The following is a 458255-nucleotide window of genomic DNA, read 5'->3' as shown; positions in this document are numbered from 1 at the left end:
GTGACAGCGGGGGCGGGCGCCGCGGGGAGCGGCCCTCGGCCCCGCTCGAGGGTACCTGTCGCTCCCCAGCCGTCCGACCGCACAGTGGCTCAGCTCAGCCGCACCAGCTGCACGCGACAGGCAGGAGCGGCGCCGGCGTTGACCGGGAGGCGTTCGACCGTGAACGGCGTGTCCACCCCCGTCGGGACCTTCGGGATGACCAGACGACGCGCCTTGCCCTGCGTCGACCCCGGAGACGCCACCAGCACCGTGACCCGGTAGTCGGCCTTGCGTCCGCTGTTGACGATCACGCCGCGTGCCGACCACGTCTTTCCGTCGGCACCGCGAGGGCACGAGAACGACAGGAGGTCCTGGGGTGCGGCGGCTGCCGCGGGCGGTGCCGCCGAGGCGGTGGCGGTGGTGGTCGCCGACGGCGTCGGATCGGCTGCAGTCGACGGCTTCTGGTCACCCCCTGCGCATCCCGCGAGGCCGCAGACGAGGGCGGCAGTGGCGGCGATCGCGGGGAGCGGCAGGCGGCGCATACGGCCATGAGACCACGGGAGTGCGACGGTTCCGGGGAGGCGCAGCGCGGCACCGTTCTCCGGCACAATGACGCCGTGACCCACCACGACCTCGACGGCGCGCCCCACCACCTCTGGACCACCACCCACGAGCCCCGTCTCGAGGTCGTCTCCGGCGACACGATCGCGTTCGCGACCGAGGACGCGGTGAACGGTCGGTACGACGAGGTCGCCACCGGCGGCGCGATGCCGGCATCCGACCCGACCCGTCCGTCGTACCCGCTGGCCGGCCCGATCCTGGTCGCGGGCGCGCAGCCGGGCGACGTGCTCGAGGTCGAGATCCTCGAGGCGGCCGGGACCAAGGGGTTCGGCTGGACCTCGATGGTCCCCGACGAAGGGCTCCTTGCCGGCGACTTCGACGAGTCGTACCTCTACCGCTGGGAGATCGACGGCGACCACACCGACATGGGTGACGTCGCGCGGGTGCCCGTACGACCGTTCTTCGGCGTGGTCGGCGTCTGCCCGGACACGGTCGACCCGCTGCCCGTGATGCCGCCGGGCCACTTCGGAGGCAATCTCGACTGCCGTGACCTCGTGGTCGGCTCGTCGGTGTTCCTCCCGGTCCAGGTCCCCGGCGCCCGGCTCGCGCTCGGCGACCCGCACGCCGCGCAGGGCGACGGCGAGGTGTGCGTGAGCGCGATCGAGTGGGCAGCGCAGGGGGCCGTGCGCGTCCGTCTGCATCAGGGGCGCCGCATCCCGGGGCCCCAGTTCCGTACGCCGGGGCCGTTGCGCGCGGGCATCGACGACGCCGGCTACTACGCGACGACGGGGATCGCGCCGTCGTTGATGGACGCGGCCAAGGACGCCGTCCGGGCGATGATCGACCACCTCAACCACACGTACGGGCTGGACCCGCGCGACGCGTACGTGCTGTGCAGCGTCGCAGTGGACCTCAAGATCTCCGAGGTCGTGGACGCCCCGAACTGGGTTGTCAGCGCCTACCTCCCGCTCTCGATCATGCGCTGACGCCACGTCGCACGGGGCACCGCTTGACCTCAAGTCCGCTTGAGCATCGAGCATCGTCGGGTGCCCCTTTCCCCGCCGCGTCCGAGTGCGCCACTACGTCTTCGTGATCCCCGCTATCTCCCTTTCGTGGTCGGCGCGCTCGCGCTCGTCACGCTCGGCGCGTTCGAGAACCGCGCGACGATGGCGGTGCTGCCGACGGTGGCGGACAGTCTTCACGGGCTCGACCTGTTCGGCGCGGCAGCAGCGGCCCCGCTCGTGTCGTCGGTCATCGCGATGGTCGTCGCCGGACAGTGGTGCGATCGTCGCGGACCGGCGCCGGCGCTGCTGACGGGGATGGGCTGCTTCGTCGTCGCGCAGCTCGCGATGGCGACCGCACCAACGATCGGCGTGTTCGTCGCCGGGCGCGTCGTCGCCGGCGTCGCCGAGGCGTTCCTCGACATCGCGCTCACGGTGATGGTCGCGCGGCTGCTGCCCGCAGGCCTGCGGCCCGCGATGTTCGGCGCGCTCGCGACGGCGTGGGTGCTGCCGTCGCTCCTCGGGCCACCGGTCGCCGGGCTGCTCGCCGAGCATGCCGGCTGGCGCGTGGTCTTCGCCGCGGCGCCCGTGCTGATGGTCCCGGCCACGGCGTGCCTGGTGCCGTCGCTGCGACGCCTGCGCGACGCCGCGCCGCCCGCGCCGTCCGCGCCGTCCGCACCGTCCGCACCGTCCACCGCAGCCAACCGCGTGGCGATCGGCTCGGCGGTCCTCGTCAGCGTCGGACTCGCGGCGTTGGCGCTGGGTGGACCTGCGGCAACCAGCGCCTCCGCCCGCGGCGCCGGGGTGCTGGCGCTCCTGACAGGCACGGCACTGATCGCCGTCGGCGCTCGCCACGTGCTCCCGCCCGGCACGCTCCGGCTTCTGCCCGGGATCCCGGCGACCGTCGCACTCCGCGGAGCTCAGGCTGCCGCGTTCGCCGGAGCGGGCGCCTTCATCCCGCTCATGCTGACGCAGGTCCACGGTCTCGGGCCGACCGTCGCCGGCGCCAGTCTCACGATCACCGGCGTGTTCTGGGCGGCCGGCTCCCAGCTCAACGGGACTGCGACCGTCCAGCGACGGACGACGACCGTGGGGCGGATGCGAGTGTCGTTCTGCCTGATCGCGGCCGGAGTCGTCGGTCCGGTCCTCGTCGCGCTCGACGTCGTCCCGGTGTGGCTCGGCCTCACCCTGTGGGCGCTCGCCGGGACGGGCATGGGGATCGGCTCGCCGACGCTCGCGAACCACGTGCTCACGCTCGCGCCGCCCGACGCGCAGGGTCAGATGTCGGGGGCAGCCATGCTCTCCTCGACCGTCGCCCAGTCGGTCTACGTCTCGCTCGCGGGCGCCGCCCTGGCCTCAGGTGCCGCGTCGTCGACGACGCTCGCGGCGATCCTCGCCGTGCCGGCCACCCTCGCCCTGGGCAGCGCGACACTGGTAGCCAGGCTCGTCGAACCGGTCAGTCGCGCCGATCCCGCAGACCTCGTGCGGCGCTGAAGGCGTACACGCCGTCGTCGCTCTGCTTGCCGGCCTCGCCGACCTCGAGCGGCCGGAACGTGTCGACCATGACCGCGGTCTCGTCGAACTCGTGCACTCCGATCGACGCCTCGACCGCACCGGGCTGCGGCCCGTGCGCCATCCCGCCCGGGTGCAGGGTGATCGACCCCAGCGCGACGGCCGATCCCTTGCGGGACTCGTAGTCGCCGGCGACGTAGAACATGACCTCGTCGGAGTCGACGTTGGAGTGGTAGTACGGCACGGGGATCGACAGGGGGTGGTAGTCGACTTTGCGGGGCAGGAAGTTGCAGACGACGAAGTTGTAGCCCTCGAACACCTGGTGCACCGGTGGCGGCTGGTGCACCTTGCCGGTGATCGGCATGTAGTCCTCGATGTTGAACGTGTACGGGTAGAGGCAGCCGTCCCACCCGACGACGTCGAACGGGTGGGTCGCGTACGTCATCCGCGAACCGACGACGTCTCCCCTCACGCGGTGCTTGACCAGCACCTCGACGTCGCTGCCGTCGACCAGCAGGGGCTCGTCCGGGCCGTGCAGGTCGCGCTCGCAGTACGGGGCGTGCTCGAGAAGCTGACCGAACCGCGAGAGATAGCGCTTCGGCGGGGAGATGTGGCTGTTGGCCTCGATCGCGTACAGGCGGCTGAGCTCGGCAGGGACCCAGCGATGGGTGGTCGCACGCGGGATCAGGACGTAGTCGCCCGCGCGATAGGGCACCACCCCGAACACCGTCTCAACGACGCCCGTGCCCGCCTCGACGAACACGCACTCGTCACCGATCGCGTTGCGGTAGTAGGGCGAGGTCTCGCCGGCCACGACGTACGAGATCCGCACGTCGCCGTTGCCGAGCACGAGACGGCGCGCTGTCACCGGGTCGAGCGCCTTGGCCTCGGCGTCGTCGAACAGCGTGTGGAGGCGCAGATGGAGGGGACGCAGCGGGTAGTTGGGCGAGGTCGCGAGGTCCGGGAGCTCCCACGGCTCGCTCGCGGCGATCGCCGTCGGCACACCCCGGTGGTAGAGCAGCGACGAGTCGGACGAGAAGCCCTCCTCGCCCATCAGCTCCTCGTAGCGCAGCCGTCCGTCCTCGCCGCTCAGCTGCGTGTGGCGCTGGCGCGGGACCTCGCCGACCTTGCGGTAGTACGCCATGACGCTCCCTCCCGATAATCGGTCACTGCTTGTTCCTTTAAAGAACATCGTTCGACTAAGGTGCCGGTATGTCAACCGTCCAACCGACGTGGGTCGAGGGAGCCGCAGGCTCTGGGTTCGACGTCGACCACCTGCCGTACGGGGTCTTCACCCGCGACGACGACCACCCCCGGGTCGGGGTGCGGATCGGCGACCTCGTGCTCGACGCAGGGGCCGCCGAGCCGCCCGTCGCCCTCGCGCCCTACCTCGACGCACCCACGCTCGACCCGCTGATGGCCGCTGGGCGCGCGACGTGGGACGCAGCGCGCGCGTGGCTGACCGAGGTGCTCACCGACGCATCCGCTGCAGAGCGCGTCACTCCGCACCTCCACCCCGTCGACGAGGTGTCGCTCCGCCTGCCATTCACGGTCGCCGACTACGTCGACTTCTATGCGTCGCTCGACCACGCCAGCAACGTCGGCCGGATCTTCCGCCCGGAGGCCGAGCCGCTCCTCCCGAACTGGCGCCACCTCCCGGTGGCCTACCACGGGCGCGCCGGGACCGTCGTCGTCTCGAGCACCGACGTCGTACGGCCGTACGGCCAGCTGAAGGGGCCGGCCGACGTGGCGCCGTCGTACGCGCCGACCGCCCGGCTCGACATCGAGGCCGAGGTCGGCTTCGTCGTCGGCGTGCCGACCCGCCTGGGCGACCCGGTGCCGACGAGCGCGTTCGCTGACCACGTGTTCGGGGTGGTGCTCCTCAACGACTGGTCGGCGCGCGACGTGCAGGCCTGGGAGTACGTGCCGCTGGGCCCGTTCCTCGGCAAGTCCTTCGCGACCTCGGTCTCGGCGTGGGTGACGCCACTGGCCGCGCTCGCGCCCGTACGGGTGCCGCTGCCGGCGCAGGAGCCCGAGCCGCTGCCGTACCTGCGGGTCGACGAGCCCGCCGGGTACGACCTCGCGCTGGAGGTCGTGGTGAACGGAGAGACGGTGACGCACCCTCCATACCGGACGCACTACTGGGGACCCGCCCAGATGCTCGCGCACCTGACCGTCAACGGCGCGTCGCTGCGGACCGGCGACCTGTACGCGTCGGGGACGGTGTCGGGCCCCGCACGCGAGGAACGCGGGTCCTTCCTCGAGCTGTCGTGGGGCGGGCGTGAGCCGTGGACCGCCGGCGGCGAGCAGCGGACGTTCCTCGAGGACGGCGACGAGGTGGTCCTGCGCGCCACGGCCGGCACCCTCACCCTCGGCGAGGTCCGCGGGCGTGTCTCTCCTCCGCCTCGTCCGCGATCTGTGCAGAAAGCCGGGGAATCGTGACGGGGAGACCTCGACACGCTGCACAAGTCGGGGACGGCGGCGGTGGCTCGCAGACCCTCGAGCGCGGGCTCGTGGTGCTCGAGGCGATCGGCGCGGCCGCTCCGCGCGGCGTGACCGCGAGCGAGATCGCCACGCGTACGGGGCTGCACCGCTCGATCGCCCACCGGCTGCTGGTGAGCCTGCAGCGCACCGGCTATGCGACACGTGACAGCAGTGGCCGGTACGGTCTCGGCCCCGCGCTCTCCACCCTCGCGGCGCGCTCACGCCCGAACATCCACGACGTCGCCGCCCCGGTCCTCGACGCGCTCGCGACCGAGCTTGACGCCACCGCGAGCCTGATCGAGGCGATCGGCGACGCTGCGGTGACGACCGTGGTCGCGGAGCCGCCGACGGACGGGCCGCGCTTCTCGTACCGGCTGGGCAACCGCGACCCCCTCGACCGCGGCGCCGGAGGGCTGGCGGTGCTCGCCTCCGGCCCGGCGACACCGGACGAGCCCGCACGCGTCGCCTCCGTACGCACGGACGGCGTCATCACGACGTTCGCCGAGCTCAACCCCGGCGCGTACGGCATCGCCGCGCCGGTCCACGGACTGCGGGGCACCCGTGCGGCGGTCGCCGTGATCACGAGCCGCGAGGACGTCGCCGATCGCGCTGCCCCGCGCGTCGCTGCCGCCGCCGCCGAGATCGCCGCGCGCCTGGGGCGGCCCGTCAGCGAAGACTGAGGGGCGACGGAGACGGGTTCGATGTCCTCGCGGAAGGCGGGTCCACCTCGCGACCGCAGCTACGGTCGGCGGGCCACAGCCGCGGTTTGCCGCTCGACGGACCGGGTACCGCTCGCCCATGTCGATTCCCACCACAGACCCCGAGGACCCTGACACGATCGAGCCGGACGTCGTCCCGAGCCTCGATCCCGAACCCGGCGACGTCCCCCCGCACGACGAGCCGCCGGAGACCGAACCTCGCATCCCCGAGTAAGGACGACCCCTCCGGGGTTACGGTCGGAGTGTCCCCCGACGGTCTCGGATCAGCGAGGGAGACACGCATGTTCATCCAGGTCATCCAGGGTCCGTGCAGCCGCCAGGACGAGATGCGCGCGGCCATGGAGCAGTGGCGTACGGAGCGTGCCGACGAGGTCGTCGGCTGGCTCGGCGGCACATACGGGTTCACCGACGACGGCACGTTCGTGGCGGTCGTTCGGTTCGACTCCGAGGAGTCCGCGCGATCCAACTCCGGCAGCCGCGAGCAGAGCGCGTGGTGGGAGCGGACGCGGATGCTGTTCGACGGCGAGCCGATGTTCCACGACTGCACCGATGTGACGGTCGCGCTCGATGGCGGGTCGGACGAGGCCGGGTTCGTGCAGGTCATCCAGGGTCGCGTCTCCGACGCCGACCGGCTCAAGGCGATGATGACCGACACCGACCAGCTCCACGAGGCCCGCCCGGACATCATCGGCGCCTCGCTCGCGATCTCCGACGACGGCACGTTCACCGAGACCGTCGCGTTCACCGACGAGGAGTCGGCGCGGCGTGGGGAGCAGCAGGACATGCCGGCCGAGATCCGTGCCGACATGGAGTCCGCGATGGCCGACGCGTCCTACCTCGACCTCCACGAGCCGTGGTTCGCCTCGCGCCGGGGATGACGCCCACCGGGCGGGACCGGCGGTGACCCTAGTCCTACGCAACCCCGTCGCGTAGGACCGTACTCACCGCCAGCGCCCGGCCGGACAGCTCACTCGTACGTGTGGAAGCCGCGCCCCGTCTTGCGGCCGAGCAGACCCGCGTCGACCATGCGGTTGAGCAGCGGCGGCGACGCATAGAGGGGCTCCTTGAACTCCTCGTACAGCGACTCGGCGACCGCCTTGGTCGTGTCGAGACCGATGAGGTCGGCGAGGGCGAGCGGGCCCTGCGGGTGCGCGGCACCGCGGACGAGGCCCTCGTCGATGTCCTCGGCCGTCGCGAAGCCGGACTCGAGCATCCGGATCGCCGACAGGACGAACGGGATGAGCAGCGCGTTGACGACGAACCCGGCGCGGTCCTGACTGACGATCGCGTGCTTGCCGAGCTGGGACTCGACGAACGCCCGCGCCTGCAGGGAGGTCTTCTCGCTGGTCAGCAGGCTCGGCACCAGCTCGACGAGCGAGAGCACCGGGACCGGGTTGAAGAAGTGGATGCCGAGCACCTTGTCGGGCCGGCTGGTCACGACCGCGAGCTTCATGATCGGGATCGACGACGTGTTGGACGCGAGGATGGCGTCCGGCGACTCGACGAGCGCATCGAGCTGCTTGAAGAGCGCGACCTTCGTAGCCTCGTCCTCGACGATCGCCTCGATGACCAGCTCGCGGTCGCGCAGCGCGTTGATGTCCTCGACGATGCTGATGCGCTCGAGGACGGCGGCCGCGCTCTCGATCCGGCCGCGCGACTCAGCACGCTCGAGCGACTTCGTGATCCGGGCCAGCCCCGCCTCCACGCGCTCAGGAGACGACTCCACCGCGATCACATGGGCGCCCGACCTCGCACACACCTCCACGATGCCCGCACCCATCAGGCCGCAGCCGACCACACCGATCTTGTCCATGGCACTCCCTCATGACGAAGGACACGCACCTCGCGCGCCCCACCCTCGACCGTACGGAATACCTGCGAGTAACCCCAAGTCCGTTCCGAAGTACGGAATGCCGGACCGTCTACAGAAATCCGGCACACCGCCCGGGCGAGGCGACACCTCGAGGTCATCCCCGACGCGTCACACCACGGCCTGGCCTGTCCACCCCGCCGGCGAGCTCACCGCCGTCCTGACAGAGGCCCTCGTCCCCAGGACGTGAGTGACGCCGAGTCCCCGCTCAGCACTTCCGCTACGGCTGCATGCCCACTAATGTCAGGCGTCAGCCGAGGATTTGTTAATGGGGGTTCACATCATGACCGTGACACCGCACGCTGTTCGAGACCGGTGGGACGCACTGCGCGCCCACGACGGCCCGGTCGACACCGAGGCGCTCGACGCACTCTGGGCCGCCCTCGCGACCGTCGACGCCGGCGAGATCCTGGGGAGCTGGACGGGCTTCGCCTTCTCCACCGGCCACCCGATCGAGCGCAGGCTCACCAAGACCCGTTGGCACGGCAAGCGCTTCGCCTCGGTGCACGAGGCCCAACCGCTGATCTGCGCCGACGACGACGGCAACCTGTTCTCCGACGTCACGTCCGGCAACGGCGAGGCGAGTCTGTGGAACGTCGAGTTCCGCGGCGAGGTCACCGCGACCATGGTGTACGACGGGATGCCGGTCTTCGACCACTTCAAGCGTGTCGACGACAGCACGCTGATGGGCATCATGAACGGCAAGCCGGCGCTCGTGCTAGCCGACGGCGCACACTTCTACTTCGGCCTGGAGCGGGAGTGAGGACGAGCGTCCTGCTGCACCGAGGCGACGACGCGGCCTCGCTCGTCGCCGCCGAGCTCGACGACCCGGGCGCCGACGAGGTGCTCGTACGGATCGAGGCGACCGGGCTGTGCCACACCGACCTCGTGACGCTGGCCGGGCTCCGGGGTGCCCCCGCCGTGCTCGGCCACGAGGGGTGCGGGACCGTCGAACGCGTCGGCGACAGCGTGACCACCCTCGCGCCCGGCGACCGCGTCGTGATCTCCTTCCGGTTCTGCGGCCAGTGCCCGCAGTGCGTCGCCGGCCACCCCGCGTACTGCCTGCAGGCGTCTCTCCTCAACAGCACCGGCCGCCGTCCGGACGGCTCGGCGACCCTCACCGTCGACGGCCGACCGGTCTTCGCGTCCTTCTTCGGACAGTCGTCCTTCGCGTCCCACGCGATAGCCGCCGCGCAGTCGTGCGTCCGGATCGACGCCGACGTGCCCGCACACGTGGCGGCACCACTGGGGTGCGGCTTCCTCACCGGCGCCGGCGCGGTCCTCAACACCCTCGCCGCGCAGTCCGGAGACCGCCTCCTCGTGGTCGGCGCGGGCGGCGTCGGGGCTTGTGCGGCGGCGACCGCGCTCGCCGTCGGCGTGGAGGTCGTCGTCGTGGACCCGCTGGAGCCTCGGCGCGCCCTCGCGCGGTCACTGGGCGCCACGGCCTGCGCGAGCCTCGATGATCTCCCGCCCGTCACCCACGCCCTCGACACGACGGGCCGGGCCGATGTGATCGCCCAGATGCTCACAACGTTGTCGCCACGGGGCATCGCGGCCCTGGTCGGTCTGGGCAAGGCGCTCGGCGAGATCGACCTGCGCGACGTGATGCTGCGCGGCCTTCAGATACGAGGCTGCGTCGAGGGAGACGCGGTGCCCGGCGAGCTCATCCCGAGGCTGCTCGCGCTCTACCGGGACGGGCTGCTCCCCCTGGAGCGGCTCGTCACCACCTTCGGGCTCGAAGAGTTCGAGACGGCGGTCAAGGCGCAACGGGACGGGGTGGCGGCCAAGGTCGTGCTCCTGCCGCCCGCCACCCCGCACCGTCACGCATAAACGACATCGTGGTCTGCGCCCCGCTGCGTACATCGGTCGGCCGGTACGGGGGCGCGCTCCTCGACGTGCCCGTCCAGACCCTCGGCGCGACGGTCGTCCAATCGCTGCTCGAGACCACCGGGCTCGGGCGTTTGGTCGCACTCGACGCCGGGCTGCCGGTCACCGTCCCCGGGATGTAGATCGACCGTCGGTGCGGCTCAGGCTCCAGGCGGTCGTGCTGACGTCCGCACTCGTCACCGCCGGGCTCGCGAGGCCGGTGTGCTTGCCAGCCACCGGTCGAGACTACTACGGTGCGAGTCACCAGTCGGTCTGACCAAACCGCTAGATGGATCGTCGTACCGGCCGGGCGCTCGCAGCTCGCGGGCGGACGGGGAGGGACCCGTCGGACCGACAAGGAGAAACTAGGATGCGCAAACCTCTGATGAAGAGGCGGACTGCGGCGGTGCTCGGGACGGTGCTCACGGTGACGCTGGCTGCCTCCCCGGCCGCCGGCCTCGTGATCGCTTCCGAACGCAGCTCACCACCCGGCCTGACCGGCGTCGAACCAGCCGGGGCGGACATGCCCACCGTCGGCGGGAACCTGGGCAACCAGCACTACTCGAGCTTGACGCAGATCAACAAGCACAATCTCGACACGCTCGGCCCCGCATGGCGTACGAACGTCTCCGCGGTCGCGCCGGCCTCCGACGACGTCGGGCAGCAGACGACGCCCATCGTGGTCGATGGCGTGATCTACACCGACACTCCCAGCGGCGGTGTGATCGCGATCGACGGCAAGTCGGGTGACTCTCGGTGGAAGTGGGAGCCGACCGGCTTCCCGGCAGCCGGCACACGCCGTGGCGTCTCGGCCGGCGACGGCAAGATCTTCACGCTCGGCAGCGAGCGGGTCGTCGCCCTCGACCAGAAGACCGGCGAGCAGGCCTGGGTCGTCGAGCCCAAGGGGCCGAACGGCGAGGATCTCGGCAACATCGACCGCGTCGCGACCGTCTACCACGACGGCATCGTCTATGCGCACGCAGCCAACGGCGATCGCGCCGCCGTTGTCGCGCTCGACGCCAGCGACGGCACCTACCTGTGGCACTTCTTCGGCGGTCCGGACCGCGGCGCCGTCTTCACCGACGTCAACGGGAACTCCGTCGTCGCTGGAGACACATGGGGTCCGGGGCTGCCCGACGGCACCGACTGTTCACTCGAGGGCGGTTCGACGCCCTGGATGCATGGAGCCGTCGACCCCGAGCTCGGCATGTACTACATGACCTTCGGCAACGCGCGGAGCTGCAACAGCTCACAGGACGGTTCGAACCGGCCGGGCGACAACCTGTTCTCCAGCACGATGGTGGCCGTCGACATGACGACCGGGGCGTACAAGTGGCACTACCAGTCGATCCGTCACGACGTCTGGGACATGGACAACGTCCATCCGCCGACGCTCGCCGACATCAAGGTCGCCGGGAAGAAGCGGAAGGTCGTCTTCTACGGCAGCAAGTCCGGACACCAGTTCGTCCTGGACCGCACCAACGGCAAGCCGGTGCTCCCCGTCGTCGAGAAGCCGATGATCACCGACTCCCGCCAGAACCACGCGGCGACGCAACCCTTCCCCAAGGAGAACCTGCTGCCCGAGTGCGTCGTATGGCAGAAGCTCGAACCGAAGAACATCCCCGGCGACCCGTGGCGAGGCGTGCCGAACTACAACGGCTACCAGCCCAACGAGGATGGTCGCCTCGTCTTCAACCCGGACAGCTACGTCAAAGCAGACGAGCCGTTCCTGACGTACCCGAAGGGGCAGGATCACCGCGAAGGCTGCATGTATGACCCCCAGTGGGACCTGCCGATCCTGTCGACCACCAGCCCGAACGGCGGCGGCGACTGGTCGAACCACTCGTACAGCCACCGGACGAACCTCGTGTACTTCCCGTACGGGACCAACCCGGTCGCGCACTGGAACGGGGCCAGCTCTAACGGCCAGAGGGCGATCGGCCAGTACCAGACCGGCGGCATACTGGCGTACGACGCGTCGAGCGGCAAGGTGAGGTGGAAGAACCACCTCGGCACGGACATGGCCCACGGCCAGGGTCCGCTGACCACGGCGAGCAACCTCCTGTTCGTCGGACAGGCCAGCGGCAACCTCCTTGCGATGGACGCCACCAACGGGAAGGCGCTCTGGGACTTCCAGACCGGCTCGGGCATCGCAGCCGCCCCGATCACCTACGAGATCGACGGTGAGCAGTATGTCGCCGTGCTCGCCGCAGGCTCGACCAACCCGTACGGAGGCTCGGTCACCCAGGGCGACTCCCTCTGGGCGTTCAAGCTCGGCGGCAAGTACACGACCGAGTCCGGCAGCCAGGAGGGCCCCGACACCGCTCCGCTGACGATCCGCCGGCCCGTGCAGGGCAACCCGGTCGAGGGCGACACGGTGGACAACACCGTGCTGCTCGGTCGTGTGGACCGCACCACGGACACCGCCGCTGCGCAGGACAGCACCTCTCAGCGCGGGATGGCGCCGACGCACCTGCGCGTCCCTGTCGGGACGACCGTCACGTTCCGCAACCCGGGCGCGGAGACCTTCCCGAACTTCCCGAACAAGCTGGAGCACTGCGCAACGCAGTACTTCGAGGGAGAGTTCAACCCGCGGCTCAAGCCGGGCGAGACGTACAAGCACACCTTCGACCGGGCGGGCGAGTACTTCTTCAACGACTGCACCGATCCGCGCCCAGCGGGCAAGATCGAGGTCTACCTCGAGCCCCAGGACCGACCGGGTGCACTGACGTTCGTGCCGAGCTCGCTGCGCCTCGGGTCGGCGACGGGGGTCTTCACCGGCGTGCGCGGCACGGTCACCGCCGTGCTCGACGTGCCGCGCGGCTACGTCTACGACGGTGACGCCGTTCTGCTGACGCCTCTCTCGAAGACCCCGGTCAAGGCGACGAAGGTGCGCACGGTCGCGAGCGCCTGGCCGTGGAAGGGCACGTCAGGAGGGACGAGGCTGGTCGTCCAGTTCGACAAGGCCGATCTCGACAACAACGTGCCGGAAGGTCGCGACGTGCCGCTGACGCTGGTGGCGAACTTCCTCAGTAAGGGGGTACAGAAGCAGCTGGCCTCCACGACGGCCGCACTGGTCGTCAAGTAGCGAACCGCAATGGGTTGCCGGTCATGCCTAGCGCATGTCCGGCAACCCATTGCCGTCTAGTGGATCTACCGATCCACTTCGTGAATTAGGTCACGGCAAACCCTTGCGGGGAGTCAGAGCTCGCCGCTAACCTCAGGTCCATGCAGTGGACCTTTTAAACCATCTAATGGAACGGAGTCCCTCATCATGAGAGGCAAACTCACCGCCGCCCTGTCGGCCGTCACGAGCGCGGCGGCCACCGTCGCAGCCGTCGCGGCCTTCAGCCCGGCCGGTCACGGTCACGGAGGCGGCTCGACAAACGCCGAGGCGATATACACCGACGCGATCACCGACTACGGCGTCTGCCGCGGGGTCGACCCGGAGTGCTACAACGACTGGGGCAACGGCTACACCGAGGGCGAGACGAAGCGGATCCTCATCTACAGTCGGACCGCAGGCCCCCGCCACGCCCACCTCGGGACACCTCTCGCCCCCGGACTCAATCCGCCCCTGGGCGAAGACAACGTTGCGCAGCGCGGCCTCAAGGCGTGGGCCGAGGAGCAGGGCATCACGGTCGACTGGACCGAGGACGTCAGCCGCTTCTCGGGCCTCAGCAAGTACCAGGCCGTCGTGTTCTTGAGCTCCAACCGTGACACGCTCGACGACACTGCCCAGACGAACCTGCGTCAGTACGTCCGCGGCGGCGGCGGGTTCGTCGGCATCCACAATGCGTTCGGCGCCGAGTACAACTGGCCCTGGTACGAGGGCCTCCTCGGCGGGACGAACTTCTACGATCACAGACCGAACCGGCCGGGCACGGTACAGACCCTGGACAGGAAGGACGTCTCCACCAAGAACCTCCCACGCACGTGGGCGTTCACCGACGAGTGGTACAACCTCGAGCCGGTCCCCAGCTTCGTACGCGAGCTCGCCAAGGTCGACGCCAAGACGAGCTCGACACCCGAGCGCGCGTCCGGCCACCCCGGCCACGGCGACAAGCACCTCGTGAGCTGGTGCCAGTACTACGACGGCGGAAAATCCTGGCTCACCACGCTCGGTCACGACGTCGCCGCCTGGACCGACGCGCCGCTGGAGGGCGACGCGTACTTCAAGGACCACGTCGTCCACGGTCTGCTGAGCGCGATGGGGGTGGAGCCCTTCTGCAAGTAAGGGCGGTCGGTCATCCGGTGAAGGCCGGGCGCCTTGTCCAGGCGCCCGGCCTTCGACGTGTCGACATCACGAACCGACCCGCTCTACCGACGTTCGTCGAGGGTGAGCCCCGCGCAGGGGCAACGACCGCGGCTGCACGACTCCCATGCCGAAGCCGAGTCTGAACGCGGAACGGAACATGAGGTCGGTGTCGTGCCGCACCGAAGAGCCGCCAGGCCACGATGAGCAACCCGGGCCGAGGGCCCGCCCGAGCGAGGCCCTGAACGTGTACCACCCCAAACGGGAGTCCAGCGCCGACGCACCGGTTGGCGACGAGCGTCTGTTGACTCCGACAGCATGAAGACGCCGGTCGATCCCGCCACCACAGCCGCCCCGACGAGGGGCGCGAGCGCGAACGTCCCACCGACCACACTCGAGCCCGTACGCCGAGACCGTCAGAGGCCGAGGTAGATCCGACGCACGGACGGGTCGTGCCTCAGCTCGTCCGCGCGCCCTTCCATCTGCACGGCACCGTTCTCCATGACGAGGCAGCGCGAGGTCGCCTCGAAGGTGAGCCAGGCGTTCTGCTCGATCAGAAGGAGACTGATGCCGCTCTCGCGCAGACGTTGCAGCACCGCGAGCACTTCGCCCACCAGCTTCGGCGACAACCCCATCGACGGCTCGTCGAGCAGCAGGATGCTCGGCGACGACATCATCGCGCGCCCGATCGCCAGCATCTGCTGCTGGCCACCGGAGAGCGAGCCTGCAAGCCGCGTCCTCATGTCCGCGAGGACGGGGAAGAGGTCGTAGACCTGCCGCAGCACGTCCGCGGTCCCGCTGTCGCCCCGCTTACGCGAGAACGCGCCGAGCTCGAGGTTCGCCTCCACGCTGAGCCCACCGAAGACGTGCCTGCCTTCGGGGACGTAGCCGACACCGTGCCGTACGACGTTGCGCGCCTTGACCTTGGCGAGGTCGACGTCCCCGAGACGCAGACTGCGTGCCGAGCGTGGCGCGAGCCCCATGAGCGCACGCAGCGTCGAGGTCTTGCCGGCACCGTTCGCGCCGATGATGCCGACGCACTCGCCGGGAGCGACGGCGAACGACAGGTCGTCGACCGCGACGACCCCGCCGTACCTGACGGTGAGGCCGTCGACGACCAGCTCGGCGGGACTCAGCGCGTCGGCACGCGAGCGGAAATCCAAGTCCGTCATCGTGACAGCTCCTCGTGCTCCGCGGGCGCGTGCTCCGCGCTCTCGATGTCGGCTTTGTCGGGCACCAGATCGGCGAGCTGCGAGACATCGCCCAGGTACGCCTCGATCACTTCGGGGTTGGTGACGACCTCGGAGGGAGGGCCGTCCGCGATCACCTTGCCGCTCGCCAGGACCGTCACCTCGTCGCAGAGCGACATCACCAGGCCCATGTTGTGCTCGACCAGGATCACGGTGACGCCGCCGTCACGGATGGCGTGGACGATCTCACGCAGTTGCCCGACCTCCTGCCCGTTGAGACCGGCCGCCGGCTCGTCGAGGAGGACGACCCGCGGATCGGTCGCCATCGCCCGTGCCAGCTCCACACGCCGCTGGATCCCGTACGGCAACGACGTCGGCGTCTCGTCCGCATACTCAGAGATGCCGAACTCCTCGAGGAGCTGATCGGCCCTCTGTCGCAGCCGCTTGTCGGTGCGTGCGACGCCCAACGGCCAGAAGACGTAGCCCACCATCGAGGCCAGCGTGCTGCGGTCTGCCGCGACCATGACGTTCTCCCGCACGGTCAGCGCGCTGAACAGGCGAAGGTTCTGGAACGTCCGTGCGATCCCCCGACGGGACAGGGTTGCGGCCCCCAATGACGTGACGTCGTCACTGTCGACGAAGAACTGCCCCGCGGTAGGCGTGTAGAGCCCGCTGATGACGTTGAGGAGCGTGGTCTTGCCCGAGCCGTTGGGGCCGACGATGCCCCGGATCTGACCCGCGTCGGCGGTCAGGGACACATCCTGCAGCGCCTTCACGCCCTTGAAGTGCTTGCTGACTCCATCGATCCGCACGACGGCAGGCGGGCGCTCCCGCGCCGCAGCCTGCGCCTCGGGGTCGACCCGGAACGGCTTGATCGTCGCGCGGTCGGCAGGCTTGCCTCGCCGCAGCGCCCTCACTCGGTCGGGGATGCCGGCAAGCCCGGTGGGAGCGAAGACAACCGCCAGGACGACCACGGTCCCGTACCCGAGCTGGGCGTAGGTGGAGAAGTCGATGAGCCACTCACGGGCGAACGAGAGGACGACCGCACCGATAACACAGCCGATGATGCTCTGACGGCCACCGATGATGACCATGGCGAGGAGGAGGAACATCGTCGCGAGGTTGAACGACTCGGGGGCCACGTAGCGGATGAGCCCGGCATACAGCACCCCGGCGACGCCGCCGTACACGCTGGCGATGCCGAACGCGACGATCCGTAGCAGCGGCACGTTCGCACCGAGCGCACTCGCGGCGATGGAGTCGTCCCTCATCGCCTTCATGCGGCGGCCGAGGCGGGTGTGCGAGACGAAGAGGGCGAACGCCAGCGCGAGGACGAAGACGACGACCTCGAGGTAGTAGTACAGGTACTCGCTGCTGAGGTCGATCCCGAGCATCGGCGGCACCGGGATCCCTGAGATCCCGTTCGCGCCCTGTGTGACCGACGCGTTCGTCACCCAGCTGGTGAAGGCGAGGGCCAGGCCGAGGGTGACGATGCCGAGGTAGTGGGACTGGACGCGGAGCGCGGGGATGCCGACGACGAGCCCGGCGAGCAGGCTCGCCAGCACGCCGAGGACCGCGGCCGTCCAGAACCCCCAGCCCTGAACCGTCGTGAGGATGGCGACCGTATAGGCACCCACGCCGAAGAAGGCCACCTGCGCCAGGTTGATCTGGCCACCGAGCCCGAGGGCAACGCCGAGCCCGATCGCGAGGAGAGCGAAGATGATCGTGACGTCGACGACGTGAATCTGGTATGGCCCGACGGTGTAGGGCAGCAGATACAGCAGCACGGCCACGACCGCCAGGGCCGGGATCTTGATCTTGATACTCATGCTCGGTTCACCGTCCGCTCTCCGAAGATGCCCGTGGGCCGGATCATGATCAGCATCGTGAACACGACGAACACGACGAGCTCGGAGTAGCCCTCGAACTCGCCGGCGGCGAAGGCGTCGAGGATCCCGATCAGCAGGCCACCGACGATGGCGCCCTGGATGTTGCCGAACCCGCCGAGGATCGCGGCCGCGAAGCCCTTGATGCCGAGCGTGCCGCCGAGCGACGCGTTCACGTACAGGAGGGGTCCCGCGAGGCTGCCCGCGATCGCGGCGAGACCTGCGCCGATCGCGAACGCGATCGCGTTGCTGCGACCGACATGGATGCCGACAGACGTCGCGGCGTCAGGGTCCATCGCCACCGCCTGCATGGCGGTGCCCATCTTCGTGCGGTGGAGGAATGTGACGAGCGCCAGCGTCGCCAGCGCGGCCACGACCAGGACGACGATGCTGTAGGTACGGATCTTGATCCCCGCGACGTCGAGCGGGGCCGCGTCGATCGGAGTCGGAACAGCGCGCCCCGTGGCACCCCAGATGATGACGGCGAGCGCCTCGAGCACGATGCCGAAGCCGATCGTCCCGATCAGCATCAGGTCGAAGTCCCTACCCTCGAGGGGGCGCAGAACCCTCTCGATCACGAGACCGAGCAACGCCGTGATGACGACGGCGATCGCAACGGCGAGCGGGAAGGGGAGGTTGGCGGTCATGTAGAAGGTCGACGCGGTGAAGGCGCCCACCATGACCACCTGCCCGTGCGCGAAGTTGACGAGCCCCATCGTGCGGTAGACCAGCGAGAAGCCGAGCGCCACGAGCGCATAGAGCGCTCCCAGCGTCAGTCCACCCATCAGGGTCTGGAGTGCGACTTGCATGCCGATCCTTTCGGGGTACAGCCGTTCGGCGTCGGGCTTGGGCGGTGACGTGCCGTGCTGCGGGTCGGTCGTGAGACCGCCCCGCAGCGCCGGGCTCTTGTCACTGCACTGCCGTCAGCGTTCCTCCGTGGATGGTGCCGACCTTCGTCTCGTGGATCCCCACGCCCGACTCGTCGAACTCGAAGGTGCCGAGCAGGCCGTCGTACGAGATCGAGCGGATCTCGTCAGCGAGCTCCTTGCCGCCCTTCCCCCCGGTCGCCTCGAGCGCCGTGAAGAAGATGTTCGCACCGTCGTACGCCTTGGCTCCGTGCATCTCGGCTGCCTCGCCGTACTCCTCCTCGTACGCCGCAGCAAACTTCTTCGACGCGTCGTTCTCGTCGTTGCTCAGGTACGGGGTGCTGACGATCGTGCCCTCGGCGTTGTCCTTGCCAGCCGTCTCGACGTACACGTTCGTCGCGAGCGGCGCCGCGCCCGCGAACACCGCCTCGATACCGAGCTCGCGGGCCTGCTTCGCGACCAGGCCGGCCTGAACCTCTTCGGCACCGATGAAGAGGACGTCGGGCTTCTTCGACCGGATGTCGGTGAGGATCGAGCTGAAGTCCTTCTGCTCCGCGGTGACCACCTTGTCGTGGGTCGGCTCGATGTCCCGCGACGCGAGCGCAGCCTTGAAGGCGTCGTGCTCGCCGGTGCCGTAGCCGCCGTTGTTGGTGACCATGGCGAAGGATTTGTATCCCTTGTCCTCGACGAGGTACCGAACCAGTGTCTCGTCGTACGTCACGCTGGTCGGGCCGTTGAGGAACTGGAATGGGCTCCCCAGCTCCGAGATGGCCGGAGACTGGCCCGAGGTGATGCTCGGGATCTCCGCCTGGCGCAGGATCGGGTTCATCGCCTGCGTCACGGCGCTCTCCGCCGTGCCGAACATGACGACGTAGTCACCGCTCGTGATCTTGCGCGCGATCGACGTACCGGTGGTCGGGTCGCCCTGGGAGTCGTACACGGTCAGCTTGAGCTTGCGCCCGTCGATTCCGCCGTTCTTGTTCCACTCGTCGACGGCGAGCTCCACCCCTTTCAGCTCCCAGGCGCCGAGCGCGCTGAGCTGGCCGCTCTGCGCATCGGCGAGGGCAATCTTGATGTCGCCGGTCGTCGAGGCGTTCGAGTCGTCCTCGCCTGGGGTGCCGCAGGCAGCCGTCGTGGTCAGCAGGATGCCGGCCGCGGCGGCCACCATCAGCATTCGGGTTGGGGTCATGGGTGTCCTCACTTCTTCGTGTAGGCAGCCGGATCAGGCGAAACGGCCGTGGTAGATGTCCTTGATGTTCCAGTGGCCCGGCGTCGGCACCGGCTCGTTGACCATCGCGATATCGATGACGGCGGGCCTGCGGTTCGTGACCGCCTGAGCAAGCGCCTCGGAGAAGGCACCCGCCGACTCCGGGCGGTAGCCGTCGGCGCCGCACGCCTGCGCGATCACCGAGAAGTCTGGGCTGTAGGGGTTGCCGTCCGGGTCTTGAAACTCACAACCGAACGATGCGCCGAAGTTCGACGCCTGCAGGTCGGCGATCGTGCCGTGCGCACGGTTGTTCATCACGACGAAGACCACCGGTAGCCCCTGCTCCACTGCCATCGGGAGTGCCGGGAGCTGCGCGCTCATCCCCCCGTCGCCGATCAGGGCGACGACGACCTTGTCGGGTGCGGCAACCTGGACGCCCACGGCGGCCGCCGGACCGAATCCCATCGTCGAGAGTCCTCCGGGGGTGATGAAGCGGCCCCGTGGCGGCAGGTCGTAGCACTGGGCGACACCATTCTTGTTCCACCCCACGTCGGTGACGAGGATGGCGTCGTCCGGCAGACCGTCACGCAGGTCGCGAAGGATCCGCTCGGGGCGGAGCGGGAACGCGTCGGAGGCACCACGGTCGCGGCTGTCCTCGAACAGCCGGGTCCGTGTCGACTCGATCGCCTCGCGCAGCCCTGCACGGGGACGCCGCTCGGGACAGGACTGCCTCAACTGCGCCAGAACGGCCTCGACGGTCTGGGACGCGTCGGCCACGATACCGACCTCGACCGGGTAGTTGCGCCCGATCTCGGCAGGATCGAGATCGACCTGGACGAGCTTTCCGGGCGGGAGCCCCCACGTGTAGCGGTCGTCCCACGAGCTCGAGTCGGTCTCGGCGAACCGGGTCCCGAAGGCCAGCACCACGTCGGCCTCACGGGTGTAGTCGTTGGTGAGCTCCAACCCCCAGAAGCCCGTCATACCCATAAGGAGCGGGTGCCTGTCCGGCACCGTCCCCTTGGCCATCAACGAGTGTGCGATCGGGATGTCGAGGTGTTCAGCAAGGGCGATCAGTGCCTCTCGCCCACGCTCGGTCCGTAGCCCTCCGCCGACGTAGACGAGCGGCCGCTCCGCCGAGACGAGAAGGTCCGCGACCCGCTTCGCCTCCGCCTCGCCGACTCCGGGCGTCGTCGACACCGCCACGACCGGGTACGCGTCGGCCGTCTCGAGGGCGAGGGGCCGGGAGAACATGTCCATCGGCACGTTCAGGAGGACGGCACCGGGCCGTCCTGAGGTGGCAGTCCAGAACGCCCGCTCAGTGAACCTAGGGAGGTCCTCGACCCGCGTGACATTCCAGACCCGCTTGGTGAACGGCCGGTAGATCGCCCCCTGGTCGCCGTCCTGGTGCAGGTTGACCTCCTGGTGCGGGTGACGACCGAGGTAGTACGACGGCACGTCGCCGCTGATCGCGATCAGCGGGACGGAGTCGAACGCGGCCGTGGCGACGCCGGTGACGCCGTTCATCATCCCCGGGCCCACGTGCATGAGCACCACGCCGGGCTTGCCACTGATGCGGGCGTAGCCGTCGGCGGCGTGGGCGGCGGCCTGCTCGTGACGGGCGATCACGAACGTGATCGAGCTGCGGCCGATCGCGTCGAGCAGGGCGATGTTGCTGTGACCGCACGTGCCGAAGATGTACTCGACGCCGTAGCCCTCGAGCTGTCGGACAAGGACGTCCGACGCTGTCACGACCGGCCCACCCGCGTCGTCCTGGGCGGTGCCGGCTGATGTCGTCGTGGTGGTCATCGATGCCTTTCGGAGGGGTCGCGTGTGGGGATCGAGATGGTCATCGCTCTTCTCCCCAGATCGTGTGGTCGCGGATGATGAGGGTCTTGACCGACGTGTAGTCGTCGATCATGTGAGCGGGAGACTCGCGTCCGAAGCCGGAGTCCTTGACGCCGCCGAAGGGAATGTGGTCGAGGCGGAAGTTCGAGGAACCGTTGACGATCAGGCCACCGACCTGCAGCTCGCGCCACGTGAGGAGGATGCGGTCCATCCGCTCGGTGAAGAGCCCCGCCTGGAGGCCGTACCGGCTGTCGTTGCACTGGTCGATGACCTCCTCGAGGTCGTCGAACGCCATGACGGCGATGACCGCTCCGAAGGCCTCGCTGGTGACGAGAGTCGCGTCGGCGGCCGGCCTGGCGACGACGGTCGGCGCGAGGGTGGCACCGTCGCGAGTGCCACCGCACACCAGCTCGGCACCCCCGTCGACTGCGTCAGCGACCCAGCGCTCAACCCGCGCAGCGGCTGCGTCGTCGACCATCGACCCCACGTCGGTGCGCGGATCGGCCGGATCGCCCACGACCAGCTGCGCGACCTCTTTCCGCAGCCCGTGGAGGAACGCGTCGAGGACCGACGAGTGAACGTAGATCCGCTGGACCGAGATGCAGCTCTGGCCGGAGTTGGAGAATCCCGTACGGGCGCAGATCCGTGCCGCCCGATCGACGTCCGCGTCGTCACAGACGATGGTGGCCGCGTTACCGCCGAGCTCGAGGACGAGCGGCTTCGCCCCGGCAGCGCGGGCGACGGCGTTGCCGGTCGCGACACTGCCTGTGAAGCTGATGACGGCGACCTCCGGCGCGGCGCACAGGGTCGCGCCGAGCATGCCGTCGCCATGGAGGAGCTGCACGGCCTCGGGCGGCATGCCTGCCTCGAGGAGCAGCGCGACAACGCAGGCCGTGGTCGCCGGCGCCTGCGGCGGGGACTTCACGATGGTCGTGTTGCCCGCGGCGTACGAGGCACCGAGCTTGTGCGCGAGGAGGTTGGCCGGCGCGTTGAACGGGGTGATCGCCAGCGCGACACCCAGGGGCGCACGGAAGGTCATCGCCGTATTGCCGACTCCGTTGTCGTAACCAGCGACAGGAAGGACCTCTCCTCCTATGCGTCGCGTCTCGTCCGCGCACACGGCTAGCGTGTCGGCGACCCGGTCCAGCTCGCGTCCGCCGTCGGAGACAGGCTTGCCGAGCTCACGGGCTATCACCGTGGCGATCGCGTCGCGGTGCACTCGTGCGAGCTCGCTCGCACGGTGCAAGACACGGGCCCGGTGCGCCGGTGAGTAACGAGCCGCCGCGCGCGCACCGGCTGGGCCATTCGCCAGCGCCCGCTCGACGATCTCCGGCGTCGGCTTCCACGCGACCGTCACCGTCTCCCGCAACCACGGCCCGGATCGTTCACATGCCTCCCCGTCCTTCGTCCAGGCTCCGCCCACGTACGACGGCGCATCCATGACACGTCCCTCTGCCGCGGCGCTGAGAATCTGATCGAGCACGCCATCCCCTTCATGGACCACTAGTCGGACCTTCTGGACCGCTGTGCGGTCTTGGGGTAACGTAAGCCGTGAGGCAGGCCACTGGCAAGCGATCGACCACAATTGGATTCGATCGACCCCGTCGGATGAGACTGTGAGCGAAAAATCAGCGGCACAAGCCCACGTCTCCGACACGAGAGGACGAATGACGATGCCTGAGGCGGCAAGCGGTAAGAGTTCTGGCGACCACGGAGGGGTGCGAAGCGTTCAGCGTGCAGTCGAGATCTTGGCACTGCTCAGCGAGGACCGTCCCGTGGTCACGGTCGGGGAGATCGTCAAGGAGACCGGTCTCGCCAAGACCACAGTCGTCCGCATGCTCGCCACGCTGGGAAAGAACGGACTCGTGTGGACCACGAGCGCCGGCGTCACGGCCGGACCCGGGCTGTGGCGCTGGGCCTACCTCGCCCGTCGGAGCTGGGAGCTCCCCGCGGAGATCCGTCACCTGATGCGCGAGACCGGCCAGAAGACGCGCGAGACCATCAACCTCTATGTCACCCGGGACCTGCAGCGTGTGTGCATCGCGCAGCAGCAGGGCACTCAGACGCTTCGCCACGTCGTCCAGGTGGGCGACCAGCTGCCGCTCTGGGCAGGCGCCTCCTCGAAGGTGCTGCTCTCCGACGCACCAACATCCACCCTCGAGCGGGTGGCCGCCATGTCCCCCCAAGGGGCCGAGCGCCTTCCGGACCTCCGCGAGGCAGTGGGGCGAGCCCGCGAGGACGGATTCGCCGTGAGCCACGGCGAGCGTGAGATCGGGGTGTCGGCCGTCGCCGTACCGGTCATCGCGCCGTCCGGCCGCGTCGGTGCGGCGTTGTCCCTCAGCGGTCCGACCGCGCGGTTCACCGACGAACGTGTGGCTGTCTTCGTCGACGAGCTCATCTCCGCCTCGGCACAGATGACCGCCCGAGGGTTCACGCACCCCTTCGAGGCGTAGCGACAGACCCGACCCAACAAGACACGTGGCCGAGCGGCCACAGGAAGAGGCACGAGTGGAAGACCTACCGTTGAGCGGCATCCGCGTACTCGATCTCACGAACGTGCTGGCGGGTCCCTACTGCAGCTTTCAACTGAGCCTCATGGGTGCTGAGGTCGTCAAGGTGGAGAAGCCCGGCTCCGGCGACCTGGCCCGCCACCTCGGTCCCGACCCGGCACTCAACGACGTCGGCCTGGGTGCCTCCTTCCTCGCGCAGAATGCCGGCAAGAAGTCGGTCGAGCTCGACCTCAAGGATGCCGAGGGCAAGGCGGCATTCGAGGACCTCGTACGTGGCGCAGACGTACTTCTCGAGAACTACCGGGCCGGCGTGCTCACCCGCCTGGGCTATGACTGGGACACGCTCGAGGCGCTGAACCCGGCACTGGTCTACTGCGCGATCAGCGGGTTCGGCCAGACCGGACCCGACAGCCAGGCGCCGGCGTACGACCAAATCGTGCAAGGGCTCTCCGGAATGATGAGCATCACCGGGAGTGCCGACACCGCGCCCCTGCGGATCGGCTTTCCGGTTTCCGACAGCGTCGGCGGACTCATGGCGGCCTTCGCGATCAGCAGTGCGCTCGCGGGGCGCGCACGCACGGGTCGTGGAGCCCATCTCGACCTGTCGATGCTCGAGGCGTCGGTGTCCGCGATGGGATGGGCGGTCTCCAACTACCTGATCAGCGGGATCGAGACCGTCCCCATGGGCGACCAGAACGCGACCGCCGCACCCTCCGGGACCTTCCACGCTGACGACGGCCCCCTCAATATCGCTGCGAACCGTCAGGCCCAGTTCGTCACGCTCTGCACGGTTATCGGCCGCGTCGACCTCCTCGACGACCCACGCTTCGCCACCCGAGACCTCCGCAAGATCCATCGCGAGAAGCTGAACGACGAGATCGACGCCGCGCTCGCCGACCGGTCGGCTGGCGAGTGGGCGAGCGAGCTGTCCGCCGCCGGAGTTCCCGCAGCCCCCATCCTCACCGTCGCCCAGGCGGTGGAGTCGGAGCAACTGGCGTACCGGGAGTTCTTCCACGATGTGCCCTTCCCCGGCCGCCCGGACCGGGTCGTGAGGACCAGCAGCAACGGCATTCATCTCGACGGCCGCCCGCTGCGCCCCCAGGGGCCGCCGCCCTTGCTCGGAGAGCACAACGGCGAGCTCGACGAGCTTCGCCGGTCCGGACGCGAACACGACTCCATCCGCGCCGGAGCGGGATCGTGACGGTCGACCGCTATCCCGAGCCCACCGTCCAGGCCGTGGCGGACTGGTGGGAGACCGCGATCACCCGCATCGCCCCCGGCGAGGTCGAGCACCGCGGCACCCCCGTCCAGCACATGATCGGGGCCGACGACCTCGTCACCTCTGCATGGTTCCTGGTGCGGGGCGACCGCCCCTCCCCGGCCCAGGCCGCGCTCCTCCAGGCCGCCATGGTCGCGTCCATGGACCACGGCCCCCAGGCGCCGTCGATCGCAGTCGCGCGGATCGCCGCCTCGTGCGGCGTCGGCATCAACAACGCCATGGCCTCGGCGGTGAACACCCTCGGCGACCACCACGGTGGAGCAGGACAACAATGCGTCGAGATGTTCGAGGAGATCGTCACGGCCGTCAACGAAGGGCTGACGATCGAGGCGGCGACCGAGGATGTGGTCGCCCGATGGCGCGAACGGTCCCGATATATCCCCGGCTTCGGTCACCGTTTCCATCCTCGCGACCCTCGCCGTGATCCGCTGCTCGGCATGGTCGAGGACGCCGCCGGCGCCGGCGCCGTCTCCGGCAAGTACCTCGAAGCAGCCCTCGCCGTCGAGACGCTTCTGGCGAGCGGCCGAGAGCGGCCCATCCCGATGAACATCGACGGAGCGACTGCGGTGATCTATGCCGAGCTGGGCTTCCCGCCCGAGCTGGCCCGCGGCTTCTTCGTCCTGAGCCGCAGCGTAGGCATCCTCGCCCACGCCTGGGAGGAACGACAGAGCGGACGGCGCAACAAGGGGCCGATCCCGCCGTCGATCCTGCCGACGTTTCGGGCGGCCGAGTAGACGCCACGGCGCCACACTGGAGCTCACGAGGACACGCGGAGGGGGATTCATGACCCGGTCCTTTCGCGGCTCAGGACATGTACTAACTGGTACGTTCGTGAAGTAGATCACACCGTGTCGCCGCACGGCAAGGAGTCCTCCGCGCTGAGCGATGAGGCCGGCACCGTCGGTGGCAAGACGCCTTCGGGCAAGATCCAGCGCCGTCACCTGACAGCGCAGCTCCTCAGCTGAGCGCGCGTGAGAGGTGGTGGGCCTCAGCGAGCAGCAGGTGCCCCAGCTCGGCCTGACGGTCGGGGACGAACCGGCCCTGTACGCCGGTGAGGGTGAGCGCCCATCGCGGTGAGCCGTCACCGTCGAAGACGGCGGCGGCCATGCCCCAGCTTCCCTCGACAACGAGTCCTGGGTTCAGCGACCACCCGCGCTCGCGCGTGAGCCGGATCCGTTCACGGATCGCCGCTTCGCTGTGGGTCTCGCCCCACGCCTGCGTGAGGTCGGCCCTCGCGAGGTAGTCGGCGATCTCGTGCTCGCTCAGGTAGGCGAGGAGGACGATGCCGGCCGAGACCACACCGAGCGGGAACCGTGCACCCTCGTACAGGACGAACGAGCGGATCGGGAACGAACCGTCCTGCCTCAGGAGCACCACGGTCTCGTCGCCGCGTCGGACGGAGAAGAACGCGCTCTCGCCGGTCGCCTCGGCGAGCCGGCGCACCGCGCTCGCCGCGTCGTCGGTCACCGCGAAGCGCGAGGCCGCGCGCGCCCCGAGGACGTACAGCTCAGGGCCGAGGAACCAGCGACCTGTCCGCCCGTCGCGATCGACCATGCCCTCCTCGGCGAGGGACTCGAGCAGCCGGTGGACGGTGGGGCGTGGGAGCCCGGTCGCCCGTGCGACCTCGGTCGTCGTCAGGCCGTCGCTCTCGGTGGCGGCGAGCGCGCGCAGCAGCGCACTGACACGACCGACCATCTGCGTCGACTCCGGCATCTGCCGAGCCTATCTGCGCGTTCATTGAGTGGACGCAGGTGTCTGCTCAGCGTCCGCGCAGCGGGAAGATCCTCCGCGACATCTGCCGGGTGGTTGACGCCGTACGGTGTGACGACGTTCACTCAGTGCGACCGACCAGTGAACACAGGAGTTCCGCGGACCTATGCGCAAGCTCAGAGAAGACGCGACCGAATCGCTCGACGGAGTGCTCAAGGACGGCATCACGATCGCCGTCGGTGGTTTCGGGTTGAGCGGCAACCCGTTCGACCTCATCGAGGCCGTACGCGACTCGGGGGTGACCGGGCTGACGATCGTCTCCAACAACATGGGCGTCGACGGCGCCGGTCTCGGGATCTTGCTGGAGAACAACCAGGTCGCGAAGGTGATCGCGTCGTACGTCGGCGAGAACAAGCTCTTCGCCAAGCAGTTCCTCGACGGGGTGCTGGACGTCGAGTTCGCGCCCCAAGGGACGCTGGCCGAGCGCATGCGCGCAGGAGGCGCCGGCATCGCCGCCTTCTACACCCGTACGGGCGTCGGGACTCAGGTCGCCGAGGGCAAGCCGACGGCCGAGTTCGACGGTGAGACGTACGTGCAGGAGCGGGGCATCGTCGCCGACCTCGCCCTGGTGCACGCGCACACCGCCGACCAGGCGGGCAACCTCCGTTACCGGCTCACGTCGCGCAACTTCAACCCCGTCGTCGCGACCTGCGGCAAGGTCACGGTCGCCGAGGCCGAGCATGTCCTCGACGGCTACCTCGACCCCGACGAGGTCGCGACCCCCGGCATCTACGTCAACCGCCTGGTGGAGGCACGCCCGCGCGTGAAGCCCATCGAGCAGCGGACGACCCGACCGAACCCCGCGAAGCAGGAGGCCTGACATGGCGTGGACGCGAGACGAGATGGCCGCGCTGGCCGCCCAGGAGCTGCACGACGGCGACTACGTCAACCTCGGCATCGGCATCCCGACGCTGGTCGCCAACCATCTCCCTGACGGGGTCTCGGTGGTGCTCCAGAGCGAGAACGGCATCCTCGGTATGGGCCCGTTCCCGTACGAGGGTGAGGAGGACGCCGACCTCATCAATGCCGGCAAGCAGACCGTCACGACCATCGACGGTGCGAGCATCTTCGACTCGGCGACCTCGTTCGCGATGATCCGCGGTGGCCACGTCGATATCGCCATCCTCGGAGCGCTGCAGGTCGCGGCCAACGGCGACCTCGCGAACTGGACCATCCCGGGCAAGCTCGTCAAGGGGATGGGCGGGGCGATGGACCTCGTCGCAGGGACGCGGCGCATCGTCGTCCTCACCGAGCACGTCGCCCGCGACGGCGCCCCGAAGATCGTCGAGACCTGCGAGCTCCCGCTCACTGGCGTCGGTGTGGTCGACCGGATCGTCACCGACCTCGCGGTCATGGACGTGACCGAGGACGGGCTCGAGGTCCTTCAGCTCGCGCCCGGCGTCACGTTCGAGGAGCTGACGTCGAAGACCGCCGCGCCGCTGCGGCAGACCAGCGCCGTCGCGTGAGCGAAGGGGTCAGGCGGGTTCCACGCCCGGCCCTCAACGGCGCACCCGATAGCGCAGGTGAAGCACCCGGTTGCCCTGAATCACCACGTCAGGATCCTCCAACAGGTGCTGCGCGTGGACCGACCCGAAGTAGCGCTTGCCGGACCCGAGCACGACGGGCACGACGTCCATGCGCACCTCGTCGACCAGGCCTGCGGCAAACACCTGGCCACCGACCTCGCCAGCAGCGACCTCGACGATGCGGTCACCCGCAAGCTCCTGCGCCTTGGCCACGGCTGCCTCGACGCCGTCGACGAAGTGAAACTGCGCCTCAGGGTCCCACCCCTCGGGCGCGGGCCGGTGCGTCACGACGACCACGTGGTCGACACCGCCCGGAGGCTCCCCGTCCCAGCCGTCCGTCATGTCGAAGACGTGGCGGCCGGCGATCGTCACCCCGATCTGGTCCCAGTACGGCCGGGTGTAGTCGTAGGACGTCTGCGAGACCTTCAACGCGCCGCTCCCGTCCAACGGCACGTCACCGCTGAGCAACCAGTCGAACAAGGGGCCAGGCTGGTCGTTCTCGTCCGCGATGAAGCCGTCCACCGACACCGAGCTGTACATGACGACTGTGCCCATGGGGCCGCTCCTCTGCCTCGGGATGCCCCAAACTAGCGTGTCGTGAGCTGTCGCCCCCAGAACGCAGCAGAGGCGGTCCGAAGACCGCCTCTGACCTGGACTTACTAGTGGAGCCGCTTGTCGGAATCGAACCGACGACCTTCTCATTACGAGTGAGACGCTCTGCCGACTGAGCTAAAGCGGCGACGGCCTCGCGAGGATCGCCCGCTGGCCGATGACGAGTGTATCCGAGACGGTTCGGGCGGCCCAAAACGGGGGCCGTAGACTCCTGTCGCGTGAGCGAACCCCTCGATCCGACGCCCGAGTCGACGCCCCAGATCACGCCCGACCCGGCGGTGATCACCGAGCTCGAGGAGATGCGGGCGAGCATCGACAACATCGACGCGGCGCTGGTCCACATCCTCGCCGAGCGGTTCCGGTGCACCAAGCGGGTGGGCCGTCTGAAGGCCGAGCACAACCTCCCGCCGGCCGATCCCGAGCGCGAGGCCCGTCAGATCGCTCGCCTGCGCGCCCTGGCGGTCGACGCCGATCTCGACCCGGCGTTCGCGGAGAAGTTCCTCAACTTCATCATCTCCGAGGTCATCCGCCACCACGAGGCGTTCCGAGGCTGATGCCGCGCCTCGCGTACGACGACCCGGCGCTGGTCATCTTCATGGGCGACCGCCACCTCGCCACGCTCACGACGCCCCGCAAGGACGGCACCCCGCACGTCGTACCGGTCGGCGTCACGTACGACGCGGAGACGCGGACGGCGCGCGTCATCACGAACGACGGCTCGACGAAGGTCCGCAACATCGAGGCTGCCGGGGAGGGTGGCGCGCGCGTGGCGTTGTGCCACATCGACCGCGGCTACTGGGTCACCCTCGAAGGCGTTGCGCGCGTGAGCCGGGACCCGGACGAGATCGCCGAGTCCGTCCGCCGGTACGCCGAGCGCTATCAGCAGCCCCGCGAGAACCCGGACCGCGTCACGATCCTCGTCGACGTCGACCGCATCCTCGGCCGCTTGCCGTAGCCCGTACGGCACGGCAGCACCCTCGGGAAACATGTTCGGTGCTTCACCATGTCCGGACGACATGTTAAGTTTTCCTCGTTCTTTTAACGTATCCGGAGAACCAGTCGAAGGAGTTAACACATGTCGTGGGACCCGGAGATCCCGTACAACGACCTGCCGCCGTTGCCTCCCCTCGACATCGACCTCGAACCCAAGCGCGTGCTCAAGGCAGCGATCGAGGCACGTGCCGCCTTGGCGACACTCGCTCAGGCCGGTCGGCTGCTGCCCAACCCGAACGTCCTGATCCATGCCGTTCCTCTCCTCGAGGCGCAAGCCAGCTCCGAGATCGAGAACATCGTCACCACGGCGGACGAGCTCTTCAAGCATGCCGACTCCGAGGGCGGAGATCACGCGACGAAAGAAGCCCTACGCTACCGGGGCGCGCTCTTCGCCGGAGTCGACGCCATCAGGAAGCGGCCACTCTCCACGCGGACCACAGCGATGATCTGCACCCGTCTCCAAGGTCGCGAGATGGACGTGCGCGCAGTGCCGGGTACGAGGATTGCGAATCCCGTGTCCCGAGAGATCATCTACGCTCCACCCGAAGGCGCCTCGTTGATCCGCGAGAAGCTGGCAGCCTGGGAGCGCTTCGTCCACGCCGAGGACGACCTCGACCCGCTCGTACGGATGGCGGTCGCCCACTACCAGTTCGAGGCGATCCACCCCTTTCACGACGGCAACGGGCGTACGGGGCGTGTGATCAACATCCTCATGCTCATCGAAGCCGGGCTCCTCGACGAGCCGATTCTTTATCTCTCCCGGTCGATCATCGCCCGTAAGAACGACTACTACCGGCTTCTGCGTGCCGTCACCGTCGACGGTGACTGGATCGAATGGATCCTCTACATGCTCTCGGTCGTCAGTGAGTCCGCGCTCTCCACCACACGCAAGATCAGCGCGATCCGCTCGTGCCAGGACGAGATCGCCGAACGAGCGCGGACGGCAACGCCGGGCGGCCGCGACGCGCAGTTCCTCGCCGTGCTGTTCGAGCAGCCGTACTGCCGGATCGGCACGGTGGTCGACCGATGCGACGTCTCACGACAAACGGCCTCGACATGGTTACGCGCTCTCGTGGACGTCGGTCTGCTGCACGACATCAAGGTGGGTCGCGAACGGCTCTTCGTCAACCACGAGTTCCTCGACGTGCTCACCCGTCCGGAGTGACTTCCTGAGACCCGACAAGACGATGAGGCGTTTGGGCCAGCATGTGGGCGAAACGCCTCGTCGTTCGTACGGCGAACGTGGAAGCCGGGCCGGGTGCGGACGGGGGAATCGCACACCCGACCCGGCGATCGGGGGTCGGTCTCCACGAGGCGGGGGCCATCACGCGGCTCGCGCCATGCCCCTACTCGATCAACGGCGGGGTCAGCACGTCAAGCCCTCGCGGGGTGGAGTCCCGGTGACGAGGTAGTCGTCGATCGCGTCGTCGACGCACTCGTTGCCCATCGCGTAGCCGGTGTGGCCGTCGCCGTCGCGCGTCACGAGCACCCCCGACGCGAGCTGTTCGGCCATCGCCTCGGACCACTGGTAGGGCGTCGCTGGGTCTCGCGTCGTGCCGACGACCACGATCGGTGGCGCGCCCTCGGCTCGGATCTCGGGTGCCTCCTGGGCCGGCTTGATCGGCCACGCGGTGCACGTCACTGGCGACCAGGCGAAGTTGTCACCGAACACGGGCGACACCGAGTCGAACTCGGGCACCGACTCGCGCGCCTGCTCGAGCGTCATCGTCGAGGGGTCGTCGAGGCAGTTGACCGCGACGAGCGCGATGACCGAGTTGTCTTCGTAGCCGTTCTCGCCGCGCGAGAGGTAGGTGTCGGCGAGGAAGAGGAGCTGCGTGCCGTTGCCCCGGAGCCCCTGGCGGAGTGCACGGGTGAGCAGCTCCCAGTAGTCGGCGTTGTAGAGGGTCACGGCGATGCCGTAGAAGCCCATCGCCTCGGTCAGCGGCCGACCCTCGGTCGAGGTCTTCAGCGGCGTGGTGTCGAGACCCGAGAGGAAGTCGGACAGGCGCTGCTGCGCCGTGTCGACGTCGTTGCCGAGCGGGCAGTCGGCCTGCTTGGTGCACGACTCGAGGTAGGCCCGAAGCGCGGTCTGGAAGCCCTCGGCCTGGCCCTTGTTGAGGCCCTCGGAGTCGAGCGACGGGTCGATGGCACCGTCGAGCACGAGCCGACCTGAACGCTTGGGGAACAGCTGGGCATAGGTCGCGCCGATCATCGTGCCGTACGAGGCGCCGAAGTAGCTCAGCGTCGGATCGCCCACGACGGCGCGCAGGATGTCGAGGTCCTTGGCGACCTCGACAGTCGAGACGTGGCCGGCGAGCTCGCCACCCTCGGACTCGCACCGCTCCCCGAGCGTGAGCGCCGCGTCGTAGAACGCTTGCTCCTCGGTCGCGTCGTCGGGAGTCGGGTCGGTGTTGACGTAGGCGTCGAGCTGCGCGGTCGTCGCGCACTCCAGCGGTGTGCTCGCACCGACCCCCCGCGGGTCGAAGCCGACGACGTCGTAGGCGTCGAGGAGGTCGTCGCCGGCGACCGCGGTGAACTGCGCGACGTAGTCGACACCGGAGCCGCCGGGACCACCCGGGTTGATGAACAGCGACCCCCGACGCGCCCGCTGGTCACCTGCAGGCAGCCGCCTCATCTTGAGGGTGAGTCGCTCACCGATCGGATCGGCATAGTCGACGGGTACCTCGGCGCTCGCGCACTCATAGCGGCCGCACGCGGTCCACGCGACGTCCTGCTCGTAGAACGTGGCGAGCTCCGGAGCGACGTCGCCGCCGGTCGCCGAGGTCGGAGCGTCGGATGGCGCTGTCGCGGACAGCGCCGAGTCACGCGTGTCCTCGGCACTGCCGCAGGCGGCGACGAGGACCAGACCTGCGAGAAGACCCGCGGCACTCTTGCGACCACGCACTCCGTGCTCCCTCCGTGAAGGCGAACTCGATCGTGCATGCCACCGTACGGGAGTTCGCCGACGACGGTCGGCGGGCGTCCACAGGGGGCAGACTCAGCGGCGCAGCGTGAGAAGAAGGTTCTCGAGGGCGAGCTGCGGAGCCGCGTTGGCCTCGAGTGCCCTACGGCACGCAAGGATGGCCTCGATCCGCTGGAGGGTCTGCTCGGGCGGACCTGAACCCGCAAGGTCGGCGACGCTCGCCGCGACGTCGGCATTGACGAGCTCGGCGCCTGGCGCCGTCTGCAACGCGAGCACGTCGCGATAGAACGACAGCAGGTCGATGAGGACGCCGTCGATCGAGTCACGGGCGATGCGCGTACGGCGGCGCTTCTGGTCCTTCTCCAAGGACCCGAGCCGACCCGCGTAGCCAGCCGGCCGGCGCCCGCGGTCCTCGACGCCGAACTCCATCTTGAGCGCGTCGCGCTCCGCGCCCTCGAGCCGCTCGGCCACCTCGTCGGCCTGTGCCTGGGCGGTCTGGGTGATCGTCGCCGCGGCGTCCAGGCAGGCGCCGAGCGAGGTCAGCGATCCGGGGATCGCGAGGACGGTCCGCCGGCGCTCGCGCACCGCCTCCTTCGTGGCAAGGGCCCGCGCGCGACCCACGTGGCCCTGCGAGGCCTGTGCGGCCTGCAGTGCGAGCTCGGGCGACACCTGCTCGCGCTCGGCGAGCATCTTGGCGACGGCTGCGATCGGAGGCGTGCGCAGCACGACCTGGCGCGAGCGCGACCTGATCGTCACGATCACGTCCTCGGCGGTGGGTGCGCACAGCATCCAGACCGTACGGGGCGGAGGCTCCTCGAGGCTCTTGAGCAGCGCGTCGGCCGCCTTCTCGGTCAGCCGGTCGGCGTCTTCGACGACGACGACCTGCCAGCGTCCTTGCACGGGTCGCATCGCGGCCATGCGTACCTGCTCACGCACCTCGCCGACGTCGATGCTCAGCCCGTCCGTGCTGACCAGCGCCACGTCGGCGTGCGCGCCCGTCAGCGCGGTACGGCACGCCCGGCACTCGCCACAGCCCCCGGACTCGCACTGGAGCGCGGCGGCGAACGCGCGCGCGGCGTTGGACCGGCCTGAGCCCGGCGGGCCGGTGAACAGCCACGCGTGGGTCATCGCGGGGCCGGGACCGCCTGCGAGGCGCTCCTGCGCCGAGGCCACCGCCGACCGGAGGGTCGCCACGACCGCGTCCTGACCGACAAGGTCGTCCCAGACGGTCACCGGTCGCCTCCACGCCCGTACGCACCGTCCGTACGCCCGGCGTCGGAATCGCGGTCGGGGCCCGCCTCCTCCGTGTCGGCCTGGGCAGGATCGCCGCCCTCGGCCACCGTGTCGTACCCGACGAACGCCTCCTCGAACGACTCGACGCGCTCCTCGAGCGCGCTCGGGTCGATCCGGGTGTCGTCGTCGGGGCCGCCCTCGTCCGGCTGCTCGTGCTCCTCGAACGGCGATCCCGGCGGCGGCGGTCGCAGCGGCGCGATCACGCGCTCCACGTGACCGAGCAGGGGCTGCACACGGTCGAGGACGGCGTCGGCGATGTCGACGACGTCGCGGTCGGCGCGCACCACCGTGTAGTGGTCGCGGTCCTTCGAGGCGAGCTCGAGGAACGTCTCGCGCACGCGCTGGTGGAACTCCTCCGGCTCCGCCTCGAGACGGTCGGCCTCGCCGAAGCGCGAGCGACCCAGCGTGGGGTCGACGTCGAGCAGCACCGTGAGGTGCGGCCGCAGCCGCGAGGTCGCCCACCGTGCCACGGCCTCGACCTCGTCGAGATCGAGCGCGCGCCCGCCCGACTGGTAGGCGAGGGCGGAGTCGACGTAGCGGTCGGTGATCACGATCTCGCCTCGCGCAAGCGCCGGGTTGACCTCCTTCTCAAGGTGGTCGGCCTTGTCCGCGGCGTAGAGCAGCGCCTCGGCGCGGGGCGCGAGCTCGCCCGTCGCAGGGTCGAGCAGGATGGCGCGAATCTTCTCGCCGACCGGCGTGGCTCCCGGCTCGCGGGTGAGGAGCACGCGGTAGCCGTCGGCGCGCAGGGCCTCGGCGAGCATCCACGCCTGCGTGGACTTGCCTGCACCCTCACCACCCTCGAACGCGATGAACAGCCCGCTCGTGGAGTACGAAGGAGCCGTCGCCGCGTCCTGCTTGAGCTCGGCGAGCAGCGTGAGGCCGTGCCGGTCGTTCATCTGGCGGAACGAGACCAGGCCGAAGACGGTCGCGATCAGCGCCGCGATGAGGATCGCGATCTGCGAGCCGGTGTAGGTGAAGTCGCCGAGGTCGCGCAGCTCGATCGTGTGGCTGCCGATGAGTCCGGCGACGAGCGGCGCGATCGCGAGGACGCCGGACAGCACGAGCCGGACGAGGGACTGCACGAACGCGAACGTGCGTCCGCGCATCTCCTCTTCGACCTCGAGCCCGAGCAGGGTGTAGCCGGTGATCCAGGCGACGCCGGCGCAGAACCCGACGAGCGTCACAAAGATCGTCACGAGCGCCATGTTGTGCACAAGCGCGACGACAAGGAGACCGAGGCCCGCTCCGACCAGCGCGACGCCGAACATCCGTGGGCGGCTCACCTGGACGAGGACCTTGGGGCCGCGCCACATGCCGAGGCCGAGGCCGAGGAACACCGCACCGAACAAGGTGCCGTAGCCGGGGTCGCCTGCACCGAGGTCTCCGACGAAGACACGCCCGAGCCCGATGACGACGCCGCCGCACCCGAACGCGCCGACGATGCCGAGGACCAGCCCGCGCACCAGCGGCGTACGGAAGACGTACGCCCAGCCGTCGGCGATCGTGCGCCACACGCCGACCTGCTCGTCGGCACCAGCGCCTGCGGGGATCTCGCGCGCACCGAGGATCACCAGGCCGCCGAGCGCGAAGAGGATCGCCACCATGTACATCGTCGGGTCGACGTCGGGGATCGAGACCGGGAAGAGCCCGTCGACCGCCTTCGTGAGCCACGTCGCGACGATGAAGAGCGCCGCGGCCGGCAGCGCCGACCCGTACGTGGTGGCGAGGTTGAGGCGGTTGGCGTCCTCGAGGTTCTCGCGGGGCACCAGTGTCGGGACGGTCGCGTCCTTGGTCGGCATCCAGACGGCGTTGACGGCCTCGATGAGCACGGTCGCGACCACCAGCCACCACAGCGTGCCGACCAGCGGGATACTCGCAAAGATCACCGCCCGCAGGAAGAGCCCCGCCGTCAGCGTGACGCGGCGGTCCATGCGGTCGGCGACGTAGCCGCCGAACGGGCCGATCACCAGCGCCGGCGCCAGCCGCGCGAAAAGGACGGCGGCGATCGCGAAGTTCTTGCCGGCGTAGCCCTCGGCGAGCGAGTTGGCGAACGCCGTCAGCGCGAGCAGGCCGATCCAGTCGGCGAGCGACGCCAGCCCGAGCGCAGCCCAGAACCGACGGAACACCTTGATCCGCATGACCGTGCGGATCCCGTTGACGTCAGTGTCTGCAGCCGTGCCTGCGGGGTCGTATGCCACCCGTTCAGAGTATCCATCCGAACTGTCAGCTCGCCTCCGGCGCGTCCCTGACCCGACCTTGAGGTGACGCGGCGTACAGCTCGGCGGCCAACAGGAGGGCGCAGGTCAGAGCGACCCAGAGCTCCGGAGACGGTACGGCGGCGAGCGCCAGCACCACGACGACCGCGACCGCCCATCGCGTCCCGGTCGTCACCGAGCGGTCCTCCGGGAGCACCGTCAGCGCCCAGCATGCCGCCAGCAGCACGGCCACCGCCAGGCACAGCAGCAGCCCGCTCGCACCCGCCGCACTCCCGTGGTGGGTCACGACGTCGACGCGTGCCGCCAGCGCCGCACCGACCGCCGCCGCGGACGCGAAGACCAGGTAGTGGCCGAAACCCCAGAGGTACTCCATCCCCGTGCCTCGTGCCCGCTCCACCGCGGCCGCCGAGTCGCGGGCGAAGTAGAGCCACCACACCGCGAAGACGATCACGACGCCGGAGGTCGCCACCGGGAGCAGGCTCCCTTCGAGCGCCTCGTCGTCCACCGCCTGCTGGATCGCCAGCGTCACGGACAGCACGGTCTCGCCGAGCACGATGATGAAGAACAGTCCGTACCGCTCGGCGATGTGGCGGGCGTGCCACGGGGTCTGCCCCGCTCGCTCCGCCCACACCGGGACCGCGAGCTCGCACGCCGCGAACAGCACGAACTCGGGGACCTGCAGCCCCCGGGGACCGAGGAGCAGGACGAACCACAGGCACTGGACCGCAGCGATCCCGCCCGCGTACCGCAGACACGTCGCCCTGTGCCCCGGGTCACCGACCGCCGCGCGCAGCCACTGGGCCACGAGCCCGACGCGCATGATGACGTACCCGATGACCACGAGCAGGAAGTCGCCGTCGAACATCTGCGGGATCCCCGCCGCGATGACCAGCGAGCCGACGATCTGCAGGAGCGTGAGGAGCCGGTACGCGACACCGTCGTCGTCGTACGCCGAGGCGAACCACGCGAAGTTCAGCCACGTCCACCAGATCGCGAAGAAGACGAGCGCGTAGTGCAGCAGCCCGGTCGCGAGGTGGCCCTCGCTCGTCGCGTGGTGCAGCTGCGTCGATGCCTGCGCGACCGCGACCACGAAGCACAGGTCGGTGAGCAGCTCCAGCGGCGTCGCGGACCTGTGCTGCTCTCCCGGGTCGCGCGCGGGCAGCCCGCCGAGGCTGAGCATTCCGATCGTCGGCACCCGCTCAGCGTAGGTCCGCCCGTACGGGATCGGCTGCCGGAGCAGGTGACTACAGGAACGACGTGCCGACTCGGCGGACGTGCTGGGTGATCGCGTCCGCCATCTCGGCGGCTTGTGCGCGCAGCGTGTCGGGGATGTCAGTCGTCGCGGCGCGCTCGAAGGCCTCGGGCAGCACGCGAGTCAGGCGTGAAAGCCGCTCCTCGACGGCATCATCGCGGAGCCCGAGCTGACGACCCACCTTCGCCCAGTCGGAGACTCCGATCTTCGACGTCTCCCAGGCGTCCCCGATCTTCATCGCCGACATGACGGGGTCACCCGGGTAATAGGGCACGATGCTGGCCACGTCGTAGAGCGGTGCCAGGCTGACGGCACCGCGTCGTCCGAGCATGACGGAGTAGTTCTTCGCATGTGCATCCGGCGCACCGATCAGGACGTTGAAGGCGAGGGCGTCGAAGAAGTCCCTCGTGAGCGAGGCACGAGCCGACCCCCGCAGCCGCGAGAAGAGGGCACCGACTTCGGCGATCCCCGGTCCCCCGTCGGCCTGATACTTCTTCTCGGGAGGCTGCCCCAGCGCCTGACAGAGGTCCTCCTGGTGAAGACGCCGCCACCGCGCGCCGCGCTTCTCCCGGTCGTATCTCTCAGAGACGACGATGTCCCACTCGTCGTGGACGAGAAGGGTCGTTCGGGCGGCGCGGAGTCCGGCCTCGGCAGCCGCTCGCAGACACAGGTGCTCGTTCAGGTGGTGGCCCTCGTATCCCGAGATCGCCGGCTTCAGGATGTGCGTCGTCGGGGTCGCATCTCGCGGCGTCCCCCATCGCCCGGCTTCACCGAAGAGCGCGACCTTCGACTGGGCACCCGCCAGACTCCAGCGGCCGCTGCGCTGCATCCCTCCCCAGTCGTCCGGGTGACGCGCTATCGCTTCGAGCAGGTCATGGAGTCGGGATTCGTCGAGCCAGTCGATGTCTCCCTGGCTCTCGGCCGCATCCGAAACATCATCTCCTGGCGGGATCACTTGGATCGCTCCCGCTGCATCCCGTCCGACGTGTCGGAGCAGCGCGAACGGGTTGCGTGCGGAGACGCCGTACTCCTCGGCCCACCGACGACGCACCTGGTCGTTGTCGGGCAGGAGGCCGTCCAGGTACGCCCGTACGACGCGGTTCTGGTGGGTGGTGGCGGTGGTCGGCATCGAGAGTGAGAGCGGGACGTCGGTGGGAGTGCGACCGGAGTCGTACGAGAACTTGAGCGCGCCACCGGCAGCCTCGACGAGGCGCCCGATGTGCTCTCCGTCCAGGTAGATCTCGAGCGCCTTCTCAGGCATCGTCACCCTCGCCCGGCTCGAGTGCGACCTGCAGACCCACGGCATCGAGCAGATCGAGCACGAGCTGGAGCTCAGCCCGTGCTCGACCTCGCTCGAAGCGACTCACCCATTCGCGAGACACCCCGACGCGATCGGCGAGCTGGGCCTGGCTGAGGTTCTTTTCGCGGCGCGTGGCACGGACAGCGGCGCCGACGTCCGTCGCGGTGAACACCTGCATCCCGTCGCCTCTCGTGATCGCTCGGCCACTTTCATAGAAGTGCGCGTTCGATCACAATAGCAAAAGTGCGCGTTCGATCACCTAGTGAAGAGTCCGAACGCACACGCTAGGCGGGCGGGACGTTGTGCGTACGCCGGAACAGGTTGTCCGGGTCGTACGCCCGCTTGACCGCGGCCAACCGGGCGTACGTCGCCGGAGGATAGACGCTCACGACCGTCTCAGCCCCCGCGTCGTCGAGGAAGCCGACGTACGAGCCGGTCCCGTGACGTGCCACCGCTGCCCAGTCGTCCTCCGGCCCGTCCAGGGACGGCGCCGGCGCCCCGGGAGGTGCCATGCGCGCCGCCAGCACCATCGCCTCGGCGTCGCGGTGGGCGAACGCCATCGCGTCGTCCGGCACCCAGCCCATCGCGCCTCCGAGCCCGCGGAGCACCAGCACCGTGGGCGTCTGCGCGGCGAAGGCGAGCGCGTCGTCGATGCAGGCGTCGGAGAGGGTCGGCACCAGCGTGTTGCGCATCGCGACCTGCATCCCCTCGGGCATCTCGTGCTCCTCGAGGACGTCGGCGTACGGGACCACGGCGGCGGCATCGCCGACGACCGTGCCGATCTGTCGCAGACCGGCGAGCGCCTTCGAGGCCGCCGCCTCGTCCGGCTCGGCGAAGCACCATTGGACGACGGCCTCGGCGGGGCCCATGGGCGTCGCCGGTGTCAGTGCCAGGATCGTCGTGAGCCGGTCGTCGCTGGTCTGCAGGTGGTCGCGCCACCCGCGGACGAGGCGGTCGAGGTCGCGGACCTCGTACGAGAGCGCGCCGAAGACGACCCGCGAGACCGGCGCGGCCTCGAGGTCGAGGCTCGTCACGACACCGACGTTGCCCCCACCGCCGCGCAATGCCCAGAAGAGTTCGGGCTCGTGGTCGGCGTCGACGCGGCGAATATGCCCGTCGGCGGTCACGATCTCCGCGGCGACGACGGCATCGACCGCCAGGCCGTACCGGCGGACCATCCAGCCGATGCCGCCTCCGAGCGTCAGGCCGCCGACGCCGACGCTCGCCGTGTCGCCGGCGGTGATCGCCAGCCCGTACGGGGCGAGCCGTGCCGCGACCATCCCCCAGGTGGCACCGGTCCCGATCCGGACCAGGCCCCGCGAGCGGTCGAGCACGGTCATGCGGTTCAGACCGCGAACGTCGAGCAGGAGCCCGCTGTCGGCGGTGCTGAGCCCCGCGATGCTGTGCCCGCCGCTGCGGACAGTCAGCGTGATGCCCGTGTCGCGGGCGTGGTGGATCGCGCCGGCGACGTCGCGTGCGGTGCGGGCGTGGACCACGGTGTCAGGTGTGCCGTACGTGCTCATGCTGTCTTCCTTCGATAGAGGTGGAGGGTGAGTGGGGCGAAGACCGCGACGACGGCCGCGGAGGGCAGCAGCACCCACGCGACGTCGCCGACGGTGGCCGTCCCCGCGAACAGGGCGCGCTCGGCAGTGACGAGGAGGCTGACCGGGTTCACCTCGACCCATCCCTGCAACCAGCTGGGCATGGTCTCGGGGTCGACGAACGCGTTGCTGACGAACGTCAACGGGAACTGGATGACGAAGCTCAGCATCGAGACGGCCTGCGGTGACCGGGCGAGCAGGCCCACGGTCGCCCACAGCCACGAGAGCGCGTAGGCGAAGACGAGAGCGAGCCCGATTCCGACCACGACTCCGGGCAGCCCACCGTCGGGGCGCCAGCCCAGGACGAGCCCGAGCAGCACCACGAGGGTCGCCGCGACCACGTAGCGGCCGACGTCGCCGAGGAGGGTGCCGACCACGTGGGCAGGCTGCCAGATCGGGAGCGCCCGGAACCGGTCGAGGACGCCGCGGCTGACGTCGGTGTTGAGGGACAGGCCTCCGTACACCGTCATGATCAGGATCCCCATGACGAGCGTGCCCGGCAGGAGGTACTCGAGGTAGGTCCCCGGCGAGCCGGAGAGCGCTCCTCCGAAGACGTAGGTGAACAGCACCGTGAAGATGAACGGAATCAGGATCGCGTCGGCTGCCTGCTCCGGCGTGTGACGCAGCTTGAGCAGCGAGCGCCAGGCGAAGACACGGACGGCGGACAGCGCGCTCGCCGGTTCGACGCTCGGCTCGGCGGGGTCCGCAAGCACGGACACGCGGACGGCGGGGAACGTGGCGGTCATGCCGGCACCGCCTCGTCGGTCAGGGCGAGGAACACCTCGTCGAGCGTCGGACGGCGTACGTCGAACCCGGCGACTGCGATCCCGGCGCTGTCGAGCGCGTCGAGGATCTGGCGCACCGGCCTCGTGAGCGGCACCGACAGCACGGCCGTCCCGTCGTCCGCGGGCGACGAGAGCGACGGCTCGACACCGTCGACGAGCCCGGCGAGCGCCTGGGCCGCGCGTACGGCTTGCGTCGAGCCGGTCACCCTGACCTCGAGGACGTCACCGCCGACCGAGCGCTTGAGCGTGTCCGGCGATCCCGTCGCGACCATGCGGCCGCCGGCCACGACGCCGATGAGGTCGGCGAGCTGGTCCGCCTCGTCGAGGTACTGCGTGGTCAGGAGCACCGTCGTCCCTCGGGCGACCAGCTCGCGGACGACGTCCCACACCTGCCGGCGGCTTCGCGGGTCGAGACCGGTCGTGGGCTCGTCGAGGAAGAGCAGCCGGGGCGTCCGTACGAGGCTCGAGGCCACGTCGAGCCGCCGCTGCATGCCTCCGGAGTACGTCCCGACGAGCCGGCCGGCGGCGTCCTCGAGCCCGAACGCGGCGAGCAGCTCGTCGGCCCGGGCGCGTGCCGACCGCCGTGAGTGCCCGAGCAGCCGAGCCTGGAGGACCAGGTTCTCCGTCCCTGTGAGGTCGGCGTCGACCGCCGCGAACTGCCCGGTCAGCGCGAGCTCGGACCGTACGGCCGCCGCGTCAACGACCACGTCGTGCCCGAGGACGCGTGCGTGCCCGCCGTCGGGCCGCAGCAAGGTGGCGAGCAGCCGTACGGTCGTGGTCTTGCCCGCGCCGTTGGGGCCGAGCAGGCCGTACACGCCGCCGCGTGGGACCACGAGGTCGAGCCCGTCGACGGCGCGCGTCGTCCCGAAGGCCTTGGTGAGCGCCGCGGTCTCCACCGCCGGCGCTGCTGGGTCATCCATGTCGCGTCTCCTCGTCGTGTCGATCGGCCACCAGGCTCGTCCGCCGGACACCTCCGCGTCGTCGTCCCCGGGACGGCACTTGGGCGGCCCCCGTACGGGGCGGCCGACGGGCGCACGTACTCCCTGGGGATGACGTGGCGGATGCTCCTTGCAGCGGATGTGGACGGTCCGGAGGGTCGCCTACAGTGCACGAGTGCGCACAGACCGAGGTTGGAAGCGGTTCTACGCGGCGGGCTGGCTCGTCTCCGGACTCGTCGCCGTCGCCGCCACGTACCAGTGGCGGGCGCGGATGACGGCCCTCGAGGAGCAGCTCGCCGAGGCCCAGCGGGTCCGCGAGGAGGTCCTGCGCCGCCGCGTCGCCGAGGAGCAGCTGCGCATCGCCCGCGAGCTGCACGACTCGCTGACCCACAGCATCTCCGTTGTGACCATGCAGGCCGGGGTCGCCGCACACCTGGCCCGCAAGCGCGGCGAGGACGTCCCCGTCGCCCTGTCGGCCATCCAGGAGGCGGCCGGCGACGCGTCAAGAGACCTGCGCGAGACGTTGAGCGTGCTACGGCGCGACGACCACGCGAACGGGTACGGCCTGGAGGACCTCCCTCGTCTGGTCGCCCGCAGCAGCCACGCCGGGATCGAGCCGCGGCTCCGGATCTCCGGGAGACGTCGGACGGTGCCCGCCGAGGTCGACTCCGCCGCGTACCGGATCATCCAGGAGGCCCTCACCAACGTCGCCCGGCACGCCGGCGCCGCGGAGGCGCGCGTCGTCGTCGAGTACGGCCTCGACGTGGTGACCGTGCGCGTGGACGACGACGGTCGTACGGACCCGTCCGCCGTACCCGCGCGGCCCGGCCTCGGGCTGATCGGCATGCGCGAGCGGACCAACGCCCTCGGCGGGCACCTCAGCGCGGGCCGCCGACCGGACGGAGGGTTCTCAGTCGTCGCCGAGCTGCCGCTGACCCGCGACAGCGGAGCCGCCTCGTGATCCGGGTGCTGCTCGTCGACGACCAGGCGCTGATCCGTACGGGGCTGCGCGCGCTGTTCGACGCGGAGGACGACATCGAGGTCGTGGCGGAGGCCGAGGACGGCGCGACCGCGTACGACCTTGCCGTCATGCACCAGCCCGACCTCGTCCTCATGGATGTGCAGATGCCGGTGCTCGACGGGATCGAGGCGACCCGGCGCATCGTCGAGGACGAGCGGCTCTCGGCCGTACGCGTCGTGGTGCTGACGAACTACGGGCTCGACGAGTACGTGTTCGACGCCTTGCGCGCGGGGGCGAGCGGGTTCCTCGTCAAGGACACCGAGCCCGAGGAGATCGTGCAGGCGCTGAGGGTCGTCGCGGACGGCGACGCGCTCCTGTCACCGGGGATCACCCGACAGCTGATCAGCGAGTTCGTCGCGCGCCCTGCGGAGGTCGTCTCCGTCAATGCCCTCGAGACCCTGACCGCGCGCGAGCGGGAGGTCGTGGCGCTCGTCGGGCACGGCCTGAGCAACGACGAGATCGCTGAGCGGCTCGTCGTCAGTCCGACCACCGCGAAGACCCACGTGAGCCGGGCGATGACCAAGACCGGCGTACGGGACCGCGCGCAGCTCGTCGTCTTCGCGTACGAGTCGGGGCTGGTCCGCCCGCGCGAGCGCGAGGCTTGAGGCCTGGCGGCACCGCCGGACACTTTGCGTGGGGACCAACGCAGAGTGCGGACCCCACCGCGTGTTTCCGGTGGGGCGGCGACTTTGCGTGGGGCCCAACGCAAAGTGCGGCGGCGGGCAGCGGGGCGCGGGGCGGGTGCGACAACGAACGGCGCGTCACGGCAGTGCGGTGAGGACCTCCGCCGCCACGCGCTCGCCCGACGCGATCGCGCCGTCGACGTAGCCGCACCAGCGCTCGGCCGTCTCCGTGCCTGCCCAGTGGATGCGACCGACCGGCACCCGCAGAGCCGAGCCGACCTGCGTCCACGCCCCTGGCGGCAGGTGCGCGCCGTAGCATCCGCGCGTCCACTCCTCCGCTGTCCAGTCGTGCGAGACGAACGCCTGCGGGTCCATCGCGCGGGGGCCGAGGTGCTCGGCGAGCCCGCGGAGCACCTCCGTACGGGCGCGCGCCGGGCCCTTGGCGCCGAGGCGCAGCGCGTCGTCGCCCTCGACGAGGACGGTCAGCACGCCGTACCGGGAGTCCGGCGGGCTGGTGTCGAAGACGACCTTCGCGGGCCCCTCGTCGGTGGTGATCTCCCCCGACAGCGCGAGGTCGTGCCAGAACGGGCGCGTGTAGACCGCGTGGCACTTCACGACGCTGCCGTGCGGCATCCGCTGGACGAGCTGGGTGCGCTCGTGGGGGAGGCCGGGGAGGTACTCGATGGACGTCGCGAGCGCGGGTGGCACGGTGACGACGACGTGGTGCGCCGTGGTTGCGCCGGACTCGCTGTGCACCGTGACCCCGTCGGCGTCGTGCATGATCGTCGTCACCGGCTCCTGCAGCCGCACCCACCGCCCAAGCCCGTCGGCCAGCCGCTGCGCGACCTGCTGCATGCCGCCGACGACCCGTGCGTCCTGGGCTCCACCACCGGTCGTGAGGAGGTGCAGCAGCCCACCGCCCGAACGGGCGAAGAAGAGCATGTGCAGCAGCGAGACGTTCTGCGGCTCGGTGGCCAGCACGGTCCCGCACACGAGGCGGAAGTAGTCGCGGCCCTTCGGCGTCACGCACACCCGGCGGATCCAGCTCTCGAACGTCTGCGCGTCGTACCGCGCCGCGTGCTCGCCGCGCCACGGCGCCTCGACGTCCACGTGGTCGGCGGCCGCCGCGAAGCGCATCATCGCCTGCCCGACGTCGGCGGTGGTCACCGCGTCGAACGCCCGCGCGGTGGCGGCATAACGACGGGACTTGCCGCGCAGCGACGTCAACGCGTCGCCCGGCCCGTCCTGCGGCGTCGTCTCCAGCCCGAACCGCGCGAGCTCGGCCCGCAGGAGCCGCTGGTCCGGAGCGACCCAGGCCGCGCCCGCGTCGACCGAGAGGCCCTTCACCCCCGGGACGGGCTCGGTGAGCGTACGACCACCGACGCGGTCACGCGCCTCCAGCACGACGACGCTGCGTCCCGCCGCGCGCACCCGGTCGGCCGTCACGAGCCCAGCGACACCAGCTCCGACCACGATCACATCGACGTTCGCCACGCGTTGATCCTATGCGCGGCTCACCCGCGCGCCAGCGCCATCAGCCGCTGCGCCACCATCCCGAACTGTTCCTCGGCAGGAAGGCTCGCGACGTCGTCCCACACGGCGTCGCGTACGGACGGCTCGGCGTGGACGAGCGCACCCGTCTCCGTCTCCAGCACGACGCCCTGCGGACTCGCCCACAGCAACGTCTCGCCGGCCGGGACACCGGCGTCAGCGTCGGAGACCTCGTACGAGTCTGCGTCGAACATCGCGAGCCCGGTGTCCGCACCGCCGACGAACGCGACGTTCGCCCCGACCGGTGCCAGCGCGCGCAGCGCAGCGACCTCGTCGGCGACCGGGACGTAGATCCGATCCCCGGCGGCGAGTCCTCCCTCGTCCTTCACGATGTGGTCCACATCGACGACGAGGACGGAGTAGCCGAGCCGCTCGGGCTCTCCGCCGGAGGATCCGTCGAGCGCGACCTGCGGTCCCTTCTCCCACGCGGCCACGGCACCGATCAAGGCGACCGGCGACTCGGCGACGACCGCCTCGGGCGACTCGTAGCCCGCCGGGTCGATCTGGCCACCGACCGGCGTGGGTGCGGACGCGGACGTGGGAGCCGCCTGAGCAGACTCCCCGTCCGAGGATCCGTCGGTCGCGCCGCAGCCGACGACCAGGACCCCGAGCGCGACGAGGACCGCAGCCGTCCCGCGCACCTCAGGCCTTCTTCGTGGTCGACTTCTTGGCGGCTGCCTTCGCCGCGGTCTTCTTGGCCGGCGCCTTCTTGGCAGCCGTCTTCTTGGCCGCGGTCTTCTTGGCCGGCGCCTTGCGGGCCGTCTTCTTCGCAGGCCCCTTGGCGCGTTTCTCGGCGAGCAGCTCGGCCGCACGCGCCAGCGTGATCGTGTCGACCTCGTCGCCCTTGCGCAGCGTCGCGTTGACCTCGCCGTCGGTGACGTACGGACCGAAGCGCCCGTCCTTCACCACCACGGGCTTCTTGGACTCCGGGTCGTCGCCGAGCTCCTTGAGCGGGGCAGCCGCCGCACGACGTCCGCGCTGCTTGGGCTGGGCATAGATCGCCAACGCCTCCGGCAGCGTGATCGAGAAGATCTGGTCCTCGGTCTCCAGCGAACGCGAGTCGGTGCCCTTCTTGAGGTACGGCCCGTAGCGACCGTTCTGCGCCGTGATCTCGTCGCCGCTCTCGGGGTCGGTGCCGACCACGCGCGGCAGCGACAGCAGCTTGACCGCGTCGTCGATCGTCACGGTGTCGAGGTCCATCGACTTGAACAGCGACCCCGTACGAGCCTTCTCCTTCTTGGGCGCATCCTCGGGCAGCACCTCGGTGACGTACGGGCCGAAGCGTCCGTTCCTGGCGACCACGGTGAGGCCCGTCTCCGGGTCGGTGCCGAGCTCGCGGTCCTGGCCGGCCGGGGTGGCGAGAAGCTCCTTGGCCTTGTCGAGCGTCAGCTCGTCGGGCGGCAGGTCGTCGGGGACGTTGGCCCGCTGGAGCACGCCGTCGGCGTCCGGCCCCTCGAGGTACGGCCCGTAGCGGCCGACACGCAGCGCGATGCCGTCACCGATCTCGAACGTCGACAGCTCGCGCGCGTCGATGTCGCCGAGGTCGTCGACGAGGCGCTTGAGGCCGGTGTCGCCCGCATTATCGCCGTAGTAGAAGCCGTGCAGCACCGCGGGGCGCTCCTCACGGCCGGCGGCGACCTCGTCGAGGACATCCTCCATCGTCGCCGTGAACGCGTAGTCCACGAGCCGCCCGAAGTGCCGCTCCATCAGCCGGACGGTCGAGAACGCCACCCACGACGGGACGAGGGCGTTGCCCTTCTTGTAGACGTAGCCGCGGTTGAGGATCGTCTGGATGATCGACGCGTACGTCGACGGGCGGCCGATCTCACGCTTCTCCAGCTCGCCGATCAGGGTCTGCTCGGTGTAGCGGGCCGGCGGCTTCGTGGTGTGGCCGGCTGCCTCGAGCGAGTCGACGGTGACCGTGTCGCCCTGCGCGACGTCGGGCAGGCGCGTCTGCTTGTCGTCGGAGTCCGCCTCGGGGTCGTCCGCACCCTCGACGTACGCCTTGAGGAACCCGTAGAACGTGATCGTGCGGCCGGACGACGTGAACACGCACTCTTCGCCACTCGTCGAGGTCGCACCGATCCGTACGGTCGCGGTGTTGCCCTTGGCGTCCTTCATCTGCGATGCCATCGTGCGCATCCAGATCAGCTCGTACAGGCGAAACTCGTCGCCCGACAGGCCCGTCTCGGCGGGCGTACGGAACGTCTCGCCGGCCGGACGGATCGCCTCGTGCGCCTCCTGGGCGTTCTTGACCTTGGAGGCGTACGTGCGCGGCGCGTCCGGCAGGTAGTCCGGGCCGTACAGCTCGCGGACCTGCGCCCGCGCGGCGTTCAGCGCGGTCTGCGACAGCGTCGTGGAGTCGGTACGCATGTAGGTGATGTGGCCACCTTCGTACAGGCGCTGCGCCACCTGCATCGCCCGCTGCGCGCCCCAGCCGAGCTTGCGGCCGGCCTCCTGCTGCAGCGTGACAGTGCGGAACGGGGCGTACGGGCGGCGGGTGTACGGCTTGGACTCGATCGACAGGACCGTGAAGGTCTGCTCGCGCAGGCCGTCGGCGAGGGCGGAGGCGCGGGCCTCGTCGAGGTGGACGACCTCGGAGCTGGTGAGCTGCCCCTCGGAGTCGAAGTCACGGCCCTGCGCCACCCGGGCGCCTCCGACCGAGAGCAGCCGTGCCGGGAACGCACGCGGATCCTTGCTCTCGCCGGCGTCGAGGCGGGCATCGAGATCCCAGTACGAGGCGGAGCGGAACGCACGGCGCTCCCGCTCGCGCTCGACGACCATCCGCGTCGCGACTGACTGCACGCGGCCCGCGGACAGGCCGGACATGACCTTCTTCCAGAGGACCGGGCTGACCTCGTAGCCGTACAGACGGTCGAGGATGCGGCGGGTCTCCTGCGCGTCGACGAGGTCCTCGTTGATGTCGCGGGTGTTGGCGATGGCCGCCTGGATGGCCTGCGGGGTGATCTCGTTGAAGGTCATCCGCTTGACCGGGACCTTCGGCTTCAGCTCCTCCACCAGGTGCCAGGCGATCGCCTCGCCTTCGCGGTCCTCATCGGTCGCGAGGATGAGCTCGTCCGACTCCTTGAGGAGCTTCTTGAGCTTGGCGATCTGCGCCTTCTTGTCCGCCGGCACCACGTAGACGGGGTCGAAGTCGCCGTCGACGTCGACTCCGAGCCGCGCCCAGGGCTGTCCCTTGTACTTCGCAGGCACCTCGGCAGCGCCGTTGGGCAGGTCGCGGACGTGGCCGAACGAGGCCTCGACGACGTAGCCCTTGCCGAGGTAGCCCGCGATCTGGGCAATCTTCTTCGGCGACTCGACGATGACGAGAGAGGTCACTGGTGGGGTGCTCCTGGTCGTGTGCAGTCCCTGCGTCACCCGCCACGCGGGGATCGCAGTGCGTCGCAAAGGCGCGACGCGGCCAAGGTAGCGCGTGATCACAAGAGTTCGTGTACGGGTGTCGCTTCGTCGTGTCGCGGGTCACTCCGCGAGCCGCTGGTCAGCGCAGGTAGCCGTCGGCCACCAGCGTGCGTACCGACGGGAGCGTGGCGGCCCGCAGCTCGGTGGCGTCGTGCCCGAGGATCTGGGCGAGCGCGTCGATGATCTGCCCGACCGAGAGATCGCCGTCACAGGCGCCGACGAGCCCCGCCTCGACCGTGTCGAGCTGTTTGGCCCGGCGGACACCGCGCTGGAGGCGGACCATGATGACCTCCGGGTCCGACGCACCGGCCGGGCCGACGGTCTCTTGGACCAGCCCGTCGGCCTGGACGAGGTGTGCCGCGAGGAGCTCGGCGTCGGTGGCGTGGGCGTACGCGTCCGTGCGGGCACCCCAGGCCTCGATGTGCGGGCCGATGGGCTGCTCGATCTCGTACGGCCACTCCTCCAGCCGCAGCACGGGCGCGTCACGGCCGGCGTTGCGCAGGCTCAGCCACCCGAACCCGATCGCCTCGATGCCCTGGGACTCGAACCACGCCAGCCACGTGTCGTACCGCTGAACGTAGTCGGGCGCGCCCTGCAGGCCCGCGTCGGCGAGCCACATCTCGACGTACGTCGGCAGGTCGGCGACCTCACGCTGCAGCACCCACGCGTCGCAGCCGGTGCCGGACAGCCACTCGGTGAGGCGCTCGGTCCAGGGCTGGCCCTCGGCGTGGACCCAGTTGGCGAGGATCTGGCACCAGCCGCCGGGGTTGAGGTGGGCAGGAGCCTCCGTGACGATCCGTCGCACCACCTCGTCGCCCGGCAGGCCCGAGTCGCGGTAGACGAGCCGCTCCCCGGTGGCCGGGGAGACGACGAACGGCGGGTTCGTCGCGATCAGGTCGTACGTCTCGCCGCGCACGGGCGCGAGCAGGCTGCCGTCGCGGACCTCGAACAATGGCACAGACGGGTCATCGGCGTTGAGCGACGCCGTCAGGCGCGCCATCGCGAGCGCCCGCGGGTTCACATCCGTCCCGACGACACGGTCGGCGTGGGTCGCCAGGTGGAGGGACTGGACGCCGCACCCCGTGCCGAGGTCGAGCGCACTGCCGACAGGCTCGCGGACGGTGAGCTGGGCCAGCGACGACGAGGCCTCGCTGATGCCGAGCACGTGTTCGGGGCCGACCGTACGGGGCGAGCCGTCGAGACCAGGGGTGAGGTCGCAGACGACCCACCAGTCGCGCCAGTCGTCGCCGTACGCCCGCAGGTCGACGCGCGCGGCGACCTCGGACACGGAGCGCTCGAGGATCCCGGCGACCGACAGCGCGTCGACGAGGCCGGGAAGCGCACGCTCGGCCTGCTCGACCGCCACCGGCACCTGGAGCGCAAACAGTCGCGTCAGCGTCGACAGCGGGGATCCGTCGGTGGTCGCGCGCCTCCCGGGCGTGGTCTCGTTGCGCATGAGCGCCCGGTGGGCGTCGGCGCCGAGGAGGTCCGTGACCGCCCCGACCGTGTAGTCCGCGGTACGGAGGGCGTCACGTAGGGCGGCGGCGTCGGAGTCCCGGAGCATGGGGTCCAGCGTAGGCGGCGGTGCCGCCCACGCTGGACCTCGGATCATCCCTCGCCTCAGGGTCAGATCGGACGGGGGTCCTGCCAACCGGACTCGTCGTACTCCGGGGCACCCGGCACCGGGCCTCGGCGAGGCTCGCGGTCCTCGTCGCTGGTCGGCTCGTAGTCGACCCCGGGCTCCTGCAGCGCGTCCGGATCGGTGCCGTGGCCGCCGCCGTCGCCGCCGTCGGCGCTCCCCGGATCGTCGGTGATCGCCGACCGGCGCATCTTGGAGACGACGACCGCGGCGACGATGATCGCGACCGAGACGCCGGCGATGAGATAGCGCAGCACGTCGTTGGAGTCAGCCCCGTACGAGAGCGTCACCACGGCCGGTGCGATGAGGAGCGCGACGAGGTTCATCACCTTGAGGAGCGGGTTGAGCGACGGGCCCGCAGTGTCCTTGAACGGGTCGCCGACCGTGTCGCCGATGATGGTCGCCTCGTGGGCGTCGGAGCCCTTGCCGCCGTAATGGCCGTCCTCGACGAGCTTCTTGGCGTTGTCCCACGAGCCGCCGGAGTTGGCGAGCATGACCGCCATCAGAGCGCCCGCACCGATCGCGCCGGCGAGGTACGAGCCGAGTGCGCTGACCCCGAGCCCGAAGCCGACGGCGATCGGCGCGAAGATCGCGAGCACTCCCGGCGTCGCCAGCTCGCGCAGTGAGTCACGGGTGCAGATGTCGACCACGCGACCGTACTCAGGACGACCGGTGCCCTCCATGATCCCGGGGATCTCGCGGAACTGGCGACGAACCTCGTACACGACGGCGCCGGCGGCGCGCCCGACGGCGGCGATCGCCAGGCCCGAGAAGAGGAACACCACCGAGGCGCCGATGATCAGACCGACGAGGTTGTTGGGCTCGGCGATGTTGAGCACGCCCAGCAGGCCGAGCAGGTCGCCGACCGCGATCCCGCTCGCGTCGGTGATGCTCGCCGCCTCCCGGGTGATCGTGTCGGTGAACGCTCCGAACAGCGCGGTCGCCGCGAGCACGGCCGTCGCGATCGCGATGCCCTTGGTGATCGCCTTGGTGGTGTTGCCGACCGCATCGAGCTCGGTGAGGATCTGGGCGCCGTTCTCGTCGACGTCGCCCGACATCTCGGCGATCCCCTGCGCGTTGTCGCTCACGGGACCGAACGTGTCCATCGCGACGATCACGCCGACGGTGGTGAGCAGGCCGCAGCCCGCCAACGCCACCGCGAACAGCGAGACCAGGAGCGCACCACCGCCGAGGAGGAACGCCCCGTACACCGCTGCGCCGATCACCAGGGCCGTGTAGACCGCCGACTCGAGGCCGAGCGAGAACCCGGAGAGGATGACGGTGGCCGGACCGGTGAGCGCAGTCTTGGCGACGTCCTTGACCGGAGAGTGCTCAGTGCCGGTGAAGTAGCCGGTCAGCGCGAGGATCACGGACGCCAGGACGATGCCGATGAGCACGGCGACGATGGCGACGACCTGCGGGTTGAACTCGCCTGCCTGCGAACCGAGGCCGAGCTGCCCGAACAAGCCTTCGATCGCGGTGACGCCACCGGCGTCAACGAGGTCCTCCGAGCTGGAGGGCAGATAGATGAACGCGGCGATCGTGCATCCCACCGCTGAGACGATCGCGGAGAGGTAGAACGCGCGGTTGATCGTGGTGAGGCCGCCTTCGCCCGCCCGTGGGCGTGTCAGGAAGACGCCGAGGATCGCGGTGAGCGCGCCGATCGCCGGGACGATCAGCGGGAAGACGAGACCGTGCTCGCCGAAGGTCACCGAGCCGAGGATGAGTGCGGCCACGAGCGTGACCGCGTACGACTCGAAGAGGTCGGCGGCCATGCCGGCGCAGTCGCCGACGTTGTCGCCCACGTTGTCGGCGATCGTGGCGGCGTTGCGCGGGTCGTCCTCGGGGATGCCCTGCTCCACCTTGCCGACGAGGTCGGCGCCCACGTCTGCGGCCTTGGTGAAGATGCCTCCGCCGACTCGCATGAACATCGCGAGCAGCGCGGCGCCGAAGCCGAAGCCCTCGAGCACCGACGGCGCCTCACCCTTGTAGATGAGGACGACGACCGCGGCACCGAGAAGCCCGAGGCCGACGGTCGACATGCCGACGACGCCTCCGGTCCGGAAGGCGATCCGCATCGCCGGGTCACGCCCCTCGTTCTGCGCGGCGGCGGCGACCCGCACGTTGGCGCGCACGGCGAGCCACATGCCGAGATAGCCGATCGTCGCGGAGAACAACGCGCCGACGAGGAAGAAGATCGAGCGTCCGACGCGGATGTTCGCATCGCCAGGAAGGATGAACAGGAGCAGGAAGGCCAGCACGACGAAGACGCCGAGCGTCTTGAACTGCCGTGTCAGGTAGGCCGAGGCGCCCTCCTGGACCGCCCGACCGATCTCCTGCATCCGCTCGGTGCCTTCGGCGGCCTCGAGGACTTGCTTGCGGAACACCGCGGCCATCACCAATGAGATGACGCCGATGACGGCGACTCCGACGACCAACCCCAGGTTCGTACCCGTGAGGGACAGGTCTTCGGATGCTGCCAGGGGAACGTAGGACATGCGGATCCTTCCTCGGCATCGCGCGGTGAAGCGCTGACTCAGGCGTGCCCGAACAGACAATCAGCAACGTGACGTACGACACAACCGTTTCGGCGACAGACACGCGGATTTGTGTCAGGGACGTGACGTCAGCCCGCCCTGGGGCGGCTGTACGGCCCTGGGACGGTGTGAGCGGCGCGGTGAACGGCGTTCAGGCGGCGTGCGCGGCGACGGCGTCGTCGACCGTGCCGAAGATGCCGAACACCTTAGTGAGCCCGGTGATCTCGAAGATCTTGAGGAGACGCGCACGGGTGCAGACGACGTCAAGGCTGCCGTCGTAGGCACGGACGCGCTTCAGACCGCCGACGAGGACCCCGAGTCCGGTGGAGTCCAGGAAGTCGACCTTCTCCACGTCGACGATGACGTGGTGGTGGCCGCTCTCGATGAGATCGGCGAGCGCCTCCCGCAGGCGCGGCGCCGTGTAGACGTCGATCTCGCCCGCAACCTCGACGATGCGGAAGCCGTCGAGCGCTCGGGTCTCGAGTGACAGGTCCACCGCGGGCTCCTGCTCGTACGACAGCGGGACAGGCACAATTCAACCACGCGGACGCTGCTCCCCGTGGGGTTCCTGCCTGGCTGCTCGTGGGCTCGTTTGCCGGTCTTGGGAGACTCGTAGGGTGGCCGATCCGATCGAGACCTTGCTGCGGCTGCCCGGGGCCTCCGACGGCCGGCTCGTCCACCTCGCACGCGAGGAGGCCCGCACCGCCGTTCATGCGCAGTGGCCCAGTTGGGTCGACGACGCGCTGCGGACTCGACTGCGCTCTGTCGGCATCGACACCCTGTGGGCCCACCAGGTCGAGGCGGCAGACCTCGCGCACTCCGGACGACACGTCGTCGTGGCCACCGGGACGGCCTCCGGCAAGTCGGCGGCGTACCAGCTGCCGGCTCTCACTGCGCTCGGCGCGGGCAGAGCAGCCGACGAGCGGCGCGGCCGCGGCCCGACCGTCCTCTATCTCGCACCGACGAAGGCGCTCGCCCACGACCAGCTGCAAGGGCTCGACGTCCTCACGGCCGGCTGGGAGGCGGTGCGCGCGGCAGCGGTCGACGGCGACAACACGCGCGAGGAACGCCAGTGGGCCCGCGACCACGCCAACTACATCGTGACCAACCCCGATCTCCTGCACCGCACCGTGCTGCCCTCGCACAGCCGATGGGCGCGATTCTTGTCGGGACTGCGCTATGTCGTCGTCGACGAGTGCCACCACTATCGCGGGGTGTTCGGCTCGCACGTCTCCCACGTCCTGCGCCGGCTCCGTCGGATCGCTGCCCACTACGGCGCAGACCCGACGTTCGTGCTCGCTTCGGCGACGGTCGCCGACCCCGGTGTCTCCGCCTCGCGGCTCACCGGGCTCGACGTGCACGCGGTCACCGACGACGCCGCGCCGAAGGGGGAGGTCGCGCTCGCGCTCTGGGAGCCGCCGCTCGTCGACGCCGGGGCGGGCGAGAACGGCGCCCCCGTACGACGGCCTGCGTCGGTCGAGGCCGCCGGGCTGCTCACCGACCTGGTCGCGTCCGGCGTGCGCACCCTCGCCTTCGTCCGGTCTCGCCGCGGCGCGGAGTCCGTCGCCATGTCGGCGCGGCGGATGCTCGCCGAGGTCGACGCGTCGCTGCCCGAGCGCGTGACGACCTATCGCGGCGGCTACCTCCCGGAGGAGCGTCGCGCCATCGAGCGCGACCTGAGGAGCGGGTCCCTGCTCGGCCTGGCGAGCACCAACGCGCTCGAGCTGGGCATCGACGTGGCCGGTCTCGACGCTGTCGTCACCACGGGCTTCCCTGGCACCCGTGCGGCGCTCCGGCAGCAGTTCGGGCGGGCGGGGCGCGACGGGTCCCGCGCCGTCGGGATCTTCGTCGCCCGCGACGACCCGCTCGACACCTATCTGGTGCATCACCCGGAGGCCCTCCTCGGTGCTCCCGTGGAAGGCACGGTCTTCGACCCGTCCAACCCGCACGTGATCGGCCCGCACCTCGCCGCGGCCGCACAGGAGCTCCCGCTGACCGACGGCGACCTCGGCCTGTTCGGGGAGGGCGCCGCCGAGGGGGTGGCTGCCCTCACCGCCGCGGGATGGCTGCGACGGCGTCCGCAGGGGTGGTTCTGGACGAAGCGTGAGCGCGCGGCCGACCTCGTCGACATCCGCTCGGTGGGAGGGCCCGCGGTGCAGATCGTGGACGACGACACAGGCCGCCTCCTCGGCACCGTCGATGGTGGACGCGCCGACGCGACCGTGCACGAGGGTGCTGTCTACGTGCATCGCGGCGAGACCTACGTGGTCGAGCAGTACGACCCCGGTGACGGCGTCGCCCTCGTACGGCCCGACCGTCCGGACTACACGACCACCGCCCGGTCGGTGACCGACATCGCGATCGTCGACCAGCGCGACGCCGTGCCGTGGGGCCGGGCGACTGTCGCCTTCGGAGACGTCGACGTGACCAGCCGCGTCGTGTCGTACGTGAAGCGGCGCTCGGGCAGCGCGCAGGTCCTCGGAGAGATGCCGCTCGACCTGCCCGAGCACACGCTGCGGACCACTGCGGTGTGGTGGACGCTGCCCGGTCGGGTCGTCGAGTCGCTCGCGCTCGACCCGGCCGAGGTGCCGGGAGCCGCCCATGCGGCCGAGCACGCGTCGATCGGCCTTCTCCCGCTGCTCGCCACCTGCGACCGCTGGGACATCGGCGGGGTCTCGACCGCCCTCCACCCCGACACGGGGATGCTCACCGTCTTCGTGCACGACGGCCTCCCTGGTGGTGCGGGCTTCGCCCGGCGGGGGTACGACGTCGCGCACCGCTGGCTGTCGATGACGCGCGACGCGATCGCCTCGTGCGGGTGCGACGTCGGCTGCCCCTCCTGCGTGCAGTCGCCGAAGTGCGGCAACGGCAACAACCCGCTGTCGAAGCGCGGTGCCGTCGTCCTGCTCGACGCGCTGCTCGCGGACGCGCCCGACGCTCCGGGTGCCGCGGCCACGTCCCCGGTGGGAGACGCCGAATCTCGTTAGGGTGGCTCCACCATCGCGAGGGGGATGTCGATGATCGCTCTGGGTGTCCTGCTGCTGGCGCTGGCCGTTCTCGTGGGTGTCGTCGTCTCCGTGGAAGCCACCGAGGCAGTCTCGGTGGAGTTCCTCGGGTGGGACGTCACGACCGACGGCGTCGGCGCCTTCTGGATCGGCGCGGGCAGCATGCTCGTCGCCGTCGTCGGCCTGGGACTGATCACGCGCGGGCTGCGCCGCTCGTACCAGGTGCGCAAGGAGAACCGTCAGCTTCGCAAGGAGCACCGCCGGCTGGAGCAGCAGCGCGCGCAGGAGTCGCGTCCCGCGGAGCCCTCCGCACTGTCGGAACCGACATCGAAGACCCCTCGCGAGGAGCCGCCGTACGAGCCGGACGACTTCGCCGGCGAGGGCGGAGCGGACGAGGGCCCTCATCGCCCACCTCCGGCCGCGGGGACGTAGTCGCGCGGCGCCGCCCTCGCCGTGCGCTTCAGGGTGAGGGTCACGCCCCACGTCCGCGCGCTGCGCTCGACGACGACGGTGGCGACCGCGGCGTCGAGCGCGCACGAGCGAAGCCGGACCTCGTTGGCCGCGGCGATGCGCTCCGCCTGGGCGCACCCGTCGCCACCGCCGTCAGCCGACCCGCTGGCGGCGAGCGCCGTCAGGTCTGCGGCAGCGGTGACCTGGTGCTGGAGCCGCGCGAGCGCCGCGACCTGCACAGCGATCGCGAACGCGGTCGCAAAAACCGTCACCACCACGAGACCATAGACCGCGCCCGCTCCCCCCTCGGTCCGCAGCGCTGACAGACGGCCGATCACGGTCGGCTCGCGGACTCGTCGGCGCTCACCGCGGACGCGTCGAGGTCGACCGCGAGCTGCCGGACGACGGGCAGCTCGACGCGGGACCTCAGGCGCACGATCACCCGGGTCGTCGCCTCGTCCTCCCCGTCGACGACCTCCACCGTGGCCCCCTCGGGAGCCATCTGCTCCACGGCATCGACGACATCCTCCCTGTCGTCGCCGCGAGCGGCCATGCGCGCTCCCTCTCGCGCCGCATCGACCAGCCGCACATGGGTGACCCCGAGGCTCACCACCCACACGAGCGCGAACGCCAGGGCGACCAGGAACGGCAGGACCATCGCCGTCTCTGCCGTCACCATCCCTCGCTCACGTCCTCCACCTGCCGCCACCGCTTCTCCTCTCACCGTGGACCGGGTCCAGCGGTCGGGTGCGACCGCCGGACCCGCCGAGCCTCGGGCGTGCTCACATGAACGGGAGCAGCTCGATCCCCTTCTCGAAGACGCCCTTGACGAAGTCGTTGAACCAGTCCGACGTCGCGATGGTGTAGATGGCGCCGCCGACGGTGCAGGCACCCACGGTGCCGACGGCGTACTCGGAGGTGGTCATCCCCTGCTCGTTGGCACGTGCCCGCAGCTGCTTCAGGTATCGCATGTCGCTCTCCTCGATCGGTGTCGTGACGCCCGCCGCTCGGGCGCACCTACAAGGTGGGTCCGTCTTCTCCCTCCTGACGCGGAGCGAGCCTCGGCTGGGGAAGGCGCCCGGTTGTGGAGGCGCGCGTGCAGCGTCAGAGGTCGAGCGACGCGAAGGTCGCCACCACCGTGGGGACCACACCGAGCAGCAGGAAGGCTGGCAGGAAGCAGGCGCCGAGCGGTGCCGCCGTACGAACCCCCACGGCGCGCGCACGCTCCAGAGCGGCGGCACGTTGGACGGCACGCAGGTCGTCCGCGGCGCGCTCGAGCACCCGTCTCACGGCGGTGCCGCTGCGCGCCGCACGGGCGAACGCGCGAGCCAAGGGGGCGAGCACGGGATCGTCGTGCAGCTCGCGCCACACGGCGGCCGGATCGGCGCCGAGGCTCAGCCGCGCGACGACGCCGTGCAGACGCGCGCCCAGTGGGCCGTCAACCGCGTCGGCGACGACGGCCAGGACCTGCATGGTCGGCCGCCCCGCGACCACCGCCGCCACGACCAGGTCGAGCGCGAGCGGCAGGTCCCTCATCTCTCGCTCACGCTGGCGCCGGTGCGCGGCAGGCTCGAGCCTGCTCACCCACCAGGTGACGCCCGCCCCGGCGAGGAGGCCCAGGACCATACCCGACACTCCGCCCACCACCTGAGAGACCGCAACGACGGCGAGCGCGCCCGCGAACCAGTGCGAGGTGAGCCAGCCCGGTCGTGGACGGCCGGGGGTCGGAGCGGTCTGCTGAGCGCGAAGGTCACGCAACCGCGCCCGGCCGGAGTCATCCGCAGCGAGCGCGACCGCCAGGCACGCGAGAAGGGCGGCGAGCAGGCTCACCTCGCGGCCGACTCCGTGAGGCGCTCGACCCACAGCACCCCTGCGACCGCGAGTGCCGCCCCGCCCGCCAGGCACCACGAGCCGAGGCCCCCACCCAGCAAGAAGCCGAGTGGGTCTCCGCCGAGCGCCACACCGAGGGCGAGGGCGAGGACGGGCAGCACCGCGAGCAGCCGTGCCGTCGCGCGAGGAGATCCGAGGGCCGCGTCCACCTCACGCAAGAGGTCGTCACGTTCGCGGAGCATCTCGGCAACGCGATCGAGGATCGCCGCCTGGCTCGCACCGCTGCGCGCGCTCACGGACCAGGCGGCGGCGACGTCGCGGAGGCCTTCTGCACCAGGCGCAGTGGAGGCCGCCCGCAGCGCTGTGACGACGTCGCCGCCCAACCGCGCGTGGGAGGCGACGGTGGCGAGCACGACGAAGTCCCTGGCGACCCGGTCGATCGCGAGCGAGGCCGGCGACCCGGAGGCGAGCTCGGACGCGAGCGCCTCACACGCGCCCGCGATCTCGGCGTGGAGCCGGCGACCGTCTGCGCGGCGTCGTCCGCGTGCACGCAACCGCGCCACGACTGCGACGACACCGGACACGACCGCGATGGCCACGAAGGAGACTCCCCACCAGGCGAGGACGACGACCGCGAGTGCACCGACGAGCCAGACCCACGACGCGCGAGGCCGCGACCGCACTGCGCCCGCCGCCTCGAAGGCCCGAGGCACGATCCGGCCGGAGCCTGACGGCCCGGCTCCGAGCCATGTCCCGAACGCCGCCAGCAGCATCGCGGCGACCGCCCACGAACCGCCAGCGCTCACGGCGCCGCCTCGCCCTCACCCGTACGACCGAGCACCTCGTCGAGCCGCTCTGCCCCGGGGCCGCGAGCTTTCCTGCCGTCGGCCGCGATCGCCCACGCGGTCTCGCACACCACCGTGCCGTCGCCTGCGCCTTGCAAGGTCGCGACCTCGGCGACGCGCCGGCGTCCGGCCGCGTCCCGGGCGACGTGGACCACGAGATCGAGCGCGGCACCGAGCTGGCTGTGCACCGCGGCCCGCGGCATCCCCGCCGCCATCGCCAGCGCCTCGACCCTCGCGGGGACGTCACGTGGAGTGTTGGCGTGAAGGGTGCCGCATCCACCCTCGTGTCCTGTGTTGAGCGCACCGAGGAGGTCGACCACCTCGGCCCCGCGCACCTCGCCGACGACCAGCCGGTCGGGACGCATCCGCAGCGCCTGGCGGACGAGATCGCGCAGCACCACCGCACCCGCGCCCTCGACGTTGGCCGGCCGTGCCTCGAGCGCGACCACGTGCGGGTGGTCGGGACGCAGCTCGCTGGCGTCCTCGACGACCACGAGGCGCTCGGCCGCAGGCACGGCACCGAGCATCGCCGCGAGCAGGGTCGTCTTGCCCGTACCCGTGCCGCCTGTGACGAGGAAGGCCGCCCGCGCCCGGACGATCGCCGCGAGCACCCCGCGGACGTCCGCCGTGAACGCACCCCGCGCGGCGAGCTCGTCGAGCGAGTACGCCCGACGAGCAGGCACTCGCAGCGACAGCGCCGTGCCGGGCCGGGCGAGTGGCGACAGCACCGCGTGGAGCCTGGTCCCGTCAGGAAGACGTACGTCGACGAAGGGCGAGGCGTCGTCGAGCCGGCGGCCGGCCGCCGCCGCGAGGCGCTGAGCCAAGCGGCGGACAGCGTCGTCGTCCGTGAAGCGCACGTCGGTGCGCTCCAGCCCGGACCCCCGGTCGACGTAGACGTCGTCGGGCCCGTTGACGAGGACGTCGGTCACGCCCTCGGCCCGAAGCAGACGCTCCAACGGACCGGCGCCGACGGTCTCACGATGGAGGGCATCGACGACGGCGAGGACCGTACGGTCGCCGTGGACGTGGCCGCCCGCGCGCAGGGCCGCCGCCACACGATCGGCGGTGGGACGCTCTCCCGCGGCGGCGATCTTGTCGCGGATCTCCTCGATCAACCCCTCATCGGGCGTCTGAGCGGCGCTCGGCGAGGCAAGAGCATCGAGGGTGCGGGAGACGCGCCTCATCGCCCGAGCTCCGGGCCCAAGACGTCGAGCACCTCACGCGCCGCCCGCCGGACCGACGTACGCCTGGCGAGCGGCCCGAGGCCCTCCTCGACCGCGAGTCGGAAGCGTGGGTCGTCGTCGACCGTCGCCACCAGCGGCATGCCGAGGGTGTCCGCGACCAGTTCAGGTGGGAGGCCTCGACGTCGTCGGCGCACCACGAGCCCGACGTTGCTCGCCCACCCGGCTAGCCCCTCGGCGACGCCGGACGCCGCACCGACCGCACGCACATCGTCAGGCACGACGAGGACGACGGAGGTTGCTCGCGCGAGGATCTCCTCGACCGGTGTGTCGAGGTGGCGCGGCAGATCGGCGACGACGAGGTCATGGACACGCCTGCCCGCCGCCAGGACGGCCCGCACCGTCTCCGGCGCTGCAGGCTCGATCGCCCCGCGATCCCACGCGAGGACCGCCAAGTCGTCGACCCGCGGCAGCGACCTGCTCAGTGCCGCCCCGCTCAGCCTCCCGTGCGTGCCTGTCAGGTCGCTCCACCGCAGCCCGGGCGTCGCCTCGACCCCGAGCAGCACGTCGAGCCCACCGCCCCACGGGTCGGCGTCGACCAGAAGCACGCTCGCGCCACCGTGACGGTCCGTGACCGACCGGTCCCGCGTTGCCGTCATCGCGACCGCTGCCGCGAGCGACGACGCCCCTGCGCCCCCGCAGCCACCGACGACGGCGAGCACCGGCGCGTCCTGGCCGGCACCCTCGACGCCGTCGGCGAGAGCGTCGCAGAGCGTGCTGTCGTCACGTGGGAGGGCGAGAACTCGATCGGCACCGACGGCGAGCGCCACGCCCCACACCTGCGGGTCGGGTGACTCGTCGGCGATCACGACGACGTCAGCTCGTCGCTCCAGCGCGGCCGAGGCCACCTCGTCGAGGGCATCGTCGCCGATCACGACGAGGCCCGCCCGCGGCCAGAGCTGGCGCGCGGCACCCACGTCGGCGCACACGTTCGGCTCGACGCCTGCGGCCGCGCACAGGCGGAGAACGGACTCGAGCCGCTGCTCAGAGGCGGTGACGAGCAGCGGTCGTACAGGTCCGGCGCTTCCGGTGTAGGCAACCATGACGTGAGCATGTGTCCTCACGAAGCCGGCGGCCTCGAGGAGGCGCTGTGGTGTGGAGGACGCCAGGCTGTGGACCGGCCACGCCCGAATTTCCGGCGACCCCGACCGCCCTCGCTGTCTATGCTTGAACGCGTGACCACGTCCGACGCGACGCCCGTCCCTTCCGCGAGCACCCGCTCCGCGGCGTTCTTCGACCTCGACAAGACGATCATCGCCCGCTCCAGCACGCTGGCGTTCTCCAAGCACTTCTACGACTCCGGCCTCATCAGCCGCCGGTCAGTGCTCCGCAGCGCGTACGCGCAGTTCATGTTCGCCCTGCAGGGTGCCGACGAGGCGCAGATGGAGAAGATGCGCGCCTACCTCACCGCGCTCGTGGAGGGGTGGGACGTCGAGACCGTGCGGCAGGTCGTCGCCGAGACGCTCCACAGTGTCGTCGACCCCCTCGTCTACGTCGAGGCCGTCGACCTGATCGCTGCGCACCGCTCCGCAGGGCGCGACGTGGTCATCGTCTCCGCCTCAGGGTCTGAGGTCGTCGACCCGATCGGCGCGATGCTCGGTGCCGACCACGTGATCGCGACGCGGCTCGTCGAGGAGGACGGCCGCTACACCGGCGAGATCGAGAGGTACGCGTACGGCGAGAACAAGGCCATCGCGATCAGGGAACTCGCCGACGAGCAGGGGTACGACCTCACCGAGTCCTACGCCTACTCCGACTCCGAGACCGACGTGCCGATGCTCGTCGAGGTCGGGCACCCGTACGTCGTCAACCCGGACAAGGCGTTGCGTCGCCTGGCTGCCGAGGAGGACTGGCCGGTGCTCGAGTTCGCCGAGCCGATCGCCCTGAAGAGCCGAGTCTCGCTCGAGTCCACCGGCAGCAAGGTCGCTGTCGCCGGGCTGGCCGCCGCCGCCGTGTCCGCGGCGGCCGGAGTCGCTCTTCACCAGCTCAAACGCCGCCGCTCTGTGTGAGCCTCGCATCTCGCCATCTGCGGCCAAGGGGTAGCCGTAACCGTCCCGAGCGGGTACAAAGGAGACAAGTAAGGCGGCAGATCGAAGACCCGGTACCCACGCGACGACCCTTCCCGTCTTAAAGGGATACCTGCCACGGGAGAACCCATCGAGGCCCCGGACTGGTACTACGGAGTTCAGGACGCCTGGTAGCCGAGAAGACGGTCAGCCAAGGGCGCGCCATCTCGAGCAGGTGGCGCGTCTGCCTGTTCAGACGGCTTCGCCGCCCTCCCACGGGAGCGCGCACGAGGGCTGGGGCGCGCACGGGGTTGGGGTGTGCGCACAGGGGTTGGGGTGTCAGGAGCGGCGGCGGGGGCCCTTCGGTGGCTCGACAGGCGCCGCCTCCGCGCCGTCCGCGTACGCCTGTGCCGCGTACAGCAGCCACTTGTGCACGCCTGCCGTCCCCTCCGACTCGTACTCGCCCAGCAGCTTCGTGTAGCCCGCCCCCGCAGCCCGGTGACCGGCCTCCGGCACCGTCAGGCTCGCCGGATCGACACCCTTGGCGACGATCACCAGCCGCTCGGCCGCCCGTGCGACGATCCCGTTGTCGGACACGAACGCCCCTGCGGTCGCGATCTCGGCGTGCACGACCGAAGCGACCAGCAGGCCCGGCGCCTCTGTCGGGGCGACCACGGCCTGCGCGAGCGTGCCGAGCCGCCTCGCACCCTCCGGCGACACCGGCCGTCCCAGCTCGTCGTCGCTGACTCGGCCCCGCGCCACCAGCGCGTGGATGCGGGCGATCGCCTGAAGCGGCGCCTTGTGCCACGTCGGGACCAGCGACAGCAGCTCGGTGCTCATCCGCGCGACGGCGAGGGCAAGCGGATCGGCCTCGCCGCGACGCAGGCCGTCCGGATCGTACGGGGCACCGTCGATCGCGGCGCTCGCGGCCGCGCCCAGCAGCAGCGAGTCGGCCGTCATCTCGGGCGTGCTGCGGCGCAGACCGCGGTCACGCAGCAGCGAGTCGAGACCGTCACGGGTGGCAGCGAACGCCGACGGGACACCGTCCAGCGCCGTCAGGGCGGAAAAGGGGTCAGGCACGCCCTGCAGGATACGGGGCGGGCCGCGGAGCCGTTGGTAGCCTCGGGCCTGTGGACAGGTCCCCGGAGCGTGCGCGAGCCTTCGACGCGTGCGCCGGAGACTACGCGCACTCCCGACCGTCCTACCCCGAGCGCGCCGTGCGGTGGCTCATCGGTGACGCGCCCGTCCGCGTTCTCGAGCTCGGCGCCGGATCCGGCCAGATGACCACCGCCCTGACGGCGCTCGGGCACGACGTCGTCGCCCTCGACCGCTCCGCCGAGATGCTCGGCAGGCTCGCCAGGCGCCTCGAGGTCCCCGTCGTACGCGCGGTCGCCGAGCGCCTTCCGTTTCCCGCCGGGTCCTTCGACGTCGTCGTGGCCGCGCAGTCGTACCACTGGTTCGACGCCGAGCGCACCCTCCCCGAGGTCGCCCGCGTCCTGCGGACCGGTGGACGTGCCGCGCTCGTCTGGAACACCCGCGACGAGTCCGTCCCGTGGGTCCGCCGCCTCACGGCGATCATCGACGCCGAGCCCGACGACCTCGCGGCGATCACCGACTCGCTGCCGCTCTCGGGGTTGTTCGATCTGCCCGACTCTGCCGACTTCGGCTTCTGGCAGCAGCTCGACCTCGACGCCCTCCTCGCCCTGGTCTCGTCGCGCTCGTCGATCGCCGCACGGGCCCACCGCGAGCGAGAACGTGTCCTCGACCAGGTCCGTGCCCTGTACGAGAGCCACGCCAGCGGGCACAACGGTCTGCGGATGCGGTACGCGACGCGCTGCTACCGCGCGATCGTCCACAAGGACGCCCTCAATCCCTCGTCCGTGCCGCGCGGCGAGCTGCGCATCGGGCTGGGTTGAGCGTCTGCTGAGAGCGAACGAAGCGCGTCTGCGATGGCGCGAACTTGGGTACGCCGCCTAGCGTGAAAGAGTGACCACCTTGCTCGCACCCGTCCCGCCCGCACCGGAGCCCGCCCCGCTGCTGCGTGAGGCGCTGGGCGACGCGCTCCGCGGGGAGCGCCGTGCGCGCGGCAGGACCTTGCGCGACGTTGCGAAGTCCTCCCGAGTCTCGCTGGCCTACCTCTCCGAGATCGAGCGCGGCCAGAAGGAAGCCTCTTCGGAGATCATCGCCTCGGTCTGCACGGCCCTCGGCATCACGATGCTCGACCTCGTCGCCACGGTCGCCCGCGCCTACGCCGTGCACCAGGGAGTCGCGCCGGTGCGCGAGGCCGGCACTCCGCAGTGCCCCGTCGCGATGGCGGCCTGATCGGCACCCCTGGGTCGGCACCGCCGCCCGAGCCCGCACCCGGGACCCTCGTCCGTCAGGTCACGACGAAGTACGGCGGCCACCCGCACTGGGAGTTCGACACGATCGCGCACGCCCGCGACGAGGTCGGTACGTGGCTGTACATGCCGGCAGGGTCGCGCATGGTCCGCCCGGCCCGCGACGTACGGACGGTCGTCGACAGCATCACGCTCGTCCCGCACACCGACCCGTACGTCGCGACGTTCCACGCCGTCGAGGACGATCCGACCAGACGACTGCGGTGGCGTCTCTACGTCGACATGACGACCCCGGCGAGGTGGGAGGCGCCCGATCTCGTGACGATGCTCGACCTCGACCTCGATGTGGTCCTGACGATCGACGGACAGGTCGAGACGCACGACGCCGACGAGCTCACCGAGCACCGCCTCACGTACGGCTATCCCGACGACCTCGTCACCCTCGCCGAACGCTCCGCCCACGACGTCGCCGACGCGGTCGTACGGCGCCACGAGCCGTTCGGGGAGCTCGGCTGGACACGTCTGCGCGAGGCGCAGGGCGCGTTCTCGCGCTGAGCCGCCCGCCGGCTCAGCGCGCCCGCCTCAGCTCGTCGACCAGGCCCCGAGCTCGTTGCCGCTCGGGTCGAGGAAGTGGAAGCGGCGACCGCCGGGGAACGCGTACGGCCCCTCGATGACCTTGCCGCCCGCCGCCGTGACGGACGCGGCGCACGCCTCGAGGTCGTCGGCGTACAGCAGGACGAGGGTCGACCCGCGGGTCACCTCGTCGGCCAGCCGCAGGCCACCCGCCTCCTCGCCCCCGGACTCGGCGGGCGTACGGAAGCCGGCGTACTCGTCGCCGTACGGGACGATCTCCCACCCGAACGCGTCACGGTAGAACGCGGACGCGGCCGGCAGGTCGGTGACGGCGATCTCGACGTAGTCGACGGACAGCGGGATGGAGTGCTCGTGACCAGGCATGGATCCACCGTCGCACGAAGGTCAGACAGTCTCGACGGGTCCGCGCGACGCCGCCGGTCAGTACCCTGAAAGGGTGCGTTTTCTCAACGACCAGCAGCCGTCCCAGGATCTGACCTACAGCGACGTGTTCATGGTGCCGTCGCGCTCCGACGTCATCTCCCGCTTCGACGTCGATCTCACCACCCCCGACGGCGTCGGCACGACGATCCCGGTCGTCGCGGCCAACATGACGGCGGTCTCTGGACGCCGGATGGCCGAGACCCTGGCGCGTCGAGGCGGGCTTGCCGTCATCCCGCAGGACATCCCGCTCGACGTCGTCGCTCGCTCCGTGGCGCAGGTCAAAGCGGCACACCCGATCTATGACACCCCGGTCTCCGTCACGCCCGACACCACCGTCGGCGAGGCGCTCAGCCTCCTGCACAAGCGCGCCCACGGCGCCGTGCTCGTGGTCGAGGGCGACAAGCCTCTCGGTGTCGTCACCGAGCACGACGGCGCCGAGGTCGACCGGTTCGCGCAGGTCCACGAGGTGATGAGCTCCGACGTGCTCGCGCTCGACGCCGCCGACGACCCCCGTACGGTCTTCGACGCGCTCAGCGAGCACCACCTGTCGTACGCGCCCGTCCTGCACGACGGCGCCCTCGTCGGCGTCGCGACGAAGAAGGGCGCCCTGCGCTCGACGCTCTACACGCCAGCCCTCGACGCCGAAGGCCGCCTCGAGATCGGTGCCGCGATCGGCATCAACGGCGACGTGCGCGGCAAGGCCGAGGCGCTGCTCGCGATGGGCGTCGACGTCCTCGTCGTCGACACCGCGCACGGTCACCAGGACAAGATGCTCCAGGCGCTGCCGCTGGTCGTCGCGGCGCGCGACGCGTACGAGGTCGAGACCGGCCGCCGCGTCCCGGTCGTCGCCGGCAACGTCGTATCGGCCGACGGCACCCGCGACCTCATCGCCGCCGGAGCCGACATCGCCAAGGTCGGCGTCGGTCCGGGCGCGATGTGCACCACCCGCATGATGACCGGTGTCGGACGGCCGCAGTTCTCGGCCGTGCTCGAGTGCGCCACCGCAGCCGCCGACCTCGGCAAGCACGTGTGGGCCGACGGCGGCGTCCGATATCCCCGCGACGTCGCGCTGGCGCTCGCGGCCGGCGGAGCGAGCGTGATGATCGGCTCCTGGCTGGCCGGCACGTACGAGAGCCCGGGCGACCTGCGCATCGGCACGGACGGCCGCCCCTACAAGGAGTCGTTCGGCATGGCCTCGGCCCGCGCGGTCTCCAACCGCACCCGCGACGCGGCCGGCTTCGAGCGCGCCCGGATGGCGCTGTTCGAGGAGGGCATCAGCACCTCCCGCATGTATCTCAACCCCGAGCGCCCCGGCGTGGAGGACCTGATCGACCAGATCATCGCGGGCGTCCGCTCGTCGGCGACGTACGCCGGTGCGCGGAGCATCCCCGAGTTCGCCGAGCGTGCGGTCGTGGGACTGCAGAGCACCGCCGGGTACGAGGAAGGGCGCCCGCTGCACGCCAGCTGGTGACGGCCGCTCGGCGCGGCGATCGCCCGCGCCGTACCCTGTCGGTTCCTTCGGGTACCCCAGCGAACGGCGACTGACCCCACCGCACCCACTCGGGTCGGCGCAGCTTGGCAGGGGTACCCGAGCGAACGTGGCCCCCGGCGGACGTCAGTCGTCGCCGACGCCGCGAGCGGCGAGCGCGTCGCCCGTCTCCTGGGCGCGCGCGACGACCCGGATGACGAACGGCGAGAGATACGCCCGTGGGCGCCGCTCGAGCCCTCGGGCGCGAGCAGCGTCGCGCGTCTCCGCGGCGATCGCGAACGTGCCCGGGATCGCCTGCATCGCGAGGGAGATCGTCAGCGCGACGCGGTCGGGATCCACACCGAACCAACGCAGCGGCGTGATCCACCGGACAAAGGCGTCGAGCATCGCGTTGACCGGTGTCGTGGCGGTGAGGACGACCGCCATCAGCGACAGCGATACGAGGTCGAGCAGCGTCTCGATCGCGCGGTCGCGGCCGTGGAACCACCACTGGAAGGCCCCGATCACGACCGCCACGAGCAGCACCGCCCGTGCCGCGCGCGCGAGCAGCCTCAACGGCACCCGAGCGACGGCTGCGACCGCGAGCGCGACGGCGAGGTACGCCCACGACGCAGGCATGCTGCGTACCGCCACGACCGCGACGCTGAACACCGCGAGCGCCGCGACCTTCACGCCCACCGGCAACCGGTGGACCACCGAGTCGCCCGGCTGATAGACACCGATCAGGTACGGGGTGCTCACGGTGCGACCGCCTGCTCGACAGACGCCACGTAGTCCGCGACGGCCTCGTCGGCATCCCCGTCGAAGCGCACCCGCCCGTGGTCGACGACGAGGACGCGGTCGCAGTGCCGTACGAGATCGAGGTCGTGGGTCACCAGCACGACCTGCTGGTCGAGCCCGTGGAGCAGGTCGCCGATCCGCCGGGTGTTGGCGAGGTCGAGGAGGGTCGTCGGCTCGTCGGCGACCACGACGACAGGCTCCGTCGCAAGGACACCCGCGATCGCCAGCAGCTGACGCTGTCCACCCGACAGGGCATGGACGCTCGTGTCGGCGAGGTCGCGCAGCCCGTACCGCGCGAGCACGTCGAGCGCCCGCTCGCGCCGCTCACCGGCGCGCTTGACGTGGCGGCGCAGCGAGAGCTCGATGTCCTCGACGCACGTCGGCATCACCACCTGCGCCGCGGGGTCGGTGAACACGAACCCCACCCGGCGGCGTACGCGCGACGGCTGCGCGGCGACGTCCACCCCGTCGACGAGGACCCGGCCCGTCGACGCGGTGACGAGCCCGTTGACCATCCGGGCGAGCGTGGACTTCCCTGAGCCGTTGGCGCCGATCACGCCGATGCGGCGCTCGGTCAGCTCCAGCGACGTCGGCGCGAGGATCACCTTGTCACCCTTCGGGGTGGGGACCGTGACCCCCGCGCCGTCAAACGTCAGTGTCGGCACGATCAGGGGTGCAGCAGGCGTGGGAAGGCGCGGTGCACCTCGGCCGCGATGATCGCGACCAGCGTCGTCTTGAGGAGGTCTCCGATCCAGAACGGCGCGTCCCAGGTCATCGCCGTCCACAGCGAGACGTCCTGGTGGAGCATCATGCCGACGACCCCGAACGGGTGGATCACGAGGATGCTCGCCGAGATCGAGCACAGGAAGACCCAGACCGCGCGCGTCTTGCGCTGCGGGCCGGCGACGTACTTCACGAGGAACCCGCCGAGCAGCGCGGCGAACGGGAAGCCGATCAGGTAGCCGGCGCTGACGCTCGTGAACGTGCCCAGCCCCGACGAGTGCTCGGCGAACACCGGGAGACCGATCGCACCGAGCACGAGGTAGAGCGTGACCGCGGTGAACCCGCGCCACGGCCCGAGGAGGCAGCCCGTGAGCATCACGGCGAAGGTTTGCAGCGTGATCGGCACGCCGGAGGCGCCGACCGGGATCGCGGGCAGGTACGCACATGCCGAGATGAGCGCCGCGAACGCCGCGATGAGCGCGAGATCGGTGGTCGAGAACGAGCGTCTGGTGGCGACGACGTCGTCGGCCGTGGACGGCGTGGCCTGGGAATCGAGGGTCATGAGGTCTCCTGAACAGTGTTCACCTGAACGGTGTTCAGGCTAACCGATAGACTGCTCCCATGGCCAACACCCTCCAGGACGTCGTGCAGGGTGCGCTGCGGGTTCTCGACACCCACGGCCTGGAGTTCTTGTCGATGAGGAGGGTCGCCGCCGAGCTCGAGGTGCAGCCGAGCGCGCTCTACCACCACGTCCCCAACAAGCAGACGCTCCTCGCCCTGATGGCCGACGAGATCCTCGCGCGCGGGCGCCGCCCGGACGCGACGGGCCCGTGGGACGCACAGGTGACCGCCCTCTGCCACGAGACGCGCGACGCGATGCTGGCGGTACGCGACGGTGCCGAGGTGGTCGCGACGGCATCCGCGTTCGGCCTCGGCGCAGGAGAGCCCGAGCAACGCCTCGTACAGATGCTTGACGTCTTCGAGAGGGACGTCGCCGTGACGGGCGCTCGGACGATCATGCTCTTCGTCCTCGGGCACGCCTCCGCGCGTCAGATGCACGAGCAGGCGAGCGCGACAGGGGCGATCACGTACGACCCGTCGATCGGGTCTCCGGAGTCCTTCGATCTCGGACTCGGCCTCCTGCTGTCGGGGCTGCGTGCGGCGCTCCCGGTCAGGGCCTGAGGGTTTCGACAGGCTCAACCAGCGGCGGCCGGGTTTCGACAGGCTCAACCAGCGGCGGCGGGGTTCAACCGGCGGGTCAGCGCATCATGTCGCTGAACGCCGAGGACGCCGGCGCCGGCGCCGCCTGAGGCCCGACCACGATCTGGCTCGCGAGCCGGAAGACCTCGATCAGGAGCCGGTCAAGCGTGTCGACGAGCGCAGCCTCGTTGGGGGTGCTGCTGCGGAAGAGCTGGGTGTCGACGCTGCGGTGGGCCTCGACCCAGCCGATGGACGACCACGACTCGGCGACGGTCGTCGCGACGTCACCGCGGTAGTCGCTCGTGAGCCGCAGACGCGACCCGCTGCGATGACTGAAAATGACGACGCGGCGCATCGACGATGGGCCCTTCGTGGTGGCCTCATGGATGATCTGCCAACCGGGATACGCGGTCACGTTGCTCTCTTCTGTCTTGCTTGCGGTCGTCGAACGATGCAGTCCTGTGCCGCCCCCGTGCGCGTCATCCTAGCCCCTGTGCCGGTGTCGCCACACCCACATCCCGCCAAGTGATCTCTCTCACATCCAATTGCCCGATTTGCCGTGGTTTCGGGCTTGACAACGCCTCCGCCTCGCCGGGCCGCCATGACCCCCGTCACATCGCCGCCCGTACGTCGCGCGCCCCAGCCGCCCGTCGCGCGGACGGCGCCGCTGGACGATCCGAGGCCTCCCGCCACCCCCGAGCAGTGTGACCGGAGGCACAATGGGCGGCGGAACGTGCCGTCGAGAGACCAGAGGAACCGTCGTGGGAGAGTCACTGTCCAACCTGCTGCACGAGGACCGTCGTTTCGAGCCGCCCACCTCGCTGGCCGAGCACGCGAACGCGACGGCGGAGACGTACGCGGAGGCCGCCGAAGATCGCCTCGCCTTCTGGGCCAATGCCGCGCGCCGCCTCGACTGGGACACGCCGTTCACCGAGGTCCTCGACTGGTCGAACCCGCCCTTCGCGAAGTGGTTCGCCGACGGCACGCTCAACGCCTCATACAACTGCGTCGACCGTCACGTCGAGGCCGGCCGCGGTGACAAGGTCGCGTTCCACTGGGTCGGCGAGCCCGCCGACGACACGCGCACGATCACGTACGCCCAGCTCAAGGACGAGGTCTCGAAGGCTGCCAACGCGATCGAGGAGCTCGGCGTGGAGACCGGCGACCGCGTCGCCATCTACATGCCGATGATCCCCGAGGCCGTGATCGCGATGCTCGCGTGCGCGCGCATCGGCGCCGTGCACACGGTCGTGTTCGGCGGCTTCTCCGCAGACGCGCTCGCGAGCCGCATCGTGGACTGCGGCGCCAAGCTGGTCATCACCGCCGACGGCGGATACCGCCGCGGTGCGCCGAGCGCGCTCAAGCCCGCTGTCGACGAGGCGGTCGCCAAGGTCGAGGCCGAGCAGTCCGGCCTCGTCGAGAACGTCCTCGTCGTCCGCCGTACGGGGCAGGACGTCGCCTGGAACGGCGACCTCGACATCTGGTGGCACGAGCTCGTCGACGAGTCGTCGACCGACCACACGCCCCAGCCGTTCCCCGCCGAGCACCCGCTGTACGTCATGTACACGTCCGGCACCACCGGCAAGCCCAAGGGCATCCTGCACACCACCGGCGGCTACCTCACGCAGGCCGCGTGGACGCACTGGGCGGTCTTCGACCTGAAGGCCGAGACCGACGTCTACTGGTGCACCGCCGACATCGGCTGGGTCACCGGCCACTCCTACATCGTCTACGGCCCGCTGGCCAACGGTGCGACGCAGGTCCTGTACGAGGGCACGCCCGACAGCCCGCACAAGGGCCGCTGGTGGGAGATCGTCCAGCAGTACGGCGTGACGATCTTCTACACCGCGCCGACCGCGATCCGTACGTTCATGAAGTGGGGCGCCGAGATCCCCGCGGAGTTCGACCTGTCGTCGATCCGTGTGCTCGGGTCGGTCGGCGAGCCGATCAACCCCGAGGCGTACGTCTGGTACCGCGAGACGATCGGCGCGGGCAAGACCCCGGTCGTCGACACGTGGTGGCAGACCGAGACCGGCGCGATCATGATCTCGCCGCTGCCGGGCGTGACCGCGGCCAAACCGGGCTCTGCGATGACCGCCATCCCCGGCATCAGCGCCGACGTCGTCAACGACGACGCGGAGCCGGTCCCGAACGGATCGGGCGGCTACCTCGTCCTGACCGAGCCGTGGCCCTCGATGCTGCGCACGCTGTGGGGTGACGACCAGCGCTTCATCGACACGTACTGGTCGCGCTTCGAGGGCCTCTACTTCGCCGGTGACGGCGCGAAGAAGGACGAGGACGGCGACATCTGGTTGCTCGGACGCGTCGACGACGTGATGAACGTGTCGGGCCACCGACTGTCGACGACCGAGATCGAGTCGGCGCTCGTGTCGCACCCGAAGGTCGCCGAGTCGGCGGTCGTCGGCGCCAACGACGCGACGACCGGGCAGGCCGTCGTCGCGTTCGTGATCCTGCGCGAGTCCGCCGGCGACGGCGGCGCGGAGATCGTCGCCGACCTGCGCGCGCACGTCGCGAAGGAGATCGGCGCGATCGCCAAGCCGAAGTCGATCATGGTCGTCGCCGAGCTGCCCAAGACCCGCTCCGGCAAGATCATGCGCCGCCTGCTGCGCGACGTCGCCGAGAACCGTCAGGTCGGCGACGTCACCACGCTGGCCGACTCCGGTGTTATGGACCAGATCAAGACCGGCATGGCCAGGTCGTCCGAGGACTGACACCACCTCCGCTGACGTCGTACGGATCGAGGGTCAGAGCCCTCGATCCGTATGACGTCCGGGGTCGGGGACCCGCGGGGCGCCCACGCAACGCTGCCCGCATCCCCTAGGCTCGTTCTGACCGCACCTGCGACGAGGAGTCGTGATGTCCCACCCCGCAGCACCCGGACCTCAAGGAGACGGCGAGCCGACGATCGGGCGACTCGTCTCCGACATCAGTCGTGACCTCTCGACGCTCGTTCGCGGCGAGATCGCCCTGGCGAAGTCCGAGCTACGGGTCAGCGTCAAGTCTGGCGCGGTCGGGTCCGGCCTGCTCGTCGCGGTGGCGGTGCTGCTGCTCTTCGTGGTGACGATGCTGTCGATGGCCGGCGGCTTCTTCTTCGCGTGGCTCTTCAACCGCGACGTCCCCCTGGCCTTCACGTGGGGCTTCCTCGCGATGACGGGGGTCTGGATCCTGATCATCGTCGTCTTCGCGCTCGTCGGAATCCGCTTCCTCAAAAAGGTGAAGGCCCCGGAGAAGACGATCGCGACGGTCCAGGAGATCCCGAACGCGCTCAAGGGCAAGACCGACCCGCGGACGACGATCGATCTTCCCGAGGCCGCGGTGTCACCGGCAACCGCCGACACCGACGGCAAGCGCCTCACGTCCTGACGCGGACCACGACGCCGGCGACGACCGACACCACACCGAGCGCCCCGAGGACGAGCATCCAGAGCCCGTACGAGGCCACGACGGCATCGTGCAGCTGCTCCATCAACGCGCGACCGAACCCTGCGCTCTGCGCCACCTGATCGACGACGAGCCCGCCGCCGCTCACCGCCGCGATCTGCTCCACGACCGCGAGCACGACGAGGCCCGCTCCCATCACGATCAGCGCCGTGCCGCGACGGCGTGCCGTCACGATCGCGGCGACGCCCAGCACGAGGGCGACCGCGAGCGCCGTCCACGACCACGCGGTGATGTCCCGCACGCGATCGAGCGCCGTCCGCTGCTCGGGCGTGCCGACGGCGACGACGAGGTCACCGGGGGCGCGCAGGTTCGTCCCGAGACGTTGGTTGGCTGCGTCCGCCACGAGGGTGACGAGCGGCGTGAGGTCGACGCCGAGCCGCCCGTCGAGCTCGGCGGGCGGGATGTCAGTGACGTTGATCCGGTGGGACTGCCGGTTGACCTCGCTCCATGCAGCGTCGAACCCACTGAGCTCAGTCATGCCCTCGGCCGCACGACGGACCGCCGGCTCGGCCAGCTGTCGCCTCACCCCGTCCACTCCTGCACCGCGCAGGACGCCTTCGGAGACGGTGGAGGCGAGCTCGCTGCGGAACGCGGGGTCCTCCGCCAGCGAGTCGGCCAGGGCGACGTATCCGGACTCATCGACGATGTTGCGCTCGACCCACAGACCGGGCACGGCGACCGCGGCGGTGACGAGGGCCAGCACACCGAGCAGGGACGAGACGAACGCACGCATGGGCCGCAGCCTAGGCGGTCGCAGGACCCCGTGGGGCGCCTCGCTCGGCTACGGGCTGCTGACCCGGTCGACCACCCACGCCGCGTCCTTGGTCTCCCGGCTCATCGTCACGCGGTACTCGCCGGCGGTCGTCGGCACCGCGACCACCACACGCGAGGCCGAACCCGCCATCACGTGCGACTCGCCGTCGACCTTCGCCGGCTTGAGGACGGACGGGTCGACGAACGAGAGCACCGAGACCGCGACCGGCGAGAGCTGCGGTCGAAGCTCGGCCACCCACTGCGCGAGTGGCAGGTCCGGGCGCGCCCACAGGAGCACCACGCGTTCGGCGGACTCCTTGGCGAGCGCGTCGGCCTCGTCGGAGCCGAGAGTGCCCGTCTCCGCCGCAGCAGCAGGAGTCTTGGCCCCTCCTGCGTCGTCCGGCGAGTCGTCTGCCCCGCACGCCGGGAGCGTCAGGATCGTCACGATTGCGGCTGCGGCCAGCAGGCGGCTTCTCACAAGACTCCTTTGGTTCGGTCGACGCCGCACATTCTTCCTGGTCTGGTGTCCACGACGAAATGCGGTGTGACCCTAAGCCGTGCGACCGATCCCACCGCTCAGGCGCACTCGCCGGTATCGACCGGACGGAGCGCACGTGCACCGGCACGAGCCGCGTCTCCGACCTGCCCTGCGGTCAGCGCATATCCGGTCGACGAGTCGGAGATCGACGCGGCGAACACGACGCCGATCACGCGTCCCTGCTCCGAGATCACCGGGCCACCGGAGTTGCCCGAACGCACCAGCGCACGCAGGGCGTACACCTCGCGCACGACCTGGGTCGTCCCGTAGATGTCAGGGCTTCGCAGGCGCTGCTCGGACCGGATGCGCGCCGCCCGCGCATCGAACGGCCCGTTCTCGGGGAAGCCCAGGACAGCCGCCGACTGGCCCTGAGCGGCATCGGGGTCGAACGCGAGCGAGCGCGCCTCGAGGCCCGGCACCCGCAGCACGGCGACGTCGAGCGACGGGTCGTAGTAGACGACGGTCGCGTCGTACGACTCCCCACGGATCGTCACCATCGGCTGTGTGACGCCTGCGACCACGTGCGCGTTGGTCATGACGCGCTCCGACGCGTACACGAAGCCGGAGCCTTCGAGACCGCGGTCGCATTTCGCCTGACCGGTGATGCGCGCGACGCTGCGCCGCGCGGACTTGACCTCGGGCCGCTGGAGGACAGCGGGATCGGGCGCCGCAGCGGGCTTGATCGTCTCGGGAGTGAACGGTTCGAGGTAGCGCGGGAACAGCGTCGCGTCGACGACCGTGTCGAACGAGTGCAGCGCACCGCGCACGCCCTGCGGCACCACGGAGTCGACCGCGGCGAGGACCTTGGAGCCGCGTACGGCGGTCGAGGCTCCGGGGATCTGCGAGCCCGACACGGCGTAGCCCAGCGCCCAGCACACGACCAACGAGGCCACGGCACTCAGCACGACCCCGGCGACGGCGTCGATCGAGCGCGCCGGCGGGTGCGTCACGCGCTCGCGCAGCCGACCGCCGATGTGAGAGCCGGTCGCCTGGCCCGCTGAGGCGAGCACGAGCACGATGACGACTGCGAGGAGCGACCGTTGGATCCCGTGATCGAGGTTGCTGAGCAGCAGCGGAGCGGCGACCAGCCCGACCACGCCGCCCGCGAGGAGTCCCGCCATCGCGAACGCACCCGCGACGAAGCCGCGCAGGTATCCGAGGACGGCGTACGCGACGACGACGAGGACGACGACGACGTCGATGAGGTTCATCCGCGGCGCTCGCGCCCGACGGACCGCGACACGTCGGTCTCGATCTCCTCGACCATGGGGTCGCGGGCCGACTGCGGGTAGGGCACCACCCGGTCGCGGTTCCACGGGCGGTCCCAGCCGACCGTGCTGAACAGCCGGGCGACGATGCCGGCGGTGAATCCCCACAGGGTGAGCCCACGATCGACCGTGAATCCCGGCCCCAGCCACCCCGAGGGGTGCGACACCATGAACCGGTTAGCGGGATCGGTCAGCTCGGACACCGGGCTGCGGAAGACGCTCGCGACCTCGACCGGGTCGACGGCGTGCACCGGGCTCGGCCGACGCCACCAGCCGAGCACGGGGGTCACCGCGAAGTTGCTGGGGGGCAACCACAGCTTCGGCAGAGTCGCGAAGACGTCGACGCCGTCAGGCTCGAGCCCGACCTCCTCCTCAGCCTCGCGCAGCGCCGTGCCGATCGGCCCGTCGTCCTCCGGATCGGTGGCGCCGCCGGGGAACGCGATCTGCCCCGCGTGCGAGCGCATCGAGTGGGCACGCTCGGTCAGCAGCACGTCGGGTCCGGCGTCGCCTTCGCCGAACAGGACGAGCACGGCGGCCGGGCGCGCATCGTCGGGGGCGTCTGCCATCGACGGCGAGAGGAACCGCGGGCTGTCGATACGGCGGCCTGCCTCTGCGAGCGGGCGCAGCCACGACGGCAGCGCCTCGTCGTCGACCAGGCCGGCGTCGCGCGCACTCACAGCGCCACCCCGAGGTGCTCGTCGACCAGCGAGCGGAGCTGGTCGTACGAGGTGATGGGCGCGCGGTGGGTCGCCGTCACGGTGCCGTCGGCGGCGACGAAGACCGTCTGGGGAAGTCCGACCACACCGAGTGCCTTGCCAACCGTCTGCTCAGGGTCGGCAAGGAGCGGGAACGTGACACCCGCGTCCTTCGCGAGCCGCAGGGCTGCCTCAGGGTCGGGGTCCTTGTAGTCGATGCCGAGCACGGCCACTTGCCCGCCGGCCTCGTCGTGCAGCTGGGCGAGGTGGGGGAGCTCGTCGCGGCAAGGGCCGCACCAGCTCGCCCAGAGGTTGACCACGGTCGGCTTCGCGGGGAGGCCCGGGAGACTGACCGGCGCACCTCCGCCCAGGCAGTCGAGGTAGAGGCCGGGCAGGCCTCCCTCGACGGCGCCGCGGCGGTTGGTGAGCGGGCAGTCCTCGATGCCTGCCGCGGCCTTGAGGTCACGCAGCTCAGCGGTGTCGACGGCGGAGCTGCCCGAGGCGGGCTCGGACGCGGCACCGTCGCTGGGGCGCAGCTCGTCGCCTCCGCACCCGGCGACCAGCAGCACCGTCGCGAGCGCGACGGCACCGCCGCGTACGGCGCGGGTGAGCCGGGAGGTCATGCGCGACCCTCCGTACGGAGGAGCTTGGCGGCGACGTCGGGGTCCGTGGGGCCTTCGCCAAAGGACGGGCACCAGCGCGCGATCGCGCAGCCACCGCACGCGGGCTTGGTCGCGTGGCAGCAGCGGCGACCGTGCCAGATCAGCCGCTGGCTCGCCATGGTCCAGTCGCGCTTGGGGATGAGCTTGTCGAGGACCATCTCCGTACGGACCGGGTCTTTGACCGTCTCGGCGTCGACGTATCCGAGCCTGCGGCTCAGGCGCTGCACGTGCGTGTCGACGGCGAAGCCGGGGATGCCGAAGCCGTTGCCGAGGACGACGTTCGCCGTCTTGCGGCCGACCCCGGGGAGCGTCGTGAGGTCGTCCATGCGCGGCGGCACCTCACCGTCGTAGCGGTCGACGAGCGCGGTCGCGAGCGCGATGATGCGCTCGGACTTGGCGCGGAAGAAGCCCGTCGGCTTGATGATCTCCTCGACGTGGGCCCGGTCGGCCTCCGCGAGCGCGCGGGCGTCGGGATAACGTCCGAAGAGCAGCGGCCGCACCGCGTTGACCCGGCGATCGGTCGTCTGCGCCGAGAGGACCGTGACGACGAGCAGCTGGAACGGGTCGTCGAAGTCGAGCTCGATGTCGGCGTCGGGATAGGTCTCGGCGAGGACGCGGTCGTTCTTGCGGGCGCGCCGCACCAGCGCCGTCGGCGGCGCCGGCACCTCGGGAAGCTTCGACTTCGCGGGGCGAGCGGGTGTGGTCTTGGGCACGAGCCCAGGGTACGGGTCAGGGGCGACATGCATCCCCAGGACGACGTGCGAGGCCGCCGGTGGCGCCGAGTTGCCCAGATGAGGGAGACTGAGGGGGCGTGACACAACATTTCGGTCAAGGAGAACCCGTGGACAACGACGTACTTCGACAGGCACCGCTCTTCTCCGGTCTGGACGATGAGGCCGCTGAGTCGCTCGGCTCGCAGATGTCGGCTACGCGTCTGCGCCGTGGAGAGGTGCTCTTTCACGAGGGCGACGAGGGCGACCGGCTGTACATCGTCACCGACGGCAAGATCAAGCTCGGACGCAGCTCGGCCGACGGCCGCGAGAACCTCCTCGCGATCCTGGGCCCGGGCCAGATGTTCGGTGAGCTGAGCCTGTTCGACCCGGGCCCGCGCTCGGCGACCGCGACGGCAGTGACCGACTCCGAGCTCAACAGCCTCGGGCACGACGAGCTCACGAAGTGGCTCAACGACCACCCCAACGTCTCCCGCGCGCTGCTTCACCAGCTGGCCTCGCGGCTGCGTCGTACGAACGACGTCGTGGCGGACCTCGTGTTCTCCGACGTCCCGGGCCGTGTCGCGAAGGCGCTCATCGACCTCTCGCAGCGCTTCGGGCGCAAGGCCGACGACGGCATCCACGTCCACCACGACCTCACGCAGGAGGAGCTGGCGCAGCTCGTCGGCGCCTCGCGCGAGACCGTCAACAAGGCGCTCGCCGACTTCGCGATGCGCGGCTGGCTCCGTCTGGAGCCGCGCTCGGTCGTCATCATCGAGCCCGACCGCCTGGCCAAGCGCGCCCGCTAACGCCCCGGGTCACTTTCTGCGCCTCCCGGGTCACCGTCTGCGGCCCCGGGGTCACCGTCTGCCCGGAGCCTGTGGATTTCGCTGACGCCGATGAGCCAGGTCCCTGTTCGATGAGGCGATGCCCACGCTCATCCACGACGGCCGGCCGTTCCGGAGCCGCGACCACGTCGAAGCCGGCTTCCCCGGCGAGAAGGACCTCCGCCGCGCCATCGCCGCGAAAAGGCTGAGGTCGGTCTTCAAGTCCGTCTACGTGGACGGACGGGTACCCGACACCCGGATGCTCCGCGTCGAGGCGACGGCGCTCGTCACTCCGGCGCACGTGATCGTCTGCGACTGCTTCGCCTCCTGGCTGTACGGGGTGGACACCTTCCGACCCAGCGAGCGGCACCTTCTGACGCCGACCCTGCTCACTCCGCACGGTGTGGGACGGGTGCGCGCGGACGGCGTACGGGCTCGACAAGCCGTACACCTGCCGGAGTCGGACATCACGGAGATCGCGGGCATCCGTGTGACCACTCCCCTACGTACGGCGTCGGACCTGCTCCGTGGACAGTGGCGCCCGTACGCGCTGGCCGCGGCCGACGGCATGGCTCGTGCCGAGCTGGTCGAGCTCGGCGAGCTCGTCGAGTACGTCGACGAGCTCCGCGGCCTTCGCGGCGCACCCCAGGCGCGGGAGCTCGCCCAGCTCGTGGATCCCGGAGCGGAGTCCGCCGGCGAGTCTTGGCAACGGCTGCGCATCACCGACGCCGGGTTCCCCCGTCCCCGTACGCGTCTCCACGTCGTGGACGAGTGGGGGCGCGATCGCTACTTCGACATGGGCTACCGCGAGCTGCTGATCGCCTCCGAGTACGACGGCCGCGAGTTCCACACGACCGACGCGGCGAAGGCACACGACGTCGGCCGCAGAGGCTACTTCGAGAAGCGGTACGGGTGGCGCTTCGTGATCGGGACGCGCGAACGCATCTTCGGCGAGGACACTGCCTTCGAGCGCGAACTCGGCGCGCTGCTCGGGATCACGCCGCAGCCGCGACGATGGTGACCCGGGGCGCGCAGGAACCGACCCGGGGCGCGCAGGAACCGACCCGAGGCTAGGCGTCGCGGAGGTAGGCCAGCTGTGCCTGTACAGAAAGCGTCGCCGCGGGCCACAGGGCCTGGTCCACATCGGCGTAGACCATCCGCACGACGTCGTCCGCGGTGACCGCGCCGGCGTCGACGGCAGCGCGGACCTGCGCGAGCCGCTCCTGGCGGTGCGCCGCGTACGCATCGAGAACCGCGACCGCGTCGGACAGCGCGGGCCCGTGCCCCGGGTAGAGCCGGACCGGCCCCCCGACGGACGCCGCAGCAGAGCGCAGGGCGCCGAGCGAGTCGAGGTACGGGCCGAGCGCGCCGTCCGGGTAGGCGACGACCGTCGACCCTCGCCCCAGCACCGTGTCACCCGACAGCAGCGCGGCGTCCTCGCGCAGCAGGAACGACGCCGAGTCCGTGGTGTGACCTGGCGTCGCGAAGACCTCGAGACGGACGCCGTCGATCTCGATGACCTCGCCGTCGCTCAGCGGGTCGGCCTCCACGCACAGCGCCGGGTCGAAGGCCCGTACGGGCGCCGCGGCCAGCTCGGCAAAGCGGGCCGCGCCGTCCGCGTGGTCGTGGTGGCGGTGGGTCAGCAGCACGACCCCGACCGGCGCCGCCGCCTCCAGGACGCGGCGCAGGTGCGGCTCGTCGAGCTCGCCGGGATCGACGACGATCGACTGCGCGTCGGGGCCGGCGCCCGGCGCCCGCAGGACCCACGTGTTGGTGCCGTCCAGCGTCATGTGGCCGGGGTTGTCCTCGCGCAGGCAGGTCGCCCACGCGCTCACGGTCCCGCCGTCCCACCGTTCGGTCATGTCCAGCACTCCGTCATGGCTGCTCCGACTCCAGGTAGAGGGTTCCGTCGATCTCGACCAGCCGCGGCTCGATCGGCACGATGGTCCGAGCGCCCGCCGACGCGAGCACGGCGTCCGCGGACGGCATCGCCGCGATCTCGTTGCACGTGATCGCCGTCGGCGGGAGCATCGCCATCTCGCCGGAGTCCACCGAGGCGAGCGCCGCGCGCAGCGGCATCCACGAGGCGTGGTCGGCCTCGCCGGTCAGCGTGCCGACGCGCTGCCCGTGCGGCATCACGGCGACGAAGAAGCGCGTGTCGTAGCGCTTCGGCTCGAACACCGGCGTGATCCAGTGCGTCCACGCCGCCAGCAGGTCCGTACGGAGCACGAGCTCGCGGCGCGCAAGGAAGTCGGAGAACGCCAGCGTGTGCGACTCCAGCGCCTGCCGGTCGGCTTCCCAGTCGGCACCGCTGGTGTCGGAGACGACCGTGTCGGAGTCCGGACCTGCGAGCAGGACCCCGGCCTCCTCGAACGTCTCGCGTACGGCGGCGCACACAAGCGCACGGGCCACGGCCGTGTCGCACCCGAAGCGGTCGGCCCACTGCTGCGGAGTCGGACCGGCCCACGTGACGTCGACGTCGGAGTCCCGCGGGTCCACGCCGCCACCCGGGAAGACGTACATGCCCGGCGCGAAGGCCATCGAGCGCTGCCGCCGCATCAGGTATGCCTCGACACCGTACACGCCGTCACGCAGCAGCACGACCGTCGCCGCATCCTTCGGCGGCACGGCGTCGGTGCGCGCGGTGGCGGCATGCTCGGCCAGCGAGGGCGGGACAGGGACCCGCCGGATCATGCGGTCAGCTCGACGACGAGCTCGACCTCCACCGGCGCATCGAGCGGCAGGACGGTCACTCCGACCGCGCTACGGGCGTGGGCACCGGTCTCACCGAAGACGGCACCCAACAGCTCGCTGGCGCCGTTGGCGACCGAGGGCTGCCCGGTGAAGTCTGGGGTGCTCGCGACGAACACGACGGCCTTCACGACCCGGGCGACACGCGAGAGGTCGCCGCCGGCCTGCGACGCGACCGCTGCGAGGGCGTTGAGGGCGCACAGCCGCGCGCACTCGTACGCCTCCTCCGCCGTCACGTCCGCACCGACCTTGCCGACCTTGACCAACGCCCCGTCGCGCACCGGGAGCTGGCCGGAGGTGTAGACGTACGACCCCGTCCGCACCGCGGGCACGTACGCGGCCACCGGCGGGACGACGGCGGGGAGCGTCAGGCCGAGCTCGGCGAGGTTCTCCTCGGGCGTCGGCATCAGGACCCCTGGACCGGGCGCTTGAAGTAGGCCACGAGGTTCTCCGGGTTCATCCCAGGCACGATCTGGACGAGCTCCCAGCCGTCGCGACCGAAGTTGTCGAGGATCGCCTTGGTCGAGTGCACGAGGACGGGCGCTGTCAGGTACTCCCACTGCGTCATGGACCGACTGTATCCCTCGCGCGCGTTCGGCCCTCGGGGACGGCCGTTACGCTCGACAACGTGGCTGGCGACAAGCGACTGCACGTCGTGACGGGCAAGGGCGGTACGGGCAAGAGCACCGTGGCCGCCGCGCTCGCGCTCGGCCTGGCCCGCGAGGGCAGGCGGGTGCTGCTGTGCGAGGTGGAGGGGCGCCAAGGGATCGCCCAGCTCTTCGACGTGCCCCCGCTCCCGTACGAGGAGCGCCAGGTCGCGGCCTCCGACGACGGGGCGGTGTACGCGCTGGCGATCGATGCCGAGGCGGCACTCCTGGAGTACCTCGCGATGTTCTACCGGCTCGGCCGTGCCGGGCGGGCGCTCGACCGCTTCGGGGTGATCGACTTCGCGACGACGATCGCGCCAGGCGTCCGCGACGTCCTGCTCACCGGCAAGGTGTACGAGGCGGTGCGGCGCCGCGAGGACGACGGCTCCTACACGTACGACGCCGTGGTGCTCGACGCTCCGCCGACCGGCCGGATCGCGCGGTTCCTCAACGTCAACAGCGAGGTCGCCGGTCTGGCGAAGGTGGGTCCGGTCAAGCGCCAGGCCGACTCGATCATGACGATGATGCGGTCACGGCGTACGGCCGTGCACCTCGTCACGCTCCTCGAGGAGATGCCGGTGCAGGAGACGATGGACGCGATCAACGAGCTGACCGACGTCGAGCTGGGGATCGGCCACGTGATCGTCAACCAGGTCCTCCCGTCCCCACTGACCGACGAGGCCGCGGAACGCGTCGCGAGCGGCGCCCTGAGCGGCGCCGCCGTCACCCGCAGCCTGCGACGGGCCGACCTCGAGGTCGACGCCGGCGCGAGTGCGGCGCTGCTCGACGAGGGACGCCAGCACGTGGGGCGCCAGCGCCTGCAGGCGCACCAGCGCGCGGTCCTCACCGAGGCGGGTGCCCCGGTCGTGGAGCTCCCGCACCTCGAGGACGGGGTCGATCTCGCCGGCCTCTTCGCGCTCGGCGCGCTCCTCGTCGACGGAGGCGCCCGGTGAGCCCGGCCGGGTCGGGCGGCCGCGCCTCGCACACCGCGCCGAAGCCCCGTACGCCCTCCCGGACGCGCACGCTGGCCGGTCCCGCCGGCGCGCCGGCGCCCGTCCTCGACGTCGACGCGGTCCTCGACGACTCGACCACCGAGATCATCGTGTGCTGCGGCTCGGGCGGGGTCGGCAAGACGACGACGTCCGCCGCGCTCGCGTTGCGTGCCGCAGCGCGGGGGCGGCGCGTGTGCGTGCTCACCATCGACCCGGCGCGGCGTCTCGCGCAGTCGCTGGGGTTGACCGAGCTCGACAACGTGCCGCGCCCGGTGAAGGAGGCCGGCGCCGACGGCGGCTCGCTCGACGCGATGATGCTCGACATGAAGCGGACCTTCGACGAGGTCGTGGAGGCCCACGCCTCGCCGGAGAAGGCCGCGCAGATCCTCGCGAACCCCTTCTACCAGGCGCTCTCGAGCTCGTTCGCGGGCACGCAGGAGTACATGGCGATGGAGAAGCTCGGGCAGCTCCACGCCGAGGCGGTCGCGGGCGGCGAGGGCGAGGATCGCCGGTGGGACCTCATCGTCGTCGACACCCCACCCTCGCGTTCGGCGCTCGACTTCCTCGATGCACCCGAGCGGTTGTCCTCGTTGCTCGACGGACGGCTGATCCGCCTCCTGCTCGCGCCCGCGAAGGGCCCGGCCAAGCTGTTCTCCGCCGGGTTCGGCATCGTCACGACCGCGCTCAACAAGCTCCTCGGCGCCCAGGTGCTGACCGACGTGCAGACGTTCGTGGCCGCGTTCGACACGCTGTTCGGCGGATTCCGTCAGCGCGCCGAGGCCACGTACGCGCTGCTGCAGGACTCGGGCACGGCGTTCCTCGTCGTCGCGTCGCCGGAGCCGGCCGCCATGCGAGAGGCGTCGTACTTCGTGGAGCGGCTCGGCCAAGAGGCGATGCCGCTCGCCGGGCTGGTCGTCAACCGGATGACGACGCCCGAGCTGCTGCTCGACGGCGACGAGGCGCACGCCGCGGCACGGCGGCTCCGGGCGCGGCCTCGGGCGACGCCCGACGACGAGGCGGTCGCCGCCCTGCTGGACGTGCACGCCCGCGGCGAGCGTGTCGCCGAGCGCGAGCGCCGGGTGGTCATGGGATTCGCGGCCGCGCACCCGCGCGTACGAAGGGTCGAGGTGCCCGCCCTCGCGACAGACGTGCACGACCTCGACGGCCTGGCAGCGATCGGTGAGCTGCTGGGCGCGCCGGCGACGATCGCGTAGCAGATCAGACGAGCGCAGGCGCCTTCGACGGCTGGCTCGTGCGGGCGGCTTCGAGCAGCGTGCGCCACGAGGTCACGTTCGGACGACGACGCAGCAGCGCGCGACGCTCCCGCTCGGTCATCCCGCCCCAGATCCCCCACTCGATGTCGTTGTCGAGGGCCTCGGCGAGGCACTCGAGCTTGACCGGACAGGACCGGCACAGCTGCTTGGCGCGGTTCTGCTCCGCGCCCTTGACGAACAGAGCGTCCTGCGATTCCTTGCAGGCGGCCACGGTCGCCCAAGATTCGTTCCATGTCATGATCTGGACACCTTCCCCGAGAGTGCACCGACTCTGCCGGTGATATCTCCAGCCTGACGGTGACGAAACACATGTAACAGACCTCTGGGGATGGTTCGGACTAGTCCTTTCGGACTATCTCTTGGTGCCTCACCCACGCTCCCGTACCCTGGGGCCCATGAATCTGGGGACCGATCGGGACGACGACGGCATGGGCACAGCGCGAGCGATCGGTTCCATGGCGCTGCTCAGCCTTTTTGCCGGCGTGCTCGTCGCCGGGCTCGCGATCCCGGTCGCTGCCTTCGTGGGTGTGACGTCCAACAGCGTGGCCCGCGGGTTCGACGAGTTGCCGCTCGAGCTGCGGGAGACGCCGATCCCTCAGCGCTCCAAGGTGCTGGCTGCCGACGGCTCCCTCGTCACCTACTTCTACTCCCAGAACCGCCAGGACGTCCCCCTGGCGAAGATCGCGCCCGTGATGCAGCAGGCCGTGGTCTCGATCGAGGACGCGCGGTTCTTCGAGCACGGCGCCATCGACATCAAAGGCACGGTCCGCGCGCTGGTCAACAATGCGACCGACGGCCAGACGCAGGGTGGCTCGTCGCTGACCCAGCAGCTCGTCAAGAACATCCTCATCCAGCAGGCGGCGACGCCCGAGGAGCGCAAGGCCGCCACCGAGGTGACGCCGGCCCGCAAGATCCGCGAGCTCAAGTACGCGATGAGCTACGAGGAGAAGCACAGCAAGCAGCAGATCCTCGAGAACTACCTCAACATCTCCTACTTCGGTGACGGCACGTACGGCATCGGCGCCGCAGCCCGGCACTACTTCTCTGTCAGTGCCGCCGACCTCGACCTGACGCAGGCGGCGACGCTGGCAGGTCTCGTCAAGAACCCGGTCGAGTACGACCCGGTGACCTACCCCGAGAACGCGCTGCGCCGACGCAACATCGTGCTGTCGACGATGCAGGCGCAGGGCCTCATCACACCCGAGGTCGCCAGGACCGCGATGGGTCAGCCGCTCGGGCTCAAGATCACGACCTTCTCCAACGGCTGCGTGAGCACCAAGGCGCCGTTCTTCTGCGACTACGTCCGCCGCTACCTGCTCCAGGACAAGTCGCTCGGCAAGAACGAGGACGAGCGCCTCCACCGCATCGAGACCGGTGGCCTGACGATCAAGACGACGCTGGAGCCGAAGTTCCAGAAGGCGGCTGACAACTCGGTCGAGAACCGCGTGTCGCCGACCGACAATGCGATCGGCGCTCAGGCTCTCGTGGTCCCCGGCACCGGCGCGGTGCGTGCGCTCGCGCAGTCGCGGCCGATGGGCAACAGCAAGAAGGCCGGCCAGACCTACATCAACTACACGGTGCCCAAGGCGCTCGGCGGCGCCAACGGGTTCCAGGCCGGCTCGACGTTCAAGGTGTTCACCGCTGCCGCCGCGCTCGACAAGGGCTACCCGACGTCGACCTTCTTCAACTCGCCGCAGTCGATGAACATCAGCGGGTTCTCGCAGTGCGACAGCCAGGGTGCGGGGTCGTGGCAGGTCAGCAACTCGACCGGAGCCGGCGGCTTCGACATGACCCGCGGGCTCCGCCAGTCGGTCAACACCTACTTCGCCCAGCTCGAGCGCCTCGTCGGGCTCTGCGCGACCACCAAGATGGCCAAGAAGATGGGCATGCCCGTCGAGGACGTCGACGACACCTTCCCGTCGTTCACGCTCGGTACGCTCGACGTGAGCCCGCTCGACATGGCAGCGGCGTACGCGACGTTCCCGGCACGCGGCGAGTACTGCAAGCCAATGCCGATCACCGCGATCACCGGCCCCGACGGCGAGACGGTCATGGACTACAAGCCGGCCTGCGAGAAGGTCCTGTCGCAGGCGGCCGCCGACTCGATGAACCAGATCCTGCGCGGCGTCCAGTCGTCCGGCGGGTTCGGCTCGGCGCTGCAGCTCAACAAACCGTCCGCGGCGAAGACGGGCACGACCCAGGCGAGCCGTGCCGTCTGGTACATGGGCTACACGCCCAAGCTCGTGACGTCGTCGATGATCGCCGGCGCCAACCGCGACGGCCACTGGAAGTCGCTGATCGGCACCGCGCTCAACGGCACCACGATGTCGTTCAACTCCGTCGGCGGCGCCGCGCTGGCTGGTCCGATGTGGGCCGACACGATGCGCGCGATCCAGGACGACCTGCCGTACGCCAACTTCAACAGCCCCGGCAGCCTCGGCGCTGCACCCGCGGACACGCCTCGCGCGCCGAAGAAGGAGCCGAAGAAGGACAAGAAGGGCGACGGTGGCGGCGACGGCGGCAACGACCGACCGGGTCGTGGCAACGGCGGCAACGGTGGTGGCGGCGGAGGCCGCGGCGACGACGAGTGACCGCGCTCAGTTGACCCGGTGATGAGGGTGGGTGCCGGCCTCAGGCGCCGAGCTGCGTACGGACCTCGGCCGCGAGTGCGGCACCGTCGACGCGGCCCTCCGTACGGGGCTTGAGAAGCCCCATCACCTTGCCCATGCCGCGCATGCCCTCGTCCGCGACACCAGCCTCGGTGATCGCGTCGGACACGAGGGCGCGCACCTCGTCCACACTGAGCTGCGCGGGAAGGTACTCGGCGAGGATCACGGCCTCATCGCGCTCCTTCTGCGCCAGCTCGGGACGGTTGCCGGAGTCGTACGCCTCGGCGGCCTCTCGGCGCTTCTTGGACTCCGAGGTGATGACGCGCTGCACCTCGTCGTCGGTGAGCTCCTTGGCCTCCGTACCGGCTGTCTCCGCACGGCTCACGGCGGACAGCACCATGCGCAGCGTCGACGCGCGCAGACTGTCGCGCTCCTTGATGGAGGTGGTGAGGTCCTGTCGCAGCCGATCCTTGAGCTCGCTCATGCCCCCATCATCGCCCAGCCTTCGGCTCGCGAGCACACGGATTCCCCACCAGCGGTGTGGCACCCTTGCTGCGTGCACACCGTGTCGAAAGCCTTCATCGCGACAGCGACCGCCGGTGCGGGGGCGGTGGCGTACGGGGCGCTGTACGAGCGCAACGCGTTCGTCGTCCGCGAGCACGACCTCCCGGTGCTCCCCGCGGGCGCCCACCCGATCACGGTCCTGCAGATCTCCGACGTCCACATGACGCCGGGCCAGGCACGCAAGCAGCGCTGGCTGCGCAGCCTCGCCGAGTACGAGCCTGACCTCGTCGTGAACACCGGCGACAACCTTGCGCACCTCGACACGCTGCCCGCGCTCCTCGACGCCTACCACGACCTGCTCGACGTGCCCGGAGTCTTCGTCTTCGGCTCGAACGACTACTACTCGCCGACCGTCAAGAACCCCGCCCGCTACCTCCTCGGCCCCTCGGGTCAGCGGCGCCGCTCGCCGGACCTCCCGTACGAGAAGATGCGCGCCGCGTTCACGGAGGCGGGGTGGCACGACCTCAACAACGCGACCGCCCGCCTCGACATGCGCGGCGTGTCGCTGGCGTTCGCGGGCCTCGACGACCCCCACGTGAACCGCGACGACCTCGACGCGATCCCCGACCGTGCCGACCGGACAGCCGATCTCGCCGTCGCCGTCGTCCACGCCCCCTACCTGCGCGCGCTCGACGCCTTCAACGCCCAGGGATACCCACTGATCCTGGCCGGGCACACCCACGGTGGACAGCTGCGGGTGCCTGGGTTCGGAGCGCTGGTCACCAACTGCGACCTCGACCGCCGACGGGCGCGAGGCCTTCACCAGCACCGGATCGCGGGGCGTGACGCGTCGTGGCTGCACGTGTCCGCGGGGTGCGGGACGTCGCCGTACGCGCCGGTGCGCTTCGCATGCCGACCCGAGGCGACGGTGCTCCGACTGCGTCCGGTAGACTCTCCGAGGAACTGAGCGCGGGACTCTCGCGGAGACGTTCTGCTCGTACGACGTACGAGGGCCACGGGGTGTGGCGCAGCTTGGTAGCGCGCGTCGTTCGGGACGACGAGGCCGCAGGTTCAAATCCTGTCACCCCGACAGCAGACATGCAGGACCCTCGAGCCATCAGGCTCGAGGGTCCTTGTCGTTTCCGGGACGCGCGTGTGCGAACGTCGAACGCCATTCCTGCTGCCGTCCGGGGCGCCCTCGGACTGCGCACACGTGGTCCTCCCGTCACCGTGGAGGAGATGGACGCCGCGATCGCGGACGTGGTGACTGATCGGAGATCGGGCTGGATTCGAACGTCGTCATCCGGTATGCCGTTCGCGACGACGAGGATCAGGCCGGGCGAGCCGACGCCGTCGTCGACGGCCTGAGCGCGGACTCGCCCGGATACGTCAGCCTGGTCGTGCTCACCGAGACGTGGTGGGTGCTCGATCGGGCGTACGCCATCGCGCGAGATCGACGGCTGGAGTTCTTCGAGGCCCTCCTGGACGCACAAGAGCTCCGCACGGCGAGTCCCGACCTCGTCCGCGCCGCGCTACGACGTACGCGCCGAGGCGCGGACTTTGCCGACGCGCTCATCACCGAAGCAAGCGCGGCTGCAGGCTGTACGCGCGTGATGACGCTCGATGAGCGGGCCGCGAAGCATGCCGGGATGACCCTGATCACCTGACCGCGGTCATCCCGGCGCCGTCGCTTCAGCGAGGTCAGCGGCGCGAGATCCTGACCCGGCGTGTGTCGAGGCTGCCGCTCAGGTGACCCGGCCGTACGGCGACGATGCGGACCTTGAGCCGCTTGCCGCGGTCCTTGCGCGTGACCCGGTACGTCGCCTTCGTCGCTCCCCGGATCTTCTTGGCGCCGCGGAACCACTGGTAGCGCAGGCGGGTCGGTGCCGGCGCGAACCCGGAGGGGGCGAGACGAGCGATCCGCAGGCGCTTGCCGACCTTCTTGACGCCGACGATCCGCGGTCTCGGTGCCCGCACGTAGCGGGGCGCGACGCCGTACCGCACCCTCGCCGACGGCGCGGACCGCGCACGACCGAGCGCGTACGTTCCCTGGGCGGCGATCACCTCCACCGTGAGCCGCCGGCCGCGGTCGGCCGCGAGAAGCCGGTGAGTTCTCGCCGTCGCCCCGGCGATCACCACACCGTCACGCAGCCACCGGTACGCGTAGTGCGACGCGGCGGGACTCCAGGCGCCGGGGTCGACCGTGAGCACGTCTCCGACCCGAGACACGCCACGGATCGTCGGTCGTCTCGTGGCGAGGAGGAGCTGGCCGCCCAGCGGGGCCACCACGGTCGTGAGGTTGGGGTTGCGCGCGGTGAGCTGGTTGTTCGAGTTCCGTCCGATACCCCGCGCCACGCCGTCGGCGGTGCGCACCAGGGTGTGGCTGCTGTTGGTCGCGGAGATCCCGACGACCTCGGGCGTGACACGGTCGGTGATGCTCGCGAACGAGACCCGGTGAAGCGCGATGCCGCCCACCTGCCCCCACGCGTTGCTGCCGACGGCGTACGCCTCGCCGTCCGAGCCGATCGCGACCGTGTGGTTCTCACCCGCACTGATCGCCACGGCGGTGACCCCGGTGGTGAGCGGCCGCATCAGCATCAACGTCGTACGGTCGCCCGTACCGGAGATCTGACCGAGGTCGTTGAGGCCTGTGCCGTACAGCCTTCCGTCGTCCAGCAGCACGACCGAGTGGCGCCACCCGGCCGCGACCCCCACGGGGACCCTGCCGGCCGGCAACCCGGTCAGCGGCGTCAGCGTCCGTCGGGAGCCGGTGCCGGTCAGCTGGGACCGGTCATTGAGTCCCGTCCCGTAGACGACGCCGTTGTCCGCGACCACGAGCGTGTGCAGGGCGCCGGCGGAGATCGCCGTCGCGCGCACGCCGGCGGGCAGTCCCACCAGCGGCATGAGGGTCGAGCGGTTGCCCGTCCCGGTCAGCTGGCCGCTCACGTTCGCGCCCGTTCCCCGCACCACGCCGTCCGAGCCGAGGACGAGCGTGAACCCGTTGCCTGCGGCGACGTCGACGGCACGCACCCCGGCAGGCATCCCCGTCAGCGGACGCAGCGTCGCCACGTCTCCCGACCCCGTGAGCTGCCCCGCGCCGTTCTCCCCGGTCCCGTACACCCGCCCGTCGGAACCTCGTACGAGCGAGAACCACGTCGGCCCCGCGGCGACCGAGACCGCTCGTACGCCCGACGGCAGGCCCGACATCGGGGTCAGGGTGGTCCGCGCGCCGGTGCCGGTCAGCGAGCCGTACAGGTTCACGCCGGTCCCGTACGGTCTCCCGTCCTGCCCGATCACCACCGAGGCGACGTTGCCGGCGGCGAGGGAGAGCGCGACCTCGGCCGGTGCCGCTCGGGCAGGGCTGCCGGTCATGGTGGCCGTGCTGGCGAGCATGGCGGAGACGGTCAGGAGGACGAGGCGGCGCATGCGGGTGCTCGATTCGTACGGAGTGACGAGACGTCAGGTCGTTCGTAGTCTCAGCGCGACGCACCCCGGCCCGTATCCGTGCCGACCACCAGAGTGTGGGCTCAGGCGAAGAAGGCGGGCAGCGCGGCGCGTTCGCGGATCGCGAGCTTCCGGAAGACGTTGGCGAGGTGGTACTCGACGGTGCGCTGCGAGATCACCAGACGCTCCGCGGCGTCGGCGTTCGACAACCCGGCCGCGACCTCCCGTGCCACCTCGAACTCGCGGGGCGTGAGCTCGGCGAGGGGTGACGCGGTGTCGGTGAGGGGTGCCCGACGCGCCCCGCACGCCGCCAGCTCCGACCGGGTGCGGGCCGTCCACGCGTCCGCTCCGAGTCGCACGAACTCACCGAGCGCTGCGTCGAGGTGCCGGCGCGCGTCCGCCTTGCGCCGCATGCGGCGCAACCGCAGGCCCCAGCAGAACTGCGTGCGTGCGCGTTCGAACCCGTGGGTCGCGCCGTCATGCAGCCGGACCGCGCGCGCGAAAAGCGCGTCGACGTCGTCGGGGCCGGCGAGAAGGGCCCGACAGCGCGCCGCCCACGCGAGGGACAGCCCGTGCTGGTCCCGAAGGGCCCGGGCCTCGTACGCGGCCAGGTCAGGGAGCAGCTCGTCCTCGCGTCCGCAGTGCCAGTAGGCCTCGAACTGGTTGGGGAAGCGGGCGACGTACGCGAGGTTCTCGCCGCCCGTCGCGCGCTCCAGCGCCGTCGCCTCGTCGAGCGCGTCCGCCGCAGCGGCGAAGTCGCTCGTGGACAGCAGCAGCATCCCTCGGACGCACGCCTCGCTGTGCGCCAGCGCGGGGCTCTGGCGCTCGACGACCTCCGCGCCTCGGGCCAGCAGCGCGAGGCACTCGTCGCGATGCCCCTGGCACGCCTTGAGGTAGGCGTGGCGCAGCAGGATGTGCGCGTACGGCCCGGTGAAGTCGTGATCGCGCGCCGCCCCCTCCGCAGCGGACAGCTCCAAGACCGCACGGGACCACTCACTGCGCCGTTCCCACACGATCATGGTGATCGCGTTCGACGACAGCCGCGCCGCACTCTCGCCACCGGTGACGCGGGCCAGCTCCTCGCAGCGACGTGCGACGTCGACGCATCCGTCGAGATCGCCCAGGTGCGACACGGCGAGACCGGCGAACCCGAGCGCCAGGGTCGGGTCGGAGCCGCCGTCGGCGACGACGGTCTCGAGCCAGTCACCGCGCAGGAAGCCGCCTGCGCCCTCGACCCCGGTCATCAGGTCGAGGACGTCCAGGAGGGCCCGGTGCAGCGTGGGGACCCGCTCGTCGGTCACCGCCGCGCGCAGACGATCGGCGTACCCGCGGGCACGGCCGACATCTCCCCAGGCCATCGCGAGCGACACCACCGCCATCACGAGATCGAGACCGGCTGCGGCGGTGCCCTCGCCTGGGTCCGGGGCCCGTCGTACGAGGGTGAAGCCGAGGTGCGCGTACGCGTCGAGGTCGACGGGTGGGTCCTCCTGCGACCAGAGCGTGGCCATCACGAGCAGCGTCGCCCACCGTGCCCGCGTCGGATCATCCGGCGCTCCGTCGACGAGTTCGCTCAGCACGCGCATCGCGGGGCCTGCGGCCCTGGCCTGCATGTACGCCTGGGCGGCGCGGGCGGTGAGCTGGCTTCGCTCGGGCCCGGTCGGCGTGCGCGCTGCCGCCGACTCCCACGCGAGTGCGGCCTCTGCCGGCGCCTCCTGACGGGCAGCCTGCTCCGCCGCCGCCACGAGCGCGGCGACGACGAGGCTGTCGGGAACGTGAGCGACGTGCCGGAGATGGGAGGCGTGCCGTACCGGATCGTCGCGGAAGCACTCGGCGAGGATGCGGTGCGCGTCCTCGAGCTCGCGGACCGTCGCCGACGCCTGGACGGCGGCTCCGAGGCTCGGATGGACGGGAGCCCATCGCTCGTCCCGTACGGCGACGAGCCCGAGGCGTTCGCCCAGATCGAGGTCGTCACGGCTCAGGCCGGCGGCGGCCAGGGCACGTGTCGTCGCGGCGGTGTCGAGGTCGTCCAGCGCCACGAGCAGCACGGCGAAACGGCCGGCGTCGGTGAGCGCCTTGATCCGCGGCGCGTACAAGGTTTCCAGCGACGGGCCCACGGGGAGCCGTACGGGGAGCGGCTCGCGTCCGCGGCGCTGCGCGGGCCGCAGGTCGAGCGGCACCTCCGCCAGCGCGAGGGGAAGCCCGCCCGTCTCGGCGGCGATGCGTTCGGCCACGACGGCGCTCATGCCGGCGTGGCGGGCACGGAGCATCGCGAGCGACTCCTGGTGCGACAGCGGCTCGAGCATCAGCGTGGTCCCGACGCCGCGAAGCCCGTCGGGCTCGCGGGTGCCGAGCCAGAACGTGACGGGGTCGGCGTCGAGCCGGCGCGCCGCGAACACGAGGGCCTGGCGGGTCGAGGAGTCGAGCCACTGGACGTCGTCGACAGCCACGACGACCGGGCCGCGGGCCGCGGCGAGCTCGGAGAGGAACCAGACGAGCGCGCTCGCCACCGGGAGTCGTTCGACAGGTTCAGCTGGAGCGAAGGCGACGGCCCCTGCGAGCGCCCGTCCCCGAGGCTCGGCGTGGCCGGCGAGCTCCGCGGCGAAGGGGGCCAGCAGCTGGTGCAGCCCGGCGTACGGGAGGTCGGACTCGGCGACGTGCCCGGCAGCGCGCAGCAGAGTGACCTCCGGCGCGAGGGACCGTACCGAAGCCTCGAGAAGGGCGGACTTCCCGCTCCCGGGGGCTCCCGCCACCACGGTCGTCCGCGACCTGCCGGCACGGGCGTGCGCCACGGTGGTCGCGAGGACCGCGAGCTCCTCGTCGCGCCCGATCAGCATGCGGACCTCCCTGCGCGACAGGGTATCGGCGTTCGTGCCGTGGCGGTCGCTCTCCGGCAGGCTCGTCCTGCCTCACCCTCGGCGGGCGATGCGATTGAGCTGTAGGCGACGGACCGTGAGGCTATGGCCACCACGTACTCCGAGGACCACCCAGACTTCGTCAACGCCGATCGCGGGTTCGTGGGCACGATCTCTCCGGCGACGATCACCGACGCCGCGGGCAACGTCGTTTTCGACGCCGACGCGCTCGCGTTCGTCACAGGCGAGACGCCCGATACGGTCGATCCGAGCCTGTGGCGGCAGGCGAAGCTGACCGGGCGGCACGGCCTGTACGAGGTGGCGCCCGGCTTCTCCCAGGTCCGCGGCTTCGACATCTCCAACATGACGCTCGTCGAGGGCGACACCGGCGTGATCGTCATCGACCCGCTCGTCAGCGCGGAGTGCGCCGCCGCGGGCTTGGCGCTCTACCGGGAGCATCGTGGCGACCGTCCGGTCACCGCCGTGATCTACACGCACGCGCACATCGACCACTTCGGCGGCGTGCTCGGGGTCGTCGACGCGGACACCGACGTGCCGATCGTGGCACCGGAGCACTTCCTGGAGCACGCAGTTTCGGAGAACGTCTACGCCGGGGTCGCGATGCTCCGGCGCGGCTACTACTACGACGGCCATCCGCTGGACGCGACGCCGGAGGGCTCGGTCGGCATCGGCCTCGGGCCGCGCGCGTCCGCCGGGACGATCGGTCTGATCCCTCCGACGCTCGACATCACGCGTACCGGCCAGGAGGAGACGCTCGACGGGGTGCGGTTCGTCTTCCAGCTGACACCGAACACCGAGTCGCCGGCGGAGATGAACTTCTTCTTCCCCGACCACCGGGTGCTCTGCATGGCGGAGAACGCCACGCACGTCATGCACAACCTCCTGACGCTGCGCGGCGCACAGGTGCGGGACTCGCGGATCTGGTCGCGCTACCTCGCCGAGGCGGTCGAGCTGTTCGCCCACGATGCCGACGTCGTCTTCTCGTCGCACCACTGGCCGACCTGGGGGTCGGACGCGATCATCGACTTCCTCACCGACCAGCGCGACCTCTACGCGTACATGCACGACCAGACTCTGCGGCTGATGAACCAGGGGTACGTGGGGGCGGAGATCGCGGAGATGCTCCCGATGCCGGCGTCGCTGAAGGACGCTTGGAGCACACGCGGCTACTACGGCTCGCTCAGCCACAACGTGAAGGCGATCTTCCAGCGCTACCTGGGCTGGTACGACGGCAACCCGGCTCACCTGTGGCAGCACCCGCCTGAGGTGCAGGCGGCGCGCTACGTCGAGCTGCTCGGCGGTGTCGACAAGGTCGTGGAGGCCGTCGACCGGTACGCCGACGCCGGGGACCTGCGCTTCGCCGCGGAGCTGGGCAGCCACGCCGTCTTCGCGGACCCGACGAACGCGCCGGCGCGTGAGGCGCTGGCCAACGTGCTCGAGCGCCTGGGGCTCGGCGCCGAGAACGCGACCTGGCGCAACTGCTTCCTGACCGGAGCTCACGAGCTGCGTGGTGGCCACCCGGCCGGCTTCGTGTCGTCGGCGGGTATGGTCAGTGCGCTCACGGTCACGCAGCTGTTCGACACGATCGCGATCCGGCTCGACGGCACGAAGGCGGCCGGGACCACCGCCAGCATCCGGTGGGAGCTCACCGACAGCGGCGAGACGTACCGGATGGAGCTGTCGAACGGCGCGCTCGTCCACTTCCCGACGCGGCGCGACGACAGCGCGGACGTCACCGTACGGCTGACGAAGGCGCAGCTCCTCGGCCTGCTCGGATCAGCGTCGCTCGACGGCATCGACGTGGAGGGCGACGCCTCGGTGCTCACGACGCTGCTCGCGTTGACCGACGAGCCCGATCCCATGTTCCACGTCGTCGAGCCCTGAGCCCGCGGAAAGTGACCCGGGAGCGGGCGGAGAGTGACCCGAGAGCGGGCGAGAGTGACCCGGGGGTTAGTCGGGGAGGGTGGGCATCGCGAAGCCCTGGCCGCGCTTCACAAGCGAGGCGCGCAGCACGGCGTCGGACCCGAACCGCTCTCGTACGTCGTCGAGCGCGAGGTCGAGCGACGCGGAGCCCGGCTCGCCGAAGGGCAGCTCGAGCTGGACGCCCTCGTACGTGTCGAAACCGCTCACCGCGACGCCGACCAGCGTGCAGCCACGTTCGGCGATCATCGGCGCGGCGACGTCGAGGAGCGAGCGCGCGACGAGGAGGACCCGGTCGGTACGGGCGGTCGGACGCGGCAGCGTGTGCGAGCGCGTCGCGCGGGTGAAGTCGTCGAAGCGCAGGCGCAGCGTGACCGTACGGCCCTCACGCTCAGCCTTGCGCATCCGGCGCGTGACACGATCGACGAGACCGGCGAGCGACGCGTCGATCTCGGCCATGTCCTTGGGTCGCCGGCCGAGCGCCCGCTGCGCCCCCACCGAACGACGGCGTCGTCCGGTCTCGACGCGTCGCGGGTCCTGCCCGTTGGCGAGGGCGTGGAGGTGGTAGGCCGCGGCGCGCCCGACGTACGCCGCGAGCGCGTGCGGAGGCACCGCCGCGAGGTCGCCGATCTGCTCGATGCCACGTGCCCGCAGCTTCGCGCCGGTCTTGGCACCGACACCCCACATCCGCTCGACCGGCAGCGGGTGCAGGAACGCCCGCTCGCCGTCGACGGGGACGACGAGCAGCCCGTCCGGCTTGGCGTACGCGCTCGCGATCTTGGCGAGGAACTTGGTCCGCGCGACGCCCACCGTGATCGGGAGCCCGACCTCGTCGCGCACCCGCTCACGCAGGCGCGCGGCGATCGCCTCGGGCGATCCGACGAGGCGCGCCAGCCCGCCGACCTCCATGAACGCCTCGTCGATCGAGATCGGGTCGACCAGCGGCGTCGTGTCGCGGAAGACCTCGAAGACGGCCTTGCTCGCCGCCGTGTACGCCTCGAAGCGCGGCGACGCGACGACCGCTCCGGGGCACAACGCCTTGGCCTCGACGATCCCCATCGGAGTCCGGACCCCGTACGCCTTGGCCTCGTAGCTGGCCGCGACGACCACCCCACCCCCGACCAGCACCGGGCGCCCGCGCAGCGACGGGTCGTCGCGCTGCTCGACCGACGCGAAGAACGAGTCGAGATCAGCGTGCAGGATCGTCGCCTCTCCGTTCATCGAACATATGTTCGCATACATCTCCAGGCGGCGGAAACAGAACTCAGCGAGCCTTCACCTCGCGTCCACCTGGCCCTCGCCTCCGCTCCACCATCGGTCGCGACGCTCGCCGCATGAACGAGCCGATCACCACGATGCGCCGGCCACGGGTCGTCGCGCACCGGGGCGCCAGCGCAGTTGCGCCGGAGAACACGCTCGCCGCGGTCGCCGCAGCGGTCACGAAGGGCGCCGATGCCGTCGAGGTCGACGTGCAGTCCACACGCGACGGGGTGCCCGTCATCGTCCACGACGCGACGCTCGCGCGCACCACCGACGTCGCCCGACACCTCCCGCGCCGCGCGAACGACCCCGTCCCGTCCTTGACCTACGACGAGGTCCGGCGCCTGGACGCCGGATCCTGGTTCGGGCCCGCGCACGCCGGCGAACCCGTGCCCACCCTGGAGCAGGTCCTCGACACCCTGCGGGCGAGCGGGGTGGGGCTGCTCCTCGAGATCAAGAACCCCGGCTCGCAGCCCCACCTCGTCGCCCAGGTCGCCGAGGTGCTGCGCTGCTTCTCGCCCGGTGTCGCGGTGACGGTGCAGAGTTTCGATGCCGAGGCACTCCGGGCGTTCGGGCGGCTGATGCCCACCGTGCCGCGCGGCCTGCTCGTCCGCCACACCCCGCGCAACCCCGCGCTCGAGGCGTGGGTGTCGGCGGTGAACCCGTGGCACGGCGCGGTCACCTCCGCATACGTGCGCCGCGCCCAGCTCGCCGGGCTCGAGACGTACGTGTGGACCGCGAACTCCCGCGCCGCGATCCGCCGCGCGGCCGACGCCGGCGTCGAGGGGATCATCACCGACCGTCCCAGCCGCGCGCTCGCCGTCCTTCGCCGCGCCGCCCAGGTCGAGGCGTCCGCGTGAGGGGCCAGGCCGTGGCGTCAGACCCCGGCGCCGAGCCCCGCGTCGCGTGCCGCCGCCACCGCACCGGCGCGATCGCGCACGCCGAGCTTCGTGAGCAGGTGGGAGACGTGGTTGCGCACCGTCTTCTCGCTGAGCGTCAGCGCCCGCGCGATCGCTGCGTTGCCCATGCCGCGCGCGACGAGGTCGAGCACCTCGAGCTCGCGGTCGGTCAGCTCGGGGAACGGCCTCGGACCACCTGAGGCCCCGCCCGGGGTGGACGCCACGTACGACAGGGCACGCTCGGCGACACCTTGGCCCATGATGAGGTCGCCGAGCGCCACCGAGCGTACGGCCCTCTCGAGCTGCTCGGGCGCCGCCGACTTCAGCAGATAGCCCCGCGCGCCCGCACGCATCGCGGCCAGGACGGAGACGTCGTCCTCGTGCATGGTGACGACGAGGATCTTGAGGTCCGGGTATGTCGCGAGGAGCTCGCGGGTGAGCACGACGCCCGACTCCCCGGCGAGATCGAGGTCCATGAGGACGACATCGACCTCGGCGTCGATCACCTCGCGTGCCTGCGCCGGCCCGTCGGCCTGCCCGACGAGGTCGAGCCCGTCGAGCGAGCGGAGCAGCCCGGCCATCCCCATCCGGAACACCGGGTGGTCGTCGACGACCACGACGCGGATCGGTGTGCTCATGCGACACCTCCGGCCGTCACCCCGGCGGGCTCCAGCGGGATCAGCGCGCTCACCCGCGTGCCGCGCGTCCCATGGGTGCCGACGACGACCTCGCCGCCGAGCTCGCTGGCCCGCTCGACCATCGCACGGAGGCCAACGCCTTCGCGTGCTCCGGGCGCGAGGCCGGCCCCGTCGTCGGTGCACTCGACGCGAAGCACCCCGTGGTCGACCTCGACGGTGACCGCGCAGGTGTCCACCCCGCTGTGCTTGGTCGCGTTGGTCACCGACTCGCTCACGATCGCGTACGCGGCGGCGGCCACTGGGGCAGCGAGCGCGGGCAACGGCGCACACCGCAGTCGTACGCGCATGCCGGTCTGCTCCCAGCGCGCCGCCAGCTCCTGCAGCGCCGCCGCGAGCCCGAGCTGCTCGATCGCCGGCGGGAGGAGGCTGTGGGAGAGCGTACGGACGTCGGCGATGCGCTGGTCGAGCTCGCCGCTGAGGCTGTCGAGCAGCGACTCGGCGAGGTCTGGATCCGGGCGGACCGCGTTGCGGACACCCTGCATGCCGAGCCGCAGCCCCGCGAGCCACGGGCCGAGCCCGTCGTGGAGCTCGCGGCGGATGACTTTGCGCTCTTGGAGCCGCGCGTTGGTGAGCCGCTCACGCGCCGCATCGGCCTCGCGTAGCGCGAGGGTCAGCGCGAGGCCCGCGGCGAGGAGGTCGCTGAGGTCCTCGACGGCCTTGACCGTACGGGCTCCGAGCCACTCCCCAGGGGGAGCGGTCACAACCAGGACCCCGATCTCCTGACCGCGGTGGACCACCGGGAGCTCGAGCACGTTGGACGACGGGACCCCGTACGAGGCCACCGTCGCGCCACCGCTCGTCAGCGCCACCGACTGCAGCCGCATCGACGAGGCGAGCTGCGCGACCAGCACGTCGAGCAGTGCACGCTCGTCGTCGCTGGCGAAGCCCGCGCCCATCGCGCTCACCGCGCGGTGCGGCTCCAGCGCCTCGCCGTAGACGAGCGAGCCGACCCGGCGGCCCGCCCACTGGCGCAGGAACGGCGCCGCCAGCACGACCACGACCGCGGCCGCGACCTGACTGGTCTGGGTGTCACCGACCGCCTCCTGCACGCCGAGCACCGCGACGACGTACGCGCCGACGAGCAGCACGGCGAGGATGCCGGCGACCAGCGCGCGGCTCACCGCGAGGTCGATGCCCCACAGCTGCTGGCGCAGGACCACGACGAGGATCGCGCCCGAGAACAGCACCTGGCACACCAGGTGCAGGACGGCCATCGTCCACGGCGGGATCGCGTACCAGAGCAGCGGCACGAACGAGAGCGCCATCACCGCGACGCCGAGGGTGAGCCAGCCGAGCGCGACCCGGTCGCGGACGACGGGCTCATGCCGGGCCCGCCAGGCGACCGCTGCGGCGGTGATCAGTCCGAGGACGACCACCACGCCGAGCAGCACCCGCGGGTCGGACATCGGGAACACCATCCGCTCCACCGTCAGCGCCAGGGTGGTGACGACACCTAGCGCGAGGCCGACCCGCGACCACGGCCCGAGCGCGCGGTCGCGCATCAGCCACGGCACGACGATGAAGAGCGCGATCGTGCCCGGGACCCACGCCCAGCTGAACCACGACTCGACGGCACTGACCTGAGGCCACCCCCACACCGCCTCCGCGCCACGGTAGGCGCCACCGAAGGCCGCCATGCCGCCACCGATCGCGGCCACCGCCAAGAGCCAGGCGACCGGGTGCTGCCGCCGCGTCAGCAGCACCCCCGCGACCGCTCCGTACACGAGCGCGACGCTGGCGTCGACGAAGAGGAACAGCGAGTCTGCCCCGATCCTCGGGGTGGTGAGCGCATAGACGACGATCGCGCTGATGCCGAGCATCCACGCCGCGAGGACCACCACGCGGGCGGTCCGCGGGGCACCGTCTGCGGGTGTCGGAGCGGGGTCCGGCAGGGCGGCGGGCGCCACGAGATCGCTCATGATCTCCCGACGATAGGGGAACGAGCCCACCCCCGTTGCTGCTTTACGCGAGCTCGTTCCCCCGTGCTGCCCCGCCGTCCAGGTCATGCTGCGGCGTTCCGGTACGCCTTGTCGCCGACGGTGAACCCGATCGCGGTGACGAGCAGCCAGATCGGCCCGAGGAAGCCGGCCATGTACTGGAGCGGCGAGATGCCGAGCAGGAGCGTGAGCCCACCGAGGGTCAGGCCGACGATGCCGATCCAGCGCGGGGCGGCCTTGTGCTTGAGCGCGGCGATCGCGAGCACGACGCCCGTGAGTCCGGCGCCGACCCACAGCCACGGGATCGTCGCGATCCAGTGGTTGTAGAACGCGATGGTCTCCGGCACGTCCTTCTCGACGACGTCTGCGGCGAAGAGGAACTCGGTGTCCAGACCGGATCCGAGCAGGTTCGCGACGGCGGTCAGGCCGATGCCCGCGGCGGCGACGCCCCCGAGGAGGCTCCCGACCGGCAGCGTGGCGTTGAGCCGACGGGCCAGGCCGAGCGCGAAGACGACGAGCGCGATCATGCCGGTCACCATCGCGACGTGCATGACGATCAGCTGCGCCTGGGCCTCGCGGAGACGACCCGCGATCGCGGTGGGATCGGAGTAGTCGAGGTCCGGGTCCCACAGCCCGAGCGAAACCACGATCGTCACGAGGCCGAGGAGGGCCGCGATGATGCCAGTGACCGCCCAGCCCCGCGTACGGGCCGGCGCCGCGACGTGCTCGGCTCGTGCCGGCGGGTCGGCGAGGAAGACCTCGCCCATCGATGTCGGATCCTTCATGTCAGTGCCCTTCTGGTCGTTGATGACCAGAGCACTGTCGCCGTCCTGACGTCCCGGGCCCCAGAGGCCGGTGTCCCGACCTGTCGGGAGATCGGTCAGGACTCGGGCAGCTGCTTGCGCTGCTCCTTGCGGTCGCGCTTCTCGAGCTTCTCGCGCTCCTTGCCGAGGTACTTGTCACGGCTGAACGTCTTGTCGATCGCGTCGGCGAACGTCACCGCGGCCACGATCAGCGGCCACGGGAAGTGCGGGTTCCACCCGCCGGCCAGGCTGATCGCACCCCAGATGCCGACGCAGATCAGCGTGATCGTGACGGCCTCGACCCACGCGTCGCGGCGCTTGCGCTCGTACGCGGCGACGGCGCGCCGCTCGAGGTCGCCCGCGGGCGCACGGCGTACGGGAGGAGCGGCCGCACCGCTGGTCGGGACGAGATCCTGCAGCAGCGGCAGGAACTCGCCGTACGTCCGGACCCGTACGGCGGCGTCGCTGCGCTCGTCGTACTCCAGACGATCGAGCCGCCCGTCCGAGAACGCCTCGCCCAGCACGTCCGCGAGCACGGCGCGGTCGGCGTCGCCGGCGCGCAGCGCTGTCGCGGACGGGTCACGAGGATCGCGGGTGAACCGGGTCCAGACCTGGGACGGATCGAGCGAACTCACCGTCCGATCGTTCCACACTCCCGGTCAGGCACTGCTCCCCGTGCTCGGTGGCACGTTCTTGTTGAGGCAGAACACGTTGCCCGGGTCGTACCGGTCCTTCACCGCGATGAGCCGGTCGAAGTTGTCGCGATAGCTCTCCCGCACCCGGTCGGGCCCCTCGTCGTCCTGCAGCATGTTGACGTACGCGCCGCCGGCGGAGTGCGGGTGGAGCGCGTCGTGGTAGCCGCGGGTCCACGTCCGAACCTCCTCGAACCCCTCCGGCGAGGGGTCGACGCCCACGATCACCTGGGCATACTTCGCCTGCCGGTGGCTGAAGGCGGTGTCGTGACGTCCGACCCTGCCGGCAGCGCCGTTGATCGGATACAGGTGCATCGACGACTTCGGCGTCGGGAGGGTGGGCCCGTGCGTGACGTGCACGTCGATCGCGTCGTCACCGAGGTCGTCGACGAAGTCAGCGCGCCAGTACCACTGGTCACCCGAGGGATAGAGCGCGTCGAACGCGCTCTGCAGCGCGGGGTACGGCATCGGGCCGACCCCGTCCATCACGGGCCCCATGGCCCGGAAGGGTGCGAGCGCCTTCTCGACGCGGTCGGCCGGTGCGTTGATGCACCACACCAGGGCCGCGACGACCTGCCCCTGGAGCGCAGCCGGGAACGGGTCGACGGCCGGTACGGTCACGAACCCGAACCAGCAGGTGACGTCGTCAGGTGCGTCCTCGAGGTAGTCGTCCCACGCCCGCATCACCTCGGCCACGCGGTCGAGCGAGAAGAACATCGGCCCGCCGACGATGTCGCCGACGGGGTGGGCACGGAACGTGAAGGAAGTGACCGCACCGAAGTTGCCGCCACCTCCGCGCAGCGCCCAGAACAGGTCGGGGTGCCGGTCGGCGTCGGCGGTCACGAAGGTTCCGTCGGCGAGGACGACGTCGGCGGACAGGAGGCTGTCGATCGTGAGTCCGAACTCACGGGCCAGGTAGCCGATCCCGCCGCCGAGCGTGAGTCCGCCGACGCCCGTGGTGGAGATGATCCCGCTGGGCACGGCGAGGCCGAAGGGGTGCGTCGCGTGATCGACGTCGCCCCAGGTGGCCCCGCCCTCGACGCGGACGACCCGTTCGGACGGATCCACGTGGACCGCGCGCATCCGCGACAGATCGACGACGAAGGCGTCGTCGCCTACGCCGAGCCCGCCGGCGTTGTGCCCGCCTCCCCGTACGGCGACGGGAAGGCCGAGCTCGCGTGCGGTCTGGACGGCGGCGATGACGTCGGCCACGTCCGTGGCGCGCGCGATCAGGCGCGGGTGGCGGTCGATGCTCCCGTTGTAGACGGCGCGGGCGTCGTCGTACGCGGCGTCCCCGGGCTCGATGAGCTCGCCCCGGAACCCGGGGACGTCGATCCGTTCGCTGTGCTGTGGTGCGGTGGTAGTGGTCATGGAGACGACGCTAGGAAGATCGGCGGGCGGCGGCGTCGGGGCGGACCACCTACGTTTGCCGCCCGGTCCCCCCACGTTCGTGGTCGGCGACGCCCAGGAGACGGCCCTGTTCGGCCGCCTCGCGCCGGCTCGCCACGCCGAGCTTGGCCAGGACGGCACTGACGTGGTGCTCCACCGTCTTGGGCGACACGACGAGTCTTTCGGCGATCACGGAGTTGGACGCCCCGGCGACGAGGAGCGACAGGACCTCGAGCTGGCGGTCGGTGAGCCCTGACGGGTTGCTCCGGGTGCTCGCCCGCCTGCCTCGCGGCGCCGAGGCGACCCCGAGGTCGCGCAGCCGGGTCCGAGCGACCCGCAGTCCGGTGACGGCACCGAGCCGGTCCAGCACGGACGCCGCATCGCGGACCGCGTCGACGTCGTCGGAGGCCAGGACCGCGAGCGCAGCCGAGTAGGGCTCTCCCAGCTCCTTCCACGCCCGCGCGGCTCCCCGCAGGTCGCCGTCGATCTCGAGCCGGAACGGCGTCGCGCACTCCTCAGGAGCGCGCTCGAGGAGGCCGGAGCGGAAGCGCCAGACGGCGAGCTCGCCCACGTCCCACGGCGTCCCGACCTCGAGGGCGAGCGGGTACGTCGTCGCGGTCGCCTCGTCGACCCGCTGGTGGTCTCCAGCCAGCCACGCCGCTTCCGCACGGGCGCACGCGATCGGCCGCAGCCGCTGGAGCTCCGCCGAGGTGGTCGCACGGGCCCAGGCGCGGTCCAGAAGCGCCTCCGCCTGCGGCTCGCCGCGCCGGATGGCGAGCAGCGCCTCCGCCTCGAGCGAGGGCACCAGTGCGGTCTCGACACGGGCGACGTCGGCGTCGGCGTCGTCCCACGCACCGGTGGCCAGATCGACCAGCGCGCGCATCGCGTACAGGTAGTCCGAGAAGTTGGAGAGCTCGTTCGTCCGGGCGACCACGAGGGCCTCGTCGATGATCGCGCTCGCCCGGGCGTACAGCCGCTCGTCCTTCAGGTTCCAGGCGACGTTCACCAGCGCCCGGCAGGTCTCCTCGTACATCCCGAGCTCGGCGGCGTCGCGGGCCGCCTGCCGGAGCATGTCGATCCCACCCTCGAGGTCGACGCGACCGAGCGTCGTGCCGATGTTGATCCGCGCGGTGGCCACGACCTCGCGGTCGTCGTGCGCGGACCCGATCGCGAGCGCGCGCTCGCCGTACGCGATGGCGTCCTCGTCCCGCTGGGCCAGCATCGCGAGCTGGGAGAGGTTGTTGAGGGCTTTGGTGTGCTCGCGGGAGTCGGGCAGGCCGTCGAGCACGTCCATCGCCTCGCGACCCGCCCGTTCGGCTCCCGGCCGGTCTCCGGCCCACCAACGGATCCGCGAGAGCCACCGCAGGGTGTCCGACGAGCGGAGCGGGTCACCGAGCTTCTCCCGTACGCGGGCGGCCTCCTCGCGCGCGCTGACCGCGTGCTCGGCCCGACCGGCAGTATAGGCCTCGAACGAGAGCAGGTCGAGCGCGTCGGCGCGGGCCCGCGGAGGAAGGAGGTGTCCGTGCTCCAGGGCGCGGGCGAGCAGCTCCACGGACTCCCGGTGGGACCGGGCGCGCGCGGCTCGCTGGCCCGCCGCGAGCCCGTGACGCAGGACCGCGTCCGCGTCGCCGGCGATCCAGGCGTGGTGCGCGAGCCGGGCGTCGGAGGCGCCACGCGCGGCCAGCTCGTGCAGCACGAGGCGGTTGAGGTCGCGGCGGCGCTGGCCGGCCAGCTCCGCCTCGACGGCCCACCGTGCGAGCTCGTGCTGGTAGCGCACGGAGGCGCCGTCGACGACCAGGAGACCGTGGCGCTCGCCGTCGGCGACGTCGGCGCGGTCCCCGAGGCAGGCCTCGACCAGCCACCCCTCCGTCCGACCTGGGACGACGCTGACCAGCTCAGCGGAAGCGCGGCCGGCCTCCGAGAGGCGGGCGAACCGGCCGAGGACGGCGTCGCGGACGCTGGCAGGGACGCGGCCCGTCCCGCCCGAGACCACCTCGGTGACGAAGAACGGATTCCCGCCGGTGAGGGCGTGCACCGCGCCGGCGTCGGACTGCGCCCCCGTCAGCTGTCCGACGGCCTCCACCGTCAGCGGCGCGAGGACGACGCGGTGCGCGCGCGACGAAGGGATCGCCGCCAGGGATCGACGCAGCGGATGGTCCGCCGCGACCTCGTCGTCGCGGAACGTGAGCAGCAGGAGCAGCGGGAGCTCCTCGATCCGACGCGCGAGGACGGTGATGACGTCGAGCGTCGCCTCGTCGGCCCAGTGCACGTCTTCGAGCACGCACACGGTCGGTTCCTCGCGCGCCGCCGCGAGGACGGCGGTGGGGGCGTCGGCGCCGACGGCCAGCGCGTCGGCGAGGTCGGGCTCCGCCTCGGCGAGCTCCAGGACCGCACCGAGCGGGCGGGGGACGACCAGGTCGTCGGACGAGCCGACGAGCAGGCGGACGTCACGCCGCGGCGTACGAGCGGGGGCCGTGCCGGATGCCTTACGCGCGGGGTCGACCGTCTCGGCGAGGAACCACCGCACCAGGCTGGTCTTGCCGATGCCGGCCTCGCCCTGGACGAGGACAACGCTCCCGTGCCCGTGCCGCAGATCCTCGTACGCCGTCTGCAGCTCGGCCAAGGCGCTGCCGCGCTCCAGCAGTCGCATCGACCCAGTCTCGCTCAGGCCGAGCGCCGCGCCCTAGAAGTTTGCGGCCCGCACCGGCAGGACGAACCGATATGCCTCGTACGCCGGGCCGTCCGCGCCGAACCAGCGCACCTCGTACGACCCGAGCGGAGACCAGCCCCGGCGCTCGTACAGCCTGCGGGCCGCCTCGTTGTGGGCGACGACCTCGAGCGCGAGCCCGAGGCTGCGGCCCCCGGCGTACGTCTCGACAGTGTCGAGCAGTGCGGCGGCCGCGCCCGTCCCGCGCGACCGGGGCGCGACGAAGAACCGGGACAACGTGACGGCGTCGACGCCCGGCCCGCCCAGCGCCGTACGGGACACCGCATCGGCGCCGGTCGTCAGCGCCGCCTGGCCCACGACCTCGTCGTCGACCTCCGCGACCCACGCCGGGCCGTCCGGCTCGGTCAGCCAGCCGGGCTCGACGTGGGTGCCGACGATCGGATATCGGTCGTGCTCGTGGACCTCCGCGAGGACGGCGACCAGGGTCGGGACGTCCTCGGGACGCCGCTCGCGGACGAGGGGTGCCACGTCAGCGGGCAGCGATGAGCTCGGCGATCTGGATGGTGTTGAGCGCCGCGCCCTTGCGGAGGTTGTCGTTGCTCACGAAGAGCACGAGCCCGCGGTTGCCGTCGACGCTGGAGTCCTGGCGGATCCGGCCGACCAGGCTCGGGTCGGCACCGGCGGCCTGCAGCGGCGTCGGCACGTCGACCAGCTGCACCCCGGGAGCGGACGCGAGGATCTCGCGGGCGCGGTCGGGCGTGATCGCGTTTGCGAACTCGACGTTGAGCGAGAGCGAGTGGCCCGTGAACACCGGGACGCGCACGCAGGTGCCGGAGACGCGCAGCTCGGGGAGGCCGAGGATCTTGCGCGACTCGTTGCGGAGCTTTTGCTCCTCGTCGGTCTCGAACGAGCCGTCGTCGACGATCGAGCCCGCCATCGGGAGCACGTTGAAGGCGATCGGGGCGACGTACTTCTGGGGCTCAGGGAAGTCGACCGCGCCACCGTCGTGCGTGAGGGCGCGAGCGCCGGCGACGACCTTCTCGGCCTGGGTCGCGAGCTCCTCAACGCCGTCGAGGCCGGAGCCCGAGACCGCCTGGTAGGTGCTGGCGACGACACGGACGAGACCCGCCTCGTCGTGCAGCGGCTTGAGCACCGGCATCGCGGCCATCGTCGTGCAATTGGGGTTGGCGATGATGCCCTTGACGGCGTTCGCGATGTCACCCGGGTTGACCTCGGAGACGACCAGCGGGACCTCGGGGTCCTTGCGCCATGCGGACGAGTTGTCGATCACCGTGACGCCTGCCGCGGCGAAACGCGGCGCCTGGACGCGCGACATCGTGGCTCCGGCGGAGAACACCGCGACGTCCAGGCCCGTCGGGTCGGCGGTCGCCGCGTCCTCGACGACGACGTCACGCCCCGCGAAGCGCAGCGTCTTGCCGGCCGAGCGCGGGGAGGCGAAGAAGCGGATCTCGGCGATCGGGAAGGCACGCTCCTCCAGGAGCGTGCGCATGACGGCGCCGACCTGTCCGGTCGCGCCGACGACGCCGATCTTCAGCCCGTTGGCCATGGTGTCTCTCCTTGTTGCGTTCGGTCAGCGGCCGGTGCCGCCGTAGATGACGGCCTCGACCTCGTCGGAGTCCAGGTCGAACGCGTGGTGCGCAGCACTCACCGCATCATCGATCTGCTGCTCGTTGACGACAACCGAGATTCTGATCTCGGAGGTCGAGATCATCTCGATGTTGACGCCAGCGTCGGCGATCGCCTTGAAGAACTTCGCGGAGATGCCGGGGTTGGTGCGCATCCCGGCTCCGACGAGCGAGATCTTGCCGACGCCGTCGTCGTACTGCAGCTGGGCGTAGCCGACCTCGTCCTTGAGCCGCGCCAGCGCCGTCATCGCCGTCTGCCCGTCGGCACGCGGGAGCGTGAACGAGATGTCGGTCAGACCGGTCGAGGCCGCGGAGACGTTCTGGACGATCATGTCCAGGTTGATCTGGGCGTCGGCGAGCGTCTCGAAGATGCGGGCGGCCTCGCCGACCTTGTCGGGGACCCCGACCACGGTGATCTTGGCCTCGCTGCGGTCGTGCGCAACGCCGGAGATGATTGCTTGCTCCATCACGGGGGCCTCCCCCTCACCTTCATTCAGCAGTTCGTTGATCCGCTCCGCGCTCAGCACCCAGGTGCCCTCCTTGGTGGAGAACGACGAGCGGACGTGGATCGGCATGTTGTTGCGCCGCGCGTACTCGACACAGCGCAGGTGAAGGACCTTAGCGCCGTTGGCCGCCATCTCAAGCGTCTCTTCGTACGAGATGACGGGGATGCGGCGTGCGGTCGGGACGATCCGAGGGTCGGCGGTGAAGATCCCGTCGACGTCGGTGTAGATCTCGCAGACCTCGGCCTCGAGGGCGGCCGCGAGCGCGACGGCGGTCGTGTCGGACCCGCCGCGGCCGAGCGTGGTGATGTCCTTGCTCTCGTGAGAGACACCCTGGAAGCCGGCGACGATCGCGACGGCGTCCTCCTCGATCGCCTTGCGGATGCGACCCGGTGTGACGTCGATGATCTTGGCCTTGCCGTGGCTCGAGTCGGTGATCACGCCGGCCTGTGAGCCCGTGAACGACTGTGCCTGCTGGCCGAGGTTGCCGATCGCCATCGCGAGGAGCGCCATGGCGATCCGCTCGCCGGAGGTCAGGAGCATGTCGAGCTCGCGGCCGTCCGGCAGCGGTGAGACCTCGTGGGCGAGGTCGAGGAGCTCGTCCGTCGTGTCACCCATGGCGGACACGACCACGACGACGTCGTGGCCGGCCTTCTTGGTGGCGACGATGCGCTGCGCGACGCGCTTGATGCTGGCGGCGTCGGACACCGACGAGCCGCCGTACTTCTGGACGACAATGCCCACGGAGGTTCCTCGTATGGCTCGGTTGCAGGTGGCAGGACGCCACGCTGCGCCCAGATCAGTCTAACGGCGCGCCCCACAGCACCCGGGCGCGTCTCGGGTTGCGGGCCGATCGCCGAGGAAGGCAACGATGCTCACCGGTACGGCTTACACCGCGATGGTCCCCGTCCGCGACGTCGAGCGCGCGAGGGACTTCTACGAGAACACGCTGGGCCTGACGGGCCGTGGCGCGACGATGGACGGCGGGCATCCACGCGTTCACGGCGTAGCCTCACCGCCCGCACGGGCGATCGCTGCGGCCATGCCGTCGAGGAGGAGCTCCAGGCCAAAGTCGTAGCTCGCCCCGACCATCTCCTCATAACCTGGCTCACCGGCCGCAGGCATCGTCGGCGTGATCGCGGCCAGGCGGGCGAGGTGGGGATAGACCGCAGGGTCGGCGAGGAGGCCGATCACGTTCTCGAAGGCGACGACCGGCTTGCCCTCTGCACGCCTCCGCGCGGCCGCCGTCGCCTCCTCGTACGCCATCCGCGCCTCGGCCAGCGTGTATGCGCTGATCGCGCCGATCGCCTGGAGCTTGTCCACGTCGCTGAGCGGGGTGTCGGTCAGCGCATCGAGCCCGCGCTCGATCCAGGTGAAGGCGCTCGGCCCCATCGGCGGGTTGCTGATCGGCATCTGCGCGAGCCACGGGTGGGCCGTGAGCATGTCGCGCTGAAGGCTCGCCCACGAGCGCATCCGCTCGCGCCAGGTGTCGCCGGTGATCTCGACCACCTGGGCGACCGAGGCACTCTCGTTCCACATCAAGGAGAGCAGCTCCTCCTTGTTGGCGACGTGCCTGTAGAGCGCCATCGTCGAGAAGCCGAGCTGCTTGGCGACGCGCGCCATCGACACGGCCTCGAGCCCGTCCGCGTCGGCGATCTCGACAGCGGCGGCAACGATGGCGCTCGCGTCGAGCTCCGGGCGAGGCCCGCGGCGGCCGCTGGATCGACGTCCCCACAGCAAGGCGAGCTCGTCGGGGAGCTGCACCTCGTCCTCGGCCATGCCACCTCCTCGTCCTTCCTGTCCTCGGTGCAGCCACGATAGAGCCTTGCGCCAATCTGCGTATGCCGTATACGGTTTAGCGTATGACATACACAGTCGAGGTCGCCGACCTCACGAAGAGCTACGGATCCACCGAGGTCCTGCGCGGGGTCGACCTCGCGATCGCCCCCGGCACCGTGCACGGGCTCCTCGGCGCGAACGGCGCTGGCAAGACGACGCTGGTGCGCATCCTGGCGACGTTGATCGGGTACGACGGCGGCACCGCACGCGTCGCCGGCCACGACGTCTCCCGCGAGCCCTACTCCGTACGGGGCGCGATCAGCCTCACCGGTCAGTACGCGGCGGTCGACGAGGTGCTCACGGCGCGCGAGAACCTCACGATGGTGGCCCGACTGCGGCGCCTGTCCCGCATCGAGAGCGCCGCCCGCACCGACGAGCTCCTCGCCCGCTTCGACCTGGGCACGATCGCCGATCGCCGGGCCACGACGTACTCCGGCGGCCAGCGACGCCGCCTCGACCTCGCGATGAGCATGGTCGTCCCCCCGACACTGCTGTTCCTCGACGAGCCGACGACCGGCCTCGACCCACGCAGCCGCGACCAGGTCTGGGCGACCGTACGCGAGCTCGCCGACACCGGTGTCACGGTGCTCCTCACCACGCAGTACCTGGAGGAGGCCGACCAGCTCGCGGACCGCATCTCCGTCCTCGACGGGGGCCTGATCGTCGCGGAAGGCACGCCCGAGGAGCTCAAGACGCAGGTCGCCGGCGAGGTCGTCCGCCTGTCCTACGGCGACGGGGCCCGGTACGAGGCCGCGCGCGCCGCACTCCGTACGACCGAGGTCACCGCCGATCCCGTGCTCCTCACCCTCGACGTCCCCAGCAACGGCACCCCCGACTCCCTGCGAGTGCTGCTCGACACGCTCGCAGCCGCGGACGCGTTGCCCCATCGGGTCGGCATGCACGCACCGAGCCTCGACGACGTCTTCCTCACCCTCACCGCACCGACCCTGGAGGCCCACCGATGAGCACCACCACGACCGCCACGAGGGCCCGGGTCGCCGACACCGTCCTCGACTCGCGCGTGATGATCCGGCGCGGGCTGACCCGCTCGATGCGTGACCCCGAGGCGTTCTTCACCGCGCTCACGCTGCCGGTGGCGCTGATGCTGCTGTTCGTCTACGTGTTCGGGGGTGCGATGTCGACCGGCGGCTCGTACGTGGACTACGTGGTGCCGGGGATCATCCTGCTGTGCGCCGGCTTCGGGGCCGGGACGACAGCGGTGGCGGTCGCGGACGACATGACGAACGGCATCGTCGACCGGTTCCGCTCGATGCCGATCGCCGCGGGGTCCGTGGTCGTCGGCCACGTCGTGGCCAGCGTCGCCCGCAACGCGATCGCGACCACGCTCGTCATCGCCGTCGCGCTGCTGATCGGCTGGCGACCGAGCGCGGGCCCTCTCGAGTGGTTCGCCGCGATCGGCATCCTGGCCGCCTTCGTTCTCGCGATCTCGTGGCTCGCGGCGACGGTCGGTCTGCTCGCGCGCAGCAAGGATGCCGCCAACGCCTTCACGATGGTGCTCGCGTTCCTCCCCTACGTCAGCACCGCGTTCGTCCCGGCCGACACGCTGCCGGCGGCGCTGCGCGGGTTTGCTGAGCACCAGCCGATGACCCCGATCATCGAGACGCTGCGCGGACTGTGGATGGGCACCGAGATCGGCGACCAGGCATGGTGGGCGCTCGGCTGGTGCACGCTGATCCTCGTGGCGTCGACGGTGGCATCAGCGCGCCTCTTCCGCCGCCGCACCTCCTAACCGGGTCGGTTTCCACGGCCCCCGGGTCGGTTTCCACGGCCCCCGGGTCGGTTTCCACGGCCCCCGGGTCACCTTCCGCGGCCTGCTGTGGACCGATCGTCGGCGAGGAGCTGCTCGGTCAGCTCCTCGACCAGCTCCTCGACCTCGGGCTCGGGCCCCCACTCGTCGATGTAGTGCTGCAGACGCGCCCGCTCGTGCGCACGGATCCGCTCGGCCGCGGCATGGCCGTCCGGTGTCGCCGTGACCGTGTCGCCGACGACGCTGACCAGACCGTGCGAGGCCAGCGACTCCGCGACGCGGCGTACGGTCTCGGGCGGGGCGTCGGCCCGCTGCGCCATGGTCGCGATCGACCGTGGCCCCTTGAGCGACGCGCGTGTGACCATCCAGCACTCCTCCGGCTCCAGCGCGAGATCGAGGTCGCGCACGAGGATCTCGTATGCCCGCAACGGGTCCTGCCGCCCGACCCGGCGCCACAGGATGAGGCGCAACTCCTCCAGCGACGTCCGCCCCGAGGGCAGCGCGAACGACTCGCCCGTGGCCTCACCGGCGCCCGTACGTCCAGTGGACCGCCGCAGCCGGACCTCCGGGATGAACCACGTCAGGGCGAACGCGATCAGCGCGATCGGGACCGCTGCGAGGAACACGACGTGGATGGCGTTCGCGTACCCGTCGAGGAACCACGACTGCACCTCCGGCGGGCACCGCCTGATCGCGAGCGCGGACTCCTTCAGCGCATCACCGCTGCAGGCGCCGGTCGCCGTCGACGGGGTGTCCCGCGCGAGTGCGTTGCCCAGCGAGCTGGTGAGGACGGCGCCGAACGCGGCGACTCCGACCGAGCTGCCGATCGTACGGAAGAACGTCGCACCGGACGTGGCGGTGCCGAGGTCCCGGTATTCCACGGCGTTCTGGACGGCGAGCACGAGGACCTGCATCACCATGCCGAGACCCAGGCCGAGCACGAACATGCTCGCCGAGGACTGCAGCGTCGAGGTCTCGCGATCCATGAGCGAGAGGAGGTAGAGGCCGACGGCGGTGACCGCCGTCCCGACGATCGGGAAGACCTTGTAGCGACCCGTGTGCGAGATCAGCTGCCCGCTGCCGATCGAGGTCAGGAGCAGACCCAGCATCATCGGCAGCATCTCCAGCCCCGACTCGGTCGGGGTAGAGCCCTTGATCTGCTGGAGGTAGAGCGGCAGGTAGGTGATCGCGCCGAACATCGCGAAGCCGATGACGAACCCGACGCCCGAGGTCGTCGTGAAGACCCGGTTCGCGAAGAGCCGCAGCGGCAGCACCGGCTCCGGCGCGCGCTGCTCGACGAAGACGAACGCGACGAGGGCGACCACCGCGAGCACCACGCAGCCCCACACCTCCGGCGAGTTCCATCCCCACGTCGATCCGCCGAGGCTGGTGACCAGGACGATGGCGGTCGCGACCGTCCCGATCAGGACGATGCCGGCGTAATCGATGTGCGCGTCGCGGTCCGGGCGGATGCGCGGCAGGACAGCGGTCACGACCACCAGGGCGACCGCGCCGAGCGGGAGGTTGATGTAGAAGACCCACTCCCACGACAGGTTGTCGACGAAGAATCCACCGAGCAGCGGCCCCGCCACGCTGGCTACCCCGAACACCGCCCCGAAGGCGCCTTGGTAGCGGCCACGCTCCCGTGGCGAGACGACGTCGCCGATGATCGCCTGCGACAGGACCATCAGCCCGCCGCCGCCGACACCCTGCAAGGCGCGCCACGCGACGAGCTGGCCCATCGTCTGCGACGTCCCGGCGAGCGCCGAGCCCGCCAGGAAGATCAGGATGCAGATGATGAACAGGCTCTTGCGTCCGTACAGGTCGCCGAGCTTGCCCCACAGCATCGTGGTGACGGTGGAGGCGAGCATGTACGCGGTGACGACCCACGAAAGGTGCTCGCCACCACCGAGGTCCTGCACGATCGTCGGCAACGCCGTCGACACGATGGTCTGGTCCAGCGCGGCGAGGAGCATCGCGAGCATCAGCCCGCCGAAGATCGTCCAGACCCGCGCCGACGGAAGGCTGTCGACATCCGCCGTCTCCGCCTCACGCTCCGCCATCGCACCCCCCGGTCCGCTCTACGGGCGATTGTCGGTCAGGGTGGGACAGGGCGCGCGTCGGAGCGTCGCGCGGTCGTACGGCTTAAGGCTTGCCGCGGCGGCCGCGCAGCGCCCAGCCGATCGCGATCCCGACGACGAGCACGAGTGCCAGCGTGAACCACAGCGGCGAGGTCCACTCGAGGAACAGGAAGCTGATCGTGGTGTCGTCGCGGTTCTGGAACACGAACACGATCGCCACCACCAGCAGCACGAGCGGGAGCCAGCGCTGCTTGAGGAACGTGAGCGCCTTCGCGCCGATTCCGTCGCGGGCCGGAGGCGGGGTCGTGGTCATGCTCGGCAGCGTACCGGCGTGACTTGCGACTGCGCGCGCAGTGACGCGCGGGCGTCAGGTGAGGCGGGACCAGAGGAACCGGTACGCCAGCGCCGACATGTGCGCCGCCTGCGCGTTGTTGGCTGCGCCGCCGTGACCGCCCTCGATGTTCTCGTAGTAGGTCACGTCCTTGCCCGCCTCGAGCATCTTCGCCGCCATCTTGCGCGCGTGCCCCGGGTGCACCCGGTCGTCGCGGGTCGAGGTCGTGAAGAGCACCGGCGGGTACGGCCGATCGGCGTCGAACAGGTGGTACGGCGAGAACGTCGCGAGGAACTCCCAGTCGCCCGAGTCGGGGTCGCCGTACTCCGCGATCCACGACGCGCCCGCGAGCAGCAGGTGGTAGCGCTGCATGTCGAGCAGCGGGACCTGGATGACGACGGCGCCGAACAGCTCGGGGTACTGCGTGAGCATGTTGCCGGTGAGCAGCCCGCCGTTCGAGCCGCCCATCGCTCCGAGGTGCTCCGGCGAGGTGATCTTGCGCTCGACGAGGTCGCGCGCCACCGCCGCGAAGTCCTCGTACGCGCGGTGCCGTTGGTCGCGCAGCGCCGCCTGGTGCCAGGTCGGACCGTACTCACCGCCGCCGCGGATGTTCGCCACGACGTACACGCCTCCGTCGGACAGCCAGGCGCGCCCGAGCCCGCCGGAGTACGCAGGCGTCAGCGAGATCTCGAACCCGCCGTAGCCGTAGAGCAGCGTCGGCGCCGTGCCGTCGTACGCGAGGTCGTCGGGGCGGACCACGAAGTACGGAACGCGCGTCCCGTCGGCTGAGGCCGCGAAGTGCTGCTCGACGACGAGGCCGTCGGCGTCGAAGTACGACGGCATCGACTTCAGCGGGACCGGCTTCGCGTTGACGCCGCGCGGCCCGAGATCGAGCAGGCTGAGCGTGGTCGGCGTCAGGTAGTCGGTCGTGTAGAGCCACACCGCGTCGTCGGCGTCGGCGTCGACCGGCCCGACCTGCAGCGTCCCGAGCTCGGGCACGTGACGCGCGTCGACGCGGTCCCACTCGCCGCCGGGCGCGGCCGGAGGCGTCAGGATCTCGAGTCGGCTGCGGACGTCGGTCATCACCTCGAGCACGAGGCGGTTCGCCGTGAACGCGTAGCCCGCCAGCGCGCTCGTCGGTGTCGGTTCGTACAGCACGGTGAAGTCGCGGGCGCCGTCAAGGAACGCCGCGAAGCTGATCGCGAGCAGCGACCCCGCCTCGTACGACCGCCCACCGACCTCCCAGTCGTCGCGCAGCTCGACGAGCATCTGGTCACGCTTCACGCTGGTCTCGGACGAGTCGGGGACGTCGAGCTTGGTGAGGGTCGAGCCTGTCCCTCCGCCGGTCGAGCCTGTCGAGACCAGGTATCGCTCCGACGTGTAGAACGACGTCGCGCGGACCACCCAGTCGCGCTCGAACCCCGGAGTCCGGTCGTGGAACGCACCGATCGACAGGTCCTCGTGAGCGCCCTCGAAGACGATCTCCGACTCCGTGAGCGGCTCGCCGCGTCGCCACCGGCGGGCGATGCGCGGGTAGCCGGACTCCGTCATCGAGCCCGGACCCGTGTCGGTCTCGACGAAGACCGTGTCTTCGTCGATCCAGCTCACGTCGCCCTTGGCCTCGGGCCGCACGAAGCCGTCGGCGACCCACTCGCGCGTGTCCAGGTCGTACTCGCGCGTGACGTCGGCGTCGGACCCGCCGCGCGACAGTGAGATCAGCGCGCGGGTGAACGCGAGCGGACCCGTACGAAGGACCGCCGCGCCGTGCCAGACCCAGTTCTCGTCCTCGGCGCCGGCGAGCGCGTCGAGGTCGAGCAGGACGTCCCACTCCGGGTCGTCGGTGCGGTACGACGCCAAGGTCGTACGCCGCCAGACGCCTCGTACGTGCTGCGCGTCGCGCCAGAAGTTGTAGTACCAGTCCCCGGCCTTGGCGATCGGCGGGATCTTGGCGTCCGAGTCCAGCACCTCGCGGATCTGCGCCTCGGTCGCACGGAACTCCTCGCTCGACTCCATCGCGGTCGCCGTCTCGGCGTTGCGGGCGCGAACCCAGTCGAGCGCCTGGTCGCCGTCAACATCCTCGAGCCACAGGTACGGGTCGGTCTGCGTCATGCGTCGAGCCTAGGCGCACGCCGCTTGGGGTACCCCAGCAGAGCCGCACCGACCCGACTGTGCACAGTGGGGTCGGTGCACGTTCGCTCGGGTACCCGAGCGAACGGCCGGTCAGAGCGCGTCGGGCGGGGGTTCCTCGGGCGACATCGCAGGCGTCGCGCCGACGATGCGGTCGCGGGAGATGACCGACTGGAGCGCGCGCAGCGCCGACGTCGTCTCGCCGCCCCACGACGACAGGAACGAGAACTGCCACCACCACAGCGCCTCGATCGGACGACCGGCGCGCGCGTGCTGCATGCCGTGGGCGAGCGCGGCGGCAAGGGAGATGACGTCGTCGGAGATCCGGTACGCCGCCGGCGCGGCCGGGTCGTCGAACGGGTCGAAGACCTCGACGTACGTGTCGAACCCGTCGAGCACCGAGGCCAGACGGACGCGGACGTCGTCGAGATCGATGTCGGGACCGATGTCCGGCTCGTAGCGGTCGGGTGGGACCAGGCGCGGCATCGCCGCCATCCGCGCCCCGATGGTGAGCGCGCGGCTCACCTCGACGAGAAGGCCCGCGACGACCTCCTCGGGATCGGTCATCCCGTCGAGCGAGCGCAGCCCCTCGAGCACGGCCTCGACGTCCTCGGCGAACGCGTTGCCCACCGCCGCCAGCTCGTCGTCCGTCGTCTCGCTCACCCGTGCCTCCGTCCGTCAGTCCGCCCAGCGTCAGTCGACCGTACGGCGTCCCTCGAAGGCACGCCCGAGGGTGACCTCGTCGGCGTACTCGAGGTCACCGCCTACGGGTAGTCCACTGGCCAGACGCGTCACGCGCAACCCCAGCGGCTTGAGCATGCGGGTGAGATAGGTCGCCGTCGCCTCGCCCTCGAGGTTGGGGTCGGTGGCGAGGATGACCTCGGTGATCGCATCATCGGAAAGGCGCTGCATGAGCTCCCTGATGCGCAGGTCGTCGGGTCCGCGGCCATCGATCGGCGAGATCGCCCCTCCGAGGACGTGGTAGCGCCCGCGGAACTCACGCGTGCGCTCGATCGCGACGACGTCCTTGGACTCCTCGACGACGCACAGCACCGAAGGGTCGCGCCGCGGATCCGCGCAGATGCGGCACGTCTCGGACTCGGCGACGTTGCCGCAGATCGCGCAGAACCGCACCTTCTCCTTGACCTCGGTGAGGACCTCGGCGAAGCGGCGTACGTCGACCGGGTCGGCGTCGAGGAGATAGAAGGCGATGCGCTGCGCGCTCTTCGGGCCGATGCCCGGGAGCCGGCCGAGCTCGTCGATCAGGTCTTGGACGACCCCTTCATACATGCGTCAGAACCCGAGCGCGCCCGCAGCGCCGCCGCCACCGAGGGCGTCGCCACCGCCGAAGCCACCCGCGAAGGGGCCCAGCTTGTCGGCCGCGAGCTGCTCGGCCTGGTCGTTGGCGTCACGGACCGCGGCCACGACCATGTCGCCGAGGAGCTCGGCGTCGTCCGGGTCGACGGCCTCAGGCTTGATCTCGACCGAGATCAGCTCGCCGGTGCCGGTGACGGTGGCCTTGACCAGCCCGCTGGCGGCCTCACCCGTGACCCTGGCCCGGCTCAGCTCCTCTTTGGCGGCGAGCAGCTGCTCCTGCATCTTCTGGGCCTGCTCGAGCAGCGCAGACATGTCGGGCATGCCGCCACCTGGCTGGCCGAGCCCGCCGAAATCATCACCGAACACCGGGACGTCCTCACGTGTCGTACGACCGACGGCACCGCCGCCGGATGTGCGACTCCAGCCTACCGGCGGGCACCGTCAGACCGGCCGACGCGGCGCATGCCGCTCGCGACCAACCCGGCGACGAGCCCGACCACGGCGCCCGTGAAGAGGCTGCTCCCGAACGTCGCCGTGCGCAGCAGCGTCTCCTCCGCCCCCGCCGGGAGGTCGCCCTCCAGCGCCCCGCCGAGTGCCGGATCGTCCTCGAACGCCGAGTCCCACATCAGGTTGTGGCCGACGCCGAGCCCGATGCCGTACAGGAGTCCGACGACCACGAGCGTCGTGACGGGTGACGGGACGCGCGCTCGAAGGGCGACGAGGACCCAGACCGCAGGCGGCCCGAGCGCGAGCACGGCCATGGCGAGCGCGCCGACGTCGACCCCGAGGTCGTGCACCACGACGCGAGGCAGCGCAAGGGCGGCCAGCAGGAGGATCGCCCACACGGGGAGGCCGAGCCGAGGGCGGCCCATCACCGCTCACCCCGAGGACCGCGCGACGCCTCGATGGTCAGGCGGGGCAGGGCACGGTCCAACCAGCGGGGGATCCACCAGTTGCGGTCACCGAGCAGCTCCATGACCGCCGGTACGAGCACGAGCCGCACCAGCGACGCGTCGATGAAGACCGCGAACGCGAGCCCGAACCCGAACAGCTGCAGCTCACGGCTGGACCCCAGCACGAAGCTGCCGAAGACGCACACCATGATCGCCGCGGCCGCCGAGATGACCCGCGCCGTACGCGCGAGCCCCTCGGCCACGGCGGCCGCGTTGTCGCCCGTACGGTCGTACTCCTCGCGGATGCGGGACAAGAGGAAGACCTCGTAGTCCATCGACAGTCCGAAGACGATCGCGATCAGCATCATCGGCACCCACGCTTCGATGGGCGCGCTGGCGCCGAGATCGAGCAGCTCGACACCCCACCCCCACTGGAACACCGCCACCACCGCCCCGAACGCGGCACCGAGTGAGAGCAGGTTGACGAGCACCGCCTTGATCGCGACCGCGAGCCCGCGGAACACGGCGACAAGCAACACGAGCGCCGCGCCGAGCACGACCGCAAGGAAGAGCGGAAGGCGCTCCGCGGTGTAGTCGGCGAAGTCGACCGCCGCCGCCGTCGCCCCACCGAGCGCGACCTCGAGCCCGTCGCTCGCGGGCACGACGTCGTGGCGGATGCGGTGCACGAGGTCGGTCGTCGCCTCGTCCTGCGGGCCTGTCGTCGGGATCACCTGGAGAAACGCAACGTCACCCGCAGCAGAGAACACCGGTGGAGTCGTCGCGGCGACACCTGGCGTTGCTGCCAGCGTGTCGGCCAGGGTCTCCACCTCGTCAGGACCGGCACCCTCCTCCAGCGCGGCCGCGACGACCAGCGGGCCGTTGGCGCCTGGGCCGAAGCCCTGCGCCACGAGGTCGTACGCCCGTCGGCTGGTGTCGCTGGTCGGGCGCGTGCCGGCGTCGGAGAACCCGAGCCGCAGGTCGAGGACCGGAAGCGTGAGCAGGACGAGCACCGCGGTCGCCGCAAGGGCGGCCGGCCACGGCCTGCGCTGCACCACACGGCTCCACCGGCGGGCGAGACGTCCGCCGTCGGAGGTCGTACGACGCCGGTGCACCGAGAGCCGGTCGATCCGCCGGCCGGTGATCGCCAGCATCGCGGGCAGCAGCGTGACGGCCGCCAGCATGGTGACGAGCACCGAGCCCGCGATACCCATGGCGACCCCGGTGATGACCTTGAGGTCCATCAGCACCAGGCCGAGCGAGGCGATGACTACTGTCACACCGGCGAACAGGACCGACCGGCCGGCGGTGCTCTGCGCGAGGACGACCGCGCGAGCCGGGTGCGCGCCAGCCGCGAGAACCTCCCGATAACGCGTGACGACGAGCAGCGCGTAGTCGATGCCGACACCGATCGCGATCATCGCCGCGACCGGGGCGGCAAAGCTGGGCATGTCGACGGCCCGCGCTCCGAGTCCCACCAGGGCGACGCCACTCGCCGCTCCGACGACACCGACCAGGATCGGCAGCACCATCGCGAACACGGACCCGAAGGCGAAGAGCAGGATCACGATGGCTGCGAGGACGCCGATCATCTCGCTCGGCGGGCCGCTCTCGCTCTCCTGCTCCGCACCGAGGCCGCCGACCTCCACGGTCAGCCCGTCGGAGGCGAAGGTCTCGCGCAGGTCGGCCAGGTCGTCCCGAAGCTCCGCGGTCGCCTCCGCGTCCTGGGTGGGCAGCCCGACCGTGACGTAGCCGGTCGTACGGTCAGGCGAGAGCTGGTGGGCACCCTCGGGGGCGAACGGACCGACGACGCTCGCGTCCGGGACGCGGTCCGCGACCTCGTCGACCATCGACGCCACCTGCTCACGCACCGGCGCCTGGTCCAGCCCGTCCTCGCGGTGCAGCACGAGCTGTGCCTGCGTCCCGGCGCCGGACGAGAACCCGCCGGCCTCCAAGATCTGCACGGCGCGGTCGCTCGGCGACCCGGGCAGCTCGTAGTCGTCGCTGGTCTCACCTCCGAACGTGCCGGACAGCGCCGACAACGCCACCACGACGAGGATCCACCCCACCACCACGAACCATCGCGCGCTCTGGCAGGCGCGAGCGAGTCTCTCCATGACGTCCACTTCCCTCTCCGGCGTTCGACACGTCGCCGATCAACCACGCGTCGATCGACCACGCTAGGAGCGCGGGAAGGCCGGATCAGTCCCTCAGGAGCGACAGTCCGATCGCCTCTGGACGTACGCGGCTCAGGGTCGCGTCAGTCGACGAGTCCGGCCCGGTGTGCCAGCACGACCAGCTGGGCTCGGTCACGGGCGTCGAGCTTGGTGAGCAGACGGCTGACGTACGTGCGCGCCGTCTCGCGGGAGAGGAAAAGGGCCTTGCCGATCTCCTCGTTCGTCAGCCCGAGGCCCACCTGGGTGAGCACCTCGACCTCACGCTCGGTGAGCCCGGCGAGCTTCTCCTCTCGGGTCTTGCGGGTCGGGAGCCGAGCGACGCGGTCCATCAGCTGGCGCAGCACCCCCGGCGCGATCTGGGCGCGCCCGTCCGCGGCGTTACGGACCGCTCGCCGCAGCTCGTCGGCGTCGATGTCCTTGAGCAGGTAGCCGTTGGCCCCCGCGGCGATCGCCTCCACCACGTCGTCTCCGTCATCGAAGGTCGTCAGGACGAGCACCGGTGTCTGCGCGAGCAGCGGCTCGGCCCGCATCGCCCGGATCGCCTCCGCCCCGGACATCACCGGCATCTGGAGGTCCATGAGGACGACGTCCGGCCGAAGCTCCCGCGCCACCCGCAGCGCCTCGCGGCCGTCGCTCGCCTCGCCGGCGACCGTGATGTCGTCGGTGTTCTGCATGATCGCGCGCAGCCCGTGCCGCAGGAGGACCTGGTCGTCGACGAGCATCAGCCGGATCACGGGGCGCCCCCGGCCGTCACCGGCATCGTCGGGATCGAGGCCTCCACGACCCACCCGCTCGCGCCGGCGTCGACCTCGAGCGTGCCGCCGAGGTCCGTAACCCTCTCCCGCATGCCGCTCAGGCCGTGCCCAGGCCGGATCTGCGGGGGTACGGCGGCCGTACCGTCGTCGACGACGCGGACGCCGAGCAGCCCCGGCTCCCGCAGGCGCACCCGCACGCTGATGCTCCGCCCGTTCGAGTGACGCAGGGTGTTCGTGATCGCCTCCTGGACGAGGCGGAACGCGGCGGCTCCGACCTCGGGCGCCACGTCGACCGGATCCACCTGCACGTCGACGGCGTACCCGGCGGCGGTGGGCGCGGCCCCGAGGCGGCCCACCTGGTCGAGTCCCGCGTCGGGCTCGAACCGCCCGCTGCCCCGCAGCACGGCGACCGTGCGCCGCAGGTGGGACGACGCGTCGGTGATCGACGACCGTACGAGCTCGTGGGCGTCGTCGCGCTCTTTGGCGTCGCCGGCCTCACGGGCGACGACGGAGTAGAGCGAGGCGACCGACAGCGAGTGCCCGATCGAGTCGTGCAGCTCACGCGCGAGCCGCATCCGTTCCTCCCGCCCCTCCACGACCTGGTCCAGCTCGCCCTGGCGGGTGAGCAGGCGCGAGACCTGCTCGGTCCGCCGCCGCAGGTGCCGCCCGACGCGGACGCTGTGCCCGAGCGCGATCGCAGCGGCGATGAGGGCCGCGTGCGTGATGAACTCGTACCCGACGACCAGAGACACGTTCTGGCCGGTCGCGACCCGGTATGCCGTTGACAGGCCGAGCGTGAGGGTCCCAGTGACGATGGCCGCGCGCAGATGGCCCATCTCCGCGGCCGAGTAGAGCGCGGCCGCGATCGGCACCGCGACGCCGATCGCGGGGAGGCCGGCCGCGTAATAGCTGAAGAAGCCGAGCGTCGTGAGCACGAGCACCAGCACCGGGTGGCTTCGCCGGATGAGCATGAGGAGACCGAGCCCGGCGGCCCACAGGTACGCCAGCGGGTTCACGTCGCCCGCGCGCCCCTCGTGGGAGCTGGCGACGACGGCCAGCACGACCGCGACGCTGACGCACAGCAGCACGTCCGTCCTGCGTGGGGTCATGATCGCCGTTCTCACACGATGATGCTAGGGCGGCGGGGGCGACGGCGCGGTCGTCGACGAGCGACGGTCGGGTCTCCTGCGAGCGACTCATCCCGTGGATGAGCGAGCCACGCGATACATGACCGTTGACATGTGCCATCGCCAATGTCACACTCCCTCGCATGGCCGACACCGCCCTGTACGACGCCCTGCTCGCCGCCGAGCAGCGCCCCGCCGGCGGAGCCGCACTCGACCAGGTGATCGGCATGTCCGTCGCCTCTGCGGTGATCTTCGCGGGCCTCCTTTGGATCGCCTGGGCGCACCGGACGCGTCGCATCACCTGGCTCCAGCGCCTCAGCGATCACGCCGAGCAGCGCCTCGGCCGTCCGGGTTGGGTCGCGGTCCCCGGCGGCCTGCTCGCGCTCGCCCTCGTCACCGCGTTCCTCGGCTTCATCTGGGACGTCAGCCTGCACGCCGGCGTCGGCCGCGACGAGGGCCCGTTGGCCAACCCGGCGCACTACCTGATCCTCGTCGGCCTCTTCCTCACCTTCATCGCCGGCGCGACCGCGATGGTCCTTCCCCTCGACGAGGTGCCCGGGCCCGCGGCGGTCAAGATCACCCGCGCCTGGCGCGTCCCGGTCGGCGGTCTCCTCGTCGCAGGGTCTGGCCTGTACGCCCTGATCGGCTTCCCGCTCGACGACGTCTGGCACCGCATCTTCGGTCAGGACGTCACGCTGTGGGGGCCGACCCACCTCATGCTCATCGGTGGGGCCGGGCTGTCGCTCGTCGGCATCCTCACCCTGCTGCGGGAGGGCGACCTCGCCCAGGGCAAGACCGTCCAGTCGCTGCGCGAGCTGCGCGTACGCATCGCGTACACCGCCGCGTTCGGCGGACTCCTGATCGGCCTGTCGGTGTTTCAGGTCGAGTACGACTTCGGCATCCAGCAGTTCCGTCAGCCGCTTCACCCGATGATGATCGCGGCGGCCGCCGGCCTGGCTCTCGTCGCGGCCAGGCGCGTGCTCGGCGCATGGGGCGCGATCCTCGCCGTGCTGTTCTACCTCGCGGTGCGGGTCGGCACCGCCGTCATCGTCGGCCCCGTCCTCGGAGAGGCGTACAACGTCTTCCCCCTCTATCTCGGCACCGCCATCGTCGTCGAGCTGCTGGCTCTGATCGCCCCGCTCTCTCGCCGCCGGCTGCTCTTCGGCGCGGTCGCGGGCCTCGGCCTCTCGACCGTCGGGCTCGCCCTCGAGGGCCTGTGGGTCCAGGCGGCGTTCGTCCTCCCCTGGACCAGCGGCATGTGGCTCGAGGGCCTGCTGATGTCGGTTCCGGTGGGGGTGCTCGCCGGCATGGCGGGAGCCCTGCTCGGGACGGCGCTCACGACCGGCGACATCCCCGGCAAGGCGGTGTGCCGGACGATCATCGTGGCCGGCGTCGTCGCGGTGTCCGTCTCGCTCGGCAACGGGCTCTGGGCCACCGTCCCCGACGCGAGCGCGACCGTCCAGCTCACCGACGTCGACGCCGACCCTGCGACTCGTACGGTCGAGGCCCGCGTGACGTTCGACCGGGTCGACCTGCCCAGCGACAACCCGACGTGGGTGCAGATCACGGCGTGGCAGGGCGGCGGCGAGGGCGTCGTCGTGGACCGGCTCCGCGAGACCGCGCCCGGCGTGTGGGAGACGACTCGGCCGGTGCCCGTCCACGGCACGTGGAAGACCCTGATCCGCGTGTCCGACGACCGCATCCTCGCCGCGGTCCCGATCTGGATGCCCGCCGACGAGGCGATCGGCGCCGAGGAGCTCGCAGCACCGGCGACGTTCACCCGCGCCTTCGTCCCGGAGACCTCGATCCTCCAGCGCGAGAAGAACGCCGATCATCCGGCGTGGCTCTGGAACGCCGCCTGCACCGTCGTCGCGATCTGCTCGCTGCTGCTGATCTGGTCCCTGTCGTGGGGGGTGGCCCGGGTCGCCCGTTCGACGCCCCGCAGCACGCCCGCCGAGCGCCGCGCGGACGACCGACCACCCGCGCTCGTCTGACATGCCTCCCGATGCGATCCTTCTCGCGCACCACCCCCTGCTCCTCGCGGTCCCGGCGTTCGTCCCGGCGATCGCGATCACGCTGGTCGTGCTCGTGATCGCCAAGCGCGACCGCATCGCCGAGGCCCGCGAGCTCGCCGCGCAGGAGGCCGACACCGACGACCACATCGCCCCGCCCGTCCAGGAGGACGACCGATGACCCCGCCCCGTACGCTCACCGTTCTCGCTCTCGGCCTCGCAGGCATTCTCACGCTCACGGGCTGCGGCAGCCAGAGCGCCGGCTCCGCGAGCGCGGTCGAGACGGAGCCCCCTGCATCCGTCTCGTCGGCGACCGCGGCCACGCCGTCGGGATCTGCGACGCCGACGCTCGACGCGGAAGGTCTCGTCATCGTGGTGAGCATCGCCGGCGGCAAGATCCGCCCGCTGGGCAAGGCGTACGACGCCGAGGTCGGCGAGACGATCACCCTCGACGTCACCTCCGACACCGATGACGAGCTCCACCTCCACGCCGAGCCCGAGCAGACCTTCGCCGTCACCAAGGGCACGCGGTCGTTCACCTTCGAGGTGGACGTCCCCGGCAGCGTCTCTCTGGAGTCCCACCACCTCGGAGGGACGATCGCCACGATCGACGTCCGGCCTTGACGCTCATCGACGGCACAGTCTTCGCCCACGGGGTCGGTGGGTCCACCGACCTCCCCCTCCCGTTGGCGTACGCGATGGTCGGCGCCGCCTGGGCGCTGGCCCTCTCCTTCGCCGTCCTCGCACTCGCGTGGCGGCGTCCCCGTCTCGACCCGAGCACGCCCGGGATCGCGCTGCCGCTGTGGATCACCCGCACGGTCGACAGCGGCCCCTCCCACGCCGTCCTGGGCGTGCTCGGCGTCGGGTTCACCGCCTGGGTCGCGCTCGCGGCGTTCGGCGGTGAGCCCGGTCCCACCAACGGAGCGCCGGGCGCGTTCTACGTGCTGCTCTGGGTGGGCATCGTCCCGCTGTCCCTGCTGTGCGGGCACGTCTGGGCCTACGTCTCGCCCGTACGAGCACTCCACCGCGCCGCCTGCTGGGCGTTGCGGCGCGACCCGGCGACGGGTGTGTGGGCCTATCCCGCGCGGCTCGGCTACTGGCCCGCCGCCTCGGGCCTGCTCGCGTTCGTGTGGACCGAGCTCGCGTCGCCGGACCCCGGCGCGCTGGAGACCGTACGGGTCTGGCTCGTGGCGTACGTCGTCGTCGGGGTGCTCGGCGGGCTCGCCTTCGGCCGGCGGTGGTTCGAGCGAGCGGACCCGTTCGACGTGTACGCGGCGTTCGTCGCCGCGCTGTCGCCGTTCGGACGACGCTCACCGGATGACCGCCGGATCGTCGCCCGCAACCCGCTGTCGAACCTCGCCGGCCTCCCGGTCGACCGCGGCATCGTCGCCGTCGTCGCGGTGCTGCTCGGATCGACCGCGTTCGACTCCGCGCTGGGCACGTCGTGGTGGATGACGGAGGTGCAGTCCTGGTACGCCGGGTCGCCGGCGCTCGCCGTCTCGTACAAGTCCCTCGGGCTGGTCGCGATGATCACGCTCGTCGGTGGCATCTTCGTCCTGGCCGCACGCGCGACCGGCGGGCTCGCCGGGGTCCAGCGGCGCGCGATGCCGGGCGAGCTGGCGCACTCGCTGGTGCCGATCGTGGTCGGGTACGTCGGCGCGCACTACCTGTCGTACCTCGTCGAAAAGGGTCAGCGCACCGTCATCGCCCTCGCCGACCCGCTCGACCGCGGCTGGGACCTGCTCGGCCTCGGCGGTCTCGAGGTCTCGTACTGGTTGTCCGAGCACCCCCACCTGCTCGCCGTCCTCAAGGTCGGGCTCGTCCTCACCGGCCACGTCCTCGGGGTCATCGCCGCGCACGACCGCTTCATCCGCCTGCTGCCTCGTGCGCACCACCTCACCGGCCAGCTCGCGCTGATGCTGGTGATGGTCGGCTACACGTTCCTCGGGCTGTTCCTCCTGTTCGCGGGGTGAGGGCGGCTGTCCGGCGTGTGGGCCGGGGTTCCTAGGCTGGTGCCTGTGGATCGCCCCGAAGGACCCGCCGTCACGGTGTGGCTGTTCTTCTTCGTCGTCGTCTTCCTGAGGGCGCAGGCGACGTACTGGATCGCGCGGGTCGCCGCCGTCCAGGTGCTCACCCGCCCCCATCCGACCGGCGGTTTGCGAGCCCGCACCCACGACTGGCTCGAGGGCGACTCGGCCCAGCGCGGCGCCGATGTCGTACGACGGTGGGGCGCGCTCGCGGTGCCCGTCTCGTTCCTGACCGTCGGTGCGCAGACCGTGATCAACGCGGGCGCGGGCGTCGTCCAGATGCCGTTCATGCGCTATCTGCTCGCGATGATCCCCGGCTGCATGGCGTGGGCGCTGGTGTGGACGACGATCGGGATGTCGGCGTTCTACGCGGCGGTCGGTGCCGGTCTGACGACGGGGTGGGGCATCGCGCTCGCGGCGCTCACCGTCGTCGGCGTGGTCGCCGCCGTGGTCGTGTTCCGCCGCCGCTCACGGGCTCGGGCGTAGGGGTCACGCTCGAACGTCTGGGGACAGGAAGTTCGCGAGGAGATCGTGCCCACGCGGGGTCAGGATCGACTCCGGATGCACCTGCACGCCCTCGACCGGGTGCTCGCGGTGACGCACGCCCATGAGCACGCCCTCGGCGTTCCAGGCGGTCGGGACCAGCGCATCGGGGAGGCCCTCCACGATGAGTGAGTGGTAGCGCGCCGCGACCAACGGCCCGTCCATCCCTGCATACACGCCGAGCCCGTCGTGGTGGATCAGCGACGGCACGCCGTGCACCGGACGCGGCGCCCGCACGACCCGCGCCCCGTACGCCTCGCCAATCGCCTGGTGCCCGAGGCAGACGCCCAGGATCGGCGTGGACGAGCCGAACGCACGGACGGCGTCGACGCTGACACCGGCTCCGGAGGGCGCGCCCGGTCCGGGCGAGAGGACGAGGTGCGTGAACGCTCCGGCACGGCGCATCCGCTCCAGCGCGTCGACGTCGACCGCGTCGTTGCGCACCACGGTGGCCTGGGCACCGAGCTCCCGCACGTACTGCGCGAGGTTGTGCACGAACGAGTCGTAGTTGTCGATGAGCAGCACCCGCGCACCCGCCCGCGACGAATCTTGAGGAGTTGCGCCCACGAGCGGGGCCGAATCCCTCAAGTTCGGTGGGGCCGAGGTATCGAGGCTTCGCAACCAAGCGGTCGTACGGCCGGGAGCGCGCTGCACCACGCCCTCGACCTCCGTCACGGCACGGACCCGGCCGATCGCGTTGGTGACGAACAGCTCCATCGCGCCGGCGAGCTCGGCGAGCGCGATCCGGCGCTCGTGGACCGGCACCGCCCGCGCGCGCAGCAGCCCGAGGACCACCTCCCGCGTCACGCCGGGCAGGATCCGCCCGTCGAGCGCCGGGGTGTGGACGCCGTCGTCGAACACTGCGAACACGTTGCCCCGTCCGGTCTCCAGGACGCTGTCGTCCGTGTCGACGAGCAGCGGGTCGCGCGTCGGCGTCCACGGCGCGCCCGGAAGCGTGTCCAGCAGCGCGCGGTCGCGCCACTTCGCGTCGCCGAGGCCGCCAGGGACGACGACGGGCCGCAGGGTCCACGGGTCCGACGGCACGACTCCGGCCGGTGTCGTACGGACGTCGACGGCGCCCGTACGGGGATCGAGCGCCAGCCGCAGGCGGTGCGAACCGGCGAGGTCGGTCGCGGCATCACCCGCGCGTAGGGCGAGGTCGTCGGCGTCGAGCGCGATGCCGTACACCGCCCGCGCGGCATCCGCGAGGCGCGTGAGGTGTCCGTCGAGGTCGACGGGGACGCCGTCGCGGACGAGGAGCGTGTCGAAGATGCCGGAGGCGGGGTCGGGGGGACGGTCTCGATACACGGCTCGCCCTGGGGGGCTCGCCGCTCCTCGACCCACGGGACCCGAGCTCGCCGCTCCACCGGCGAACGTCCCGCCCACGGCACGCAGGAGCGGGGTCGCCTTCGTGAAGCACTCGCGCAGCTCGTCGTCGGGGTCGGAGTCCGCGACCACACCACCGCCGACACCGAGCCATACGTGCTCGCCGCGCACCTCGAACGTCCGGATCGCCACGTTTGCCTCGAGGCCGCGCGGCCCCGCGTAGCCGACCGCGCCGGTATAGACCTCCCGCCCCGTCGCCTCCAGCTCGCCAATCACCTGCATCGCGCGGACCTTCGGCGCGCCCGTGACCGAGCCGGGCGGGAACGACGCCCGCAGCACGTCGGCGTCACTCGTCCCCGGGAGCAGCACCGCCTCCACGTCCGACACGAGGTGCCACACCCCGGCGTGCGGGCGCGGCGCCGCGGTCGCCGTGACCTCCACGGTGCCGGTCCGGGCCACGCGGCCGAGGTCGTTGCGGACCAGGTCGACGATCATCACGTTCTCGGCGCGGTTCTTCACCGAGGCCGCGAGCTCCGCCGGGTCAGAGTCCGCCGGCGCCGTCCCCTTGATCGGCGACGACACCACGCGGTCACCGGTCCGGCGCACGTACAGCTCGGGTGACAGGCTCACCACCGTGCCCGTACGACCCGCGACGAACGCCGCGTACGCGGGGCGCAGCTCCTCGACGCCCGCGAGGAACATCTCGAGCGGGTCGCCGCTCAGCCGAGACTCGAGGCGCAGGCAGATGTTCGCCTGGAAGATGTCGCCCGCGTGGATGTGCGCGATCGCCCGCCGCACGGCCTCACGGTGCGCGTCGAGCCCGGGCACGGCGACGAACGGCTCGAGTGCGTACGGCGCCGCAGCCGGCTCGGGGCCCGCCAGCAGCGCCGCCAGCGCGTCCCACCGTCGCTCGGCCGCCTCGGGCGCGGCCACCGACTCGAACCACCACACCCCGTCCGGCTCGCGCCGCAGCACGGTGTCGTAGCGCGCGAGGTCGGCGTCGGGCAGCGGGTACGGCCGCGGGGGCGCCTCGCCGATGTCCTCGAGCCGGGCGCCGAGCGGGTATCCCCACCAGCCGATCCACGTGCCCGCCGCCGTCGCCGACGCGGCGGCGCCGTCCGCCGGCCCCGTCCCGAGATCGAACGGATCCTCGTCGGCGCCGAACAGCCGGTCGGGCTCGTACGCGACGAGATCGTGCCCGTCGTCCCACGCCCCGACCAGGGCCACGAGCCGGTCGCGGTCGCGGAGCCGGCGCAGCAGCGCACCGGTCGCGACCGGCCCGACCCGCCGGCGCACGGCGGGACCGGTCATCCGGCCGGGAGCTCCTGGGGCCCCACGACAAGCCGCGCCTCCTGACGCAGCCACGTGTCGACGACCTCGTACGCGCGCTTGCGCGGGCCCTCGGTCGACAGGAAGACGTCGTGACGCGCTCCCTCGATCGGCACCACGTGAGTGTCGCCGCCCAGGCAGCCCGACCAGCGCGCGATCTGGCGCACGTCGAGCACGGCGTCAGCGGAGTCGACGGCGTCGGAGTAGTCGCTCGCGACGTGGCTGCGGGTCGAGCGCAGGACGAGCGCGGGCACCCCGATGTCGAGGCCGCGGTGGAACCGGGCGTGGGCGAGCCGGATCGCACGCAGCCACCCGAACGTCACGGGGAAGCCCGAGATCGGCTTCCAGGCGGTGTTGAACTCCCACTCACCGAAGTGCGATGAGGCCAGGCTCGCCCCGTACGCGTCGCCGGGCGGCAGCTTGATGACGGTCGTCGGCTTCACGCGACCGACGAGCTTGACGACCTCGGTGCCGACCGAGCGCAGGTAGCGCGCGCCCTGCAGGTCGAACCATGGGCTGTTGAGGATCAGCCCGGCGACCCCGTCACCGCGCTCCCCAGGCGTACGGCGGCGGTCGAGCCACAGCGGCAGGATCAGCCCGCCGGTCGAGTGCGCCGCGAGCACCACGTCGCCGGCCTGCTCGGCGCGCACGATCGCCAGCGCCCGCTCGAGCTCGGCGTCGTACAGCGCGAGGTCCGAGACGAAGTGTGCGGTGTGCCCCGGCTGCAGCGAGCGACCGCACTTGCGGAGGTCGAGCGCGTAGAACGCAAACCCGCGCGCCGCGAAGAAGTCGGCGAGCTCGGTCTGGAAGAAGTAGTCACTGAACCCGTGGACATAGAGAACCGACCCGGTCGGCGTCTCGTCGGCGTGCGGCACGCGGCGTACGAGGGTGGCGTCGATGCGGCCCTCGCCGTCGGGGTCCTCGCCCAGGTCGATGCGGTGCTGCTCGTACCCGGGGCCCAGCACGTCCGGCTGCCAGCTGGTCATTGGCGCTCCTCTCGCGGCCGCTCGCCCGCGACCTCCACGTCGAAGCGTACGGGGAGGCGCGGACGAGCGGCCACGGTCTGCCGTGAGTCAGCCGACCTTCTCGAACGGGGTCGGCGTCGCCCCCGTCCAGCGGTAGAGGTCGAGCGCACCGGTCTGCTTCTTGATCCCGTCCTCGACGACGGGACCGCCGGAGGCCCCGTAGAAGTAGCCTCCTCCGACCGACACGAGCCCGTACGACGCGTCGAACGTCCACCCGAAGGTCGACGACGCCGGGTCGTACTGCCCGGCAGGCAGCAGCGACAGGTGGTCTCCGAGCTCCGGCTCGGCCTGCCCGCGCACGACCGCCTCGTACGGGGGACGGTCGCCATCGACGACGAACAGCGAGTAGTTCGGGTAGCCCGGCTTGGTGCCCTTGTAGACCGCGAGGAACCAGTGCCCGGACGCTTCGTCGTACTCGAGGTTCTGGACCCCGTACGTGGTGTTGCCGGTGAACACGAAGTACTTGTTGCGGACCTCGCGCGGCCCGCTGCGGTGCGGCGCGTCCTGGACGAGCGGCTTCTCGTAGCGGCGCCAGCTCGCGACGTCGTACTCGAGCAGCACCTGGTTGTCGTTGTCGATGCGGTCCTTGTGGGCATACACCCCGTATGCGACGCGCAGCACCTGCTTGCCCTTCGCCCTGCCCCTGTCCTTGCCGGCGGCGGGGCCGAACGCGACACCGTCGATGCCGCTGCTGCCGTAGCGGTGATCCGCCGTGTTGCCGGTGTCGCCGTCGAACACGCCGTCACGGTCCATGTCGGCGGTGAAGTCCTCGACGACCTCCGGGAGATAGACGGTCGTCATGATGCCGTCGGTCTCGGCGTCCATGCCGATGCGGTCGATCTTGGCGCCGTCGAAGATCGCGATGTAGAAGGCTTCCTCGGCCTTGTACTCCAGCGACCCGTAGACACGGCCGTCGTGCGTGTTGAGGTCGAGGTCTCCGAGGTGGCCCGTGAGACCGGTGACTGTCCCGAGGACGTTGCCTTCGAGGTCGGTCTTGACGAGCACCTGGGTGAACGACCAGTAGACGACGCCCTCATGCTCGTCGATCGCGGCGCCCTGGACGTGGCTCGTCGGCCAGGCACCGCCGTCGATGTGGCGTGGGAGTACGGGTGGTTTGACCGGTGCGCCCGCGCGGGCGTCTGTGGAGGCGGCGGGGCCGGTCGTACGGTCGGCCGCGGGTTCGGCGACGGCGGATGCGGTGGGTAGGACAAGCGCTGCGGCTGCCAGGAGGGCGGCCCCGGATCGTGCGATCGAGTGGCGCATGGATTCCTCTCGTCGGTGTGCTTGTGCACATCGAACCTAGAGGAGTTGGCGACAATCCGACATCGAGGCGACGAGACGACAAACCTCCGACGACGCCCGCGTCGCCGACCTCAGTCGTGCGGGATCTCGCTGATGACCTGCGCGCCGAGCGTGCGGCTGAGGAGCTCCTCGTGGCTCAGGCCGTCGTTGTCCATCGCGGGATCGTCGGCACGCGCGTGATGGTCGGGGTCGTACGCCTCCGGGCGACCGGAGTCCTCGCGCAGGGTCGCGCGGGCGGCGGCGATCGCGTCGGCGCTCGCGCGCTCCGGTCGCGTCGGGGCAGGAGGCACCACGGAAGCGGTGGGCGCCTCGGGCGCAGCCCCTTGCGACGACTCGGGCGGAGCCGCAGCCGCCGGCGCCGGGGACTCCGGTGGACGCTGGTGCGGCGCAGGTGTCGGAGGCAGAGCGCCCCCTGCGGCGGACGGGTCGACGACCGCCTCGACACGCCACGTCCCGCCGAGGACCTCGGAGAGTGCGGTGCCGAGGATGCCGTCCGAGCCGCTGCGGGCGAACGAGTCGCGCGCACCGGCGTTGACGAGACCGACGGTGACGGTGTTGCCCTCGAGCGAGTGCACCTGGGCGTTCTGGCTGAGCATGACCCAGGTGAACCGCCGCAGCGCGCGCACCTTGTCGAGGATGTCGGGCCACAGTCGGCGGACGTCGGCGACTCCGACCGTGCCCGGCGTCGCGGGCGGCTGCTCGGCCCGTGCCTCGACGGGAGCCGCTGCAGGTGCCGCTGCGGGTGTGGGCGTCGGCGCCGGCGCCGTCGACGCAGGGGCCGCCACAGGCGCGGGGGCCGGCGCCGGCGTGGGAGCAGTAGCGGGAGCCGGAGCTGGCGCAGCAGCCTGCGGGGCGTCGCCCACCATCGCCAGTCGTCGCTCGATCCTGTCGAGCCGCGCCTGGATACCGTCGGGCGTGGCGTCAGCACCGGGCAGGAGGATGCGCGCACAGACGAGCTCGAGCAGCAGCCGCGGCGCCGTGGCCCCGCGCAGCTCGGTCAGCCCCGCACTGACGACGTCGGCAGCACGGGTCAGGTCGGCACGGCCGAAGCGCGCGGCCTGGTTCTCGATGCGCTCTGCACGGTCGCCGGGGATGTCGATGAGGCCGATCGAGATCGCGTCGGGCACGTTCGCGACGATCACGAGGTCGCGCAGGCGCTGGAGGAGGTCCTCGGCGAAGCGGCGCGGGTCCTGCCCCGTCTCGACGACCTTGTCGACTGCGGCGAAGACCGCTCCACCGTCTCCCGCGGCAAAGGCGTCGACGACCTCGTCGAGCAGCGAGTCAGGCGTATAGCCGAGCAGCGCCGCGGCGAGGTCGTACGTGACCCCCAAGTCGTCGGCACCGCTGATCAGCTGGTCGAGCACGCTCAGCGTGTCGCGAACCGAGCCGCCGCCGGCACGGACGACGAGCGGGAGCGCGGTCGGCTCCAACGGCACCCCCTCCGTACGGCCGAGCTCCTCGAGGTACGAGGTGAGGACCTTCGGCGGGACGAGCCGGAACGGGTAGTGGTGGGTCCGCGAGCGGATCGTGCCGATGACCTTCTCGGGCTCGGTCGTCGCGAAGATGAACTTGAGGTGCGGGGGTGGCTCCTCGACGAGCTTGAGCAACGCGTTGAAGCCCTGGCTCGAGACCATGTGGGCCTCGTCGATGATGTAGACCTTGTAGCGGCTGTTGACCGGGGCGAAGAATGCCCGCTCGCGCAGGTCACGCGCGTCGTCGACACCACCGTGGCTCGCGGCGTCGATCTCGATGACATCGATGCTGCCGGGGCCACCGCGCGCGAGGTCGCGGCAACTCTGGCACTCACCGCACGGGTCGGCGACAGGAGCACGCTCGCAGTTGAGGGCGCGCGCGAGGATGCGGGCGCTCGTCGTCTTGCCGCAGCCGCGCGGACCTGAGAACAGGTAGGCGTGGTTGACGCGGTTGTTGGCCAACGCGTGCCGCAGCGGCTCGGTCACATGCGTCTGGCCGATCACCTCGGCAAAGGTCTCCGGGCGATACCGCCTGTACAACGCCATGGGTTCGTCCACGCCTCAACCCTAACGATCGCTCCTGACGGTCGACGGGGACCGCTGGCTATACGCAAGGCCCCACGACACGTCGGCGTCGCGGGGCCTTCCGGGGGTTTGCTTCCTCGCACGGCGCCCGAGGCGCACTTGCACTGTCCTACCGTGCAGTTCGCGCACCGTGCAAGGGTCAACGGCGACTTTTTTCACTATTCAGAGGGTCATGCACAGGCACTGCGTGACCATCCACAGACAAGTGCTGTTCATCCACATTTTTCCCACAGGCTGCCCACACGGCCTTGACACCCCCAGCCCGTATCGCGCTCACGTCGAGTGCTCGCGCGCGGGAGCCCGCCCGTACGTGACCGCCTCGACGACCTCCTGCGGCGCCCTCTCCACCAGCTGCCGGTCGGGTTGTGCGCCCAACGCGTCGTTCACCGTCGCGTAGGCGAGCCGGAACGCGACGAACACCGTGGCCTCGAGGACCGCGCGGTCGTCCAGGCCGACGGCGCGCAGCCGCGCGACGTCGTCGGGCGTGGTCGCGTTGGGGTCGCGGACGACGCCAGCGGCCCATGCGGCGAGCGCCGCAGTGCGCGGGTCGAGGGCGTCCAGCCGCGCCTCGATCACCGCGGCCGCGGTCGCCGGGTCGGTGAGCCCGGCGAGCCGACGACCCCACGCGAACGAGCAGTACGAGTCGCCGCGGGCCGAGGCCGCTGCCACCACGAGGACGGCCCGGTCCTCGTCGGTGAGCGTGCTGTCCGTGGCGACCGCGGCACGTGCGGCGGCGAACGCGTCGTTGACGTCGGGCCGCCAGGCCCACAGCCGCGTGAGGTTGTCTACGTAGCCGCCGTCGTCGCGGTCCGCGGCATACATCGCGGTGACGGCATCGGCGTGGGGAGGTTCGTCGAGGAACATCCGACCAGCATGGTCCCGGCACGGGTCTCGCAGGGGGGTCAGGACATGAAAAGGTCCCTCGCGCACCCGATAGAGCTCACTTACCCTTGCTGCCTTCCGGCCCTGGGGGAGTTGGGCGAGATATCGCCGCGCGAGGGACTTCCGTCATCCTACCGACACCGACCAACGGCGTCGTCGTCGGGCTACACCGGGCCCGATTCACGGCCGCGTCGCGCGAACAGGTAACCTGCTCGCGGAGGATTCGCATAGTGGCCTAGTGCGCACGCTTGGAAAGCGTGTTGGGTTAACGCCCTCAGGGGTTCGAATCCCCTATCCTCCGCCAGGTGATCTCACGAGATCGACAAGAGGCCGGGCTCCAGACGGGGCCCGGCCTGTTGTCTCTCCGGATCTGGCCTTCTGGCGCCCTCACTGCTCGTGCCCAGCAAGACACCGCTGATCGGCAGCGCCCGGTCACCATGTGTGCGGGTGTGGCGATGGCCAGCGGCACCATCCTCGAGCGCACGTGACGAGCGACCGCCCTCCACACCGCGCCACGCGCGCCCGCGCACGCGAAGGCGCCGTGGCCCGCCTGACTACACTGCAGTGGTGATCTTCCGAGGAGTGGGCGAGGGCAAGCCGTACCCAGAGCACGGCCTGACCCAGAGCCAGTGGGCGAAGCTGCCTCCGCAGCAGGTCCGACTGGACACGCTCATCACGATCAAGCGACAGCTCGATCTGGCCAGCCTCCTCGACGAGGACTCGACGTTCTTCGGCGACCTGTTTCCGCACGTCGTCGGTTGGCAGGGCGGGCTCTACCTCGAGGACGGTCTGCACCGCGCACTGCGTGCAGCCCTCCAGCAGCGCCAGGTGATGCACGCTCGCATCTACACGATGGACAGGTGACCATGAGCCGGGGGTTGCGCACGTTCCTGACGATGTCGGTGCTCACCGCCGTCCTCGTCGGCGGCACCTACATGGGTGTCCGCCTGCTGTTCGCCAAGCCACCGAGCCTGCCCGAGGTCGCGGCCAACACCTGCCGCAACCGCACGCTCGAGCCCGGCGAGCAGCTCTCCACCAACCAGGTGCGGGTCAACGTCCTCAACGCCGGCGGCCGCTCCGGCATGGCCAACCGCACGATGATCAACCTGCAGACCGCAGGCTTCCTCCCGGGAACGATCAGCAACGCGCCGGAAGACGCCCGCATCGCCAACGTCCGTGTGGTGGCCCGCGAGCCCAACCGCGTCGACGCCCGCCTGGTTGGCGCGCAGTTCAAGGGCAAGGTTCAGTACACGAAGGGCGCACCCGGCGACGACGCGAGCGTCGAGGTCCTCATCGGCAAGAAGTTCGCCGGCATGAAGAAGAAGCAGATCGAGTCGATCAAGGCCAAGAACCGCGTGACGATTTGCGTCCCGGACCTGACCGAGCCGGTGTCCTGACGCACGTCCGTGTCCTGACGGCCGAGGTGGCCGCCAGGACACGGAGCGGGCTCAGCTCGTGATCGCCACGACACCTAGGTGGTTGGAGATCGAGGCGTAGCGCTCGGCGTACAACCGCACGCCGCTCATGTCGTACGCGATGACCATGCCCCGGATCGAGGCCCGCGCGAGCGAGGTGTTGCGCTGGTAGACAGGGCCGCCGCTGTCGCCCTTGCGGACGATCACCCGGTCGTCGTCGCGCCGCCCCCGCATGAGGTACGTGGTGCAGGTCGACGACACGTCCGGATCGTCGCAGTACGTCGCGGAGAGGCTCTTGATCTCGATCCCGCAGACCGACTTCGTCACCACGCCGGAGACGCACACCGAGTCGCCGACGTCACCGTCGTTCGCACCGGTGACCGTACGGACGTTGAAGTTGTCCAGGCCGTCGGTGTAGATCGAGTTGGTGTAGGAGGACCCGGCCAGTCGGGCCTGGTCGTAGTTGGGGTAGCCGGAGCGCCCGGCGGTCTGCCCGAAGTAGTACGCCCCCGAGTACCACGAGGTGCCGTTCGGGCCGCAGTGCCCGGCGGTCACCGAGTAGCGCGTGCTCGAGGTCTTGCTCTTGACCGTGAAGCCGGACGTGCAGCTGGTGCTCCCGGCCGTGATCTTCGCGCCACCCCAGTGCGGTGACGTGTCGGCCGTACGCGACGCCAGCGCGCTCTCCCCCGTGTAGCGGACGACGACCGCGCCCGGCTCCACCCCTTCGACCGGAGCGCGCTGGACGTCGAGACGTCCCGCTGCGGGGGCCGTACCCTCCACATCGACGACCACGGCACCGAGCTCGGGGTCGAGATCCATGCTGTAGCTGCTGCGCTGGGACGCGTCGCCTGCCCACGCCTGCGCGCTGACCTGGCGCCAGGCGGTCCGCAGCTCGTCCGCGCTCCGCTCGGAGGTGGTGATCCTGAGGCTGTTGCGAGCCCCTGCGGGAAGACCGGCCGTGAGCCGCGCGACCAGCGCCGCCGGGTCGGTCTCGCGGGTGACGACGACGTCGTAGCCGTCGGCGGCGCTCCCGAGGACTCCGATGATCCCCACGTCGAGGCCGACGGGCACGCCGTCGGCGGGCTTCTCGCCCTGAGGGGTGAGAACGGCGGTCAGCCGTTGGGCCACCGCGCGCTGGACGGAGGTCACGGCCGCCGTCTCACTCGAGGTGGTTGCTTCGTCACCGGCGGCGGGACCGCCGGCTGAGGCGAGGAGGCCCGCGCTCAGGACGATCGCGAGGGCGGGGACGGTGATGAGCAGGCGTGGAGTCGGCATTGGGTGGCTCCTTCGTCGCAGGTTCCGTGCCCGAACGCTAGTGGCAGATCGGGAGGTCCGCTCGTCGAGCCTGGACCGGGAGCATTTCTTTGGTTAGCCTTACCTCTGGACCTGTTGCCGAGGAGGCTCCTTGACCACCACCACCGAGACCGCCGTTGCTGCATGGCGGTTCTTCGACGTCGAGGTCGCGCGCACGGTCACGCTCTCGCGCTCGTTCGTCCGCGTCACCTTCCGCGGCGACGACCTCGACCAGATGGCCGACAACGGGTTCGATCAGCGCATCAAGCTCATGCTCCCTGACGAGACCGGCGGCTACGCCTACGTGCCGTACGGCTCGGACTGGTATGACATCTGGCGCCGCCTGCCTGACGAGCACCGCAACCCGCTGCGCACGTACACGATCCGCTATGTCCGCCCGGCGCAGCGCGAGGTCGACGTCGACGTCGTGCTTCACGGCACCACCGGCCCAGCAGGGCGCTTCGCCGCGACCTGCCGACCTGGCACTCCCGCTGTGCTCATGGGCCCCAACGCGCTCCACCCGGGTCCCCACGGCGCGATCGAGTTCGCCGTGCCCGGCAGCAGCCGACCTCTGCTTCTCGTCGGCGACGAGACCGCGCTCCCCGCGATCGGCCGCATCCTGGAGGACCTCCCCGAGACCACGGTCGGTCATGTCCTCGTCGAGGTGCCGCACGCAGAGGACTTCACCGACCTCTCACGGCCCGCAGGAATGTCGCTGACGTGGATCGCCCGCGAGGGCGCACCACACGGCGAGAGCCTCGTCCCCGCCGTCCGTACGGTCGCCGACCAGCTCCTCGGCGGCGCACGAACCGCGGACGGCGCCACGGCCCTCGAGGACGTCGACATCGACGAGGGCTTGCTGTGGGAGGTCCCGCTCGACGACGCGGGCGTGCCGCTCCCGCCGACCGGAGACCTCTACGCCTGGCTCGCGGGCGAGGCGTCGGTCATCAAGACGCTGAGGCGCTTCCTCGTGTCCGAGCGCGGCGTGGACCGTCGCTCGGTGGCGTTCATGGGCTACTGGCGCGAGGGTCGCGCGGAGGGGTGACACGGGCTCACCAGCCTGTACGCCCGTAGTCTCCGGAGCATGATCGAGGCCGTCGTGTTCGACATGGACGGAGTGCTCGTCGACTCCGAGGAGCGCTGGGACGCCGCGCGTCGCGACGTGGTCGCCGCCGCGGGACGGCCGTTCCCGGACCACGCCACCCGCGCGATGCAAGGCATGAGCGCGCCGGAGTGGGAGCGCTACCTCCACGAGGAGCTCGGCGTTCCCGACCCGCCGGACACGATCGGCCGAGCCGTCGTCGACGTGATGGCCGCCGGCTATCGCGACGCGCTGCCGCTCCTGCCGGGCGCCGTCGACGCGGTGACAGCGCTCGCCGCCTCGTACCGGCTCGCGGTCGCCTCGTCCGCCAACCGCGAGCTGATCGTGATTGTGCTAGAGCTCGCCGAGATCGCGACGCGCTTCGACGCCGTGGTCTCCAGCGAGGAGGTGCCGCGCGGCAAGCCGGCACCGGACGTCTATCTCGAGGCCGCGCGGCGGCTGGGCGTCGCGCCCGCCGCGTGCGTCGCCGTCGAGGACTCCTCCAGCGGGCTGCGCTCCGCGTACGCCGCAGGGATGGCGGTCGTGGCCGTGCCGAACCGCGCGTACCCGCCGGAGACCGACGCACTCGCGCTCGCCGCGGCGGTCGTGGACGACGCCGGCGCCGTCACGCCGGAGCTCGTCGCCGCACTGGGCTGAAGGGCCGAGGAAGCAGCGAACCCCGCCCGGCTTCCCGGGCGGGGCTCGTACGGCGGTGGCGGTGGGATTTGAACCCACGGTAGGTTTCCCTACACAACATTTCGAGTGTTGCACCTTCGGCCGCTCGGACACGCCACCGCAGAAGAGATTACCGGACCTGCTCGGCGCCCTCCCAAGAGGGTCCGCGCTTCAGCGGTGCTCAGCGAAGAACGCCAGCAGCTGGGCCGACGCCTCCTCGGCACGCACCCCTCCGCGCACCTCCGGGCGGTGATTCAGCCGCCGGTCCCGTACGACGTCCCAGAGCGACCCGACCGCCCCCGCCTTCTCGTCGTACGCCCCGAAGACGAGACGCGAGACCCGCGCGAGGACGAGCGCGCCGGCGCACATCGTGCACGGCTCCAGCGTCACCACGAGGGTGCAGCCGTCGAGCCGCCACTCCCCGCGCGTGGCTGCCGCAGCGCGCAGCGCGACGACCTCCGCGTGGGCGGTGGGGTCGCCGTCGCGCTCGCGGGCGTTCCAGCCCTCGCCGAGGACGGCGCCCTCGGCGTCGACGACGAGCGCGCCGATGGGGACGTCGCCGGTCTGCGTCGCCCGGGAGGCGAGCGCGAGGGCGCGCTCCATGAGCGCATCGTCGTACGCGAGCGGGGACTGCACGTCAGTCGACGAGCGCTTCGTAGACGTCGCCGAACCCCAGCCGCTCGGCGATGTCGCCCAGCACCTCGTCGGGGTAGGCGTCAGGGTCGTCGAGCATGACCGCGAGGTCGATCGCCGTGACCCCCAGGTCGCTCAGGATCTCCATGTCGCCGGCCGGCTGCGGCTCGTCGTCGTCGTCCGGGTCGGGCAGGTCGAGGGCATCGGCGACGGAGCTGGCCAGCGGCCACTCGTCGACGGCCGTGACGTCGGACAGCATGAGCTGGGTGCGCGGGCCGGTCACCCGCGCGAGCACGAAGAAGTCCTCGTCGACGGCGACCATGCCGATCACCCCGCACTCCGACGGGAACGGCCGCAGCGCGCGTACGAGGTCGTCGACCTCCTCCGACGCCTCGGCGGTCAGCCGCGTCGCCTGCCACACGCCCTCCTCGCGATAGGCGACCACCGCGACGTCCACCTGGTCCTCCGCCACGACCTCACCTCCGACGACCTGCACAGACACGTACTCCCGAGGATGGCAGAGGAACCTGCTCCGGTGTTGGGGAGTCACCGGCAGTTCGACGGTCGGTAGGGTTTCGGTCATGGACATCCACGTCGTCGACCACCCGCTGGTCGCGCACAAGCTCACGACCCTGCGGGACGCCGAGACCGACTCCCCGACCTTTCGGCGGCTCACCGACGAGCTCGTGACGCTGCTGACGTACGAGGCGACGCGCGACGTGCGCGTTGAGGACGTCACGGTCCAGACCCCGGTCGCGCCGGCCAAGGGCGTGCGGCTCGCGCCGCCGAAGCCGCTAATCGTCCCGATCCTGCGGGCCGGCCTCGGCATGCTCGAGGGCATGCAGCACCTCCTGCCGACAGCGGAGGTCGGCTTCCTCGGCATGATCCGCAACGAGGAGACGCTCGAGCCCGCGACGTACGCCGAGCGCCTCCCGGACGATCTGACCGGCCGTCAGGCGTACGTGCTCGACCCGATGCTGGCGACCGGCGGGACGCTGGCGGCGGCGATCAAGTTCCTCGTACGGCGTGGCTGCTCGGCCATCACGGCGGTCTGCCTCCTCGCGGCCCCCGAGGGCATCGCGCGCATCGAGGCCGACCTCGCCGACATCGAGGTGCCGGTCTCGCTGGTGGTCGCAGCGGTCGACGAGCGCCTCAACGAGCTCGGCTACATCGTGCCGGGCCTCGGTGACGCCGGCGACCGCCTGTACGGCGTCGTCTGACGCCTCCGCCGCTCGCATTTTCCGTTGGGGCCAACGGAAAGTGTGTGGCCCACCTGAATGTTCCGGTGGGGCGCGCATTCTGCGGTGGGGCCATGGGGGAATGGGCGCGTTGTCCACAGGCAGAGCGCGATGCGGATGCGGGCCGGGCGCCGTCCCCGCCACCCTGGCGCGATGGAGATCGAGCACGATCCGGTGATCGCGGCCATCGCCGGACGCCGCGGCGGCTACTTCACGACCGCTGACGCGCGTGACAACGGGTACGGCCCGGGCGCGCTCGCGTCGGCACGCGGGCGCAGGGCGATCGCGAAGGTCCGGTACGGCGCCTGGGCGCTGCCCGCGACGTACGGCGAGCTTCACGCGACGGAGCAGTACGCGGTCCGCTGCCAGGCGGTCGCGGACAAGCTCGGTCCCGGTGCCGTGCTGAGCCACCACTCGGCGCTCGCCGTACGACGCATGCCGCTGGTCGCCGTCGACCTGTCGCTCGTGCACGTGACGCGGCTCGACCAGCGCAACGGACGTACGGTCGCCGGTGTCCGATTCCACGCGGGGTCCTTGACCGACAGCGAGATCGACGAGGTCGACGGGCGTCAGGTCACCACTCTCCCGCGCGCGCTGTGGGAGTCGGCCTCGCTCGCGCAGGTCCGTAGCGGCGTCGTGGCAATGGACGCCGCCCTGCACCACGGCCTCGTCGATCGCGATCAGCTCGAGCGTGCCGAAGAACGTCACCGCGGCTGGCAGGGGAGCCCCCGCGCGTCGGCCGCGCTCGCGTTCGCCGACGGCAAGGCAGAGTCGGCCGGCGAGTCGCTCGGTCGGTGGATGTTCCACGTGTTCGACCTGCCGAAGCCCGTGCTGCAGTACGACGTGTACGACGAGAACGGCAACTTCCTCGGCCGGTCGGACTATGCGTGGCCCGAGTGGCGCCACCTCGGCGAGTTCGACGGCCTCCGCAAGTACTACCGGCCGTACAAGGAAGGAGACGACGCGTCCGAGGTCGTCGTCTCCGAGAAGCGCCGCGAAGAGCGGATGTGCGGACAGCGGTACGGCATGTCGCGCCTGATCTGGGGCGACGTCTACACGCTCGACCGGGGGGTCGCCGCACGAGTGCTCGCCCAGCTGACGCAGTCGCGCCGCCTCTTCGGGTGAACGCCCCGCCCCCTCACTTCCGCGATGGCATTCTGCGTTGGCCCCCACGAAGATCCCTGGCCCCACCGAAGCATTCAGGTGGGGAACGGACGCTGCGTTGGCCCCCACGCAAAGTGAACCGGTGCGGCGTCTGCGCAGGTCACATACCTCGTCACGGTCGACACGCTCCACCATGTGAGACTCAAATCTCACCCACTGGTCGGCCGACAGTCCCTGAGGCTAACGTCTGCCGAATGAAGATCGGCGTGGTCAAGGAGACCTCGCCGGGTGAGACACGCGTCGCCGGCACCCCGGCGACCGTCATCCAGCTGATCAAGCTGGGGTACGACGTCGTGGTCGAGTCCGGTGCAGGCATAGCGTCCAGCTTTTCCGACGAGGCGTACGGCAAGGCCGGTGCCTCGATCGTGCCGCGCGACGAGGCCTGGGAGGCCAACCTCGTACTCAAGATCAACGCGCCGTCGTCGGACGAGATCGGCCTCCTCTCCGACGACGCCACGCTCATCAGCCTGATCTCGCCGGCGCTGAACGAGACGCTCGTCGAAGAGCTGACCCAGCGCAGCCTCACGGTGCTCGCGATGGATGCGGTGCCGCGCATCTCCCGTGCGCAGTCGATGGACGTCCTGTCATCGATGGCCAACATCGCGGGCTACCGCGCCGTGGTCGAGGCGGCGCACGAGTTCGGCCGGTTCTTCACAGGACAGGTCACCGCTGCGGGCAAGGTGCCTCCGGCCAAGGTGCTCGTCGCGGGCGCCGGGGTCGCCGGGCTGGCGGCGATCGGCGCCGCGAGCAGCCTCGGCGCGATCGTCCGGGCCACCGATCCGCGCCCCGAGGTCGCCGACCAGGTCAGGTCGATCGGCGGCGAATACCTCGAGGTCGACGCGGAGCAGGAGGTCTCGACCGACGGCTATGCCAAGGCCACCAGCGAGGCGTACGACCGGCGCGCCGCGGAGATCTACTCCGAGCAGGCCGCCGACGTCGACATCGTCATCACGACGGCGCTGATCCCGGGGCGGTCCGCCCCGCGCCTGATCACCGAGGACGACGTGGCGAGCATGAAGCCCGGCAGCGTCATCGTCGACATGGCCGCTGCCCAGGGCGGCAACGTCGCAGGGTCGGTCGCGGGCCAGAAGGTCGTGACCGACAACGGCGTGACGATCCTCGGCTACACCGACCTTGCCGGCCGCCTTCCCACCCAGGCGTCGCAGCTGTACGGCACGAACCTGGTCAACCTGCTCAAGCTGCTCACGCCAGGCAAGGACGGACAGCTCGTCCTCGACTTCGAGGACGTCGTCCAGCGCAACGTCACGGTCGTCCGCGACGGCAAGAAGACCTGGCCGCCACCGCCGGTCGCCGTCTCGGCGACACCCGTAGCGGCAGCCCCGTCGGCCACGCCTGCCGCACCTACGGAGAAGCGACCACCGAACCCCGCCGTGAAGTGGGGGCTGATCGGCACCGGCATCCTGGCACTGTTCCTGGTGAACGCCTTCGCGCCGGCGCCGCTCCCCGAGCACTTCACCGTGCTCACGCTCGCGGTCGTCATCGGCTACTACGTCATCGGCAAGGTGCACCACGCGCTGCACACCCCGCTGATGTCCGTGACCAACGCGATCAGCGGCATCATCGTGGTCGGCGCGATGCTGCAGATCTCGGTCAGCGACGGGACCGACAACGCCGGGCTGATCCGCGTGCTGTCGTTCGTCGCGATCCTGCTGGCCTCCATCAACGTCTTCGGCGGCTTCGCCGTGACCCGTCGCATGCTCAGCATGTTCTCGAAGGACTGACGCCGCCATGACTGCACAGAGTGCTGCCACCGCGGCGTACATCGTCGCGTCGCTGCTGTTCATCCTGTCCCTCGCCGGCCTGTCCAAGCACGAGACCTCGCGCAACGGCGTCTGGTACGGCATCACCGGCATGGCGATCGCGCTGCTCGCGACGTTCGTGCTGGTCGCTGACGTCGCCGACGGTCTCGCGATCGCGCTGCTGCTGGTCGCCGTCGTCATCGGTGCCGCCATCGGCCTGTGGTGCGCGCGCATTGTCGCCATGACCCAGATGCCCGAGCTGATCGCCCTGCTGCACTCCTTCGTGGGCCTGGCCGCGGTGCTGGTCGGCTGGAACGGCTACCTCGCCCCCAACCACCTATCCGGCTCGCTGGCCGACATCCATCACGCCGAGATCTTCATCGGCATCTTCATCGGCGCCGTGACGTTCACGGGCTCGATCGTCGCCAACCTCAAGCTGTCGGCCAGGATGCGCTCGGCCCCGCTGATGCTGCCGGGCAAGAACGCGATCAATATCGGCGCGCTGGTGCTGTTCGTGATCCTGACGGCCTGGTTCGTCGCCTCACCGCACCTCGTCCTCTTGATCCTCGTCACGATCGTGGCGCTCGCGCTCGGCTGGCACCTGGTCGCCTCGATCGGCGGTGGCGACATGCCCGTGGTCGTGTCGATGCTCAACAGCTACTCCGGCTGGGCTGCTGCCGCGTCGGGCTTCCTGCTCAGCAACGACCTGCTGATCGTCACCGGAGCGCTCGTCGGCTCCTCCGGTGCCTACCTCTCGTACATCATGTGCCAGGCGATGAACCGCTCGTTCCTCTCCGTCATCGCAGGCGGCTTCGGCATCGAGGCCTCCACGAACGATGCGACCGACTACGGCGAGCACCGCGAGACCAACGCCGCCGACGCCGCCGATCTGCTGACCAACGCACGGTCGGTCGTCATCACGCCCGGGTACGGTATGGCCGTCGCGCAAGCCCAGTACCCGGTGGCCGACCTCGTCCGCAAGCTGCGCGACCGTGGCATCGAGGTCCGCTTCGGCGTCCACCCCGTCGCGGGCCGTCTGCCCGGGCACATGAACGTGCTCCTGGCCGAGGCCAAGGTCCCGTACGACATCGTGCTGGAGATGGACGAGATCAACGACGACCTCGCCCACACGTCGGTCGTCCTGGTCATCGGCGCCAACGACACCGTCAACCCGGCCGCGGCGGAGGATCCGACCAGCCCGCTCGCCGGCATGCCGGTGCTACGCGTCTGGGAGGCCGAGAACGTCATCGTGTTCAAGCGGTCGATGGCCGCCGGCTACGCCGGGGTCCAGAACCCGCTGTTCTTCCGGGAGAACACCCAGATGCTCTTCGGTGACGCCAAGGAGCGGGTCGAGGACATCCTCAAGGCGCTGTAGCGAGTAGCTCACGTCGACCGGCCGGGATCCGTACGCACGGGACCCGGCCGTTCGGTGCATCCAGGATGCGACATCGAGGGTGGCGCATCTCGGATACCGTCGGTATCTTGCTCCCATGACCTCCACGTTCACCGGCAGGGTTGCTGTCGTCACCGGTGCCGCGCGCGGCATCGGCGCAGGTGTCGCCCGCGAGTACGTCCGTCGCGGGGGCCGTGTCGCGCTGATCGGGCTCGAGCCCGACGAGCTCAAGTCGCTCGCCGCCGAGCTCGGCGACGCGGCGGCCTGGTGGGAGGCTGACGTCCGCGACACCAATGCCGTCACGACCGCCGTCAACGCCGCCGCCACTCACTTCGGCCGTATCGACGACGTCCTCGCCAACGCCGGCATCGCCTCGTACGGCACGGTCCGCCAGATCGACCCCGAGGCATTCGAGCGGGTTGTCGACGTGAACCTCAACGGGGTCTTCCGCACACTTCGCGCGACGATCCCGCACGTCATCGAGACCAAGGGCTACCTCCTCGTCGTCTCGTCGCTCGCCGCGTTCACCCCGCTCGCCGGCCTCGCCCCGTACAACGCCAGCAAGGCCGGGGTCGAGGCGCTCGCGCTCGCGACGCGACAGGAGATGTGGGTCCAGGGCGTGAAGGTCGGGGTCTGTCACCCGTCGTGGATCGACACCGACATCGTGCGGGGTGCCGAGGCCGATCTGCCGAGCTTCAAGGCGATCCGCAGCAAGCTGCCGTGGCCCGCCAACGGCACGACGACGCTCGAGGACTGCGTCACCGCGATCTGCCACGGCATCGCCAAGAAGAAGCGTCGCGTGTACGTCCCGCGCGGCGTCGTCGTCGCCAACCTCACCAAGCCGCTCGTGTCGTCCGCCCTCGCCGAGCCGATCGCCAGGCGGATGGTCAAGAAGACGGTTTCCGCGATGGAGGCGGAGGTGGCCGCACTGGGCCGCAACCACTCCGGCCACGTGCCGGTCACCGACAAGGCGTAGGACGGCACCCGGGCCCGGTGTCCGGCCCCGCATCCGGGGGCCGGACACCGGGCTCTGGTGCGTACGAGGTCAGGTGGTGGTGCCGACCGACGCCGCCAGCGCGACGATGTGGCCCAGACGGGCGAGCTCGGAATCGAGCACGGGCGGTCCGCCGTGCCGCCCGAAGACGACCACCGCGTCGCGCTTGGGCACAGGTGCGCCGGCGAGCACCATCGAGCCCCACTCGGCGACCGGGCTGAGGCGCTGCGCGTGGTCGAGCGCGAACCACTTGTCGACCTCGGGCACGGTCTCGGGCGCCGTCGACGTGGCGTGGAGCAGGCCGTTGCCACTGCCGCCGCGCGCGACGAGCATCGCCCAGTCGGCCCGGAACGTCTCCGGGATGCGATCGACGAGGCTCTCCACGGCGCGTGCGGGCTCGGCGGTGAACGCCTCGACGGCCTCGAGGTCCATCGAGAGGTTGGCACCCGCGTTGTAGCGCGAGATCCACTGCACCCGGACGCTGTCGAGCCGGTGGCAGGCGGTGATGAGCTGGTCCGGCATGGTCGTCACGGGGAGCTCGAGCAGCACATCGTCGACGGCCTTGCCGTCATTGCGGTGCTCGACGATCTCGATCGCGTGGATGTCCGCGCCGGCTTCACCGAGGGCCGTCGCGACAGCGCCGAGCGACCCCGGAACGTCGGGAAGTTCGATGCGCAGCAGAAACGCCATGGGTCGAATCCTCCGTTCAGCCGACCACGCCCGAGCGAGGGCGCGTACGCGGTCGACGGTGACCACGACCAGATGCTCCGCGCCGAGCATACCGACTCGGATCAGACGCCGGAGCCCTCACGGCGAATCGACCGAATTGTCAACGGCGGGTCCTGACGTGCCTCAACCGCTGCCCGAGCTCGCTGCCGTCGCGGTCGTCGCCGCCATGACGGCCACGAGCACGGCGGCGTTGGCCGCCTCCACGACCTGGCGCACGCCGGCGCTGGCCCAGGCGACCGACTCGATCTCCTTCGCGCGCTGCTTGGCGACCTTGCGATCCGCCCTGTCGACGACGGTGCCGAGAAGGTCCGCGGCGTGGAGGAGCGAGATCGTCGCGGCGACCTCGGGAGTCGGGTCGACTCCGACGACGAGCACGTCGTGCAGCTGCGTACGCAGCGCGGACTCATGAGCCGAGTCCGCCGCCGGCCACCGCGTCACCGGGAAGATCCCGAGGACCCGCCCCTCCTCGCGACGGAGGATGCCACGCCCGACCAGGCTGTCGTGAAGGCGTTCCTGGGCCTTCTTGCCCAGCAGTGCCACCGCACTTCTGGGGGCGAGCGGCTCGCCCGAAGACAGCCGCGCGACCGCGTCATCGAGGAGCGGCTCACCGGTCGGCCCGCCGTCACGGACGACGACCTTCGCCTTGCGCCCCTCGCCCTCGACCTCGACGCGTCCCCGCAGCGCGAGCTCCATGAGGATCGCGCCACCGAGCGCGGCGTCCAGCCCCGTACCGGTCGACGCCTTCTTGCCGGTCTCGTCGTCGGTGACCAGCAGGACGAGGTCTTCGGCGATCAGCATGGTCGCGATGCTAGCCCGCCGCCACTCGTCGGTACGGGGAGGATGCCGGCCGTCAGCGCAGCGGGTCGAGACGGCGTGCGTACGACGGAACGGTGTGGCCGGTGAGGCCGTCGGCGACCATCCGGCCGGTCAGCGGCCCGAGGGCGATGCCCCACATTCCGTGCCCGCCCGCGACGTGCACCCGCGGTGACCGCGTGGCCCCGACGAGCGGCAGCCCGTCGGCGGTGCAGGGGCGGGAGCCGACCCACTCCTCGCGACGTGCGGTCCAGTCGACCCCGGTGAACATCGGCCGGGCAGCCTCGACGATCGCGTTGATCCGGCGCGGGTCGAGAGGCGCGTCCGGGCGGCGGAACTCCATCATCCCGGCGACGCGCAGCCGATCGCCGAGCGGCGTGCAGGCCACGCGCTGGACCGGGAAGTAAATCGGGTTCTTGGGCATCTCGTCAGGGACCACGGTGAAGCTGTAGCCACGGCCCGCCTGCACGACGCGCTTGACGCCGTACGCGCGGGCGAGGTCGCCGAGCCAGGTCCCGGTGGCCAGGACGACCGCGTCCGCACGCACCCTCTCCCCGGTCCTCGCCACGACGTCGACGCCCTGCGTCCCGAGGTCGACCACGTCGGCGACGTCGAAGCCCGCGACCAGGTCGGCCCCGCGCTGCACCACCGAGTCCGCGAGCGACGCCACGTACGCCGGCGGGTTGACGAAACGCTGGCCCAGCATCCGTACGCCGGCCTGGACCCCGTTGCCGAGAGTCGGCTCCAAGGACCGGATCTCCTCGCCGCTGAGGAGCTCGTAGTCGACCGAGCCGCCCGAGGCCACGACGTGCGTGAGCTCGTCGACCAAGGTCTTGCGGTCGTCGACCGAGGCGAAGCCCGCGAGGAACGGGTCGGCGTCGCGGATCGGCTCGCGGACCTCGTGGCCGGCTGTGCCACCCTCGCTGAGGACGTCGTACGCCCCGAGCGCGTCGCGGTTCAGCTCGGCGAAGACCGCCATCGCCGAGCGCCATCGGGCCGGGGTGCAGTGCCGGGCGAAGCCGACGAGGAACTGCAGCATCCGCCGGTCGGTGCTCAGCGGCACGTACACCGGCGACGACGGGCTGAGCATCGCCCGGACCCCGTACGACAGCACGGCGGGCTCGGGCAGCGGCAGAGTGAGCGCGGGGGAGATCCATCCGGCATTGCCCCACGACGCCCCGGCCGCGACGCCCGTACGATCGACGATCGTCACGCGGACCCCGCGCTCCTGCAGGAACCAGGCCGTCGCGAGTCCGACCATCCCGGCACCCGCGACGACGACGTGCTCAGGGCTCTTCGAGGCGCGGAGCGCGCCGGCATTCGTGCTCATGGCGAACATGCTCGGACGTGGGGCGGCGGCGCGGACTGTGGGTTCGGCCACGATCTCGGGCGGCCCGCTGTGCGATCGCACAGCGGGTGCGGTCAGTCGGCGTCCGCGACGTCCGTGACCTTGAGGTGCAGCGCGAGCAGCAGGCGCGTGTCGGGGTCGTCGAGGTCGACGCCGACGGCCTGCGAGGCACGTCGCAGCCGGTTGCGCAACGTGTTGGGGTGGACGTGCAGCGAGGCGGCTGCGGCAGCGACGTCGCCGCCGTGCGCCAGGTAGGCCCGCGCCGTCGACAGCAGCTCGGCGTGGTGCTCGTCGTCGAACCGCACCAGCGCGGTCAGCGGGCTGAACTCCTCGTACCCCGCCCACGCATCCGCGCTGCGCAGCGCGACCACGTCGGCGAGCGCACCCCGTACGGTCTCCACCACGCCCGAACGGCCTCGCCGGCGCAGCACCCGGACCACCGCGTCGGCGTCGCGCGCCGAGAGGTCGATCGCCGCCGCGGAGTCGACGGTGCGGCCGACCCCGGCGACGAGCGGACCGCGCGACCGGGCGAGGAAGTCACGCGCGACCCGGGCCGCAGTCGCCTCCGGCCCCGCGACGACGGCGTACACGACGTCGTCGACCTGCGCGGCGGCTGCGCTGGGCGCCACCGCCGCGAGGTGCAGCACGAAGGCGCTGGCACGGGCGGCGGGCACGGCCAGGCGCGCGCGGTCCGCAGCGAGGACAAGGACCGTGCACGGCGTACGCAAGCCCTGCGTCTGGGCCGCACGGACGGCGTCGTCGCCCCCGCTCAGCAGCGTCTCGACGACCTCGACGGTCCGTTGGCGCGTCGAGTCGGCCCGCTCGCGCAGCCGGACGAGACGGCCGGCCACGACAGGGGCGAGGTCGAGCATCGCCTGCCGCTGCTCCGACGTGATGCCGTCGGGCACAGCGGCCCACACCGACCCCAGCAGCGTGCCGGAGTCGTCCCGTACCGCCACGATCGCGCGCCGCGTCATCCCCGATCCCGAGAGGTCGACCGTCACGACCTCCCGGCTGCGCGCGATCTCCGTGAACACGCCCGCGTCGTCGAGCAGGGCGCGGTAGTGCGGCGGGACCTGCCGACCGAGGATCGTCGTGATCCGCGCATCGTCGACCGCCTGCGAGCGCTCGGCGTCGGCGCTCTGCGAGTACGCGAGCACGCTCGAGTCGGGATCCTCGATGGTGATCGGGGCACCGACGAGCTCCGCGAGCGAGTTCGCGAGCGACGTGAGGTCGTCGTCACGGGGGTCCATGCGGGCAATGTACGGGGTCCCGACCGACGCGACACGCCCCCGACTCACCCGAGCCCGGTACGGAAACCTTCCCGCCAGCTCGCGTACCGGGGCTTCCAGCCCAGCTCGCGCTCGGCCTTCGCGTTCGACGACCCGCGGATCGTGGTCATCATCGCGATGCCGAGCTCGCCGATCAGTGGACGTCCCAGCCATGCGGGGAGCCGCATCGGCTTGCGCCCGCCGAGCTGCTCGGCCAGGTACGGCAGCCACTGCGCGATCGGCGCGGGATCGTCGTCGACGACGTTGTAGACACCAGGCGCACCCCCGTCGACTGCCGCCGCCGTCGCCGATGCCGCATCGTCGATGTGAAGGAACGACCACACCCCGGCACCACCACCGACGACCGGCATCCGCCCGCGCCGAATCATCTCGGCCATCATGCCGCCGCGCGAGAGGGCGTTGCCGGGTCCGTAGAAGTTGCCGTACCGCAGGACGAGACCGTCGATGCCCGGCGTCGTGGTCACGGCGTGCTCGAGGTGACGGATCGCCGCCAACGACTCGCGCGCCTCCTTGCCCGGGTCGGCGGCGAGCGGATCCTCCTCTGACTTGACCCACGACCCGCGACGCTCATTCGGCCAGCCTGTGTAGCTCTGGGCGACGAACCGCCGGGCACCGCACTGCTGAGCCGCCGCCAGGAGGTGATCGGTCGCCTCCGTCCGCAGCCGGTTGGTGACGGCGAAGTCCCGGTCGAAGTGCTTCGGGTTGCCGCTCATGGCCCCGAGCGCGGTGAGCTCGTGCACCACGACGTCGGGACGGGCGCCGACCACGGCGGACCGCACGCTGTCGGCATCGAGCGGGTCCATGACGGCACCGACGGCACCGACCTCCTGGACCCTCGCGAGGCCCTCCTGATTCCTGGTCGTTCCGGTCACCTCGTGGCCGTCCTGCACCAGCAGCGGGATCAGCCGATTGCCGAGCGCTCCGCTGGCTCCTGCGATGAAGACACGCATGTCCTTCTCCTCTCGTCACCCCGTCCGACGAGACAGCCGCCGTCCGTGTGACAGTCCCGCCTGACCCTCTTCATCTGGTTGGATCGGGCCGTGGCGAGTCTGGCGGACGTGCACGACGATCTCCGCCCCCTCATGTTCTCGATCGCCTACCGGATGCTCGGCAGCGTGGCCGAGGCCGAGGATGTCGTGCAGGAGGCGTTCCTTCGGATGCACCGCGCCGGCCCCGAGGGGCTGTCGGTCGACAACCCCGAGGCCTACGCGACCACGGTCACCACGCGGCTCGCGATCGACACGCTGCGCTCTGCCCGCGTCCGACGCGAGCAGTACGTCGGTCCGTGGCTGCCCGAGCCGCTCGTCGCCTCCTCCGACGCCGATCCCGCGCATCAGGTCGAGCTCGACGCGACCGTCTCCACCGCGTTCCTCATGCTGCTCGAGTCCTTGACGCCGGTGGAGCGTGCGGTCTTCGTCCTGCGCGAGGCCCTCGCCTACGATTACGCCGACATCGCGGTGGTGGTCGATAAGTCGGAGGCGAATTGCCGGCAGATCCTCGCCCGGGCAAGGAAGCGGATCGACGACGGCCGACCGCGGTTCGACGCGTCGCCGGAGCAACGCGACCGTCTGGCGGCCCAGTTCGTCGCGGCCGTCTCCAGGGGTGACGTCGCCGGCCTGGAGCGACTGCTCGCCGAGGACGTGATGTTCGTCGGCGACGGCGGCGGACGCGCTCCGGCGATCCAGCGGCCGATGGTGGGCACGGTCCAGGTCGCGCGGTTCCTCGCCGGTCTGGTGCGCCAGGGCGCACGATTCGGCGTGCTGATCGACCAGGTCGTCGCGAACGGCGAGCCGGCCCTGCGGGCGCGTGCTGCCGACGGCGCACTGCTCTCCCTCATGACCATCGACGTCGTCGACGGCCAGATCGCACGGCTGCACAATGTGCTCAACCCGGAGAAGCTGCGCCATCTCGGCCCGGTCGGCGACCTCTACGGTCTGATGGGGGGCGGGACCTGACGCTGAGGGTTTCGCCCTGACCTGGGCACATGCGAGCATAGGTGGCCTATGCCTTCCCCCAGACGTCTCCTCCGAACCCGTCGTGTGCCGGCGCTCCGCCGCGGCGTCGGGGCTGCCGTCGCCGCCGCACTCAGCCTCTCCGGCATCGTCGCCGTGCAGACGGCCGTCGCCCCGGCACCCGCGTCCGCCGCGGCGGGGTACGACGCGATCTGCGAGAACATGCACACCCTCGGGTCGCTGACCCGCGCGGACGTCGGCCGCGCACGGGCGATCATGAACGGCACGGTCGACATGGGCCAGTACGGCACCATGGCGCTGGCCGCCAACCCGTCCTGGAAGCCGCAGTCCGGCCTCGACACCGCAGGCGACCGCTACATCCACTCGCTCCACTGGGCGCTGCCGCTGCTCAAGACCGGCCTCGCGCTCGCCGACGCCGAGGGACAGGCGATGCAGCGCCGCTTCGTCGACCTCATGGTCGACTGGGTCCGCGACAACCCGGTCAAGAAGCGCACCTACTGGCAGAACCACCCCCAATACCTCGGCTTCCGCATCGGCACGTTCGTCTGCATGAACCGCCTCGCCTCGTCGCCGACCCACCGCTCGTGGGCGGCAGGCCAGCTGCGGGTCGAGCTCAAGAAGGCGCTCTCCTACGGCACCTCGGGCAACAACACGACGATGAACCTCAAGCTCACCGCGTTCGCGGGGGCACGCCAGGCCGGCACCGAGGCGCAGCGCACGACCCTCCGCAACCAGACGGTCCTCGTCGCACGCCGACTCGCCCACGACGACGGGTCCGATCTCGAGGGCGCGCCAGGATACGGTCTCTATCTCGGCACGATCATGCACCGCGCCTACAACGTTCTCTCGCGCTACGGAGCGACGTCGTCGGCGGCCAAGATCGCGTCGATGCTCAACGCGCGCGGCTCGTTCTATGCCCACGCGAGCCGGCCGGACCGCTATCTCGAGACCATCGGCGACACCCACCTCCAGCGCATCCCGTCGGGTGTCTTCGCCGACACGTCAGAGGCGGAGTGGGTCCGTACGTCCGGCTCGTCCGGTCGCAAGCCGGCCGCCGTCTACAAGCGGTACGCCGGCGGCTACGCGTTCGGCCGCTCGGGCTGGGTCGCAGGCACCGACACGACCTCGACGTTCTACTCCGTACGGACCGCTGACCGGTACGCCCTCCCCTCGCACCGCCACGCCGACACGACGGCGATGACGTGGTACGCCGACGGTGTCGACTGGGTCGCCGACCCGGGCCCGTACGCCTACAACGGGTCGAGCCTGCGGGCCGCGGTCATGCGTCGCAACGCCCACAGCGCGCTCGTCGCGCCGGGCACGCCCAACCGCGCGGTGTACGGCAGCGTCAAGGCAGCATCGTCCGCCGGCGGTGTCGACCGTACGTGCGTGTACGACCCGGGCTACCTCGCCTCGAGCGGCTTCGAGCTGGCCCGGTGCGTCTACTACCTGCGCGCGATCGACGCCGTCGTCGTCGAGGACCTCGTCCGCTCGACCAGGTCCTCGGGCACCGTCCAGCAGCAGTGGGTCCTGCCCTCCGGCGTCACCCCCCGCGCGAGCGGCCACACCGTCGCCCTCACCAGCCCGGACCTCACCGGCGTCACGCGCAGCGCAAGGCTTCTGACGGGCGGCGCCCCGCGCGTCTCGGCCGGCTCGACCACGACCGGGGTCCTCGGCCAGTCCTACGGCAAGTCGACCCGGGGCACGGTCGTACGGGTCCCGGTCTCGGTGCGCACGGGCAAGACCGCCCGCATGGTCACGGTGCTGACGAGCAGCGGGTCGCCGGGCTACGCGCGGACGACGGTCAAGGGCCACAAGGCGCTGCGAGTCTGGGTCAACGGACGTTCGCAGACCATCACGACGTCGGTCAACGAGTTCGCACGGCTCGCGGCCAAGGTCTCGTTCGCCCGCTCCAAGGCCAAGGTGCGCGTCGGCCAGAAGGTGAAGTTCTCCGCGCGCGTCACCTCGCTCGGACTGCCCGCCAAGCGTGCCAAGGTCGTGCTCCAGGAATGGCGCAAGGGCAAGTGGCGCAAGGTGCGCACCCTGAGGACCAAGGCGAACGGCACCGTCTCGACCAAGGTCAAGATGACCAGCAAGGGCAAGAAGCGCTATCGCATCGTCGTGCGCGCCAAGAGCGGCAGCCACGGCTGGAAGCCCGTGGCCTCGCCCCTGCGGACGGTCAAGGTCATAAAGAAGAAGCGCTGACGCGCGCCCTCGGTGCCGTCTGGGCGAGGAGGCTGCGCCACACACGAGTGCCGACGACCGCGTTGTTGCTCATGCGCCGCGCCCCCTTGTAGGCACGCATCGTCGCGCGAGACTTTGCATCCCAGACACCGGTGACCGAGATCCTGAGCGCCTGCTGGACCGCCCGTACCGCTGGCCCCCGAACGTTCTTGGTGATGCGCAGGCCGGAGTAGGCGACGAGTGTGCGGTGCACGCTCGACGACCCCGCCGGCGCGGTGACGCGCGGGTAGTACGGGCACGGCGTCGCGCGGCGCTTGGTGTAGCGGTACGCCCAGTTGAGATCGGCGGGTCGGCAGGGGCCGTAGTTGGCTCCGGCGACCGTACGGTCCCAGTACGAGGTGTAGCCCCGCGCCCCGGCCCACGAGAGCGACAGGTGGACGTGGTTGCGGTGGCACGTGGTGTCGTACTGCGTGCCCGAGCGGCTCTTGGCCGTGCAGCCGTTGTAGACGCGCCACCCGCTGCTCGCGCGATAGCTGGACCAGATGCGGTTGTTCCAGATGATGTACATGACGCCGAGCCGACGTGCGTTGGCGAACGCGTTGCCGCGCTTGTCGGTCGCGAGCAGCCACCTGTTCAGGTCGTCGCCGCGCTTCTTGCCGTTCTTCTTGCGCGCGTTCGTCATCCAGTCGATCGCGCGTCCGTCGTGGTGCTCGCTAGTCGCCGTCGAGCAGTCGCGCTGAGCGGACCAGCTGGTCACCGGCCAGGTCGAGACGAGCAGGGCTCCGAGCTTCGCGGTGCCCTTGTGCGGCTTGGCGCAGCTGTTGGGCCCGACGTAGGACGCGGGTGCTTCCAACGTGGCCGGTAGTCCGGACGGTGTCGGTGGCGCTTTCGCCGTGGCCGGTGCGGCCAGAGCGAGTGCGAGGACGGACGGCGCCACAAGCAGCGTCGCCGTACGCCCGAGGCGCGTACGTGACATGGTTTTCTCCCCCAAGTCCCATCCGGCGCATCGACAATCTGTCGACTTCCCCACGCCAGGCGGACCGTCCCCACGCTACGTATCTCAACGCGGAGTGCATCTTGAACTCAGGACGCCCTTTGAGTGAGGCGGATCTCAGGCGCGGGCGCGCGGGCGGTCGCGGATGCACCGTAAAATAGAACCGGCCAAATGAGACAAATAACCGATGACTCCGAGGCCTCCCTCAGGTACATCCGCGGAGCGGCCCGCGGACCTCGCCACGGTCCCTGACGGTCGCGACAACGACGGGCTCGCCCTGCGCTTCTGACACGGGTTCCGCTACTGGATTTCACCCGAATCGCGCTGGCGCCGTCGCTGCCGACAAGATCGGCGCCAAGGACATCCGGCGACCGCCGTCAAGGGAGGTCTCAGCGCGCAGGTCGCCGACAAGGTCACGATCGCCCACCTCGGGGGCCCTTCACCGAGAACGCCACCACGGTCGGGAGCATGACGCTCAAGCCCGGGACGTACCTGATCAACGGGTACGCGTTCTTCGACCGGATCGTCACTGCGAAGGAGACGACCAAGGTGTGGGTGTACGCCTTCGGCTACAACGCCGACGTCTCGGTCAGCGCGGTCCGTATCGGCTGACGACCCCAGCGTTGTGAAAGGAACCTGACCGAATCTCGGCCACAGTTCGGTCAGGTTCCTTTCACGTCGCGGACGCGGGGGGCGTCAGGCGAGGTGGCGGGCCAGGAACTCGCGCGTACGAGGGTCCGTCGGCGCGGTGAAGAGCTGCTCGGCGGTGCCGCGCTCGCGGACCACACCGTCGTCCAGGAACAGCACCTCGTCGGCGACCTCGCGGGCGAACTGCATCTCGTGCGTCGCCATCACGATCGTCATCCCGGCCTCCTTGAGGCCACGGACCGCCTCGAGCACCTCGCCGACAAGCATCGGGTCGAGCGCGGAGGTCACCTCGTCGAGCAGGAGCACCTTCGGGCCCATCGCGAGCGCCCGTACGATCGCGACCCGCTGCTGCTGGCCACCGGAGAGCGCGTCGGGGTGCTTGCGCGCCTGGTCGGCGAGGCCGAAGCGGGTCAGCAGCGTCATCGCGCGCTCGTCGGCCTCACGGCGACGGACGCCGCGGGTCTTGCGCGGCCCGAGCGTGACGTTGTCGAGCACCGACATGTGCGGGAAAAGGTTGTACGCCTGGAAGACGATCCCAATGTCGCGCCGCACGCCGTCGACGTCGATGCGCGGATCGGTGATCTCGCGGCCGTCGAACCAGACCTCGCCGTCGTCAACGACCTCGAGCAGGTTGAGGCAGCGCAGCAGGGTCGACTTGCCCGAGCCGGATGCGCCGATGAGGCACACCACGCGATGCGTCGCCACGCTGAGGTCGACGCCCTTGAGGACGTCGTGAGCCCCGTACGTCTTGCGGACCGCGCGCGCCTCCAGCAAGCCGCTCATGCCGCTCCGCTCTGTCGTCGGGCCGCACGCAGCGACAGCCAGTCCGTGAACCGCGCGAGCGGGATCGTCGCCACGATGAAGAACACCGCCGCAACGACCATCGGCGTGAAGATGAAGTCGCGGCTGGAGTAGATGTTCGCCTGCCGCAGTGCCTCCAGCACCCCGATCGCCGAGAGCAGCGCGGTGTCCTTCTGCAGGGACACGAAGTCGTTGAGCAGCGGGGGCGTCACCCGGCGCAGCGCCTGTGGCAGCACGACGTACCGAAGAGTCTTGCCGTACGACAGCCCGAGCGACCGCCCGCTCGCCCACTGGCTCGGGTGGACCGAGAGGATGCCAGCGCGGATGACCTCGGCGACGTACGCACCGTAGCTGAGGGTGAGCGCGAAGACGCCGAGCCAGAACGGGTCGTTCGTGGTGCCCTGAAGGCCGAGCGTCGGCACGCCGAAGCCGACGAGCAGCACGATCAGCAGCGTCGGAGTGCCGCGGAAGACGTCGGTGTAGACCGTCGCGACGACCTTCAGCGGCGCCATCCACGCCGAAGGGACGACACGGATGACGGCCACCAGCATCGCGAGCGCCAGGATCAGCACCTCGGCGATGAGGAACGCCTTGATGTTGACGAGGAAGGCCTTCGCGATCTCCGGGAACGCCGCCTTCGCGTCCTCCCAGTCGAAGTAGGTCTCGCGGACCTTGCCCCACCCTGGCGCCGACGTGACGAGCAGCCAGGCGCCGACCAGGATCACCGCCGTGGACACGAGCGCGATCGTCGTCCGGCGCCGGTCCTGCCGACGCCGGAACGCCAGCCGTTCGAGCTGGCGTTGGCTCACCTCCCAGGAGGCGCTCACGACAGCTCGGGCACGCCCGTCGTCTGCGACAGCCACTCCTTCTCGAGGTCGGCGAGCGTGCCGTCCTCACGGAGCGCGCCGATCGCCTCGTCAAGGCAGGTCACGAGCTCGCTGCCCTTCTGCAGGAGGAGCCCGAACTCCTCGCTCTGGCCGGTGTCCGGCTGGAACTGCCCGACGATCGTGCCGGGCTTGGAGAGCACGGCGGCGGTCGTGTAGAACGCCGACGGCAGGTCCATCACGAGCACGTCGATCTGTCCGACCTCGAGCGCCTTGGTGGCCTGGTTGGTGTCGTCGTACACGCGCTCCTGCTTGGCCGGCGCGATCTGGTCGATGGCGGTGAGCGACGTCGTCCCGACCTGCGCGCCGAACTGCGCGTCCTTGAGGTCGGCGAAGCTCGTCGCCTTGGCGTACGGGCTCGACTCGAGCGCGACGATCGCCTGGGCCGCCTTGTAGTAAGGCTCCGAGAACGTCACCGCCTTGGCGCGCTCCTCGGTGATCGAGATCTGGTTGATGTCGAAGTCGAAGGACTTCTCGCCCGGCTGATAGCTCGTGTTGAACGGGACGGCCTCCCACACCACGTCGTCCTTGGCGAAGCCGAGCTGGTCGGCGATCGCGTACGCGACGGCGCTCTCGTAGCCCTTGCCGTTGCTCGGGTCGTCGTCGACGAACCACGGCTCGTACGCCGGCGAGTCGGTGCCGATCGTCAGGGTGCCGGCCTTCTTGAGGGGAAGGTCGGCCTTCTCGCAGGAAGCGGTCGCGTCGGAGGCGCTGGGCTCGTCGTCGTTGTCGTCCGTCGGCGCGCACCCGACCGCGAGGGTGAGGAGCGAGACTGCGGCGAGCACGGCGAAGCGGGCAGGACGGCGTACGGGGCTCATGGCACGAATCGTAAGTCCTCGACTGCGGGGCGCGTCAGGCATGGGTGCCGAACGTGCGGCGCCAGTACGTGAGCGGGCGTGTGGGGTACGACGCGACGTCGGCCGCTCGGACGTGCGCGAGTGCGAGGACGTGGTCGCCCGCTGGGACGAGACGGTCCACGTCCACGGCGACCCAGGCGTGGCGGGCGTGGAGCGCGGGCGCCCCGTCCTCGCTGTGCCACGACACCTCGGCGAACCGGTCTCCGCCCTTGGTCGCGAACCGCGTGGCGATCGCGCCCTGGTCGTCGGCGAGGACGTTCACACCCAGGCGGGACCCCGGTCGTACGCGGGTCAGCAGCGACGAGCGAGCGTCGAGCGAGACGAGCAGCATCGGGGGATCCATCGACAGCGACATGAACGCGCTCACGGTCGTGCCGTGCGGGACGCCGTCGTCGAACGTCGTCACCACCGAGACCGCGGAGGCGACGTTGCTCATCGCTGCACGGAACGCGCCCTCCGTTTGTCGAGTGCCGGCGAGCCCCCCAGGGCGGGCCGGTGTATCGAGACCGCTCACAGCAGCCCTCGCTGCCGCAGGATCGGCGCGACCCCCTCCGCGAACCAGTACGCCTCTTCGATGTGCGGGTAGCCCGAGAGCACGAACTCCTCGATCCCGAGCGCGGCGTACTCGCCGATCAGGTCCGCGACCTCGACGTGGCTGCCGACGAGCGCGGTCCCGGCGCCGGAGCGTACGAGCCCGACTCCCGCCCACAGCCCTGGGTAGACCTCGAGCGCGCGGGCGTCGGTCGGCGCCACGCCGCCGTGCAGCTCACGCATCCGCCGCTGGCCCTCGGACTCGCTCGACGCGAGCGCCGCCTGCGCCTTGGCGACGTCGGCGGGGTCGAGATCGGCCAGCAGCTGGTCGGCGACCGCCCACGCCTCCTCGCTGCGGTCGCGGCTGAGGGTGTGTAGCCGGATGCCGAAGCGGACCTCGCGGCCCTCCTCCTCGGCGAGCTTGCGGATCCACTCGATCTTCTCCGTGACCTGCGCGGGCGGCTCACCCCACGTCAGATAGACGTCGACCTGCCGCGCGGTGACCGGGCCCGCCGCGGCCGACGAGCCGCCGAGATAGATCGGGGGCACCGTCGCCGCCTTGCGCGTACGGGCGTCGGCGACGTCGTAGTAGTCGCCGGAGAAGTCGTACCCCGAGTCGGCGAACGCCCCCCGGAAGATCGCGAGGAACTCCTCGGCGCGGGCGTACCGGTCGTCCTTCGCGACGCGGTCGCCGAACCGCAGCTGCTCCGAGGGGTCGCCGCCGACGACGACGTTGAGGGCGAGCCGGTCGCCGGAGACACGCTGGAACGTCGAGGCCATCTGGGCGAGCAGCGTCGGGTTCATGAGCCCAGGACGTGCTGCGATGAGGAACTTCAGCTTCGTCGTGTGCGCGAGCAGCGCGGACGCGATCACCCACGCGTCCTCGCACGGCGTGCCCGTCGGCGTGAGGACGGACTCGAAGCCGAGCCGCTCGGCCGTACGGGCGACGTCGACGAGGTAGTCGAGGTCGGGCTCGCGATAGCGACCCGCCGTGTGCGCAGCGCCGCCCGCCCGCGCCACCTCGGTCGGCACGCTGTGTCCGCCGCCGACCAGCGTCCGGCTGTCTCCGGTGGTGGGAAGGAACCAGTGCAGCTTCATGGGGGGCCTTTCGAGACGGCGACAGACGCACGCCACCTTCTCTCGGCGGCGGAGCGCAGGCACGGTTATCGCTCACGGCGGGTGAAACCGTCCGACTTCCGTCGTCCCCGACGAGACGGGTCCTCGCGCGGGCGGTGGCCCGTACGGTCCGGTCCATGTCCGAACGCCGTCGCGCCCTCTCCTGGCTCCCGGCCGTGGTCACCGCGGCCGTGGTCGCGGCACACCTGACGCCCCCGGGTCACCGTCGGGCGCCCCCGGGTCACCGTCGGCCACCCCCGGGTCACTCAGGCGTACGCGGGGTTGGTCGCGGCACCGTCGAGCCAGAGGGTGTCCGACGCGTCGCTGTGCGTCCCGGTGGTCCCGACATGCTTGGAGCTGATCTTCGGTCCGTTGCGAATCACGCGCCACAGCGCCATCGCGTGCCCACGGCCGACCCCGTACTCCTCGTCGAGCCACGCCACCACCTGCCCCGCCTTTGCACTCGGCTCGGCGAAACCGCGGTCGCGTGCCTCGTCGACGAGCTCGTGCGGAGTCTTGCCGGTCTTCTTCTCGATCGTGTCGAGGTACGCCTGGAAGGACATGGTGTCGGTCTCCTCAGTAGGTGCGAATCGCTTCGTCCGTCGGACTCACCGGATCAGACCGATGGCTCGGACGAATCTCATCGCGAGTGACCCGCGGACCGCAGACACCGACCCGCGGGCGCCAGGAAGTGACCCGCGAACACTTGTCTTCGAGATCGCGTAGACTTGTGTCGTGAGCCTGATCGGGGTCCGCGATGCGGCCGAGCGCCTGGGGGTCTCCCCGCGGCGCGTGCTGCAGCGCATCGAGGACGGCACGCTCCCCTCCGTACGAGTCGGGAGCCAGTGGGCCATCGACCCCGCTCACCTCCCGCTCGCGCGGGGACGCCCGTCGCGTCCACTCTCCGCGCACATGGCGTGGGCACTTCTCGACTATCTCGACGGCGGGACACCCGACGTCGCACCGACCGAGCGCAAGCGCCTCCACGCGTACGCCGACCGCCTGCGGCAGGCCGACGACCCCGCGACGCTCCTCCGCGCCTGGATGGAGAAGCGTGCCGACCGCCACGAATACCGCGCCGCGGCCGCCGACCTCGACGACCTGCGTGACGACGAGCGCCTGCTCCGCTCCGGCGCCAGCACCGAGGACAGCTTCATCGTCAGCCCCGTCGCCGAGGCCTACGTGGCGGCCAGCGACCTCGACACGGTCGTCGACGACTACTTCCTCGTGCCGGCCACGCGACCGGACGGCAACGTCATCCTCCACGTCGTCGCCAAGATCCCGGCACGAATCGCCTGGCCGGTCCTGGCAGCCGACCTCGCCGAGCACCTAGGATCCCGCGAGAGCGCCCGTGTCGCAGAGCTCGTCCGCGACCGCCTGCCGCGAGAGTGAGGACCCCGTGAGCATCGTGCTGCCGGTGATGAGCGCCGAGCAGGAGGCATCCTGGTTCGGCCTGTTCCACCTCGCGAAGAACGTCCCCGAGGGGTGGACGCTCGTCGGCGGCCAGATGGTCCACCTGCACTGCGCCGAGCGCGGGGTCGAGCCGTACCGCTCGACCCCCGACGTCGACACCGTCCTCGACGTGCGTGGCCACCCGCAGATCCTCATGACCGTGACGTCCGCGCTGGCAGACGCCGAGTTCGAGCCGCGCGGGCTGACCGCGAGCGGCAAGCAGCACCGCTGGGTACGGGGTCACGCGACGATCGACGTCCTGATCCCGGCCTTCACGGGGCAACCCGGACGCGGCATCGGCGCAAGCGGCTACCCGGGCTTGGCGACCCCTGGCGCGATCTACGCGCTCAGACGCTCGGAGGCCGTCGAGGTCACGGTCGGTGACACCACCGGCACCGTACGGAGGCCGACGCTGCTCGGCGCGCTCGTCATCAAGTCTGCGGCGTATTCGATCACCGTCGACCCCCACCGCGAGCGCCACCTCGACGACTTGGCGCTGCTCGCGTCGATGCTCACCGCGCGCGACCTGCGGGGCGCCGAGCTGTCGAAGGGCGAGGCGAAGTACGTCCGCGAGGCAGCACCCGCCGCTCGCGACCACCTCGCGGCGCGGATGATCGACGGCGCGACCGACGGCCTCACCCGCCTCGCGCGCGTCATCGCCTGACGCGGGTGTCTAGCGCGACCGACCGGCGCCGGCCGCCCACTCCTCGGCGAGGATCCCGTACGTGTAGCCGTCGACCCACCCGAGCTCGGCGTGCCACGAGTCTCGGACGCCGTGCTGCTCACGGCGCATGCCGACCTTCTCCATCACCCGCCACGACGCGTGGTTGTCAGCGAAGCAGGCGGCCGTGATGCGGCGGAGACCGAGCTCGCCGAACCCGAGGTCGAGCAGTGCTCCCGCGACCTCCGTCGCATAGCCACGCCCGGCGAACCCCGACGCGAACGTGTAGCCGATCGACCCCTCGACGCGGTGCCAAGGCTGATCCCCGTGCCGCTGACCGAGGCCGTCGGAGACGCCCAGCGACGCGATCCCGATGGCCGCCCCGTCGAGGTGCACGACGACGGCGTGGTCGAGCGGGTCGTCGATGCTGTCGAGCCAGGCCTTGCGGAACGCGTCCGGCTCGACGACGGTCCGGATGAGCCACCGCTTCACCTCGGGGTCGTTGCGCCAGACGAGGACCTCGTCGAGCGCCTCCTCGGTCGGCAGGCGCAGCTCGAGGCGCTCGGTCCGGCGCGGCCACGCGATGTCGGGATTCGTCACGCGAGCGAGACAACCAGACCTTGCCGAGGTGAGGCAACGCAGTTTCGGCGGCGTGCCATCAGCGTGCCGCCACGTGACGCTGCCAGACTCGTTCGATGACCGAAACGAGAATCTCCGCGGACTCCGCGGGCGCCTGGCAGCTGGGCGACCTGACGGTGAACCGGCTCGGGTTCGGCGCGATGCGGCTGACCGGCAGCGCCGCTTTCGACCTCGGAGTGGCAAGTGATCGCGACCGGTCCGTCGAGGTGCTCCGACGTGCGCTCGACCTCGGCGTCAACCACATCGACACGGCCGCGTTCTACTTCTCCCCGCTGCGCTCGGCGAACGAGCTGATCAACTCCGCGCTCGCGCCGTACCCGGACGACCTCGTCATCGCCACCAAGGTCGGCCCCGGAAGGGACGTGTCCGGCGCATGGCTTCCCCCTGCCCGCCCCGACCAGCTCCGCGGCCAGGTCGAGGAGAACCTTCGCCAGCTCGGTCGCGACCACCTCGACCTGGTGAACTTCCGCAGGATGCCGACCCTGAAGTCGATCAGTGAGCATGTCGGAGCGCTCGCTGAGCTGCGCGACGCTGGACTGGTCCGACACATCGGCATCTCCGCGGTCGAGCGCACGCACCTAGACGAGGCAAGGGCGGTCACGCCTGTGGTTTGCGTGCAGAACCGGTTCGCCATCGGGGCATCGGACGAGGCGCACGACCTCCTCTCGACCTGCGGCGAGCATGGCATCGCCTTTGTACCGTTCTTCGCTGTCGCCGGCGGCGGCGCGGAGCGCGGCCGATCCGCCTCCACCGAGGACGACGAGACGCTCACGATCGCGGCAGCGCACGGTGCCTCGCCCGCGCAGGTCCGGCTCGCCTGGACGCTCCAACAAGGGGCCCACGTGCTGGCCATCCCCGGGACGAGCAATCCGGACCACCTCACGGAGAACGTCGCGGCAGCCGGGCTCCGCCTCACCGCAGACGAGCTCACTCGCCTCTCTTCTCGCCAATGATGCGTGCCCGCTCTTGTTCGAAGTCCCTCGCAACAAGGGGCTCTTCACTGGCGTCTCGCGACGACACATCTCGCTCATGTCTCTGAGGCCGACCGGATGCAGGAACTGCCGGCGGCGGGGATCGCCGACGTCTGCCGCGGGGTCGCTGGCCAAGACGCACGACTGCTGGACGCTTGGGCGAGGCTCGCACCGGAGCCCGGTCGGTCACCGCGCGGTGAGTCGCACCGGGGCTCCAGCGAGGAGGTGGTCTCACGCCCGGACAGTCTCACGTTCAACGGTCCCGGCGTGCCTTCCGAGGGCCCCGTCGCGCCAGGAGTGCCATCGGGATAGCGAGTCGGCGCGACAATCCGTAGGTGGTCGAAGGGCTACCGGTCACGGCCTCCTTGTAGCGGACGGCGGACTTGCCGGTGAGATACCAGCGGCTCGGAGAGTCGTCGATCTTGGTGAACTGCACGACGGCGTCATTCCGGCCGAGGCTCACGGGTTGGTGGATATACGCGAATCGGAAGGGCTTCGGTCGCTTGCCGCGCAGGATCCGCCCGATGTTGTCGGCCGCGTGTGCGCCCGATGGCATGCCGCTCTGGCAGGTCCCGTGAATGACTCCCCAGGGTTGCTGGATCGCCGCAGCATCACCGATGGCGAAGATGGATGGGTGTGAGACCGACCGAAGCTCGGGGTCCACGACGATCCGCCGCTGGGGATCAACGGTGAGGCCGGCGTCCGCGGCCAAGGGCGAAGCCCAGAACCCCGTGGTCCAGAGCGTGGCATCGGAGGCGACAAGCTCTCCGCCGGCCAGCACGACCGCGTCGGGCAGGACCTTGGTGATCTCGACGCCGGTCCGGCTCTCGATGCCCAGCCGCTCGAGCACGCCGAGCAGATAGCTCCTGGCTTTCGCGTTCATCAGTGGCGCCGGCTCGTCACGCCCCAGGAGGACGACCCGTACCGACGGGAAGGACTCGGCGATCTCGGTGGCCGCCTCGACACCAGTCAGGCCGTTGCCACACACCACCGCGGTGCCGCCGTCGGCGACCTCCGTGAGTCGGCTGGCCAGCTTGTTCGCCGAGGACGGCGAGTTCAGGGTGTAGGAGTGCACGTCGGCACCGGGCACGTGGTTCGTGGGGGTCGCGCTGCCGATGGCGTAGATGAGGGTGTCGTAGTGAAGGGTGGTTTCGCCCTGCTCGGTGGCTACGGCCAGCTCCTGCCGCTCAGCGTCCAGGTCGGTCGCGGTCCCTTCCACGAACTCAATGTCCAGTCCCTGCACGAGATCTGGGATCGCGAGGTATTCCATCTCTTGGTGCGTCGCCTGCTGGTGCATGCGCAGGCGTTCGTTGAATCGGCTCGAGGGGTTGACCAACGTCACTCGTCCGCCGATCGCCCGGCTCCGGCGCGCGACCCGGATGGCTGCCATGATCCCTGTGTAGCCACCACCGATGACCACAGTCTTGTGGTGCGTTTCCTTGTTCGTCATGTGCTTCATCCTTTGTTCTCGGTTGCTTGTATCCATGACGAGACACCTGCGGCAGGTGTGACACTTCGGCCGTGAGTAGGCGCATCCGGGCCTCGATCCAGCACCACTTGTCACACGAAGCGCTCCTGTGTCGTCAGGAGCGGTATGGAGGACGCAGATGAATGATGAGCCCGAAACCGACAACATTTCGCGTCAGCTGTTCTCGATCGCCTACCGGATGACAGGGAGCGCCAGCGATGCAGAAGACCTGGTCCAAGAAGCCCACGAGCGCCTGCTCCGAGCCTTCGCGGCCGGCACTGTTGTGGAGTCCAAGCCGGCGTTCCTGACCACGATCACAACCCGGCTCGCAATCGACCACCTCCGCTCCGCACGGGTCCGGCGCGAGTCCTACGTGGGGACTTGGCTTCCTGAGCCGGTGCTGACCGACCCCGACCCTTCGGAGCATGCCGCCATGTCGGACTCACTGTCCCTGTCGTTTCTCGTCCTCCTCGAGAGGCTCAGTCCGATCGAGCGCGCTGTGTTCCTGCTCCGCGAGGTTTTCGTGTACCCCTACGACGAGATAGCCAAGATCGTCAACAAGAGCGAAGGGAACTGTCGGCAGGTGTTCTCGCGCGCCCGGACCCGGATCAGCGAGGGCCGCCCCCGCTTCGAGGCCTCCTCACAGGAACGGGAGCTGTTGACAACGAGGTTCAAGGCCGCGGCCGAGGACGGCCAGGTCGGTGCCTTGGTGGAACTTCTCGCCGCCGACGCCGTGTTCCAGGGCGACGGCGGTGGGAAGGCCCGAGCTGTGGCCGAACCAGTGTTCGGAAACGAGCGAGTGGCACGTCTACTTATCGGGTTCTTCAAGCGCTACGCCTCGCTGGGGGCGCGCCTGGAGGCCGCCCACGTGAACGGTCAGCCCGGCCTTCTCGCCTTCGACGCCGACGACCATCTCATCAATGTCCTCGCCCTGGACATCCATGAAGGCACAATCCAGACGGTCCGGTCGATCATTAACCCCGACAAGCTGGCCCACCTCGGCTACCCGGTCTCCGACATTGCCCGCATCGGTCCGCCCGATGGCCAGAAATGACAAAAGGATGCGTCGGCCGGCGTTTCGTGGAGCTGGCGGAATCAGTCTCGCCTCATCAAGCGTGAGAACTGCCCTTCTCCGGGTGAGCCGGCACCCGGGGATCCGGGAGGAGCTGTGAACGACCAGCTCGACCACCCCAGAATCGCCAACGCCCCACCGAAGCGACCAACGGTCGACTCGAACCTGCGAGGCTCGCCCTCGGCTTCACTCACCTCACCCATCACATCGCCAGATGCGTACTCGAAACCGGCGGCTTCAAACCCCACCTTCACCCGCAAATGTGAAGAGCCCACTACGGGCTGACCACGGGAGGGCGACTTTACGTAACAGATCTTCGTCCCAGGTGCTGATACTCCCCGTGGCGGAACCACCGCAGTTGCGCTTGCATCCAGAGGATCACCTGAACCGATCAGGCGACGGAAGGAGCCACTCGCGTGCGAACCACACTCGTCCGGGTCGGCGTCGTCGGGGGAGCATCAGCACTGCTGCTGACCGCCCTGCCCGCCTCGCTCGTCTCGGCATCACCCCCCTCTGACCGACCAGCCGTCGACTGCACCGCAGTCCTCGCGACACCGACCCTCGACTCCGCGTTCGACGCCGCTGCGACCGCGGCCGACGTCCCCGCGAACCTCCTCAAGTCCGTCTCGTACCTGCAGTCCCGCTGGGAGGGCCACAACGGCCAGGCGAGCAACGATGGCGGGTACGGCATGTTCAACCTCAAGGCCACGACGGCGGCGGTGCCCGACGGGGCCGGGAAGGGCGGGGTCTCGACAGGCTCGACCGACGGGGTCTCGACAGGCTCGACCGACGGGGCCGGCTCGGTCGGCCGTACGACCAGCGAGCTCGACCGTGCCGCCACCCTCACCGGACTCACCGTCGACGCCGTGAAGACCGACGACCGCGCCAACCTGTGCGCGGCCGCGGCACTGACCGCCTCGTACGCGCCTGACCTCGACGGCAGCAGTCCGGCCAAGGACTGGGCTCCGGCGATCCGACAGTTCGGGTCCGCCGACAGCTTCGTCACCCAGGTGCTCGCGGCCGCCCGTACGGGTCAGGACCGGGTCACCTCGAGCGGCGAGCGCGTGACTCTCGAGGCCGACCCGGCGATCGCCGCCGCCAGCCCGACCGCGAGCGACCCCGAGACCGACTGCCCGACCGACCTCGGCTGCGAGTGGATCCCGGCCGGCTACGCGAAGGGGAACCCGACCGACCCTGACAGCACGGGCAACTACGGCAACCACGACAAGGCCGACCGCACCGGGCCCGGCGGACCCAAGCTCAAGTACATCGTCATCCACGACACCGAGACCGCGTACGACCCGACGATCCGGCTCGTCACCGACCCCACGTACCTCGCCTGGAACTACACGATCCGCTCCTCCGACGGGCACATCGCCAACCACCTCGACCCCAAGGACGTCGGCTGGCACGCGGGAAACTGGTACGTCAACGCGCACTCGATCGGCATCGAGCACGAGGGCTGGGCAGGCTCGGCCGGATGGTTCACCGAGGCGATGTACCAGCAGTCGGCGACCCTCGTCCGCCATCTCGCCGAGAAGCACGACATCCCGCTCGACCGCGCCCACATCATCGGGCACGACCAGGTGCCCGGCATCCTCGCCGGTTACACCAAGAACGTCCACTGGGACCCGGGGCCGTACTGGGACTGGGAGCACTACTTCGACCTGCTCGGTGCGCCGATCGGCCAGTCCGCCAAGAACACTGCGGGCGTGAAGGCCGGCGACGTGGTCGAGGTCCGTCCCGGCTACGCCGACAACATCAACCCGGTCACCGGCTGCCAGCAGGCGTCGCCCGGCTCCGGTGACTGCGTCGCGGGCCAGGGTACGAACTTCGTGCTCGCGCGCCAGGCCCCCGCCGCGGACGCGCCGCTCGCGAACGATCCGGGCTGGAAGCCGAACGGCGCCGCCGGCACCTCGTACGCCAGCGACATCAGCGCCCGCATCAACGCCGGGCACAAGCTCGTCGTCGCGGAGGTGCGCGACGGGTGGCTCGGGGTCTGGTGGGCCGGCTCGCTCGTGTGGATCGCGAACCCGGCCGACGACCCGAGCGTCTTCCGTACGACGGCCAAGACCGTGACCGTGGCGTCGGAGACGACGGCAGCACCGGTGTACGGGCGGGCGTACCCGGAGCCGGAGGCATACGCCCCGTACGAGATCCCGGTGCAGGCGATCGGCGCGCTCGAGTACACGGTCGGCGTCGGCCAGCGCTACGCCGTGAGCGACGACGACGTGGAGACCGACTACTACTACGCGCAGTCGTTCGACGGGTCGATCCCCGATGACCGTACGGACGTGAAGGGCGCGTTGCGCTACTACCAGCTCTGGTACACCCACAAGCAGGTGTTCGTCCAGGCCGACGACGTCGTGCTCGACGACCCGGGCAAGCGCGCCGTCGTGCCGACGGCGCTGCCGCGGATCACCGGCGAGGCCAAGGTGGGCTCGACGCTGACGGTCAGCAACGGCCGCTGGTCGCGCGAGGTGCACGGGTTCGACTACCGATGGCTCGTCGGGGGACGCGTGGTCAAGGGTGCAACGTCGTACGCGTACACGCTGAGCGCGGCCGACGTCGGCAAGCGGGTCGTCGCCGTGGTGTCGGTCGACGACCGCACGCTGTATCCGATGGTCGCGCCGTCACTGCCGACGGGGAAGGTGGTCGAGTAGGCCGGAGCGCTGGTTGAGCCTGTTGAAACCACCCCGGTAGGTGGTTGAGCCTGTCGAAACCACCCCGGTAGGTGGTTGAGCCTGTCGAAACCACCCCGGGTAGGTGGTTGAGCCTGTCGAAACCCAGGTTTCGACAGGCTCAACCAACGGGGCCGGCCTCAACCAGCGGGGCCGGGTTTCGACAGGCTCAACCAGCGGGGCCGGGCTCAACCAACGGGACCAGGCTCAACCAGCGGGGGGCTCAGGCCTCGGCGTCGAGGGCGGCGGCGACGCGGCGGTGCGCCTCCCAGATCTCCTCGGGCATCCGCTCGAACTGCGCGAGGTGCTCCTCGCGGAAGCCGATCTCCTGGCGCCAGCGCTCGATGTCGATCGAGAGGATCGTGTCGAGATCCTCCGGGGTGATGTCGACGCCGTCGAGCTGCAGCTCCTCCTTGGTCGGGATGATGCCGACCGGCGTCTTGCGGCCGGTGACCTCACCCTTCTTGAGCTGGATCAGCCACAGCAGCGGGCGCAGGTTGTCGCGGTATCCGGGCCACAGGAAGTGACCGTCCTCCGGGTCACGCTGGAACCAGTTGACGTGAGCGAAGATCGGCAGCTCCTTCGCCGCACCGACCACGTCGAGGTAGTGCCGCGCGTAGTCGCCCTCGCCGTACGCCATGAACGGGCGGTTGGACATCGGGTCGTAGCGCAGCTGCCCGTCCACGCCCTCGGCGGCGAACGTCGCCTCGGCGCCCAGCGTCAGCCCGTCGTACACGCCCTCGGCGAGGTCGTCGATCGCCCGGATCAGCGGCTCGCGGTCGCGCGTACGGCCACCGAAGATGATCGCGTCGATCGGCACACCTGCAGCGGCGTTGTAGTCCGGCGCGATGTTGGGGACGTTGTCCAGCGTCGTCGTGAAGCGGCTGTTCGGGTGCGCCCACGGCTCACCGGCCTGCTCGGGCGTCCGGTCGGCGATCGGGTTGCCCTTCCAGTCGAGCCACCCAGTGACGTCGGCCGGCGGAGCGGGGGTGCGGCCCTCCCACCAGACCTCCTGGGTCTGCGGGTTGTACGCGACGTTGGTGAAGATCGCGCCCGTGCCCTCGTCGATGGAGTGCAGCGCAGTCGGGTTGGTCGTCTCGTTGGTGTCCTTCGCGACACCGAAGACGCCGTACTCCGGGTTCATCCCGTAGAGCTTGCCGGTCGCCTCGTCGACCCACAGCCACGCGATGTCGTCGCCGTAGAACGACACGTGATAGCGGTCGCCGAGCGCGTCGGGCGGCAGCATCATCGCGAGGTTGGTCTTGCCCGAGGCGCTCGGGAAGCCGCCGCAGACGTGGTAGGTCTCGCCGGTCTCCTTGTCGTGGATGCCGATGAGCATGTACTGCTCGGCGAGGTACTTGCGCGAGTCCCACCCGTCGTACGCGCCCTGGCGCAGGCCGTGGGCGATCTTGCCGAGGAGCGCGTTGCCTCCGTACGAGGAGCCGAAGTGGAGGATGGTCCGCTCGTCGGCGACGGTGACGAAGTAGCGCTGGTCGTCCGGCGTGCCGTGCCCGAGGGACTCCAGCTCGCCGGTGACGTGGACGGCGCGGACAAAGCTGTCGGGGTCTTCGAGATCGTTGACGAACTCGACGCCGACGCGCGCCATGCGGATCATGTGGAGCACGACGGTCCGGGTGTCGGTGAGCTCGACACCCGCGGCCCAGGGTGCGAGCGCGTTGCCCGGAGGTGCCATCAGGTAGGGGACGACGTACATCGTCTTGCCCACCAGCGCGTCGCGCATCTTGCTCTCGAGCAGCGGCCGCATCTCGGAGGCCGGCCGCCAGTTGTTGTAGACGCCCTTGTCCTTGGGGTCGTTCGTCGCCACGATCGTGCGCTCCTCTGAGCGCGCCGTGTCCTTGTGGTAGCTGCGGGAGTAGTAGCGTCCCTCGCCCGCAGGCTCCAGCTCGCCGGCCGCCAGGGCCTCGTCGATCAGGCGCGCATCGTCTGCGGCACTGACGACCTCGACACGGTCGGCGCCGGTGAGCTCAGCCCAGTGGCGTACGTACTCGCGCACGCGGGGGTTGGTCAGGCCGGCTTCATCCATGGCCTTGTCGGGATCTGCCATCGGTCTCGGGTCCTTTCGGATCGGCAAGGTGCGATGAAGGGTACATGAGTTGAAGAACTCTGCAATAACCCCTACGTTTGTTGCCCCGAGCACCATTCGACGCCTGAGCGGACGAGAGGCGATGACGAGCAACGTACCGCTTTACCAAGCGAAGGCTGAGCTGTTCCGCACACTCGGACACCCCGCCCGCATCCGCGTTCTCGAGATCCTCCAGGCCGGGCCGACCCCCGTCCGCGACCTGCTCAACGAGCTCGAGATCGAGGCGTCCAACCTCTCTCAGCAGCTCGCCGTCCTGCGCCGCGCGGGCCTCGTGACGTCGTCACGTCAGGGCTCCACGGTCCTGTACGCGCTGAGCACGTCTGACGTCGACGACCTGCTCGCGGCCGGTCGCCGGATCCTCGCCGACATCTGGCAGGACACCGAAGGCATGCTCGCCGCACTGCGGCGCGACGGCGGCTGAGGCAGCCCTGTCGAAAAAGCACCACGTGATGAAACTTCTGGGCGCGTGTCCGGATTTCACCACAGACTGACTCCCACCGAGGCGTCAGGGGGACGCCTCCGTTCAGGGGGAACCACATGCCGACCACACCCAAGCTGTCACCGTCCGTCCTGCCGCTCGACCGCCAGGCGACCACGTCCGTGAGCCAGGGCCGTCCGCTCCCGACACCCGATCTGGTGCCGGGCAAGAAGACGATGAACCTGCAGATCCAGGGCGGCTCCTTGCCGGTCCACGTCTCGTTCGTCACGCCGTGGGCGAAGGCGCCGAGCCCGACGTACGTCGCCGGGTTCCAGCTGAACAACGTGAGAGACCTCAGGATCGACTACGACTCCGACGTCGACCCGTACGTCCTGAAGTCCGGGCAGAACGTGTGGCAGACGATCTCACCAGGCTCCTGGATCGTCGTCACGTCGGCGACCACCGGCGGCCTCGTCGGCGTCTACAAGATCCCCACCGACAACACGCCCGACCCGATGGTCATCCCGATCGGCGCGACCAGCCTGCAGCGGATGCCCTCCAACATCGACGCGCCACCGGACGATTTCAGCGCCGTCACGCTGCAGCGCTCGCCCTCGCCGATCCTGGTCAACTTCGCACCTGACGCGACCTCGATCAGCATGGGCCAGTCACCGAAGTACGTCGTCGTCCACGAGCAGTACTGGCAGCTCGGCGGGGTCACCTGCTCGCTCGCACCGCAGGAGAAGCGCTCGCTCAGCTTCCTCCGTACGGTCGGCCGCCTCGACTCCACGACGAGTCAGGAGCAGGTGCAGTCGAGCTTCAACACGTCCGTCTCGGCGTCGGCCTCGTGGGGCTGGGGATCACTGTCGGCCTCGGTCTCCGCCTCGCTGTCGAGCTCGTCGTCGACCAGCCAGACCACGACGATCACGTCGACGGAGACGACCGTGGTAAACCAGTCGGTCGAGAACAAGGGCACGGAACCGGTGACGATCCTCGAGTGGCAGCTGGTCGACCGCTTCACCGTCGTCTCCACCGAGCGGCCGCCTGCCGTCATGGAAGCCGGTCAGCCGGCGACCGTCATGCGCTTGTTCCCGCCGCACGCCGACGTCGCCCTCACCACGCTGTGAGGGTCATCTTCTGGAACGTCCAGCGCTCGGGCCTCGATGAGGGCGGATGGCTGGAGGATGGCCTCGCCGACCTCATCCACCGCAACCCCACCCCCGAGGCGATCGTCCTGTGCGAGCTGAGCGAGGGGTACACGGGCGGACAGCTGGGGTACGCGGTGCAGGGCTGGAACTGGGAGGTCGTCCCCCTGTCACCGCTGGGCACCGGGGGCAACTACCTCAAGGACACGTCGCTGCGGCTGGCGGCCGTCCAGCCGCAGCACGGCCTGTTCACCCAGACGCTGGTGGGGCGCGGCGTCGGCCAGTCCCGGCCGTCGCTCATGCTCACACGTCACGGCGGCGGCGCCGTCGAGCACGTCGCGTTCGTCCACCTGCCCGCACAGCTCGGCGCCTTCAGCGCGGCCGTTCCTACTGCCGCCCTGACCGAGATCGCTGTCGGTCTCACGGCGGACGGGCACCACGTGGGCCCCGCAGGCCCGTACGACATCTCTGCCGTCGTCGGTGACCTCAACGTCAATGCCGGCAACCCGGTGGACCTGGCCGCGTTCACCCTCGCTCTGAACGCCACCGCGTTCCAGCACTTCGTGCGCGCCCGTCCGTTCCGACAGACCCACAACAGTGGAAGCGAGCTCGACTGGGCGTTGGTCGCACCTGGAGTGCCCGGTCCCGCGGTGGACCGACTCGACTGGCGCCGAGCCAAACCCGATCCTGACGGCGACTTCGTTCCCGGCACCAGTGCGAAGAACTCCGACCACTGGCCGATCCTGCTCACCTGGTAGCTCGACGCGGACCGTCGGCTCGTCGCGGGCTACGTGCTCGCGGCGGGCGGCTCGGCCGCCAGGGTGCGCATGATGCCGTGCAGCGACGCGCGGCACGCCTCGACGGCCGGGGTGTCCGCGAGCGAGGCGCGGGTCGCGGTGAACACCGTACGCCGCGGCGCGCCGGGCAGGTCCACCATGCGCACCTCGGGGCTCCTCCGTACGCCCATCAGGCCCGGCAGCAGCGCGACCGCGTTGCCGGTCTCGACCAGGGCGACGTGCGCCTGGAGATCGGCCGTCTCGTACCGCACGTCGGGCTCAAACCCGGCCGTACGGCACATCTGCAGGGCCCAGTGCCGTGACGCCGCGCCCTGTGGCTCCATCACCCACGGAACCTCGGCCGCGTCGTCGATGCTCCCGATCGCCGACCACGGCTCACCGGTCGGCGGCACGGCCAGTCGGAGCGCGTCGGTCGTCAGCGGGTCACGGTCGAGCTCGGGGTGCCACGGCGCGGCGTGCCCTGGGTACTGCTCGGCGATCACCAGATCGAACTCGCGCACCCACGTCTCGTACAGGGCCTCCTCGGGCTCGCGCTGCGACATCGTCACGCGCAGCTGCGGGTGGTGTGCGGCGAGGTCGGCGAGAAGCTGGGGCATGAACGCCAGCGCGGCCGACTGGAAGACGGCAACCCGCAACGTGCCGGCGGCCTCGGCGCCAAGCGCACTGACCTCAGACTCGGCCTGCTCGAGACGCTGGAGGATCGCGTCGGTGTGACCGACGAGCAGCTCGGCGGCCGGCGTCAGCTGCACACGGCGCCCGGCCTTGCGCAGCAGTGGGACCCCGACCTCGCGCTCGAGCTGGGAGAGCTGCTGCGAGACCGAGGACGGGCTCTGGTGCAGGGCCTCGGCGACCTCGGCCAGCGTGCCGCGCAGGCTGAGCTCGCGCAGCAGGCGGAGCCGTCGTACCTCGAGCACGATCGTTCAGTTCTCCTAAGCCATATTGTTCAGAAAACGTCGCTTTACCTTACGATATCTCGCGCTGATACTGACGTCATCCCTACTCCTTTCCTTCTCGGGGGCACCATGACGACGCTGGCCCGCGGCCCGCACGACCTCGGTCACGACCCCGACGATGCGCTCGTCCACGAGGTCGAGACCCTCGTACGACAGTGGCTCGACGCCGCGGCGACCAAGCCGGTGGACCCGGCTGCGCGCCAGCTCGCCGCCGTCCTCAAGGACCCCGCGGGCCTCGACTTCACGGTCGGTTTCGTCGATCGCGTCATCCGGCCCGAGGACACCGGGGTCGCCGCGCAGAGCTTCCGCGAGCTCGCCCGGCGCACGCCGCGCTTCCTGCCCTGGCACCTGCGCACCGGCGTACGTCTCGGTGCCGCCGTCTCGGCGTTCGCCCCCGGCCTGGTGATCCCGATCGTCCGACGCGCGCTGCGCCACATGGTCGGCCACCTGCTCGTCGACGCCACCGAGAGCCGCCTCGACAAGGCGATCACGCACCTGCGCTCGCGCGACGTACGGCTCAACATCAACCTGCTGGGCGAGGCCGTCCTTGGGGAGAAGGAGGCCGACCGTCGCCTGGCCGGGACGCGCCGCCTCCTCTCGCGCCCGGACGTCGACTACGTGTCGATCAAGGTGTCGGCGACCGTGCCCCCGCACTCACCGTGGGCCTTCGACGAGGCCGTCGCGCACATCGAGCGGAGCCTGCTTCCGCTGTTCCGGCTCGCCGCTGACGCGCCGACGTCGAAGTTCATCAACCTCGACATGGAGGAGTACCGCGACCTCGATCTCACGATCGCGGTCTTCACCCGTCTGCTCGATCGGCCCGAGCTCAAGAACCTCGAGGCCGGCATCGTGCTGCAGGCCTACCTGCCCGACGCGCTGTCGGCGATGCAGCACCTGCAGGAGTGGGCGGCTGCGCGCCGCGCTCGGGGCGGTGCCACGATCAAGGTGCGTGTCGTGAAGGGCGCCAACCTGCCGATGGAGCGTGTCGAGGCAGCGCTTCACGACTGGCCGCTCGCGACGTGGTCGACGAAGCAGGAGTCGGACACGAACTACAAGCGCGTCCTGCGCTGGGCGATGACGCCCGAGCGGCTCGCGAACGTACGCCTCGGCGTGGCCGGGCACAACCTCTTCGACGTCGCGTACGCCTGGGTCCTGGCCGGGCGGCGCGGGGTCCAGGACGGGCTCGAGTTCGAGATGCTCCTCGGCATGGCGGAGGGCCAGGCGGCCGCCGTGAAGGAGACCGTCGGCGGACTCCTTCTCTACACGCCCGTCGTGCACCCGCAGGAGTTCGACGTCGCGATCGCCTACCTCGTCCGCAGGCTCGAGGAGGGGGCGAGCCAGGACAACTTCATGTCCGCCGTGTTCGACCTCCACGACGACGCCGGGCTCTTCGCACGCGAGCGCGCACGTTTCGTGGCCTCGCTCGAGGCGCTCGACGACACGGTCCCGCCGCCGCACCGCGTCCAGGATCGCCGGCTGCCCGTCGCCGACACGCCTTCGGCGGAGTTCGCCAACAGCCCCGACACCGACCCGTCCCTGCCCGGAAACCGCGCGTGGGGGCGCGCGATCACGCAGCGGATCGCGACCTCGCGGCTCGGCGACGACCTCGTCGCCGCGCACACCGTCACCGACGCCGGGACGCTCGACGCGCTCGTCGAGGGCGCCGCGGCCAGCGGCTGGAGCGACCGTACGGGGGCCGAGCGCGCGGCCGTGCTGCGTCAGGCCGCCGTCGAGCTGGAGCGCCGTCGCGCCGACCTGCTCGAGGTGATGGCGTCGGAGTGCGGCAAGACCATCGACCAGGGCGATCCGGAGGTGTCGGAGGCGATCGACTTCGCTGCGTACTACGCCGGGCTCGCCGAGGACCTCGACCGCGTCGACGGTGCGGTCGCCCGCCCCGTACGGGTCACCCTCGTGACCCCGCCGTGGAACTTCCCGGTCGCGATCCCGACCGGCTCCACCCTTGCCGCACTCGCCGCCGGGTCGTCGGCCGTCGTCAAGCCCGCCACCCAGGCGCGGCGCAGCGGGTCGATGATGGTCCAGGCACTGTGGGACGCCGGAGTTCCGCGCGACGCGCTGTGCCTCGTCCACGTCGACGAGGGCGACCTCGGGCAGCGCCTCGTGTCGCACCCGGCCGTCGACCGCCTGATCCTCACCGGCGCCTTCGAGACCGCGGAGCTCTTCCGCTCGTTCCGTCCCGACCTGCCGCTCCTGGCCGAGACCAGCGGCAAGAACGCCCTGGTCGTCACGCCCCACGCCGACCTCGACCTCGCGGTGAAGGACCTCGTGCACTCCGCCTTCGGGCACGCGGGCCAGAAGTGCTCGGCCGCGTCGCTGGCGATCCTCGTCGGCTCGGTCGCCACGTCGCGCCGGTTCCGCGAGCAGCTCGTCGACGCGGTGTCGTCGCTCAAGGTCGGCTACCCGTACGACCCGACGACGCAGATGGGCCCGCTCATCGAGCCGGCCCGCGGCAAGCTCCAGCGTGCGCTGACCGTGCTCGCTCCGGGTGAGGAGTGGCTCGTGGAGCCGCGCCCCCTCGACGCTGACAGCCCCGATGGCAGCGGCCGCCTGTGGTCGCCCGGCGTGAAGACCGGCGTCAAGCGCGGCTCGGAGTACCACCTCACGGAGTACTTCGGCCCCGTCCTCGGGCTGATCTCCGCCGACACTCTCGACGAGGCGATCGCGATCCAGAACGAGGTCGACTACGGCCTCACCGCGGGCCTGCACTCGTTCGACCGGGACGAGCTCGCGCAGTGGCTCGCGACCGTCCAGGCGGGCAACCTGTACGTCAACCGCGGGATCACCGGCGCGATCGTGCGTCGTCAGCCGTTCGGCGGCTGGAAGAAGAGCGCGGTCGGCGCCGGGACGAAGGCGGGCGGGCCGAGCTATCTCGTCGGCCTGAGCGACTGGGCGAGCGCACCGGCGACGGTGACCGCCCCGATCGACGGCGCACCGCAGCAGCTCCTCGACCTCGCCCGCTCCGTGCTCGACGACGACGCGCTCGCGCTCCTCACCCGCGCGTTCGGCTCCGACGCTGCGGTCTGGGCGTCCGATCTCGGCGTCGCCAAGGACGTCACCGGGCTGGAGATCGAGCGCAACGTGCTGCGTCACCTCCCCGTCCCGGCGTGGATCCGGCTCGAGTCCGGCTCGGTGACCGAGCTGCTCCGCGTCGTCGGCGCCGCGCTGCGGGCCGGCGCCCCGGTGCGGATCTCGACCGTCGAGCCGCTGCCCGAGCGGGTCGCCACCGCGCTCGGCGGCGTCGGGCTGACCGCGGTCGTCGAGGACGCGGCGACCTGGCGTGACGCCCTCGCCGGGCTGCCGTCCGGGCGCGTACGCCTCATCGGCGGTGACCGGATCGCGTTCGCCGCCGCCAGCGCCGGCCGCCCCGAGATCGCGCTGTACGCGCAGCCGGTCGTCGAGGCGGGACGTGTCGAGCTGCTCACGTTCGTGCACGAGCAGGCGATCGCCGTCAGCGACCACCGGTTCGGCTCCCCGACGACGCTCGTCGACGGGCTGCTCTGACGGGCTGCGTCCGGTGCGCTGTGACGGGAACGACGGAACAGGCGAGCCGTCCCCGTGCGTTGATTGACAAGGCAACCATCCACTCCTGAAGGAGCATCCATGCCTGACGTACCCGCACTCGTCGACGTCGCCTGGCTCGCCGACCGTCTCGACTCCGATGTACGGGTCGTGGACGTGACGACGTTCCTGACCCAACCCGAGGGCGACGGCTACTACGACGTGGAGTCCGGCCGCGAGGCGTACGAGAAGGGACACGTCCCCGGCGCCGTCTTCGCCGACCTCCTCGCGGACTTCGCCGACACCGACGCGGCGACGACCTTCACCGCCCTCGACTCCGACACGTTCGCGCAGCGGCTCGGCGCGCTCGGCATCGGCAACGACGACCACGTCGTCCTGTACGACCAGGGCGTGAACATCTGGGCGACCCGCTTCTGGTGGAACCTGCGCCTCGAGGGCTTCGACCGCATCTCGATCCTCAACGGCGGCTTCACCGCGTGGCGCGAGGCCGGCCAGCCGGTCACGAGCGGCGTCGAGACCCTCCCCGCGACGACGTTCGTCGCGAAGCGCCGCCCGGAGCTGCTCGCGGACGTCGCGCAGGTCCGCGCCGCGATCGACGACGACAGCCGCGTCCTCGTGAACTCGCTCGACGAGGCGACGTACAAGGGCGAGCGCCAGACGTACGCGCGCCCGGGCCGTATCCCGGGCAGCAGCCACGTCTTCTTCGGCACGCTGCTCGACGAGTCCGGCCGCCTGCGCGACGCCGAGGAGGTCCGCGGGACGTTCAAGGCCGCCGGTGCGCTCGACGTCGACAAGAAGCCGATCACCTACTGCGGCTCCGGCATCGCGGCGACGACGCTCGCTTTCACGCTCGCTCAGCTCGGCCGCGACGACGTCGCCGTGTACGACGGCTCGATGACCGAGTGGGCTGCCGACGAGACGCTGCCGCTCGAGGTCGGCTGAGAGCCCGTACGACGCGGTCGATCGCTGTCAGCATGTGGCAGCGATCGACCGCACTGTCGCGTCAGCCGAGGTGGGCCCGCTCCGCGCCGATCGTCGTGTCGGCGCCGTGCCCGGTGTGGACGACGGTGTCGTCGGGCAGCGCGAAGAGCGTCGTACGGATCGAGTCCTCGATCGTCGGCCGGTCCGAGTACGAGCGCCCCGTCGCGCCGGGCCCGCCCTCGAAGAGCGTGTCACCGGTGAAGACGGCGCCGAGGTCCGCCGCGTACAGGCAGACGGCGCCGGGCGCGTGACCCGGCGTGTGCAGCACCGTCAGCGTCGTGCCGCCGACGGGGATGGCCTGGCCGTCGGAGAGGTCGACGTCCCACAGCGCGTCGGGGTGCGTGAGCTCCCACAGCGGCTTGTCGGCGGGGTGCAGGAAGATCGGAGCGCCGACGCGCTCGCGGAGGGCGGGTGCCACGCGCACGTGGTCGTCGTGGGCGTGCGTGCACACGATCGCCTTGACCGTACGGTCTCCGACCACCTCGAGGATCGCGTCGATGTCGTGCGGTGCGTCGATCACGACGCACTCGGAGTCGTCACCGACGACCCAGACGTTGTTGTCGACGTCGAAGGTCTCGCCGTCGAGCGAGAAGGTCCCCGAGACGACTCCGTGGTCGATGCGTGGCCCGTCGGCGGAGCCGATGCGAGGCGCGCCGCTCACGAGAAGACCACCACCGAGCGCAGCACGTCGCCGTGGTGCATCCGCTCGAACGCGGCCTCGATGCCGTCGATCGCGATCTCCTCGGTGACGAACGCGTCGAGGTCGAGGCGGCCCTGACGATAGAGGTCGACGAGCATCGGGAAGTCGCGGCTCGGCAGGCAGTCGCCGTACCAGGACGACTTGAGCGCACCGCCGCGCGAGAACATGTCGATCAGCGGGATGCCGGGCAGCTCCATGTCGGGCGTCGGGACACCGACGAGGACGACGGTGCCGGCGAGGTCGCGGGCGTAGAACGCCTGCTTCCAGGTCTCGGGACGGCCGACCGCGTCGATGACGACGTCGGCGCCGTAGCCACCGGTCAGCGCCTGGATCGCCTCGACCGGGTCGGTCTCGGAGGAGTTGACCGTGTGGGTGGCGCCGAGCCGGGTGGCGGCATCGAGCTTCTTGGGGTCGATGTCGACGGCGATGATCGTGCTGGCCCCGGCGAGGGCCGAGCCGGCGATCGCGGCCACTCCGACTCCGCCGCAGCCGATCACGGCGACGGACTTGCCGCGGCCGACGTTGCCGGTGTTGATCGCCGCACCGATGCCGGCCATCACGCCGCAGCCCAGCAGGCCGACCGCGGCGGGACGCGCCTCGGGGTCGACCTTGGTGCACTGCCCGGCGGCGACGAGCGTCTTCTCGGCGAACGCGCCGATGCCGAGCGCCGGCGACAGCGGAGTGCCGTCGGCCAGCGTCATCTGCTGGGTCGCGTTGTGGGTGTCGAAGCAGTACTGGGGCTCTCCGCGCTCGCACGCGCGGCACACGCCGCACACCGCGCGCCAGTTGAGGACGACGAAGTCGCCCGGCGCGATCGCGGTGACGCCCTCACCGACAGCCTCGACGATGCCCGCGGCCTCATGGCCGAGGAGGAACGGGAACTCGTCGTTGATGCCGCCCTCGCGGTAGTGCAGATCGGTGTGGCACACCCCGCACGCCTCGACCTTCACCAGCGCCTCGCCCGGCCCCGGGTCGGGCACCAGGATCGTCTCCAGACTCACCGGCTCCCCGACGGCCTTCGCCACGACACCCTTGACCTCGTGCATCCGTTCCCTCACCTCTCGTCGCTGTCGGTCTTCCCGCGTCACGCTACCTGCGCGCGAAAGAAGCGCTCGACCCCCGACGAACCCCGCCGCCCGTACGGTGGGCGGATGCCCCTCGAGCTGGTCGCGCTGATCGTCCCCGACTACGACGAGGCGATCGACTTCTTCGTCGACGTCCTCGGCTTCGCGCTCGCCGAGGACTCCCCGTCGCTGACCAACGACGGGCGCCCGAAACGGTGGGTGGTCGTACGGCCGGAGGACGGCGGGACCGGCATCCTGCTCGCGTGTGCCGACGGGGAGAACCAGGAGCGCGCGGTCGGCGACCAGTTCGCCGGTCGGGTCGGCCTGTTCCTCCGGGTCGCGGACTTCGACGCCCGCGTCGCGCGGATGAAGGCGGCGGGCGTGGAGTTCGTGTCCGAGCCGAGGACGGAGCCGTACGGGCGGGTCGCGGTCTTCCTCGACCTCGTCGGCAACCGCTGGGACCTGCTCTCGCTCGAGCGCGAAGACGGCGGCGCTGTCTAGCCGGCGTGGCGGGAACGACGAAGGCCGGACCCACCGGGTCCGGCCTTCGTCTCTCATCTGCGCGCTCGAAGGGATTCGAACCCCTAACCTTCTGATCCGTAGTCAGATGCTCTATCCGTTGAGCTACGAGCGCCCGCCTCATCAGCGAAGCGACCCCTACTCTAGCGGGTCGTTCCGCGAGACCGAAATCGGGCTCCCTTTGGTGGTCAATCGAGCCCCCGAGAGCCTGTGCGCAGGGTACGTTGCCCTCTCCGGCATCACCACCGTGAACTGCGCCGATGGCCGCATCCCCCGCTCGAACCGAGGTATCCCATGACCACATCCGCGCGCGCCCGCAGGCGCCCGCTCACGACCGCCGTCGCCCTGACGGCCGTCACCGCAGCGACGCTGGCCATGGCCGGCCCCGCGATCGCCGACACTCCCGCAGCGCCCGCGCCCACCATCGGCTCGGCCTGCCCGGCCGCGTTCCCCGCCACCGAGCTGGTCCGCCCCAGCGGCGCGAACCCCGGCACGCCCGTCGAGGGCATCACGGTCTCGTCCGGCACGGCCACCGACACCGTCAGCGGTGAGTTCGTCGGGACGCTCGACGACGGCATCGCCCCCGGCGTCGACATGCTCATCTTCAAGATGAAGGGTTCGCGCATCACCAACGCCGCCGGCGCCGTCGACCGCGGCATCTGGGCGGGCATGTCCGGCACCCCGCTGTACGCCGCGGACGGCCGCCTCGTCGGCGCCGTCTCGTACGGCCTCTCCGCCACTCCGAGCGAGTACGCAGGCGTCACCCCCGCTGCCGACATCTATCGCGCAGGGACGTACGGGACTGCCGCGGCCACCGCCTCGCTCAGCCCGAAGGTCACCTCTGCGATCCGTGCCGCCGGCGCGAGCGCTGCGGCCACCGCCGGTTCGATGCGCCGCCTCCCGACTCCCGTGATGATTCCTTCGGGTCTCTCGACCGCCAAGGCGAACGCGATCGCCAAGAAGGCGCGGCTCAAGGGCGTCACGTTCCGCTCCGGCGGCGTCGGCGGCCGTACGAACAGCCAGAAGATCCCGGTCTCGGCCGGCTCCAACGTGGCCGCGTCGTACTCGTACGGGTCGACCCCGCTCGCCGGCGTCGGCACGACGACCGCTGTCTGCGGGTCGACCGTCTACGCCTTCGGCCACCCGATGGACTGGATGGGCAAGACCAAGATGTCGCTGCACGGCGCGGACGCCGTCTATGTCGAGCGCGACAACTCCGGCTCCTACAAGCTTGCCAACGTCGGTGCGCCGATCGGCTCGTTCACGCAGGACCGCCTCGCCGCGATCGTCGGATCGATCGGCGCGGTCCCGACCGGCGCCAAGGTCACGACGACCAACCGCATGGGCACCCGTACGCGTACGTCGTCGAGCACCGTCACCTCGCCGGACTGGATCTCCTCCCTCGCGGCGCTCCAGTCGACGAACGACTCGTGGGTCGTCACCGACGGCACCTTCGGCGGCGAGGCACGAGCGACCCGCACGATCCGCCTCAAGCGCGCGAACGGCCAGATCCTGACCTACCGCCGCACGGACATGTACGCCGACCGGTACGACATCACCGCTGGAGCCGCCGACTATCTCGCCGGTGACATCGAGTCGCTGCTGTCCAACGACTTCGAGCCCGTGACGATCCTCGACGCCACCCAGACGTCGACGGTCAACGAGGGGTACGAGGCGTACTCGGTCGGTCGCGTCCAGGCCAAGCAGTTCGGCCGGTGGACGACGGTCGGTGAGGACGGCGTGATGGCTCGTCGCGGCGGCACGCTCCGCCTGCGCGTGACGCTGGTCCGCGAGAAGGGGGCTGCCGGCCCCGCGCGCAAGGTCGTGAACCTCAAGGTCGCGGTCCCGCGCAAGAAGCTCCGGAGCCCGATCGGGATGCTGACCATCACTGGCGGCGCCGGCATGAGCAACGAGGAGATGTACTACGAGGAGTACGCCGAGGAGTACTCCACCGCCGCCGCCGAGGCGTCCGGCCTGCCCGCGCTCATCCGTGCGATGTCGACCGCTGAGCGCGGCAACGACGTCACCGCTGTGCTGAGCATGGGATCGGGACGTCGCGCCGTCGACAAGACCGCACGCAAGGCGACCGCCACGGTGGTCACGGGCGGCCTGATGATCCCGGTGATGCGCTACGGCAAGCTGCCGAAGAAGCGCTGACACCTGGTCGAGCGACAGGGCCCGCATCCCGTGAGGGGTGCGGGCCCTTCGCCATTCCCGCCCCGGGTCACTCTCCGCACTTCCCGGGTCACTCTCCGCGCCTCCCGGTGACCCGGCGCGGGCAGAAGGGGACCCGGGGCGGGCAGAAACCGACCCGGGGCGGGCAGAAACTGACCCGGGGTCAGTTGAGGGTGGTGACGTCCACGTAGTCGATCTTCGTGTTCGTCCCGCCGAGCGCGTCCAGCGTGAGGCGGCCGTCCTCGACGGTGACCTCGACGGTCGCCGTCTTGTGGCGGGTCGCGGAGCCGACCGCTCCGGCAGGGACGAACGCGTCGATCGCGCGCGTGCCCTCGACGTTGAGCGTGTGGATCTCCGGGTCGGTGTTCACGTTGGGCTCACCGACGGCGACGGTCACCGAGTACGAGCCGTTGGGCACCGCGAGCTCCCATCGGCCCGGCAGCGGCGTGCCGTTGAAATTCGGCACGTCGTCGGCCTGCATGTGCATGAACGTGTCGAGCCGCAGGTCCGGCTGCACCGACTTGCGCCAGCGCCCGTTGCCCGGACCCGACGTGCCGCCGACGGACAGGTCGAGCGGCTGGAGCGTCGTCTCGCCGAGCCATCCGTACGTGAGTCCCGTGCCCTGGTCCGGACGCGTCCGCGCGCCGAACGCCTGCCCGAAGTCCTTGAGATAGCCCGCAGGCAGCGTCGCGGCCTCGTTGCCGAAGTCGACCTTCACATCCACGTCCTGCGCGGCCGCGGTCGGAGTCGCCGAGGCGGTGCCGTCACCGGAGTTGCCGGCGCCCTTGTAGACGGCGCGCACCACGTAGTAATACGTCGTGCCGTTCACCGCGGTGGGGTCGGTGTACGTCGTCGCCGACAGCGGGTCACCCGAGGTCGGTCCACTGATCAGCGACGCGTCGTTGACGGCGAAGTCTGCCGTCGTCCCGCGCCAGACCCGGTAGCCGACACCCACGTCGTACGGGTTGCGTCCCCACGAGAGTGTCACCTTGTTGTTGCCGGGGATCGCGACGACCTGCGGCGTGGTGATGACCTCGGGGCGGAGGTTGGTGACGAGATAGACGTTGTCCTGGTAGTCGTAGTTGATCCCGGCGTAGTCCATCGAGAGCAGGTACGACCCCGGGACGAGCGTGCCGGTCCGGTCCTTCACCGGCCACAGCCGCACGTGCTGGCCGCACGGGGCGACGCAGCCGTTGTTGAGGTCGACCTGCTCATTGTTCTTCGCGCGATCGGTCCACTCGTTGTCCACCCCGAACCCGAAGACCGGGCCGGGCGTGAACGACCCGGCAGCCGGCCCCGCACCCACACTGTTGCTCGCCCGCGGCAGCAGCGACTGGGCGTACTGGCCGCCCATGTTGGTGATCTGGGGCGCGGTGTTGCTGCCCTTGGCGTGCGACTTGAAGCTGGCGGTGCCGCCGTACGTGTGGAACCCGGCCAGCTGCCGTACGGTGACCGGCTTGGTGGTGTCGATGCGCGACCAGTACGGAGAAAGGACCTCGTCACCGATCGGCGCGTATTCGCCCTTGCTCGCGAAGCCGTTGGGGATGTTGCTGCCGATCCCGAACGCCTTCACGATCTGCGAGAGGTTCGGCTCCTGGCCACCCTCGCTCTGCGACTGCCAGAGGCCGCCGAGCCGGATGACCTGCTGAGGGTCGGTCTCGGCGTTGCTCTGCACGGTCAGCGTGCCGTTGTGGACCTTCGTCGATTGCGCCACGAATTTCACGGTGAGATCGCGCGTCGCGCCCGGCGTGACCGTGAACGGCACCGCCGGCGGGTCCACGAGCTGGAACTGCCCGGTGATCGGCAGCCCCGTGACCTGCAGCGCCGCCGTGCCGGTGTTGCTGATCCGAACGGTGCCCGTGTCGGCCATCTTCTGGTCGCCGTCCGCGGTGGTCTGCAGCCGGTTGAACGCGATCTGGTCGGCGAACGGCACCGGGTCGGGGTTCACCGCCTTGAGCACCGCGCCCTCGGCCTCCGCCGGGACGTACGGCTTGACGTTGCGGACGAGGAGCACGATGTCCTGGCTGTCGAACGGCGAGCCCGGGACCTCCTCGGTTGCGACGACGTACGCGTTCGGCTCGACGGTCCCGTCGGCATTCTTGTAGGGATAGACGCGGATGTGGTGCGGAAGCGCGGCGTCCCACGTGTTGAGGGCGTCCTCGGTGTAGGCCTTGCGTCCGCTGAAGTATGGCCACTCGGAGTAGAGCCCGAAGACGGTCTCCTCACCGGGGTCGATGTTGGTCGTCGAGCCCGTGGGGTTGATCATCAGCCCCTGCGCCTCGGACGCCTTGATCGAGAACTGCGGGTGGAGACCGGCGGCCTGCCCGGCGTCGTACCAGCCGACGTGCACGGCGGGGTCGTTGTTCTGCGGTCCGTACGCGGCCAGCGGCGTGATGCTGATCGGCGCGTCGAAGGCGGCCTTCTGGAAGAGCTGCGCGGCGATCTCGTCGCCGATCGGACCCTGCGTCGAAGGCATCGACGCGTTGCCGGGCTCGGGATCACCGACGTTGATCGGGATCTGCAGCGTGTCCATGATCCGCTGCAGCGACGGCTCGTTGCCCCCACCGAGACCTGCCGCGCCGAGGCCACGGAGCGCGACGGTCTTCGTGCCGACCGAGGTCGCGATCTGCAGGGACGCCGTCTTCACGCCGACCGACGACGGACGGAACGTGACCGCCACCTGGGTCGACGCACCCGGCGCCACCGTGATCGGTGCCGCGTTGGGCGTGGTCGTCGCGAACATCGCCGCGTCGCCGCCGGTGAACGTCAGCCCTCCGGCGGGGATGGTCAGCGTCTCCGTGCCGGTGTTGGTCACGGTCGCCTGCGCCGCCGGCGACGTGGCGTTCGTCTGGCCGCTGAGGACCAGCCGAGGCGTGACGTCGGCGCCGGCGCCACCGGCACCGCCGCGCGGCTTCACGAGCGCGATCGTGCCGTTGCCGAGCTGCGTCACGTACAGGTTGCCGGTCGCCGGGTCCTCGGTGAGGTCGAGCGGCTGGTTGAACCCGGTCAACCCGGTGGTGCCGACCTTGCGGTTCGACAGTGTCCCGTCCGGCGCCACGTCGAAGCTGACGATGTCCTGGCCCTGGCTGTAGCGGACATAGAGAAGCTTGCCCTTGAGCGCGCCGCCGAAGGCGTTGCTCGTGTACTCGATGACGCCGTTCGCGCTGGCGTGCAGCCCGGCGTCGAACACGCCCGACAGGTCGTAGTTCGGGTCGGCCGCCGTACCCACGGGATAGCGGGCCGTCTCGAACGGGTCGGTGCCCGCGGTCGGGTTGCCGTTGTTGAGGACGTACTCGCAACGGCTCGGGTTCGGGTGGCCGTAGTACTTCCCCTTGCGGACGCGGAAGACGTAGTCGGTCTCCGCGTTCGGGTTGCTCGTGATGCCCGCGATGCCGGTCGGTCCGCCATAGCCGCCGTCGGGGCGCTTCGTGCAGTGCGCGGGGAGCGTCGTCGGGACGGCCGGGACGTTGCCGCCGGCCGCGGAGCCGTTGGTCGGCACGTAGAGGCTGCCGTTGCTGTGCCACACCAGGTCGTACGCGTTGCGGATGCCGCTGCCGTACACCGTGACCGGCGCGTTCGCGGCGAACGGGTCGTACGCCGCCGGCCGCACGTTCACCGGCAGCTGTGCGGGCAGCTTTGTCAGGTCGACGCGGAGCGTGGCCGCCGACAGCGGGTGCTCCTCGCGGTTGCCCCAGGTGCCGTCGGCCGCGCCCATGGCGTTGTTGGCGCCGACGTTGAAGTAGAGGGCACCGTCGGGTCCGAACGCGACCGAGTTGGCCTCGTGGTCCTTGATGGATCGTGGAATGCCGTCGAGCACGGCGGTGTAGGTGCCGAGGTTCGGGCCGGTCAGCTTCGCGAGGCGGCCGCTGAGGTCCGGCACGTTGTTCTGGCCGATGAAGGGCGCGTTGTCGGTGATCCACAGAATCGGGTTCGCCGGGGTCGACGCCGGGTCGAAGGCGAGGCCGATGACCGTACGGGTGCCCTTCGCGTACGTGTCACCGCTGGCCGCGCTGTTGGAGTAGTCGCGGACGGTGGTGATCTTGAACCGGTTCGTGAGCTTGCCGTCCGCCGCGATGTCGAAGCGGTAGAGGTCGCCCGCGAGGGTCGCGGCGTACATCCGGCCGTCCGGCCCCTTGGTGATGCTCGAGTAGCCCATCTCGGCGCCGGTGGCCGCCGGAGCACCCGAGTCCGACGGATCGAACGCGACCGGTCCGCCGCCGCCGGTCGTCTCGCCGGTGGTGAAGACGCTCGAGTACGGCAGGAACGCGTGCCCGTCGACGTCCTTCACGGCGTCGGTGACGGCGAAGCGGTAGAGCGTGTTCGGCTCGAGCGCCTGCTTCGGCGACAGGTTGATGACGTCGCCCCCGCCGCTGGTGAGGACGTTCGCGTCGACCGCCGCCCCGTTCGCGACCTTGGTCAACGTGACGCTCGACGAGGTCAGCGAGCCTGGCGCGACGCCGCTGCCGACGAGGAACAAGTCATTGACGACGCTGCCGGTCGGGGAGGCGCCCGTGGCGAGGTTGGTCGGCGTCGACTTGCGCACCGAGGGCCGCAGGGAGGCTCCGGCGACGCTGTCCACCGTCACCCAGTTGAGCTTGGTGTTCGTGCCGCTGTTCGGGGTGATCGTGAGGCGGCCGTCGGCGACGTTGACCGTACGGACGGCCGTGGCGTGCTTCGTCGCCGCGCCTGCGGCGCCCGTCGGCACGAAGCCGGCGACCGCGCTCTGGTCCTCGACGTTGAGCCAGTGCACCGAGTCGGTCGCCGTGCCTGCGTCGCCGACGGAGACCTCGACGCGGTACGCGCCGTTAGGCACCTCCAGCTCCCAGTAGGCGGGGATCTTCACGCCCTGGCTGGCGTTCTCGGGAAGCTGCATGTGGATCGTGCCGGCCCGCAGCTGCGGGGTGCCGACCGGCGCCCCACCCGCAGTGCCGTCGAGGCGGTTGCGCCCATTCCCGACGATGCTCTGCGGCTCGACGGTGCCGAGACGCCGCCATCCGTACGCGAGCCCGGCGCCCTGATCGGCGCCGGTCCGCAGCCCGTACGCCTCGCCGAAGTCCTTGAGGTAGCCCGCGGGCGGCGCGCTCGCCTCGTCCGCGAAGCGCACGGCGCGGTGCACGTCGGGCTCGGTCGGCGCGTCGGCGCTGACGATCGCCAGGTGGTTCATCTTGGTGTTCGTGCCGCCGATCGCGTCGATCGTCAGCCGGCCGTCGGTCACGTGGACGACGCTGGTCGCAGCCTCGTACTCCTTGGCCGCCGTCGCCTGGAACCCGCCGACGACCGTGACGCCCTCGGCGCGGATCGTGTGCAGGCTGTCGTACGCCGTCGAACCCATCTGGTCGCCGACGCTGACCGCGACCTCGTACCAGCCGTCGGGGACGGCCCGCTCGAACGCGCCCGCGACGAGGTTGCCGTTGGCCGGGTTGGCACTGGCCACGTCCCCGTACTGCAGGTGGATCAGCCGGTTCTGCAGCGCGGTCACCGGCGCCGGTCGCGTACGGAGGCGTCCGTTCTTCGTCAGGTCAAGCGGCTCGTGCGTCGTGGCTGCGAGGCTGGCCTGCGTCACCCAGCCGAGGCCGGAGGTGTCGGTCCAGGCGGCGCCGCTGTTCTTGGTCCAGCCCGCCGGGACCGCGTTGTCGGCGGCCGTCGTGAAGACGTACTTCTCGTCGACCTCGACCGGCGGCTCGGGCTCGTCGGTGCTGTCGACCTCGACATAGTTGAGCTTGGTGTTGATGCCGCCGATCGCGTCGAGCGTGAGGCGGCCGTCGATGACCTCGACGGTCGTCGTCGCGGTCTCGTACTCCTTGGCCGCCGAGCTCTTGAAGGCGTCGATCGCCTTCTCACCCTCGACGTTGACGACGTGGGTGCTGTCGTACCCGTTGGCGCCGCCGCCCTGGTCGCCGACGGAGACCTTCACGGCGTACCAGCCGTCGGGGACGGCGAGCTCGAATGCGCCCGAGACCGTGTTCTGGCCGGCCTGCAGCGGCGGCGTCGCCGCGCCGTACTGCAGGTGGATCAGGCTGTTCTGCAGCGCGGTGACCGGGGCGGGCCGCGTACGGGAGCGCGTGTTGGTGGTCATGTCGAGCGGCACGTGCGTCGCGCTCAGGCTGTCCTCGCGGACGAAGCCGTCACCCGCCGCGTCGCTCCACGGGGTGCCGGTGTGCTTGGTGTAGCCGGAGACGCCCGGCCCGGCCGCCGGTTGGAACACGAACTTCTCGTGCACCGGCTCCGGCTCGACCTCCGGCGTGGTGACCTCGACGGTCTCCGACGCGGCGGAGGCGTTGCCCGTGGCGTCGACGGCGACGACCCAGTAGGCGTACGTGGTGCCGGGATCGACGGTGGTGTCGACGTACTCGGAGTCTTCGACCTCGGCGATCGGCTGTTCTTCGGCCAGCAGAGCCTCGGCCAGCAGAGCGTCTACGACGAGGGAGCGGTAGACCGCGTAGTGGTCGAGGTCGGCCTCGGCGCTGTCGGCCCAGTCGAGGGTGACCTCACCTTTGGCGGCAGTCGCCTCGAGCCCGGTCGGCGCAGCCGGCGCGGTGCCGTCGACAGGCGTCGCGGAGGCGCTGCCCGAGGGGTCCGACGGGTTGCCGTGCGTGTCCACGGCGACGACGACGTAGTAGTACGTCGTGCCGTTCGTGGCGTCCTCGTCGGTGAAGCTGGCCGTCGGGACCAGACCCGGTCCACCGATCCCGTCGCCGGTCGTCGGGACGTCGGCGGTCGTCGCGCGGTAGACGCGGTAGCCCGCGAGGTCGCTCTCGGTGCTCGCGGTCCAGGTCAGCGCGACCTGCCCGTCGCCCGCGGTCGCGGTCGGCGTCGCCGGTGCGGCCGGCGGGGTGGTGTCGGTCGGGGTGGCGGTGATGCCCTCGGTGAGGGCCGACGTGTTGCCGTTCTTGTCGAAGGCAGCGACCGCGTAGGTGTAGAGCGTGTCGTTCTCGGCGGACTCGTCGGTGTACGACGTGGTGTCCGCGTCGACGTCGGCGATCTCGACGTACGGGCCGGCGCCGGTCTTGCGATAGACCGTGTAGCCGTCGAGGTCGTCCTCGGTGTTGGCGTCCCAGCTCAGCGCGACCTCGCCGTCGCCCTCCTCGACCTCGAGGCCGGTCGGGACGTCCGGCGGGGTCTGGTCGCCCGGGTCGCCCGCCGGTGTCGCCGGGACGGGCGTGGAGTCGGAGGACGCGTTGCCGCGACGGTCGACGGCACGGATCGTGTAGAGGTAGGCGACACCGTTCTTGGCACTGGAGTCGGTGAGCGTCGTGTCGGTCGCACCGGCGGTGATCTCGATCGCGACGCCGCCTCCGTCAGCGCGGGTCCGCGTGATGACGTAGCCGTCGAGATCGGGCTCGGTGTTCGCGTTCCAGCTCAGCGCGACCTCGCCGTCGCCGGCCGCGGCGGTGAGCCCGCTCGGCGTGGCCGGCGCGCTCTTGTCGATCGGCATGGCCGCGACCAGCGCGGGCGACGAGGAGTTGCCCGACGTGTCACGGGCGACGAGCGAGTAGACGTACGCGGTGCCGTTGACGGCGCTCGAGTCGGTCGCCGTCGTCGCGGTCTTGCCGAGGTCCCAGGTCTTGGGCCCGCTGGTTCCACCGGTGCGCCGGAGCACGTACCCGGCGAGGTCGGACTCGGCGTTCTTCTTCCAGGCGAGCGAGACCTTGCTGTCACCGGCGTCGGCGACGAGGCCGGTCGGGGCCTTCGGAGCGACCTTGTCCCGCGGCGTCGACCGGACAGCAGCACTCGCGCGGGAGGCGTTACGTCGGTGGTCGACCGCGACGATCGCGTACGAGTACGCCGTGCCGTTGGCCAGCCCCGTGTCCGTGAAGCGCGGGGTCGCGACCTCGCGGAGCAGCCGGCCGCCTCGGTAGACGCGGTAGCCCCGCAGGTCGAGCGCCGTCGAGGCCTTCCAGCTCAGGGCGACGGCGCGATCACCGGCGACGGCGCGCACACCGGTCACGGTCGCGGGCGCCGTACGGTCGGGAGACTTCACGTACTCGGCGGCGACCGATCCTGCGCCGGACTTCTTCACGTAGCGGACCTCGAGCGTGTGCTTGCCCTTGCGGAGCTTGCGCACGGCCGCGGCGTACCGGCCCTTCGTCGACGTGGCGACCGTACGGCCGTCGACGCGGAGCACCGCTTTGCCGGTCGCACGCCCGCGGATCTCGTACGCGCCCTTGAGCGTCCGCGTCGTGCTCCAGCGCACCGAGAACGGCTTGCGGCTCGCGGGGTACGAGGCAGCGATGCGCTTCTCGCACCGGGTGACGGTGGGCTTGCCCTTGAACGCGGTGCCCTTGTAGTACTGCGCGAGCCAGCGGCCGGACTTGGCGCACTTGCTGGCGCTCGGGGCCGCAGAAGCCGGGTCGGCGAGACCAGGGGCGAGAGCGAGCACGCCGGCGACGAGCGTGAGAGCGAGGAGGAGGGCGAGGGCGGGACGACGGGGCTGAACGCCGTTGTTCATGTGCTGCTCCGAGCGGGCCGGGGGAAGTGACGTGACTCTAGGAATCAGCCCCCTCTCCCGTCAGGGAATTGTGAAAACTCAACTATCTGGACGATCGCCCTAGACAAGCCTGGAGACGATGCGATTTGTCGGGCCGGCCAACTTAAAAGCCCAGGTCAGAAGGGGTGTGTGACATAGTTCACTAACTCGCACCCCTTGGGGGCGGGCCTCTGAGCGGGGCATACATTGGCAGCACGGCTCACGTGATTCGGACCGCATCGCGGCTGAGATCGCGCGGCCGCGACCACCTATCCACATCAGCTGGCCGGCCACAGGATGGCACGGGCAGTGCGATCAACACGCTTGAATCGCGATGCGAGAAGGACAAAAAAACATCATGGCCGCAGATATCACGACCAGCGACCCCCTGACGACCACCTACCGCTCGAGTCACGCCGAGCTCCAGGCCTGGGTCGACGAGGTCGCCGCACTCACCAAGCCCGACTCGATCACCTGGATCGAGGGCACCCCCGACGAGTGGACCCGCCTCACCGACGAGCTCGTCGACGCCGGCACCTTCGTCCGCCTGGACGAGACCAAGAAGCCCAACTCCTTCTGGTGCGCCTCCGACCCGACCGACGTCGCGCGCGTCGAGGACCGCACCTTCATCTGCAGCGTTGACGAGGCCGACTCCGGCCCCACCAACAACTGGATGGCGCCGACCGAGATGAAGCGCCTCATGACCGACCTGTACGACGGGTCGATGCGCGGCCGCACCATGTTCGTCATCCCGTTCGTCATGGGCCACCTCGACTCGGCGCACCCGATGTTCGGCGTCGAGATCACCGACTCCGCTTACGTCGTCGCGTCGATGACCGTGATGGCCCGCGTCGGCCGCGAGGTCCTCGACAAGATCGAGGCCACCACCGCCTCGTACGTCCCCGCGCTGCACTCCGTCGGCGCTCCGCTCGAGGCCGGCCAGGCGGACGTGCCGTGGCCGTGCAACGACACCAAGTACATCGTGCAGTTCCCCGAGGAGCGCATGATCTGGTCGTACGGGTCCGGCTACGGCGGCAACGCGCTGCTCGGCAAGAAGTGCTACTCGCTGCGCATCGCCTCGGTCATGGGTCGCGACGAGGGCTGGCTCGCCGAGCACATGCTGATCCTCAAGCTCACCTCGCCCGAGAACGAGGTCAAGTACATCGCGGCCGCCTTCCCGAGCGCGTGCGGCAAGACCAACCTCGCGATGGTCGAGCCCACGATCCCGGGCTGGAAGGTCGAGACCCTCGGCGACGACATCGCGTGGATGCGCATCGGCGCCGACGGCCGCCTCTACGCGGTCAACCCCGAGTTCGGGCTGTTCGGCGTCGCGCCGGGCACCGGCTGGGACACCAATGCCAACGCGATGCGCACCATCGCCAAGGGCAACTCGGTGTTCACCAACGTCGCGCTCACCGATGACGGCGACGTCTGGTGGGAGGGCATGACCGACGAGGCGCCCGCGCACCTCACCGACTGGAAGGGCCGCGACTGGACCCCCGAGTCCGACGAGCTCTCGTCGCACCCCAACAGCCGCTTCTGCACCCCGATCCGGCAGTGCCCGATCCTGGCGCCGGAGTACGACGACCCGAACGGCGTGCCGATCGACGCGATCCTCTTCGGCGGTCGCCGCAAGACGACCATCCCGCTGGTGACCGAGGCCCGCGACTGGACCCACGGCACCTTCATGGGCGCCACGCTGTCGTCCGAGACCACCGCTGCGGCGACCGGCGCGGTCGGCGTCGTCCGTCGCGACCCGATGGCCATGCTGCCGTTCATCGGCTACGACGCCGGTGACTACTTCAGCCACTGGATCTCGATGGCCAAGAACAACGACGAGTCGAAGTTCCCCAAGGTCTTCTACGTCAACTGGTTCCGTCGTGACGAGGACGGCGGCTTCCTCTGGCCGGGCTTCGGCGAGAACAGCCGCGTGCTCAAGTACGTCGTCGAGCGCATCGAGGGCAAGGTCGACGCCGTCGAGACGCCGATCGGTCTCGTGCCGGCGCCCGGCGCGCTCGACACCGACGGCCTGGACGTCAGCGACGAGCAGATGGCCAAGGCGCTCGCGGTCGACGTCGACGAGTGGAAGGCCGAGATCCCGCAGATCAACGAGTGGTTCGAGAAGTTCGGCGACAAGCTGCCGGCCGTGCTCTGGACCGAGCTCGACGGTCTGAAGGCTCGCCTGGAAGTCGCTGGTTGAGCCTGTCGAAACCCTCGCTGGTTGAGCTTGTCGAAACCCCCGCGCGACGCCCCGCCGCTCACGCAGCTGGCGGGGCGTCGTGCTGTCCCCGACCACCCCTACGACCCAGGTCTGACACGCCCTCGCCAGGACGACCCCGCAGACCGACGAACCACGGGCCGCACCGCCGTACGGTCGCGACGTGCTGATCACCGATCCCCTCTCACACCTGATCGCCGAGGCCTTCGCGGGCCTCCCGTCGCCGCTTTCGAACGCCCTTCTCCTTCTCCCGGACATCGGCCTCGTCGCGCTCGCGCTGCTCCTCGTGACGGCCTCGTACGGGCGTGGGCCGCGCCCGCTAGCGATCGGTATCGCCGCAGGGATCGGAGTCGTGGTCTCGTACGGCGCGAGCGAGCTGCTCAAGGTCCTCGTCCGCGACGAGCGTCCGTGCCGCACCCTGGACGTGCTCGCGACCTGCCCCGGCGCCGGAGACTGGGCGTGGCCGAGCAACCACGCGACGATCGCGGCAGGTCTCGCGACGGCGGTGGTGCTGGCGGTGCCGCAGTGGTGGCGGTACGCGATGCTCCTGGCCGGCGTGGTGGCGCTCGGACGGGTCGTCGTCGGAGTCCACGACATCGCCGACGTGGTCGCCGGAGCAGCGCTCGGGATCACCGTCACGGTCGTGGTCGCACGGCTCCTGGCCCACCGCGTCGCGACCCTGCTCGTACGGGGCCCGGCGGTGTGACGCAGAAGTCTTCGCTCGATGGCCGGGTAGTGATCGAGTACTGAGTCGGCATCGCGGGCTCAGGAGAGCATCGAGCTTCACCGAAAGCGCGGTTTCCGGGCTGAGGGGACGGTGCGCCTCGCTTCTCCCTCTCGCCAGGCGAGCGGTCCGGAAGGACCGGACTCGCCGAAGCGTCGAATCAGACAGATTTACGAGTGCAACGCCTACTGAGCCACGGGTTTCGCGATGGCGGGCCTCGTAGGTTCTGCCTGCCGGATGGTAACGGGGATCGTTTCGAGTTGGGGTTCGGCGGCGGCAATCGCCTGTTTCACGTCGTGGCTGAGAGCGCTCTTGCTTAGGCGCGCGACTGCTGACTCGGTCACTTCGACGATCAGGCCGGAGCGGTCAGGCGTGCCGACGGCACCGATCACCGTGCCTTCGGCACCAGGAGCGTGGATCGCAGCGTCGGCTGCCAGGTTGATCTCTTCCTGGCTGTAGGCAGCCGGCAGCGCGGTCACCGTGATGCCGTTGAGCCCTGAGCGCTCGAGCTTGCGCAATTCGTTGGGGACGGTTCCCTTCCAGCGCACCGTCGTGGTCATCGTCTGGAGATCGTTGCTGGCCCCGGCAAAGCCGGAGTACTTCTCGCGGAGCGCGTCCAAGGCGTCGTTGACGGACACAAACTTCTCCGTCGCGACTGGTCCGGCCACGTTCACCTCACTACCAGGATCTGCACTCTCTTCGGCGGCAAGCGTGGCTGCGGTGGCTGCGGTGGCTGCGGTGGCCACAACCGCTGTCGCTGCAACGGCGGCGAAAACGACGGGAACTCTGCGCGCAAGACGAGTCATGCCGATAACGATGCGCCCTGGAACCGTTGTGTTGCGAGGCGTTGTGCTACTCCGTGTAGGTCCAGACCTTGATGGTGTTGGTTGGTGTCGCGCTCTCCCCGACGAACCACTCTGTTTGGCCGTTGCCACACGCCCTGGAGTAGAAGGTCTCGCCGCTAGCCTGGATTTTGACCACGGCGCACTTGCCGTCAGCCTTGGTGTCCTTCACCCACCCGTCGATGTTGGCGTAGCCGCCACTGCACCAGATGGTGTAGTGCGACTGGGCGCCAGTGACGGAGACGTTCCGGGTGTTTCCGCACGTGTCTGCAGAAGCTGGCGACGCTCCGACCACACCGGCCGCTGCCACGAGCCCTGCTGTCGCAAGAACAGCCTTCACATGGTTCTTCATGGATCCTCCTGTATTGCTGGCCGTGTTGAATTGCTTGACAGCGTGGGTGGCGACACGCGTTGGCACAACGGCTTTCGATCAGGGTCAAAACCCGCAGACGCCGCCGAGTCCGGCTGAGGCAGCAACGGAAGCTCCAACTGCCGCGCTGAGCGTGAAAGAGGGCCGACCTACCCAACAATCGGCGCGCGCTCGCGCACCCTGTACATGCGGACGTCGTCGGTGGATGGACACGCCAAGCATCGAGGCGCGGAACCGTCGGCGAGCTCGAGATGCTTAGACGTTGGCGACGGCTGGTGAGGACTGGCTACGGCTTGCCCGGGTTGCCGCCGAGCAGCTATTCAACCCGAGACCCTTCCGGACGGTTGTGGCGCTCGGGTTTCGCATTTCTAGACGTCCTTGACGTCCTCCAGGAGCGGTTGGACGCGCCGCTTCCAGTCCTGGCCGCCCCATTGGAACGCCCACCCAATCGTGTCCACCCGAACCGACGGGGAGGCTTGGCCTCACCCCCCGGGCTCTGTGCTGAGCATCCTCCGCGGATTGGTCTGGTCGTTTGCCGCCGGTCGCACCTCGGTGGAAGGGGGGCAGCGGCAAGCCGGCCGCGTCGAACCTCGCGCGGGGGCAACTCCCTACCTGTCGCCTCGTCGAGGATCCGCACGTCGGCCCCGCCGAGGGGGACACCCAGGGACCCCGACGGGGCACGGCTGACGCTGGAGCGCAGGGGTCTTCCCTCTGTCGACAGAGCGACCTCACCACTGGCTCGAGCAGCGAGCGCAAGGAGGTTAGGTGAACAGTCAACTACCTGTCGGCGGCCGAAAGGCGTAAGGGACAATGGCGACATGGCCGACACCGCAGCTCCCTCGCTCATGCCCGCAGCGTTCATCGGCCACGGCAACCCGATGAACGCCCTCGAGCGCAACCGCTACACCGAGGCCTGGCGCACGCTCGGCGAGTCCCTGCCGAAGCCGCGAGCGATCCTCGTCGTGTCGGCCCACTGGTACATCAACGCCACCGCGGTCACCGCGATGCGGGCGCCGCGGACCATCCACGACTTCTACGGGTTCCCTCGCGAGTTGTTCGAGGTGGAGTACCCCGCGCCGGGCATGCCGGAGCTGTACGAGGAGGTGTCCGACGCGGTGCACCCGACGTGGTGCGGCGAGGACAAGGACTCGTGGGGCATCGACCACGGGACCTGGTCCGTGCTCACCCACGTCTTCCCGGACGCCGACATCCCGGTCGTCCAGCTCAGCATCAACGCCGACAAGGGCCTCGACTACCACCTGGACCTCGGCCAGAAGCTCAACACGCTGCGCGCCGACGGCGTCCTCGTCCTCGGCAGCGGCAACGTCGTCCACAACCTCGGCGGGATGGACTGGGGACTCGCCGAGGAGGGGTACGACTGGGCGCACCGCTTCAACGAGTCGGCCAAGGAGCTGATGGCCGACGACCCGACCAACATCCCGACGCTCGACGCGCACTCGGACTACCGCCACGCGGTGCCGACACCGGACCACTTCCTGCCACTCCTCTATCTCGCCGGGATGGCCGATCAGTCCGGGCGCGGTGCGGAGGTGCTCGTCGACGGCTACACGTACGGGTCCCTGTCGATGACGGCGTTCACGCTCGACCTGGACTGCCCGGCGCCGGACGGCGACGTCGCTGCCGGTGAGCCCGCCACCCCTGACTCGCCGCCGGACGGCTCCAACATCTGACCGCTCGCACCCGCCTCGAGTCCGTCCTCGAGCTCGCGCGGGGTCATCTTCGGGATCGCGAGGGCGACCAGTCCCGCGACGAACACCACCGCTCCGAGGAACAGGAACCCTCCGACGTACGCGCCCTCGCGGGGCTCGCCGCCACGTCCGAGGTTGCCGGTCACGATCGTCGCCATGACGGCCGAGCCGACGGCGCCGCCGATCGTACGGATGTTGGCGTTCATCCCTGTCGCGACTCCGGTCTGCTCCGGCGGCACGGCGGCGACGACGAGGCTCGCCAGGCACGCGAAGACGGCGCCGACCCCGATGCCGAAGAGCCCGCTGGCGAGCGCCGTCTGCCACGGCTCGTGGTGGACCAGACCCATCGAGCCGAGTCCGACCGCACTCATGAAGCAGCCAACCACGACGACCGGCTTCGGACCGCGGATGCGCGCGAGGGGCGCGGAGACCAGTCCCATCAGGAAGACGCCGAGTGCCGAGGGGAGCATCAGCAGGCCCGACTCGGAGATCGTCGCGCCGAAACCGTATCCGGCGACGTCGGGATCGGTCTGCAGCAGCCGCGGGGTGAACGCGAACGACGCGTACATGCCGACGCCGATGAGGAACGCGACGAGGTTCGCGGTCCACACCGCAGGCAGACGCATCATCCGCAGGTCGATGAACGGCACGCGCGCCCGACTCTCGACCAGCACCCATCCGACGAACAGGGCGAGCGCCGCGACCAGGAGGCTGAGCACGAGCGGCGACGCCCATCCGGCCCGCGACCCTTCGCTGATGCCGACGAGCAGCGCCGTCAGCCATCCGGCGAACAGGAGCGTCGGGATCATCGGGATGCGCCCCGGCGTCCGTACGGGCGACTCCGGGACGAGCAGCCACGCCGCGACGGCCGCCGCACCGGTCACGATCGCTGGCAGCCAGAACAGCCACGCGTAGCCGAGCGTGCCCACCAGCGGGCCCGCCACGACCGTCCCGAACCCGCCGCCGGCGCCCATGAGCGCGGACACGAAGCTGATCGCTCCGGCGATCTTGGGCTCGGGGAACTCGTCGCGGATGATCCCGAACGCGAGCGGCACCACGCCGCCGCCGACGCCCTGGACGACCCGGGCGGCGATCATCACAGCCACGTTCGGCGCGAGCGCCGCGATCACGGAGCCGACGGCGAGCAGCCCGAGCGCGTACACGAGCACGCGCTCCTTGCCGGTCGCGTCCCCGAGGCGTCCGGCCAGCGGCGTGAAGATGGACGCGGAGACGAGGTACGCGGTGACGACCCAGGTGACCGTCGTCGGGTTCGTGCCGAGCTCGTCCTGGATACGCGGGAGAACCGGGATGGTCATCGACTGCACGAGCGCGAACGAGGCGACGCCGACGCACAGGACGGCGAGTGTGACTCGATAGTGCGTGCGTCGCGCTGTCGAGATCACCGGGGCCCCCTGTCATGGCGGCCACGTCGGCAGTGACCAGTTCCGCATAGCAACTAACCACATGGGATCCGGCTTCATTCCGCGAGGGGCGTCTCAGAGCGAAAGGCTCAACCGCCGGCCACGGGGTCGCGCGAGATGGGGCACGACATGCAGCGCGGCCCGCCGCGCCCGGTCCCGAGCTCCGAGCCGGGGATCCGGATGACCTCGATCCCGGCCGCCTCCATCCGCGCGTTCGTCTCGACGTTGCGCTCGTACGCCACAGCGAGCCGCGGCGCGATCGCGAGGGTGTTGTTGCCGTCGTCCCACTGCTCCCGCTCGGCGGTCACGGCGTCGAGGCCGGTGTCGATGACGCGCAGCCGGTCGATCTGCAGCGCCTTCGCGGCCGCCTCGAGGAACGGCGCCGGCCCGTCGATGGCCAGGTCGGTCCCGTGGCCGTCGGTGACCGCGTACGCCTGGAGCGTGTCGGCGACCGCCGGATACATGACGACCGCGTCGACGTCGACCATCGTCACGACCGTGTCGAGGTGCATCGTCGCGCGGTCCTGCGCGATCGGGACGGCGAGCACAGTGGTCGCCAGGTCGTGCGCGAAGCACTGGCGTGCGATCCGCTCGAACCCCGCCGGCGTCGTACGCTCGCCGACGCCGACGGCGATGACCCCGTCACCGAGGACGAGGACATCACCGCCCTCGAGGTGCTCGAGGTGCGGGCCGTGCACGCGCGGCACGTGCGAGAACCGCCGGTGGTGCTCGTAGACGAGCTGCGTCAGGTGCGACTCGCGCTCGCGGGCCGGCATCGCGAAGCTCGTCAGCGCCACCTCGTCGCGCAGCCACACCGACGAGTCACGGGTGAAGAGCAGGTTCGGGAGCGGGTCCACGAGGAAGTCGTCGGGCTGCAGCAGCGTCGTCACCACGCTCCGTACGCCGTCGAGCTCATCGTTGCGCAGCCCCGCGGTCAGCACCTCGGCGAGCCCGTCGGGGTCGAGCGCGGAGAACGCGGCGGAGAGATACTCAGAGACCGTGTCGCCCAGACGCAGGTCACCCGTCAGGTCGGCCACCGCGGTCGCGTGCGCCGCCGGATGCTGCAGCGTCTCGACGAGGAGATCACGCAGATAGAGCACCTCGACGCCCCGGTCGGCGAGCGCCGCCGCGAACACATCGTGCTCCGCGACCGCCTTTCCGACCCATGGGAGCCCGTCGAAGAGCAGGGAGTCGTTGTTGCGCGGGGTGAGGCGTTTGAGCTCGGGCCCCGGCCGGTGGAGCATGACCGTACGAAGCCGTCCGACCTCGCTGGCAACTCCGGGGGAGATGACACCGTTGTCCATCCACTCACCTTAGGGTCATGCGGCCTAGGGTGAGGATCGTGGCTCTCGCGATCTCGATCCTCGCCCTCGTCGCGGCCGCGGGGGCGCTCCTCGTCTCGGCGACCGCCGCGTCGCGCGCACCCAAGCGCGGCCGGTCCGGCCGTACGGTCGACCACCTGCCGCGCGACACCGCTGCCCTGCGGCGAGAGGTGGCTGCGCTGGCCGACGCGCAGGCGCAGACCTTCCGGCACCTGGCGGTCGTCCGGTACGACGCCTTCGGTGACACCGGCGGCGCGCTCTCGTGGACGCTCGCGCTGGTCGACGACTCAGGATCCGGCGTCGTCCTGACGTCGATCCACGGCCGCAACGAGACCCGGACGTACGCCAAGAGCGTCACCGCGTGGAGCAGCGAGCAGACCCTGACCCCGGAGGAGGAGCGGGCGCTGTCCGAGGCCCGCCACCGCTGACGCCTGGCGCACTTTCCGTTGGGCCCAACGGAAAGTGCGTCCCCCACCGGAACATTCCGGTGGGGCGAGACCTTTCCGTTGGGCCCAACGGAAAGTACGGATCGGCGACCCGGTCGGCTACCTCGAGCGCGCGGACCTGGAGGCCGTCGAGGAGGCGCTCGCGCTGTATCTCGGCCTGTGACCTCGCCGTCGCTCCCACGCGTCGCACGCGAGCAGGACCCCTCCGGCGAGCGCGAACCCGGCGATGATGTCGATGACGTAGTGCTCGCCGTAGTAGACCAGCGCGAACGACATCGCGAGCGGATACGCCAGGAGCAGCCACCGCCACGAGGAGCGCAGCCGCTGGATCCCGTAGAACGCGATCAGCGCCGCGAGTCCGGCATGCAGCGACGGCATCGCGGCGACGGGGTTGCCGACGTTCGCGAGCGCGAGGTGGAACCCGCCGAGCCCCAGCGTCGACCACCCTCGACCGGTGAGCCGTGCGACCTCCTCTGAGAGGTAGCCGTCCTGGCTCGCCATCCACGGCGGCGCCATCGGATACAGGATGTAGACGACCAACGCACCGAAGCTGATCGCGAGGTAGCGCCGCATCCACTGCATCCACTCGCGGCGACTCACCATCCACAGGACCACGGCGATCGTCAGCCCGGCGACGAAGTGCGTGAAGTAGACCGTCGTCAGCATGATGTCGTACCAGTGCGGCGGAGAGGCGTACGAGCACGGCTGGTCGCATAGCCAGTCCTGGAGGAGGTGCGAGGGCGTCGTGCCTCCGCCGAGCCACTCGTCGAACACGATCGGCTCCGTGACGTGCACGGGCAGCGCGAACAGCTCGTCGGCGAGCCCGCGGCTGTAGAGATAGACGAGCAGGAACGCGACCGGCCCCCACCAGTCCTTGAGGAAGCCGAGATGGGCCTGCCAGCCGGCCCCGGTGTTCCACGCGATCGTCAGGACCCACAGCCACGCGACGATCTGCACGACGTCGGTCGGTAGCCCGACGAACACCAGCCAGAGCACGAACGCGCCGGCGAACATGACCATCGCGGCCGCACGGCGCTGCCACGAGGCCGTCGACTCGTCCACACCGCCCCCAATGATCTCGCGCGCCGTCTTCCTACCGTAGGACGGCACGGTGTCACGCGCGACGTGATGAGTCTCGTCCGGGGTGTCGTTCGTGGCTCGGCTCACGCGGGCTTGGGAGCGTCCACGGCGAGCTTGATGCCCACCATCCCGAGGAGGCTGCCGCTGATCCGGCGCTGCCACGCCATCCACGACGGGCGGCTCGCGAGGAACGCGGCGATGCCTCCGGCGACCACGATCAGCGACGCGTTGACCAGGGCGCTGACGGTGATCTGGATGCTGCCGAGGACGAACCCCTGGACCACCACGTCGCCGCGCGAGAGGTCGACGAACTGCGGGATCAGCGACACGTACATGATCGCGGCCTTGGGGTTGAGCAGGTTGGTCGTCAGGCCCATCGTGAACAGCCGCCGGTGCGAGTCGCGCGGGAGGTCGCGTGCCTCGAACGCGGAGAGCCCGCCGGGCCGCAGGGTCTTCCACGCGAGCCAGAAGAGGTACGCGGCGCCCGCGACCTTGAGCGCCACGTACAGCCATGGCACGACCACGAACACCGCGGCCAGCCCGACGTTGGCCATCACCATGTAGACCGCGAACCCGACCATCGTCCCGAGCAGCGACACGAGTCCCGCCGCCGGTCCCTGGCTGATGCTGCGCGAGACGAGATAGATCATGTTCGGCCCGGGTGTGAGCACCATGCCGAGCGCCACGAGCGCGATGCCGAGGGCGGCGGTGGTCTCGATCATGCGGGCTCCTCGATGGCGGACAGGGATCTCGTACGAGAGTGCCACGCCGGGTCCCGGCGCGGCACTCCCATTAGGCGATCTTGCGGCGGTACGTGGCCATCGCCCCGACGTACGCCACGACCAGGAGCCCGACGCACCACGCGAGCGCGATCCACACGTCGTTGCCGACGGGCTGCTCGGCGAACAGCGCCCGGATGGAGTTCACGATCGGCGTGACCGGCTGGTTCTCCGCGAACCACTGCACCGGGCCCGGCATGCTGTCGGTGGGGACGAACGCCGAGCTGATGAACGGCAGGAAGATCAGCGGGTACGAGAACCCGCTCGCGCCGTCGATCGTCTTCGCCGTCAGGCCCGGGATGACGGCGAGCCACGTCAGCGCGAGCGTGAACAGGAGGAGCATCCCGAAGACCGCGAGCCAGTCGAGCACGCTCGCGCTCGTACGGAAGCCCATGGCGAACGCGACGGCGATGACGACCACGACGGAGATCATGTTGGCGACGAGCGAGGTCAGCACGTGCGCCCAGAGCACCGACGAGCGGGCGATCGGCATGGACTGGAAACGCTCGAAGATGCCGGCCTGCAGGTCGGTGAAGAGCCGGTACGCGGTGTAGGCGATGCCCGAGGCGATCGTCATGAGCAGGATCCCGGGCAGCAGGTAGTTCACGTACGAGTCCGAGTCCTGGCCGGTCTCGATCGCGCCCCCGAACACGAAGACGAACAGCAGCATCATCGCGAGCGGGGTGACGACGGTGGTGATGATCGTGTCCGGGCTGCGCGAGATGTGGCGCAGGGATCGTCCGGTCAGCGTGGCGGTGTCGGGGAGGAAGTGCGCGGTGGCGGTCATCGGTTGTCCTTGGAGTTCGTGCCGATGACCGCGAGGAAGATCTCCTCGAGGGTCGGCTGCTTCTCGACGTACTCGATCTCGGCGGGCGGCAGCAGCTGCTTGAGCTCGGCGAGGGTGCCGTTGGCGATGATCCGACCCTCGTGGAGGATCGCGATCCGGTCGGCGAGCTGCTCGGCCTCGTCGAGGTACTGCGTGGTGAGCAGCACCGTCGTCCCCTGGCCAGCGAGCCCCTTGACGGTGTCCCAGACCTCGAGGCGCGACTGCGGGTCGAGCCCGGTGGTCGGCTCGTCCAGGAAGATCACCGGCGGGTTGCCGATGAGGCTCATCGCGATGTCGAGCCGGCGGCGCATGCCTCCGGAGTACGTCGACACCTTGCGCCCGCCGGCGTCGGTGAGCGAGAAGCGGGCGAGCAGGTCGTCTGCGATCGCGCCCGGGTCCTTGAGGTGGCGCAACTTGGCGACGAGGACGAGGTTCTCCCGGCCGCTGAGGATCTCGTCGACCGCGGCGAACTGGCCGGTGAGGCTGAATGACTCGCGGACGTCCGCCGCTTGCGTCGCGACGTCGTACCCCTCGACGGTCGCCGTCCCCGCGTCGGCCTTGAGCAGCGTCGACAGGATCTTCACGAGCGTGGTCTTGCCGGCGCCGTTGGAGCCGAGCAGCGCGAAGATGCTGCCCCGCGCGACGTCGAAGTCGACGCCACGCAGGACGTGAAGCTCGTCGAACGACTTCTCCATCCCGCGGATCGTGATCGCGGGGGTCTGTGTGGTGCTCACGCGTCCCCCTGCTCGCTGGCAGCGTCGTCGATCGCCTTGTTCAGGCGGGCGCGCTCCTTGTCGATCCACTGCTTGCCGGTGTAGGCCGCGGCGAAGGTCTCGGCGAACTCCACCGGGTCGTCGCCGACGATCGCGCGCACCGATGTCTCGTCGGCAGCGGCACGTTCCCAGAGGTCGGCGAAGTCGCCGAACATCGTCATGAAGGTGTCACCGTCGGTGAGGCCCGAGCTGTACATGAGGTAGCGCTCGAGCGCCTTCGCTGCCTGGTCGTACGGCTCGGGGAGGGCCTCGATGCGGGCCTTGTACTGGCGGAACTGCTTCTTCTGCTCGAGCGATCCGGTCAGGGTCTCGATCCACTTGGCGGCCATCTCAGCGCACCCCTTCTGTCGTGTCTGTGTTGTCGGTGTTGTCCGTGTTGGTGTGGAGCTGCTCGATCCGTTCGACGAGGAAGCTCCAGGTCGTCCAAAACTCGTCGAGGTGCACCTGCCCCTGAGCGTTCAGGGAGTAGACCTTGCGCGGCGGGCCCTTCTCGGACGGGACCTTCTCTACGTCGACGAGGCCGCGCTGCTCGATGCGGACCAGCAGGGCGTAGACCGTGCCCTCGGCGATCTCCGAGAAGCCCTGGTCGCGCAACCACGCGGTGATCTCGTACCCGTACGCGGGTCGCCGGGTGAGGATCGCGAGGACGATCCCCTCCAACGTGCCCTTGAGCATCTCGGTCATCTGCTTGCCCATGGAGGCCACCTCCTTTCACTACTCTGCGTCATTGACTACCAGTACATAGTAACGCTGAATAGTGCCCGCGCAAGGGGTTTCTCGCGGCAGTTTTCGCGACCTGAAACGTTGCACCGTTCGGTTCAGTGTTGTGCTATGGTGAACCACATGGTTCAGCAAAATGGTTTGGACGACGCGTTCGCCGCTGTCGCCGATCCAACCCGGCGGCAGGTCCTCGTACGACTCACCGAGGGGCCTGCCGCCGTGAGCGAGCTGGCCGCTCCGTTCGCGATGTCGGTGACCGGCATGGCCAAGCACGTCCGCGTGCTCGAGGACGCGGGGCTCGTTGTCACCGAGAAGGTCGGCCGTACGCGGCTGTGCCGGCTCGGCGAGGAGCGGCTGGAGGATGCCATGGCCTGGATCAGCTTCTATCAGAGGCTGTGGGAGCGACGGCTCGACGGCATGGAGGCCTACTTCACGCTGGGCCTCGGCAAGGACGACAAGGGGGAGACGGCATGAGCGAGAGCGAGAGCACGAGCACGAACGAGGGGCTGGCGCTGAAGGTGTCGCGCTGGCTGCCCGCGACGCCGGAGGAGGCGTTTGACGCCTACACCGACGCCGAGAAGCAGAAGACCTGGTTCAGCATCCTCGACGAGGAGCCGGGCATCGTCGAGATCGAGGTCGACCTCCGCGTCGGCGGCACGCAGACTGCGGTCTGGGGGCCGAGCCGCGACCAGCTGTTCCGCGAGGTGCAGACCTTCCTCGAGATCGATCGCCCGTACCGTCTCGTGACCGAGTCGACCGGATCCGATCCGAGCGGGTCGACGATGACGTCCCGCGTCGAGGTCACGTTCGAGCCCGACGGCGACGGCACGCTGATGACCGCGGTCCAGACGGGCCTGCCCACGCCAGAGGTCCGCGACTTCTTCACCGGCGAGGTCTGGAGGGGCGCGTTCGACCGGATCGAGGCGTTCCTGCGGACGCCAGAGGCGCGGCTGCCCTGACCGCCGCGGGAGCGGTGGTCAAAGTGAGCCGCAGTTCACGATCTCGGCATCACGACCGGCAGCCGTCACCGCTTCACGGAGAGGACGTCGCGGGCCTGCTCGGCGGCGCGGGCGATGCTCTCGCCGACGAAGTCGAGGAAGCGGGCGACGTTCTCGAGGCGGGTGGCGGCCGGGGTCTCCGGACCCAGAACACCGACCCCCTCTCTCGCGACCGTGATGACCTGAGCGAGGGACTCGACGCTCGCCATCATCGACTGGTACCAGATGTCGTCATCGACGACATAGCGTTCGCGACGACCGTCGCCGGGTTCGCGGCGGACCAAACCTTGACTCTCGAGGAACGCGATCGCCTTGGAGATCGACGCCGGACTGACCTGCAGGCGCTCGACGAGCTCGGACGCAGTGAGGCTGCCTGAGTCGGTGGTGTAGAGACAGGCCTGGACCCGCGCCATCATCTTGGGCGTGCCCGCCGCCATCAGGACGGTGGTGAGGGTCTCTTCGAAGTCGCGTACAGCCTCGGCGTCGCGCCCGTGGGCCTGCGGGAACGCCGCCGCCTCGCCGGATGCCGGCTTCTTGCGCCGCTGGGTGCGGCGTTGGGTCGCCCGCTGCGCGAGGTCGGGGCGATAGGCGGTGGGCCCGCCGTTGCGCATCACCTCTCGCGTGATCGTCGACGTCGGTCGGTCCAGACGCCGACCGATCTCGGCATAGGCGAGGCCGTCGGCCAACCCCAACGCGATCTGCTGACGCTCCTGCGGGGTGAGTCTGCCTCCCGGCATCGCGATCTCCTTCGTCGAGCGACACATGTCGTCACTTCCGTACCGGAACCATAGCGTTCATCGGCAGAACATTGCAACGTTGATAACGCGGCGTTGCATTTCGCTTGAGACTCATTGCAATCATTTCATGCCTGTGACCTGGGAGGACTCGGTTTCAGTGCAACTTGGTTGTTGCCAGTTTCAGAAAAGCAACGTAGCGTTTCACTTGTCAGAAACACCGACCACAGACAGCAAACACACAGGAGCTCACCATGAAGACCTTCGCCACCACCGCCCCGATCACCGCCGTCGTCGACATCCCCGCCGGCCGCATCCAGCTCATCGCCACCGACCGCGCCGACGCCAAGGTCGAGGTCCGCCCGTCAGACGCCTCGAAGAGCCGCGACGTGAAGGCCGCGGAGCAGACCACGGTCGACTACGTCGACGGAGTCCTTCGGATCAACGCCCCTGCCCCGAAGAACCAGATCCTCGGCAGCTCCGGTTCCGTCGAGGTGACGGTCCAGCTGCCCGTCGGCTCCCGCGTCGAGGCCAAGGCGGCCAGCGCCGAGCTGCGTGGCGTGGGACGGCTCGGCGACGTGGAGTTCGACGGTGCGGCGGGCTCGATCAAGCTCGACGAGACCGCGGGCGTCCGCCTGACGCTCCAGGCAGGCGACGTCTCGGTCGGCCGCCTGGGCGGAGCCGCTGAGATCAGCACCGTCAAGGGCGACATCAGCGTCGCTGAGGCAACCCGCGGTGCGCTCGTGCTCCGCACCGAGGCCGGAAACGTGTCCGTCACCGCCGCGGCCGGCGTCTCGGCCACGCTCGACGCCGGCACTGCCTACGGCCGGATCACCAACACGCTCATGAACGCCGACGGTCCCGACGCCGCCGTGAGCATCCACGCCACCACGTCGTACGGCGACGTCGTCGCTCGCAGCATCTGACCCGTACCTCCGAACCCGCAGCCTCTGCAGGAGAACCCCTCATGAGCACTCCCACCGTCCACTCCCATCCGGCCATCGCCGCGTACGGGCTGCGCAAGTCGTACGGCGACAAGGTCGTGCTCGACGGCATCGACCTGGCCGTCGCGGAAGGAACGATCTTCTCCCTGCTCGGCCCGAACGGCGCCGGCAAGACCACCGTGGTCAAGATCCTCTCGACCCTCATCTGTGCCGGCGACGGTTCCGGTGAGATCCGCATCGGGGGCCACGACCTCACCGCCGACCCTCAGGCGGTCCGCGCCGCGATCGGCGTCACGGGGCAGTTCTCCGCCGTCGACGGGTTGATCACCGGCGAGGAGAACATGCTCCTCATGGCGGACCTGCACCACCTGTCCAAGCAGGACGGTCGCCGTACCGCGGCTGAGCTGCTGGAGCGCTTCGACCTGCTCGACGCCGCGAAGAAGCCGGCCTCCACCTACTCCGGCGGCATGAGGCGCCGTCTCGACATCGCGATGACCCTGGTGGGCGGCCCGCGGATCATCTTCCTGGACGAGCCGACCACGGGCCTCGACCCGCGCAGCCGACACAACATGTGGCAGATCATCCGTGAGCTCGTCTCCGACGGCGTCACGATCTTCCTCACCACGCAGTACCTCGAGGAGGCCGACGAGCTCGCCGACCGCATCGCCGTGCTCAACGACGGCAAGATCGTCGCCGAGGGGACTGCCGCCGAGCTCAAGCGGCTCATCCCGGGCGGGCACATACGGCTGCGCTTCACCGACCCTGCCGCGTACCGGAGCGCCACCGTCGCGCTCCACGACTCGACCCATGACGACGACTCGCTGTCACTGCAGATCCCGAGCGGCGGAAGTCAGTACGAGCTTCGCTCGATCCTCGACCGCCTCGACTCGGCCGGGATCGCCGCCGACGAGCTGACCATCCACACCCCCGACCTCGACGACGTCTTCTTCGCCCTTACCCAGCCCAAGGAGGCTGTCCGATGAGCTCCCTCTCCCTCGCCGTACGCGACTCGTCCACGATGCTGCGCCGCAACCTCCTCCATGCTCGGCGCTATCCGTCCCTCACCCTGAACCTGCTGCTCACCCCGGTCATGCTGCTGCTGCTCTTCGTGTTCGTCTTCGGCGACGTGATGGGCGCGGGCATCGGCGGCCAGGACCGCGCCGACTACATCGCGTACGTCGTCCCCGGCATCTTGCTGATGACCATCGGCAGCACCGTGATCGGCACTGCGGTGTCGGTCTCGACGGACATGACCGAGGGCATCGTCGCCCGCTTCCGTACGATGGCGATCCACCGCGGATCCGTCCTTTTCGGACACGTCGTCGGCAGCGTCCTGCAGTCGATCATGAGTGTGGTCCTGGTCGCCGCCATCGCCGTGGCCCTCGGCTTCCGGTCGACCGACGCCGGCGTGGGCGAATGGCTGGCAGCGCTCGGGCTGCTCGTGCTCTTCGCCACGGCGCTCACCTGGATCGCCGTCGGCATGGGCATCGGCAGCCCGAGCGCCGAGGCTGCCAGCAACAACGCGATGCCGCTGATCCTCCTGCCGCTCCTGTCCAGCGCGTTCGTCCCCCTCGACGCGATGCCCGGCTGGTTTCGTCCGATCGCCGAGTATCAGCCCTTCACCCCCGCGATCGAGACCCTGCGCGGTCTGCTCCTCGGCGGCGAGATCGGCAACAGCGGATGGCTTGCGATGGGCTGGTGCCTGGGGCTCGCACTGCTCGGCTACGTCTGGTCGATGGCGCAGTTCAATCGCGACCCGCAGTAGTTCCTGCGGGAGGAGACCGTATCGAGATTCCCTCACCGCCCGCCGCGCACGTCCTCCGCGATCGCCCCAGCCAGCCCCACGAACTGGTGGCCGCCCGCAGGGTGCGCGACCGTGCGCGCCGAGGGCATCCGTACGGCGTTCAGCGCCAGATGCTCGTACGGCACCACCTCGTCGTCACGACAGTGGTGCAGCGAGACACGCATCCGCGGCTCCGGCCCGTCGTACACGTACTGCGCGACGTCCCACCCGTCCGGACTCCAGTCCGGCATCGCGAGCAGCAAGGCTCTCGTCGGCGCCCACCCATCCTCGGGAAGCACCCACTGCAGGATGGTCGCCCCGAACGAGTGACCGATGACGACGTCGTCGGCACTGAGCCCGGCCAGCCGCTCCCTGAGGGGGCCGGCCCACGCCTCCACAGACATGTCCTCGTCGGGCAGCTGCGGGTAATCCACGGGAGCACGAACCACGTCGCTCAACGCGTCGGCCATCCCCCGGTCCTCGAGGTAGCCGCCCGCGCCGTGGACGAAGAGAACCCCCATCGCCCCACAGTAGGACGTGGAGCGATGTCGAGAAGCCGACCTCGGCTCCGCTCTCCTCCTGTACACACCCGCAACGAAGGGACGAAACAATGAATGACCTCATCGGTATCGCGCGGTTCGACTTCCGCGACGGCGACGTCGAGGAGTTCAAGCGCCTGTCCGAGCAGGCCATGGAGATCGTCCGGGCCAAGGAACCCGGCACCCTCGAGTACAGCGTCTACTTCAACGCCGACGAGACCGAGGCGATCGTCATCGAGCGCTACCGCGACTCCGAGGCTCTCCTGGCGCACTCGGCGAACCTCGCCCACCTCATGGAGCCGGTGATCGCGACGGGCTCGGTGCACGGCGAGCTCCTCGGCGACCCGAACGCCGAGATCCGTGGGAACCTGAGCGACGAGGGTCCCGTCCAGCTGTTCACGCCGTTCCTGACGATGTGAGTCGCAGACGCCCCGACCGTCGCCCACGAAATGGCGTTGACGGCGGCCGGGCCAGGATCGATGGTGTCGCGGTGATGATCCGACGTGAGGTACCCGCCGACATCGAGGCCGTACGCATGGTGACCGCTGCGGCGTTCCGTACCGCCGAGCACAGCGCACCGCCCGTAGAGCCCGGAGGTGATCCGGGCGAGGCGACGCTGATCTCGTGGCTACGTGACGATGCCGGATGGATTCCGGAGCTGTCCCTCGTGGCTGTCGAGGGCGACCAGGTCGTGGGCCACGTCATCGCCACGCGAGCCGGGGTCGATGGCCGTCCAGCTCTGGGCCTCGGGCCCCTCAGCGTTCTCCCGCGCCTGCAGCGCACGGGTGTCGGCTCAGCGCTCATGCACGCCGTGCTCGGAGCCGCCGACGCACTCGCCGAGTCGGTGGTGGGACTGCTCGGCGAGCCTGCCTATTACCGCCGTTTCGGCTTCGTCCCCGCAGCGTCGCTCGACATCGTCGCCCCAGAGCCTGCATGGGGCGACTACTTCCAGGTCCGCACCCTCACCTCGTACGCCGGGCTCGCCGGCCACTTCCGCTACGCCAGACCCTTCGACAGGATAAGCGAATAACCTTTCACACTTGCCCTCTTGATTAAAGTTTAGATACTCTTCCTTTAATCGAGGGCCGAGCGATGAAAGGATATTCCACAGTGGCTGGCTGGTCCGAAGGGCAGTGGCAACCCACTGTCGTCGAGGGCGTTCCGCGTCGCGACCGGCGTACCGGCGCCTACCTGCGCTATATACCCGACCCGCTCGAGGCGCGCCCGCTCACTCTGGACTCGAGACTCGCGCGCACGATCGCTGACGCCGAACGTGCCGTTCGCGCTCTCAACGCCCCCGGCGCCGAGAGCCTGGCCTCGATCGCCCGGTTCCTGCTTCGGTCCGAGGCGATCGCCAGCTCCCGGATCGAGGGCGTCACACCGTCCGCGAAGCAGGTTGCCCTGGCCGAGCTCGGCCGAAGCGAGCATGTCCGCGGCGTGAGCGAGCAGGCACAGCTGGTCGCGAACAACATGACCGTCGTCCGGGAGGCCACGTCTGCCCTCGTCGACGCGAAAGAGGTGACCGTCGACGACATCATCGAGCTGCATCGCGCCCTGATGCCCGAGGACGAGCATCACCATGGCCTGCGCACCGTGCAGAACTGGATCGGCGGCTCGGACTGGTATCCGATCGACGCCGAATTCGTTCCGCCACCAGCCGAACTCGTGAGCGACCTCATGTCTGACCTGGTCGATGACATGAACGGAGCGGCGCACTCACCCCTCGTGCAGGCCGCACTCGTGCACGCGCAGTTCGAGACGATCCACCCGTTCACCGACGGAAACGGTCGCGTGGGACGCGCTTTGATCCATACCGTTCTCGCCCGTCGCGGTCTGATGACGACCGCGATCCTCCCGATCAGCCTGGCCCTCTCCACATGGCGGGATCGATATGTCGCGGGCTTGGTCGCGTACCGGTACGACGGTGACCCCGCAGAGGCCGGGTCGATCGCTGGCGTGAGGGCCTGGATCTCGACGTTCGTCGAAGCCGCGGAGTCGGCAGCGGCCCAGTCCGCCGATCTCGCTGAGCAGGTCGAGGCACTCCGTGCCGCATGGACCGCGAGGGTCGCCTCCCATCGCGAGTCGATCGGCCGCCGAGCGACCCCGCGGGCCGACTCGGCTAGCGCACGGCTCCTGCGTCTCTTGCCCGAGGCGCCGGTGGTGACCGCGTCGACGCTCCAGCGGATCCTCGACGTCTCCTTCCCTGCGGCCAGTACTGCGCTCGACGAGCTGCGTCAGGCCGGCGTGGTGACCACGTTCACGATCGAGCGCAACGCGACGGCCTACCTCGCGACCGAGGTCCTCGATCTGATCACCGTCGCCGAACGTCGCCTGGCGAGCACCAAGGCAGACACCAGGACGTCGCCACCGAACCGGCCTGTCCCGGCACGAGCGCACCGCCGATCCTGAGTCCCTCAGGGCGGGCCGCGTCAGTTCGTCGACTCCGCCCAACCGTCGGCCACGAAGCGCGCAGCGTCGCTCGGCCGCTGGCCGTTGACCAGCACGCCGCCACGATCCAGGGCGAGCACCCCGTCCACGTACACGCCCCGCCCACGAGACGGCGTCGCGCGCAGGCCGGTGTAGGTCCACCGCACGTGCGTCGCACCCGCGGGGAGGGCAGCACCGGCCTTCAGCCACTTGCGACCTTCGAACCCGGAGAACGTGCCGTCGGTCGACCACCGCGCACCGCCCCCCGCCAGGTCGAGCGGCACCAGCTGCCACGTCGTCCCGCCGTCGACGGAGGCCTCGAGCCGCCCCACGTCGTACCCCTCCTCCGTGTCGTACCAGAGCCGGAACGACAGCCACGCCGCCTCCGACGCCGTACGGGACAGCGGCGCGGTGAGCGTGTGCGTCGTCGCGCTCGGCCGACCGGCGAACCACGCCGTACGTCCCACCGCCGGCCGTACGGGGAGGGCTCGGCCGAGGTTGCGGGCGACCGACTGCCGCGCGCCGTTGTTCGAGCCCCACGCGCGGTTGGGGTGGACGCGGTTGGTGAGCAGGACGGCGAGCGAGCCGGACAGCGGGTCCATGACGAGCGACGTGCCGGTGAAGCCGGTGTGGCCGAACGTCACGGGCGAGTCGACCGAGGCCATGTAGTACGGCTGGTTGAGCTCGAACCCGAGCCCCCGGCGGGACGTGATCGCGGGCGGGATGCCGACGTTCTGGTCGGTGATGGCCTCGCGGACGATGTCCTCGGAGAGGATGCGCTCCTTGCCGTACCGGCCGCCGTTGAGCAGCATCTGGCCGAAGATCGCGAGGTCGCCCGCGGTCGAGAACAGGCCGGCGTGGCCGGCGACGCCGCCCAGCGACCAGGCGTTCTCGTCGTGCACCTGGCCATGGACCATGCCACGACCGATCGACGACATGTCCTCGGTGGCCGCGATGCGGTGCCGCAGCGACGCGGGCGGGTTGAACATGGTGTCGGTCATGCCCAGCGGCTCGGTGACGCGCTCGGCCACGAGCTGGTCGAGGGTCTGGCCGGTGACGCGCTCGGCGAGCTTGCCGAGGGTGATCAGGCCGAGGTCGGAGTAGACGTACGCCGTGCCCGGAGGAGTCACGAGGGTCTGGGCGTAGACAGCGGCGATGCGCGCCTCCGGCGTCGGGTAGGACGAGTAGAGGTTGATCCAGCTCCGCAGACCCGAGGTGTGCGTCAGCAGGTGCTTGACCGTGACCTCGCCCTTGCCGTTCTGGGCGAACTCGGGGAGGTAGTCGGCCACCGGGGTGTCGAGGCCGACCACGCCCTGATCCACCAGCTGCAGCGTGACGACGACGGTGAACAGCTTCGTGACCGACGCGAGGTCGAAGAGCGTGTCCTCGGTCATCGGGATCTGCTGGTCCTCGGGCAGCTCGGTGCCGTCGGCGCGTGCGTATCGCACCGCGTCGCCCACCGCGCCGTGCTCGACGACGACGCCGTCCTTGGCGACGAGCGCGACCGCCCCGGCGTACATGGGGTAGGTCGGGTTCTCGGGCGTGGTCTGCAGGTACGAGGCGAGGTCGGGCATGATCCGCGCGATGTGCTCGGGGAGCAGGCCTGCGCGCTCCGGCGTCCCGGCGCGCAAGGTGCGATGTGGGGAGAAGCGGACGTCCTCACCGGTCACGGTCGGCGGTCCGGTCTGGTGTCCTGGTGGGTCGACCGCTCCTGCCGGCGCGGCGAACGCTCCGACCACGACCGCCGCGGCCACTGCCACGATCCCGCTCGTACGACGCATGGGTCCCCTCCGTCCTACGGTCGCCGGCCTCGCATCTGGTGATAGATGAGGTATTTCTTGCGCTTCTTCCGGAACTCGGCGAGATCGTCCTGCCAGCCGGCGACGATCTCGTCGACGTCCCCGCCGGCGTCGATGACGAGCCGGGCGCGGTCGGTGCCGGTGAGCTTGTCGAGCCAGAACGAGGTGACATCCTGGGTGCGCCAGCGGTAGTCGGGGAACTCCTGGCGCTGCGTGACGATCATCGCGAGGCCGGTGGTGATGGCGTCGAAGGCGTCTCGGTCCTCGACATACACCTGCACGCCGCCGCAGACCTTGTTGACCTGCTTGGAGATCGTCGGGGTGAAGTACGCCTCGCGGAAGCGCACGCCGGGGAGGTTGCGAGCGTTGAGCGCCTCCGCCCAGCGGTGGTCGATGTTCGGTGCGCCGATCAGCTCGAACGGGCGGGTCGTGCCGCGGCCCTCAGAGAGTGCGGTGGCTTCGAACAGCGCCGTACCGGGGTAGACGATCGCCGTGTCCACCGTCGGCATGTTGGGCGACGGCAGCACCCAAGGGAGCCCGGTCTCGTCGAACCACATGTCGCGGAACCAGTTCCTCATCGGCACGACCGTGAGATCGACCTGCTTGCCGATCGCGGCGGGCAGGAACTCCCCGTTGAACAGCTGCGCCAGCTCGCCGACCGTCATGCCGTGCTGCTGGCTGATCGGCTTCAGCCCGACGAAGGTGGAGTGCTCCGGGTGAAGGACGGGCCCCTCGGCCTGGACGCCGGTGATCGGGTTGGGGCGGTCGAGGACGACGAACCGCAGGTCGAGCTCGGCGGCCGCCTCCATCGCGAGGTACATCGTCCAGATGTAGGTGTAGAAGCGCGCGCCGACGTCCTGGATGTCGAAGACGACGGTGTCGATGCCGGCTGCCGCGAACTGGTCGGACATCCGGGCGGCGTCGTTGTAGGCGTTGTAGACGGGCAGTCCGGTCTTGGCGTCGATGAAGAACTCTTGGCCCTGGCCGGCCTGAGATACGCCACGGAACCCGTGCTCCGGGCCGAACACGGCGACGATGTCGACGTCGGGGCTGGCCGCAAGGACGTCGACCTCGTGGGTGAGGTCGCGGAGGATGCCGGTCGGGTTGGAGATCATCCCGACGCGCTGGCCGCGGAGCTCGCGGAAGCCGGCGGCAGCGAGGGTTTCGAAGCCGGTACGGACCTTGGGGCCGTTGGTGGTGTTGCCTGGGCTGGCTGCGGCTGTGGCGGCGGCCCTGCCGCCGAGGACCGGCACGCTGGCCACGCCGAGCATGCCTGCCAGTACATCCCTACGTCGCATGGTTTCTCTCCCGGTCGGTGGGTGGTGAGGAAACGTTTCGTATGACGAGGATCTAGGCGGAACGAACTTCGCAATTGGCGCGACGGTAGTAGGCAGGGCAGGAGCAGGTCAAGGGGTCGAGGGCGCAGCCGCCGACGACGCCGGGACGCTGAATCGGTCGACTCGACTTACAGAAAGCCCTCGAGACGGTCGAGACGGCGAGCCGCCGCGGGGTTCTGTTCCATCGCCTGCGCCGACGCGCGGGTCAGCGTGATCATCGCGCGCAGGCGCTTCTTGTCCTTCGGTTGGAGCGCGAAGGCGGCGGTGTCATGGGCAGCCATCATGGCGGCCAGTGCAGCGAAGTCGAGACAGTGACGCTCCCGAGCGGCTCCGTTCGTCTCGATCCGAGCGGCGGCCTTAGAATCATGGCGCTGAGCAGCATCGGTCGCCGGACCATGCCGACCCGGTGGGGAAGCCGCTCGCCGCCCTTCTCGTCGAGGACCGTTCGCCGGTGCCCTCGGGGATGAGGACGTCGAGGACGGCCACGTCACGAACCCACCGATGCTGGACCCGTCGGCGCTGGGCTCTGCGGAGAATCCCAGGTCGAGGAGGGTCGCGGTGACCGCGCGCAGCAGTCCCGGCTCTCGCGCATTGACGACAGTGTCGGCGTCGGTCGTCGGTCGTGCCGGCTCGTACCCACGCTCGGCGCAGTAGAGGTGGACCATCTGCCCACCGATGAGCGTCCACCCCTCACGGTGGGTCTCGTACAGGTCGAGCAGCGCGTGCCACCCCTGCTCCTGGGCAGCACCCATCGCAGGAAGAACGATCACGGGACGACCCCGTCCCTAGCCTTCGGCCCTGAGGCGCCTGCGACTCCTGGAGCGAGTGCGTCGATGGCTTGGTCCAGAAGCTCGCGGGCACGCTGCTCCTCACGCGGCCCGCCGTGCTCGGCGAGGTCCGCAGCGAGCAGCATGGCACCGACCCGAGGCGGGTGTACCGGCGCAACGTGGAGCACGACGTTCGGCCGCTCGTCGACCATCGGCTTCTCGAGCCAGTGGTCGACGACCACCCCGTCGACGTCATCCGCGCCGACGTACGCCTCGACGACACGCGGGTCCTCGATTGAGGAGTCAGCATGCGAGACCCCTGAGAGGACCAGCCTGCTGTCTGCGCGCAGAGCAGGCACACCAGTCGCGGCCGCCACGTATGCGACACGCGCCGCGCGGTTGCTCAACCACACGAGCAGTGCGCTGTGATCTCGCTCCTGGACCGCGTCCGCGAGCCGGCGCACCGCCCGACTGCGCGTCGACCTGCTGAGCCTCATCGCACCTGCGACGGAGACCGACTCCGCAAGCGCCAGCTCCGCCCGTCGCATGCGCGCGAGGAGGGACTCTCGCAGTGCCTCGTCACCATGCACCATCGCCTCCTCGGCACACGCCAGCGACCACCACACGGACTCCGGTGAGACCGGGCGGCCGAGCTGGGCGGGCCGTGGCCATGAGGCGTCGAGGTCCACGAGCCAGCGGCCTCCGACCTTCTCAGCGACGAGGGAGCCGTCGTCCACGCGCTGCCGGATGCGCGCTGGGGAGACTCCCAATCGCGCCGCAGCCTGCGGCACTGACAGCTTGGCCATATTCATAATGCTAGCGCTATCGTAAGCATTATGGAACGGCTGCGGCGTTTGGGCCTCGATACGCCGTCCGCTAGCGCCCCGGGCTACTCGACCATCGGTTGGGACGTTGCTGCAACCGCCACCCCGTGCCCCTGGGTCACGGACAGGATCTCCGCCATCGACGCCTCGACCGGCTGGTCCGCCGGCACCGCGCTCGCGAAGCCGGCGAAGAACCGCCCGGCGCCATCACCGGACGTGACCGCCACGAACCGCGCCGACTCCCCGACGACCCGAACGCCACAGTCATCCTGGACGGCCACCTTCGCGACGTGGTCGCCATCGATCATCGGAAAGTGCTGGCCCTCTCCCGGCGCGACGTAGACCGTGCTCATGGCTCCTCCTCCGGCTTGTACGCCCAGCGTCGGGTGGAGGAGGAGCGGCGACGCGAGTAGTCGGCCACTCGACCCCGAGGACGTCCGCCATCGCGGCGCGCTCGCGTTCACGCGCGGTCAGCGGGAGAGGACGCGCCGATGAAGGCGCTGCTGCCGGCCCGCGGGCTCGATGCGGTGTGGCGGAGCGGCCTCAGCCGTTCCCCAGCACCGCCCACGCGATGAGGCTGTCGATCCTCCGGACGTCGGCACCCTTGCTGAGCTTGATCTTGATGTGGCCCGCCCGGGTCCAAAGCTCGATCTCGGAGCTGAAGTCGAGTCGGCCCGCGTTCTCCGACGACCACATGTTGATCGCGCCGTAAGGCAGGGAGTAGATCTCCACCTTCTTGCCCGTGATTCCCTGTGCGTCACGCACGATCAGGCGCTTTGAGGTGAACACGGCGCTGTCGCGGAAGGTCTTGAACGCGGCGACCGGCTTCTCCCCAGGCGTCAGCAGCGGCGTCACGTCGTCCGGGATCGGGATCTCGTTCTGGAGGGTCCAGCTGGCGATGACAGATGCTTCCACGTGCGCGCTCCTGTTGCTCGGCATTCGGGGTCGGCCCTGAGCATTCCGCAACGAGGGGCCACCCGTCTGCGGAACCCGGATACGGCCAGTGGCCGATCGGCCGACCGTCAGAAGCCTCGCGTCCGAATTCGGTGTGAATGCCTCCGATGCCGACTCAGTCTCGATAATCGAACCTCACTCCTCGTGACATCCGATCCGTCTAGCCTTCGCGACATGACGCACTACCAACCTGGCGAGCACCCCACCCCAAGCGGCCGCGTTCCTGCATGGATGTGGGTCATGACGACCGTCTCCTGCTGCTTCCTTGGCTTCGTCCCCGCGATAGTGATCGCCGCGAAGGCCAATACGCGGAGGGCAGCGTTGTGGGCGACAGGGTTCACCGTCGCCTATCTCGTCGGACTCGCCTTGGTCGGGTCGCAGCCGGAAGGAGCCAACAATATTTGGTCCAACGTTGGCGGCGTCCTCTTCTTTGGGACAGGCGTTGGAGCGCTTTGCTATGTCGCAGTTGTCGGTCCGAAGCTCCGCTGGGCCCGAACGACGCGACCTTCCCCTGTCCGGACGGCAGCTCCGGTAGTCGACGGCGCGCCTCCCCACGATCCCAACGCCCGCGCAGTCGCCGGCGTGCTCGCGGCACGGCAGAAGCGGGCGGAAGCGCGGGCCATGGCAGCCAATGACCCGCAGATGGCTCGCGATTTGTGCATCGGTCGACCTGACCTTCCCCGGCACTACGACGATGGCGGGTTGATCGACCTGAACGGTGCACCGGCGGAGGTCATCGCCAGAGGGCTCGGACTGACGCAAGCGCAGGCCGAGCACATCGTCGAAGTCCGGCGGCAACTGGGCAAGTTCGAGCGCGTCGACGACCTCGTGACGCTGGCCGACTTGGAACCGTCCGTGTACGACGCGGCACAGGAGCGCATCATCCTTCTGTGACTGCGGTGGTCGGCCGCACAGCGCATCGACCGGCATACTCGACCAGCGGAGACGCGGCAACTATCGGGAAACCTCGCGTTAGCGTTAGTATTTCCTCAAGGTGGTGGTTCTTGTGGAGATCGTTGTCTCCGAGGCGGCCGAGCGTCTCGGTGTCGGCCCATCCCGCGTACGCCAACTGCTGAACGCTGGCGACCTGCAGGGACGTCGTGCCGGTCGTGACTGGCTCGTGTCAGCAGATGATGTTGCCCGCCTGCAGGGGCAACGTCGTCGGCCGGGCCGCCCGCTGGGCCCGCTGCGCGCGTGGGGCCTCCTCGATCTCCTTGAGGGTGGCGCGGCACCGTGGCTGTCGTACTCGGCGCGCAGTCAGGTCCGCTCGTCCATGTCGCGGCTGCGGGATGTCAGCGCTGATCACTGGCGGAGCATGCTGCGGGGTCGGAGCCGAGTCGTCCGGGTCGTCGCCCACCCGGCTGCCATACCCCGCCTGCTGGCACGCCCCGAGGTCCATGCGGCGGGGGCGGTCGAGGCCGTACGCCGCGGCTTCGACTTGGTTGCCCTCGAGAGTCAGCGTGACGAGGTGTACGTCCCCAGTGAGGAGTGGCCCGCGTTGAAGAAGTCGCTCACCCTCCGAGATGCCGGTCCTGGCGAGGAGGCCAGCCTCGTCGTCCGCATGCCCGAGCGGGTCTGGCCGTTCGACTCACCTGGCGGAGTCTCCGACGCCGCGCTGGCGGCCGACCTTCTCGAGGCGGCCGAGCCGCGAGCTGTCAGTGCGGGCGACCGACGTCTGAGCGAGCTCCTGAGAGAGTGGCAGAGCAAGTGAGTGCCGTCATCACGCTCCCGCCGATGCGCACGCTGCTTGGGCAATGGTGCCGGTGGGGTGAGGGCGAGGGGACAGGTCGCGTACGGAGCCTCACCGCTACGGCAGCACCGCCACCCCGTCGATGCGGACCGGCTTCCGCTTCGTCACCACCTTGAGCGTGATCGGCCCCGCGAACGCCCGCCTCGGGAGCACGACGACCTGCCGGTGACGCATCGCCGTCGAGCGGAGGCTCACCCGCGCGACGCGCCGCGACCCGACGAGCACGTCGAGGCTGCCGCAGCCCTTGCACCGCGTGACGACCAGAGCGATCGCCCCGCCACGAGTCGCGGCGCTCCTCAGCGTCGCGCCCTTGCGGGTGCTCGTGGAGATCGTGCGCTGCATGTACGCCGCACCCTTCGTCCGCTTCCATCCGGCCGACGCCTTGAGCGCACGGTCGTCGTACGGGGCACTCGTGCACACCGCGGGGCTCCACCCGGACACGTTGCCGGCCCAGTCACGCGACCGCGTCGAGAAGCACGCCGTCGTCCCCGCCGTCACGGCACGCGCGAGTGTCGTGGCGCGCGACGCCTGCCAGCCCTTCGGCACGGACCATCCGGACGTCGCTCCCGAGCGGGCGACCGTACGGACGCGGGTGTCGTACGACGCCACGCCCGACCCGACGTCCGTCCCCGCGAGCCGTACGACAGCCCGGCCGTCGAGCGTCACCGCAGCACCGCGCGCAGCCTTCGCCGACGGCGCCCGCTTGTCGACGCGCACGCCGCGTACGGGTCCGGCCGTGGCGCAGTTGCCGGCCTTGTCGCAGACGCGCCGCGTGCCGGTCGCCGCGTTCGCGCTCGCTGTCCCCCCGGCGACGGAGGTCCGCAGCGCGAACGTCGCGTCCGACGCGTTCGCGAGCCCGCTGCCGCTGTCGGTCGCGGTGCAGGTGATTGAGACGTCGGAACGCGACCAGGCCGCCGACGGTGTCGCGCACCGGACCACCGGCGCCGCGTCGTCGGGCACCACCCCCTCGCCGCGCAGCGGCACCGTCACGTCCCCGCTCGACGCCGGGACCACGAGCGTCGCCGTACGGGCACCGGCCGCCGTCGGCGTGAAACTCACCGCCACCTCCACGGACTCGCCGGCGGCGAGCGTACGGGGCAGCGTCCCGGCGTCGACCGCGAAGTCCGCCGCGGCGCCACCCTCGAGACGCGGCGCCTCGACCTCGACCGGGCCGGGCGTCCCGTTGGTCAGCGTCACCGTCTGCGCACCGGAGCTCGTCCCCACCCGGACTACACCGACGTCGACGCTGCCTGGATCCGCCGTGAGTCCCGCCGCACGCGCCCCGACACCCGGCCGTGCGATGAAATGACGGAGCTCGCCGCGATACTCGCCGACACCCAGGATCGACCCGTCGTCGGCGATATCCAGCGCGCCGTGGAGCTGGATCCAGTCCTGTCCAGGTGCAAGGAGCGACTCCAGCCGCCGCCCCTGGCCCTGCGTGTGCACGAAAGCACGCAGGTCCTGCGTGCGGCCGACGAAGTCACCGTCGGCATTCACCGACTCGGCACGACCCGGGCCCTCCTGGATGACGGTCCGCTGCCCGTTCATGACCCGTAGCGGGCGGCTCATCAGCTCACCGGCCACCGCGCCGCCGTCAGCGACGTCGAGTGCCAGCGAGACCTCACCAGGATCCATACCCATCGAGTCGATCACGCCGTTCTCCCAGCGGACCGCGTTCTCACGGCCGTACCGCGAGATCGAGTAGCCGACGATCAGCCCGTCGTCGTTGATCGCGGTCGCGACGCCGCCGGCGCTCGGGTGGGTCGGGTCGAGGTCCGCGAGGTGCGTGACCGTGCCGTCGACCCACGTCGCGGCCTTGTTGTAGGACCGGCCGACGACCGTACCCGCGTCGTTGATCCCCGAGGCGACGAAGTGGTCCGGCAGCCGCACCGACGTGCCGCCGCGCCACACGTACGACACGTTGCCGACCCAGTACACGACCTCGCCGTGCGCGTTGACGGCCTGCACGTTGAGGTCGTCCGATGCCATCGGAAGCGTCGTCGTACGGCCCGCGTGCTCGAGCGTGATCCGCCGCATCCCGGCGCTGTCGCGGTGCAGCATTGCGAGCGTCTCGCCGTCGCGGACCGCACCGACGACGTCCTTCCGCAGCGGCTCGAGCGTGTAGACGAGCTTCGCCCGTACGGCCGCCGACGCCAGGTCGTCCTCGAGCGGGTCGGCGTTGTCCGGGACGGAGTCGCGGTCGTCCTCGCCGGCCGCGACGACCTCCGCCTCGACGTCGAGGTCCACCTCGGAGCGCGTCGGGCGTACGGCCAGGTCGAGCGTCGCGGACGAGCGCTTCGCCAGCGACGGGATCGTCCAGGTGCCCGCGCTTTGGTCGTACAACCCGTGGCTGGCCGTCGCGGACACGGGCGCGAGGCCGTCGGGCAGCCGTACCGCGATCTCGAGGTCCGTCGCCGCGAGCGGGAACGAGTTCGACGCGGTCACGCGCACCGTCGCAGGCGACCCGACCGGCGGTTCCTCCGTCGGCGCCGCCACCGCCACCGACACGTCGCGATCGGTGATGTCGTCGACGCACGCGTCGCCGATGCCGTCGCCGTCCGCGTCCTTCTGTGCCGGATCGGCCTTGAGCACGCACACGTCGGTCGCGTTGGGGACGCCGTCGTCGTCGCTGTCCGAGAGCGACGACAGCGCCGCCGCGTCCTGGACGTCCTGCCCCGCCCGTTCGGCGCCGGCACGCGCGGCGACCTGCGCGGAGACACCCTCGGTCCGGTATCCGCCCGAGCTGCGCAGGTCGTACCGGATGTTCTCCCAGTCGTTGTGCCCCTCCAGCGCGATCGACCGGATCGTCTGGCACGCGGTGCCGCCGCGCCCGTCGGCGGCGATGCCGGCCCGGACACCGGTCTGCGCCGCGCCGCCGACCTGGTTCCAGTCGATGGCCCAGACCGGCGACCCGCTGCGCCAGACGCACTTGCCCTGCGCGGCGTCGTACCAGCTGAAGGCGGTGGCCGACCAGCGCCTCGTGATCTCTGCCTTCGTCGCGGCCGACTCGTTCGCGGCGATCCCGGCGGCCTCGTCGAGGCTGTTCTCGTGCAGCGTCGGGAGCTTCCACCGCGAGTAGTCGAGCGGGCGGGTGGGCGTCGAGGCGAGGAACTGGAACGTGTAATTCATGACGCTCAGATAGTTCGGCTTGTTCTGGACGTCGTCCGCGCCGCCGTGGTCGAGCCCCATCCCGTGGCCGAGCTCGTGCATGAACGTGCCGGCCTCGATCTCGCTCTTGCAGTGCTCGACGGTGACGCAGCGGCTGAGTGTGCCGCCGACCCTGGTGAGGAGGTCGTCGCTCCAGCTGCCGAGGCTGATGAGGACGTCCTGTCCGCCGAGGTCCGCGACACCGGAGGTCTTGGGAGCTTCGTCGAAGCGGTGGGTGAACAGCGCGTACCGGTAGATCAGCCGCTTCGCCCCGAGCACCGCGTGGCAGCGCGGGCTCGACCGGTCCGCCTTGGTCCCGAACGCACCGTCGCAGAGGTCGCCCGGCTTGCCGTCCTTGAGGTCCCAGTAGTCGTCATCGTCGCCCGACCCTCGCGCCATCACCTTGATGTCACCGCTGTGCTCGACCGCGTCGTCGACGCGACCGGCGGAACCGGGCGAGAGGTGGAGGGCGAGGCCCCCGTTCGGCGCGAACTCGTACGCCTTGATGACCCGCTCCATCGCCAGCGCCGCCGGGCGATCGCTGTGCAGCGCGCCGTCCATGTAGTCGACGTCCACGTAGACGTCGGGCTTGGTCGGGTCGGCCCCGTACGGCGCAGCGTTGAGCGGCAGGTCGGCGACGCGGTCGCCGTCGTAGTCGATGCCGTTCTTCTCCCAGCTGTCGCAGATCGCGTCGCCGTCGTCGTCCAGCGTGCCGTCGCCGTCGGTGTCGAGGCAGACCATCGAGATCTCGGAGGTGGAGCCGTCGGCGCCGGTCGCGGTCGCCGAGTAGGTGGCGTTCCTCGTCTGGTCGCCGGGCAGCTCGAGGACGAAGTGCGCGCCGGCTGCGGTCGGGTGGAGGGTCGCCGTGCCGACCCACTCCTTCGCCGCGCCGAACCCGCTGACCGGCCCGGGGCCCGCCGCCTTGTAGACGTCGACGACGGTGCCCTTCGGGTCGGGTGTCGTGAGGACGCCGGTGACGAACGTCTTCGTCTTGACCTTGTCGTACGACGCGGAGACGCCGACGGGGAAGTTGACCAGCCCGTTGGGGCCGGTGTCGGCGTCCTTGGCGTCGTTCGGGGTCGGGTCGCTCGGGCCGAGGTCGATCGGGATGCCGGTGTTCTTGTCGACCACGTTGCCGCGGATCGTGACGCCCGTGGTGGCCGCGCCGTCGACGCCGATTCCGGCTCCGGCGTTGGCGCTGACCGTGTTGCAGGCTCCGGTACAGCTGCCGGCGGGGATCGCGTCGGCGGGCTTGAAGCCGATCGTCACCTGCGTCGCGCCGCCGTCGACCTTGATGCCCTGGTTGCGGTTGGGGGCGTTGCCTCCGCCCGGGAGGACGCCGACGGTGTTGGCCGCGACGGAGACGCTCGACGCACCGCGTACGAGGATGCCGTTGGTGTTGGCGACCACCAGGTTGCCGTGGCCCGGGGTGCCGACGACGTGGCCGCTGCCCTTCTCGACCCAGATGCCGACGCCCTGGTTGCGGAGGGCGCCGGTCTTGGCGAGGTTCGCGCCGACGGTGTTGTCGGTGACGGTGCTTGCCGCGACGCCGTGCGCGACCACGATGCCGTCGCCGTCGTTGCCGGAGACGAGGTTGCTCCGGACGTCCCCGTACGCGCCGGAGGTCGGCGCCGACGGCTCGGCGGTGAGCTTGATGCCGCCGACCTTGTTCGGGACGGCCCACACGCCGGTGCCGTCGGTGCCGACCTTGTTGCTGAGGAGCTCGAGCGGCTCGCCCGCGTGGCCTCCGACGGCGAAGATGCCACCGCCGTCGTTGCCGGAGACGACGTTGTGGCGCACCGACGACCGCTTGTCGCGGGAGAGGAGGATGCCGACGCCCTTGTTGGCGATCCGGGTGGTGCCGCCGCCCTTGGCGAGGCCGATGGTGTTGGTGCTGATGTCGTTGCGGCCGCTGTCGGCCGTACGGATGCCGTCGCGCCCGTTGCCGGAGACGGTGTTGCCGGTGATCTTCGCGTACGCGGCGGGGGTGCTGAAGTCGGTCGGCCCCGACAGGCGGATCCCGTCGGAGATGTTGCCGAGGGCTGCCGTGCCGGCCGCGTTCGTCCCGACGAGGTTGTCGGTGATCTCGTGGGCGTCGGAGCCCGTGATGCCGTACGCCCACACACCGGTCTCGCCGTTCCCGGAGATGACGTTGGCGTGGAGGGTCGTCTTGGCGGCGCTGATGGTGACGACGCCTTGCATGCGGTTCGGCACCGCGGCGGTGCCGGCGGCGTCGGTGCCGATGCGGTTGCGGGAGACGACGGTGCCCTTCGCAGCTTGGGCGACCTCGACGCCGTGGCTGACGTTGCCCGAGAGGAGGTTGCCGTCGGCGTCGGTGGTGCCGCCGATGCGGGTGTCGAGGGCGCCGTCGAGGACGGTGATGCCGAGGAGATTCGCGACGGTGGCGGTCCCGGCGGCGTTGGTGCCGATGCGGTTGCCGGCGATCTCGTTGTCCTTCGCCGCCGCGCCGGTGACCGTGATGCCGGCCTTGGCGTTGCCGGAGATCACGTTGCGGCTGGCGGAGGTGCCGATGACGTTGTCGGGCGACTTCTCGATGACGATCCCGTACGAGTTGCCGCGCCCGGTCGTGCCGTCCGCGGCGATGCCGACGTAGTTGCCGGTGACGAGGTTGCCGCCTGGGCCGGAGATGAAGATGCCGACCTCGAAACGCGTGAGGACGAGGCCGGACACCGAGCTCGTGCCGCCCGCGAGGCGGAGCCCGTCGCCGCCCGCGCCGACGGTGTCGCCGGCGAGGTGCACGATCGGGGTGCTGCCGGCGCCGGGCTGGGTGAAGCCGTCGATGGTGACTGGCTCGGTGATCTGCGGGAGCTCGGACGTCGGCGAGATCGTGACCGGGCCGGAGCCGATGGCAAAGCGGATCGTGTCTGCGCCGCCAGTGGCATTGGCTTCCTGGATCGCGGCGCGCAGGGTGCAGACCGCGCCCGTCGCTGCGCTCGTACGGCACTGGCCGTCTCCGGGAGTCGCGTCCGTATGGTCGGCCGCTGAGGTGACGACGTACGGGCTCGCCGCGGCGGCCGGTGCGGTCGTTGCCGCGAGTGTTCCGGCGACGACAGCGGTCGTGGTGGCGAGCATGAGCGCAGCCGTGCGCGCAGCGCGAAGCATCCTGGTGTTCCCCCGTGTGTGCGATCCGCCGAGTGCGGATTGTTCCGCCCGGGCCGTTCCGAGAGGCCGGGCGTTGGACGACCGTACGAGGGCTGGGGTTCAGCGGGGTGTGAGTTTGTGGAGGCGACACCGAGAAAGTTCATAACGACCGGGCCGGATCATGCACGAGCACTCCCTCTCCAACGACACGCCAGCCCCATCGAGAAGCGTCCGTCCGACCTCCGCGCAATCGCAATCATCGATGCCGGGCGAGGACTCGTCGGAGTGTTTCGAACTCGAGCGAATCATGCCACGAATCCTTCACTTATGCACGGAATACCCGGGCATGTGCGCGTTCAGTGGCCAGCGCCACACCAGCGCCGATTTCGCAACCGGCGTCAGACTGAACGCATACTCCCGCGAATAAGTTCAGCGAGCCGCGCCAGCAAATCCTCACAATCGGGGCGAACTACGGGTTCACCCGCGGACAGTTTGTCGCGGACCGCTTGCTGAAGCGCGGTCTTGCTGGCGACGACTAGAGCTTTAGCATCAGGAACGCCGGCAGTGGTAAGAATGTCCTCCAACCTATCGCTCCACGCTTTAGCGTGTCCTCGATCCAGGATGCCTCGTTGACGCTGGCTGAATGAGAATCCAACGATCTTCTCAACAGCTTGCAGGTACGCGTCAAGCGTGAAGATATCCTCCAACTCGGACGCACGAGTGGATGCGCGGCGAATCTGGACGATCCGCGTCTGATCGATGTAGCCGTCGGCAATGAGCTTCTGGACGTCTCGTTCTCCGGCCGGATCACTATCCAGAACCACAATCGGCTCAACCAGGATGGAACGTGCCGCAAGCACGCGCGCATGTACCTTGCTTCCGCTACCTGCGGACTCAAACATCAGGCGACCGTCCGCGATCCAGTTTGCGATACGCGGCTCCCATTTAGAAAGCAAGAGGGGAAGCAGTGACGTGTCGTGGTTCCCCTCGCAAACAACTACAACATCTGCCGCAGTCAACGCGTCAGAAAGTCGAACACCTAGCGCCTCCCGAAGGGCTGAGAGCGAGGTCGCGGGCTTGGCCGTCCGGTCGCTCACGATCACGTTTCGTGCGAGGTCGGAGCGATTGATAAGCGCCTGACTGTGGGTCGTAACGATCACCTGCTGGCTCCCGGCGATGCCGCGGAGCACGTCTCGCAACTCGTGGATGGCTCCTGGATGAAGGTGGGACTCTGGCTCTTCCACCGCCACGATGAGTTGCTTGTCGGGATGGCTCGTCGAGTTGGTCCATTCCAGGGTCAGAGCGAGCGCTACGAGACTTTGGATACCATCACCCTTGGCCGAGATCGAGGTATTCACGCCGTCGTCAATGTGGATGTCTTCCAGTCCACCCGAACGTTCAAGGCCTCGGACCTGCAGCGAGATGCTTTCGGTACCAGGAACGAACCGCCGGAGCGTCCCGAACAGGAGTTGCTGCACATCGTCGACTGCGGCCTGGTCCAACTGCCGCACCTGCTCCAGCGCTTCGCGGTACTCGGGCGTACGAGCAAGGGCCCTTCTTCGGGATTGCAGAATCTCCTCTGCGATACTCAGGGCAATCGCGCCCGGACGGACCGCAGGTACGTGCAATAGGGCAACTCGATCAGAGATGAACCCAGCAATCTCCCGAGCTCGTTCTCCGTGCTGTCCTTTGCCTTGTTTTGGGACCGCGAGCGACACGCTTTCCTCATTGAGGGTAACGCGAATGGGCAACCGCTGATTGGTTGCAATCATCGTCAACGCCTTAAAGTCAACCTGTTCTTGCTCGTCGAGTTCGAACTCCAGGTTGACCACTGTGCTCCTCTGTGCGCCTCGGCGGTCTCTCGCGAACAACGGATAGTCACGATCCCAGTCGTAACCAACCGCATCGCCGAAGCGAGCAGCCTGCCGCCCCGAGAACCTGAATCGCTGGCGCGAAAAGAAACGCGTTGGCAGTTGTCCCTGAGCACGTCCAGCTGGCTGCGCCGTTGCCCACGCTTCAACGACCTCCATCGCAAGCACTGCGGCTCTCAGCAGATTGGACTTACCCTGGTTGTTTGGCCCGACGAGGACGGTGAAGTCACCGACGTTGAACTGTGCTTGCTGGTCGATGCTTCGGTACTTCTGCACCGAGACCTTGGTGAGCCTCAAATTGCTCAACTCCTGCGAAGACGGGTGCGCCCCGGCGTGGGTGTACTCCGGGATGGCGCGGACGTTACCGTTTTGAAGGCCAAACGGGGGGGCGATCGCTCGAATCGGCGCAGAGTTGGGCTGAAGGCCGTGATCCGCTCACCCCGCCAGCGGTTCGCATGGCATCTCACCACTGTGATACCGCACCGGCGACTTGACTGACCCCCGTTCGCGACAGCGGAGTCGCGCCCTTTTGGCGCACTGTCCTAATTTGCCTGGAGTTGCCGACGACTTGGCCGACGCTGTGCCGGCAAAGTGAACTAGTCGGAGATACCTCGCAACGGAGGCGGTACCCAGACCGGCCAGGTGAGTTGCCATCACCAAATTGGTCATGTTTCAGATACCCACTTTGCGGGCTCTTCAATCTTCCGCGTGGCGGGTCCTGACCAAGGGCGCTCGTGGCCCTGCGGCAGAGGTGGGTGTTCTTCAGGAGTCCGTCCAGATGAGGAACACGTCGACCGCTGCTACGAGCACGACAAGGCCAGTGAAACTGATCCTCGTCGACATGAGAAGGCCCGGCACACCCGACAGCGGCGAATGTTGCCACGCGGGCAAGTAGCAGTGCGGTAAGGGCCGTTCCGCAACCGCGCGCACGACAAACCTAAGACGAGGCATTACCCAGTCACTGATCGACGCTTCCTTACCTGCATCCCATGATCGACGACAACTCCGGTTTCGCCGACGTCGAGGCCCGCGATGACGAGACCAAGGAGACCGCCACCGAGGTCCCGCGCAACGCGGGTGCCTAGTTCGCTGAAGATCATTGGGTTCGACTTGAGAGGGTTCCAAGGACAGGGCTTCAGGCAACCTAATGTCCCACCGCAGACACCAACGCTGCAGAAGCCTCGCTGTCCAGAGGACCGGGCGTCACGTCGGGCTTGCAGCTCAGATGACCCGGAATCGATCTGTGCGTTCCGATAATGTTGACGGCCATGGCCAAACAAGTGACCCCGGCGATCTTGCCGCCCCTTCGTGAGGCGCTGACGCTCGCGTTCTGGTACAAACCCGATCTGCGGAGATTTCTGGACTCCTGTCTGCCGGATCATCGTGGGCTAGTCGCGCAGCTGGACTGGAGCGACTACAAGCGCAACATCGTCGGCCAGCTCATCGACACCCTCTACGTGGATCAGCACAAGTACTTCGATGCGCTCCTGACACTCATCCTCAGCACCGCGGACATCATCGACCCTGCACACCTAAAACGCCTGGACGACGGCGACCGCAAGTACGCCGATGCGGTTGCCGCGCTCGACTCGCTACGTTCCCAGGTCGAGCCCTACAAACACATGAGGTCCGAAGAGGAAGCAGCCGCCTTACGAAGGCAACAGGACCGCGAGCGAGCCCAGGCACGGCAAGCCGTGACGCTCAAGCTGGAGGAGTCGCGAGACCTGTTCATCACACTGCACCATCAGGAGGCCCAACAGCGTGGCTACTCCCTCGAGAAGTTCTTGAACAACCTCTTCGGCCTCTACGACATCGACGCGAAGGGGCCATTCCGCGTCGTGGGTGAGCAGATCGATGGTGCTTTCACTTTCGAAGGCACCGAGTTCCTCCTCGAGGCCAAGTGGCGGGCCGAGAAGACCGGGGCATCAGACTTGGACGCCTTCGCCGCAAAGATCAGCCGCAAGCTCGACAACACGCTCGGCCTCTTCCTCTCCATGAACGGGTATCACGACACTGCCGTCAGCCTGCACTCCCAGAACCGTCCCGTCATGATTCTGATGGACGGTGCCGATCTCAGCACCGTCGTCGAAGACCGGATCCCCTTGCCAGACCTACTGCACCGGAAGCGTCAGCACGCCGCGCGAACCGGGGAAATTCTGCTCGGCGCCCATCAAATGCTATGAGCGAGGGACGTCGGGGCCGAGGCGACCGGATGCACGTGCGTCCCTGCCCTCGACGGCGATTCGAGCCGAATCGCTCCGTGACATTGGTCGTCCCACAGACCACACTGAGTGCTGCAACTCCCACCAGCAGGGAGCTACCACGCCCTCTGCCCGGCAGGCACGCACGTGGAATCCGGTCGCCGACGCCCCTCACCAAGGACCAAGCCCCGCACCACAATCGCGATCGTCGTCGACACGAGTGCTCCTATGACCACCCGTTGAGGGCCGACGGTCACGTCCGACGTCCGTCCCGCTCAGCGCAACCGCTCCTTCTAGTTCGGTCGATCTCAGGTGATGAGTCGCTCAGCGAGTCCGGACGATCGCCGGGCTGTTGTCTCCACGGCGCCGCGGACGGCATCGCGGCTGCCGACGATCGTCAAGTGTCCTGCCGCGCGAGTGAGTGCGGTGTAGAGCATCTCGCGGGTGAGCAGCCGGGAGCGGGGTGGCGGGACGATGACGACGACGGTCTCGGCCTGGCTGCCTTGGGCCTTGTGCACGGTCATCGCGTGCATGGTCTCGATGTCCGACAGACGCCACGGCGACAGAGACAGCGGGCCGGACGGGGTCTGGACGACGGCGAGCGGGCCGTCGTCGCTGCGGATGAAGACGCCGGTGTCTCCGTTGCGGACGCCGAGCCCGTAGTCGTTGCGGGTCACCAGGATCGGGCGGCCGACGTACATCGCCTGCAGCGCCACCTCGGGAGCGCGCTCGGCGAGTGCACGTTCGACGAGCTGGTTCCAGTGTCGGGTGCCGAACGGGCCCGTACGGTGTGCACACAGCAGGCGGAGCTTGTCGAGGTGGGCGAGTGCCGCGTCCGCGTCGCCGCGAAGCGCGAGCTCGCGGAGCCGTACGGCGTGGTCGGTGACCTGCGGGAGGAGGTCGAGCGTCGGCTGATCGGTTTCGACAAGCTCAACCCCCTGACTGGCCGCGTGGGTCTCGACAGGCTCGACCGGCGGGGTGGTCTCGACAGGCTCGACCGGCGGGGTGGTCTCGACAGGCTCGACAGGCTGGGTGGTCTCGACAGGCTCGACAGGCTGGGTGGTCTCGACAGGCTCGACCGGCGGGCGGGCCGCGTGGGTCTCGACAAGCTCGACCGACGGACTGGGCGCGGCGGTGTTCATCGCGGCGAGCACGGCGTCGGGGTCTCCGGCTCGGAACGCGGCTGCGAGGTCGGCGCGCTCGCCTTGCACGCGGTGGTCCTTCGTCAGGCGGACGACGCTCCCGTCAGGCTCCAAGCCTCGTACGAGGTCTGCGAGCACCGAGCCGGCTTCGACTGAGGCGAGCTGATCAGGGTCGCCCACGAGCAGGAGCCGGGTCGCAGGCGCCAACGCGTCGATCAGCCGCGCCATCATGCCCAGCGAGACCATCGAGGCCTCGTCGACGATCACAAGATCATGCGGCAAGGGATTGCGGGCGTCGTGCCGGAACCGCAGGTTGCTCCCCGGCAGGCTCCCCAACAGTCGATGCAGCGTCACCGCCGGGCTGATCGACGTGTCGCCGCCGTCTCCGGCCTCGATCATCTCGTTCATCCGCGCCGCGGCCTTGCCGGTGGGCGCGGCCAACCCGATGCGGAGGCTCCCGCCGCCGCCCGCGCTGAGCGCCCGGAGCACGCTCGCGATCGTGTGCGTCTTCCCCATCCCCGGCCCGCCGGTCAGGACCGTCGTCGCGCGCTCGGCCACGCTGCGTACGGCCGCCTGCTGCGCCTCGTCCAGCTCCGGCGTCGTCGCGAGTACGACCTCCTCGACCGCCGCGAAGTCCACGGGCGACACCGCCACCTCACGCCGAGCCCGGAGCGCGTCGGCGATGAGTCGCTCGTCCGCGTGATAGCGGTCGAGGTACACCAGCCCGAGATCGACGCGCAGGACACCGGCGGCGACCAAGGCGCTCGACCGTACGGTCTCCAGCCACATCCCCGGCTCCGGCAGCTCCACCGTGTCACCCACCGTCGGCGGCTCGCTGTCGAGGTCCTCGTCGTCCACGTCCGCGGTCAGCCCATCCACGGACTCGAGCGACAACGCCGTCGATCCGTCACGCACCGCGCGTACGGCGAACGCCAGCGCGAGCGCGGCATCGCTGCCGACCTCCTCGCTGAGCTGGCGACAGACACGGGTGGCGACGACGCAGTCGCTGCCGTCGAGGAAGCCCGCCTCGTTCAGCGTCCGCAGCCGCCCCTCGGCGATGACGCTGACGGCGGGATCACCGGTCGTCGCGGTCATCGCGCCTCCTCGCGCGTACGACCGTCGAGCACGGCCGACAGGTCCTCGAGCATCGCCACCGGCGGACGCCACGAGAACACCCCGCACGGATGCCCGTCCACGAGCGGGGTGTCGGGGCCGGCCATGCCGCGCAGGTACAGGTACATCACGCCGCCCAGGTGCTTCTCGGGGTCGTACGCCGGGAGCCGCCAACGCAAATAGCGGTGGAGCACGACCGAGTACAGGATCGCCTGCAGCGGGTACGTCGAGTGCGTCATCGCCTCCGCCAGCCGCGCCGGCATGTAGTGGGAAAGGCTCGCGTCGGCGAGGGTCGGCTCGCTGTCTCGCGGTCCGAGCCAGTTGGTCTTGTAGTCGACGACGTAGAACTTGCCGTCGTGCCGGAAGGTCAGGTCGATCGAGCCGGTCAGATAGCCCAGCAACGCCTGTCCGCCGAGCTCCTCTCCGTCGAGGGCGTCGGCGTACGCGCGCAGCGGATCGCCGGCCGGCAGGTGCTCGCGCAGGATCGGCGCCATCGCCCCCAAGCGCGCGTTCGCGTGCGGGTGGTCGCCGCCGGCCAGGGGCAGCTCGAAGTCCATCTCCGCGAACCGGTCCGTACGAGGCAGATCGACCAACGTCACGCCTCCCGCCAGCGGCCCCATCGGCGTCGTGCAGACGGCTTCGAGCGCCGTGGCCAGCGCGTCCGGGTCCACCTCGACCGGCCACCACGCGAGGTGTTCGCGGATCCGCTCGACAAGCTCACCACGCAGGTCGTCGGCCTGGAAGTCCGCGTCCTCCAGCACCGCGTGCACCAACGAGCCGAACGTGGTGCCCACGGGCATCTGCGCCATGGGCGAGGGGACATCAGCGCCGACACCGGCGACGTTCGCAGCGACGGTGACGGTGAGCGGTTCCTCGTCGTCGCGCCCTACGGCATCGGGCTCGGGTTCGGAGGTGGCGGCGCCCGCGTCGTGCGAGGCCGCGGTCAGCGACGAGTACGACGTCCGCCGCCACACCTGGTCGACCAATGAGCGGTCGAACCTTCGTACGGTCAGGGGTGCCGTCGCCTGCTCGGCCACCACCTCGGGGGCGCTGCGGTCGCCGTCGACCTCCGTGAGGCTGAACGCGCCGTGCGCGGCCCACGTCTGAAGGAGGTGCTCGGAGACCGCCGCGTCCTCCAGCGGCACCCGTTCCGCGGGGACGACCTCGCCCCCGCCACCCTCGACGCGCGCCGCGAGCAGCGACGCGAGCTCGTCAGCAGAACCGGCCTGCCCGAACAGGAGCCGGTGCAGGGCCGAGTTGGCGGTGTTCCAGGTGGGAGCCCACCAGACGACGACCTGCGACTGGGCCCGCGTCATCGCGACGTACGCCAGCCGCATGTTCTCCCCGAGCGCCTCCGACCGGTGCTCCGGCTGATTCACCTCGTCGGCGTCGAAGGAGAGCACCCGGCGCCCGTCGCGGTGGATGATCGCGGGCGTCGGGTCGTCCTTCATCCAGTGGTCGAAGAGGAACGGCGCATAGACGATCGGATACTGCAGGCCCTTGCTGCTGTGGATCGTCGACAAGGTGACGGCCAGGGCGTCGGAGTCAAGCCGCATGATCCGCGACGCCGCGGTGGTCGCCGTACCGTCGGCACTCTGCTGCCTCAGCCAGGCGACCAAGCTCGGCAGCGCGCGGGTGCCCTCGAGGACGTGCTCCTGCAGGAGCTGGGCGCAGTGCTCGATGTCGGTCAGGTCGCGCTCGCCCCCCACCTGCGACAGCAGGCGCGCGTCGAGACCCTGGCTGCGCGCGACGTCCAGGACAGCGGCGATCGCGCCGCGCTGGAACGCCGCGACCAGCGACCGTACCTGCGCAGAGATCGCCTCCGTCGCCTGCTCGCCGCGGGCGTCGAGCTCCTCCGCCGTCCAGCCGAGGAACGGCGTGAGCGCCGCCAGGCGGAGGCGTTCGGGGCGGTGCGGCTGCTCGAGCGCCATCATCAGGTGGAGCCACCACTCGGCGGCGGTCGTACGAAGGACCGACTCGCTGGAGACGAGGACGGACGGAATCCCGTGGGTACGCAGCGCCGCCCGGATGCCGTGCAGATCACGGTTGGCGTACGCGAGTACGGCGATGTGCTGCGGCCGTACGGGAGAGCCGTCGAACGTGGCGTCGGAGGTGAGCAGGCGCGCGATGTCGGCCGCAGCGTCGGCGTACACGTTCTCTCGTACCGAGCCGATCGCGAGCTTCTTGTCGCCCAGCACCGCCCGCAGCCGTACGGGGCTGTTGTCGGGCGCACCCTGCAGGCGGTGCGCCGTCCGCTGAGCGGTGATCGGGTGGGCGACGATGCCCGGCGAGAGCTGGACGTTCGCCATCAACAGCTGCAGCGCGTCCACCAGCGGCGCGTCGCTGCGGTAGTTCGTCGGCAGCGACGTCCGGGTCGCCGCCGTCTTGGCGGCGAGCAGGTACGTGGCGACGTCGCCGCCGCGGAACGCATAGATCGCCTGTTTGGGGTCGCCGATCAGCACGAGGGTCTTGTCGTCCCCCGCTGGTTGAGCCTGTCGAAACCCGAACGCGCGCGAGAACACCTGCCACTGCACCGGATCGGTGTCCTGGAACTCGTCGACCAGCACCACCGACCAGCGCTCGCGCATCCGCCGCCGCGCCGGGCTGTCGTCGGCCTCCAACGCGTCGGCGAGCTCGGTGAGGAGGTCGTCATACCCGAGCAGCGCGGCCCGGCGCTTGCGTCGCGTGACCTCGGCGCGGACCTTCTCGATGAACGCCAGCCGTGCCCCGACCGGGCCGGTCGCGTTCGCGGGCGACAGCACCGCGCTCGGGTTGTCGAGCGCGATCTGCGCGTCGGCCTTCGCCTGCGCGTAGTCGAGGGTCGACCCCGCGACGTGCTCGGCCAGGTAGAGGTCGTCGACGACGTCGGTCCGCAGGGCGGTCAGGTCGTCGGCCAGCGTGGCGTACGAGTCGGAGTCGCCGGCGACGCCCAGACCCTTGAGCACGTAGTGGCAGAACTGGTGGATGGTCGCGATGGTGGCCGTGTCGAAGTCGGCCACGGCGGTGGCGAGCCGGTCGATGCGCGCGGCAAGCTCGTCGGCGGGGCAGTCGCGCAGGTGGTCGACCAAGACGTCGTTTGTGGCGTCGCCGCGTTGCAGGGCGGTGAGCGTCTCCGCCATGCGCGCACGGACGCGTTCGCGCAACTCCTGGCTCGCGGCGCGGCTGAAGGTGACGATCAGCAGCTCGGACAGCGGCCGCCCCTGCTCCGCCACGTACCGGACCACGAGCGCCGACAGCGTCCACGTCTTGCCCGTACCGGCGCTCGCCTCGATGAGCGTCGTCCCCGACGGGAGCGGCGCGGTGATATCGAAACTGGTCATCCCAGGGGCGTTCGTCAGGCTCATGCGTCGCCCCCGTGCTCGTGGATCGGGTTCCAGATGCGCGGCGCGAAGTATTCGAGGCTGCGGAGCCGGTTCAGCGCCTCGACCCGCGACTGCGGGCCGACGACGAACCGCCACCACGCGTCGTCGTTCTCGCCGGAGAAGCGGTGGTCGCCCTCCCAGCTCTTGCGGGCGCGGTCGAGCGCCTGCTGCAGGCCGTACGGGTCGCCGGGGCGGGTCTTGCGATACGCGGCGGCGAACGCGCTCGCGGTCTTCGGCGGGACACCCATCGGGAACCGCATCCCGGACTGCCGGACCCGTACGAGGTCGGCGAGCAGCGCCACAGCCTCCGCCGGGTCGGGTGAGGACAGCCGGAGGCCGCCCCTCTTGCCGAGCAGCTCGGCGCGGTGCTCGCGCTCGGGTTCGGCCGCCGCCAGCGCCAGCAAGCGCACCCATGCGGCCGCGACGTGCTTCGCGCTGATCGTGGAGTACGTCCGTAACCACACCGTGTCGTCATGGATCGCAGTGACCACACCCGTCAGCCGTACGGCGCCGCTGCCCTCGGGTGCGGGCAGGTCGAGCCGGATGTCGACGGACCTGGGCTGGCCGGTGCCGCGGTCGGCTGCGATTGCCCTCACGTTCGCCGCGATCTCGTCGCGTACGACCCGGCCGCGCGCGCCCGGCGGGAAGCTTCCTCGTACGACCTCCCGGTCGAGCGCGTCCTCGAGCGCCATCCCGTCGAGCACCTCGTGCAGCACCCGCTCCCCGATGTCCCACTGCTCCAGCCCGTCGAGGGCGATCGGCAGCGAGTCGTTCGCCTCGTCCACCTGCCGCGGGACGGTCACGTCGAGGCGGTGCCGGAGGAACTCGCGTGCCGGGTTCTGCAGGAACGCCACCAGCTCGTCGACCGTGACGGCGGAGATCGGCTGTACGGAGAGCGGCTGGTCGAGGAAGTCCTTCTTGGCAGGCGGATCCGTCCGAAAGGTGCGCAGCGCCTCGGCTCCCGCGAGCGCGGCCGTGTCGAACGTGCCTCCGGGCACCGGGCCGTCGGGACGGAAGTTGCGCTCGTCGAACGCCTGCAGCGGGTGGTGCCGTACGAAGCTCGGGTCGGTCGCGCCGTCCGCGTCCCCGGGCGCTGTCGCCGTACGGGATGCTGCGGCGATCAGCTCTTGCAGCGGTACGGCCGGTGGGCGGCGCGCACCGTTGTGCTCGTCGAAGCCGGAGTAGATCGCCACGAATTGCTCGCTGGCCGCCATCACGGCGTCGAGCAGGAGCTGGCGATCCTCGCTGCGCGCGTCACGCTCGCCGACCTGCGGACAGCGGGCCATGACGTCGTCCCCATCGACCACGAGCGAGCGCGGGTAGACACCGTCGTCGACGCCGAGCACCACCACGGCCTTGTGCGGCACCGAGCGCATCGGCACCATCGTGCACACCGTGATCGCGCCGCTGCGGAAGTTCGCACGGGTGGGCCGCGCGCCCCACCGCTGGTCGAGCATCACCCGGATGTCGTTGAGCCGCAGCGTCGTTCCCTCGCCTGCGGTCTCGCCGATCGCGTCGAGGTCGCGCGCGAGCTGAGCGAACTGCCACCGCTCGTCCGGAGGTGTGTCGGCGAGCGCCTCGATGGTGTCGTTCAGCCAGCGCATCCACTCACGCGCCGAGAGGGTGCCGCGTACGGTGTCGGCGGCGCGCTTGAGCCGCTCCATCAGCTCCAAGAACCGGCCGACGAGCTCGATGTCGCGGCTGCCGATGTCGTCGACGGGTACGCGGGCGGCTGACGGACCGTCGGTGTCGGCGGCGACCGCGACGCCGAGGGCGATCCGGTCCATGCCCCGCGTCCAGGTGTTCGCGTCGAGGCCGGCCAGCTGGTATTCGCTGCGGTGACCCGCGTCGTACCCCCACCGCACTCCCGCGTCGGTGACCCACCGGCCGACCCGTTCCAGGTCCTCCTCGTCGAACCCGAACCTTGCCCGTACGGCCTCATGGCTCGCGAGGTCGAGCACCTCGGAGACGGTCATCCGCCCGGCGACCAGCGCGACGACGCGGTGGGCCAGGTCGATCAGCGCGTTGGTCGCGCCCAGGGAGCGGTCGGCGAGCTGCACGCGAAGCTGCTGACCGGGGTGGTACGAGTCTTGGCCCGTGTCGGGCGTGCGGACAAGGCTGAGGCCGAACGTGGCCTGGATGAGCGGCGCGAACGTCTCGATGTCCGGGCACATCACGAGGATGTCGCGTGGTTGCAGCGCGCCCTGGGCGTCGGCAAGCAGGGAGGTCAGGACCTCGCGGAGCACCTCGACCTGGCGGGCCGGGCCGTGGCAGGCGTGCACCTGGATCGAGAAGTCGTCGGTCGTGGTGATGCGCGTTTCATCGGGGGCGCGATTGGCGCGGATGTCTGCTTGGAGCAGCGCGAGGCGGTTCGTGCCGGTCGTGGGCGTGGCCGGATCGAGCGGGGCGTGGACGGTGACGCCGTCGGTGCTCAGGACCGCTTGGAGCTCGCGGACGTCGCGGCCGAGCGTGGCCAGCAGCGGGTGCTTGGCGTGGCGGGCCGTACGGTCGTCGGCGCGCGCTCCCACGGAGGTGCGGCCGTCGAGGTCGGCCCACAGCTGCGGTGAGGGGTGGGGCAGCCAGAGGTGGAGGTCGCGGCAGGCGCCCAGGGCGACGACCAGCTCGCGCTCGGCTGCGGCGAGGCGGGTGTAGCCGAAGAAGGAGAGGCGTTGCGGAAGATCGATCGCTGCCTGGCTCGACGACAGCTCGTCCACGACTCGCCGGTGGCGTTCGGTGACCGACTCGGTCAGGTCGTGCCGTTCGCGGACGAGCTCGACCGTGCGCCGCCACAGGATCGGCTGCCAGAGGAAGTCGTCGGGCAGGGTGTCGCCCACGCCGTCGGAGGGGACGCCGGCCTCCCAGTCGGCGAGCATGTGGGGGCGCTCTCGCGCGTACGAGGCGAACAGCCCGGCGATGCGGCGCGCCACGGCGTACCGGCGCGACTGGCGCGCCTTGCGCTCCCACTCGGCGCGTGGGTTGTCGGTGATCTCCTGGCCCGCGCCGAGGTGGTGGGTGAGTGCGTCGAAATGAGGGGATCCGGTGAGCTCGTCGATCGCCTCGAGGGTGGGCCAGACAAGTCGATCTGCTTGCCACGGGTCGTCGCGGTCGCGACCGAGCAGCATGCTGATGAGCGACTGCGGCGCCATGATCTGCAGGCCCGCGCAGACGCCATCGTCGCCTGCTGTGGTGCCGAGCGCGTGGGAGAGCTGCTGCGCCAACCACCGCTCAACGCCGCGGGCCGGGACGACCACGACCTCGGGGGTGAAGACGTCCGCGGGGTCGTCGCGCAGCATTGCGGCGAACTCACGCGCGAGCGTCTCCGGCTGGTCGCCCCGGTGCACGTTGATCCCCACGCCGCGACCCTAGCCAACCCGCACCGCAAACGACCTCGACGTCGAGGCGGAATGTCGCCCTAACATGGCGCGATGTCCGCGTGTCAGTCTCCGACGCCCTCTGAGGACCAGAGCGTCGCCCTGGTCGAGAGGATCCTCGAGGAGGCCGCCTTCCGGTCGGGTGTCGAGCAGCCGCCGCCAGGCGAGCGGGTCACAGCGACGCACGCGATCTGGCTCTGTGCCTGCGAAACGATGGACGATTCGCCGGTCTGGCTCATCTACGCGACCGGGGACGGCGGCATCGGGTGGCGACGACTCGGTGAGAGCGACCTCTCTGCAGTCGTCGATGCCACGCACCTCACGGGCTGTCACCCCGATCCAGCCGGGGTGCTGAAGTGGTTGCACGGCGAGTGGCCGTATCCGTGGCCGGCCCATGGCCGTGGAGACTTCCCGGATCACGCCTTCATCTACGACGAGATTCGTCGTCGGGTCCTGTCGGAGTAGTCCTCCTGGTTGAGCCTTCACCAGGAACCCGCCCATAGGGTGGCCCAATGCCGAAAGTGAAGGGAACTCTCGTTGACCCTCGGTCCGTCCTGACGGGGAGTATCGCGGACAACCAAGGTTTCGTCGTAACGATCTGGGACGGCCCGGCCGAGACCTACACCGTGCCCACCGACGATGTCCGCGAGGTCGTCATCTGGGCCGACGAACAGTCCAATGGTCGGGCATACGAGATCTTCGCGACCGTCAAGACAACCGGCCAGCGGGAGCTGGTCCGGATCGCCGGCTTCGACCCGACAGACCCTGACAATCTCTAACAGCGCCGGAGGGGCACCACTTCAGTCAGGGAAGCAGGTCCCAGTAATGTCGACGGGCAGGCATCGCGTGTATCACCATCTCCTCGCCGCTCTCGAAGACGAGGACGACCGTCTCCAGCAGTCGCGCATGAGTGTCGAACCCGAGCCGGAGTTCACGATGGGGCCAGTCGTCCTCATCGAGTGGCTCGATCCATTGCGACCAATCGGCTGCCTGGATGGCATCCTCCGGCAGGACGCCGTGCTTGAGCGCGCTGCGATGAACCCTCACGCCGACAGGGCTGACACCGCGCGACGAATCGTCTCCGAACGGGAGAGATGCTCCCGCTCAGCAACGGCGTCAAGCGCGGCGATCTCCTCGGCAGTGAGACGAACGGCCACCACCTGCATAGGCTCAGCCCCACGCCCTGGCCGGCCTCGCCCGCGTCGCTTCAGCTGGTCGACGTCGTAGCCAGCCTCGGCTTCGTCGGCCCATGCCTCGATCTGTTCGTCTGTCGCCATAAGAAAATCGTATAACGAAAAAGGTTGTGCCGGTAGCGTCCCGTCAGCCGATCACGTGAGCCTCGGCGTCGGCGTCGGCGAGCCATATGTTCACCGCAGCGAACATATGTATGGCGCGGCATACACCGGCGAGCATCTCTCGCCTGTCGTCGGCACCGGGTGTTCGTACATCCCCGACGATTTTCGACAGGGAGGTCTCGATACGCCCTCCGCTGGCGCTCCGGGCTACTCGACCGGCTATGCCTGGCGGCGGCTGCGGTGGAGGAGCCAGAAGAAGTACGGGGGCACCCGCCAACGCGGCCCGCATCCCGACGCGCTAGCCACTGCCTCGACATCCACTCCAGCGGGCTCAGAGATCGAGGTCGAACGCAGCGCGGATCGCATGCGCGAGGTCGCCCTCCTGCGACTCGAGCAGGAAGCCGAGCTGTCGGCCCACACTTTCCACGGGCACAGTCACGATGTTGTCGCAGCTCACCACGCTGTCGCGGTCAAGGCCATTGATCGGACCGACAGGAACTTCGGTGGAGAGCCCGCGGATCGTACTCGTAATCGGCGCGACGGTGACCCGATTCAGATACGGACGAACGACCTCACGGGTAAGAACCAGCACCGGCCGCGCCTTGTCGAGACGGGCCACGTGGATCGGTCGCATCAGTCGAGGTCGTCCATCGACACGCCGGCCGCGAACTCCGCCAGCCCGTCCATGTCAGTGTCTTCCCGTTCAGCGGCAAGAATCGCAGCGTCGCGTTCAGCAACCGTGCGTCGCTGCTCCCGCTGGAGCGCCTGCGTCACGACGGCAGCGCGACTCGGGGCCTCGCCCGCTTTGACCAGCTCGTCCACGAACGTCACGAGATCGTCGTCCAGACGCACAGCGATCTGAGTGCTCATACCAAACGGTACCACTCTGGGATCCGCCACCCGCTCCGTTGCTCGATGTCGCGATGACGATCCGCAGCGACGGGTTTCACGCGGGGACCAGTCAGGAATCCATGCACCCGGTCCTCCCTTCTGTCAGAACAGCCGCCAGCGCGACGTACAGGAGCCACGCGTGAAACTCCTCCTCACCTCCGCAGGCGTCACGAATCCGAGCATCCGCGAGGCGCTGGTCGATCTGCTGGGCAAGCCGATCGCCGACGCGAACGCCCTCTGCCTTCCGACGGCCACGTACGCCATGGGAGGGCCACCGTCGGCGTGGCGTTTCATCACCGGCCAGACACCGCTCCCCATGTGTGGCCTGGGGTGGAAGCCGCTGGGCGTCCTCGAGCTGACCGCACTTCCCAGCGTCGGCGAGCAGAAGTGGGGCCCCTGGGTCCGTGGAGCCGACGTCATCCTCGCGGGCGGCGGCGACGCGACCTACCTGTCCCACTGGATACGGCAATCCGGTCTCGCGGACGTCATGCCGTTGCTGCGGGACACCGTCTGGGTCGGGCTGAGCGCGGGGAGCATGGCGCTGACGCCACGGATCGGTGCGGAGTTCGTCGAGTGGGAGTCCGCTCCCGACGACCGTACGCTCGGGGTCGTCGACTTCTCGATCTTCCCGCACCTCGGCATGGAGCCCGACAACACCATGGCCTGTGCCGAGACGTGGGCAGCCGAGATCGTGGGTCCGGCGTACGCGATCGACGACCAGACGGCCATCGCGGTGGTCGACGGCGCCGTCGAGGTCGTCTCCGAGGGGCAGTGGAAGCACTTCCCCGTGGAGACGAGCTCCGCACGCGGGCGTTGAAGGCGACCTTTCTCGTACCGGCCTACGGGGTCATGCTCAACTGATGAGCCTTGATCCAGCCGAGACGAACCCCGATCACTACAAGGTCATCTTCGAGAACGAACGTGTCCGCGTTCTCGAGTACCTCGATGAGCCGGGCACAGTCACCAACCCGCACGAATACCCGGACAGCGTGATGTACACCCTGTCCTCGTTCCGGCGTCGACTCGTCCAAGGGGACGAGCAGCGCGAGGTGGGGCTCGAAGCAGGCACGGTCATCTGGCTTCCGGCGCAGCAGCACCACGGGGAGAACATCGGTGACACCCCGACGCACGCGATCTTTGTGGAGCTCAAGGACTCGACGGCACCGATCGGGGAGGGGACGCTCGGCCCGAGCGCGTGACGCTGTCAGGGGCCGCCTCGCCAGTGCTCGATCCGGCGTTTGTCGGGCAGGAACCCGTGGTCCACACCCCAGAGAACTGCTTGGGTCCGGCTCTCGACGTCGATCTTGCGGTAGAGCCCGCGGATGTAGGACTTCACGGTGTTGGGACTGAGGTAGGTCAATGCTGCAACCTCAGCGTTGTTCTTGCCCTGCGTGATGAGGGCGAGGATCTCCGCCTCACGATCGGTCAGGCCTTCGCCGCGCCCGGGCCAGTCACCACCCTGGGTGCGGACCTTGGCCGCTGGAGGGCTGACCACGATCTCGCCCGCGTGCACGGACTCGAGGGCGGTGACGAGTTCTCGGGCCGTGAGCGCCTTGGACAGATAGCCGTGGACTCCAAGATCGCGGGCTGCCGCGAGGAGGTCCGGGTGGAAGCTCCAGGTATAGACCACGACTCGCCGGGCACGTGGGTTGTCGATGAGGGCCTTGATCTCCTCGCGATCGGACTCCGGCTGGGCGAAAGAGTCGTACAGCGCGATGTCGACGCCGTCCTCGACGGGCAAGTTCGTGTCCAGCTCGGCGACCACGACACGGTCGCGGTACGGCTCAAGCATGTTGGCGACCCCGATGACGACGACGTCGTAGTCGTCCACGAGGGCGACCTGGATGGGGCGGCCTCGATTGCTCATGACCACACGCTAACCCACCTAGGGGTGTGCCACACCCCTCCTAGGGGTGGTTGCGTAGTGGGCAGAGGGCGCAACAGTCGGCCTCTCGAAGAAAGGGAGACTCATGCTCGGACTCATCCTCACCATCCTCATCGTCGGCGCCATCGCCGGCTTCGTTGCCCGACTCCTCGTGCCCGGTCGTCAAGACCTCTCCATCGTCGCGACCATCGTGCTCGGCATCATCGGCTCGTTCATCGGCGGCATGCTCGGCTACCTGTTGTTCCACAAGGACGCAGACGACGGCTTCTTCCAGCCGGCGGGCATCATCGGCTCGATCATCGGCGCAGTCATCGCTCTGCTGATCTGGCAGTGGTCGAAGCGCCGCAGCTCCGCCCACTCCTGATCGACCGACCAGCCCGGCGCCGGGGCCATCGCCAGGTGGCCCCGCCCGGGTGTGCCGGGTTTCGACAGGCTCAACCAGCGGGGCGGGGTTTCGACAGGCTCAACCAACCGGGGGGCGGGGTTTCGACAGGCTCAACCGGCGGTGGTGCGGCGGCTGCGGTGGAGGAGCCAGAAGAAGTACGGGGCGCCGACCAGCGCAGCCAGCAGCCCCGCCGACAGCTGCGTCGGCGCGGCGACCGTACGCCCGAGCATGTCCGCCAGCACCAGCAGGATCGCACCCAGCAGCGCCGCCACCGGGATCACCAGCTTGTGCCGCCGCCCGACGAGCGAACGCGCCGCGTGCGGAGCGACCAGACCCACGAACCCGACCAGCCCGATCGCCGCCACGGCCGTCGCCGTCAGCAGCACTGCACAGCCCAGCAACGCGAACCGCGCACGCGCCGGCCGCACCCCCAGCACCCGCGGCGTGTCCTCGTCGACGGACAGCAGATCCATATAGCGATACCCACACACGATCGCAGGCACCAGCACCACCAGCGCGATCATCAACGGCACCAGATGCTCGTACGACCGCCCGTACGTCGAACCCGCCAACCACGTCAACGCCTTCGTGGCATTCCACGGGTCGGTGGTCACGATCATCAGCTTCACCAGCGCCTCGGACGCGAACGAGACGCCCACGCCGATCAGCACCAGCCGGTCCGTCGCGAACCCACCCTTCGCCGCCAGCCCGAACACGATCGCCGCCGCGATCAGCGCGCCCACGCCGGACGCCCCGGCGAGCACCCAGAACGACGCCATCGGCACGAACGTCACGATGACGACCGCACCCACCGACGCGCCACCGGCGACGCCGATGATCGTCGGGTCCGCGAGCGGGTTGCGCGTGACGGCCTGGATCGCCGTACCTGCGATCGCCAGCGCGACGCCCGCCAGCAGCGCCGCGAGCACGCGCGGCACCCGCGCGCCCATGACGTTGGAGACGATCGGCCCCGCCTGTCCCGTCGCCCAGTTCATGAAGTCGCCGAGCAGGAAGACCCGGTCACCGACCAGCACCGCGGCGATCACGAGCGCGAGGAGCACCAGCGACAGCACGGCCATCAGCGCGATCGGGTGCTTCGTCCCGACCCCTCGTACGTCGAGCGCGTTGCTCGCGTCGTCCAGCCGCGACGCACGCAGCCGGAACGCGAACCACACCAGCACGACGGCGCCGAGCAGCGACGTCACGACCCCGGTCGGCACCTCGACCGCCCGCTGCGCACCGAGCAGCGCACGGATCAGGACGTCCGCGCCGAGCACGATCGCGACACCGGCAAGCCCCGAGACGGGGATCAGCGCGCGGTGCCGGTGCAGGCCCGGCACGTGCGGCGCGGCGAGCCGGGTCAACGCCGGAGCGGCGAGACCGATGAAGCCGATCGGCCCCGTCACGGTCACCGCAGCCGCCGACAGGACGACGGCGATCACCAGCACGATCAGCTGCGTCTGCCGTACGGGGATGCCGACCGAGCGCGCGGCGTCGTCACCGAGCACCATCACGTCGAGCCGGCGCCCGTACAGGAGCACCACCAGCAGGCCCGCGGCGATCACGGGCACCATCGCGCGTACGCCGCCGAGGCCGTTCTGGCTCAGCATCCCCGACTCCCAGGCCTGCAGGCCCTGGCCCTCGATCGGGTTGAGGATGATCAGCGTCGTCGCGAGGGACATGAGCACCATCGCGACGACGGTGCCGGCGAGGACGAGCCGTACGGTCCCGTAGTCCGTCCCCGCCAGCAGGAACACGACCCCCGCCGCGGCCAGACCGCCGACGAACGCGAGCACGAGGTCACCGAAGATCAGCCCCGGCAGCCCGACCGTGGCCGCGACCGTCAGCGCGAGGAACGCGCCCGCGTTGACCGCGAGCGTGTCCGGCGACGCCAGCACGTTGCGCGAGATCGACTGCAGGACGCAGCCGGCGGCGCCCAGCGCGATACCGACCACGAGCGCGGCGGCGACGCGGGGCAGCCGCGAGTCGACGACGACCGCCGACACCTGCTGGTCTGCGGACCCGGTGACCCAGGCCCACAGGTCGCCGAGCCCGACCGCCGCAGTCCCCTGCACCACATTGATCGCGGCGAGGACGACGATCAGCGCGAGCAACCCGGTGACCACGAGCGCGAGGCTCCAGGTCAGGCGGCGCCCGTCGTCCTGTCCGGGTGAAGCGGAGGGGCCCTCGGTGGCGGGCTCGGCGGTGAGTGTCATGCGAGTGTCAGGAGACCGTCTCGACGACCGCGTCGGTGAAGTCCAGCATCGACGCAGGTCCGCCGAACATCCAGATCCCGTCCGGGAAGCGCTCGACGTTGCCGGCCTTGACGAACGGCAGCGAGTTCCAGACCTTGTTGTCCTTCAGCGAGCCGGTGTAGACGTCGACGTCGGTGTCGTTGGCGATGTACCAGTAGAGCGTGTCGGCGGGGAGCTTCGTCAGACCCTCGATGTCAGTCGTCCCCAGGCCGTACACGGCGTCGCCCTCGACACCCTCGACCGAGGTCCAGGCGTCCTCGAAGCCGAGCTCCTTGAGGACCGCACCGATCTGCGAGCCCTCGAGATACGGACGCACGGAGACCGCGCCGCCCTGCTCCCACGCGTCGTTGAACGCGACCGGCGCACCGGCGGCATCGGTGGCTGCGATGGTCTCCTTGGCCTCGGCGATCTTGTCGTCGAAGTCCTTCTTGAGATCGGCGGCCTCGTCCTCGGTGCCGGTGGCCTGCGCGACGAGGTCGACGTTCTTCCACATCTGGCCGAACGGGTCGCTGGAGTCGCCGCCGGGCATCACGATGACCGGGGTGGTCTCCTCGATCTGCTTGATCGCGTCACCGGCGAGGGTGTCGGTCACGAAGACGACGTCGAGGCCCAGGCCCGCCAGGGTGTCGATGCTGGGCTCGCCGCGGGTGCCGATGTCGGTGGCGCTGTCGTCGAGCTCGACCGACTGGTCCCAGGCCTTGAAGCCCTTGATGTCGGAGACGGCGGTCGGCTGGATGCCGAGCGAGATCAGGTACTCGACGGTGTTCCACTCGGTGGAGGCGACCTTCTCGGCCGGTCCGTCGAGCGTCACCTTCTCGCCGCGGGCGTCGGTGATCGTGATCTTCTCGTTGCTGTCCGACGATGAGTTGTCGGCGTCGTCCTCGGTGGTGCCGCACGCGCTGAGCGCGAGGGCGAGGGCTGCCGCGGACGCGACGAGCAGGGTACGGGTGGGCTTCACGGCCTGGGTTCTCCTTGTGATGGTGCGCCGTCAGTGCGCGACGGCGTCGGTGGTGGGACGAGCGTGGTGGCGCGCACGGGCGCGGGTACGGAGGTGTCCGTCGTGCGGATCGACGTGGACGTCGACCGTGACCCCGTACGCGGGTGAGAGCAGCTCGGTGGTCAGCACCTCCTGCGGGGTGCCGACCGCGGTGATCTTGCCCTCGACGAGCAGCACGACCTCGTCGGCGACCGCGGCCGCCTGGTCGAGGTCGTGCAGGACGATGCCGACGGCGATGCCGTGGTCGTCGGCGAGGTCGCGGACGATGTCGAGGAGCTCGACCTGGTAGCGCAGGTCGAGGTACGTCGTCGGCTCATCCAGCAGCAGCACCGGCGTGTCCTGCGCGAGGCAGCTCGCGAGCCAGACACGCTGCGCCTGACCACCCGAGAGGGTGTCGACGCCGCGCCCCGCGAGCTCGGTGACCCCGGTCATCGCCATCGCGCGCTCGACGATCGCGTGGCCGTCGGGATCGCCGCCGCCCCACCGCGAACGGTGCGGGTGACGGCCGTACGCGACGACCTCCCGTACGGTCACGCCGCCGGGAGCCGAGCGCGACTGCGAGAGCAGGGTCAGGCGGGTGGCGAGCTCCTTGGCCTTGAGATCGGTGATCGACTCGCCCTCACGCAGCGCGATGCGACCGTCTGCCGCCTTGTGCAGGTGAGCGAGGGTCCGCAGGAGCGTGGACTTGCCGCTGCCGTTGGGACCGATCAGCGCGGTGACGCGGCCGGGCATGAGCGCGATGCTCACGTCGTCGACCACGACCGCCGAGCCGTACGCCGCGCGGACCCGCTCGGCGGTCAGCTCGGGAGGGCGCTGGATGCTGTTCACCTGACAAAGGTAAGGCATACCTTCCTCAGACTGAAAGCGAAGTCTGAAAGAACACGTTCGGCGAACGTGTCGAAACGGCGACGCCGCGTTCGGCGTAAGGGTGAAAAGCCGCTGCGGCACTAGGGTCGAAGCGGTCCCGTACCCCACTGGAGGAACGCCATGCGCACCCTGATCATCACCGCATTCGTCTCGCTCGACGGCGTCATGGAGGGTCCCGGCGGCGAGCCTGGCTATCGCAACTCCGGATGGACGTTCAAGGACGTCGAGTTCGACGAGGCCGCGTACGAGCTCAAGGGCCGCGAGCAGCAGGAGACCACCGCGCTTCTGCTCGGGCGTACGTCGTACGAGGCGTTCGCGCCTGTGTGGCCGACGATGGACGAGTTCAAGGAGTACAACGAGATGCCGCGCTACGTGGTGTCGACGACGCTCGAGTCCGACGACGAGCGGTGGCCCGCGACGATCCTGCACTCACTCGACGAGGTCGCCGCGCTCAAGGAGACCGAGGGCGGGCCGATCGCCGTCCACGGCAGCTCGACGCTCGGACGCAACCTCGCCGACGCGGGGCTCGTCGACCGCTATCACCTGCTCGTCTTCCCGCTGCTGCTCGGCGCCGGCAAGCGCCTGTGGAGCGACAGCGACAAGGACACGACCAAGCTGAAGCTCGTCGAGCACGAGGCCTACCCGAACGGGATCCAGAAGCAGGTCTTCGACGTCGTGAAGTGACGGCGCCGCTGGTCGAGTAGTCCGGAGCGCTCGCGGAGGACGTATCGAGACCCCTCCCGTACCCCAGTTGTCCACTGGCAGGCCGCGGCGTACGTTCTTTGTCGAGCACAAGGTGCAGGTGAGAAACCTGGACGAAGAGGAGGGCGAGCGGATCGCCGCCCGAGGCCGACCGTCCCTGTCCGGCGGGTCTGCTCACTCACCTCAGATCGGCGTCCGGCTCTCACCCGACCTGCACGGCCGCCTCCGTTCGCGCGCCGAGCGGGAGAACAAGAGTCCCTCGGAGATCGTGCGGGAAGCACTCGAGCGCTACGTCTGAACTCCGCCCGGCTCTGTCACCACCCCGCGCGACACTGCAGAGATGGCGTACGACGAGGAGCTGGCGGAGCGGATCCGCGAGGTGGTGGAGTCCGACGCGCTGCCAAGGGCGGGTGAGCGCGGACTGCACCCTCAGAGCCCGTACGCAGCGAGGAAGTCGGCGACCACGCGGTTGAACTCCTGCGGCCGCTCCACGTTGGGGTAGTGCGCCGCGTCGTCGATCACCGCCAGCTCGCCCTGCGGCACGAGCGCGGCCAGGCGCTCGGCCATGCTCCGGTGGTCGTCACCATCGGCCGCGCCGACGACGGCGAGCACGTGACGCCACACTGCGCGTGCTGCGCGCGATGCTCGCCGGCCTGGAAGACGTCGAGGCGCAAGGCTGATCAGCCGGCGTCGAGCACCTCGCGCAGCCGTACGGCGAACGCCTCCGGGTCGCCGTCATGCCCGAACTCACCCCCGGCGAATCCGGCATGCCCACCGGGGAACACGGTTGCCTCCTGCCCGAGCGCCTCGGCGAGCGCGACCGACGTACGACCGGTGATGAGGCCGTCGGAGTCGGCGCCGACAGCGACGACGATCCGCGCCGATGTCGCCTTGAGGGCATCGACGTCGAGCTGCGGAGCGGTGCCGTCGTCGGAGACGCCGGACAGCAGCGGGTCGTCGCGAGACCCGTCGTCCTCGGCAGGCAACCCGAACGCCGCCGGGTCCGGAGGCGAGGCAGTGAGCGCGTCGTCGGTGAACTCGCCCTTCCGCGAGACCATCGCGAAGAACGCCGCCATCCCGTGACCCCACCCCTTCTCCTGATAGACCGCGTGCACCGCGCGACCCGCGGCGGCGACCTTGTCGGCATCGGGGAGCAGCTCCGTGAGCGGGGGTTCGTGCGCCACCAGCACCGACACGTCGTCCGGGTGCGCGGTGACGAGCGCGAGGCCGCTGATCGCGCCGCCGCTGCTCCCGAACAGCTCGACCGGAGCGGTCCCGAGATCGGCGATGATCTGGTGGAGGTCGTCGGCGTGCTGCTCCGCCGTATGGACGGTCGAGCCGTCGCGGCTGGTGCTGCGCCCGACCCCGCGCGGGTCGTACGTGACGACCGTGCGGTCGCCGAACTGCGAGGCGAGCGACGCGAACCCGCTCGCGTCCATCGGAGCTCCGACCATCATCAGTACGGGGCGGTCGGTCGGCGGCAGCGCCCCCCGTACGTCGTACGCGAGCGTGGCCTCGGGTGTCTCGAGCATGTGTGTCTCGGTCATGTCCTGTGGACCGGCGGCCGACGCCGGACTCATCGCAGTGCGGTCCAAGCCGTCTAGCCTGACCGGATGCGGGTCGACCTCTTCGCCGGGATCTACGTCAGCGACCTCGACGCCGCCAAGGACTGGTACGCCCGTCTGCTCGGCACCGACGAGGCGTTCCGGCCGAACGACACCGAGATCGTCTGGGAGCTCGCCGAGCACCGCTACCTCTACATCGAGGTCAATCCCGAGCATGCCGGGCACGCGCTGCAGACGGTGTTCGTCGAGGACTTCGAGGCGTTCGTCGCCGGGGTCAGCGCACGCGGCATCGAGCCAGCGACGCGCGAGACGTACGAGAACGGCGTCCGCAAGTGGACCTACCGCGACCCGGACGGCAACGAGATCGGCCTCGGCGGCGGACCCGTCGAGGCGGAGTCGGAGTAGCGGGAATAATCCGTACGCCTTGCGGTTGCAGGTCGCCATGACGACACCCACGCTTGCCGACGTCCAGCACGACACCTTCACCGTGACGCTCGACGTCGCTGCACCGCCGGAGCGTCTGTACGAAGGCTTCGCCGACCCGGCCGTACGGCACCGCTGGTTCTGGCTACCCGGAGGCGAGGCGACGTACGAGCACGACTTCCGCGTCGGCGGTGGCGAGTCGGCACGGAGCACGTTCCGCGCTCTTGATGGGACGAGCGAGCGACTCGCGTACGACTCCCGGTTCATCGATCTCGTCCCCGCGCAGCGGATCGTCCTCACGTACGAGACGCACGTGAACGACGTGCTTCGCTGGACGTCGCTCGTCACCGTCGTGCTCGACCCGACCGACGACGGCACGCGCCTGCGCTGGACCGAGCAGGTCACCTTCGTGACGCCGACCGGCAGCGGCGAGCAGGATCTCCCGCACGTCCACGGCGGGGCCCGCCTGCAGCTCAACGGTCTCCCCGGCGCGCTGGGGCTGTGAGGACAGACATTTGCGGGTCTTGAGCCGCCGCCCGCGTTACATGTAACGTTGACCCATGAGCGTTCGTGACCGTGTTGCCGAGCACCGCCGGCGCATGCGCGAGCGCGGATACCGGCCGATCCAGGTGTGGGTCCCCGACGTGCGGACCGAGCAGTTCCGCGACGAGGCGCACCGCCAGGCCGCGGCCCTCGCCCGGGCGGATCGTCGCGCCGACGACCAGGAGTTCGTCGAGGACATCTCCGACAGCTGGGACGAGTGAACCGCGGCGAGCTGTGGGCGGTCGCCGGCGGCACGTACGCGTCAAAGCCACGACCAGCTCTGATCCTTCAAGAGGATCTCTTCGACGCCACGGAGTCGGTCACCGTCGTTCCGCTGACCACGGCGGTTGTCGACGCCCCGTTGATCCGCATTCCCGTTCCGGCTACGCGCACGACGGGGATCGACCGGCCGAGCTTCGCCATGGTCGACAAGATCACGACCGTACGCCGCAGCAACGTCGGCGCGCGCATCGGACGACTCCCCACCTCGCTGCTGGTCGATATCGAACGAGCGGCCTTGCTGTTCCTCGGCCTCGCGCGCTGACCGACCGCGGTCACGTGCCGTCGCGGGCGAGGAGTCCGAGCAGCAGCGCGACCCGGTCCTCCGCGACGTCGAGCCGCGCGCCGGTCAGCTCCTCGACGCGCGCCATCCGGTTGCGGAGCGTGTGGCGGTGCACGCCGAGCGCCCGTGACGCCGTCTCCCACGAGCCGTTGTGGCGCAAGAACACCTCGAGCGACTCCAGCAGCACGCGCTCACGCTCCGAGTCACCGTCGAGCAACGGCGCCAACGGCGACGCAGCCAGGGTCGCCACCCGCGTCCGTACGACGTCGTCAGCGAGGATCGCCTCCAGCGTCAGCGTGCCGTACCAGCCGACCTGCTGATGCGACGCCCGCGCCGACGCGGCTGCGTGGAGAGCCGCCGCCCGGCCCGACGCCGCTCGCCCGATCGGCAGCGCACCGCTCACCCCGACAACCACGTCGTGGCGTCCGGCGCGGGCCAGCCCCTCAGCCACGGCGTCCGCGCTGCCGTGCACGTCCTCGTCGCGGACCAGGACGAGCACGCCGTCGGTCGCGTCGGTCTCCACGTGCGCCACCGACGCGGCGTCGAGCGCGTGCGCGACGAGATCGAGCGGCGACGTACGGCCCTTGCCGGGGACTGCGATCAGCATCCGTACGCGGTCGCCGGGCTCGAACCCGAAGTGCTCGAGGTGCCGGACGACCGACGGAGCGACCACGTCGTCGTCGAGCAGCAGCTCCAGCACGGTCGCGCCGAGCCGGTGCCGCGCGTCGACGAGCTCGCGCGGGCGCTCGCGCTGGAGGGTAAGGAGCGAGACCGCCTGGTTGAGCAGGAGGCGGTCGCCGACGGACAGCGCACCCGGCACTTCGACGGCGAGCCAGCCGCTCGGACGCTCCAGGCCGCCGAGACGCTGAACGGCGAGCGTGCCGGTGCCGGAGACGACCGCGATGCTCGCGCGACCGGGCCAGACCGCGAGGCCGGCGAGCTCGGCGACGACGCGGTCGCGCAGGTCAGGCGCCTCGCCCGCTGACGCGACCGGGTGCTCGAGCTCGTCGAGGACCAGGACGGTCGCGTGCAGCTCGTGGGCCAGCGCAGCGGACAGTCCCGCGACGCCGCCGTCGAGAGCGGCGCGCGTCATCTGCCGCTGGAACGTGACCGCGCGATGCATCACCGCGTTCTCCTGCTCCGCACGCCGTGCCGCGACCGCCTGCGCGATCGCCACGAACGGCGTCGGCAGCGGCACCTCGAGGAGGGGCAGGCCCGTCCGACGGCACGCGTCGCGCAGCCCGACCGGGATCGTCGCGAACCGCACGCCGACGCCGAAGGCCAGGCCGACCACGCCGGCCGCCACCAGGCGTACGACGTACGCCTCCTGCTCGGCATGTGCCCTCGGCATCCGCAGGCCCGTCGTGAGGACGAGCTCGCCGCCCCCGAGGAAGGGCGTGGGGTCGAGCACCTCGATCGCATGGGCCCAGCCGAGCCGGACCTCAGGTGCCTCCACGGGCTCGACGAGCCGCAGTCCGAGCGCGTCCTGGTCGAGCAGCCACGCCAGCGAGACCCCGTACGGGTCGTCAGGCGGCACAGCGGGCGGCGCGGCGGTCATGGACACAGTGTCCATGCCACGCAGCCTCCGCGCACCGTTTCGGCAGGGACCCACGAGCAGCCGTCGCTCCTAGCCTGCTTGACACCCCCGTGTGCGACGAGGTCGCCGCGCACTGCCCGGCTTGCTCCGAGGGAGATTCCCGTGACGACTTCGCCGCTCGATCCCACCGCGTCCCACGAACCCACGTCCCACACCGCCGACGACGCCCACCTCGCCTCGCTCGGCTACACCTCCGACTTCAAGCGCGACATGAACTTCTGGGGCAACTTCGCCCTCGGGTTCACCTATCTCTCGCCGGTCGTCGGCGTCTACTCCCTGTTCGGCACGTCGCTCGCGCAGGGCGGGCCGCCGATGATCTGGGCGATCGTGCTCGCGGCTCTCGGACAGCTGCTGGTCGCGCTCGTCTTCGGCGAGGTCGTCGCGCAGTACCCGGTCGCCGGCGGCGTCTATCCGTGGGCGCGCCGCCTGTGGGGCCGTCGCTGGGCATGGATGACCGGCTGGGTCTACATGATCGCGCTGACCGTGACGATCGCCGCCGTCTCGTACGGCGCGGGACCCTTCGTCGCGATCGTGCTCGGCATCGACGGGACCACCGCTGTCACCGTCTGGTGCGCGATCGGCCTGATCGTGCTCACGACCCTCCTCAACCTCGGGGGCACCAGGCTGCTCGCCAGGATCGCGTTCTTCGGTTTCGCCGCCGAGCTCGTCGGCGCCCTCGTCGTCGGCATCTGGGTGCTGCTCACCGAGCGGCACCACAGCGTCGGCGCGCTGTTCGACACGTACGACGTCCAGGGCGACGGCTCGTACTTCCCGGCGTTCGCCGCCGCCGCGCTCATCGGCCTCTATCTCTTCTACGGCTTCGAGGCCTGCGGCGACGTGGCCGAGGAGGTCAAGGATCCGGGTCGCCAGATCCCCAAGGCGATGCGGATGACGATCTACATCGGCGGCGCAGCGGCCTTCTTCATCACCTTCGCGCTCATCCTCGGAGTCCCCAGCTTCGCGGCCGTGTTCGCCGAGCAGGACACCGATCCGGTCAGCACCGTCCTCGAGAACGCCTTCGGGTCGGTCGGCTTCCGCATCGTCCTCGTGATCGTGCTGATCTCGTTCTTGTCGTGCGTGCTCAGCCTGCAGGCCGCGGCGAGCCGCATGATCTATGCGTATGCACGCGACGACATGATGCCCGGCAGCGCACTGCTCAAGCGGTTCTCGAGCGCCCGACACGTGCCCCCGTACGCGCTGTCGCTCGCGGCGCTGATCCCGATCGTCATCATCCTCGGCTCCCAGGTCTCCGACAACGCGCTCATACGGATCATCTCGTTCGCCTCGTTCGGCATCTATCTCGCGTTCATGATGGTCGTCGCCGCTGCCCTGCGCGCGCGCCTGAAGGGCTGGAAGCCGTCCGGCACGTTCACCCTCGGCCGGTGGGGCCTGCTCGTCACGATCGCCGCGCTCGCCTACCAGCTGATGGCCTCGCTCAACATGATCTGGCCCCGTACGCCTGACGTGCCCTGGTACGACAACTGGATCGTCGCCCTCGGCGCCGCGATCGTGCTCGGCGTCGGTCTCGTCTACATGCTGCTCGCCCGCCCGTACCGCCACTCCGACGCCGCCCACGGCGACGCGCTCAACATCGTCACGCCGTATCCGGGGGAGTCGGGTTTCGACAGGCTCAACCAACGGGATTAGCCCAACCAACGGGGTTTCGACAGGCTCAACCAACGAGATGACACAGGAGATCGAGGATGACCGACACCGTGCACGTCCAGAACTTCGTCGACGGCGCGCTCGTCGACACGCGGGACGGACGCCGTACCGACCTCGTCGACCCGACCACCGGGGAGACGTACGGCGACGCGCCGCTGTCCGGCCAGGCTGACGTCGACCTCGCGTACGAGTCGGCGGCCAAGGCGTTCGACACCTGGCGGCGCACGACGCCGTCGGAGCGCCAGCAGGCCCTCCTCAAGATCGCCGACGCGATCGAGGCGCGCGCCGACGAGCTCGTCGCGGCGGAGAGCCGCAACACCGGCAAGGTGATCCCGGTGACCATGGCGGAGGAGATCCCGCCGATGGTCGACCAGATCCGCTTCTTCGCCGGCGCGGCGCGCGTGCTCGAGGGGCGCGCCACCGCCGAGTACATGGCCGGCCACACGTCGTGGATCCGCCGCGAGCCGGTCGGCGTGGTCGGCCAGGTGGCGCCGTGGAACTACCCGATGATGATGGCCGTCTGGAAGTTCGCCCCGGCGCTGGCCGCGGGCAACACCGTCGTCCTCAAGCCGAGCGACACGACGCCGGTGTCGACGGTGCTGATGGCGCAGATCGCCGCGGAGTTCCTCCCCGCGGGCGCGCTCAACGTCGTGTGCGGCGACCGTACGACCGGTGCCGCCGTGGTCTCGCACCCGACGCCGGCGATGGTGTCGATCACCGGCTCGGTGGGGGCGGGCAAGCAGGTCGCCGAGGCGGCGTCTCACGACCTCAAGCGCGTGCACCTCGAGCTCGGCGGCAAGGCGCCGGTCGTGGTGTTCGACGACGCGGACATCGCGGCGGCGGCCGAGGGCATCGCAGTCGCGGGCTACTTCAACGCCGGGCAGGACTGCACCGCCGCGACGCGCGTGCTCGTCCACCCGCGCGTCCACGACGACTTCGTCGCGGCGCTCACCGAGCAGGCGAAGGCCGCCACCACCTCGTACGGGCGCGGCAGCAACGACGAAGACGCGTGGGTGCCGCCGGTCAACAACGCGAACCAGCTCGAGCGTGTCCTCGGCTTCCTCTCGCGCGTCCCCGACCACGCCACTGTCACGACCGGGGGCGGCCGGCAGGGCGATCGCGGCTTCTACATCGAGCCCACGGTCATCGACGGCCTGCAGCAGGAGGACGAGCTCATCCAGAGCGAGGTCTTCGGCCCCGTCATCACCGTGCAGACCTTCGAGCACGAGGACGAGGCCATCGCGAAGGCCAACGGCGTGCCGTACGCGCTCGCCTCGTCGGTGTGGACCAAGGACCTCGGGCGCGGCCTGCGGATGTCCAACGCGCTCGACTTCGGCTGCGTCTGGATCAACACGCACATCCCGCTCGTCGCCGAGATGCCGCATGGTGGGTTCAAGAGCTCCGGATACGGCAAGGACCTGTCCATGTACGGCCTGGAGGACTACACGCGGATCAAGCACGTGATGGCGAACCTCGAAGGATGACGACGATGACCGACCAGGCACGACTCCTCAAGACCGAGATCCCGGGGCCGCGCTCGGTCGAGCTGCACAAGGCCCGGGCGAAGCAGGTGGCGCGCGGCTTCGGCATCACGCTGCCGGTGTTCGTCGATCACGCGGACGGTGCGCTCCTCGTCGATGTCGACGGCAACCGGCTCATCGACATGGGCTCGGGCATCGCCGTCACGAGCGTCGGTGCTGCGGCACCCAAGGTCGTGGCACGGATCGCCGAGCAGGCGGCGAAGATGACGCACACCTGCTTCATGGTCACCGAGTACGAGGGCTTCACCGAGGTCGCCGAGGCGCTCAACCGCCTCACGCCCGGCGACCACGAGAAGCGGACGGCGCTCTTCTCCACCGGCGCCGAGGCGGTCGAGAACGCGGTGAAGATCGCGCGCGCGGCCACGGGCCGTCCGGCGATCGTCGTGCTCGACCACGCGTACCACGGGCGCACGCTGATGACGATGACGATGACGGCCAAGAACGTGCCCTACAAGGAGGGCTTCGGGCCGTACGCGCCGGAGGTCTATCGCGCGCCGATGGCATACCCGTACCGCTACGACGGCGACGAGAAGGCGTGCGCCGCCGACGCCCTGGCCACGCTCAAGGACATCGTGCTCACGCAGATCGGCGCGCACAACGTCGCCGCGATTGTCGCCGAGCCGATCCAGGGCGAGGGCGGGTTCATCGTGCCGGCCGAGGGGTTCTTGCCGGGCGTGGTCGAGTTTGCGCGCGAGCACGGCATCCTGTTCGTCGCGGACGAGATCCAGACCGGGTTCGCGCGGACGGGCCGCATGTTCGCGAGCGAGCACGAGGACATCGTCCCGGACCTCATCACGACCGCGAAGGCGCTGGCCGGCGGCATGCCGTTGTCCGCGGTGACGGGGCGCGCCGAGATCATGGACGCGGTCGCGCCCGGCGGGCTCGGCGGCACGTACGCCGGCAACCCGGTCGCGTGTGCGGCGGCGCTCGGTGCGATCGAGACCATCGAGAGCGAGGGGCTCGTCGCGCGGGCGGCGCAGATCGAGCAGCGGGTCACGCCACGGCTCGAGGAGATGCGCGCGGAGTCCGGTGGGCGGATCGGCGACGTCCGCGGCCGCGGGGCGATGCTCGCGATCGAGCTCGTCGAGCCCGGCACGAAGGACCCGGCGCCGCGCTTCGCCCAGGCCCTCGCCGCGCACTGCCATGCGGAGGGCGTGCTCGTGCTGGTGTGCGGGACGTACGGCAACGTGATCCGGCTGCTCCCGCCGCTGGTGATCAGCGACGCGCTGCTCGACGACGCGCTCGGCGTGCTCGAGGCCGGCGTGCAGGGCCTCCCCGCATGACCGCGGCCACCGACGTCTCGTACGACCCGCGCACCGGCGGCGTGAACGGTGAGGTCGCCGCGACTCCACCGGACGAGGTGGACGCGATCGTCGCCGCGGCCGCCGCGTGCGCGACGGAGGTGGCCGCCATGCCACCGACCGAGCGCGCCCGCTGGTCCGGCGCGATCGCCGACGCCCTCGAGGCCGCGCGCGACGAGCTCGTGGACCTCGCGGACAAAGAGACCGCGCTCGGGCGACCTCGTCTGGAGGGCGAGGTCGTCCGAGCGGCAGGACAGCTGCGGTTCTATGCCGATGTCGCGATCGAGGGCTCGTACCTCGGTGCCACGATCGACCACGCGGCCGGAGCCAACCCCGCGCTCGCCCGCGTCAACGTGCCGCGCGGACCGGTTGCGGTGTTCGGCGCGAGCAACTTCCCGTTCGCGTTCAGCGTCCTCGGCAACGACACCGCGTCCGCGCTCGCCGCGGGTTGCCCGGTCGTCGTCAAGGGCCACCCCGCGCACCCACTGCTCAGCCAGCGGCTCGGCGCGCTCGCGACCGACGCGCTGCGCGAGGCCGGTGCGCCCGACGGCGTCTTCGGGATCGTGCACGGCTTCGACGCCGGCGTACGGCTCGTCGAGGAGCCGCAGATCACCGCCGTCGCGTTCACGGGCTCGCAGCGCGCAGGCATGGCGCTGCGCGACGCGGCCGAGCGGCGTACGGCCCCGATCCCGGTCTTCGCCGAGATGGGCACCGTCAACCCCGTGGTGGTGACTGCCGCTGCGGCCGACGCACGCCTCGACGAGATCGCGTCGGGCTTCGTCGGCTCGTTCACGCTGGGCACCGGCCAGTTCTGCACGAAGCCCGGCCTCATGCTCGCCCCGCACGGCTCAGGCGCCGCCGCCGCCGTCGCCGACGCGCTCCGCGACGCCGCACCCCAGGGCTGGTCGCTCACCGAGGGCATCGCCGCAGCAGCCCGTACGGGCGTCGGCGAGCTCGTCGACGCCGGTGCGGAGGTCGTCGCGTCCGTCGACGGCCCCGAGGCCGGATGGTCCGTCGCGTCCACCGTCCTCTCCGTCCCGCTCGACGCGCTGGAGCCGGGGAGCCGGCTGCTGGAAGAGTGCTTCGGACCGGTCGCGCTCGTCGCGGAGTACGGCGACGACGAGGACCTCGCCCGTACGATCAACGCCCTGCAGGGCACGCTCGCTGCGGCGATCATGGCCGACGGCGAGTCCGACCCGGACCTGCCCGGCCTCCTCGCCCAGCTCTCCACCAAGGCCGGGCGCGTCACCGTCGGCGACTTCCCGACCGGCGTCGCGTACACATGGGCGCAGCACCACGGCGGCCCCTGGCCTGCTACCTCCGACCCGACCGCGACGTCGGTCGGAGCCTCCGCGCTGAGCCGCTTCACGCGGCCCGTCACCTACCAGTCGGTGCCGGAGTCAGCGCTTCCTGCGCCGCTGCGCGACGACAACCCGTGGCGCATCCCGCGCCGCGTCGACGGCCGGCTCGCGCTGCCCTGACGGCGCTGAGCGAACGACCGAGGCCCCCGATCCCGGAGGGAGGGACCGAGGGCCTCGGGTGCGGTGCGCCACGTCGTCCTGGCGAGCCGCCGGACGCCGTGCCGCCCCAAAGGGCGGCGGTCCCCGGTCTCGTGAGGGTGAGACCAGGGACCGCCTCGTACGACACCGCCCGTCCGATCACGGGCGGCGCCGACGTCTCATCAGCGGCGCTTCTTGACCGCGACCTTGATCGTCTTGGTCGCCGCACCGGTGGTCGCGCTGCCGAGGTAGCGGACCTTCAGGGTGACCTTGCCGGCCTTCGGCAGCTTCTTCAGCGTGACCGTCGCGATGCCGGAGGAACCGACCTTCGCCGTCCCGATCTTCTTGCCCTTGGCATAGATCGCGACGGTGCCACCGGGCTTCACACCCGGCGCCTTCACCGTGACGCGCACCTTGGCGCGGGTCTTCTTGGCCACGACCTTCTTGGTCGTCATCTTCGCCGTCAGCGAGGCCTTGGCCTTGGTCACCGACACCCGCACCGACCCCGTGGAGGCCTTCGTCCGCACGTCACCGGAGTACCGCACCGACAGCGTGTGCGCGCCAGGCTTTAGCGCCGTACGAGGCAGGGTCACCGACGCCTTGCCGCCCGCGACCTTAGCCTTGCCCAGAACCGTCGTGCCCTTGCGGACCTCGACCGTGCCCGTCGCACCGGCAGGCGCCACCGACACGTTCACCTTCGGAGCGGCCACGCCGTAGCGCACGGTCGACGCCGACGCCGCCACCTTCGAGGCGACCGGGTCCACGATCGGCGCGCTTGCGATGACGAGGCTCTCGCCCTCCATCGCCGTGCAGTCGAGCCCAACCTTCTTGATCATCCCGCCGAGCACGCCCGGGTTGAGGATCGAGTTGATGAAGAACTTCTTCGGCATCGACACCGAGAGCTCGCCCGACCTGGGCGCGGTCAGCTGGGGAAGTCCGCCCATGACGGGGATCCTGACCCCGTCGGACGGGATCGGGAGCGACATCGGCACCATCGCGGACCGCAGCCCGGACATCGGCACCTCGTACGACTTGCCCGTCGCCGACTCCGTGAACACCGCCGTCGCCGTCGCAGCACCGCCGACCTCGATCTGGCCGAACCCTGCCTCGTCGAGCGGCGGCGGGGCGTCGACCGGCGCTGCGGTGATGTCGCTCCCGGCGAGCAGCTCGGCCATCGGCTGCGCCATCTTCAGGTCGATCGCGGTGTCGCGCACCTTGAACTTCTCGCCCGGCGCGAGCGTGGTGGGCATGTGGGCCCTCACGTCCACGCGGAACGTGACGTCACCGCCCATGACCATGTTGACGAGGTTGCTCGTCCCCGGGTCGACGGGATCGTTCTCGTTGCCGATCTCGCCCGTTTCCATGTTGGCGCGGATGGCGAACGCACAGCGGTAGCGGACGTCGTTCAGGACGCCGCGCGCCGTGGTCCCCGGGTCGACGACGTCGACGGTGATCGAGCCGGTCGACTCGTCGCCGTCTCCATCGGTCAGCGTGTAGGTGAACGAGTCCGTGCCGACGAAGCCCGGGTCGGGGACGTAGGTGATCTTGTGCTGGATCGCCGCGAAGTTCGACGCGACGGAGTCGCTCGGGTCCTCCGGCGGCGTGAAGAACTTGACGAGCTCGCCGTGTTCGGGCTCGCCGTAACTGAACGAGTTCTCCGTCCACGTCCACGGGAACGGCCCGCCGGTCTCCGGATCGCGGGCGTACGGCCACGCGTCGAACGGCTTGTCCTTGCTGGTCGTGAAGCGCAGGTCGCGGACGTTCGCCAGCAGGTTCTCGATGCTGAACCGCACCGTCGACGTGCTGGACTCGCCGGCACTATCCGTCGCGGTGTAGGGGAACGAGTACTCGCCGACCGGGTCCTGCTGGTTCATGTTGATCTTGGCGGTGTCGCCGACGATCTCGATGTTGCCCCCGGTCTCCCCGTTCGGGCCGGTGATCGCGCCCGCGGAGTACGTGATCTCGCCGGACCCGCCGCTCGCCGCGAGCGTCGCGGTGCCGATCGGGAAGAATGGCGTCCGGTACACCGGTTTGTCGAGCGTGATGTCCTGCGTGACAGGCGCGTCCGCCGCGACGGCGCCGATCGCCGCGTTCGCTGGTGAGGCCGCTCCGAGAGCGGTGGTCGTTCCGAGCACGAGTGCGCCGGCGGCGATCGCCGCAATCGTCCGGCTCATGGCAGCGCGGCTGCGCTGACGGTGGTCCATCTGGTCTCCCTCCAGAGGTCGACGCGATTCACGCCGTACCGAATAACTCACTGTGACACAGTGAGATACGTCACGTGAATAAGATTTGAGAACTTCCTCGAATAAACGCCGACGCCGCCGCGCCTGGACACACGTGACGCGACCGCAACCTCGACGCCATACCCTCGAAGAGTGAGCAGATCCCCGCTGGTCCGCTGGGCCGACTACGACGCCGTGCTGTTCGATCTCGACGGCGTGCTGACACCGACTGCCGAGGTCCACATGCGTGCCTGGGCCGCGCTGTTCACCTCGTATCTCGACGAGCACCACATCACTCCCGCATACACCGACGCCGACTACTTCGCGTACGTCGACGGCAAGCCCCGCTACGACGGTGTCCGCACGATGCTCGCCTCCCGTGGCGCCACGCTGCCCGAGGGCGATCCCAGCGACCCGCCGACGGCTGAGACGGTCTGCGGCCTCGGCAACCGCAAGAACGCCGAGTTCGAGCGCGAGCTCGCCGCGAACGGCGTCGCCGCGTACCCGGGCTCCGTAGCCCTCCTCGACCACCTCGCGACCCTCCCGATCGGCCTCGCCGTCGTCTCGAGCTCGGTCAACGCGCCCGCCGTACTGGCAGCCGCGGGCCTGGCCGACCGCTTCTCGGTAGTCATCGACGGCGCCGTCGCGCGGGCGCACGGGCTGCCGGGCAAGCCCGCCCCGGACACGTACGCGTTCGCCGCCAAGGAGCTCGGCACGGACGACGCGCACTCGGTCGTCGTCGAGGACGCGGTCTCCGGCGTCCAGGCGGGCGCCGCGGGCGACTTCGCCCTCGTGATCGGCGTCGACCGCGGCGCAGGCCACCAGGTGCTGCTCGACAACGGCGCGGACATCGTCGTCTCCGACCTAGGGGAGCTCGCATGACCCCCGTCCCGCGCGACACCCCGCGCCCCGTCTCCGACTACCTCGACCGTCACCGCTGGCCGATCGACGAGTGGCGCCTCTCGGAGCGGTTCTTCAGCGCCGACGACCTCGGTCGCACGGAGACGCTGTTCGCCCTCGGCAACGGCTATCTCGGCCTGCGCGGCAACGTCGAGGAGGGGCGCGAGTCCCACAGCCACGGCACGTTCGTCAACGGGTTCCACGAGACGTGGAAGATCAACCACGCCGAGGAGGCGTTCGGGTTCGCCCGGGTCGGGCAGACGATCGTCAACGCGCCGGACGCGAAGGTCATCCGGCTCTACGTCGACGACGAGCCGTTGCTGCTGCCGGTCGCCGACCTCATCGAGTACGAGCGCACCCTCGACCTCCGTACGGGGGTGCTGTGCCGCGAGATCGTCTGGCGCACGCCCGCCGGCAAGCGTGTCCGCATCAAGGCGCAGCGCATGGTGTCGTTCACGCAGCGCCACCTGGCGGTGATGACGTTCGAGGTCACGCTGCTCGACGCCGCCGCGCCGATCACGCTGTCGTCGCAGATCCTCAACCGCCAAGATGGCGAGGACGAGTACCACGTCCGCTCCGCCGCGATGGGCGAAGGCGCCGACCCGCGCAAGGCCGAGCGGTTCGGCCGGCGCGTGCTGCTGCCGCAGCTCCAGCACGCCGACGAGGAGACCGGGCGGGTGATGCTCGGCTACAAGGCCGCCGAGTCCGGCATGACGCTCGGTGTCGGGGCCGACCACTCCATCGAGACCGTCGACCCGGTGCAGCGCCAGATGCAGGTCGACGACGACATGGCCAAGGTCGTCTACCAGATCGACGCGCAGCCCGGCCACACCGTACGCCTCACCAAGGTCGCCTCGTACCACACCTCGCGCGGCGTCCCCGCCCGCGAGCTCCTCGACCGGTGCCGCCGCACGCTCGACCGGGTCGAGGCCGAAGGGCTCCGTCGGCAGTTCGACGACCAGAAGGCGTGGCTCGCCGACTACTGGGCGAAGGCCGACGTCACCATCGGCGGCCAGCCCGCGCTGCAGCAAGCGATGCGCTGGAACCTGTTCCAGGTCGCGCAGGCCTCCGCCCGCGCCGAGGGGGCCGGCATCCCCGCGAAGGGCGTCACCGGCTCCGGGTACGGCGGCCACTACTTCTGGGACACCGAGATCTACGTGCTCCCGTTCCTCACGTACGTCTATCCCCAGCTCGCCCGGTCCGCGCTGCGGTTCCGCTACAACATGCTGCCCGCCGCGCGGCGCCGCGCCCGCGACCTCTCGAACCGCGGCGCGCTCTTCCCATGGCGCACGATCAACGGCGAGGAGGCGTCGGCGTACTACGCCGCAGGCACCGCGCAGTACCACATCGACGCCGACATCTCGTACGCCCTGAGCCGCTACGTCGACGCGACCGGCGACACCGACTTCCTCATGCGCGAGGCGGTCGACATCCTTGTGGAGACCGCGCGCCTGTGGACCGATCTCGGCTTCTGGCGCAGCGAGGGACGCGGCTCGTTCCACATCCACGGCGTGACCGGACCCGACGAGTACACGACGGTCGTCAACGACAACTTGTTCACGAACGTCATGGCGCGCTTCAACCTGCGCCGGGCCGCGCGGGCGGTGCGCGAGCTCGAGCGCGCGTGGCCGCAGGCGTACGGGCGGATGGTCGCGCGGCTGCACCTCGACAGCGACGAGGTCGAGGAGTGGGAGCGGGCCGCCGAGGCGATGGCGATCCCGTACGACGAGCACCTCGGCATCCACCCGCAGGACTCGCACTTCCTCGAGCGCGAGGTGTGGGACCTCGCGCACACGCCGGCGGACAAGCGGCCGCTGCTGCTGCACTACCACCCGCTGGTGATCTATCGGTTCCAGGTGCTCAAGCAGGCCGACGTGGTGCTCGCGCTCTATCTGCAGGGCGACCAGTTCACGACCGAGCAGAAGCGCAGCGACTTCGAGTACTACGACCCGATCACGACCGGCGACTCCACGCTGTCGGCGGTCGTGCAGGCGTTGATCGCGGCCGAGGTCGGCTACTCGGACATGGCGGTGCGCTATTTCACCGAGGCGCTCTACGTCGACCTCGCGGACCTGCACGGCAACGCCTCCGACGGCGTCCACGTCGCGTCCACCGGCGGCGTGTGGGGCACGCTGGCCAACGGGTTCGGCGGGTTCCGCGACTACAACGGCGAGTTCTCGATCGACCCACGGCTGCCTGTGAGCTGGGACGAGCTGGTCTATCGGCTGACGATCAAGAAGAGCCGGATCCGCGTGCGCGTCACGGCCGATGCCGTCGAGCTCACCGTCGAGGAAGGGCCGGGCGCGAAGTTCTCCGTACGGGGCAAGATCGTGCACGTCACCGCCGCGGAGCCCGTCGTGGTTCCGCTGGCGGACCAGGGCCCCGTCCTCGCCGGAACACCCGGCCCCGGCCCGCTCGAGGGCGTACGCCGCGCCGACGGCTCCATCATCACCGCCACCGTCCCGCACCCCTAGAGCACGCCGCGCCACCTCGGAGGCGCCTCGGATCGAGCGAGTGCCCGGGCCCTCCGCTCTCTCGGTTCGTTGGGGTACCCCAACGAACCGACGCCGCCCTACTGGGCCGGTTGGGGTAGGTCGGGCCTCGGTCGGGTACCCCAATGAATGGCCTGGCGGAACGGTCCCCGACCCCGAAACGAGCGAGTGCCCCGACCCGTGGGCGGGCCGGGGCACTCGTCCCCTCGGAGGATCCGTACGGCGTCGCCGCCGATGACGTGCTCCCGAGAAGGTGCGGGTCGTTACTTCCTGACCTTCACCTTGATGGTCTTCGTCGAGCCCTTGGCGTACGCCGACCCGCCGTAGGTCACCTTGATCTTGTAGGTGCCCTTCTTCTTGAACTTCTTGAGCTTGATCGTCGCCTTGCCGTTCTTGACGGTGCCCTTGCCGACGGTCTTCTTGCCGATCTTGGCGGTGACCTTGCCGGACGCCTTCGGCGAACCGGCCGAGACGGTGACAGCGATCTTGGCCTTGGTCTTCTTGGCCTTGATCTTCTTGGGCGAGACCTTCGCAGCGACCTTCGAAGCGTTCTTGTTGATCGCGACCGAGCCGATGACGCGGCTACCTGCCGTCTTGCACGCCAGCGTGACGCCGATGCGGACATCGTCCACGTTGATGACGGTCGCGGCGATGCTGAAGGCGGCGGGCATGCTGAACGAGGCCCGAGTGTGGGCAGTTGCCGGGACCTTGATCGCGGGCACGTCGCCCACGGTCGCGATGTTCCACGGGGCGCCAGCCGTTGCGGGAACAGCGGCCTGCGCAGCCCTCAGGTTCGCGATGCCGACCGTCAGCGTCGACGAGCCGGGCGCCGAGAGGCTGACCTTGGCGTCCTTGGACTCGCCGCCGGCCGTGCGCCCGCGAAGGATGTCGTACGTCGCCTCACGCAGCGTCTCGGGGAGCGTCAGCGTGATGGTCGTCTTGCGGGTGGGCAGCGTCTGGTTGCGGTTGACGACACTCGGGACCTGGACCTGCGCACGCACACCCAGGACGTGGTTGCCGAGCGGAAGCGCGCCGGCATCGACCTTGCAGGTGTAGTTGAAGCGCTTGTCGAGGTTCACGTTGGCGGCGTTGGCTGCCGGTGCACCGGCGAGCACCAGGCCTCCGACTCCCGCGACCAGTGCAGTGCTTGTCGCGGCCGCTGCGAATCGCGTACGACGCTTGCCCGTAGGGGCAGGCTTCGACTGAAGCATGATCGGTCTCCCTCCGAAGGAACGGTGCGATCTGCACCACATGCGAAAGAGAGTTCAACACCCGGTTACCACGAAGGGAACACGCCAGTGACTTCCGTTACCTAACCGTGACATTTGCCCGTGCGGCACGCGCGGTCGCGTGCCCAGCCACGTCCTCAGCGGGGCACGCGGACCAGCAGAACGCCGGGCTCGACGGTCGCGCGGAGCTCGGTGTGGTCGCCGATCGGGTCCCCGTCGAGCTGCATCGGGGTCGGTCGGTCCGTCCGCAGCGTCACCGTACGGCCGGTCATCCGGTCGAGCCGCTCGTCGGTGCGCTTGCGACGGGCGAACAACCGCAGCCCCACCGACAGGAACGCAAACTTGTGCGGCGGCGCGATCGCCACGACGTCGATCTCACCGTCGTCGATCTGCGCGTCCGGCAGCAGCGGCAGGCCGCCCTGCAGGAACCCCACGTTGCCCACGACCACGGTCAGCGCGCGGCGGCGTACGAACGGCCCGTCGTCGATCGAGATCTGCACCCGCGTCCTGGGGAACCGGAACAGCTGCTTGACCCCCGAGACCACGTACGCGAGCCAGCCGACGCGCTTCTTGAGGTCCTCGTTGGTGCCCGTCATGATGGCCGCGTCGAAGCCGAGCCCCGCCATGACGAGGAACGTCGTCGAATCCTCCGAGCCGTCGATCGACAGCCGCACGATGTCGATCGCTCGGTCCTGGCCGACGAACGCGTTGTCGATCGCGTCGCCGGTGTGCAGCGGCAGCGAGAGGTTGCGTGCGAGCAGGTTGCCGGTGCCGAGCGGGATCACGCCGACCCCGATGCCCGTACGGGCGAGCTCGCCGCACGCCTCGCGTACGGTGCCGTCGCCGCCGGCCACGATGATCAGGTCGGCCTCACCCTCGAGCGCCTCGACGGCCTGCGACGCCCCCGGATCCTCGACGGTGGTCTCGAAGAACCGCGGCTCCGCCCAGCCGTGCCGGGCCGCAGCGTCGCGCACCTTCGTACGGAAGGCCTCCGGGTCGCCGACCTTGACCGGGTTGAGCACGACGCCGACCTGCCGGCGCCCCGTACCCGCGACGGCAGGGTGGGTGGGCTCCTCCACGGCGTACGCCGTACGGGTGAACAGCCACCAGAGGAACAGTGCGATCGCCGTCCCCAGCGCCCATCCGGCGACGACGTCGGACAGGTAGTGGACGCCGAGGAAGATGCGGTCGAGCCCGACGAGCACCCCGCAGGCGATCCACAGCACGCTCAACAGCGAGCGCAGCCCGCCTCGGCGTACGACCAGCAGCGTGACGATGACCATGATCGTCGAGAAGGTGGCGCCCGCCGTCGCGTGCCCGCTGGGGAAGGAGAAGGTGTCCAGCACCTGGATCGGGTCGTCGAACGTCGGCCGGGGGCGCTCGATCAGCCGCTTCAGCCCATAGACCGCGGCGTACTGGACGGCGATCGACAGCCCGATCCACACCGCGATCCGGTAGGACCGCCGCGCCAGCGCATACACGGCGACGATCAGCAGGACGATGCGCAGCGCCCACGGCCCGAGCCAGTCAGCGACCCACAGGAGAACGTCCGTGAGTGTCGCGCTGCCCACCACCGCCTCGTGCGCGGCGTCAGCGACCCGCTGGTCGAGGTCGATCAGCGGCGCCCACTCCCACCACACCGCAGCGGCGAGCGCGACGAAGACGGCGAAAAGGACGCCGCACGTCGTCGGCAGGAGGGCAGGGCGCGCCGGCCGGGCGCGGCGAAGGTCGATCGGCACCCGATCAGGGTAGTCGTGTCAGCCACGCCGATAGGCTGGGGGAATGATCGATGTTCGTACGCTGCGTGACAACCCTGACGAGATCCGTGCAGCCCAGGGCCGCCGCGGTGAGTCCGAGGCTGTCGTCGACGAGCTGATCGCCGCCGACGAGGCACGCCGCTCGTCGATCGGCCGGTACGAGGCGCTGCGGGCGGAGCAGAAGCAACTCGGCAAGCAGGTCGCCAAGGCCACCGGCGACGAGAAGGCCGCCCTGCTGGCCCGTACGAAGGAGCTCGCCGCACAGGTCAAGGAGGCCAACGCAGCCGCCGACGCCGCAAGCGCGACGTTCGACACGCTCTTCGCGACGCTGCCCAACCTGGCCGCTCCCGAGGCACCCGCGGGTGGCGAGGACGACTTCGTGGTCCGCGAGATCGTCGGCGAGCCGCGCGACTTCGCCGCCGAGGGGTTCGAGCCGCTCGACCACCTCGAGATCGGCAAGCGCCTGGGCGCGTTCGACATCGAGCGCGGCGCCAAGGTCAGCGGCGCACGCTTCTACTTCCTCACCGGCATCGGCGCCCAGCTCGAGCTCGCGCTGGTGCAGATGGCGATGGACCGCGCGAGCGCCTGGGGCTTCACCCCGATGATCCCGCCCGCGCTGGTCAAGCCGTCGGCGATGGAGGGCACCGGGTTCCTCGGCCAGGCCGCCGACGACGTCTACCACCTCGAGAAGGACGACCTCTATCTCGTCGGGACGTCCGAGGTGCCGCTCGCGGCCTACCACTCCGACGAGATCCTCGACGCCCAGACGTTGCCGCTCCGTTACGCGGGGTTCAGCCCCTGCTACCGCCGTGAGGCAGGCTCGTACGGCAAGGACACCCGGGGCATCTTCCGGGTGCACTGGTTCGACAAGGTGGAGATGTTCGTCTACGCGAAGCCCGAGGACTCGTACGCCGTGCACGAGGAGCTGCTCCGGCACGAGCAGGACTGGCTCGACGCGCTCGAGCTCCCGTACCGCGTCATCGACGTCGCGGCCGGCGACCTCGGCCTGTCGGCCATCCGCAAGTTCGACTGCGAGGCGTGGATCCCCACCCAGGGCAAGTACCGCGAGCTGACCTCCACCTCCAACTGCACGAGCTTCCAGGCGCGCCGCCTCGCCATCCGCATGCGCGACGGCGAGCAGATCACCCCGCTCGCCACGCTCAACGGCACGTTGATGGCGTCGACCCGGACGATCATCGCCCTCCTCGAGAACCACCAGCAGGCCGACGGGTCCGTCCGGGTCCCCAAGGCGCTGCAGCCCTATCTCGCAGGCCGAGAGATCTTGGAGCCGCTGTCTTGACGTTGACCTCACACTCCACCGACGACGCCGCCAGGACCTGGCGGCCCCGCATGATCGCCCTCGACATCGACGGCACAATCGTCGACTACGACAACGTGATGACCGACGCCGTCCGCGAGACGGTCCGCGCCGCAGCCGACGCGGGGATGCACTGTGTGATCTCCACCGGACGCGCCGTGCCGGGCGTCATGGACGCGGTCGCCAAGCTCGGCTTCGACGAGGGTCTCGCAGTGGCGAGCAACGGCTCCGTGGTCTTCTCGTACGACCCGATCACGCTCCTGCACACGGTCACTTTCGACGCCGGCCCCGCTGTACGGGCGCTGCTCGAGGCGGTGCCGGACGCTGCGGTGGCGGTCGAGAACGTCGGCGTCGGCTACCGCATGAACAAGGCGTTCCCCGACGGTGAGCTGAGCGGCACCATGGCGCACGAGCCGGTCGAGGACCTCATCGCCGAGCCCGTGAGCCGCGTGATCGTCCGCAGCCCGAATGCCTCGGCCGAGGAGTTCGCCGAGTTGGCACACTCGCTCGGGCTCGAAGGCACCAACTACTACGTCGGCTACACCGCCTGGCTCGACCTCGCACCCGAGGGAGTCTCCAAGGCGGCCGGGCTCGAGCACGTGTGCGCCGAGCTCGGTGTCGACCGCGCGGAGGTGCTCGCGATCGGCGACGGCTCCAACGACGTCGAGATGCTCGAGTGGGCCGGACGCGGGGTCGCGATGGGCCACGCTCCACTGCACGTCCAGGCCGTTGCCGACGACGTCACCGAGACCGTCGAGAACGACGGCGTCGTACGAGAGCTCGAGAAGTACCTCTGACCTGGCCCGACGACGCCCAATGGCGCCCGTCGGGCTCTCCCTGGGCCGGCCACCCCCGTGCGTGGCCGGACTCAGGGATCACGCGCTGAGGGAACAGGGCGGCTGGACGGTGTCGGCGACCGTGCTCGTCGAGCCCCTGCCCGACATGCTGGCCGAGACCACCTCGTCGAAGACGTCCAGGACCTCGTCGACCGTCGGCCGTGTCGTCCGAGTGCGCGCCGGGGCGACCGGACGCGGTTGCGTCGACGCCTCGCGCAGGTGGCGCTTGACGGTGGACAGCGAGCACCCGAGCCGCTCGGCGAGCTGAGCGAACGTGTCACGGGGGTAGAGGCGTCGCGCCGCAAGGATCGACTCGTGGTCGACCGGCGAGCCTGCCGTACGGACGCCGGCGATCCGGTCGATGTCGGGCGGCGTCAGCCTGATCCCGAGGCGGGAGCGCATCTCGGCGCGATCCTCGGGTGAGGTGCAGGCGGCGTAGCCCGCGACCTCGCCGTCCACGACGGCGCGATAGAGGCACTGGGTGAGAAGCGGGCACGCGGCACATGCTTCGCGTGCTTGGGCGTGAGCAGCCAACCACGCGTCCCAGCTCTCACCGGAGCGGGACAGGTCTTCGAGTGGTTCGCTGAGAGTGTCGTAAACGTCGGGCATCTGGGCGCAGGCGGGGACGACGTCCGTGTGGGCGTCGACCTGGCGGCGGTCCGAGACGATGTGCATGGCGACTGCATCTCCTTGTGGACTTCGAGATGCAGAAAGTCAAACATCGGTGTCAAGAGACATATCAGGGCGAACGTACTCAGACGGACGCAAATGTCTACTCAACGCCAGGCGAGTACCGGTCACACGTCTCACACCGTAGCGCCAATAAAGGTCACCCGCACAAGTTCTGTTACGGATCCGTGACCGTGGCCCGGGGTCGTCAGCTCAGAGGTACATGCCCGGCCGCTGCTGCGGACCGTCCTCGGCCACCTGTCCGGGCACGCCGGGGCGGCCCTGGACCGGGACTCCCTGAGCCCCCGGGAGCGCACGACGCATCTGCTGCAGCTGCGCCTGCGACGCCATCTGCTGGGCGTAGATCGCCGTCTGGATGCCGTGGAACAGTCCTTCGAGCCAGCCGACGAGCTGTGCTTGGGCGATCCGGAGCTCGTCGTCCGACGGCGTCGTCTCGTTGAACGGCAGGCTGAGGCGCTCGAGCTCTTCGACCAGCTCGGGGGCGAGCCCGTCCTCGAGCTCCTTGATGGAGGTCTGGTGGATGTCACGCAGACGCGCGCGGCTGGCCTCGTCGAGCGGGGCGGACTTCACCTCCTCGAGGAGCAGACGGATCATGCTCCCGATCCGCATCACCTTCGCGGGCTGCTCGACGAGCTCGGTGACCGAGCGTCCCTGGGATTCGTCCTCGGCCTCTGGCTCCGCGACGGGTTGCCCGTCGGGCCCGATGACCTGGTGGTGCTCGCTGCCGGTGTGGTCGAACGGTTCGCCTGCCATCCATCCACTGTAGTCAGGCAACGGCGATGCCGAGGATCGGCGACGGCATTCCGCGCTGGCTAGGCCGCGCGCGAGAGCGTGAACGCGAGGGTGTGCTGCTCCCCAGGAGCGAGCACGACCAGGTCCACCCCCGACCGGAACGCGTTGGCGGGGCACGAGCACGGCTCGACGGCGACGGAACGGCGGTCGGGCGGCGTATACGCCTGCAGCCAACGGACCCCGGCTCCCAGCCCGACCACGGTCCGGCCCACCCGCACGACCGGCGCCCCGAGGTGCCCGTACGCGGTGTCGAGCGTGGTCGTACCGATCGGTCGCGACTCGCGGAAGTCGTACGGGGTTCCCGCCACGCCGGCCGTCCCCGTCGGGAGGCGCCGGTCCGCCGACGTCTCGACGAAGCAGGCCGCGTCGAGCGCGAGCGGGGTCTGCGCGACCGGATCGGCGACGAGGTATGGGTGAAAACCGCTGCCGTACGGGGCGTCGCCCTCTCCGGTGTTCGTGGCGACGAGCGACGCGGCGAGCCCTGCGTCGGACACCATGTAGGCCAGGTCGAGCCGGATGGAGAACGGATATCCGGCAACGCGGGGCACGTCGGCCTGTAGGCCGACGGACGCCGACATCTGCTCCACTATCTCCCACTCCACGTCGTGGACGAGCCCGTGCAGCGCCGTGTGCTCCTCGGTCTCGTTGAGCGCCACCTCGTACGTCACGCCGTCGAACTCGTACGTGCCGTCCTCGAGGCGGTTGGGCCACGGGGCGAGCACGGCACCGCGGTACGCGGGGTGGCTGCCCTGACCGTCCTGCGGGACCACCACGTCCTCACCGTCGTGCACCAACGACGCGAGCCCGCCCCCGTACGGGTTGACCGTCGCCGACCACGCCCCGTGCGCGAGCGTGATCACAGCGTGAGCACGACCTTGCCGACGTTGCTCGACGCGTCGAGGACCCGGTGTGCCTCGGCGACGTCCTCAAGCGGGAAGGTCGCGTGGATCACCGGGTTGAGCGTCTGGTCGGCGAACATCGACCACGTGCTCGCCGCCAGGTCGGACACGATCTCGCCCTTCTGGACCGCCGGCCGGCCGCGCAGGCTGATGGCGGCCACCGAGCCGCGCTTGGCGAGGAGGGCACCGAGGTTCAGCTCGCCCTTCACCCCGCCCTGCAGCCCGATCACGACGAGCCGCCCGTCGTGGGCGAGGGCCGCGACGTTGCGCGGGAGGTAGGCCGCGCCCATGTTGTCGAGGATGACGTCGGCACCGTGCCCCTCAGTGGCGGCGCGCAACCCCTCGACGAAGTCGATCTCGCGGTAGTTCATCGCGACGTCGGCGCCGAGCTCACGGCACGCCTCGAGCTTGGCCTCGGACCCTGCGGTCACGGCGACCCACGCCCCGAAGGCCTTGCCCATCTGGATCGCCATCGTGCCGATCCCCGATGCCCCGCCGTGCACGAGCAGGCGCTCGCCCGGCTGGAGGTCGGCGGTCATGAACACGTTGGACCACACCGTGGCCGCAACCTCCATCAGCCCGCCGGCCGCTACCTGGTCCATGCCCTCGGGCAGCGGGGCCACCTGCTCCTGGGGGACGGCGACCTTCTCCGCGTACCCGCCGCCGGCCAGCAGCGCGACGACGGGGTCACCGACCTTCCAGCGGGTGACGTCGGCGCCGACCGAGGCGATCAGGCCGGAGCACTCGAGGCCCAGCACGTCGCTCGCGCCTGGCGGCGGCGGGTAGTGCCCCTGCCGCTGCAGGACGTCGGCGCGGTTGACCCCTGCGGCCACCACGTCGATCACGACCTCACCCGGTCCGGCGACCGGATCGGGGAGGTCGACCACGGTCAACGCCTCGGGCCCTCCGGGCTCCTTCACCACCACGGCACGCATGGCCACACCGTACCGTCGGGTCAGGTGGTCCACTCCTGGGCCAGCGCGGTCACGCGGTCGAGGGCCTGGTCGAGGTCCTCGGCGCTCCCACCGGCCTGTGCGGCCGCGAAGCCGACGAGGAACGCGGTCAGCGGGGCCGCCGGCCGTTCCACCGCGTGGGCGACCTCGCGCGCGGTGTCGAGGAGGGCGTGGAGGTCGTAGTCGGGCTCGATGCCGAGGGCCGCGCAGACGACGTCACCCCAGTCGTCGAGCGAGCGCTCAGGTCCGGTCGAAGTGCTCATGCGTCCGACGGTAGGTCCTCCGGCCGGTCCACGTCATGGCCCTCCCGCCCCCGCGTGGGCAGCTGCCGTACGTGCAAGGGCTCCAGGAGCGCCCGTACGGCCACGCCGTCCCAGTTCGCCAGGCGTGTCGCGGCCGTCCTGAGAGCGTCGCGTCGCCACGCGCTGCAAAGATATTGGGCGCGCCCGTCCGGGTCGACGAGCAGCGCGCCGTCGCTCGTGGGGGACTCGTCGACCGCCGTGACCAGGCGGTCGACCGTCTCCTGGGTCACGTACGGCAGGTCGGCCGCCAGGAGGACGGCGTACGGGGCAGCATCCGCGGAATCGCCCTCGATCGCGGCGATCCCGGCGACGACGGCGGCAGCGGGGCCGGCACCCGCAGGCTCCTCACGCGTCCACGCCACGGGACGTACGGTCGGACGCCGCGGCCCCACCACCCGCACATGCCGGCCACCGGAGGCAGCCCCGAGCACGCGGTCGAGCAGGGACTCCCCGCCGACACGGGCCGCGAGCTTGTCCGAACCGAACCGGCGGGACGACCCTCCGGCCACGACGATCACGTCGTACGGCGGGACTCCGGGCTGCACGATCGGTGAGACGGGCACGGCCTCACCCTGCCGCAGCGTGGACGGCCCTGCAAAGATGGACGTATGCAGGTCGCCCTCGTCCAGCTGAGCGCGACGACCGACGCCGACACGAACCGAGCGTTGGTCGACGACGTCCTCGGCACTCTCGGTCCGCGCGACGGACTCGACCTCGTCGTGCTCCCCGAGGCGACGATGCGTGACTTCGGCACCTCTGACGACGACCTCCGCGGGGCCGCCGAGCCGCTCGACGGCGCCTTCGCCGCACAGCTGGCAGGACACGCCGCGCGCCTCGGCGCCCACGTCGTGGCCGGCGGGTTCGAGAGCCGCCACGACGCCGCGGGCGCAGCCGATCTCCCTTACAACGTGCTTCTCGCCTTCGCGCCCGACGGCACGCTCGTGACCACGTACCGCAAGATCCACCTGTACGACTCCTTCGGCTATGCCGAGTCCGAGCGCCTTGCCCCGGGCCAGATCGCCCCTGCCGTCTTCGAGGTCGCAGGGCGGCGCGTCGGGCTGATGACCTGCTACGACCTGCGCTTCCCCGAGATGGCGCGGATGCTCGTCGACGCGGGTGCCGACGTCCTGTGCGTCCCGGCGGCCTGGGTCCGCGGGCCGCTCAAGGAGGACCACTGGTCGACGCTACTGCGCGCTCGAGCCATCGAGAACACCGTCGACGTCGTCGCCGCGGACCAGTGCGGCAAGTACGTCGGGCACAGCATGGTCGTCGACCCGCTCGGCGTCGTGGTCGCCTCGGCCGGCGAGGAGCCCGCGATCGTCCGCGCGACGCTGTCGGCCGAGCGCCTCGAGCGCGCCCGTACGACCAACCCGTCGCTGGCCAACCGCCGGATCGGCGTGACGCACGAGGTGGTGGCGCCGTGAGCAACACGTCCGGAGGCCGCCGTGCCGCGCCGCACAGGCGCGCGAGCGACACCTTGAGCTACATCCCGCCGATCCGCGAGCCTCGCTTCAGCATGAAGGCGCTGCGTGCGGCCGGGGTCAGCGGTCTGTTCCTCGCCTGGCTGGCGGGCTTCGCGGTCGCGATCACGTCCGTGGTGGCGGTCGGCTTCCCCGACCGGTATGCCCGGTACGGCGCAGCGGTGCTCGCCGTCGTCTTCACCGCCGGCGTCGCCCGGCGCAGCGGCGGCCGCAGCACGCTGTGGTCGATCCTCGTCGCCGCCTTGAGCGGCATCGCCCTGCTCACCGAGTGGTCGTGGGCCATGGCCGGCGCCTCGGTGGTGACCGCGACGTTCGGCGCGGTGCTCGCCGTCCTCATCACGAGACCGGCCGAGACTCTGTCGGGCGTCCTCCGCGAGTATGCGATCGCGCTCGTCATGGCGACCAGCGCGGCCGTCGCCGTCGCCGCCTGGAACGCCCCGCTGGTCCAGCAGCGCTATTACATCCTCGTGCTGGTGGCGGCGGTCGCGACGATCTTCGGCATCGTCTGGAGCCTCGGGGCCGGTCTGCACGGACTCGGCCGGCGCGGCGTCACGCTGATCGCGGGCGGGGCCGGCGTGCTCGCGGTGCTCCTCGTCTACAGCACGATCGTCCGCTCGTACGGCTCGCCCGAGCTGGTGAGCGCGATCGACGACACGGCGGACTGGCTGCGCGACACCATCGGCGGCGTCCCTCGGCCCACCGAGGTGCTGATCGGGTTCCCCGCCCTCGTCTGGGGGATCAGCACGCGTTCCAACCGCCGGCAGGGCTGGTGGATGTGCGCGTTCGGCGTCGTCGGCACCGCCGTGATGGCCACCGGACTCGCGTCACCGAACGCCGACGTCACGTACGTGGCGCTGTCGACGTTCTACTCGGCGATCCTCGGGCTCGGGCTCGGGCTCCTCATCCGCAAGCTCGACCCGGGCTCCACGTCGCGCTCTGGCCGTCGTGCCGCACGCCGTGAGGACGGCGACGCGTTCGTCCGCGCCGAGCCCGCGCGCTTCACCGCCCTCAAGTAGCCCGAGCAGCTGCCCTGTCGTCCGGGTCGGTGGGTGGTCGGCGAGCCCGTACGACGCTGGTGCGACAATCGACACCGGGTGTGGTGCGCGCACGACGCCCGAGGAGGGGTGCCGGAGTGGCCGATCGGAACCGCCTTGAAAGCGGTCGCTGGCAGAAGTGTCAGCCGCGGGTTCGAATCCCGCCCCCTCTGCTCCATGATCGACGGACAGATGAGTGACACGATGCAACCCACGACGTACCGCCTGACGCTCGTCCTCGCGCTGCGGCTGTTCGGCCTGCGCATGATGGTCGCCGCCGTCGGGGCCGTGATCGCCGCGGTCCTGCTCACGATCGGCGGCTCGACCGCCGTCTGGGGAGTCGTCGCGGCTGTGCTCGTGGCGCTCCTGGTGGTCGCGTCGGCCGCGGCCCTGCGCTGGCCTCCGCGCCTGATCACGCTCACGGAGACCGGATATCGCGTCCACCGCGTCCGTGGTGCCGGGGTGCGCGCGGGCTCCTGGGCGCAGGTCGAGCGCGTCGACGACATGCCGAGCCCTGCAGGCGGCACGGACCTCGTCATCGGCCTCGAGCAGGGGCGTACGACGCGGCTGCCGATGATGCTGTTCGGCATCCGCGGGCTCGACCTCCAGCGCGAGATCCGCGAGCGTCTGAACGCCTCCCACGGCTACCGCCCGTTGCCGCCCACATCGTGAGCCACGGCCCCGATTGGATCGGTCCCCGTACGACCTTGTAGCCTTGAGCGGCACGCCTGGAGGTGTCGCATAGTGGCCTAGTGCGCCCGCCTGCTAAGCGGGTTGAGGTTGAAACCTCTCGCGGGTTCAAATCCCGCCACCTCCGCCAGACGAAGCCGCGACCGGACTCCGGTCGCGGCTTCGCTCGTTCTCGAGCCGCGCGCGCCAGCCGAGTCGAGCCGGTCGTCAGCGTCGCCGCTGCTCAGGCGCCGGTGACGCGGAGGTCGCGACCGATCTGCGAGGCGGTCTCGAGCAGCGGCGGCAGCAGGCGCTCCTGCGCCTCGGCGACGGTGCCCTGGGTGGCGCTCATCGAGATGTTCGCCGCCGCGATCACTGCGCCGCCGGCGTCGCGGATCGGTGCGGCGATCGAGCGCAGGCCGACCTCGAGCTCCTGGTCGACGAGCGCCCATCCCTGCGCCGCAACCTCGTCGAGCACCTCGTCGAGCGCGGGGCGCGAGGTGATCGTGCTCGGCGTGAGCGCGACGAGATCGCCGGTGTCGAGCACGCGCGCACGCTCATCCCGGTCGAGCCCTGCGAGGAGCACCCGCCCCATCGACGTCGCGTACGCGGGAAAGCGGGTGCCGACGCTGATCGCGACCGTCATGAGGCGGCGGGTGGGGACACGCGCGACGTACACGATCTCGGAGCCGTCGAGCATCGAGACCGACGACGACTCGTTGACCTCGTCGGTCAGCCGCTTGAGGTGCGGGGTCGCGATCTCGGGCAGGGAGATGCTCGACAGGTAGGCATACCCGAGCTCCAGCACGCGCGGGCGCAGCCAGAACTCGCGGCCGTCGGTGTCGGTGTAGCCGAGGTCGACGAGGGTGTGCAGGAAGCGTCGCGCCGTCGCCCTCGTGAGGCCGGTCTGCTTCGCCACCTCCGACAGCGTCATGCGCGCATGGTCGGCATCGAAAGCGCGGATGACCGCAAGTCCTCGTTGGAGCGACTGGACGGACGCCACCGGCCGCCCCTCGTCAGTGATCGCCACGCTCGCACCTTATCCGTGATCAGCGTCCCCCCGGGGGGACGGCGTGAAGAGAGCCGCATCCACCGTTGCCCTGTGACAGGCGTCACGGTATGTTCGGATATTGCACAGACGTTCACTATGCGAACGCTCGTGAACGCTACCACGATCAAGGAGGCAGTCGCCCATGCTCGACCCAGCCATCTGGACCGGCAAGATCTTCCTCGGAGGCGAGTGGATCGAGCCGTCGGACGGGCAGACCTACCCGGTCATCGAGCCGGCCACCGGCGACGAGCTCGGCCGTGTCGGCCGGGCCGGAGCGGCCGACGTCCGGCTGGCCGCCGAGCACGCCATCGCTGCTCAGCGCGAGTGGGCGGCCCGCCCGAACAGCGAGCGCGCCGCCGTCCTGCGCCGCGCGGGCGACCTGTGGGCACAGCACGCGGAGACCATCCAGCAGTGGAACATCCGCGAGGTCGGCGCGATCCCAGGCATGGCGGGCTTCGCCCTCAGCGTCGGCGCCGCGGAGTGTTACGAAGCCGCCGCGCTGCCGTCGCACCCGACCGGCCAGGTCCTCGCCACCGAGGAGTCGCGCCTGTCGTTCACGCAGCGCGTGCCCGCCGGCGTCGTCGCGGTGATCTCGCCCTTCAACGTGCCGATCATCCTCGGCATCCGCGCCGTGGCCCCCGCGCTCGCGCTCGGCAACGCGGTGATCCTCAAGCCGGACCCGCGTACCGCGGTGACCGGCGGCGTCGTGCTCGCACGCATCTTCGAGGAGGCGGGTCTCCCGGCAGGCGTCCTGCAGATGCTCCCCGGCGGCGCGGACGTCGGCGAGGCACTGACCACCGACGAGGACATCGCGGTCATCGCGTTCACCGGCTCGACCGCCGCCGGCCGCAAGGTCGGCGAGGCCGCCGGCAAGCACCTCAAGCGCGCACACCTCGAGCTCGGCGGCAACTCCGCCCTTGTCGTCCTCGAGGACGCCGACGTCGACAAGGCCGTCAACCTCGCCGCGTGGGGTGCGTTCTTCCACCAGGGTCAGATCTGCATGACTGTGGGGCGCCACCTCGTCCACGAGAGCCTGTACGACGACTTCGTCGCCAAGCTCGCCGAGAAGGCCTCGCACCTCCCTGTCGGCAACCCCGCCACCGACCAGATCGCCCTCGGCCCGATCATCGACGAGGGCCAGCGCGACAAGATTCACGCCCTGGTCACCGCAAGCATCGAGGCCGGAGCCCGCCTGGTCACCGGCGGCGAGTACGAGGATCTCTTCTACCGCCCGACGGTCCTCGCTGACTCGCCTGTCGACGCGCCGGCGTACGCGGAGGAGGTCTTCGGACCGGTCGCGTCCGTCGTGAAGTTCTCGTCCGTCGACGAGGCGATCAAGCTCGCGTCGGCTGGTCCGTACGGGCTCTCGCTCGGCGTCGTCACCAGCAACGCCGCCGCGGGTCTCGAGGTCGCCGCCAAGATCCCGACCGGGATCGTCCACGTGAACGACCAGACGGTCAACGACGAGGCCAACGCGCCGTTCGGGGGCGTCAAGGCGTCCGGCACCGGATCTCGGCACGGCGGGGCCGACGCCAACATCGAGGCGTTCACCGAGACCCGCTGGGTCACGGTCCGCAACGAGCCACCCACCTACCCCTTCTGATCAGCCCCCTACTGGTCCGCGGGCCAGCCCCCGTACAGCCCCAAGGAGAACCATGCGTCGCATAGCCACCACCGTCCTCGCCGCGGCGGCCCTGACCCTCGTCGCCGCCTGCGGAGGCGGTGACTCCGACGACACGAGCGCCGACGGAGACACCAAGATCAAGGTCGGCGTGATCCCCATCGTCGACACCGCCCCGATCTGGCTCGGCAAGGAGAAGGGCTTCTTCGAGGAAGAGGGCATCGACCTCGAGATCACCACGACCACCGGTGGCGCCGCCGCGGTGCCGGGCGTGGTCAGCGGCGACTTCGACTTCGCCTTCGGCAACGTCGTGTCGCTCATGGTGGGCGCGGACCAGGGGCTCCCGCTCGAGTTCGTCGCCAACGGCACCTCGTCGGCCGGCAAGGAGCCCGACTTTGGCGCTGTGCTCGTGCCCGAGGACTCCACGATCCAGACGCCGAAGGACCTCGTCGGCAAGACGGTGTCGGTCAACAACCTCAAGAACATCGGCGACACGACGGTCCGCCACGCGATCGAGCAGGACGGCGGTGATCCCGAGAACGTGAAGTTCGTCGAGGTCGCGTTCCCCGACGCCCCAGCTGCGCTGGCCAAGAAGCAGGTCGACGCGATCTGGGTCCTCGAGCCGTTCATGTCCGCCGCACTGGCCGACGGCGCGCGGGTGGTCACCTACAACTACCTCGACATGTCGCCGCAGCTCGACATCGCGGGCTACTTCACGACAACGCAGTACATCAAGGAGAACGAGGACCTCGTCGAGCGCTTCACGCGCGCGATGAACAAGTCGCTCGACTACGCCGGCGACAACGAGCAGGAAGTCCGCGACATCGTCGGGACGTACACCAAGATCGACGAGGCCACCCGCGGCAAGATGGTCCTCCCAGTCTTCCGCTCGGAGTTCGACCGTGAGTCGATGGAGCTCCTCGGCGCTGCCGCGGTCAAGTACGGCACGCTCGAGAAGGAACCCGACCTGGACGCACTCCTGCCATGACCTCGATGAGCTCCGCACCTCCGGCGGCAGGAACGGCTTCACCCCCGGGTCGTTCCCGCCGCCGGGGGACCGCGGTCCCGTCGGGTGTGCTCGGGTTCCTCGGCATCGTCGGTTTCCTGCTGCTGTGGGAGCTCGTCGTCCGTGCCGGGATCGTGGAGCCCGAGTACCTCCCTGCGGCGAGCACCGTGTTGTCCGAGCTCGCATCGATCGCCACCACGGCCGCGTTCTGGGAGGCGGTCGGCTGGACGCTTCGCACCTGGGCAGTGGGCCTGGCCGTCTCGGGCGTCGCCGCGATCGCCCTCGGTCTGGTCATCGGCGGCAGCCGCTTCCTGCGCAAGGCCACCCACACGACCATCGAGTTCTTGCGACCGATCCCCTCGGTCGCGCTGATCCCGCTGGCCGTCCTGCTCTACGGCACCTCGATGCAGTCGACGCTGCTGCTCGTCGTGTACGCGGCGTTCTGGCAGGTGCTCATCCAGGTCCTGTACGGGGTCGGCGACGTCGACCCCGTCGCGGACGACACCGCCCGCAGCTACGGCCTCGGCTGGATCGCCCGGGTGCGCTACCTCGTGTGGCCGTCGGCGTTGCCGTACGTCATGACCGGCGTGCGCCTCGGCGCCGCGGTCGCCCTCATCCTCACGATCACCGGCGAGCTGGTGATCGGCGGCGGCGGAGTCGGCACGCAGATCGCGCTCGCCCAGAGCGGCGGCGCCGTGCCGGAGCTGTACGCACTGGTGGTCACGACCGGCCTCATCGGAGTCGGCATCAACCTGCTCGTCCGCGCGATCGAGAAGCGGACGCTGCACTGGCACGTCTCGGTCCGCAGGGAGGCGGTCGCATGACCTTCGTGAAGAAGGCCGCGTACGCCCTCGGCCTCCCGGTCCTCCTGATCGCCCTGTGGTGGTTCCTCTCACGCGACACCACGAACTTCTACGTCCCGAAGCCGGGCGAGCTCGCCACGACGTTCGTCGACACCTGGATCGGGGAGCGGTTCCGTACCGACATCCTCCCGAGCGTCGCGCGCTTCGCGATCGGTACCGCGCTCGCGATCGTCCTCGGCATCGCGGCCGGCGTGTGGATCGGCTCGGCGCGCCGTGTACGGAGCCTGCTCGAGCCGCTGCTCGAGTTCTTCCGCGCGATCCCACCGCCGGTCCTGGTGCCGATCCTCATCCTGATCGTCGGTGTCAACGACCGGATGAAGATCACGGTCATCGTCATCGGCGCGATCTGGCCGGTGCTCCTCAACACGATCGAGGGCGTGCGCTCCGTCGACACGGTGCTCCTCGACACCGCCCGGACATACGGGCTGAAGGGTTGGACCCGGCTGCGGACGGTGGTCCTGCCGAGCGCCGCTCCGCAGATCGCGGCCGGCGTACGCCAGTCACTCGCGATCGGCCTGATCCTCATGGTGATCTCGGAGATGTTCGCGTCGTCGTCCGGCCTGGGGTTCACGATCGTCCTGTTCCAGCGGTCGTTCGCGATCCCCGAGATGTGGAGCGGCATCGTGCTGCTCGGCCTCATCGGCGTCGCGGTGTCGGTCGTCTTCCAGCTCTGCGAACGCAAGATCCTGCATTGGTACTACGGCCAGAAGGAGGTGCAGCATGGTCGGTAACAGCGCCCCCGTCGCATCCGGCGCCCTCAAGGGCACCGATGCGCCGGTGACTCTGTCGGTCCGAGGGCTGCAGAAGATCTACTCGTCCGACAACGGTGACGTCGAGGCCGTCCGCGACCTCACCTTCGACCTGCGCCAGGGTGAGCTGGTCTGCCTCGTCGGCCCGTCCGGGTGCGGCAAGACCACGCTCCTGCGGTGCATCGCCGGGCTGCTCGAGCCGACCGCGGGCACCGTCGAGCTCGACGGCACCCGGGTCACCAGCCCGCCGAAGAAGATGGCGGTCGTCTTCCAGGAGTACGGGCGCAGCCTGTTCGCATGGATGACGGTGCGCCAGAACGTCGAGCTGCCGCTCAAGAACGCGGGCATGGGCAAGGCCGAGCGCAAGGCCGCGGTCGAGAAGGCGCTGCACGCCGTCGGGCTCGACCACGCCGCCGGCTCATACCCGTGGCAGCTGTCGGGCGGCATGCAGCAGCGCGTCGCGATCGCGCGCGCCGTCGCGTACGAGCCCGAGGTGCTCCTCATGGACGAGCCGTTCGCGGCCGTCGACGCGCAGACCCGCGCCGATCTCGAGGACCTCATCCGCACGGTGTGGAAGGAGCTCGGCGTCACGATCCTGTTCATCACCCACGACATCGACGAGTCTGTCTATCTCGGCGAGCGGGTGCTGATCCTGTCCAACTCGCCGACAGTCGTGCAGGAGGACCTCACGATCGACCTGCCGGCCGAACGCGACCAGCTCACAACGCGGTCGATGCCGCGATTCACCGAGCTGCGGGCGCACGTGTACGAGCAGATCCAGAGGGCGAAACGGGGCAAGGGAGCCGCTGAGTGAGCCCGCACCCGCCCCGCACCCCGCCGGTCGAGCCCACCCCGCCGGTCGAGCCTGTCGAGACCACCGTCCGCGACGCCACGTACGAGGTGATGCGCCGTCAGGACATGACGACGATCTTCTCCAACCCGGGCTCGACCGAGGTTGCGTTCCTCGTCGACCTGCCCGACGACCTCGACTTCGTGCTCTCGCTGCACGAGGGCTCAGTCGTCGGCATCGCCTCGGGGTGGGCGATCGCGCGGCGCGAGCCCGCGTTCGTGCTGCTCCACACGACAGCCGGCCTCGGCAACGCGGTCGGCGCGATCGCCACGGCGCGGGTCAACCGTGCACCGATGGTGATCGTGGTCGGCCAGCAGGATCGGCGCCACCTCGCGCTCGAGCCGTTCCTCGCAGGACGGCTCGAAGGGCTCGCCGGCGACTACCCGCTCGACGTGCTCTCGCCCGTACGGGCGCAGGACGTGCCGTCGGCGGTCGAACGCGCCGCGCACCGCGCCCGTACGGACCAGGGGCCGGTCGTCGTCATCGTCCCGATGGACGACTGGGAGGCCCCGTACGACGCGACCGACGTGTCCTCGCCGCGCGAGGTGCAGGCGCCACGCCCGGCCTCGGTGGACGTCGGCGCGCTCGCGGCGCTGATCGCGAGCAGTGGGCGGACGGCGATCCTGGCCGGCTCCGGCAACGACGACGTCGACGGGTGGCGCACGCTCACCGCGCTCGCCGAACGGCTCGGCGCACGGGTGTGGCAGGAGCCGTTCGGGGCACGCGCAGGGTTTCCTCAGGACCACCCGCTGTTCGCCGGGCACCTCCCAGCGGACCGGCCGCGCGTCCGGGAGGCGCTCGACGGCGTGGGCCTGCTGCTCGTGGTGGGGGCGGCGGCGATCCGCCAGTACCCGTACGCCCCAGGTCGGCTCGTGCCCGAGGGCACCAGGGTCGCGGTCGTGACCGCGGATGCGCAGGAGGCGTACCGCTCACCCGCTGACCTCGCGGTCGTCGCACCGCCGGCGGTCGCGATCGCGTCGCTGCTGGCGCACCCGGTGCTCGCGGCGATGGAGGCGCTCGAGCCCACCTCGCCTGTCGAGACCATCCCGTCGGTCGAGACCATCTCGTCGGTCGAGCCTGTCGAGACCATCTCGTCGGTCGAGCCTGTCGAGACCACGCCTCTGACCGCCGCCGACGTCTTCCGTACCCTCGCCGCCGTGCTGCCCCGCGACACCGTCCTCGTCGAGGAGTCACCGTCGTCGCGACCGCTGCTGCAGGCGATGGTCCCCGCACGCGAGCCGCTCGGGTTCGTGTCGGCGGCGATGGGCGGGCTCGGCTTCGCGATGCCCGCCTCGATCGGGCTCAAGATGGCGCTGCCTGAGCGTCCCGTCGTGACGGTGGTCGGCGACGGGTCGGCGATGTATGCGATCCAGTCGCTGTGGACCGCCGCGCGCGAGGACATCGGCGTGCTGTGCCTGGTGATGGCGAACGGCGGCTATGCGGTCATGGACCGGCTCGCCGAACGCGTCGACGGCAAGCCGCCGTGGCCGTCGTTCCTCGAGCTGTCCGTCGGCCGCGTCGCGGAGGCTTTGGGCTGCCGGGTGATCCGGGTCGACGACAAGGCCGCGCTCGAGGCGACCCTCGCCGAGGCCGCCTCACGGCTCGACCAGCCCGGCGGGCCGCTCGTCGTCGAGATCGCGGTCGCGCAGGACACGCACTTCGCGCCCTAGGCGTACGGGCGCCCCGCCCGCGCCTCAGTCCTCCAGGCGCCGCAGCGCGACAGGGAGCCGCTCGCGCAGCGCATCGACGGTGATGCCGTACGTCTCCCGTACGGTCACGCCGTCCGCGCCGACGTCGAACACCCCGTACTCGGTGTAGACCCGGCTCACGCACGCGAGCCCGGTCACGGGGTACGTCAGCGCCTCGACGAGCTTGCTCGACCCGTCCTTGGCAAACATCGTCATCATCACGAAGACGTCCTTCGCGCCGACGGCGAGGTCCATCGCACCACCGACGGCGGGGATCGCGTCGGGGGCGCCGGTGTGCCAGTTGGCGAGGTCGCCGTGCTGCGAGACCTGGAACGCACCGAGCACGCACACGTCGAGGTGGCCGCCGCGCATCATCGCGAAGGAGTCGGCGTGGTGGAAGTACGAGGCGCCGGGCAGCTCGGTCACCGGGAACTTGCCCGCGTTGACCAGGTCGGGGTCGATCGCGTCGCCCTCGGCCAGCGGGCCCATCCGCAGCATGCCGTTCTCGGTGTGCAGGACGATGCCCTTCTGGTCCGGCAGGTGGTCCGCGACGCGGGTGGGCTGCCCGATGCCGAGGTTGACGTAGGCGCCTGCCGGGATGTCGCGTGCGACGATCTCCGCCATCTCGTCGCGCGACAGGGGCTCACGGTCGGCGTGCTCCAGGGTCGCGACGCCTCGTACGGTCTGGTCGACGGTCATGTGTGCGCTCCTTCGCGGGCGGCGATGCGCTGCTCGGCCCCTACGGCGACGACACGGTCGACGTAGATCCCCGGCGTCACCACGACCTCGGGGTCGATCTCGCCGGCCTCGACGACGTCGTCCACCTCGACGATCGTGGTCGAGGCGGCAGTCGCCATCACGGGGCCGAAGTTGCGGGCGGTCTTGTGGAAGACGAGGTTGCCGAGGGTGTCCGAGCGGCGGGCCGCGATCAGTGAGACGTCACCGCGCAGCGGCGCCTCGAGGACGTAGCCGCGTCCGTCGATCGTGCGCGTCTCCTTGCCCTCAGCGAGGATCGTCCCGTACCCGGTCGGCGTGAAGAAGCCGCCGATCCCGGCACCGGCCGCGCGCATCCGCTCGGCGAGGTTGCCCTGCGGAACGACCTCCAGCTCGATCTTGCCGGCACGGTAGAGGCCGTCGAACACGTACGAGTCGGACTGCCGCGGGAACGAGCAGATCATCTTGCGAACCTGCCCTGCGGCGAGCAGCGCGGCGAGGCCGGTGTCGCCGTTGCCGGCGTTGTTGCTGACGACGGTGAGGTCACGGGCGCCCTGGCGTACGAGGGCGTCGATGAGGGTGAACGGCATGCCTGCGGGTCCGAAGCCACCCACGAGGACGGTCGAGCCGTCCGCGATGTCGGCGACGGCCGCGTCGGCGTCGAGGACGCGCATCAGGAGGCCACGCTCTCAGAGGAGCTCGTGTTCTCGAGAACCACGGCGAGGCCCTGGCCGACGCCGATGCAGATGCCGGCGACGCCCCAGCGCTGGCCGGTCGCACGCAGCACGGCGGCGAGGGTGCCGAGGACGCGTCCGCCCGACGCCCCGAGCGGGTGGCCGATCGCGATCGCGCCTCCCCACTGGTTGACGATCTCGGGGTCGATCGGCCACGCATCCACGCAGGCGAGGCTCTGGACGGCGAACGCCTCGTTGAGCTCGACGGCTCCGACCTGGTCCCAGCCGATCCCGGCACGGGCGAGGGCACGGTTGGCCGCCTCGACAGGGGCGTACCCGAACTCGTGAGGATCGAGCGCCATCACGCCGCGGCCGGCGATGCGCGCGATCGGGTCGCGGCCGATGAGGTCGGCGCCGCGCTCAGAGCCGAGCAGGACCGCGCTGGCGCCGTCGTTGAGCGGTGAGGCGTTGCCGGCCGTGATCGTGCCGTCCGGGCGGAACGCGGGCTTGAGCTTCGCGAGGCTCTCGGGGGTCGACCCCGGACGGATGCCCTCGTCACGGGTGAGGTCGACGCCGTCCACCGGCACGACCAGGTCGCCGTAGTGTCCAGCCTCCCACGCGGCATGTGCGCGCTGGTGCGAGGCCGCGGCGAAGGCGTCCTGCCGCTCGCGCGAGATGCCGAAGCGCTCTTGGAGCTGCTCGTTGCACTCGCCGAGCGAGATCGTCCACTCCTTGGGCATGCGCGGGTTGACGAGGCGCCAGCCGAGGGTGGTCGAGACCGCCTCGACATTGCCCGCCGGGAAGGCGCGCGACGGCTTCGGCATCACCCAGGGCGCGCGGCTCATCGACTCGACACCGCCGGTCAGGACGACGTCGGCGTCACCCGACTCGATCGCGCGCGAGCCGGCGATCGCCGCGTCGAGACTGGACCCGCAGAGGCGGTTGACGGTGGTGCCCGGAACGCTCGTGGGGAGGCCGGCGAGCAGCGCGGCCATGCGACCGACGTTGCGGTTCTCCTCGCCGGCGCCGTTGGCGTTGCCCCAGACCACGTCGTCGATCGCGGCCGGGTCGAGCCCGGGCGAGCGCGTCGTCGTGGCGGCGACCACGGTGGCGGCGAGGTCGTCGGGCCGGACTCCGGCCAGCGCTCCGCCGTACCGGCCGAACGGGGTCCGCACGGCGTCGAACACGTAGGCGGGCATCGCACTCCTCTGGGCCGTCATGAGGCCGATGCCGCCGCGTTCGTCATCACCGTTCGCTGTGCGAACATCGGTACGTTAGGTGAACAGGCTATCACGACTCGGGGTCGTGCTCGGCGAAAACGCTCTGCATCACCGACAGCGCGGAATTGCTCACCGGGACCCCCGCATAGACGCCCGTGTGGATCAGCACCTCGGCGATCTCCTCACGGCTCAGCCCGTTGCGCAGCGCCGCGCGGACGTGCATCGCGAGCTCGCCGTCGTGACCGAGCGCGGCGAGGAGCGCGAGCGTGATCATGGAGCGGCTCCGCCTGTCGAGCACGTCGCGACCCCACACCTCGCCCCACGCGTAGCGGGTGATCAGCTCCTGGAACGGGCGGGTGAGCTCATCGGCACGAGCGGTCGCACGGTCCACGTGCGCATCGCCCAGCACCGCTCTCCGTACGGCCATCCCGCGGTCGTACGGGTCCGCCCCGTCCCCGATTTGGGCACTTTGCGACCGTTCCGAAGGCGCCGTTGCGTCGTTAAGTGCCCGAATCGCGGACGAGACCTCGGCCGGCGACTCGGCGGGGGCGAGATGCGCGACGTCGTCGAGGAGGAGCAGACGGCCGTTCGGTACGCCGTCGGCGATCTCCTCCAGCTTCTCCGGCGGCGTCGCGGCGTCGTACGAGCCCGCGACGGCGAGCACGGGTACGGAGATCTCGCCCAGCCGGTCACGCACGTCGAAGACAGCCAGCGCCTCGCATACCTGCGCGTACCCCTCGGCGTCCGCACCCTGCAGCACGTGCAGCAGCGCGGCACCGACGGCCGGCTCGCGCTCGAGGAAACCCGGGGTGAACCAGCGCTGCGCCGACCCGCTCACCATCACCGGCGTGCCGGAAGCCCGTACGGTCGCCGCGCGCTCGCGCCACATCGACTCCTCGCCGATCTTGGCGCCCGTGCACAGCACGACCACCGAACGGACGGCGTCGGGCCCGTCGAGAGCGAGCTGGAGCCCGACCGCGCCGCCCACGGAGTCACCCGCGTACGCGAAGCCGATGGTGTCGTCGCCTCGTGCCTCGCAGACCCCGCGCGCGAACGCCAGGACACCCTCCGCGAGCTCGGCCATCGTGAACGCCTCGCCCACCGGCCCACCGTCGTGCCCGGGCAGGTTCCAGCCGACGACGTGGAAGTCGCTCGCAAGCTCGGCGGCCACCGCGGACCACAGCGTCGTCGCCGACGTGCCGAGGGACGGGCCGACGAGCAGTAGCGGGAGCGAGGAGTCGCCGGAGAGCTCGACGCCGATGATGCGGGGGGTGGTCATGCAGACTCCAGGTAGGTACGGGCTCGGGTGAGGGCGGCGTCGACGAAGAGCGGGGCCGCGCCGAGGTACGGGGTCTCGACAGGCTCGACCAGCGGAGAGGGCGGCTCGACCAGCGGCATCACGCGCCGCATGGTGGCGCGTTCGGCGAGGACTCCCGTGCCCGCCGCGTCGAGGTTGAGGCGCATCCGCTCGTGGTCGACGCGCAACCCAGCGAGGAGCTCGGAGGTCTGCGACGCCGCGACGACGGCACGCCGCGCGAGCGTACGGACGGTGTCCCACTCGGCGTGCCAGGCGCCGTCCGGGCGCTGGTCGACCGCGAGCGCGGAGGCGGTGTGCAGCGTCGCGCCGAGCGCGGGAGCGGCGATCGCCGCACGGCGAACGAGGATAGAGAGGACGGGGTTCTGCTTCTGCGGCATCGTCGAGGAGCCGCCGCGCCCGTCCGCCGCCGGCTCGGCCAGCTCGCCGACCTCTGGACGGCACAGCATCACGACGTCGGTCGCGACGTGGCCCCACGCGTCGGTGCAGGTGACGAGTGCGTCGCCGATGCGGGTGATCGGGGTACGCCGGACATGCCACGGGAGGACGTCCGCGAGGCCCAGCGCGCCCGCGGTCGCAGTGACGAGCCGCAACGACACCGCCTCGGGGTGCTCGAGCCCCCGCAGACGGGCCAGCTCCGTGCTCGCCGCGAGCGTCCCGGCCGCGCCGCCGAGCTGCGCCGGCAGCCCCGCACGCACGCGCGCCACCTCTTCGGCGGCGTCGAGCAGACCGTCGAGCCACGTGGCGGCCACGAGCCCGAACGTCGTCGGGACGGCGTGCTGCGTCAGCGTCCGGCCGACCATGACCGAACCGCGGTGCGTGCCGGCCAGCCGTACGAGCGACTCGACCTGGCTGCGCAGCTCGGACTCCACGCGGTCGAGCACATCGCGGACGCCCAGCACGAGCGCGGTGTCGACGACGTCCTGGCTCGTGAGGCCGCGGTGCAGCCACGACGCGGCGGCGGTGTCGCCGAGCCGCTCGCGCAGGAGACGGACGAGCGCAAGGACGGGATTGCCGCCACCCTCCGCCGCGACCGCGAGCGCATGCACGTCGTCGTCGCCGACGAGCCCGGTCAGATCGGCCGTCGTGGGCGCGACGCCCTCCGAGGCGAGGGCGTCGATCCACGCCTGCTCGACCTGCACCATCGCCGCAAGGACAGCCCCGTCGCTCACGAGCGCCTCGGCCCGCTCATCGCCGGGCCAGAGAAGGTCCGCCATACGGTCAGTGTCCCGGAAAACGCAGGAAGACGGTCTCGTCCTCACCCTGGAGCCGGATGTCGAAGCACAGTCCCTGCTCGTCGCGCGCGGCGATCAGCGTGCCGCGACGGTCGTCCGGGACGGACGCGAGCAGCGTGTCGGCGGCGAGCGCGTCGGCGTCGTCGGGCAGGTACGCCCGCGTGAACAGGCGGTTCAGCAGCCCGCGCGCAAACACCGTGACGGCGAAGAACGCGGCCGCGCCGTCCTCGGTCGGACCGGGGGTCAGCGTGGAGAACGTGTACGACCCGTCGCACGAGGTCGATGCGCGCCCGAACCCGGTGAACGTCCACCCGTCGCGACGCAGCGAGCCCGGCTGCTGCACGACGGAGCCGTCAGGCGCCGCCTGCCAGATCTCGATCAGCGCGTCCGGGATCGGCGCGCCCGCTCCGTCGTACACGGTCCCGTGCAGGCGGATCGCGCCGGCCGTGCCGGGAAGGACCAGGTCGCGGTCGCCCTCGTACGGGAGCGCGTAGTGGAAGAACGGCCCGACGGTCTGCCCTGGCGTGGGCGTGAGCGTGCTCATGCGTCGTCCTCCTCTTCCTCCATGTAGGTGCGCTGGCTGCCGGTCAGGACGATGTCCCACCGATAGCCGGTCGCCCACTCGTGCGACGTCAGGTCGTGGTCGTACGAGGCGACGAGCCGCTCGCGTGCCTTCGTGTCGGTGATCGACTGATAGATCGGGTCGAGCGCGAACAGCGGGTCGCCCGGGAAGTACATCTGCGTGACCATCCGCTGAGTGAAGTCCGTGCCGAACAGCGAGAAGTGGATGTGCGCCGGCCGCCAGGCGTTGTGGTGGTTCTTCCACGGGTAAGGGCCGGGCTTGATCGTCTGGAAGCGGTAGTTGCCCTCGGCGTCGGTGAGGCAACGTCCGACACCGGTGAAGTTCGGGTCGAGCGGCGCGGGGTGCTGGTCGCGCTTGTGGACGTACCGGCCGCCCGCGTTGGCCTGCCAGATCTCGACGAGCTGGTGCCGTACGGGGCGCCCCTCTCCGTCGACGACGCGACCCGCGATGACCATTCGCTCGCCGATCGGCTCCCCACCGTGCTGGATCGTCAGGTCGGCCTCGAGGGGGTCGACGTCGCGATGACCGAAGCACGGCGCCCAGCGTTCGATCGTCTCCGGATCGGCATGGTGCAGGTCCTTCGTGGGGTGGCGGAGGATGCTGCTGCGGTACGGCGGGTAGTCCAGCCGTGGCTGCGTCTCCTCGACGCCCGCACGCTGGTACGCCGCCTCGATGTCGGTGATCTCTGCGGTGATGTCGTCCTGGCTCGCCAGTGCACCGCCGGAGCTGGGGGCGGGTGAGGTCATGCCTGAACGCTAGGTGACGGCAGTCACGGCAGCGAGGTTAGGATTTCACTCAGTGGAAGGAGGGCGATGGCTGGGAACACGTCGAGCCCTGGTACGACGGTGGCCTCGCGGGTGCTCGCGCTGCTCGGCGCGTTCGATACGGAGCACCGCAGGCTGACGCTGACGGACCTCGCGCATCGTGCTGGGCTGCCGCTGCCGACGGCGCATCGGCTGGCGGGCGAGCTGGTCGCGGCGGGTGCGTTGGCGAAGCGCCCGGACGGCCGTTACGTGGTGGGGCGGATGATCTGGGACATCGGGCTGCTCGCGCCGGTGGAGACCGGGTTGCGGCAGGTCGCCGAGCCGTTCCTGCACGACGTGTACGCGGCGACGCGCGCGACGGTCCACCTCGCCGTACGGGACGGCGACGAGGTGCTCTATCTCGAGCGGATGCGCGGCCGTACCTCCGTGCCCGTCGTGAGCTCGATCGGATCGACCCTTCCGATGCACGCCACGGGCGTCGGCAAGGTGCTGCTCGCGCACGCGCCGGACGACGTACGGGCTCGCGTGCTCGCGTCGTTGACGCGGGTCACGCGCTACACGGTCACGCAGCCCGGCCTGCTGGACGAGCAGCTCGTGCGGATCCGCCGCGACGGCTACGCGACCACGTACGAGGAGATGACGCTCGGCGCATGCTCGGTGGCGGTGCCCGTACGGCGTGAGGACGAGGTGGTCGCGGCCATCGGCATCGTCGTCGCGAACCTCAAGCGTGACCGCGCTCGGCTCGTCACCGCGCTGCAGGTCGCCGCCCAAGGCATCGGCCGCCAGCTCTAAGCGCCCCCGGGTCACTCCCTGGCGCCCCCGGGTCACCTGACATGGAAGCGCCGCTTTCGCCCAGTGGAAGGTCCGGTTCGCGGTGTGAGGTGCGGCACGATCCAATGACGCCATGAGCACCGACACCCTCCGTACCGAGGTCGCCATCATCGGCGGCGGCCCGGCCGGCCTCCTCCTCTCGCACCTGCTCGCCGCGGAGGGCATCGATTCGGTCGTCCTTGAGACCCGCAGCCGCGACTACGTGGCCGCGCGCATCCGCGCCGGGATCCTCGAGCAGAGCAGCGTCGACCTCCTCACCGACGTCGGACTCGGCGCGCGGCTCGCACGCGAGGGCGACCAGCACCGCGGGATCTATCTCCAGTTCCCCGAGGAGCGCCACCACCTGGACTTCGTCGACCTCATCGGCCGCAGCGTGTGGGTGTACGGCCAGACCGAGGTCACCGCCGACCTCGTCGCGGCCCGTGATGCCGACGGGCAGCAGTTCTTCTACTCGATCTCCGACACCGCGCTGCACGACGTCGACACCGATCGCCCGTACGTGACGTTCACCGACGCCGACGGCACGCCGCGACGGCTCGACGCGGTCGCGATCGCCGGCTGCGACGGCTCGTTCGGTCCGAGCCGCGGCGCGATCCCCGGCGGGACGACGTGGGAGAAGACCTATCCGTACGCATGGTTCGGCATCCTCGCCGACGTCGCGCCGTCGACCGACGAGCTCATCTACGCGTGGCACCCGAACGGCTTCGCGCTGCACTCGATGCGCTCGGAGACGGTGAGCCGCCTCTATCTCCAGGTCGAGCCCGGCACGGATCCCGCGTCGTGGTCCGACGACCGGATCTGGGACGAGCTCGCGACGCGGCTCGGGCACGGCCAGGACGGCTGGGAGCTCACCGCCGGTCCGATCACGGACAAGAGCGTGCTGCCGATGCGGTCGTACGTGCACGCGCCGATGCAGTACGGGCGGCTGTTCCTCGCCGGCGACGCCGCGCACATCGTCCCGCCGACCGGCGCGAAGGGGCTCAACCTCGCGATCGCCGACGTCGCGCTGCTCGCTCCGGCACTTACCGACCTGGTCCGCAAGAACGACGCGCGCCTCGCCGACGCGTACTCCGACACGGCGCTGCGCCGCGTGTGGCGCTGCACGCACTTCTCGTGGTGGATGACGACGATGCTGCACCGCAACGGCGACCCGTTCGAGGAGCAGCTCCAGCTCTCGCAGCTGCGGTGGGTGACGTCGTCGGAGGCGGGCGCGACGGGGCTCGCGGAGAACTACGCCGGGTTGCCGTTCGCCTAGCGCCCACCGAGCACGGCCCGCAGGCCGTCCGCGACGCCGCCGCGCCAGCAGGCGTAGTCGTGCCCGCCGTCGTACTCGGCGTACGACAGTCCCACCCCGGCCTCACGCAGCGCTCCGGCGAGCCGGCGGTGCGGCTCGAGCAGCACCCATTCCTGCAGGCCGACCTCGAGCGCGATCGCGGGTGAGCCGCGGGGTGAGCCACCGGACGGCAGCGCGGCCACTCGGTCCGCGAGGTCGTCCTGCCACAGCGACGCCGATGACGCCACCGCTCCACCGACGATGTCAGGCCGCGCCAGGGCGACCCGCAGGGCGGTCAGCGCGCCGAGGCTCTGCCCGATCACGACGACGTCCTCCGGGCGCTGACCGACGCCGTACCCCCGCCGCATCCACGGCACGAGCGCGTCGACGATCCACCGCTCGGCGCCGCCATCGCCGCCCATCTCGCGCCACCGCGCGTCCACACCGCCGGAGTCGACGAAGAACGCGGTCACCGGCGGGATCTCGCCCTCTGCAACCAGGTTGTCGAGCGTGGTCGGCAGGTCCTGCGAGGACGTCCACACTTCGCCGTCGAGCACGACGAGGGCCGGCCCGCCCGCGGCACACCCGGGCGTCCGGTGGACCCACACCGTACGACCGTCCGGGCCGTCGACGGTCTCGCACATGCCACGGTCGACGCCCGGACGCCGTGCGAGCCACCGCTGCGCGGGCGCGGCATCGAGCGCCACGACCGAGTGCGCCACCCCACCCCGATTGAGACACGTGTCGCCGTTGCGCGGATCGGGCAGCGCGCGGTCGAGCGCCGTCCGGATCGCGACCTGGTCATCCTCGGCGACCCAGGGCGCCCGCTCGCCCGCGCGTCGCACCACGAACCCGTACGAGGCACGCCACCCGCGGCTGACCCGGTACGACAACGTCCAGAGGGTCGTCCCCGGCACGCGGCGCATCAGGCTGTCGGCGAGATGGGTCTCGTCGGTGATCCGGTTGACGAACAGCAGCACGTCCTCAGCGTCCGGGTCGTCCCACAAGAAGGTCACGATCGCCGACGCAGGATCGTCGGCAGGCTCCACGTACGGCATCGCGGGCGCGCGGCGCCACAGCGCGGTCGCGTCGGCAGCCGCCGGCTCCACGCCCAACGTAGGGCTCACCGCGACCGGCGGCCGGGTCGGGCGCGGGACCTTCGGGGGAGTGTGCCTCACGCCTTCATCGCATCCGCCACCGTGTCGCCGTCGAGGTAGCGCGCCCCCGGACCGAGCCGCGCGGCGCGGTCGCCCGGGTTCGACAGCGCGCACCGCTGCAGCGACAGGCACCCGCATCCGATGCACCCGTCAAGGTCGTCGCGCAGCCGTTCAAGCTCGGCGATCCGCGCGTCGAGCCGGGGCCGCCACGCACGCGAGAGCCGGGTCCAGTCCTTCTTAGTCGGCGTACGTCCCTCGGGCAGGGTCGCGAGGGCATCCCTGATCTCGTCGAGCGTCAGCCCGACGCGCGAGGCCGTACGGACGAAGGCGACCCGCCGCAGCATGCTGCGGACGTATCGCCGCTGGTTGCCGGTCGTGCGCTCGGACGCGATCAGCCCGAGCGACTCGTAGTAGCGCAGCCCCGACGCCGCGACACCGCTGCGTTGCGAGAGCTCGCCGATCGTCAGGTGCGGCTCGGGGGTCACCGTGCCTCCTCGGGGGGTTTCATGGCCGGGCTTGATCTCAAGTGCACTTGAACTTGCACGATACCTGCATGAGTACGACGACCGTCCCGCCACCCGTCTTCGACCTGCTCTCTCGCGTCACCGGGGACGAGAAGCACGACCCCAGCGCACACTCGACCCTCGATGTCGTCTGGGTCCTGTACGACCAGGTGCTCGACGTGGCGCCGGACCGCATCGACGACCCGGACCGCGACCGCTTCCTCCTCTCGAAGGGCCACGGCCCGGCCTCGACGTACGCCGTCCTGGCGGCCATGGGCTTCTTCCCGGCCACCTGGCTCGACGACGTGGCCGGCTGGGACTCACGCCTCGGCCACCACCCGGACCGCACTCTCGTGCCGGGTATCGAGATCGGCAGCGGCTCGCTCGGCCATGGCTTCCCGCTCGCGGTCGGCACGGCGCTCGGGCTGCGACTCCGAGGCAGCACGGCCCGCGTCGTCGTCCTCGTCGGTGACGCCGAGCTTGACGAGGGGAGCAATGCCGAGGCGATCGCGATCGCGGGACGCTTCGGCCTCGACCGCCTCACGTGCGTCGTCGTCGACAACCGCTCCGACAACCACGGCTGGCCCGGCGGGATCGGCGCACGCTTCGCGGTCGAGGGCTGGGTCACCGCCGACGTGGACGGGCACGACCACGCCGCCCTCCGTACCGCCCTCGGCCGCACCGACCCCGAACGGCCGACCGTCGTCGTCGCCCGCACCGTCGCCGAGGAGGCCGCCGCATGATCCGCCCCACGATGCGCGAACGGTTCTATGCCGAGCTCGGGCCGCTCCTCGACGACGAGCCCCGTACGGCGGTGGTGCTGGCGGTCATCGGCGCAAGCATGCTCGGCGACGCCTCCGCACGGCACCCCGAGCGCGTGATCGACGTCGGCATCCGCGAGCAGGCGATGGTCGGAGTCGCGGGCGGGCTCGCCCTGACCGGCATCCGGCCGATCGTCCACACGTACGCGCCGTTCCTCGTCGAGCGCGCGTACGAACAGGTCAAGCTCGACCTCGGGCACCAGGACGTCGGCGCCGTCCTCGTCAGCACCGGCGCCTCGTACGACGCGAGCACCGCCGGCCGTACCCACCAGGCGCCGGCCGACGTCGCCCTCCTGTCGGCGTTGCCCGGCTGGACCGTCCACGTCCCTGGGCACGCGGACGAGCTGGTGCGGATGCTGCGGCGCGCCGCACGGACCGAGGACCGCGTGTACGTCCGCATGTCGACGCAGCAGAACGCGCAGGCCTATCCGGCCGACGGCCTGCTCCACCTCGTACGGGGTGGCGCGCACACCCGCCCGCTCGTCGTCGCCGTCGGCCCGATGCTCGACACGGTCGTCGAAGCGACCCATGACCTGCCGGTCCGCGTCGCGTACACGGCGACGCCGCACCCCTTCGACGCACGGGGCCTGCGGACCCTCGCCGGCCCGGCGCCAGTCGTCGCCGTCGTCGAGCCGTACCTCGAGGGCACCAGCGCTGCCGCCGTCTCCGCCGCGCTTGCCGACCGCCCCAGCCGGGTGGCGTACGTGGGCGTGCCGCGCGACGCCGAGCTGCGTCGGTACGGCTCGCCGAAGGACCACGCCGCCGCGCACGGCCTCGACGCCGCCGGCATCCACGCACGCGTGAAGGAGCTCGTCCGATGACGGCTGCCGCCCGCGCCGCGCTCGACGCACCGGACGTCCCCTGCCGCGTCCTCGGCCCCGACCTGTGGTTCGCCGAGCACACCGACGACGTGGAGCGGGCGAAGGCGCTGTGCCTGCAGTGCCCTATCCGCGACCTCTGCCTCACCGCCGCGATCGAGCGGCGCGAACCGTGGGGCGTATGGGGCGGCGAGGTGTTCGCGAAGGGGGCGCCCGTCGCGTCGAAGCGCGGGCGAGGGCGCCCCCGCGTCCGCGAGGTCGCCTGAGGGATCGCCGTACGGTCAGCCATCGCGCCGCTCCGCGTCCGTCCCGAAGCCGTCCAGCCCCTGCCGCTCCTCCAGCGACATCAGCTTTTCGAACAGGGTGATCTGGAGCCCGGGTTGCTGGTGTGTTCTGCACTCATATCCTCGGGCTAGGCCTTGACGTCAATGTGAAGGTCAAGCCGGCCCGTTCACTTTCCGTTGGGCCCAACGGAAAGTCGAGGCCCCACCGGAAGCATCCGGTGGGGCCTGCCGTTTGCGGTGGGGCCCGACCGGACGCGGCGCCGGAGTGACCCGCGAGCGGTCAGCCGAGGAGGGACGCCGGCGCGAGGCCGGCCTCGACCATCGCGCGGTTCATCGCGTCGCGCATCGCCTGGACGGCCGAGAGCGGGCGGAGCATCACCGTGAGCTCGTCGACGAGCCCGTCCTCGTCGAGGTGCAGCATGTCGATGCCGTGCACGGCCTTGCCGTCGACCGTCGCGCGGAACACGAGGATCTCCGCCGGCACCTCGTCTCCCTCATCGGCCAGCGACCCCGAACCGTCGAGCTCGCCGACGTAGCGGAAGTCCTCGAAGACGACCATCACGAGCGACAGGACCTGCTTGACGAGGTCGCGTCCCTGGAACGGCGAGAACTTCACCGGGCTGTGGAATGTCACGTCGCTCGCCAGCACGCCGTCGAACGCGTCGACATCGCGAGCCTCGACAGCGGCACGGAAGCCCTCTGCGGTGTTCGCCACGACCACCATCTCCTGAGTAGTCAACAAAGTGAGTAACCAGGACCGTACGCTGCGACCGGCAGCGGACGCAAGACCTCAGTCGTCGGTGTTGAAGAACGCGCGGTGCGCCGACAACAGCTCCACCTCGGGCCGGCCCGCGACGAACTGCTCGACCCGATCGAGCACCTCGATGACGTGACCGTTCTCGCCGGCCACGACCGCGACACCGATCGCCGCGCGCCGATAGAGGTCCTGCTCACCGGTCTCGGCGACCGCGACCTCGAACGTACGGCGCAGGTCAGCGACCAGCGGGCGTACGAACGCGCGCTTCTCCTTCAGCGTGTGGACGTCACCGAGCAGCAGGTCGAACTCGATCGTGCCGACCCACATGGTCAGGCGTCGTCGGAGAGGCTGGAGTCCAAGACGTTGCGGGCGGCCGGCGACGCGTCGACGCTCTCGGGGTGGACCACGATGACCGTCGCCTGTGCGTGGCGGACGACCTGCTCGCTGACCGAGCCGAGCACGAGCCCCTTGAAACCGCCGAGACCGCGGCGTCCGACGACCACCGTCGACGCCTTGTCGGACGCCTCGATGAGCCGCGGAGCGGGCTTGCCGTGCACGGCGCAGGTGCGGACCTCGACGCTCGGGTAGTCGGCGACCAACGGCGCGATGTCCTCGTCGAGCCGCTCGACCACGGCGCCGGCGAAGTCCTCGAGGGGCGGCATGTAGCCGGGCTCCCACGTCTTCGGGCGCGGCGCGGTCGTGAGGACCCAGGCGCGGGTCACTGTCACGGGCTGGCCGGTCAGGTTGCCGTATTCGAGCGCCCAACGCACCGCCTGGTCGGAGAAGTCGGATCCGTCGTGGCCGACGAGGATCCCGCCGTCGAAGTCGATCTCCTTGGTGGTCATACCTCAAACTATCGCGCAGCGCTCAAGATCAGTGAGCCAGACTCCCGGCGCCACCTCGCGTTCGGCGACCCGTACGAAGCCGTGCTGCGCGTACAGCGCCAGCGCGGGCGCGTTCGCGCTGCCGGTCGACACGATCGTGCGGCGCGTGGGCTCCCACGCGGCCAGCGTCTCGAGCAGGAACGACGCGACGCCGCGGCGATGAGCGGTCGGGGCGACGACGAGTCGGAACACGTCGACGGTCCCGTCCTCGAGCACGTCCCACGAGACGGCGCCGACCAGCCGGCCGCCTTCGTACGCGCCGAGGAATGACTCCTTGCTTGCGCGCAGCTCGTCGAGCGTCTCGTGCAGCATCGGCAGCTCGGTGAACCCGATCAGCTCCGCCTCGATCGCGTACGCCGCCCTCTGCACGGCAAGCACCTCGCGCGCGACGTCCTCGTCGGACACGTCCACCGGCAAGATCTCGAGGTCGTCCACGACGCCACCGTACGGGGCTGCGGTCGTCCCCTCCGTCGACGCCGTCCTCCGCCGCCGCTGGGGTCAACGCCCGGCCCGCTCCTGCGCGGCAGCTGCCAGCTCGAGCAGCGCGCGGCGGTCGTGCGCGTTGCCGGCCAGCGCGGCCGCCGCCTCGAACTCCGCAGCGGCCTCGCCGTCCCTCCCCAGCCGCACGAGAAGGTCGGCGCGGACACTCGGGAGCAGGTGGTAGGAGCGCAGCCGCGGGTCCTGCCGCAACGGTTCGAGGACCGTCAACCCTTCGGAGGCCCCGTACGCCCGACTGACCGCGACCGCGCGGTTGAGCTCGACCACGGGCGACGGATTGAGCGCGGCGAGACCGTCGTACAGGGCGACGATCCGCTCCCAGTCCGTGTCCGCTGGCGTCGCGGCGCGCGCATGGCACGCGGCGATGGCGGCTTGGAGCGTGTACGGCCCGAGCGGGCGGCCGAGCGCGACCGCCCGGTCGAGCGCGCCGAGCCCGTGCCGGATCAGCGTGCGGTTCCACCGCGAACGGTCCTGGTCGTCGAGCAGGACCGGCTCACCGTGCCGGTCGGTACGAGCGGCGAAGCGCGACGCCTGGATCTCCATCAGCGCGACCAGCCCGTACGGCTCTGGCTCGCGCGGCAGCAGCGCGGTCAGGATGCGCCCCAGCCGCATCGCCTCGCCGCACAGCTCGTCGCGGATCAGCCGGTCGCCGGAGCTGGCCGAATAGCCCTCGTTGAAGATCAGGTAGACCACTTCCAGCACCGCCTCGAGCCGCTGCGGAAGTTCTCGCGCGGACGGCACCTCGAACGGCACGTGCGCCTCGGAGAGCGTCTTCTTGGCCCGCGAGATCCGCTGACCAACCGTCGCCGACGGCGCGAGGAACGCGCGCGCGATCTCGTCGGTCGAGAGACCGCCGAGCATCCGCAGCGTGAGCGCGACCTGCGCGTCCCGCGCGAGCACGGGGTGGCACGCGACGAAGACGAGACGTAGCACGTCGTCGCCGACCGGGTCCTCGACGACTGCCTCAGGGTCCGGCGTCGCGGCGCGGCGCTGCTCGTCGAGCTCGGGGGCGAGCACCGCGTACTTCTCCCGGCCCTTCTGCTCGCGACGCACCTTGTCGACCGCGAGGTTGCGTGCGACCTTCGTCAGCCAGGCCGCCGGGTTGTCGGGAACACCGTCACGCGGCCACTTCTCGAGCGCGATGACCAGCGCGTCCTGCGCGAGGTCCTCGGCATAGCCCACGTCGTTCACGACGCGGACGAGCCCGGCGACGACGCGCGCCGACTCGATCCGCCAGATCGCGTCGATCGTGCGCCGTACGTCGGGCATCCGTGCGCTTCCCGTCACCTGGGCCGCGTCAGGACCCGTGCTGCTGCTGGATCTGCTCGCGCAGGTGGTCGTCCTGCTCGCGCAGCTCCGGGGTGTACTCGTCGCCGAAGTCTGCTGCCTCGTGGAGGGGGCGCAGCTCGAGCTGGCTCGGCTCGGACGGATCGTGCGGGCACCGCTTTGCCCACTCAACGGCCTCCTCGAAGGACTTGACCTCCCAGATCCAGTAGCCGGCGAGCAGCTCCTTGCTCTCGGTGAACGGCCCGTCGACGACGCGGGTCTCGCCGTTGCCGAAGACGACGCGAGCGCCGTCACTGCTGTTCTTCAGCCCGTCGCCGTCCAGCATGATGCCGGCCTTGACGAGCTCCTCGTTGTACGTGCCCATCGCCTCGAGCATCTCGGTGGTGGGCATCTGCCCCTCCGCCTCCCACGCCGGCGTGGACTGGACCATGACCATGACTCGCATGACGTTCTCCTTGTCGGATGAGACCGTTTCGACCCTAGTGCCGAAGCGGTTCCTCACCCCTACGCCGAACGAGACGCAGGTTTTTCGACACGGTCACGGACTTTTTCTGGACAGCGGTCAGGGGAGCGTGACGCGCGCCTGGTTGCCGCCGGGGTCGCAGTGCTTGCCGTTGGGGTACGTGGGCTCGGCGGTCACACGCGTAGCGGCGCGGTGGGCTTCGCTGCCGTTGGCCCTCGTGACGACGGCGGTCACCTCGACCTCCTCGGCGGGGAGCGCCGGCGCCTCGACGAAGCCCTGCATCGTCCCGTCCGAGGTCATGACCGCGCTGCACACGGAGTCGGGGTCGTCGCCGTCACACCCCTCGTCGACCGCAGTCTGGCCCGGGGTGAGCGGTGACTCCGCGTCGACGCATTCGCCGACCCAGCAGACGCGGGCCCGGACGGCGACGGCCCCAGCCGCGAGCGGGGGCTCGACCACGACGGCGATCCCGGCCGACGACGCGATCATCGTGCACGCACGCGCCGCCCCGTCGTCGGCGCCGGCACCGCACGCCATCAGCAGCGCGAGCGGCGCGGCCGCCCACGCCGTACGAAGTCGCGTCATGGCGGAACAGTAGCGGTGAGCCACGTCTGCCGGTGGTGAGCGACGGTTGTCGTCGTGGCTCACCGGTGGCGGACGTGGCTCACCGGGGGGTCTGCGTCAGTGCAGCAGCTCGACGATGCCGCGGTCGGCGACGCCGTCGGTGATCCGCGCGAGGTGGTACGCCTCGTTGCCGAGGGTGCGGTCGAGGACCGTCAGACGTGCGGCGTAGTGGCCGATCGAGTACTCCGCCGTCACACCGATGCCACCGTGCAGCTGGATCGACTCCTGGCTGATGTGGCGCCCCGTACGACCGAGCTCGGCCTGCAGCCGCGAGCCGACGAGCGCGTCAGGTCCGCTCTCGGCCAGCGACATCGTCGCCCACGTCGAGATCGAGCGGGCGAGCTCGAGCGAGGTGTACATGTCGGCCGCACGGAAGGTCAGCGCCTGGAACTTCGACAGCGTGACCCCGAACTGCTTGCGCGTCTTGAGGTAGCCGACGGTGGTCTCGACCGAGACCTCCATCGCGCCGATCGCCTCGGCGCCGTACGCGGTCTGCAGCCGCACGAACGCCGACGCGAGCGCCTCCTCGCCGGCGTCGCCGAGCGGAGTCGCCGCGGCACCCGAGAGCACGATGCGGGCCGCGTACGAGTCATCGGGCGTCGAATACGTCGTACGGGAGACGCCTGTGGCGGTCGCGTCCACGACGAACAGGCGGGTCGCGTCGCCGTCCTTCGCGCTCACGATCAGGACGTCCGCGGCGCCACCGTGGCGTACCGGCTCCTTGACTCCGTCGAGGGTCCAGCCGTCACCGTTCGACGTCGCGGTCACCCCGTACGCGGCCGTGCCGTGCGGGGCACGCGGCTCGGTGTGCGCGACGACGGCGATCAGCTCGCCGGCGGCGACCTTGGGCAGCAGCTCGCGCTTCTGCTCCTCCGACCCCGCATCGGCGATCAGCTGGCCGGCACCGACGACGACGTCGATGAACGGCTCCGGAGCGAGCACGCGCCCGATCTCCTGGGCGACGATCCCGACCTCGACCGCAGTCGCACCGGCACCGTCGTACGCCTCGTCGAACGGCAGGCCCAGCAGACCCATCTCGGCGAGCTTGCCCCAGACCTCGCGGTCCCAGCCAGGCTCGGTGGCAGTGATCTTCTCGCGGTTGCCGACCGACTCGCCGAGGATGCCTCGGACCGCGTCACGCAGCGCGAGCTGCTCGGTGTCGTACGTGAAATCCATGTCAGTCCCTCACAGTCCCAGGATCGTGCCGGCGATGATCTGGCGCTGGACCTCGTTGGACCCGCCGTAGATCGACACCTTGCGGAGGTTCAGGTAGGTCGGGACCGAGTCGCCCGCCCATGCCGGCACGTCGGAGTCGTCACCGGCACCCGCCGCGAGGACGTCCGCGCCGGCGACGTCGACCGCGAGCTCGGAGACCGCCTGCTGCAGCTGGGAGCCGGTCAGCTTGAGGATCGACGAGACCGGGTCGGGCTTGCCGTGCTTCGAGGCCGCGGCGACCCGCAGCGCGGTCAGCTCCAGCGAGAGCAGCTGGTTCTCGAGCGACGCGAAGCGGGTCGCGACCGCCGGGTCGTCGATCGGGCGGCTGCCATCGGCCAGCGGCGCCGACGCGTGCTCCTTGAGCACCTGCAGGCGCAGCTTGGTGCTGCCGGTCGCGCCGATGCCGTCTCGCTCGTTGCCGAGGAGGAACTTCGCGTAGTCCCACCCGCGGTTCTCCTCGCCGACGAGCTGGTCGGCCGGGACGCGCACGTTGTCGAAGAAGACCTCGTTGACCTCGTACCCGCCGTCGATCAGCTTGATCGGGCGCACCGTCACGCCTGGGGTCGACATCTCGAACAGCACGAACGAGATGCCCTGCTGCTTCTTGGGGGCGTCGGGGTTGGTGCGGACCAGGCAGAAGATCCAGTCGGCGTACTGGCCGAGGGTCGTCCACGTCTTCTGGCCGTTGACGACCCACTCGTCGCCGTCGCGCACCGCCGTCGTCCGCAGCGACGCAAGGTCGGAGCCGGCATCGGGCTCGGAGAACCCCTGGCACCACCAGATGTCGAGGTTGGCCGTCGCCGGAAGGAAGCGCTCCTTCTGCTCCTGCGAGCCGAATGTCGCGATCACCGGGCCGACCATGCTCGCGTTGAACGGCAGCGGCGAGGGCACCCCCGCGGTCTGCATCTCGTCGAGCCAGATGTGGCGCTGCAACGGCGTCCAGCCCCTGCCGCCCCACTCGACGGGCCAGTTCGGCACGGCGTAACCGCCGGCGTTGAGCACCCGCTGGGTCTCGACGATCTGCTCCTTGGTGAGCTCCTCGCCGTGACGGACGGCGTCGCGGATCTCCTGAGGAACCTTGGTGGTGAAGAACTCCCGCAGCTCCTGCTGGAGCTGCGCGTCCTCCGCTGACAGCGCGAGCCTCATGTTCGCTCCCTGATGGCGTACGTGGTGGCGGCCACTCTCTAGGTAAGCGGCCGCTTAGAACCCTACCCGGGGGTAGGTCGTCAGCCTAGGCGCCCTCCCCGCCGCTGGCTGAGCCCGTCGAAACCCGCACCCCGCTGGTTGAGCCCGTCGAAACCCGTCGGGCCGCCGACGCCGTCGCCAGCTCCTCGAGCAGGTCCGCGGTGACGTCCCACCCGATGCACGCGTCGGTCACGCTCTGTCCGTACGTGAGACCGTCCGGCGCCGGCGCCTGCTTGCCCGGTACGAGGAAGCTCTCCAGCATGACGCCACCGATCCCGCGGTCGCCGGCCGCGACGTCGTGGGCGATCTCGCGCACCACGGCGGCCTGGCGGACGTGGTCCTTGCCGGAGTTGCCGTGGCTCGCGTCGACGACGAGGCGCTGCGGCATCCCCACGGCGGCGAGCAGCGCCAGCGCGGCCCGCCGCGAGTCGGCGCCGTAGTTTGGCCCGGAGTGCCCGCCCCGCAAGATCACGTGGCAGTCGGGGTTGCCGCTCGTCGAGACCGCGCACGCACGCCCCTCGTCGTCGATCCCGAAGAACGTCTGCTCGGCGGCTGCTGCGCCGCACCCGTCGATCGCCGCCTGGACGGAGCCGTCGGTCGCGTTCTTGAACCCCACCGGCATCGACAGGCCCGACACGAGCTGGCGGTGCACCTGGCTCTCCGGCGTACGAGCCCCGATCGCGCCCCACGAGACCGCGTCGGCGAGGTACTGCGGGCTCGTCGGCTCCAGGAGCTCGGTGCCCGCCGGCAGGCCGGTCGCGAGCACGTCGAGCAGGACGGAGCGGGCCAACCGGAGGCCGCGGCGTACGTCGTACGACTCGTCCATGCCGGGGTCGTTGATCAGTCCCTTCCAGCCGACGGTCGTGCGCGGCTTCTCGAAGTAGACCCGCATGACGATCTCGAGCTCGTCGGCGTAGGCCTCGCGCAGCGGAGCGAGCCGGTGGGCGTAGTCGAGCGCGGCGCTGGGGTCGTGGATCGAGCACGGCCCAACGAGGACCAGGAGCCGGTCGTCGTGTCCGGCCATGATCGACGCGGCGGCATCACGCGAGCGCGCCACGAGTCCGGCTGCGGCGTCGCCGAGCGGACGGGACGCCACGACGTCACGCGGCGGCTCGAGGGGATCGAGGCTGCGGACCCGCAGGTTGCTCGTCGTACGACCGGGGGCCGCGGCGGTGCTCGGGGCCGGGTGCTTCACAGACATCAGGTGCTTCCTCTCGGCGGCGCCTGATCCTGAGCCGGCACCGCCACGAATGACGAAAGGCACGGACCGTGTGGTCCGTGCCTGTGCTGGCTTTGCTGAGCGAGTCGGTCTATGAGGCGCCGACCGCTGGCTGCACCAGCACGTCGCGCCCATAAAATCGTCCGCTCATCACGTCGACGACGCTAGCACGCGCAGTGGCGAGCCCTCCCGGGCACCTGTGGATTTCCAGGGAATTGGAAACCCCAGCCGCTGCTGACGGGGGATACAGCAACGACCGGGGCCTGAAGACGACTTTAAGGCATCCTGAACAGTCGTACAAGTGGCGACTTCGTGACCTGGATCACGCTGACGAATTTTGTGGTGTTTTGGTCTACCGAACCGTGATCTGGCGGTTCGCGAGACCGTTGCGCGCACCCCGCTGCTCGGTGGTGAGAGGCGTCGAATCGGCCAGGGCTTCCTTGAGTCGACCTTCAAAAGCCACTGAAGGGCCCTCCAGTGCGGCTGCAGGCGTCGGCTCGTGCATCTCCCACACGGGGACGAGGAGGCCGTGCGCGCGGAACGACCCGATCAGGCGGACGTGCTCGCCGAGCCGGTCGTCACCGGCTGCACGCAGCCGTGCCAGCGCGGTGAGCAGCTCGTCCTCGTCGTACGGCATCACCCAGCGGAGGAACTGGCGCTCGCCGAGCTGCGTCCAGTACGCCGCGTCGACCTCCTCGAGCCGGACGGTCGGCGAGACGATCTCGTTGGCCTGCTCGATCGCGGCCGCGACGTCACCCGTCGGGTCGTCGATGCCGGCGGTCCAGAAGTCGAACCCCTCCTGCACGTCGACCTCGAGGTCGGAGTCCGTGTCGACGATGTCCTGGAGACGCTCACCGACACCCGGGTCGGCGAGGACGATCTCGGTGCCGGGCTCGGTCTCGAGACCCTGCAGGATCACCGCGGCCAGGTCACGGCTCACGTCACCGAAGTTGTGCGTCACCTGCAGCCCGACCCAGATCTCGCCGTCGGGGCGCACCAGGCCGGCCGACGCCGACGGCAGCAGCGTGATGAACCGGACCGACCCGTCGGCGGCCAAGCCCTCGCGCAGCCCGAGGGATGCGGTCGCGGCCGGCACGAACTCGCGCAGTGCCACCAGGTCGCACTCGCCCGGGATGCCTTCGAACGTCCGGGCGCGGAACGGCATCCGCTCGACCTTCTCCGGCTTCACCCGACGGCGGGAACGCTTGCCCATACTTCTTCTCCTGAGTTCGGTGAGGGTGACCGTGTGGTCACTGACGCTCGGACGGGCCCTGCGGCGGGTACGGCGGCTGGCCGGGCTGCGGCCCGTACGGCTGGCCGGGGCGCTGCGGCGGCTGCCCGTACGGGGGCTGCTGGGGCTGCTGCGGCGGCTGACCATAAGGCGGCTGCGGCTGCCCGTGCGGCGGCTGACCATAAGGCGGCTGCGGCTGCCCGTGCGGCGGCTGCTGAGGCGGCGGGCTGGGCTGACCGTACGAGGGACGAGGGAACTGCTGCGTCGGCTCGGGCTGGCCGTACTGCTGCTGCTGCGGCTGTGACTGCCCGTACGACGCGCTCGGCTCGGGGCGTGCCTGCGTGGACGTCCCGCTGCCGCGGGTGGCAAGCAGCGCGAGGACCCCGAGGACGAAGCCGAGGGCGACGACGACCATCCCGCCTCCGACCAGCAGATAGCCGGTGACGGCGCTGTCGACGTCCTCCGCGTCCTCGACGCCGCTGGTCATGACGGCTCCGGCGACAGCGACGGCAACACCGACCGCCGTCAGCCCGAGCCCGGCCCAGCCGAGCGCGACCCGGCCACGGCCGTTGAGGATCGCGAGGATCCACAGCAGGACCGCGATCACGAGCACGACAACCGTGCCGACCACGAGGACGGAGTTGAGCGAGTCGCTGTCCTCGGCGACGCTGCGGCTCACGCTGGACGGGTCGTCGGCAAGATCGGCGAAGATGCCGCGCCGCGCGGTGAGCGCGTACACGGCGTAGCCGAGCGACACCAGTGCGCCGATCACGAGACCGATCAGTGCCACCGTGCCCCACGGCGACGGCTGCTCCACGTCACGGCCGCTGGAGGTGGGAGGTGCGTGCGGCGTCGACCAGTGCGGCTGCGGCGAGGCGGGCTGCGGGACGCCCGGCTGAGGGCCGCCCCAGCCGGGTTCGCCAGAGGGCTGACCGGAAGCTCCCCCGTACGGGCGACCGTACGGGTCCTGCGGGCCTTGCGACATGGTGGTGTCCCTCCTCGGACCGGCGAGCAAGCGTGCGACCGGCGAGCCAAGCCTAGCCAACCAGGGGCTTCTCGAGCCTCGACCCCGGTACGGCCTTGCCATCGCCTGGGAGGATGTCCGACATGGACGAGACCACCATCCCCACCGTCGAGGTCGCCGGCGTGCCCGACCCTGTGCCCGCCGACCTGGTCGTGCTCGACGTGCGCGAGGACGACGAGTGGGCCGCCGGACACATCGAGGGCGCGGTGCACATCCCGCTCGGCGAGCTCGCGGCCCGTGCCGACGAGGTGCCGACTGGCGGCCAGGTGCTGGTGTACTGCCACGTCGGGGGCCGTTCGGCCCGCGCCACCGCGTTCCTGAAGGAGCGTGGCGTCGACGCGGTCAACCTGGCGGGCGGCGTCGTCGCGTGGCACCAGGCCGGGCGCCCACTGGTCTGACGTTCCGTCCTACCGCAGCAGCTTCGACATCCGCCGGTCGGCGAGGGGTTTGCCTCCGGTCTGGCAGGTCGGGCAGTACTGCAGGGACGAGTCCGCGAACGACACCTCACGGATCGTGTCGCCGCAGACCTCGCACGTCTCGCCGGTCCGCGCATGCACCCTCATGCCGGACTTCTTCTCCCTCTTGAGCTCGGACGCGGCAAGCCCGTCAGAACGCGCGATCGCGTCGCGCAGCGTGCTGCCGATGGCCTCGTACAGGATCGTCAGGTCCTCCTCGGACCCCGCGATGGTGTTCGCCGGCTTGAACGGCGACATCTTCGCGACGTGGAGGATCTCGTCGGAGTAGGCGTTGCCGATGCCCGCGATCTGCGACTGGTCGCGCAGGACGCCCTTGATCTGCGCCCGCCCGGCCGCGGTGAGGATGTCACGCAGCGCATCGCGCGTGAACGCCCCGTCGAGCGGCTCCGGGCCGAGCCTCGCGATCCCGGGGACCTCGGCAGGATCGCGTACGAGGTAGACCGCGAGCCCCTTCTTGGTGCCGGCCTCGGTCAGGTCGAAGCCCGAGCCGTCGTCGAGCACAACCCGGAACGCGAGCGGGTTCTTGCCACCGCCGGGGCGTGGTGGCGCCTTGGGCTGCTCGTCCTTCCAGCGCAGCCAGCCGGCGCGCGCCAGGTGGATGATCAGGTGCAGCCCACCGGCGTCGATGTCGAGGAACTTGCCGTGGCGCGTGACGCCGTCGACCAGGAGTCCGGAGAGCGCGCTGACCGGAGGGTCGTACGTCTTGAGGGCACTGATCGCGGCCGGGTATGCGGCGGCGATCGCGCGGGGCTCACCCTCGGTGACCCCCAGGCGGCGGGACAGGTCGTCGGCGAGTGCGGCGACCTCGGGCAGCTCGGGCACGCCCCCAGTGTGCCGCCTGGTCCGCGATTTGGGCAGTTCCCCACCGTTGTCGCGCCGGCGTTCGGTGGCGAAGTGCCCAAATCGCGGACGGGACGGGGAGGAGGGGCAAAACGCGAGGGACCCCGGGACGCTGGCGCGTACCCGGGGTCCCTTCGTGGTGCGTCTTACTTGACGGCGGCCTTGAGCTTGCTGCCCGCGGTGACCTTGACGCCGTAACCGGCGGGGATCTCGAGGGTCTCGCCGGTCGCGGGGTTGCGGCCGGTGCGCGCGGCGCGCTCGACACGCTCCACGGTCAGCAGGCCCGGGATCTGGACCTTCTCGCCCTTGCCGGCGGCGGCGATGAGCGTGTCACCGAAAGCGCTGAGGACCGCATCGGCGTCGGCCTTGGTGGTGCCGGCAGTCTCGGCGACTGCAGCTACGAGTTCAGTACGGTTCACGGGATTCCTCCGACGTGCGTGTGGTCAGTTGTCTTATGACGCACACCAGCATAGGAAGAAATGCCCGAGATCCCTGGATTTCCAGCGGCCCACGCCGGTGTGGTGCGTGTCGACAGTAGCCCACACCCATGTCCGAATCAGCGCCACGTGGCCGGTAACGGTGTGTCGAGGACCCTCGGGAGGGCAGCGAGATACTCGTCGCGGGGCCACTCCGCGACCCCCAGCGAGGCCAGGTGCGGGGTCTGCCACTGGGTGTCCACGAGGCGCTGCGACGCGTACTCGTCGGACAGCACCTCAACGAGGGCCACCAGCGCCGCCTTAGAGGCGTCACTCTCACGGTGAAACATGCTCTCACCTGCAAAAAGGCCGCCGATCGCGACGCCGTACAGGCCGCCGACGAGCAGCCCGTCGGCGTTGCGAACCTCGACCGAGTGCGCCCATCCGAGGGCGTGCAGACGCCCGTACGCGACACCGATCTGACCGTCGATCCATGCCCCGTCCCGCACCGGGTCTGCACACGCTTCGACGACCTCGTCGAAGGCTGTGTCGATCGTTGTCGTGAAGCGATTGGTCGACTTGCGCAACGATCTCGTCACACGCAGGCGATCCAGCTGCAAAACGCCGCGCCGAAGGGGCGACCACCACCCCATCGGCCCTCCGGGCTCGACCGGCATCGGGAAGAGACCGGTCGCGTACGCCGCGATCAGGGTTTCCGGGGCCAGGTCGGCGCCGACCCCGACGAAGTCGTCGTCCGGCCACGAGTCCTGGTCGAACTCCCAGCGGTTCGGTCCGAGGGGTTGCGGCGTCACGGGTCGACTCTAGTCAGCGCTGTGGGTGCCTCACATACGATGGGACCTACTGCCTGAGGAGGTGCTCGTGGGGATCGCCAAGTCGACCGCCAAGTTCGTTGCACCGCGCGTCGCGATGTCCGCCGGTCCGAAGGTCACGGCCGGCTACGTCCGCGTGCTGCTCGACCGCGCGATCGACGGGGTCGGGCCGTTCAAGCCGGTACGGGTCGCGTGCGACGCCCGTCTCGCACTGGCCGGAGGCCGCGTCGAGGACGCGATCAGCGAGTCGGTCGGGATCCACGTCCGCTACGCCAGCGCGCAGGGTTTCCTCACCAACCTCGGCGGTGTCGCGTCGATGGTCGTGACGATCCCCGCGAACGTCGCCGGGCTCGCGCTGCTCCAGTGCCACCTCGTGGCCGCGATCGCCTATCTGCGCGGCTACGACCTCGATGACCCGCGCGTGCGCAACGCGGTGATGGCCACGCTGCTCGGCAAGCACGAGGTCGCGAAGGCGATCAAGGACGGCCGGCTGCCCTCGACTCCGATGGGGCTCGCGACCTCGCCGGTCTACGACCCCGCGCTCGACGAGCGGATCGCCCGCGAGGTGACGGCGGCGCTGTTCGGCCGGGTCAGCGGCAAGCAGGGCGCGACCGTGTTCCTTCGCAAGGTGCCGATCCTCGGCGGCGGGGTCGGCGCGCTCGCCGACGCCCGTTCCACCGCACAGCTGGCCTCGTACGCGCGCCGCGAGTGGCGCGACCGACGCCTCCCGCCCCCGCACTGACGGGTCACACTCTTCGGTGGGGCCAACAAAGACGTCGTGCCCCACCGAACAGGTTCGGTGGGGCACGAACTTTGCGTGGGGCCCCACGCAAAGTCAGAGCGTCAGGCGAGGTCGAAGCGGTCGGCCTCCATGACCTTGACCCACGCAGCGACGAAGTCGCTCACGAACTTCGCCTTGGCGTCATCGCTGGCGTAGACCTCGGCGAGCGCACGCAGCTCCGAGTTCGACCCGAAGAGCAGGTCGACGCGGCTTCCCGTCCAGGTCTCGCCCGTCGCCGTCGTGCCGGTGAAGGTCTGCCCGGACTCGTCCGGCGTCCACGTGGTGCCGAGCTCGAGCAGGTTGACGAAGAAGTCGTTCGTCAGCGTGCCCGGGTTGGCGGTGAGGATACCGAGCGACGACCCGTCGTAGTTGGCCCCGATCGTACGGAGGCCACCGACGAGCACCGTCATCTCCGGCGCGCTGATGCCGAGCAGGTTCGCCTTGTCGACGAGCAGGTACTCGGCGGGGATGCGGCTGGCCTTGCCGAGGTAGTTGCGGAACCCGTCGGCCTTCGGCTCGAGGTACGCGAAGGAGTCGACGTCGGTCTCCTCCTGCGACGCGTCCACGCGGCCCGGCGTGAACGGCACCGAGAGGTCGTGGCCTGCGGCCTGGGCGGCCAGCTCCACACCGACGCCGCCGGCGAGCACGATGACGTCGGCCAGCGAGACCTGCTTGCCGGACTGCGCCTCGTTGAACGCCGCCTGGACGCCCTCGAGCGTACGGAGCACGCCCGCGAGCTCATCGGGGTTGTTGACCTCCCAGCCGGCCTGCGGCTGGAGACGGATGCGCGCACCGTTGGCGCCACCGCGCTTGTCGCTGGAGCGGAACGACGACGCGGAGGCCCACGCCGTGGTGACCAGCTGCGAGACCGTCAGGCCGGAGGCCTTGATCTGGTCCTTGAGCGCAGCGACGTCCGTGGCGTCGATCGCCTCGTACGAGGCCTCGGGCAGCGGGTCCTGCCAGAGCAGCTGCTCGCTGGGGACCTCGGGGCCGAGGTAGCGCACGACCGGGCCCATGTCGCGGTGCGTGAGCTTGAACCAGGCGCGGGCGAACGCGTCGGCGAAGGCCGCCTGGTCGTCCTTGAAGCGGCGCGAGATCTCCTCGTAGATCGGGTCGAAGCGCAGCGCCAGGTCCGACGTCAGCATTCGCGGCTCGCGGTGCTTCGACGGGTCGTGCGCGAGCGGCACAAGGTCCGAGCCCGCACCGTTCTTCGGACGCCACTGCTTCGCACCGGCGGGCGACTCCATGAGCTCCCAGTCGTACGCGAACAGGATGTGGAAGAACTCGTTGTCCCAGCGGACCGGGTGATAGGTCCAGGTGACCTCGAGGCCGGAGCTGATGACGTCGTCACCCTTGCCGGTGCCGTAGCCCTGCTTCCAGCCGAGGCCCTGCTCCTCGAGCGGAGCGGCCTCGGGCTCGGGGCCGACGAGGTCCGCCGAGGCGGCGCCGTGCGTCTTGCCGAACGTGTGGCCGCCGGCGATGAGCGCGACGGTCTCCTCATCGTTCATCGCCATGCGGGCGAAGGTCTCGCGGATGTCGCGCGCCGACGCCAGCGGGTCGGGGTTGCCCTCCGGGCCCTCGGGGTTGACGTAGATGAGGCCCATCTGGACGGCCGCGAGGGGATCCTCGAGGTCGCGGTCACCGGTGTAGCGCTCCGCGCCTCCGGCGTCGCCGCCGAGCCACTCGGTCTCCGGGCCCCAGTAGACGTCCTCGTCGGGCTCCCACACGTCCTCGCGGCCGCCGGCGAACCCGAAGGTCTCGAAGCCCATGGTCTCGAGCGCGACGTTGCCGGCGAGGATCATCAGGTCGGCCCACGAAAGGCTCTGGCCGTACTTCTTCTTGACCGGCCACAGCAGGCGGCGGGCCTTGTCGAGGTTGACGTTGTCCGGCCAGCTGTTGAGCGGCGCGAACCGCTGCTGCCCGGCACCGGCGCCACCGCGGCCGTCGCTCACGCGGTACGTGCCCGCGCTGTGCCACGCCATGCGGACGATGAACGGGCCGTAGTGCCCGAAGTCGGCCGGCCAGAAGTCCTGCGAGGTCGTCAGGATCTCGGCGATGTCCTGCTTCACGGCCGTGAGGTCGAGGCTCTTGAACGCCCCGGCGTAGTCGAAGTCGTCGCCCAGCGGGTTCGCGACCGCGGGGTTCTTGGCGAGGATCTTCAGGTTGAGCTGGTTCGGCCACCAGCCGCGGTTGCTGCTGCCACCTTGGGTCGGGTGGGTCGTCTGGCCGTGGGCCACCGGGCAACCGCCCGCGGGCGACTCCTCGTTGACCTCACCGATCACGGCGTCGTGGTTCTCAGACATGGATTCCTTTCCAGGGCTGTCAGGGCTTGGTACGGGTCGTCACGAGGTCTGGGGTGCGGAGCACGCGGGGCAGACGCCCCAGTAGAGGACCTCGGCCTCGTCGATGGCGAAGCCGTGGTCGTCGGACGCGTGCAGGCAGGGAGCCGCACCGACGGCGCAGTCCACGTCGGCGATCGCGGCGCACGAGCGGCACACGACGTGGTGGTGGTTGTCGCCGACACGCGCCTCGTACCGGGCGACCAGGCCGGTCGGCTGGATGCGACGGACGAGGCCGTGGTCGGTGAGCGTGCGCAGCGAGTCGTAGACCGCCTGGTGCGACACGCTGGGCAACAGGCGGCGTACGGCGTCGATGAGCGTGTCGGTGTCGGCATGCGGGAGGCTGTGCACCGCTTCGAGCACGGCGATCCGCGGGCGGGTCACGCGCAGCGACGATGCACGCAGCATCTGCTCGGCATCAGGCGTGGGGTCCATGCGCCCAGTCTGGCGCCTTTTCTTGAATCAGTCAAAACAAGCAGTCTTGAACCAGTCAACCCTGGCCATCGACACACGGGCCGCCGTGACCCCTCGCGTGTGCTGCCATGGACGGAGCCGAGAACTGACGAACAAGGGGGTACGTCATGACGAGACGACTCGTACGCATCGGCGCGGTGACCGCAGGAGCGGTCCTCGCGGTCGGCATGATCCCGGGCACGGCCCACGCCGCGTCCGCGGTGGTCAAAGACCCGCGCGGTGACGCGCCGCGCGTCGCCGACATCACGCAGCTGCGCGTGAAGAACGGGCCCGCGCGCGTCTCTGGCGTGCTCACGATCCCGCACCGCAACAAGAAGAAGCTCGCGTCGACCGACCTGATCATCAAGACCAGGGACAGCGGCCGCTGGAAGTACGTCGTGTCGATCGTCCGCAACCGCAAGGGCAAGGTCACCGACAAGATCCTCGGGTGGCAGCGCGGCGACGACCCGAGCACGTTCACGGTGCTGCCGTGCACGGGCATCAGGACGTCGTGGAACGGCAAGAAGACCACGTTGTCGGTCCCGGTCTCGTGCCTGTCGAAGACGACCGGCACGCGAGTGAAGGCCAAGGCCGCGATCCTCGCCCGTGTCGGGCCGGGTCACGACTCGTACGACGAGGTCACGCGGTTCAGCCGCTACGTCAAGCGCGGCTGAGCGCGGCCGCACGTCGGCGACCGCTTCCTCAATCTCGGGCGCGAGGGGGCGGTCACCGAGCGCGTCCAGGGTCCGCGCCGCGGCCTCGGGGTCGCTGGCACGAACCTGCAGCTCGGCGAGATAAGCGAGCGCCTGCGTCTGGTCCTCGACCGGGCTGGCGTCCGCGTCGCGCCGGCTTCGAAGTAGTCGGTGATGTCGTCGATCGAGGGGGCGCCGCGCCCCCGTCCACGTCGTGAAAGCAACCTGACCGAATCGCGGGCCGAGAACGGTCAGGTTCCTTTCACAGCGTGGACGCGAGATCAGCCGGCGGTCAGCGCGCGCACCACGGCCGAGGGCGAGGGGCGGCCGAGCTGTTCGGCCATCCACACGCTGGTCTGCGCGAGGGCGGTCAGGTCGACGCCGTGGGTGACTCCGAGACCGTCGAGCATCCACACCAGGTCCTCGGTGGCGAGGTTGCCGGTGGCGGACTTCGCATACGGGCAGCCGCCGAGGCCGCCGGCGCTCGCGTCGAACGTGGTCACGCCACGCCGCAGCGCCGCGTACGTGTTGGCGAGCGCCTGTCCGTACGTGTCGTGGAAGTGCATCGCGATCCGCGACCCCTCGCCCCCACCGCCGGTCGAGCCTGTCGAGACCCCGCCTGTCGGGACCCCCGCCGCCGCGAACGCGTCGAGCATCGCCTCGACGTGGTGCGCGGTGCCGACGCCGATCGTGTCGCCGAGCGACAGCTCGTACGCGCCCATGTCGAGCAGGCGCTTGCCGGCGGTGACGACGCGATCGAGCGCGACCTCGCCCTCCCACGGGTCGCCGAAGCACATCGAGAGGTACGCCCGCACCTGCACGCCGGCGTCGAGCGCGCGCCGCACGACCGGCTCGAACATCGCGAACTGTGCCTCGTACGTGCTGTTGAGGTTCTTCTGCGCGAACGTCTCGGTGGCGCTTCCGAAGATCGCCACGTGCGTGACCCCAGCGTCGAGCGCACGGTCGAGGCCGCGCTCGTTGGGGACGAGGACCGGGTACGGCGTGGCGCCGTGGAGGTCGAGCCTCGCGACCAGGTCGGCGGCGTCGGCGAGCTGCGGGACCCACTTCGGATGGACGAAGCTGGTCGCCTCCACGATCGGGAGCCCGGCGGCCGTGAGGCGCTGAACGAACTCGAGCTTGGTGTCGAGGCCGATGATGCCCTTCTCGTTCTGGAGCCCATCGCGCGCTCCGACCTCGTAGATCGTCACGCGCTCGGGCATCGCCGGGTCACGGTGGACGGCGGGAAGGCTCATGCGTTCTCCACCCGGAACAGCAGCGCCCCGAGCGCAACCTGGTCTCCCACGGCGACCCCGACATGCGTCACCGCGCCGTCGTACGGGGCCTTGAGGGCAAGCTCCATCTTCATCGCCTCCACGACGCCGAGCACCTGACCTTCACTCACGATCTCACCCTCCGTCACCGCGAGGGACAGCACGGTGCCCGGCATCGGCGAGACGACATCCGCGTCACCGCTGCCCTCCGCCGCGCGGTCGCGGGCAGGGTCGGGATGACGGAATGTCCACGTCTGGCCTTCGTACGCGACAGTGACCCCGCCGGCGTCGAGCGCCACGGGCTGCGTGTCGAGGGCGCCGACGTACGAGCCGACGGGCAGCGCGATCTCGACCGGCGTGTCGTCGGCGTCCACGAGCGACACGAGGACCGGTGCCGGGTCGCCCCCCGAGCGCCAGCCGTCCGCGGCGCCGAACGGGTCGCCCGCAGGACGGGCGTGCGAGTCCGCCCAGGCGAGGGCGGCCGCACGCGCCGCCGCGTCCGGTGCGGAGGGGCGGGTGGTGAGCTCCTGCGCGGCCGGCGAGTCGAGCCACGCTGTGTCGATCCGCGACTCCCCGAACGCGTCGGAGGCCACGAGCCGCCGCAGGAAGCCGGTGTTGGTCGTGACGCCGAAGATCGCCGTACGGTCGAGCGCATCCACGAGCGCGGCGCGGGCGGAGTCGCGGTCGGGCCCGCGCGCGATCACCTTGCCGAGCATCGGGTCGTACGAGGTGGTCACCACCGCACCGGACTGCAGCGCGGCGTCGACGCGGACGTGCTCGGGCCAGACGACGGTGGTCGCGCGGCCGGCCTGCGGAAGAAACCCGGCGTACGGGTCCTCGGCATAGACGCGTGCCTCGATCGCGTGCCCGGTCGCGGTGACGTCGCCTTGCGCCAGCGGCAGCGGGAGGCCCTGGGCCACGTGCAGCTGGAGCGCGACGAGGTCGAGCCCGGTGATCGCCTCGGTGACGGGGTGCTCGACCTGGAGGCGGGTGTTCATCTCGAGGAAGGCGATCTTCTCCTCGCCGGGCACAGCGTCGGCGTCGTGCACGAGGAACTCGACCGTGCCGGCGTTGACGTACCCGACCTCGCGCGACAGCGCGACCGCCGCCTCGGTGAGCCGCGCGCGCGTCGCTGCGGAGATCGTCGGGGCTGGCGCCTCCTCCAGGACCTTCTGATGGCGACGCTGCGCGGAGCAGTCGCGCTCGAAGAGGTGGAGGACGGTGCCGTGCTCGTCGCCGATGACCTGCACCTCGACGTGGCGGCCGTGCTCGACGTACTCCTCGACGAGCAGCGTGTCGTCGCCGAACGCCGCCGCGGCCTCGCGACCGGCGGCGGCGACCGCGTCCGTGAGGTCGGCGGGGTCGCGGACGATGCGCATGCCCTTGCCGCCACCACCGGCAGCCGCCTTGACGAGGACCGGGTACGCGACCTCGCCCCCGAGGTCGTACCGTCGCGTCACGGGAACGCCGGCGCGCTCGGCGACCTCGCGCGCGCGGTCCTTGCGTCCCATGAGGTCGATGACGTCCGGGCTCGGCCCGATCCACACCAGTCCGGCGTCGACGACGGCACGCGCCGCATCCGCACGCTCCGACAGGAACCCGTACCCGGGGTGCACCGCCTGCGCTCCGCTGCGCCGCGCGGCGTCGAGGATCGCGTCGACGTCGAGGTACGACGCCACGTGCTCGGCGTGATCGGCGAGCCGGACGTGCGGCGCACCGGCATCGAGGTCGGAGTGCACCGCGATCGCGCGCAGCCCGGCGGCCTGCACCGCGCGGATCACCCGCAGCGCGATCTCGCCCCGGTTGGCCACAAGGACGGAGGTGAATCGGGGGGTCTCGGTCATCGCACTCACATCCGGAAGATGCCGTAGTGGGGTTCAGGGATCGGCGCGTTCGACGACGCCTGCAGCGCCATGCCAAGCACGCGCCGGGTGTCAGCGGGGTCGATGATGCCGTCGTCCCACAGACGCGCGGTCGAGTAGTACGCCGAGCCCTGCGCCTCGTACTGCGCCCGGATCGGCGCCTTGAACGCCTCTTCGTCGTCGGGCGAGTCGAAGCCGCGCACCGTCGCGAGAACCGATGCGGCCTGCTCGCCACCCATCACCGAGATCTTGGCGTTGGGCCACATCCACAGGAAGCGCGGGTCGTACGCGCGCCCGGACATGCCGTAGTTGCCGGCCCCGTACGAGCCGCCGATCACGACCGTGAACCGTGGCACGACCGACGACGCGACCGCAGTGACGAGCTTGGCGCCGTCCTTGGCGATCCCGCCGTTCTCGTACTCGCGCCCAACCATGAACCCGGTGATGTTCTGGAGGAAGACGAGCGGCACCCCGCGCTGGTTCGCCAGCTCGATGAAGTGCGCACCCTTGAGCGACGACTCCGAGAAGAGGATGCCGTTGTTGGCGACGATCGCGACCGGGAAGCCCCAGATCCGGGCGAACGCGCACACGAGCGTCTCGCCGTACAGCGGCTTGAACTCGTGGAACGTCGAGCCGTCGACCACGCGCCGGATCACGTCACGCACGTCGTACGGGGTGCGCGAGTCGGTCGGCACCACGTCGTACAGGGTCTCGGGGTCCTCCAGCGGCTCGACGACCTCCGTGCGCTCGAGGCTCGGCGGGGTGCGGCGCTCGAAGGTCGCGACGATGCTGCGCACGATCGCCAGCGCGTGCGCGTCGTCGTCGGCGAGGTGGTCGACGACACCGGAGCGGCGCGCGTGCACCTCGCCGCCACCGAGCTCCTCGGCCGTGACCACCTCGCCCGTCGCCGCCTTCACCAGCGGCGGGCCGCCGAGGAAGATCGTGCCCTGGTCGCGCACGATGACGGTCTCGTCGCTCATCGCCGGGACGTACGCCCCGCCGGCGGTGCACGAGCCCATCACGGCCGCGACCTGCGGGATGCCCTGCGCGGACATCTGCGCCTGGTGGTAGAAAATGCGCCCGAAGTGCTCGCGGTCGGGGAACACCTCGTCCTGCATCGGCAGGAACGCGCCGCCGGAGTCGACGAGATAGAGACAGGGGAGGCGGTTCTCGGCGGCGATCGTCTGCGCGCGGAGGTGCTTCTTGACCGTCATCGGGTAGTACGTGCCGCCCTTGACGGTCGCGTCGTTCGCGACGACCATGCACTCGCGACCGGACACACGGCCGATGCCGGCGACGACGCCCGCGCTCGGGACGGCGTACGGGTCGCTGGTTGAGCCTGTCGAAACCCCGTACATCCCGTACGCCGCGAGCGGCGCGATCTCGAGGAACGGCGAGCCGGGGTCGAGGAGACGGTCGACGCGGTCGCGGACGAAGAGCTTGCCGCGCTTCTCGTGCTTCGCGCGGGCGCGTTCGGAGCCGCCCGAGCGCGCGACGGCGAGGCGTTCGCGGAGCTCGGCGACGAGCTCACGCATGCCGGTGGGGTGCATGGGAGCGATGTTAACGGTTGTTAACCTCCCGCACCACCACCCGGGGTCGTCACGTGTGACGTGGATGTCCCGCACTACTCGACCACCTCGATCAGCGTCTTCGCGATCGCCGTCCGCTCCTCCAGCCCGCGGTGCGCTTCGGCCACGCCCTCGAGCCCGTACCGCTGCCGGATCACCGGGGCCCAGGAGCCCTCGCGCAGCAGCGCGAGCGCGTCGCCCATCAGCGCGCGGACGGCCTCGTTCGCCAGCTGGACCCCCGCGATGCCGTCCGCCTGCAGTCGCCGTCGCCGCACCTCGTCCGGGTCCGGCTCCAAGAACCCGCCCGCTGCCCCGTACGCGACGAGCCGCCCGCCGTCCGCGAGCACCGTGAACGCCTCCTGTCCTGGCGTCCCACCGGCACCCTCGAGCAGCACGGTCGGCCGCTCGCCGCCGAACGCGGCGACAGCCTTGTCAGTCCACCCGGCGAGCGTGTAGTCGACTGCCTCGGCACCGAGGTCGCGTACGAGCGCGAGCTTGCGCTCGCCCCGCGCCGCCCCGACGACCGTCGCGCCACGAGCGAGCGCCGCCTGCACGAGGAGCGCACCCGCGCCACCGGCAGCCGCGTTGATGAGCACCCGGTCTCCCACACCGACACGTGTCACGTCGAGCATCCGGAGCGCGGTCACCGCGTCGCGTGAGAGCGCGGCCGCATCGGCATCGGCGACGTCGTCGTCGAGCGCGACGACAAGGTCGGCAGACGCCACCGCGTACTCCGCGGAGGCCCCTTGCGTGCCCGTACGCGCAAGCACCCGCCGACCGACCCATCGCTCATCGACGCCCGCGCCGACCGTCCGGACCGTGCCGGCCACCGCACCACCAGGGACGTACGGCACCGCCATGCCCCACTGCTCGCCCGCACCGCGTCGGAGCAACGTGTCGAGGAAGATCACGTCGGCGACCGCCACCTCGATCCCGACCTCTCCTTCGCCCGGATCGGGCACGGGGAGGTCGACGACCTCCAGCACCTCGGGACCGCCGTACCTGCTGACCTGCACCGCTCGCATCGGATCTCCTTCGCCGTCGGGTCGCGTGGTCCGAGTCTCGATCCTCAAGTCCACTTGAGGTCAAGGGCGACCCGCGAAGTGCTCTCCACGCGCGTACGTTCGACGCCATGTCGACGGATGTCGTTCCCGGCGAGCAGGCCCGCGACCGCGCGGTCGTGGGGCTCGCGGTGCTGAGCGGCGCGACGGACGCGATCAGCTTCCTCGCGCTGGGCAGCGCGTTCACGTCGGTGATGACCGGGAACCTCGTCCTCGTCGGGGCCGCCATCGGCTCTCGCGAGGCCGCGGCGCTCGGCGCGGTCGCGACCGCGATCGTCGCGTACGTCGCGGGGGTGGCCGTCGGCACGCGCGTGGCGGGTCGGCCCCGTGGCGACGACGGGGCGTGGCCGCCGGCGGTCACGGTCGCCCTCCTGGCCGAGCTCGGCCTCCTCGCCGCGTACGCCGTCGGCTGGTGGCTGCTGGACAGCGATCCGCACGGCGCATGGATCCTGCCGCTGCTCGCGCTCTGCGCGGCAGGCCTCGGCATCCAGGCCAGCGCGATCCTGCGGTTCGGCGTGAGCGGCCTGTCGAGCACCTACCTGACCGGGACGCTCACCACCCTCGTCGTCACACTCGCCTCGGACCGCCGACCCCGTGGCCTGGGTCGGTCCGCGCGACTCCTGACCGCCCTGGTGGTAGGCGCCGCGATCGGTGCCGCGCTCGTCAGCCTGGCGCGCCCGGCGGCGCCGGTGTTCCAGCTGGCGGTCCTGCTCGTCGTGATCGCAGCCGGTTGGCAGATCAGCCGCCGGACGAACGCCTAGAGCCAGCCGCGCTGCTTCGCCGCCACCCCGAGCTGCAGGCGGGTCTCGACACCGGCGCGCTCCATGAGCCGGCTCATCCGGCGCTGGACCGTACGCGCGGACAGGCCGAGCTGGTTGGAGACCTTGTGGTCGGTGAGGCCCGCGTTGAGAAGGCGCAGGATCCGCGCGTCGGTGTCGTCGAGATCTTCGGAGGACTCCGGCGCGCTCTCGAGCAGGGGAGTGCCGGCGACCCACAGCCCCTCGAAGAGCGCGATGAGACTGTCGAGGATGCCACTGCGGTGGACGATCAGCGCACCGCCCGAGAGGTCGTCGGGCGAGGCCATCACCGGCACCATCGCGACCTCGGAGTCGACGATGAGCAGCCGAGACGGGAGCGCGGAGGCGAGACGGACGTCGATGCCCTGGCCGTCGTGGAAGTCGGTGAGCACGTTCGGCCGGTCGAGCACGCCACGCTCGGCGAGCACCCGGAAGCGCACACCGCGCTCGACGCCACGCCGCTCCTCGGCGAAGTCGTACTCCGGCGAGGTCAGCTTGGTGGTGCGTACGGTCAGCCGGACCTCGCGCCGCGCGGCGCGCAGGAGCTGGGCGACCCGGTGCATGCCGGCCCGCCGTCCGGGGACGAGATCGACAAGGTCGGAGGCCGTACGTTCGTCGGCGGCCTTGCGATAGAGCTCGTTGAGGCGCTCGAGCTCGATCTCGGCGCGTCGCAGCCAGCGCTGACGCTCGACGATGAGGGAGCCGATCGCGACGGTCGGCGGCGAGGCGGTGAAGTGCTCGTTGTCGCCGTTGACGTGGCGACCGACGAGCCCACGCTGCTCGAGGGAGGCGAGGTAGGCGGTCACGTCCTCGACGTCGACGCCGAGGATCGAGGCGAGCTGTGCAGGGGTGGCGCTCGCTGTCTCGACGAGGACCCGATAGAGGTCGTACTCGTCGGGAGCGAGCCCAAGGATCTCGAGCACGCGTGACCTCCTTATCCGTCCTGACGCTGGGCGGATCGTTCCACGCCCCACCCTCGAGCAGGGAGGGGTTTGCGTGAATTCCTCCCAATCCGAGACCTCGAGGCCGTACAAGGGTGTCGTATATGCGACACGGCAGCATTATGCCATTCCCATCGCGGTGAATTCATGGCAGATTTCTTCCTGTAGCACCCCGATCTCCTCCGCGCGGCCCCCGTGACGCGGAGGGGACCCGTTCGTGAGCGGACCCGAGACCGCTCACGGGCACCAGCGGCCGGCGGCACCCCCGCCGGCCGCTTTTTATGTTCCCGCCGGTCGAGCGCGCTCCTTCCCGCCGGTCGAGCGCGCCCCGTCCCGCCGGTCGAGCGCGCTCCTTCCCGCCGGTCGAGCCTTGTCGAGACCTAGCATGACCACGTGGCCACGACTCGTCAGGAGCAGATCCTCCGTACCGCCGCGACGCTCTTCGCCGAGCGAGGCTTCCACGGTGTCTCGGTCCACGACATCGGCGCCGCGTGCGGCATCTCCGGCCCGGCGCTCTACCGCCACTTCGCCGGCAAAGACGCGATCCTCGCCGACATGCTCGTCGGGATCAGCAAGACCCTGCAGCACGGAGGACGCGCACGCCTCGCCGCGGCTGCCGACCCGAAGGACGCGCTCGACTCACTCGTCGCGTTCCACATCGACTTCGCGCTCACCAACCCGGCGCTGATCGTCGTGCAGGAGCGCGAGTGGACCAACCTCGACCCGAGCAGCCGTACGACGGTCCGCGAGCTGCAGCTCGACTACGTCGACGCGTGGGTCGAGGTGCTGCGCGCGTTGCGGCCCGAGCTGGACCAGCGCACGGCCCGCGCCGCCGTCCAGGCCACCTTCGGTCTCCTCAACTCCACGCCCCACAGCGCACGGATCTTCGAGGACGCGATGACCGAGCTCCTCACGCAGATGGCACGCCGCGCCCTCCTCGGATGAGCCTCGTGTGACCCGTGGCACGATCGGGTCCATGACCGACGCACCTCTGCTCCGCACCATCGGCGGGACCAGCCCTGACCTCGATCCCACCTCGTACGTCGCTCCGACGGCCGTCCTCACGGGAGCCGTGACGCTCGGGCCGCAGGCGAGCGTCTGGTACGGCGCGGTGCTGCGAGCCGACAACGCCCCGATCACCATCGGCGAGCGCAGCAACGTCCAGGACGGCTGTGTCTTCCACGTCGACACCGACAAGCCGCTCACGCTCGGCAGCGGCGTCTCGGTGGGTCATCGCGCGGTGCTGCACGGGTGCACCGTCGAGGACGACAGCCTCATCGGCATGGGTGCGGTCGTGCTCAACGGTGCGCGGATCGGCGCGGGCTCGATGGTCGCCGCCGGGGCGGTCGTGCTCGAGAACGCCGACATCCCACCCGGCTCGCTGGTCGCCGGCGTCCCGGGCAAGGTGCGGCGCGCGCTCAGCGACGAGGAGCGTGCGGGCCTCACGCGCAACGCGAAGGCCTACCTGCACCTCTCCGATCTGCACCGCGCGGCGGACTGAGCAGACCCCGTCGATGGTTGAGCCTGTCGAAACCCGGGTTTCGACAGGCTCAACCATCTGACTTGCGGCTCCGCTACTGCAGCAGCGTGCCGTTCGCGGAGAAGGCGGGCTTCAGCTGACGCAGCTGCGTCTTGTTCACCTCCGCCGCCGGGCCGCCGTACACCGCGTTGTAGAGCAGGTTGTACGTCGAGCGCATCAGCGAGCGGAACGTGATCTCCGACCCGTACGTCACGACCTTGCCCTTGCCGATGTCGAACGACACGACATTGGCCTCGCCCGTGATGTGCTCCTCACCCTTGAGGTAGCCGCTCGCGAGCACGTCCGACTCCGGGTATGAGGACACGACGTCGGCCTTCTTGCCGGTCGGCGTCCACGCCTGCGTGTTGTAGAGCCACACCGGCCACTTCTCCGGCATGCCCCACGCGACCATGTCGGTGTTGTCGAACTTCTGGTTCAGCAGGCTGCCGCCGGTGGCGAACTTGGTGCGGTCGGTCGGCAGTGCGGGCTCGATCGGCAGGTCCATCAGCTCCTTCACCGTGGCGACCGACGAGCCGATCGCGAGCAGCGTGCCGCCCTGCTTGACGAACTGCTGCAGCTTCTTCCAGCCGGCCTCCCCGACGCCGTACGCCCAGGCGAACTCCTCGTCGTACTTCGTCTGGTCGAGCCCGTCGACGATCCGCGCCTTCGTGATGCCCTGCGGCAGGACGATCGTGTCGTACACGTCGATGAGCTTGCCGCTCTGGAAGTCCTGCGCTCCGACGACCTCGTAGTTGATGCCGTACTGGTCCATCGTCCACATGTCCCAGCCACCGGGCATGTTGTTGATGCCGCGGAACAGACCGACCCGCGTACGCGGCTTGAGCTGGACGCCCTTGACCTTCGGCGCTTCCGCGGCCGCGGCGACCGGCACCCCGACCTTCTTGGACGCCGTCGCGAGCACCGAGCGCGCCTGCGGCGTCGCCGGGACCACGTACGTGCCCGCCGGGTACGACGTGCTGCCGTCCTTGAACTCCGCACTCGTACGGAAGGTCGTGATGTTCGACTTCTGCAGCGCAGCGGTCATCTGGATCGTGCCGTACGACTCGGGCCGTACGAGGTACGCCCCGGACGCGCCCGGCGCCGCCGGCATCGTCACCTCCGGCACCTCGACGGACTCGACCCGCTCGACCTGCGCCTCGACCGGCTCCTTGACCGCGTCGACGACGACGCCGAGCTCGAGCGGCAGACTGGTCGTCGCCTCGGCGTAGGGGAGCTCGTCGACCGGGTACTTGTCGGTTCCGAGCACCTGGTCCACCCAGTTGCCGCGCGGCTGGTGAGTCTGGATGACGTACGACCCCGCGGCGTACTGCTTGTCGCCCACCGTGAACGGTGCCGCCGCCCGGTCGATCTCGACCTTGGTCCGCTCGAGCGACTGGAGCATCTCGTACACCGCGTACGGATCACGCTGATCGGCATCGATCACGTACGCCTGGACGCCCGAGGCGACACCGTTCTTCAGGTACCGCTCCGGCGTCGCGTACAGGTTGTCGTAGAGCAGCTTCTCGCCGTTCTGCGCGGTGTACTCCATGCCGGCGTACGCGGCGATCTCGCCGTACTCGACCTGGTCGGCGAGCGTCCAGGTGTCCTTGTCGTACGGCTCGGGCATGTTCTGGTCCGGAACCTGCGGGCCCAGGTTCTTGCCGTCGCTCGACTTGTACGGGTAGGCGAGGTCGGTGACGGACGCGATCTCGCTGAGGTACGCCGCCGTGCCGGTGAACGGGAAGAAGCCCATCGGCTGCTCGAGCGTCCAGAAGATGTCGTAGCCCACATCGTTGCCGACGCCGGTCTTGCCCTCCGCGGTGAGTGCGCGTTGGGCGTGCGCGCCGATGGCCGCGGTCGACGCGTTCATGTTCGGCGGGTTGTTCGCGCTCGACACGCCGCCGTACGGGGGGACGAAGATGCGCTGACGGGTGGCACCCTGCCCGTGCATGATGTGCGTGACCACCGGCCGGAACTTGTTCTCGAGGGCGACCCGGTACTTCGCTTCGACCTGCGTGAACATCGTCCAGTCACGGTTGTCGTCGTGGCCGGTGTACTTGTGGTACAGGTCCGGGTAGACCCGCGCGAGGTTGGTGCCCGCGGTCCTGTTGAAGTGGTCGACCACGAGCTCCTGGCCGTCGGGGTTCTGCGACGGCACGAGCATGATCACCGCTTTGTTCAGCACCTCCTCGGTGAAGTTCGAGTCCTCGGTGGCGAGCCGGTGGACGATGTTGTTGATCGCCTGGCCGTTGCTGACCTCGGTCGAGTGGACCGTCGCCTCGAGGTGGTAGATCGGGATGCTCTCGCGGGCCAGCGTCTTCGCCTCGGCGGGCGACGTGTTGCGCGGGTCGGAGAGCTTCTGGTTGGCCTCCACGATCTCGTCGAGGCGCTCGAGGTTCTTCGGTGCGCTGATGAAAAACGTGGCGTACTCGTTGCCCATCGTCGTCTCGCCGACGGTCTCGTAGTCGACGCGGTCCGACGCCTTGGCGATCGACTTCATGTAGTCGAGGACGTCGTGGTACGCGGCGAGCTTCCCCACCGTGCCCATCTTGAACCCGAAGAACTCCTCGGGGGTCTGGATGCCTTCCGCTGCGGCCGGCAAGGTGATCTTGTACGGCGCCTCCGCGGTGGCCGTCGATGCGACCAGACTGGTCCCGAGCAACGCGACCGACGCCGTCACGACGGCGGCGGAGAGCAATCGTCTGTGTGTCATGTGCTGCCCTTCCACGTGACCCGCCGCTGGTGTGCGGCGAGGTTGCCTCACGTTAGGGAGCATTCACACGGCATGTGCCGCCTCTCTTGTTCCGTATTGTGCGGACTTATCGGTAGGACACCTGTCCGCGGGTGGCGGCCCTCCGCAACTCACGCTACGAATACGTCATGGGAGGACAGGATGGGCTTGCCGCGGATCCGCTCCCGGTCCGTGCGCTCGTCGCCGGGCTGTCCGATCCGTCGGCCCGCGGCATCGCCGACCACGTCGCCCGTCTCATCGAGCAGGGGCGCCTCCCCGACGGCACCCGGCTCCCGACCGTCCGGGCGGTGGCCGCCGCGCTGCACGTCGGCGCGACCACGGTCGCGACCGCGTGGACGCTGCTGCGCCACCACCGCCTGATCCGCTCCGACGGCCGCAACGGCACGTACGTCCGCAACCTCGGCGCGTCCGTCTCGCCCGGCCCAGCGCCCGCTGCGGCGAACGAGGACGCGGGCGTCGCGCGCCTCGACCTCGTCGCGCCCTCGTACGACGTCGACCTCGTGCCCGACCCTGCGCCGCACCTCGCGGCGGCGGCGCAGACCCTGGCCTGGCACGGGGCGGAGTCGGCCGAGGTCGACGAGGCGCTCGCGCAGGATGTGCACGCGTCGTGGCCGTTCGTCCCCGAGGCCCTGGCCGTTGCGCGCGGATTCTCGGACGCGCTGGCGCAGATCGTCACGCTCGTCGTCGCACCGGGTGACCGGGTGCTCGTCGAGTCGGCGTGCTCGCCCGAGACCGTCGCTGTGCTCGCGGCGCACCGGGCGCAGATCGTGCGTGTCCCGTGCGACGCCGCGGGGATGATCCCTGAGGAGGTCGAACGCGCGATGGCCGTACGCCCGTCGCTGGTCGTCATGCAGCCGCGGATGGCCGACCCGCTCGCGCACGTCGTCACCGAGCAGCGCGCGTACGCGCTCGCGTCGGTGCTCGTGGACCGCGACGTGCTCGTCGTCGAGGAGGACAGCGCTGCCGCGCTCGCGACGAGCCCGGCAGCATCACTCGGAGGATGGCTGCCGGGTCAGACGGTGCTGGTGCGGGACTACCAGCGGTCGCACGGACCGCGGATCCGGATGGCGCTGCTCGCCGGCTCTGCCCCTGTGGTCGACCGGCTTCGCGCCCGCCAGGACGTCACGGGCTCGTTCCCGTCGCTGCTGGCCCAGCGGACCCTGTCGCTGATGCTGCGCGACCCGGGGGTCGCCGAGACCGTGGCGCGGGCCCGCTGGCGGTACGCCCACCGGTGGCACGCGCTCGGTCGTGCTCTGCGCAGGCACGGTGTCGCGGTGCCGGGGGTCGAGGGACTCGCGGTGTGGGTACGGGTCCACGACGCGGCCGACACCGTACGACGCCTCGGCGCTGCGGGGATCCGGGTCGGGATCGGGACGGACGTCGCGGCCGGTGAGGAAGGGCGCCGCCACGTCCGGATCGCGACGAGCGGGCTGCGCTTCGAGCAGTCAGCGGTCGCGTGGCTCCTCGCGACGGAGCGCACCGCCGCCGCAGGCTGACGCCCCCCGTCCGCGTTGTGAAAGGAACCTGACCGTTCTCGACCCGCGATTCGGTCAGGTTGCTTTCACAACGCGGACGGGAAGGGCATGATCGTGCTCGCCGTGAACCACACCGGCGGGATCGGGCAACTATGGGTGTGACGTTCTTCGACGACTTCTTCAGGCAGCCCGGCGCGACGGATGCCGCGTTGTTCGCGGCGTCTGTCAGCAAGCCTGCAGCGCTCTCCGAGGTCTTCGACCGGCACGCTCCCAGCCTCTTGCGCTACCTGACTCGCCGACTCGGTCCGCACGATGCCGAAGACGCACTCGGAGACGTCTTCGTCGTGGCTCTGGAGCGTCGCGCTTCCTTTGACCCGGGCGCGACAAGTGCTCGCCCATGGTTGTACGGGATCGCCAGCAATCTGATCGCGCGTCGACACCGTGACGAGGTGCGATTCCTTCGTACTCTGCAGCGGGAAGGAACGCCTGCTGCCACTCTCGAGTTCGAGGATGCCGCGGCAGATCGGATGGACGCCGATCGCTCCTTTCGAGACCTCGCTGGTGCGTTGGCCGAGCTCTCCACCGGCGATCGCGACGTACTCCTGCTCATCGCGTGGGCCCAGCTCGGCCAGGACGAGGTCGCTTCCGCGCTCGAGATCCCGGTCGGCACCGTGAAGTCACGGCTCCATCGCGCCCGAAGACTCTTGCGAGAACAGCTGGACGTAAAACCGACGGCGGCGGAGGCAGGTGAGACCCGATGAACGAGATGCAGCTCCTCGAGCAGATGCGGTCGGACGTCGAGGCGGATGCCCTCAGCCTCCGGCGAGCGCGCCGACGCCTCCTGCGCCACACGCTCGCCGTCGCGACGCCTCGTCGACGACGTGGTCGTCGCGTGCTCATCGGCGCCGCAGTCACCTTCGCCCTGGCCACGCTCCTGCTCTCCTCCGCCCTCGTTGGCGACCGCGACACCGAGGTCACCGCGGTCGCCGTGCTCCAGCGCGCGGTGAGCGCGGAGGCGACGGCTCCCCAGCCGAGCGAGGGCGAGTGGGTGCACGTGACCAGCGAGACGACGCGCTGGTCAGCGGACGCGGAGAAGGTGACGTTGCAAGAGCACTGGGTTCCCGGGGCAGGACAGGGTCACGTGGTCTTCCGCAACCCCGCCGGCGACGTCACGCGTCGACGGCTCGAGCGCCCAGCGATCATGGACGATCCCGACGTCAGCACCGGCGAGCTGCTCACGTGGCTGGGCCGCGACAACGGCGACCTCCGCGGCGCCGAGGCCGCCTTCGAGCGCGCGATCGAGACCCTCGCGGCGGCCGAGACGCCCAGTGCCTTCAGGGCCAGGCTCTTCGAAGCCCTCACCCAGGTCGATGGCGTCCGGATCGTCTCGGACCGCACCGACTTCCATGGGTACCGGGCTGTGATCGTCGCGCGGGCGGAGGGCGACTACGAGACGCAGCTCGCATTCGATCGGGCAACGGGGGCGTTCCTCGGGTTCCAGAGCGTTTCTCACGACGACGGCGTCGATCGCCCTAGCTATTCCACGCTCCTCACCACTGAGGTGGTCCAGGACCTCCCCCCACGCGCCGAGCCTGAGAAGCGCACAACGAACCCAGCCCCGCGTGCACCCGCGACGACGCCGACGGCCATCCCGAGCATTCGCGAAGCGATGGACGCGTGGCTGGACGACGTCGCGTCATGCCTCACCGAGCACGGCTGGGGCGTCCGAGTCGACTACCTCCAGGACGGGATCGCGCTGGCAGATCTTCCCCAAGATCAGGCCGACCAGTTCCACGCCGATCAGGCTGCTTGCGAGGGGCGACTCGGGCCGTCACCCGTCGATGTCCCCATGACGCCGGAACGTGCCGGCGAGCTGTACGACCATCAGGTGCGCATGCGCACGTGCATCGCCGGGTTCGGGTACGACACGTCGAAGCCGCCGTCGCGGCAGGAGTACATCAGCGACTACATGAGCGAGCGGCCCCCCTGGTCGCCCTACGCGGATCTACCTCCCGAAGCCGCCTTCCTCACCGTCGTACGAGAGTGCCCTCAGACGCCCTGGTGATGCCGTCACAACGCCGACGCGAGAGAGGCGGGTGCGCGACCGGTGAGGAGCCGGACCTCGTCGGACACGGCTGCCCAACGCCCTTCGCGGATCGAGGCGAACAGCGACGCGTACGCGTACGTCCACCACGGCGACTCGCGTGCGAGCGCGAGCTCCGCGACGAAGATGGCCTCGTCCGTGTCGATGTACGAGACGGGCCTGTCCCACGCACGTCCGGCGACCGCGGCGACCTCCGACATCGAGAGTGCGGCCGGTCCCGTCACGTCATGGGGTCGGCCCGTGGGTGGCCGGAGGGCGAGCGCGGCGAGGCACCGGGCCACGTCCGCACGCGAGACAAGGGACACCCGTGCGTCGCCCGCCGGCAGCCGCAGCTCGCCCGTCTCGCGGGCCCGCTCGAGGAACCCGCCGAAGAACTCCGTGAACAGCGACGCGCGCGCCACTGACACCGCGCACCCCGTACGGGCGAGCAACTCCTCGGTGGTCCCGTTCGTGTACGCGTAGCAGAACGGCGACGCGGGGTCCGCGTCGAGACCAGACAGGTAGACGACGTGAGCGACCTCGGCTTCGACGACCGCGCAGACGACGTTCGCGTGGTGCGTCATCATCCGTGCCGCCTCGCCGTCGCTGGAGACGAACACGAGCGTGTCCACGCCCGCCAGCGCCGTAGAAAGCGAAGCCGGGTCGTCGTAGTCCGCACGGACCGGACCGCGGCGCGACAGCGGCACCACCTCGTGCGCGTCCGACGCCGCGAGCACCGAGACGACGCGCGCGCCGACGTTCCCGCTCGCCCCCGTGACGGCGATCCTCATCGGCGCCCGGGGCCCGGCAACGCCTCCTGGCGCGCGACCTGGCCGCGTCCGGTGAGCAGATAGCCGACGAACCCGATCGCGAGCGCCGCGACGACGCCGAGGTTCGCGTACGCCCACTCGCCCTCCTTGCCGCCGAGTCCGAGCGGCCCGAGGAGGTAGCCCTGCCACGACAGCCACTCCGCCCACGTGTTCTTCACCATGCCCCACCCGACAACCACCGCGAGCAGGAACCACACGACCGTCGCGACGTTCCACGCGCCGTAGCGCCCGCGCGGGTCGTACAGGTCGAGCGCGGCGTAGTTGCGGCGCCGCAGCGCGACGTCGGCGATGAAGATCCCCGCCCACGCCGCGATCGGCACGGCCAGCGTGATGAGGAACCCCTGGAACGGCCCGAAGAAGTCGTCGGCGAACCACAGGAAGTAGATCGCCCCGAGCACCATGATCACGCCGTCGATCCCGGCGGCGACCCAGCGCGGCGTCTTGAGCCCGAGCGTGAGCAGCGCGAGCCCGGACGAGTAGATGTCGAGCACCGCGCCGCCGACGAGACCGGCCAGCGCGACGAGGAAGAACGGCACGAGATACCAGGTCGGCAGCAGCGTGACGAGCGTACCGATCGGGTCGGCACGCAGTGCCGCCAGCAGCGCCGGGTCCGACCCCGCGAGCAGAAGGCCGTACAGGACGAGGAACACTGGCGCGATCGCTCCGCCGACCGTCGTCCACAGCACGACACCGCCAGCCGACGCCGTACGCGGCAGGTAGCGCGAGTAGTCGGCGCCGGAGTTCACCCAGCTGATCCCGAACCCCGCGGTCGCGAAGATCGCGAGTCCGATCACGGCCGCGGCGTCACCCGACGGCAGCGAGGTCACGACGTCCCAGTCGACGTGGTCGAACGTGAGGATCACGTAGCCGACGGTGAGCACGGCGGTCGCGATCGTGATCCACACCTGCAGCTTCATGATCGTGTCGAACCCGAGGATGCCGGCACCGATCACCACGGCCGCCGTGAGCACGAACCCGAGGATGCGCGCGCCGTCGCCCCCGCCTCCTCCGAGCTCCTCGATCACCGACGCGCTGGCCAGGGCCGCGAGGGCGACGAGCACCGTCTCCCAGCCGACCAGCAACACGTACGACACCGCGCTCGGCAGCGCGTTGCCCCGTACGCCGAACGACGCACGCGACAGCACCATCGTCGGCGCCGAGCCGCGCTTGCCCGCGATCGACACGATCCCGACCAGCAGGAACGAGATCACGGTGCCGAGCAGGCCCGCGATCAACGCCTGCCAGAACGAGACGCCGAAGTCGAGGAAGTATGCCCCGTACGCGACGCCGAAGACCGAGATGTTGGACGCGCACCACGGCCAGAACAGCGAGCGTGGCGTGCCCTTGCGCTCGGACTCGTCGATCACGTTGATGCCGTTGGCCTCGATCGCGCTGGTGGGTGCGCTGACCGGGCCCGCCCCGGGGACGGGCTCAGGGTGACGCGACGGCGGTTCCATGGTCATCGGCTCTCCTTGTGAGGGGTGCTGCCTAGGCTGGGGTTGTCGCGAGGAGGGTCGCGGCAAGGATGCTGTGGATCGTGCTCCCGAGACCGGACGCGGCCTGCGTGGCGGCGACGACGACCGCATCGGGGTCGGTCACCAGGAGACGGTTGCCGTCGTCGTCGAGCTCGTTGGTCGTCACCACCGACATGCCGAGCAGCTCCATCCCGGCGGCGCGCGCGGCGATCGCCTCGAGGACGGAGGACATGCCGACGACGTCCGCGCCGAGCGCGCGCAGCGCCCGCAGCTCGGCGAGCGTCTGGTACTCCGGACCGCGCATCACCGCGTACGTCCCCTCGACGAGCGCGATGTCGAGACTGCGTGCGACCGCCCGAAGCCGTGCGGACCAGCAGTCGGTGAGATCCACGAAGGTGCCCCCGGCCAGCGGCGACATGCCGGCGAGGTTGAGGTGGTCCGCGATCAGGACGCCCGTCCCGGTCGGCCACTCCGGCCACAGGCAGCCGTTGGCGTTCGTGAGGATGCACGTCCGTGCGCCGGTCGCGGCCGCGGTCCGCACCCCGTGGACGACCGGCCCGGCGCCGTGCCCCTCGTACAGGTGGGTCCGCCCGCTCAGGACCAGCACACGGGTGGATGCTCCGTGGTCCGTACGCAGCGGCACCGAGGCGATCTCCCCGGCATGACCAGGGGCGACCGGCGCGAGGAATCCGGGGACGGTGGCGCTCGGCACGACCCACGTCGGCTCGCCGATCGCTTCGCGCGCGCCGCCCCAGCCGGACCCGAGCACGACGACGGCATGGTGCACCGGCACCCCGCTCGCGGCGGCGATCCACCTCGCCGCCTCGCGGGCCCGTTCCTCCTGCAGGAGCGCGTCGCGCATGAAGGCATCCTGGCACGGCGAGGACCCGTACGGGGAGTGGCGCGAATGACTTCGGCACCCTCGAAGATCTTCATCCAAACACTTTGAAATCAACAGCACTTGCGGTCTAGACGCGCCCCCGCATCCTCTCCATGTTGGGGCGACGCGGACCGCCACCGCTCGTACGTCGGGGACGACAAGTCCTCGATGACGATCAAGATCAACTGATCTGATCCCTCACACGAGCGGGCCCCGGGAGGCATCCTCCCGGGGCCCGTCCGCGTCCCTCTTGCCGCCGAGGGTTTGCCACGCTGGCGTGGCAAAGCGCGGGCGAGTCAGCGCTCCGCGTCGCGCAGGGTGAACCACGAGACGATCGCGGCGCCGAGCGCGATGACGATCGCCAGGGACGTCGTCGCCTGCACCGCGTGGTCGAACGCGAGGTGCGCCGACTCCACGAGCCAGTCACCGACCTGCGCCGGGATCTTCGACGCGAGGTCCATCGCGCCGCCGAGCGTCTGGCCGGCGGCCTCGCGCTGCGCCTCGGTCCCCGCCAGTGGCGGTACGGAGACCTCCGCGCGGTAGGTCGCGGTGAGGATGCCGCCGAGCACGGCGGTCCCGAGCACGGCGCCGATCTCGTACGCCGTCTCCGACAGCGCAGACGCCGCGCCGGCCTTCTCCGCCGGCACGCTCGACACGACCACGTCGTTGGTCAGCGTCTCCGCGAACCCGATGCCGATGCCGAGCACGAGGAACGCCACCGCGATCGACCAGGCCGTCGGGACCTCACCGACGAAGGTGGCGATCGCATAGCCGGCCGCCGACAGCCCGAAGCTGGCGGTCACCACCGCGCGTACCCCGAAGATCGGGATGAGCCGGACGGCTGTCAGGCCGGCGACGATGGTCCCGACCAGGCCCGGCACGAGCACGAGCGAGGCGTCCATCGGCTCGAGCCCGACCACGAGCTGCAGGAACTGCGCGCTGAAGTAGAGGAAACCGGTCAGGCCCATCAGGCTCAGCATGTTCGCCACGAGTGCACCGGAGAAGACCCGGTTGGAGAAGAGCCGGACGTCGACCAGCGGGTGCTCACGGACGAGCTGGCGCCGTACGAACACCACGATGCTCGCGACGCCGAGCGCGACGGACCACGCGACCGTACCCGTGAGGCCGTGCTCCGCGTACGACTTGATGGCGTACACGATCGGGAGCATCGTCGTCATCGACAGCACGATGCTGAGCGGGTCGATCGGGCCCGGGTTCGGGTCGCGCGACTCCGGGACGAGCCACAGCGCAAGCGGGACGAGCAGCGCCACGACCGGCAGGTTGATGAGGAACACCGAGCCCCAGGTGAAGTGCTCGAGCAGCCAGCCGCCGAGGACGGGGCCGAGCGCCGCGCCCGCGGAGAAGCCAGCGGCCCACACCGCGATCGCGAGCCGACGCTGCTGGCGGTCGACGAAGATGTTGCGCAGCAGCGACAGGGTCGACGGCATCAGCGTCGCCCCGAACACGCCGAGCAGGGCGCGCGCGACGACGAGCTGGGAGATGTCGGTCGCCTGCGCGGCGAAGAACGACACGGCACCGAACCCGAGCGCGCCGAAGATGAGCAGGCGACGCCGACCGACGCGGTCACCGAGCGACCCCATCGCGACGAGCAGACCCGCCAGCATCAGGGCGTAGATGTCGACGACCCACAGCAGCGCGGTGCCGGACGGGTGCAGCGAGGAGCTGATGTCGGGCAGCGCGAAGCTGAGCACGGTGTTGTCCATGCTCACCATGAGGACGGGGAGCATGAGGACGCCCAGCGCCGCCCACTGGCGCCAGCCGGCGCGCGCAGGAGTGGACGCCACGTGGCGCGGCGTGGTGCTGGTGCTCATGTCTCCCCCGGGCGAGGTCTCGGACGTACGTGGGGGTTAACCGTCCAGCCGGTACAGTTGTTCCCGTCCAGACGGTACAGTGCGCGTTTCTTCCCACTCAAGCCGATTTGTGGTGTTCTGCGCCACCACGGCATCGGCTGACGGGTGGGACGAGCGGCAAGGACGACCTCGCTAGAGTGCTCGCATGCCCGCCCGCAACGACGGCGCGACTACCCGCGACCGCATCCTCGACGCCTTCGAGATGCTCCTCGTGGAGGGGGGCGTCAAGATCGCAACGCTCGACGCCGTCGCCGCGCGGGCCGAGGTCTCCAAGGGCGGCTTGCTCTATCACTTCCCGAGCAAGGACGCGATGGCCGACGCGATGCTCGACCGGCTCCGGGAGCAGGGTCGCGCCGACGTCCTCACGATGAAGGACGCGCCGCAGGGTCCGGTCCGCTACTACCTCGAGACCTCCGTCGACACCGGGTCAGCCTTCGACCGCGGGCTGATCGCCGCATCACGCCTCGCCCAGGACGACGTCCGGGCCCGAGAGACGCTCGCGGAGCTGCGAAACGGGTGGTTCGCCGTGCTCGCCGAGCACTACGGCGACGACGCGCTCGCCCGTACGGTGCAGCTCATCGGCGACGGGCTCTACTTCGACGACACGACAGGTCTCGCGCACAAGCGCTCGCTCGACCACGTACGCGACGTGCTCGGCCGCCTCGACGCGCTCTGACCCGTCGGTGGCCGGTCAGCGGCGACCGACGAGGAAGTAGGCGATCGGCCCGACGGGCTGGACGAAGCACCCGCCCACCCAGGCTGCCTTAGGGCCTCGTATGCGCTCGGCCGGCGTGCGCGCGAGGCTGACGAGCGCCGCCGTGGTGAGGACGACCTCGACGGCGCCGAGCGCGATGACCGCGCGCCGTTGGGGCGGTGTCAGGTCGGACCACTGCTTCTGAGCCATGCCCCGACCGTACCGACTCACGGCATCCACACCGAGTCGCCGGCCACGATCTCCCCGGCTCCGCGGGTGAGGGCGGCAACCTGCTCCCGGAGGGACACGACCGCATCCGGCCACGCGGCGACACGGAGCCGTACGGCATCCGCCTCGTACTCGACGCCGACCACCTCGGCACCTCGCGCACGCAGCTCGTTCTCCACCTTGCCCGCCTCGGCGTGGGCGACCTCGACCGTGACGACCACGCGTCGCTCGCGGCGCAGCACCCCTGCGGCGTCGAGCGCCGCCGCGGTCGTCTCGGAGTACGCGCGGACCAGCCCTCCGGCCCCGAGCAGCGTCCCGCCGAACCACCGCGTGACCACCGCGACGACGTCACGGACCTCCCGGCGCACCAGCACCTCGAGCATCGGAGCACCGGCGGTCCCGCTCGGCTCCCCGTCGTCGTTGCTGCGCTGGAGCGAGCCGTCAGGCCCGATGACGAACGCCGAGCAGTGGTGCCGGGCGTCGAAGAACTCGCGCCTCGCCACAGCCACGTACGCCCGCGCCTCGTCCTCGGAATCGACCCGCCGGACCCAGCCCAGGAACCGCGAACCCTTGACCTCGATCGTGGCCTCGGCGTCACGAGCGGGCACCAGATAGTGGTCGGGCGCCACAGGACCTCCTGCCAGCCTGTCCGAAAAGCCAATTGTTGACATCTAAACGTGGTCGAACCGTCATAGTTTGCGGCAGCGCTCGACACCTCTGCTCGCTATGGTCAGCGGATCACGTCTCTCTGAGGAGCCCCTAGATGCGACCCAGACACCGTACTCTCCTGCGGCGGACCACTCTTCTCGCCGCTACGGCCGCGCTGGTCGCGGCTCCGCTGTCCGTCGTTCCCGCGGCATCTGCGGCTCCTGAGGACGAGGTCACGCTGACCTTCCTCGGCATCAACGACTTCCATGGCCGGATCGACGCCAACACCGTGAAGTTCGCGGGCACGGTCGAGCAGCTGCGGGCCGCCGGCGGAGAGGACAGCACCGTCTTCGTCGCCGCCGGCGACAACATCGGCGCCTCGCTCTTCGCCTCGGCCGTCGACCAGGACAACCCGACCATCGATGTCCTCAAGGCCCTGCAGCTCGACAACACCGCCGTCGGCAACCACGAGTTCGACCAGGGCTTCGCCGACCTCACGGGCCGCGTCATCCCGCGGATGGGCCAGAACCGCTTCGGCACGCCGGTCTTCCTGGGCGCCAACGTCTACGACAAGGGCACCGAAGACCCCGCCCTCCCCGAGTACGCCGAGTACACGGTCAACGGCGTCGACGTCGCGATCGTCGGCGTGGTGACCGAGGAGACCAGGTCCCTCGTCAGCGCGGACGGCATCGCCGACCTCGACTTCGGCGACCCCGTCGAGGCCGTCAACCGCGTCGCGGGCGAGCTCAAGGACGGTGACGACGCCAACGGCGAGGCCGACCTGATCATCGCCAGCTATCACGAGGGCGCACCGCTCTCCGACTCCGCGGCCACGCTCGACCAGCAGGTCGCGGCAAGCCCCGTCTTCGCGCACATGGTCAACGACACCACGGCGGCCGTCGACGCGATCTTCACCGGACACACCCATCAGCGCTATGCCTACGACGCGCCGATCCCCGGCGGTACGGGCACGCGCCCGCTGGTGCAGTCCGGCAACTACGGCGAGGGCGTCGCGAAGGTCGAGATCACGTACGACACCGCGACAGACGAGGTCGTCGCGCACACCCGGTCGGTCGTCGCCCGCACCACGACGGCAGACGCCGACCTCGTCGCCCAGTACCCGCGGGTCGCTGCGGTGAAGACCATCGTGGACACCGCGATCGCCAACTCGGCGGCCGTCGGCAACCGACCGGTCGCGACCGTCAGCAACGACATCACGACCGCTCTCATCGGCGGCACCTACCAGGACGGCGTCTACACGCACCCCACGCCGGGAGCGACCGGCGTGCGCGACGACCGCGCCTCCGAGTCCACCCTCGGCAACCTCGTCGCCAACGCGCTGCGTGACAGCCTGGCGAACGACCAGGGCGGCAACGCCGAGATCGGCATCGCCAACCCCGGCGGCCTTCGCGCGGAGCTGTTCTATGCCGGTGACACGAGCACCAACCCGGCGAACACCGACGGCGTCGTCACCTTCGCCGAGGCCAACTCCGTCCTGCCTTTCGCCAACAACCTCTCGTCCGTCACGCTGACGGGTGAGCAGCTCGTGCGGCTGCTCGAGCAGCAGTGGCAGCGCGACGTCAACGGCGCCGTGCCCTCCCGCGCATACCTCCAGCTCGGGCTCTCCGACAACGTCTCGTACACCTACCACGAGGTCGACGACCCGGCCGTCCCGCCGGACCCGGCAGGCAACCCGCGCAAGAAGGGCGTCATCGACTCGGTCACGATCGACGGCGAGCCGATCGACCTCGCCAAGGACTACCGCGTCGGGACGTTCGCCTTCCTCGTCACCGGCCAGGACAACTTCCACGTGTTCAAGGAGGGTGCAGCGCCGAAGGACTCCGGGCTGGTCGATCGCGAGGCCTGGATCTCGTACCTCGAGGACAAGTCGCCCGTCGCCCCGTCGTTCGCCCGACGCTCGACGGTGACCACGGATGCTCCGACGACCCTGACGACGGGGGAGCCGACCACCTTCACGGTCTCCAAGCTCGACCTCACGTCGCTCGACAGCCCGCAGAACACCACGCTGACCGCGAAGGTCGGCGAGACCGAGGTCGGGAGCTTCCCGGTCTCGAACGGTACGGCGACCGTCACGTTCACCGTGCCCGCGGGGCTCGCAGCCGGGGCGGCGATGCTCACCTTGACCGCGCAGCCGACCGGCACGGTCGTGTCGCTCCCCGTCACGGTGGTCAAGGGCAAGATCGCCACGACCATCGATGCCGTGGCCACCCCGGGCCTCTCCCCGCTGTTCGGCCCGATCGTGGTCGCTCGCGTGAGCCCGCGTGGCGCGACCGGCACCGTGCAGGTGCTTGACGCCAGCGGGAAAGCATTCGGCTCCGGCAAGCTGCTCGCCGGTCACACGGTGATCGCGCTCGGTGGCCGTGCCCTCAAGCCGGGGACGCACACCCTCACCATCCGGTACGGCGGCGACGGTAAGCACAAGCCGTCCGAGACCGTGAAGACCGTCCGCGTCCTCGGACGCTGACGACAGCGAGGAGAACCCGCATGAGCCCGCACCTCCTTCGGCTACGGCCTGCCGCGCTCGCGGCCGCTGTCGCCCTCGCGGCCGGCACGCTGGCCGCCGTCGGCGCACCGGCTGTGGCCGCGCCCGCCGACCACCTCGTGATCAACGAGGCCTACCTCAACGGCGGCAGCGCCGGCGCGACGTACCTCAACAAGTTCGTCGAGCTCCACAACCCGACCGGTGAGGAGATCGAGGTCGACGGGTGGACGGTGCAATACCGCTCGTACTCGTCCACCGGCAACTTCACCGGCAAGATCGCGTTGTCGGGGACGATTCCCGCGGGTGGTCACTACCTCGTGAGCGGCAACGCCAACTCGACCAACGGCGCTCCGCTGCCGACGCCCGACGCGGCGTCGACGATCGCATTCTCGGGCAACGCCAACGGCGGCACACTCGCGCTCTCGACCTCCGACGCCACGCTCACCGGTGACGGCGCGACCGTGCTCGCCGACCCTGCCGTGGTCGACGTGCTCGGGTACGGCGTGTCCAACACGTCAGAGACCGCGCCGAAGGCCGACGGCTACTCGGTCACCGCCTCGCTGAACCGTACGGGCGGTGAGGACGCCGACAACAACAGTGTCGACTTCACGACCGGCGCCCCGACGCCGACCGCGTGCGGCGAGGCGTGCGTCCCCGGCCCCAACCCGGTCGTCGAGCGGACGATCGCCGCGATCCAGGGCACGGGGGTCGCCAGCCCGTACGTCGGCGACACCGTGATCACGCAGGGCGTGGTCACCGCGGCGTACAAGACCGGCGGCTTCAACGGCTTCTACCTGCAGACCGCGGGCAGCGGCGGCGAGACCGACGCCACCCCGGGTGCCTCCGACGGGCTCTTCGTCTTCGGCAGCGCCGCGGTCGCCAAGGTCGCGAAGGGCGACCACGTCAAGATCACGGGTCCGATCGTCGAGTTCAACGGACTCACCCAGATCACGCCCGCCGCGGCAGACGTCGAGGTCCTCTCGGAGCCGGCCGAGGCCGTCAAGGCGACCGCGCTCGCGCTCCCGCTCGGCGATGCCGACCGCGAGACGCTCGAGGGCATGCTCGTCGCCCCGTCGGGCACGTTCACCGTGACGAACAACTACACGACCAACACCTTCGCCGAGGTCGGGCTCGCCGCGGGCGACTCGCCGCTGTACGTCCCGACCGAGATCGCCGCTCCGGGGACGGCCTCCCAGGCTGTGAAGGCGGAGAACGCGACCAAGCGGATCACCCTCGACGACGGCTCGTCGATCAACTACACCGGCGGCGGACGGTTCACGCCGATGCCGTGGATCGACGCCGACACGACAATCCGGGTGGGAGCCGCGGCGACGTTCACGAAGGACGTCGTCCTCGACTACCGCAACAACGCCTGGAAGCTTCAGCCGACGGCCCAGCTGACCGCCGACGACGCCAACGACGTGCTCCCGGCCACGTTCAGCGGCGCCGAGCGTCCCGCAGCCCCGCCGCAGGTCGGCGGCGACGTGAAGTTGGCGGCGTTCAACGTCCTCAACTACTTCACGACCACCGGCGAGGACTACAAGGCGGCCACGGGCATCGAGTGCGTCTACTTCCTCGATCGCGACGGCCTTCCGACGACGGTCGACGAGTGCCCCGGCAACGCCGGCCCGCGCGGTGCCGCCGACGACGCGAGCTTCGCCCGCCAGCAGGCCAAGATCGTCGAGGCGATCAACACGCTCGATGCCGACGTGGTGTCGCTCGAGGAGATCGAGAACTCCGCGAAGTACTACGGCCAGGACCGTGACACCGCGCTCGCCGCCCTGACCGAGGCGCTCAACGCCGACGCTGGCGCGGGCACCTGGGCGTTCGTCCCGTCGCCGGCCACGCTCCCGGCGCTGGACGAGCAGGACTTCATCCGTACAGCCTTCATCTACAAGCCGGCCGTAGTCGAGGCCGTCGGTGAGTCGACCGTGCTCGTCGGCGATGCGGCGTTCGCGGACGCCCGCGAGCCTCTCGCGCAGGCATTCCAGCCGGTCGCAGGTGGGGAGGCCGACCGCTTCGTCGCGATCGTCAACCACTTCAAGTCGAAGCGTTCGGGCACGCCTGATCCCGACCAGGGTGCGGGCAACGCCGAGCGGGTCCAGCAGGCACAGTCGCTCGTCGCGTTCGCCGACACGGTCAAGGCCGCCTCAGGCACCGAGAAGGTCTATCTCACCGGCGACCTCAACGCGTACTCGAAGGAGGACCCGATCACGGTCCTGCGCGAGGCGGGCTACGTCGATCTCGAGGAGGAGTACGAGACGGCGGAGACGTACCAGTTCGAGGGCGAGATCGGCTCGCTCGACCACGTGTTCGCGTCGCCCGCCGCGGCGCAGGACATCACCGGCATGGGGGTGTGGGCGATCAACGCCATGGAGCCGATCGCGTACGAGTACAGCCGCTACCACGGCAACGCGACGGACTTCTACGACGAGAGCGCGTTCCGCTCCAGCGACCACGACCCGGCGCTCGTCGGGATCGCGCTCGAAGAGCAGCTCACGCCGACGACGCTGAGCGCCGTCGCGACACCGGGGGTCTCGCCGCTGTTCGGCCCGATCATCGCCGCGCAGGTCAAGCCGCGAGCCACGGGGACGGTCGAGGTGCTCAAGGGCGACACGGTCCTCGCCAGCCAGCGGCTCGTGCGTGGCGTAACCGTCGTCGCGCTCCCGGCGAAGGCGCTCAAGCCTGGGACGCACCAGCTCACCGTCCGCTATTCCGGCGACGCGACCCATGCGGCCTCGGAGACCACGGTGACGGCGCGCGTCCTCGGGTTCTGACGGGTCTGGGGGTTTCGACAGGCTCAACCAGCGACGGTCGAGCCTGTCGAGACCCACCGCCGGTCGAGCCTGTCGAGACCACCGCCTGCGCGTCGGCGGCGCCTGTGGCTGACTGAGGTGATGGGACCGCTGCGGATCCAAGGCAGACGCGCGTACGACCCACCCTCGGACGACGACGGCATGCGGGTTCTCGTTGACCGCCTGTGGCCGCGCGCGGCCTCCGCAAGGACGAGCTCGACCTGACCGCGTGGGACAAGGACGTTGCACCAAGCACCGAGCTGCGGCGCGCGCTGCACCACGAGGGCCTCGCATACGAGGAGTTCGCCCGCCGATACCGCGCCGAGCTCGATTCGCCAGCAGGACGGGCGGCGCTGCAGGCCCTGCGAGAACGCGCAGACGGCCACGTCCTCACGCTGCTCACTGCCACGAAGCCCCTCGAGCGCAGCGCCGTCCCCATCCTCATCGACCTGCTCCCTGAGGGTGCTCAGGGTCATCCCTGAAATCACCGGAGCGAGGGCTTCAGCGGACTCCCCTGCGGTTAGTCTGGTCGGACTATGCGCAAGATGACAACGGACCTGCTCACGTGGGTCGCGCAACGGACTGTCCTGCGGTCACAGAAGGACGGCATCGATCTCTCGAAGCTCACCTTCGTCCCCAACCGCTGGCTGATGCCGCTGCGCCGCGACGGGCTCGACCCTGTCGCCCCCCTCGCGAAGACCCGTGCCGAGACCCCCGTGAAGAAGCTCGCGAGCCTCCTCGGGATGAACATCTGGCTCGTCACCGGCCACGCCGAGGCGCAGGCCGTGCTAGCCGACCGCACCTCGTACAGCAACGACATCCGGCCGCTCGTCGGCGAAGTCGGCGCTGCTGACGGTGACATCGGCGGTCTCGGGTTCACCGACCCACCCGACCACACGCGCCTGCGCAAGCTCCTCACGCCGGAGTTCACGATGCGGCGCCTCGCCCGCCTCACGCCCAAGATCGACGAGATCATCGAGCACCAGCTCGACGTGATGGAGGAGAAGGGGCCGGAGGTCGACCTCATGGCCGACTTCGCCTTCGCCGTCCCGTTCCTCGTCATCTGCGAGCTGCTCGGTCTTCCCGACGAGTCTCGCGAGGAGTTCTTCGCACTCGGCTCGGCACGCTTCGACGTCTCCGGAGGTGGCGCCGCGAGCTTCGGTGCGATCTCCGAGTCGCGCACGTTCCTCATGAACGCCACCAAGGCACAGCGTGACGCGCCCGGCGACGGTCTGATCGGCAAGATCATCGAAGAGGTCGGTGACGGGATCTCCGACTACGACCTCGGCGGGCTCGCCGACGGCGCATTCACCGGCGGCCACGAGACGACCGCGAGCACGATCGCCCTCGGCGCCATGGTGCTGATGAACGATCACGAGTCTCGTCGTCGCCTCATCGCGGACGAGACGTTCGCCGACCCCGTCGTCGAGGAGATGCTGCGCTACCTCACGGTCGTGCAGATCGCCTTCCCGAGGTTCGCCAAGCACGACCACGCGCTGTTCGGCGAGCAGATCTCGAAGGGTGATGCGGTCGTCTGCTCCTTGTCGGGCGCCAACCGCGACCACCGCACCGGCGGGCCCGACCTCGAGAACTTCAACCCGCACCGCGACTGGCCCGTCTCGCACATCACATTCGGCTACGGGTTCCACCGTTGCGTCGGAGCGGAGCTGGCCCGCATGGAGCTGCGCGCGGCGTACCCGAAGTTGTTCCGCCGCTTCCCCGAGATGACGCTCGCGTGCGACTCCGCCGACCTGGCGTTCCGCCAGCGCTCGATCGTGTACGGCGTGGAGTCGATGCCGGTCCGCCTGTACGGCTGACGCCTGCGCTCGCACCCAGCACAACGCCCCACGGCCCTGGTCGCAACGTGGGGCGTTGGCGTCTGTGGGCCCGCTCAGGCGAGCTGCTTGACCTCCTTGCGGAACATGAACGCGCCGATCAGCCAGAAGACGCCGATCACCAGCGCGTAGATGCCGATCAGCACGAGCAACGTCGCCGCGCCGATGTCGGGGTTGGCGATGAGGAGGATGCCGAAGAGCAGTGAGGCGATGCCCGCCGCGAGGAGCCATCCCCAACCGCTGCCGGGGACCTGACGCAGCTGGAGGGCGCCGGAGATCTCGAGCACGCCGATCATCAGCGACCAGAACGCGATGACCAGGACGAGCGCGAACACCGTGATCGCCGGGTCACGGAACGCGATGATGCCAGCCGCGATGCCGAGCACGCCCTCGAGGAGCAGCCATCCCCACGCGCGTCCGCCCCCGGTGAAGATGCTGACGAGCGCCATGACGCCGTCGGCGAGCGCCCAGATGCCGAAGACGATGACGATCGCCTTCGCGGTGGACTCCGGATAGACCAGCGCGAGGATGCCGAAGGCGATCGCGACGACGCCTCGGATGACGACGATCCACCACGCCGACTTCGTGGCTGCGGTGATGGTCCCGGCAAGATCGGTCATGGCTTCCCCCTGGTTCGCCTTGATCCGCACACTAGGGGGCCCAACGACCGTGGTGAGCGAGACACGCGGGGACGCGGCGCGCAGGTGCGAGGGGCAGCGCTAGGGCAAACGCACGCGGATGAACGCGGGGCGGTAGAGGAACGGGTTGGCCTCGACCTTGCCGAGATCGGTGTTGTTGCGGCTGTACGAGACGATCACCGTCCCCGGCACAGGGAGGATCGCAGGGTGGGCGAGCGGCATGTAGCGGAGCTGGCCCGTGACGGCGTTGGACGGGATCCGGGCGACCGTGGACGCGCGCGTGAACGGACCTGAGGGCGCGGGCGCCTTCCAGATCACCAGGTCCTGGCCGAGGAACTCATCCTGCTTGCTCACGGCGTACCAGGACCCGTCCTGCTCAAAGACGCTCAACGTCTGCGAGACCCCTCCCTGAGCGGGGATCAGCTCGACCGCCTCTGCGGCATTCTTGCTCCACTCGGTGCCGTCCCAGTAACGCCACCGGGAATGGTCGCGCAGGTGGTCGATGTGGACCCGGGCGACCCGCAGCGAGTAGCCGAAGACGCCGTCGACCTCGGGGTTGGCGGTGCCGTACAGATAGACCCACTCGCCCTTGATCGCAACCGCGGCACCCCACGTCGGCCGCTTGCGGCTCGGGTCGTCGCGCCCGATGTCCTTCACCTCGACGAGCTGGGGCACACCGCCGGGCTCCACGTGGAACACCGCGATCGCAGGGCCGAGGTTCTCGAAGTCGGTGCTCGACGCGCCGCCGGTGCCCCGTACGCGCTGCACGCCGACGCCGACCACGTCGACCCCGTTGCGGTGCACTCGTCCGATCGACATCGGCCAGTAGCCGACCCCGTCGGCGCGGTCGGGGATGAGCGCGCCGTTGTCCTCCGGAAGCACCGTCTGCGCGCAGCCGTCGGAGATCAGCAGCATCGAGTTGCGGACGAAGCGCTGGCCGTCGAAGTCGGCCGCGCGCAGCGTGTCGCCCATGACCCAGATGCGCCGTCCGTCCTGCAGCGTCAGGTCGGCACCGACATCGGCGCCCTGGAGCGCGGCGCCGCCACGCGTGGTGTCGACGATGCTCTGCAGGTCGGTGATCGAGCGCAACCGAGGAATGCTCACGCATGGCGACGCGTACGACGCCATCGGCTCCTTCGTCGCCGGGGAGGCGACACCCGCCTTGTCGTCGTCCGCATCGGCGAGGGGCCCCCGTACGAGGAGCACGACCACGACCGCCAGGCAGGCGAGCACGACCGCGGCGACGGCGGGGATCCACCTTCGCCGCGCACGTCGGGGCGTCGTCTCGCTGTCGTCCATGTCGCCACCGACAGTAGTGCGCTCCGGTCTCGCGCCCCAGGGGTTGCGCCGAGTCGTGACCTCCGTCTCGTCCGCTGTGAGAGCCTGTGGGCATGGCGACCGGCTCGACGGGAGGCACCGCGCGGCGAGGCCGCCCCGGGTACGACCAGGAGACGGTGCTGCGGCGCGCGGTCGCACTCTTCAACCGCCAGGGTTATGACGCGACCAGCGTGGGTGACCTGGCACGCGAGCTGGGCCTGACGAAGTCCGCGATCTACCACCACGTCCCGAGCAAGGAGCACCTCCTCGCGCGCGCGCTGGACGAGGCGCTCGACGGGCTGGACGCCGTGATCGCCGGGGCGGTGCAGGAACGACCGGGAGTGAGTGCGTACGACCGTCTGCGGACGGCGGTGCGCCAGAGTGTCGAGGTGCTCGTCGCTCACCTGCCGTCGGTGACGCTCCTGCTGCGGGTCCACGGCAACAGCGAGGTCGAGCAGCAGGCCCTTGCCCGGCGGCGCGCGATCGACGAGCGGCTGAGCGGGCTGGTCCAGGACGCGGTCGCAGAGGGCGCGCTGCGCGACGACATCGACCCCGACCTGATCAGCCGGCTGCTCTTCGGCATGGTCAACTCGCTGATCGAGTGGTACCGCCCGGGCGGCCCCGCCGACACCGCGCTGCTCGCCGACGCCGTCACGGCACTGGCCTTCGACGGGCTGGCGATCAGGAAGAGCTGACCGGACCGACGCCACGGCTGCGACCCCGGAACTCCGCGATCGTCGCCTCGTCGGGACGGCGGCGTACGGTCACGTCGTACAGTCCCGACCGGCCGCTGCGTGCACGCTCCACCGCCTCCGCGACGAGGGTGTCCCCGAGGTGGGCAGGCGCGAGGAACGTGATGTCGAAGCCCGCGGCGACGGTCACCTCCCCGTACCCGTTGCACGCGAGGGCGAACGTGCTGTCGGCGAGCGCCGCGACGAGCCCGCCGTGGCACAGGCCGTGCCCATTCACCATGTCGTCGCGCACCACCATCGAGACCCGGGCCTCGCCGCGCGCGACGTGCTCGCACTCCATGCCGAGCGCCCTGCTCGCCGCGTCGGCCGCCCACATCGCGGCGGCGCCGTCCCCGGTCATGCGTCGTAGTCCACGGTGAGCCGCTCGCTGAGCGGGTACGACTGACAGGTCAGCACGAACCCCCTCGCGAGCTCGTCCTCGCTCAGCGCGTAGTTGCGCCGCAGGTCCACCTCGCCGTCGCACACGCGTGCGCGGCACGTCCCACAGACACCGCCCTTGCACGCGAACGGGAGGTCGGCGCGCGTGCGCTGCGCGGAGTCGAGCACCGTACGGTCGCGCAGCATCGGCGTCGTCGTGCTGCGACCGTCGAGGACGACGGTGACGTCGCTCGTCACGCCCTCGAGCGCGGGGTCGAGGTGCCGGACCTCGGGCGGCGGCTCGTCGACGTAGAACAGCTCGACGTGGACGCGCTCGCCCGGGACGCCGACCTCGGCGAGGACGGCGCGGGCATCAGCGAGCATCCCGAACGGACCGCACAGCCACACGTGGTCGAGGTCGCCGACCGGGACGAGCAGCGTGAGCAGCCGGCGGAGCCGATCGGCGTCCATGCGACCGGAGAACAACGGGACGTCGCGCGGCTCCCGCGACAGCACGTGCACAAGGTCGAAGCGCGGGCCGTAGCGGTTCTTGAGGTCGGCGAGCTCCTCGGCGAACATCGTGCTCGCGGTGGTCCGGTTGCCGTACAGGAGCGTGACCTGCGCCGAGGGGTGGGCGAGCACGGTGCTCGCGATCGAGAGCATCGGCGTGATCCCGGAGCCGGCGGCGATGCAGAGGTGACGGCCGCCCTCGTCGGGGTCCGCCCGGAAGCTCCCGGTCGGCGGCTGCACCTCGACGCGCGTCCCGGGGGTCACGTCTCGCGCGAGCCACCACGAGAACAACCCGTCGGGGATCGTCCGCACCCCGATGCGCAGGGGCGCGCCGACGGGGGCGCAGATCGAGTACGACCGTCGGTGCTCCTCGCCGTCGAGCACCCGCCGCAGGGTCACGGACTGGCCCGCGCGGAACGCGTACTCCTCGCGCAGCGCCTCGGGCACGTCGAAGGTCACCGCGACCGCGTCGTCGGTGAGCGGCTCGACCGCGGTCACGGTGAGCGCGTGAAACGGCGCCGACCTGCGCGTGCGAGGCTCCGGCGAGGCGAGCGTCATCAGATCTCCTTGACGTGCTCGAACGGCTCGAGGCACGCCGTGCACCGGTAGAGCGCAGTGCACGGGGTCGGGCCGAACTCCGACGTGATCGCCGTCGCGCGCGAGCCGCACCGCGGGCACGGGACGTCGCGCCGTGTGGCCGTCAGGGTCAGCGCGATGGGCCCCTCATGGTCCGGCGCGGGGCCGGGAGCCGACAAGCCGTGCGCGGCGAGCGCCCGCCGGCCGTGCGGACTGATCCAGTCGCTCGACCACGCAGGAGCCAGCGCGACGTCGACCCGGACGTCGGCGAACCCTTCGGCGCGAAGCGTACGGACGAGGTCGTCGCGCATCGCCGTCATCGCGGGGCAGCCCGAGTAGGTGGGCGTGATCGTCACGACGACTGTGCCGTCGTCGACGTCGACCCCGCGCAGCACGCCGAGGTCCTCGAGCGTGAGCATCGGCATCTCGGGATCGGTCACGCGCGCCGCGACCTCGTACGCTGCCACCCTCGTCGCCATGGTCACCACCTCCCCGTCGGATGTGCGCGGGCGACGCTCTGCATCTCGGCGAGCATCTTTGCGAGGTCCTCGGTGTGCACACCGTGGCGCCCCGTCCGCCGGTCGAGCCTGTCGAGACCCACACTCCGCCGGTCGAGCCTGTCGAGACCCACACTCCGCCGGTCGAGCCTGTCGAGACCCCCCGCCTCCCACACCTGCGCGAGCACGTCGTCGACCTCGTCGTCGACCGTCGCCGGATCGACTCCGGCGCCGGACTCCGCCATCCGCGCCTCGACCGGGTGCGTCGCGCCGAGCTCCGCGCGTAGGGGCCAGAGCGCGTCGCGGGCGGCGAGGACGCGGCGCCGCGACTCGTCGGTGCCGCCCGCCAGCACGACGACCCACCGACCGGCGTAGTCACGGTGGTAGGTCAGCTCCTTTACCGCCTTCGCCGCGATCGCCGCGAGCACCGGGTCGGTGCTGTCACGCAGCCGCTCCATCAGCGCAAGGCGCCACGTCGCGAACAGCAGGATACGGACGACGGCGTCGGCGAAGTCGCCGTTCTCCACCTCGACCAGCGCGACATTGTGGAAGTCGCCGACGTCGCGGAAGGAGGCGAAGGCGTCCTCCGCGGCCGCCCGTGACCCCTCGGCGAGCACGGGCACGCCCTCAGGATCGGCAGTGCCGGCTCGCGTGTAGAGGAGCCGCGCCTGACCGAGCAGGTCGAGCGCCACGTTGGCGAGCGCGACGTCCTCCTCGAGGTCCGGCGCGTTGCTGCACCACTGTGCGAGCCGGTGGGACATCACGAGTGCGTCGTCGGCGAGCATGACGGCGTACGACGCGAGGTCGTGCGGGTCGACCCCGTCGGGGACCGTCGTGTCGCCGAGCGTCGCGAGCGGATCCTCGAAGGCCGTCCCGAAAGCCCAGTGCGTGGCATCGCCCCCGTACAGGCCCTCGTACGGGTTGTCATGCACGTCGCCGGTCGAGCCGCCCACGTCGCCGGTCGAGCCGCCCACTCCGCCGGTCGAGCCGCCCGCTCCGCCGGTCGAGCCTGTCGAGACCATCACCCCTCCTCACATATGCGGGACATCGTCGGGGATCTCGTAGAAGGTCGGGTGCCGATAGACCTTGTCGCCGCTGGGCGCGAAGAGCGGGTCCTTCTCGTCGGGGCTCGACGCCGTGATCGCGTCGGAGCGGACGACCCAGATGCTCACGCCCTCGTTGCGCCGGGTGTAGACGTCACGCGCGTGTCGCAGCGCCATCTCGTCGTCCGGAGCGTGCAGCGAGCCGACGTGCACGTGGTTGAGCCCGCGCTTGCCGCGGATGAACACCTCGTAGAGCGGCCACTCGGCTCGGACGGTGTTCATCGCGGAGCCTCTGGGGTTTCGACAGGCTCAACCGACGACGGCGGCTCAACCGACGACGGGCTCCGCTCCGCGAAGGCCATCGCGGCCTCGCGCACCCACGCACCCTCCTCGTGCGCACGGCGGCGGTGCGCAATCCGCTCGGCGTTGCAAGGCCCGTCGCCGCTGATCACCGCGGTGAGCTCGTCCCAGTCGGGCTCGCCGAAGTCGTAGTGCCCGCGCTCCTCGTTCCACGCCAGCTCGGGGTCGGGCAGCGTCACGCCGAGGACCTGCGCCTGCGGCACAGTCATGTCGACGAACTTCTGCCGCAGGTCGTCGTTGGTGTCGCGCTTGATGCCCCACGCCATCGACTGGGCCGTGTTCGGCGACTGCGTGTCCGGCGGGCCGAACATCATCAGCGACGGCCACCAGAACCGGTCGACGGACTCCTGGACCATCGCCCGCTGCTCGTCGCTCCCGGTCATCATCGTCATCAGCAGCTCGTACCCCTGCCGCTGATGGAACGACTCCTCTTTGCAGATGCGGATCATCGCGCGTCCGTACGGTCCGTACGAGGTGCGGCACAGCGGCACCTGGTTGCAGATCGCGGCGCCGTCGACGAGCCAGCCGATCGTGCCGACATCGGCGTACGACGGGGTGGGGTAGTTGAAGATCGACGAGTACTTCTGCTTGCCGGCCAGCAGCAGCTCGGTCAGCTCCTGGCGGGAGACGCCGAGGGTCTCGCAGGCGGAGTAGAGGTAGAGCCCGTGCCCCGCCTCGTCCTGCACCTTCGCCAGCAGGATCGCCTTTCGGCGAAGCGACGGCGCCCGGGTGATCCATGCGCCCTCGGGCTGCATGCCGATGATCTCGGAGTGGGCGTGCTGCGCGATCTGACGGACGAGCGTCTTGCGGTAGCGCTCCGGCATCCAGTCGCGCGGCTCGATCCGGTCGTGGCGCGCGACTGTCTCCTCGAAGCCGGCGAGGAGCTCGGGCTCGGTGAGAGTCATGGTGCCTCCCGGGATTTACTGACCGATCGTTCTGTAATACTGTGACACGGGTCACCGTATGCGTGCAACGACACCCGGGGGACCCATGAGCGCACTGCTGCAGAGCTATGTCGCCGGACGCTGGTATGCCGCGCCCGACGAGGGCACGCCGCTCCTCGACGCCGCCACGGGCGAGGAGGTCGCGCGCGTCTCGAGCACCGGCCTCGACGTCGCCGCGATGGTCGCGTACGCCCGTGAGGTCGGCGGTCCTGCGGTCCGCGGCCTGACGTTCCACGAGCGCGGCGGCCTCCTCAAAGCGCTCGCGAAGCATCTCGGCGCCGAGAAGGACCGCCTGTACGACCTGTCTGCGCGCGCCGGCGCCACGCGACGCGACGCGATGATCGACGTCGACGGCGGCATCGGCACGCTCTTCTCGTACGCGAGCAAGGCCACGCGCGAGCTGCCCAACGACACGGTCGTCCTCGACGGACCGCCCGAGCCGCTCGGCAAGGGCGGCACGTTCGTCGGCCAGCACGTCTTCACCTCGCGGCCCGGCGTCGCCGTGCAGATCAACGCCTTCAACTTCCCGGTCTGGGGGATGCTCGAGAAGCTCGCGCCCGCCTTCCTCGCCGGGCTCCCGACCATCGTGAAGCCGGCCAGCCCGACCGCGTACGTGGCAGAGGCGCTCGTCCGCCAGATCATCGAGTCCGGCCTCCTGCCCGAGGGGGCGCTGCAGCTGGTGAGCGGGAGCGCCGGCACGCTCCTGTACGAGCTGGGTCCGCAGGACTCGGTCGCCTTCACCGGCTCGGCCCACACCGCCAACGTGCTGCGCGACCACCCGTCGATCGCGACCGGCGGCGTCCGGCTCACCGTCGAGGCCGACTCGTTGAACTGCTCGATCCTCGGTCCGGACGTCACAGCGGACGATCCCGAGCTCGACCTCTTCGTGAAGGGCGTCGTCACCGAGATGACGGCCAAGGCGGGACAGAAGTGCACCGCGATCCGGCGCGTGCTCGTCCCCGCCGGCATGGCCGACACGGTGGTCGGAGCCCTGCGCGACCGGCTCGCGAAGGTGACGGTCGGCGACCCTACGGATCCCGAGGTCCGGATGGGGCCGCTCGCGAGCCTCGCCCAGCGCGACGAGGTCCGCAAGGCGGTCGAGGCGCTGCGCAGCACGGCCGACGTGGTGTTCGGCGACCCGGACCAGGTCGAGGTGGTCGGCGCCGAGGTGGAGCGTGGCGCGTTCTTGGGCCCGGTGCTGCTGCAGGCCCGCCCGGGGGCGACCGAACCGCACGACGTCGAGCCGTTCGGACCCGTGAGCACGGTGATCTCGTACGAGACGCTCGACGACGCGGTCGCACTCGCTGCCAGAGGTCGCGGGAGCCTGGTCGGGTCGATCGTCACGCACGACCCGGACGTCGCTCGTACGCTGACGCTTGGCCTCGCCCCCTGGCACGGACGTCTGCTCGTCCTCGACCGCGACGACGCCGGCGAGTCCACCGGCCACGGGTCGCCGCTGCCCGTCCTCGTCCACGGCGGACCCGGCCGAGCCGGCGGCGGCGAGGAGCTCGGTGGGATCCGAGCCGTGCTGCACCACATGCAGCGCACCGCGCTCCAGGCCTCGCCGGACATGCTCACCGCGATCACGGGCCGGTGGACGACCGGCGGCGCACGCCGTGACGACGGCACCCACCCGTTCCGCAAGAGCCTCGCGGACCTGCGGGTCGGCGACACGATCGCCTCGGAGTCTCGTACGGTCTCGCGCGAGGACATCGACCGCTTCTCCGACCTCACGGGAGACACGTTCTACGCACACACGGACGAGGTGGCGGCCGCGGCGAACCCGCTGTTCGGCGGCATCGTCGCGCACGGCTATCTTGTGGTCTCGCTCGCGGCGGGCCTCTTCGTCGACCCGGACCCGGGGCCGGTCCTCGCGAACTTCGGCGTCGACAACTTGCGGTTCCTCACGCCGGTCAAGGCCGGGGACGACATCGCCGTCACGCTGACCGTCAAGCAGATCACGCCGCGGGCGACCGCCGACTACGGCGAGGTCCGGTGGGACGCCGTCGTGGCGAACGGCGAGGGCGCGCCGGTTGCCACATACGACGTCCTGACCCTGGTCGCGAAGTCTTGGGACGCGTAAGAGCGTTCCTCACCCCTCGAGGCGATCGACGAGGTCACTGACCGGCACCCACACGTACTGCTTGCCTCGTCGCGACCGTACGAGGAGGCCCGCGTTTTCGAGTGCCCGCAGGTCGTGGCGCGCAGTCTCTCCCGAGGTGTTGTGGCTGAGCGAGTGCGAACGCACCGAGTACTCCGCGCCCGGGTCCTTCACCGCATTCTCGAGTAGCGCGAGCTGCCGGTGGTTGTACACCCCTGGGCGTGCCCGCATCGACCGTTGCAGATCGCGGACCTCTGACGCCTTGCGTGCAAGGTATTCGTGAAGGTCCTTGATCGCTCTCTCGAGCACGTCAAGCTGGGAGAGAAAGAAGTGGGTGAGATCGCCACGATCCTGCTCGGTCAGGAGGAACGACCGCGCGTACTGGGCCGGCGCCTGCTTGAGAATGCGCGAGATTGGCACGAACTCCGTGAGCCAGAAACCTTCGCGGAGCATCGTCCAGTAGAACAGCGCTCGTGCGGTACGGCCGTTGCCGTCCTCGAAGTAGTGGTCGTACCCCATCATGAAGTGGACAGTGATCGCACGGAGCACCGGCGGTACGTAGCCAGGGGCGCCGTCACCGTTGGCGAACGCACACACTCTCCGCAGGCGTTCCGGCAGTTCGTCGACCGGCGGCGGCCGATGGAGGAGCTGGTCGCCGTCACCCCAGACCGCGACGCGTTCACTGTCGTCGCTCCGGAGAACGCCCGCGGCAGCCGGGTTGTCGAGTGCCCCTTCGGTCACGATGCGGTGCAGCTCACAGACCAGCTCAGGCGAGAGTTCTTCGTGCTGGAGCCCGATGATCTGCCGCATGGCACGGTAGTTGTTGAGGATCATCCGCTCGCCGCGGTCCGCCGGAGGTCGCCCGCTTCGGATCATCTCCTTGGCCACTTGTCTGCTGGTTGCTGCGCCCTCGAGCTGACTCGACGTGATCGCCTCCTCGATGAGACTGCTCACCAGATAGCGGTCGCGAGTGGACGCGTTCGTGACCTGCTCACTGACCGCGATGTGCCCGCTCGCCGCACGGTTGACGTTCTCGATCGACCGCAGCACAGCGTCGGGAAGCGTGAACGTGAAGGGACGGCCCTCGACATCGACGAGGCGATCGACCGGTCGCTCGACCATGGTCCTTGCCAGGCGAGTCGCCGCCCACCATTCCTCGTGCGTGAGGTCATCGGGCGGCTGCTTGTATCGCAGCTTGTCCCAAGGTAGATAGTCGCCTGACATCGCTCGCAACTGGAGGCTTGCCTGAAAGATGTTGAGCCTGCGGCCCTGTTGGCCTGCAGCCTCGAGCACGGCGTCGACATCAGGGGGTGGGGCCGGGACCTTCAACTCTCCTCCAAGTTTCTCCAAATCTTGGAGCAAACCTTACTCCCAACTCCAAGGTTTGGAGAAACTTGGAGGAGAGTTGAAGGAGCCGAACGGCCAGTACCGCAAGACCCTCGACTCCCGGCCTGTTCTGTGCCACAGTTCAGCCACATATCGAAACGCCGTTCCGAATCTGTGAACGCACATGCTCGAGGAGCAGTACCCATGCGTACCCCCGCTCGTACGACCACGACTGCGCTGGCACTCGCCGCAGCCGTCGCGGCGGCGTCCATGACCGGCGGACCAGCGTCCGCAGACACGCCTGACTTCATTCGCACCGTCATCGCCGAGGACGCGGTCGGCCCCGCATTCACCTCCGTCGGCGACCTCATCGGCGACTCCCGCCCCGAGGTGGTCTCGACCAGCTACGGCAAGCTCACGATGCAGGGGTCGGCCGCGCTCCCCGAGCCGGGCAGCGTCACGCTGTACGAGAACGACGGGCGCAAGCGCGGCGGTGGCGTCGACACCTGGGCGACCCGCTCGGTCATCGAGCCGTCGGACGGCATCATCTTCCCCAGCGAGCCGACCCTCGCCGACGTCGATCGCGACGGCGACCTCGACATCATCCAGCCTGCCGGCTACTTCTGGGACTCCGGCATGGGGTTCAACCGCGGCTCGGTCACCTGGTGGGAGAACCGCGACACCCCGCGCAGCGTTCGCGAGGTCCTCGCCCTCGCCAAGTGCCCGCTGAACTCGCGCACGCTCGCCCAGCTCAAGGAGTGCCTCGCCGGGCTGCGCGACTGGGACCGTCACGACATCGTCACCGACAGCCCGTTCGCCTACCACGATCTCGAGTTCGTCGACTTCGACGGCGACGGCCGCAAGGACATCGTCACCGTCGGCGAGCAGGGCTTCAACCCCTCGAGCACCACCGACGACATCGTCGAGCTGCAGTTCTTCAAGGGCGACGGCAAGGGTGGGTTCGACCCCGCCGTCGCACTCGCCGATCGCGGTGGCAGCAGCCCGATCGTGACCGACGTCGACGGTGACGGCGACCTCGACGTCGCTTCCGCGCAGTACTTCGGCGTGAGCCCCGTCGTCGCCGGCCCGCCGACCGGCGAGGCCTCGTTCGTCTGGTTCGAGCGCGTCGGCTCCGCCACGGACGGCGTCACGGACTCCGACTTCGTCATGCACGAGATCAGCCGCGGACAGGGCCCGTCGTTCAGCATCCACCGGGCTGAGAACCTCTTCGGCGACGGCGTCGACCGCTGGGTCGGCGTCAACCACACCAACACGACGACCGGCAACCCCGGCCCGCCGGTGTTCCTGCGCGCCAAGCCCGACGTCTTCCTCCTCACCCCGGGCGCAGACCCGCGCACCCCGTGGACCGTCGCGCCGCTCGCCTCGAGCGTGGATCCGGGTGCCGAGTTCACAGCCAACGCACGACCGGGCCAGGCCGCGCCGGGCAAGACCGGCTTCGGTGATGTCGACGGTGACGGCGACACCGACCTCGCGGTCTCCGGCGACGGCGCCTTCCGCCTCTACTGGATCGAGCAGACCGCCCCTGGCGTCTTCGCGCAGCACGTGCTGCCGGAGTCCGAAGGATGGGGTCAGGCCGGCGGCGCGAAGATCGCCGACCTCGACCGCGACGGCAACAGCGATCTCGTGTTCTCGAGCTTCGAGAACAACAAGATCGGGATCTGGAGCCACACCCCCTAGCTCCAGACCTGGGGAGGGCGGGCCGTCGATCATCGACGACCCGCCCTTCGTCGTTCCCGCCCCTGTGCGGTAGGTCCGATGAGTTCGGCGCCTCTGACCGGTCGATCCAGGGACCACTCGAGAGGGAGAGCCCATGGACCTGCAGGCCCGCGTCACCGAAGCCGTCGCCCCGCACATCGAGCGGGTGGATCCACCGGGCCTCGCGTGGTGGGTCGCCCGCGGAGACGGGGTCGCCGTCGGCGCCCAGGGGACGTACGGGCCCGAGGACGCCACGCCCGTCCGACCCGACACCCCCTTCCGCATCTCGTCGGTGACGAAGCCGGTCGTCGCGGCAGCCGCGCTGTCGCTCCTCGACGACGGCACGCTCACCCTCGACGCTCCCGTCGAGAGGTGGCTGCCCGAGCTCGGCGACCGCCGCGTGCTGCGCGATCCTGCCGGGCCTCTCGACGACACCGTTCCTGCGGCACGTCCGATCACGGTCGCCGACGTGCTGGAGCTTCGGCTCGGCATCGGCCTCGACTTCTCCGGCCCGTTCCCGGGCCCCGTGCTCTCGGCGCTCGGCGCTGCGGGCCTCCAGGCCGGACCGCCCGCGCCGCAGACCAATCCCGCACCCGACGACTGGATGCGTACGGTCGGCGCGGTCCCGCTGTCGTACCAACCGGGTGAGCGCTGGCTCTATCACTCGGGCTCCGAGGTCCTCGGCGTCCTCGTCGCCCGAGCCGCGGGCGCACCGCTGCCGGAGGTCCTCGCCGAGCGGGTGCTCGCTCCGCTCGCGATGACGGGCACCGGCTTCGGCGTACGACCGGAGCAGGCCGATCGTCTCGGCCCGCACTGGCTGCCGCCGGACGGCGGTGCCCTCATGCCGTACGACCCGGCCGAGGGGCAGTGGTCCCGACCGCCTGCGTTCCCCAACGGCGGCGACGGCCTGGTCTCGACCGTCGAGGACCTCGCGGCGTTCGGCCGCATGCTCCGCGCGGGCGGCGTCGCCGAGGACGGCACGCGGGTGCTCTCGCGCGAGGTCCTCGCGGAGGCGACCCGGCCGCGTGTCGGGCAGATCGACACCGACGGCCTCTCTGACTGGGGGCTCGGGTTCGGCGTCAAGACCGGCGACCAGCCCGACGGGCGCAGCGCCGGATCGTACGGATGGGACGGAGGCATGGGTTCGACGCTGTGGGTCGACCCTGTCAAGGACGTCGTCGCCGTGCTGCTCACCAACCAGATGTGGTCCTCTCCCGAGCCGACAGCCGTCTTCGAGGCGTTCTGGCGGGCAGCTTGGGAGTGAGGCTCAGTCCTCGCGAACCGCGATGACGATCTTGCCGAGGACCTCGCCGTCCACCAACCGGCGCATCGCGTCCGGCATCGCGTCCAGCGGGACCGCCGCGTCGATCACCGGTCGGATCTCGCCGCGCGCCGCCAGGTCCGCAACCGTGGCGAGATCGTCTGCCTTCGTGATCGACAGGAACGAGGTGAGCCGCTGGCGGGAGAACAGCGACTGAGCGCGCGCGACCAGCTGGCGGTGGATCCCGCCGAGCATGCGGCCACCACCCTCGCCCCCGGTGATGACCAGGGTGCCGCGGGGCGTCAGCAGGCGCCTCAGGTCGGAGATCGGACGCAGGCCGCCGATGTCGAGGACGACGTCATAGCGGCCCGCGTGGTCGGCGAGGTCGTCGTGTGTGTAGTCGACGACCGGGTCCGCGCCGAGCGCACGCACCCCGTCGACCTTCTCCGTACGACAGACGCCGGCGACCTCGGCGCCGAACGCACGCGCGATCTGGACCGCGTACGTCCCGACGCCGCCGGACGCGCCGATCACGAGGACACGGTCGCCCGAGCGCACGCGGCCGGCGTCGCGCACGGCATGGAGCGCCGTGACCGCAGAGACGGGCAGCGCCGCGGCCTGGACGTACGAGAGCGCGTCGGGCTTGGGCACGAGGTGCTTCGCCTTGGCGCGCGCCCGCTCGGCGTACGTGGCCGTGCCCGCACCGAGGACCGCGTCGCCGACCGCGAGCTGCGTGACGCCCTCACCGACCTCGCGGACGACCCCCGCGACCTCCATGCCGATCGGCCATCGCGGGCGGCGCACGCCCATCGCGACGCGTCCGATCAACGGACGGCCGGTCATGACGTGCCACGCCCCTCGATCGAGCCCCGCCGCATGGACGTCGAGCACGACCTCGCCTTTGCCAGGCACAGGCTCGCGGACGTCACGAAGCTCGAGGCAGTCGGCATCTCCGTACCGATCTCGGACGATCGCTTTCATCTGAACCACAACCTTACGGTGTAAGGGGATGCCTCGACGGTAGCCTTACGTCGTAAGGTCGCGCAAGACCCGTTGCAGGAGGAGCCATGGCCCGTCGCCCGCCGCTGACCCGCGAGCTGGTGCTCCGTACGGCGGTCTCCCTCGCGGACGGCTCCGGAGCCACCTCGCTCACCATGCGCGCGCTCGCTCGCAACCTCGGCGTCGAGGCGATGTCGCTCTACCACCACGTGGCCAACAAGGAAGACCTGCTCGACGGGATGGTCGACCTCGTCTTCGCAGAGATCGCGCTGCCGGTCGCCGGCAAAGACTGGCGTACGCAGATCCGGCGGCGGTGCATGTCCGCTCGCGAGGTGCTCCTGCGTCACCCCTGGGCGATCGGGTTCGTCGAGTCGCGCACGGCACCCAGCCCGGCGACGCTGCGCCACCACGAGGCGGTGCTCGCCTGCCTGCGGCAGGCGGGATTCTCCGTCCGCCTCGCGGCTCACGCGTTCGCCCTGATCGACGCCCAGCTCTTCGGCCAGGTGGTGCAGGAGGTGAACCTGCCGTTCAGCGACTCGCAGGGCGCCGCCGAGGTCGCCGGCAGCATGCTCGAGGGAGCCGCACCCGTCGAGCTCCCTTATCTCACCGAGATCGCAGTGGAGCACGTGATGAAGCCCGGCTACGCGTTCGGCGACGAGTACGCGTACGGGCTCGACCTCATCCTCGACGCGCTCGAGCAGCGGCGGCCCACGGAAGCCTGAGAATCCGTTCGGCGAGACCGACGGCCCCCGCTACGGTCTGGCCATGAGCTGCCGCATCTCGCACACGACCATCGACTCGCACGACGCCTACGCCCAGTCGCAGTGGTGGAAGCAGGTCCTCGTCGGATACACCGACGTCCCGGGTGACCCGAACGAGCCCGGCCACGAGGAGTGCATGATCGTCCCGCCCACCGACGGGAGCGCGGGTGCCGCAGGTCCCGTGCTGTTCATCGAGGTCCCCGACGACAAGACGGTGAAGAACCGCCTCCACCTCGACCTGCGCCCCACCGACCGTTCACGGGACGACGAGGTCGAGCGTCTGCTTGCGCTGGGCGCGACCCAGCTCGGGGACTTCCGTCGACCCGACGGGACGGGTTGGATCACGCTCGCCGACCCCGAGGGCAACGAGTTCTGCATCCTGCGCAGCGACGCCGAGGTCGCGGCGCAGGACGGGTGAGGCGGGTCAGCGCGGAGCCCGGAACCCCGCTGCCTCGGCCTGAGCGACCGACACGAAGCACGCCTCGGGCACTGTGACCGCGTACGAGCGGGTGCCCGGCTCGTGGAAGATCCGGTCGCCCCCGTCGTCGGGGACGTTGCCCTTGATCGGAGCCTTGGCCGGGCACGTCTTGCCCGCGGGAGCGGCCGTCGCCCCGTCGGCCGGCGCACTCGCGGTGGGCTTGGAGCCCTTCGCGAAGCCCGCCGCGTACGACCACGTCGACTTCGGCAGCGGCGCGAGGTCGGCTGGGGTGCCGTCGACGCGCGTGCACCCGTCGAGGATGCCAGCGATCGCCGTCTTCATCGGGGCTGTCACCCGCAGCGCGTAGGCGTGGGCGATGCGGGTGAACCGGATGACGTAGGTGCAGCGGTACGCCTTGTTCGGCGGCAGCCACCCGTCGGGCCCAGAGTCGGACTTGCTCGAGTTGGTCGGACCGTCGACCGCGAGCAGGTTGAGCGGGTCGTTCGCGAACGTCACGCGCTTGCCGACCGGCCACTGCTGCGCGCCGAGCTGCCAGCTCAGCGACAGCGGAACCACGTGGTCGATCTGCACCGCGGAGGCATCGGCCTTGCGGAACGCGATCGTGGAGCTGGTGTAGGGGTCAGCGAGGGTGCCGGCGACGACCACGCACTTGTTGCGCTTCTCGACGTCGCGCATGTCGCGGACCAGGATGTTGTCGCGGGTGCCGCACCCGCTGCGGGTCACGTCGGCCCACGCCTGGCCGTACTGGCCGACCCGGTCGTAGCCCGTCTTGGGGGCCCGCCCCGAGACCTTCAGCCCGTCGAGCATCGCGCGGGCCTTGGCGACCTGGTCTGCGACGGCCGCCGGCGCTGAGGTTGCCGCCGGCGCTGTGGTCTCAGCCGCGGCCTGAGCGGGCTGCTCGCCCTCGACGGGACCGCAGGCCGAGACGGCGAGCAGCGAAGCGGCAGCGAGGGACAGGGCGAGACGTCGCGTACGGGGGGTCACCCGTCGGTTCTACACGTCCGCACCGACATGGGCGCCCCCGGGCTCCACAGCGCTACCGTCGACACCATGAGCACCGACTGGTACGACCCGGACGCGGTCTCGCTGATGCTGGACGACCTCCAGACGTGGGCCGTCGTCGGGCTCTCGGGCGACCCCACACGCACCGCCTACCGGATCGCCGAGACCCTCCAGGCTCGCGGCAAGCGGATCGTCCCGATCCACCCCGCCGCGCCGGTCGTCCTCGGCGAGCAGGGGTACGCGACGCTGTCCGACGTGCCGTTCCCGATCGACGTCGTCGACGTGTTCCGCCGCTCGGAGGCCGCCGGTCCGTTCGCCGACGAGGCGGTCGCGATCGGCGCGAAGGGCGTGTGGTTCCAGCTCGGCGTGATCGACGAGGACGCGTTCACGCGGACCCGTGCCGCCGGCGTCGCGATGGTGATGGACACCTGCCCGATGATCGAGTGGGCCAAGCGGGCGTCGTGACACCGAAGGCGACAGGTCCGCTCGTTGTGCCGCCCGGCCCAGGGGTCCCGGGCGGTCTCGTGGTGCCGGAGAGTGAGCTGGAGGAGCGGTTCTCGCGCTCACCAGGGCCGGGCGGGCAGTCGGTGAACACGACCGATAGCCGGGTCGAGATCGTCTTCGACGTCGCCGCGTCCGAGGTGCTGACCCCGCAGCAGCGCGACCGGGTCGTCGCCGCGCTCGGGAGCACCCGCCTGAGCGTGACGGCGTCCGAGCACCGCTCGCAGCTGCGCAACCGTGTCGCCGCCCGAGAACGTCTCGCCGAACGGCTCCGTACGGCGCTCGCGCCACCGCCCCGAAGCCGTGTCGCCACCAAGCCGACCCGCGGCTCGCAGCGTCGCCGGGTCGAGGCGAAGCGACGCCGGTCGGAGACGAAGTCCGGCCGCGGGCGCGTCCGCGACACCGACTGAAGGCGTTCGCTCCTCCGGCTCGTCGCGGCGACTGTGTCGTGGGGCCTACGCTCGTCCCATGACCGACGAGCACCCCGAGAACACCGAGCCCGACCGCTGGTCCGACGAGGCGAAAGACTCCTTCGTCCGCGCCGCCGACGCCCTGAGCTCCGCGCTCCGCACCCACGCCGTCGTGGTTGCGGCAGCCGGTTCGGACATCGACGTCGCGACGATCGACGCCGCCAAGCAGGCGCTCGCCGACGCGCTGGAGGCGTACGACGAGGCGCAGTACGACTACAGCGGCACGTTCCCGCCCTTCGCGATCATCGAGGAGGACGAGGGTGGCGACGACGGCCACGACCACGACCACGCCGCGCACGACGGCGCACCGATCGACGACCAGGACGTCACGGGCGTCACGGTGCTGCAGCGCATGGACTACCGCGTGACCGACCCACGTGCGGTCATCGCGGCCGGCGCGGTCGCGCAGCGGCTGTCCGACGGCGAGATCGAAGGGCCGGTCACCGGTGTCGGTGAGGCGCTCTACGCGCTCGCGCACAGCCACGGGCTCGGCGGCTGGAGCCGTCTCGCCGAGACCAGCGGCATCGAGCCGGTCGCGCACGTCGCGCTCGCCGTCGCCAACGACGGCCTGCTGCCGAGCGACCCCGACGAGTGGCCGGACGACTCGCTGAGCGTGGAGGAGGGCGAGCTCCTCTTCCAGGAGGGCGCGACCTGGGTCGACTGAGACCCGCTGGACGCGGCCCGGCTCACGAGCCGGGCCGCACCATCCACCTCCGTGGATCGTCGACGACCGCGAACCCGTACCTCTCGTACAGCCCGTGGGCGTCGGCGGTCGCGAGCATCGTGCGGCGCAGGTGCAGCGCGTCGAGCGCGGCGACCACGCCGTCCACGAGCATCACCCCGACGCCCCGGCCTCGTACGGACGGCGCGACGAACACGTCGCACAGCCAGGCGAACGTCGCGCCGTCGGTGACCACGCGGGCGTACGCGACCTGCGTGCCGTCGGCGTCGTAGACACCGAAGTTGAGCGACCCATCGATCGCCGCGTCCTGCACCTCGCGGGGACGACCGAGCGCCCAGTAGGCCTCCTCGCTGAGCCAGCCGTGGATGCGGGCGCGGTCGAGGCGCGCGGGGTCGTCGGAGAAGACGTACGCCATGTCGTTCACAGCCCGAGCACCAGAGCGAGGACGGCGACGACGGGGCCGGCGACCAGCGCCACGCCACCGACGACGATCCCGACCCAGGCCGACACTGGCAGCCTCTCGCGCCAGCCGTGCTCCCTGGCGATCGCCGTGATCACGGAGCGGACGTCCTCGGTCGAGCGCGTACGACCGAGCTGCCGGCCGCGGTGCACGTCCTTGCGCCAGCTCGCGTGCGGCGCACCGCTGATCCCCGCCGACCACCGGACGGTCGTCGCGACGTCGGTGATCACGTACGTCCCCCTGTCAGGCGTGAAGCGCAGCTCGTGCCGGATGTCCTTCTTCAGCCCCGCCTTGGCGAGGGCCCCGTGCCACCGGGCATCGGCGAGGTCCCTCTGAACGTCGACGACTCCGCTGTCGCGTCGGGTCACCTGCCACGGCGTCGGCGCGAGGACACGGGACAGCGCGTCGAACGTCGCCTGGGGGTCGGGCGCAGGGGTCACGGCGACACCGTACGACAGGGGTGGGCACGCCTTGCAAAGTTAATAGCATTAGCCGTATAGTGATGGACATGAGCCACGCATCCGACGTCCAGCAGCTGACGCGCCCCGACGGCCGCGTCGCCTACACCGACACGGGCGAGGGCCCGGTCGTCGTGCTCGTCCCCGGCATGGGCGACCTCCGCGCGACGTATGACACGCTCGCACCCCTCGTCGCCGGCGCCGGCTACCGCGTCGTGGTCACCGACCTGCGCGGCCACGGCGACTCCGACACCGACTTCCGGGCGTACGGCGACTCCGTGACGGCGGCGGACCTGGTCGCTCTCGTGGAGCACCTCGACGCCGGCCCCGCCGTGCTCGTCGGCAGCTCGATGGGCGGGTCCGCCGCCGTCATCGCCGCCGCGGACCGCCCCGACCTCGTGAGCGGCGTGGTCCTGCTCGCCGGTTTCCTGCGCGAGCCGATGTCGCCGGCGATGGGCGCCGTGATGCGCGGCGTCTACCGGATCCTCTTCGCCCGCCCGTGGGGTGGCGCCGTGTGGGCCTGGTACGTCCGCTCGATGCTCAGCAAGGGTCGTCCCACACCCGGGCTCGACGCGCGCATCGCCCTGCTGCGCCGCACCTTCGGCGACCCGGCTCGCCTGCGGGCGTTCCGCCGCCTCACCGTCGCCCTCGACCACCGCGAGGTCGAGGCCCGCCTCACCGACGTCCGTACGCCGGTCCTGGCCGTCTTCGGCGACACCGACCCGGACTTCTCCGACGCGCGCGCCGAGCTCGCCTTCGCCCGCGAGACGCTCGGTGCCGACGGCATCGTGCTCGAGCAGGTCGGTCACTATCCGCACCTCCAGGCGCGCGACGAGGTGCTCGCCGTCCTCCTCCCGTTCCTTGCAGCCACGACCCGCGAGGACGACGCCGATGCCTAGGGCGGGACTCAACCGCGAGCGGGTGGTCGCCGTAGGGTTCGACGTGGTCGATCTCGGCGGTCGTACGGGCTTCGCCGACCTCACCCTCGCAGCGGTCGCCTCGGCGTCCGGGGTCTCGACGCCCAGCCTCTACAAGCACGTCGCGTCGCTGGCTGCCCTGCGCCGGGACATCGCCGTACGGGCGGTCGAAGAGCTCGTCCGGACGACGAGCCGCGCGACCGTGGGCCGCTCGGGGCCGGAGGCGATCCGGGCGCTCGGGCACGCGATGCGCGACTACGCCCGCGCGCACCCCGGGCGCTATGCGGCGACCCAGGTCGCCGCCGATCCCGACGACCCGGACGACGCCTCGCTGGCGGCGGCGGGCGCCGACGCCGTCGCCGTCCTCGCAGCGGTGGTCCGCGGTGCCGGGGTGTCCGACGACCGCCTCGTGGACGCCGTGCGCATCTTCCGCTCGGCCATGCACGGCTTCGTCGTCCTCGAGCTCGACCTCGGCTTCCGCCTGCCCGACGACCTCGATGCGAGCTTCGACGCACTCCTCGACGTCGTGGTCGCCGGACTCGCGACCCTCGGCGACTGACGGGGGAGTCGTACGACGTCCTGGCCGTACCGGCTCTCAGTCCCTCGTCAGGAGCTCCGCCAGGTGCACGGCCGGACGTTCGCGCAGGTCCGCGACCTGGGTCCGGCACGAGAACCCGTCGGCCAGCACGACGGCGTCGGGCGCGGCGTCCAAGGCGGGCAGCAGGTTCTGCTCGGCGACCGCGACCGACACCTCGTAGTGGCCCCGCTCGACCCCGAAGTTGCCGGCGAGCCCGCAGCACCCAGCGAGCGTCGTGACGGTCGCGCCGGTCCGCGCGAGCAGCGCCCGGTCGGCCTCCCAGCCGAGCACGGCGTGGTGGTGGCAGTGCGGCTGGGCGACGACAGTCGTGCCCGTCAGGTCCGGCGGCGTCCAGTCCTCGGCGGTCGCGAGCAGCTCGGCGACGGTCTTCGTCGCACCGGCGACCACGCGCGCGTCCTCGTTGTCGAGGAGCTCGACGGCGTCGCTGCGCAGCACCGCGGTGCAGGACGGCTCGATCCCGACGACCGGCACCCCAGCACGGACGGACTCCGCGAGCTCGCCGACCGTACGTCCGAGGATGCGGCGGGCCGCGTCGAGCTGGCCCGTGGTGATCCAGGTCAGGCCGCAGCACAGCTGCGACGACGGCAGCGTCGGCTCGAAGCCCGCCTCGCGCAGCAGTCGTACGGTCGCCTGCGCGACCTCGGGGGAGAAGGAGTTGGAGAAGCTGTCGACGAAAAGGACCACCGGGCGGCGATCGGTCGTCTCCTCCGCCACCTCGGCCGACCACCAGCGCCGGAAGGGCGTCCTCGCGAACACCGGGATCGACCGACGCCCGTCGACACCGGCGACGAACAGGGCCAGGTGCCGGATCCCCGGAAGGCGCATCATCAGGTTGGCCACGCGCGGCATCCGCCCTGCCAGGCGGCTCCACAGCGGCAGGCGTCCGAGGGTGTAGTGCGAACGTGGGCGCAGGCGCCGCCGGAACTTCTGGTGCAGCGCCTCTGCCTTGTACGTCGCCATGTCGATGCCGGTCGGGCAGTCCGACCCGCAGCCCTTGCAGGCCAGGCAGAGGTCGAGCGAGTCCGCGACCTCGGGCGCACGCCAGTCGAGCGCACCCCGTACGACGTCCTGGAGCACCCGCGCCCGGCCACGCGTGCTGTCCTTCTCCTCACGGGTCGCGAGGTAGGACGGGCACATCACGCCGCCCGCCGCCGAGTTGTCCGCGCGGCACTTGCCGACGCCGGTGCAGCGGTGCACGGCCTGCGCAAGGTCGCCGTGGTCGGCCTCGTACGCGAAGGCGAGCTGCTTGCGGTACGGCGCGACGCCCGCGACGCGCACGTCGGCGTCGAATGGGTCGGGATCGACGAGCACGCCGGGGTTGAGCAGGTTGTCCGGGTCGAACGCGTGCTTGACCTCGCCGAAGAACGCGATCGCGTCGGCGGAGTACATGGTGGGCAGCAGCTCGCTGCGGGCCCGGCCGTCGCCGTGCTCGCCGGACAGCGACCCGCCGTACTCCGAGACGAGCCCCGCCGCCGCCGTGAGGAATCGGCGCAGGCGCGGCAGGCCGTCGGGCTCGTCGAGCGGGTAGTCGAGCCGCACGTGCATGCAGCCGTCGGCGAAGTGCCCGTACGGGGCAGACGTCAGCCCGTGCTCGGCGACGAGCTCCTCGAACCGCGCGAGGTAGGAACCAAGCATCTCCGGCGGGACCGCCGCGTCCTCCCAGCCGGGCCACGCGGGCTTTCCCGACGGCGCGCGGCCGGCGAGGCCCGCCCCGTCCTCGCGGATCCGCCACAGGCGTGCGGCGGTCACCGGGTCCTCGACGAGCAGCGACTCGACCCCGAGGTCCGCGTCGACGAGCGCGCGTGCGCGGTCGAACACCTCCGTACGGTCGTCGCCGGCGATCTCGACGAAGAGCCAGGCAGCGCCGCGCGGCAGCGGGGGGATCGCCGCGTCACCGCGACGCGACCGCAGGACGTCGACGAGACGCACGTCCATGCCCTCGCACGCGGTCGGGCCGTACGTCTTCACTGTCGGTGCCGCCTCGCCCGCCTTGACGATGTCGGCGAACCCGATTGCGACGAGCACACGGTGCGCGGGATCCGTCACGAGGTGGACCGTCGCCTCGGTGAGGATGCCGAGCGTGCCCTCGGACCCGACGAGCAGCTGCGTGAGGTCGAAGCGCTCGGGCAGCAGGTGCTGGACGGCGTACCCGCTGACCTGGCGGCCGAACCGGTCGAACTCCGTCCGCGCGGTCGAGAGGTAGCGACCGGCGGCGGCCCGCAGGTCGGCGAGGAGAGGCTCGGGGCCTGTCGCGAACGCGGCGCCCGCGGCGTCGTACCCGGTCACGAGCGTCTCGCCGGACGCGAGCAGGTGGGTGGAGCCACGGACGTTGTCGGACGTCCGGCCGTAGCCGAGCGCGCGGTTGCCGCACGCGTTGTTGCCGATCATGCCGCCGATGGTGCAGCGCGGGTGCGTCGACGGGTCGGGGCCGAAGCGCAGCCCGTGCGGCAGCACCGCCTTCTGGAGGACGGCGTGGACGGTGCCCGGCTCGACGACGGCGGTGCGCGCCGCAGGATCGACGGCGAGGACGTGGTTCATGTGGCGGCTGAAGTCGAGCACGATGCCCCGCCCGATCGCGTTGCCCGCGATGGACGTGCCGGCCCCCCGCGCGGTCAGCGGGACACCGTGCTCCTTAGCGAGCGCGAGCGTCGCGGCCACGTCGGCGGCGTCGCGCGGGCGGACGACCGCGAGCGGGGGGATCCGGTAGAGCGAGGCGTCGGAGGCGTACATCGCCTTCGTGCCGTCGTCGTCGTGCACCTCGAGGCCGGCGCGGCGCAGGGCGGCCGTGGTGTCGCGCGTGTCAGTCACCGTCACGAGTAACATGTTACTCATGCCCTCGTTGACCGACTCCGTGGTGGCGCACGTCCGTGACGGGATCCGACACCAGCAGTACGTCCCGGGGGAGATCTACTCCGTCTACCAGCTGGCCGACGCGCTCGGCGTCTCACGCAGCCCCGTACGCGAGGCGATGGTGCGGCTTTCCGAGGCAGGGCTGATCGAGATCGCCCGCAACCGCGGCTTCCGCGTGGTGCTCCCGCAGGCGCGCGACGTCGCCGAGATCTTCGCCGTACGACTCGCGCTCGAGCCCGCAGCGGCACGGCGGTGCGGCGAGCGCGGCGTCGACCTGTCCGGCCCGTACGCGGCACTGGTCGAGGCCGAGCAGCGCGGCGACGAGCCGGCGTTCTGGGAGGCCGACCAGGCGCTTCACGAGGCGGTCCTCCACGGGTCCGGCAACGCCCGCGCCGCGGCGATCGTCGCCTCCCTGCGTGCGACCACAGCGCTCCTCGGTCCGCCGACCTCACACGCGGGGCGGTCGCTGCACGAGATCCGCATCGAGCACGCGCCGATCGTCGAGGCGCTCGCCCGGCACGACGGCCCGGCCGCGGAGGCGGCGATGCGGACTCACCTCGTACGGACGGGGCGGCTGCTCGTCGGCCAGCTCGCCGGGGCCACGCCGGACGCGGCCGCGGTGGACGAGCTCTGGGACGACGTGGTCGGGCATTCCCTCTAGCGGAACGGCGTCACTATCATATACGTTCCTCGCATGAAGACCGCGGTGATCACCGGCAGCAGCAGGGGCATCGGATTCGGCCTGGCAAAGGAGCTGCGAGCACGCGGCTTCGACGTCGTGGTCAGCGGACGCGGCGAAGAATCGGTCTCCGACGCCGCCAAGCGCCTGGAGCAGTCCTCCGACGCGGGGAGGGTCATCGGGCTCGTCTGCGACGTCTCCGACCCCGCCTCGGTGCAGCACCTGTGGGACGCCGCCGTCGGCGAGCTCGGCTCCGTCGACCTGTGGATCAACAACGCCGGCGTCGCCCGTACGGTCCACCCTGTGGTCGACCTCCGCCCTGAGTGGATCGTCGAGATGGTGACCTCGAACATGGTCGGCACGATCCTCGGCAGCCGTGTGGCCGTCCGCGGCATGACCGCCCAGGGTCACGGCCAGCTCGTGAACATCCTCGGTGGCGGCTCCGACGGCAAGATCCGCCCCGGCATGACCGTGTACGGGTCGACCAAGCGCGGCCTGCGGGCGTTCACCGACGCGCTGGTCCGCGAGACGGCGGACGGCCCGGTCAAGATCGCGTCGGTGAGCCCCGGCGTCGTCGTCACCGACGGCATGATCCGCGAGGCACGCGAGCTCGGTCCCGAAGGCTTCGCGCGGGTCCGCAAGGCGATGAACATCCTCGCCGACCCCGTCGAAGAGGCCGCGCCGCCGATCGTCGACATGATCCTCGCCAACCCCAAGCACGGCGCCACGCTCAAGCGCGTCGGCAGCCTCGAGCTCGGGCTCCGGTTCGCCAAGGGCGGCAAGGGCCGCGACGTCTTCGCCGGCACCGGAGTCTGAACGCCCGCCACACGTGCGCACCCCCACGAAAAAGGCTCCCGGTCGGAGATCTGACCGGGAGCCTTCGCTTGTGCGCGAGGGGGGACTTGAACCCCCACGTCCTTACGGACACTGGCACCTGAAGCCAGCGCGTCTGCCATTCCGCCACTCGCGCGATTGCGTCGTGAGTCTAACAGCCACCCCCAGCACGACAGTCAAACGGGTGGCCTCTCGACGCGCGTCCGGTGTGAGGAGCGCGGCATGTTCCCCCGGCCCGATACGATCGGGTGGACGCGCGGTCCTCTTCTCCGAGAGAGTACGCGTGTCTGTCACGACGCCCGGCACGAGCGGACAGGAGGAGGTCGCAGCGATGGGTGTGCTCCAGCGCTTTGAGCAGCGTCTCGAGGACGCAGTCTCCGGTGCGTTCGCGCGCGTTTTTCAGAGTGCGGTCCAACCGGTCGAGATCGCCGCCGCCCTGCAGCGCGAGCTCGACAACGGGGCCCAGATCTTGTCGCGCGACCGCGTGCTCGTCCCCAACGACTTCACGGTCGAGCTTGCCCAGACCGACTTCGAGCGCCTCGCCCCGTACGGAGGCACGCTCTCCGGCGAGCTGTCCGAGCTGGTCCACGAGCACGTCGCCGAGCAGCACTACACCCTCGCCGGCCCGCTCAAGCTCGAGTTCGTCCACCAGCCCGACCTGACCACGGGCCGCTTCCGCATCCGCTCGCGCGCCTCCGCCGCCGTGACCCCCGCCGCTGGTGTCCGGATGACCGACACCGCCGTCGCCAAGGCACCGGTGGTGCTGGAGGTCAACGGCGTACGCCATCCCGTCGAGCCGCCCGGTGTGATCATCGGCCGCGGCACCGATGCCCAGCTGCGCATCAACGACCCCGGGGTCTCCCGCCAGCACGCGCAGGTGCGGGTCTTCCTTGAGGGCAACAGCGTCCGCGTCGCGATCGAGGATCTCGGCTCGACCAACGGCATCGTCGTCGACGGCCGCCGCGTCACGCACGCGGTGCTCTCCGACGGCTCGCGGGTCCAGCTCGGCAACACCCTCGTCGTCGTCCGCAACCCCCACGCACGACCCGGCCCTCCGGTCGGTCCCACAGGGCCGGTCGCACCGGCCGCCGGCTCGCCCGCCGGTCCCCAGTCCGGTTCGCAAGGACCCGGCTCGCACGCCGCACCACCGTCGGGCCAGGGCCGCCCCGGTGCGTACGGCGGGCACGCGCCGGCCCCCCCGCCTCCTCATGCCGGCCCTCAAGGTGGTCGCTGGTGACCGAGCTGACCCTCACCCTCATCAAGCTCGGCTTCCTCGCGGTGCTCTGGCTGTTCGTGCTCTCCGCCGTCTCGGTGATCCGCTCGGACATCTTCGGCGCCAAGGTCGAGTCGCCGCGCGTCCCCAAGCAGGCCAGCCAGAAGGCGCGCGTGCCCAAGGCACCCAAGGGCCGCAAACCCAAGCGCGGCATGCCGTCGACGCTCGTCGTCACCGACGGCCCCAACGCCGGCCAGCTGGTCCCGGTGACCGGCGCCGACATCCTGCTCGGACGCGGCACCGACGCGGCGATCCGGCTCGACGACGACTATGTCTCCACCCGTCACGCCCGCTTCTCCACCAACGGTGAGCAGTGGTACGTGGAGGATCTCGGGTCCACCAACGGCACCTATCTCGGCAGCCAACGCGTGACCACCCCTGTCCCGGTCGACCTCGGGGTGCCCGTACGCCTGGGCAAGACCGTGGTCGAGCTCCGGAAGTAGGCGACGCCCGTGTCCTTGCAGCAGCCCCGCCTCGCCTACACGTACGCCGCGCTGTCGGACGTCGGTCGGCGTCGCACCTCCAACCAGGACTCGGGCTATGCGAGCCCGCACCTGCTCGTCATCGCCGACGGCATGGGCGGCGCGGCCGCCGGCGACCTCGCGTCGTCGGAGGTCATGCACGTGGTGCGGCGCCTGGACGGGCCCCCGCCGGGCGACGTGATCGAGGCGCTCGCGGGTGCGGTGCACCGTGCCAACGACCGGCTCGCCGAGGTCATCGAGGACGACCCGAGCGTCGAGGGCATGGGGACCACCCTGACCGCGCTGCTGTGGAACGGTGCGCAGTTCGGGCTCGCCCACATCGGCGACTCCCGTGCCTATCTCATGCGCGACGGGCAGCTCCACCAGATCACCAAGGACCACACGCTGGTCCAGAGCCTCGTGGACGAGGGGCGGCTCACCCGTGAGGGCGCCCGTACCCACCCCAACCGCTCGCTGATCTTGCGCGTGCTGCTCGGGCGCGACGAGTCCGAGCCCGACCTCACCCTCATCGAGCCGCAGCTCGGCGACCGCTACCTGCTGTGCAGCGACGGTCTGTCCGACATGGTCGACGACGACGCGATCGCGGACGTCCTCCGTACGGCGCCCAACGTCGACGTCGCCGCGGTCGACCTGGTCCAGCGCGCGCTCGTCGGCGGCGGCGCCGACAACGTGACCGTGATCCTCGGCGAGATGGTCGACCCCGAAGCCCCTGTCGACCCGACGCTCGCCTGCGCCGACGAGCAGCCGATGCTCGTCGGTGCCGCCGCCGAGCAGGCCAGGCCCGGGGGCGACACGAGCACGACCGCCACGAGTCTGGACGCGATCCCGCTCCCTCCTGACGAGGTCGGCGTCAACGGCGAGCGAGGCGCCGGGGCGATCACGCGCGATATCGACCCCGAGGCGTTGCGCTACGCCCCGCGTGCGCCGCGCCGCCACATCTGGCTGCGTCGTCTCGTCGTCGTCGCGCTCGTCGTCGCCCTGCTCGCCGCGGCCGCCAAGCTCGCGTGGGACTGGACCCAGCACCAGTACTACGTCGGCACCGAGAACGGCGTCGTCGTGATCTACCGGGGCATCCAGGCCGACCTCCCGCTCATCGACGTCGACAGCGTCGAGGAGGTCTCCGACGTCCGCGTCGACGCCCTCCCGACCTTCCGCGCCAACCAGGTCAAGAAGGGCATCGCGTCCACCTCGCTGACCGACGCCCGTGACACGGTCACCACGCTGCGCGACATCGCGACACTGTGCGCCGACCCGGCACAGGCCAACCTGCCCGGCAACGAGTGCGGTGGTGCGGAGTGAGCAACCCCGCCACCACTCCCGCCGTCGTCCACCGCAAGCGTCGAGGGGCGGAGGCCCTCCTCATCGCGCTCGCGCTCGTGATCGTCATCTTCGCGTTCTGCGCCGTCGGGCTCGGCGCGCGCGGCAAGATCCCCGGGTTCGTTGCGGGGCTCGCGGTCCTTCTCGTGGTCATCGCGGTCGCGACCCACCTCGTCGTCCGCTTCGTGGCCCCGTACGCCGACCCTGTGCTCGTGCCGCTCGTCGTCGCCCTCAACGGGCTCGGCATCGCGATGATCTACCGCCTCGACCTCGCACGCCTCGACAGTCTCGGCGACGAGGCCAAGCAGTTCGCGGGCAAGCAGGTCATGTGGACGGCGATGGGCCTGGCGCTGTTCGTGGCCGTGCTGCTGATCGTGCGCGACCACCGCAAGCTCCAGGCCTACACCTACACGTTCGGCCTCGCGGCGCTCGTCCTGCTGATCCTGCCGCTGCTGCCGGTGATCGGGACGCAGATCAACGGCGCCCGGATCTGGATCCGCGTGGGGGGCTTCAGCCTGCAGCCGGGCGAGTTCGCCAAGATCTGCCTGGCGATCTTCTTCGCCGGCTACCTCGTCGTGAAGCGCGACGCCCTGGCGCTGGCGGGCCGGCGCTTCATGGGCATCGACTTCCCCCGCGGGCGCGACCTCGGCCCGATCCTCGCCGCCTGGGTGGTCAGCCTCGGTGTCCTGATCCTCCAGCGCGACCTCGGCTCGTCGCTGCTCTTCTTCGGGCTGTTCGTCGTGATGCTCTACGTCGCCACGGAGCGCCCCGGCTGGCTCGTCGTCGGCATGTCGCTGTTCCTCGGCGGCGCTCTCTTCGCCGCGACCACGTTCAGCCACGTCCAGAGCCGTGTCGACGCCTGGCTGAGCCCGTTCCCGGTGACCGACGGCACATTCCAGCTGACCCAGGGTCTGTACGGCATGGCGTGGGGCGGCCTGCTCGGACGCGGTCTCGGCGAGGGCAATCCCTACCTCACACCGTTCGCCTACTCCGACTTCATCTTCGCCTCGTTCGCAGAGGAGCTCGGGCTTGCCGGCGCGATGGCGATCCTGCTGATGTACGGCCTGATCGTGGAGCGCGGCCTGCGCATCGCGCTGCTGTGCCGTGACGCGTTCGGCAAGCTGCTCGCGACCGGCCTCGCGGTCTCGTTCGCGCTCCAGGTCTTCGTCGTCATCGGCGGCGTCACCCGGATCATTCCGCTGACCGGTCTGACCACACCGTTCATGTCGTACGGAGGCTCGTCGATCCTTGCAAACTGGGCGATCATCGCCCTCCTGCTCCGCATCAGCGACCAGAGCCGACGCCCGCCTCCGGAGGCGGCCCCGATGCAGATGGATGACGCGACCCAGGTGGTGAAGCTGTGAACCGGCCGATCCGTGTGATGTCGATCGTGTGCCTGGTGCTGTTCACCGCCCTGCTCATCGGCGTGAACTACATCCAGTTCGTCGAGGCCGACACGCTGAACGCCAAGAACGGCAACCGCCGCGTGATCGACGAGGAGTTCGCCCGCGAGCGAGGCCCCATCCTCGTCGGCGACCGCCCGATCGCCGAGAGCGTCCCGGTCGACGACCAGTGGAAGTTCCAGCGCCGCTACCCCGAGGCCAAGCTGTACGCCGACATCACCGGCTACTTCAGCTACACCTTCGGGCGCAGCGGGCTCGAGCAGTCCCAGAACGACATCCTGTCCGGCAGCGACAACCGGCTCTTCGTCAACCGCGTCGTCGACCTCATCGGGTCCAACCAACCGCGCGGCGGCAGCGTCTCGGTGACGATCAACCGCCGTGCACAGCGGGCGGCCGCCGAGGGGATCGAGAACCTGCCCGGCAACGCCAAGGGCGCCGTCGTCGCGCTCGATCCGAGCACCGGCGCGATCCTCGCGATGACCGGCAGCCCCACCTACAACCCCAACCTCCTCGCCAGCCACAACCTGGACGAGGTATCGAAGGCCTGGAAGCGGCTCAACGCCGACAAGGACAAGCCGATGCTCAACCGGAGCACGCAGCAGATCCTGCCGCCGGGCTCGACCTTCAAGATCGTCACCGCCGCGGCGGCCATGGAGAAGCTCAACCTGAACCCCGACAGCGTCGTCAAGGGTGGACGCGGACTGACCGCGCCCGGTTTCGGGTCGTACGTGCTCCGCAACCAGGGCGGCGGCAACTGTGGCGGCCCGCGCATCACGCTGACCCAGGCCCTCGAGGTCTCGTGCAACGTCACGTTCGGCGACCTTGCCATGAAGGTCGGCCAGGACGACATGGAGCGCCAGTCCGACGCCTTCGGGTTCGGTGCGCGCGACCTCGACCAGCTCCCGATGAGCCCCAGCCAGTTCACCTCCGACCCCGATGTCGAGCTCGAGGCGCCGCAGCTCGCGCAGAGCGGCATCGGCCAGTTCGAGGTCGCGGCGACACCGCTGCAGATGGCGATGGCCACCGGAGCGATCGCCAACGGCGGTGCCCTCATGAAGCCCTACCTCGTCTCGACCGTCCGCTCGCCCGACCTCAAGACGATCGAGACGGCTAAGCCCGAGAAGATCCGCGACGCGGTCTCCAGCCGTACGGCGACGGGCCTGTCGCAGATGCTCGTCGACGTCGTCGAGAACGGCACCGGCGGGTCTGCGGCGATCCCGGGGATCGAGGTCGGAGGCAAGACCGGCACGGCGCAGTCGACCGCCGACCGCCCGCCGTACGCATGGTTCATCTCGTTCGCCCCGGCAGACGACCCCAAGGTTGCGGTCGCTGTCGTCGTCGAGTCGTCGAGCACTGGTCGCGACGACATCTCGGGCGGCCGCCTGGCCGGCCCGATCGCCCGATCAGTGATGCAGGCGGTGCTCGACCGATGAACGTCGATGCTCGGGACTTCACCGCCGAGCCGCTATTTTTGAGCAGTTGCCATGAAGGAAGCAGGAGACGATGACCGAAACGCCCACCGGCCCGGGTCAGGGCTACGCAGGGCCTCCGGGTGCGTACGGCCGCCTCGGCGACCGCTACGAGATCGGCGGTCTGCTGGGCAGTGGCGGTATGGCCGAGGTCCGGATCGGACGCGACCTGCGGCTCGGCCGCACCGTGGCGATCAAGCGCCTGCGCATCGACCTGGCCAGCGACCCGACCTTCCTCGCGCGCTTCCGGCGCGAGGCGCAGTCCGCAGCCGCCCTCAACCACCCCTCGATCGTCGCCGTCTACGACACCGGTGAGGCCACCGGCCCCGACGGCCACACCGTGCCGTTCATCGTCATGGAGTACGTCGAGGGTCGGACGCTGCGCGACCTCCTTCGCGAGATGGAGCGCGAGGGGCGCAAGATCCTCCCCGAGCGCACCCTCGAGATCACCGCGGACATCCTCGCGGCGCTCGACTACAGCCACCGTGCCGGCATCATCCACCGTGACATCAAGCCCGCCAACGTGATGCTCACGCCGTCGGGCCAGGTCAAGGTGATGGACTTCGGCATCGCCCGCGCCATCGCCGACACCTCGTCGGCGATGACGCAGACCGCCGCCGTCGTCGGCACCGCGCAATATCTCTCGCCCGAGCAGGCGCGCGGCGAGACCGTCGACGCGCGCAGCGACATCTACTCGACCGGTTGCCTCCTTTACGAGCTGCTGACCGGCCGCCCGCCGTTCCAGGGCGACAGCCCCGTCTCGGTGGCCTATCAGCACGTCCGCGAGGTGGCACCGCCGCCGTCGACGTTCAACCCCGAAGTCAGCCCGGCCGTCGACCGCGTCGTTGCGACGGCGCTCGCCAAGCGCACCGATGAGCGCTACCAGAGCGCGGCCGCGATGCGTGCCGACATCGAGCGTGTCCTCGCCGGCCAGCCGACCGCCGCCTCGGCCGCTCCGACCGCGCAGTACGCCCCGGTCCCGGCGGCTCCGGCCACCGAGGCACTGGCCCCTGCCAACCTCCCCCCGGCCTCGGACGAGGACGAGGGCAAGAGCAAGCGCTGGATCTGGGTCGTCTCGGCCATCGCGGCCCTGCTCGTCATCGGCCTGGCAGCGTGGGGCATCCCCAAGCTGATGGGCGAGAACGAGCCGCCTGTCGAGATGGTCACGGTGCCCGACGTCACCGGCAAGACCCAGGAGGCCGCCGAGCGCGAGCTCACCGGCGAGACGTATGGCTTCGAGACGACCGTCAGCACCCAGCCCAGCTCTGACATCGACAAGGGCGAGGTGATCGCGACCGACCCGGCCGCCGAGGCCGAGGTCAAGAAGGGCAGCGACGTCGAGATCATCGTCAGTGCCGGACCTGAGCGGGTCGAGGTCCCGTACCTCGTCGGCAAGCGCCTCAAGGAGGCCCGCGCCGAGCTCGAGGCTCTGGGCCTGAAGTCGGACGTCGTCCAGCAGGAGAGCGACGCCCCCAAGAACGAGGTCCTCAAGACCGATCCCGTCCCGGGCGAACCGGTCGACCCCGGCACGTCGGTCACACTGACCGTCTCGAAGGGCAAGACCGAGGTCCCGAACGTCGTCGGCAAGACGCGCGAAGAGGCCGAGCAACTCATCCGCGACGCCGGGTTCGAGGTCCGCGTCTTCGAGACTGACTCTGACCAGCCGGCCGGCACGGTCATCGAGCAGATCCCCGGCTCGGGCCAGGCGGACCCGGGCACGCAGATCGTCCTGACAGTCTCGCGCGGTCCCCAGACGACGGATCCGAACATCCCGCCGACCGAACCGACCGATCCGATGTTCCCCGACGGTGACGGCGGCTAACCGTCTCCCGTCCGCCCAAGAGGCCCCGAGTCCTTCCGGACTCGGGGCCTCTTGCGTATGCCCTCCGCACCACACGTCTGTGGATGAAGCTGGGGAAACCCCTGTGGATCACCCAGGTCAGGGGCTGTGAACACAGTTTTCCCCGCGCTGTGGACGACGCTTTTCTTCCTATACCTCCCTGTTTGCGCCGCCCGTGAGGACGCAAAAAACCCCGGATTCCGAAGAACCCGGGGTTTTGCCTCTCCACAGGGGTTATCCCCACTGTGGAGAACTACACCGCTGTAGTTAACGGTGTCGAGGCAGCGTCACTCCCACTTCATCGCGAAGCCGAAAGCGGCCACGATGAAGCCCATCCCGATCACGAGGTTCCAGCTCGAGAGATCCTTCATGACAGGGATCTCGTTACCGGCGGTGTAGAAGGCGACGATCCAGACCAGGCCGATCACGGCGCACGCGATCATCGCCGGCGCCGCCCAGCGGTTGCCGATCTTCTTGGGCTTGACCGGGGTACGGCGGTCCGGCGTGGCGGCCTCCGCAGCGGCCTCGCGCTTGGCAGGATTGCCCGACCGTGCAGCGGACTTGTTGGACTCGGCTTCGGACACGAGGACACCTCAGAGAGACAGGCACCCCGGGGTCGGGGCGGCATGGGCAGTTGGTTCTGTCGGCTAGCGTAGTCGGCGCACCTCGGCGGAGTGAAGGAGAGCGTCGTGACCGTCCCAGACAAGGAGCCCGCTGCGCCGCGGGCACCCCTGTCGTGGCGCGTCGCTGTGCCCGTGACGACGGCCCTCGCCGGCGTCCTCTTCGTGACCAGTGCGATCAGCTCCGAGGGCGACGACCTGCGCCAGGAGAAGACCGATCTGCCCACTCTCGTCGAGCAGCGGCGCGAGAACGTCGCCTCGCAGCAGCAGGTCGTCGACGACCTCAGCGCGCAGATCGCCTCGCTCACCGACGAGGTCGACAATGCCGAGGTCTCCAAGGCCCGCAAGGAGACCCGCGCACTGCGCGGGCCGGCCGGCTTCACCGAGGTGAGCGGGCCGGGGCTCCGCATTGCGCTCGAGGACGCGCCCCGCGAGGTCGACGAGCCGGGGCTCGACCCCAACCTGCTCGTGGTGCACCAGCAGGACATCCAGGCATTCGTCAACGCCCTCTGGGAGGGCGGCGCGACGGCCGTCACGCTCCAGGGCCAGCGGCTCATCTCGACCACGGGCATCAAGTGCGTCGGCAACACCGTCATCCTGAACGGCGTCCCGTACTCACCGCCGTACGTCATCGAGGGCGTCGGCCCGATCGACGACCTGTACGGCGGGCTCTCGCGCTCCGGCGCGGTCCAGACCTACCAGGACTACGCCGACCGCTACCAGCTTGGCATGACGATCACACCGAAGGACGAGGTCGTCGCCCCCGCCTACTCGGGGACGGTCGACCTCCAGCACGCCCAGGTGGTCGAGTGACGGTCAGCTCAGCTGGAGCGTCCGCGCCACTGTCGCCCCGATGATCGCGGCCCAGATCGCGCCGAACGCTGCGCACTGGACGAGGTTGCGCCGCGCCCGCGGGGCGTACGCGAAGACCGCTCCCAGCACCAGGCCCGTGACGAAGCCGCCGAGGTGCCCCTGCCAGCTGATGTTGGGGACGATGAAGGTGATCGCCGCGTTGATCGCGACCAGCGCGAGGAGGCCGCGTACGTCCTGCCCCTGCTTGTACATGACGACGAGCGCCATCCCAAACAGGGCGAAGATCGCGCCCGATGCCCCGAGCGTCGTCTGGTGCGGTGTCGAGAGCCAGTAGACGAAGACCGATGCGGCGACGGCCGACGTGAGATAGGCCAGAAGGAACCGCGCCGTCCCGAGGTAGCGCTCCAGCACCGGACCGAACAGGTAGAGCGCGTACATGTTGAACGCGATGTGCAGGATGCTTGCGTGCAGGAAGGCTGACGAGAGCATCCGCCAGTAGGCGCCGTCGGCGACACCGTCCATCAGCGCGACCGAGCCGTCATCGAGTGGGAAAGCAGCGGAGTCGCCGAGCATCACCCCCCACTCCCAGAGCGGGGACTGCCACAAGCCGCCGGTGGCCATCATCAGCAGGAATGCGACGACGTTGAGGCCGATCAGGCTCAGCGTCACGACACCCGGACGGCCCGGAACCAGCCCGCCGCCTGCCGTACGGGCCTGACGCACCCCTGCCTGACCTTCGCGCAGGCAGTTCGGGCACTGGAAGCCGACCGAGGCCTCGCCCATGCAGTCAGGACAGATCGGTCGACCGCACCGCTGGCACGAGATGTAGGTCTCGCGGTCCGGGTGGAGGTAGCAGCGGGGCGGCACCGGCTGGGGTGCCGCCCCGGCGTCGTGCGGGGAGTGGGTCATCGACGGTGGAGGTCAGGCCTCGTCGAAGACGACCGACTCGATGACGACGGGCTCGGCGGGTCGGTCGAGCCGGCCGGTCGGCGTCGAGCCGATCGCGTCCACGACCGCCTTGCTCGCGTCGTCGGCGACCTCGCCGAAGATCGTGTGGCGGCGGTTGAGGTGCGGGGTGGCCACCGTCGTGATGAAGAACTGCGAGCCGTTGGTGTTGGCACCCGCGTTCGCCATCGCGAGCAGGTAGGGACGGTCGAACTGGAGCTCGGGGTGGAACTCGTCCTCGAACTCGTAACCCGGGCCGCCGGTGCCGTTGCCCTTGGGGTCGCCGCCCTGGATCATGAACTGGTCGATGACGCGGTGGAAGATCGTCCCGTCGTACAGGGGATCGTTGCGCTCGGCCCCCGTCTCGGGGTCCTTCCACGTCTTCGTGCCCTTGGCGAGCCCGACGAAGTTGTCCACGGTCTTCGGAGCGTGGTTCGGGAAGAGCCGGATGGTGATGTCGCCACGGTTCGTCTTGAGGGTGACGGTCGACTGGTCTGCCACGGTTGCCTCTCGCTCGGGAACTCTGGTTTCCATCTTCCCACGCGGCACCACAGCCGGACGCGCAGTGGGGGACGCCTCAGGTTAGACAGCCGCAGTTGCGGGCACCGGCACGGTGACCACGACGTCGGTACGGTGTTGACAAAGAGAACGCTGTCCATGGGAAAGGCCAACCATGTTGCTGCGCAAGAAGAAGTCCAAGAGCGAGGAGTTCGCGGAGAAGGCCGGGGAGTTCTGGGAGAGCGCGTCCCAGTCCATCTCCGAAGCGGCAACCTCGGTGGCGAGCACGGTCGGACCTCGCCTCGAAGAAGCCCGGGAAGCTGCGGCACCCGTCCTCGCTGACGCACAGGAGCGTGCTGCCGAGGCCAAGGAGCTGTCGCGCCGCAAGGCCAAGAAGGCCAAGAAGCGCGCTGCCGCCCTCGCTGCTGTCGCTGCCACCGCTGCGGCGGCGAAGGCAGAGGAGCACGCCGGCGCCGATGACGACGAGCCGAAGAAGAAGAAGAAGCACCGCCTGCGCAAGTTTGTCGTGCTCGCCGCGATCAGCGGGGCGATCGCGTTCGCGGTCAAGAAGCTGACGGCGCCTCCGTCGGGTGGCAGCTATACGCCGCCGCCTCCGCCGCCGGAGCCCGTACGCCCGACCGGCGCCACGGTGCCTGCCTCCCCGTCGGCCCCGCAGCCGCCGGAGGGTCAGGACGAGGATGTGATCGTCGACGGCGACGCCGACCCTCGCACCGGCCAGGAGCCCGGGTCCGACAAGATCTGAGGGTGACTGTCACTCTGACGTACGAGCCGAGCGGCGCCGCGATCCTCACCTTCGCGGCGCCGCCGGTGAACCTCTACTCGCTCGCGCTCCACGAGGCGTTCGAGGAGGCGCTCGACAGCCTGGCCGCAGACCCGCCGCGTGCGCTGCTGATCCGTGCCGAAGGCAAGGTCGTCTCCGGAGGGGTCGATGTCTCGCTCTTTGACGCGCAGACCTCCGCCGCTGAGGGCAAGGTCCTGTTCGACCGGATGCTCGAGCTGCCGCTACGCATCGCCGCGCTCGACTACCCGGTGGTTTTCGCTGCGCACGCGCTGTGCTTGACGTGGGCGCTCGAGGTCGCGCTCGCGTGCGACCTCATCGTGGCCTCTGACCGGGCGAAGTTCGGGCTCGTCGAGAAGGTCGTCGGCCTGACACCGACCATGGGCGGCACGCAGCGCTTCGCGTCGCGCGCCGGCATCGGCCGCGCCAAGGAGTTCGTGATGACGGGCGACCTGTACGACGCCGCGACCCTCGAGCGGTGGGGTGTCGTCAACCGGGTGCACCCCGTCGACGAGCTCGACGCGGCGGTGGCGACGCTCGTCGACTCGCTCGCCTCCGGACCGACGCGCGCCCACGCGGCCACCAAGGACGTCCTGCGCGCGGTCGAGCGGGGAGGTGTCGCCGCGGCGGACGCCGAGATCACCACGATCGCGTCCGCGCTGTACGACACCGCGGACATGCGGACGGCGATCCGCTCGTTCCTCGAGGACGGGCCGGGCCGGGCCACGTACGCCGGCCGCTGACGGACGCTACTGCGCGGCGGTGGCTTCGGCCTCGGCCTCGTACGTGGCCCAGAGCGCGCGGGTGTGCAGGGTGGCGCGGCGCTCGGCCCAGAACGACACGAACGGGATCGTCGCCAGCACCATCGTCGCGACCGTGAAGCCGACGCTCCAGCCGGCCTGCCGGGACAGGATCGCCGTGATCACGAGCAGCACCATGTAGAAGACCCCGTGGATCGGCGAGATCGACGCCGTGAACTCGCCGATGTCGTGCAGGGTCGTGCCCCCGGAGGTGACCATCTTGATGATCCAGCCGCCGACGACGGCGATCACGAAGAAGCTGACGACGAGTGCAAGGACGCGGTACGCGGCAAGTGTCTTGGGCACGCCTTCGAGAGTACCGCCGGGGTTCAACGCCCCGACGGCGACTTCTCTTCGACCGGCTCGGCCTCGCGTGCGCGGGCTCGTGCACGCGCCGCCTCCTGCGCGGCCCGCTTGGCCGCGGGGACGTGCGAGGTCGTGACCGTGCCCTCGCGCCGGATGTCCTGGCACATCCGCCACCACATGAGCAACGCGAACGCCCCGAAGATCCACCACTCGATCGCATAGAAGAGGTTGCGCGTCCCGGCGGTGGAGTCGCTCGTCGGCTCGGGAACCGTCGCCGGCGTCAGCGCGGCCGCGTCGGCGGGATCGTGGGCGGTCACGATGCCGTAGCCGCCGTACAGGTCGTACGGCATCTCGTTGACCAGGCGGGGGATGCGGATGCTGTCGAGCGTCCGGGTCTGCACGTCGAACGCCGAGCCGCGCGCGTCGCCCACCTGGAGGACCGCCTCGAGCGAGACCTCGCCCTGCGGCGTCGGCGGGAGCGCTCCTGCCTCGGCCGACCATCCGCGGACGACCAGCAGCGCGGGCTGACGATCGGCGACGGCCGGCTCCACGCCGTCGACGACGATCGGGGCGACGAGCCAGTAGCCCTCGCGGCCCTCGTGCTCGCGCCCCTCGATCCACACCTGCTCGTCGGTGGGGCCGTACGTCCCGGTGACGGTCACCGGCTGGTAGTCCGCCGTCGACGTGTACGGATCGTCCGGACCGAGCACGTCCTGGAGCGGCACCGCGACGGTCTTCGTGAGGTTCGCCTGCGCATCGTCGCGCCGTTCTTCGTACGCGCCGAGCTGCCACAACCCCATGAACGTGGTGAACGCGACGGCCACCACGAGCAGGACGTGCAGGCCCCACAGGCGTGGCGACAGCCACCCGACTGACGGGCGAGCGGAGCCGGAACGGCCGGACGGTGACCCAGTCACGCCAACGGAGCCAACGACGGATAGAGCGGGAAGCGATCGGTGAGCACCGCAACGCGCTTGCGCAGCGACTCGACGTCAGCGACCTCGGGCTTGAGCGCCTCGGCGAGGATGTCGGCGACCTCGCGGAACTCGTCGGCTCCGAACCCGCGCGTCGCGAGGGCCGGGGTGCCGAGACGGACGCCGGACGTCACCATCGGCGGGCGCGGGTCGAACGGCACCGCGTTGCGGTTGACCGTGATGCCGACCTCGTGGAGGCGGTCCTCGGCCTGCTGACCGTCGAGCGTCGAGTCGCGCAGGTCGACCAGCACGAGGTGCACGTCGGTCCCGCCGGTCAGCACGCTGACCCCGGCCTCACGCATGTCGTCAGCGCTGAGTCGCTCGGCGACGATCTGGGCGCCCTCGATCGTGCGCTCCTGACGCTCCTTGAACTCCGGCTGCGCAGCCATCTTGAAGGCGACCGCCTTGGCGGCGATCACGTGCTCCAGCGGACCACCCTGCTGACCGGGGAAGACGGCCGAGCGGATCTTCTTGCCGACCTCCTCGTCGTTGGTGAGGATCACGCCACCGCGCGGGCCGCCGAGCGTCTTGTGGGTCGTCGACGTGACGACGTGCGCGTGGGGGACGGGGCTCGGGTGGAGGCCGGTCGCCACGAGGCCGGCGAAGTGCGCCATGTCGACCATGAGCTTGGCGCCGACCTCGTCGGCGATCGCGCGGAACTCGGCGAAGTCGAGCTGGCGCGGGTACGCGGACCAGCCGGCGATGATCAGCTGCGGGCGGTGCTCCTGGGCGAGGCGGCGCACCTCGTCCATGTCGACGCGGTGGGAGGTCTCGTCGACGTGGTAGGCGACGACGTTGTAGAGCTTGCCGGAGAAGTTGAGGCGCATGCCGTGCGTCAGGTGGCCGCCGTGCGCCAGGTCGAGGCCGAGGATCGTGTCGCCGGGCTTGATCAGCGCGTGCATCGCGGCCGCGTTCGCCTGAGCGCCCGAGTGCGGCTGGACGTTGACGTACGAGGCGTCGAAGAGCGCCTTGAGGCGGTCGATCGCGAGGTTCTCGGTGATGTCGACGAACTCGCAGCCGCCGTAGTAGCGCTTGCCCGGGTAGCCCTCGGCGTACTTGTTGGTCATGACGCTGCCCTGGGCCTGCAGCGCGGCCAGGGGTGCGAAGTTCTCCGAGGCGATCATCTCGAGGGTGTCGCGCTGGCGCCCGAGCTCGGCGTCGATCGCGGCGGCGACCTCGGGGTCGAACTCGGCGAGAGTCTGGTTCAGCGGGGAGGGCTGGTTCGTGGTCATCGAGCGGACTCCTGGGCGCGGCGACGGGCGGGGGGCGTTGGTCGCCCCGCCCCAGCCTAACCGGCGCGGCCAGCGGTGGATCCTGTGCGTGGTCCGGGCCGGGCTCCCTGAGAGTTGGTAACAGTCGCGTGAAGGTTGCGCGGCCCGCCTAGGTGCGGCCCAGCACCTGGAGTAGCGTGCCCAGCGGCTGTCCGCCATGCGGACAACCTTCCTGACGAGGCCGCGCGGGACGGAGATTCTCCGGCACGGCCGCTCCGAAACGAGGAGAACGACGTGAAGAAGCTGAGAGCAACAGCCGCTCTCGCGGGTGCCACGGCTCTTGCCCTGGGTGCCTCGGCATGCGGCGCAGGCAACAACGGCGACGAGGACTCGAGCTCGGGCGGCGACAGCATCGTCGTCGGCACGACCGACAAGGTCGTGTCGATCGACCCGGCAGCCTCGTACGACAACGGCTCGCTGATGGTGCAGACGCAGGTCTACCAGTACTTGCTGAACTTCCCTGAGGGCGAGACCCAGCCCCAGCCCGATGCGGCGGAGAAGTGCGAGTTCGACACTCCGACGACCTACACCTGCACGATCAAGGACGGGCTGACGTTCGCGAACGGCAACCCGCTCACCGCCAAGTCGGTCGCGCACTCGTTCCAGCGCATCGTCGACATCGAGGACCCGAACGGCCCCGCGTCGCTCCTCGTCAACATGGCCACAGTCGAGGCCAAGGACGACAAGACGGTCGTCTTCACCCTCAAGACGCCGAACGACCAGACCTTCCCGCAGGTCCTCGTGACCTCGGCAGGCCCGATCGTCGACGAGGCCACCTACCCGGCCGACAAGGCGCTCAGCGATGAGGAGGCCGTCGAGGCCCAGGGCTTCTCTGGTCCTTACACGATCGGGAAGTACGAGAAGGGTCAGCTCGCCGAGTTCAAGGCGCACGACGACTACGACGGGGCCTACAACGACCCCAAGATCGACACGGTCACCCTGAAGACGTACGCCGACAGCAACAACCTCAAGCTCGACATCGAGAAGAAGAACATCGACGTCGCGTGGCGCTCGCTGACACCGACCGACATCGAGAGCCTCGAGGGCGCTGACGGCGTCACCGTCCACAAGGGTGCCGGCGGCGAGCTCCGCTACATCGTCTTCAACCTCAAGACGATGCCGGGCGCCGACGACGCGCAGAAGCTGGCGATCCGCAAGGCCGTCGCCTCGTCGCTCGACCGCGACGCGATCTCCGAGCAGGTCTACAAGGGCACCTACGTCCCGGCGTACTCGCCGATCCCCGAGGGTCTGCCGGGCGCGACCGAGCCGTTCAAGGAGATGTACGGCGACAAGCCCGACAAGGCAGCAGCCCAGAAGTTCCTCACCGACGCCGGGGTCAAGACGCCGGTGACGATCAACCTCCAGTACAACCCGGACCACTACGGCGGCAGCTCCGACCAGGAGTACAACGAGGTCAAGCGCCAGCTCGAGGACACCGGCCTCTTCAAGGTCGACCTCCAGTCGGCGGAGTGGACGACGTACAACGAGGAGCGCGTCAACGACTCGTACCCCGTCTACCAGCTCGGCTGGTTCCCGGACTTCCCGGACGCGGACAACTACGTGACGCCGTTCTACGACAAGGAGAACTTCATCGGGAACCACTACGAGGACCCGAAGATGACCGCCCTTCTTGCCGCGGAGCGCACTGAGCCCGACAAGGCCAAGCGTGAGGACCTCCTCGGCCAGGTCCAGCAGCTGGCTGCCGAGCAGATCTCGACGCTGCCGCTGCTCACGGGCGCCCAGGTCGCCGTCGCGACCGATGACGTGAAGGGCGTGGAGAACACGCTCGACGCGGCGTTCAAGTTCCGCCTGACCTCGCTGTCGAAGTGACGGCAAGCAAGGTTTGAGCACCACCTGAGGGGCGGGTCCCGGCCGTTGGCCGGGGCTCGCCCCTGTTCGTCTGCACCCCCGAAAACACCTCTCGTGGAAAGTTGAGCCGATGGCGACCACCGAGCTCTTGACCGGGCCCGAGCAGCCCGAGCAGCCCGAGCAGCCCGAGGCGTCCGACGCCCGGCGCCGCTCCGGGGGACTGAGCCCACTGACCCGCTACCTCCTCGTCCGGGTAGCGCTGGTGATCCCGATGATCTGGATCCTCGTCACGTTCGTCTTCTTCCTGATGCGCGTGATCGGCGACCCGATCAGTGCGGCACAGGGCGGGCGGCTCACCCCCGAGCAGATCGCCGAGCGCAAGGCCGCCGCCGGCCTCGACGCCCCGCTCATCCAGCAGTACTGGGACTACCTCGCCGGGATCCTGCGCGGGGACTTCGGCACCGCGATGACCGACGGGCGTTCCATCTCCGACGTCTTCATCGTCAACGGTGCCGCGACCCTCGAGCTCGCCTTCTGGGCGCTGCTCGTGGCGTTCGCGATCGGCGTACCCCTTGGACGCCTCGCGGCTCGGCGCCGCGACACCTGGCCCGACGCCGTCCTGCGGATCTTCTCGATCCTCGTGTACGCGGCTCCGGTCTTCTTCGTCGGCCTGCTTCTCAAGCTCGCGTTCGTGCCGCTGGGTCTCCCTGTCGCAGGCCGCGCGAGCACGTCGGTGGAGCTCGCTCTGCAGGACGTCAACCCGCAGACGCACATCATGATCATCGACGCGATCCTGTGGGGCGATCCCGCGTACGTGTGGGACGTGCTCAAGCACACGATCCTGCCGGCAATCGCCTTGGGCCTGCTCACCGCAGGCGTCTTCCTGAGGCTGGTCCGGGTCAACCTCATCGACACGCTGCGCACCGACCACGTCACCGCGACGCGCGCCCGCGGCATCCCCGAGCGGCGCGTGGTCCGCAAGCACGCGTACCGCAACGCACTCGTCCCAGTCGTCACCGTGATGGGTCTGCAGGTGGCGCTGCTGCTCGGCGGAGCGGTGCTCACCGAGACGACATTCGAGTGGCAGGGGCTCGGCTACACGCTGGCCGAGTATCTGACGAAGCGCGACTTCATCGCCGTCCAAGGCATCGTCACGCTCATCGCCGTCGTCGTGGCGGTCTCGAGCCTGCTGATCGACGTCATCGTCGCCTACGTCGACCCCCGCGTGCGGTTCTGAGGAGTCACCGATGTTTTCTCTGCTCAAGTCCACCCGTGGCCTCCAGCGCGGCATGCTGATCGCCGGCCTGATCCTCGTCACGATCTTCCTGATCCTCGCCGTCTTTGCGCCCTGGCTGGCGCCGTACGGGTTCAACGAGACCCGCGTCGACGGCGTCCCGTTCGGCACCCAGCAGCCGCCGTCGGCCGAGCACTGGTGGGGCACCACCGTGGGCGGCCAGGACGTCCTGTCCCGGGTGATCTACGGCGCGCGCACCGCGGTCGCGGTGATCGTGCTCGCGGTGACGTTCTCGCTGGTGATCGGTGTGCCGCTCGGTCTGCTCTCCGGCTTCCTCTCGGGTCCGCTCGACCGCGCGCTCGTCCTGGTGATGGACGCGCTGTACGCGTTCCCCTCGCTGCTGCTGGCGATCGTGGTCGCGATCGTGGTCGGCGGCGGGTCGTCCGGGGTGGTGGGAGGCGTCCTCGCAGCGGCGATCGCGCTCACCGTCATCTTCATCCCGCAGTACTTCCGCGTGGTCCGCAACGCCACGCTCGCGGTGAAGGTGGAGCCGTACGTCGACGCCGCGCGTGTCGTCGGCACCCGGACCCCCCGCATCCTGTTCCGTCACATCCTCGCCAACGTCCGCGGGTCGGTCCCGGTCATCGCGACGCTCAACGCGTCCGAGGCGATCCTCTGCCTGGCGGCCCTCGGCTTCCTCGGCTTCGGCATCGAGCCGTCGTCGGCCGCCGAGTGGGGCTACGACCTCAACAAGGCGATGTCCGACGCCACCAACGGCATCTGGTGGACGGGAGTGTTCCCCGGGATGGCGATCGTCCTGATGGTGGTGGGCGTGACGCTGGTCGGCGAGAGCCTCAACGACGTGCTCAACCCACTGCTCAAGGCCCGCGGAGGCGACACGACTACCTCGGACGAGGAGGAGATCAGCGCCGAGTACGCCGAGGCCGTCGCCCAGGCCGGCCTCGACGAGGAGGTTGCCGAAGAGGCGGCGGCGGTGGACGAGGACGTACGCCGCGTCGCGACGCTCAGCCTCACCGATCTCGCGGTCTCGTTCCGCACCGGGGCCGCACCCGTGCACGCGGTGAAGGGCGTCAGTTTCGACATCGCTCCTGGAGAGGTGGTCGCGGTCGTCGGCGAGTCCGGCTCCGGCAAGTCGGTGACGTCGCGTGCCGTCATGGGTCTGCTCCCGGCCACTGCCGGCGTGTCGGGCTCGGTGCTGCTGCGGACCGGGGCGAGCGACTCCCGCGAGCTGATCGGGATGTCCGAGCGCAAGCTCCGCGCCGTCCGTGGCGACCAGGTCTCGATGATCTTCCAGGAGCCAGGTACGGCGCTGGACCCGGTCTACACGGTCGGCTGGCAGATCGTGGAGATGATCCGCACGCACCGCGACGTGTCCAAGAAGGAGGCGCGGGCGCGGGCGGTCGAGCTGCTCACCCTCGTTGGGCTCCCTGACCCCGAGCGTCGCGTGGACTACTACCCGCACCAGCTCTCCGGCGGTCAGAAGCAGCGGGTGATGATCGCGATGGCGATCGCCCTCGAGCCGGAGGTCATCATCGCCGACGAGCCGACGACGGCGCTCGACGTGACCGTGCAGGCGTCCATCATCGAGCTGCTGCTCGACCTGCGTGACCGTCTCGGCACCGCGATCGTGCTCATCACCCACAACATGGGTGTGGTCGCCGACGTCGCCGACCGTGCGGTCGTGATGTATCGCGGCGAGATCGTCGAGCAGGCTCCGGTAGACCGGCTGTTCGGCGCGCCTCGCCACCCCTACACCCGCAAGCTGCTCGAAGCTGTCCCACACCTCGGCCAAGGCGCGGGCGCACCGCCCGTGCCCGAGTCGGCGCCGGCGGTGCTGACGCTGCAAGACGTGACCGTCGAGTTCGCCGGGCGGCTCGGCCAGCCGTCGTTCCGCGCGGTCGACGACGTGAACCTGACGGTGCGGCGCGGCGAGGTTCTCGGCCTGGTCGGTGAGTCGGGGAGCGGCAAGTCCACGCTCGGGCGGGTCGCTGTCGGCCTCCAGAAGGTGACCGCCGGCTCCGTGCTCATCGGCGACGAGAACATCACGACGCTGTCCGACCGCCGCCTGCGCCCGCACCGGGGCCGCTTCGGCTTCGTGTTCCAGGACCCGGCCGCCTCGCTGAACCCGCACCTGACGATCAGCGAGTGCGTGGCCGAGCCGCTGAAGGTGCAGAGCGACCTCTCCGCGGCCGACCAGCGGGCCAAGGTCGAGACGCTCCTCGACCGCGTGCAGCTCCCCGCGTCGTACGCTGCTCGCTACCCGCACGAGCTGTCGGGCGGTCAGCGTCAGCGCGTCAGCCTCGCTCGGGCGCTCGCGCTCGATCCCGACCTGCTGATCGCGGACGAGCCGACGTCGGCGCTCGACGTCTCCGTCCAGGCGAAGGTGCTGGAGCTGTTCTCCGAGCTGCAGCGCGAGCTCCAGTTCGCGTGCCTGTTCATCAGCCACGATCTGGCTGTCGTCGATGCACTGGCGAACCGGGTCGCGGTCATGCGGAACGGGCGGATCGTCGAGGAGGGGACGAGGCAGGACGTGCTCCACTCGCCGCGCGAGGAGTACACGCGCCAGCTGATCGCTGCCGTCCCGGTGCCGGACCCCGCAGAGCAGCGGCGCCGTCGCGAAGCGCGCGGAGGTCTGCTCAGCGACGTCGAGTGACGGACGCGCCGGCCCGGTGCACCACCGGGCCGGCGCGCGTACTCACTTTGTTGACTAGGTCCCGCGGTATCCTGGGGCGATGGTGACCTACCAGCGCTTCGTGGCCCTCGGTGACAGCACGACAGAGGGGATCGGCGACACCCCGTACGCCGACGGCAGTCCGCAGGGCTGGGCGGACCGCTTCGCCACGCTCCTCGCGCAGGCGGTCCCGGGAGCGTCCTACGCCAACCTCGCCGTACGGGGCAAGGTCACGCACGAGGTTCATGCCGAGCAGCTCGAGCCCGCCCTCGCGCTCGACCCGGATCTCGTGAGTCTCGTGGTCGCCATGAATGACCTCATCCGCCCGCGGTTCAGCGCCGACGCGATCATCGGCCACATCGAGGCGATGGTGGGTGCGCTGCGACGGCAGGGAGCGGATGTCCTCCTGATGACCTTTCCGGACCTGGCCGCGGTCTCGCCCGTCGGCCGTCTCGTCCGCGGGCGGATCACGGACCTCAACAGGGGGTTTCGTACGGTCGCCGCGCGCCACGGCGCACACGTGCTCGACATCGCGACCGTCCCCTCCGCCGGCGACTCCCGTGTCTGGGCCGACGACCGCCTCCACCTCAACCCCGACGGCCATGCGCTCCTCGCCCGTGCGATGGCCGCGACAGCTGGGCTGCCGGACACCGACAACTCGTGGCGGGCGCCGCTGCCCCCACCGCTCCGACGTGGACTGAGGGAGCGGGCCGAGATCGAGGCGGCCTGGTACGGCACGCACCTCGGTCCGTGGCTCGGGCGTCGCCTCACGGGCCGGTCGTCCGGGGACGGCCGCGCCGCCAAGCGGCCGGACCTCCTGCCGATCGTCGCCTGAGACGACGCGCGTCGCGCTAGACGAGGGCGAGGTCCGTCCCGTCAGGTGAGTGGTCCGCCATCCTGACGCTGCGGATCGTCGGGTCGTCGTACGTGTTCCAGTAGTAGGTCGCAGTCCTCGACGAGAAGAGCCCCGTGTAGATCGTCTTCTCGAACTCGCCCGAGCCGCCCATCACGGCGCCGCCGTCCACCATCGCGACCTGCTGCAGGGTGTGGAACGCGCGGCTGACGTTCTCCTCCTCGCTCGCCTTGTCCGGGTAGTGCTCGTTGACGTACGCCGCACGCACGAACCTGGAGGGTGAGTAGTAGTCGCCGGGGATCCCTCGCATGTGCGACCCCGAGCCGAACGGGGTGAGGTGGGCTCTGCCGAGCACGAGCTCCTTGGGGAACTCGGGCGAAGCGTTGAGGTAGTTGCGCAGGTTCTCGTGGTGCCAGGCGAACCCGGGCTGGTTGGTCAGGACGTCGACGTCGTCATCGAAGACGTGCATGCCGTCGCTCGTGTGCTCCACCACGATGGCGCGATCCGCGTCGCCGATGAACCAGTGCAGCATCGAGCTCGGATACTTCTCGTTGATCGGCTTGTCGACGATGACGACATTCTCGAGCGCTGCGGCGGCCTCGTCGACGGTCGCGAACTGCGAGGCCACCCAGAGCGGGAACTCGTACGCAGCGACGTTGGTCGCGCCCTCGACAGGCTCCGGTGCGTAGGCCGCATATCCCGGGAAGTTCAGTCCCGCCACGGCCAGGCCCGCATCGTTGCCGCAGTCGAAGTAGAGCGGCGTGCCCTCCTCGACGATGCCCATCCCGATGGTCGCATGCAGGATGTTCGACACCGCCCCGAACGGCGACTTCAGGTCGTACCCCTTGGGTGTCACGACCACTCGCTCCCCGTAGCCGCTCGTCCAGTCGAGGTTCCGGGCGAGATAGAGGTTGCCGCTCTCGTCGTTGAATCTGATGCCGGTGCACACGTCGATGGCCCCTGTCCTTGGCACCCGCTGACCGTGGCCAGCGAGCTCGGTCGGTGCCTTCCAGCATGAGCGGGGGTGTGACGACCGGCAACTCGGCGGTCGGCAAAAGTACGCAGGCCGGACCCTGGAGGGTCCGGCCTGTCGTCGATCCAACGAGAGATTATGCGGTGGAGCTGAGGGGACTCGAACCCCTAACCCCCTGCTTGCAAAGCAGGTGCGCTACCAATTGCGCCACAGCCCCGCAAACTGCGGGCGCGGGGCGCCCGGCAGTGGGTCAGACCTTGTCGGTCGACTCGGCCCAGAGCTGCTGACCGTTGCGGCCGGCCTTCTTCTTCTTGTTGACCACCGCGAAGAGACCTGCTGCGGCGATGGCGGCGATCACGAGCTTCTTCATCAGATTCTCCTCTGGGTGGGGTACGTGGGCCTAACAGGACTTGAACCTGTGACCTCTTCCTTATCAGGGAAGCGCTCTAACCAAGCTGAGCTATAGGCCCGTTCTCACCGAACCGGTGAGCCGACGGAGACTTTACCTGGTGCCTGGCGGCGTACCCAAACCGGGGTAGGCCGCCAGGCTGTGCAGGCTCAGTCGTCCTCGGCCAGCGTGACCTCGAGCCCGCCGAGCAGCTGCGCGGCGAGGTTGTAGAGGAACGCTCCAACGGTCGCGAGTGCGGTGATCAGGATGACGTCGATCGCGGCGATCACGATGGTGAGGCCGATGATCCGTCCGAACCCGACGTACTCGCTGATGTCGAAAGCGTCGGCGTTGTCGTTGAGGACGGTGGCGACGCTCTGGTTGATCGCGTCCCACACACCGGCGGCGCCGAGCACTGCCCACACCAGGACGACTGCCACGACCGTGACGATGCCGACGGCGATCGCGAGTGCGAATGACATCTTCATGACCGACCACGGGTCGACCCGGTAGACGCGCAAGCGCGCCTTGCGCGACGGTGCAGTCGAGGCATTCTTGGACTCGTCCTTGGGGGAGTCCTCGTACGGCTTCGGACGGCGCTTGCGGGGGCGCGCCTCCGTGTCGACCGGAGCGACCGTCGGCTTGGAGACCGTCGGCTGGCGCTTGGTCTCGGTCGCGCGGGCCTCAGCCTCTGCGATCGAGCCGGCTGTCGGCACCGGGGGCTTGGCGGTCGACGAGCCGGTCGATGCCGGCGCCGGCTTCGCAGCAGGCGACACAGGCTTTGCCGACGCATCCTGGGCGGGCTTTGCCGTGGCCGGTGCGGTGGACGCCGGGGACGCAGGCTTGACTGCCGGGGCGTCCTTGGCGGGCGCCGACTGCTTCTGCTGCTGTGCAGCCCCTGCGGCCGGCGCAGACGGCGGCGTCGGTGACGCGGCGGGCGCCGTCGGTCGAGACGGCTGAGCAGGCTGACCGTTGGAGGCCTGCCGGTCACGCGTCACCGGCGTGCCCGGACGCGCCGGGGGCGAGGGTGCCGGACGCTGCGAGGCGCCCTGTGGTTGCTGCGGTTGCTGCGGCGGCTGCGACGGCTTCTGCCCGTTCGGCCTCGGCTGGGCGCCAGGCGACGCGGGCGGGGTGGCCTCGGACGGCTTCGCGCTCGACTGCCCCCCGTTCAGGCTCCCCGGAGTCGGCTGGGCAGGTCGCCGCGGGCCGCCGTTGACGGCGCTCGTGTCGGGCTCACTCTGCCTCGGCCGCTGCGGAGCCGCGGGGTTCGGCTTGCGGTCCGTCATTCTTCCTCCTGGGCGTCGGGGGTCGTGGTCTCTGGCTCCATTGCCTCAACCATCTCCTCGGCGTCGGACTCGTCGACTGTATCCAACAGTGAAGAGTTCTCCTCATTCCGCGCAAGGGCAACCACTTCGTCGTCCCCCTTCACACCGACGAACTTCACGCCCATGGTGTCACGTCCGGTCTGAGTGACGTCAGCCACACGCGACCGGGTGACCTGACCACTGGCCTTGATCGCGATGATCTCGTCATCATCGTCCACGACGAGGGCACCGACCAGCGCCCCGCGCTCGTCCTGAAGCTTCATCGCCTTGATGCCGAGACCCCCGCGACCCTGGACGCGGTACTGCGCGACCGCGGTCTTCTTGGCATAGCCGCCGTTGGTGGCAGTGAAGACGTACTGGTCGTCCTCGTCGGCATCGCTGCGGATCACCGCCATCGAGAGGAGCTCGTCAGAGTCACGGAACTTCATGCCGGTGACACCTGAGGTGGCGCGGCCCATCGGCCGAAGGGTCTCGTCGTCGGCGGTGAACCGGATCGACTGCGCACGGCGTGAGAACAGCACCAAGTCGTCGTCGGGGCCGACGAGCTCCGCTCCGACCAGCTCGTCGTCGGGGTCACGGAAGTTGATCGCGATGACGCCGGCCTGACGCGGGCTGTTGTAGTCCGCGAGGCGCGTCTTCTTGACCAGGCCGTTCTTGGTGGCCAGCACGAGGTAGGGCGACTGCTCGTAGTCGCGGATCGCCAGCACCTGCGCGATCTGCTCGTCGGGCTGGAACTGCAGCAGACCCGCGACGTGACCGCCCTTGGCATCACGCCCCGCCTCGGGAAGGTTGTACGCCTTCTCGCGGTAGACCCTGCCCGCGGTCGTGAAGAAGAGGATCCACTGGTGCGTCGTCGTGGAGAACAGGTGGTCGACCACGTCGTCGCCGCGCAGCGTCGCCCCTCGTACGCCCTTGCCGCCACGGCGCTGGACTCGGTAGAGGTCGGTCTTGGTGCGCTTGACGTACCCACCGCGGGTGATCGTGACGACCACGTCCTCGTCGGGAATCAGGTCCTCCATCGACAGGTCGCCGTCGGCGGGGATGATGCGCGTACGACGGTCGTCGCCGTACTTCTCGACGATCGCGGTGAGCTCCTCGGCCACGATGGAGCGTTGGCGCGTGATGTTGGCGAGGATGTCCTTGTAGTCGGCGATCTCGGCCTCGATCTCGGCGAGCTCGTCAATGATCTTCTGGCGCTCGAGGGCTGCCAGGCGCCGCAGCTGCATTTCGAGGATCGCCCGTGCCTGGATCTCGTCGATCTCGAGCAGACCGGTCAGGCCGTCGCGGGCGTCCTCGACCGTCTGGCTACGGCGGATGAGGGCGATGACCTCGTCGAGCATGTCGAGCGCCTTGACCAGGCCGCGCAAGATGTGGGCCCGCTCTTCGGCCTTGCGGAGGCGGTACTCGGTGCGGCGCCTGAGGACCTCGACCTGGTGCTCGACCCAGTTCGAGATGAACTGGTCGAGCGTGAGCGTGCGCGGCACCGAGTCGACGAGCGCGAGCATGTTCGCCGAGAAGTTGGTCTGCAGCTCGGTGTGCTTGTAGAGGTTGTTGAGGACGACCCGCGCGATCGCATCGCGCTTGAGCTCGACCACCAGGCGCCGACCGACGCGGGAGCTCGACTCGTCACGAACGTCCGAGATGCCCTGGACACGACCCGTGTTGACCAGGTCGGCGATCTTCTGGAGCAGGTTGTCGGGGTTGACCTGGTAGGGGAGCTCCTTGACGACGAGGGAGATCTTGCCCTTGGCGTCCTCCTCGATGTCGACGACCGCGCGCATCGGGACCGACCCGCGGCCGGTCCGATAGACGTCCTCGATGCCCTTGGTTCCGACGATGAGGGCCTTGCTGGGGAAGTCAGGGCCCTTGATGCGCTCCATCAGCGCGTCCAGGAGCTCCTCACGCGAGGCGTCGGGGTGCTCGAGAGCCCAGATGGCCCCGTCGGCGACCTCACGGAGGTTGTGCGGGGGGATGTTCGTCGCCATGCCGACCGCGATGCCGGCCGAGCCGTTGACCAGCAGGTTGGGGATCCGCGCGGGCAGGACCGTCGGCTCGAGCGAGCGACCGTCGTAGTTGGGCGTGAAGTCGACGGTCTCCTCTTCGATGTCGCGCACCATCTCCATCGCGATCGGCGCCAGCCGGCACTCGGTGTACCGCATCGCTGCTGCGTCGTCGTTGCCCGGCGAACCGAAGTTGCCCTGGCCCGCGACCATCGGGTAGCGAAGCACCCACGGCTGGGCAAGGCGGACGAGGGTGTCATAGATCGCGGTGTCGCCGTGCGGGTGGTACTGACCCATGACGTCACCGACGATGCGTGAGCACTTGCTGAAGCCACGGTCGGGGCGGTAGCCACCGTCGTACATCGCGTACAGCACGCGGCGGTGCACCGGCTTGAGCCCGTCCCGGACGTCCGGGAGGGCGCGCGCGACGATGACGCTCATCGCGTAGTCGATGTAGGACCGCTGCATCTCGGTCTGCAGCTCGACGCGCTCGATCCGCTCCGGTGGCGTGGGTGTCTCGGTCACGAAAGGTTTCCTTCGTCGTACGGGTCAGTCTGTGGATTCACGTGAAACGATGCGTGGCGCCACGTGTCAGATGTCGAGGCCACGTCAGATATCAAGGAACCGGACGTCCTTGGCGTTGCGCTGGATGAACGCGCGACGCTGCTCGACGTCCTCACCCATCAGCACGGTGAAGACCTCGTCGGCGTTGGCGGCGTCGTCGAGCGTGACCTGGCGCAGGATCCGCTGCTCCGGATCCATCGTGGTCTCCCAGAGCTCGTGGTCGTTCATCTCACCCAGACCCTTGTAGCGCTGGACCGGGGCTTCCTTGGGCAGGCGTTTGCCCGCCTCCTTGCCGGCGGCGAGCAGCGCGTCGCGCTCCCGGTCGGAGTAGGCCAGCTCGGGGGCAGTGTTGGACCACTTGATCTTGAACAGCGGCGGCTGCGCCAGGTAGACGTACCCGCCGTCGATCAGAGGCTTCATGAAGCGGAACAGCAGCGTGAGCAGCAGTGTCGAGATGTGCTGGCCGTCCACGTCGGCGTCGGCCATCAGCACGATCTTGTGATAGCGCAGCTTGTCGATGTCGAAGTCGTCGGTGACGCCCGTGCCGAGCGCGGAGATGATGGCCTGGACCTCGGCGTTCTGGAGGATCTTGTCGATCCTCGCCTTCTCGACGTTGAGGATCTTGCCGCGCAGCGGGAGGATCGCCTGGATCCGCGGGTCGCGCCCGCCCTTGGCCGAGCCGCCGGCGGAGTTGCCCTCCACCACGAACAGCTCGCACTCCTCCGGGTTGCGCGAGGAGCAGTCGGCGAGCTTGCCCGGCAGGCCCGCGCCGCCCAGCAGGCTCTTGCGGTTGCGGGCGAGATCGCGCGCCTTGCGGGCCGCCATCCGCGCGGTCGCCGCGTCGATGCTCTTGCGCACGATGATCTTGCCCTCGGCCGGGTTCTGCTCGAACCATGCACCGAGGTGATCGTTGGTGACCGTCTGGACGTACGACCGGGCCTCAGTGTTGCCGAGCTTGGTCTTGGTCTGACCCTCGAACTGCGGCTCAGAGAGCTTGATCGAGATGATGGCGGCCAGCCCCTCGCGGATGTCGTCACCCGAGAGGCGGTCCTCCTTCTTCTTGATCAGGCCCTGGTCCTCGGCGAACTTGTTGACCGTGTAGGTCAGCGCCGCACGGAAGCCCTCCTCGTGGGTGCCGCCCTCGTGGGTGTTGATCGTGTTGGCGAAGGTGTGGACCGACTCCGAGAACGAGACGTTCCACTGCATCGCGAGCTCGAGGCTCAGCCCGGCGTCCGGGTTCTCGGACTCGAACGCGATGACCTCGCGGTTGAGCGGGCTGCGGTTGCCCGTGTTGATGTGGTGGATGTAGTCGATCAGGCCGTCTTCGTACTTGAAGCGACGCTCCATCGCGCCTTCGTCCGTGCCGCCGGTCGCGCTGTCGGCGGGGGTGATGTCGTGCGCCGCCTCTGCGCTCTGGAGGGCCTCGGCGACCTCGCCGGCCGCAGGGCGCTCGTCGCGGACCACGATCTCGAGGCTCTTGTTGAGGAAGGCCATCTCACGGAAGCGGGTCGTGAGCGTCTCGAACGAGTACGTCGTGGTCTCGAAGATCTCGTCGCTGGCGTAGAAGGTGATCGTCGTGCCGGTCTCCTCCGTGGCCTCGCCGCGCTCGAGCGGGCCGTCAGGCACGCCGTACGTGAAGGACTGACGCCAGACGTGACCCTCGCGACGAACCTCCGCGTACAGCTTGGTCGAGAGCGCGTTGACCACCGAGACACCGACGCCGTGCAGGCCACCGGACACCTTGTAGCCGCTCCCACCAAACTTGCCGCCGGCGTGCAGCGAGGTCAGGACCAGCGTCAGCGTCGGGATCTTCTCGATGGGGTGGTCCTTCACCGGGATGCCTCGACCGTTGTCGACGACCTTGATACCGCCGTCGGACAGGAGGGTGATCTCGATGGTGTCGCATTGGCCGGCGAGGGCCTCGTCGACCGAGTTGTCGACGACCTCGTAGACCAGGTGGTGCAGACCGCGCTCACCGGTGGACCCGATGTACATGCCGGGCCGCTTGCGGACGGCATCGAGGCCTTCGAGAACCTGGATGTCTCCGGCGTCGTACGAGGACCCCGAGTCTGTCGGGCGGGTCTCGGGGGTGGGGATCGACTCGCTCACAGGTGGATGGCCTCCATCGTCTCGAGAACTCAGGTCGCGAACTCGCAGGCGTCCCGACCTGCATGGTCGCCGGGGCGGCGAGAACAGCCGGGACACAACTGGTCCAGTGTAGCCGGTAGAGCGCGCCACACGAGCCGACAGCGTCCTCCCGTGAGGGCGCGACGAAGCCCGGAAGCCTCTGAGAGGGCTCAGGTGCCCTCTGTGACGGATCGGGACCCCGCCGACGATGCCCCGTATGCGCCCCGTCCCCACTCGAACGCCTGTACGGGGCTTCTGTGTCGCGGACGGTCGAGACGGTGTCGATCGCTGTTGCGCGATGAGGCAAGGTGGGGGACATGGCATCTTCGACGGTTGCTCGTGCGCCGTCCGCGGGGCAGAGGCTTTATCGCGGACGGACGCTGGCGTCGGCGTTCGGACTCCTCGTGGTGTCGTTCGCCGCACTCGTGCTGATGGTGTCCTATCTCATCGAGAACCCCCGCGGGCAGCGTCTCGACCAGCGGGCGATGGAGGCCGTGTATGCGCGCCGCGACGCCCTCGACCAGCTCCTGTCCGTCCTCGGCTACCTCTCCATCGGCACGATGGCGATCGCCATGGTCGTCCTGATGACGATGGCGGTGCTGCGGCAGCGGTTCGCCGCAGCATTCGCCGCGGTGATCGTCGTCGCAGGCGCCAACATCACGACCCAGGTGCTCAAGCACGCTGTCCTCGACCGGCCCGACCACGGGTACGGCTGGCACGTCAACAGCCTTCCCAGCGGTCACACCACCGCCGCGATCTCGCTCGTCATCGCAGCGCTGCTGGTCGCGCCGGCGGCCCTCCGCGGCCTAGTCACGATGCTCGGCTCGGCCGCCGTCGTCCTCACCGGCGTCTCGACCGTCGTCGCCGGGTGGCACCGCCCGTCCGATGTCGTCGCGGCACTCGCCGTCGGACTTCTCTGGGGCGCGGGCGCCGTCTTCGTGCTCGCACTGCGCCGCAGCGGCCCGCCGACCGGCGGGTTCTTCGCCTCGCTGGGGTGGGGGCTGATCGGAGCCGTCGCTGCCGGCGCTGTCCTGCTGTTCATCGGCGTGCGCCCATACGGGGGCTGGGACGGCGTCGGGCCAGCCGCAGGCGTGATGGTGATCATCGGCATCGCGGTCGCCCTGGTCGTGGCGGTCTTCGACCGGATCTCGTCGGTCTTCGCGCGCTGAGGCGCGCCACTCACCCGTAGGTGTCGCGCGGCCCGCGGCCCTTCACCCTCAGTGAACCCTTCGCCCAGCTCGGGCCTTGGGGTCCGCGGACGTTGATCCGCGTGACGGTGCCGTCGCCGAGCCGCTCGTTGAGCTTGCCGACCACGTTGGGAGCGAGCATCCGCAACTGTGTCGCCCACGCCGTCGAGTCCGCATTCACCCAGAGCTGCCCGTCGGCATAACGGTCGGGCCGGCAGTGCTCGGCGACTTCCGCGCCCACGATCTCGCTCCACCGCCCGAACAAGCCGTGGACCGCAACCTCGGTGTCCCAGCCGTGCTCGGTCACGAGCCGGTCGAGCGTCGACTCCAGGGTCTGGGGGTCGCGGTCGTCGGGGTGAGCGCCGCTCACGCTCGGGATGGTGCGTCGGCGTCGGCGTCGGCGTGGCGTCGATGAGCGCGAGGCGGCGGGACCGACCGAACGGTACGCACGTGCGATGCTGCGAGCCAGCTCGATGCCGTCGGTCTGATGGTCTGCCGCAGGCTCGACAGGCTCGACGGGTGTGCGCTCACCGGGGTCGACGGGTTCCTTACTCATCAGCCACCTCCTCGTCCATCCTGACCTCGCCTGCCGCCACGTCGTACCGACGCCCTCGCAGGCCCGCGGGCACGTCCTCTGCGACAGCCGCGGTCACCAGCACCTGCTCGGCGCCGGCGACCCTGTCGGCAAGGTGAGCGCGCCGGTCCCGGTCGAGCTCGGCGAACACGTCGTCGAGGATCAGGATCGGGTCGTCGCCGTCTGCGCGCAAGAGGTCGTACGAAGCCAGTCGCAGCGCCAGTGCGTATGACCACGACTCACCGTGGCTCGCGTACCCCTTGGCGGGCATGCTCCCGAGAGACAGGACGACGTCGTCGCGGTGCGGGCCAACGAGGCTGACCCCGCGGTCGAGCTCGTCGCGTCGGCGCCGCACCATCTCCTCGGCCATCGCCTCACGGAGGACGTCGCGGTCCAGGGTCTCGGGGAGCTCGAAGGAGGGCTTGTACGCGGTCGTGGCCTCCGTACGCTCAGCCGCCGCAGACGCCGCGACCGCGCGGTAGGCGTCGGCGAGGTACGGACCGAGGGCGTCGAGCAGCGCGAGCCGTGCGGCCAGCAGCTCACCCCCGTACGTGGCGAGCTGACCGTCCCAGATGTCGAGCGTGTCGAGGTTCGCACCGCGGCCGGCGTGCCGTGCGGACTTGAGCAGCGAGTTGCGCTGGCGCAGTGCCCGGTCGTAGTCCGCCCGAACCCCGGCGAACCGCGGTGAACGCAGAACCAGGAGCGCGTCGAGGAAATGGCGGCGGTCGCTCGGGTCGCCCTTGACCAACGTGAGGTCTTCGGGTGAGAACACGACCGAGCGGAGCCATCCGAGGAGGTCACGCGGGCGGGGGAGCGGACCTCGGTTCACGCGTGCGCGGTTCGAGCGCCCGGGCGTGATCTCGATCTCCAGCAGCGCAGACCGGTCATCGCGCACGACGCTCGCGCGGACGACCGCGCGGTCGGCGCCGATCCGGACGAGTGGCGCATCGCTCGCGACCCGGTGCGAGCCCAGCGTCGCGAGGTAGTCGATCGCCTCGACGAGGTTGGTCTTGCCCTGACCGTTCGCACCGATGAAGGCGGAGGCGCCGGGTTCGAGCGTGAGCTCGAGCTCGACATAGGAGCGGAAGTCGTGCAGGGAGAGGTGGGTGACGTGCACGGTGCGGTGGCTACTCCGACTTCACCGCGTGGCCGCCGAACTGGTTGCGCATCGCGGCGATCGCCTTCATGGCGGGCGAGTCGTCCTGGCGCGACACGAACCGGGCGAACAACGCTGCGGTGATCGCCGGCACCGGCACCGCGTTGTCGATCGCGGCCTCGACGGTCCAGCGTCCCTCACCCGAGTCTTCCGCGTAGCCGCGGATATGCGCGAGGCCCGGGTCCTCCTGGAGCGCCTTGACCATCAGGTCGAGGAGCCAGGAGCGGACGACCGTGCCCTCGCGCCACGAGGCGAACACCTCGGTGACGTCGTCGACGAGGTCGACCTTCTCGAGCAGCTCGTAACCCTCCGCGTACGCCTGCATCATCGCGTACTCGATGCCGTTGTGAACCATCTTGGAGAAGTGACCGGCGCCCACCCCACCTGCGCGCACGTAGCCGCTGGTCGGGCTGGGTCGCAGGGCGTCGAACGCCGGGGTGACCTTGGCGATGTCGTCGGGCGCACCGCCGACCATCAGGGCGTAGCCCTCCTCCAGACCCCAGACGCCGCCGCTGACTCCGCAGTCGACGAACCCGATGCCCTTTTCGGCCAGCTCAGCGGCATGGCGGAGGTCGTCGGTCCAGCGCGAGTTGCCGCCGTCGACCACGACGTCGCCCGCTGAGAGCAGGTCACGTAGCTGGGCGACCGTCTCGTGCGTGGCGGCGCCGGCCGGGACCATGACCCACACGACCCGCGGAGCGGGAAGGGCTTCGACAAGTGCACCAAGCGAGGAGACGTCGGCAAGGTCGGGGTTGCGGTCGTACCCGACGACGTTGATGCCCCCTCGCCGCATGCGCTCGCGCATGTTGCCGCCCATCTTGCCGAGGCCGATCAGTCCGATGTCCATGGCACTCCTTGGAGTCGTGTCCGGGCGAGATGGTGGCGACAGGGGTGACGAGCGGACGTCAGCCCGGCAGGCGCATCGGCATGATGAGGTACCGGAAGGACATGTCGGGCTCCCCGCCCAGTTCCTGCACGCCCGCGAGCGTCGCGGGGCGGCTCGCCTGGGTGAAGGCGAGGTGGACGGCGGGGTCGGTCATGACCTGCAGGCCCTCGAGGAGGAACGTCGGGTTGAAGCCGACCACAATGTCGTCGCCGTCGACCTGCGCCTGCAGCGTCTCCTGCGCCTGGGCGTCGTCCCCGCTGCCGGACTCGAGGAGGACCTGCCCGTCGGAGAACGTCAGGCGCACCGGAGTGTTGCGCTCGGCGACGAGCGAGACTCGGCGGACGGCGTCGATGAGGTCCTGGCGGCCCACGAACGCGATGGTCTGGGCGTTGGCGGCGAACAGCTGACGCACCTTGGGGAACTCACCTTCGAGCATCCGGGTGGTCGTGCGGCGGGTGCCGCTGGCCGTGGAGCCCTCGAAGCCGATGAGGCCGGGGCCCTGCTCACCCGTGGCGACGGCCATCGTCAGCTCGCCGCCGGACGTGAAGGACTTCGCGATCTCGGAGAGCGAGCGCGCCGGGACGACGGCTGTCGCGGAGGTGTCCGGGTTCTCGGGGAACCACGAGAGCTCGCGGAGGCTCGCCCGGAACCGGTCGGTGGCCAGCAGCGAGATCGTCGACCCGGCAAGCTCGATGCGGACCCCGGTGAGGAGCTGGAGGACGTCGTCGCGCCCAGCGGCGGCCACGGCCTGCGCGACGGCGGTTGCGAAGTCGTCCGAGCTCACCGTGCCTGACGCCGTCGGCATCGCCGGCAGCTGGGGGTAGTCCTCGACGGGCATCGTCTGGAGGCTGAACCGGCTGCTGCCGCACACCAGCGAGACCTTGGTGCCGTCGACCGAGACGTCGACCGGACGCGAGGGGAGCGACTTGCAGATGTCGGCGAGAAGCCGACCGGACACGAGGGCCCGGCCATCGTCGGCGACGTCGGCGTCGACGGTGGAGCGGGCGGAGGTCTCGTAGTCGAAGCTCGACAGCGCGATGCCGCCGTCGGTGCTCTCGACCATGAGGCCGGCGAGCACGGGAACGGTCGGCCGAGTCGGCAGGCTCCGGGCCGTCCAGGCGACTGCGTCGGCCAAGGCGTCGCGGTCGATGCGGAACTTCACAGCGATGTGCCTCCGGACGGGTGTGGCCGGCCGTGGGAGCGGCCGGGGAATGACATGTTTCCTGGAATCCTGCCACGGCTCTGGCTCGGGCGACCAGTCAGGGAGGTTGTCATTCGTCATCCCCAGGTTTGGCCTGTGGATGACTTCGAACGAATGAGGAGATCTTGTAGTTCTCATCTCAGTAGTAGGGGCTGTTGACGGAGTGGACAACTCGAGTCAGTGCAGGTCAGCAACTGAATGGCAATGTTCACGCGATGTGGACAACCGACCCGTTCGCTGTGCGACGCGGTGGAGGACGGACTCGCGCTCCCCAGGTCGTGCACGGGACGGCGGGGGCTTGTGGATGAAGTTGGGGTGTTTTCCCCAGGTGTATCCCCAGATGTGGGTAGTCGTGAATCACAACAAAAGGGGCGGTACGACGGGTGTCGTACCGCCCCTTTTGGGGGTCTGAGGAGCGCGTGCGGGGCCGCTGAAGGTCCCGCTCAGCCCACCTGGCGAGCCTGCTGCTTGATGCGGTTCGTGAGCTCGGTGACGTGGTTGAAGACCTGTCGGCGTTCGGCCATCAGGGTGCGGATCTTGCGATCGGCGTGCATGACGGTCGTGTGGTCTCGGCCACCGAAGTGCTGCCCGATCTTGGGCAGCGAGAGCTCGGTGAGCTCGCGGCAGAGGTACATCGCGATCTGGCGCGCCTGGACGAGTCCCCGGGAGCGGCTCGCTCCGCAGATCTCCTCGATCGAGTACTCGAGGTAGGAGGCCGTCTGGGCGATGATCAGGCCGGCGGTGATCTCAGGCTCTCCACCCTCGGGGATGAGGTCCTTCAGGACGATCTCGGCCAACGGCAGATCGACTGCCTGGTGGTTCAGGCTCGCGAAGGCCGTCGCCCGGATCAGGGCGCCCTCGAGCTCGCGGATGTTGGTCTGGATCCGACTGGCGATGAACTCGAGCACCTCAGGCGGGACTGTGAGCTTCTCGATCTCGGCCTTCTTGCTGAGGATCGCGATGCGGGTCTCGAGGTCGGGCGGCTGGACGTCCGTCGTGAGGCCCCACTCGAACCGGCTGCGGAGCCTGTCCTCGAGCGACTCGAGCCCACGGGGCGGCCGGTCCGAGGTGATCACGATCTGCTTGTTGGAGCCGTGAAGGGTGTTGAACGTGTGGAAGAACTCCTCTTGGGTCTGGATCTTGCCCTCGAGGAACTGGATGTCGTCGATGAGGAGGACGTCCGTGTCGCGGTAGCGCCGCTGCAGCGCGGGCATCCGGTCGTCACGGATGGCGTTGATGAAGTCGTTCGTGAACTCTTCGGTGCTCACGTAGCGCACACGCGCGTTCGCGTACAGGCTGCGGACGTAGTGTCCGATCGCGTGCAGGAGGTGCGTCTTGCCGAGCCCGGACTCGCCGTAGATCATCAGCGGGTTGTAGGCGCGCCCCGGCGCCTCGGCGACAGCGACGGCGGCCGCGTGCGCGAAGCGGTTGGACGAGCCGATGACGAAGTTCTCGAAGTGGTAGCGCGGGTTGAGTCGCGTCTCGGCTGCCCGGACGTGGTGCGGAGGGCGTGCCTGGCTCGTCGTGGGGACGAAGGCCGGTGAAGCGTCGAAGTTCACCGGCGCGCCGTCGTCGTGCGCCGCGGACGACGCGGGGGCGCGGACGTCGGCGGTGTGCCCTGGAGCGGACACCGGGTCGGCGGCAGGTACCCCCACGCCGTCAGAAGTCGAGTTAACGCCATCTCGACTTGTCGACAAGTCAATTTCTTCGAGGTTGTCGGCCTTCTCCGTGGCGGCGGGGAGCACGTTGGGATCGACCGTGACCGCGATCCGGATCGGCCGCCCGAAGGAGTCCGACAGTGCCTGCTCGAGCTGCGGCCTCAGGCGTACCTCCATCTGGGTCCGCGTGAAGTCGTTGGGGACCCCGACGAGGAGGGTGTTCTCGTGGAGCGTGATCGGGACAGAGCTCGTCACCCATGCCCGTGTGGTGACGGGGAGGATCTCGGTGATCGCGTTCCAACGGCGGTGGAGCGTTGCGCTGTCGATCACCTCCGAGGGCGGCGTCGGCTGGTCATCACTCATGTTGGCCCCAATCTCCGGCTCCCTGGGGGGCGCGGTACGTCCACATCGTTATCCACAATCTGTGGACTTACTGCTCCCCGTGATGAGATCCCCGTGATCCCAGTGATGTCGCGGCATTCCACGCCGATGGCGTGCCCTGTGGATATCGTGGTATTTCGGGGACGCTAACAGCACGAATGGTCAGCGGCAACCGATTGTCCACAGGGTACCGATCATGGTGCAACCGGGGGTTCCCGGCGCGTGTCCTGGACGTGTGGGGCGTCACGGGTGTAAGGCCGGTTTGACCCGCTGTGGAGCGACCACGTACCGTTGAGAGGTCGAGGGTTCTCGACACCTGCCGCATGCCTACGTACGGGTCGCAATCGCGCGCGTACGTCGGCGGGCGGTGGCCGTCGAGCCAGAGACCGTCCAGTACCGATGACCGCGATTGCCTGCGGTCGCAGACACGACACGATGGGGAGCACTCCCGTGACGAAGCGCACCTTCCAGCCGAACAACCGCCGCCGCGCGCGCAAGCACGGCTTCCGCCTGCGGATGCGTACGCGCGCCGGCCGCGCGATCCTGGGGGATCGTCGTCGCAAGGGCCGCGCGCGTCTGTCGGCCTGAGCCGTGCTGGCCGTGCGGTGCTGAGCGCAGCCCATCGCCTGCGCACGAGCGACGACATTCGGACAACCATCAGGCGAGGACGCCGTGCGGGATCCCGCACCGTCCTCGCCCATGGTCGTTTGGGGGCCCGGTCGGAGGGTGATCCGTCGCGGGTCGCGTTCGTGGTCGGCAAGCAGGTCGGCAACGCGGTCACACGCAACACCGTCAAGCGCCGTCTGCGTGCCTTGATGTCCGCACGTCTGAGCGCGTTGCCCGAAGGTTCCGATGTCGTGCTGCGTGCGCTGCCTCCTGCCGCACGTCGCTCGAGTGTCGACCTTGGGCACGATCTCGATCTCGTCCTTGATCGCTTGCACCAGCCGAGGACGACCTCCTGACATGAAGTCCATCCTGATCGGCCTCTTGAAGGCGTACCGGTTCGCCATCAGCCCGTTGTACGGGCAGGTGTGCCGCTACTACCCGTCGTGCTCGGCGTACGCGCTCGGCGCGGTCGAGGAGCACGGTGCGATGCGAGGCAGCTGGATGGCAGTGCGACGTATCGGTCGGTGCCATCCGTGGGCCGCCGGCGGCTACGACCCCGTTCCCCCCCGATCCGCAGCAGGCGGATCTTCCCCGACTCCACCGCGAGGGGTTTGATGTTCGACGCGATCGGCAACTTCTTCGACACCATCATGCAGCCGCTGTACTACGTGGTCTCGGCGATCATGGTGGCGTGGCACTGGCTGCTCAGTGAGATCGGGATGGACCCCGACTCTGGCTGGACGTGGGCACTGTCCATCATCGGTCTGACGATCACGATCCGGATGCTGCTCATCCCGCTGTTCGTGAAGCAGATCAAGGCGAGCCGCAACATGCAGATGCTGCAGCCCAAGATCCGTGAGCTGCAGAAGAAGTACGGCCATGACCGTGAGCGTATGGCCCAGGAGCAGATGAAGCTGTTCCGTGAGGCCAACACGAACCCGTTTGCTTCGTGTCTGCCGCTCATCTTGCAGATGCCGATCTTCTTTGCGCTCTTCCGGGTGATCGACCACGCTGCCCGCGGCAACGCCTACGGTGTCCTCACCGACAGCCAGGCTGAGTCGATCCAGAACGCGACCTTCCTCGGCGTGCAGATCGCGAGCCGGTTCACCGACGACAACGTCCACATCAAGATCGTCACGGCGATCCTCGTCGTCCTGATGACGGCGACCACCTTCCTCACCCAGCGCCAGCTGATGATGAAGAACATGCCGAAGGACGCGCTGTCCGGTCCGTACGCCCAGCAGCAGAAGCTCCTTCTCTATGTGCTCCCGTTCGTGTTCGCCATCGGCGGCATCGCCTTCCCGGTGGGTGTCCTGCTCTACTGGACGACATCGAACGCGTGGACGATGGGTCAGCAGTTCTACGTCATCCGCAACAACCCGGCGCCTGGCACGCCTGCGTTCGAGGCGAAGCGTGAGCGCGACAAGCGGCACGGCAAGCTGAAGGAAGAGCCACTTCCGGAGGTCACGGAGAAGCCGTCCGATGCACCGCGTCGTCAGCAGCCCAAGAAGAAGACACGAGAGCAGCGCAAGAAGGGGAGTGCTCCCCGCGGTCAGGGTCGGACCTCCGGCCCCGACTCTTCAGCGAAGAACGATGACTCCTCGGACTCCGGGTCCGGAGAGGGAGGTGGAAGCGGTGACTGAGACGTCACACGACACGAATGCCCCGGCCACGGAGCCGGACGACGCCGTCCTCGATGCAGATCCCGAGGTCGATGACGCGCCTGAGGACGAGGGTTCACGGAGCAAGCGCGTCGCGCGCCTTGAGAACGAGGGTGATATCGCGGCGGACTTCCTTGAGGAGCTCCTCGACATCGCTGATCTCGATGGCGATCTCGATATGGACGTCGAGGGCAACCGAGCGTCGGTGTCCCTCGTCGGCGGCGACCTGGGGACACTCGTCGGTCGAGACGGCGAAGTCCTCGAGGCTCTTCAGGAGCTGACGAGGCTGGCGGTCTACCGCGAGACCGGTGAGCGGAGCCGCCTGATGCTGGATGTGGACGGGTTCCGCGCACGGCGTCGTGACGTCCTCACGCGACTTGCCGAGGAGAGCATCTCTCGGGTCCGAGACTCCGGTCAGGAGCTTCGACTCGACCCGATGTCGCCGTTCGAGCGGAAGGTCGTCCACGACGCCGTTGCTGCTGCTGGCCTGACGAGCGAGTCGGAGGGCCAGGAGCCCAATCGTCGCGTCGTCATCCTTCCTGGGTGACGTTCACTCATGGATGTTTCACGTGAAACATCGCCACCACCCGAGGCGGCCGCCGTATTCGGCGGTCGCCTCGATCTGGCTCGGCGCTATGTAGACCTTCTTTCGACTGACGGCGTCGTCCGCGGTCTGATTGGCCCACGCGAGGTCCCGCGCATCTGGACCCGCCACGTGGTCAACTGCGCACTGCCCGCGACGGATCTCCCCGCCGGCGCTTCGATCGCTGATGTGGGAAGCGGTGCGGGTCTGCCCGGTCTGGTGTGGGCGATCATGCGTCCAGACGTCAAGATCACGCTCATCGAACCCCTCCTGCGACGAACCACCTTCTTGTCCGAGGTCGTCGACGAGCTCGGTCTCAGCCATGTGGAGGTCCGTCGTGGCCGCGCAGAGGAGATCAAGGAGCGGTACGACATCGTGACATCACGGGCCGTCGCTTCCTTGGGGAAGCTCGTCCGTTGGTCGATGCCGCTGGTGCGGCCCGGCGGCCAGATGCGCGCGATCAAGGGGTCGGCGGCCGAGGCAGAGATCGAGGAGTCACTCTCCACAATCCGCGCGGCGGGTGGGACAAACCCACGAGTCGCGTCGTACGGTGAGGGAGTCGTCGAGACGCCCACGACCATCGTCATCATCGACAAGGCGGGTTAGATGCCAATCCTCCACATCGCGCACGGGCTCGGTTACCCGTGGTGGTCACCCAAGACGGATGCTCTCTCAGACGACGTCCTGCGCACCCCGGTCGGTTGGCAGCGACCGCCTGTTTCACGTGAAACAAAGACCCCTGAGGAGATGGCTGCGTGAGCGAGCCCTACGTACCCCCGATCGTCCCGCGTGCCTCCGATCTCGCTCACTCGGGCGGGCTCGCCACCGACACCCCGCTTGCCCAAGAGGTAGCTGCTTCGCTGCAGCGCCAGCACGATGCCGAGGCTGCCGCGCCGATGCCGCGTCCGCCGGCCACCCGCGTGCTGATCGTCGCGAACCAGAAGGGCGGCGTCGGCAAGACGACGACGACGGTCAACGTGGCGGCAGCGATGGCGACACACGGCCTGCGGGTGTTGGTCATCGACCTCGATCCGCAGGGCAATGCCTCGACGGCGCTGAACGTGGATCACAGCGCGGACACCCCTGGTGTGTACGAGGTGCTGGTGGACGGACAGAAGATCGATGATCTGATCCAGGCGTGCCCGGACGTCGAGAACCTGGATGTCCTCCCGGCGTCGATCGCACTCGCCGGGGCGGAGATCGAGCTTGTCCCGATGGTCGCTCGCGAAACACGTCTGCGGCGGGCGCTGGACGACTTCCTTGCACGGAACGCGCAGGCTGACCGCCCGTACGACTATGTGTACGTCGACTGCCCGCCGTCGCTCGGCCTTCTCACCGTCAACGCCCTTGCGGCGGCACGTGAGGTCATGATCCCGATTCAGTGCGAGTACTACGCCCTCGAGGGTCTGTCGCAGCTGATCAAGACCGTTGACATGGTCCAGGATCAGCTCAACCCCACGCTGAACCTCAGCACGATCCTCTTGACGATGTACGACGCTCGGACGCGCCTCAGTGCAGGTGTCGCCGACGAGGTTCGCACCTACTTTTCCGACCGCGTGCTCAAGACGGCAATCCCGCGGTCAGTCCGTATCTCCGAGGCGCCGAGCTATCAGCAGACGGTCATCACTTACGACCCGAGCTCGCCCGGGTCGCTGTCCTATCTCGAGGCGGCGCGAGAGATTGCGGAGGCTGCATCGACGCTCGACCTGGGGGATCAGTCATGAGTCAGCAACGACGTGGACTCGGCCGTGGCCTCGGCGCCCTCATTCCCACCGCCCCCGCAGATGTTTCACGTGAAACCACGCAGCCGGCCCCGCTGAGCGAGCACACCGACAACGGCGTGAGCACCTCTCCGTCGTCGGCTGCTGACACTCCGCCCGCAAGCTCATCGACCGGAGACGCCACTCCGGGCGACGCAGCCCTGGACAGCTCGCCCCTGCCGGTGGTCGAGGGGCTCCGACCCGTTGAGGGTGCACGTTTCGCGGAGATCCCGGTCGACCACGTCTCCCCGAACCCGCGGCAGCCGCGCGAGGTGTTCGACGAGGAGGCGATGGCGGAGCTCGTCCACTCGATTCGCGAGATCGGACTGCTCCAGCCGGTCGTCGTCCGGACCGTCGGCGACAACACCTACGAGCTCGTCATGGGCGAGCGTCGTTGGCGCGCGACCAAGGAAGCCGGGCTCGACACGATTCCGGCGATCGTGCGCGATACCTCGGACGAGGACCTCCTGCGCGATGCGCTTCTGGAGAACCTTCATCGCGCACAGCTGAATCCGCTCGAGGAGGCAGCGGCGTACCAGCAGCTCCTCGACGATTTCGGGTGCACGCATGAGGAGCTCGCGACCCGTATCGGACGGTCACGCCCGCAGATCAGCAACACCCTCCGCCTGCTTCGCCTCACTCCGGCGGTGCAACGCCGCGTCGCTGCGGGAGTGCTGAGCGCCGGACACGCGCGGACGCTTGTGGCGGTCGTCGACAGCGTGCGGCAGGAAAGGCTCGCTCAGCGGGTCGTCGCAGAAGGGCTCTCCGTCCGCTCGCTCGAGGAGATCGTCGCGATGGGAGAGGACCTCGCGGACGAGCCCGACCGCCGGCAGCGTCCTCGGCGCATCGTCGCCCCGAGGCTGACGGACCTCGCAGACCGGCTCGCAGACCGCTTCGACACGCGAGTGAAGGTCGACCTCGGCAAGACGAAGGGCAAGATCACGGTCGAGTTCGCGTCGATCGACGACCTCGAGCGCATCGTGACGTTGATGGACCCGGCCAAGCGAGGGAACGGTCCAGCGTCGGCATAGCGCTGAATCAATGAGGGAATTCATCTATTTGTCGACAAGTAGACTCAGGAACATGACTTCTTGCGGCGCCGCTCCGCGAAGGGCGACGACGAAGGGCCCGCACCGTCAGGTGCGGGCCCTTCGTCTGCGGCTGTGAGGTCGTCAGATCAGCTGACGAACGCGTCGAGCTCCTTGAGCAGGAGGCTCTTGGGCTTCGCGCCGATGATCGATTGGACGATCTCACCGTTCTGGTAGACGTTGAGTGTCGGGATCGACGTCACCCGGTAGGAAGCCGGGGTCTGCGGGTTCTCGTCGACATTCATCTTGACGATCGTGATCTTGTCGCCGTACTCGGCAGCGATCTCTTCGAGGATCGGCGAGACCTGGCGGCACGGACCGCACCACTCCGCCCAGAAGTCGACGAGCACGGGCTTGTCAGAGCCCAGCACGGTGGTCGGGAACTCGGCGTCAGTGACGGCCTGGATGTTGCCCACGGTTGCTTCTCCTTCGGATTGTCAGACGGCGGGTTCGATGAGTCTGTCTGGTGAAACGCCCTCAGGAGCGAGTCGATTCCCGAGGACCGGCGCTCACGCGGTGGCGAGCTCGGCGTGCTCGAGGTCGGCGATGTAGCGCTCGGCGTCGAGGGCGGCGGAGCAGCCGGTGCCTGCGGCGGTGACCGCCTGGCGGTAGGTGTGGTCGACGAGATCGCCGGAGGCGAAGACGCCGGGCACATTCGTCCGGGTCGAGCCGGGCTGGACGAGCACGTAGCCCTCGGCATCGAGGTCGACCTGACCCGCGAGCAGCTCGGAGCGCGGATCGTGGCCGATCGCGATGAACAGACCCGTCGCGGGGACGAGGCGCTCCTCGCCGGTCACGGTGTCCTCGAGAACGACACCTTCGAGCGACAGCTCGCCGCGGATCTCCTTGACGGCGGAGTTCCAGGCGAACTCGATCTTGTCGTTCTTGAAGGCGCGTTCCTGCATGATCTTGCTGGCGCGCAGCTCGTCACGGCGGTGGACCAGCGTGACCTTGTCGGCAAAGCGGGTGAGGAAGGTCGCCTCCTCGAGGGCGGAGTCACCGCCGCCGACGACGATGATCTCCTGCTTGCGGAAGAAGAAGCCGTCACATGTGGCGCACCAGCTGACGCCGCGTCCGGACAGCCGGTCCTCACCGTCGATGCCGAGCTTGCGGTAGCCCGAGCCCATCGCGAGGATCACGGCGCGAGCGCGGTGCTCACCGGTCGCCGTACGGACGATCTTGACGTCGCCGGTCAGGTCGACCTCGACGACGTCGTCGGCGACCAGCTCGGCGCCGAAGCGCTCGGCCTGCTGGCGCATGTTGTCCATGAGGGCCGGGCCTTCGATCCCCTCGGGAAAACCGGGGAAGTTCTCGACGTCGGTCGTGTTCATCAGGGCGCCACCGGCGGTGACGGAGCCTTCGAAGACGAGCGGGGAGAGGTTGGCGCGAGCCGTGTACACCGCGGCGGTGTAGCCCGCGGGGCCCGAGCCGATGATGATCACGTTGCGTACGTCAGTGGACATGCTCCGCCTATCGGTCTGCTGTTGCGTGCGGTGTCGGCCGCACTCCACACAACGCATCCTAGGTCGCGGGCATTCCGGCGACGCGGTGCCGTCGGGTGTTGCGGCCCAACGCCGCGGACGACCCGTGCCACCCGGCGGTCACTCCAGGCCGCGGACCGTGACCTCCGCCACCGCACCCTGGAAGATGTCGTTCTCGCGCTCGGGGAGACGGGTGAGCCAGAGCAGCAGGTAGCGCGTGTTGACGGGCTGCGAGAACGACACCGAGGCACCGCTGGGCGCGTCGGCATAGCCGCCGATGCGCTCCATCTGACTGACCTCGGTCGGCGGCTGCGTACGGCCGGGGGCCGCGTACACCCGGAACGACGTCGGCGAGGCGCCAAACAGCACCTGCATCGCCGTCACGTCGCGCGGTCGTCCGAGGTCGATCAGTAGCCCGACACCGTCCTTCAGTCCGCCAAGGTCGTTGCGGCGGTAGTACTCCATGGTGATCCAGGACGTCGCCGGGTCGCCGTCGGTAGCGAGCTCGACGGTGCTGGGGCTCTCCTCTCCGTCGCCGTCCGGCGCCGGGTCAAAGGACTCCACGTCCTTGATCCCGAGGTCGACCACCGCGCGGCTCGCCTCGGGCGCCGGCTCGTCGGCGGGCGGAGTCGGATTGGTCGGAGCTGAGACGCGGCCGAGGATGAAGGTCAGCGACGCCGCGAGAAGGACGACGACGCCGAGCGCGAGCCAGATGAGACCACGCTCGCCCTTGGCTGAACGCCGCACCTTCGACAGGCCCCGCTCGATGGGTGTCGGCGGTGGGGGTGCGAGCGCGGCAGGCCGGGGCTTCGGCGGGTTCACAGCAGGCGGAGGCTCACCGGCCCCCGTACGGACCGGGTCGTGGCGGTAGAGGTCGGGTGAGGAGCTGGGAGTGACCTCGGGGTCGACAGGCTCCTCCTCGCCGGTGATCGCCAGCTCGAGCGCCACGTCGCGGGCGCTGCGCAGCGGCGGGCGGTGGTGGCGCGGCGGGCGCCCGAGGATCCGGTCGCAGACCGTGTCGACGTCGTGCGAGACACCTGCCCTGACCTGTCGCGGACGCAGGACACGGCCGTGCTCACTCGGGGCAGGTGCGAGCAGCTCGTCGCCGCCGGGGTAGCGCCCGGTCAGACACGCGTACAGGATCTTGCCGAGCGCCTCGACGTCGAGCTGCTCGGCGTAGCCCACGTCGGCGTCGTCCACGTCGTGGTGGGCCGAACGCAGGGCGTGGTCGGTGGCGAGCCCGATGATGCGGATGCCGCCATTCTCCTTGAGAAGCACCGTCGCCGGGCGCAGATGGCGGTGATAGACGCCGGCATCGTGGGCGTGCGCGAACGCGTCGGCGAGCTCGAGGGTGACTGTCGTCGAGCGCGCGTTGGTCAGCGTCGACGGCCCGAGCACGTGGTCGAGCGAGACGGCGCGCGCCCACTCACGGACGAGATAGGTGTGTCCGTGGTCGCCCTCGACGATGTCGAGCACCTGCAGGAAACGTGGGTCGGAGACCGCGGTCGACCGACCGGCCGCGAGCACGAACGCAGTCGCACGGCGGTCGTCGGCACGCACCGCCTGGATGCCGACGTTGCGGTCGAGGACGGTGTCGTACGCCTTCCACGTCACCGCGCCGTCCGACTCCTTGATGAGGTCGTCGAGGCGGTAGCGACCCGTGAGCAGGGTCCCCGAACTCAGTGCCGCGGTCTGGTCCACGCCTTATGCTATCCAGGTCGGGGCGCGTGCTTGCACCACCGCGTGGTCAGCGACGCAGAACGGTCCTCACGACCGAGGTCACCTCGCGGATCCGCAGCAGGGACGCGGCCGCCAGATAGGTCACGGCGCCGAGCCCGCCGAACAGCACGAGCGCGAACAGCGCGTCGAGCTTGCCGTCGCCGTCCAGCCCCAGCGGGCCGGCGAGCAGTGCGGCGGAGCCGAGGATCACCGCCCCTGCGAGCACGCAGGCGGTGACCAGACGCACGACGAACCCGACGGCGCTCCAGTCGACGACCGGCCCGATCCGTCGCGACAGCATCGAGATCGCGAGCAGAGAGCCGACCAGGTAGGCGGCTCCGTACGAGAGCGCGAGCACGGCCGAGATCGCGTTCGGCTCGACCTGGGACGCCAGCGTGATCGCGAGCCCAATGTTGACGGCGGCGAGCACGATCTGCAGGAAGAACGGCGTACGGGTGTCCTCGAGGGCGTAGAAGCCGCGCAGGCTCATGTAGTGCAACGAGAAGAAGATGATCGCCGGAGCGAACGCCGCGATCGTGGCCGACACCGTCTCGGTGTTGCCGGCCATCGCACCCCACGATGCCACCACGGTGCCGAGCGGACCCGACAGCGCGAACACCGCGACCGCGATCGGGGCGATCAGCGCCAGGACGAGACGGATGTTGTTGCGGATCTCTGCGCGCATCCGGACGAAGTCCGCCTCGGCAGCGAGCCGCGAGATCAGCGGCATCGTCGCGGTCACGAGGGACACGGTGATGACCCCGTGCGGGACCTGGGTGATGAGGAACGCGCTCGAGTACACCGTGGTGCCGGCCGGGTCGGGGTCGCCGTTGGCCGCGGCGAGCAGGCCCGCGCTCGAGCCGATGCGGGTGACGACGACGAACATCACCTGGTTGACCAGGATGAACGCCAGCGTCCACGCGCCGAGCTTGAGAGTGTGGCCGAGCCCGACACCGCGGAAGTCGAACCGCGGCCGGTAGTGGAAGCCGGCTGCCTTCAGGTACGGGAGGAGGATCAGGGCCTGGACGGCGATGCCGACCGTCGACCCGACACCGAGCATCAGCTCCTGCCCACTGGTGAACCCGTCGGAGCCGTTGCTCCCGCCGTACACGACGAGGTAGGTCCCGAGGACCGCGCACGAGATGACGTTGTTGGCGATCGGCGCCCACATCATCGGCCCGAAGCGACCACGCGAGTTGAGAATCTGGCCGACCAGCACGAATGCGCCGTAGAAGAAGATCTGCGGGAGGCAGTAGCGCATCAGCGTGTACGCCGAGGCGAGCGCGCCCTCGTTGCCCGGGTCGAACAGCATGCCGTCGAAGACGAGCCGGACCAGCAACGGCGCGAACACGACCAGGACCACCGTGGCGATCCCGAGGACGAGGAGGCCGAGCGTGATGATGCGCTGGGCGTACGCCTCTCCGCCGTCGGCGTCGTTCTTCATCGCCCGCACGAGCTGCGGGACGAGGACGACGTTGAAGATGCCGCCGGCGAGCAGGATGTAGAGGGCGTTGGGGATCGTGTTGGCACCGGTGAAGATGTCGGCGTTCAGGCTGCTGCCGATCGCCGCGAAGATGAGTGCCGATCGGACGAACCCGGACAAGCGAGACACGATGGTCCCGGCGGCCATGAGGACGCTCGCCGAGAGCAGGCCCGTCGAGGTGCGACGTTCCGCCTCCGCGACGGCCTCGCTGGTCTGGGTCACCTCCTGGACCGCGTCGGCCTCAGCGGCCAGGAACGGCGCATCCTCGGCGGTGGCCGTCTGCGCCGGCGTGGGTGCGGGCCTGCCCGACCTCCGGTCGCGGCGCGAGAGCCTGTGCTTGCTCATGCGTCTGTCTCCTGCTCCGACCGGGCCGGCTCAGTGCTGCTCGCGGGCTCGACTGTCGGATCGGGCTCGGCGTCACCCTCGAGCTCGCCCTCGGTCTCGTCATGGAGCGTCTCGACCTTGCGCCCCTTGACGACCCGGCGAACGACAGCGATGACGACCAGCAGCATGGCGAGGCCGAAGAAGAACCAGATCACCCGACCGACCACGCTCGAGCGGACCGTGAAGCGGGCCGGCTCGCTCAGCTCGCTGCCGCCGGACGTCACCAGTGCGGCCGTGAACGTGGTCGTCGTCGCCTGCCCCACGTCGGCCGAGACGGTGATCGTGACGCTCTGGCCTGCCGAGATCTGCTGCGGAGCGATGTCCTCGATCCGGGCGCTCGCGTCGTCGGAGGTGAAGCGCACACCGACGGTGACCGGTGACGACAGGCTGTTGGTGATCGTGATCGGGAAACGACCTGAGGAGCCCGAGAGGGTGACGAACGAGGACGCCGAGACGCTCACCCGATCGAGGACCCGCTCGACCGACGCAGCCTGCGCCTCGGCGTGCTGGACACCACGCGTACGAGCGCCGCGCCAGTCTTGGGAGACCGCCAACGACGCGCTCTGGGCGTAGAAGACGTCACGCCCGACGTCGTCGCCGAGGAGCTCGCTCACCACGCTCCCGCTGTCGACGATGCGTGCCGCCGCGGCGACCTGCTCCTCGGTGATCGGGCGTTGGTTGGTGCGCGGGGGCAACGCGATGCGGCCCGTCCACCGACGGCTGCCCGAGCCGAGCAGCGCGTCGGCGGCCACGGGGCGTATCCACGCCGCGTCGAACACGTCGTGGAACTGCGCACGCGCCCACTCGCTGCCCGGGTCGAACGACGCGGACGGGAGGACGACGATCCGCCGCGAGCTGTCGCCCAGCGCGCCGAGTGCCGCGCGTGAGGCGATCCGCTGCCGCAGGGCGAGCGTCGGGTTGGTGGCCGACGACACGGCCTGGAGTCCCGGGTCGACGACGACGACGTCCATCGGCGCGCCACCGACCTCTGCGCGCAGCGCCGTGCCGTCGTCAGGCGTCCAGCCGGGGAGGACCTCGGGGGAGAGAATCGCCAGCTCCGTGCCGAGCTGTCGGGAGCCTGCGAGCCGGCTGGCGTTGCTGATGCCGTTGGGCGGCCAGGAGACCGTGCGCGCCGTGATCCCGAACTGCGCAAGCGTTGCCTGTGTCGCCGTCGTGGCCGCCTCGACGACGGTCGCGCCGGACTCGCCCGCGCTGCGCCGGGTGATCGCGAACGAGTCGGGCCGGCCGTACGGAACCGCCCATACGGGGTGGCGCTGGGCGTACGACACCAGGTCCGTGAGGAACGTCGCCACACGCTGCCGCGCGCCGCTGGTCTCCGGCTGCGCTTCGGGATCGGCCTGCTCCGGCGCGTCGGCGTCGGGGGACGGCGTCGGCTCGCCTTCGGGGACGTACAGCGCCGTCCCGCCGGGCCCGCCCTGACGGTTCGGGCCGTACGAGTCGGCGGCGATGTCCCGCAGGGCGTCGAGCAGCGCGGGGTCGAGCAGCACCGTCGACGGGGACGAGTCGTCCGAGCGTGCCAGGTCGAGCAGGCGCCGCAGCCTGCCACCGGGGGAGACCGACTGGACCAGCCCGGCGGTGTCGACGTACCGGTTGCGCTCGTCGCGCTGAACGGGCGCAATGAACGGCCACACCATCGACACCCGCGCGGCCGCCGCAGCCGCGTCGCCGACGAACGGGATGCTCGTGTAGGACCGACCGACGGCGTCCGGTGACCGGGTGCCGTCCGGGCCGGTGGCGAGCACGTGCACCCCCACCGGATAGACGCCCTCGGAGGTCACTCGCAGCTCGGCGTACCGCACCTGGAGCTGGAAGGTGGTGGTGTCGCCCGGAGCCAGATCACCGGCCGCGACGACCGCGCCACCGCTCGTGTGGCGGGTGCCGGTGACCTCGGCCGACGGGTGTCCGAGCGCCTCGTCGAGGTCGGCCGCATCGTCGAGCGGCACCGACGGCATCACGAGGTGCACGCGCAGCCGGCTCCAGGCCTTCGACGACGGGTTCGTGATCCGCCCGCTGATCGTCAGCGTGTCGCCCTCCGACAGCGTGGCCGGAGAAAGCGCGTCGATCGTGACGGCGAGCCGGTCGGCATCGGCGGCGCGGGCGGGGGCGACGACCGTGGCGGTCGGGAGCAGCGCTGCGAGCACGGCGATCAGCGCGGTCGCCAGCAGCCCCCGTACGGCGCCGCGGTGCGCGGGACGGGAGGAGCAAGCTTCGGCGCGTGTCATCGGGGCAATGCTAGAGCGACCGGTCGAATCGGCGGACCCAGCCACTGTCAAGGCCGCACCGTAGAATGGCGGGTCATGGCCACAGCCTCCCCTTCCCCCGCGCTGCACGATCCCGGGGCAGCACTCACCGACCGTCTCGTCGCGGCCCCCGAGGTCCTCGAGCTGGCCCGCCGCTTCAGTGAGGCCGGTCACACGTTGGCCCTGGTCGGCGGCCCTGTGCGTGACGCCGTCCTCGGGCGGCCGACCCAGGACTGGGACGTCACGACCTCTGCTCGCCCTGACGACACCGAGCGCATTCTCGACGGGTGGGCCGACGCGACGTGGGACGTCGGCCGTGAGTACGGCACCATCGCCGCGCGCAAGGGCGACCTCCAGATCGAGGTCACGACCTACCGCAGTGAGGAGTACGACATCTCCTCACGCAAGCCGCACGTCTCGTACGGTGACTCCCTGGAGGGCGACCTCTCGCGACGCGACTTCACGGTGAACGCGATGGCGTACCTCCTCGAGTCCGGGACGTTCGTCGATCCCTTCGGCGGCCTCGCCGACCTCGACGCGCGGCTCCTCCGGACGCCGGTGTCGCCGACCCAGTCGTTCGACGACGATCCGCTGCGCATGATGCGGGCCGCGCGCTTCGTCGCGCAGCTCGGCTTCACCCCGGTCGAGGAGGTCGTGGCGGCGATGACGGCGATGGCCGAGCGGATCACCATCGTGTCGGCCGAGCGCGTGCGCGACGAGCTCAACAAGACGCTGCTCGCCGACCACCCGCGCGACGGCCTCACGCTGCTCGTCGACACGGGCATCGCCGAGTACGTGCTCCCCGAGCTCCCCGCGCTGCGTCTCGAGCGCGACGAGCACCACCGCCACAAGGACGTGTACGACCACTCGTTGACGGTCCTCGAGCAGGCGATCGCGCTCGAGGAGCGGCTCCCCGGCGGCGGGCCGGACCTGGTGGCCCGGCTCGCGGCGCTGCTGCACGACATCGGCAAGCCCAAGACACGCCGCTTCGCCGACGACGGCTCGGTCACCTTCCATCACCACGACGTCGTCGGGGCCAAGCTCGCCCGCAAACGGCTGCGCGAGCTGCGCTACTCCAACGAGGTCGTCGACGAGGTCACCACGCTCGTCGAGCTGCACCTGCGATTCCACGGGTACGGCACCGGTGAGTGGACGGACTCCGCGGTGCGGCGGTATGTCCGCGACGCCGGAGACCAGCTCGAGCGGCTCCACGTGCTCACCCGCGCCGACTCGACCACGCGCAACCGCCGCAAGGCCGAGCGGCTCCAGCGCACCTACGACGACCTGGAGCAGCGCATCGCCGTGCTCGCGGAGGCCGAGGAGCTCGACAAGATCCGCCCCGACCTCGATGGCAACCAGATCATGGGGATCCTCGGCGTCGGACCGGGCAAGGTGGTCGGCGAGGCGTACCGGTTCCTCATGGACCTCCGTCTGGACCGCGGCCCCCTCGGCGAGGACGCGGCACGCGAGGCGCTCCTCGCGTGGTGGGCCGCCCGCGAGGGCGGCGTCAGCTGAGCGTCGCCCGGTACGCCAGCTGCGGGTAGTCGACGACGACGCCGTCGCGGTCCACGGTGAGGTCGCCGACGAAGTCACGGCTCGCGCTCGCGTACCGTACGACCGCGTGGCCGGCCTCCTCGTCGTACGGGGCGACCGTCCCGTAGCGCTGCTCGCTGCGGATCACCGCGAGCGACGGCAGGTCGACCCACGCCATCACGTGCGCGATCTCGGGTCCGGGCGGTGCGGTCACGAGGCTGTGGCGCAGGATCGGCATCGTGTTCGTGACCGGGCACAGCGCGATGTCGCAGTCGAGCGCTCCGGCCACAGACTCCGGGTCGGCGAGTCCGGGCGCCTCGGCGGGACCGCCGTCGCCGTGCTGCTCCGCGAGGCCGGTCCACGCGTCGCCGTCACGGACGAGGGCGAGGCGGCGCGACCAGCCGGTTCCGTGGACGCTGACGTCGAGTCGGCGCGTCACCCAGTCGTCGCCGGTGACGAGCGACCACGCGGCGACGTACGACGACGCGCGCGAGGTGCCTCGGGCGATCAGGGTCCGGTCGTCGAGCGCAAGGGTCGCCGCCTCCACCCGCTCGGGGTCGTCCTCGGCACCGGTCCAGGTCACGTTGCGCAGCGTTCGTCCGTCCACGTCATGACCATGGCATCGCGGGCCGCGCGTCGCTAGTCTGGCGTCCGCGGGGGACGCGCGAGAGGACCACGGTGGCCGGACGGCATGCTGCTCCGAGCCGTGCCGAGCCTGCGACCCCGCACGCCGGCACGGATGCCGACCTGCCCGCGTCGGAGGACCCGCCCACCCGCCCTGAGCGCTCGTCCCGCGCTGCGACGGCGGCGGGTGGGCGGCGTGCGCAGACCAGGAGGCGGGGCGCCGGACGGGGCGCTGGACGGGGCGCTGGACGGGGCGAAAGCCCGGGCCCGCGCCGGCCTCGGTTCCGCCGCGTGCGACGCCTCGCCGTCCTCGTTCTCGTGGTCGCGATGGCCGTCCCTGCCGTGCGCTACGTCCTGGACGAGCGGGAGCGCGCTGCCCACGAGGCCGCCGTCGCGCGCGCGATCGCGCAGGAGGTCGACAAGCGCGCCTCGCACGAGGCCGCCGAGGTCCGCAGCAGCCGGGGGATGAGCGAGGCCGGTCGTGCGGTCGCCGAGCGGATGCTGATCCTCACCTCCTGCGCGTCCACCGGATCGCAGCCCTCGGGCCCGAACGGCCGCCTGCCAGCCTCGGCGCTGTGCACGGTGCCGCCGTCCGGCACCGAGCTGCGTGCTGACGCCGCCGAGGCCTGGGCGAGCCTGCAGGAGGCCTTCAAGGAGGCGCACGGACGCTATCCGTGTGTGAACAACGGCTACCGCAGCTATGCGCAGCAGGCCAAGATGCACGCCTCGAACCCGGGCATGGTCGCACCGCCGGGCACCAGCAACCACGGTCTCGGCCTCGCGCTCGACCTCTGCACGAACAGCGACGGCCAGGCTGGGACGGCGGCATGGGCGTGGATGGATGCCCACGCCTCGGCGTTCGGCTGGGACATCCCGTACTGGGCGCGCCCCGGCGGCTCACGACCGGAGCCGTGGCACTGGGAGTACGTCGCGTCCGGCGACCGCGTGTCCTGACCGCGGTTCACGCCACGAGCAGCGCTGCCAGGGCGGCACCGGCGACGTACGTGATGTTGTTGAGGACGTCGTAGAGCACGAAGACGCGGCCGAGGTACTGCTCGTCGACCTCGCGCTGCACCACCGTGTCGGTACGGATCTTCCACACCTGGTGGACGAGCCCGAACGCGAACGCCTGCACGAACCACGCCGTGACCGTCCCGCCCCCGACCAGCGCGGGCGCCGTGAGCAGGGTGAGCCCGACCGCTCCCGCGACGACGGTCCAGCGACCGATCCCGAGCCGGTGCGCGAGCCACGGGGTGCTGACGGCACCCAGCGCGAACCCTGCCGCGACACCGGCCGCCGCCACCGCAGCCTCCGCGTCGTCACCTCGCCCCGCCGTCGCCGCGAAGGCCAGCAGGGTGAACCCGCCGTACGCGACCCGCAGTGCGCCGAACGTGAGCAGTGCGGCGCTCGCGCGGCGGCGGCTCCACAGGTGGGCGAGGGCATCGGCGAGGTCACGCAGCACGTCACCGGGGCGCGGCGGACGGCTGCCGGCGTCCGGGCCGAGCGCGGCCCGACCGAACCCCCTGGCGAGGAGCGACGCCGTGACCGTCAGCAGCGTGCTCGCGACGAGGACGACGGGCGAGCCGGCGCCGAGCGCGAGCAGCAGCGCCCCGGCGCCGAGCCCGGTCGCGTGCGCCGTCGCCCCGAGCGTCGGGCCGACGGCGTTGGCGTCGACGAGGCGGTCCTGCGCCACCACGTGCGGGACGCTCGCCGACAGGCAGGCGAGCAGCAGCCGGGCGAACCCGAGCGCGACGAGGACCAGGACGTACACGGGCCAGTCGGCACGCTCGGCCGACAGCCACGCAACGAGGGCGACAGAGGCAACGACCCCGGCCCGTACGGCCTGGGCGGTGACCAGGATGCTGCGGCGCAGCCACCGGTCGAGCACCAGCGAGACGAACGGGGCGAGCACGCTGAACGGCAGCAGCACAATCGCGAGCACGAGCACGAACCGTCCCGACGAGCGCTGTGCCTCGGGTGACAGCAGCACCAGCCACGCGAGACCCGCCTGGAACAGACCGTCGCCAGCCTGGCTCGCCACGCGGACGCCGAGGAGCCGGACGAAGCCGCGGGTCCACAGGCTGGTGCGCACGCGCTCACTATCTCAGCGGCACCGGGAACGCCGAACGGCGCGGACCCGACCAGGGATCCGCGCCGTTGGGCGTGGTTTCGACAGGCTCAACCAGCGTGGTGTCAGCGCTCTTCGGTGCCGGCGATGAACGCCTCGAGCTTGGCACGCCCGAGATCGTCCGGACGCTGCACCGGCGGGGACTTCATCAGGTACGACGAGGCCGAGATCAGCGCGCCGCCGATGCCGCGATCCTTGGCGATCTTGGCCGCACGGATCGCGTCGATGATGATGCCGGCGGAGTTCGGGGAGTCCCAGACCTCGAGCTTGTACTCGAGGCTCAGGGGGACGTCACCGAACGCGCGACCCTCGAGACGGACGTACGCCCACTTGCGGTCGTCGAGCCACTGGACGTAGTCCGACGGGCCGATGTGGACGTTCTTGTCGTCGATCTTGCCGGCGAGCGGACCGTTGAGGTTCGAGGTGACGGCCTGCGTCTTCGAGATCTTCTTGGACTCCAGGCGATCACGCTCGAGCATGTTCTTGAAGTCCATGTTGCCGCCGACGTTGAGCTGGTACGTCCGGTCCAGCGTCACGCCGCGGTCCTCGAACAGCTTGGCCATCACGCGGTGGGTGATGGTCGCGCCGACCTGGCTCTTGATGTCGTCGCCGATGATCGGGACGCCCGCGTCCTCGAACTTCTTGGCCCACTCGGGGTCGGAGGCGATGAACACCGGCAGGGCGTTGACGAAGGCGACGCCCGCGTCGATCGCGCACTGCGCGTAGAACTTGTCGGCGGCGTCCGAGCCCACCGGCAGGTACGACACGAGGACGTCTGCCTTCGTGTCCTTGAGCACCTGCACCACGTCGACCGGCTCGGCGTCGGACTGCTCGATGGTCTCGAGGTAGTACTTGCCGAGCCCGTCGAGGGTGTGGCCGCGCTGCACGGTCACACCGGTCGGCGGGACGTCGGCGATCTTGATGGTGTTGTTCTCGCTGGCCTGCGTCGCCTCGGCGAGGTCGAACCCGACCTTCTTGGCATCGACGTCGAACGCTGCGACGAACTCGACGTCCTTGACGTGGTACTCACCGAACTGGACGTGCATGAGGCCAGGAACGGTGCCCTCAGGATCAGCGTCCTTGTAGTACTCGACGCCCTGGATGAGCGACGTGGCACAGTTGCCGACGCCCACGATCGCTACGCGTACCGAACCCATGGGGTCCTCCTCCTCGGGGGCCGCTGGCCCCGCTCTCTCGTCCTAGCCACCGTTGTCCGGCGGCGATGTCTTCGATCTCGTCTGGTCCCACGGTCCGCCCGGCTGCTTGCCGGAGCGCTCCGCGTCGATCAGACCGGTCAGCCAGCGCACCTCGCGCTCGACCGACTCAAGGCCGTGGCGCTGCAGCTCCAACGTGTAGGCGTCGAGCCGTTCACGATTGCGCTGTGCCGTGCTGCGCACACGTTCGAGCCGCTCCTCGAGGCGACTCCTTCGTCCCTCGAGGATGCGCACACGGGTACGGGAATCGGTGCGCGAGAAGAAGGCGAAGTGGATGCCGAAGGTCTCGTCCTCCCACGACGAGGGGCCCGACGCCGACAGCAGGTCGCTGAAGTGCTCCTTGCCCTCGGCGGTCAGCCGATAGACGATCTTTCCCCGCCGTCCCCGTGCTGCCACGGCCGTCTCGGCAGGGTCGTCGGCCACGATGTAGCCCTTCTTGCCGAGCACCTTCAGGCACGGGTAGAGCGTGCCGTAGGACAGCACCCGAGACCACCCGAGCAGGGCGTTGAGCTCCTTGCGCAGCTCGTACCCGTGCATTGGGGTGTCATGGAGCAGCCCGAGTACGGCGAACTCGAGTGCAGCACCGCGCCTGGCCACGACGACCCCCTTCGCATTCCTCCTCGGCAGCCGGTCTCGACTGCCGATTGGATATATCGTTGCGATACATCGAACCAGATGTCAATGCGTGCTCGTGACACCGGGTCCGTGGCGCGGGGGTTTTGGTTCAACCTCGAAGTTGGGCACACTTGCTCGATGGGCCGTGCTCCGGCACGCCTGTGGCCTGCCCTGTGAAGGGCGGCATCCCCCCGGCAGCAATCCAGAGGAGTACGACGCGTGGCGAACCAGTCGCACGGCGGACCCGTGAACCCGCGCTCGAGGAAGGCCCAGCCCGCCTCACGGGCCGGCTCTCGATCCCGCACGGCCCCCAAGCCCGGCAAGGGCGGCCGGTCCGCCGAAGAAGGCAAGCCCCGCAAGCCGCTCTGGCGCCGCATCGTCAAGTGGGGACTCATCACCGGCGTGGTGATGTTCGTCCTCGGGATCGCCGGCCTGTTCTTCGCGTACCGCGCGGTGTCCATCCCCGACGCGAACGCCGAGTTCCTCACGCAGACCACCAAGGTCTACTACTCCGACGGCAAGCACAAGATCGGCGACTTCCAGACGCAGAACCGTACGTCGATCACGTTCGACGAGATGCCGCAGACGATCAAGGACTCGGTCGTCGCGGCGGAGGATCGCAGCTTCTACACGAACCAGGGCCTCGACTTCAAGGGAATCGCCCGCGCCCTGCGCGACAACGCGACCACCAACTCGACGTCCGGCGGATCGACCATCACGCAGCAGTACGTGAAGGTTCTCTACCTCACCCAGGACCGCACCTGGAGCCGCAAGGCCAAAGAGGCGATCCTCTCGATCAAGGTCCACAACCAGATGTCGAAGGAGGAGATCCTCGAGGGCTACCTCAACACGATCTACTTCGGCAACGGTGCGTACGGGGTCGAGGCCGCGTCACAGACCTACTTCGGCCAGAAGGCCGCCAAGCTGACCGCGCCGCAGGCTGCGCTGCTGTCGTCGGTGATCAACAACCCGAGCGCGTTCGACCCGTACGACGAGGACGACCACGACCGTCTGATGGGTCGCTACAGCTATGTCATCGACGGGATGCGCAAGGCCGGCAACATCACTGAGGAGGAGTACGCGAAGTACTCCGCCAAGCTCCCCAAGGTCCAGAAGCAGCGCCAGTCCAACCGCTTCGGCGGCACCAAGGGCTTCCTCCTGCGCCTCACCGAGCAGCAGCTGCGCAAGGAGGGCTTCGACGACACCAAGATCAACGGCGGCGGGCTCAAGGTCGTCACGACGTTCGACTACGACGCCCAGAAGGCCGCGGTCGAGTCCGTCAAGGAGATGAAGCCCGAGGGCCTCAAGGAGCTCAACGTCGCGCTGTCCTCCGTCGACCCCCAGACGGGGGCGCTGCGGGCGATGTACGGCGGGCCCAACTACCTCAAGAGCCAGCTCAACTGGGCGATGCTCGGCTCGCAGCCCGGGTCGTCCTTCAAGCCGTTCGCGGTCGCCGCGGCGCTGAGCGACGGCTACGGCCTCAAGACCCAGCTGAACGGCTCGTCGCCGCTGCGCCTCAAGGGTGACGCCGAGATCGAGAACCAGGGCGACTCCGGTGGCCGCTCGTTCGGGCCGGTCTCCCTGGAGTACGCGACGCAGGAGTCGGTCAACACCGCGTTCGTCGACCTCACGTACGACGTGATGGACGACGGCGGCGACAAGACCCTCGAGGCCGCCCGTCGAGCCGGCGTCTCCGCGGCTGCGGTCAAGCGCTACGACCCGAGCGTCGCCGTCGTCTCCCTCGGTTATGCGCCCGTCCCCAACGTCGACATGGCTGCCGCGTACGCGACCTTCGCCAACGAGGGCAAGCAGAACGACTGGTACGTCATCGAGCGGGTCCGTGACCGTGAGGGCAAGGACCTCCACAAGCACACCGTCCGTTCCAAGGAGGCGTTCTCCAAGGCGGTCGCCTCCGACGTGACCAAGGCGCTCCAGGACGTCGTGCGCTCGGGCAGCGGCACCAACGGGAGCACGATGTGCCCGACCGCCGGCAAGACCGGCACCGCGACGTTCCAGAAGGTCGAGGACGGCAAGGAGGTCGGCAGCGCGCACGTCTCGAGCTCGTGGTTCGTCGGCTACACGCCCAAGCTGTCGACGGCCGTCATGTACGTCCGCGGCAAGAACGGCAACGAGGCCCTCAACGGCTACATGCCGACGTTCTACGGTGGCCAGTACCCCGCCAAGACCTTCAAGACCTTCATGGACAAGGTTCTCGACGGCGGCGACTGCGGCGAGTTCCCGCCGCCGGCCAACATCAAGTCGACCAAGGGCAAGACGTTCGTCCCGACGCCGACAGCGACCGAGGAGACGAAGAAGCCGAAGCCGGACCGTCCGGACCGTCCGAGCCGCCCGACGCGTCCGACCCGACCGGCACCCACCCAGCCGACGCTGCCGACGGAGCCGACAGAGCCGGATCCGACGCGTCCGACGCGTCCGACGCAGCCCACGCTGCCCACCGAGCCGGAGCCGCCCGAGGAGACCGACGGCCCAGGTAACGGCTGGGGCGGCTGACGATGGCGGGACCGGCGGGGGGCCGGGCCCGTCCCAGCCGGTGGTGGACGCCGGTCCGCATCCTGCTCGCGACGGCGATGCTCGTCGGGACGCTCGGGCTCGTCACCAAGGGCCCGTGCGCCGTCGACTCCGGGAGCCGGTGGTTCAGTGAGAAGCCGGTCGCGGGCGGAGCCTCGTACGCACGGCTGTGCGCGAGCGAGCTGCCGCAGGAGTACGCGACCACGGGGCTCGCCGAACGGGTCGCCCCCTGGTCGGAGGCCGGTGGCAGGTGGCCCGTCAACGCGGTCACGCTGCCGGTCGGGGCGCTGCAGCACGCGACGGCCGCGGTGGTGCACACCCTCGCGCGATCCGATGTCGACGCCCGCGCTGCACGGGACGCGACGGAGGTCGAGCGCGACCGCTCGGTGCGCCGCGAGGCCGTCGCGTACACCGGGCTGGTCGCGGTCGGGAGCCTCCTGCTCCTCCTTCTCGCACTCGTGGCGCTCGCCCGCTCCGCGCTCTCGACGAACGCCACGCGGCCGTGGCCCTCGTGGTCGCGTCCGGTCGCGTCGCTGATGCCGTTGGCCGCGTCCCCGCTGATCGCGCTCCTCATCGGCGTCGGCTGGGATCTCGTCGGGGTCGCCCTCGTGGCCTGGGGGCTGGCGGCCTGGACCGCGGGACGTGCGCGCCTGGCTGGTCTGGTGCTCGGCGTCGCGGTGCTCGCCGCGTGGTGGCCGGTCGTGGTCCTGCTCGTCCTCGGCGCCACCGCGCTGCTCCGGCACGGTGCCGCCGCGGGACGCCTGCTCGGCTCGGCGACGCTCACGGTGGCCGTCGGTGGTGTGGTGGCGTTCGCGGTGACGGCGGGCGACGCCGTCACCGAGCCCGTACGCCGGTGGCTCGACCATGAGGGCGGCGTCGGGTCGCTGTGGGCGGTGCTGGCCGAGCTCGGGGTGGATGTGTCGTCGACGGTCGTCGTCCCGATCGTGATCGGGCTGTGGGCGTTCGCGGTGTCCGTGACCTTCCTCTATGCGGCACGCTCGGGTGACGTGTCGCAGACCGCGCGCTACGCGTTCGTCCTGCTCGCGGCGCTGCTTCTCGTGGGGACGACATACGCACCTGGCTACGCCCTGTGGCTGCTGCCCCTCGCGGTGCTCGCGCACCCGGTGTGGCGCGACCTCCTGTGGTGGCAGGCAGCGGAGGTGTTCCTCGTGGTGGCGACGTGGTGGCACCTCGGCGACGTCACGAAGCCCGCCGGGGACACCGCCGACGTGGTCTACGTGGTCGCGATCGCGCTGCACGTGGTGGCGACGGTGTGGCTCGCGGCGCGCATGCAGCGGTCAGCCGCCGGCCGCGGCGTACCGGCGTCCGAGCAGCCGAACGTGGTCGATCAGCTCGGGCGGTGAGTCGACCCGGAAGTCCAGCCCGAGCATCCCGACGTACACGGCGAGGATCTCGATGCTGTCGGCGCCGGTGACGAGCACGCTGGTGTGCTCGTCGACCTCCTCGACGACCCCGACCGCGTCGTTGATGCGGGAGCGCACCTCCTCAGCGGGTGCGAGCACCGTGATGCGTGCGTGCACCGACCAGCCGCCCGACGCGATCTCGCGCACCACGAACGTCGTGTAGTCGTCGACGGCCATCGGGCGTGGCGCGAAGCGCGGCTGGGGCATCGCGCTGATCTCCGCCCAGTCCACCCGAAGGGCACGCCACCTCGCGGTGCGCACCTCACGGGCGACGAGGTACCAGCGCCGCTGCCACGTGATCACCCGGTACGGCTCGACGTCGAGACGCTCGCCCTCGTACGTGAGCCGCAGCCGCTCCTCGTCACGGATCGCATCGGCGATGCGGGAGAGGGTCTCCGGGGCGATCTTGGGGTCCTCCACGTTGCTGTCGGTGTTGACCGGCCCTGCGCTCACGGTGTCGGTGATCGCCTCGACCCGGCGGCGCAGGCGGTGCGGGAGCACCTGCTCGAGCTTGGCGAGCGCACTCGCAGAGCTCTCCTCGATGTCCGTGATGCCGTGGGCCGCGCGCAGCCCGATCGCGACAGCCACCGCCTCGGCGTCGTCGAGGAGCAGCGGCGGGAGCTTCGCGCCGGGCCCGAGCCGGTAGCCGCCCGCAGGGCCGCGTGCGCCGTCGATCGGGTAGCCGAGGTCACGCAGCCGGTCGACGTCGTTGCGGATGGTGCGCGGGGTGACGTCGAGCCGTTCGGCGAGATCGGCGCCCGCCCATGCCGGGCGGGACTGGAGCAGTCCGAGCAGGGCGAGCAGGCGAGCGGACGTCTCCAACATTCTCCCGATCATGCCATAGATGAGGAACGATCCGTACCTGAATGCTTTGTACTGTCCTTTCATGAGCACACACGAGAACACCAGCACCCGACCCTTCCGCATCGAGGTCGCCCAGGCCGACCTGGACGACCTCGACGACCGGCTCGCCCGGACGCGCCTCCCCGCAACGGCCCCCGGCGACGACTGGACCTACGGCGTCCCGAACGCCTACCTCGCCGACGTCATCGAGCACTGGCGCACAGGATTCGACTGGCGCGAGGTCGAGGCTCGGCTGAACGCGTACGACCAGTTCCTCACCGAGATCGACGGGCAGACGGTCCACTACCTGCACGTCCGCTCGGACGAGGAGAACGCGACCCCGCTCCTGCTCGCCCACTCGTACCCCGGCTCGGTGTACGACTTCATCGAGATGATCGACCCCCTCGTCGACCCGGTCGCCCACGGCGGCCGCGCCGAGGACGCCTTCGATGTCGTCGTGCCGTCCATGCCCGGCTTCGGCTTCAGCACCCCAGTCGTCGATCGCGGCTGGACGATGGCGCGGATCGCGCAGACCTATGACACGCTGATGCGACAGCTCGGCTACGAGTCGTACGGGTCGCACGGGAGCGACGGCGGCGCGATGGTGTCGCGCGAGCTCGGCCTGAGGGAGCCCGAGGGCTTTCTTGGCCTGCACGTCATGCAGCTGTTCTCGTTCCCGACCGGTGCGCCCGGCGAGATGGACGGGTTCGGGCCGAAGGAGTTCGCGGCGCTGGAGCACCTGCAGTGGTTCCAGTCGGTCGGGGGCTACAACGCGATCAACGCGTCGCGTCCGCAGACCGTCGCCGTCGGTGTGTCCGACTCACCGGTCGGGCAGCTGGCGTGGAACGAGCTGTTCCAGTCGTTCGGCGACGGGACGAGCCTCCTGACGACGGACCAGATCCTCGCCGAGGTCACGCTCGAGTGGCTGACGAACACGTCGGCGACGGCCGGGCGCTACCACTACGAAGAGGCGCACCGCGATGCGAAGCCCGAGGTCAACCACTCTCGTACGGGGGTCGCGGTCTTCGCGGACGACTTCAAGACGATCCGGGCGTTCGCCGATCGCGACAACGACAACATCGTGCACTGGAGCGAGTTCCCCGAGGGCGGGCACTACGCCATGCTCGAAAAGCCGCAGGAGCTGGTGGCGGACATCCGCACCTTCTTCGCCACCGCCTGACCCAAACTGCAAGACCGCTAGGGCAGGTCGACGGCGTCGAAGGTCGTGGTCGTCATGCGCACCTCGAGCTCGACCTCTTCGCCGACCTCCGGCACCGCGACGCCGGAGGGGAGCAGGATCATGCTCGCCTGCATGTGCGGCGGCTCGACGAACCAGCGTTGCTTGCCGCCCACGACGAACGGCGACAGCGCGAGCCCCGCAGCGCCGAGCCCGCCTTTCGCGACGGACGTGGCGCGCTGCTTGAGCGTCGTGGCCGCCGTCGGCGCCTCGAGCCCGATGCCGTGCGAGGTGCCGCCGGACACGACGAGCACCGTGCCTCCGGCCGGGAGCGGGCGCTGGCGGTAGCCGATCCGCTCGCCCCGCTCGACGACGTGGGAGTCGAGGACGAGGCCGGTGACCCGGAACGCACCCCGGTCGCCGAGCCACAGCGCGGTGCCGACGCGGGGCCGTACGGACAGGCCCGGCCGGCGCTCGGCCAGCTCGCGCACCTCGCGGTCGGACAGGTGCGAGACGGTGAACAGCGGGGTCCCGGAGACTGCCGGTGCGAGCTTCGACGCCCCGAACGCCGCCGCCCACCGGTCGGCCTCGGCGAGATTGTCCTCGGAGAGCGGGAGGTGGATCGAGAAGCCGATCAGCCGCAGGCGTCCGAGCGCGTCGGCAGCCGCGGTGAGTGCGTGCCGGTCGACGCCGTGACGCGCCATCGCCGTCTCGCCCTCGAGGACGATCCGCGTGCCCTCCGGCGCCTCGTCGCGCAGCAGCGCCAGGTCTTCGATGCGGCTGACCGTGTGGACGACGCGCGGGTCGTACATCCGCTCGGAGCGCACCGTGTCGGACCAGAACGGGCGCCACGGTGTGAGCACGTGGATGTCGCCCCCGAAGCGCGGGAGGACGTCCATCAGCTCGGCGTACGTCCCGACGGCGACCGTGTCGACCTCGAGCCAGTCCGCACGGCGCGCGAGGGTCCGGTTGCCGAACCCGTACCCGTTGCCCTTGATCACCGGGACGATGCCTTCGTACAGCTCAGCGGTGCCGCGCAGGTGCGCTCGCCAGCGTTCGCCGTCGACGTGGAGCGTGAGAGTCATGGTCAGCCTTCCTCGCGTCGTGTGGGTCAACGCCGCTTCATGTACTGCTGGAACGCCAGATAGAGCAGGCGGTTGACGGGGAGGTCCCACTCGCCGGCGTACTCGACGGCCTGACCGCCGGTGCCGACCTTGAACTGGATGAGCCCGACGTGGCTGTCCTCGGGGTCGAGCGTGTCGGTGATGCCGCGCATGTCGTACACGGTGCACCCATCGGCCATCGCGTCGCGGATCATCTGCCACTGGATCGCGTTGGACCCACGGACCTCCCGCTTGGCGGTGGTCGAGGCGCCGTACGAGTACCAGGCGTGCTGCCCGACCCGGACGAGCGTCGTCGCGGCGACGAGGTCACCCTCGTGGTGGGCGAGGTAGAGACGCATCCGGTCGGGGTCCTCGCCGTTGAGCGCGTCCCACATCGTCTGGAAGTACGACAGCGGCCGCGGCGTGAAGTGGTCGCGCACGGCGGTCTCGGAGTAGATCGCGTGGAACGCCGCCAGGTCGTCCGCGCCGCCGAGGGTCACCTCGACGCCGGCCTTGTCGGCCTTCTTGATGTTGCGGCGCCACAGCTGGTTCATGCCGCGCAGCACCGCCTCCTCCGTACGGGGAGTGCCGTCGGCCTCGGCGAGGGGGAGCCAGAAGTTGTACTTGGGCTGGCCTGCGGTGAACCCGCCCTCGCTGACCTGCTCGCGCCACCCGATCCGGTGCAGCTCGCGGGTCACGGCGATCGCACGGCCGTCGGCCGTCGCCGCAGGGGCGTCGCCGAGCGTGCGCAGCGCCGGGTCGGCGACGGCCTTCTTGACGGTGGCCGCGTCCCACGTCCGCAGGACGACCGGCGGGCCCATGCGGACACCGAACGCGCCCTTGCCTGTGAGGTGCTTCACCATCGGGTCGAGCCACGCGGCGAGTCCTCCGGGACCCTCGACGGCCGAGGCGAAGTCGATGACGGGGCCCTCGGGCAGGTAGGCGAGGTACTTCGCGACCTTCGGCAGCTTGCGGTAGAGCACCAGGCCGGCACCGACGATCTCGCTCCCGTCGAACCAGCCGATCGACTCGCCTCTCCACTCCGGCTTCACCGCCGCCCACGCCGGGGTCTGGAGGAAGCTCGCGGAGGGGAGGGAGGTCAGGTACGCCAGGTGGTCGGCGCTGCTGATCGTACGGACGGTGAGGGACACGGCCACGAGGCTACCGGAGCGCCGTTCGGCCGCCTCGGTGTGGCGAAGCGGCCATGCTGCGAGCGGCTCCACGAATTTGTCTCCGCGCGATGTAAATGTGTGTGACACTCGGCACACCACGTGCGTCGGCTTTGCTCCCGGCGTTCTACGTTTCTCTGGAGGGAGATTCAGTGTCTACTTCGTCATGCCCACCCCCGGGCAGACTGAGGCGGTCCACCGCAGCGGTCGCGACCACCGCGCTCGCGGCCGGGACCCTGGCATTCGCGGCGGCGCCAATCACGGCCGCCGAGCGTTCTGCAGCCGCAGACGACCGCCCGATCGACAAGAGCTTCACCTACAACTGTCACGTCGTCGCCGGCGGTCTGTCGCTCGGCAAGCACGACGTCGGCGTACGCGCGCAGGTCGAGGTGCCCGAGTCCGCCAACCCGGGCGAGGTCGTGCCCAGCCGCACGACGCAGATCACGCTCACGATGCCGGAGAGCCTGCGCAACGCGACCGTCGGGCTGCTCGGTGGCAAGACCGCCGGCGGCAAGTCCGAGGACGCAGCCGTGGTGATGGCGCTGGGGGGCCAGACGCAGTCGTACCTGATCGACGGGCTGTCGGCACCGCAGACGCCGATCCCGCAGAAGGCCGGCGGCCTCTGGAAGATCCCGACCGAGGGGACCGTGCCGGCGATCACCGTGCCCGAGCTCACCGGCACCGCGACGCTGTCGATGCCTGAGCAGTTCTTCGTCAACGCCGTCGTCTACACCGAGCCCGAGGGCCTGCCCGCGAAGGACCTCCCCGCGACGATGGACTGCACGGGTCCGACCGTCGCAGCCGACCGCATCCTCACCGCGATTGAGGTCGAGGAGTCCTCCCCGACCCCGATCGCGAAGGATGTCGACGCAGGCAAGGTCGGCCGTACTGCTTTCGACTACGGACCGAAGGTCCCGGTCACCCTCCGGGCCGTCGGCGGGCGTGCTCCGTACACCTTCGCGGTCGTGACCAAGCCCGGGGCAGCGATCGTCACGATCGACGGGGCGACAGCGGTGCTGTCGACCACCGCGGGCGGCGCGGCGAGCTTCACCTACACCGCCACCGACGCCGACGGCCAGGTCAGCCCGCCGGCCACCGTCACGTACGAGGGTGTCAACAACGCGCCGCTGGTGCGCGACCTGCACTTCACCATCGGCAAGGGCAAGGCGCTCGACCTGTGGCCGTACGTCCGTGACGACGCCGCTCGGTTCTACTTCTGGCAACAGGCCAACGACTCGCAGCGCATCACCTACGGTGCCCCGAAGCACGGGGCGCTCTCCCCGTTCCTCACCGCCGCTGACGTCACCGCCGACGGGTGGACCGAGTTCCCAGATCTCGCGAAGTACCCGAGTGTCGGGCACAAGCAGACCTACACCCCCAAGCCCACCTTCGTCGGGACGGACACCTTCACCTATACCGCCACCGACAACGAGGGTGCGTCCGCGACAGCGACGATCACGGTGGACGTCGTGGAGGAGACCGCTGTCCGCGGCGTGCTCGACGGCGTGCGCTACAAGTGTCAGCCGCAGGAGCGCGACTTCGAGACCGGGGAGGAAGTTCCCGGGTTCACCGAGCTGCAGAACTATGTCATGGGTGGCTCGATGGCCTTCACCGTCGACACGCGGGCCGACCTGCCGCGCAGCATCGCCCCCGGCGAGGTGTTCACCCCCGAGCCGACCGACGTGGACCTCGTGATGCCGCAGGGCCTTGCCGAGCTGCTCGCCGGGAACAACACGCTCGACACGATGGGCTTCGGGCAGACCAAGGTCGGCGGCTCGTCGATCGCCTCGGTCCACCTCGAGGAGACCGCGACCGGGCATGAGTACGACGCCCCCCTCGAAGGCCTGCGGGCCGAGGACGTCAACGTGTCGTGGCCTGTCCCGAGCGAGGGAGTCCGGATCCCGACCACGGGCACGCTCGACGCCGTGACCGGGCCCGACAAGGGAGCGATCAAGGTGTCGGCCCCGCAGGAGATGGCGATCCTGTCCAAGCTGACGCCGGGGATCATGGACGGACTGATCCCGAACGTCTGGCTGCAGTGCGCGGCGATGCCCGGCCAGGACCTCCACGTCGCCACCGTCTACGTCAAGGGCGACTCGACCACGACGGCGAAGGTCGGCCCGGTCTCGTACGGCGCCGCGCCGGTCGTCGACGTGACCGTCGCGTCGGACAACGCCGCCGAGGGCACCGTCGAGGTGCGCGCCGGTGACAAGGTCGTCGGCACCGGCACGGTGAAGGGCGGCAAGGCCCGCGTCACGCTGCCCAAGGCCGCGAAGGTCGGGGCGCACGAGGTCGAGGTCGCCTACCTCGGCTTCGACGGAGCCAAGCCCTCCTCGACCACCGCGTCGTACTCGGTCACCAAGGCCGCGTCGACGACGACGGCGACCGCCCGCACCAGCGCGTACGGGGCCTCCCCGTCGGTGAGCGTGGCCGTCCGTACGGTCGCGGGTGCGAAGGGCAAGGTCGAGGTGCGTCGCGGCGCGCAGGTCGTCGGCTCGGCGACCGTGTCCGGCGGACGCGCGACCGTCGCCGTGCGCAAGGGCGCGCTGGCGCCGGGCAAGCACGCGCTGACGATCGCCTACCGCGGCGACGCGATCAGCGCGGCCTCGTCCGGTCGCGTGTCGGTCACCGTCACCAAGGCACGGGCTGCCGTCCGCGCCAAGGTGGCGCCGACCAAGGTCCGCGCGAAGCGCACCAAGGCGAAGGTGTCCGTGCAGGTCACGACGCCGACGGGTGTCGCACGGACCGGCAAGGTCGTGGTGACCGTCAAGGGCAAGAAGATCGGCACCGCGACGGTCCGCGCCAACGGCAAGGTCGTCGTCCGGCTCAAGAAGTTCGCCAAGCCGGGCACGTACAAGGTGAAGGTCGCCTACGCGGGCAACGTGTACGCCGCCGGCAAGACCGTCACCGTGAAGGTCAAGGTCCGCAGGTAGCGGACCCCCGCCGCTGGCGGTGCCTCAGCGCACCGTCAGCGGCGACCGGTGGGGCACGGCGGGGGTGACCAGCAGCGTCATCCCCGCCTCCGCCGGCGTCCGGTCGCCCTTGCGGTGGTTGCACCGCAGGCAGGCGGCCACCGAGTTCTCCCAGGTGAGCAGCCCTCCGCGAGAGCGGGGGAGGATGTGGTCCACGGTCTCGGCCGGGCCGCCGCAGTAGCCGCAGCGCTCGTCGCGCGCCTTCACCGCCGTCTTCGTGCACAGCGGGTCGCGCCCGTGCAGCCACCGCATCACGACGTAGCGCACGAGCCGCAGGACCTTGGGCACGGGGAACGGCCCGAAGCGGTCCTCGGGGTGGGACTCTTCGACGACGGCGACCTCACGCACGAGCATCCGGATGGCGTGCCGCAGCGACACCCGCTGCAGGGGCTCGTAGCTGGCGTTGAGCACCAGCACGGTCCGCCTGTGGCGCGTGACTGTGACGTGGTGGTCCACCACCACGGGCTCGGCGACAGCTGTCATGGGCACCGCCTCTCGACCGCTCCGTGCGATCAGCCTAGCCGCAGGGCCCATGGCACGGCGCGTGCTTAACCGGCGCCGACCGGCGTTTCGTGACGGTCCGTCTCCTCAGCGCGGCGGCTGTTTGCGGGGCTTCAGCCGAGTGTGCGGCAGCTCCGGCGCGGGCAGCACCGCGGAGCCCCACACGTCGGGGAACGGCCCGTACGCGTCGGTGGCGGGGCCGGTCGCGCCGTGGACCTGCGCCTGCCACTCCTCGCGGAACCGCACGATCTCGTCGTGGTCGCGCCCGAGGAAGTTCCACCACATGACGATCTCCTCCTCCAGCGGCTCGCCGCCGATGAGGACCACGCGGCCGTCGGAGTCACCGGTGCGCAGGGCGAGCGTCGTCCCACCGACGGGCCGGTACGCGAGTGCCGCTGGCGCAACCGTCGTCCCGTCCACGTCCACCGGCCCGAGATCGACCAGCACCCCGTGCTCGTACGAGGGGTCGACGTCGAAGCGCACCTCCGAGCCGGCGGGCAGCACGATCTCGGCACCGACGAGCGGCGTGTACGTCGTGACCGGCGAGGCCGATCCGGCGAACGAGCCGACGAATGTCCGTACGGTCGCCGGACCGTGCGCCACCGGCTCGGTCACGTGGTGCTCGAAGGAGCGGCCGGCGAAGCGGGCCGAGTCCGGCAGGGCCGTCCACAGCTGGACGCCCTGCAGCAGCGTGGTCTCGGGCGTCGAGTACTCCGAGTGCGCGATGCCGCGGCCCGCCGTCATGAGGTTCACCTCGCCGGGTCGTACTCGCTGGACGGAGCCGACCGTGTCCACGTGGTCGACCTCGCCGGTGAACAGCCAGGTCACGGTCTGGAGTCCGGTGTGGGGGTGCCCAGGAACGGCCATGCCGCCGGTCTCGCGCACGTCGTCAGGCCCGTAGTGGTCCGCGAAGCACCAGGCACCGATGAGCGAGCGCAGGCGTTGGGGGAGCGTCCGGCGCACGGTCATCGCGCGCGGCCCGCCCAGCGGGACGAGCCGCGGCACCAGCACCTCCGGTGCACCGTGGCCGTCGGTGGGCGGGCAGGTGATCTCCTGCGGATCGCGCTCCAGGTCGCTCATGAGCACCAGTATCAGGGTCTTCTCTCAGGGTCTTCCCCGATGACCGACCCTGTTCGCCAGGGGCAAAACCGATATCGGTGTGTCCCCGCCGTGTCCTAGCGTGGACGGACACCCCGCCCACCAGGAGTTGTGCCATGCCCGATGCCGCGTCCGCCACGACCCGCACTGTCGCCGCCCGAGCGGTCGACCTGCACAAGACCTACGGCAAGCAAGAGGCGGAGGTGCGCGCTCTCGACGGGGTCAGCATCGACGTGTACGCCGGCGAGTTCACCGCCGTCATGGGGCCGTCCGGCTCCGGCAAGTCGACGCTCATGCACCTGCTCGCCGCGCTCGACACCGCGACCAGCGGCACGGTCTTCATCGGCGACACCGAGCTGGCCCGCCTCAACGACAAGCAGCTGACCAAGCTGCGGCGTGACGACGTCGGCTTCGTCTTCCAGGCGTTCAACCTCGTGCCCACGCTGACGGCCAACGAGAACATCCTGCTCCCGCTGTCGATCGCGGGTCGCAAGCCCGACCAGGCCTGGTACGACCAGGTGATCGACACCGTCGGCCTGCGCGACCGGCTCGGCCACCGCCCCAACGAGATGTCGGGCGGACAGCAGCAGCGCGTCGCGTGCGCCCGCGCGCTCATCGGCCGGCCCACGATCGTCTTCGCCGACGAGCCCACAGGCAACCTCGACTCCACCTCTGGGGCCGAGGTGCTCAAGTTCCTCCAGCACAGCGTCCGCACGCTGGGTCAGACGATCGTGATGGTGACCCACGACCCGATCGCGGCGTCTTACACCGACCGCGTCGTCTTCCTCGCCGACGGCCGGGTCGTCGACGAGGTCCGCGACCCTGCCCCCGAGAAGATCCTCGAGCGTATGGGTGCGATCCAGACCCGGGCGATGGACGCGGCCAGCGAGGCGGTCGACGGTTCTTCTGGTCTCGAGGGTGGGGCCGCCTGATGTTGCGCGTGACCCTGCGCAACCTGCTGGCGCGCAAGGTGCGCCTGCTGATGAGCGCGTTCGCGATCGTGCTCGGCGTCGCGTTCGTCGCCGGCACGCTCATCTTCACCGACACGATGAGCAAGTCCTTCGACGGCATCGTCAAGGGGTCGACCCCTGACGTGGTGGTCCGTCCTGCGGGGTTGGCCGGCTGGCAGGAGGATTCGAGTGCCGACACCCGTACGGTCTCGGCGACGGTGGTCGACGAGCTGCGCGAGCTGCCCGGCGCCCAGCGCGTCGACGGCACGGTGGCGAGCCAGGCGCTGACCCTGGTCGGCACCGACGGCAAGCTCGTCACAGGCTTCGGCCCGCCGACACTGTCCTTCAACTACGACGACGCCCCGGCGATGACGGGCGAGCCCGCGGTCGAGATCGCGCAGGGCCGGGCGCCGACCGCCGACGGCGAGGTCGCGATCGACACCGACAGCGCCGAGAAGGGCGGCTACGAGATCGGCGACACCGTACGGCTCGTCTCGACGGGAGACCAGCCGCAGCTCGACGTCGAGCTGGTCGGTCTCGCCGAGTTCGGGGGCGGGTCGATGGCCGGTGCCTCGCTGGTGCTCTTCGAGACCACGTACGCCCAGGACCTGTTCCTCGACGGACGCGACGCGTACAACCAGGTCTCGCTGACCACGCGCGACGGCGTGACGCAGCAGGAGCTGGCCTACGACGCGAGCAAGCTGCTGCCCGACGGCTTCGAGGCCGTCACCGGTGACACGGCGGCCGCGGAGGCCGAGGAGACGATCGGGGAGATCCTCGGGTTCCTCACGACGATCCTGCTCGTGTTCGCGGCGATCGCGATCATCGTCGGCACCTTCCTGATCGTCAACACGTTCTCGATCCTCGTCGCGCAGCGCAGCCGCGAGCTGGCGCTGCTGCGTGCACTGGGTGCGTCCCGGCGTCAGGTGAGCCGCTCGGTCCTCCTCGAGGCGCTGGTGGTCGGGCTGGCGGGGTCGACGCTCGGCGTGCTGCTCGGCATCGTGCTCGCGATGGCCCTGTCGGCGCTGTTCCGGACGTTCGGCCTCGACGTGAGCGAGACCCCGCTCGTGATCGCTCCCCGTACGTGGGTGGTCGGCTACGTGGTGGGCGTGCTCGTGACGCTGGTCGCGGCCTACCTGCCGGCCCGCCGCGCCGCGCGCGTCGCCCCGGTGGCGGCGATGCGCGACGACGTGGCGCTGCCGGAGTCGTCGATGCGGGTGCGCATGCTCGTCGGCGCGATCCTCGTCGTGCTCGGCGCCGGTCTGGTGTGGCTCGGGCTGAGCGGCGCGGACAACGGTGCCTGGTACGTCGGTGGTGGCGCGTTCGCCATCCTCCTCGGCGTCTCTTTGATGAGCCCGCTGCTCAGTCACCCGGTGCTCGTCGCGCTCGGCGGGCTCTTCCGCCCGTTCGGCCTGGTCGGGCGGATGGCCACCCAGAACGCGTTGCGCAACCCGCGACGGACCGCGGCGACCGCATCGGCGCTGATGATCGGGCTGACGCTGGTGACGACGATGAGCATCCTCGGGTCGTCGGTCAACAAGTCCGTCGACGCGGGCGTCAAGGAGGAGTTCACGACGGACTTCCTCCTGATGAACCCGGTCGGCGCGCCGTTCTCCCCGACGATCGCGGAGCAGATCCGTGAGATCGACGGCGTCGGCGACGTCGTCGAGACGCAGTTCGTGCCCGCCCGGCTCGACGGGTCGTTCGCCGGCGTGACGGCCAGTGATCCGGAGAAGCTGTTCTCGATGTTCGAGCTGGACGCGAGCGTCGACACGTTGGGTGCGGGGGAGGTGGCGGTCCGCGAGGACACGCTCGACGAGCGGGGCCTGGAGGTCGGAGACACCCTGACGTTCTCGACGCAGTCCGGCGACCACGACCTGCGGATCGCGGGCACCTTCCCGGCGTCCAACGTCGTCTCGGAGTACGTCACGAGCTTCGACTTCGTCGACCAGGTGAGCGTGACCCGCGAGGACTCGTTCGTCGCGGTCGACGCGGCAGCGGGCGTGACGGGCGCTGAGATCGAGGAACCCGTACGCGACGTGGTCGCGGACATCCCGACCGTGGTCGTGCAGACGCAGGACGAGTTCATCGAGTCCCAGCGCGACCAGATCAACGGGATCCTCATGCTCATCAACGCGCTGCTCGGGTTGGCGATCATCATCGCCGCCCTCGGCATCGTCAACACGTTGGCGCTCAGCGTCATCGAGCGGACCCGCGAGGTCGGCCTCCTGCGGGCGGTCGGCATGAGCCGGCGCCAGCTGCGCCGCATGGTGCGCCTGGAGGCGGTCGCGATCGCGGTGCTGGGTGCGGTGCTCGGCATCGCGATGGGGCTGGTGTTCGGGATCGTGCTGCAGCGCGTGCTCGAGGACGACGGCATCACCGAGCTGTCGATCCCGTACGCGACCCTGCTCGTCTACGTGCTGATCGCGGCGGTGGTCGGCGTGCTCGCGGCGTTGTTCCCTGCGTTGCGGGCGTCCCGACTCAACGTGCTGCGGGCGATCGCCACGGAGTAGCCCTTACGGTCTCAGGGGGTGGTGGCAGCGAGGCCTGCGGCGAGTGCGAACCCGAGCACCGCCGCCAGGCCAGCCCTCTCGTGGATCTTCGCCTGAGCCTCGGGGATCATCGCGCCGACGAGCATCACGAGCAGTGCGCCGGCGGCGAACCCGTCGACCCCACCGACGAACCCGGCGGGGGTCGCCTTCGCGGCGGCGTACCCTGCGACGGTCCCGAGCAGGCACACGAGCGCCACGCCCGTCCACAGCAGGAGGATCCGACGCGGGGGCGAGCCGGCCTCTCGCATGTCCGATGCCGACCCGATCGCCTCGGGCAGGTTGGAGACGAAGATCGCGACGAGCAGGGCCACGCTGACACCGCCGGACTTGGCGATCCCGATGCCGAGCGCCGCCTGCTCGGGGATGCCGTCGAGGAACGCGCCGAGTGCCAGGGGCAGTCCGGCCGCCCCCGCACGCGAGCGCCCGCCGATCCGCTCGACCCACCGGTCGGAAACGTAGAAGACATAGGCGCCGAAGGCGAGCCCCAGCGCGAGCGCGAGCGCACCGCCCACCTCGAGGCCGTCCGGGAACAGCTCGAACGAGATGCTCGCCATGAGCGCTCCCGCCCCGAAGCCCAGGACGGTCCCGACGGCCCCGTCGCTCCACCGCCGTGCCATTCCGAGGATCGCGCCGATCAGCAGCGACGACGCAGCGACCGTGCCCCAGACCCAGACCGTCCCCACGCAGCGATCATGCACGCCCCCGGGGAATGCGGCGATTTGGGACGCCGTGGTGCCGCCGGATAGACTGATCCGGTTGCCTGGCCACTGCCGGCCCATGCCGGATCCACGGTGCCCGGGCAACGCGATGCATAGCCCTCCTGTCACGGAAGGACCGTGACCGTACAGACCGAAGGAGGTGGAGTTGCCTTGCGTCACTACGAAGTCATGGTGATCCTCGATCCCGACCTCGACGAGCGCACGGTGGCCCCGAGCCTGGACACGTACCTCAACGTGGTGCGTCAGGACGGTGGCACCGTCGACAACGTCGACATCTGGGGCAAGCGTCGTCTTGCCTACGAGATCAACAAGCGGTCCGAAGGGATCTACGCCGTGGTCGACCTGACCGCGACGCCCGCGACCGTCAAGGAGCTCGACCGTCAGCTCACGCTGAACGAGTCCGTCATCCGCACGAAGGTCATGCGACCCGAGAAGTGACGGACGTACGACACCTCGTCCTCAGGACGCACGCCGAGGTTTTCCCCGGCCTGCGATCACGGGGTCGCTTGTGTCGGACTCTTGATGTTGACTGCTAGCCAGCAGACATCCCGCGACCCGTTGGAGTAGAGACATGGCAGGCGAGACCGTCATCACCGTCGTCGGCAACCTCGTTGACGAGCCCGAGCTGCGGTTCACGCCGTCAGGCGCGGCCGTCGCGAACTTCCGCATCGCCTCGACGCCGCGCACGTTCGACCGCCAGAGCGGCGAGTGGCGCGACGGCGACACGCTCTTCCTCGGGTGCGCCGTCTGGCGTCAGGCCGCGGAGAACGTGGCCGAGTCCCTCCAGAAGGGCATGCGTGTGATCGTGCAGGGGCGCCTCAAGTCGCGCCAGTACGAGACGCGTGAGGGCGAGAAGCGCACCGTGTTCGAGATCGACGTCGACGAGGTCGGTCCGAGCCTGCGCAGCGCCACTGCCAAGGTCACCAAGGCCTCCCGCTCCGGTGGGGGCGGCGGCGGTGGCTACCAGCAGGGTGGCGGCGCCCAGGGCGGCGGCCAGGGCGGGTTCGGAGGCGGAGGCCAGCAGGCCCCGGCCAACGACCCGTGGTCCTCGCCCGCTCCGCAGGGTGGCAACGCTGGCAACGATCCGTGGGCCTCGCCGGCCGGCTCGACCGACGAGCCGCCGTTCTGAGCCCGCGCATCTGAACGACAACCAAGGCGATCATGTGATCGCCGCGTCATTCCGACCCGTCCTGCGGGTCGGGCTCACCGGAAGGGAGCACCACAATGGCTGCCAAGCCCGTTGTTCGTAAGCCAAAGAAGAAGAGCAATCCGCTCAAGGCTGCGAAGATCACTTACATCGACTACAAGGACACCACCCTCCTGCGGAAGTTCATCTCCGATCGCGGCAAGATCCGCGCTCGCCGCGTCACGGGTGTGTCCGTCCAGGAGCAGCGCAAGATCGCGACCGCGATCAAGAACGCGCGCGAGATGGCGCTGCTTCCTTACACCTCGACCGGTCGCTGATCGTAGGGGAAGGGACTAATCATGAAGCTCATCCTCACCCACGAGGTCACCGGTCTCGGTGCCCCCGGCGACATCGTCGAGGTCAAGGACGGCTACGGCCGTAACTACCTCCTGCCCCGCAAGTACGCGATCCGTTGGACGCGTGGTGCCGGCAAGCAGGTGGAGTCGATCAAGAAGGCCCGTGAGGCCCGCTCGATCCACGACCTGGACGACGCAAAGGCGCTCAAGCAGAAGCTCGAGAACAGCACCGTCAAGGTGAAGGCTCGTGCCGGCGACGAGGGTCGCCTGTTCGGCGCGGTCACCGTGTCTGACATCGCCTCGGCGCTCGAGGGCACCGGTGCCGACGTCGACAAGCGTCGCATCGAGATCGGCAACCCGATCAAGGCCCTCGGCTCGTACGACGTGCAGGTGCGCGTCCACCCCGAGGTGACCGCCAAGGTCAAGATCAACGTGGTCGCTGCCTGATCCAGGCCGCCCCGCGAGTCGCAAGGACCCGCCCCCCTTCTCCCAGGGTGGCGGGTTCTTTCGCTTCGCCCCATGACCTCGGTACGGCCCTAGAATCAGCGCGAGCAAGAGCGGAGAGGACACGGGTGACGAGTCGAGCCGACGTTGTGGAGGATGCCGCCGATCGTCTCCGGCTGCTCCTCGATGCCAACCGGACGCTGGTCGAGGAGCTCGATCTCCCTGAGGTCCTGCGCCGGATCGTCACCGCCGCGATCGACCTCGTCGGTGCCCGGTACGGCGCGATCGGCGTGTTCGACGACGACGGGCGGCTCGAGGTGTTCATCCACGCGGGCATCGACGACGAGACGGCGGCGCAGATCGGGCACCTGCCGCGTGGACGCGGACTGCTCGGTGACCTCCTCGACGGAGGTCCCGCCGTCCGGCTCGACGACGTCACGACGCACCCCCACTACACCGGCTTCCCCGCGGAGCACCCGCCGATGCGGTCCTTCCTCGGCCTCGGCCTCGAGGTGCGCGGTCGGGTCTACGGCAACCTCTACCTCACCGACAGCGCTCACGGCACGTTCAGCGAGGAGGACGCCGAGCTCGCCCGCGCGCTCGGCGAGACCGCGGGAGTGGCGATCGCCAATGCCCGCCTGTACGACGAGAGTCGTCGCCGGGAGGCGTGGTCCTCGGCGTCGGCGGAGGTGACACGCGAGCTGCTCTCACCCGACGGCATCGATGCCCTGGAGCTCGTCGCGGTGAGGGTCCAGGAGCTCACTCGTGCCTCGCTGGTCGCGGTGCTCCTGCCCGCAGGCGACGGGACGTACGCCGTCTCTCGCGCTGCGGGGACGCACAGTCAGGAGCTGGTGGGAGTACGGACGACGACCGCCGCGGCGGCCCCGGTCGAGCCGACGATCGGCACCGTCGCGGCCGTGTGCGCCCCGCTTGGTCTGGACCTGCCGGACGTGCCGGCGTCGCAGGCGATGCTCGTGCCCCTGGTCGATGCCGACGACCCGCGCGGGCTTCTCGTCGTGCTCCGCGACGGCCCGCCGCGGTTCGACGACACCGACCTCTCGATGGCCGAGGCGTTCGCCGGCCAGGCAGCGCTGGCGCTCGGCAAGCGCGACCTTCGCCAAGCGCGTGAGGCGATGCTCGTCCTCGAGGACCGCGACCGCATCGCTCGTGACCTGCACGACCACGTGATCCAGCGGCTGTTCGCCAGTGGTTTGACGCTGCAGAGCGTCCACGCCACCATCCCGGTGGGCGCCCCGCGAGACCGGCTCGCTGCCCAGGTCGCTGAGATGGACGAGACGATCCGCCAGATTCGTCGCACGATCTTCGAGCTGCACGACACCGACCCCGGGCAGGGAGGCGTACGCCGTCGGCTCCGGCGGGTCGTCTCCGCGACGGGCGACGGCGGCACCGCGGTGACGCTCCAGATCGACGGGCCGGTGGACCTCGCGCTCGACGACGGGCTCGCGGACGACGTCGTGGCCGTCGCACGGGAGGGCGTCTCGAACGCACGCCGTCATGCCCAGGCCGAGCACATCGAGCTGCGGTGCGTCGTCCGTGGGGGTGAGGTGGTCGTGACGGTGAACGACGACGGCCGGGGTGTCCCTGAGGACGCCCGGCGCAGCGGCCTCGACAACCTCGCCCGCCGCGCCGAGGCGCGGTGCGGCACGTGCCGCGTGACGAGCGGGCGCGGCGGGACAACGCTGCGGTGGGCTGCACCGATCCCCGACGAAGGAGACGACGCATGATCCGCGTGTTCGTGGTGGACGACCACGAGATCGTCCGACGCGGGGTCACCGACCTGCTCGAGACCGCCGACGACATCCGCGTCGTCGGTGAGGCGGTCGACGTCGCCCAGGCGCTCGCGCGGATCCCGTCGGTTGTCCCGGACGTCGCGGTCCTCGACGTCCGACTGCCCGACGGGAGCGGGATCGACGTGTGCCGCGAGCTGCAGGTCTCCTACCCGGGCATCCGGACGCTGATCCTCACCTCGTACGACGACGACGAGGCCGTCTATGCGGCGATCCTCGCCGGCGCCTCGGGATACCTGCTCAAGGAGGTGCTCGGGTCGCGGCTCATCGAGTCGGTCCGTGAGGTCTCCGCAGGTCGCTCGCTGCTCGATCCACATGTGGTCGCCCAGCTCATGCGTCGCCTGCGAGACCGGGAGTCCTCGCACGGCGACCCGCGGCTCGACGCGCTGACCGAGCGTGAGCGCGAGGTGCTGATGCTGATCACCGAGGGCTTGAGCAACCGCGAGATCGGCGAGCGGATGTTCGTCGCCGAGAAGACGGTGAAGAACTACGTGACCAACCTGCTCGCGAAGCTCGGGATGCAGCGGCGGACCCAGGCTGCCGTGTTCGGAGCCGAGGTCCGCCGTGCCGAGGAGGACGAGCAGCGGCACGTGTGAGCGGTGCCGATCAGTAGACGGGGCCGACCGGTGCCTGCATCGCGCGAGGGCGCGGGTGGTAGGCCAGGTCGACGGCGTCGTGCGGCACGGTGACGACGGGGCAGGCCGTGTGCGCGAGCACCGCCTTGGCCACCGAGCGGGTCCATGGCATGCGGTGCCCCGTGGTCCGGTGGCGCCCGAGGACGAGGAGGCGTGCGCCTTGGGCCGCGGATGCGCAGGCGTCCGACGCCGAGCTCTCGACCGTCTGCGTCGTCACCTCCACCTCCGGGTAGTCCTCACGCCACCCGGCGACCGTCTCGCCCACCGCGCGTCGACCCTGCTCGGTCCCTCCTCGCGCGGTGGCGTGGAGGACCACGAGGTCGGCGTGGGTGTGGCGCGCCCTCGCGAAGGCGAAGGTCAGCGCGCCGTGCGACGGCGAGTCCGCGTCGATCGCCACGACCACGGGGCCGGCGGCCGGCGCGTCGGTGTCGCACGGGACGACCATGACCGGGCAGGCTGCCCGGGTGGCGATCCGCGAGCTGGTGCTCCCGCTGAGCAACCTGTCGGCGATGCTCGCATCGCGGCGGACGACGATCACCATGGATGAGTCCTTCGAGACCGTCTCCAGGGCCAGCGCGACCGACCCGAGCACGGGGTGGACCTGCACCGGGACGTCGGGGGCGAGGTAGCGCGCCAGCGTGGCCGCACGTGCGAGGACGTCGGTCGCCTCCTCGCGTGCCGCGGTCACCTCGTACGGGGTGAAGGCGACGCCCTCGAACGGCAGGGCGGACGCGTGGACCAGCGACAGCGGGACGTCGAGCATCCGCGCCAAGGCGATGCCGTGGCGTACGCCCGTCTCTGTTCTCGCGCGGCTGGAGTCGACTCCGACGGTGACGGGGTGCGGTGCTCGTGCGGTCGTGCTCATCGGTCTCACCTCTCCTGGGTGCGGTTACACGCTCAGCCTGCGGCAGCGCGGGGCGCGCGAACAGTGACCAAGGTCCTGGGAACCGGGGACTCTGGGCTCTGACGGGGACCCTGCGGCCGGCTCGAGGATGAAGGTGTCAGAACGATCCAGGAGGACACCATGAGCGCCACCCCCCGAGCCGGCCTCGCCGGCCGCACCAAGGTCTTCGCCGCACGCGACGAGGAGCACGCCGTCACATCGAGCGCGGTCGCCAAGGGATTGGCGGCGATGCGCATCGGCTTCGGGCTCACGTTCCTCTGGGCCTTCGTCGACAAGCTGTTCGGACTCGGGTACGCGACACCGAGCGAGGGAGCATGGGTCAACGGCGGGAGCCCGACCGAGGGCTACCTGGCGAACGCATCCACCGGCCCGTTCGAGGGCTTCTACAACGCACTCGCAGGCCAGTGGTGGGTGGATGTCCTGTTCATGCTGGGTCTGCTGGCGGTCGGGCTGACCCTGATCCTCGGCATCGGCATCCGCCTCGGCGCCGCCGCTGGCGTCCTGCTCTACGTGATGATGTGGACGGTCGCCCTTCCGCCGGCCAACAACCCCGTCCTCGACGAGCACGTGCTCGGCGCTCTCGGTGTCCTCGTCGTCGGTCTCGCCCTCGCCGGCGACACCTGGGGACTCGGACGCTGGTGGGGCTCGGTGGAGCTGGTCCAGAAGTACCCCGTCCTCCGGTGAGTCGCCGCCACGACGTCTCGGGAAAGAGAAGCCACCCGGTTACGCACCGGGTGGCTTCTCACGTGTCTGGGTCGGTCCGCAGGGCGAGGTCGGCGACGACGGCCGCGAGGTCTCCGTCGACCCCGACTCGTCGCTGGCGGTCGGCGCCGGTCCCCTCGCGAAGGATTCGCGCGACGCCGTCCTGGACCACCTCGAGGTCCCTGGCGTCGACGAGCGCGTCCTTCACGTGCGCGACGAGCCCGGCAAGGACGTCCTCGGCGGGGCGGAGCTCGCGTGCGCCGGGGTCGAAGAGCGTGTCGGCCGTCCCGTGCCGCGCGGCGTGCCAGCGCGCACCGCGCAGCAGCTCGACCCGCCATTGCGCAGCGGGCAGGCCTTCGGTCCAGGCGCGCGCCTCGGTCTCCACGAGCCCGCGGGTGAGCGCAGCGACGAGGAACCCGTCGCGCAAGTCCGTGCAGACGTCGGCTACTCGGACCTCGACCGTCGGGAACGTGCGCGCCCGCCGGATGTCGAAATAGATCATCCCCTCGTCGAGGGCGGCGCCGGAGGAAACCAGGTCGGCGACGGCACGCTGATAGGTGGCGGCGTCACCGAACGGCTCGACCGGACCGGCGCTCGGCCACTCGGTCCAGAGGCGCGACCGCCAGGTCGCATGCCCCGTGTCCCTGCCCGCTTCGTACGGAGAGTTCGCGGCGAGCGCGATCAGCGTCGGCAGCCACGGGCGGATCCGATCGATGACCCCGACGGCCTCCTCGTCGTCGTCCACGCCCACATGCACGTGCATGCCGCAGACGACGGCGCTGCGCCCGATGGCGCCGAACTCCGCCACCATGCGCTCGTACCGCGGCTTCGGGGTGACCTGTGCCGGTGCGCTCGGCAACGGCGACGTCCCCGAGGCGACCAAGGAGGCTCCTGCAGCCCGTGCGGCGGCGACGGTCTCGCGCCGGGCCTGCGTGAGGTCGGCAGCCAGGTCGTCGAGCAGCCGGTGGGGGCTGGTCATCGTCTCCACCTGCTCGAGGAACAGCTCGTGCTCGATCGGCGCCTCGCCGTCGTGACTGCGTAGGGCGCGCTGCGAGACGGCGATCGTCTGCCCGGTCCCGGGATCGACGAGGAGCATCTCCTCCTCGACGCCGATGGTCCTCATGCGGCGGCGATCTCCTCGAGTCGCGGACACAGCGTCGTTCGTACGTGGGAGAAGAACGCGTCCATCTCGTCCGGCGGGCCGGCGTTCATGAGGACGAGGTGGTCGAAGCCGGCATCGAGGAACCGGCTCGCCACCTCCGCGTGCCGCTCCACGTCGGGCCCGCAGCCGAACGCCTCGCGCATGTCGTCGACGCGGACGTGCGCGGTCGCCGCCTCGAAGTTGATGGGGTTCGGCAGCTCTGCCTGGACCTTCCACCCGGTCAGGCCGAAGCGCATCGTCCGGTGCGCCGCCTCGGCAGCGGCGACGGGGTCGGACGAGTACGCGAGCGGGACCTCGGCGTACCGGGGTCCGGCGCCGCCGGCCCGTTGGTAGGTCTCGACGAGCTCCTCGCGCGGCTCGGTCGCGAACAGACCGTCTCCCAGCTCGGCGGCGAGCCGGGCCGCGTCCTCGCCTCCGGCCGCGACGAGGATGCGCGGCGGGATCTCGGGCAGGTCGAACACCCTCGCGTCGTCGACCTCGAAGTGATCGCCGGTGTAGGAGTGGTAGCCGCCGGTGAACAGCAGGCGGATGATCTCGAGCGCCTCGGTCAGCATCTCGTGCCGTACCGACACCGATGGCCAGCCGGCACCGGTGACGTGCTCGTTGAGGCGCTCACCGGAACCGACGCCCAGCGTGAAGCGGCCGTCGCTGAGGACACCGGTAGTCGCCGCCATCTGGGCCACGACAGCGGGGTGGTAACGCATGATCGGGCAGGTCACCCCGGTCGCGAGGCCGATCGTGCGCGTCCGGGCAGCGATCGCGGCGAGCATCGAGAAGGCGAAGCCCGAGTGCTGCTGCGAGTACAACCACGGGTGATAGTGGTCGCTGACCTCGACGAAGTCGAAGCCGGCGTCCTCTGCGGCCACCGCCTGCTCGACGATCTCCTTCGGAGGGAACCCCTCCGCCATCAGCTTGAAGCCGATCCGCAGTCTGTTCGTCGCCATGGTTAGACCCTGCGCGCCCGCGCCCCGAACGGCAATCGGACGGTGTTCGCGTTGACAGCGCCGCCTCGGGACGGTTCGCTTGGCCAACGAGGGGGTGAGACGATGCGCGCGATGTGGAAGGGCTCTGTCTCGTTCGGCCTGGTCAGCATCCCGGTGAAGATGTACGGCGCGACGTCGACCCACGACATCTCGTTCCGGCAGGTCCGGAGCAGCGACGGGTCGCGGGTGAAGTACAAGCGGGTCGCGGAGGCCGACGGTGAGGTCGTCGAGTACTCCGAGATCGCCAAGGGGTACGAGCTCCCCGACGGCCGCATGATCGTCCTCACCGACGAGGACATGGAGCAGCTGCCGCTGCCGACGAAGAAGACCGTCGAGGTGCTGGAGTTCGTGCCGCTCGACCAGGTCGACCCGATCCTCTACAACAAGAGCTACTACCTCGAGCCGGACACGAACGCCGGCCTCAAGCCGTACCTCCTGCTCCGTGAGGCCCTTGAGTCGTCCGAGATGGTCGCGGTCGTCAAGGTGACGATCGGGACGCGTGAGCAGATGGCGACGATCCGCGTCCGCGACGGCGTGCTCACGATGAGCACGCTGCTGTGGGCCGACGAGATCCGCAAGCCCGAGTTCGGGTTCCTCGGCGAAGACCTGGAGCTGCGCCCGCAGGAGATCAAGATGGCGCAGTCGCTGGTCACGAGCATGGAGGGCGACTTCGACCCCGAGGAGTACACGGACGAGTACGAGTCCGCGCTCGACGAGCTCGTCGAGGCGAAGCTCGAGGGCAACCAGGTGGTGTCGCCGGCCGTCGGTGAGGGTGCTGACGAGAAGGACAACGTCGTCGACCTGATGGCGGCGCTGCAGGCCTCGATCGACCGTGCCAAGAAGGGCGAGGGTGCGGGGGAGGGCGCCGACGAGGTGGGGAAGAAGCCCACCAAGAAGTCCGCCTCCAAAAAGGCCGCGAAGAAGGCGCCCGCGAAGAAGGCCGCCGCAAAGAAGTCGACGGCCAAGAAGAGCACCGCGAAGAAGGCCGCGAAGAAGGCGTCGTAGCGCTCAGTCACCCACCCGAACCAGGCCCGAGGCCGAGGCAGGTGGGCCCGAGCAGCATGGTGGCACCGACGAGGAACAGACCAACCTGCCACTGAACGGCACAGGGTGGTCCTCAGGACGAGCGCCCTCCTGAGCGCGGGCCGCCTGAACACGACCCACCGGATCGCCTCGAGCAAGCAAGGACCACCGACGTCGCCCACCACTGCGCCGTACGCATGGCTCAATGTCAGGGCCCGATGGACCGCGATCAAGATCACCTGCCGCCCACGACACGCCGGGGCGCGGTTCGGCGGTCCTGTCGGACCTCGCGAGCACACTGAGAGCAGAGGAACCCCGACCCCCGGAGATGAGGTGCCCGATGTCGGAGCTGGTGATGATCTGCGTCGACTGCGGCACGGAGTTCTCCGAGGTCGACGGGTGGGGCGCTCGGTGCGCGACGTGCTGCGTCGTGCTCGACGACCACCTCACCGGCGTCCACGCGGCGTTCGTGATCGGTTGCGTCCTGTGCGACGACGCCGACCGCGACGCGGCTGACGTCGACCTCCATCGCGCGGTTCGCGAACGCTACCGCGCGGCCTGACCCGGGCGCGCCGGCGCGCAGTACCCCCGCGTGTCGACGCGCGACCGGTCGGCATCGCCCGCTCAGGGTGCGCCGACGACCATCCAACGGTCCGTACGCTCGCGGAGCACGAGCGTGACCATCCGCGCGAGCATGAATGCCGCGTACGCGATCCAGAGCCACGTCAGCCCCGCGTCGGTGAGCCACACCGCGACGGCGAGCGGCGCGTACGCGATGAGGGTGATGACCCCGGCCCACGCCAGATACGCGCCGTCGCCCGCTCCGATGAGGACGCCGTCGAGCACGAAGACGACACCTGAGATCGGTTGGGTGAGCGCCACGACGACGAGCGCCCCGACGAGCAGCTGACGCACGGCCTCGTCGGACGTGAACAAGCTCGGGAGCCACGGTACGGACGCGAGCAGGAGGACGGCAGCGACCACGCCCGACGCGACGCCCCAACCGATCATGCGCCGCGTCGTCGAGCGGGTGCCCGCGACGTCGCCGGCGCCGAGCGAGCGCCCGGTCAGCGTCTGCCCGGCGATCGCGATCGCGTCCAGCGCGAACGCGAGGATCGACACGATCGTCACGACGACCTGGTGCGCCGCGAGCGCAGCGGACCCCTGAGTGGTCGCGACGACGGTGGCGATGAGGAGTGCGGCGCGCAGCGTGAGCGTACGGACGACGAGGGCGGAGCCGGCGCGTGCCGACTCGCGGATGCCCGCGCGGTCCGGGCGAACGGGGGCGCGCTCGCGGCGAACTGCCCGCACCACCACGAACGCGAGGAACAGCCCCGAGCCGAGCTGCGCCACGGTCGTCCCGATGGCGGAGCCGCGGATGCCCATGTCGAACCCGTACACGAGGACGATGTTGAGGATCACGTTGACGACATTGGCGACGATGACCGTGTAGAGCGGGGTCTTGAGGTCCTGCATCCCACGGAGCACCCCGGTCGCCGCGAGCACGACGAGCATCGCCGGGATGCCGGGGGCGGCCCAGACGAGATAGGTGACGGCCTGGTCGCCGACCGCGTCGGCGGGACCGAACGCCCGGACGATCAGCGACGCTCCCGCGCCGGCGAGGAGCGCGGCAAAGGCGCCGATGAGGACGGCGAGCCACAGTCCGTTCATGCCGGCCGTCATCGCGCCCCGCTTGTCCTCGGCGCCCAGGTGGCGACTGACCGACGCCGTCGTGCCGTACGCGAGGAACACGCACAGCCCGACGAAGGTCTGCAGGACCGTCGAGGCGATCGCGAGGCCGGCCAGCGGGTCGGTGCCGAGGTGGCCGATGATCGCGGTGTCGGCGGCGAGCATCAGAGGCTCGGAGACCAGCGCGGCAAAAGCCGGGACGGCGATCCGGAAGATCTCGCGGTCGCGCGTGTCCAGGTGCGGTCTCACCGGGCTAGTTGACCACGTCCCTTCGACGGAACCCGAGGAACCCTGCTGCCACGAGCGTCACCGCGATCCCGGTGAGCCACAGGATCGGCGCCCACGCGACGTCATCGAGCGGTACGAGCGCGAGGTGGGTGAACGGCGAGACGTTCATGAGCCAGTCGGGGAACTTCAGCAGTGGCCCGAAGAACATCACGACGGCCGCGAACCCGATGGCCAGCCAGCCCCACGATGCGAGGCGCGGGAGGAAGCCGACAAGGACCACGGTGACGCCGATCATTACCCAGATCGCGGGCGCGTACGTGAGCCCGGCCCCGGTGAGCTGGCCGATCCTGTCGTACGACCCCGACACCACGCCGTACATCCACCCGGTCGCCGCGCCGGCGAGTGCGACGCCCACGGTGGAGGCGAGCACGGCGAGCGCGACATGGCTCGCGAGGTACGTCCTGCGGTGCAGGGCCGTCGCGAGCAGTGGCTCGGCCCGGCCGGACGTCTCCTCTCCACGGGCGCGCAGGATGACCGCGACAGCGAACGCGGCGGTGATGATGGCGAGCATGAGCATCGCGCTGCCGTAGAAGCCGTCGGTCATGGCCTCGCCGCTCGTCTGGCCGCCGGTCAGCGACCCGGACAGGTCGCTGTCGCCGACGAGGTCGCCGACATCGTTGCCGATGGTGCCGTACGCGGCGCCGCCGAACGCGAGCCCGACCAGCCAACCGATCACGGTCGGACGTTGGAGCCGCCACGCGAGCTCGTACGCCCCGCCTCGCCAGTCGCGCGTCGCCGGGCCACGGCGAGGAGCGACGAGTCCCGCTCCGAAGTCGCGACGGAGGTGGAGCATGCGGGCGACGGCGACAGACAGGACAGTCGTGCCGAGCAGCAGCAGCGCGGGCCACCACCGTTCGTCGGCGTACGCCCGCACCTGCTGGCCCCAGCCGATCGGGGAGAGCCACGTCAGGGCGTTCTCGCCGACGTCGCCGGCGGCTCTCAGCGCGTACGCCACTCCGATCGCCGCGCCGCTCATTCCCCACGCACCACGGGTCGTGCTGCTGACCTGGGCGAAGATCAGCGCGAGCCCCATGAACACCATCCCGGTGAACCCGCAGGCGCATCCCAGAGCCCAGGATCCTTCGGCGGGGAGCCCGCAGGAGATCAGGAGCAGTGCGATCGCGACGACGAGCACGAGGTTGGCGGCGGTGGTGACGATGACCGCCGCGGCGTTGGTGGCGGAGCGGCCCACGACGCCGGCACGGATGAGCTCGTCCGCTCCGTTCTCCTCGCCGGCCCGCGTCTGGCGCACGATCAGGAAGGTGCTCATCAGCCCGGCGAGGATCGCGCCGAAGGCCGACGTCTGCCACGCGGTCTGTCCGCCGATCGTGTCGAGGGCGTACTCGGGCCCGGCCATGGCGATGATCGCGGCGTTCCCGGAGAGGCTCGCGGCGAGCTGGTCGAGATCGGCCTGCGTCGGGTAGCTGGCCTCGAGCGCGAGGGCTTGGATGGGATAGAGCGCGGTGATGCCGACGATCCACCACAGCAGCGCGAACCGTGAACGGCGCAGTGCGAACCGGACCAGCGTGGTGGTCCCGGCGAAGGAGTCCCTCACGCCACCGGCTCCGCATCGCGCGCGCCGATCTCGTCGCCGTAGTGGCGCAGGAACAGCTCCTCGAGCGTCGGTGGCGTGCTCGTGAGCGCCGTGACGCCGTAGGTGCCGAGGTAGGTGAGGGTGTCGCCGATCCGTACGGTGTCGACCTCGAAGCGTGCCCGGGTGCCGTCGGCGTCGACGACGAGGTCGTGGATCCCGCCGAGGGTGTCGAGCCCGTCGACCGGGCGGGATGTGGTGACGTCGATCGAGGTACGGGTGAGGTGGCGCATCTCGGCGAGGGTGCCGGACTCGACCGTACGGCCCTCGCGGATGATCGTGACGCGGTCGCACAGCGCCTCGACCTCGCCGAGGATGTGGCTCGACAGCAGGACCGTGCGGCCCTGCTCGCGGACCTCCTGCACGGCCTCGCGGAACACCTCGTCCATCAGCGGGTCGAGCCCGGAGGTGGGCTCGTCGAGGAGAAGCAGCTCGGTGTCGGCAGCGAGCCCTGCCACGAGGGCGACCTTCTGGCGGTTCCCCTTGGAGTAGGTGCGGCCGCGCTTGGTCGGGTCGAGCTTGAAGCGCTCGATGAGGTCGTCGCGCCGTGCGGGGTCGACGCCGCCGCGGAGTCGACCGAAGAGGTCGATGACCTCGCCGCCGGAGAGGTTGGGCCACAGGGTCACGTCGCCGGGGACGTACGCGAGGCGTCGGTGCAGCGCGGTCGCCTCGGACCACGGGTCGCCGCCGAGGAGACGGACGGTGCCGCCGTCCTGTCGCAGCAGGCCGAGCAGGACGCGGATGGTCGTGGACTTCCCGGCGCCGTTCGGGCCGAGGAAGCCGTGGACCTCGCCGGTGGTCACCGTGAGGTCGAGCCCATCGAGGGCGCGCGTGGTGCCGAAGCTCTTCTGGAGCCCGGCGATCTCGATCGCGTGGTTCACTCGACCGACGCTACACATGATTCAGAATTATGTGAAGGGTAAAGTGGGGCAGGCGGACGCAAAGTGACGGAGGTGGGCCCGGTGGCGAGCGATGCCCTCGAGGACTTCGTGGAGAGGTTCTCCGCGATCCTGCGCGACTCCGGCGTGCCTCCGATGCCGGCGCGGACGTTCGCGTACGTCCTGGGGCTCGGGCAGCGCAGCTATACCGCGGCCGAGCTCGCGGAGGCGACCGGCGCGAGCCCGGCGGCGATCTCGGGTGCGGTCAACTATCTGATCGGCCTTGGGATGCTCGAGCGCCATCGTGGAAGCGATCGACGTCACCACTACCGGCTCCCGCCAGGCGATCCGTGGGAGTCGATGATCGCGCGGCGGCAGGCGATCCTGGTCCGCTGGTACGAGAGTCTCGAGCAGGCAGCGAAGGACCTCGGCGACGAGCACGAGGACCACGGCGCGCCGCTCGAGCTCGGGGCCATGTTCTTCGCGTTCATGGCCCAGGAGATCCCGGGGATGCTCGCGCGCTGGGAGGCCTTTCGCGACGGCCACGGGCGCGCAGATTAGAAGGCTTCCATGCTGTGTGCAAGTCGGACGGACACGCCCGTGGGGGAGTTTCGATCCACACGCGGGGGACAGTGTTTCCCCAGGTCAGCCCACAGGTGTGGAGAACCTCGTGGGGTAATCCACACGGATACCCACAGCCTGTGCACATGTCTTCCCCTGGTTATCCACACAAATGTCGTCGCGATCCACAAAGGCTGTGCATCCACAGCCGCACACGACTGGCAGCCGGCATCGCGATGCGCGTAGTTTGCTTCTCGTTCGACGGATGTTTTCGAACCTCCTGGTGCGGGTCCGGGATGGCTCTCGAAGCTTCGTCGGTGGTCCCCCGTACGCTCGAAGCGTGAATGACAGACCTGTGATTCACGGCGTGCCGTTTTGGGGGCGTGGGGTGTCGCAATCGGGGTCGAGCGTGGAGGAGTGGCGCGGGTGAGCGTTGCCGAGCTGGGGTCGGTTCCGGAGCCGCCGGACGACTACGAGTACGGCGGGAGCCGGGTCGACCGCACCCCACCTCAGGACAACAACGCCGAGCAGTCCGTGCTCGGCGCGATGATGCTCTCGAAGGACGCGATCGCCGACGTGCTCGAGGCGGTGAAGTCGATCGACTTCTACCGTCCGGCGCACGAGGAGATCTTCGACGCGATCCTCGACCTGTACGGCCGCGGCGAGCCCGCTGATGCCGTCACCGTGTCCGCTGCGCTCCAGCGCCGAGGCGAGCTGGCCAAGATCGGCGGCGCGCCCTACCTCCATACGCTCGTCGCCAACGTGCCGATCGCGGCCAACGCGTCTTACTACGCCGACATCGTCCGCGAGAAGGCGATCCTGCGGCGACTGATCTCGGCCGGCACCAAGATCGCGCAGCTCGGCTATGCAGGCGAGGGCGAGATCGACGACATCGTCGACACCGCGCAGTCCGAGGTGTTCGGGGTGACCGAGCAGCGCACGTCGGAGGACTACACGGTCCTCAACGACATCATGGAGGCGACGTTCGACGAGCTCGAGGCGATCGCGGCCCGCGACGGGCAGATGGCGGGCGTGCCGACCGGGTTCGTCGACCTCGACCGGCTCACTAACGGCTTCCACCCCGGCCAGATGATCGTCGTTGCCGCACGACCCGGTGTCGGCAAGTCCACGCTGGGCCTCGACGTCTGCCGATCGGCGGCCATCAAGCACGGGCTGACGACCGCGATCTTCTCGCTGGAGATGAGCCGCATCGAGATCACGATGCGTCTGCTGTCCGCCGAGGCGCGCGTCGGTCTGCACGAGATGCGGTCGGGTTCGCTGTCCGACGACCAGTGGGCCAAGCTCGCTCGTCGCATGAGTGAGGTGGCGGCGGCGCCGCTGTACATCGACGACTCGCCCAACATGACGATGATGGAGATCCGGGCGAAGGCACGGCGCCTCAAGCAGCGCCACGACCTCAAGATGATCGTCATCGACTACCTCCAGCTGATGACCTCCGGCAAGAAGGTCGAGAACCGCCAGGTCGAGGTCTCGGAGTTCTCGCGTCAGATCAAGCTGCTCGCCAAGGAGCTCGAGGTCCCGATCATCGCGATCAGCCAGCTCAACCGTGGCTCGGAGCAGCGCACCGACAAGCGACCGATGCTGTCCGACCTGCGTGAGTCCGGCTCGATCGAGCAGGACGCCGACATCGTGGTCCTGCTGCACCGACCGGACATGTACGAGCAGGAGTCCGAGCGTCTGGGCGAGGCCGACTTCATCGTCGCCAAGAACCGTTCAGGTCAGCCGGGCTCGGCGACGGTCACGTTCCAGGGCCACTACTCGCGGTTCATCGACATGCCGAAGGAGTTCGGCTGAGCCAGCTCACCGCACGCCCTGGGCCCGGGCGGTCCGTCACCCCGGGCCGTCGGGATGGGTGAGGTCGTACGCGCGGGACAGCTTCTGGGGTACGACCATGCGCCAGGCGTCGACGACGAGCTCGCGGGCCTCAGCCCGGTCTAGTGCCGCAAGGTCGGAGCGGACCCAGTTGAACCGCATGTCCGACTGCACCGGCAGCTGGAACTTGCGCGGCTCGCTCGCGACGAGAGCGGCCCGCTCCTCCTTGGGGAATGCGAACTCCATCACGGTCTCGTCGAGGGAGAACGCCACATAGACGATCTGCTTCACGCGGAACTTCAGCCGGCCTCGTACGTACACCTCGTACGAGCGCTCGAGCGCGCTGCCGAGCGGCCGGACGTCCTCGATCACCGCCATCGCCGAGAGTCCTCCCTCTGAACCTGCTCCCTTCCCAGTTCGACTGCGCCAGCGGGCCCGAGTCATCGCTCAGGGATTGACGGCCTTGCTGCACCCGGGTCGTCGCATCAGAGGTTGCCCTTCCAGGGGTTGTCAACATCGCCGAGACCTGACGGACGGCATCGAGGCATCACGCGACCTGGCGATGGCGGAGTGGTCTCCGGATGACCGGCTGGCGGCTGTCTCCACGAACGACGGTGCCGACAACGAGTCGACCACCCTCATGCTCGTCGACGTCGGTCTCGGTCGGCGGCGAGAGTGCGGAGAACGCGCGCGTTCCCTGGACGGCTTCACTCGTTGATGGCCTCGATGCCCTGCCGCTCAAGCTCGGCGAGGTGGTCCCGCATGTGCTGGAGCTCCTCAGCAGAGTGCGGCGCCCAGTCCTCGACCTCGCCGACGACGCGCAGCGGCTCTCGCGTGCGGTACGACCGCGTCGGGTTGCCCGGGAACCGCTGATCGGTCAGGTTGGGATCGTCCTCGAAGGGCCCCGTCGGGACGACCTCGTAGATCCTCCCGGGCCCGTTGCCCACGGCCAGCTCGGCTCCCCAGGTGGCGGCGTCCAAGGTCGCGGTCATGTAGATGAAGTTCGCCTTCTGCCGCTCGCCGTAGTTGGAGCCGTAGCCAGGAGCGAGCA

General features: G+C 70.2%; 422 protein-coding genes, 10 tRNA genes, 1 other RNA gene and 2 pseudogenes (1 of these 435 running past the window's edge). 191 read left to right on the top strand and 244 right to left on the bottom strand.

Annotated features, from left to right (window positions below; translation table 11 throughout):
* Positions 1–89 precede the first annotated feature (89 nt).
* On the bottom strand, positions 90–521 hold the full coding sequence (locus HCT63_RS20345; RefSeq protein WP_243842859.1) for a hypothetical protein: 432 nt from the start codon (positions 519–521) through the stop codon (positions 90–92).
* 75 nt (positions 522–596) lie between these two features.
* Here HCT63_RS20345 and HCT63_RS03005 point away from each other — a divergent pair, with 75 nt between their 5' ends.
* Together HCT63_RS03005 and HCT63_RS03000 are read left to right on the top strand one after the other, a co-directional pair.
* Positions 597–1526 carry an acetamidase/formamidase family protein gene (locus tag HCT63_RS03005; RefSeq protein ID WP_167001317.1) on the top strand — a complete coding sequence of 310 codons (930 nt, stop codon included), beginning with the start codon at positions 597–599 and terminating at the stop codon, positions 1524–1526.
* Positions 1527–1652: 126 nt separating this feature from the next.
* Entirely contained in the window at positions 1653–3035 is a 1383-nt protein-coding gene (locus HCT63_RS03000; RefSeq protein WP_167001316.1) for an MFS transporter, read from the top strand.
* Here the strand turns inward: HCT63_RS03000 and HCT63_RS02995 are convergent.
* The gene (locus tag HCT63_RS02995) at positions 2998–4197 is read right to left on the bottom strand and encodes a homogentisate 1,2-dioxygenase domain-containing protein (protein WP_167001315.1); all 1200 of its coding nucleotides are present in this window, start codon (positions 4195–4197) and stop codon (positions 2998–3000) included. The two genes, HCT63_RS03000 and HCT63_RS02995, sit on opposite strands and share 38 nt — an antisense overlap.
* Before the next feature lie 68 nt (positions 4198–4265).
* Between HCT63_RS02995 and fahA the strand changes: the two genes are divergently transcribed.
* The 4 genes from fahA to HCT63_RS02980 all read left to right on the top strand — a co-directional run bounded on the left by fahA (position 4266) and on the right by HCT63_RS02980 (position 7134).
* Positions 4266–5495 (top strand): fumarylacetoacetase, encoded by a 1230-nt coding sequence (gene fahA, locus HCT63_RS02990; RefSeq protein ID WP_167001314.1) that lies wholly within the window; start codon positions 4266–4268, stop codon positions 5493–5495.
* Positions 5492–6217: a helix-turn-helix domain-containing protein gene (locus HCT63_RS02985; protein ID WP_167001313.1), complete on the top strand. Its 726-nt coding sequence runs from the start codon at positions 5492–5494 to the stop codon at positions 6215–6217. The genes fahA and HCT63_RS02985 overlap by 4 nt, the downstream gene beginning before the upstream one ends.
* A 118-nt stretch (positions 6218–6335) precedes the next feature.
* Positions 6336–6470: a hypothetical protein gene (locus HCT63_RS20635; protein WP_255490688.1), complete on the top strand. Its 135-nt coding sequence runs from the start codon at positions 6336–6338 to the stop codon at positions 6468–6470.
* Between the two features lie 67 nt (positions 6471–6537).
* Positions 6538–7134: a hypothetical protein gene (locus HCT63_RS02980; RefSeq protein ID WP_167001312.1), complete on the top strand. Its 597-nt coding sequence runs from the start codon at positions 6538–6540 to the stop codon at positions 7132–7134.
* An 89-nt stretch (positions 7135–7223) separates the two neighbouring features.
* Here HCT63_RS02980 and HCT63_RS02975 read toward each other — a convergent pair whose 3' ends face one another.
* A complete protein-coding gene (locus HCT63_RS02975; protein WP_167001311.1) occupies positions 7224–8069 on the bottom strand; it encodes a 3-hydroxybutyryl-CoA dehydrogenase in 846 nt (281 codons plus the stop codon).
* Positions 8070–8394: 325 nt separating this feature from the next.
* Between HCT63_RS02975 and HCT63_RS02970 the strand changes: the two genes are divergently transcribed.
* From HCT63_RS02970 to HCT63_RS02950, 5 genes are all read left to right on the top strand, one after another.
* Complete coding sequence (locus HCT63_RS02970; RefSeq protein WP_208322238.1) at positions 8395–8889, top strand: DUF4334 domain-containing protein; 495 nt, start codon at positions 8395–8397, stop codon at positions 8887–8889.
* Positions 8886–9956, top strand: a complete 1071-nt coding sequence (locus HCT63_RS02965; RefSeq protein WP_167001310.1) for an alcohol dehydrogenase catalytic domain-containing protein — start codon at positions 8886–8888, stop codon at positions 9954–9956. The genes HCT63_RS02970 and HCT63_RS02965 overlap by 4 nt, the downstream gene beginning before the upstream one ends.
* Positions 9957–9964: 8 nt before the next feature.
* Positions 9965–10135, top strand: coding sequence for a hypothetical protein (locus tag HCT63_RS02960; RefSeq protein ID WP_167001309.1), 171 nt, complete (start codon positions 9965–9967; stop codon positions 10133–10135).
* Between the two features lie 227 nt (positions 10136–10362).
* Positions 10363–13080 carry a PQQ-binding-like beta-propeller repeat protein gene (locus HCT63_RS02955; protein WP_167001308.1) on the top strand — a complete coding sequence of 906 codons (2718 nt, stop codon included), beginning with the start codon at positions 10363–10365 and terminating at the stop codon, positions 13078–13080.
* A 186-nt stretch (positions 13081–13266) separates the two neighbouring features.
* Positions 13267–14229 carry a ThuA domain-containing protein gene (locus HCT63_RS02950; protein ID WP_167001307.1) on the top strand — a complete coding sequence of 321 codons (963 nt, stop codon included), beginning with the start codon at positions 13267–13269 and terminating at the stop codon, positions 14227–14229.
* A gap of 434 nt (positions 14230–14663) precedes the next feature.
* Here the strand turns inward: HCT63_RS02950 and HCT63_RS02945 are convergent, their stop codons facing one another.
* From HCT63_RS02945 to HCT63_RS02920, 6 genes are all read right to left on the bottom strand, one after another.
* The gene (locus HCT63_RS02945) at positions 14664–15419 is read right to left on the bottom strand and encodes an ABC transporter ATP-binding protein (protein ID WP_167001306.1); all 756 of its coding nucleotides are present in this window, start codon (positions 15417–15419) and stop codon (positions 14664–14666) included.
* A complete protein-coding gene (locus HCT63_RS02940) occupies positions 15416–17266 on the bottom strand; it encodes a branched-chain amino acid ABC transporter ATP-binding protein/permease (RefSeq protein ID WP_167001305.1) in 1851 nt (616 codons plus the stop codon). Before HCT63_RS02940 ends, HCT63_RS02945 begins: the two co-directional genes overlap by 4 nt.
* Positions 17263–18132 carry a branched-chain amino acid ABC transporter permease gene (locus HCT63_RS02935; RefSeq protein ID WP_167001304.1) on the bottom strand — a complete coding sequence of 290 codons (870 nt, stop codon included), beginning with the start codon at positions 18130–18132 and terminating at the stop codon, positions 17263–17265. Before HCT63_RS02935 ends, HCT63_RS02940 begins: the two co-directional genes overlap by 4 nt.
* Before the next feature lie 100 nt (positions 18133–18232).
* Entirely contained in the window at positions 18233–19378 is a 1146-nt protein-coding gene (locus HCT63_RS02930) for an ABC transporter substrate-binding protein (protein WP_167001303.1), read from the bottom strand.
* Between the two features lie 33 nt (positions 19379–19411).
* Positions 19412–21202 (bottom strand): thiamine pyrophosphate-binding protein, encoded by a 1791-nt coding sequence (locus tag HCT63_RS02925; RefSeq protein WP_167001302.1) that lies wholly within the window; start codon positions 21200–21202, stop codon positions 19412–19414.
* Positions 21203–21242: 40 nt separating this feature from the next.
* Positions 21243–22724, bottom strand: a complete 1482-nt coding sequence (locus tag HCT63_RS02920; RefSeq protein WP_167001301.1) for an aldehyde dehydrogenase family protein — start codon at positions 22722–22724, stop codon at positions 21243–21245.
* Positions 22725–22959: 235 nt separating this feature from the next.
* Between HCT63_RS02920 and HCT63_RS02915 the strand changes: the two genes are divergently transcribed.
* The 3 genes from HCT63_RS02915 to HCT63_RS02905 are packed head-to-tail and all read left to right on the top strand — an operon-like array spanning position 22960 to position 25764.
* Entirely contained in the window at positions 22960–23694 is a 735-nt protein-coding gene (locus HCT63_RS02915; RefSeq protein WP_208322237.1) for an IclR family transcriptional regulator, read from the top strand.
* A gap of 25 nt (positions 23695–23719) precedes the next feature.
* Positions 23720–24952: a CoA transferase gene (locus HCT63_RS02910; RefSeq protein WP_347877915.1), complete on the top strand. Its 1233-nt coding sequence runs from the start codon at positions 23720–23722 to the stop codon at positions 24950–24952.
* Positions 24949–25764, top strand: coding sequence for a citryl-CoA lyase (locus tag HCT63_RS02905; RefSeq protein ID WP_167001298.1), 816 nt, complete (start codon positions 24949–24951; stop codon positions 25762–25764). Before HCT63_RS02910 ends, HCT63_RS02905 begins: the two co-directional genes overlap by 4 nt.
* A 223-nt stretch (positions 25765–25987) precedes the next feature.
* Here the strand turns inward: HCT63_RS02905 and HCT63_RS02900 are convergent, their stop codons facing one another.
* Positions 25988–26743: an IclR family transcriptional regulator gene (locus tag HCT63_RS02900; RefSeq protein WP_167001297.1), complete on the bottom strand. Its 756-nt coding sequence runs from the start codon at positions 26741–26743 to the stop codon at positions 25988–25990.
* 163 nt (positions 26744–26906) lie between these two features.
* Between HCT63_RS02900 and HCT63_RS02895 the strand changes: the two genes are divergently transcribed.
* Together HCT63_RS02895 and HCT63_RS02890 are read left to right on the top strand one after the other, a co-directional pair.
* A complete protein-coding gene (locus tag HCT63_RS02895) occupies positions 26907–27620 on the top strand; it encodes a CoA transferase subunit A (protein ID WP_167001296.1) in 714 nt (237 codons plus the stop codon).
* Between the two features lies 1 nt (position 27621).
* Positions 27622–28266: a CoA transferase subunit B gene (locus HCT63_RS02890; RefSeq protein ID WP_167001295.1), complete on the top strand. Its 645-nt coding sequence runs from the start codon at positions 27622–27624 to the stop codon at positions 28264–28266.
* 33 nt (positions 28267–28299) lie between these two features.
* On the opposite strand, the gene HCT63_RS02885 is transcribed toward HCT63_RS02890, so the two are convergent.
* Together HCT63_RS02885 and HCT63_RS02880 are read right to left on the bottom strand one after the other, a co-directional pair.
* Positions 28300–28881: a dihydrofolate reductase family protein gene (locus tag HCT63_RS02885; RefSeq protein ID WP_167001294.1), complete on the bottom strand. Its 582-nt coding sequence runs from the start codon at positions 28879–28881 to the stop codon at positions 28300–28302.
* Between the two features lie 108 nt (positions 28882–28989).
* Positions 28990–29065 (bottom strand) — tRNA-Thr (locus tag HCT63_RS02880).
* 151 nt (positions 29066–29216) lie between these two features.
* Between HCT63_RS02880 and HCT63_RS02875 the strand changes: the two genes are divergently transcribed.
* From HCT63_RS02875 to HCT63_RS02865, 3 genes are all read left to right on the top strand, one after another.
* Complete coding sequence (locus HCT63_RS02875; RefSeq protein ID WP_208322299.1) at positions 29217–29492, top strand: chorismate mutase; 276 nt, start codon at positions 29217–29219, stop codon at positions 29490–29492.
* The gene (locus HCT63_RS02870) at positions 29492–29893 is read left to right on the top strand and encodes a TIGR03618 family F420-dependent PPOX class oxidoreductase (RefSeq protein ID WP_167001293.1); all 402 of its coding nucleotides are present in this window, start codon (positions 29492–29494) and stop codon (positions 29891–29893) included. Before HCT63_RS02875 ends, HCT63_RS02870 begins: the two co-directional genes overlap by 1 nt.
* A gap of 120 nt (positions 29894–30013) precedes the next feature.
* Positions 30014–31096, top strand: a complete 1083-nt coding sequence (locus HCT63_RS02865) for a Fic family protein (RefSeq protein WP_167001291.1) — start codon at positions 30014–30016, stop codon at positions 31094–31096.
* 201 nt (positions 31097–31297) lie between these two features.
* Here the strand turns inward: HCT63_RS02865 and HCT63_RS02860 are convergent, their stop codons facing one another.
* The 9 genes from HCT63_RS02860 to HCT63_RS02820 all read right to left on the bottom strand — a co-directional run bounded on the left by HCT63_RS02860 (position 31298) and on the right by HCT63_RS02820 (position 42221).
* Positions 31298–32836 carry an alpha/beta hydrolase gene (locus HCT63_RS02860; protein ID WP_167001289.1) on the bottom strand — a complete coding sequence of 513 codons (1539 nt, stop codon included), beginning with the start codon at positions 32834–32836 and terminating at the stop codon, positions 31298–31300.
* Positions 32837–32929: 93 nt separating this feature from the next.
* Positions 32930–34087 carry a DNA polymerase III subunit delta' gene (locus HCT63_RS02855; protein WP_167001287.1) on the bottom strand — a complete coding sequence of 386 codons (1158 nt, stop codon included), beginning with the start codon at positions 34085–34087 and terminating at the stop codon, positions 32930–32932.
* Positions 34084–36345, bottom strand: coding sequence for a dTMP kinase (gene tmk, locus HCT63_RS02850; RefSeq protein ID WP_243842858.1), 2262 nt, complete (start codon positions 36343–36345; stop codon positions 34084–34086). The genes HCT63_RS02855 and tmk overlap by 4 nt, the downstream gene beginning before the upstream one ends.
* Positions 36346–36370: 25 nt before the next feature.
* The gene (locus HCT63_RS02845; protein ID WP_208322236.1) at positions 36371–37558 is read right to left on the bottom strand and encodes a low temperature requirement protein A; all 1188 of its coding nucleotides are present in this window, start codon (positions 37556–37558) and stop codon (positions 36371–36373) included.
* A gap of 49 nt (positions 37559–37607) precedes the next feature.
* A complete protein-coding gene (locus HCT63_RS02840; RefSeq protein ID WP_167001285.1) occupies positions 37608–38876 on the bottom strand; it encodes a HipA domain-containing protein in 1269 nt (422 codons plus the stop codon).
* The gene (locus HCT63_RS02835; protein ID WP_167001283.1) at positions 38869–39093 is read right to left on the bottom strand and encodes a helix-turn-helix domain-containing protein; all 225 of its coding nucleotides are present in this window, start codon (positions 39091–39093) and stop codon (positions 38869–38871) included. The genes HCT63_RS02840 and HCT63_RS02835 overlap by 8 nt, the downstream gene beginning before the upstream one ends.
* A gap of 106 nt (positions 39094–39199) precedes the next feature.
* Positions 39200–40438, bottom strand: a complete 1239-nt coding sequence (locus tag HCT63_RS02830; RefSeq protein WP_167002266.1) for an FAD-binding oxidoreductase — start codon at positions 40436–40438, stop codon at positions 39200–39202.
* Positions 40435–41262 (bottom strand): ABC transporter permease, encoded by an 828-nt coding sequence (locus tag HCT63_RS02825; protein ID WP_167001281.1) that lies wholly within the window; start codon positions 41260–41262, stop codon positions 40435–40437. The genes HCT63_RS02830 and HCT63_RS02825 overlap by 4 nt, the downstream gene beginning before the upstream one ends.
* Complete coding sequence (locus tag HCT63_RS02820) at positions 41259–42221, bottom strand: ATP-binding cassette domain-containing protein (protein ID WP_167001279.1); 963 nt, start codon at positions 42219–42221, stop codon at positions 41259–41261. Before HCT63_RS02820 ends, HCT63_RS02825 begins: the two co-directional genes overlap by 4 nt.
* Before the next feature lie 193 nt (positions 42222–42414).
* On the opposite strand from HCT63_RS02820, the gene HCT63_RS02815 reads away from it, so the two are divergent.
* Together HCT63_RS02815 and HCT63_RS02810 are read left to right on the top strand one after the other, a co-directional pair.
* A complete protein-coding gene (locus HCT63_RS02815) occupies positions 42415–43200 on the top strand; it encodes a histidine kinase (protein ID WP_208322235.1) in 786 nt (261 codons plus the stop codon).
* Positions 43197–43865, top strand: coding sequence for a response regulator transcription factor (locus HCT63_RS02810; protein ID WP_167001277.1), 669 nt, complete (start codon positions 43197–43199; stop codon positions 43863–43865). The genes HCT63_RS02815 and HCT63_RS02810 overlap by 4 nt, the downstream gene beginning before the upstream one ends.
* 156 nt (positions 43866–44021) lie before the next feature.
* Here HCT63_RS02810 and HCT63_RS02805 read toward each other — a convergent pair whose 3' ends face one another.
* From HCT63_RS02805 to HCT63_RS02780, 6 genes are all read right to left on the bottom strand, one after another.
* Positions 44022–45377, bottom strand: coding sequence for a flavin monoamine oxidase family protein (locus HCT63_RS02805; RefSeq protein WP_167001275.1), 1356 nt, complete (start codon positions 45375–45377; stop codon positions 44022–44024).
* A 20-nt stretch (positions 45378–45397) separates the two neighbouring features.
* Positions 45398–46075 carry a hypothetical protein gene (locus HCT63_RS02800; protein WP_167001273.1) on the bottom strand — a complete coding sequence of 226 codons (678 nt, stop codon included), beginning with the start codon at positions 46073–46075 and terminating at the stop codon, positions 45398–45400.
* A gap of 1 nt (position 46076) precedes the next feature.
* Complete coding sequence (gene topA, locus HCT63_RS02795) at positions 46077–48773, bottom strand: type I DNA topoisomerase (RefSeq protein ID WP_167001271.1); 2697 nt, start codon at positions 48771–48773, stop codon at positions 46077–46079.
* A 160-nt stretch (positions 48774–48933) separates the two neighbouring features.
* A complete protein-coding gene (locus tag HCT63_RS02790; protein ID WP_167001269.1) occupies positions 48934–50418 on the bottom strand; it encodes a methyltransferase in 1485 nt (494 codons plus the stop codon).
* A gap of 62 nt (positions 50419–50480) precedes the next feature.
* Positions 50481–52991 carry a sodium-translocating pyrophosphatase gene (locus HCT63_RS02785; protein WP_167001267.1) on the bottom strand — a complete coding sequence of 837 codons (2511 nt, stop codon included), beginning with the start codon at positions 52989–52991 and terminating at the stop codon, positions 50481–50483.
* 190 nt (positions 52992–53181) lie between these two features.
* Positions 53182–53526, bottom strand: coding sequence for an STAS domain-containing protein (locus tag HCT63_RS02780; protein WP_167001266.1), 345 nt, complete (start codon positions 53524–53526; stop codon positions 53182–53184).
* 121 nt (positions 53527–53647) lie between these two features.
* On the opposite strand from HCT63_RS02780, the gene HCT63_RS02775 reads away from it, so the two are divergent.
* Both HCT63_RS02775 and HCT63_RS02770 read left to right on the top strand, forming a co-directional pair.
* Positions 53648–56017 carry a DEAD/DEAH box helicase gene (locus HCT63_RS02775; RefSeq protein ID WP_243842857.1) on the top strand — a complete coding sequence of 790 codons (2370 nt, stop codon included), beginning with the start codon at positions 53648–53650 and terminating at the stop codon, positions 56015–56017.
* Positions 56018–56047: 30 nt separating this feature from the next.
* Positions 56048–56467 (top strand): LapA family protein, encoded by a 420-nt coding sequence (locus HCT63_RS02770; RefSeq protein ID WP_167001262.1) that lies wholly within the window; start codon positions 56048–56050, stop codon positions 56465–56467.
* Here HCT63_RS02770 and HCT63_RS02765 read toward each other — a convergent pair.
* The 7 genes from HCT63_RS02765 to ssd all read right to left on the bottom strand — a co-directional run bounded on the left by HCT63_RS02765 (position 56437) and on the right by ssd (position 61444).
* On the bottom strand, positions 56437–56823 hold the full coding sequence (locus tag HCT63_RS02765) for an Rv3654c family TadE-like protein (protein ID WP_167001260.1): 387 nt from the start codon (positions 56821–56823) through the stop codon (positions 56437–56439). The genes HCT63_RS02770 and HCT63_RS02765 overlap by 31 nt on opposite strands.
* Entirely contained in the window at positions 56820–57194 is a 375-nt protein-coding gene (locus tag HCT63_RS02760) for a TadE family protein (RefSeq protein ID WP_167001258.1), read from the bottom strand. The genes HCT63_RS02765 and HCT63_RS02760 overlap by 4 nt, the downstream gene beginning before the upstream one ends.
* Before the next feature lie 73 nt (positions 57195–57267).
* Entirely contained in the window at positions 57268–57456 is a 189-nt protein-coding gene (locus HCT63_RS02755; RefSeq protein WP_167001256.1) for a DUF4244 domain-containing protein, read from the bottom strand.
* A gap of 133 nt (positions 57457–57589) precedes the next feature.
* Entirely contained in the window at positions 57590–58315 is a 726-nt protein-coding gene (locus HCT63_RS02750) for a type II secretion system F family protein (RefSeq protein WP_208322234.1), read from the bottom strand.
* A complete protein-coding gene (locus tag HCT63_RS02745) occupies positions 58312–59121 on the bottom strand; it encodes a type II secretion system F family protein (RefSeq protein WP_167001253.1) in 810 nt (269 codons plus the stop codon). Before HCT63_RS02745 ends, HCT63_RS02750 begins: the two co-directional genes overlap by 4 nt.
* Positions 59118–60344, bottom strand: coding sequence for a TadA family conjugal transfer-associated ATPase (locus HCT63_RS02740; RefSeq protein ID WP_167001251.1), 1227 nt, complete (start codon positions 60342–60344; stop codon positions 59118–59120). Before HCT63_RS02740 ends, HCT63_RS02745 begins: the two co-directional genes overlap by 4 nt.
* Positions 60341–61444, bottom strand: a complete 1104-nt coding sequence (gene ssd / locus HCT63_RS02735) for a septum site-determining protein Ssd (RefSeq protein ID WP_167001249.1) — start codon at positions 61442–61444, stop codon at positions 60341–60343. Before ssd ends, HCT63_RS02740 begins: the two co-directional genes overlap by 4 nt.
* 132 nt (positions 61445–61576) lie before the next feature.
* Between ssd and HCT63_RS02730 the strand changes: the two genes are divergently transcribed.
* The gene (locus HCT63_RS02730) at positions 61577–62410 is read left to right on the top strand and encodes an HAD family hydrolase (RefSeq protein WP_243842856.1); all 834 of its coding nucleotides are present in this window, start codon (positions 61577–61579) and stop codon (positions 62408–62410) included.
* Positions 62411–62746: 336 nt separating this feature from the next.
* On the opposite strand, the gene HCT63_RS02725 is transcribed toward HCT63_RS02730, so the two are convergent.
* Positions 62747–63487, bottom strand: coding sequence for an oxidoreductase (locus HCT63_RS02725; RefSeq protein WP_167001245.1), 741 nt, complete (start codon positions 63485–63487; stop codon positions 62747–62749).
* 50 nt (positions 63488–63537) lie between these two features.
* Here HCT63_RS02725 and HCT63_RS02720 point away from each other — a divergent pair, with 50 nt between their 5' ends.
* The 3 genes from HCT63_RS02720 to HCT63_RS02710 all read left to right on the top strand — a co-directional run bounded on the left by HCT63_RS02720 (position 63538) and on the right by HCT63_RS02710 (position 65301).
* Positions 63538–64323, top strand: coding sequence for a class I SAM-dependent methyltransferase (locus HCT63_RS02720; protein ID WP_167001243.1), 786 nt, complete (start codon positions 63538–63540; stop codon positions 64321–64323).
* Positions 64324–64402: 79 nt separating this feature from the next.
* A complete protein-coding gene (locus HCT63_RS02715) occupies positions 64403–64729 on the top strand; it encodes a helix-turn-helix transcriptional regulator (RefSeq protein ID WP_167002259.1) in 327 nt (108 codons plus the stop codon).
* Positions 64705–65301 carry a DUF402 domain-containing protein gene (locus tag HCT63_RS02710; protein ID WP_167001241.1) on the top strand — a complete coding sequence of 199 codons (597 nt, stop codon included), beginning with the start codon at positions 64705–64707 and terminating at the stop codon, positions 65299–65301. Before HCT63_RS02715 ends, HCT63_RS02710 begins: the two co-directional genes overlap by 25 nt.
* Positions 65302–65328: 27 nt before the next feature.
* Here HCT63_RS02710 and HCT63_RS02705 read toward each other — a convergent pair whose 3' ends face one another.
* Entirely contained in the window at positions 65329–65703 is a 375-nt protein-coding gene (locus HCT63_RS02705) for a VOC family protein (RefSeq protein WP_167001239.1), read from the bottom strand.
* A 73-nt stretch (positions 65704–65776) separates the two neighbouring features.
* Between HCT63_RS02705 and HCT63_RS02700 the strand changes: the two genes are divergently transcribed.
* Entirely contained in the window at positions 65777–67234 is a 1458-nt protein-coding gene (locus HCT63_RS02700; protein WP_167001237.1) for a GuaB1 family IMP dehydrogenase-related protein, read from the top strand.
* 144 nt (positions 67235–67378) lie between these two features.
* Here the strand turns inward: HCT63_RS02700 and HCT63_RS02695 are convergent, their stop codons facing one another.
* Genes HCT63_RS02695 through HCT63_RS02685 form a run of 3 tightly spaced genes read right to left on the bottom strand, consistent with a single transcriptional unit; the run spans position 67379 to position 69317 of the window.
* Complete coding sequence (locus HCT63_RS02695) at positions 67379–67993, bottom strand: CbiQ family ECF transporter T component (RefSeq protein ID WP_167001235.1); 615 nt, start codon at positions 67991–67993, stop codon at positions 67379–67381.
* Positions 67990–68697 (bottom strand): ABC transporter ATP-binding protein, encoded by a 708-nt coding sequence (locus HCT63_RS20630; protein ID WP_167001233.1) that lies wholly within the window; start codon positions 68695–68697, stop codon positions 67990–67992. Before HCT63_RS20630 ends, HCT63_RS02695 begins: the two co-directional genes overlap by 4 nt.
* A 2-nt stretch (positions 68698–68699) precedes the next feature.
* The gene (locus HCT63_RS02685) at positions 68700–69317 is read right to left on the bottom strand and encodes a biotin transporter BioY (protein ID WP_167001231.1); all 618 of its coding nucleotides are present in this window, start codon (positions 69315–69317) and stop codon (positions 68700–68702) included.
* 59 nt (positions 69318–69376) lie between these two features.
* Here HCT63_RS02685 and HCT63_RS02680 point away from each other — a divergent pair, with 59 nt between their 5' ends.
* Complete coding sequence (locus tag HCT63_RS02680) at positions 69377–69937, top strand: TetR/AcrR family transcriptional regulator C-terminal domain-containing protein (protein ID WP_167001230.1); 561 nt, start codon at positions 69377–69379, stop codon at positions 69935–69937.
* Between the two features lie 76 nt (positions 69938–70013).
* Here the strand turns inward: HCT63_RS02680 and HCT63_RS02675 are convergent, their stop codons facing one another.
* Positions 70014–70370, bottom strand: coding sequence for a hypothetical protein (locus tag HCT63_RS02675; RefSeq protein WP_167001229.1), 357 nt, complete (start codon positions 70368–70370; stop codon positions 70014–70016).
* Positions 70371–70674: 304 nt separating this feature from the next.
* On the opposite strand from HCT63_RS02675, the gene acs reads away from it, so the two are divergent.
* The gene (acs, locus tag HCT63_RS02670; protein WP_167001228.1) at positions 70675–72687 is read left to right on the top strand and encodes an acetate--CoA ligase; all 2013 of its coding nucleotides are present in this window, start codon (positions 70675–70677) and stop codon (positions 72685–72687) included.
* A gap of 145 nt (positions 72688–72832) precedes the next feature.
* Complete coding sequence (locus tag HCT63_RS02665) at positions 72833–73339, top strand: phage holin family protein (protein ID WP_167001227.1); 507 nt, start codon at positions 72833–72835, stop codon at positions 73337–73339.
* Here HCT63_RS02665 and HCT63_RS02660 read toward each other — a convergent pair.
* From HCT63_RS02660 to nth, 6 genes are all read right to left on the bottom strand, one after another.
* Positions 73329–74150: a hypothetical protein gene (locus HCT63_RS02660; RefSeq protein WP_167001225.1), complete on the bottom strand. Its 822-nt coding sequence runs from the start codon at positions 74148–74150 to the stop codon at positions 73329–73331. The genes HCT63_RS02665 and HCT63_RS02660 overlap by 11 nt on opposite strands.
* Positions 74151–74198: 48 nt before the next feature.
* On the bottom strand, positions 74199–74648 hold the full coding sequence (locus tag HCT63_RS02655) for a hypothetical protein (protein WP_167001223.1): 450 nt from the start codon (positions 74646–74648) through the stop codon (positions 74199–74201).
* A 98-nt stretch (positions 74649–74746) separates the two neighbouring features.
* Complete coding sequence (locus HCT63_RS02650) at positions 74747–75919, bottom strand: MarP family serine protease (RefSeq protein WP_167001221.1); 1173 nt, start codon at positions 75917–75919, stop codon at positions 74747–74749.
* Positions 75916–76653, bottom strand: coding sequence for a CoA pyrophosphatase (locus HCT63_RS02645; protein WP_208322232.1), 738 nt, complete (start codon positions 76651–76653; stop codon positions 75916–75918). The genes HCT63_RS02650 and HCT63_RS02645 overlap by 4 nt, the downstream gene beginning before the upstream one ends.
* A complete protein-coding gene (locus HCT63_RS02640; RefSeq protein WP_167001219.1) occupies positions 76650–77294 on the bottom strand; it encodes a TlpA disulfide reductase family protein in 645 nt (214 codons plus the stop codon). Before HCT63_RS02640 ends, HCT63_RS02645 begins: the two co-directional genes overlap by 4 nt.
* On the bottom strand, positions 77291–78046 hold the full coding sequence (gene nth, locus HCT63_RS02635) for an endonuclease III (RefSeq protein ID WP_243842855.1): 756 nt from the start codon (positions 78044–78046) through the stop codon (positions 77291–77293). The genes HCT63_RS02640 and nth overlap by 4 nt, the downstream gene beginning before the upstream one ends.
* A 128-nt stretch (positions 78047–78174) precedes the next feature.
* Here nth and HCT63_RS02630 point away from each other — a divergent pair, with 128 nt between their 5' ends.
* The gene (locus HCT63_RS02630) at positions 78175–78852 is read left to right on the top strand and encodes a Crp/Fnr family transcriptional regulator (RefSeq protein WP_167001217.1); all 678 of its coding nucleotides are present in this window, start codon (positions 78175–78177) and stop codon (positions 78850–78852) included.
* Positions 78853–78970: 118 nt separating this feature from the next.
* Positions 78971–79891 (top strand): hypothetical protein, encoded by a 921-nt coding sequence (locus HCT63_RS02625; RefSeq protein WP_167001215.1) that lies wholly within the window; start codon positions 78971–78973, stop codon positions 79889–79891.
* 49 nt (positions 79892–79940) lie between these two features.
* Here HCT63_RS02625 and HCT63_RS02620 read toward each other — a convergent pair whose 3' ends face one another.
* From HCT63_RS02620 to HCT63_RS02605, 4 genes are read right to left on the bottom strand one after another with little or no spacing between them, the layout of a single operon-like run.
* Entirely contained in the window at positions 79941–80732 is a 792-nt protein-coding gene (locus HCT63_RS02620) for an MBL fold metallo-hydrolase (RefSeq protein WP_167001213.1), read from the bottom strand.
* A gap of 13 nt (positions 80733–80745) precedes the next feature.
* Entirely contained in the window at positions 80746–81564 is an 819-nt protein-coding gene (locus tag HCT63_RS02615; protein ID WP_167001211.1) for an NUDIX hydrolase, read from the bottom strand.
* Positions 81561–82028 (bottom strand): RidA family protein, encoded by a 468-nt coding sequence (locus tag HCT63_RS02610; protein WP_167001209.1) that lies wholly within the window; start codon positions 82026–82028, stop codon positions 81561–81563. Before HCT63_RS02610 ends, HCT63_RS02615 begins: the two co-directional genes overlap by 4 nt.
* Positions 82028–82189: a DUF4177 domain-containing protein gene (locus HCT63_RS02605; protein WP_167001207.1), complete on the bottom strand. Its 162-nt coding sequence runs from the start codon at positions 82187–82189 to the stop codon at positions 82028–82030. Before HCT63_RS02605 ends, HCT63_RS02610 begins: the two co-directional genes overlap by 1 nt.
* 60 nt (positions 82190–82249) lie before the next feature.
* On the opposite strand from HCT63_RS02605, the gene HCT63_RS02600 reads away from it, so the two are divergent.
* Together HCT63_RS02600 and HCT63_RS02595 are read left to right on the top strand one after the other, a co-directional pair.
* On the top strand, positions 82250–83221 hold the full coding sequence (locus HCT63_RS02600) for an ArsA-related P-loop ATPase (protein ID WP_167001205.1): 972 nt from the start codon (positions 82250–82252) through the stop codon (positions 83219–83221).
* Between the two features lie 71 nt (positions 83222–83292).
* Positions 83293–84474, top strand: a complete 1182-nt coding sequence (locus HCT63_RS02595; protein ID WP_208322297.1) for an ArsA-related P-loop ATPase — start codon at positions 83293–83295, stop codon at positions 84472–84474.
* Positions 84475–84478: 4 nt separating this feature from the next.
* Here the strand turns inward: HCT63_RS02595 and HCT63_RS02590 are convergent, their stop codons facing one another.
* Entirely contained in the window at positions 84479–84772 is a 294-nt protein-coding gene (locus HCT63_RS02590; protein WP_167001202.1) for a WhiB family transcriptional regulator, read from the bottom strand.
* A gap of 157 nt (positions 84773–84929) precedes the next feature.
* Between HCT63_RS02590 and HCT63_RS02585 the strand changes: the two genes are divergently transcribed.
* On the top strand, positions 84930–87125 hold the full coding sequence (locus tag HCT63_RS02585) for a transglycosylase domain-containing protein (protein ID WP_167001200.1): 2196 nt from the start codon (positions 84930–84932) through the stop codon (positions 87123–87125).
* 40 nt (positions 87126–87165) lie between these two features.
* On the opposite strand, the gene HCT63_RS02580 is transcribed toward HCT63_RS02585, so the two are convergent.
* Entirely contained in the window at positions 87166–87627 is a 462-nt protein-coding gene (locus tag HCT63_RS02580) for a GatB/YqeY domain-containing protein (protein ID WP_167001198.1), read from the bottom strand.
* A 72-nt stretch (positions 87628–87699) separates the two neighbouring features.
* Between HCT63_RS02580 and HCT63_RS02575 the strand changes: the two genes are divergently transcribed.
* From HCT63_RS02575 to HCT63_RS02565, 3 genes are all read left to right on the top strand, one after another.
* Positions 87700–88614 carry a metallophosphoesterase gene (locus tag HCT63_RS02575; protein WP_167001196.1) on the top strand — a complete coding sequence of 305 codons (915 nt, stop codon included), beginning with the start codon at positions 87700–87702 and terminating at the stop codon, positions 88612–88614.
* 49 nt (positions 88615–88663) lie between these two features.
* Positions 88664–88737, top strand: a tRNA-Pro gene (locus tag HCT63_RS02570).
* A 187-nt stretch (positions 88738–88924) separates the two neighbouring features.
* The gene (locus HCT63_RS02565; RefSeq protein WP_167002253.1) at positions 88925–89314 is read left to right on the top strand and encodes a type II toxin-antitoxin system VapC family toxin; all 390 of its coding nucleotides are present in this window, start codon (positions 88925–88927) and stop codon (positions 89312–89314) included.
* A gap of 34 nt (positions 89315–89348) precedes the next feature.
* Here HCT63_RS02565 and HCT63_RS02560 read toward each other — a convergent pair whose 3' ends face one another.
* Together HCT63_RS02560 and HCT63_RS02555 are read right to left on the bottom strand one after the other, a co-directional pair.
* Positions 89349–91073 carry a hypothetical protein gene (locus HCT63_RS02560; RefSeq protein WP_167001194.1) on the bottom strand — a complete coding sequence of 575 codons (1725 nt, stop codon included), beginning with the start codon at positions 91071–91073 and terminating at the stop codon, positions 89349–89351.
* 101 nt (positions 91074–91174) lie between these two features.
* Positions 91175–93925 (bottom strand): LuxR family transcriptional regulator, encoded by a 2751-nt coding sequence (locus HCT63_RS02555; protein ID WP_167001192.1) that lies wholly within the window; start codon positions 93923–93925, stop codon positions 91175–91177.
* A 123-nt stretch (positions 93926–94048) separates the two neighbouring features.
* On the opposite strand from HCT63_RS02555, the gene HCT63_RS02550 reads away from it, so the two are divergent.
* Positions 94049–95848, top strand: a complete 1800-nt coding sequence (locus HCT63_RS02550) for an alkyl sulfatase dimerization domain-containing protein (RefSeq protein WP_167001190.1) — start codon at positions 94049–94051, stop codon at positions 95846–95848.
* A 66-nt stretch (positions 95849–95914) separates the two neighbouring features.
* On the opposite strand, the gene dinB is transcribed toward HCT63_RS02550, so the two are convergent.
* Entirely contained in the window at positions 95915–97105 is a 1191-nt protein-coding gene (gene dinB, locus HCT63_RS02545) for a DNA polymerase IV (protein ID WP_167001188.1), read from the bottom strand.
* 113 nt (positions 97106–97218) lie between these two features.
* Here dinB and HCT63_RS02540 point away from each other — a divergent pair, with 113 nt between their 5' ends.
* Positions 97219–98004, top strand: a complete 786-nt coding sequence (locus tag HCT63_RS02540) for a glycerophosphodiester phosphodiesterase family protein (RefSeq protein ID WP_167001186.1) — start codon at positions 97219–97221, stop codon at positions 98002–98004.
* Positions 98005–98021: 17 nt separating this feature from the next.
* On the opposite strand, the gene HCT63_RS02535 is transcribed toward HCT63_RS02540, so the two are convergent.
* From HCT63_RS02535 to HCT63_RS02490, 10 genes are all read right to left on the bottom strand, one after another.
* Complete coding sequence (locus HCT63_RS02535; protein WP_167001184.1) at positions 98022–98681, bottom strand: response regulator transcription factor; 660 nt, start codon at positions 98679–98681, stop codon at positions 98022–98024.
* Complete coding sequence (locus HCT63_RS02530; RefSeq protein ID WP_167001182.1) at positions 98678–100660, bottom strand: histidine kinase; 1983 nt, start codon at positions 100658–100660, stop codon at positions 98678–98680. Before HCT63_RS02530 ends, HCT63_RS02535 begins: the two co-directional genes overlap by 4 nt.
* Before the next feature lie 83 nt (positions 100661–100743).
* Positions 100744–101463 carry a hypothetical protein gene (locus tag HCT63_RS02525; protein ID WP_208322231.1) on the bottom strand — a complete coding sequence of 240 codons (720 nt, stop codon included), beginning with the start codon at positions 101461–101463 and terminating at the stop codon, positions 100744–100746.
* A 95-nt stretch (positions 101464–101558) separates the two neighbouring features.
* On the bottom strand, positions 101559–102116 hold the full coding sequence (locus HCT63_RS02520; protein WP_167001180.1) for a DUF1707 domain-containing protein: 558 nt from the start codon (positions 102114–102116) through the stop codon (positions 101559–101561).
* Positions 102117–102140: 24 nt separating this feature from the next.
* Positions 102141–103544, bottom strand: coding sequence for an FAD-binding oxidoreductase (locus tag HCT63_RS02515; RefSeq protein WP_167001178.1), 1404 nt, complete (start codon positions 103542–103544; stop codon positions 102141–102143).
* 49 nt (positions 103545–103593) lie between these two features.
* Positions 103594–106212: a LuxR family transcriptional regulator gene (locus HCT63_RS02510; protein ID WP_167001176.1), complete on the bottom strand. Its 2619-nt coding sequence runs from the start codon at positions 106210–106212 to the stop codon at positions 103594–103596.
* Between the two features lie 33 nt (positions 106213–106245).
* Complete coding sequence (locus HCT63_RS02505) at positions 106246–106758, bottom strand: GNAT family N-acetyltransferase (RefSeq protein WP_208322230.1); 513 nt, start codon at positions 106756–106758, stop codon at positions 106246–106248.
* Between the two features lies 1 nt (position 106759).
* Positions 106760–107797 (bottom strand): aspartate-semialdehyde dehydrogenase, encoded by a 1038-nt coding sequence (locus HCT63_RS02500; RefSeq protein ID WP_167001174.1) that lies wholly within the window; start codon positions 107795–107797, stop codon positions 106760–106762.
* 24 nt (positions 107798–107821) lie between these two features.
* Positions 107822–109123: an aspartate kinase gene (locus HCT63_RS02495; protein WP_167001172.1), complete on the bottom strand. Its 1302-nt coding sequence runs from the start codon at positions 109121–109123 to the stop codon at positions 107822–107824.
* Positions 109124–109378: 255 nt separating this feature from the next.
* Positions 109379–110158, bottom strand: a complete 780-nt coding sequence (locus tag HCT63_RS02490; protein WP_167001171.1) for a TetR/AcrR family transcriptional regulator — start codon at positions 110156–110158, stop codon at positions 109379–109381.
* Positions 110159–110241: 83 nt separating this feature from the next.
* Here HCT63_RS02490 and HCT63_RS02485 point away from each other — a divergent pair, with 83 nt between their 5' ends.
* Together HCT63_RS02485 and HCT63_RS02480 are read left to right on the top strand one after the other, a co-directional pair.
* Entirely contained in the window at positions 110242–111183 is a 942-nt protein-coding gene (locus tag HCT63_RS02485) for an ATP-binding cassette domain-containing protein (protein ID WP_167001169.1), read from the top strand.
* On the top strand, positions 111180–111968 hold the full coding sequence (locus tag HCT63_RS02480; RefSeq protein WP_243842854.1) for an ABC transporter permease: 789 nt from the start codon (positions 111180–111182) through the stop codon (positions 111966–111968). The genes HCT63_RS02485 and HCT63_RS02480 overlap by 4 nt, the downstream gene beginning before the upstream one ends.
* Positions 111969–112036: 68 nt before the next feature.
* Here the strand turns inward: HCT63_RS02480 and HCT63_RS02475 are convergent, their stop codons facing one another.
* The 10 genes from HCT63_RS02475 to HCT63_RS02430 all read right to left on the bottom strand — a co-directional run bounded on the left by HCT63_RS02475 (position 112037) and on the right by HCT63_RS02430 (position 122773).
* The gene (locus HCT63_RS02475) at positions 112037–114049 is read right to left on the bottom strand and encodes an MDR family MFS transporter (protein ID WP_167001167.1); all 2013 of its coding nucleotides are present in this window, start codon (positions 114047–114049) and stop codon (positions 112037–112039) included.
* A gap of 82 nt (positions 114050–114131) precedes the next feature.
* Positions 114132–114380 carry a LapA family protein gene (locus HCT63_RS02470; protein WP_208322229.1) on the bottom strand — a complete coding sequence of 83 codons (249 nt, stop codon included), beginning with the start codon at positions 114378–114380 and terminating at the stop codon, positions 114132–114134.
* A gap of 54 nt (positions 114381–114434) precedes the next feature.
* Positions 114435–116507: a prolyl oligopeptidase family serine peptidase gene (locus tag HCT63_RS02465; RefSeq protein WP_167001165.1), complete on the bottom strand. Its 2073-nt coding sequence runs from the start codon at positions 116505–116507 to the stop codon at positions 114435–114437.
* A 111-nt stretch (positions 116508–116618) separates the two neighbouring features.
* Positions 116619–117188: a DUF5063 domain-containing protein gene (locus HCT63_RS02460; protein WP_167001163.1), complete on the bottom strand. Its 570-nt coding sequence runs from the start codon at positions 117186–117188 to the stop codon at positions 116619–116621.
* Between the two features lie 30 nt (positions 117189–117218).
* Positions 117219–117815, bottom strand: coding sequence for a recombination mediator RecR (gene recR, locus HCT63_RS02455; protein WP_167001161.1), 597 nt, complete (start codon positions 117813–117815; stop codon positions 117219–117221).
* A gap of 3 nt (positions 117816–117818) precedes the next feature.
* On the bottom strand, positions 117819–118208 hold the full coding sequence (locus HCT63_RS02450) for a YbaB/EbfC family nucleoid-associated protein (RefSeq protein WP_347877914.1): 390 nt from the start codon (positions 118206–118208) through the stop codon (positions 117819–117821).
* A 59-nt stretch (positions 118209–118267) separates the two neighbouring features.
* Complete coding sequence (locus HCT63_RS02445; protein ID WP_167001159.1) at positions 118268–118714, bottom strand: hypothetical protein; 447 nt, start codon at positions 118712–118714, stop codon at positions 118268–118270.
* Positions 118714–120849, bottom strand: a complete 2136-nt coding sequence (locus HCT63_RS02440) for an MMPL family transporter (RefSeq protein ID WP_167001157.1) — start codon at positions 120847–120849, stop codon at positions 118714–118716. The genes HCT63_RS02445 and HCT63_RS02440 overlap by 1 nt, the downstream gene beginning before the upstream one ends.
* A gap of 143 nt (positions 120850–120992) precedes the next feature.
* Positions 120993–121643, bottom strand: a complete 651-nt coding sequence (locus HCT63_RS02435) for a response regulator transcription factor (protein WP_182397129.1) — start codon at positions 121641–121643, stop codon at positions 120993–120995.
* Positions 121640–122773 carry a histidine kinase gene (locus tag HCT63_RS02430; protein ID WP_167001156.1) on the bottom strand — a complete coding sequence of 378 codons (1134 nt, stop codon included), beginning with the start codon at positions 122771–122773 and terminating at the stop codon, positions 121640–121642. The genes HCT63_RS02435 and HCT63_RS02430 overlap by 4 nt, the downstream gene beginning before the upstream one ends.
* Positions 122774–122934: 161 nt before the next feature.
* Here HCT63_RS02430 and HCT63_RS02425 point away from each other — a divergent pair, with 161 nt between their 5' ends.
* From HCT63_RS02425 to HCT63_RS02405, 5 genes are read left to right on the top strand one after another with little or no spacing between them, the layout of a single operon-like run.
* Entirely contained in the window at positions 122935–124785 is a 1851-nt protein-coding gene (locus HCT63_RS02425) for a hypothetical protein (protein ID WP_167001154.1), read from the top strand.
* A gap of 1 nt (position 124786) precedes the next feature.
* Positions 124787–124984 carry a hypothetical protein gene (locus tag HCT63_RS02420; protein ID WP_167001152.1) on the top strand — a complete coding sequence of 66 codons (198 nt, stop codon included), beginning with the start codon at positions 124787–124789 and terminating at the stop codon, positions 124982–124984.
* Complete coding sequence (locus HCT63_RS02415; protein ID WP_167001150.1) at positions 124981–125427, top strand: hypothetical protein; 447 nt, start codon at positions 124981–124983, stop codon at positions 125425–125427. Before HCT63_RS02420 ends, HCT63_RS02415 begins: the two co-directional genes overlap by 4 nt.
* Positions 125424–126776, top strand: a complete 1353-nt coding sequence (locus tag HCT63_RS02410; protein ID WP_167001148.1) for a hypothetical protein — start codon at positions 125424–125426, stop codon at positions 126774–126776. The genes HCT63_RS02415 and HCT63_RS02410 overlap by 4 nt, the downstream gene beginning before the upstream one ends.
* A gap of 45 nt (positions 126777–126821) precedes the next feature.
* Positions 126822–127316 carry a VTT domain-containing protein gene (locus tag HCT63_RS02405; RefSeq protein ID WP_208322228.1) on the top strand — a complete coding sequence of 165 codons (495 nt, stop codon included), beginning with the start codon at positions 126822–126824 and terminating at the stop codon, positions 127314–127316.
* Positions 127317–127319: 3 nt separating this feature from the next.
* Here the strand turns inward: HCT63_RS02405 and HCT63_RS20750 are convergent, their stop codons facing one another.
* The 7 genes and pseudogenes from HCT63_RS20750 to ffs form a co-directional block, all read right to left on the bottom strand.
* Entirely contained in the window at positions 127320–127898 is a 579-nt protein-coding gene (locus HCT63_RS20750; RefSeq protein WP_347877919.1) for an aminodeoxychorismate/anthranilate synthase component II, read from the bottom strand.
* A gap of 150 nt (positions 127899–128048) precedes the next feature.
* Positions 128049–130010, bottom strand: a pseudogene (locus HCT63_RS02400) (aminodeoxychorismate synthase component I); the annotation flags it as partial.
* Positions 130007–131014: an alpha/beta hydrolase gene (locus HCT63_RS02395; protein WP_167001144.1), complete on the bottom strand. Its 1008-nt coding sequence runs from the start codon at positions 131012–131014 to the stop codon at positions 130007–130009. The pseudogene HCT63_RS02400 and the gene HCT63_RS02395, both read right to left, overlap by 4 nt.
* An 87-nt stretch (positions 131015–131101) precedes the next feature.
* On the bottom strand, positions 131102–132316 hold the full coding sequence (locus HCT63_RS02390) for a hypothetical protein (RefSeq protein ID WP_167001142.1): 1215 nt from the start codon (positions 132314–132316) through the stop codon (positions 131102–131104).
* Between the two features lie 110 nt (positions 132317–132426).
* Positions 132427–134373, bottom strand: a complete 1947-nt coding sequence (locus HCT63_RS02385; RefSeq protein WP_167002239.1) for a DNA polymerase III subunit gamma and tau — start codon at positions 134371–134373, stop codon at positions 132427–132429.
* A gap of 312 nt (positions 134374–134685) precedes the next feature.
* Entirely contained in the window at positions 134686–135276 is a 591-nt protein-coding gene (locus HCT63_RS02380) for a hypothetical protein (protein ID WP_208322226.1), read from the bottom strand.
* 46 nt (positions 135277–135322) lie between these two features.
* Positions 135323–135419, bottom strand: an RNA gene (gene ffs / locus HCT63_RS02375) — signal recognition particle sRNA small type.
* Between the two features lie 91 nt (positions 135420–135510).
* Here ffs and HCT63_RS02370 point away from each other — a divergent pair.
* The 3 genes from HCT63_RS02370 to HCT63_RS02360 all read left to right on the top strand — a co-directional run bounded on the left by HCT63_RS02370 (position 135511) and on the right by HCT63_RS02360 (position 136691).
* A tRNA-Ser gene (locus HCT63_RS02370) sits at positions 135511–135598 on the top strand.
* A 263-nt stretch (positions 135599–135861) separates the two neighbouring features.
* Entirely contained in the window at positions 135862–136158 is a 297-nt protein-coding gene (locus HCT63_RS02365) for a type II toxin-antitoxin system VapB family antitoxin (RefSeq protein ID WP_167001140.1), read from the top strand.
* A 2-nt stretch (positions 136159–136160) separates the two neighbouring features.
* Complete coding sequence (locus tag HCT63_RS02360) at positions 136161–136691, top strand: LytR C-terminal domain-containing protein (RefSeq protein WP_243842911.1); 531 nt, start codon at positions 136161–136163, stop codon at positions 136689–136691.
* A 51-nt stretch (positions 136692–136742) separates the two neighbouring features.
* Here the strand turns inward: HCT63_RS02360 and HCT63_RS02355 are convergent, their stop codons facing one another.
* The gene (locus HCT63_RS02355) at positions 136743–137984 is read right to left on the bottom strand and encodes a hypothetical protein (RefSeq protein WP_167001136.1); all 1242 of its coding nucleotides are present in this window, start codon (positions 137982–137984) and stop codon (positions 136743–136745) included.
* Between the two features lie 130 nt (positions 137985–138114).
* On the opposite strand from HCT63_RS02355, the gene HCT63_RS02350 reads away from it, so the two are divergent.
* Together HCT63_RS02350 and HCT63_RS02345 are read left to right on the top strand one after the other, a co-directional pair.
* Positions 138115–139047: a siderophore-interacting protein gene (locus HCT63_RS02350; RefSeq protein ID WP_167001134.1), complete on the top strand. Its 933-nt coding sequence runs from the start codon at positions 138115–138117 to the stop codon at positions 139045–139047.
* 39 nt (positions 139048–139086) lie between these two features.
* Positions 139087–139740: an HAD family phosphatase gene (locus tag HCT63_RS02345; RefSeq protein WP_167001132.1), complete on the top strand. Its 654-nt coding sequence runs from the start codon at positions 139087–139089 to the stop codon at positions 139738–139740.
* A gap of 53 nt (positions 139741–139793) precedes the next feature.
* On the opposite strand, the gene HCT63_RS02340 is transcribed toward HCT63_RS02345, so the two are convergent.
* The 3 genes from HCT63_RS02340 to HCT63_RS02330 form a co-directional block, all read right to left on the bottom strand.
* A tRNA-Ser gene (locus tag HCT63_RS02340) sits at positions 139794–139878 on the bottom strand.
* A gap of 51 nt (positions 139879–139929) precedes the next feature.
* Positions 139930–140361, bottom strand: coding sequence for a tRNA adenosine(34) deaminase TadA (tadA, locus tag HCT63_RS02335; protein ID WP_167001130.1), 432 nt, complete (start codon positions 140359–140361; stop codon positions 139930–139932).
* Between the two features lie 34 nt (positions 140362–140395).
* Positions 140396–140893: a tRNA adenosine deaminase-associated protein gene (locus HCT63_RS02330; RefSeq protein WP_243842852.1), complete on the bottom strand. Its 498-nt coding sequence runs from the start codon at positions 140891–140893 to the stop codon at positions 140396–140398.
* Positions 140894–140972: 79 nt separating this feature from the next.
* Here HCT63_RS02330 and upp point away from each other — a divergent pair, with 79 nt between their 5' ends.
* The 5 genes from upp (at position 140973) to HCT63_RS02305 (ending at position 146922) form a co-directional block, all read left to right on the top strand.
* Positions 140973–141611: a uracil phosphoribosyltransferase gene (gene upp, locus HCT63_RS02325; RefSeq protein WP_167001128.1), complete on the top strand. Its 639-nt coding sequence runs from the start codon at positions 140973–140975 to the stop codon at positions 141609–141611.
* A gap of 171 nt (positions 141612–141782) precedes the next feature.
* Complete coding sequence (locus HCT63_RS02320; RefSeq protein ID WP_167001126.1) at positions 141783–142754, top strand: type IV toxin-antitoxin system AbiEi family antitoxin domain-containing protein; 972 nt, start codon at positions 141783–141785, stop codon at positions 142752–142754.
* A 233-nt stretch (positions 142755–142987) separates the two neighbouring features.
* Complete coding sequence (locus HCT63_RS02315) at positions 142988–144535, top strand: Re/Si-specific NAD(P)(+) transhydrogenase subunit alpha (protein ID WP_167001124.1); 1548 nt, start codon at positions 142988–142990, stop codon at positions 144533–144535.
* 7 nt (positions 144536–144542) lie between these two features.
* The gene (pntB, locus tag HCT63_RS02310; protein WP_167001122.1) at positions 144543–145928 is read left to right on the top strand and encodes a Re/Si-specific NAD(P)(+) transhydrogenase subunit beta; all 1386 of its coding nucleotides are present in this window, start codon (positions 144543–144545) and stop codon (positions 145926–145928) included.
* A gap of 115 nt (positions 145929–146043) precedes the next feature.
* Positions 146044–146922 carry an SDR family oxidoreductase gene (locus HCT63_RS02305; protein ID WP_167001120.1) on the top strand — a complete coding sequence of 293 codons (879 nt, stop codon included), beginning with the start codon at positions 146044–146046 and terminating at the stop codon, positions 146920–146922.
* A gap of 69 nt (positions 146923–146991) precedes the next feature.
* On the opposite strand, the gene HCT63_RS02300 is transcribed toward HCT63_RS02305, so the two are convergent.
* The 5 genes from HCT63_RS02300 to HCT63_RS02280 all read right to left on the bottom strand — a co-directional run bounded on the left by HCT63_RS02300 (position 146992) and on the right by HCT63_RS02280 (position 152072).
* The gene (locus tag HCT63_RS02300; RefSeq protein WP_167001118.1) at positions 146992–147630 is read right to left on the bottom strand and encodes an ACT domain-containing protein; all 639 of its coding nucleotides are present in this window, start codon (positions 147628–147630) and stop codon (positions 146992–146994) included.
* A 162-nt stretch (positions 147631–147792) separates the two neighbouring features.
* A complete protein-coding gene (locus tag HCT63_RS02295; protein ID WP_167001116.1) occupies positions 147793–148467 on the bottom strand; it encodes a GPP34 family phosphoprotein in 675 nt (224 codons plus the stop codon).
* A 52-nt stretch (positions 148468–148519) separates the two neighbouring features.
* On the bottom strand, positions 148520–149812 hold the full coding sequence (locus tag HCT63_RS02290) for an FAD-dependent oxidoreductase (protein WP_167001114.1): 1293 nt from the start codon (positions 149810–149812) through the stop codon (positions 148520–148522).
* A gap of 92 nt (positions 149813–149904) precedes the next feature.
* Positions 149905–151083 carry a helix-turn-helix domain-containing protein gene (locus tag HCT63_RS02285; RefSeq protein ID WP_167001112.1) on the bottom strand — a complete coding sequence of 393 codons (1179 nt, stop codon included), beginning with the start codon at positions 151081–151083 and terminating at the stop codon, positions 149905–149907.
* A gap of 44 nt (positions 151084–151127) precedes the next feature.
* Positions 151128–152072 (bottom strand): NAD(P)-dependent oxidoreductase, encoded by a 945-nt coding sequence (locus tag HCT63_RS02280; protein ID WP_167001110.1) that lies wholly within the window; start codon positions 152070–152072, stop codon positions 151128–151130.
* A gap of 90 nt (positions 152073–152162) precedes the next feature.
* Here HCT63_RS02280 and HCT63_RS02275 point away from each other — a divergent pair, with 90 nt between their 5' ends.
* Both HCT63_RS02275 and HCT63_RS02270 read left to right on the top strand, forming a co-directional pair.
* A complete protein-coding gene (locus tag HCT63_RS02275) occupies positions 152163–153077 on the top strand; it encodes an RNA polymerase sigma-70 factor (protein WP_243842851.1) in 915 nt (304 codons plus the stop codon).
* Positions 153078–153125: 48 nt separating this feature from the next.
* Positions 153126–155300 carry a heparinase II/III family protein gene (locus HCT63_RS02270; protein WP_167001108.1) on the top strand — a complete coding sequence of 725 codons (2175 nt, stop codon included), beginning with the start codon at positions 153126–153128 and terminating at the stop codon, positions 155298–155300.
* Here the strand turns inward: HCT63_RS02270 and HCT63_RS02265 are convergent.
* A complete protein-coding gene (locus tag HCT63_RS02265) occupies positions 155281–156255 on the bottom strand; it encodes a hypothetical protein (RefSeq protein WP_167001106.1) in 975 nt (324 codons plus the stop codon). The genes HCT63_RS02270 and HCT63_RS02265 overlap by 20 nt on opposite strands.
* A 486-nt stretch (positions 156256–156741) precedes the next feature.
* On the opposite strand from HCT63_RS02265, the gene HCT63_RS02260 reads away from it, so the two are divergent.
* Positions 156742–156885 (top strand): hypothetical protein, encoded by a 144-nt coding sequence (locus HCT63_RS02260; protein WP_167001104.1) that lies wholly within the window; start codon positions 156742–156744, stop codon positions 156883–156885.
* Between the two features lie 84 nt (positions 156886–156969).
* Here HCT63_RS02260 and HCT63_RS02255 read toward each other — a convergent pair whose 3' ends face one another.
* From HCT63_RS02255 to HCT63_RS02230, 6 genes are all read right to left on the bottom strand, one after another.
* Positions 156970–157704, bottom strand: a complete 735-nt coding sequence (locus HCT63_RS02255) for an amino acid ABC transporter ATP-binding protein (RefSeq protein WP_167001102.1) — start codon at positions 157702–157704, stop codon at positions 156970–156972.
* A complete protein-coding gene (locus HCT63_RS02250) occupies positions 157701–158549 on the bottom strand; it encodes an amino acid ABC transporter permease (protein WP_243842850.1) in 849 nt (282 codons plus the stop codon). The genes HCT63_RS02255 and HCT63_RS02250 overlap by 4 nt, the downstream gene beginning before the upstream one ends.
* Entirely contained in the window at positions 158546–159424 is an 879-nt protein-coding gene (locus HCT63_RS02245; RefSeq protein ID WP_167001100.1) for an ABC transporter substrate-binding protein, read from the bottom strand. The genes HCT63_RS02250 and HCT63_RS02245 overlap by 4 nt, the downstream gene beginning before the upstream one ends.
* 34 nt (positions 159425–159458) lie before the next feature.
* Positions 159459–159899, bottom strand: a complete 441-nt coding sequence (locus HCT63_RS02240) for a flavin reductase family protein (RefSeq protein ID WP_167001098.1) — start codon at positions 159897–159899, stop codon at positions 159459–159461.
* Positions 159900–159973: 74 nt separating this feature from the next.
* Positions 159974–161092, bottom strand: coding sequence for an LLM class flavin-dependent oxidoreductase (locus HCT63_RS02235; protein ID WP_167001096.1), 1119 nt, complete (start codon positions 161090–161092; stop codon positions 159974–159976).
* Between the two features lie 284 nt (positions 161093–161376).
* A complete protein-coding gene (locus HCT63_RS02230; protein WP_167001094.1) occupies positions 161377–161673 on the bottom strand; it encodes a DUF4287 domain-containing protein in 297 nt (98 codons plus the stop codon).
* A 172-nt stretch (positions 161674–161845) separates the two neighbouring features.
* Here HCT63_RS02230 and HCT63_RS02225 point away from each other — a divergent pair, with 172 nt between their 5' ends.
* Both HCT63_RS02225 and HCT63_RS02220 read left to right on the top strand, forming a co-directional pair.
* Positions 161846–162502, top strand: a complete 657-nt coding sequence (locus tag HCT63_RS02225; RefSeq protein ID WP_167001093.1) for a helix-turn-helix domain-containing protein — start codon at positions 161846–161848, stop codon at positions 162500–162502.
* 7 nt (positions 162503–162509) lie between these two features.
* Positions 162510–163226 carry a hypothetical protein gene (locus tag HCT63_RS02220; protein WP_167001091.1) on the top strand — a complete coding sequence of 239 codons (717 nt, stop codon included), beginning with the start codon at positions 162510–162512 and terminating at the stop codon, positions 163224–163226.
* Between the two features lie 9 nt (positions 163227–163235).
* Here the strand turns inward: HCT63_RS02220 and HCT63_RS02215 are convergent, their stop codons facing one another.
* On the bottom strand, positions 163236–163823 hold the full coding sequence (locus tag HCT63_RS02215; protein WP_167001089.1) for a GNAT family N-acetyltransferase: 588 nt from the start codon (positions 163821–163823) through the stop codon (positions 163236–163238).
* A 95-nt stretch (positions 163824–163918) separates the two neighbouring features.
* Between HCT63_RS02215 and HCT63_RS02210 the strand changes: the two genes are divergently transcribed.
* The gene (locus HCT63_RS02210; RefSeq protein WP_167001087.1) at positions 163919–164815 is read left to right on the top strand and encodes an aldo/keto reductase; all 897 of its coding nucleotides are present in this window, start codon (positions 163919–163921) and stop codon (positions 164813–164815) included.
* A 271-nt stretch (positions 164816–165086) separates the two neighbouring features.
* Here the strand turns inward: HCT63_RS02210 and HCT63_RS02205 are convergent, their stop codons facing one another.
* Positions 165087–166292, bottom strand: a complete 1206-nt coding sequence (locus tag HCT63_RS02205) for an FAD-dependent oxidoreductase (protein ID WP_208322225.1) — start codon at positions 166290–166292, stop codon at positions 165087–165089.
* A 148-nt stretch (positions 166293–166440) separates the two neighbouring features.
* Between HCT63_RS02205 and HCT63_RS02200 the strand changes: the two genes are divergently transcribed.
* Positions 166441–167355 carry an RNA polymerase sigma-70 factor gene (locus tag HCT63_RS02200; protein WP_167001085.1) on the top strand — a complete coding sequence of 305 codons (915 nt, stop codon included), beginning with the start codon at positions 166441–166443 and terminating at the stop codon, positions 167353–167355.
* Between the two features lie 434 nt (positions 167356–167789).
* Positions 167790–170036, top strand: coding sequence for a peptidoglycan recognition family protein (locus HCT63_RS02195; RefSeq protein WP_167001083.1), 2247 nt, complete (start codon positions 167790–167792; stop codon positions 170034–170036).
* Between the two features lie 241 nt (positions 170037–170277).
* Here HCT63_RS02195 and HCT63_RS02190 read toward each other — a convergent pair whose 3' ends face one another.
* Positions 170278–172119, bottom strand: a complete 1842-nt coding sequence (locus HCT63_RS02190) for a phosphoenolpyruvate carboxykinase (GTP) (RefSeq protein WP_167001082.1) — start codon at positions 172117–172119, stop codon at positions 170278–170280.
* A gap of 121 nt (positions 172120–172240) precedes the next feature.
* Here HCT63_RS02190 and HCT63_RS02185 point away from each other — a divergent pair, with 121 nt between their 5' ends.
* From HCT63_RS02185 to HCT63_RS02175, 3 genes are all read left to right on the top strand, one after another.
* Positions 172241–172579 carry a metalloregulator ArsR/SmtB family transcription factor gene (locus HCT63_RS02185; RefSeq protein WP_167001081.1) on the top strand — a complete coding sequence of 113 codons (339 nt, stop codon included), beginning with the start codon at positions 172241–172243 and terminating at the stop codon, positions 172577–172579.
* A gap of 116 nt (positions 172580–172695) precedes the next feature.
* Positions 172696–173703 carry a hypothetical protein gene (locus HCT63_RS02180; protein WP_167001080.1) on the top strand — a complete coding sequence of 336 codons (1008 nt, stop codon included), beginning with the start codon at positions 172696–172698 and terminating at the stop codon, positions 173701–173703.
* Positions 173700–174479, top strand: coding sequence for a hypothetical protein (locus tag HCT63_RS02175; protein ID WP_167001079.1), 780 nt, complete (start codon positions 173700–173702; stop codon positions 174477–174479). The genes HCT63_RS02180 and HCT63_RS02175 overlap by 4 nt, the downstream gene beginning before the upstream one ends.
* A 29-nt stretch (positions 174480–174508) precedes the next feature.
* Here the strand turns inward: HCT63_RS02175 and HCT63_RS02170 are convergent, their stop codons facing one another.
* The gene (locus HCT63_RS02170; RefSeq protein ID WP_167001078.1) at positions 174509–175432 is read right to left on the bottom strand and encodes a LysR substrate-binding domain-containing protein; all 924 of its coding nucleotides are present in this window, start codon (positions 175430–175432) and stop codon (positions 174509–174511) included.
* A 108-nt stretch (positions 175433–175540) separates the two neighbouring features.
* Between HCT63_RS02170 and HCT63_RS02165 the strand changes: the two genes are divergently transcribed.
* Together HCT63_RS02165 and HCT63_RS02160 are read left to right on the top strand one after the other, a co-directional pair.
* Complete coding sequence (locus tag HCT63_RS02165; RefSeq protein ID WP_167001076.1) at positions 175541–178990, top strand: bifunctional proline dehydrogenase/L-glutamate gamma-semialdehyde dehydrogenase; 3450 nt, start codon at positions 175541–175543, stop codon at positions 178988–178990.
* A 99-nt stretch (positions 178991–179089) separates the two neighbouring features.
* Positions 179090–179950, top strand: a complete 861-nt coding sequence (locus HCT63_RS02160) for a sulfurtransferase (protein ID WP_167001075.1) — start codon at positions 179090–179092, stop codon at positions 179948–179950.
* 61 nt (positions 179951–180011) lie between these two features.
* Here HCT63_RS02160 and HCT63_RS02155 read toward each other — a convergent pair whose 3' ends face one another.
* On the bottom strand, positions 180012–180650 hold the full coding sequence (locus HCT63_RS02155; protein ID WP_243842849.1) for an MBL fold metallo-hydrolase: 639 nt from the start codon (positions 180648–180650) through the stop codon (positions 180012–180014).
* Positions 180647–181735: an S-(hydroxymethyl)mycothiol dehydrogenase gene (locus HCT63_RS02150; protein WP_182397127.1), complete on the bottom strand. Its 1089-nt coding sequence runs from the start codon at positions 181733–181735 to the stop codon at positions 180647–180649. The genes HCT63_RS02155 and HCT63_RS02150 overlap by 4 nt, the downstream gene beginning before the upstream one ends.
* Positions 181736–181840: 105 nt before the next feature.
* Between HCT63_RS02150 and HCT63_RS02145 the strand changes: the two genes are divergently transcribed.
* A complete protein-coding gene (locus HCT63_RS02145) occupies positions 181841–182254 on the top strand; it encodes a VOC family protein (protein ID WP_167001071.1) in 414 nt (137 codons plus the stop codon).
* Positions 182255–182314: 60 nt separating this feature from the next.
* On the opposite strand, the gene HCT63_RS02140 is transcribed toward HCT63_RS02145, so the two are convergent.
* Positions 182315–182387: transfer RNA gene (locus HCT63_RS02140), tRNA-Arg, on the bottom strand.
* Positions 182388–182566: 179 nt separating this feature from the next.
* Here HCT63_RS02140 and HCT63_RS02135 point away from each other — a divergent pair.
* Positions 182567–184429 (top strand): hypothetical protein, encoded by a 1863-nt coding sequence (locus tag HCT63_RS02135; RefSeq protein WP_167001069.1) that lies wholly within the window; start codon positions 182567–182569, stop codon positions 184427–184429.
* A 181-nt stretch (positions 184430–184610) separates the two neighbouring features.
* Here HCT63_RS02135 and HCT63_RS02130 read toward each other — a convergent pair whose 3' ends face one another.
* Positions 184611–192896: a choice-of-anchor D domain-containing protein gene (locus tag HCT63_RS02130; protein ID WP_167001068.1), complete on the bottom strand. Its 8286-nt coding sequence runs from the start codon at positions 192894–192896 to the stop codon at positions 184611–184613.
* A 376-nt stretch (positions 192897–193272) separates the two neighbouring features.
* On the opposite strand from HCT63_RS02130, the gene HCT63_RS02125 reads away from it, so the two are divergent.
* Both HCT63_RS02125 and HCT63_RS02120 read left to right on the top strand, forming a co-directional pair.
* Entirely contained in the window at positions 193273–195114 is a 1842-nt protein-coding gene (locus HCT63_RS02125) for a phosphoenolpyruvate carboxykinase (GTP) (protein WP_167001066.1), read from the top strand.
* Between the two features lie 181 nt (positions 195115–195295).
* Positions 195296–195838: a phosphatase PAP2 family protein gene (locus HCT63_RS02120; RefSeq protein WP_167001064.1), complete on the top strand. Its 543-nt coding sequence runs from the start codon at positions 195296–195298 to the stop codon at positions 195836–195838.
* 203 nt (positions 195839–196041) lie between these two features.
* Here HCT63_RS02120 and HCT63_RS02115 read toward each other — a convergent pair whose 3' ends face one another.
* Positions 196042–196662 carry a hypothetical protein gene (locus tag HCT63_RS02115; RefSeq protein ID WP_167001062.1) on the bottom strand — a complete coding sequence of 207 codons (621 nt, stop codon included), beginning with the start codon at positions 196660–196662 and terminating at the stop codon, positions 196042–196044.
* Between the two features lie 46 nt (positions 196663–196708).
* Positions 196709–197050, bottom strand: a complete 342-nt coding sequence (locus HCT63_RS02110; RefSeq protein ID WP_167001060.1) for a hypothetical protein — start codon at positions 197048–197050, stop codon at positions 196709–196711.
* An 836-nt stretch (positions 197051–197886) separates the two neighbouring features.
* Here HCT63_RS02110 and ygiD point away from each other — a divergent pair.
* Positions 197887–198759 carry a 4,5-DOPA dioxygenase extradiol gene (ygiD, locus tag HCT63_RS02105; RefSeq protein WP_208322224.1) on the top strand — a complete coding sequence of 291 codons (873 nt, stop codon included), beginning with the start codon at positions 197887–197889 and terminating at the stop codon, positions 198757–198759.
* A gap of 44 nt (positions 198760–198803) precedes the next feature.
* On the opposite strand, the pseudogene HCT63_RS20335 reads toward ygiD, so the two are convergent.
* Positions 198804–200180, bottom strand: a pseudogene (locus HCT63_RS20335) (MFS transporter); the annotation flags it as partial.
* A gap of 107 nt (positions 200181–200287) precedes the next feature.
* Positions 200288–201502: an arginine deiminase gene (locus tag HCT63_RS02100; RefSeq protein WP_167001059.1), complete on the bottom strand. Its 1215-nt coding sequence runs from the start codon at positions 201500–201502 to the stop codon at positions 200288–200290.
* A 38-nt stretch (positions 201503–201540) separates the two neighbouring features.
* Here HCT63_RS02100 and HCT63_RS02095 point away from each other — a divergent pair, with 38 nt between their 5' ends.
* Positions 201541–201948, top strand: coding sequence for a DUF4446 family protein (locus HCT63_RS02095; protein ID WP_243842848.1), 408 nt, complete (start codon positions 201541–201543; stop codon positions 201946–201948).
* A 117-nt stretch (positions 201949–202065) separates the two neighbouring features.
* Here the strand turns inward: HCT63_RS02095 and HCT63_RS02090 are convergent, their stop codons facing one another.
* The 6 genes from HCT63_RS02090 to HCT63_RS02065 form a co-directional block, all read right to left on the bottom strand.
* Positions 202066–203133: a phosphatase PAP2 family protein gene (locus HCT63_RS02090; protein ID WP_167001055.1), complete on the bottom strand. Its 1068-nt coding sequence runs from the start codon at positions 203131–203133 to the stop codon at positions 202066–202068.
* Complete coding sequence (locus HCT63_RS02085) at positions 203130–203768, bottom strand: LysE family translocator (protein WP_167001053.1); 639 nt, start codon at positions 203766–203768, stop codon at positions 203130–203132. Before HCT63_RS02085 ends, HCT63_RS02090 begins: the two co-directional genes overlap by 4 nt.
* Before the next feature lie 70 nt (positions 203769–203838).
* Positions 203839–204612 (bottom strand): ABC transporter permease, encoded by a 774-nt coding sequence (locus HCT63_RS02080; protein WP_167001051.1) that lies wholly within the window; start codon positions 204610–204612, stop codon positions 203839–203841.
* Entirely contained in the window at positions 204609–205346 is a 738-nt protein-coding gene (locus HCT63_RS02075; protein ID WP_167002223.1) for an ATP-binding cassette domain-containing protein, read from the bottom strand. The genes HCT63_RS02080 and HCT63_RS02075 overlap by 4 nt, the downstream gene beginning before the upstream one ends.
* A gap of 35 nt (positions 205347–205381) precedes the next feature.
* Positions 205382–205753, bottom strand: coding sequence for a DUF1048 domain-containing protein (locus HCT63_RS02070; protein ID WP_167001049.1), 372 nt, complete (start codon positions 205751–205753; stop codon positions 205382–205384).
* Between the two features lies 1 nt (position 205754).
* Complete coding sequence (locus HCT63_RS02065) at positions 205755–206120, bottom strand: PadR family transcriptional regulator (RefSeq protein ID WP_167001047.1); 366 nt, start codon at positions 206118–206120, stop codon at positions 205755–205757.
* A gap of 147 nt (positions 206121–206267) precedes the next feature.
* Here HCT63_RS02065 and HCT63_RS02060 point away from each other — a divergent pair, with 147 nt between their 5' ends.
* Positions 206268–206618 (top strand): metalloregulator ArsR/SmtB family transcription factor, encoded by a 351-nt coding sequence (locus HCT63_RS02060; protein ID WP_167001044.1) that lies wholly within the window; start codon positions 206268–206270, stop codon positions 206616–206618.
* Positions 206615–207103: an SRPBCC domain-containing protein gene (locus tag HCT63_RS02055; RefSeq protein ID WP_167001042.1), complete on the top strand. Its 489-nt coding sequence runs from the start codon at positions 206615–206617 to the stop codon at positions 207101–207103. Before HCT63_RS02060 ends, HCT63_RS02055 begins: the two co-directional genes overlap by 4 nt.
* A gap of 65 nt (positions 207104–207168) precedes the next feature.
* On the opposite strand, the gene HCT63_RS02050 is transcribed toward HCT63_RS02055, so the two are convergent.
* Positions 207169–207879: a helix-turn-helix domain-containing protein gene (locus HCT63_RS02050; protein ID WP_167001040.1), complete on the bottom strand. Its 711-nt coding sequence runs from the start codon at positions 207877–207879 to the stop codon at positions 207169–207171.
* Between the two features lie 251 nt (positions 207880–208130).
* Between HCT63_RS02050 and HCT63_RS02045 the strand changes: the two genes are divergently transcribed.
* The 3 genes from HCT63_RS02045 to HCT63_RS02035 are packed head-to-tail and all read left to right on the top strand — an operon-like array spanning position 208131 to position 210585.
* Positions 208131–208802 carry a DUF4097 family beta strand repeat-containing protein gene (locus HCT63_RS02045; protein WP_167001038.1) on the top strand — a complete coding sequence of 224 codons (672 nt, stop codon included), beginning with the start codon at positions 208131–208133 and terminating at the stop codon, positions 208800–208802.
* A gap of 41 nt (positions 208803–208843) precedes the next feature.
* Complete coding sequence (locus HCT63_RS02040) at positions 208844–209803, top strand: ATP-binding cassette domain-containing protein (RefSeq protein ID WP_167001036.1); 960 nt, start codon at positions 208844–208846, stop codon at positions 209801–209803.
* Positions 209800–210585, top strand: a complete 786-nt coding sequence (locus HCT63_RS02035; protein ID WP_167001034.1) for an ABC transporter permease — start codon at positions 209800–209802, stop codon at positions 210583–210585. The genes HCT63_RS02040 and HCT63_RS02035 overlap by 4 nt, the downstream gene beginning before the upstream one ends.
* A 32-nt stretch (positions 210586–210617) precedes the next feature.
* On the opposite strand, the gene HCT63_RS02030 is transcribed toward HCT63_RS02035, so the two are convergent.
* Positions 210618–211124, bottom strand: a complete 507-nt coding sequence (locus HCT63_RS02030; protein ID WP_167001032.1) for an alpha/beta hydrolase — start codon at positions 211122–211124, stop codon at positions 210618–210620.
* Between the two features lie 89 nt (positions 211125–211213).
* Here HCT63_RS02030 and HCT63_RS02025 point away from each other — a divergent pair, with 89 nt between their 5' ends.
* The 3 genes from HCT63_RS02025 to HCT63_RS02015 all read left to right on the top strand — a co-directional run bounded on the left by HCT63_RS02025 (position 211214) and on the right by HCT63_RS02015 (position 213551).
* A complete protein-coding gene (locus HCT63_RS02025; RefSeq protein WP_208322223.1) occupies positions 211214–211561 on the top strand; it encodes an antibiotic biosynthesis monooxygenase in 348 nt (115 codons plus the stop codon).
* 74 nt (positions 211562–211635) lie between these two features.
* The gene (locus HCT63_RS02020) at positions 211636–212172 is read left to right on the top strand and encodes an N-acetyltransferase (protein WP_243842847.1); all 537 of its coding nucleotides are present in this window, start codon (positions 211636–211638) and stop codon (positions 212170–212172) included.
* An 80-nt stretch (positions 212173–212252) separates the two neighbouring features.
* The gene (locus HCT63_RS02015) at positions 212253–213551 is read left to right on the top strand and encodes a Fic family protein (protein WP_167001028.1); all 1299 of its coding nucleotides are present in this window, start codon (positions 212253–212255) and stop codon (positions 213549–213551) included.
* 20 nt (positions 213552–213571) lie between these two features.
* Here the strand turns inward: HCT63_RS02015 and HCT63_RS02010 are convergent, their stop codons facing one another.
* The 6 genes from HCT63_RS02010 to HCT63_RS01985 form a co-directional block, all read right to left on the bottom strand.
* The gene (locus HCT63_RS02010; protein ID WP_167001026.1) at positions 213572–215350 is read right to left on the bottom strand and encodes a serine hydrolase domain-containing protein; all 1779 of its coding nucleotides are present in this window, start codon (positions 215348–215350) and stop codon (positions 213572–213574) included.
* 14 nt (positions 215351–215364) lie between these two features.
* A complete protein-coding gene (locus HCT63_RS02005) occupies positions 215365–216666 on the bottom strand; it encodes a DUF1343 domain-containing protein (RefSeq protein ID WP_167001024.1) in 1302 nt (433 codons plus the stop codon).
* 167 nt (positions 216667–216833) lie between these two features.
* Positions 216834–217475 (bottom strand): hypothetical protein, encoded by a 642-nt coding sequence (locus HCT63_RS02000; RefSeq protein ID WP_167001022.1) that lies wholly within the window; start codon positions 217473–217475, stop codon positions 216834–216836.
* Positions 217472–218278 (bottom strand): helix-turn-helix domain-containing protein, encoded by an 807-nt coding sequence (locus HCT63_RS01995; protein ID WP_167001020.1) that lies wholly within the window; start codon positions 218276–218278, stop codon positions 217472–217474. Before HCT63_RS01995 ends, HCT63_RS02000 begins: the two co-directional genes overlap by 4 nt.
* Positions 218279–218361: 83 nt before the next feature.
* Entirely contained in the window at positions 218362–218649 is a 288-nt protein-coding gene (locus tag HCT63_RS01990) for a hypothetical protein (protein WP_167001018.1), read from the bottom strand.
* Between the two features lie 190 nt (positions 218650–218839).
* On the bottom strand, positions 218840–219211 hold the full coding sequence (locus tag HCT63_RS01985; protein WP_167001016.1) for a PH domain-containing protein: 372 nt from the start codon (positions 219209–219211) through the stop codon (positions 218840–218842).
* Between the two features lie 279 nt (positions 219212–219490).
* Between HCT63_RS01985 and HCT63_RS01980 the strand changes: the two genes are divergently transcribed.
* On the top strand, positions 219491–220144 hold the full coding sequence (locus HCT63_RS01980; protein WP_167001014.1) for a helix-hairpin-helix domain-containing protein: 654 nt from the start codon (positions 219491–219493) through the stop codon (positions 220142–220144).
* Positions 220145–220244: 100 nt separating this feature from the next.
* Positions 220245–220961, top strand: a complete 717-nt coding sequence (locus tag HCT63_RS01975) for a helix-turn-helix domain-containing protein (RefSeq protein WP_208322221.1) — start codon at positions 220245–220247, stop codon at positions 220959–220961.
* Positions 220962–221057: 96 nt separating this feature from the next.
* On the opposite strand, the gene HCT63_RS01970 is transcribed toward HCT63_RS01975, so the two are convergent.
* Positions 221058–227240 (bottom strand): right-handed parallel beta-helix repeat-containing protein, encoded by a 6183-nt coding sequence (locus HCT63_RS01970; RefSeq protein WP_167001012.1) that lies wholly within the window; start codon positions 227238–227240, stop codon positions 221058–221060.
* 407 nt (positions 227241–227647) lie between these two features.
* On the bottom strand, positions 227648–229417 hold the full coding sequence (locus HCT63_RS01965) for an AAA family ATPase (protein ID WP_167001010.1): 1770 nt from the start codon (positions 229415–229417) through the stop codon (positions 227648–227650).
* A gap of 971 nt (positions 229418–230388) precedes the next feature.
* Between HCT63_RS01965 and HCT63_RS01960 the strand changes: the two genes are divergently transcribed.
* A complete protein-coding gene (locus HCT63_RS01960; RefSeq protein ID WP_167001008.1) occupies positions 230389–231303 on the top strand; it encodes a hypothetical protein in 915 nt (304 codons plus the stop codon).
* A 326-nt stretch (positions 231304–231629) separates the two neighbouring features.
* Here HCT63_RS01960 and HCT63_RS01955 read toward each other — a convergent pair whose 3' ends face one another.
* Genes HCT63_RS01955 through recC form a run of 3 tightly spaced genes read right to left on the bottom strand, consistent with a single transcriptional unit; the run spans position 231630 to position 240291 of the window.
* Positions 231630–233558: an AAA family ATPase gene (locus HCT63_RS01955; RefSeq protein ID WP_167001007.1), complete on the bottom strand. Its 1929-nt coding sequence runs from the start codon at positions 233556–233558 to the stop codon at positions 231630–231632.
* Complete coding sequence (locus HCT63_RS01950) at positions 233555–236896, bottom strand: UvrD-helicase domain-containing protein (protein ID WP_167001005.1); 3342 nt, start codon at positions 236894–236896, stop codon at positions 233555–233557. Before HCT63_RS01950 ends, HCT63_RS01955 begins: the two co-directional genes overlap by 4 nt.
* Positions 236897–236916: 20 nt before the next feature.
* Positions 236917–240291: an exodeoxyribonuclease V subunit gamma gene (recC, locus tag HCT63_RS01945; protein ID WP_167001003.1), complete on the bottom strand. Its 3375-nt coding sequence runs from the start codon at positions 240289–240291 to the stop codon at positions 236917–236919.
* Positions 240292–240363: 72 nt separating this feature from the next.
* Between recC and HCT63_RS01940 the strand changes: the two genes are divergently transcribed.
* Positions 240364–240774 (top strand): hypothetical protein, encoded by a 411-nt coding sequence (locus HCT63_RS01940; RefSeq protein ID WP_167001001.1) that lies wholly within the window; start codon positions 240364–240366, stop codon positions 240772–240774.
* A 47-nt stretch (positions 240775–240821) separates the two neighbouring features.
* Positions 240822–241088 (top strand): hypothetical protein, encoded by a 267-nt coding sequence (locus HCT63_RS01935; protein WP_167000999.1) that lies wholly within the window; start codon positions 240822–240824, stop codon positions 241086–241088.
* Between the two features lie 25 nt (positions 241089–241113).
* Here the strand turns inward: HCT63_RS01935 and HCT63_RS01930 are convergent, their stop codons facing one another.
* The 4 genes from HCT63_RS01930 to HCT63_RS01915 form a co-directional block, all read right to left on the bottom strand.
* A complete protein-coding gene (locus HCT63_RS01930) occupies positions 241114–241356 on the bottom strand; it encodes a toxin (protein WP_167000998.1) in 243 nt (80 codons plus the stop codon).
* Positions 241353–241586: a ribbon-helix-helix protein, CopG family gene (locus HCT63_RS01925; protein ID WP_167000996.1), complete on the bottom strand. Its 234-nt coding sequence runs from the start codon at positions 241584–241586 to the stop codon at positions 241353–241355. The genes HCT63_RS01930 and HCT63_RS01925 overlap by 4 nt, the downstream gene beginning before the upstream one ends.
* A 349-nt stretch (positions 241587–241935) precedes the next feature.
* Complete coding sequence (locus HCT63_RS01920; protein ID WP_167000994.1) at positions 241936–242238, bottom strand: type II toxin-antitoxin system PemK/MazF family toxin; 303 nt, start codon at positions 242236–242238, stop codon at positions 241936–241938.
* The gene (locus tag HCT63_RS01915; RefSeq protein ID WP_167000992.1) at positions 242238–242474 is read right to left on the bottom strand and encodes a ribbon-helix-helix domain-containing protein; all 237 of its coding nucleotides are present in this window, start codon (positions 242472–242474) and stop codon (positions 242238–242240) included. The genes HCT63_RS01920 and HCT63_RS01915 overlap by 1 nt, the downstream gene beginning before the upstream one ends.
* 160 nt (positions 242475–242634) lie before the next feature.
* On the opposite strand from HCT63_RS01915, the gene HCT63_RS01910 reads away from it, so the two are divergent.
* Positions 242635–243312, top strand: a complete 678-nt coding sequence (locus HCT63_RS01910) for a Type 1 glutamine amidotransferase-like domain-containing protein (protein WP_167000990.1) — start codon at positions 242635–242637, stop codon at positions 243310–243312.
* 43 nt (positions 243313–243355) lie between these two features.
* Positions 243356–243694, top strand: a complete 339-nt coding sequence (locus tag HCT63_RS01905) for a cytoplasmic protein (RefSeq protein WP_167000988.1) — start codon at positions 243356–243358, stop codon at positions 243692–243694.
* 5 nt (positions 243695–243699) lie between these two features.
* On the opposite strand, the gene HCT63_RS01900 is transcribed toward HCT63_RS01905, so the two are convergent.
* Positions 243700–244362 (bottom strand): response regulator transcription factor, encoded by a 663-nt coding sequence (locus tag HCT63_RS01900; RefSeq protein ID WP_167000987.1) that lies wholly within the window; start codon positions 244360–244362, stop codon positions 243700–243702.
* A 103-nt stretch (positions 244363–244465) separates the two neighbouring features.
* Here HCT63_RS01900 and HCT63_RS01895 point away from each other — a divergent pair, with 103 nt between their 5' ends.
* Positions 244466–244744 carry a GlsB/YeaQ/YmgE family stress response membrane protein gene (locus tag HCT63_RS01895; RefSeq protein WP_167000986.1) on the top strand — a complete coding sequence of 93 codons (279 nt, stop codon included), beginning with the start codon at positions 244466–244468 and terminating at the stop codon, positions 244742–244744.
* A gap of 131 nt (positions 244745–244875) precedes the next feature.
* Here HCT63_RS01895 and HCT63_RS01890 read toward each other — a convergent pair whose 3' ends face one another.
* Genes HCT63_RS01890 through HCT63_RS01880 form a run of 3 tightly spaced genes read right to left on the bottom strand, consistent with a single transcriptional unit; the run spans position 244876 to position 248845 of the window.
* Positions 244876–246981, bottom strand: a complete 2106-nt coding sequence (locus tag HCT63_RS01890; protein ID WP_167000984.1) for an iron ABC transporter permease — start codon at positions 246979–246981, stop codon at positions 244876–244878.
* A gap of 7 nt (positions 246982–246988) precedes the next feature.
* Positions 246989–247978 (bottom strand): iron-siderophore ABC transporter substrate-binding protein, encoded by a 990-nt coding sequence (locus tag HCT63_RS01885; RefSeq protein WP_208322220.1) that lies wholly within the window; start codon positions 247976–247978, stop codon positions 246989–246991.
* Between the two features lie 30 nt (positions 247979–248008).
* A complete protein-coding gene (locus HCT63_RS01880) occupies positions 248009–248845 on the bottom strand; it encodes an ABC transporter ATP-binding protein (protein WP_279587720.1) in 837 nt (278 codons plus the stop codon).
* A 159-nt stretch (positions 248846–249004) separates the two neighbouring features.
* On the opposite strand from HCT63_RS01880, the gene HCT63_RS01875 reads away from it, so the two are divergent.
* Both HCT63_RS01875 and HCT63_RS01870 read left to right on the top strand, forming a co-directional pair.
* Positions 249005–249568, top strand: a complete 564-nt coding sequence (locus HCT63_RS01875) for a dihydrofolate reductase family protein (RefSeq protein ID WP_167000980.1) — start codon at positions 249005–249007, stop codon at positions 249566–249568.
* A 118-nt stretch (positions 249569–249686) separates the two neighbouring features.
* A complete protein-coding gene (locus HCT63_RS01870; RefSeq protein WP_167000978.1) occupies positions 249687–249884 on the top strand; it encodes a ribbon-helix-helix protein, CopG family in 198 nt (65 codons plus the stop codon).
* 131 nt (positions 249885–250015) lie between these two features.
* On the opposite strand, the gene HCT63_RS01865 is transcribed toward HCT63_RS01870, so the two are convergent.
* Both HCT63_RS01865 and HCT63_RS01860 read right to left on the bottom strand, forming a co-directional pair.
* Entirely contained in the window at positions 250016–250198 is a 183-nt protein-coding gene (locus HCT63_RS01865; RefSeq protein WP_167000976.1) for an alpha/beta hydrolase, read from the bottom strand.
* Between the two features lie 68 nt (positions 250199–250266).
* The gene (locus HCT63_RS01860) at positions 250267–251133 is read right to left on the bottom strand and encodes an alpha/beta hydrolase (RefSeq protein ID WP_167000974.1); all 867 of its coding nucleotides are present in this window, start codon (positions 251131–251133) and stop codon (positions 250267–250269) included.
* A 66-nt stretch (positions 251134–251199) separates the two neighbouring features.
* Here HCT63_RS01860 and HCT63_RS01855 point away from each other — a divergent pair, with 66 nt between their 5' ends.
* The 4 genes from HCT63_RS01855 to HCT63_RS01840 are packed head-to-tail and all read left to right on the top strand — an operon-like array spanning position 251200 to position 252661.
* Complete coding sequence (locus HCT63_RS01855; protein ID WP_167000973.1) at positions 251200–251556, top strand: VOC family protein; 357 nt, start codon at positions 251200–251202, stop codon at positions 251554–251556.
* Between the two features lie 37 nt (positions 251557–251593).
* Positions 251594–252079: an SRPBCC domain-containing protein gene (locus HCT63_RS01850; protein WP_167000971.1), complete on the top strand. Its 486-nt coding sequence runs from the start codon at positions 251594–251596 to the stop codon at positions 252077–252079.
* Positions 252080–252134: 55 nt separating this feature from the next.
* Positions 252135–252338, top strand: a complete 204-nt coding sequence (locus HCT63_RS01845; protein WP_167000969.1) for an antitoxin MazE-like protein — start codon at positions 252135–252137, stop codon at positions 252336–252338.
* Entirely contained in the window at positions 252335–252661 is a 327-nt protein-coding gene (locus HCT63_RS01840) for a type II toxin-antitoxin system PemK/MazF family toxin (protein ID WP_167000967.1), read from the top strand. The genes HCT63_RS01845 and HCT63_RS01840 overlap by 4 nt, the downstream gene beginning before the upstream one ends.
* Positions 252662–252671: 10 nt before the next feature.
* Here the strand turns inward: HCT63_RS01840 and HCT63_RS01835 are convergent, their stop codons facing one another.
* Positions 252672–254252 (bottom strand): PucR family transcriptional regulator, encoded by a 1581-nt coding sequence (locus tag HCT63_RS01835; RefSeq protein ID WP_167000965.1) that lies wholly within the window; start codon positions 254250–254252, stop codon positions 252672–252674.
* Between the two features lie 126 nt (positions 254253–254378).
* Between HCT63_RS01835 and HCT63_RS01830 the strand changes: the two genes are divergently transcribed.
* The 4 genes from HCT63_RS01830 to HCT63_RS01815 are packed head-to-tail and all read left to right on the top strand — an operon-like array spanning position 254379 to position 260264.
* Entirely contained in the window at positions 254379–255923 is a 1545-nt protein-coding gene (locus HCT63_RS01830; protein ID WP_243842846.1) for an APC family permease, read from the top strand.
* A 56-nt stretch (positions 255924–255979) separates the two neighbouring features.
* On the top strand, positions 255980–257425 hold the full coding sequence (locus HCT63_RS01825) for a gamma-aminobutyraldehyde dehydrogenase (protein ID WP_167000963.1): 1446 nt from the start codon (positions 255980–255982) through the stop codon (positions 257423–257425).
* The gene (gene gabT / locus HCT63_RS01820) at positions 257422–258765 is read left to right on the top strand and encodes a 4-aminobutyrate--2-oxoglutarate transaminase (RefSeq protein ID WP_208322219.1); all 1344 of its coding nucleotides are present in this window, start codon (positions 257422–257424) and stop codon (positions 258763–258765) included. Before HCT63_RS01825 ends, gabT begins: the two co-directional genes overlap by 4 nt.
* Positions 258762–260264, top strand: coding sequence for an aldehyde dehydrogenase family protein (locus tag HCT63_RS01815; protein ID WP_167000960.1), 1503 nt, complete (start codon positions 258762–258764; stop codon positions 260262–260264). The genes gabT and HCT63_RS01815 overlap by 4 nt, the downstream gene beginning before the upstream one ends.
* 200 nt (positions 260265–260464) lie before the next feature.
* On the opposite strand, the gene HCT63_RS01810 is transcribed toward HCT63_RS01815, so the two are convergent.
* Positions 260465–262486, bottom strand: a complete 2022-nt coding sequence (locus tag HCT63_RS01810) for an Ig-like domain repeat protein (protein ID WP_167000958.1) — start codon at positions 262484–262486, stop codon at positions 260465–260467.
* 171 nt (positions 262487–262657) lie between these two features.
* Between HCT63_RS01810 and HCT63_RS01805 the strand changes: the two genes are divergently transcribed.
* Both HCT63_RS01805 and HCT63_RS01800 read left to right on the top strand, forming a co-directional pair.
* Complete coding sequence (locus HCT63_RS01805; RefSeq protein ID WP_167000957.1) at positions 262658–263386, top strand: HAD-IA family hydrolase; 729 nt, start codon at positions 262658–262660, stop codon at positions 263384–263386.
* Complete coding sequence (locus HCT63_RS01800; protein WP_167000956.1) at positions 263383–265878, top strand: glycoside hydrolase family 65 protein; 2496 nt, start codon at positions 263383–263385, stop codon at positions 265876–265878. The genes HCT63_RS01805 and HCT63_RS01800 overlap by 4 nt, the downstream gene beginning before the upstream one ends.
* Positions 265879–266159: 281 nt before the next feature.
* Here HCT63_RS01800 and HCT63_RS01795 read toward each other — a convergent pair whose 3' ends face one another.
* Together HCT63_RS01795 and HCT63_RS01790 are read right to left on the bottom strand one after the other, a co-directional pair.
* Positions 266160–267107: a DUF6801 domain-containing protein gene (locus HCT63_RS01795; RefSeq protein ID WP_167000955.1), complete on the bottom strand. Its 948-nt coding sequence runs from the start codon at positions 267105–267107 to the stop codon at positions 266160–266162.
* 155 nt (positions 267108–267262) lie between these two features.
* Complete coding sequence (locus HCT63_RS01790; RefSeq protein WP_167000954.1) at positions 267263–268864, bottom strand: phosphatase PAP2 family protein; 1602 nt, start codon at positions 268862–268864, stop codon at positions 267263–267265.
* Positions 268865–268907: 43 nt separating this feature from the next.
* On the opposite strand from HCT63_RS01790, the gene serS reads away from it, so the two are divergent.
* Both serS and HCT63_RS01780 read left to right on the top strand, forming a co-directional pair.
* Complete coding sequence (gene serS, locus HCT63_RS01785; RefSeq protein WP_167000952.1) at positions 268908–270182, top strand: serine--tRNA ligase; 1275 nt, start codon at positions 268908–268910, stop codon at positions 270180–270182.
* The gene (locus HCT63_RS01780) at positions 270179–270997 is read left to right on the top strand and encodes an HAD family hydrolase (RefSeq protein WP_243842845.1); all 819 of its coding nucleotides are present in this window, start codon (positions 270179–270181) and stop codon (positions 270995–270997) included. The genes serS and HCT63_RS01780 overlap by 4 nt, the downstream gene beginning before the upstream one ends.
* A 78-nt stretch (positions 270998–271075) precedes the next feature.
* Here HCT63_RS01780 and HCT63_RS01775 read toward each other — a convergent pair whose 3' ends face one another.
* From HCT63_RS01775 to HCT63_RS01750, 6 genes are all read right to left on the bottom strand, one after another.
* Entirely contained in the window at positions 271076–271711 is a 636-nt protein-coding gene (locus HCT63_RS01775; protein WP_167000950.1) for a WhiB family transcriptional regulator, read from the bottom strand.
* 207 nt (positions 271712–271918) lie between these two features.
* Positions 271919–272479 (bottom strand): bacterial proteasome activator family protein, encoded by a 561-nt coding sequence (locus HCT63_RS01770; protein WP_167000948.1) that lies wholly within the window; start codon positions 272477–272479, stop codon positions 271919–271921.
* Between the two features lie 59 nt (positions 272480–272538).
* Complete coding sequence (locus tag HCT63_RS01765) at positions 272539–273378, bottom strand: galactose mutarotase (RefSeq protein WP_167000946.1); 840 nt, start codon at positions 273376–273378, stop codon at positions 272539–272541.
* The gene (locus tag HCT63_RS01760; protein WP_167000944.1) at positions 273375–274352 is read right to left on the bottom strand and encodes an NAD(P)H-quinone oxidoreductase; all 978 of its coding nucleotides are present in this window, start codon (positions 274350–274352) and stop codon (positions 273375–273377) included. The genes HCT63_RS01765 and HCT63_RS01760 overlap by 4 nt, the downstream gene beginning before the upstream one ends.
* A 20-nt stretch (positions 274353–274372) precedes the next feature.
* Positions 274373–274633, bottom strand: a complete 261-nt coding sequence (locus HCT63_RS01755; RefSeq protein ID WP_167000942.1) for a DUF6457 domain-containing protein — start codon at positions 274631–274633, stop codon at positions 274373–274375.
* The gene (locus HCT63_RS01750; protein ID WP_167000940.1) at positions 274630–275235 is read right to left on the bottom strand and encodes an NTP transferase domain-containing protein; all 606 of its coding nucleotides are present in this window, start codon (positions 275233–275235) and stop codon (positions 274630–274632) included. Before HCT63_RS01750 ends, HCT63_RS01755 begins: the two co-directional genes overlap by 4 nt.
* A 45-nt stretch (positions 275236–275280) precedes the next feature.
* Between HCT63_RS01750 and HCT63_RS01745 the strand changes: the two genes are divergently transcribed.
* The 5 genes from HCT63_RS01745 (at position 275281) to HCT63_RS01725 (ending at position 278007) form a co-directional block, all read left to right on the top strand.
* Positions 275281–276096: a carbon-nitrogen hydrolase family protein gene (locus HCT63_RS01745; protein WP_167000938.1), complete on the top strand. Its 816-nt coding sequence runs from the start codon at positions 275281–275283 to the stop codon at positions 276094–276096.
* Complete coding sequence (locus HCT63_RS01740) at positions 276093–277169, top strand: hypothetical protein (protein WP_167000936.1); 1077 nt, start codon at positions 276093–276095, stop codon at positions 277167–277169. Before HCT63_RS01745 ends, HCT63_RS01740 begins: the two co-directional genes overlap by 4 nt.
* A gap of 102 nt (positions 277170–277271) precedes the next feature.
* A tRNA-Ser gene (locus HCT63_RS01735) sits at positions 277272–277360 on the top strand.
* A 19-nt stretch (positions 277361–277379) separates the two neighbouring features.
* The gene (locus HCT63_RS01730; RefSeq protein ID WP_167000934.1) at positions 277380–277859 is read left to right on the top strand and encodes a hypothetical protein; all 480 of its coding nucleotides are present in this window, start codon (positions 277380–277382) and stop codon (positions 277857–277859) included.
* A gap of 58 nt (positions 277860–277917) precedes the next feature.
* Positions 277918–278007 (top strand) — tRNA-Ser (locus tag HCT63_RS01725).
* A 93-nt stretch (positions 278008–278100) separates the two neighbouring features.
* Here the strand turns inward: HCT63_RS01725 and HCT63_RS01720 are convergent.
* Positions 278101–278886, bottom strand: coding sequence for an IclR family transcriptional regulator C-terminal domain-containing protein (locus HCT63_RS01720; protein WP_208322218.1), 786 nt, complete (start codon positions 278884–278886; stop codon positions 278101–278103).
* 163 nt (positions 278887–279049) lie between these two features.
* Between HCT63_RS01720 and HCT63_RS01715 the strand changes: the two genes are divergently transcribed.
* The 6 genes from HCT63_RS01715 to HCT63_RS01690 are packed head-to-tail and all read left to right on the top strand — an operon-like array spanning position 279050 to position 285666.
* Positions 279050–280510, top strand: coding sequence for a benzaldehyde dehydrogenase (locus HCT63_RS01715; RefSeq protein WP_167000932.1), 1461 nt, complete (start codon positions 279050–279052; stop codon positions 280508–280510).
* Between the two features lie 52 nt (positions 280511–280562).
* Positions 280563–281516 carry an ABC transporter substrate-binding protein gene (locus tag HCT63_RS01710; RefSeq protein WP_167000930.1) on the top strand — a complete coding sequence of 318 codons (954 nt, stop codon included), beginning with the start codon at positions 280563–280565 and terminating at the stop codon, positions 281514–281516.
* A 5-nt stretch (positions 281517–281521) separates the two neighbouring features.
* A complete protein-coding gene (locus tag HCT63_RS01705) occupies positions 281522–282358 on the top strand; it encodes an ABC transporter permease (RefSeq protein ID WP_167000928.1) in 837 nt (278 codons plus the stop codon).
* Positions 282355–283128 (top strand): ABC transporter permease, encoded by a 774-nt coding sequence (locus HCT63_RS01700; RefSeq protein ID WP_167000926.1) that lies wholly within the window; start codon positions 282355–282357, stop codon positions 283126–283128. The genes HCT63_RS01705 and HCT63_RS01700 overlap by 4 nt, the downstream gene beginning before the upstream one ends.
* Positions 283118–283960 (top strand): ABC transporter ATP-binding protein, encoded by an 843-nt coding sequence (locus tag HCT63_RS01695; protein WP_167000924.1) that lies wholly within the window; start codon positions 283118–283120, stop codon positions 283958–283960. The genes HCT63_RS01700 and HCT63_RS01695 overlap by 11 nt, the downstream gene beginning before the upstream one ends.
* Positions 283957–285666 (top strand): thiamine pyrophosphate-dependent enzyme, encoded by a 1710-nt coding sequence (locus tag HCT63_RS01690; protein ID WP_208322217.1) that lies wholly within the window; start codon positions 283957–283959, stop codon positions 285664–285666. Before HCT63_RS01695 ends, HCT63_RS01690 begins: the two co-directional genes overlap by 4 nt.
* 24 nt (positions 285667–285690) lie before the next feature.
* Here the strand turns inward: HCT63_RS01690 and HCT63_RS01685 are convergent, their stop codons facing one another.
* From HCT63_RS01685 to pcaH, 7 genes are all read right to left on the bottom strand, one after another.
* Positions 285691–286383, bottom strand: a complete 693-nt coding sequence (locus HCT63_RS01685) for a 3-oxoacid CoA-transferase subunit B (RefSeq protein ID WP_167000922.1) — start codon at positions 286381–286383, stop codon at positions 285691–285693.
* Positions 286380–287072 carry a 3-oxoacid CoA-transferase subunit A gene (locus HCT63_RS01680; RefSeq protein WP_167000920.1) on the bottom strand — a complete coding sequence of 231 codons (693 nt, stop codon included), beginning with the start codon at positions 287070–287072 and terminating at the stop codon, positions 286380–286382. Before HCT63_RS01680 ends, HCT63_RS01685 begins: the two co-directional genes overlap by 4 nt.
* Positions 287072–288271 carry a thiolase family protein gene (locus HCT63_RS01675; RefSeq protein WP_167000918.1) on the bottom strand — a complete coding sequence of 400 codons (1200 nt, stop codon included), beginning with the start codon at positions 288269–288271 and terminating at the stop codon, positions 287072–287074. Before HCT63_RS01675 ends, HCT63_RS01680 begins: the two co-directional genes overlap by 1 nt.
* A 91-nt stretch (positions 288272–288362) precedes the next feature.
* A complete protein-coding gene (gene pcaC / locus HCT63_RS01670) occupies positions 288363–289571 on the bottom strand; it encodes a 4-carboxymuconolactone decarboxylase (protein ID WP_167000916.1) in 1209 nt (402 codons plus the stop codon).
* Positions 289568–290824 (bottom strand): lyase family protein, encoded by a 1257-nt coding sequence (locus HCT63_RS01665; RefSeq protein WP_167000914.1) that lies wholly within the window; start codon positions 290822–290824, stop codon positions 289568–289570. The genes pcaC and HCT63_RS01665 overlap by 4 nt, the downstream gene beginning before the upstream one ends.
* Before the next feature lie 4 nt (positions 290825–290828).
* A complete protein-coding gene (gene pcaG / locus HCT63_RS01660; protein ID WP_167000912.1) occupies positions 290829–291386 on the bottom strand; it encodes a protocatechuate 3,4-dioxygenase subunit alpha in 558 nt (185 codons plus the stop codon).
* On the bottom strand, positions 291383–292171 hold the full coding sequence (gene pcaH, locus HCT63_RS01655; RefSeq protein ID WP_167000910.1) for a protocatechuate 3,4-dioxygenase subunit beta: 789 nt from the start codon (positions 292169–292171) through the stop codon (positions 291383–291385). Before pcaH ends, pcaG begins: the two co-directional genes overlap by 4 nt.
* A gap of 66 nt (positions 292172–292237) precedes the next feature.
* On the opposite strand from pcaH, the gene HCT63_RS01650 reads away from it, so the two are divergent.
* On the top strand, positions 292238–292981 hold the full coding sequence (locus tag HCT63_RS01650) for an IclR family transcriptional regulator (protein ID WP_167000908.1): 744 nt from the start codon (positions 292238–292240) through the stop codon (positions 292979–292981).
* A gap of 112 nt (positions 292982–293093) precedes the next feature.
* A complete protein-coding gene (locus HCT63_RS01645; protein WP_167000906.1) occupies positions 293094–294275 on the top strand; it encodes a 4-hydroxybenzoate 3-monooxygenase in 1182 nt (393 codons plus the stop codon).
* Here the strand turns inward: HCT63_RS01645 and HCT63_RS01640 are convergent.
* Positions 294272–295471: an enterochelin esterase domain-containing protein gene (locus tag HCT63_RS01640; protein WP_167000904.1), complete on the bottom strand. Its 1200-nt coding sequence runs from the start codon at positions 295469–295471 to the stop codon at positions 294272–294274. The two genes, HCT63_RS01645 and HCT63_RS01640, sit on opposite strands and share 4 nt — an antisense overlap.
* Entirely contained in the window at positions 295468–295935 is a 468-nt protein-coding gene (gene soxR / locus HCT63_RS01635) for a redox-sensitive transcriptional activator SoxR (protein ID WP_167000902.1), read from the bottom strand. The genes HCT63_RS01640 and soxR overlap by 4 nt, the downstream gene beginning before the upstream one ends.
* A gap of 68 nt (positions 295936–296003) precedes the next feature.
* Between soxR and HCT63_RS01630 the strand changes: the two genes are divergently transcribed.
* From HCT63_RS01630 to HCT63_RS01620, 3 genes are read left to right on the top strand one after another with little or no spacing between them, the layout of a single operon-like run.
* A complete protein-coding gene (locus HCT63_RS01630) occupies positions 296004–296696 on the top strand; it encodes a thiamine pyrophosphate-dependent enzyme (RefSeq protein ID WP_167000900.1) in 693 nt (230 codons plus the stop codon).
* On the top strand, positions 296693–297595 hold the full coding sequence (locus tag HCT63_RS01625; protein WP_243842844.1) for a hypothetical protein: 903 nt from the start codon (positions 296693–296695) through the stop codon (positions 297593–297595). The genes HCT63_RS01630 and HCT63_RS01625 overlap by 4 nt, the downstream gene beginning before the upstream one ends.
* Positions 297592–297858 (top strand): WhiB family transcriptional regulator, encoded by a 267-nt coding sequence (locus HCT63_RS01620; protein ID WP_167000898.1) that lies wholly within the window; start codon positions 297592–297594, stop codon positions 297856–297858. Before HCT63_RS01625 ends, HCT63_RS01620 begins: the two co-directional genes overlap by 4 nt.
* Before the next feature lie 298 nt (positions 297859–298156).
* On the opposite strand, the gene HCT63_RS01615 is transcribed toward HCT63_RS01620, so the two are convergent.
* From HCT63_RS01615 to HCT63_RS20180, 12 genes are all read right to left on the bottom strand, one after another.
* Positions 298157–298591, bottom strand: a complete 435-nt coding sequence (locus HCT63_RS01615; RefSeq protein ID WP_243842843.1) for a nuclear transport factor 2 family protein — start codon at positions 298589–298591, stop codon at positions 298157–298159.
* A 75-nt stretch (positions 298592–298666) separates the two neighbouring features.
* Positions 298667–298960, bottom strand: a complete 294-nt coding sequence (locus HCT63_RS01610; RefSeq protein ID WP_167000897.1) for a DUF503 domain-containing protein — start codon at positions 298958–298960, stop codon at positions 298667–298669.
* A gap of 2 nt (positions 298961–298962) precedes the next feature.
* A complete protein-coding gene (locus HCT63_RS01605) occupies positions 298963–299478 on the bottom strand; it encodes a universal stress protein (protein ID WP_167000895.1) in 516 nt (171 codons plus the stop codon).
* A 3-nt stretch (positions 299479–299481) separates the two neighbouring features.
* On the bottom strand, positions 299482–299952 hold the full coding sequence (locus tag HCT63_RS01600; RefSeq protein ID WP_167000893.1) for a GNAT family N-acetyltransferase: 471 nt from the start codon (positions 299950–299952) through the stop codon (positions 299482–299484).
* Between the two features lie 63 nt (positions 299953–300015).
* Positions 300016–301302, bottom strand: a complete 1287-nt coding sequence (locus HCT63_RS01595; RefSeq protein WP_279587719.1) for an RNA polymerase sigma factor — start codon at positions 301300–301302, stop codon at positions 300016–300018.
* Positions 301303–301312: 10 nt separating this feature from the next.
* Entirely contained in the window at positions 301313–301747 is a 435-nt protein-coding gene (locus tag HCT63_RS01590; protein ID WP_167000891.1) for a YciI family protein, read from the bottom strand.
* A 117-nt stretch (positions 301748–301864) separates the two neighbouring features.
* Positions 301865–302350, bottom strand: coding sequence for a hypothetical protein (locus tag HCT63_RS01585; RefSeq protein WP_167000889.1), 486 nt, complete (start codon positions 302348–302350; stop codon positions 301865–301867).
* A gap of 96 nt (positions 302351–302446) precedes the next feature.
* Positions 302447–303565, bottom strand: a complete 1119-nt coding sequence (locus HCT63_RS01580) for an acyl-CoA dehydrogenase family protein (RefSeq protein ID WP_167000887.1) — start codon at positions 303563–303565, stop codon at positions 302447–302449.
* A 9-nt stretch (positions 303566–303574) separates the two neighbouring features.
* Complete coding sequence (locus HCT63_RS01575) at positions 303575–304750, bottom strand: acyl-CoA dehydrogenase family protein (RefSeq protein ID WP_167000885.1); 1176 nt, start codon at positions 304748–304750, stop codon at positions 303575–303577.
* A gap of 85 nt (positions 304751–304835) precedes the next feature.
* Positions 304836–305990 carry a 3-deoxy-7-phosphoheptulonate synthase gene (locus HCT63_RS01570; protein WP_167000883.1) on the bottom strand — a complete coding sequence of 385 codons (1155 nt, stop codon included), beginning with the start codon at positions 305988–305990 and terminating at the stop codon, positions 304836–304838.
* A 370-nt stretch (positions 305991–306360) separates the two neighbouring features.
* Entirely contained in the window at positions 306361–307221 is an 861-nt protein-coding gene (locus HCT63_RS01565; RefSeq protein WP_167000882.1) for a DUF5926 family protein, read from the bottom strand.
* Between the two features lie 37 nt (positions 307222–307258).
* Entirely contained in the window at positions 307259–308224 is a 966-nt protein-coding gene (locus tag HCT63_RS20180) for a hypothetical protein (RefSeq protein ID WP_208322216.1), read from the bottom strand.
* 122 nt (positions 308225–308346) lie between these two features.
* Here HCT63_RS20180 and HCT63_RS01555 point away from each other — a divergent pair, with 122 nt between their 5' ends.
* Positions 308347–308661, top strand: a complete 315-nt coding sequence (locus HCT63_RS01555; protein ID WP_167000880.1) for a rhodanese-like domain-containing protein — start codon at positions 308347–308349, stop codon at positions 308659–308661.
* A gap of 9 nt (positions 308662–308670) precedes the next feature.
* On the opposite strand, the gene HCT63_RS01550 is transcribed toward HCT63_RS01555, so the two are convergent.
* The 3 genes from HCT63_RS01550 to aat all read right to left on the bottom strand — a co-directional run bounded on the left by HCT63_RS01550 (position 308671) and on the right by aat (position 310807).
* Positions 308671–309561: an Fpg/Nei family DNA glycosylase gene (locus HCT63_RS01550; protein WP_167000878.1), complete on the bottom strand. Its 891-nt coding sequence runs from the start codon at positions 309559–309561 to the stop codon at positions 308671–308673.
* Positions 309562–309725: 164 nt separating this feature from the next.
* Positions 309726–309998: an HU family DNA-binding protein gene (locus HCT63_RS01545; protein WP_167000876.1), complete on the bottom strand. Its 273-nt coding sequence runs from the start codon at positions 309996–309998 to the stop codon at positions 309726–309728.
* Between the two features lie 137 nt (positions 309999–310135).
* Positions 310136–310807, bottom strand: coding sequence for a leucyl/phenylalanyl-tRNA--protein transferase (gene aat / locus HCT63_RS01540; protein WP_167000874.1), 672 nt, complete (start codon positions 310805–310807; stop codon positions 310136–310138).
* Positions 310808–310874: 67 nt separating this feature from the next.
* Here aat and HCT63_RS01535 point away from each other — a divergent pair, with 67 nt between their 5' ends.
* Positions 310875–311567: an EcsC family protein gene (locus tag HCT63_RS01535; protein WP_243842842.1), complete on the top strand. Its 693-nt coding sequence runs from the start codon at positions 310875–310877 to the stop codon at positions 311565–311567.
* A 101-nt stretch (positions 311568–311668) separates the two neighbouring features.
* Here HCT63_RS01535 and katG read toward each other — a convergent pair whose 3' ends face one another.
* Both katG and HCT63_RS01525 read right to left on the bottom strand, forming a co-directional pair.
* Positions 311669–313909, bottom strand: coding sequence for a catalase/peroxidase HPI (gene katG / locus HCT63_RS01530; protein WP_167000872.1), 2241 nt, complete (start codon positions 313907–313909; stop codon positions 311669–311671).
* 39 nt (positions 313910–313948) lie between these two features.
* Positions 313949–314380: a Fur family transcriptional regulator gene (locus tag HCT63_RS01525; protein ID WP_167000870.1), complete on the bottom strand. Its 432-nt coding sequence runs from the start codon at positions 314378–314380 to the stop codon at positions 313949–313951.
* 146 nt (positions 314381–314526) lie between these two features.
* Here HCT63_RS01525 and HCT63_RS01520 point away from each other — a divergent pair, with 146 nt between their 5' ends.
* A complete protein-coding gene (locus HCT63_RS01520; protein WP_167000868.1) occupies positions 314527–315072 on the top strand; it encodes a hypothetical protein in 546 nt (181 codons plus the stop codon).
* A 299-nt stretch (positions 315073–315371) separates the two neighbouring features.
* Here HCT63_RS01520 and HCT63_RS01515 read toward each other — a convergent pair whose 3' ends face one another.
* The 4 genes from HCT63_RS01515 to HCT63_RS01500 form a co-directional block, all read right to left on the bottom strand.
* Positions 315372–316343, bottom strand: coding sequence for a hydroxymethylglutaryl-CoA lyase (locus HCT63_RS01515; RefSeq protein WP_167000866.1), 972 nt, complete (start codon positions 316341–316343; stop codon positions 315372–315374).
* Positions 316340–318205, bottom strand: a complete 1866-nt coding sequence (locus HCT63_RS01510) for a biotin carboxylase N-terminal domain-containing protein (RefSeq protein WP_167000864.1) — start codon at positions 318203–318205, stop codon at positions 316340–316342. The genes HCT63_RS01515 and HCT63_RS01510 overlap by 4 nt, the downstream gene beginning before the upstream one ends.
* A gap of 5 nt (positions 318206–318210) precedes the next feature.
* Complete coding sequence (locus tag HCT63_RS01505; RefSeq protein WP_167000862.1) at positions 318211–319773, bottom strand: carboxyl transferase domain-containing protein; 1563 nt, start codon at positions 319771–319773, stop codon at positions 318211–318213.
* A gap of 74 nt (positions 319774–319847) precedes the next feature.
* Positions 319848–320816, bottom strand: a complete 969-nt coding sequence (locus tag HCT63_RS01500) for a zinc-binding dehydrogenase (protein WP_167000860.1) — start codon at positions 320814–320816, stop codon at positions 319848–319850.
* 107 nt (positions 320817–320923) lie between these two features.
* On the opposite strand from HCT63_RS01500, the gene HCT63_RS01495 reads away from it, so the two are divergent.
* Positions 320924–321613, top strand: a complete 690-nt coding sequence (locus tag HCT63_RS01495) for a YoaK family protein (RefSeq protein WP_167000858.1) — start codon at positions 320924–320926, stop codon at positions 321611–321613.
* Here the strand turns inward: HCT63_RS01495 and HCT63_RS01490 are convergent.
* Positions 321610–322572 (bottom strand): LuxR family transcriptional regulator, encoded by a 963-nt coding sequence (locus HCT63_RS01490; protein WP_167000857.1) that lies wholly within the window; start codon positions 322570–322572, stop codon positions 321610–321612. The genes HCT63_RS01495 and HCT63_RS01490 overlap by 4 nt on opposite strands.
* 411 nt (positions 322573–322983) lie before the next feature.
* Here HCT63_RS01490 and HCT63_RS01485 point away from each other — a divergent pair, with 411 nt between their 5' ends.
* Both HCT63_RS01485 and HCT63_RS01480 read left to right on the top strand, forming a co-directional pair.
* Positions 322984–323535, top strand: coding sequence for a TetR/AcrR family transcriptional regulator (locus HCT63_RS01485; RefSeq protein ID WP_167000855.1), 552 nt, complete (start codon positions 322984–322986; stop codon positions 323533–323535).
* A 31-nt stretch (positions 323536–323566) separates the two neighbouring features.
* Positions 323567–324091 carry a gamma carbonic anhydrase family protein gene (locus HCT63_RS01480; protein ID WP_167000853.1) on the top strand — a complete coding sequence of 175 codons (525 nt, stop codon included), beginning with the start codon at positions 323567–323569 and terminating at the stop codon, positions 324089–324091.
* Between the two features lie 73 nt (positions 324092–324164).
* Here HCT63_RS01480 and HCT63_RS01475 read toward each other — a convergent pair whose 3' ends face one another.
* Positions 324165–326822: a M14 family zinc carboxypeptidase gene (locus HCT63_RS01475; protein WP_167000851.1), complete on the bottom strand. Its 2658-nt coding sequence runs from the start codon at positions 326820–326822 to the stop codon at positions 324165–324167.
* Positions 326823–326989: 167 nt separating this feature from the next.
* Between HCT63_RS01475 and HCT63_RS01470 the strand changes: the two genes are divergently transcribed.
* The 3 genes from HCT63_RS01470 (at position 326990) to HCT63_RS01460 (ending at position 330401) form a co-directional block, all read left to right on the top strand.
* Positions 326990–328357: a GntR family transcriptional regulator gene (locus HCT63_RS01470; RefSeq protein ID WP_167000849.1), complete on the top strand. Its 1368-nt coding sequence runs from the start codon at positions 326990–326992 to the stop codon at positions 328355–328357.
* Between the two features lie 131 nt (positions 328358–328488).
* Positions 328489–329097, top strand: a complete 609-nt coding sequence (locus tag HCT63_RS01465; protein WP_167000847.1) for an RNA polymerase sigma factor — start codon at positions 328489–328491, stop codon at positions 329095–329097.
* Positions 329094–330401 (top strand): hypothetical protein, encoded by a 1308-nt coding sequence (locus tag HCT63_RS01460; RefSeq protein ID WP_167000844.1) that lies wholly within the window; start codon positions 329094–329096, stop codon positions 330399–330401. Before HCT63_RS01465 ends, HCT63_RS01460 begins: the two co-directional genes overlap by 4 nt.
* 5 nt (positions 330402–330406) lie before the next feature.
* Here HCT63_RS01460 and HCT63_RS01455 read toward each other — a convergent pair whose 3' ends face one another.
* The 4 genes from HCT63_RS01455 to HCT63_RS01440 form a co-directional block, all read right to left on the bottom strand.
* Complete coding sequence (locus HCT63_RS01455) at positions 330407–331210, bottom strand: NAD(P)H-binding protein (RefSeq protein WP_167000843.1); 804 nt, start codon at positions 331208–331210, stop codon at positions 330407–330409.
* On the bottom strand, positions 331207–332712 hold the full coding sequence (locus HCT63_RS01450; RefSeq protein WP_243842841.1) for a cytosine permease: 1506 nt from the start codon (positions 332710–332712) through the stop codon (positions 331207–331209). Before HCT63_RS01450 ends, HCT63_RS01455 begins: the two co-directional genes overlap by 4 nt.
* 25 nt (positions 332713–332737) lie before the next feature.
* The gene (locus HCT63_RS01445) at positions 332738–333586 is read right to left on the bottom strand and encodes a purine-nucleoside phosphorylase (RefSeq protein ID WP_167000841.1); all 849 of its coding nucleotides are present in this window, start codon (positions 333584–333586) and stop codon (positions 332738–332740) included.
* A gap of 314 nt (positions 333587–333900) precedes the next feature.
* Positions 333901–335436, bottom strand: a complete 1536-nt coding sequence (locus tag HCT63_RS01440) for an MFS transporter (protein WP_167000839.1) — start codon at positions 335434–335436, stop codon at positions 333901–333903.
* 184 nt (positions 335437–335620) lie between these two features.
* On the opposite strand from HCT63_RS01440, the gene HCT63_RS01435 reads away from it, so the two are divergent.
* A complete protein-coding gene (locus tag HCT63_RS01435; RefSeq protein ID WP_167000837.1) occupies positions 335621–336151 on the top strand; it encodes a TetR/AcrR family transcriptional regulator in 531 nt (176 codons plus the stop codon).
* 15 nt (positions 336152–336166) lie between these two features.
* Here the strand turns inward: HCT63_RS01435 and HCT63_RS01430 are convergent, their stop codons facing one another.
* Together HCT63_RS01430 and HCT63_RS01425 are read right to left on the bottom strand one after the other, a co-directional pair.
* Positions 336167–336379, bottom strand: a complete 213-nt coding sequence (locus tag HCT63_RS01430; protein WP_167000835.1) for a PLD nuclease N-terminal domain-containing protein — start codon at positions 336377–336379, stop codon at positions 336167–336169.
* A 17-nt stretch (positions 336380–336396) separates the two neighbouring features.
* A complete protein-coding gene (locus HCT63_RS01425) occupies positions 336397–337026 on the bottom strand; it encodes a YigZ family protein (RefSeq protein ID WP_243842840.1) in 630 nt (209 codons plus the stop codon).
* Positions 337027–337160: 134 nt separating this feature from the next.
* On the opposite strand from HCT63_RS01425, the gene HCT63_RS01420 reads away from it, so the two are divergent.
* The 4 genes from HCT63_RS01420 (at position 337161) to HCT63_RS01405 (ending at position 344160) form a co-directional block, all read left to right on the top strand.
* Positions 337161–339530 (top strand): bifunctional UDP-sugar hydrolase/5'-nucleotidase, encoded by a 2370-nt coding sequence (locus HCT63_RS01420; protein WP_167000831.1) that lies wholly within the window; start codon positions 337161–337163, stop codon positions 339528–339530.
* Positions 339531–339550: 20 nt separating this feature from the next.
* Complete coding sequence (locus HCT63_RS01415; RefSeq protein WP_167000830.1) at positions 339551–342325, top strand: ExeM/NucH family extracellular endonuclease; 2775 nt, start codon at positions 339551–339553, stop codon at positions 342323–342325.
* A 203-nt stretch (positions 342326–342528) separates the two neighbouring features.
* Positions 342529–342825: a DUF488 family protein gene (locus HCT63_RS01410; RefSeq protein WP_347877911.1), complete on the top strand. Its 297-nt coding sequence runs from the start codon at positions 342529–342531 to the stop codon at positions 342823–342825.
* A gap of 54 nt (positions 342826–342879) precedes the next feature.
* Entirely contained in the window at positions 342880–344160 is a 1281-nt protein-coding gene (locus tag HCT63_RS01405; RefSeq protein ID WP_167000828.1) for a cytochrome P450, read from the top strand.
* Between the two features lie 74 nt (positions 344161–344234).
* On the opposite strand, the gene HCT63_RS01400 is transcribed toward HCT63_RS01405, so the two are convergent.
* Both HCT63_RS01400 and HCT63_RS01395 read right to left on the bottom strand, forming a co-directional pair.
* A complete protein-coding gene (locus HCT63_RS01400; protein ID WP_167000826.1) occupies positions 344235–344798 on the bottom strand; it encodes an HdeD family acid-resistance protein in 564 nt (187 codons plus the stop codon).
* A gap of 99 nt (positions 344799–344897) precedes the next feature.
* Positions 344898–346115 carry a DUF4185 domain-containing protein gene (locus HCT63_RS01395; RefSeq protein ID WP_167000824.1) on the bottom strand — a complete coding sequence of 406 codons (1218 nt, stop codon included), beginning with the start codon at positions 346113–346115 and terminating at the stop codon, positions 344898–344900.
* Between the two features lie 92 nt (positions 346116–346207).
* On the opposite strand from HCT63_RS01395, the gene HCT63_RS01390 reads away from it, so the two are divergent.
* Positions 346208–346828: a TetR/AcrR family transcriptional regulator gene (locus HCT63_RS01390; RefSeq protein ID WP_167000822.1), complete on the top strand. Its 621-nt coding sequence runs from the start codon at positions 346208–346210 to the stop codon at positions 346826–346828.
* Here the strand turns inward: HCT63_RS01390 and paaI are convergent.
* The 6 genes from paaI to paaA are packed head-to-tail and all read right to left on the bottom strand — an operon-like array spanning position 346815 to position 351133.
* Positions 346815–347225: a hydroxyphenylacetyl-CoA thioesterase PaaI gene (paaI, locus tag HCT63_RS01385; RefSeq protein WP_167000821.1), complete on the bottom strand. Its 411-nt coding sequence runs from the start codon at positions 347223–347225 to the stop codon at positions 346815–346817. The genes HCT63_RS01390 and paaI overlap by 14 nt on opposite strands.
* A complete protein-coding gene (gene paaE / locus HCT63_RS01380; RefSeq protein WP_167000819.1) occupies positions 347222–348310 on the bottom strand; it encodes a 1,2-phenylacetyl-CoA epoxidase subunit PaaE in 1089 nt (362 codons plus the stop codon). Before paaE ends, paaI begins: the two co-directional genes overlap by 4 nt.
* Positions 348310–348807, bottom strand: a complete 498-nt coding sequence (paaD, locus tag HCT63_RS01375) for a 1,2-phenylacetyl-CoA epoxidase subunit PaaD (RefSeq protein ID WP_167000817.1) — start codon at positions 348805–348807, stop codon at positions 348310–348312. The genes paaE and paaD overlap by 1 nt, the downstream gene beginning before the upstream one ends.
* A gap of 2 nt (positions 348808–348809) precedes the next feature.
* Positions 348810–349847 (bottom strand): 1,2-phenylacetyl-CoA epoxidase subunit PaaC, encoded by a 1038-nt coding sequence (gene paaC / locus HCT63_RS01370; protein WP_167000815.1) that lies wholly within the window; start codon positions 349845–349847, stop codon positions 348810–348812.
* A 9-nt stretch (positions 349848–349856) separates the two neighbouring features.
* Positions 349857–350150 (bottom strand): 1,2-phenylacetyl-CoA epoxidase subunit PaaB, encoded by a 294-nt coding sequence (gene paaB, locus HCT63_RS01365; RefSeq protein WP_167000814.1) that lies wholly within the window; start codon positions 350148–350150, stop codon positions 349857–349859.
* Complete coding sequence (gene paaA, locus HCT63_RS01360) at positions 350147–351133, bottom strand: 1,2-phenylacetyl-CoA epoxidase subunit PaaA (RefSeq protein WP_167000813.1); 987 nt, start codon at positions 351131–351133, stop codon at positions 350147–350149. The genes paaB and paaA overlap by 4 nt, the downstream gene beginning before the upstream one ends.
* A gap of 85 nt (positions 351134–351218) precedes the next feature.
* Here paaA and paaZ point away from each other — a divergent pair, with 85 nt between their 5' ends.
* On the top strand, positions 351219–353255 hold the full coding sequence (gene paaZ / locus HCT63_RS01355; protein WP_167000812.1) for a phenylacetic acid degradation bifunctional protein PaaZ: 2037 nt from the start codon (positions 351219–351221) through the stop codon (positions 353253–353255).
* 9 nt (positions 353256–353264) lie between these two features.
* Here the strand turns inward: paaZ and HCT63_RS01350 are convergent, their stop codons facing one another.
* Positions 353265–354395 carry a Fic family protein gene (locus HCT63_RS01350; protein WP_208322215.1) on the bottom strand — a complete coding sequence of 377 codons (1131 nt, stop codon included), beginning with the start codon at positions 354393–354395 and terminating at the stop codon, positions 353265–353267.
* A gap of 408 nt (positions 354396–354803) precedes the next feature.
* Here HCT63_RS01350 and HCT63_RS01345 point away from each other — a divergent pair, with 408 nt between their 5' ends.
* Together HCT63_RS01345 and HCT63_RS01340 are read left to right on the top strand one after the other, a co-directional pair.
* Positions 354804–356297: an FG-GAP-like repeat-containing protein gene (locus tag HCT63_RS01345; RefSeq protein ID WP_167000810.1), complete on the top strand. Its 1494-nt coding sequence runs from the start codon at positions 354804–354806 to the stop codon at positions 356295–356297.
* A gap of 133 nt (positions 356298–356430) precedes the next feature.
* Complete coding sequence (locus HCT63_RS01340) at positions 356431–357579, top strand: serine hydrolase domain-containing protein (RefSeq protein WP_167000809.1); 1149 nt, start codon at positions 356431–356433, stop codon at positions 357577–357579.
* 3 nt (positions 357580–357582) lie between these two features.
* Here HCT63_RS01340 and HCT63_RS01335 read toward each other — a convergent pair whose 3' ends face one another.
* Positions 357583–358557 (bottom strand): NAD(P)-dependent alcohol dehydrogenase, encoded by a 975-nt coding sequence (locus HCT63_RS01335; protein WP_167000808.1) that lies wholly within the window; start codon positions 358555–358557, stop codon positions 357583–357585.
* A gap of 86 nt (positions 358558–358643) precedes the next feature.
* On the opposite strand from HCT63_RS01335, the gene HCT63_RS01330 reads away from it, so the two are divergent.
* Both HCT63_RS01330 and HCT63_RS01325 read left to right on the top strand, forming a co-directional pair.
* Complete coding sequence (locus tag HCT63_RS01330; protein WP_167000807.1) at positions 358644–359297, top strand: TetR/AcrR family transcriptional regulator C-terminal domain-containing protein; 654 nt, start codon at positions 358644–358646, stop codon at positions 359295–359297.
* 43 nt (positions 359298–359340) lie between these two features.
* Positions 359341–359754 carry a VOC family protein gene (locus tag HCT63_RS01325; protein WP_167000806.1) on the top strand — a complete coding sequence of 138 codons (414 nt, stop codon included), beginning with the start codon at positions 359341–359343 and terminating at the stop codon, positions 359752–359754.
* Positions 359755–359760: 6 nt separating this feature from the next.
* On the opposite strand, the gene HCT63_RS01320 is transcribed toward HCT63_RS01325, so the two are convergent.
* Complete coding sequence (locus HCT63_RS01320; protein ID WP_243842839.1) at positions 359761–360759, bottom strand: HNH endonuclease family protein; 999 nt, start codon at positions 360757–360759, stop codon at positions 359761–359763.
* A 66-nt stretch (positions 360760–360825) separates the two neighbouring features.
* Between HCT63_RS01320 and HCT63_RS01315 the strand changes: the two genes are divergently transcribed.
* Genes HCT63_RS01315 through HCT63_RS01305 form a run of 3 tightly spaced genes read left to right on the top strand, consistent with a single transcriptional unit; the run spans position 360826 to position 362412 of the window.
* Positions 360826–361242 carry a CoA-binding protein gene (locus HCT63_RS01315; RefSeq protein WP_167000802.1) on the top strand — a complete coding sequence of 139 codons (417 nt, stop codon included), beginning with the start codon at positions 360826–360828 and terminating at the stop codon, positions 361240–361242.
* 26 nt (positions 361243–361268) lie between these two features.
* The gene (gene arfB, locus HCT63_RS01310; RefSeq protein WP_208322292.1) at positions 361269–361688 is read left to right on the top strand and encodes an alternative ribosome rescue aminoacyl-tRNA hydrolase ArfB; all 420 of its coding nucleotides are present in this window, start codon (positions 361269–361271) and stop codon (positions 361686–361688) included.
* A gap of 58 nt (positions 361689–361746) precedes the next feature.
* Positions 361747–362412, top strand: coding sequence for a hypothetical protein (locus tag HCT63_RS01305; protein WP_167000798.1), 666 nt, complete (start codon positions 361747–361749; stop codon positions 362410–362412).
* Between the two features lie 22 nt (positions 362413–362434).
* On the opposite strand, the gene HCT63_RS01300 is transcribed toward HCT63_RS01305, so the two are convergent.
* Positions 362435–362845 carry a GNAT family N-acetyltransferase gene (locus HCT63_RS01300; protein WP_167002195.1) on the bottom strand — a complete coding sequence of 137 codons (411 nt, stop codon included), beginning with the start codon at positions 362843–362845 and terminating at the stop codon, positions 362435–362437.
* A 5-nt stretch (positions 362846–362850) separates the two neighbouring features.
* Positions 362851–363330 (bottom strand): hypothetical protein, encoded by a 480-nt coding sequence (locus HCT63_RS01295; protein WP_167000796.1) that lies wholly within the window; start codon positions 363328–363330, stop codon positions 362851–362853.
* Positions 363331–363398: 68 nt separating this feature from the next.
* On the opposite strand from HCT63_RS01295, the gene HCT63_RS01290 reads away from it, so the two are divergent.
* Both HCT63_RS01290 and HCT63_RS01285 read left to right on the top strand, forming a co-directional pair.
* Positions 363399–364247 carry an alpha/beta hydrolase gene (locus HCT63_RS01290; RefSeq protein WP_208322214.1) on the top strand — a complete coding sequence of 283 codons (849 nt, stop codon included), beginning with the start codon at positions 363399–363401 and terminating at the stop codon, positions 364245–364247.
* Positions 364240–364824 (top strand): TetR-like C-terminal domain-containing protein, encoded by a 585-nt coding sequence (locus HCT63_RS01285; protein ID WP_167000792.1) that lies wholly within the window; start codon positions 364240–364242, stop codon positions 364822–364824. The genes HCT63_RS01290 and HCT63_RS01285 overlap by 8 nt, the downstream gene beginning before the upstream one ends.
* A 36-nt stretch (positions 364825–364860) precedes the next feature.
* Here HCT63_RS01285 and HCT63_RS01280 read toward each other — a convergent pair whose 3' ends face one another.
* The gene (locus HCT63_RS01280; RefSeq protein WP_208322291.1) at positions 364861–367686 is read right to left on the bottom strand and encodes an FAD-binding and (Fe-S)-binding domain-containing protein; all 2826 of its coding nucleotides are present in this window, start codon (positions 367684–367686) and stop codon (positions 364861–364863) included.
* A 7-nt stretch (positions 367687–367693) separates the two neighbouring features.
* Between HCT63_RS01280 and HCT63_RS01275 the strand changes: the two genes are divergently transcribed.
* Together HCT63_RS01275 and HCT63_RS01270 are read left to right on the top strand one after the other, a co-directional pair.
* The gene (locus HCT63_RS01275; RefSeq protein WP_208322213.1) at positions 367694–368374 is read left to right on the top strand and encodes a GntR family transcriptional regulator; all 681 of its coding nucleotides are present in this window, start codon (positions 367694–367696) and stop codon (positions 368372–368374) included.
* A 33-nt stretch (positions 368375–368407) separates the two neighbouring features.
* Complete coding sequence (locus tag HCT63_RS01270; RefSeq protein WP_167000786.1) at positions 368408–369208, top strand: SDR family oxidoreductase; 801 nt, start codon at positions 368408–368410, stop codon at positions 369206–369208.
* Positions 369209–369279: 71 nt separating this feature from the next.
* Here the strand turns inward: HCT63_RS01270 and HCT63_RS01265 are convergent.
* Positions 369280–369362 (bottom strand) — tRNA-Leu (locus tag HCT63_RS01265).
* A gap of 147 nt (positions 369363–369509) precedes the next feature.
* Between HCT63_RS01265 and HCT63_RS01260 the strand changes: the two genes are divergently transcribed.
* The 6 genes from HCT63_RS01260 to pknB all read left to right on the top strand — a co-directional run bounded on the left by HCT63_RS01260 (position 369510) and on the right by pknB (position 376992).
* Positions 369510–370463 (top strand): DUF3662 and FHA domain-containing protein, encoded by a 954-nt coding sequence (locus HCT63_RS01260; RefSeq protein ID WP_167000784.1) that lies wholly within the window; start codon positions 369510–369512, stop codon positions 370461–370463.
* Positions 370460–370942, top strand: a complete 483-nt coding sequence (locus tag HCT63_RS01255) for an FHA domain-containing protein (RefSeq protein WP_167000782.1) — start codon at positions 370460–370462, stop codon at positions 370940–370942. The genes HCT63_RS01260 and HCT63_RS01255 overlap by 4 nt, the downstream gene beginning before the upstream one ends.
* A 9-nt stretch (positions 370943–370951) precedes the next feature.
* Positions 370952–372280 carry a protein phosphatase 2C domain-containing protein gene (locus tag HCT63_RS01250; RefSeq protein WP_167000780.1) on the top strand — a complete coding sequence of 443 codons (1329 nt, stop codon included), beginning with the start codon at positions 370952–370954 and terminating at the stop codon, positions 372278–372280.
* Positions 372277–373662, top strand: a complete 1386-nt coding sequence (locus tag HCT63_RS01245; protein ID WP_167000779.1) for an FtsW/RodA/SpoVE family cell cycle protein — start codon at positions 372277–372279, stop codon at positions 373660–373662. Before HCT63_RS01250 ends, HCT63_RS01245 begins: the two co-directional genes overlap by 4 nt.
* Positions 373659–375134 carry a penicillin-binding protein 2 gene (locus HCT63_RS01240; RefSeq protein ID WP_167000777.1) on the top strand — a complete coding sequence of 492 codons (1476 nt, stop codon included), beginning with the start codon at positions 373659–373661 and terminating at the stop codon, positions 375132–375134. The genes HCT63_RS01245 and HCT63_RS01240 overlap by 4 nt, the downstream gene beginning before the upstream one ends.
* Positions 375135–375204: 70 nt before the next feature.
* A complete protein-coding gene (pknB, locus tag HCT63_RS01235) occupies positions 375205–376992 on the top strand; it encodes a Stk1 family PASTA domain-containing Ser/Thr kinase (RefSeq protein WP_167000775.1) in 1788 nt (595 codons plus the stop codon).
* A 305-nt stretch (positions 376993–377297) separates the two neighbouring features.
* Here pknB and HCT63_RS01230 read toward each other — a convergent pair whose 3' ends face one another.
* A complete protein-coding gene (locus HCT63_RS01230) occupies positions 377298–377594 on the bottom strand; it encodes a cell division protein CrgA (protein ID WP_167000773.1) in 297 nt (98 codons plus the stop codon).
* Positions 377595–377699: 105 nt separating this feature from the next.
* Here HCT63_RS01230 and HCT63_RS01225 point away from each other — a divergent pair, with 105 nt between their 5' ends.
* The gene (locus HCT63_RS01225) at positions 377700–378443 is read left to right on the top strand and encodes a DUF881 domain-containing protein (protein WP_243842838.1); all 744 of its coding nucleotides are present in this window, start codon (positions 377700–377702) and stop codon (positions 378441–378443) included.
* A gap of 3 nt (positions 378444–378446) precedes the next feature.
* On the opposite strand, the gene HCT63_RS01220 is transcribed toward HCT63_RS01225, so the two are convergent.
* Both HCT63_RS01220 and HCT63_RS01215 read right to left on the bottom strand, forming a co-directional pair.
* Complete coding sequence (locus tag HCT63_RS01220; protein ID WP_208322212.1) at positions 378447–379226, bottom strand: rhomboid family intramembrane serine protease; 780 nt, start codon at positions 379224–379226, stop codon at positions 378447–378449.
* 138 nt (positions 379227–379364) lie between these two features.
* Entirely contained in the window at positions 379365–379889 is a 525-nt protein-coding gene (locus HCT63_RS01215) for a peptidylprolyl isomerase (protein WP_243842837.1), read from the bottom strand.
* Between the two features lie 172 nt (positions 379890–380061).
* Here HCT63_RS01215 and HCT63_RS01210 point away from each other — a divergent pair, with 172 nt between their 5' ends.
* Both HCT63_RS01210 and HCT63_RS01205 read left to right on the top strand, forming a co-directional pair.
* The gene (locus tag HCT63_RS01210; protein WP_167000766.1) at positions 380062–380649 is read left to right on the top strand and encodes a hypothetical protein; all 588 of its coding nucleotides are present in this window, start codon (positions 380062–380064) and stop codon (positions 380647–380649) included.
* Between the two features lie 2 nt (positions 380650–380651).
* Positions 380652–381428, top strand: coding sequence for an enoyl-CoA hydratase/isomerase family protein (locus tag HCT63_RS01205; protein WP_167000764.1), 777 nt, complete (start codon positions 380652–380654; stop codon positions 381426–381428).
* 6 nt (positions 381429–381434) lie between these two features.
* Here HCT63_RS01205 and HCT63_RS01200 read toward each other — a convergent pair whose 3' ends face one another.
* The 3 genes from HCT63_RS01200 to glyA are packed head-to-tail and all read right to left on the bottom strand — an operon-like array spanning position 381435 to position 383997.
* The gene (locus tag HCT63_RS01200; protein WP_167000762.1) at positions 381435–381791 is read right to left on the bottom strand and encodes a DUF3817 domain-containing protein; all 357 of its coding nucleotides are present in this window, start codon (positions 381789–381791) and stop codon (positions 381435–381437) included.
* 23 nt (positions 381792–381814) lie between these two features.
* A complete protein-coding gene (locus HCT63_RS01195) occupies positions 381815–382708 on the bottom strand; it encodes an SURF1 family protein (protein ID WP_167000760.1) in 894 nt (297 codons plus the stop codon).
* Positions 382705–383997: a serine hydroxymethyltransferase gene (glyA, locus tag HCT63_RS01190; protein ID WP_167000758.1), complete on the bottom strand. Its 1293-nt coding sequence runs from the start codon at positions 383995–383997 to the stop codon at positions 382705–382707. The genes HCT63_RS01195 and glyA overlap by 4 nt, the downstream gene beginning before the upstream one ends.
* 273 nt (positions 383998–384270) lie before the next feature.
* On the opposite strand from glyA, the gene HCT63_RS01185 reads away from it, so the two are divergent.
* From HCT63_RS01185 to HCT63_RS01170, 4 genes are all read left to right on the top strand, one after another.
* On the top strand, positions 384271–385866 hold the full coding sequence (locus HCT63_RS01185) for an ABC transporter substrate-binding protein (RefSeq protein WP_167000756.1): 1596 nt from the start codon (positions 384271–384273) through the stop codon (positions 385864–385866).
* A gap of 109 nt (positions 385867–385975) precedes the next feature.
* On the top strand, positions 385976–387082 hold the full coding sequence (locus HCT63_RS01180) for an ABC transporter permease (protein WP_167000754.1): 1107 nt from the start codon (positions 385976–385978) through the stop codon (positions 387080–387082).
* Positions 387083–387092: 10 nt separating this feature from the next.
* Positions 387093–389753, top strand: coding sequence for a dipeptide ABC transporter ATP-binding protein (locus tag HCT63_RS01175; RefSeq protein ID WP_243842836.1), 2661 nt, complete (start codon positions 387093–387095; stop codon positions 389751–389753).
* A 79-nt stretch (positions 389754–389832) separates the two neighbouring features.
* Entirely contained in the window at positions 389833–390606 is a 774-nt protein-coding gene (locus HCT63_RS01170; protein ID WP_167000752.1) for an SGNH/GDSL hydrolase family protein, read from the top strand.
* Between the two features lie 16 nt (positions 390607–390622).
* On the opposite strand, the gene bsh is transcribed toward HCT63_RS01170, so the two are convergent.
* The 7 genes from bsh to gyrB all read right to left on the bottom strand — a co-directional run bounded on the left by bsh (position 390623) and on the right by gyrB (position 397983).
* Positions 390623–391597 carry a choloylglycine hydrolase gene (bsh, locus tag HCT63_RS01165; protein ID WP_208322211.1) on the bottom strand — a complete coding sequence of 325 codons (975 nt, stop codon included), beginning with the start codon at positions 391595–391597 and terminating at the stop codon, positions 390623–390625.
* 144 nt (positions 391598–391741) lie between these two features.
* A tRNA-Ala gene (locus HCT63_RS01160) sits at positions 391742–391814 on the bottom strand.
* 33 nt (positions 391815–391847) lie between these two features.
* Positions 391848–391967 carry a DLW-39 family protein gene (locus HCT63_RS20330; protein ID WP_243842835.1) on the bottom strand — a complete coding sequence of 40 codons (120 nt, stop codon included), beginning with the start codon at positions 391965–391967 and terminating at the stop codon, positions 391848–391850.
* Positions 391968–391992: 25 nt separating this feature from the next.
* Positions 391993–392067: transfer RNA gene (locus HCT63_RS01155), tRNA-Ile, on the bottom strand.
* A gap of 88 nt (positions 392068–392155) precedes the next feature.
* Entirely contained in the window at positions 392156–393271 is a 1116-nt protein-coding gene (locus tag HCT63_RS20625) for a DUF3566 domain-containing protein (RefSeq protein ID WP_167000750.1), read from the bottom strand.
* Positions 393268–395835: a DNA gyrase subunit A gene (gene gyrA, locus HCT63_RS01145; protein ID WP_167000748.1), complete on the bottom strand. Its 2568-nt coding sequence runs from the start codon at positions 395833–395835 to the stop codon at positions 393268–393270. Before gyrA ends, HCT63_RS20625 begins: the two co-directional genes overlap by 4 nt.
* Positions 395836–395919: 84 nt before the next feature.
* Entirely contained in the window at positions 395920–397983 is a 2064-nt protein-coding gene (gyrB, locus tag HCT63_RS01140) for a DNA topoisomerase (ATP-hydrolyzing) subunit B (RefSeq protein WP_279587718.1), read from the bottom strand.
* Positions 397984–398318: 335 nt separating this feature from the next.
* Between gyrB and HCT63_RS01135 the strand changes: the two genes are divergently transcribed.
* Entirely contained in the window at positions 398319–399170 is an 852-nt protein-coding gene (locus tag HCT63_RS01135) for a phosphatase PAP2 family protein (RefSeq protein WP_167000746.1), read from the top strand.
* A gap of 10 nt (positions 399171–399180) precedes the next feature.
* On the opposite strand, the gene HCT63_RS01130 is transcribed toward HCT63_RS01135, so the two are convergent.
* The 5 genes from HCT63_RS01130 to dnaA form a co-directional block, all read right to left on the bottom strand.
* Positions 399181–399744 (bottom strand): DciA family protein, encoded by a 564-nt coding sequence (locus HCT63_RS01130; protein WP_167000744.1) that lies wholly within the window; start codon positions 399742–399744, stop codon positions 399181–399183.
* Positions 399737–400879, bottom strand: a complete 1143-nt coding sequence (recF, locus tag HCT63_RS01125) for a DNA replication/repair protein RecF (protein ID WP_167000742.1) — start codon at positions 400877–400879, stop codon at positions 399737–399739. The genes HCT63_RS01130 and recF overlap by 8 nt, the downstream gene beginning before the upstream one ends.
* Positions 400880–400889: 10 nt before the next feature.
* Positions 400890–401807 (bottom strand): phosphogluconate dehydrogenase (NAD(+)-dependent, decarboxylating), encoded by a 918-nt coding sequence (gene gnd, locus HCT63_RS01120; RefSeq protein WP_347877918.1) that lies wholly within the window; start codon positions 401805–401807, stop codon positions 400890–400892.
* A gap of 16 nt (positions 401808–401823) precedes the next feature.
* On the bottom strand, positions 401824–402966 hold the full coding sequence (dnaN, locus tag HCT63_RS01115; protein WP_167000738.1) for a DNA polymerase III subunit beta: 1143 nt from the start codon (positions 402964–402966) through the stop codon (positions 401824–401826).
* A 482-nt stretch (positions 402967–403448) separates the two neighbouring features.
* Positions 403449–405026, bottom strand: a complete 1578-nt coding sequence (dnaA, locus tag HCT63_RS01110) for a chromosomal replication initiator protein DnaA (protein ID WP_167000736.1) — start codon at positions 405024–405026, stop codon at positions 403449–403451.
* 468 nt (positions 405027–405494) lie between these two features.
* On the opposite strand from dnaA, the gene rpmH reads away from it, so the two are divergent.
* The 8 genes from rpmH (at position 405495) to HCT63_RS01070 (ending at position 410685) form a co-directional block, all read left to right on the top strand.
* Complete coding sequence (gene rpmH / locus HCT63_RS01105) at positions 405495–405632, top strand: 50S ribosomal protein L34 (RefSeq protein ID WP_182397207.1); 138 nt, start codon at positions 405495–405497, stop codon at positions 405630–405632.
* A 17-nt stretch (positions 405633–405649) separates the two neighbouring features.
* Complete coding sequence (gene rnpA, locus HCT63_RS01100) at positions 405650–406006, top strand: ribonuclease P protein component (RefSeq protein WP_167000732.1); 357 nt, start codon at positions 405650–405652, stop codon at positions 406004–406006.
* Between the two features lies 1 nt (position 406007).
* Entirely contained in the window at positions 406008–406265 is a 258-nt protein-coding gene (gene yidD / locus HCT63_RS01095) for a membrane protein insertion efficiency factor YidD (RefSeq protein ID WP_167000730.1), read from the top strand.
* Complete coding sequence (yidC, locus tag HCT63_RS01090; protein ID WP_167000728.1) at positions 406265–407293, top strand: membrane protein insertase YidC; 1029 nt, start codon at positions 406265–406267, stop codon at positions 407291–407293. The genes yidD and yidC overlap by 1 nt, the downstream gene beginning before the upstream one ends.
* A 136-nt stretch (positions 407294–407429) precedes the next feature.
* Complete coding sequence (locus HCT63_RS01085; protein WP_243842907.1) at positions 407430–407858, top strand: R3H domain-containing nucleic acid-binding protein; 429 nt, start codon at positions 407430–407432, stop codon at positions 407856–407858.
* A 9-nt stretch (positions 407859–407867) separates the two neighbouring features.
* Positions 407868–408500 carry a 16S rRNA (guanine(527)-N(7))-methyltransferase RsmG gene (rsmG, locus tag HCT63_RS01080; RefSeq protein WP_167000726.1) on the top strand — a complete coding sequence of 211 codons (633 nt, stop codon included), beginning with the start codon at positions 407868–407870 and terminating at the stop codon, positions 408498–408500.
* Positions 408501–408790: 290 nt separating this feature from the next.
* Positions 408791–409618 (top strand): AAA family ATPase, encoded by an 828-nt coding sequence (locus HCT63_RS01075; protein WP_167002182.1) that lies wholly within the window; start codon positions 408791–408793, stop codon positions 409616–409618.
* Positions 409615–410685, top strand: a complete 1071-nt coding sequence (locus tag HCT63_RS01070) for a ParB/RepB/Spo0J family partition protein (RefSeq protein ID WP_167000724.1) — start codon at positions 409615–409617, stop codon at positions 410683–410685. Before HCT63_RS01075 ends, HCT63_RS01070 begins: the two co-directional genes overlap by 4 nt.
* A 146-nt stretch (positions 410686–410831) precedes the next feature.
* Here the strand turns inward: HCT63_RS01070 and trxA are convergent, their stop codons facing one another.
* From trxA to HCT63_RS01045, 5 genes are all read right to left on the bottom strand, one after another.
* The gene (trxA, locus tag HCT63_RS01065; RefSeq protein ID WP_279587717.1) at positions 410832–411158 is read right to left on the bottom strand and encodes a thioredoxin; all 327 of its coding nucleotides are present in this window, start codon (positions 411156–411158) and stop codon (positions 410832–410834) included.
* A 93-nt stretch (positions 411159–411251) separates the two neighbouring features.
* On the bottom strand, positions 411252–412205 hold the full coding sequence (gene trxB / locus HCT63_RS01060; RefSeq protein ID WP_182397125.1) for a thioredoxin-disulfide reductase: 954 nt from the start codon (positions 412203–412205) through the stop codon (positions 411252–411254).
* A gap of 138 nt (positions 412206–412343) precedes the next feature.
* Complete coding sequence (locus HCT63_RS01055) at positions 412344–413924, bottom strand: hypothetical protein (RefSeq protein WP_167000720.1); 1581 nt, start codon at positions 413922–413924, stop codon at positions 412344–412346.
* Between the two features lie 46 nt (positions 413925–413970).
* Positions 413971–415770 carry a murein biosynthesis integral membrane protein MurJ gene (gene murJ / locus HCT63_RS01050; RefSeq protein WP_167000718.1) on the bottom strand — a complete coding sequence of 600 codons (1800 nt, stop codon included), beginning with the start codon at positions 415768–415770 and terminating at the stop codon, positions 413971–413973.
* A complete protein-coding gene (locus tag HCT63_RS01045) occupies positions 415767–418052 on the bottom strand; it encodes a DUF6049 family protein (protein ID WP_167000716.1) in 2286 nt (761 codons plus the stop codon). Before HCT63_RS01045 ends, murJ begins: the two co-directional genes overlap by 4 nt.
* Before the next feature lie 75 nt (positions 418053–418127).
* On the opposite strand from HCT63_RS01045, the gene HCT63_RS01040 reads away from it, so the two are divergent.
* A complete protein-coding gene (locus tag HCT63_RS01040) occupies positions 418128–419585 on the top strand; it encodes a CCA tRNA nucleotidyltransferase (protein WP_167000714.1) in 1458 nt (485 codons plus the stop codon).
* Here HCT63_RS01040 and HCT63_RS01035 read toward each other — a convergent pair.
* Entirely contained in the window at positions 419578–420210 is a 633-nt protein-coding gene (locus tag HCT63_RS01035; RefSeq protein ID WP_208322210.1) for a putative glycolipid-binding domain-containing protein, read from the bottom strand. The genes HCT63_RS01040 and HCT63_RS01035 overlap by 8 nt on opposite strands.
* A gap of 308 nt (positions 420211–420518) precedes the next feature.
* On the opposite strand from HCT63_RS01035, the gene HCT63_RS01030 reads away from it, so the two are divergent.
* Positions 420519–421181 carry a M15 family metallopeptidase gene (locus tag HCT63_RS01030; RefSeq protein ID WP_167000712.1) on the top strand — a complete coding sequence of 221 codons (663 nt, stop codon included), beginning with the start codon at positions 420519–420521 and terminating at the stop codon, positions 421179–421181.
* A 7-nt stretch (positions 421182–421188) separates the two neighbouring features.
* On the opposite strand, the gene HCT63_RS01025 is transcribed toward HCT63_RS01030, so the two are convergent.
* The 3 genes from HCT63_RS01025 to HCT63_RS01015 form a co-directional block, all read right to left on the bottom strand.
* Positions 421189–422319, bottom strand: coding sequence for an MFS transporter (locus HCT63_RS01025; protein ID WP_167000710.1), 1131 nt, complete (start codon positions 422317–422319; stop codon positions 421189–421191).
* 101 nt (positions 422320–422420) lie between these two features.
* Entirely contained in the window at positions 422421–423512 is a 1092-nt protein-coding gene (locus HCT63_RS01020) for an inositol-3-phosphate synthase (protein WP_167000708.1), read from the bottom strand.
* Between the two features lie 42 nt (positions 423513–423554).
* Positions 423555–424166 (bottom strand): PadR family transcriptional regulator, encoded by a 612-nt coding sequence (locus HCT63_RS01015; RefSeq protein WP_167000706.1) that lies wholly within the window; start codon positions 424164–424166, stop codon positions 423555–423557.
* Between the two features lie 237 nt (positions 424167–424403).
* Here HCT63_RS01015 and HCT63_RS01010 point away from each other — a divergent pair, with 237 nt between their 5' ends.
* Together HCT63_RS01010 and HCT63_RS01005 are read left to right on the top strand one after the other, a co-directional pair.
* The gene (locus HCT63_RS01010) at positions 424404–426695 is read left to right on the top strand and encodes a transglycosylase domain-containing protein (RefSeq protein ID WP_167000704.1); all 2292 of its coding nucleotides are present in this window, start codon (positions 424404–424406) and stop codon (positions 426693–426695) included.
* A 2-nt stretch (positions 426696–426697) separates the two neighbouring features.
* Positions 426698–428077, top strand: coding sequence for a hypothetical protein (locus HCT63_RS01005; protein ID WP_167000702.1), 1380 nt, complete (start codon positions 426698–426700; stop codon positions 428075–428077).
* Here HCT63_RS01005 and HCT63_RS01000 read toward each other — a convergent pair.
* Entirely contained in the window at positions 428012–428962 is a 951-nt protein-coding gene (locus tag HCT63_RS01000) for a WYL domain-containing protein (RefSeq protein ID WP_167000701.1), read from the bottom strand. The genes HCT63_RS01005 and HCT63_RS01000 overlap by 66 nt on opposite strands.
* 61 nt (positions 428963–429023) lie before the next feature.
* On the opposite strand from HCT63_RS01000, the gene HCT63_RS00995 reads away from it, so the two are divergent.
* A complete protein-coding gene (locus HCT63_RS00995; RefSeq protein ID WP_167000700.1) occupies positions 429024–430160 on the top strand; it encodes an epoxide hydrolase family protein in 1137 nt (378 codons plus the stop codon).
* A gap of 17 nt (positions 430161–430177) precedes the next feature.
* Here HCT63_RS00995 and HCT63_RS00990 read toward each other — a convergent pair whose 3' ends face one another.
* Both HCT63_RS00990 and HCT63_RS00985 read right to left on the bottom strand, forming a co-directional pair.
* Positions 430178–431242, bottom strand: coding sequence for an alanine racemase (locus HCT63_RS00990; protein WP_167000698.1), 1065 nt, complete (start codon positions 431240–431242; stop codon positions 430178–430180).
* Positions 431243–431268: 26 nt separating this feature from the next.
* Complete coding sequence (locus HCT63_RS00985; RefSeq protein WP_167000696.1) at positions 431269–432411, bottom strand: peptidoglycan bridge formation glycyltransferase FemA/FemB family protein; 1143 nt, start codon at positions 432409–432411, stop codon at positions 431269–431271.
* A 170-nt stretch (positions 432412–432581) separates the two neighbouring features.
* Here HCT63_RS00985 and HCT63_RS00980 point away from each other — a divergent pair, with 170 nt between their 5' ends.
* Entirely contained in the window at positions 432582–435362 is a 2781-nt protein-coding gene (locus HCT63_RS00980; RefSeq protein ID WP_167000694.1) for a DUF6801 domain-containing protein, read from the top strand.
* Positions 435363–435386: 24 nt separating this feature from the next.
* On the opposite strand, the gene HCT63_RS00975 is transcribed toward HCT63_RS00980, so the two are convergent.
* Both HCT63_RS00975 and HCT63_RS00970 read right to left on the bottom strand, forming a co-directional pair.
* Entirely contained in the window at positions 435387–435884 is a 498-nt protein-coding gene (locus HCT63_RS00975; RefSeq protein ID WP_167000692.1) for an HNH endonuclease, read from the bottom strand.
* Between the two features lie 105 nt (positions 435885–435989).
* Entirely contained in the window at positions 435990–436982 is a 993-nt protein-coding gene (locus tag HCT63_RS00970; protein ID WP_167000690.1) for a pirin family protein, read from the bottom strand.
* A gap of 134 nt (positions 436983–437116) precedes the next feature.
* Between HCT63_RS00970 and HCT63_RS00965 the strand changes: the two genes are divergently transcribed.
* Entirely contained in the window at positions 437117–437932 is an 816-nt protein-coding gene (locus tag HCT63_RS00965; protein ID WP_167000688.1) for an ABC transporter ATP-binding protein, read from the top strand.
* Positions 437932–440463 (top strand): FtsX-like permease family protein, encoded by a 2532-nt coding sequence (locus tag HCT63_RS00960; protein ID WP_167000686.1) that lies wholly within the window; start codon positions 437932–437934, stop codon positions 440461–440463. Before HCT63_RS00965 ends, HCT63_RS00960 begins: the two co-directional genes overlap by 1 nt.
* Before the next feature lie 11 nt (positions 440464–440474).
* Here HCT63_RS00960 and HCT63_RS00955 read toward each other — a convergent pair whose 3' ends face one another.
* The gene (locus HCT63_RS00955) at positions 440475–441185 is read right to left on the bottom strand and encodes a hypothetical protein (RefSeq protein ID WP_167000684.1); all 711 of its coding nucleotides are present in this window, start codon (positions 441183–441185) and stop codon (positions 440475–440477) included.
* Between the two features lie 186 nt (positions 441186–441371).
* On the opposite strand from HCT63_RS00955, the gene rpsF reads away from it, so the two are divergent.
* The 6 genes from rpsF to HCT63_RS00925 all read left to right on the top strand — a co-directional run bounded on the left by rpsF (position 441372) and on the right by HCT63_RS00925 (position 445551).
* Entirely contained in the window at positions 441372–441659 is a 288-nt protein-coding gene (gene rpsF, locus HCT63_RS00950) for a 30S ribosomal protein S6 (RefSeq protein ID WP_167000682.1), read from the top strand.
* 133 nt (positions 441660–441792) lie between these two features.
* The gene (locus HCT63_RS00945; RefSeq protein WP_167000680.1) at positions 441793–442350 is read left to right on the top strand and encodes a single-stranded DNA-binding protein; all 558 of its coding nucleotides are present in this window, start codon (positions 441793–441795) and stop codon (positions 442348–442350) included.
* Positions 442351–442445: 95 nt separating this feature from the next.
* The gene (rpsR, locus tag HCT63_RS00940) at positions 442446–442685 is read left to right on the top strand and encodes a 30S ribosomal protein S18 (RefSeq protein ID WP_139085704.1); all 240 of its coding nucleotides are present in this window, start codon (positions 442446–442448) and stop codon (positions 442683–442685) included.
* A gap of 21 nt (positions 442686–442706) precedes the next feature.
* Entirely contained in the window at positions 442707–443150 is a 444-nt protein-coding gene (gene rplI / locus HCT63_RS00935; protein ID WP_167000678.1) for a 50S ribosomal protein L9, read from the top strand.
* Positions 443151–443275: 125 nt separating this feature from the next.
* On the top strand, positions 443276–444892 hold the full coding sequence (locus HCT63_RS00930) for a GAF domain-containing protein (RefSeq protein ID WP_167000676.1): 1617 nt from the start codon (positions 443276–443278) through the stop codon (positions 444890–444892).
* Positions 444889–445551 (top strand): response regulator transcription factor, encoded by a 663-nt coding sequence (locus HCT63_RS00925; protein WP_167000674.1) that lies wholly within the window; start codon positions 444889–444891, stop codon positions 445549–445551. Before HCT63_RS00930 ends, HCT63_RS00925 begins: the two co-directional genes overlap by 4 nt.
* 10 nt (positions 445552–445561) lie before the next feature.
* Here the strand turns inward: HCT63_RS00925 and HCT63_RS00920 are convergent, their stop codons facing one another.
* Positions 445562–446455 carry a universal stress protein gene (locus HCT63_RS00920; protein ID WP_167000672.1) on the bottom strand — a complete coding sequence of 298 codons (894 nt, stop codon included), beginning with the start codon at positions 446453–446455 and terminating at the stop codon, positions 445562–445564.
* A gap of 159 nt (positions 446456–446614) precedes the next feature.
* Between HCT63_RS00920 and HCT63_RS00915 the strand changes: the two genes are divergently transcribed.
* Positions 446615–447178 (top strand): DoxX family membrane protein, encoded by a 564-nt coding sequence (locus HCT63_RS00915; RefSeq protein ID WP_167000670.1) that lies wholly within the window; start codon positions 446615–446617, stop codon positions 447176–447178.
* 58 nt (positions 447179–447236) lie between these two features.
* On the opposite strand, the gene HCT63_RS00910 is transcribed toward HCT63_RS00915, so the two are convergent.
* The gene (locus HCT63_RS00910; protein ID WP_167000668.1) at positions 447237–448319 is read right to left on the bottom strand and encodes a glutamate--cysteine ligase; all 1083 of its coding nucleotides are present in this window, start codon (positions 448317–448319) and stop codon (positions 447237–447239) included.
* Positions 448316–449302 carry a TIGR03557 family F420-dependent LLM class oxidoreductase gene (locus HCT63_RS00905; RefSeq protein WP_243842833.1) on the bottom strand — a complete coding sequence of 329 codons (987 nt, stop codon included), beginning with the start codon at positions 449300–449302 and terminating at the stop codon, positions 448316–448318. The genes HCT63_RS00910 and HCT63_RS00905 overlap by 4 nt, the downstream gene beginning before the upstream one ends.
* Positions 449303–449404: 102 nt before the next feature.
* Between HCT63_RS00905 and HCT63_RS00900 the strand changes: the two genes are divergently transcribed.
* Together HCT63_RS00900 and HCT63_RS00895 are read left to right on the top strand one after the other, a co-directional pair.
* Positions 449405–450346 (top strand): Ku protein, encoded by a 942-nt coding sequence (locus tag HCT63_RS00900; protein ID WP_167000666.1) that lies wholly within the window; start codon positions 449405–449407, stop codon positions 450344–450346.
* Between the two features lie 358 nt (positions 450347–450704).
* A complete protein-coding gene (locus tag HCT63_RS00895; RefSeq protein WP_167000664.1) occupies positions 450705–450926 on the top strand; it encodes a hypothetical protein in 222 nt (73 codons plus the stop codon).
* A 62-nt stretch (positions 450927–450988) separates the two neighbouring features.
* Here the strand turns inward: HCT63_RS00895 and HCT63_RS00890 are convergent, their stop codons facing one another.
* Genes HCT63_RS00890 through HCT63_RS00880 form a run of 3 tightly spaced genes read right to left on the bottom strand, consistent with a single transcriptional unit; the run spans position 450989 to position 454813 of the window.
* Positions 450989–452302 carry an MATE family efflux transporter gene (locus tag HCT63_RS00890; RefSeq protein WP_243842832.1) on the bottom strand — a complete coding sequence of 438 codons (1314 nt, stop codon included), beginning with the start codon at positions 452300–452302 and terminating at the stop codon, positions 450989–450991.
* Positions 452303–452306: 4 nt separating this feature from the next.
* Positions 452307–453896 carry an ABC transporter permease gene (locus HCT63_RS00885; protein ID WP_167000662.1) on the bottom strand — a complete coding sequence of 530 codons (1590 nt, stop codon included), beginning with the start codon at positions 453894–453896 and terminating at the stop codon, positions 452307–452309.
* A complete protein-coding gene (locus tag HCT63_RS00880; protein WP_243842831.1) occupies positions 453893–454813 on the bottom strand; it encodes an ABC transporter ATP-binding protein in 921 nt (306 codons plus the stop codon). The genes HCT63_RS00885 and HCT63_RS00880 overlap by 4 nt, the downstream gene beginning before the upstream one ends.
* 81 nt (positions 454814–454894) lie before the next feature.
* On the opposite strand from HCT63_RS00880, the gene HCT63_RS00875 reads away from it, so the two are divergent.
* Positions 454895–455371, top strand: coding sequence for a MarR family transcriptional regulator (locus HCT63_RS00875; RefSeq protein WP_167000658.1), 477 nt, complete (start codon positions 454895–454897; stop codon positions 455369–455371).
* Positions 455372–455812: 441 nt separating this feature from the next.
* The gene (dnaB, locus tag HCT63_RS00870; RefSeq protein WP_208322287.1) at positions 455813–457186 is read left to right on the top strand and encodes a replicative DNA helicase; all 1374 of its coding nucleotides are present in this window, start codon (positions 455813–455815) and stop codon (positions 457184–457186) included.
* A 36-nt stretch (positions 457187–457222) separates the two neighbouring features.
* Here the strand turns inward: dnaB and HCT63_RS00865 are convergent, their stop codons facing one another.
* Together HCT63_RS00865 and arr are read right to left on the bottom strand one after the other, a co-directional pair.
* Positions 457223–457582, bottom strand: a complete 360-nt coding sequence (locus tag HCT63_RS00865; protein WP_167000654.1) for an MmcQ/YjbR family DNA-binding protein — start codon at positions 457580–457582, stop codon at positions 457223–457225.
* 329 nt (positions 457583–457911) lie between these two features.
* Positions 457912–458255 carry the 3' portion of an NAD(+)--rifampin ADP-ribosyltransferase gene (arr, locus tag HCT63_RS00860; RefSeq protein ID WP_167000652.1) on the bottom strand. It continues 85 nt past the right edge of the window, so the window shows 344 of its 429 coding nt (coding positions 86–429); its start codon lies beyond the right edge, outside the window — the gene reads right to left on this strand; the stop codon is at positions 457912–457914.

The organism is Mumia sp. ZJ430 (genome assembly GCF_011751845.1).
Lineage (GTDB): Bacteria > Actinomycetota > Actinomycetes > Propionibacteriales > Nocardioidaceae > Mumia.
This window is presented reverse-complemented; position numbering and strand designations above follow the sequence as displayed.

Coding starts and splice junctions, on each gene's coding strand:
- HCT63_RS02025 (WP_208322223.1), top strand. CDS start 211,214: ATGAATGACCTCATCGGTATCGCGCGGTTCGACTTCCGCGACGGCGAC.
- HCT63_RS02665 (WP_167001227.1), top strand. CDS start 72,833: ATGTCCCACCCCGCAGCACCCGGACCTCAAGGAGACGGCGAGCCGACG.
- HCT63_RS02740 (WP_167001251.1), bottom strand. CDS start 60,344: ATGAGGCGCGTCTCCCGCACCCTCGATGCTCTTGCCTCGCCGAGCGCC.
- HCT63_RS02395 (WP_167001144.1), bottom strand. CDS start 131,014: ATGACCAGCTGGCAGCCGGACGTGCTGGGCCCCGGGTACGAGCAGCAC.
- HCT63_RS01760 (WP_167000944.1), bottom strand. CDS start 274,352: ATGCGTGCCGTGGTGGTGAAGGAGCCCGGAGGGCCCGAGGCGTTGACC.
- HCT63_RS02685 (WP_167001231.1), bottom strand. CDS start 69,317: ATGACCCTCGATTCCCAGGCCACGCCGTCCACGGCCGACGACGTCGTC.
- HCT63_RS02590 (WP_167001202.1), bottom strand. CDS start 84,772: ATGACATGGAACGAATCTTGGGCGACCGTGGCCGCCTGCAAGGAATCG.
- HCT63_RS01135 (WP_167000746.1), top strand. CDS start 398,319: ATGGCATCTTCGACGGTTGCTCGTGCGCCGTCCGCGGGGCAGAGGCTT.
- HCT63_RS01305 (WP_167000798.1), top strand. CDS start 361,747: ATGACCGACGAGCACCCCGAGAACACCGAGCCCGACCGCTGGTCCGAC.
- HCT63_RS02040 (WP_167001036.1), top strand. CDS start 208,844: ATGAGCACTCCCACCGTCCACTCCCATCCGGCCATCGCCGCGTACGGG.
- HCT63_RS01955 (WP_167001007.1), bottom strand. CDS start 233,558: ATGACCGCGACGACCGGTGATCCCGCCGTCAGCGTCATCGCCGAGGGG.
- HCT63_RS02360 (WP_243842911.1), top strand. CDS start 136,161: ATGAGCCGGGGGTTGCGCACGTTCCTGACGATGTCGGTGCTCACCGCC.
- HCT63_RS01775 (WP_167000950.1), bottom strand. CDS start 271,711: ATGCACATCGTCTCGGACCGCCGCCAGGTCGACGCCCACACGGACGTC.
- HCT63_RS01715 (WP_167000932.1), top strand. CDS start 279,050: ATGCTCGACCCAGCCATCTGGACCGGCAAGATCTTCCTCGGAGGCGAG.
- HCT63_RS02540 (WP_167001186.1), top strand. CDS start 97,219: ATGAACGAGCCGATCACCACGATGCGCCGGCCACGGGTCGTCGCGCAC.
- HCT63_RS01995 (WP_167001020.1), bottom strand. CDS start 218,278: ATGGCCAAGCTGTCAGTGCCGCAGGCTGCGGCGCGATTGGGAGTCTCC.
- HCT63_RS01450 (WP_243842841.1), bottom strand. CDS start 332,712: ATGACCATGGAACCGCCGTCGCGTCACCCTGAGCCCGTCCCCGGGGCG.
- HCT63_RS20180 (WP_208322216.1), bottom strand. CDS start 308,224: ATGTCGCAAGGCCCGCAGGACCCGTACGGTCGCCCGTACGGGGGAGCT.
- HCT63_RS02305 (WP_167001120.1), top strand. CDS start 146,044: ATGACCTCCACGTTCACCGGCAGGGTTGCTGTCGTCACCGGTGCCGCG.
- HCT63_RS01435 (WP_167000837.1), top strand. CDS start 335,621: ATGCCCGCCCGCAACGACGGCGCGACTACCCGCGACCGCATCCTCGAC.
- HCT63_RS02550 (WP_167001190.1), top strand. CDS start 94,049: ATGGCCACCACGTACTCCGAGGACCACCCAGACTTCGTCAACGCCGAT.
- HCT63_RS01005 (WP_167000702.1), top strand. CDS start 426,698: ATGGCGGGACCGGCGGGGGGCCGGGCCCGTCCCAGCCGGTGGTGGACG.
- HCT63_RS02490 (WP_167001171.1), bottom strand. CDS start 110,158: ATGGCCGAGGACGAGGTGCAGCTCCCCGACGAGCTCGCCTTGCTGTGG.
- HCT63_RS01565 (WP_167000882.1), bottom strand. CDS start 307,221: ATGGGCAAGCGTTCCCGCCGTCGGGTGAAGCCGGAGAAGGTCGAGCGG.
- HCT63_RS02975 (WP_167001311.1), bottom strand. CDS start 8,069: ATGGACAAGATCGGTGTGGTCGGCTGCGGCCTGATGGGTGCGGGCATC.
- HCT63_RS20625 (WP_167000750.1), bottom strand. CDS start 393,271: ATGACGGACCGCAAGCCGAACCCCGCGGCTCCGCAGCGGCCGAGGCAG.
- HCT63_RS02470 (WP_208322229.1), bottom strand. CDS start 114,380: ATGACCACGACCCCGCCTCCGGCCCGCGACGGAATCGGCGCGAAGGCG.
- HCT63_RS02945 (WP_167001306.1), bottom strand. CDS start 15,419: ATGACGGACTTGGATTTCCGCTCGCGTGCCGACGCGCTGAGTCCCGCC.
- HCT63_RS02035 (WP_167001034.1), top strand. CDS start 209,800: ATGAGCTCCCTCTCCCTCGCCGTACGCGACTCGTCCACGATGCTGCGC.
- HCT63_RS02900 (WP_167001297.1), bottom strand. CDS start 26,743: ATGCCGGAGTCGACGCAGATGGTCGGTCGTGTCAGTGCGCTGCTGCGC.
- HCT63_RS02680 (WP_167001230.1), top strand. CDS start 69,377: ATGGCCAACACCCTCCAGGACGTCGTGCAGGGTGCGCTGCGGGTTCTC.
- katG (WP_167000872.1), bottom strand. CDS start 313,909: ATGTCTGAGAACCACGACGCCGTGATCGGTGAGGTCAACGAGGAGTCG.
- HCT63_RS02230 (WP_167001094.1), bottom strand. CDS start 161,673: ATGTCCTTCCAGGCGTACCTCGACACGATCGAGAAGAAGACCGGCAAG.
- HCT63_RS01630 (WP_167000900.1), top strand. CDS start 296,004: ATGAGTACGACGACCGTCCCGCCACCCGTCTTCGACCTGCTCTCTCGC.
- HCT63_RS02440 (WP_167001157.1), bottom strand. CDS start 120,849: ATGGAGAGACTCGCTCGCGCCTGCCAGAGCGCGCGATGGTTCGTGGTG.
- HCT63_RS01800 (WP_167000956.1), top strand. CDS start 263,383: ATGACCCCCGTCCCGCGCGACACCCCGCGCCCCGTCTCCGACTACCTC.
- HCT63_RS01210 (WP_167000766.1), top strand. CDS start 380,062: ATGTTGCTGCGCAAGAAGAAGTCCAAGAGCGAGGAGTTCGCGGAGAAG.
- HCT63_RS02345 (WP_167001132.1), top strand. CDS start 139,087: ATGATCGAGGCCGTCGTGTTCGACATGGACGGAGTGCTCGTCGACTCC.
- HCT63_RS01075 (WP_167002182.1), top strand. CDS start 408,791: ATGCCGCGTCCGCCGGCCACCCGCGTGCTGATCGTCGCGAACCAGAAG.
- HCT63_RS02605 (WP_167001207.1), bottom strand. CDS start 82,189: ATGACGCAGTGGGAGTACCTGACAGCGCCCGTCCTCGTGCACTCGACC.
- HCT63_RS02515 (WP_167001178.1), bottom strand. CDS start 103,544: ATGACCACTACCACCGCACCACAGCACAGCGAACGGATCGACGTCCCC.
- HCT63_RS01335 (WP_167000808.1), bottom strand. CDS start 358,557: ATGAAAGCGATCGTCCGAGATCGGTACGGAGATGCCGACTGCCTCGAG.
- HCT63_RS01625 (WP_243842844.1), top strand. CDS start 296,693: ATGATCCGCCCCACGATGCGCGAACGGTTCTATGCCGAGCTCGGGCCG.
- HCT63_RS01275 (WP_208322213.1), top strand. CDS start 367,694: ATGCCCTCGTTGACCGACTCCGTGGTGGCGCACGTCCGTGACGGGATC.
- HCT63_RS01850 (WP_167000971.1), top strand. CDS start 251,594: ATGACGACACCCACGCTTGCCGACGTCCAGCACGACACCTTCACCGTG.
- HCT63_RS00970 (WP_167000690.1), bottom strand. CDS start 436,982: ATGAGCGACCTGGAGCGCGATCCGCAGGAGATCACCTGCCCGCCCACC.
- HCT63_RS01610 (WP_167000897.1), bottom strand. CDS start 298,960: ATGTGGGTCGGCACGATCGAGTTCGACCTGCTGCTCGGTGACGTCCAC.
- HCT63_RS01915 (WP_167000992.1), bottom strand. CDS start 242,474: ATGAGCACTCAGATCGCTGTGCGTCTGGACGACGATCTCGTGACGTTC.
- HCT63_RS02625 (WP_167001215.1), top strand. CDS start 78,971: ATGCCCACGCTCATCCACGACGGCCGGCCGTTCCGGAGCCGCGACCAC.
- HCT63_RS00995 (WP_167000700.1), top strand. CDS start 429,024: ATGAGCACACACGAGAACACCAGCACCCGACCCTTCCGCATCGAGGTC.
- HCT63_RS01580 (WP_167000887.1), bottom strand. CDS start 303,565: ATGGATTTCACGTACGACACCGAGCAGCTCGCGCTGCGTGACGCGGTC.
- HCT63_RS01170 (WP_167000752.1), top strand. CDS start 389,833: ATGGTGACCTACCAGCGCTTCGTGGCCCTCGGTGACAGCACGACAGAG.
- HCT63_RS02125 (WP_167001066.1), top strand. CDS start 193,273: ATGGCCGCAGATATCACGACCAGCGACCCCCTGACGACCACCTACCGC.
- HCT63_RS02820 (WP_167001279.1), bottom strand. CDS start 42,221: ATGGATGACCCAGCAGCGCCGGCGGTGGAGACCGCGGCGCTCACCAAG.
- HCT63_RS02010 (WP_167001026.1), bottom strand. CDS start 215,350: ATGCGTCGTACGAGCGGGATCGTGGCAGTGGCCGCGGCGGTCGTGGTC.
- paaZ (WP_167000812.1), top strand. CDS start 351,219: ATGAGCGCACTGCTGCAGAGCTATGTCGCCGGACGCTGGTATGCCGCG.
- HCT63_RS01900 (WP_167000987.1), bottom strand. CDS start 244,362: ATGAGCAATCGAGGCCGCCCCATCCAGGTCGCCCTCGTGGACGACTAC.
- acs (WP_167001228.1), top strand. CDS start 70,675: ATGGGCGGCGGAACGTGCCGTCGAGAGACCAGAGGAACCGTCGTGGGA.
- HCT63_RS02585 (WP_167001200.1), top strand. CDS start 84,930: ATGAATCTGGGGACCGATCGGGACGACGACGGCATGGGCACAGCGCGA.
- HCT63_RS02445 (WP_167001159.1), bottom strand. CDS start 118,714: ATGGGCCGCCCTCGGCTCGGCCTCCCCGTGTGGGCGATCCTCCTGCTG.
- HCT63_RS02235 (WP_167001096.1), bottom strand. CDS start 161,092: ATGAAGCTGCACTGGTTCCTTCCCACCACCGGAGACAGCCGGACGCTG.
- HCT63_RS02320 (WP_167001126.1), top strand. CDS start 141,783: ATGGAGATCGAGCACGATCCGGTGATCGCGGCCATCGCCGGACGCCGC.
- HCT63_RS02300 (WP_167001118.1), bottom strand. CDS start 147,630: ATGGCGTTTCTGCTGCGCATCGAACTTCCCGACGTTCCGGGGTCGCTC.
- HCT63_RS02865 (WP_167001291.1), top strand. CDS start 30,014: ATGTCGTGGGACCCGGAGATCCCGTACAACGACCTGCCGCCGTTGCCT.
- HCT63_RS02055 (WP_167001042.1), top strand. CDS start 206,615: ATGAGCGAGAGCGAGAGCACGAGCACGAACGAGGGGCTGGCGCTGAAG.
- HCT63_RS02610 (WP_167001209.1), bottom strand. CDS start 82,028: ATGCCGACGCCCGAGGAGAACCTCGCCGAGCTCGGCCTGACGCTCCCC.
- HCT63_RS01285 (WP_167000792.1), top strand. CDS start 364,240: ATGCCTAGGGCGGGACTCAACCGCGAGCGGGTGGTCGCCGTAGGGTTC.
- HCT63_RS01925 (WP_167000996.1), bottom strand. CDS start 241,586: ATGGCGACAGACGAACAGATCGAGGCATGGGCCGACGAAGCCGAGGCT.
- HCT63_RS02260 (WP_167001104.1), top strand. CDS start 156,742: ATGACGCTCAAGCCCGGGACGTACCTGATCAACGGGTACGCGTTCTTC.
- HCT63_RS01710 (WP_167000930.1), top strand. CDS start 280,563: ATGCGTCGCATAGCCACCACCGTCCTCGCCGCGGCGGCCCTGACCCTC.
- HCT63_RS01300 (WP_167002195.1), bottom strand. CDS start 362,845: ATGGCGTACGTCTTCTCCGACGACCCCGCGCGCCTCGACCGCGCCCGC.
- HCT63_RS02660 (WP_167001225.1), bottom strand. CDS start 74,150: ATGCGTGCGTTCGTCTCGTCCCTGCTCGGTGTGCTGGCCCTCGTCACC.
- HCT63_RS01665 (WP_167000914.1), bottom strand. CDS start 290,824: ATGGCGGACCTTCTCTGGCCCGGCGATGAGCGGGCCGAGGCGCTCGTG.
- HCT63_RS02020 (WP_243842847.1), top strand. CDS start 211,636: ATGATCCGACGTGAGGTACCCGCCGACATCGAGGCCGTACGCATGGTG.
- rsmG (WP_167000726.1), top strand. CDS start 407,868: ATGGATGTTTCACGTGAAACATCGCCACCACCCGAGGCGGCCGCCGTA.
- HCT63_RS02240 (WP_167001098.1), bottom strand. CDS start 159,899: ATGAGCAACGTCGCCTCCGCGGTCTCGGTGGTGACGACGTTCGACGAC.
- paaB (WP_167000814.1), bottom strand. CDS start 350,150: ATGAACACCGTCCGAGCCGAGTGGCCGCTCTACGAGGTGTTCATCCGC.
- HCT63_RS01400 (WP_167000826.1), bottom strand. CDS start 344,798: ATGACCGATCTTGCCGGGACCATCACCGCAGCCACGAAGTCGGCGTGG.
- HCT63_RS02415 (WP_167001150.1), top strand. CDS start 124,981: ATGACCCCGCCCCGTACGCTCACCGTTCTCGCTCTCGGCCTCGCAGGC.
- HCT63_RS01650 (WP_167000908.1), top strand. CDS start 292,238: ATGGCTGGGAACACGTCGAGCCCTGGTACGACGGTGGCCTCGCGGGTG.
- HCT63_RS02620 (WP_167001213.1), bottom strand. CDS start 80,732: ATGACCGAACGGTGGGACGGCGGGACCGTGAGCGCGTGGGCGACCTGC.
- HCT63_RS02065 (WP_167001047.1), bottom strand. CDS start 206,120: ATGGGCAAGCAGATGACCGAGATGCTCAAGGGCACGTTGGAGGGGATC.
- HCT63_RS02145 (WP_167001071.1), top strand. CDS start 181,841: ATGCCCCTCGAGCTGGTCGCGCTGATCGTCCCCGACTACGACGAGGCG.
- HCT63_RS01470 (WP_167000849.1), top strand. CDS start 326,990: ATGGGAGGACAGGATGGGCTTGCCGCGGATCCGCTCCCGGTCCGTGCG.
- HCT63_RS02315 (WP_167001124.1), top strand. CDS start 142,988: ATGAAGATCGGCGTGGTCAAGGAGACCTCGCCGGGTGAGACACGCGTC.
- HCT63_RS02115 (WP_167001062.1), bottom strand. CDS start 196,662: ATGACTCGTCTTGCGCGCAGAGTTCCCGTCGTTTTCGCCGCCGTTGCA.
- HCT63_RS02485 (WP_167001169.1), top strand. CDS start 110,242: ATGACATACACAGTCGAGGTCGCCGACCTCACGAAGAGCTACGGATCC.
- yidC (WP_167000728.1), top strand. CDS start 406,265: ATGTTCGACGCGATCGGCAACTTCTTCGACACCATCATGCAGCCGCTG.
- HCT63_RS01980 (WP_167001014.1), top strand. CDS start 219,491: ATGACGACCGTCTCCTGCTGCTTCCTTGGCTTCGTCCCCGCGATAGTG.
- HCT63_RS02085 (WP_167001053.1), bottom strand. CDS start 203,768: ATGATCGAGACCACCGCCGCCCTCGGCATCGCGCTCGTGGCGCTCGGC.
- HCT63_RS02030 (WP_167001032.1), bottom strand. CDS start 211,124: ATGGGGGTTCTCTTCGTCCACGGCGCGGGCGGCTACCTCGAGGACCGG.
- HCT63_RS01555 (WP_167000880.1), top strand. CDS start 308,347: ATGGACGAGACCACCATCCCCACCGTCGAGGTCGCCGGCGTGCCCGAC.
- HCT63_RS00905 (WP_243842833.1), bottom strand. CDS start 449,302: ATGGCGACGAACAGACTGCGGATCGGCTTCAAGCTGATGGCGGAGGGG.
- HCT63_RS00920 (WP_167000672.1), bottom strand. CDS start 446,455: ATGAGCACGACCGCACGAGCACCGCACCCCGTCACCGTCGGAGTCGAC.
- HCT63_RS01855 (WP_167000973.1), top strand. CDS start 251,200: ATGCGGGTCGACCTCTTCGCCGGGATCTACGTCAGCGACCTCGACGCC.
- HCT63_RS02420 (WP_167001152.1), top strand. CDS start 124,787: ATGCCTCCCGATGCGATCCTTCTCGCGCACCACCCCCTGCTCCTCGCG.
- HCT63_RS02265 (WP_167001106.1), bottom strand. CDS start 156,255: ATGTCACGTACGCGCCTCGGGCGTACGGCGACGCTGCTTGTGGCGCCG.
- HCT63_RS00900 (WP_167000666.1), top strand. CDS start 449,405: ATGCGCGCGATGTGGAAGGGCTCTGTCTCGTTCGGCCTGGTCAGCATC.
- HCT63_RS01280 (WP_208322291.1), bottom strand. CDS start 367,686: ATGTTACTCGTGACGGTGACTGACACGCGCGACACCACGGCCGCCCTG.
- HCT63_RS01860 (WP_167000974.1), bottom strand. CDS start 251,133: ATGACCGAGACACACATGCTCGAGACACCCGAGGCCACGCTCGCGTAC.
- HCT63_RS02890 (WP_167001295.1), top strand. CDS start 27,622: ATGGCGTGGACGCGAGACGAGATGGCCGCGCTGGCCGCCCAGGAGCTG.
- HCT63_RS01175 (WP_243842836.1), top strand. CDS start 387,093: ATGTTTTCTCTGCTCAAGTCCACCCGTGGCCTCCAGCGCGGCATGCTG.
- HCT63_RS01570 (WP_167000883.1), bottom strand. CDS start 305,990: ATGTCTGTGAAGCACCCGGCCCCGAGCACCGCCGCGGCCCCCGGTCGT.
- HCT63_RS02835 (WP_167001283.1), bottom strand. CDS start 39,093: ATGCAGGTGTTCACCGCGACGGACGTCGGCGCCGCTGTCCGTGCCACG.
- HCT63_RS01620 (WP_167000898.1), top strand. CDS start 297,592: ATGACGGCTGCCGCCCGCGCCGCGCTCGACGCACCGGACGTCCCCTGC.
- HCT63_RS02615 (WP_167001211.1), bottom strand. CDS start 81,564: ATGATCCGGCGGGTCCCTGTCCCGCCCTCGCTGGCCGAGCATGCCGCC.
- HCT63_RS02510 (WP_167001176.1), bottom strand. CDS start 106,212: ATGCGACTGCTGGAGCGCGGCAGCGCCTTGGCCGAGCTGCAGACGGCG.
- HCT63_RS02870 (WP_167001293.1), top strand. CDS start 29,492: ATGCCGCGCCTCGCGTACGACGACCCGGCGCTGGTCATCTTCATGGGC.
- HCT63_RS01415 (WP_167000830.1), top strand. CDS start 339,551: ATGAGCCCGCACCTCCTTCGGCTACGGCCTGCCGCGCTCGCGGCCGCT.
- HCT63_RS01325 (WP_167000806.1), top strand. CDS start 359,341: ATGAGCTGCCGCATCTCGCACACGACCATCGACTCGCACGACGCCTAC.
- paaI (WP_167000821.1), bottom strand. CDS start 347,225: ATGACCGGGGACGGCGCCGCCGCGATGTGGGCGGCCGACGCGGCGAGC.
- tadA (WP_167001130.1), bottom strand. CDS start 140,361: ATGGAGCGCGCCCTCGCGCTCGCCTCCCGGGCGACGCAGACCGGCGAC.
- HCT63_RS01460 (WP_167000844.1), top strand. CDS start 329,094: ATGAACGAGATGCAGCTCCTCGAGCAGATGCGGTCGGACGTCGAGGCG.
- HCT63_RS02135 (WP_167001069.1), top strand. CDS start 182,567: ATGACCACATCCGCGCGCGCCCGCAGGCGCCCGCTCACGACCGCCGTC.
- HCT63_RS02160 (WP_167001075.1), top strand. CDS start 179,090: ATGCCTGACGTACCCGCACTCGTCGACGTCGCCTGGCTCGCCGACCGT.
- HCT63_RS02045 (WP_167001038.1), top strand. CDS start 208,131: ATGAAGACCTTCGCCACCACCGCCCCGATCACCGCCGTCGTCGACATC.
- HCT63_RS01675 (WP_167000918.1), bottom strand. CDS start 288,271: ATGCCCGCCTACGTGTTCGACGCCGTGCGGACCCCGTTCGGCCGGTAC.
- HCT63_RS02465 (WP_167001165.1), bottom strand. CDS start 116,507: ATGACGCAGACCGACCCGTACCTGTGGCTCGAGGATGTTGACGGCGAC.
- HCT63_RS02755 (WP_167001256.1), bottom strand. CDS start 57,456: ATGCGATACCTGAAGCAGCTGCGGGCACGTGCCAACGAGCAGGGGATG.
- HCT63_RS00865 (WP_167000654.1), bottom strand. CDS start 457,582: ATGGCGGTGATCGAGGACGTCCGGCCGCTCGGCAGCGCGCTCGAGCGC.
- HCT63_RS01510 (WP_167000864.1), bottom strand. CDS start 318,205: ATGACCGAGACCCCCCGATTCACCTCCGTCCTTGTGGCCAACCGGGGC.
- HCT63_RS01730 (WP_167000934.1), top strand. CDS start 277,380: ATGAGTGACACGATGCAACCCACGACGTACCGCCTGACGCTCGTCCTC.
- HCT63_RS00965 (WP_167000688.1), top strand. CDS start 437,117: ATGCCCGATGCCGCGTCCGCCACGACCCGCACTGTCGCCGCCCGAGCG.
- HCT63_RS01500 (WP_167000860.1), bottom strand. CDS start 320,816: ATGCGAGCGGTGCAGGTCAGCAGGTACGGCGGTCCCGAGGTGCTGGAG.
- murJ (WP_167000718.1), bottom strand. CDS start 415,770: ATGAGCAAGCACAGGCTCTCGCGCCGCGACCGGAGGTCGGGCAGGCCC.
- HCT63_RS01045 (WP_167000716.1), bottom strand. CDS start 418,052: ATGACACGCGCCGAAGCTTGCTCCTCCCGTCCCGCGCACCGCGGCGCC.
- HCT63_RS01455 (WP_167000843.1), bottom strand. CDS start 331,210: ATGAGGATCGCCGTCACGGGGGCGAGCGGGAACGTCGGCGCGCGCGTC.
- HCT63_RS01420 (WP_167000831.1), top strand. CDS start 337,161: ATGCGACCCAGACACCGTACTCTCCTGCGGCGGACCACTCTTCTCGCC.
- recR (WP_167001161.1), bottom strand. CDS start 117,815: ATGTATGAAGGGGTCGTCCAAGACCTGATCGACGAGCTCGGCCGGCTC.
- HCT63_RS02190 (WP_167001082.1), bottom strand. CDS start 172,119: ATGGCAGATCCCGACAAGGCCATGGATGAAGCCGGCCTGACCAACCCC.
- trxB (WP_182397125.1), bottom strand. CDS start 412,205: ATGTCCACTGACGTACGCAACGTGATCATCATCGGCTCGGGCCCCGCG.
- HCT63_RS01935 (WP_167000999.1), top strand. CDS start 240,822: ATGCCGAAAGTGAAGGGAACTCTCGTTGACCCTCGGTCCGTCCTGACG.
- HCT63_RS01330 (WP_167000807.1), top strand. CDS start 358,644: ATGGCCCGTCGCCCGCCGCTGACCCGCGAGCTGGTGCTCCGTACGGCG.
- HCT63_RS02255 (WP_167001102.1), bottom strand. CDS start 157,704: ATGAGCGGCTTGCTGGAGGCGCGCGCGGTCCGCAAGACGTACGGGGCT.
- HCT63_RS02005 (WP_167001024.1), bottom strand. CDS start 216,666: ATGCGACGTAGGGATGTACTGGCAGGCATGCTCGGCGTGGCCAGCGTG.
- HCT63_RS02535 (WP_167001184.1), bottom strand. CDS start 98,681: ATGAGCACACCGATCCGCGTCGTGGTCGTCGACGACCACCCGGTGTTC.
- fahA (WP_167001314.1), top strand. CDS start 4,266: ATGTCAACCGTCCAACCGACGTGGGTCGAGGGAGCCGCAGGCTCTGGG.
- dinB (WP_167001188.1), bottom strand. CDS start 97,105: ATGAACGGAGAGGCGACGATCCTGCACGCTGATCTCGACTCGTTCTTC.
- HCT63_RS01000 (WP_167000701.1), bottom strand. CDS start 428,962: ATGTTGGAGACGTCCGCTCGCCTGCTCGCCCTGCTCGGACTGCTCCAG.
- HCT63_RS01505 (WP_167000862.1), bottom strand. CDS start 319,773: ATGCACCCCACCGGCATGCGTGAGCTCGTCGCCGAGCTCCGCGAACGC.
- paaD (WP_167000817.1), bottom strand. CDS start 348,807: ATGGCGACGAGGGTGGCAGCGTACGAGGTCGCGGCGCGCGTGACCGAT.
- HCT63_RS02080 (WP_167001051.1), bottom strand. CDS start 204,612: ATGACCGCCACCGCGCACTTCCTCCCCGACACCGCCACGCTGACCGGA.
- HCT63_RS02180 (WP_167001080.1), top strand. CDS start 172,696: ATGCCGACCACACCCAAGCTGTCACCGTCCGTCCTGCCGCTCGACCGC.
- HCT63_RS02070 (WP_167001049.1), bottom strand. CDS start 205,753: ATGGCCGCCAAGTGGATCGAGACCCTGACCGGATCGCTCGAGCAGAAG.
- HCT63_RS00915 (WP_167000670.1), top strand. CDS start 446,615: ATGAGCGCCACCCCCCGAGCCGGCCTCGCCGGCCGCACCAAGGTCTTC.
- HCT63_RS02100 (WP_167001059.1), bottom strand. CDS start 201,502: ATGGACAACGGTGTCATCTCCCCCGGAGTTGCCAGCGAGGTCGGACGG.
- HCT63_RS02530 (WP_167001182.1), bottom strand. CDS start 100,660: ATGAGCGATCTCGTGGCGCCCGCCGCCCTGCCGGACCCCGCTCCGACA.
- upp (WP_167001128.1), top strand. CDS start 140,973: ATGGACATCCACGTCGTCGACCACCCGCTGGTCGCGCACAAGCTCACG.
- HCT63_RS01270 (WP_167000786.1), top strand. CDS start 368,408: ATGAAGACCGCGGTGATCACCGGCAGCAGCAGGGGCATCGGATTCGGC.
- HCT63_RS02790 (WP_167001269.1), bottom strand. CDS start 50,418: ATGCTCCGGGACTCCGACGCCGCCGCCCTACGTGACGCCCTCCGTACC.
- glyA (WP_167000758.1), bottom strand. CDS start 383,997: ATGACCACGAACCAGCCCTCCCCGCTGAACCAGACTCTCGCCGAGTTC.
- pcaG (WP_167000912.1), bottom strand. CDS start 291,386: ATGAGCACGCTCACGCCCACGCCAGGGCAGACCGTCGGGCCGTTCTTC.
- HCT63_RS00910 (WP_167000668.1), bottom strand. CDS start 448,319: ATGAGGACCATCGGCGTCGAGGAGGAGATGCTCCTCGTCGATCCCGGG.
- HCT63_RS02385 (WP_167002239.1), bottom strand. CDS start 134,373: ATGGCGTTGTACAGGCGGTATCGCCCGGAGACCTTTGCCGAGGTGATC.
- HCT63_RS02895 (WP_167001296.1), top strand. CDS start 26,907: ATGCGCAAGCTCAGAGAAGACGCGACCGAATCGCTCGACGGAGTGCTC.
- HCT63_RS02150 (WP_182397127.1), bottom strand. CDS start 181,735: ATGCACGAGGTCAAGGGTGTCGTGGCGAAGGCCGTCGGGGAGCCGGTG.
- HCT63_RS02425 (WP_167001154.1), top strand. CDS start 122,935: ATGGCCGACACCGCCCTGTACGACGCCCTGCTCGCCGCCGAGCAGCGC.
- HCT63_RS01960 (WP_167001008.1), top strand. CDS start 230,389: ATGGCCAAACAAGTGACCCCGGCGATCTTGCCGCCCCTTCGTGAGGCG.
- HCT63_RS02840 (WP_167001285.1), bottom strand. CDS start 38,876: ATGCCTGAGAAGGCGCTCGAGATCTACCTGGACGGAGAGCACATCGGG.
- HCT63_RS02280 (WP_167001110.1), bottom strand. CDS start 152,072: ATGCGTGTCTTCATCGCAGGAGCCAGCGGAGCGCTCGGCAATCGGCTG.
- HCT63_RS02200 (WP_167001085.1), top strand. CDS start 166,441: ATGAATGATGAGCCCGAAACCGACAACATTTCGCGTCAGCTGTTCTCG.
- HCT63_RS01845 (WP_167000969.1), top strand. CDS start 252,135: ATGAGCGTTCGTGACCGTGTTGCCGAGCACCGCCGGCGCATGCGCGAG.
- HCT63_RS00945 (WP_167000680.1), top strand. CDS start 441,793: ATGGCAGGCGAGACCGTCATCACCGTCGTCGGCAACCTCGTTGACGAG.
- dnaA (WP_167000736.1), bottom strand. CDS start 405,026: ATGAGTGATGACCAGCCGACGCCGCCCTCGGAGGTGATCGACAGCGCA.
- HCT63_RS01700 (WP_167000926.1), top strand. CDS start 282,355: ATGACCTTCGTGAAGAAGGCCGCGTACGCCCTCGGCCTCCCGGTCCTC.
- HCT63_RS00975 (WP_167000692.1), bottom strand. CDS start 435,884: ATGACAGCTGTCGCCGAGCCCGTGGTGGTGGACCACCACGTCACAGTC.
- HCT63_RS01495 (WP_167000858.1), top strand. CDS start 320,924: ATGTCGACGGATGTCGTTCCCGGCGAGCAGGCCCGCGACCGCGCGGTC.
- HCT63_RS02580 (WP_167001198.1), bottom strand. CDS start 87,627: ATGAGCGAGCTCAAGGATCGGCTGCGACAGGACCTCACCACCTCCATC.
- HCT63_RS01940 (WP_167001001.1), top strand. CDS start 240,364: ATGTCCGCGTGTCAGTCTCCGACGCCCTCTGAGGACCAGAGCGTCGCC.
- HCT63_RS01350 (WP_208322215.1), bottom strand. CDS start 354,395: ATGGTCGAGCGACCGGTCGATCGCCTCGTCGATGTCGAGGGCCGTCCC.
- HCT63_RS01990 (WP_167001018.1), bottom strand. CDS start 218,649: ATGAGCACGGTCTACGTCGCGCCGGGAGAGGGCCAGCACTTTCCGATG.
- HCT63_RS00925 (WP_167000674.1), top strand. CDS start 444,889: ATGATCCGCGTGTTCGTGGTGGACGACCACGAGATCGTCCGACGCGGG.
- serS (WP_167000952.1), top strand. CDS start 268,908: ATGATCGATGTTCGTACGCTGCGTGACAACCCTGACGAGATCCGTGCA.
- HCT63_RS20330 (WP_243842835.1), bottom strand. CDS start 391,967: ATGAAGAAGCTCGTGATCGCCGCCATCGCCGCAGCAGGTCTCTTCGCG.
- HCT63_RS02245 (WP_167001100.1), bottom strand. CDS start 159,424: ATGAGCCCCGTACGCCGTCCTGCCCGCTTCGCCGTGCTCGCCGCAGTC.
- HCT63_RS02205 (WP_208322225.1), bottom strand. CDS start 166,292: ATGAAGCACATGACGAACAAGGAAACGCACCACAAGACTGTGGTCATC.
- HCT63_RS02940 (WP_167001305.1), bottom strand. CDS start 17,266: ATGAGTATCAAGATCAAGATCCCGGCCCTGGCGGTCGTGGCCGTGCTG.
- HCT63_RS01815 (WP_167000960.1), top strand. CDS start 258,762: ATGACCGCGGCCACCGACGTCTCGTACGACCCGCGCACCGGCGGCGTG.
- HCT63_RS01795 (WP_167000955.1), bottom strand. CDS start 267,107: ATGCTTCAGTCGAAGCCTGCCCCTACGGGCAAGCGTCGTACGCGATTC.
- HCT63_RS01395 (WP_167000824.1), bottom strand. CDS start 346,115: ATGGACGACAGCGAGACGACGCCCCGACGTGCGCGGCGAAGGTGGATC.
- HCT63_RS01525 (WP_167000870.1), bottom strand. CDS start 314,380: ATGGACCCCACGCCTGATGCCGAGCAGATGCTGCGTGCATCGTCGCTG.
- HCT63_RS02475 (WP_167001167.1), bottom strand. CDS start 114,049: ATGGCGGAGCGTGAGGCGGAGACGGCGGATGTCGACAGCCTTCCGTCG.
- ygiD (WP_208322224.1), top strand. CDS start 197,887: ATGGCCGACACCGCAGCTCCCTCGCTCATGCCCGCAGCGTTCATCGGC.
- rpsR (WP_139085704.1), top strand. CDS start 442,446: ATGGCTGCCAAGCCCGTTGTTCGTAAGCCAAAGAAGAAGAGCAATCCG.
- HCT63_RS02290 (WP_167001114.1), bottom strand. CDS start 149,812: ATGAGCACGAATGCCGGCGCGCTCCGCGCCTCGAAGAGCCCTGAGCAC.
- HCT63_RS01590 (WP_167000891.1), bottom strand. CDS start 301,747: ATGCGAGTCATGGTCATGGTCCAGTCCACGCCGGCGTGGGAGGCGGAG.
- HCT63_RS02380 (WP_208322226.1), bottom strand. CDS start 135,276: ATGTTCCTCGACGAACCTCCCCACGCCGATGCCGTCACCGCGATGTAT.
- HCT63_RS01520 (WP_167000868.1), top strand. CDS start 314,527: ATGACGAGACGACTCGTACGCATCGGCGCGGTGACCGCAGGAGCGGTC.
- HCT63_RS02075 (WP_167002223.1), bottom strand. CDS start 205,346: ATGGAGAAGTCGTTCGACGAGCTTCACGTCCTGCGTGGCGTCGACTTC.
- HCT63_RS02525 (WP_208322231.1), bottom strand. CDS start 101,463: ATGAAGGATCCGACATCGATGGGCGAGGTCTTCCTCGCCGACCCGCCG.
- HCT63_RS02970 (WP_208322238.1), top strand. CDS start 8,395: ATGGGGGTTCACATCATGACCGTGACACCGCACGCTGTTCGAGACCGG.
- HCT63_RS02285 (WP_167001112.1), bottom strand. CDS start 151,083: ATGGACCCCCGTGACGACGACCTCACGTCGCTCGCGAACTCGCTCGCG.
- HCT63_RS02060 (WP_167001044.1), top strand. CDS start 206,268: ATGGTTCAGCAAAATGGTTTGGACGACGCGTTCGCCGCTGTCGCCGAT.
- HCT63_RS00960 (WP_167000686.1), top strand. CDS start 437,932: ATGTTGCGCGTGACCCTGCGCAACCTGCTGGCGCGCAAGGTGCGCCTG.
- HCT63_RS01515 (WP_167000866.1), bottom strand. CDS start 316,343: ATGAGCCTTCCCGCCGTCCACCGTGACCCGGCGATGCCCGAGCGCGTG.
- HCT63_RS01825 (WP_167000963.1), top strand. CDS start 255,980: ATGACCGACACCGTGCACGTCCAGAACTTCGTCGACGGCGCGCTCGTC.
- HCT63_RS01585 (WP_167000889.1), bottom strand. CDS start 302,350: ATGACGCGACTTCGTACGGCGTGGGCGGCCGCGCCGCTCGCGCTGCTG.
- HCT63_RS01950 (WP_167001005.1), bottom strand. CDS start 236,896: ATGACCAGTTTCGATATCACCGCGCCGCTCCCGTCGGGGACGACGCTC.
- HCT63_RS01920 (WP_167000994.1), bottom strand. CDS start 242,238: ATGCGACCGATCCACGTGGCCCGTCTCGACAAGGCGCGGCCGGTGCTG.
- HCT63_RS01705 (WP_167000928.1), top strand. CDS start 281,522: ATGAGCTCCGCACCTCCGGCGGCAGGAACGGCTTCACCCCCGGGTCGT.
- pcaC (WP_167000916.1), bottom strand. CDS start 289,571: ATGACCACCCCCCGCATCATCGGCGTCGAGCTCTCCGGCGACTCCTCG.
- HCT63_RS02355 (WP_167001136.1), bottom strand. CDS start 137,984: ATGCCGACTCCACGCCTGCTCATCACCGTCCCCGCCCTCGCGATCGTC.
- HCT63_RS02555 (WP_167001192.1), bottom strand. CDS start 93,925: ATGCTGATCGGGCGCGACGAGGAGCTCGCGGTCCTCGCGACCACCGTG.
- HCT63_RS01645 (WP_167000906.1), top strand. CDS start 293,094: ATGAGCACCGACACCCTCCGTACCGAGGTCGCCATCATCGGCGGCGGC.
- paaE (WP_167000819.1), bottom strand. CDS start 348,310: ATGACGCTCGCCTCGCCGGAGCCTCGCACGCGCAGGTCGGCGCCGTTT.
- HCT63_RS02705 (WP_167001239.1), bottom strand. CDS start 65,703: ATGCCTGGTCACGAGCACTCCATCCCGCTGTCCGTCGACTACGTCGAG.
- HCT63_RS01480 (WP_167000853.1), top strand. CDS start 323,567: ATGACCGACGCACCTCTGCTCCGCACCATCGGCGGGACCAGCCCTGAC.
- HCT63_RS01895 (WP_167000986.1), top strand. CDS start 244,466: ATGCTCGGACTCATCCTCACCATCCTCATCGTCGGCGCCATCGCCGGC.
- HCT63_RS02935 (WP_167001304.1), bottom strand. CDS start 18,132: ATGCAAGTCGCACTCCAGACCCTGATGGGTGGACTGACGCTGGGAGCG.
- HCT63_RS01440 (WP_167000839.1), bottom strand. CDS start 335,436: ATGAGCACCAGCACCACGCCGCGCCACGTGGCGTCCACTCCTGCGCGC.
- HCT63_RS01340 (WP_167000809.1), top strand. CDS start 356,431: ATGGACCTGCAGGCCCGCGTCACCGAAGCCGTCGCCCCGCACATCGAG.
- HCT63_RS02885 (WP_167001294.1), bottom strand. CDS start 28,881: ATGGGCACAGTCGTCATGTACAGCTCGGTGTCGGTGGACGGCTTCATC.
- HCT63_RS01890 (WP_167000984.1), bottom strand. CDS start 246,981: ATGACACTCACCGCCGAGCCCGCCACCGAGGGCCCCTCCGCTTCACCC.
- HCT63_RS01405 (WP_167000828.1), top strand. CDS start 342,880: ATGCGCAAGATGACAACGGACCTGCTCACGTGGGTCGCGCAACGGACT.
- HCT63_RS02500 (WP_167001174.1), bottom strand. CDS start 107,797: ATGGCCAACGGGCTGAAGATCGGCGTCGTCGGCGCGACCGGACAGGTC.
- HCT63_RS01290 (WP_208322214.1), top strand. CDS start 363,399: ATGAGCCACGCATCCGACGTCCAGCAGCTGACGCGCCCCGACGGCCGC.
- HCT63_RS01575 (WP_167000885.1), bottom strand. CDS start 304,750: ATGAGGCTCGCGCTGTCAGCGGAGGACGCGCAGCTCCAGCAGGAGCTG.
- HCT63_RS02650 (WP_167001221.1), bottom strand. CDS start 75,919: ATGAACCTCATCGACGTCGTCGTCGTCCTCGTCGTCGTCGCGTACGCC.
- HCT63_RS02430 (WP_167001156.1), bottom strand. CDS start 122,773: ATGACCCCACGCAGGACGGACGTGCTGCTGTGCGTCAGCGTCGCGGTC.
- HCT63_RS02995 (WP_167001315.1), bottom strand. CDS start 4,197: ATGGCGTACTACCGCAAGGTCGGCGAGGTCCCGCGCCAGCGCCACACG.
- HCT63_RS02640 (WP_167001219.1), bottom strand. CDS start 77,294: ATGACCTCCCGGCTCACCCGCGCCGTACGCGGCGGTGCCGTCGCGCTC.
- HCT63_RS01755 (WP_167000942.1), bottom strand. CDS start 274,633: ATGAGCACTTCGACCGGACCTGAGCGCTCGCTCGACGACTGGGGTGAC.
- HCT63_RS20635 (WP_255490688.1), top strand. CDS start 6,336: ATGTCGATTCCCACCACAGACCCCGAGGACCCTGACACGATCGAGCCG.
- ssd (WP_167001249.1), bottom strand. CDS start 61,444: ATGGTTGCCTACACCGGAAGCGCCGGACCTGTACGACCGCTGCTCGTC.
- HCT63_RS02165 (WP_167001076.1), top strand. CDS start 175,541: ATGACGACGCTGGCCCGCGGCCCGCACGACCTCGGTCACGACCCCGAC.
- paaC (WP_167000815.1), bottom strand. CDS start 349,847: ATGGTCTCGACAGGCTCGACCGGCGGAGCGGGCGGCTCGACCGGCGGA.
- pcaH (WP_167000910.1), bottom strand. CDS start 292,171: ATGACCTCACCCGCCCCCAGCTCCGGCGGTGCACTGGCGAGCCAGGAC.
- HCT63_RS02830 (WP_167002266.1), bottom strand. CDS start 40,438: ATGAGCACGTACGGCACACCTGACACCGTGGTCCACGCCCGCACCGCA.
- HCT63_RS01345 (WP_167000810.1), top strand. CDS start 354,804: ATGCGTACCCCCGCTCGTACGACCACGACTGCGCTGGCACTCGCCGCA.
- HCT63_RS01810 (WP_167000958.1), bottom strand. CDS start 262,486: ATGGACCACCGTCAGCGCAGCCGCGCTGCCATGAGCCGGACGATTGCG.
- HCT63_RS01685 (WP_167000922.1), bottom strand. CDS start 286,383: ATGACCGTCGACCAGACCGTACGAGGCGTCGCGACCCTGGAGCACGCC.
- HCT63_RS02925 (WP_167001302.1), bottom strand. CDS start 21,202: ATGACCACCACGACGACATCAGCCGGCACCGCCCAGGACGACGCGGGT.
- HCT63_RS01905 (WP_167000988.1), top strand. CDS start 243,356: ATGAGCCTTGATCCAGCCGAGACGAACCCCGATCACTACAAGGTCATC.
- yidD (WP_167000730.1), top strand. CDS start 406,008: ATGAAGTCCATCCTGATCGGCCTCTTGAAGGCGTACCGGTTCGCCATC.
- HCT63_RS01430 (WP_167000835.1), bottom strand. CDS start 336,379: ATGGCTCAGAAGCAGTGGTCCGACCTGACACCGCCCCAACGGCGCGCG.
- HCT63_RS02390 (WP_167001142.1), bottom strand. CDS start 132,316: ATGCGCCACTCGATCGCACGATCCGGGGCCGCCCTCCTGGCAGCCGCA.
- HCT63_RS01220 (WP_208322212.1), bottom strand. CDS start 379,226: ATGGGCGAGGCCTCGGTCGGCTTCCAGTGCCCGAACTGCCTGCGCGAA.
- HCT63_RS01695 (WP_167000924.1), top strand. CDS start 283,118: ATGGTCGGTAACAGCGCCCCCGTCGCATCCGGCGCCCTCAAGGGCACC.
- HCT63_RS00895 (WP_167000664.1), top strand. CDS start 450,705: ATGTCGGAGCTGGTGATGATCTGCGTCGACTGCGGCACGGAGTTCTCC.
- rplI (WP_167000678.1), top strand. CDS start 442,707: ATGAAGCTCATCCTCACCCACGAGGTCACCGGTCTCGGTGCCCCCGGC.
- HCT63_RS00990 (WP_167000698.1), bottom strand. CDS start 431,242: ATGACTCTCACGCTCCACGTCGACGGCGAACGCTGGCGAGCGCACCTG.
- HCT63_RS01875 (WP_167000980.1), top strand. CDS start 249,005: ATGCGCACCCTGATCATCACCGCATTCGTCTCGCTCGACGGCGTCATG.
- HCT63_RS02825 (WP_167001281.1), bottom strand. CDS start 41,262: ATGACCGCCACGTTCCCCGCCGTCCGCGTGTCCGTGCTTGCGGACCCC.
- HCT63_RS01745 (WP_167000938.1), top strand. CDS start 275,281: ATGCAGGTCGCCCTCGTCCAGCTGAGCGCGACGACCGACGCCGACACG.
- HCT63_RS20345 (WP_243842859.1), bottom strand. CDS start 521: ATGCGCCGCCTGCCGCTCCCCGCGATCGCCGCCACTGCCGCCCTCGTC.
- pntB (WP_167001122.1), top strand. CDS start 144,543: ATGACTGCACAGAGTGCTGCCACCGCGGCGTACATCGTCGCGTCGCTG.
- HCT63_RS01770 (WP_167000948.1), bottom strand. CDS start 272,479: ATGGCAGGCGAACCGTTCGACCACACCGGCAGCGAGCACCACCAGGTC.
- HCT63_RS02210 (WP_167001087.1), top strand. CDS start 163,919: ATGACCGAAACGAGAATCTCCGCGGACTCCGCGGGCGCCTGGCAGCTG.
- pknB (WP_167000775.1), top strand. CDS start 375,205: ATGACCGAAACGCCCACCGGCCCGGGTCAGGGCTACGCAGGGCCTCCG.
- HCT63_RS01835 (WP_167000965.1), bottom strand. CDS start 254,252: ATGGACACTGTGTCCATGACCGCCGCGCCGCCCGCTGTGCCGCCTGAC.
- HCT63_RS01130 (WP_167000744.1), bottom strand. CDS start 399,744: ATGAGTAAGGAACCCGTCGACCCCGGTGAGCGCACACCCGTCGAGCCT.
- HCT63_RS02950 (WP_167001307.1), top strand. CDS start 13,267: ATGAGAGGCAAACTCACCGCCGCCCTGTCGGCCGTCACGAGCGCGGCG.
- HCT63_RS01970 (WP_167001012.1), bottom strand. CDS start 227,240: ATGCTCGCCACCACGACCGCTGTCGTCGCCGGAACACTCGCGGCAACG.
- HCT63_RS02130 (WP_167001068.1), bottom strand. CDS start 192,896: ATGAACAACGGCGTTCAGCCCCGTCGTCCCGCCCTCGCCCTCCTCCTC.
- HCT63_RS02185 (WP_167001081.1), top strand. CDS start 172,241: ATGACGAGCAACGTACCGCTTTACCAAGCGAAGGCTGAGCTGTTCCGC.
- HCT63_RS01475 (WP_167000851.1), bottom strand. CDS start 326,822: ATGACACACAGACGATTGCTCTCCGCCGCCGTCGTGACGGCGTCGGTC.
- HCT63_RS01020 (WP_167000708.1), bottom strand. CDS start 423,512: ATGGGTTCGGTACGCGTAGCGATCGTGGGCGTCGGCAACTGTGCCACG.
- HCT63_RS01315 (WP_167000802.1), top strand. CDS start 360,826: ATGAGCACCGACTGGTACGACCCGGACGCGGTCTCGCTGATGCTGGAC.
- HCT63_RS01680 (WP_167000920.1), bottom strand. CDS start 287,072: ATGCGCGTCCTCGACGCCGACGCGGCCGTCGCCGACATCGCGGACGGC.
- HCT63_RS02560 (WP_167001194.1), bottom strand. CDS start 91,073: ATGCGCCGCCTCGTCCTCCTGACCGTCTCCGCCATGCTCGCCAGCACG.
- HCT63_RS01445 (WP_167000841.1), bottom strand. CDS start 333,586: ATGCGCGACGCGCTCCTGCAGGAGGAACGGGCCCGCGAGGCGGCGAGG.
- HCT63_RS02785 (WP_167001267.1), bottom strand. CDS start 52,991: ATGTCCTACGTTCCCCTGGCAGCATCCGAAGACCTGTCCCTCACGGGT.
- HCT63_RS01180 (WP_167000754.1), top strand. CDS start 385,976: ATGGCGACCACCGAGCTCTTGACCGGGCCCGAGCAGCCCGAGCAGCCC.
- HCT63_RS01605 (WP_167000895.1), bottom strand. CDS start 299,478: ATGACCACCAAGGAGATCGACTTCGACGGCGGGATCCTCGTCGGCCAC.
- HCT63_RS01070 (WP_167000724.1), top strand. CDS start 409,615: ATGAGTCAGCAACGACGTGGACTCGGCCGTGGCCTCGGCGCCCTCATT.
- HCT63_RS02050 (WP_167001040.1), bottom strand. CDS start 207,879: ATGCCGGGAGGCAGACTCACCCCGCAGGAGCGTCAGCAGATCGCGTTG.
- HCT63_RS02110 (WP_167001060.1), bottom strand. CDS start 197,050: ATGAAGAACCATGTGAAGGCTGTTCTTGCGACAGCAGGGCTCGTGGCA.
- HCT63_RS02295 (WP_167001116.1), bottom strand. CDS start 148,467: ATGCTGATCGCCGAAGACCTCGTCCTGCTGGTCACCGACGACGAGACC.
- HCT63_RS01040 (WP_167000714.1), top strand. CDS start 418,128: ATGGCCACAGCCTCCCCTTCCCCCGCGCTGCACGATCCCGGGGCAGCA.
- HCT63_RS02980 (WP_167001312.1), top strand. CDS start 6,538: ATGTTCATCCAGGTCATCCAGGGTCCGTGCAGCCGCCAGGACGAGATG.
- HCT63_RS02270 (WP_167001108.1), top strand. CDS start 153,126: ATGCCTTCCCCCAGACGTCTCCTCCGAACCCGTCGTGTGCCGGCGCTC.
- HCT63_RS01465 (WP_167000847.1), top strand. CDS start 328,489: ATGGGTGTGACGTTCTTCGACGACTTCTTCAGGCAGCCCGGCGCGACG.
- paaA (WP_167000813.1), bottom strand. CDS start 351,133: ATGACTCTCACCGAGCCCGAGCTCCTCGCCGGCTTCGAGGAGACAGTC.
- HCT63_RS01390 (WP_167000822.1), top strand. CDS start 346,208: ATGGCGACCGGCTCGACGGGAGGCACCGCGCGGCGAGGCCGCCCCGGG.
- HCT63_RS02955 (WP_167001308.1), top strand. CDS start 10,363: ATGCGCAAACCTCTGATGAAGAGGCGGACTGCGGCGGTGCTCGGGACG.
- HCT63_RS02770 (WP_167001262.1), top strand. CDS start 56,048: ATGATCGCTCTGGGTGTCCTGCTGCTGGCGCTGGCCGTTCTCGTGGGT.
- HCT63_RS02480 (WP_243842854.1), top strand. CDS start 111,180: ATGAGCACCACCACGACCGCCACGAGGGCCCGGGTCGCCGACACCGTC.
- gabT (WP_208322219.1), top strand. CDS start 257,422: ATGACGACGATGACCGACCAGGCACGACTCCTCAAGACCGAGATCCCG.
- HCT63_RS02930 (WP_167001303.1), bottom strand. CDS start 19,378: ATGACCCCAACCCGAATGCTGATGGTGGCCGCCGCGGCCGGCATCCTG.